The organism is [Clostridium] celerecrescens 18A (assembly GCF_002797975.1).
Lineage (GTDB): Bacteria > Bacillota > Clostridia > Lachnospirales > Lachnospiraceae > Lacrimispora > Lacrimispora celerecrescens.
In genome coordinates, this window is sequence record NZ_PGET01000001.1 from 2,076,175 (window position 1) to 2,537,547 (window position 461,373).

General features: G+C 43.8%; 399 protein-coding genes, 2 tRNA genes, 1 other RNA gene, 3 pseudogenes, 2 riboswitches and 2 other annotated features (2 of these 409 cut by a window edge). Of the genes and pseudogenes, 71 read left to right on the forward strand and 334 right to left on the reverse strand.

What is annotated here, in order from left to right:
* From H171_RS09745 to H171_RS09820, 16 genes are all read right to left on the reverse strand, one after another.
* Positions 1-140, reverse strand: the beginning of a protein-coding gene (locus tag H171_RS09745) for a MerR family transcriptional regulator (RefSeq protein ID WP_100304959.1). 685 nt of this gene lie to the left of the window's left edge; only the first 140 of its 825 coding nucleotides appear in the window; it begins with the start codon at positions 138-140; its stop codon lies beyond the left edge, outside the window.
* Between the two features lie 511 nt (positions 141-651).
* Positions 652-2,613 (reverse strand): ATP-dependent DNA helicase, encoded by a 1,962-nt coding sequence (locus H171_RS09750; protein ID WP_100304960.1) that lies wholly within the window; start codon positions 2,611-2,613, stop codon positions 652-654.
* A 126-nt stretch (positions 2,614-2,739) separates the two neighbouring features.
* On the reverse strand, positions 2,740-4,137 hold the full coding sequence (gene rlmD / locus H171_RS09755; protein ID WP_100304961.1) for a 23S rRNA (uracil(1939)-C(5))-methyltransferase RlmD: 1,398 nt from the start codon (positions 4,135-4,137) through the stop codon (positions 2,740-2,742).
* A 169-nt stretch (positions 4,138-4,306) separates the two neighbouring features.
* The gene (locus H171_RS09760; protein WP_025232686.1) at positions 4,307-4,600 is read right to left on the reverse strand and encodes a hypothetical protein; all 294 of its coding nucleotides are present in this window, start codon (positions 4,598-4,600) and stop codon (positions 4,307-4,309) included.
* Positions 4,601-4,816: 216 nt separating this feature from the next.
* Positions 4,817-7,105 (reverse strand): DNA helicase PcrA, encoded by a 2,289-nt coding sequence (gene pcrA, locus H171_RS09765; RefSeq protein WP_100304962.1) that lies wholly within the window; start codon positions 7,103-7,105, stop codon positions 4,817-4,819.
* A 202-nt stretch (positions 7,106-7,307) separates the two neighbouring features.
* The gene (locus H171_RS09770; protein ID WP_100304963.1) at positions 7,308-8,168 is read right to left on the reverse strand and encodes a patatin-like phospholipase family protein; all 861 of its coding nucleotides are present in this window, start codon (positions 8,166-8,168) and stop codon (positions 7,308-7,310) included.
* 224 nt (positions 8,169-8,392) lie between these two features.
* Positions 8,393-10,168: an ABC transporter ATP-binding protein gene (locus H171_RS09775; RefSeq protein ID WP_100304964.1), complete on the reverse strand. Its 1,776-nt coding sequence runs from the start codon at positions 10,166-10,168 to the stop codon at positions 8,393-8,395.
* Complete coding sequence (locus tag H171_RS09780; protein ID WP_100304965.1) at positions 10,144-11,886, reverse strand: ABC transporter ATP-binding protein; 1,743 nt, start codon at positions 11,884-11,886, stop codon at positions 10,144-10,146. The genes H171_RS09775 and H171_RS09780 overlap by 25 nt, the downstream gene beginning before the upstream one ends.
* Positions 11,887-12,368: 482 nt before the next feature.
* Positions 12,369-13,856, reverse strand: coding sequence for an aldehyde dehydrogenase family protein (locus tag H171_RS09785; protein WP_100304966.1), 1,488 nt, complete (start codon positions 13,854-13,856; stop codon positions 12,369-12,371).
* A gap of 360 nt (positions 13,857-14,216) precedes the next feature.
* Complete coding sequence (locus H171_RS09790) at positions 14,217-14,942, reverse strand: DinB family protein (protein ID WP_100304967.1); 726 nt, start codon at positions 14,940-14,942, stop codon at positions 14,217-14,219.
* A gap of 54 nt (positions 14,943-14,996) precedes the next feature.
* Positions 14,997-15,359: an MmcQ/YjbR family DNA-binding protein gene (locus H171_RS09795; RefSeq protein ID WP_100304968.1), complete on the reverse strand. Its 363-nt coding sequence runs from the start codon at positions 15,357-15,359 to the stop codon at positions 14,997-14,999.
* Between the two features lie 22 nt (positions 15,360-15,381).
* Positions 15,382-15,795 (reverse strand): DUF3788 domain-containing protein, encoded by a 414-nt coding sequence (locus H171_RS09800; RefSeq protein WP_100304969.1) that lies wholly within the window; start codon positions 15,793-15,795, stop codon positions 15,382-15,384.
* 198 nt (positions 15,796-15,993) lie between these two features.
* Positions 15,994-16,503: a hypothetical protein gene (locus H171_RS09805; RefSeq protein WP_100304970.1), complete on the reverse strand. Its 510-nt coding sequence runs from the start codon at positions 16,501-16,503 to the stop codon at positions 15,994-15,996.
* 10 nt (positions 16,504-16,513) lie between these two features.
* Positions 16,514-17,149 (reverse strand): hypothetical protein, encoded by a 636-nt coding sequence (locus H171_RS09810; protein ID WP_100304971.1) that lies wholly within the window; start codon positions 17,147-17,149, stop codon positions 16,514-16,516.
* A 1-nt stretch (position 17,150) separates the two neighbouring features.
* Positions 17,151-19,274: a hydantoinase/oxoprolinase family protein gene (locus H171_RS09815; protein WP_100304972.1), complete on the reverse strand. Its 2,124-nt coding sequence runs from the start codon at positions 19,272-19,274 to the stop codon at positions 17,151-17,153.
* Between the two features lie 111 nt (positions 19,275-19,385).
* Positions 19,386-20,696: a citrate transporter gene (locus tag H171_RS09820; protein ID WP_100304973.1), complete on the reverse strand. Its 1,311-nt coding sequence runs from the start codon at positions 20,694-20,696 to the stop codon at positions 19,386-19,388.
* Positions 20,697-21,091: 395 nt separating this feature from the next.
* On the opposite strand from H171_RS09820, the gene H171_RS09825 reads away from it, so the two are divergent.
* Positions 21,092-22,219, forward strand: coding sequence for a LacI family DNA-binding transcriptional regulator (locus H171_RS09825; protein WP_100304974.1), 1,128 nt, complete (start codon positions 21,092-21,094; stop codon positions 22,217-22,219).
* Positions 22,220-22,550: 331 nt separating this feature from the next.
* Here the strand turns inward: H171_RS09825 and H171_RS09830 are convergent, their stop codons facing one another.
* The 13 genes from H171_RS09830 to H171_RS09890 all read right to left on the reverse strand — a co-directional run bounded on the left by H171_RS09830 (position 22,551) and on the right by H171_RS09890 (position 41,189).
* Positions 22,551-22,910: a heavy-metal-associated domain-containing protein gene (locus H171_RS09830; RefSeq protein WP_100304975.1), complete on the reverse strand. Its 360-nt coding sequence runs from the start codon at positions 22,908-22,910 to the stop codon at positions 22,551-22,553.
* 310 nt (positions 22,911-23,220) lie between these two features.
* On the reverse strand, positions 23,221-26,244 hold the full coding sequence (locus H171_RS09835; RefSeq protein ID WP_100304976.1) for a glycoside hydrolase family 2 TIM barrel-domain containing protein: 3,024 nt from the start codon (positions 26,242-26,244) through the stop codon (positions 23,221-23,223).
* A 90-nt stretch (positions 26,245-26,334) separates the two neighbouring features.
* The gene (locus H171_RS09840) at positions 26,335-27,168 is read right to left on the reverse strand and encodes a carbohydrate ABC transporter permease (protein ID WP_100304977.1); all 834 of its coding nucleotides are present in this window, start codon (positions 27,166-27,168) and stop codon (positions 26,335-26,337) included.
* A gap of 1 nt (position 27,169) precedes the next feature.
* Positions 27,170-28,060: a carbohydrate ABC transporter permease gene (locus H171_RS09845; RefSeq protein WP_100304978.1), complete on the reverse strand. Its 891-nt coding sequence runs from the start codon at positions 28,058-28,060 to the stop codon at positions 27,170-27,172.
* A gap of 76 nt (positions 28,061-28,136) precedes the next feature.
* Positions 28,137-29,510, reverse strand: a complete 1,374-nt coding sequence (locus tag H171_RS09850) for an ABC transporter substrate-binding protein (protein WP_100304979.1) — start codon at positions 29,508-29,510, stop codon at positions 28,137-28,139.
* Positions 29,511-29,609: 99 nt separating this feature from the next.
* Positions 29,610-31,163, reverse strand: coding sequence for a response regulator transcription factor (locus H171_RS09855; RefSeq protein ID WP_100304980.1), 1,554 nt, complete (start codon positions 31,161-31,163; stop codon positions 29,610-29,612).
* Positions 31,160-32,941: a sensor histidine kinase gene (locus H171_RS09860; protein WP_100304981.1), complete on the reverse strand. Its 1,782-nt coding sequence runs from the start codon at positions 32,939-32,941 to the stop codon at positions 31,160-31,162. Before H171_RS09860 ends, H171_RS09855 begins: the two co-directional genes overlap by 4 nt.
* A 77-nt stretch (positions 32,942-33,018) precedes the next feature.
* Positions 33,019-34,719, reverse strand: a complete 1,701-nt coding sequence (locus H171_RS09865; RefSeq protein ID WP_100304982.1) for a DUF2264 domain-containing protein — start codon at positions 34,717-34,719, stop codon at positions 33,019-33,021.
* A gap of 33 nt (positions 34,720-34,752) precedes the next feature.
* Entirely contained in the window at positions 34,753-35,922 is a 1,170-nt protein-coding gene (locus H171_RS09870) for a glycoside hydrolase family 88 protein (protein ID WP_100307483.1), read from the reverse strand.
* Positions 35,906-37,735 carry a glycoside hydrolase family 2 protein gene (locus H171_RS09875; protein ID WP_100304983.1) on the reverse strand — a complete coding sequence of 610 codons (1,830 nt, stop codon included), beginning with the start codon at positions 37,733-37,735 and terminating at the stop codon, positions 35,906-35,908. Before H171_RS09875 ends, H171_RS09870 begins: the two co-directional genes overlap by 17 nt.
* A 4-nt stretch (positions 37,736-37,739) precedes the next feature.
* Complete coding sequence (locus H171_RS09880; RefSeq protein ID WP_100304984.1) at positions 37,740-38,576, reverse strand: carbohydrate ABC transporter permease; 837 nt, start codon at positions 38,574-38,576, stop codon at positions 37,740-37,742.
* A gap of 17 nt (positions 38,577-38,593) precedes the next feature.
* Entirely contained in the window at positions 38,594-39,661 is a 1,068-nt protein-coding gene (locus H171_RS09885) for a carbohydrate ABC transporter permease (protein ID WP_100304985.1), read from the reverse strand.
* Between the two features lie 184 nt (positions 39,662-39,845).
* Complete coding sequence (locus tag H171_RS09890) at positions 39,846-41,189, reverse strand: ABC transporter substrate-binding protein (RefSeq protein ID WP_100304986.1); 1,344 nt, start codon at positions 41,187-41,189, stop codon at positions 39,846-39,848.
* Positions 41,190-41,466: 277 nt separating this feature from the next.
* On the opposite strand from H171_RS09890, the gene H171_RS09895 reads away from it, so the two are divergent.
* The 8 genes from H171_RS09895 to H171_RS09930 all read left to right on the forward strand — a co-directional run bounded on the left by H171_RS09895 (position 41,467) and on the right by H171_RS09930 (position 54,724).
* Positions 41,467-43,398 (forward strand): sensor histidine kinase, encoded by a 1,932-nt coding sequence (locus tag H171_RS09895; protein WP_242976930.1) that lies wholly within the window; start codon positions 41,467-41,469, stop codon positions 43,396-43,398.
* Positions 43,399-43,403: 5 nt separating this feature from the next.
* Positions 43,404-45,020 (forward strand): helix-turn-helix domain-containing protein, encoded by a 1,617-nt coding sequence (locus H171_RS09900; protein WP_100304987.1) that lies wholly within the window; start codon positions 43,404-43,406, stop codon positions 45,018-45,020.
* Positions 45,021-45,034: 14 nt separating this feature from the next.
* Positions 45,035-46,840, forward strand: a complete 1,806-nt coding sequence (locus H171_RS09905) for a heparinase II/III domain-containing protein (protein ID WP_100304988.1) — start codon at positions 45,035-45,037, stop codon at positions 46,838-46,840.
* Between the two features lie 146 nt (positions 46,841-46,986).
* A complete protein-coding gene (locus H171_RS09910; RefSeq protein WP_038282408.1) occupies positions 46,987-47,520 on the forward strand; it encodes a DUF4489 domain-containing protein in 534 nt (177 codons plus the stop codon).
* A gap of 207 nt (positions 47,521-47,727) precedes the next feature.
* Entirely contained in the window at positions 47,728-48,258 is a 531-nt protein-coding gene (locus H171_RS09915; RefSeq protein WP_186802536.1) for a DUF4489 domain-containing protein, read from the forward strand.
* 11 nt (positions 48,259-48,269) lie between these two features.
* Positions 48,270-49,007 carry a hypothetical protein gene (locus tag H171_RS09920; RefSeq protein WP_100304989.1) on the forward strand — a complete coding sequence of 246 codons (738 nt, stop codon included), beginning with the start codon at positions 48,270-48,272 and terminating at the stop codon, positions 49,005-49,007.
* A 589-nt stretch (positions 49,008-49,596) separates the two neighbouring features.
* Positions 49,597-52,335: a collagen-like protein gene (locus H171_RS09925; protein WP_207655181.1), complete on the forward strand. Its 2,739-nt coding sequence runs from the start codon at positions 49,597-49,599 to the stop codon at positions 52,333-52,335.
* 577 nt (positions 52,336-52,912) lie between these two features.
* Positions 52,913-54,724, forward strand: coding sequence for a collagen-like domain-containing protein (locus tag H171_RS09930; RefSeq protein ID WP_100304990.1), 1,812 nt, complete (start codon positions 52,913-52,915; stop codon positions 54,722-54,724).
* A gap of 104 nt (positions 54,725-54,828) precedes the next feature.
* On the opposite strand, the gene cls is transcribed toward H171_RS09930, so the two are convergent.
* On the reverse strand, positions 54,829-56,379 hold the full coding sequence (gene cls, locus H171_RS09935) for a cardiolipin synthase (protein ID WP_100304991.1): 1,551 nt from the start codon (positions 56,377-56,379) through the stop codon (positions 54,829-54,831).
* A gap of 166 nt (positions 56,380-56,545) precedes the next feature.
* Positions 56,546-57,829, reverse strand: a complete 1,284-nt coding sequence (locus H171_RS09940; protein ID WP_100304992.1) for an O-acetylhomoserine aminocarboxypropyltransferase/cysteine synthase family protein — start codon at positions 57,827-57,829, stop codon at positions 56,546-56,548.
* A 147-nt stretch (positions 57,830-57,976) separates the two neighbouring features.
* Between H171_RS09940 and H171_RS09945 the strand changes: the two genes are divergently transcribed.
* A complete protein-coding gene (locus tag H171_RS09945) occupies positions 57,977-59,083 on the forward strand; it encodes a DUF362 domain-containing protein (RefSeq protein ID WP_100304993.1) in 1,107 nt (368 codons plus the stop codon).
* Between the two features lie 86 nt (positions 59,084-59,169).
* On the opposite strand, the gene H171_RS09950 is transcribed toward H171_RS09945, so the two are convergent.
* From H171_RS09950 to H171_RS09985, 8 genes are all read right to left on the reverse strand, one after another.
* Positions 59,170-61,098, reverse strand: coding sequence for an LTA synthase family protein (locus tag H171_RS09950; RefSeq protein ID WP_100304994.1), 1,929 nt, complete (start codon positions 61,096-61,098; stop codon positions 59,170-59,172).
* A 131-nt stretch (positions 61,099-61,229) separates the two neighbouring features.
* Complete coding sequence (locus H171_RS09955) at positions 61,230-61,718, reverse strand: zinc ribbon domain-containing protein (RefSeq protein ID WP_100304995.1); 489 nt, start codon at positions 61,716-61,718, stop codon at positions 61,230-61,232.
* Between the two features lie 72 nt (positions 61,719-61,790).
* Positions 61,791-63,968, reverse strand: coding sequence for a DUF6449 domain-containing protein (locus H171_RS09960; protein WP_100304996.1), 2,178 nt, complete (start codon positions 63,966-63,968; stop codon positions 61,791-61,793).
* Complete coding sequence (locus H171_RS09965) at positions 63,943-64,842, reverse strand: ABC transporter ATP-binding protein (RefSeq protein WP_100304997.1); 900 nt, start codon at positions 64,840-64,842, stop codon at positions 63,943-63,945. Before H171_RS09965 ends, H171_RS09960 begins: the two co-directional genes overlap by 26 nt.
* Positions 64,808-65,233 carry a GntR family transcriptional regulator gene (locus tag H171_RS09970; protein WP_100304998.1) on the reverse strand — a complete coding sequence of 142 codons (426 nt, stop codon included), beginning with the start codon at positions 65,231-65,233 and terminating at the stop codon, positions 64,808-64,810. Before H171_RS09970 ends, H171_RS09965 begins: the two co-directional genes overlap by 35 nt.
* An 89-nt stretch (positions 65,234-65,322) precedes the next feature.
* Positions 65,323-66,123, reverse strand: coding sequence for a DUF4397 domain-containing protein (locus H171_RS09975; RefSeq protein ID WP_100304999.1), 801 nt, complete (start codon positions 66,121-66,123; stop codon positions 65,323-65,325).
* A 166-nt stretch (positions 66,124-66,289) separates the two neighbouring features.
* Positions 66,290-69,829, reverse strand: coding sequence for a pyruvate:ferredoxin (flavodoxin) oxidoreductase (nifJ, locus tag H171_RS09980; protein WP_100305000.1), 3,540 nt, complete (start codon positions 69,827-69,829; stop codon positions 66,290-66,292).
* 241 nt (positions 69,830-70,070) lie between these two features.
* Positions 70,071-71,789, reverse strand: a complete 1,719-nt coding sequence (locus tag H171_RS09985; protein ID WP_100305001.1) for a VanW family protein — start codon at positions 71,787-71,789, stop codon at positions 70,071-70,073.
* 181 nt (positions 71,790-71,970) lie between these two features.
* Between H171_RS09985 and H171_RS09990 the strand changes: the two genes are divergently transcribed.
* Complete coding sequence (locus H171_RS09990) at positions 71,971-72,825, forward strand: PHP domain-containing protein (RefSeq protein WP_100305002.1); 855 nt, start codon at positions 71,971-71,973, stop codon at positions 72,823-72,825.
* Between the two features lie 22 nt (positions 72,826-72,847).
* Here H171_RS09990 and hemB read toward each other — a convergent pair whose 3' ends face one another.
* Entirely contained in the window at positions 72,848-73,831 is a 984-nt protein-coding gene (gene hemB / locus H171_RS09995) for a porphobilinogen synthase (RefSeq protein WP_100305003.1), read from the reverse strand.
* Between the two features lie 156 nt (positions 73,832-73,987).
* On the opposite strand from hemB, the gene H171_RS10000 reads away from it, so the two are divergent.
* Positions 73,988-74,242 carry a hypothetical protein gene (locus H171_RS10000; protein WP_100305004.1) on the forward strand — a complete coding sequence of 85 codons (255 nt, stop codon included), beginning with the start codon at positions 73,988-73,990 and terminating at the stop codon, positions 74,240-74,242.
* On the opposite strand, the gene H171_RS10005 is transcribed toward H171_RS10000, so the two are convergent.
* Positions 74,239-75,282 carry a P1 family peptidase gene (locus tag H171_RS10005; protein WP_100305005.1) on the reverse strand — a complete coding sequence of 348 codons (1,044 nt, stop codon included), beginning with the start codon at positions 75,280-75,282 and terminating at the stop codon, positions 74,239-74,241. The two genes, H171_RS10000 and H171_RS10005, sit on opposite strands and share 4 nt — an antisense overlap.
* Before the next feature lie 165 nt (positions 75,283-75,447).
* Between H171_RS10005 and H171_RS10010 the strand changes: the two genes are divergently transcribed.
* Positions 75,448-75,687: a hypothetical protein gene (locus H171_RS10010; RefSeq protein ID WP_025232640.1), complete on the forward strand. Its 240-nt coding sequence runs from the start codon at positions 75,448-75,450 to the stop codon at positions 75,685-75,687.
* Between the two features lie 110 nt (positions 75,688-75,797).
* On the opposite strand, the gene H171_RS10015 is transcribed toward H171_RS10010, so the two are convergent.
* The 3 genes from H171_RS10015 to H171_RS25015 form a co-directional block, all read right to left on the reverse strand.
* On the reverse strand, positions 75,798-76,934 hold the full coding sequence (locus H171_RS10015) for an AI-2E family transporter (RefSeq protein ID WP_100305006.1): 1,137 nt from the start codon (positions 76,932-76,934) through the stop codon (positions 75,798-75,800).
* A gap of 12 nt (positions 76,935-76,946) precedes the next feature.
* Positions 76,947-78,101, reverse strand: coding sequence for an alanyl-tRNA editing protein (locus tag H171_RS10020; protein WP_100305007.1), 1,155 nt, complete (start codon positions 78,099-78,101; stop codon positions 76,947-76,949).
* 134 nt (positions 78,102-78,235) lie between these two features.
* Positions 78,236-78,511 (reverse strand): hypothetical protein, encoded by a 276-nt coding sequence (locus H171_RS25015; RefSeq protein WP_157803138.1) that lies wholly within the window; start codon positions 78,509-78,511, stop codon positions 78,236-78,238.
* Between the two features lie 274 nt (positions 78,512-78,785).
* Here H171_RS25015 and H171_RS10030 point away from each other — a divergent pair, with 274 nt between their 5' ends.
* Together H171_RS10030 and H171_RS10035 are read left to right on the forward strand one after the other, a co-directional pair.
* Complete coding sequence (locus H171_RS10030) at positions 78,786-79,358, forward strand: hypothetical protein (protein WP_100305009.1); 573 nt, start codon at positions 78,786-78,788, stop codon at positions 79,356-79,358.
* A gap of 58 nt (positions 79,359-79,416) precedes the next feature.
* Complete coding sequence (locus H171_RS10035) at positions 79,417-79,704, forward strand: hypothetical protein (RefSeq protein WP_100305010.1); 288 nt, start codon at positions 79,417-79,419, stop codon at positions 79,702-79,704.
* Positions 79,705-79,764: 60 nt separating this feature from the next.
* On the opposite strand, the gene H171_RS10040 is transcribed toward H171_RS10035, so the two are convergent.
* The 13 genes from H171_RS10040 to H171_RS10095 form a co-directional block, all read right to left on the reverse strand.
* Positions 79,765-81,099, reverse strand: coding sequence for a LysM peptidoglycan-binding domain-containing protein (locus H171_RS10040; RefSeq protein WP_100305011.1), 1,335 nt, complete (start codon positions 81,097-81,099; stop codon positions 79,765-79,767).
* A 90-nt stretch (positions 81,100-81,189) separates the two neighbouring features.
* Positions 81,190-82,272, reverse strand: coding sequence for a CPBP family intramembrane glutamic endopeptidase (locus H171_RS10045; RefSeq protein ID WP_100305012.1), 1,083 nt, complete (start codon positions 82,270-82,272; stop codon positions 81,190-81,192).
* Between the two features lie 429 nt (positions 82,273-82,701).
* Positions 82,702-83,358: a hypothetical protein gene (locus H171_RS10050; RefSeq protein WP_157803139.1), complete on the reverse strand. Its 657-nt coding sequence runs from the start codon at positions 83,356-83,358 to the stop codon at positions 82,702-82,704.
* A 7-nt stretch (positions 83,359-83,365) separates the two neighbouring features.
* Positions 83,366-83,524: a hypothetical protein gene (locus H171_RS24125; RefSeq protein WP_157803140.1), complete on the reverse strand. Its 159-nt coding sequence runs from the start codon at positions 83,522-83,524 to the stop codon at positions 83,366-83,368.
* A gap of 91 nt (positions 83,525-83,615) precedes the next feature.
* Entirely contained in the window at positions 83,616-84,521 is a 906-nt protein-coding gene (locus tag H171_RS10055) for a GDSL-type esterase/lipase family protein (protein WP_100305014.1), read from the reverse strand.
* A gap of 17 nt (positions 84,522-84,538) precedes the next feature.
* On the reverse strand, positions 84,539-85,960 hold the full coding sequence (locus H171_RS10060; protein WP_100305015.1) for an MBOAT family O-acyltransferase: 1,422 nt from the start codon (positions 85,958-85,960) through the stop codon (positions 84,539-84,541).
* A gap of 424 nt (positions 85,961-86,384) precedes the next feature.
* Positions 86,385-88,799, reverse strand: coding sequence for a leucine--tRNA ligase (gene leuS, locus H171_RS10065; RefSeq protein ID WP_100305016.1), 2,415 nt, complete (start codon positions 88,797-88,799; stop codon positions 86,385-86,387).
* Positions 88,800-88,910: 111 nt separating this feature from the next.
* Positions 88,911-89,160: a binding site (T-box leader), on the reverse strand.
* 86 nt (positions 89,161-89,246) lie between these two features.
* A complete protein-coding gene (locus H171_RS10070; protein WP_242976931.1) occupies positions 89,247-90,158 on the reverse strand; it encodes a CPBP family intramembrane glutamic endopeptidase in 912 nt (303 codons plus the stop codon).
* Positions 90,159-90,240: 82 nt separating this feature from the next.
* Positions 90,241-90,987 carry a GntR family transcriptional regulator gene (locus H171_RS10075; protein WP_100305018.1) on the reverse strand — a complete coding sequence of 249 codons (747 nt, stop codon included), beginning with the start codon at positions 90,985-90,987 and terminating at the stop codon, positions 90,241-90,243.
* Between the two features lie 12 nt (positions 90,988-90,999).
* Positions 91,000-91,647, reverse strand: coding sequence for a hypothetical protein (locus H171_RS10080; RefSeq protein ID WP_100305019.1), 648 nt, complete (start codon positions 91,645-91,647; stop codon positions 91,000-91,002).
* A 16-nt stretch (positions 91,648-91,663) separates the two neighbouring features.
* A complete protein-coding gene (locus H171_RS10085; protein ID WP_100305020.1) occupies positions 91,664-93,793 on the reverse strand; it encodes a hydantoinase/oxoprolinase family protein in 2,130 nt (709 codons plus the stop codon).
* A 70-nt stretch (positions 93,794-93,863) separates the two neighbouring features.
* Entirely contained in the window at positions 93,864-95,207 is a 1,344-nt protein-coding gene (locus H171_RS10090; protein ID WP_100305021.1) for a citrate transporter, read from the reverse strand.
* A gap of 463 nt (positions 95,208-95,670) precedes the next feature.
* On the reverse strand, positions 95,671-97,773 hold the full coding sequence (locus tag H171_RS10095; protein ID WP_100305022.1) for an elongation factor G: 2,103 nt from the start codon (positions 97,771-97,773) through the stop codon (positions 95,671-95,673).
* 282 nt (positions 97,774-98,055) lie between these two features.
* Here H171_RS10095 and H171_RS25020 point away from each other — a divergent pair, with 282 nt between their 5' ends.
* Positions 98,056-98,337: a sodium/proton-translocating pyrophosphatase gene (locus tag H171_RS25020; RefSeq protein WP_408645663.1), complete on the forward strand. Its 282-nt coding sequence runs from the start codon at positions 98,056-98,058 to the stop codon at positions 98,335-98,337.
* Here the strand turns inward: H171_RS25020 and H171_RS10105 are convergent.
* From H171_RS10105 to H171_RS10145, 9 genes are all read right to left on the reverse strand, one after another.
* Positions 98,294-99,235, reverse strand: coding sequence for a BadF/BadG/BcrA/BcrD ATPase family protein (locus H171_RS10105; protein WP_100305024.1), 942 nt, complete (start codon positions 99,233-99,235; stop codon positions 98,294-98,296). The genes H171_RS25020 and H171_RS10105 overlap by 44 nt on opposite strands.
* 22 nt (positions 99,236-99,257) lie before the next feature.
* On the reverse strand, positions 99,258-100,322 hold the full coding sequence (locus H171_RS10110; protein ID WP_100305025.1) for an acyltransferase domain-containing protein: 1,065 nt from the start codon (positions 100,320-100,322) through the stop codon (positions 99,258-99,260).
* Entirely contained in the window at positions 100,300-102,738 is a 2,439-nt protein-coding gene (locus H171_RS10115) for a hypothetical protein (RefSeq protein ID WP_100305026.1), read from the reverse strand. The genes H171_RS10110 and H171_RS10115 overlap by 23 nt, the downstream gene beginning before the upstream one ends.
* 4 nt (positions 102,739-102,742) lie before the next feature.
* Positions 102,743-103,609: a carbohydrate ABC transporter permease gene (locus H171_RS10120; RefSeq protein WP_186802533.1), complete on the reverse strand. Its 867-nt coding sequence runs from the start codon at positions 103,607-103,609 to the stop codon at positions 102,743-102,745.
* A gap of 10 nt (positions 103,610-103,619) precedes the next feature.
* Positions 103,620-104,540, reverse strand: a complete 921-nt coding sequence (locus H171_RS10125; RefSeq protein WP_100305028.1) for a carbohydrate ABC transporter permease — start codon at positions 104,538-104,540, stop codon at positions 103,620-103,622.
* A 73-nt stretch (positions 104,541-104,613) separates the two neighbouring features.
* Positions 104,614-106,041, reverse strand: a complete 1,428-nt coding sequence (locus H171_RS10130; protein WP_100305029.1) for an ABC transporter substrate-binding protein — start codon at positions 106,039-106,041, stop codon at positions 104,614-104,616.
* Positions 106,042-106,242: 201 nt separating this feature from the next.
* On the reverse strand, positions 106,243-108,048 hold the full coding sequence (locus H171_RS10135) for a sensor histidine kinase (protein WP_100305030.1): 1,806 nt from the start codon (positions 108,046-108,048) through the stop codon (positions 106,243-106,245).
* 15 nt (positions 108,049-108,063) lie between these two features.
* Positions 108,064-109,653, reverse strand: a complete 1,590-nt coding sequence (locus H171_RS10140) for a response regulator (RefSeq protein WP_100305031.1) — start codon at positions 109,651-109,653, stop codon at positions 108,064-108,066.
* Positions 109,653-110,639, reverse strand: a complete 987-nt coding sequence (locus H171_RS10145) for a reverse transcriptase family protein (RefSeq protein ID WP_100305032.1) — start codon at positions 110,637-110,639, stop codon at positions 109,653-109,655. The genes H171_RS10140 and H171_RS10145 overlap by 1 nt, the downstream gene beginning before the upstream one ends.
* A gap of 430 nt (positions 110,640-111,069) precedes the next feature.
* On the opposite strand from H171_RS10145, the gene aroF reads away from it, so the two are divergent.
* The 3 genes from aroF to aroA are packed head-to-tail and all read left to right on the forward strand — an operon-like array spanning position 111,070 to position 114,472.
* Positions 111,070-112,086 (forward strand): 3-deoxy-7-phosphoheptulonate synthase, encoded by a 1,017-nt coding sequence (gene aroF, locus H171_RS10150; protein ID WP_100305033.1) that lies wholly within the window; start codon positions 111,070-111,072, stop codon positions 112,084-112,086.
* The gene (locus tag H171_RS10155; RefSeq protein WP_100305034.1) at positions 112,083-113,180 is read left to right on the forward strand and encodes a prephenate dehydrogenase; all 1,098 of its coding nucleotides are present in this window, start codon (positions 112,083-112,085) and stop codon (positions 113,178-113,180) included. Before aroF ends, H171_RS10155 begins: the two co-directional genes overlap by 4 nt.
* A 14-nt stretch (positions 113,181-113,194) precedes the next feature.
* Positions 113,195-114,472 (forward strand): 3-phosphoshikimate 1-carboxyvinyltransferase, encoded by a 1,278-nt coding sequence (aroA, locus tag H171_RS10160; RefSeq protein WP_100305035.1) that lies wholly within the window; start codon positions 113,195-113,197, stop codon positions 114,470-114,472.
* Between the two features lie 75 nt (positions 114,473-114,547).
* Here aroA and H171_RS10165 read toward each other — a convergent pair whose 3' ends face one another.
* Positions 114,548-115,060 (reverse strand): cysteine hydrolase family protein, encoded by a 513-nt coding sequence (locus H171_RS10165; RefSeq protein WP_100305036.1) that lies wholly within the window; start codon positions 115,058-115,060, stop codon positions 114,548-114,550.
* Between the two features lie 289 nt (positions 115,061-115,349).
* Between H171_RS10165 and H171_RS10170 the strand changes: the two genes are divergently transcribed.
* From H171_RS10170 to H171_RS10185, 4 genes are all read left to right on the forward strand, one after another.
* Positions 115,350-116,084: a GNAT family N-acetyltransferase gene (locus tag H171_RS10170; protein WP_330404203.1), complete on the forward strand. Its 735-nt coding sequence runs from the start codon at positions 115,350-115,352 to the stop codon at positions 116,082-116,084.
* Between the two features lie 84 nt (positions 116,085-116,168).
* Positions 116,169-116,413 (forward strand) — a binding site (T-box leader).
* 90 nt (positions 116,414-116,503) lie between these two features.
* Complete coding sequence (locus H171_RS10175) at positions 116,504-117,571, forward strand: ABC transporter substrate-binding protein (protein WP_100305038.1); 1,068 nt, start codon at positions 116,504-116,506, stop codon at positions 117,569-117,571.
* Positions 117,572-117,609: 38 nt separating this feature from the next.
* Positions 117,610-118,494 (forward strand): ABC transporter permease, encoded by an 885-nt coding sequence (locus H171_RS10180; RefSeq protein WP_100305039.1) that lies wholly within the window; start codon positions 117,610-117,612, stop codon positions 118,492-118,494.
* Positions 118,487-119,260: an ABC transporter ATP-binding protein gene (locus H171_RS10185; protein ID WP_100305040.1), complete on the forward strand. Its 774-nt coding sequence runs from the start codon at positions 118,487-118,489 to the stop codon at positions 119,258-119,260. The genes H171_RS10180 and H171_RS10185 overlap by 8 nt, the downstream gene beginning before the upstream one ends.
* Before the next feature lie 72 nt (positions 119,261-119,332).
* Here the strand turns inward: H171_RS10185 and H171_RS10190 are convergent, their stop codons facing one another.
* From H171_RS10190 to H171_RS10230, 9 genes are all read right to left on the reverse strand, one after another.
* Positions 119,333-121,276, reverse strand: a complete 1,944-nt coding sequence (locus tag H171_RS10190; protein ID WP_100305041.1) for a glycoside hydrolase family 127 protein — start codon at positions 121,274-121,276, stop codon at positions 119,333-119,335.
* A gap of 20 nt (positions 121,277-121,296) precedes the next feature.
* Entirely contained in the window at positions 121,297-122,346 is a 1,050-nt protein-coding gene (locus H171_RS10195; RefSeq protein WP_166433605.1) for a LacI family DNA-binding transcriptional regulator, read from the reverse strand.
* A 64-nt stretch (positions 122,347-122,410) separates the two neighbouring features.
* Positions 122,411-123,262, reverse strand: coding sequence for a carbohydrate ABC transporter permease (locus tag H171_RS10200; RefSeq protein ID WP_100305043.1), 852 nt, complete (start codon positions 123,260-123,262; stop codon positions 122,411-122,413).
* 12 nt (positions 123,263-123,274) lie between these two features.
* Positions 123,275-124,228, reverse strand: coding sequence for a carbohydrate ABC transporter permease (locus tag H171_RS10205; RefSeq protein WP_207655182.1), 954 nt, complete (start codon positions 124,226-124,228; stop codon positions 123,275-123,277).
* 98 nt (positions 124,229-124,326) lie between these two features.
* Positions 124,327-125,643 (reverse strand): ABC transporter substrate-binding protein, encoded by a 1,317-nt coding sequence (locus H171_RS10210; protein ID WP_100305044.1) that lies wholly within the window; start codon positions 125,641-125,643, stop codon positions 124,327-124,329.
* A gap of 366 nt (positions 125,644-126,009) precedes the next feature.
* Positions 126,010-127,035: a sugar kinase gene (locus H171_RS10215; RefSeq protein ID WP_100307486.1), complete on the reverse strand. Its 1,026-nt coding sequence runs from the start codon at positions 127,033-127,035 to the stop codon at positions 126,010-126,012.
* Between the two features lie 73 nt (positions 127,036-127,108).
* The gene (locus H171_RS10220; protein ID WP_100305045.1) at positions 127,109-128,140 is read right to left on the reverse strand and encodes a sugar kinase; all 1,032 of its coding nucleotides are present in this window, start codon (positions 128,138-128,140) and stop codon (positions 127,109-127,111) included.
* 47 nt (positions 128,141-128,187) lie between these two features.
* A complete protein-coding gene (locus H171_RS10225; protein ID WP_100305046.1) occupies positions 128,188-128,838 on the reverse strand; it encodes a bifunctional 2-keto-4-hydroxyglutarate aldolase/2-keto-3-deoxy-6-phosphogluconate aldolase in 651 nt (216 codons plus the stop codon).
* Positions 128,839-128,948: 110 nt separating this feature from the next.
* Positions 128,949-129,710, reverse strand: a complete 762-nt coding sequence (locus tag H171_RS10230) for an IclR family transcriptional regulator (RefSeq protein WP_025232601.1) — start codon at positions 129,708-129,710, stop codon at positions 128,949-128,951.
* 215 nt (positions 129,711-129,925) lie between these two features.
* Here H171_RS10230 and H171_RS10235 point away from each other — a divergent pair, with 215 nt between their 5' ends.
* Both H171_RS10235 and uxaC read left to right on the forward strand, forming a co-directional pair.
* Entirely contained in the window at positions 129,926-130,927 is a 1,002-nt protein-coding gene (locus H171_RS10235; protein ID WP_100305047.1) for a LacI family DNA-binding transcriptional regulator, read from the forward strand.
* Positions 130,928-130,956: 29 nt separating this feature from the next.
* Complete coding sequence (uxaC, locus tag H171_RS10240; RefSeq protein ID WP_100305048.1) at positions 130,957-132,360, forward strand: glucuronate isomerase; 1,404 nt, start codon at positions 130,957-130,959, stop codon at positions 132,358-132,360.
* 119 nt (positions 132,361-132,479) lie between these two features.
* Here uxaC and H171_RS10245 read toward each other — a convergent pair whose 3' ends face one another.
* From H171_RS10245 to H171_RS24585, 13 genes are all read right to left on the reverse strand, one after another.
* Positions 132,480-133,268, reverse strand: coding sequence for an RnfABCDGE type electron transport complex subunit B (locus H171_RS10245; RefSeq protein ID WP_100305049.1), 789 nt, complete (start codon positions 133,266-133,268; stop codon positions 132,480-132,482).
* A gap of 15 nt (positions 133,269-133,283) precedes the next feature.
* Positions 133,284-133,862 (reverse strand): electron transport complex subunit RsxA, encoded by a 579-nt coding sequence (gene rsxA, locus H171_RS10250; protein WP_100305050.1) that lies wholly within the window; start codon positions 133,860-133,862, stop codon positions 133,284-133,286.
* A gap of 12 nt (positions 133,863-133,874) precedes the next feature.
* Positions 133,875-134,669, reverse strand: coding sequence for an electron transport complex subunit RsxE (gene rsxE / locus H171_RS10255; protein WP_100305051.1), 795 nt, complete (start codon positions 134,667-134,669; stop codon positions 133,875-133,877).
* An 11-nt stretch (positions 134,670-134,680) separates the two neighbouring features.
* Positions 134,681-135,292 carry an RnfABCDGE type electron transport complex subunit G gene (locus H171_RS10260; protein WP_100305052.1) on the reverse strand — a complete coding sequence of 204 codons (612 nt, stop codon included), beginning with the start codon at positions 135,290-135,292 and terminating at the stop codon, positions 134,681-134,683.
* A gap of 1 nt (position 135,293) precedes the next feature.
* A complete protein-coding gene (locus tag H171_RS10265; RefSeq protein WP_100305053.1) occupies positions 135,294-136,217 on the reverse strand; it encodes an RnfABCDGE type electron transport complex subunit D in 924 nt (307 codons plus the stop codon).
* Between the two features lie 11 nt (positions 136,218-136,228).
* On the reverse strand, positions 136,229-137,551 hold the full coding sequence (gene rsxC / locus H171_RS10270; RefSeq protein ID WP_100305054.1) for an electron transport complex subunit RsxC: 1,323 nt from the start codon (positions 137,549-137,551) through the stop codon (positions 136,229-136,231).
* A 520-nt stretch (positions 137,552-138,071) separates the two neighbouring features.
* Positions 138,072-139,943 carry an ABC transporter ATP-binding protein gene (locus tag H171_RS10275; RefSeq protein ID WP_100305055.1) on the reverse strand — a complete coding sequence of 624 codons (1,872 nt, stop codon included), beginning with the start codon at positions 139,941-139,943 and terminating at the stop codon, positions 138,072-138,074.
* Positions 139,943-141,682 (reverse strand): ABC transporter ATP-binding protein, encoded by a 1,740-nt coding sequence (locus H171_RS10280; RefSeq protein ID WP_100305056.1) that lies wholly within the window; start codon positions 141,680-141,682, stop codon positions 139,943-139,945. Before H171_RS10280 ends, H171_RS10275 begins: the two co-directional genes overlap by 1 nt.
* Positions 141,683-141,686: 4 nt before the next feature.
* Entirely contained in the window at positions 141,687-142,190 is a 504-nt protein-coding gene (locus H171_RS10285) for a MarR family winged helix-turn-helix transcriptional regulator (protein WP_100305057.1), read from the reverse strand.
* 192 nt (positions 142,191-142,382) lie between these two features.
* The gene (locus H171_RS10290) at positions 142,383-143,006 is read right to left on the reverse strand and encodes a hypothetical protein (protein WP_100305058.1); all 624 of its coding nucleotides are present in this window, start codon (positions 143,004-143,006) and stop codon (positions 142,383-142,385) included.
* A gap of 131 nt (positions 143,007-143,137) precedes the next feature.
* On the reverse strand, positions 143,138-143,347 hold the full coding sequence (locus H171_RS24135; RefSeq protein ID WP_157803141.1) for a hypothetical protein: 210 nt from the start codon (positions 143,345-143,347) through the stop codon (positions 143,138-143,140).
* Between the two features lie 338 nt (positions 143,348-143,685).
* Complete coding sequence (locus H171_RS10300; protein WP_100305060.1) at positions 143,686-144,237, reverse strand: DEAD/DEAH box helicase family protein; 552 nt, start codon at positions 144,235-144,237, stop codon at positions 143,686-143,688.
* Between the two features lie 122 nt (positions 144,238-144,359).
* Entirely contained in the window at positions 144,360-144,803 is a 444-nt protein-coding gene (locus H171_RS24585; protein WP_242976932.1) for a TetR-like C-terminal domain-containing protein, read from the reverse strand.
* On the opposite strand from H171_RS24585, the gene H171_RS10310 reads away from it, so the two are divergent.
* Positions 144,693-145,592 carry an oxidoreductase gene (locus H171_RS10310; protein WP_242977085.1) on the forward strand — a complete coding sequence of 300 codons (900 nt, stop codon included), beginning with the start codon at positions 144,693-144,695 and terminating at the stop codon, positions 145,590-145,592. The two genes, H171_RS24585 and H171_RS10310, sit on opposite strands and share 111 nt — an antisense overlap.
* A gap of 409 nt (positions 145,593-146,001) precedes the next feature.
* Here the strand turns inward: H171_RS10310 and H171_RS24140 are convergent, their stop codons facing one another.
* The 17 genes from H171_RS24140 to H171_RS10390 all read right to left on the reverse strand — a co-directional run bounded on the left by H171_RS24140 (position 146,002) and on the right by H171_RS10390 (position 165,617).
* The gene (locus H171_RS24140) at positions 146,002-146,157 is read right to left on the reverse strand and encodes a hypothetical protein (protein WP_157803142.1); all 156 of its coding nucleotides are present in this window, start codon (positions 146,155-146,157) and stop codon (positions 146,002-146,004) included.
* Between the two features lie 478 nt (positions 146,158-146,635).
* Entirely contained in the window at positions 146,636-147,964 is a 1,329-nt protein-coding gene (locus H171_RS10315; RefSeq protein ID WP_100305062.1) for a sensor histidine kinase, read from the reverse strand.
* Positions 147,961-148,728, reverse strand: a complete 768-nt coding sequence (locus tag H171_RS10320) for a LytR/AlgR family response regulator transcription factor (protein ID WP_100305063.1) — start codon at positions 148,726-148,728, stop codon at positions 147,961-147,963. The genes H171_RS10315 and H171_RS10320 overlap by 4 nt, the downstream gene beginning before the upstream one ends.
* Positions 148,729-150,191: 1,463 nt before the next feature.
* Positions 150,192-150,389, reverse strand: coding sequence for a hypothetical protein (locus H171_RS10325; RefSeq protein ID WP_100305064.1), 198 nt, complete (start codon positions 150,387-150,389; stop codon positions 150,192-150,194).
* Between the two features lie 177 nt (positions 150,390-150,566).
* On the reverse strand, positions 150,567-150,707 hold the full coding sequence (locus H171_RS24145; protein ID WP_157803143.1) for a hypothetical protein: 141 nt from the start codon (positions 150,705-150,707) through the stop codon (positions 150,567-150,569).
* A 212-nt stretch (positions 150,708-150,919) separates the two neighbouring features.
* Positions 150,920-151,345 carry a hypothetical protein gene (locus H171_RS10330; RefSeq protein WP_100305065.1) on the reverse strand — a complete coding sequence of 142 codons (426 nt, stop codon included), beginning with the start codon at positions 151,343-151,345 and terminating at the stop codon, positions 150,920-150,922.
* A 788-nt stretch (positions 151,346-152,133) separates the two neighbouring features.
* Positions 152,134-152,476: a transfer-messenger RNA gene (gene ssrA, locus H171_RS10340) on the reverse strand.
* A 184-nt stretch (positions 152,477-152,660) separates the two neighbouring features.
* The gene (gene nox, locus H171_RS10345; RefSeq protein ID WP_100305067.1) at positions 152,661-153,995 is read right to left on the reverse strand and encodes a H2O-forming NADH oxidase; all 1,335 of its coding nucleotides are present in this window, start codon (positions 153,993-153,995) and stop codon (positions 152,661-152,663) included.
* A gap of 106 nt (positions 153,996-154,101) precedes the next feature.
* Entirely contained in the window at positions 154,102-155,145 is a 1,044-nt protein-coding gene (locus tag H171_RS10350; RefSeq protein WP_100307488.1) for a ribonucleotide-diphosphate reductase subunit beta, read from the reverse strand.
* Between the two features lie 49 nt (positions 155,146-155,194).
* Positions 155,195-157,453, reverse strand: coding sequence for a ribonucleoside-diphosphate reductase subunit alpha (locus H171_RS10355; protein WP_100305068.1), 2,259 nt, complete (start codon positions 157,451-157,453; stop codon positions 155,195-155,197).
* A 236-nt stretch (positions 157,454-157,689) separates the two neighbouring features.
* Entirely contained in the window at positions 157,690-158,631 is a 942-nt protein-coding gene (locus H171_RS10360) for an ABC transporter permease (protein ID WP_100305069.1), read from the reverse strand.
* Positions 158,632-159,666, reverse strand: a complete 1,035-nt coding sequence (locus tag H171_RS10365; protein WP_100305070.1) for an ABC transporter permease — start codon at positions 159,664-159,666, stop codon at positions 158,632-158,634. It lies immediately after the preceding gene.
* Positions 159,663-161,192, reverse strand: coding sequence for an ABC transporter ATP-binding protein (locus H171_RS10370; protein WP_100305071.1), 1,530 nt, complete (start codon positions 161,190-161,192; stop codon positions 159,663-159,665). Before H171_RS10370 ends, H171_RS10365 begins: the two co-directional genes overlap by 4 nt.
* Positions 161,193-161,203: 11 nt before the next feature.
* A complete protein-coding gene (locus H171_RS10375; protein WP_100305072.1) occupies positions 161,204-162,268 on the reverse strand; it encodes a BMP family protein in 1,065 nt (354 codons plus the stop codon).
* Between the two features lie 38 nt (positions 162,269-162,306).
* Complete coding sequence (locus tag H171_RS10380; RefSeq protein WP_100305073.1) at positions 162,307-163,068, reverse strand: MerR family transcriptional regulator; 762 nt, start codon at positions 163,066-163,068, stop codon at positions 162,307-162,309.
* A 33-nt stretch (positions 163,069-163,101) separates the two neighbouring features.
* A complete protein-coding gene (locus H171_RS10385; RefSeq protein ID WP_100305074.1) occupies positions 163,102-164,496 on the reverse strand; it encodes an amidohydrolase in 1,395 nt (464 codons plus the stop codon).
* Between the two features lie 158 nt (positions 164,497-164,654).
* Positions 164,655-165,617 carry a tRNA dihydrouridine synthase gene (locus H171_RS10390; protein ID WP_100305075.1) on the reverse strand — a complete coding sequence of 321 codons (963 nt, stop codon included), beginning with the start codon at positions 165,615-165,617 and terminating at the stop codon, positions 164,655-164,657.
* Between the two features lie 140 nt (positions 165,618-165,757).
* On the opposite strand from H171_RS10390, the gene H171_RS10395 reads away from it, so the two are divergent.
* Positions 165,758-166,708, forward strand: a complete 951-nt coding sequence (locus tag H171_RS10395; RefSeq protein ID WP_100305076.1) for an N-acetylmuramoyl-L-alanine amidase family protein — start codon at positions 165,758-165,760, stop codon at positions 166,706-166,708.
* A gap of 394 nt (positions 166,709-167,102) precedes the next feature.
* Complete coding sequence (locus H171_RS10400; RefSeq protein ID WP_100305077.1) at positions 167,103-169,187, forward strand: sodium-translocating pyrophosphatase; 2,085 nt, start codon at positions 167,103-167,105, stop codon at positions 169,185-169,187.
* Between the two features lie 240 nt (positions 169,188-169,427).
* Here H171_RS10400 and H171_RS25025 read toward each other — a convergent pair whose 3' ends face one another.
* The 7 genes from H171_RS25025 to H171_RS10430 are packed head-to-tail and all read right to left on the reverse strand — an operon-like array spanning position 169,428 to position 177,189.
* Positions 169,428-169,487, reverse strand: coding sequence for an NAD(P)-binding domain-containing protein (locus H171_RS25025; protein WP_207655228.1), 60 nt, complete (start codon positions 169,485-169,487; stop codon positions 169,428-169,430).
* Between the two features lie 28 nt (positions 169,488-169,515).
* Positions 169,516-170,631, reverse strand: coding sequence for an alginate lyase family protein (locus H171_RS10405; RefSeq protein ID WP_100305078.1), 1,116 nt, complete (start codon positions 170,629-170,631; stop codon positions 169,516-169,518).
* Between the two features lie 6 nt (positions 170,632-170,637).
* Positions 170,638-171,627 (reverse strand): mannonate dehydratase, encoded by a 990-nt coding sequence (locus H171_RS10410; RefSeq protein ID WP_100305079.1) that lies wholly within the window; start codon positions 171,625-171,627, stop codon positions 170,638-170,640.
* A 30-nt stretch (positions 171,628-171,657) separates the two neighbouring features.
* Positions 171,658-173,280 (reverse strand): ABC transporter substrate-binding protein, encoded by a 1,623-nt coding sequence (locus H171_RS10415; RefSeq protein ID WP_157803144.1) that lies wholly within the window; start codon positions 173,278-173,280, stop codon positions 171,658-171,660.
* A 57-nt stretch (positions 173,281-173,337) separates the two neighbouring features.
* Complete coding sequence (locus tag H171_RS25085) at positions 173,338-175,362, reverse strand: dipeptide ABC transporter ATP-binding protein (RefSeq protein WP_100305081.1); 2,025 nt, start codon at positions 175,360-175,362, stop codon at positions 173,338-173,340.
* A 15-nt stretch (positions 175,363-175,377) separates the two neighbouring features.
* Positions 175,378-176,232, reverse strand: coding sequence for an ABC transporter permease (locus H171_RS10425; RefSeq protein WP_100305082.1), 855 nt, complete (start codon positions 176,230-176,232; stop codon positions 175,378-175,380).
* 12 nt (positions 176,233-176,244) lie between these two features.
* A complete protein-coding gene (locus tag H171_RS10430; RefSeq protein WP_100305083.1) occupies positions 176,245-177,189 on the reverse strand; it encodes an ABC transporter permease in 945 nt (314 codons plus the stop codon).
* A 293-nt stretch (positions 177,190-177,482) separates the two neighbouring features.
* On the opposite strand from H171_RS10430, the gene H171_RS10435 reads away from it, so the two are divergent.
* Complete coding sequence (locus tag H171_RS10435) at positions 177,483-178,400, forward strand: LysR family transcriptional regulator (RefSeq protein ID WP_166433606.1); 918 nt, start codon at positions 177,483-177,485, stop codon at positions 178,398-178,400.
* A gap of 183 nt (positions 178,401-178,583) precedes the next feature.
* Here the strand turns inward: H171_RS10435 and rd are convergent, their stop codons facing one another.
* From rd to H171_RS10475, 8 genes are all read right to left on the reverse strand, one after another.
* Positions 178,584-178,742: a rubredoxin gene (gene rd, locus H171_RS10440; RefSeq protein ID WP_013272313.1), complete on the reverse strand. Its 159-nt coding sequence runs from the start codon at positions 178,740-178,742 to the stop codon at positions 178,584-178,586.
* A gap of 112 nt (positions 178,743-178,854) precedes the next feature.
* Positions 178,855-179,199, reverse strand: a complete 345-nt coding sequence (locus tag H171_RS10445; protein WP_100305085.1) for a cupin domain-containing protein — start codon at positions 179,197-179,199, stop codon at positions 178,855-178,857.
* Positions 179,200-179,232: 33 nt separating this feature from the next.
* On the reverse strand, positions 179,233-179,574 hold the full coding sequence (locus H171_RS10450; RefSeq protein WP_100305086.1) for an arsenate reductase family protein: 342 nt from the start codon (positions 179,572-179,574) through the stop codon (positions 179,233-179,235).
* A gap of 99 nt (positions 179,575-179,673) precedes the next feature.
* The gene (locus H171_RS10455) at positions 179,674-181,287 is read right to left on the reverse strand and encodes a mannitol dehydrogenase family protein (RefSeq protein WP_100305087.1); all 1,614 of its coding nucleotides are present in this window, start codon (positions 181,285-181,287) and stop codon (positions 179,674-179,676) included.
* 13 nt (positions 181,288-181,300) lie between these two features.
* Positions 181,301-182,383: a mannonate dehydratase gene (uxuA, locus tag H171_RS10460; protein WP_100305088.1), complete on the reverse strand. Its 1,083-nt coding sequence runs from the start codon at positions 182,381-182,383 to the stop codon at positions 181,301-181,303.
* A 266-nt stretch (positions 182,384-182,649) separates the two neighbouring features.
* Positions 182,650-183,324 (reverse strand): GntR family transcriptional regulator, encoded by a 675-nt coding sequence (locus H171_RS10465; protein WP_100305089.1) that lies wholly within the window; start codon positions 183,322-183,324, stop codon positions 182,650-182,652.
* A gap of 116 nt (positions 183,325-183,440) precedes the next feature.
* Positions 183,441-185,318 (reverse strand): DUF4914 family protein, encoded by a 1,878-nt coding sequence (locus H171_RS10470; RefSeq protein WP_100305090.1) that lies wholly within the window; start codon positions 185,316-185,318, stop codon positions 183,441-183,443.
* 346 nt (positions 185,319-185,664) lie between these two features.
* Positions 185,665-186,030 carry a DUF2294 domain-containing protein gene (locus tag H171_RS10475; RefSeq protein ID WP_100305091.1) on the reverse strand — a complete coding sequence of 122 codons (366 nt, stop codon included), beginning with the start codon at positions 186,028-186,030 and terminating at the stop codon, positions 185,665-185,667.
* A 423-nt stretch (positions 186,031-186,453) separates the two neighbouring features.
* Here H171_RS10475 and H171_RS10480 point away from each other — a divergent pair, with 423 nt between their 5' ends.
* The 4 genes from H171_RS10480 (at position 186,454) to H171_RS10495 (ending at position 190,187) form a co-directional block, all read left to right on the forward strand.
* Positions 186,454-187,758 carry an MFS transporter gene (locus tag H171_RS10480; protein WP_100305092.1) on the forward strand — a complete coding sequence of 435 codons (1,305 nt, stop codon included), beginning with the start codon at positions 186,454-186,456 and terminating at the stop codon, positions 187,756-187,758.
* 27 nt (positions 187,759-187,785) lie between these two features.
* Positions 187,786-188,193: an arsenate reductase ArsC gene (locus tag H171_RS10485; protein WP_100305093.1), complete on the forward strand. Its 408-nt coding sequence runs from the start codon at positions 187,786-187,788 to the stop codon at positions 188,191-188,193.
* Positions 188,194-188,755: 562 nt separating this feature from the next.
* On the forward strand, positions 188,756-189,208 hold the full coding sequence (locus H171_RS24155) for a pentapeptide repeat-containing protein (protein ID WP_157803145.1): 453 nt from the start codon (positions 188,756-188,758) through the stop codon (positions 189,206-189,208).
* A 109-nt stretch (positions 189,209-189,317) separates the two neighbouring features.
* Positions 189,318-190,187: a helix-turn-helix transcriptional regulator gene (locus H171_RS10495; RefSeq protein WP_100305095.1), complete on the forward strand. Its 870-nt coding sequence runs from the start codon at positions 189,318-189,320 to the stop codon at positions 190,185-190,187.
* A 118-nt stretch (positions 190,188-190,305) separates the two neighbouring features.
* On the opposite strand, the gene purD is transcribed toward H171_RS10495, so the two are convergent.
* The 17 genes and pseudogenes from purD to H171_RS10580 form a co-directional block, all read right to left on the reverse strand.
* Complete coding sequence (gene purD, locus H171_RS10500) at positions 190,306-191,580, reverse strand: phosphoribosylamine--glycine ligase (protein ID WP_100305096.1); 1,275 nt, start codon at positions 191,578-191,580, stop codon at positions 190,306-190,308.
* The gene (gene purN, locus H171_RS10505; RefSeq protein WP_100305097.1) at positions 191,577-192,179 is read right to left on the reverse strand and encodes a phosphoribosylglycinamide formyltransferase; all 603 of its coding nucleotides are present in this window, start codon (positions 192,177-192,179) and stop codon (positions 191,577-191,579) included. The genes purD and purN overlap by 4 nt, the downstream gene beginning before the upstream one ends.
* Entirely contained in the window at positions 192,173-193,198 is a 1,026-nt protein-coding gene (gene purM / locus H171_RS10510) for a phosphoribosylformylglycinamidine cyclo-ligase (RefSeq protein WP_100305098.1), read from the reverse strand. Before purM ends, purN begins: the two co-directional genes overlap by 7 nt.
* A 23-nt stretch (positions 193,199-193,221) precedes the next feature.
* On the reverse strand, positions 193,222-193,740 hold the full coding sequence (gene purE, locus H171_RS10515) for a 5-(carboxyamino)imidazole ribonucleotide mutase (RefSeq protein WP_100305099.1): 519 nt from the start codon (positions 193,738-193,740) through the stop codon (positions 193,222-193,224).
* A gap of 243 nt (positions 193,741-193,983) precedes the next feature.
* Positions 193,984-195,801, reverse strand: a complete 1,818-nt coding sequence (locus H171_RS10520) for a methyl-accepting chemotaxis protein (RefSeq protein ID WP_100305100.1) — start codon at positions 195,799-195,801, stop codon at positions 193,984-193,986.
* Between the two features lie 215 nt (positions 195,802-196,016).
* Complete coding sequence (locus H171_RS10525) at positions 196,017-198,092, reverse strand: aminopeptidase (RefSeq protein WP_207655183.1); 2,076 nt, start codon at positions 198,090-198,092, stop codon at positions 196,017-196,019.
* A 5-nt stretch (positions 198,093-198,097) separates the two neighbouring features.
* Positions 198,098-198,418, reverse strand: coding sequence for a calcium:proton exchanger (locus H171_RS10530; RefSeq protein ID WP_100305101.1), 321 nt, complete (start codon positions 198,416-198,418; stop codon positions 198,098-198,100).
* Entirely contained in the window at positions 198,387-198,884 is a 498-nt protein-coding gene (locus tag H171_RS10535; protein ID WP_100305102.1) for a VanZ family protein, read from the reverse strand. Before H171_RS10535 ends, H171_RS10530 begins: the two co-directional genes overlap by 32 nt.
* Positions 198,885-198,967: 83 nt before the next feature.
* The gene (locus H171_RS10540; RefSeq protein ID WP_100305103.1) at positions 198,968-199,264 is read right to left on the reverse strand and encodes a hypothetical protein; all 297 of its coding nucleotides are present in this window, start codon (positions 199,262-199,264) and stop codon (positions 198,968-198,970) included.
* 20 nt (positions 199,265-199,284) lie between these two features.
* Positions 199,285-199,962 (reverse strand): orotate phosphoribosyltransferase, encoded by a 678-nt coding sequence (gene pyrE, locus H171_RS10545; RefSeq protein ID WP_100305104.1) that lies wholly within the window; start codon positions 199,960-199,962, stop codon positions 199,285-199,287.
* 41 nt (positions 199,963-200,003) lie between these two features.
* On the reverse strand, positions 200,004-200,312 hold the full coding sequence (locus tag H171_RS10550) for a hypothetical protein (RefSeq protein ID WP_100305105.1): 309 nt from the start codon (positions 200,310-200,312) through the stop codon (positions 200,004-200,006).
* Between the two features lie 54 nt (positions 200,313-200,366).
* Positions 200,367-200,516 (reverse strand): annotated as a pseudogene (locus H171_RS10555) (site-specific integrase); the annotation flags it as partial.
* Positions 200,517-201,583: 1,067 nt separating this feature from the next.
* Positions 201,584-202,486: a dihydroorotate dehydrogenase gene (locus H171_RS10560; protein WP_100305106.1), complete on the reverse strand. Its 903-nt coding sequence runs from the start codon at positions 202,484-202,486 to the stop codon at positions 201,584-201,586.
* Positions 202,487-203,263, reverse strand: coding sequence for a dihydroorotate dehydrogenase electron transfer subunit (locus tag H171_RS10565; RefSeq protein WP_100305107.1), 777 nt, complete (start codon positions 203,261-203,263; stop codon positions 202,487-202,489).
* A 9-nt stretch (positions 203,264-203,272) separates the two neighbouring features.
* Positions 203,273-204,190, reverse strand: coding sequence for an orotidine-5'-phosphate decarboxylase (gene pyrF / locus H171_RS10570; protein ID WP_100305108.1), 918 nt, complete (start codon positions 204,188-204,190; stop codon positions 203,273-203,275).
* Between the two features lie 52 nt (positions 204,191-204,242).
* The gene (locus tag H171_RS10575; protein WP_100305109.1) at positions 204,243-204,899 is read right to left on the reverse strand and encodes a YkgJ family cysteine cluster protein; all 657 of its coding nucleotides are present in this window, start codon (positions 204,897-204,899) and stop codon (positions 204,243-204,245) included.
* 93 nt (positions 204,900-204,992) lie between these two features.
* Entirely contained in the window at positions 204,993-205,874 is an 882-nt protein-coding gene (locus tag H171_RS10580; protein WP_100305110.1) for a LysR family transcriptional regulator, read from the reverse strand.
* A gap of 105 nt (positions 205,875-205,979) precedes the next feature.
* On the opposite strand from H171_RS10580, the gene H171_RS10585 reads away from it, so the two are divergent.
* The 4 genes from H171_RS10585 (at position 205,980) to H171_RS10600 (ending at position 208,241) form a co-directional block, all read left to right on the forward strand.
* A complete protein-coding gene (locus H171_RS10585; RefSeq protein ID WP_100305111.1) occupies positions 205,980-206,546 on the forward strand; it encodes a chromate transporter in 567 nt (188 codons plus the stop codon).
* Positions 206,543-207,106 (forward strand): chromate transporter, encoded by a 564-nt coding sequence (locus H171_RS10590; RefSeq protein WP_100305112.1) that lies wholly within the window; start codon positions 206,543-206,545, stop codon positions 207,104-207,106. The genes H171_RS10585 and H171_RS10590 overlap by 4 nt, the downstream gene beginning before the upstream one ends.
* A gap of 2 nt (positions 207,107-207,108) precedes the next feature.
* Positions 207,109-207,600, forward strand: a complete 492-nt coding sequence (locus H171_RS10595; RefSeq protein ID WP_100305113.1) for an LURP-one-related/scramblase family protein — start codon at positions 207,109-207,111, stop codon at positions 207,598-207,600.
* 227 nt (positions 207,601-207,827) lie between these two features.
* A complete protein-coding gene (locus tag H171_RS10600; RefSeq protein WP_100305114.1) occupies positions 207,828-208,241 on the forward strand; it encodes an Hsp20/alpha crystallin family protein in 414 nt (137 codons plus the stop codon).
* A 74-nt stretch (positions 208,242-208,315) separates the two neighbouring features.
* Here the strand turns inward: H171_RS10600 and H171_RS10605 are convergent, their stop codons facing one another.
* Positions 208,316-209,089, reverse strand: a complete 774-nt coding sequence (locus H171_RS10605) for a nitroreductase family protein (protein ID WP_100305115.1) — start codon at positions 209,087-209,089, stop codon at positions 208,316-208,318.
* A 34-nt stretch (positions 209,090-209,123) separates the two neighbouring features.
* Positions 209,124-210,908, reverse strand: a complete 1,785-nt coding sequence (pepF, locus tag H171_RS10610; protein ID WP_100305116.1) for an oligoendopeptidase F — start codon at positions 210,906-210,908, stop codon at positions 209,124-209,126.
* Between the two features lie 138 nt (positions 210,909-211,046).
* Between pepF and H171_RS10615 the strand changes: the two genes are divergently transcribed.
* A complete protein-coding gene (locus H171_RS10615; protein ID WP_100305117.1) occupies positions 211,047-211,817 on the forward strand; it encodes a GNAT family N-acetyltransferase in 771 nt (256 codons plus the stop codon).
* Between the two features lie 276 nt (positions 211,818-212,093).
* Here H171_RS10615 and H171_RS10620 read toward each other — a convergent pair whose 3' ends face one another.
* The 7 genes from H171_RS10620 to H171_RS10650 form a co-directional block, all read right to left on the reverse strand.
* The gene (locus H171_RS10620; RefSeq protein WP_100305118.1) at positions 212,094-212,729 is read right to left on the reverse strand and encodes a GNAT family N-acetyltransferase; all 636 of its coding nucleotides are present in this window, start codon (positions 212,727-212,729) and stop codon (positions 212,094-212,096) included.
* A gap of 330 nt (positions 212,730-213,059) precedes the next feature.
* Positions 213,060-213,788 (reverse strand): YebC/PmpR family DNA-binding transcriptional regulator, encoded by a 729-nt coding sequence (locus H171_RS10625; RefSeq protein ID WP_100305119.1) that lies wholly within the window; start codon positions 213,786-213,788, stop codon positions 213,060-213,062.
* A 159-nt stretch (positions 213,789-213,947) separates the two neighbouring features.
* Positions 213,948-215,354, reverse strand: coding sequence for a hemolysin family protein (locus H171_RS10630; protein WP_100305120.1), 1,407 nt, complete (start codon positions 215,352-215,354; stop codon positions 213,948-213,950).
* A 95-nt stretch (positions 215,355-215,449) separates the two neighbouring features.
* Positions 215,450-215,797 carry a type II toxin-antitoxin system PemK/MazF family toxin gene (locus tag H171_RS10635; RefSeq protein WP_054740115.1) on the reverse strand — a complete coding sequence of 116 codons (348 nt, stop codon included), beginning with the start codon at positions 215,795-215,797 and terminating at the stop codon, positions 215,450-215,452.
* A gap of 206 nt (positions 215,798-216,003) precedes the next feature.
* The gene (gene alr / locus H171_RS10640; RefSeq protein ID WP_100305121.1) at positions 216,004-217,191 is read right to left on the reverse strand and encodes an alanine racemase; all 1,188 of its coding nucleotides are present in this window, start codon (positions 217,189-217,191) and stop codon (positions 216,004-216,006) included.
* Between the two features lie 39 nt (positions 217,192-217,230).
* Positions 217,231-218,739 carry an NAD(P)H-hydrate dehydratase gene (locus tag H171_RS10645; RefSeq protein WP_100305122.1) on the reverse strand — a complete coding sequence of 503 codons (1,509 nt, stop codon included), beginning with the start codon at positions 218,737-218,739 and terminating at the stop codon, positions 217,231-217,233.
* 105 nt (positions 218,740-218,844) lie between these two features.
* Complete coding sequence (locus H171_RS10650) at positions 218,845-219,516, reverse strand: redox-sensing transcriptional repressor Rex (protein WP_100305123.1); 672 nt, start codon at positions 219,514-219,516, stop codon at positions 218,845-218,847.
* A gap of 248 nt (positions 219,517-219,764) precedes the next feature.
* Here H171_RS10650 and abc-f point away from each other — a divergent pair, with 248 nt between their 5' ends.
* On the forward strand, positions 219,765-221,678 hold the full coding sequence (gene abc-f / locus H171_RS10655; RefSeq protein WP_100305124.1) for a ribosomal protection-like ABC-F family protein: 1,914 nt from the start codon (positions 219,765-219,767) through the stop codon (positions 221,676-221,678).
* Positions 221,679-222,060: 382 nt separating this feature from the next.
* Here the strand turns inward: abc-f and H171_RS10660 are convergent, their stop codons facing one another.
* The gene (locus tag H171_RS10660) at positions 222,061-223,122 is read right to left on the reverse strand and encodes an N-acetylmuramoyl-L-alanine amidase family protein (protein WP_100305125.1); all 1,062 of its coding nucleotides are present in this window, start codon (positions 223,120-223,122) and stop codon (positions 222,061-222,063) included.
* 174 nt (positions 223,123-223,296) lie between these two features.
* On the opposite strand from H171_RS10660, the gene H171_RS10665 reads away from it, so the two are divergent.
* Positions 223,297-223,530, forward strand: coding sequence for a hypothetical protein (locus H171_RS10665; RefSeq protein ID WP_100305126.1), 234 nt, complete (start codon positions 223,297-223,299; stop codon positions 223,528-223,530).
* 233 nt (positions 223,531-223,763) lie between these two features.
* Here H171_RS10665 and H171_RS10670 read toward each other — a convergent pair whose 3' ends face one another.
* From H171_RS10670 to H171_RS10730, 13 genes are all read right to left on the reverse strand, one after another.
* Positions 223,764-225,041: an adenylosuccinate synthase gene (locus H171_RS10670; protein ID WP_100305127.1), complete on the reverse strand. Its 1,278-nt coding sequence runs from the start codon at positions 225,039-225,041 to the stop codon at positions 223,764-223,766.
* Between the two features lie 101 nt (positions 225,042-225,142).
* Positions 225,143-226,036 carry a LysR family transcriptional regulator gene (locus H171_RS10675; protein ID WP_100305128.1) on the reverse strand — a complete coding sequence of 298 codons (894 nt, stop codon included), beginning with the start codon at positions 226,034-226,036 and terminating at the stop codon, positions 225,143-225,145.
* A 73-nt stretch (positions 226,037-226,109) separates the two neighbouring features.
* A complete protein-coding gene (gene purB / locus H171_RS10680; protein WP_100305129.1) occupies positions 226,110-227,540 on the reverse strand; it encodes an adenylosuccinate lyase in 1,431 nt (476 codons plus the stop codon).
* 137 nt (positions 227,541-227,677) lie between these two features.
* Complete coding sequence (purF, locus tag H171_RS10685) at positions 227,678-229,120, reverse strand: amidophosphoribosyltransferase (protein WP_100305130.1); 1,443 nt, start codon at positions 229,118-229,120, stop codon at positions 227,678-227,680.
* A 126-nt stretch (positions 229,121-229,246) separates the two neighbouring features.
* Positions 229,247-229,954, reverse strand: a complete 708-nt coding sequence (gene purC, locus H171_RS10690; protein ID WP_100305131.1) for a phosphoribosylaminoimidazolesuccinocarboxamide synthase — start codon at positions 229,952-229,954, stop codon at positions 229,247-229,249.
* A 146-nt stretch (positions 229,955-230,100) separates the two neighbouring features.
* The gene (locus H171_RS10695) at positions 230,101-230,472 is read right to left on the reverse strand and encodes a hypothetical protein (RefSeq protein ID WP_100305132.1); all 372 of its coding nucleotides are present in this window, start codon (positions 230,470-230,472) and stop codon (positions 230,101-230,103) included.
* 204 nt (positions 230,473-230,676) lie between these two features.
* Positions 230,677-230,988, reverse strand: a complete 312-nt coding sequence (locus H171_RS10700; RefSeq protein ID WP_100305133.1) for a hypothetical protein — start codon at positions 230,986-230,988, stop codon at positions 230,677-230,679.
* A gap of 76 nt (positions 230,989-231,064) precedes the next feature.
* A complete protein-coding gene (gene dapB, locus H171_RS10705) occupies positions 231,065-231,823 on the reverse strand; it encodes a 4-hydroxy-tetrahydrodipicolinate reductase (protein ID WP_100305134.1) in 759 nt (252 codons plus the stop codon).
* Positions 231,824-231,861: 38 nt separating this feature from the next.
* Positions 231,862-232,746, reverse strand: a complete 885-nt coding sequence (gene dapA, locus H171_RS10710; RefSeq protein ID WP_100305135.1) for a 4-hydroxy-tetrahydrodipicolinate synthase — start codon at positions 232,744-232,746, stop codon at positions 231,862-231,864.
* A 175-nt stretch (positions 232,747-232,921) separates the two neighbouring features.
* Positions 232,922-233,096: riboswitch (Lysine riboswitch) on the reverse strand.
* Positions 233,097-233,119: 23 nt separating this feature from the next.
* Positions 233,120-233,623, reverse strand: a complete 504-nt coding sequence (locus H171_RS10715) for a cob(I)yrinic acid a,c-diamide adenosyltransferase (RefSeq protein ID WP_100305136.1) — start codon at positions 233,621-233,623, stop codon at positions 233,120-233,122.
* A gap of 169 nt (positions 233,624-233,792) precedes the next feature.
* Positions 233,793-234,419, reverse strand: a complete 627-nt coding sequence (locus tag H171_RS10720; RefSeq protein ID WP_025232438.1) for a single-stranded DNA-binding protein — start codon at positions 234,417-234,419, stop codon at positions 233,793-233,795.
* A gap of 212 nt (positions 234,420-234,631) precedes the next feature.
* The gene (gene typA / locus H171_RS10725) at positions 234,632-236,464 is read right to left on the reverse strand and encodes a translational GTPase TypA (RefSeq protein WP_100305137.1); all 1,833 of its coding nucleotides are present in this window, start codon (positions 236,462-236,464) and stop codon (positions 234,632-234,634) included.
* Positions 236,465-236,702: 238 nt separating this feature from the next.
* Positions 236,703-237,359 (reverse strand): YigZ family protein, encoded by a 657-nt coding sequence (locus H171_RS10730; RefSeq protein WP_100305138.1) that lies wholly within the window; start codon positions 237,357-237,359, stop codon positions 236,703-236,705.
* 315 nt (positions 237,360-237,674) lie between these two features.
* On the opposite strand from H171_RS10730, the gene H171_RS10735 reads away from it, so the two are divergent.
* A complete protein-coding gene (locus tag H171_RS10735; RefSeq protein ID WP_100305139.1) occupies positions 237,675-240,326 on the forward strand; it encodes a transglycosylase domain-containing protein in 2,652 nt (883 codons plus the stop codon).
* An 83-nt stretch (positions 240,327-240,409) separates the two neighbouring features.
* On the opposite strand, the gene spoVAE is transcribed toward H171_RS10735, so the two are convergent.
* The 13 genes from spoVAE to H171_RS10795 all read right to left on the reverse strand — a co-directional run bounded on the left by spoVAE (position 240,410) and on the right by H171_RS10795 (position 249,019).
* Positions 240,410-240,766, reverse strand: a complete 357-nt coding sequence (gene spoVAE, locus H171_RS10740) for a stage V sporulation protein AE (protein WP_100305140.1) — start codon at positions 240,764-240,766, stop codon at positions 240,410-240,412.
* Positions 240,767-240,935: 169 nt separating this feature from the next.
* Positions 240,936-241,955 (reverse strand): stage V sporulation protein AD, encoded by a 1,020-nt coding sequence (gene spoVAD / locus H171_RS10745; protein WP_100305141.1) that lies wholly within the window; start codon positions 241,953-241,955, stop codon positions 240,936-240,938.
* Between the two features lie 32 nt (positions 241,956-241,987).
* On the reverse strand, positions 241,988-242,440 hold the full coding sequence (locus H171_RS10750; RefSeq protein ID WP_025232432.1) for a SpoVA/SpoVAEb family sporulation membrane protein: 453 nt from the start codon (positions 242,438-242,440) through the stop codon (positions 241,988-241,990).
* A gap of 40 nt (positions 242,441-242,480) precedes the next feature.
* Complete coding sequence (locus H171_RS10755) at positions 242,481-242,909, reverse strand: stage V sporulation protein AB (RefSeq protein ID WP_334293229.1); 429 nt, start codon at positions 242,907-242,909, stop codon at positions 242,481-242,483.
* On the reverse strand, positions 242,896-243,522 hold the full coding sequence (locus tag H171_RS10760) for a stage V sporulation protein AA (RefSeq protein ID WP_100305143.1): 627 nt from the start codon (positions 243,520-243,522) through the stop codon (positions 242,896-242,898). Before H171_RS10760 ends, H171_RS10755 begins: the two co-directional genes overlap by 14 nt.
* Positions 243,519-243,680: a hypothetical protein gene (locus H171_RS24315; protein ID WP_166433172.1), complete on the reverse strand. Its 162-nt coding sequence runs from the start codon at positions 243,678-243,680 to the stop codon at positions 243,519-243,521. Before H171_RS24315 ends, H171_RS10760 begins: the two co-directional genes overlap by 4 nt.
* Before the next feature lie 63 nt (positions 243,681-243,743).
* On the reverse strand, positions 243,744-244,457 hold the full coding sequence (gene sigF / locus H171_RS10765; RefSeq protein WP_025232429.1) for an RNA polymerase sporulation sigma factor SigF: 714 nt from the start codon (positions 244,455-244,457) through the stop codon (positions 243,744-243,746).
* Positions 244,458-244,462: 5 nt separating this feature from the next.
* A complete protein-coding gene (gene spoIIAB / locus H171_RS10770) occupies positions 244,463-244,897 on the reverse strand; it encodes an anti-sigma F factor (RefSeq protein ID WP_157803146.1) in 435 nt (144 codons plus the stop codon).
* Between the two features lie 10 nt (positions 244,898-244,907).
* The gene (locus H171_RS10775) at positions 244,908-245,249 is read right to left on the reverse strand and encodes an STAS domain-containing protein (protein WP_025232427.1); all 342 of its coding nucleotides are present in this window, start codon (positions 245,247-245,249) and stop codon (positions 244,908-244,910) included.
* A gap of 231 nt (positions 245,250-245,480) precedes the next feature.
* Positions 245,481-246,797 carry a tetratricopeptide repeat protein gene (locus tag H171_RS10780; RefSeq protein WP_100305145.1) on the reverse strand — a complete coding sequence of 439 codons (1,317 nt, stop codon included), beginning with the start codon at positions 246,795-246,797 and terminating at the stop codon, positions 245,481-245,483.
* An 11-nt stretch (positions 246,798-246,808) separates the two neighbouring features.
* A complete protein-coding gene (locus H171_RS24320) occupies positions 246,809-246,949 on the reverse strand; it encodes a hypothetical protein (protein WP_166433171.1) in 141 nt (46 codons plus the stop codon).
* Complete coding sequence (locus H171_RS10785; RefSeq protein ID WP_100305146.1) at positions 246,946-248,319, reverse strand: bifunctional folylpolyglutamate synthase/dihydrofolate synthase; 1,374 nt, start codon at positions 248,317-248,319, stop codon at positions 246,946-246,948. Before H171_RS10785 ends, H171_RS24320 begins: the two co-directional genes overlap by 4 nt.
* Before the next feature lie 316 nt (positions 248,320-248,635).
* On the reverse strand, positions 248,636-249,019 hold the full coding sequence (locus H171_RS10795; protein WP_100305148.1) for a RidA family protein: 384 nt from the start codon (positions 249,017-249,019) through the stop codon (positions 248,636-248,638).
* A gap of 262 nt (positions 249,020-249,281) precedes the next feature.
* Between H171_RS10795 and H171_RS10800 the strand changes: the two genes are divergently transcribed.
* Positions 249,282-249,902 carry a DUF1836 domain-containing protein gene (locus H171_RS10800; protein WP_100305149.1) on the forward strand — a complete coding sequence of 207 codons (621 nt, stop codon included), beginning with the start codon at positions 249,282-249,284 and terminating at the stop codon, positions 249,900-249,902.
* A gap of 49 nt (positions 249,903-249,951) precedes the next feature.
* Here H171_RS10800 and H171_RS10805 read toward each other — a convergent pair whose 3' ends face one another.
* Complete coding sequence (locus tag H171_RS10805; protein ID WP_025232421.1) at positions 249,952-250,254, reverse strand: YerC/YecD family TrpR-related protein; 303 nt, start codon at positions 250,252-250,254, stop codon at positions 249,952-249,954.
* 85 nt (positions 250,255-250,339) lie between these two features.
* Positions 250,340-251,149 (reverse strand): Cof-type HAD-IIB family hydrolase, encoded by an 810-nt coding sequence (locus H171_RS10810; RefSeq protein ID WP_100305150.1) that lies wholly within the window; start codon positions 251,147-251,149, stop codon positions 250,340-250,342.
* 155 nt (positions 251,150-251,304) lie between these two features.
* Between H171_RS10810 and H171_RS24730 the strand changes: the two genes are divergently transcribed.
* On the forward strand, positions 251,305-251,433 hold the full coding sequence (locus H171_RS24730; protein ID WP_278282120.1) for a hypothetical protein: 129 nt from the start codon (positions 251,305-251,307) through the stop codon (positions 251,431-251,433).
* 81 nt (positions 251,434-251,514) lie between these two features.
* Positions 251,515-252,522 carry an ABC transporter substrate-binding protein gene (locus H171_RS10815; protein ID WP_100305151.1) on the forward strand — a complete coding sequence of 336 codons (1,008 nt, stop codon included), beginning with the start codon at positions 251,515-251,517 and terminating at the stop codon, positions 252,520-252,522.
* A gap of 168 nt (positions 252,523-252,690) precedes the next feature.
* Here H171_RS10815 and H171_RS10820 read toward each other — a convergent pair whose 3' ends face one another.
* From H171_RS10820 to H171_RS10845, 6 genes are all read right to left on the reverse strand, one after another.
* Positions 252,691-254,562, reverse strand: coding sequence for a sialate O-acetylesterase (locus tag H171_RS10820; RefSeq protein ID WP_166433607.1), 1,872 nt, complete (start codon positions 254,560-254,562; stop codon positions 252,691-252,693).
* Positions 254,559-255,443, reverse strand: a complete 885-nt coding sequence (locus H171_RS10825; protein ID WP_100305153.1) for a carbohydrate ABC transporter permease — start codon at positions 255,441-255,443, stop codon at positions 254,559-254,561. Before H171_RS10825 ends, H171_RS10820 begins: the two co-directional genes overlap by 4 nt.
* Before the next feature lies 1 nt (position 255,444).
* On the reverse strand, positions 255,445-256,266 hold the full coding sequence (locus tag H171_RS10830; RefSeq protein ID WP_280174281.1) for a carbohydrate ABC transporter permease: 822 nt from the start codon (positions 256,264-256,266) through the stop codon (positions 255,445-255,447).
* A 231-nt stretch (positions 256,267-256,497) separates the two neighbouring features.
* Complete coding sequence (locus H171_RS10835) at positions 256,498-257,883, reverse strand: ABC transporter substrate-binding protein (protein ID WP_100305155.1); 1,386 nt, start codon at positions 257,881-257,883, stop codon at positions 256,498-256,500.
* A 97-nt stretch (positions 257,884-257,980) separates the two neighbouring features.
* Complete coding sequence (locus H171_RS10840) at positions 257,981-259,936, reverse strand: alpha-glucuronidase (protein ID WP_242976934.1); 1,956 nt, start codon at positions 259,934-259,936, stop codon at positions 257,981-257,983.
* On the reverse strand, positions 259,933-261,081 hold the full coding sequence (locus H171_RS10845; protein ID WP_100305156.1) for a Gfo/Idh/MocA family protein: 1,149 nt from the start codon (positions 261,079-261,081) through the stop codon (positions 259,933-259,935). Before H171_RS10845 ends, H171_RS10840 begins: the two co-directional genes overlap by 4 nt.
* A 258-nt stretch (positions 261,082-261,339) precedes the next feature.
* Between H171_RS10845 and H171_RS10850 the strand changes: the two genes are divergently transcribed.
* The 6 genes from H171_RS10850 (at position 261,340) to H171_RS10875 (ending at position 265,587) form a co-directional block, all read left to right on the forward strand.
* Positions 261,340-262,155 (forward strand): AraC family transcriptional regulator, encoded by an 816-nt coding sequence (locus H171_RS10850; RefSeq protein ID WP_100305157.1) that lies wholly within the window; start codon positions 261,340-261,342, stop codon positions 262,153-262,155.
* 14 nt (positions 262,156-262,169) lie between these two features.
* Positions 262,170-263,090, forward strand: a complete 921-nt coding sequence (locus tag H171_RS10855) for an NAD-dependent epimerase/dehydratase family protein (protein WP_100305158.1) — start codon at positions 262,170-262,172, stop codon at positions 263,088-263,090.
* 31 nt (positions 263,091-263,121) lie between these two features.
* Positions 263,122-264,213, forward strand: a complete 1,092-nt coding sequence (locus H171_RS10860; protein ID WP_100305159.1) for an aldo/keto reductase — start codon at positions 263,122-263,124, stop codon at positions 264,211-264,213.
* A 181-nt stretch (positions 264,214-264,394) separates the two neighbouring features.
* Positions 264,395-265,342 (forward strand): 2-hydroxyacid dehydrogenase, encoded by a 948-nt coding sequence (locus H171_RS10865; RefSeq protein ID WP_100305160.1) that lies wholly within the window; start codon positions 264,395-264,397, stop codon positions 265,340-265,342.
* A 92-nt stretch (positions 265,343-265,434) separates the two neighbouring features.
* A tRNA-Ala gene (locus H171_RS10870) sits at positions 265,435-265,507 on the forward strand.
* A gap of 6 nt (positions 265,508-265,513) precedes the next feature.
* Positions 265,514-265,587, forward strand: a tRNA-Val gene (locus tag H171_RS10875).
* Positions 265,588-265,664: 77 nt separating this feature from the next.
* Here the strand turns inward: H171_RS10875 and H171_RS10880 are convergent.
* The 5 genes and pseudogenes from H171_RS10880 to H171_RS24165 all read right to left on the reverse strand — a co-directional run bounded on the left by H171_RS10880 (position 265,665) and on the right by H171_RS24165 (position 268,489).
* Complete coding sequence (locus H171_RS10880; RefSeq protein ID WP_100305161.1) at positions 265,665-265,886, reverse strand: hypothetical protein; 222 nt, start codon at positions 265,884-265,886, stop codon at positions 265,665-265,667.
* 512 nt (positions 265,887-266,398) lie between these two features.
* Positions 266,399-266,992, reverse strand: a complete 594-nt coding sequence (locus tag H171_RS10885) for a nitroreductase family protein (RefSeq protein ID WP_100305162.1) — start codon at positions 266,990-266,992, stop codon at positions 266,399-266,401.
* 73 nt (positions 266,993-267,065) lie between these two features.
* A complete protein-coding gene (locus H171_RS10890) occupies positions 267,066-267,590 on the reverse strand; it encodes a GNAT family N-acetyltransferase (RefSeq protein WP_100305163.1) in 525 nt (174 codons plus the stop codon).
* A gap of 495 nt (positions 267,591-268,085) precedes the next feature.
* Positions 268,086-268,199, reverse strand: a pseudogene (locus H171_RS24890) (rubredoxin-like domain-containing protein); the annotation flags it as partial.
* Between the two features lie 113 nt (positions 268,200-268,312).
* Positions 268,313-268,489, reverse strand: coding sequence for a hypothetical protein (locus H171_RS24165; RefSeq protein ID WP_157803147.1), 177 nt, complete (start codon positions 268,487-268,489; stop codon positions 268,313-268,315).
* A 65-nt stretch (positions 268,490-268,554) separates the two neighbouring features.
* Between H171_RS24165 and H171_RS10900 the strand changes: the two genes are divergently transcribed.
* The 5 genes from H171_RS10900 to H171_RS10925 all read left to right on the forward strand — a co-directional run bounded on the left by H171_RS10900 (position 268,555) and on the right by H171_RS10925 (position 272,511).
* Entirely contained in the window at positions 268,555-270,228 is a 1,674-nt protein-coding gene (locus tag H171_RS10900; protein WP_186802528.1) for a S8 family peptidase, read from the forward strand.
* 782 nt (positions 270,229-271,010) lie between these two features.
* Positions 271,011-271,340 carry a winged helix-turn-helix domain-containing protein gene (locus H171_RS10910; RefSeq protein WP_100305165.1) on the forward strand — a complete coding sequence of 110 codons (330 nt, stop codon included), beginning with the start codon at positions 271,011-271,013 and terminating at the stop codon, positions 271,338-271,340.
* Positions 271,341-271,413: 73 nt separating this feature from the next.
* Positions 271,414-272,001, forward strand: a complete 588-nt coding sequence (locus H171_RS10915; protein WP_100305166.1) for a hypothetical protein — start codon at positions 271,414-271,416, stop codon at positions 271,999-272,001.
* 118 nt (positions 272,002-272,119) lie between these two features.
* Entirely contained in the window at positions 272,120-272,305 is a 186-nt protein-coding gene (locus H171_RS10920) for an alpha/beta-type small acid-soluble spore protein (RefSeq protein ID WP_100305167.1), read from the forward strand.
* 17 nt (positions 272,306-272,322) lie between these two features.
* On the forward strand, positions 272,323-272,511 hold the full coding sequence (locus H171_RS10925; RefSeq protein ID WP_100305168.1) for a hypothetical protein: 189 nt from the start codon (positions 272,323-272,325) through the stop codon (positions 272,509-272,511).
* Positions 272,512-272,631: 120 nt separating this feature from the next.
* On the opposite strand, the gene H171_RS10930 is transcribed toward H171_RS10925, so the two are convergent.
* From H171_RS10930 to H171_RS10950, 5 genes are all read right to left on the reverse strand, one after another.
* Complete coding sequence (locus tag H171_RS10930) at positions 272,632-274,431, reverse strand: glycoside hydrolase family 2 protein (protein ID WP_100307492.1); 1,800 nt, start codon at positions 274,429-274,431, stop codon at positions 272,632-272,634.
* Positions 274,432-274,463: 32 nt separating this feature from the next.
* A complete protein-coding gene (locus H171_RS10935; protein ID WP_100305169.1) occupies positions 274,464-275,294 on the reverse strand; it encodes a carbohydrate ABC transporter permease in 831 nt (276 codons plus the stop codon).
* Positions 275,284-276,183, reverse strand: a complete 900-nt coding sequence (locus tag H171_RS10940) for a carbohydrate ABC transporter permease (RefSeq protein ID WP_242976935.1) — start codon at positions 276,181-276,183, stop codon at positions 275,284-275,286. The genes H171_RS10935 and H171_RS10940 overlap by 11 nt, the downstream gene beginning before the upstream one ends.
* A gap of 77 nt (positions 276,184-276,260) precedes the next feature.
* Positions 276,261-277,673 carry an extracellular solute-binding protein gene (locus tag H171_RS10945; protein ID WP_100305171.1) on the reverse strand — a complete coding sequence of 471 codons (1,413 nt, stop codon included), beginning with the start codon at positions 277,671-277,673 and terminating at the stop codon, positions 276,261-276,263.
* Positions 277,674-278,019: 346 nt separating this feature from the next.
* On the reverse strand, positions 278,020-278,940 hold the full coding sequence (locus tag H171_RS10950; RefSeq protein ID WP_100305172.1) for an ArsR/SmtB family transcription factor: 921 nt from the start codon (positions 278,938-278,940) through the stop codon (positions 278,020-278,022).
* 343 nt (positions 278,941-279,283) lie between these two features.
* Here H171_RS10950 and H171_RS10955 point away from each other — a divergent pair, with 343 nt between their 5' ends.
* The 3 genes from H171_RS10955 to H171_RS10965 all read left to right on the forward strand — a co-directional run bounded on the left by H171_RS10955 (position 279,284) and on the right by H171_RS10965 (position 282,357).
* On the forward strand, positions 279,284-280,645 hold the full coding sequence (locus H171_RS10955; RefSeq protein ID WP_100305173.1) for an APC family permease: 1,362 nt from the start codon (positions 279,284-279,286) through the stop codon (positions 280,643-280,645).
* A 143-nt stretch (positions 280,646-280,788) separates the two neighbouring features.
* Positions 280,789-281,445: a GNAT family N-acetyltransferase gene (locus tag H171_RS10960; protein WP_100305174.1), complete on the forward strand. Its 657-nt coding sequence runs from the start codon at positions 280,789-280,791 to the stop codon at positions 281,443-281,445.
* A 30-nt stretch (positions 281,446-281,475) separates the two neighbouring features.
* Positions 281,476-282,357: an EFR1 family ferrodoxin gene (locus H171_RS10965; protein WP_100305175.1), complete on the forward strand. Its 882-nt coding sequence runs from the start codon at positions 281,476-281,478 to the stop codon at positions 282,355-282,357.
* A gap of 59 nt (positions 282,358-282,416) precedes the next feature.
* Here the strand turns inward: H171_RS10965 and H171_RS10970 are convergent, their stop codons facing one another.
* The 11 genes from H171_RS10970 to H171_RS11015 all read right to left on the reverse strand — a co-directional run bounded on the left by H171_RS10970 (position 282,417) and on the right by H171_RS11015 (position 291,209).
* The gene (locus H171_RS10970) at positions 282,417-282,635 is read right to left on the reverse strand and encodes a hypothetical protein (protein WP_100305176.1); all 219 of its coding nucleotides are present in this window, start codon (positions 282,633-282,635) and stop codon (positions 282,417-282,419) included.
* Between the two features lie 117 nt (positions 282,636-282,752).
* Positions 282,753-283,289 carry a PadR family transcriptional regulator gene (locus H171_RS10975; RefSeq protein ID WP_166433608.1) on the reverse strand — a complete coding sequence of 179 codons (537 nt, stop codon included), beginning with the start codon at positions 283,287-283,289 and terminating at the stop codon, positions 282,753-282,755.
* 2 nt (positions 283,290-283,291) lie between these two features.
* Complete coding sequence (locus H171_RS10980; RefSeq protein ID WP_100305178.1) at positions 283,292-284,482, reverse strand: macrolide family glycosyltransferase; 1,191 nt, start codon at positions 284,480-284,482, stop codon at positions 283,292-283,294.
* Positions 284,483-284,645: 163 nt separating this feature from the next.
* Positions 284,646-284,855, reverse strand: a complete 210-nt coding sequence (locus H171_RS10985) for a winged helix-turn-helix domain-containing protein (RefSeq protein WP_330404288.1) — start codon at positions 284,853-284,855, stop codon at positions 284,646-284,648.
* 3 nt (positions 284,856-284,858) lie between these two features.
* Positions 284,859-285,032, reverse strand: coding sequence for a response regulator transcription factor (locus H171_RS24805; protein ID WP_330404206.1), 174 nt, complete (start codon positions 285,030-285,032; stop codon positions 284,859-284,861).
* On the reverse strand, positions 285,025-285,555 hold the full coding sequence (locus H171_RS10990; RefSeq protein WP_100305179.1) for a nitroreductase family protein: 531 nt from the start codon (positions 285,553-285,555) through the stop codon (positions 285,025-285,027). The genes H171_RS24805 and H171_RS10990 overlap by 8 nt, the downstream gene beginning before the upstream one ends.
* A gap of 48 nt (positions 285,556-285,603) precedes the next feature.
* A complete protein-coding gene (locus H171_RS10995; protein WP_242976936.1) occupies positions 285,604-286,653 on the reverse strand; it encodes a glycoside hydrolase family protein in 1,050 nt (349 codons plus the stop codon).
* 128 nt (positions 286,654-286,781) lie between these two features.
* Entirely contained in the window at positions 286,782-287,219 is a 438-nt protein-coding gene (locus H171_RS11000) for an RbsD/FucU family protein (protein ID WP_100305180.1), read from the reverse strand.
* Positions 287,220-287,233: 14 nt separating this feature from the next.
* Positions 287,234-287,923, reverse strand: coding sequence for a class II aldolase/adducin family protein (locus tag H171_RS11005; RefSeq protein ID WP_100305181.1), 690 nt, complete (start codon positions 287,921-287,923; stop codon positions 287,234-287,236).
* A 13-nt stretch (positions 287,924-287,936) separates the two neighbouring features.
* On the reverse strand, positions 287,937-289,403 hold the full coding sequence (locus H171_RS11010; RefSeq protein ID WP_100305182.1) for a rhamnulokinase: 1,467 nt from the start codon (positions 289,401-289,403) through the stop codon (positions 287,937-287,939).
* 12 nt (positions 289,404-289,415) lie between these two features.
* The gene (locus H171_RS11015; RefSeq protein ID WP_100305183.1) at positions 289,416-291,209 is read right to left on the reverse strand and encodes an L-fucose isomerase; all 1,794 of its coding nucleotides are present in this window, start codon (positions 291,207-291,209) and stop codon (positions 289,416-289,418) included.
* A gap of 234 nt (positions 291,210-291,443) precedes the next feature.
* Here H171_RS11015 and H171_RS11020 point away from each other — a divergent pair, with 234 nt between their 5' ends.
* Positions 291,444-292,301 carry an AraC family transcriptional regulator gene (locus H171_RS11020; protein WP_100305184.1) on the forward strand — a complete coding sequence of 286 codons (858 nt, stop codon included), beginning with the start codon at positions 291,444-291,446 and terminating at the stop codon, positions 292,299-292,301.
* A 180-nt stretch (positions 292,302-292,481) separates the two neighbouring features.
* On the opposite strand, the gene H171_RS11025 is transcribed toward H171_RS11020, so the two are convergent.
* From H171_RS11025 to gcvT, 8 genes are all read right to left on the reverse strand, one after another.
* Positions 292,482-293,357, reverse strand: coding sequence for an AraC family transcriptional regulator (locus H171_RS11025; protein ID WP_100305185.1), 876 nt, complete (start codon positions 293,355-293,357; stop codon positions 292,482-292,484).
* 18 nt (positions 293,358-293,375) lie between these two features.
* Positions 293,376-294,494 (reverse strand): C45 family autoproteolytic acyltransferase/hydolase, encoded by a 1,119-nt coding sequence (locus H171_RS11030; protein ID WP_100305186.1) that lies wholly within the window; start codon positions 294,492-294,494, stop codon positions 293,376-293,378.
* A 249-nt stretch (positions 294,495-294,743) separates the two neighbouring features.
* Positions 294,744-296,156: a dihydrolipoyl dehydrogenase gene (lpdA, locus tag H171_RS11035; RefSeq protein ID WP_100305187.1), complete on the reverse strand. Its 1,413-nt coding sequence runs from the start codon at positions 296,154-296,156 to the stop codon at positions 294,744-294,746.
* A gap of 18 nt (positions 296,157-296,174) precedes the next feature.
* Positions 296,175-297,173, reverse strand: a complete 999-nt coding sequence (locus H171_RS11040) for a lipoate--protein ligase (protein ID WP_100305188.1) — start codon at positions 297,171-297,173, stop codon at positions 296,175-296,177.
* Positions 297,174-297,192: 19 nt separating this feature from the next.
* Positions 297,193-298,617 carry an aminomethyl-transferring glycine dehydrogenase subunit GcvPB gene (gcvPB, locus tag H171_RS11045; RefSeq protein WP_100305189.1) on the reverse strand — a complete coding sequence of 475 codons (1,425 nt, stop codon included), beginning with the start codon at positions 298,615-298,617 and terminating at the stop codon, positions 297,193-297,195.
* Positions 298,618-298,621: 4 nt separating this feature from the next.
* Positions 298,622-299,941: an aminomethyl-transferring glycine dehydrogenase subunit GcvPA gene (gene gcvPA / locus H171_RS11050; protein WP_100305190.1), complete on the reverse strand. Its 1,320-nt coding sequence runs from the start codon at positions 299,939-299,941 to the stop codon at positions 298,622-298,624.
* A gap of 13 nt (positions 299,942-299,954) precedes the next feature.
* The gene (gene gcvH, locus H171_RS11055) at positions 299,955-300,338 is read right to left on the reverse strand and encodes a glycine cleavage system protein GcvH (protein WP_100305191.1); all 384 of its coding nucleotides are present in this window, start codon (positions 300,336-300,338) and stop codon (positions 299,955-299,957) included.
* Positions 300,339-300,363: 25 nt separating this feature from the next.
* Entirely contained in the window at positions 300,364-301,446 is a 1,083-nt protein-coding gene (gcvT, locus tag H171_RS11060) for a glycine cleavage system aminomethyltransferase GcvT (protein ID WP_100305192.1), read from the reverse strand.
* 164 nt (positions 301,447-301,610) lie between these two features.
* A riboswitch (glycine riboswitch) is annotated at positions 301,611-301,693 on the reverse strand.
* Positions 301,694-302,051: 358 nt separating this feature from the next.
* Here gcvT and H171_RS11065 point away from each other — a divergent pair.
* Positions 302,052-303,377, forward strand: a complete 1,326-nt coding sequence (locus H171_RS11065; protein ID WP_100305193.1) for a sensor histidine kinase — start codon at positions 302,052-302,054, stop codon at positions 303,375-303,377.
* Positions 303,378-303,389: 12 nt separating this feature from the next.
* On the opposite strand, the gene H171_RS11070 is transcribed toward H171_RS11065, so the two are convergent.
* On the reverse strand, positions 303,390-305,153 hold the full coding sequence (locus H171_RS11070; RefSeq protein ID WP_166433609.1) for a diguanylate cyclase: 1,764 nt from the start codon (positions 305,151-305,153) through the stop codon (positions 303,390-303,392).
* Positions 305,154-305,668: 515 nt separating this feature from the next.
* Here H171_RS11070 and H171_RS11075 point away from each other — a divergent pair.
* Complete coding sequence (locus tag H171_RS11075; protein ID WP_100305195.1) at positions 305,669-306,559, forward strand: helix-turn-helix transcriptional regulator; 891 nt, start codon at positions 305,669-305,671, stop codon at positions 306,557-306,559.
* Between the two features lie 43 nt (positions 306,560-306,602).
* Here the strand turns inward: H171_RS11075 and H171_RS11080 are convergent, their stop codons facing one another.
* The 6 genes from H171_RS11080 to H171_RS11105 form a co-directional block, all read right to left on the reverse strand.
* Positions 306,603-308,444 (reverse strand): ABC transporter ATP-binding protein, encoded by a 1,842-nt coding sequence (locus tag H171_RS11080; protein WP_100305196.1) that lies wholly within the window; start codon positions 308,442-308,444, stop codon positions 306,603-306,605.
* Positions 308,445-308,447: 3 nt separating this feature from the next.
* Positions 308,448-310,166 carry an ABC transporter ATP-binding protein gene (locus tag H171_RS11085; protein ID WP_100305197.1) on the reverse strand — a complete coding sequence of 573 codons (1,719 nt, stop codon included), beginning with the start codon at positions 310,164-310,166 and terminating at the stop codon, positions 308,448-308,450.
* Between the two features lie 428 nt (positions 310,167-310,594).
* Complete coding sequence (locus H171_RS11090; RefSeq protein ID WP_100305198.1) at positions 310,595-311,815, reverse strand: FAD-dependent oxidoreductase; 1,221 nt, start codon at positions 311,813-311,815, stop codon at positions 310,595-310,597.
* 74 nt (positions 311,816-311,889) lie between these two features.
* Positions 311,890-312,438, reverse strand: a complete 549-nt coding sequence (locus tag H171_RS11095; protein WP_186802526.1) for a YeeE/YedE thiosulfate transporter family protein — start codon at positions 312,436-312,438, stop codon at positions 311,890-311,892.
* Positions 312,439-312,467: 29 nt separating this feature from the next.
* The gene (locus tag H171_RS11100; RefSeq protein ID WP_025232355.1) at positions 312,468-312,695 is read right to left on the reverse strand and encodes a sulfurtransferase TusA family protein; all 228 of its coding nucleotides are present in this window, start codon (positions 312,693-312,695) and stop codon (positions 312,468-312,470) included.
* A gap of 28 nt (positions 312,696-312,723) precedes the next feature.
* On the reverse strand, positions 312,724-313,410 hold the full coding sequence (locus H171_RS11105) for a YeeE/YedE thiosulfate transporter family protein (protein WP_100305199.1): 687 nt from the start codon (positions 313,408-313,410) through the stop codon (positions 312,724-312,726).
* A gap of 251 nt (positions 313,411-313,661) precedes the next feature.
* Here H171_RS11105 and H171_RS11110 point away from each other — a divergent pair, with 251 nt between their 5' ends.
* Entirely contained in the window at positions 313,662-314,561 is a 900-nt protein-coding gene (locus H171_RS11110) for a LysR family transcriptional regulator (RefSeq protein ID WP_100305200.1), read from the forward strand.
* On the opposite strand, the gene H171_RS11115 is transcribed toward H171_RS11110, so the two are convergent.
* The 27 genes from H171_RS11115 to H171_RS11250 all read right to left on the reverse strand — a co-directional run bounded on the left by H171_RS11115 (position 314,551) and on the right by H171_RS11250 (position 356,116).
* Positions 314,551-314,772, reverse strand: a complete 222-nt coding sequence (locus H171_RS11115) for a sulfurtransferase TusA family protein (RefSeq protein WP_100305201.1) — start codon at positions 314,770-314,772, stop codon at positions 314,551-314,553. The two genes, H171_RS11110 and H171_RS11115, sit on opposite strands and share 11 nt — an antisense overlap.
* A gap of 196 nt (positions 314,773-314,968) precedes the next feature.
* Complete coding sequence (locus H171_RS11120; protein WP_100305202.1) at positions 314,969-316,126, reverse strand: Sapep family Mn(2+)-dependent dipeptidase; 1,158 nt, start codon at positions 316,124-316,126, stop codon at positions 314,969-314,971.
* A 3-nt stretch (positions 316,127-316,129) separates the two neighbouring features.
* Positions 316,130-317,098, reverse strand: coding sequence for a N(4)-(beta-N-acetylglucosaminyl)-L-asparaginase (locus H171_RS11125; protein WP_100305203.1), 969 nt, complete (start codon positions 317,096-317,098; stop codon positions 316,130-316,132).
* 15 nt (positions 317,099-317,113) lie between these two features.
* Entirely contained in the window at positions 317,114-317,638 is a 525-nt protein-coding gene (locus H171_RS11130; RefSeq protein ID WP_100305204.1) for a GrdB-related putative oxidoreductase, read from the reverse strand.
* A gap of 15 nt (positions 317,639-317,653) precedes the next feature.
* Positions 317,654-318,985: a PTS cellobiose transporter subunit IIC gene (gene celB, locus H171_RS11135; RefSeq protein ID WP_100305205.1), complete on the reverse strand. Its 1,332-nt coding sequence runs from the start codon at positions 318,983-318,985 to the stop codon at positions 317,654-317,656.
* A gap of 59 nt (positions 318,986-319,044) precedes the next feature.
* The gene (locus tag H171_RS11140; RefSeq protein WP_100305206.1) at positions 319,045-319,365 is read right to left on the reverse strand and encodes a PTS sugar transporter subunit IIB; all 321 of its coding nucleotides are present in this window, start codon (positions 319,363-319,365) and stop codon (positions 319,045-319,047) included.
* 39 nt (positions 319,366-319,404) lie between these two features.
* On the reverse strand, positions 319,405-319,743 hold the full coding sequence (locus tag H171_RS11145) for a PTS lactose/cellobiose transporter subunit IIA (RefSeq protein WP_100305207.1): 339 nt from the start codon (positions 319,741-319,743) through the stop codon (positions 319,405-319,407).
* Positions 319,744-319,892: 149 nt separating this feature from the next.
* Complete coding sequence (locus H171_RS11150) at positions 319,893-321,812, reverse strand: BglG family transcription antiterminator (protein ID WP_100305208.1); 1,920 nt, start codon at positions 321,810-321,812, stop codon at positions 319,893-319,895.
* Positions 321,813-321,859: 47 nt separating this feature from the next.
* Entirely contained in the window at positions 321,860-322,951 is a 1,092-nt protein-coding gene (locus H171_RS11155) for a DUF871 domain-containing protein (protein ID WP_100307495.1), read from the reverse strand.
* A 134-nt stretch (positions 322,952-323,085) separates the two neighbouring features.
* Positions 323,086-323,343: an HPr family phosphocarrier protein gene (locus tag H171_RS11160; RefSeq protein ID WP_100305209.1), complete on the reverse strand. Its 258-nt coding sequence runs from the start codon at positions 323,341-323,343 to the stop codon at positions 323,086-323,088.
* 622 nt (positions 323,344-323,965) lie between these two features.
* Positions 323,966-328,288 (reverse strand): InlB B-repeat-containing protein, encoded by a 4,323-nt coding sequence (locus H171_RS11165; RefSeq protein ID WP_166433610.1) that lies wholly within the window; start codon positions 328,286-328,288, stop codon positions 323,966-323,968.
* Between the two features lie 198 nt (positions 328,289-328,486).
* Positions 328,487-328,954, reverse strand: a complete 468-nt coding sequence (locus H171_RS11175) for a hypothetical protein (RefSeq protein WP_100305212.1) — start codon at positions 328,952-328,954, stop codon at positions 328,487-328,489.
* Between the two features lie 16 nt (positions 328,955-328,970).
* Positions 328,971-329,870 carry a peptidylprolyl isomerase gene (locus tag H171_RS11180; RefSeq protein WP_100305213.1) on the reverse strand — a complete coding sequence of 300 codons (900 nt, stop codon included), beginning with the start codon at positions 329,868-329,870 and terminating at the stop codon, positions 328,971-328,973.
* On the reverse strand, positions 329,860-330,642 hold the full coding sequence (gene srtB, locus H171_RS11185) for a class B sortase (protein WP_100305214.1): 783 nt from the start codon (positions 330,640-330,642) through the stop codon (positions 329,860-329,862). The genes H171_RS11180 and srtB overlap by 11 nt, the downstream gene beginning before the upstream one ends.
* Positions 330,643-330,651: 9 nt before the next feature.
* On the reverse strand, positions 330,652-331,257 hold the full coding sequence (locus tag H171_RS11190; protein ID WP_100305215.1) for a hypothetical protein: 606 nt from the start codon (positions 331,255-331,257) through the stop codon (positions 330,652-330,654).
* A 26-nt stretch (positions 331,258-331,283) separates the two neighbouring features.
* Positions 331,284-343,892: a right-handed parallel beta-helix repeat-containing protein gene (locus H171_RS11195; RefSeq protein WP_100305216.1), complete on the reverse strand. Its 12,609-nt coding sequence runs from the start codon at positions 343,890-343,892 to the stop codon at positions 331,284-331,286.
* A 1-nt stretch (position 343,893) separates the two neighbouring features.
* Entirely contained in the window at positions 343,894-344,685 is a 792-nt protein-coding gene (locus H171_RS11200; protein ID WP_100305217.1) for a hypothetical protein, read from the reverse strand.
* A gap of 116 nt (positions 344,686-344,801) precedes the next feature.
* On the reverse strand, positions 344,802-345,323 hold the full coding sequence (locus H171_RS11205) for a hypothetical protein (RefSeq protein WP_157803148.1): 522 nt from the start codon (positions 345,321-345,323) through the stop codon (positions 344,802-344,804).
* A 32-nt stretch (positions 345,324-345,355) separates the two neighbouring features.
* Positions 345,356-345,901, reverse strand: coding sequence for a hypothetical protein (locus H171_RS11210; RefSeq protein WP_157803149.1), 546 nt, complete (start codon positions 345,899-345,901; stop codon positions 345,356-345,358).
* Positions 345,902-345,939: 38 nt separating this feature from the next.
* On the reverse strand, positions 345,940-346,785 hold the full coding sequence (locus H171_RS11215; RefSeq protein ID WP_157803150.1) for a hypothetical protein: 846 nt from the start codon (positions 346,783-346,785) through the stop codon (positions 345,940-345,942).
* Between the two features lie 156 nt (positions 346,786-346,941).
* The gene (locus H171_RS11220) at positions 346,942-347,769 is read right to left on the reverse strand and encodes a hypothetical protein (protein ID WP_100305221.1); all 828 of its coding nucleotides are present in this window, start codon (positions 347,767-347,769) and stop codon (positions 346,942-346,944) included.
* Between the two features lie 58 nt (positions 347,770-347,827).
* Positions 347,828-349,453, reverse strand: a complete 1,626-nt coding sequence (locus H171_RS11225; RefSeq protein WP_100305222.1) for a DUF11 domain-containing protein — start codon at positions 349,451-349,453, stop codon at positions 347,828-347,830.
* Between the two features lie 191 nt (positions 349,454-349,644).
* Positions 349,645-350,163: a hypothetical protein gene (locus H171_RS11230; protein WP_100305223.1), complete on the reverse strand. Its 519-nt coding sequence runs from the start codon at positions 350,161-350,163 to the stop codon at positions 349,645-349,647.
* A 175-nt stretch (positions 350,164-350,338) separates the two neighbouring features.
* Positions 350,339-351,067, reverse strand: coding sequence for a LytR/AlgR family response regulator transcription factor (locus tag H171_RS11235; RefSeq protein WP_100305224.1), 729 nt, complete (start codon positions 351,065-351,067; stop codon positions 350,339-350,341).
* Between the two features lie 890 nt (positions 351,068-351,957).
* Positions 351,958-353,802 (reverse strand): ABC transporter ATP-binding protein, encoded by a 1,845-nt coding sequence (locus H171_RS11240; protein WP_100305225.1) that lies wholly within the window; start codon positions 353,800-353,802, stop codon positions 351,958-351,960.
* Positions 353,799-355,559, reverse strand: coding sequence for an ABC transporter ATP-binding protein (locus H171_RS11245; protein WP_100305226.1), 1,761 nt, complete (start codon positions 355,557-355,559; stop codon positions 353,799-353,801). The genes H171_RS11240 and H171_RS11245 overlap by 4 nt, the downstream gene beginning before the upstream one ends.
* A gap of 122 nt (positions 355,560-355,681) precedes the next feature.
* Positions 355,682-356,116, reverse strand: coding sequence for a MarR family winged helix-turn-helix transcriptional regulator (locus H171_RS11250; protein ID WP_242976937.1), 435 nt, complete (start codon positions 356,114-356,116; stop codon positions 355,682-355,684).
* Between the two features lie 348 nt (positions 356,117-356,464).
* On the opposite strand from H171_RS11250, the gene H171_RS11255 reads away from it, so the two are divergent.
* Complete coding sequence (locus H171_RS11255) at positions 356,465-356,686, forward strand: hypothetical protein (RefSeq protein ID WP_100305227.1); 222 nt, start codon at positions 356,465-356,467, stop codon at positions 356,684-356,686.
* Between the two features lie 96 nt (positions 356,687-356,782).
* Here the strand turns inward: H171_RS11255 and H171_RS11260 are convergent, their stop codons facing one another.
* The 20 genes and pseudogenes from H171_RS11260 to H171_RS11345 all read right to left on the reverse strand — a co-directional run bounded on the left by H171_RS11260 (position 356,783) and on the right by H171_RS11345 (position 379,116).
* Complete coding sequence (locus H171_RS11260) at positions 356,783-358,030, reverse strand: cation:proton antiporter (protein ID WP_100305228.1); 1,248 nt, start codon at positions 358,028-358,030, stop codon at positions 356,783-356,785.
* Entirely contained in the window at positions 358,027-358,638 is a 612-nt protein-coding gene (locus tag H171_RS11265; RefSeq protein ID WP_100305229.1) for a TetR/AcrR family transcriptional regulator, read from the reverse strand. The genes H171_RS11260 and H171_RS11265 overlap by 4 nt, the downstream gene beginning before the upstream one ends.
* A 280-nt stretch (positions 358,639-358,918) precedes the next feature.
* Positions 358,919-359,815 (reverse strand): PHP domain-containing protein, encoded by an 897-nt coding sequence (locus H171_RS11270; RefSeq protein ID WP_100305230.1) that lies wholly within the window; start codon positions 359,813-359,815, stop codon positions 358,919-358,921.
* Positions 359,816-360,976, reverse strand: a complete 1,161-nt coding sequence (locus H171_RS11275; RefSeq protein ID WP_100305231.1) for an MFS transporter — start codon at positions 360,974-360,976, stop codon at positions 359,816-359,818.
* 13 nt (positions 360,977-360,989) lie between these two features.
* Positions 360,990-361,988 carry an ROK family protein gene (locus tag H171_RS11280; RefSeq protein WP_100305232.1) on the reverse strand — a complete coding sequence of 333 codons (999 nt, stop codon included), beginning with the start codon at positions 361,986-361,988 and terminating at the stop codon, positions 360,990-360,992.
* Positions 361,989-362,294: 306 nt separating this feature from the next.
* Positions 362,295-363,440, reverse strand: coding sequence for a galactonate dehydratase (gene dgoD / locus H171_RS11285; RefSeq protein ID WP_100305233.1), 1,146 nt, complete (start codon positions 363,438-363,440; stop codon positions 362,295-362,297).
* Positions 363,437-364,831, reverse strand: a complete 1,395-nt coding sequence (locus tag H171_RS11290; RefSeq protein ID WP_100305234.1) for a PTS galactitol transporter subunit IIC — start codon at positions 364,829-364,831, stop codon at positions 363,437-363,439. The genes dgoD and H171_RS11290 overlap by 4 nt, the downstream gene beginning before the upstream one ends.
* Before the next feature lie 23 nt (positions 364,832-364,854).
* Complete coding sequence (locus H171_RS11295) at positions 364,855-365,133, reverse strand: PTS sugar transporter subunit IIB (RefSeq protein WP_024295764.1); 279 nt, start codon at positions 365,131-365,133, stop codon at positions 364,855-364,857.
* Positions 365,134-365,191: 58 nt separating this feature from the next.
* Positions 365,192-365,659, reverse strand: coding sequence for a PTS sugar transporter subunit IIA (locus H171_RS11300; RefSeq protein WP_100305235.1), 468 nt, complete (start codon positions 365,657-365,659; stop codon positions 365,192-365,194).
* A gap of 12 nt (positions 365,660-365,671) precedes the next feature.
* Positions 365,672-366,289, reverse strand: coding sequence for a bifunctional 4-hydroxy-2-oxoglutarate aldolase/2-dehydro-3-deoxy-phosphogluconate aldolase (locus H171_RS11305; protein WP_100305236.1), 618 nt, complete (start codon positions 366,287-366,289; stop codon positions 365,672-365,674).
* Positions 366,290-366,344: 55 nt separating this feature from the next.
* On the reverse strand, positions 366,345-369,257 hold the full coding sequence (locus H171_RS11310; RefSeq protein ID WP_100305237.1) for a sigma 54-interacting transcriptional regulator: 2,913 nt from the start codon (positions 369,255-369,257) through the stop codon (positions 366,345-366,347).
* A gap of 342 nt (positions 369,258-369,599) precedes the next feature.
* Positions 369,600-370,490, reverse strand: a complete 891-nt coding sequence (locus H171_RS11315; protein WP_100305238.1) for a MerR family transcriptional regulator — start codon at positions 370,488-370,490, stop codon at positions 369,600-369,602.
* 147 nt (positions 370,491-370,637) lie between these two features.
* A pseudogene (locus tag H171_RS25090) lies at positions 370,638-370,718 on the reverse strand (reverse transcriptase domain-containing protein); the annotation flags it as partial.
* 40 nt (positions 370,719-370,758) lie between these two features.
* A complete protein-coding gene (locus H171_RS11320; protein ID WP_100305239.1) occupies positions 370,759-372,183 on the reverse strand; it encodes a 6-phospho-beta-glucosidase in 1,425 nt (474 codons plus the stop codon).
* Positions 372,176-373,597 (reverse strand): PTS transporter subunit EIIC, encoded by a 1,422-nt coding sequence (locus H171_RS11325; protein ID WP_100305240.1) that lies wholly within the window; start codon positions 373,595-373,597, stop codon positions 372,176-372,178. Before H171_RS11325 ends, H171_RS11320 begins: the two co-directional genes overlap by 8 nt.
* A complete protein-coding gene (locus tag H171_RS11330; protein WP_166433611.1) occupies positions 373,594-375,456 on the reverse strand; it encodes an FAD-dependent oxidoreductase in 1,863 nt (620 codons plus the stop codon). Before H171_RS11330 ends, H171_RS11325 begins: the two co-directional genes overlap by 4 nt.
* On the reverse strand, positions 375,450-376,238 hold the full coding sequence (locus H171_RS24325) for a hypothetical protein (protein ID WP_166433612.1): 789 nt from the start codon (positions 376,236-376,238) through the stop codon (positions 375,450-375,452). The genes H171_RS11330 and H171_RS24325 overlap by 7 nt, the downstream gene beginning before the upstream one ends.
* 202 nt (positions 376,239-376,440) lie before the next feature.
* Entirely contained in the window at positions 376,441-377,262 is an 822-nt protein-coding gene (locus tag H171_RS11335; RefSeq protein WP_166433613.1) for a MurR/RpiR family transcriptional regulator, read from the reverse strand.
* A gap of 20 nt (positions 377,263-377,282) precedes the next feature.
* Positions 377,283-378,428, reverse strand: coding sequence for a macrolide family glycosyltransferase (locus H171_RS11340; RefSeq protein ID WP_157803152.1), 1,146 nt, complete (start codon positions 378,426-378,428; stop codon positions 377,283-377,285).
* An 88-nt stretch (positions 378,429-378,516) separates the two neighbouring features.
* The gene (locus H171_RS11345; protein WP_100305244.1) at positions 378,517-379,116 is read right to left on the reverse strand and encodes a TetR/AcrR family transcriptional regulator; all 600 of its coding nucleotides are present in this window, start codon (positions 379,114-379,116) and stop codon (positions 378,517-378,519) included.
* A gap of 372 nt (positions 379,117-379,488) precedes the next feature.
* Between H171_RS11345 and H171_RS11350 the strand changes: the two genes are divergently transcribed.
* Complete coding sequence (locus tag H171_RS11350; protein ID WP_100305245.1) at positions 379,489-380,286, forward strand: helix-turn-helix transcriptional regulator; 798 nt, start codon at positions 379,489-379,491, stop codon at positions 380,284-380,286.
* Here the strand turns inward: H171_RS11350 and H171_RS11355 are convergent.
* The 32 genes from H171_RS11355 to H171_RS11510 form a co-directional block, all read right to left on the reverse strand.
* Positions 380,278-381,435 (reverse strand): glycoside hydrolase family 88 protein, encoded by a 1,158-nt coding sequence (locus H171_RS11355; RefSeq protein ID WP_100305246.1) that lies wholly within the window; start codon positions 381,433-381,435, stop codon positions 380,278-380,280. The genes H171_RS11350 and H171_RS11355 overlap by 9 nt on opposite strands.
* A gap of 264 nt (positions 381,436-381,699) precedes the next feature.
* Entirely contained in the window at positions 381,700-381,978 is a 279-nt protein-coding gene (locus H171_RS11360) for a hypothetical protein (RefSeq protein ID WP_100305247.1), read from the reverse strand.
* Positions 381,971-383,074, reverse strand: coding sequence for a GntR family transcriptional regulator (locus H171_RS11365; protein WP_100305248.1), 1,104 nt, complete (start codon positions 383,072-383,074; stop codon positions 381,971-381,973). The genes H171_RS11360 and H171_RS11365 overlap by 8 nt, the downstream gene beginning before the upstream one ends.
* 20 nt (positions 383,075-383,094) lie before the next feature.
* The gene (mmsB, locus tag H171_RS11370) at positions 383,095-384,261 is read right to left on the reverse strand and encodes a multiple monosaccharide ABC transporter permease (protein WP_100305249.1); all 1,167 of its coding nucleotides are present in this window, start codon (positions 384,259-384,261) and stop codon (positions 383,095-383,097) included.
* Between the two features lie 2 nt (positions 384,262-384,263).
* A complete protein-coding gene (gene mmsA / locus H171_RS11375; protein ID WP_100305250.1) occupies positions 384,264-385,811 on the reverse strand; it encodes a multiple monosaccharide ABC transporter ATP-binding protein in 1,548 nt (515 codons plus the stop codon).
* 94 nt (positions 385,812-385,905) lie between these two features.
* Positions 385,906-387,078 (reverse strand): multiple monosaccharide ABC transporter substrate-binding protein, encoded by a 1,173-nt coding sequence (gene chvE, locus H171_RS11380; RefSeq protein WP_100305251.1) that lies wholly within the window; start codon positions 387,076-387,078, stop codon positions 385,906-385,908.
* A 615-nt stretch (positions 387,079-387,693) separates the two neighbouring features.
* On the reverse strand, positions 387,694-388,146 hold the full coding sequence (locus H171_RS11385) for a metallophosphoesterase family protein (protein WP_100305252.1): 453 nt from the start codon (positions 388,144-388,146) through the stop codon (positions 387,694-387,696).
* A gap of 128 nt (positions 388,147-388,274) precedes the next feature.
* The gene (locus H171_RS11390) at positions 388,275-388,715 is read right to left on the reverse strand and encodes a hypothetical protein (RefSeq protein WP_100305253.1); all 441 of its coding nucleotides are present in this window, start codon (positions 388,713-388,715) and stop codon (positions 388,275-388,277) included.
* Positions 388,712-390,235, reverse strand: coding sequence for a Y-family DNA polymerase (locus H171_RS11395; protein ID WP_100305254.1), 1,524 nt, complete (start codon positions 390,233-390,235; stop codon positions 388,712-388,714). The genes H171_RS11390 and H171_RS11395 overlap by 4 nt, the downstream gene beginning before the upstream one ends.
* 141 nt (positions 390,236-390,376) lie before the next feature.
* Positions 390,377-391,186 (reverse strand): aminoglycoside nucleotidyltransferase ANT(9), encoded by an 810-nt coding sequence (ant(9), locus tag H171_RS11400; protein WP_100305255.1) that lies wholly within the window; start codon positions 391,184-391,186, stop codon positions 390,377-390,379.
* Positions 391,187-391,435: 249 nt separating this feature from the next.
* Complete coding sequence (locus H171_RS11405) at positions 391,436-391,855, reverse strand: MarR family winged helix-turn-helix transcriptional regulator (RefSeq protein ID WP_242976939.1); 420 nt, start codon at positions 391,853-391,855, stop codon at positions 391,436-391,438.
* Between the two features lie 317 nt (positions 391,856-392,172).
* Complete coding sequence (locus H171_RS11410; protein WP_330398683.1) at positions 392,173-392,631, reverse strand: cupin domain-containing protein; 459 nt, start codon at positions 392,629-392,631, stop codon at positions 392,173-392,175.
* Between the two features lie 44 nt (positions 392,632-392,675).
* On the reverse strand, positions 392,676-393,761 hold the full coding sequence (locus H171_RS11415) for an ethanolamine utilization protein EutH (RefSeq protein WP_100305257.1): 1,086 nt from the start codon (positions 393,759-393,761) through the stop codon (positions 392,676-392,678).
* Between the two features lie 24 nt (positions 393,762-393,785).
* Positions 393,786-394,058: a EutN/CcmL family microcompartment protein gene (locus tag H171_RS11420; protein WP_038282859.1), complete on the reverse strand. Its 273-nt coding sequence runs from the start codon at positions 394,056-394,058 to the stop codon at positions 393,786-393,788.
* Positions 394,059-394,071: 13 nt separating this feature from the next.
* A complete protein-coding gene (locus H171_RS11425; protein ID WP_100305258.1) occupies positions 394,072-394,689 on the reverse strand; it encodes a hypothetical protein in 618 nt (205 codons plus the stop codon).
* Positions 394,690-394,694: 5 nt separating this feature from the next.
* Entirely contained in the window at positions 394,695-395,330 is a 636-nt protein-coding gene (eutD, locus tag H171_RS11430) for an ethanolamine utilization phosphate acetyltransferase EutD (RefSeq protein WP_100305259.1), read from the reverse strand.
* 10 nt (positions 395,331-395,340) lie between these two features.
* Positions 395,341-396,078, reverse strand: coding sequence for a hypothetical protein (locus tag H171_RS11435; protein ID WP_100305260.1), 738 nt, complete (start codon positions 396,076-396,078; stop codon positions 395,341-395,343).
* Positions 396,079-396,170: 92 nt separating this feature from the next.
* The gene (locus tag H171_RS11440) at positions 396,171-396,470 is read right to left on the reverse strand and encodes a BMC domain-containing protein (protein ID WP_013272190.1); all 300 of its coding nucleotides are present in this window, start codon (positions 396,468-396,470) and stop codon (positions 396,171-396,173) included.
* A gap of 58 nt (positions 396,471-396,528) precedes the next feature.
* Positions 396,529-398,007, reverse strand: a complete 1,479-nt coding sequence (locus H171_RS11445) for an acetaldehyde dehydrogenase (acetylating) (protein ID WP_100305261.1) — start codon at positions 398,005-398,007, stop codon at positions 396,529-396,531.
* On the reverse strand, positions 397,994-398,551 hold the full coding sequence (locus H171_RS11450) for a BMC domain-containing protein (RefSeq protein ID WP_100305262.1): 558 nt from the start codon (positions 398,549-398,551) through the stop codon (positions 397,994-397,996). Before H171_RS11450 ends, H171_RS11445 begins: the two co-directional genes overlap by 14 nt.
* A gap of 11 nt (positions 398,552-398,562) precedes the next feature.
* Positions 398,563-399,216 carry an ethanolamine utilization microcompartment protein EutL gene (gene eutL, locus H171_RS11455; protein WP_100305263.1) on the reverse strand — a complete coding sequence of 218 codons (654 nt, stop codon included), beginning with the start codon at positions 399,214-399,216 and terminating at the stop codon, positions 398,563-398,565.
* Between the two features lie 32 nt (positions 399,217-399,248).
* Positions 399,249-400,154, reverse strand: coding sequence for an ethanolamine ammonia-lyase subunit EutC (eutC, locus tag H171_RS11460; RefSeq protein WP_100305264.1), 906 nt, complete (start codon positions 400,152-400,154; stop codon positions 399,249-399,251).
* Positions 400,154-401,533 (reverse strand): ethanolamine ammonia-lyase subunit EutB, encoded by a 1,380-nt coding sequence (locus tag H171_RS11465; RefSeq protein WP_100305265.1) that lies wholly within the window; start codon positions 401,531-401,533, stop codon positions 400,154-400,156. The genes eutC and H171_RS11465 overlap by 1 nt, the downstream gene beginning before the upstream one ends.
* A gap of 19 nt (positions 401,534-401,552) precedes the next feature.
* Positions 401,553-402,983, reverse strand: a complete 1,431-nt coding sequence (eutA, locus tag H171_RS11470; RefSeq protein ID WP_100305266.1) for an ethanolamine ammonia-lyase reactivating factor EutA — start codon at positions 402,981-402,983, stop codon at positions 401,553-401,555.
* 28 nt (positions 402,984-403,011) lie between these two features.
* Positions 403,012-403,353, reverse strand: a complete 342-nt coding sequence (locus H171_RS11475) for a BMC domain-containing protein (protein WP_038282876.1) — start codon at positions 403,351-403,353, stop codon at positions 403,012-403,014.
* A 24-nt stretch (positions 403,354-403,377) separates the two neighbouring features.
* A complete protein-coding gene (locus H171_RS11480; RefSeq protein ID WP_100305267.1) occupies positions 403,378-404,517 on the reverse strand; it encodes a 1-propanol dehydrogenase PduQ in 1,140 nt (379 codons plus the stop codon).
* A gap of 22 nt (positions 404,518-404,539) precedes the next feature.
* Complete coding sequence (locus H171_RS11485) at positions 404,540-405,118, reverse strand: cob(I)yrinic acid a,c-diamide adenosyltransferase (protein WP_100305268.1); 579 nt, start codon at positions 405,116-405,118, stop codon at positions 404,540-404,542.
* A gap of 1 nt (position 405,119) precedes the next feature.
* Positions 405,120-405,560, reverse strand: coding sequence for a EutP/PduV family microcompartment system protein (locus H171_RS11490; RefSeq protein ID WP_100305269.1), 441 nt, complete (start codon positions 405,558-405,560; stop codon positions 405,120-405,122).
* 16 nt (positions 405,561-405,576) lie between these two features.
* Positions 405,577-405,921, reverse strand: coding sequence for a BMC domain-containing protein (locus tag H171_RS11495; RefSeq protein WP_100305270.1), 345 nt, complete (start codon positions 405,919-405,921; stop codon positions 405,577-405,579).
* 216 nt (positions 405,922-406,137) lie between these two features.
* Positions 406,138-408,126 (reverse strand): FAD-dependent oxidoreductase, encoded by a 1,989-nt coding sequence (locus H171_RS11500; protein ID WP_100305271.1) that lies wholly within the window; start codon positions 408,124-408,126, stop codon positions 406,138-406,140.
* Between the two features lie 22 nt (positions 408,127-408,148).
* Positions 408,149-408,589, reverse strand: coding sequence for an aconitase X swivel domain-containing protein (locus tag H171_RS11505; protein ID WP_100305272.1), 441 nt, complete (start codon positions 408,587-408,589; stop codon positions 408,149-408,151).
* Positions 408,590-408,591: 2 nt separating this feature from the next.
* Positions 408,592-409,863 (reverse strand): aconitase X, encoded by a 1,272-nt coding sequence (locus H171_RS11510; RefSeq protein WP_100305273.1) that lies wholly within the window; start codon positions 409,861-409,863, stop codon positions 408,592-408,594.
* A 174-nt stretch (positions 409,864-410,037) separates the two neighbouring features.
* Here H171_RS11510 and H171_RS11515 point away from each other — a divergent pair, with 174 nt between their 5' ends.
* Both H171_RS11515 and H171_RS11520 read left to right on the forward strand, forming a co-directional pair.
* On the forward strand, positions 410,038-410,637 hold the full coding sequence (locus H171_RS11515) for a TetR/AcrR family transcriptional regulator (RefSeq protein ID WP_100305274.1): 600 nt from the start codon (positions 410,038-410,040) through the stop codon (positions 410,635-410,637).
* Between the two features lie 426 nt (positions 410,638-411,063).
* Positions 411,064-411,459 carry a RidA family protein gene (locus tag H171_RS11520; protein WP_100305275.1) on the forward strand — a complete coding sequence of 132 codons (396 nt, stop codon included), beginning with the start codon at positions 411,064-411,066 and terminating at the stop codon, positions 411,457-411,459.
* 61 nt (positions 411,460-411,520) lie between these two features.
* Here H171_RS11520 and H171_RS11525 read toward each other — a convergent pair whose 3' ends face one another.
* The 7 genes from H171_RS11525 to H171_RS11555 all read right to left on the reverse strand — a co-directional run bounded on the left by H171_RS11525 (position 411,521) and on the right by H171_RS11555 (position 419,953).
* Positions 411,521-412,984, reverse strand: a complete 1,464-nt coding sequence (locus H171_RS11525; protein ID WP_207655186.1) for an ABC transporter substrate-binding protein — start codon at positions 412,982-412,984, stop codon at positions 411,521-411,523.
* Positions 412,985-413,052: 68 nt separating this feature from the next.
* On the reverse strand, positions 413,053-413,946 hold the full coding sequence (locus tag H171_RS11530; RefSeq protein WP_100305277.1) for a carbohydrate ABC transporter permease: 894 nt from the start codon (positions 413,944-413,946) through the stop codon (positions 413,053-413,055).
* Positions 413,946-414,911 carry an ABC transporter permease gene (locus tag H171_RS11535; RefSeq protein WP_100305278.1) on the reverse strand — a complete coding sequence of 322 codons (966 nt, stop codon included), beginning with the start codon at positions 414,909-414,911 and terminating at the stop codon, positions 413,946-413,948. Before H171_RS11535 ends, H171_RS11530 begins: the two co-directional genes overlap by 1 nt.
* Before the next feature lie 26 nt (positions 414,912-414,937).
* Complete coding sequence (locus H171_RS11540; RefSeq protein ID WP_100305279.1) at positions 414,938-416,194, reverse strand: Gfo/Idh/MocA family protein; 1,257 nt, start codon at positions 416,192-416,194, stop codon at positions 414,938-414,940.
* Between the two features lie 40 nt (positions 416,195-416,234).
* Positions 416,235-417,317: a DUF4832 domain-containing protein gene (locus H171_RS11545; protein WP_100305280.1), complete on the reverse strand. Its 1,083-nt coding sequence runs from the start codon at positions 417,315-417,317 to the stop codon at positions 416,235-416,237.
* 13 nt (positions 417,318-417,330) lie between these two features.
* Complete coding sequence (locus tag H171_RS11550) at positions 417,331-418,620, reverse strand: acyltransferase domain-containing protein (RefSeq protein ID WP_100305281.1); 1,290 nt, start codon at positions 418,618-418,620, stop codon at positions 417,331-417,333.
* A gap of 10 nt (positions 418,621-418,630) precedes the next feature.
* The gene (locus H171_RS11555) at positions 418,631-419,953 is read right to left on the reverse strand and encodes a DUF4832 domain-containing protein (protein WP_100305282.1); all 1,323 of its coding nucleotides are present in this window, start codon (positions 419,951-419,953) and stop codon (positions 418,631-418,633) included.
* Between the two features lie 687 nt (positions 419,954-420,640).
* Here H171_RS11555 and H171_RS11565 point away from each other — a divergent pair.
* A complete protein-coding gene (locus tag H171_RS11565; RefSeq protein WP_100305284.1) occupies positions 420,641-421,663 on the forward strand; it encodes a LacI family DNA-binding transcriptional regulator in 1,023 nt (340 codons plus the stop codon).
* A gap of 214 nt (positions 421,664-421,877) precedes the next feature.
* Here H171_RS11565 and H171_RS11570 read toward each other — a convergent pair whose 3' ends face one another.
* From H171_RS11570 to H171_RS11610, 9 genes are all read right to left on the reverse strand, one after another.
* On the reverse strand, positions 421,878-422,840 hold the full coding sequence (locus H171_RS11570; protein ID WP_100305285.1) for a transketolase family protein: 963 nt from the start codon (positions 422,838-422,840) through the stop codon (positions 421,878-421,880).
* Entirely contained in the window at positions 422,828-423,667 is an 840-nt protein-coding gene (locus tag H171_RS11575) for a transketolase (protein ID WP_100305286.1), read from the reverse strand. Before H171_RS11575 ends, H171_RS11570 begins: the two co-directional genes overlap by 13 nt.
* 18 nt (positions 423,668-423,685) lie before the next feature.
* Positions 423,686-424,339: a fructose-6-phosphate aldolase gene (gene fsa / locus H171_RS11580; RefSeq protein ID WP_025232269.1), complete on the reverse strand. Its 654-nt coding sequence runs from the start codon at positions 424,337-424,339 to the stop codon at positions 423,686-423,688.
* Between the two features lie 229 nt (positions 424,340-424,568).
* Positions 424,569-425,762: an ROK family protein gene (locus H171_RS11585; protein WP_100305287.1), complete on the reverse strand. Its 1,194-nt coding sequence runs from the start codon at positions 425,760-425,762 to the stop codon at positions 424,569-424,571.
* A 181-nt stretch (positions 425,763-425,943) separates the two neighbouring features.
* The gene (locus H171_RS11590) at positions 425,944-426,684 is read right to left on the reverse strand and encodes a sugar isomerase domain-containing protein (protein WP_100305288.1); all 741 of its coding nucleotides are present in this window, start codon (positions 426,682-426,684) and stop codon (positions 425,944-425,946) included.
* A gap of 3 nt (positions 426,685-426,687) precedes the next feature.
* Positions 426,688-427,419: a creatininase family protein gene (locus H171_RS11595; protein WP_207655187.1), complete on the reverse strand. Its 732-nt coding sequence runs from the start codon at positions 427,417-427,419 to the stop codon at positions 426,688-426,690.
* An 11-nt stretch (positions 427,420-427,430) separates the two neighbouring features.
* The gene (locus H171_RS11600; RefSeq protein ID WP_100305289.1) at positions 427,431-428,420 is read right to left on the reverse strand and encodes a phosphotriesterase family protein; all 990 of its coding nucleotides are present in this window, start codon (positions 428,418-428,420) and stop codon (positions 427,431-427,433) included.
* Positions 428,421-428,515: 95 nt separating this feature from the next.
* Complete coding sequence (locus tag H171_RS11605; RefSeq protein WP_100305290.1) at positions 428,516-429,811, reverse strand: PTS ascorbate transporter subunit IIC; 1,296 nt, start codon at positions 429,809-429,811, stop codon at positions 428,516-428,518.
* Between the two features lie 23 nt (positions 429,812-429,834).
* Positions 429,835-430,107 (reverse strand): PTS sugar transporter subunit IIB, encoded by a 273-nt coding sequence (locus H171_RS11610; RefSeq protein WP_208981556.1) that lies wholly within the window; start codon positions 430,105-430,107, stop codon positions 429,835-429,837.
* Positions 430,108-430,416: 309 nt separating this feature from the next.
* On the opposite strand from H171_RS11610, the gene H171_RS11615 reads away from it, so the two are divergent.
* On the forward strand, positions 430,417-431,670 hold the full coding sequence (locus H171_RS11615; protein ID WP_100305291.1) for an IS110 family RNA-guided transposase: 1,254 nt from the start codon (positions 430,417-430,419) through the stop codon (positions 431,668-431,670).
* Positions 431,671-431,788: 118 nt separating this feature from the next.
* Here the strand turns inward: H171_RS11615 and H171_RS11620 are convergent, their stop codons facing one another.
* On the reverse strand, positions 431,789-432,223 hold the full coding sequence (locus tag H171_RS11620) for a PTS sugar transporter subunit IIA (protein ID WP_100305292.1): 435 nt from the start codon (positions 432,221-432,223) through the stop codon (positions 431,789-431,791).
* 9 nt (positions 432,224-432,232) lie between these two features.
* Entirely contained in the window at positions 432,233-434,098 is a 1,866-nt protein-coding gene (locus H171_RS11625; protein ID WP_166433614.1) for a BglG family transcription antiterminator, read from the reverse strand.
* Positions 434,099-434,616: 518 nt separating this feature from the next.
* Between H171_RS11625 and H171_RS24170 the strand changes: the two genes are divergently transcribed.
* The gene (locus tag H171_RS24170; protein WP_157803153.1) at positions 434,617-434,775 is read left to right on the forward strand and encodes a hypothetical protein; all 159 of its coding nucleotides are present in this window, start codon (positions 434,617-434,619) and stop codon (positions 434,773-434,775) included.
* Between the two features lie 125 nt (positions 434,776-434,900).
* Here the strand turns inward: H171_RS24170 and H171_RS11635 are convergent, their stop codons facing one another.
* The 13 genes from H171_RS11635 to H171_RS11700 form a co-directional block, all read right to left on the reverse strand.
* Entirely contained in the window at positions 434,901-435,515 is a 615-nt protein-coding gene (locus H171_RS11635) for a hypothetical protein (protein WP_100305295.1), read from the reverse strand.
* A gap of 199 nt (positions 435,516-435,714) precedes the next feature.
* Positions 435,715-437,034, reverse strand: a complete 1,320-nt coding sequence (locus H171_RS11640; protein WP_100305296.1) for a LysM peptidoglycan-binding domain-containing protein — start codon at positions 437,032-437,034, stop codon at positions 435,715-435,717.
* 135 nt (positions 437,035-437,169) lie between these two features.
* Positions 437,170-437,349 carry a hypothetical protein gene (locus H171_RS24440; protein WP_207655188.1) on the reverse strand — a complete coding sequence of 60 codons (180 nt, stop codon included), beginning with the start codon at positions 437,347-437,349 and terminating at the stop codon, positions 437,170-437,172.
* 532 nt (positions 437,350-437,881) lie between these two features.
* Positions 437,882-438,784 (reverse strand): glycyl-radical enzyme activating protein, encoded by a 903-nt coding sequence (locus tag H171_RS11655; RefSeq protein ID WP_100305297.1) that lies wholly within the window; start codon positions 438,782-438,784, stop codon positions 437,882-437,884.
* Complete coding sequence (locus tag H171_RS11660) at positions 438,777-441,047, reverse strand: pyruvate formate lyase family protein (protein ID WP_100305298.1); 2,271 nt, start codon at positions 441,045-441,047, stop codon at positions 438,777-438,779. The genes H171_RS11655 and H171_RS11660 overlap by 8 nt, the downstream gene beginning before the upstream one ends.
* A gap of 153 nt (positions 441,048-441,200) precedes the next feature.
* Positions 441,201-441,965, reverse strand: coding sequence for a DeoR/GlpR family DNA-binding transcription regulator (locus tag H171_RS11665; protein WP_100305299.1), 765 nt, complete (start codon positions 441,963-441,965; stop codon positions 441,201-441,203).
* A gap of 125 nt (positions 441,966-442,090) precedes the next feature.
* On the reverse strand, positions 442,091-443,995 hold the full coding sequence (locus H171_RS11670; protein ID WP_100305300.1) for a PTS fructose transporter subunit IIABC: 1,905 nt from the start codon (positions 443,993-443,995) through the stop codon (positions 442,091-442,093).
* A gap of 452 nt (positions 443,996-444,447) precedes the next feature.
* Positions 444,448-445,497: a glycoside hydrolase family 88/105 protein gene (locus tag H171_RS11675; protein ID WP_100305301.1), complete on the reverse strand. Its 1,050-nt coding sequence runs from the start codon at positions 445,495-445,497 to the stop codon at positions 444,448-444,450.
* Positions 445,498-445,537: 40 nt separating this feature from the next.
* A complete protein-coding gene (locus H171_RS11680; RefSeq protein ID WP_100305302.1) occupies positions 445,538-446,671 on the reverse strand; it encodes a glycoside hydrolase family 88 protein in 1,134 nt (377 codons plus the stop codon).
* Positions 446,655-448,388, reverse strand: coding sequence for a DUF2264 domain-containing protein (locus tag H171_RS11685; RefSeq protein ID WP_157803154.1), 1,734 nt, complete (start codon positions 448,386-448,388; stop codon positions 446,655-446,657). The genes H171_RS11680 and H171_RS11685 overlap by 17 nt, the downstream gene beginning before the upstream one ends.
* 100 nt (positions 448,389-448,488) lie before the next feature.
* Positions 448,489-449,862, reverse strand: coding sequence for an ABC transporter substrate-binding protein (locus H171_RS11690; RefSeq protein ID WP_100305304.1), 1,374 nt, complete (start codon positions 449,860-449,862; stop codon positions 448,489-448,491).
* Between the two features lie 145 nt (positions 449,863-450,007).
* On the reverse strand, positions 450,008-450,847 hold the full coding sequence (locus H171_RS11695; RefSeq protein WP_100305305.1) for a carbohydrate ABC transporter permease: 840 nt from the start codon (positions 450,845-450,847) through the stop codon (positions 450,008-450,010).
* On the reverse strand, positions 450,847-451,776 hold the full coding sequence (locus H171_RS11700) for a carbohydrate ABC transporter permease (protein WP_100305306.1): 930 nt from the start codon (positions 451,774-451,776) through the stop codon (positions 450,847-450,849). The genes H171_RS11695 and H171_RS11700 overlap by 1 nt, the downstream gene beginning before the upstream one ends.
* Positions 451,777-452,021: 245 nt before the next feature.
* Between H171_RS11700 and H171_RS11705 the strand changes: the two genes are divergently transcribed.
* Both H171_RS11705 and H171_RS11710 read left to right on the forward strand, forming a co-directional pair.
* Positions 452,022-452,756 carry a response regulator transcription factor gene (locus H171_RS11705; RefSeq protein ID WP_100305307.1) on the forward strand — a complete coding sequence of 245 codons (735 nt, stop codon included), beginning with the start codon at positions 452,022-452,024 and terminating at the stop codon, positions 452,754-452,756.
* Entirely contained in the window at positions 452,746-454,608 is a 1,863-nt protein-coding gene (locus H171_RS11710; protein ID WP_100305308.1) for a cache domain-containing sensor histidine kinase, read from the forward strand. Before H171_RS11705 ends, H171_RS11710 begins: the two co-directional genes overlap by 11 nt.
* Before the next feature lie 132 nt (positions 454,609-454,740).
* On the opposite strand, the gene H171_RS11715 is transcribed toward H171_RS11710, so the two are convergent.
* From H171_RS11715 to H171_RS11740, 6 genes are all read right to left on the reverse strand, one after another.
* Complete coding sequence (locus H171_RS11715) at positions 454,741-455,178, reverse strand: GNAT family N-acetyltransferase (RefSeq protein WP_100305309.1); 438 nt, start codon at positions 455,176-455,178, stop codon at positions 454,741-454,743.
* Between the two features lie 26 nt (positions 455,179-455,204).
* Positions 455,205-456,062: a YitT family protein gene (locus H171_RS11720; RefSeq protein WP_100305310.1), complete on the reverse strand. Its 858-nt coding sequence runs from the start codon at positions 456,060-456,062 to the stop codon at positions 455,205-455,207.
* A 191-nt stretch (positions 456,063-456,253) separates the two neighbouring features.
* Positions 456,254-456,925, reverse strand: coding sequence for a FadR/GntR family transcriptional regulator (locus H171_RS11725; RefSeq protein ID WP_166433615.1), 672 nt, complete (start codon positions 456,923-456,925; stop codon positions 456,254-456,256).
* A 123-nt stretch (positions 456,926-457,048) separates the two neighbouring features.
* Positions 457,049-459,151 (reverse strand): ADP-ribosylglycohydrolase family protein, encoded by a 2,103-nt coding sequence (locus tag H171_RS11730; RefSeq protein ID WP_100305312.1) that lies wholly within the window; start codon positions 459,149-459,151, stop codon positions 457,049-457,051.
* Between the two features lie 62 nt (positions 459,152-459,213).
* Positions 459,214-460,203, reverse strand: coding sequence for an ADP-ribosylglycohydrolase family protein (locus H171_RS11735; protein WP_242976943.1), 990 nt, complete (start codon positions 460,201-460,203; stop codon positions 459,214-459,216).
* A 20-nt stretch (positions 460,204-460,223) separates the two neighbouring features.
* Positions 460,224-461,373, reverse strand: the 3' portion of a protein-coding gene (locus tag H171_RS11740; protein WP_207655189.1) for an extracellular solute-binding protein. Its footprint extends 326 nt past the window's final position; only the last 1,150 of its 1,476 coding nucleotides appear in the window; its start codon lies off the right edge, out of view; the stop codon is at positions 460,224-460,226.

Consider the following 461,373-nt stretch of genomic DNA (forward strand, 5'->3'; position numbering starts at 1 on the left):
GGCACCTGATCCGCAGAGTACAGCCGATAGCCAGTCGCTGGGTCTATATAAGATGGTTTAAGCAGTCCTTGATTATCATAATAGCGCAGCATTCTTACAGAAACGTGCGTCAATTTTGAGAAATCACCTATTTTTAGCATTTGTTCACCCCTCTCGTTATTAGTATACGATTTGTTTTTTTATACTTCAAGTCACAAAATGTAAAATATAAGTCCTGACATTGGCTCGGTATCAGGGCTTAAAGATGAAAATAAGACAAAAGGAGAGGGTTATATGCCGCCTATACAGTTCCCATAGGATTTTTTGATAAGTATCAAAGCTTAAAGCAATGCCAAACTATGAACTCGCTGACAATGGGCAATTTGATGTCATTGAGGAACATTTAAACCCTTGGAAATTTCCATGCATTCTCTTTCGCAGACTCAACAGCCTCTTCCACAATCTCAACGCCAATGACTTTTTAGCAACTGGTACAAGTATCTGTGCAATTTACCTGTTGTGCTATATAAATCAAAGATTAGCTTATCTTTATCTCACCAAATATTCTCTGGCCATAGAATAAAGTACCTCTGCATTTCTTCTTGACTCGAAGTCACAAGATTTACTAACATTTTTAGATCTAGTACTATTAAGTTTCTCTTCAAACACATCTCATTCCAGCCCTTCTATCCCCCTAATTTCCGCTCCAAAAGGCAATGCCCCCATCACAACTTTTTCCCAAGGTGTTCCTATAACAGAATCTAAGACAACGATTGCTCCTTTATCTTCCTCTGTTCTAATTAACCGTCCACATCCTTGTTTTAATTTAAGTCCCATCTCAGGATAATCAACTGTTATGACGGGATCTAATCCTTGTTCTCTTGCCTCTTTACGTTGTACTTCAATGAGAGGATCTAGAACTGGGAAAGGCAGCTGCCAGACGATTAGCAAGGTTAATGCATCACCTGGTACATTGATTCCTTCCCAAAAATTTGCACCAATCAATACCGAGAATTCCTCCTCTTTAAACCTTCGTACAAGATGCCCTCTCTCCCCTTTATCTTCCCATAGAATATCAAATGGAAATTGATATCCTTCCAATCTCTTTCTGATTTTACGAACTTCCTCCATCGAATTGGTAAGTACGAGAGCCCGTCCCTCATTATTATTTAATAGGGATACTAACTTTTCAATGCCGTGGGTAGACTTTTCTTCTAAACTGTGTGAAGACTGTGGTAAGTAGACAACAACCTGTTTTTCTAAATCAAAAGGACTTTCCACCGTAGATTTGGAAGGTTCCTTTAATCCAAGCGTTCGTATAAAATAATCAAAATCGCCTTCATTACTTAACGTTGCTGAGGTAAATATCACTGGTAATTCCTTCTGAAATAAATGTCGGTTTAACATCTCATTTAAATTCCTAGGAACAACCCAAAAACTACCATCCCCTCTATCAATCCAAGCTATCATATCTGTACTATTATTTCTACTAAATCTGTCTAGTGCCATTATGGCTCTTTCAATTTGCCCTTCATATGCTTGTATTTGGTTTGCGGATAATGACTCTGTATATAGTTCTTGCTCAATCTGCATCTCTAGATGAAGGTGATCTAATGTCTTTCGAAATACTTTAGCCGTCTTTTGCAACGTATCATTCATCCGAATGGATATTCTTTCTGAGCTTTCTGCTATTATCACAGATCTATTTAATTTTTCAAAAAAGTCATAAGAAGCCTGTTCCATCGCAGCTGTTGCTGAAACCAATGAATCTCTTGCTCCCTGTATTTCCCCAAGGGTGAAGACAATATTGTCAATCTCCTCCTTGCTTATTTGTTGTCCTGCTTGCATGGCTGCTGGTAGCAGTATTTTATGCCCTTCATCGAGAATAACTGCAGAATAATTTGGAAGTATCGGCAATTGTCCATTCGCTAATCGTTCTTCCCTTGTCCATAAGTCATTAAAAAACGTTTCATGATCTACAATAATTAAATCTCTCGCAAGTCTATAATATTCTCTTGCCTTAACAAGTTTGCAATATCCACGGTTCATGCAAATATCACACGACATAGATTCATTCCAACCAATCCTCTTCCAAATATGATCTGGTACGGTAGATATTTCTGAACGTTCACCTAATTTTGTTTTATTTAACCACTGATTAATCTCATCCGACATCATATCAAATTCTTCCAAATTTTCATTTACTCGAACATCGCATATATACTGACGTGAGTCTTTTGCCATCCTAGCATCTATCTCTAATCCAAGTAACCTAGAAAGGGTTTTAATATCCCCCGAGTCACCAGCAAGTTGTTCTTGAAGTGCTGTACTAGCACATGCAATCACTACAGGTTTTCCACTAAACCTAGCATAGGGAATTGCTGATAATAAATAAGCGAATGTTTTGCCTGTTCCAAGTCCTGCTTCCGCTAAGTGAACTTTTTTGCTGCAAACAGCATCAGCTATCTGAAAAGCTGTAAATATTTGTTCGTCCCGAACTTCGTATCCAAGCTCAGGAAGGATATCATACAAAACGTCACCAATCCATTCAACTAATTTAACTTGAAAATCTTCTCTATTACTATAATCAAAGGGTACTTTTACCCTTGTGTTAATTGTACACAATGCACACATGTTTCTTTTTCTCCTATAAAGCTAAACTTATACCTTTTTGTATTAATACCCGCTTTAACAAACTTAATCCTCTATCCCCCCTGTTAAAAGGAGATAGAGGATTATTTATTTTAAATAAAAACACACCTACATATCCTGCCCAAAATTCCGAATCCCTTTGACTTCCTGGGCTTTCCACTCAAGCAGAACCACTGTTTCCACGTTCGCCGTCGAAGGAAACATATCCACGCAACAAACCTTCTCCACCCGATACCCTCTCTCTTGAAGAACAACCAAATCTCTCACCAAACTAGTCGGCTTACAAGAAACATAAACCATCCTGTCCACGCCAAAATCAATAATCTTCCCCAACGCCTTCGGATGAATCCCATCTCTCGGCGGATCCAAAATAATCAAATCCGGCTTATCTTTCAACTCATCAATTATCTTAAGTACATCCCCGTCAATAAATTCACAATTCTCAAGACCATTCAGTCCTGCATTCTCTCTTGCCGCTTCCACCGCCTCTTTAACAATTTCTACGCCCACAACCTTTTTGGCCACTGGAGCAATGATCTGAGCAATGGTACCCGTTCCGCTATATAAATCAAAGACAACCTTATCCTTAGTCTCCCCTACATATCCTCTGACCGTCTCATACAGTACTTCCGCCCCAAGGGAATTGGTCTGGAAGAAAGAAAACGGTGAAATTTTGAACTTCAGCCCTAAAAGCTCCTCATAAAAATAATCCTGTCCATATAAAATATCTGTCCTGTCACTCTTAACCACATCCGCCAGACTGTCGTTTAAAATATGAAGAATGCCCACAATCTTACCATTTAAAGAAAGTCCCAGCAACAGGTCCGTCAGTGGCTTCAAATCCACCTCTTCCTGCGTCGTGGTAACCAGGGCCACCAGGATCTCACCGGTCTTAACGGCCCGGCGCACCAAAAGATGACGCAGATATCCCGTATGCTGCATCTTCTTATAAAAACCGGTTCCCAATTGTTCGAAATACTCCTTAACCGCCTTCAAGATGTCACAAAAATCCGGATTGACGATCTTACATTCCGTAGTCGTCACCACGTCATAAAAACTTCCCCTTTTATGCATTCCCAAAGCCAAGGGGCCATCCTTATATTCATCCCCAAAGGAGAACTCCATTTTATTCCGGTATTCCGCTTCCACAGGACTTGGCCGAATTCCCTCAAATTCATAATCCTCACAAACTCCGTCTATAAGGTCCTTTACCTGCTGCTCTTTGATCTTAAGCTGCTCCGCATAGGGAATTGTCTGATAAACACAGCCCCCGCAGCTTCCAAAATGAGGACATGGATTCTCTGCCGATTCCAGGCTTGAATGCTCCAATACCTCAAGAATCCGCCCCTCACAGCGTCCTCCTCTTTTTTTATTTATCATAACCCGTACCTTCTGGCCGGGAAGTGCATGCTTTATTGCAATCTTCCCTTCCGGAAGTTCAATGACTCCCTTGTCAGGAAAATCAAATCTTCCAATCGTACCTTCGTATATCTCGCCCTTTTTCACTATGCGTGCTCCTCTTCTATCTTTATTTCTACAAGCTGTGAGCCTGTGCAGGAATTTTTCCATTCCCGCATCTGACAAATGCCGCAGGCTATATGATTTTTCTAATTTCAATCGAGCAAAAAAGCGTGTCTCACTATCTGAGGCACGCTCTCTCTTTATAATGCCGATCCTACTCTTCAGAACCTTCGCCCGGTTTGTCATCTTCAAAGAAATCATCGTCGAAATCATCATCAAAATCGTCTTCGAAATCTTCTAAATAGTCCGGTGTGAAGAAACGGTATACGGTATAGGCAATTCCTGCCACCGCCGCCACTGCACCTATGATAGCCAGTATCCAGAGGATACAGTTTTTCTTCTTTTCTTCCTGTTCCCTTCTATGAAGCAATTCATTTACTCTGCTTGAGTTCATAAGATCTTCCAGCTTACTCATGGCTTCTTTACTCATTGCATCAAATCTGTTCATAACTCCACGTCCTTTCTGAGAGCCTTGCTATTTTATGCCCATTTTTCAGGGCAGAACCCACCACTCTTTATTGGGTGCAAAGGGATGCCTGTAAGGCATTTCCTTTATATCTTCCGGCTAAGTTTTAGTCTCTCTGCCTGTCGCAGTTATTATACCATTATATTGATTCTTTTACTATCATTTTTGCTTTTTTTTAATAAATTATGTATTTTTAGATCAAACTCGTACAAGTTTCAGCTTTGCAAAGGAAGCAAACATTTTTTTGATGCCTGCCTGATCAAATTGGACTGTTACCTCAAAATCCCTTCCGCCGTCTTTGATTTCCAATACCTCGCCTTCCCCAAACTTTACATGGCTGACACGGTCCCCTTCTTTATAATTTAAAGAAGCTGATTTTTCTACAGTAAATGCTTTGCCAAAACCGGGGGTTGACACAGGCGTTGCGGTTTTTGATGCATAGGAGTTGTTTCCAGGTCCAAAACTGCTGACACCCGCCGTCCGGCCGGATGACTTCGCTCTTCCCCATGGGAGACCGCTGTCATCGTAATCAAGCGTACGAGAGGCAGACAGTCTTGGTTCCAGCTTATCTGAATCCAAAAGCACATCAGGAATTTCATCAATGAATCGGCTGACCTTGGAATATCTGGTTTCTCCATTTACCATACGCTGTCTCGCCGCCGTCATCATCAGAAAATTCTGAGCTCTGGTGATTCCCACATAGCAAAGACGGCGTTCTTCTTCCACATCTTCCTTATCATCTGAGGATATGGACATCATGCTTGGGAACAGCCCGTCTTCCATGCCGCTTAAATACACTCTTGGAAACTCAAGCCCTTTGGCGCTGTGAAGAGTCATAAGGGTTACTCTGTTTTCCGAATCATCCATCCGGTCCACATCAGCTACCAAGGCTACCTCTTCCAGAAACTCACTTAAATTGGGATGCTCATGCTCCCCTTCAAAGCTGACCGCCTTATTGATCAACTCTTCAATATTTTCCAGACGTGTCTGGTACTCGATTTCACCTTCTGACTCTAATTCCTTCTGATAACCGGTTTCATCAAGTACATCTTCGACCAGTTCATGGATCGAATACGTTTCTTCTTCAAGCCTTCCCCGGAAATCCTCGATCTGTTCGGTAAACTTAAGAACCTTCTCCGCCGTTTTTCCAAGTCCTGGCACAGCCTTTGCACGGCAGAATGCATCATAAATGGAAAATCCATGTTCAGAAGCAAAAGCCTGCACTTTTCCCAGACTGGTTGCTCCAATTCCCCTCTTGGGCACATTGATGATTCTTAAAGAGGCTAAATCATCCTGTGCGTTTGCAATGGTCTTTAAATAGGCCAGTACATCCTTAATCTCTTTTCTCTGATAGAAATTTACGCCTCCCACCATACGGTACGGAACATTATGTTGAAGGCATTTTTCTTCAATCAGACGGGACTGGGCATTGGTCCTGTAAAGGACAGCACAGTCCTGATAGTCAGAAGAGCTGTTTAAAATGTCCCGGACAATGGCATCTGCCTCTTCCGAGGCGTTATCAAACTGCTTAAACTGTACCAGAGGACCTTCCTCATTGGCAGTCCACAAAGTTTTATCCTTTCGTCCCCGGTTATGGCGGATCACCTCATTGGCTGCATTTAAAATGCTCTGGCTGGACCGGTAGTTCTGTTCCAGCTTAATCACCTTTGCCCCTGGATAAGCCTTTTCAAAGTTTAGGATATTTTCAATGTTAGCGCCGCGGAATTTATAGATGGACTGGTCGTCATCTCCAACAACACAGAGATTTCTGTATTTTCCTGCCAGCAGGCTTATGAGCTTAAACTGGGCCGTATTGGTATCCTGATACTCATCTACCATAATGTATTTAAAACGTTCCTGATAATAATCCAGGATTTCCGGATTGTTCTGGAACAGCTGCACGGTTTTCATGATTAAGTCATCAAAGTCCAGGGCATTGTTCTTTTTTAGCTGGCTCTGATATTCTTTATATATCTGCGCCACTTTTTTCTGCCTGAAATCACCGCCGGCATTCAGTTCAAATTCCTGGGCCGTCACAAGCTCGTTCTTTGCCGTGGAAATAAATCCAAGCATCGCCCGGTCCTTGTAGATCTTGGGATCCATATCAAGGCCTTTTAACACATGGCGCATCAGAGTTTTCTGGTCATCGGAATCATATATGGTGAAATTCGTCGTATAACCAAGGCTTTCAATATGCCGCCTGAGAATGCGCACGCAGGATGAATGAAAGGTGGATACCCAGATGCTGTCCGCACCAAAGCCCACCAGACGGTCTACACGCTCCCGCATCTCACCCGCCGCTTTATTGGTAAAAGTGATGGCCAGGATATTCCATGGATTGATGCTTTTTTCTTCTATTAAATAGGCAATGCGGTGTGTAAGAACCCTGGTTTTACCGGACCCGGCTCCTGCCAGCACAAGAAGCGGTCCGTCCGTATGGAGTACCGCTTCCTTTTGCATTGGATTCAATGTATCATAAATGCTCATAAATTATACCATACTTTCCTTTCCTCTTTTATGCCCATCTTCCTAGGGCATAAAGGTATGCCTGTAAGACTTTCCTCTTTCATACCCGTTTTTCAGGTCATAAAGGTATGCCTGTAAGAGGTATGCCTGTAAGGTGTTCCCACTTTACTGCCCTTCTTTCAAGGGCATAAAGGTATGCCTGCAAGGTGTTTCTCTTTCATTCTTACTCTTCAATCTCTAAATACTTTTTCAGCTTCCCCATATGTTCTTCCGCCAGACGCCGCCCATCTCCGTACAGGGCCTCCAGCTTTCGCTTATCTTTTTCAGTTCTTTGAACAGTAACGTGCTTATCCGGGCGGATGACATAGATTCTTCCCTCTTCTTCCAGCCGGTCAATCTCCTCCTGCATCCGGTTATACCGGTCCGGGACCTCATTTAAAACTTTCATTAGCTCAGGCAGAGGGGCAAAATAGCGTTCATACCCTTTTTTTGTCCACTTGTCAAGCTGAGGTTTCCGATATCCGTGCTCCCTGGTAAGAATTACAACGATCTTATCATATCCCAGATCAATGGCTCTCTGATATGCAACGGACATGGAGCAGCCCCCATCCAGATACTTTTTTCCATTTATCGGGATCATGCTGGATAAAATAGGAAGACTGCTGGAGGCCTTTACAGCACTGATAAAATCTTCGCAGGAACTCTTTTCAAAATATTCCGGCTTACCTGTCTTACAGCGGGTGGCAACCACCTCAAAGGTCTGTTGGGACTTTCTAAAAGTATCATAATCAAAGGGAACCAGTGTATCGCACAATTCCCCAAACAGGAAATCAAAATTAAAAATGGAGCGGTTTTTTACCATATTCCGAAAGCTTAAAAACCGTTTATCATTGACGTAATCCAAATCCACTTTAATGGTACGGCCGATCTGTTTGCTTACATAGCTCATGCCGCACATAGAACCGGCTGATACTCCGTTCACATAGGACATCTCAATTCCCTGTTCCATGAATACATCCAAAACCCCGGCCGTAAATACGCCCCTTAGGGAACCCCCTTCTAAAACCAATGCTCCTTCTGTCATCTTATATCACCTCGCCTTCTATTCTATTGCATTTCGACCGTCCGGTCAATCTTTTTTCCAAACCATGGCATTTTTGAAAGCTCATTGCATTAATCCGTACGCCCCACTTTGTGGTATATCTGCCCCCTGAATCCGTTGGCACAGTGAACTGCAACACCTTTAATTGGAACAAATCTCCCACAAAGTATGCGCACATCTTGAAATAAGCAGTTTCCAGATACGCCTTATGAAAACTGGCTCTGATAGAGTTTATAGTATGCGCCTTTCTGTTCCATCAGTTCCTCATGGCTTCCGGCCTCCATGATATTTCCCTGATCAATAACAAATATACGGTCAGCCTTGCGGATCGTAGAAAGGCGGTGGGCAATGACAAAGGAAGTCCTGCCCCGCAAAAGGGCATCGATACCCTGCTGTACCAAAAGCTCGGTATGGGTATCAATGCTGGAAGTAGCCTCATCAAGGATCAAAATCCCAGGCATTGACACCATGGTTCTTGCAAATGCCAGAAGCTGCCTCTGTCCGATGGAAAGACCTGCCCCTCTCTCGCTGATCACCGAATCATATCCGTTTTCCAGCTTCATGATAAATTCATGGGCATTGACTGCTTTGGCTGCCTCTATCACCTCGGCATCAGACGCATCCAAACGTCCGTATTTGATATTGTCCCGTATGGTTCCGGAAAACAGGAAATTATCCTGGGTCATGATTCCCATCTGACTTCTTAAGCTATTTAAGGTCACTTCTTTTATTTCGTGTCCGTCAACAAAAATTTTTCCGCCGGTTGTTTCATAAAAACGGCTGATCAGATTTACAATGGTGGTCTTTCCTGCGCCTGTTGGTCCTACTAACGCAATGGTTTCTCCAGGCTTGACGGTAAAATTAACGTCATCAAGAATCAGCCGGTCCGGCTCATCTCCATAAGCAAAGGATACATTCTCAAAAACCACCTCACCCTTAATTTCCGGTAAGACATTAGCACCCTCCTGATCTGTAATTTCCGCTTCCGTATCGATGATATCAAAAATACGTTCAGCTGCGGAAATATTGGTGGTCAGTTTATTATAAAAGTTAGCCAGATTCCGGATCGGACTCCAAAACATAGCGATATAGGTTGAAAACGCAAGAAATGTACCGATTCCTATATTTTCCACTCCAACAATCCGGATTCCTATAAAATACAGCAGGAAACCGCCCAGTCCCCAGGTCACTTCTACCAGAGGGCCGAAGCCATCCGCTACAATAACCGCATCCATGAAGGATTTATAATGCTGGTTAACCAGGTCATGAAATACCTCTTTTGTCTCCGGTTCTGCCGCAAAGCTCTGTATGATCCGGATGCCGGATAAATCTTCATGTACATAAGCATTTAAATTTGATGTTTTTTTGCGGTAGATCTGCCACCTTCTATGTACCGTGGTCTCAATCAGAAACATGCCAACAGCCAATATGGGAAGTGTCAGCAGTGCCGCCATTGCCAAGCGGTAATTCTTTATCAGCATGATGACCGCTACACAGACGACTGTAATCAGATCCGGTATCAACTGAGTCACGCTGTCTGACAACACATCCTTTAAGGCATTTACATCTCCAATAATTCTCGCAAGTATCTTACCCGTCGGCCGGCTGTCAAAAAAGCCAAAACCAAGGGTCTGAATATGCTTATAAAGTTCTTCCCTGATATTCAAAAGCACACGGTTGGATACGTCCGCCATAAGGCGCATGCGCATCTTGGTGCCCGCAAGGAATAAAAGGAAGAGCACGATTGCACCAGATCCCAGCCATATAAGGCCTGCCATATCCTTATTAGCCACACAGGAATTAATGGCATATTCCATCATAAGGGGTGCTGACATACTGATGGCTATAGTTCCTGCCATGATAAAAAGAACGATAACGATCTCCTTTTTAAAATCCAGGAGATATCGATACAGGCGAAGCAGAGTGTCCTTTTTAAAAACTTCCTTCTGATCTTCATCTATTCTGCTTGAATTGACTGCCATTTCATCTCCTCCTCTCCATACTGTACCTGATAGGTTTTATAATACTGACCACGCATTTCCATAAGCTCCTCATGGGTTCCCCGTTCCACGATCCGTCCTTCATCTAAGATCAGGATCTCATCGGCACGGCGCACTGCTGAAATACGGTGGGCGATAATGATTTTCGAACTGTCCTTTAATTCTGTAAGATGGGCCTCGATCTCTTTCTCTGTCTCCATATCAAGAGCCGAGGTGGAATCATCAAGGATTAACAGAGGCGTTTCTTTTGCAATGGCTCTGGCTATGCTGATCCTCTGCTTCTGTCCCCCGGAAAGTCCGACTCCCCGCTCCCCGATTACCGTATCATACTGCTCAGAAAGCTTCTGAATGAAGCCGTGGGCTCCCGCCGAAATGGAGGCCTGCTGCACGCTTTCCCATTCCGTTGCATCTTTATTTCCAGTCTTTATATTTTCCGTAATACTGTCTGAAAAGAGGAATACATCCTGCATTACCACCGATACCTGCCCCCTTAGAAATGATAAGGGCAGATCCTTTACATTGATCCCGTCTAAAAGGATTTCTCCCTTTGTTACGTCATAGAAACGCTCGATCAAATTGACAATGGAACTTTTTCCGGAGCCGGTGACTCCCATAATGCCAAGGGTTTTCCCCTTTGTTAAGGTAAAATCAATGTCGCTTAAAATACTCTTTCCATCCAGTTCAAAGTCCACATGCTGAAAGGCCAGTTCTCCCTGGACCGTCTCCGGCTGGACCGGGCTTTCCGGATTGCGTATGACCGGCTGCTCCTCCATGATCTTTTTGATCTTTTTGTTGGAGGCCACCGCTGCTGCAATATCATTACTAAGCCAGCCCACCATTTCCATCGGCCAGATAATGTTATTGGCATACTCGGAAAATGCCCCCAGATCTCCTATTGTCATCTTATCGTTAATGACCAGAATACCTCCTACAACAATAACTGCCATTAAAAGAACCTTGGATAAAAAGGATATGTTAGGCTGGTAACGGACGATCAGTTTGGCCTGCTTCATGTTTAAATCGTAATACCGCTTATTGTGTTTCCTGAATTTCTCGATCTCGTAACCTTCTCTTGCAAAGGCTTTAACGGTACGGACCCCGGCCAGATTCTCCTGCGCAACCGTATTTAATTCGGCGGTCTGCTCACTGATCTTATCGTAAACCTCTCCCAGACCGTTTTCCATCTTGACCGCATACCAGGCGATCAGAGGGAGAATTACCAGCGGAATCAGTGTTAGACTGGGACTTAGACGGTACATACAGACAATAACAATGACCGTGTGAATAGAACATTCTAAGACCAGCATTCCCACAAATCCGAAAGCGTTCCAGATTCGTTCTGCGTCATCCTTGATTCTGGCCATCAATTCTCCTGTATTGTGGCTGTCAAAATATCCCATGGAAAGGGTCTGGATGTGGTCAAATAAATCCTTCCTTAAACTGCATCCGATCCCGGATGCGGCATAGTCAAATATAAATTCCTTTGTGTACTGAAGTACCGCTCTTCCAAGTCCGATTCCCACAAGCCCTAAAAGCAGCCTCATGAGAATCTGCATCTCTCCCCCCACAATAACATCATCAATAATATGCTTTGTGATCTGGGGAGCCGTTGCATCCAAAAGGATGCTGACGACCATAGCCACAATCGCCAAAACATACAGTAAACTGTACTTCTTTCCATACTTCCATAGATTTTTCATACTTTTCCTCCTTTATTTACTGCAAGCATGAATGGGTATAACCCTTATATGTAAAAAAAACCGAAAAAAACTGCATAGTGCGGTCTTTTTCGGTAAATTGCAAAAAAATAGCCGCAGTCAATTCAGACTGCGGTTTAAAACTCATTGAAGCAGCTCCTGATTAGAGCCGTCACTCATCCCTTGATAACAATTATCATGAGATTCTATCTTCACTGAGGCAGACTGAATTAATATAAAATAATTTTTCTATTCTATTCATTCCAATTGCATAATAATTACGTTTCATAGTATCTGCCTCCTTTTCTTAGAATTTTTGGTATTAATTGTACAATTACTAGAATACTGCCAATTTTTTATTTTGTCAAGTAATATATCACATTTCTTTATCTATTACATTTCTTCGTTCCGGTCTATGCCTTTTCCCATGCAAAAAGCGGCTTTGGAGCTGTGTACTCCAAAACCGCTTTCTGCCTACTCTTTCTTTATTTAACCGGATAAAAACCTGAAGGAGATTCATTTAAATTAATCATGATATTCTTTGTCTGGGTGTAGTGTTCCAGAATGACCTTATGTGTCTCACGGCCGATTCCTGAGGTCTTGTATCCGCCGAAAGGGGCTCCCTCAGGAATGGAATTATAGGTATTAACCCAAATACGTCCGGTCTCCACCGCTCTGGCAACCCGAATTGCCCTATTGATGTCTCTGGTCCATACTGCTCCGCCCAGTCCGTACTGGTTGTCATTGGCCATAGCGACAACCTCATCCTCAGTCTTAAACTTAATAATACATGCCACAGGACCGAAGATCTCTTCTTGTGCCACCCTCATGTCGTTTGTCACATTGCCAAGGAGTGTTGGCCTTAAAAAAGCTCCGTTTTCCAGTCCGCCCTCCAGAATCTGCTCTCCGCCACAAAGTACAGCAGCTCCTTCCGATTTTCCTATCTCTATGTAGCTTAAAATTTCTTTCATATGCCCTTTGCTGATCTGACTTCCCATCTGGGTATTTTCATCCCACGGAAGGCCGACCTTTACCTGGTTAAACCGTCTAACCGCTTCTTCCACAAACTTGTCGTAAATACTTTCCTGCACAAAGACCCTGGAGCCCGCACAGCACACCTGGCCCTGGTTAAAGAGAATACCCAGTTGTAAACCATCCATGGCCATCTCCCAATTACAGTCCTCAAAGAAAATATTGGCTGATTTGCCGCCTAGCTCCAAAGTAGCCGGAATCAGCTTTTCCGCTGCTGCAAGGGCTACGTTCTTTCCTACTTCCGTTGAGCCGGTAAATGCCAGCTTCCGGAAACCTTCATGTTCCAAAATATACTGCCCGGACTTGGAACCTGCTCCGGTAATAACATTTAACACCCCTGCCGGGATCACATCCTGGATCAGCCCTGCCAGCTCCAGAACGCTGAGAGAAGTGGTGCTGGAGGTCTTAAAGACTGAACAGCAGCCGCTTGCCAGTACCGGTGCCAGCTTCCAGGCTGCCATCAGGAAAGGAAAATTCCAAGGAACGATTTGCCCAACTACGCCGATAGGCTCTTTGAGGATCAGGCTTCGGGTATTTTCTCCCAGCATATTAGCACTGCCCTCTTCCGCAAGAATGCAGCCTGCAAAATAGCGGAAATGCTGAGCTGCAAGAGGAATATCGACCGCCATTGTTTCCCTTATGGGTTTCCCGTTGTCCATAGTTTCCACCATGGCAAGATGTTCCCTATTTGCATCTATGATATCCGCAATCTTATTCAGAATGGCAGCTCTCTGATTTACTGGTACATGCTTCCAGGTTTCAAAAGCCTTCCATGCTTCCCGGACCGCCTCATCAACGTCTTCCTTTGTTGCTTCGGCGCACTCAGTCAGCACCCTCCCATCGGCCGGACAGATACTTGGAAATGTTTTTCCATCGGAAGCATCCTTCCACTGTCCGCCTATGAATAACTGATATTTCTTTTGAAGCTCTACGTTCTGCATAATTTTTCTCCTCTCCTTTTATTCTCTTTGGTTCCGATATTTTTATTTATGTATCCATTATACCCCCGAAGTTTAATCTGTCAATTTAAATATTTTTTTAACATTATTGATATTTAATTATCTTTATATGTCTATTTTTTAACATTATGCAATAATTTTGCTTATTAAGCAAACTTTTCAGCCCCCTATCTTTTTGTAGATTCACTTTATCTATACAGATGAATTTTTTTATCCGGATCTGATTTGATTAATTTGATAATTTGATATCTTTTTCACATTTTAGTTCCTTTTCAGCATAAGATTTTTTGGTATTTTCAGTAAATAAAAAAACCGCAGTTCATCGAGACTGCGGTCAAAAACTTATAGAAGCAGCTCCTGATTAGAGCCGTCACTCATCCCATGATACCGCTTCTTCGTCCGAATATATTCCTTCCACTTACAGCAGTCATTTAGATGAAGCATGATATGGCGGGTAGGCGGCATCAGCAAAATCCCTGCAACGTCCTTTTTACCCCAAAAATCCAGAAGCCAAACGGAATCTTCCTGTTTTGTCACTCCGCCTTCTGAAAGAATTTTATCAAGCCCTGATGACGGAACTTTCGTTCTCATATCGGCTGATGATAAATTTTTAACTATATTCCTGGTTCTGATTCCGACCTCGTTCCGGTAATGAAGCAGCTCTGTAACATTAATTTTCCGGCTTAGGTCCATGATCTCGCCGTCTGACAGGGAATTGCCGGTGTCAGTGATTGGAGAGTTCATTCTTTGTTTCCAACCGTCATCAAAGAGCTGGTTCCCGCCTCCCACCAGGATCCCCATGGTCAGATCTTCGATCCTGGCAATATGCCATAAAACCCATGCTATGGTTTCATCCTTTCCAGTTGGCATGATGGCGTATTCATCTGCTTTTAGATCTCCAAGAAGTCTGTCCACTTCATTTTCTACCCCTTCCGATACTTCTGAAAGGTGAAGTTCCCTGTGCAGGTTTAAAAAGAGAGCTTTCGCCTGCTCGATTTCATCTTCCTTACGGATTATTTTATTTAATGCCTTATGCGCATCGCTTAAACCTTCTCCAAAATATTTCATATGTGTTCCACCTGTATTCCCCACTTTGCTTACTGGTGAATCCTATAGAAATGTTCACTCTCCCAGCAATTCACTTTGTTTCTTCTTCGTCAGCCCGGCTAATACCAGACGGTATGATTTTTCCAGTAAATCCTTCAGCAAATCATCAGGAACGTTTCCATCTGCTTTTATGGAATTCCAGTGAACCTTATTCATATAATAGCCGGGGATGATATCCTCATACTGCTGCCTTAAAAACTGGCCTTCTACCGGTTCCAGCTTTAATGTGATCAAAAAGTCCCTACCCTGGTCATCTTTGCACACCGCCGCAAACATCTTATCACCAAGAAGATATCTGGTCCAATTCCATTCCTCCTTGAAATCACTGGATACACCTTTCATTGATTTCAAATATTCATCAATCCACTGATACCTCATATATTTCCTCCGAATCATTTTATTACTTTTTATTGGGCCTTCTTTTTATCTTTAACAGCTGCATCATATCATCGAATAGCGATTGATCCTTTATCATAAACATGATCCATTTTCCATCGTGGTATGTCGTTGATTCATCATACACCTTCTGGACTTCCGGGGAATAGTTCTGCCTTTCCCGATCAAAGGTTTCCCGTTCCGCTTGTCCCAGAATTACCATAAATCCAAAGCAGTCCTCTTTGGCATACAACGCGCAAAGGGTTTTCCCGCCTCTGCGGTATTTGTACTCATACTTCCACCTTTTTCCACCGCTGTTCCACTGACGCTCCATATCATACTTCTCTTCAATTCTTTCACAAAGGCTTTTCCATAGTTCGAATAAAGTCTCCCCTATCAGGGAGGTCATTTCTTCTTGCGATGGTATCTTTTCCAGCATATTATCCCCCTCTTTCAACAAGTTTTCCGTGCATAGGTTATCGGTGCATCCATTCGCTTTGCCGTTTTCTCCACAGTCATTACACTGTCCAGAACCTCTTTAAAATGCTTTTAATTTCTTGTTACTACTGTCAAAGAACATTGAAACCTCATAGTTGCTCCTTTATTAAGAAATTATACCAAGTCACTAGCTCGGCGGCTAGTCCTTTAAGCAATTTTTTTTAAGATACTTGACAGTTTCATTCATTTGCCGCCTCTCCCCACCCAGTATGATTTTAACTGAGCTGGTTTCTACGGACCACCGTTTTCCAGTCAGAGCTGTGATTTTAGTAATATCCTGATACAGGATCTGTCTCTTCCTCCCAAATATGTCAAATGCGCTGATGCCAGTTAGAGTAAGCACATAGCATTTAACTAGGGAATATAACATGAGAAATGAACCCAGCAAAAGGCTTACAAGCAGGAAAATCACTGTATTAACAACGGCATTTCTGCTGGTAAATAGCCGGCTGCCATCTGCAAAGCTCCAATAAAGCAGGACCATGGCTTCGCCCCATAGCGCAGCCCCCAATACAGCGGTAAAAAGAGTCTCACGCAAAACAAGCACGTCTTTCGTTATTTTCCTGTACCGTCTTTTTCCAACAACCACAAAGGTGGCTGATACAATTGCAAAAGCAACAAAAGCAATGAGGTATAATACAGCATTCATAATAATCTCCCTATAAAAAATTTACATTATGCAAAAGCAACAAATCCAGAATGCAGGGATGCACATTTAAAGCAAGCAGATCCCGTGCGAAAGCCATGGCAGCTATTTCAGACAGCGCAGACACTCTGACCTGAAGCTTCAACTTCCCAAAGGCTGTAATTCTTATGCGGCTTATGCCGTCTGTAAGCTTGCCTTCATAATCAAGAAAATGAAAAAACTCATGTGCCAAAATCACCTGCTCAGCCAAAGAACAGTTGTAGGAACTGGTATGAGCGTTGTCCGAAAACACCCCCAGACGTTCCTTTTCCAGTAACTGCTGTACTTTTGATACACGTTCTTCATAAACAGTAATCCGATCAGGCTCTTCAAATTCTGCAAACAGATAAGGACGAAGCTGCTTTAAGGGATCGTCCAGAACCTTTTCTATCCGACATCCAGCTGCTTCAATCAGGTTTTTAATTGAAACAGCCGAATGTCCTGAAATGATTCTTCTGGATGCGGATATCCCGATCCAAGCGGCAGCCTGTGCAGACTGTTCTCTTAATTCAGGTTCTATTCTGCGGCAAAGCCGGTCATGGCTCCATAAATATTCATGCCAGACCCGATCAGATATATCTGCAAAATAACGATCCAGATAACCCTTCATATTACATCTCGCTTCTGGCACCAATCAAAATCACGTTTTCCTCAGGAGCCAGACCGACAAATTCTGTCCCCATAATGATTTTCAATTGCTCCAGGCTTATCGTGTTGGCAAAATCCAGGACTTTGCCTTCTATGCACAGGTAGAGATCCGGCGTCCTTTCCATCTCATTTTTATAAGAAAGCATGGAATTCCACATTTTTTCCACTTCTTCTTCCCATACTTCTCCTGTAAATGTCACCGCTTTCGCATCACCTCTTTGTACCTTGATAAAACCTTTCTTATCAAGAAGGCGGAGCTGCGTCTTTTGATTTTTTACGGCGGTAAATACATAGAACAGATCATTAGATATGGGGCATTCCAAATCAGATTCCGTCAAATTCATGGAAGCCGCCGCCAGCGTTCTCGCTTCTTTTTCATCACAGGCCTTTAAAAGGTCAGTTGTTTGTACTTCTGTGGAACCTAAGGCAATGGCCGTAATCTTATTGGTCTGGGGGTCAATTTCTATCTGCACTTCTATAGAATCTGGCACGGCTCCACTCTTTATGGCAAGGGTCTTGGCTTCTTTTTTGATATCCACGATATCCGCACCGGTAGGATTGGGCACGACCCGTTCTACCACATCCCGGACCATAGCTAAGGCCACGCCTATGGATGATATGACTTCCGCATATTCGGGTATAGAATAATTAAGCTTCATCGTCTCAGCGGTAAACGGCAGTAAGGCAGACGCACCGCCGCCACAGCCAACCAAAGAGATCTGTTCTGCTTCGATTTTATATTTTTCGGCAAATCCGGTAATGACCGGAGCGACCTTTTCGCATGATTTTGCCAAAATCTGGCGTGCGCATTCTTCTATGGAGACACCTAAATAATCCGCCAAAGGCTTCATACAAATGCGTGCAGATTCTACATTTCCCTGGCTGTAATCTCCATCCTTTACATACCCTAAAATGTTAGCAGCGCAAGAATTGGTTATGGTCACCCGTTCTCCGCTCGCCAGCCTGATTCGCACATAATCCGCAGGATCTCCTGCTTTCGGTGCAAAAAACTCCAGTTCGGGTTCATCAATTTCCTCCTGCGGAGTATAAACGGCATATTTCGCACCTGCTATGTGGGCGCTTCGCGGCCCCACATCCACCAACTTCCCGTTTGCAGCTCTTACCATCGATCCCCCTGCAACTCCGAGAACCGTTACATCCAATGAATTGACATAGGTCCGGTGTCCTCCAACTACGGCATACTCCACAGCCGGACGTCCATTTTTAATAACACCTATGTTTGTAGAAGTGCCTCCTACTTCAAAGTAAATACCATTGGATGCCCTAAGATACATTAAGGCTCCGATAACGCTGGCTGCCGGACCGGAAAGCATGGTCAAGACCGGTCTCTTTTTCATTTCGCCAATATCCATGACACCTCCGTCGCCGCGCATAATCATCAGGGGGACGTTGATTCCTGAGCTATGTACGGCGCTTTCAGTGGAATTGGCTGTATTCATCATTTTGGGCAGGATGGAAGCATTGATGGCGGCGGTACGGGTTCTGCTGGTCAGGCCGTAAAGCTTTGATATATCAGAGGCGATTGATACCATCATGCCATTTTTCTCCGCATATACCCGTACTCTCTCCTCATCATCGTTAGAATCAACGCCAAACGCCTGTGATGCTACCAAAACCTGCGCCCCTCCATCCCGCAATTGTTCCACCGCACCTTCTATACCTTTATCATCGGCTTTCTTTACCGGAAGATAGGTATGGTTTATTTCTATCTTCCGCCCTGTACCCAGATCAATATCCGGCACAGCGGACTGCTTCTTTGACAAAATGCCTCCAAGGCCTCCGGGTCCCATTCCCAGTATTCCAACCTTTGCCACATCGCCCTCCAGCAGCGCATTGGTCGCCTGGGTCGTGGAATGTGCGATGAATACTACATCATCCGGCTTGATGCCATTTGCAGTCAGACAATTCTTAAAACATTCGATTACACCAGCTGCCACCCCCAGTTCATGGTCATGGCTGGTCATGACAATGCTTTGTCCAACGATCTCATGAGTGGCATTATCGATGGCAACAGCCTTCGTATGGGTGCCGCCCACATCGATACCAACTCTTATTTCTCTGCTCATATGAAACAATCCTCCAATCAATCATGAGGCAGGTATTTTCCCTTTCTCTGGTAATTTCCTGCTTTACATATGCTGTGCCTTCCACTATTGGAGGCATTTTAATTCATTCGACTACACAAACATAAAGTAAGCAACCATCTCCAAAACCAATGCTGCAACCAGTGCGTAAGGCAGGCAGGTCTTAAAATACTGTTTCAAATCTGTCTTGGTGTAGCTGATTGCCCACAGACACCAGGACTGGGTAGGACAAATAGAACCGTTAATGGTCGTGGCCGGTACCATGAACAGCGGGAACAAGATCATTGGTGTAAACACACCACCGATTGCCTGGAACATTGCAAGCGTAGCTGCTCCTGCTCCCCATACCGTCAAAGGTCCGCGGAACAGTGCCATCACAGAAAACAAGCCGAATATAACAAAAAGAATCAGAAGATTAGAAGGCAGCACAGGCTGTATAATCGGTGCCAGCAAAGGCGCACAAACTTTTGCAGAACGCAGGAACATCTGTAAAAAGAATAGGAATGCAAACACCAGTGCTACATCGGTCACACCGTCATGGAATGTTTTTTGTACCATATCCCCTATGTCTTTCATGTTCTTTAGATTGCCGGTAAAGACCAGTGCCCAAAGCACTGCGACCAATATGGCGGTAATTGGCTTAAAGTTTAAGAACACAGACAGACAAACAGGAATCACCGGAGTCAGTAGTGCCAGTGCTCCTACCTTTTTCTCACCCTGTTCGGATTTCGCTGCCCATGCGTGTTTTTGGGCGGTTCCTCTGCTGCTAACTAAGATCATCAGGACAACAGCCAGCATCTGAATACCAAAAGCAATAAACCCATAGGTTTTCCAGGTAGGAATCGTTATGTCAAATTCTGGAATCAAAGCGCCTACCTGCTTTAACCAACCATTATTTAAATACAGTCCGGCTCCCACGCTCATCAAAAAGGAGGCCGAAGCCAGATGAGTGGAGATTCCAAGAGATAGTAAAATAGGAAAAATGATTACGCCAATAGCAACCACTGAACCGGCACCATAGGCTGAAGTAAAAATTAAGCTTGTTACTATAGAAAGAAGGATACAGGTAAGAGCAGGCTTATCGCCGCCCCATTCTACTGCTGTTCGAATCAGGGTTCTGGCTATTCCCGTATCCACCAGAATTCGCCCAAACCAGGAACCAAAAATAATAATGGCAGCCGTAGATCCCCATAGTTCAGGTCCCTGCTCAAAAATACCATTATTAATATCAATCATGCCCTCCGTGGTACTGGACCAGACTGTCACTCCAGCGATGGCACCTAATCCTGCCCATAATACTGCCATCACGAAGAAACCAATCATGAGGTTTCCACCCTTTGCGGCATATATGGCAAATACCACATATGTAATCAGTAACAAAATACCTACTACCGTGTTCATCATTCTCTTTCCTCCTCAATTAGTTTAGATACCGGTTAACAAGTGCCTTATCATAATGAGCTGTTTTTCTACGCATTGGGATATTTGACTATTTTTATATTGTAAAGCCAAAAATATTTAACATTTACCACAATATCACAGAGATATTCACTCATTGCATTATTTATACTGAATATTTTTTTTAATTACAAGGAAAATTATGTAAAAATAATTATTTTGTGAAAAGAGCTTTAGAAACCGGTTTCTAAATTATGCAATTTTTACAACACATACCTATATATTTTAATAAATAATGTTTCCGAAACTTGACTTTAAAAGAAAACAAACTATAATAAAACTAAAGAAAACGGTTTCTCAAACTAATTCTATCTTATTTATTACAAAAGGAGGAGCAAGCATTGCCCGAACGATCACTGACCATTCAGGATATAGCAAACTTAGCTGGGGTATCGAAAGCAACTGTCTCACGATATTTAAACGGTAAATATGAATATATGTCCCTTCAGACAAAAGAGAGAATTGAACATATTATTGAAGCCACAGGATATCAACCGAATCATCTGGCTCGCACCTTGAAAAGCAAACGAAGCATGATGGCCGGCATCGTGGTTGCAGATATCGGCAGCCCTTTTACTTCGGCTGCCGTCAGAAGCATTGGTATTTCCTTACGTGAAAAAGGTTACGGAATCATCACTGCAAGCAGTGATAACAATTATGAACTGGAAAAAGAATATCTGCGCTCTCTTATGGCGCAGCAGGTAGACGGTCTTATTGTAAATACCACGATGCGCCATAATCCATATCTGATTAGACTGGCAAACGACGGGGTTCCCGTGGTACTGTTAGATCGCAGCATTGATAATTATATGTTTGACATGGCATATATTTCAAATCAGAATCCTTTAGTCCATGCCATCGAGCATTTAAAAGAGGAGGGATATGGGCGCATTGCTCTATTTACACAACCCTTTGATCATGTCTTCCCCCGTGCCGCAAGACAGGAGGCTTTTCTGGAAAAAATGAGAGATATGGGCGAAAACGACCCTTCTAAATCCGTATATGTATCCGATATATCAGATTTGGATTCCATTGCGAATCAGGTGTATGCATTTTATCAGGCAGGGGAACGGGATGTGACTCCTTCGGCCATCATAGCGGCCAACGGCATGATGTTAATGACATGCGCTCAGGCAATCCTTTCACTGGGAATTCCCATGCCTCATGGGATAGGTCTTATGGGCTATGACGACTGGGGAAAGCTCAGTGAGCTTGGTTGGGCATCCATGGCAGGGGGAGGACTTACAACTATGGCGCCCTCTATCAATCAATTGGGGGAAATGGCAGCAGAGTTTCTATTGGAACGCATGATGGAGGCAAATTCTTCCAAGCGTACTTATCAGGTGGAAGCTCCCTTAATCCGGCGCGGCAGCACCGCCCATGGACGCAATGACCGTGACTTAAACATCGGCTCGCCCAAGCCTCCCTATTGGGCAATCAATGACACACAGGGCAAGTGGTGGGTGTAGACGGACTGAACTTTCCTCGTTCTCATCAAGATTCTGGACCGAATATCCATTTATTCTTGTACCGTGAAGCTATGACTGCATACTCCAGCAAATGATCCTCGACAGAATCATAAAATGTTACTTTTATCATCAGATCCCCTCCTATCTGATATCAACTTATCATGTATGAAAAGGAAAAACAATCTATTTTTTATATAAATTAGGTCTATAAAAATAAAAAAGCAGCAGGTAATCATGGAATCAAAATAAAACCATCTTTGCCCGCCGCTTACTGCTATCAATTTTTTCATATATCTTATGACTTGTTTAACCTATCATAAAGTCAATGCATTTATTTGATCTTCCCGGGAGTATATCCAGCTTTTCTCACCATCTCTTTCAGCTCATCCTCCGGCATCTGCGCTTTCATATGTATGACTGCCAGTTTTTTCTTCAGATCCACGGAAGCATATAATCCTTCCCGGCTATTAAACTCATTCTCCACTCTCTTTTTGCAATTCCCGCAGGTCATTCCTTCTACTTCCAAGGTTCGGGTATAAGGATAATGGGATATATTTTTATCAACAGCTTTAATTTTCTTCACTTCGCTGCCGCCGCTTCCGCAGCAGCCATATTTCGTCCTATTTATAGTGCTTCTTAATCCAAAGTAGCAAAGTACAATTAAAATCGCACAAATAATTGCAGTAGACATATGTAACCTCCTCTGTCCTTTTTCTTCATTTTATACACGAATGCATCAATGAGATATGACTTCCTATCCGCTTGATGCCTGGTAAAGCGGAGTATGCTTCTCATGAACTCAAGATTGAAAGATTATTTCTTTCAGCAGACCATTCTGCATGAAGCTGAATTGGCAATCCAACCATTCTTATTATAATACAATATCAGAAAAAAAGGACAGGATTACCTGATTATTTTTATCAACAACTATAATTTTTCTCTAAAATAAAAGCGGCAGACCGTAAGAGTTTTCTCAACCTTCTGCCGCCTGCCGCCTTCATTTATGATCTTCTTTTAATACTAAATTCTGTTACATGCTCTTCTTCCCCGCTTATACAGTACTCCCGGTGAACCGGCGCACCCCAGCTGTCATCACCGCCGATGCCTCTCATGGCGCCTAAAATGTTCACTACCGTATATCTAGGTACCGGAAGCTCCTCTCTGTGGGTAGCCGCTTCCAGTTCTTCCGCCGTATAGGGAAGTACGGAAGCGTCAAACGCCTGACCTGCCGAGCAAAAACTAATGGAATGCCCCTCCATATCCGATACCTTAAGCCAGCGGACTCCGGTCCTGTTGCCGCACTCCTGAGGCACCAGATAACGGGAAAGGTTGTTATCTGGAGTATCTTCAAAGATTCCCAGCCTCGCTCCTTCATTCCTGTCGCAGTAGTTTTCCTCAGGACCTCTTCCATACCAGGTGAATTTCTTAGCAGCTTCCGGTGTGATGAGCCTCATTCCAAAGGCAGGAAGCTCTGGCAATCCCTTTTGCCCCCGGAATACGGCCCTTACATGAATCGCTCCACTTCCATCTATTTCGTAGGTCACCTCTGTTGATACCTTGGGAACAGTAGAAAACTCATAGGTGTAGGTCACCTTTATGCTTCCTTCCTTCTCTTCCACCGCACAATTCACATAATAAGGGAACCTGCCTGCTCCATACCACACAGAACTTGCCGCGGAAAACTTATTTCCTTTATCATTATCCGTAGTCGCCCTCCAGTACACAGGCATCATCGGTCTTCCGACCCATTCTTTTCCGTCGTAAACCAGGGAAACGATACCGCCTTCCTGCTTGGAGAACAGAATCCGGAAACCATCTCCCATAACCCCGATGTTGACGTCACCATGAATTACTTTCAAAGGTTGTCTGCAGCAGTTCTCCTGCTGCCCTTCTAAGACTGAGACCGCCTCGCCAAAGGCTGTTTCATAGCCGGAATCTGCCCATAAGGTATCATTTTTAAGGAGAGCTGAAACCTGGTAGACATATTCCCCAGGCTCTGTGAAATCCGGTACCGGGATGGTTTCATACCTTGTATCCAAAGGCTTCACCGATGCATCAAAGCTATTCTGATAAACCGGTTCCCCGTCTTTTAAAACCGAATATACAAACTCAAGATCAGAGGTATCTGTAAATAACCTTCTGTTTTCTATGGATACGCCTTTGGAGTCAGGAATCATGCGGATATCCTGATACAGGTATTTGACCTCCTGAGCCTTTGGAGAGATGGTCCTGTCTGCATAAACGATCCCGTTTCCGCAGAAGCTGTAATCCGTGGGCCTGTCGCCAAAATCCCCGCCATATGTCATATGCTCCTTGCCATAAGTGTCCTTTTTCATCAGAGACTGATCAATATAATCCCAGATAAAGCCGCCCTGATACATCTCATACCTGTCTTCCAGATCCGTGTATTTTTTCATCCCGCCAAGGGAATTGCCCATGGCGTGCATGTATTCACAAAGGATAAAAGGCTTCCCCGGATCTGCATTTAAATATTCCTCTACCTCTAATGGTTTGGCATACATCCGGCTTTCCATATCGCTGGTACGGTCAAATTCCCGGTTCCAGAACACGCCCTCATAGTGAACCAGCCTGGAAGGATCCCTCTCTTTGAAAAACTCTGACATAGCCAGTATGTCCTCTCCTGCATAGGATTCATTGCCGCAGGACCAGATCAGCACACTGGGATGGTTTTTATCCCGTTCCAGCACTGACTTTGCCCGGTCCACCACGCAGTCCTTCCATTCAGGCAGGCTTCCGGGCACATTCCAGGATGGTTCGCAGGCTCCCATCTTCTGCCAGGAACCATGGCTTTCTAAATTCGCCTCATCAATGAGGTAAATCCCATATTCATCACAAAGCTCATACCACTGGCTCTGATCCGGATAATGACAGGTCCTGACCGCATTGATGTTGTGGCGCTTCATAAACCGGATATCCCACATCATATCCTCTTTTGTAATGGAGCGGCCTTTTCTTACATTGAATTCATGGCGGTTGATTCCCCGGAACACGATTCGCTTTCCGTTTAAGCACATCAGCCGGTCTTTCATTTCAAAACGGCGGAATCCCACCTTTTGAGGAACGATCTCATTCACATTTCCCTGCTCATCGTACAAGATGATGGTGAGTTCATACCGGTATGGATCCTCGCCGCTCCATAGGTGGGCATTGGATATGCAAGCGGAGAATTCCACTTCCTTCTTTGCCGGAATGGGTTCCCAGGAGGCAACTGTTTCCCCTGCCTTGTCCTTTAATACAGCACGGATACTTCCCTTTATTTCTCCTGTAAGGGTCAGTTCTGCACGGAACAGTCCATCCCGGTAGTCATCGGATACGTCCCCATGAATGAATAAATCCTCCACATGGCATTCCGGAACCGCATATAAATACACCTCCCGGAAAATCCCGGAGAACCGGAAGAAATCCTGATCCTCGATCCAGCTGGCGCTGCTTCTTTTATAAACCTCCACAGCGAGGCGGTTGGATCCTGGCCGGACAGCATCCGTAATCTCAAACTCAGAAGGAGTAAAGGAATCTTCCGAATAGCCGATAAAGGTTCCGTTCAGCCAGACATAAAAGGCCGTTTCCACTCCCTGAAAGGACAGGAACAGTCGTTTCCCTTTTAGCGACTTCTCCAGCTCAAACTCCCTTATGTAGCTTCCTACCGGATTATTCTGCCAGTCAATATGGGGAGGCCTTATGTCAGACAGGCCATCCCAAGGGTACATGGTATTGATATACTGGCATCCTCCATATCCCTGAAGCTCCATATGTCCCGGAACCTCAATGGTGCCAAAGCTGTCCAGATTAAAATCACTTTTGTAGAAATGTTCTTTCCGCTCCGCAGGACTTTCTGCATAGGAAAATTTCCATGTTCCATTTAAGGATTGGCGTTGTCCCATAATCCCCCTTAGAGCTTCTGCTTCCGTTTTATAATAGCAGTGATCGGAATGGGCAGCCAGACGGTTTACCGCGAAAACTCGCGGATCCTCCAGCCATTCCAGTTTTGCGGTCTTCTGATCCATTGAAAGAAACCTCCTTCTATAAATATTAAGTCCATTATAATCCACCACTTTCAAAGAATCCATGGCATTTCTTACGATTTCCTATATCTTTTATTCTTTCACCGCTCCGGCAGCGATTCCTGCCAGAATGTATTTCTGGAAGAAAATATAAATAAGGATCGTCGGCAGCATGATAATGATGATACCTGCCGCCAGCTTCTGCCACGACCCCTGCTGGGCATTGGCATAATTCATCAAAAAGGTGGTTAACGTGCGAAGCTTGTTCTTTGGCATATATAAGTATGGAATATACATATCATTGATGATAGTAATTGCCTTGATGATCACCACGGTAGCTGTGGCAGGCGCCAACAGAGGAAATATGATCCTCGTAAACAGACCGAAATATGAACAGCCGTCCAGGAGCGCGCTTTCATCAAGAGACACCGGAAGGGTAGAAATGAACTGCCGGTAAATATAAAGCTGCATCAGATCCGATGCCACATAGATCACGATGGGCGCCCCAAGAGTATTGTATAGACCGATGCCGTTAATGATTTTAAATCTGGCAATTTCCGTTACAAAGCTAGGAATCAGCATGCCCAGGAAAAAAAGGCTCATAATTACTTTTTTTAGCTTAAACTCAAATCGCTCCAGAATAAACGCGGTTATGGTTCCAAACAGCACATTAAACAGAATACTGACTGCAAGTATGATGCCCGTATTCTTAAAACCAATCAGAAGATATTTATCTCCCACCACCTTTTGAAAGTTTGAGAAAGTGATCCTTTCCATGGGTGGCAAAAGCAGGGGAGAGGTATTCACCATATCCGCCTTTGTCTTGAAAGCTGCAAACAGGGTCAGAAGGATCGGCGCCAGAACGATCAGGACCATTCCCATACAAATGACCTGTTTTAAGCCCTGTTCCATTGTACGTCTTTTCATCTTATTTTCTTCCCCCCTTCAAAATACCGTGAATGATTTTGTTCTGAACCAGATAAATGACAACGATCATGACCATAATCGCCACCGCCATGGTGGAAGCAAGGCCGAAGTTGCTGTATTTAAAGGCCGTATCAATGGTATAGAGCGTAAAGGTGGAGGAGGCATATCCCGGTCCTCCGCTGGTCATGACATAGGGGATATCAAATACCTGAAGAGCACCCCGGATGTTATCGAAAAGGACAAAATCCACCATGAGCATAATAGACGGTATCTGAATGTACTTGAACATTTGCCACGCGTTTGCTCCATCCACTCTGGCTGCTTCCTGTACATCCTGTGGAAGAGACTGGAGGGCCGCCATAAAAAGGATGACATGGTACCCGGAAAATCTCCACAGGGAGACAAAGGCCAGCACGAAATTGACGATCTTAGGGTCGGACAGCCAGTTTCTTATCAGACTCTCCAGATGAAATAAGGTTAATATCTCATCAAATGCTCCATTTATAGGAGAAAAGAAATAGGAAAAGGCATAGGAAATTGCAACTCCGTTGATGATATACGGCATAAAAACCATGGTTTTATAAAATTTAGACGCCCTAAGCCTTGAGGTTAACAGCACTGCAAACATCAGTTCAATGGGAATGAATATCAGATGTCCGAAAAAATACACCCCATTGTTGCGGAGGGACAGCCATAAGTCCCTGTTCCGGAACATGGCTGTATAATTGCCAAAACCAATTTGATCATAGGTTTTGGAGTATCCATCCCAGTTTGTAAAGCTCATGCGGATTAAGTCAAAGGCGGGAAACACCACAAATCCGATAAGCAGTGCCATAGGAACGACAAGGGCGCATACAATAAACACTTTTTTCTGTTTTTCCAGAGAATTCATAGATACCTCCTGATTCAAGTCCTTGGAAGAAAATGGGGGCAGGGCTACCATCACCCTGTCCCCGTTTCCATTCTGTTTATTTTATTCCAAGCTTAGTTCTGGCTTCCGCCCATTTTGTATTGAGTCCATCCAGTTCCGCTTTTAAATCAAAGCCATTGGTAAACATCTGGGCACCCAGCTTCTTGTAATCAAATGCGATATCGTTCTGGATCGCCTGGAAATCATCTCCGCCGCCGTCATACATAACCAGTTCCTTATCCGGCTGCTGCTCATCTGCCTGGGCAAGGATCGGGTCCTTTTCCTTGGGGAAGTTTTTCATGGAAGATGCACTGGTTACATAATTGATATATCCCGGATACCATTCTTCGCTGTAGAACCATTCTACGAAAGCTTTTGCCAGTTCCGGATTCTTGCTGTGAGTGGTTACTCCCATAAAGGAGTCGCCCTGTACGATAACACGGAAGGGATCGTCTTTGGAATCTCTTACCGGAAGGTAGAAGGTGCCAAGCTCTGACGCATCATCAGTACCGCTTTGAATGTTTTGAAGGCCCCAGTCTCCAAGAGCAATGATAGCCGCCTTTTTCTGGGCAAACAGGGAGGTTACCTGATCGTTGCCCATGCCAAGAGGATCTTTGCCGAACACATTTTTGCTGAATAAGCTGTTAACCTTATTGTATGCCTTGTTAATGTCGGTTCCATCTGCAAACGGAGCATCTGTCTTTGCCATATCGTTCCAGTTCTGTCCGTTGCCGCCCTGTAGTGCAGGCATAAATTCCATGTACGGATAGTCCGGCCATTCATCCTTAGCGCCAAGGGCGATAGCCATGAAATCCGGGTCGTTCTTCCCATAATAATCCTGAAGGGTCTGAGCTGTTTTCTCAAAATCTTCCCATGTGGTGGGAACCTCCACACCGGCTTCCTTAAACATGTCCTTCCAATAATAAACGTATTCATATCCCGCTGTCATTGGAATTCCCAAAACCTTGCCATCCATTGCGTATCCGGAGGCCAGCTCGTTGTTTTTCGCTGCTTCAAGCCCTGATAAATCTACCAGATAGTCTTTGAATCTGGATAAGGTGAAGGGCTTATTAAACATAACATCCGGAAGCTGGTTTGCTGATGTTCTCATCTTCATGGCATTCCAGTATTCGGAATCATCCTTAATCTTTTCTACTTCAATATCTGCATTGGGATATTTCTCCTGGAATTTCCCAACCATATCATTTTCATCAATATAATCCATCAGGTTGTTGTCCCAGATGGCAAATACCAGACTGCCTTTTAAGTCTTCCTTTGCCTCCGGCTTTCCCGCTTCTGTCTGGGCCCCTTCCTGGCCTTTAGCCGTGGTTTCTTTTGGAGTTTCCCCGGTTCCATTTGAAGAGGAACAGCCGGTCATAGCTCCTATTGCCATTGCTGCGCAAAGCCCCAAAGCCAACACTCGTTTTCTCATTTCTGTAATACCTCCCTTGTTTTGATGATATTATCTTACCATTTCAAAACAGCCTTCTCCATGAGATATGGTTTGAAAACTTGATATATCGTCAGGTCTTTATTTCCGGTACCCGCCCGGACTTACTTTGCACAGCTTTTTAAATACTCTGGTAAAATGCTCCACACTGTTATAGCCAACGCTCTGACTGATTTCATAAATCTTCAGGTCTGTTGTCTCCATCAGCTCCCTTGCCTTTCGAATGCGGACCTCAGTCAAGTAATTGCTGAAGGTCATCCCTTCTTCTTTCGTAAATCTGGTGCTGAAATATTTTTCATTCAGACCGATGAAGCTTGCCACGCTTCCCAGTGTCAGCTCAGGATTGGCATAATTATCCATAATGAACCGTTTTGCCCGGATCATCATATCCGCCTGCTTCCGGTCCGCATGGTGGGCATTATAATCCATGATCCAGCGGAAATAATTATTCAGCCATAATTCCAGGCTCCGCATTTCATCCAAACGGCTGATTTTCTCATAATAATTGACTTCTTCCGCAAACAGGGCGCTGATATCATCGTGGTTATCTGAAAGCTGCCAGGCAATGCTGCAGATGAGATGAAGGCAGACCTCTTTGGCAGCTTTTAAATCCATTTTGTAAAGTTCGGAAAAGAAAGCTTTCTTTTCTGACCATACGGCAAGCTCATCGCCTACCATAAGGCCCTTTAAAAGCTTTTCATAATCCTGCCCGGCCTGCCGGACCTGCAGGAAGGAGACTGTATCTTTTTCCCATGGATCGCAGATCTTCCCTTTCCCCTTTAAATACTTAAGCCTTAACTGCTCTCCTGCCTCCTCAAACCGGGTTAAGAAATCCTTTGTGCCTTTTCCCGGCCTGCTGATCCCTGCGGAAACGGAGAGATTCATAAAGTGCTTCCACACATTGCATAACTGCTTACAGGCGGAAACTGCATTTTCCTTATACTGCTCCGGATCGGTGATACGGTACAGCAAACAATAACGGGAAGGCGCCACTGCTCCGAGAATGCAGCGGGATGCCACTCTGGGGATCTGTCCGGCCAGTTCCAACATGGGTTTTATCAGTGTTTCTTCAAAATCCTCTCCAAAACGGGCCGATGCCTTATGGAAGTCTTCTATTTCAAATTGCATTACCAGGTATTCCTGTTGAAAAAATATTTCATCAAGGGACCGTCTTCCCATGGCCATATCTACAAGAAGGACTGAATCCGGGACTTTTACCACTGGTTTTCTCTCTCCTCCTGTTTCACCGCCGTGATCGTGAAAGACCTCTTCATCCAAACGTTTCAGCATGGCTGCAAGGGTTTCCTCTGTTAATCCGGTCTTTAACAGGTAATCACAGGCCCCCAGACGAAAGGCATCCCGAACCAGCTTGAAATCATCGTAACCGCTTAAAACCAGTACTGCCGGCATGTTTTTCAAACGGTTTAACTCCTCCAAGAGGCCGATCCCATCCATAACCGGCATTTTCATATCGGTGATCACTAAATCCACCGGATGATCCTTAATATATTCCAATGCCTGCTGGCCATGAATGGCATCCGCGGCAATCTGATACCCCATCTCTTCCCAGTTGATCAGGGAGCGCAGGGTAATCCGTACTATGGTATCGTCATCCACGATCAGGACATTTCTCATTGGTCTTCCGGTTCCTTTCTTCTTATAGGAATGCGGATGGAGGTTCTTGTGAACCGGCCCTCTCCGCTTTCCATCTCAAATTCACAGCTTTCGCCATAATTAAGCGTAAGCCTGGTTTTTACATTGGTGATTCCGATGCTTACATGATCCTTTTTCCCTTCCTTTTCCTCTTCCCCATTCAGGATCCGGCTCATCTCTTCTTCAGACATACCCTTTCCGTTATCCCGGATCTCAAGGAACAGAAATCCATCTGCTTCGCGAGCCGTCAGCCAGATGATTCCCATCTCATCCATCAGGCCGCTAAAGCCATGGACAATGGAATTTTCGACCACAGGCTGTAGAATAAGCCGCGGGACCAGGCAGGAAAGGCAGGATTCCTCGATTTCATATTTTATATCAAACCCGTCGGAATAACGGATTTTCATCAGATAGATAAAACTGTCTAAAACCTCCAGTTCCTCTTTTAGCGGATAAAATCCCGTATTGCTGCGGAAGGAGCAGGATAATATTTTAATGAGCGCCTCTGCCATGCGGGCAATGGATTCATACTTTGACATCTGTGCGATAAACCGGATAGAATTCAAGGAATTTACCAGAAAGTGAGGATTGATCTGAGACTGCAGCGCCCTGATCTCTGCCTCATGTTTTTTCTGCTGCTGTTCCTCATTTTCCTGTATCAGCTGCTTTAGCCGTCTTGTCATACGGTTAAAGGAATGGATCATCAGTCGCAGCTCTTCCTGCCCTTTTGGTTCCACATGAACCAGAAGATTTCCCTCCTCCACCTTTTTCATGCCCTCAACCGTATGATGGATGGGGTCAATAATGCTTTTTAAGAAATAGCTGGAAAAACGGTAAAACAGAGCAAACAGGAGGAGCGTGACCGCTACAATGACGGCTGCGGTCCTGTTAAAGCTTCTTGTAAGGGCTTCATAAGACACTACGCTGATGATCTTTAAGCCGGTCACCGGTTCTTCGGTCACCACTCCCATATAACGTCTGCCATTTGCCTGATACCGGAATTTGGGCTGTTCCAGGGAAATATTCCGGGGCAAAAGAGCCATCGTTCCTTCTGCGTCAAAAATAATCTTTCCTGACTTGTCCGCAATCATAGTAGTTCCCAGCATCCGTTCCTTATTATAATCTTTTATCAGTCCTCCGGTCCTGGATGAGACAAACAATGCCGTCATCTCTATGACCCCGTCCCGGTCCACATCCATTCCCGGGGACAGGCCAGCGGCAATGGTCAGAGTATAGGCATTTTTTCTGGAATTGGTTACACTGCGGTCATAAAAACCTACCTTTACCACATTGGGTGCTGCCAAAGCCTCCTGATACCAGGAGGAGGCCCTCAGTTCCTCCCTGCTTAAGGTAATATCATCCTTCATATACGTATGGTCCCCGTCTTTCATATAAAATACGGCAGACAGGATGTCTTGCACCGGAACCATGGCATAATGAAAGGATTCGGTCAGGATCTTCGTATAAAGATATTTTTCAGCCACATCTTTTGTATTTGTTTTTGCTGCATTTTTTATGACTTCATTGTCGTTGACATATACGAAATGGGATAAACGGAGGGATACATCCTTTACTTCGCCGCCCAGAGTGGAGGCGATATTATCCTGGGCACGACGGATGTTGGAGACTGCGGAATCCACCATCATGGTACGGATAATGAGGATGGACAGTAAGATTATTAAAAGAATAGGAATCACGATGAGGGCGAAGAAGCTGTTATAATAAGAAGCCTTTAATTTCTGCTTTTTATTCATCCACATCTTCTTACGCCCTCCTCGCCGCTACCTGTTTATGACTCTATTATACAGCGGAAAAACTATAAAATCAATGCATCATTCTATTGGATTATGCTTTCCACCTTTGTTTCCAATCGGATGGTTTCCCCTTTTTTAATGCGATAGGAAACCGCCGGTATGGAAGCATTGGGATAAAGCACATTGGTATTGGGATCAGCCTCTATTACCAGGCCTGCTGCCTCCGGGCCTTCGCCGGATACCGTACAGTCCTGTTTTCCAGCGGATACAAATGCTCCCTTCCCTTCTGCCTTCTGCACATAATCTTCTGTGAACTTTTCCACAGAAAAGCCGCAGTCATAGGCAGTACAGTCGTACTGGCTCTCAATTTCATGGATTCTTAAATGGCCGTACTCTTTTGGTATAATCGTAGAAGTAACCGTAATCCCCTGGAAGGGATGCCATCTGCTGATCACCCGGTCTTTCAAAACCTCATAGGAGTCACTGTATTTCCGGACGAATACGTAATCATCTCCGTCAATGACAAAGGCCAGGGAAGAATCAGGAGCATTTTCATGAAGCACAATCTGGCTTTTTGCAACGGAAAACCCATACCGGGTGGAATAGGCAAACTTGGAGTACTTTTCCGGCACATGGCCGTGTCCGTATTTCTCGCAAACACCTGCCGGATAGGCAATCACATCCTTTCCATGTCGATGCATCACCATATCCGCCTGCTTTAACATGTTTACTGGCTCCAGCTTTGGTAAGTCCTCCGCCTTTGCAGACCAGAAGGGATGATCATCGGGAAGCCCAAGACACAAAAGGGTCTTCATTCCCCAGTAAGGAGAACCTGGCGCATTGTAGCGTTCCGCCATGATTAAGTTTGGATATCCGTACCCAATGGTCAGCACGCCGTCACGGTCAAAGATCTTCTGCTCCGTCCACCAGTTTAAATGGCGTGCCAGGATTCCCTTTACAACTCCTGCTGGTATATCGTCAAGCCCTGCAAATACATAGGCAGACCAGAAGGCCGCTTCTCCAAAACGGTAGGACAGGCTTCTTCCGTAAGGGAGAGCGGATCCGTTTTCATCAAACCAGTATATAAAATCTCTGGCAAACCGCTTTGCCCGTTCCTTAAACAGGAGACACCGTTCCGGCTCTTCCTCCTCCATTGCCACCGCATACAAAAGCCCATAATAATGAATGGCAAAGGAAATGTAATAATCCTTCTGACTGGAACCTCCATCCCGGTACCAGCCATCTTCAATATAATAGCTTTCAATTTTTTCAAGACCGGAAGCCAGCCGTTCTTTGCTGTACCGGCAGCCCAGTTTTTGCAAAGCAACATTCACCAGAATCATGAAAAACTGCCAGTTACAGTCAGGGATTATATATTCATTGATTCCGTAAAGCCATTTTGCCAGATTTTGTTTTTCTTCCTCGCTTAAAGGCTCCCATAATTTTTCCGGAGTGAAAATCAAGCCGCTGGCGATAGCCGCCATTTCCACAAACCGCTGGTCATAATCCTTAAAACCGCCCCAGTATTCCGGATGAGAAGGGTCGGTCCCGCTTGCGAGGCCTTTCTGATAAATCTCCTCAAATCCCTTTCCTCCCCCAAGCCATAAGGGAACCAGCGCCCACAAAGGCCGGGAAAATGCTTCCATCTCTATGCTCACCTTAGGATATGTGACGCCGCTGTCTCCAAGAGAAAGCCTGGCACACCCTTTGCTGTACAATGGCTTTAAAGGATTTAACACCTGGAACATCCATTGCTGGAAATCCTGTTTTGTTTCAAGTTTCATCTATATTCGCCTCTTTTCGAATTATTTCGATTATTACCAATATGGATCCCAATCCTTAGACAGCCTGGTCAAGGCCTCCATGTAAAAATAATCTCCCCAGATGTTGCACTCATCCACGCCTTCCGGTGTGCAGGTATTGTAAGGAGATTTCTTGGAATATGTGCTGTGAAGCACCAGTCCATTGGATTCCTGTAAATCCTTAACCGCATAATGTTCCACTACGGACTCCATGATCTTTTTTGCTATGGATATGTAGCGGACGGCGTCAGACTCATCCAAATACTTTGCCATTTCAAGCATTCCGCAGGCTGCAATGGAAGCAGAGGAAGAATCTCTCGGTTCCTCAGAGCCTTCGCCGAATTCCAGATCCCAGTAAGGTATCAGATCCGAAGGAAGATGATCTAAGAAATATCCGGTCACATGCTTGAAATCCTCAATGTATTCCGGCCGCTTTGTATACCGGTAGGCAAGGGCGCAGCCATAGATTCCCCAGGCCTGTCCTCTGGCCCATGCAGAGCCATCCTTATATCCCTGGCAGGTAGCCCCATGATCCGGCTCCCCTGTCTCCATGTTCATGAAAAACGTATGCCAGGTAGAATAATCATCTCTTATGACATTTGCAATGGCAGTATGGATGTGTTTTTCTGCTATCTTGCGGTATTTCTGGTCTCCGGTTTCTTCCGTGGCCCAGTATAATAAGGGAAGGTTTAAAAGGCAGTCAATGATAAAGCGGTAATTCTCCGGCTGGTTCATGGGCCCCCAGGCCTGGATAAACTCGCCCACCGGCTGAAAACGTCTGATCAGCTGGTCTGCTGCCTTGATTGCCGCTTCCTTTGCTTTTTCATCACCCACCAGCTTATAGGCGGCTACACAGGAAGGGGTATACAAAAACCCCATATCGTGATGATCCACTTCCACCTTGCGGTCGATCCGGTCTAAAAAGCTATTCGCCTGGATCTGTCCGGCCGTTTTCAGTTCATCTGCCTTGCTCCACTCATAAGCCAGCCATATCTGTCCGGTCCAGAAGCCGGTGGTCCAGTTTACATTGGGAGTTGGATGATAGAATCCATCCTCACTGTATGCTTTTTTAAAGGAATCAGTAAATTCCTTTAAATTATCCTTCACCTGCTTTATAGCGAATTCCATGGCCTCCAGGCACTTTGCCTCCGTGAGTTCCTTTTTTTCTTTAAGCAAAGTCTCCATCTGTCTGTTCACGTTTTCTTACCTCCTCGTAATATTCCTTCATGATTAAAAAGGCAGGCTTCTCCCGCATCCGGTCCGCTGTTACCAGACCCTTGATGTTGTATCCCTTTTGATACTTTCCAAGCCGTTTCGGCGTCCGGTAATCAAATAGAATCCAGGGTGCGGTACCCTGAATATAATCGATCTTTCCAAACATTTCAACCTGCTTTTTATAAATTTCCTTCTGTTCTTCCTCAGAGCCACGTACCTTGCCGCCTTCCGTACCGGAAGCCAGATAACCGTCCCCGCCGAATTCACTGACAACAACCGGTTTCTCAGGCCTGGACCCCTCTAAAATTTCAGCCAGCTTTCCATAATCAGGATCATACCAGCCATAGTATTCATTAAATCCAATGACATCTAAATGCTTTTCAAGTCTGTCGGAGATCCTTAAATTTACCGCATCCACCAGACAAGCGGCGGAAACCAGGCGGCTGGAATCGAATTCCTTTGCCGTTTCTGCCAGCTCCTTCATAAAGTGGTAGCGCTCATCCGTATCAGGATTTTCATTTCCTACGGACCAGATGATCACACTGGCCCGGTTATAATCCCGGTTCATCATCTCGGTCAGCTGGTTTTTACCCTCCTCTAAGGTCCTGGGTTTTGCAAAATCGATCCACCAGTAAACCGGAATCTCTTCCCATAGAAGAAGACCTGCCTCATCAGCAAGTTCCGAAACCCACTCCGTATGAGGATAATGGGCCAGACGTAGGAAATTGCAGTTCATCTTTTTTGCCCATTTAAATGCCTGACGAATGTCCTCCTTTGTAACCGCCTTTCCATGGTCCTCAGTCTCCTCATGAAGGCAGACACCACGAAGGAAAACCGGCGTTCCATTTAAAAGAATTTCTCTGCCTCTGGTTTCCACAGTTCGAAAGCCCACCCGGTCTTTCACCTGATCCAGTGATTTTCTGCCGGAACGAAGATGCAGGAAAACCTCATACAGCCTGGGACTTTCCGGGCTCCACAGAGAAAGTCCGCTTACTTCCAATGTCAGCTGTCCCCGTCCATCTGCCCCCAGAGGAACTGTTTCTTCCACCTGAAGCTCTGGTATGGAGAAAACTGCCTCCCCTTCCTTAAAGTCCTCGAAACCTCCAAGAGTCAAGGAAACACTGATTTCCTTTTTCTCCCGATCTGCAAGAGATACCTTCATATCCTTAATATAAGTCTGAGGCAAGCAAAGAAGAGATACGCTCCGGTAAATGCCTCCATATAAAAACCAGTCCGTATTCTCACTTGGTATCTGATCCTGACGTCTGGTGTTGTCAGCAACCACGATCAGCCTGTTATCCTCTTTTAATTCCTCCGTAACTTCAACGCTAAATGGGGTTGAACCCCCTTTATGGACACCAAGGAATTTTCCGTTTAGAAAGATCCTGGCCTCATAGGATACTGCCCCGAACCGCAGAAACACATGTCCTTTGAGAGAATTCTTAAAAGAAAACCGGCGGCTGTATACCGCCGGTCCCTCATAATAAAAATATTCCGGCTTTGCAAGGTTCCATACACCTGGTACCTGGATCTCCTCCCAGTCGTCAAAGCCATAATCCAGAGGAACCCTAAGCCCCTCTGAATTCACCTCCTGCTCCAGAAACCATTTGGCCCTTAAGCAGTTATCATACATGTCGACGGAAAAGTTCCAGGCTCCGTCCAGGGACTGCTCTGGCCTGCCTCCTGGGATCACATAGGAATTGGTCCCCAGGCAGGGGGAGGCATAGCTGTCCTTATAAGACTCGTTATGGATGTTATCTACGAAATTTTTTATTGTTTCCACTTCTTTATCCTTTCACTCCGGTAGCTGCAATGCCTTCTACGAAATACTTCTGCAGGGACAGGAACACAATGAGGACCGGGATCAGGGAAAGCACCGATGCAGCCATGATCAGGCCATATTCGGAACTATACTGGCTGATAAACATCTTAAGCCCTAACTGCAGGGTCTTTTTCGCTTCTGTTTTCAGATAGATCAGGGGCCCTAAAAAGTCGTTCCAGGTACTTACAAAGGTAAAGATGGTCAAGGTTGACAGCGCCGGCTTTGACAATGGGAGCATGATCCTTCCATAAATCTGATACTCGCTCATGCCGTCAATTCTGGCAGCCTCACACAATTCATCGGGAATCCCCTGATAGAACTGGCGCATCATGAATACGCCGAACGCAGAGAAAGCCTGAAGGAAGATGATGGCAAGATGGGAATCATTTAACCCGAATTTTCTCATCATCATGAACTGGGGAACCATGTATACCTGCCACGGAACCGCAATGGTTGCGATGTAAGCCATGAATAAGAGATTGCTGTATTTGAATTTCAGCTTTGCAAATGCATAGGCGGCAAAGCTGCTGGTCAAAAGCTGTAAAAAAGTAACAATCACTGTGATCTTCACCGTGTTTAATACAAAGGTCATAAGCGGGATCTTTGTCCAGATATCCAGATAATTCTGCCATCTTGGATTATCCGGTATCCACTGGATCGGGAAAATAAATACATCCTTATCCAGCTTTAAGGAAGCAGAGAACATCCATGCAAATGGAATCAGCATAACAGCTGTCAGTATGATCAAAACCACATAGAGGAGGCATCTGCTGATTTTATAATTTGTGCTTTTTATCTTCATTTCGTTTCCTCCTTATTCTAGTTTGCATATTTCTTCTCGCCGCGGAACTGAACCAGCGTGATGGCAAGAACCATTAAGAACAGCACCATAGCCACCGCACTTGCATAACCTAAATTCCAGTTGCGGAACGCCTCTTCGTAAATGTGGTAAACCAGAACCATTGCCTGGGAACTTACAATTCCGTTGGAACCGCCTGCCAGCATGTATACGATGTCGTAAACCTTAAAGCAGTTGATGGTCAGAATGATGGTAACAAAGAAGGTGGTAGGCTGAAGCTGGGGCCATGTGATATACCGGAACCTTTGCCAGGAATTGCAGCCATCAAGGCCTGCCGCCTCATAAAGCTCTCCATTGATTCCCTGCAGTCCGGCCAGATAGATAACCATGTAATAGCCCATATTTTTCCAGACACTGAACAGTACAATGGTGAACATCACCCAGTGAGGATCCGCGGACCACTTTGGAAGACTTTTTGCATTGACGCCCAGATGATAAAGGATCATGTTAATGGGACCGCTTTTCTGGGGGCTGAACAGCATATTCCATACGGCTGCCACCGCTACTAAAGACGCCACATAGGGGAAGAATCCTACCGTACGGAAGAAATTTCTTCCCATTACTTTCTGGTTTAAGACTACGGCCAGTCCTAAGGCACAGGCCAGAGTCAGAGGAACCGTTGCAATACAGTATACAATGGTATTGATAAAGGACGAATGGAATCTGGCGCTTCCAAGCATATCAATGAAGTTCTTAAGTCTGGCAAATTCCAATGGGCTGTTGCCATCCCATTTCATAAATGCCAGAACAAAAGCAAAAATAATGGGGCCAAGTGTAAATACTGCAAATCCGATGAAGTTAGGGGCGATGAAGGAGTATGCAACCATATCCCTCTTTTCCTGACGTGTGAACCGTTCCCCTGTCCGCACCTTTTTTATTTTCTCATCTATTGTCTCGATTTTCGCAATCAGGATATCCCGCTTACGGGTTCCTTCAGCCTCTCTCAATATAAGGCTTAAAGCATCCCGTTTCTTAATTAACTCCGCGATTTTTTCCTGTTTTTGCGCTTCTGTTATTGTCTTCGCCATATTGCTTATCCTCCTTTTCCCGTTTTTATCGTCTAAAGAATCAAACGGATATGATTTCATATCCAGTTGACGCCCGGTGAAGCGGGGCACGCTGTTATTTCAATCGTCAAATCAAATCAGAAGTTTCTTTAAATGAGGCGGGCTTTTTGCTGCCCGCCTCTGTGATATCATTTTTGTTTACCTGTTACTGAGCCAGAATTGCACTTACCTTTTCATTCATCTGGGCAATGCCTTCATCTACGGACATGCCGCCTGTCATGATGGCATCATGGGCTTCGTTTAATACAGTCTCAATTTCGGAGTTCTTTGCATTTACAGGCATCTCTAAGTATAAGTTAGAGGTGTTAAGAGCTTCTACACTGGTTCCGTCATCCTTCGGGAATCCTTCTGCACTGGATACCAGATCAGCAACTGTGTTGTTCATAACGGCCGGGATCGTACCAGTAGATGCAAGGATTTCTGCGCCTTCTTTTCCGCTTACGAAGTTTATAAATTCCCAGGCAAGATCCTTATGAGGAGCTTTGGCCGGAATTCCTAAAGAGGTTATGGTCGCAAGGGTGGAGCCTGGTTCTACTCCATCTGCGTGTGGATATTTTGCAATGCCCCAATTGGTGCAGTCTGTGTACTCGCCGGTGCGTACCTTATCCATTAAGGTAGAGATAAACCATGTACCCATGTTCATCATTGCAACATTTCCCTGGGCAAATGCGCCGGAATAATGTAAGCCGCTGGTCTTTAAAGTAGCATAGTCTTGGCATACTCCATCTTCCTGCTCTCCAAGAACCATTTCATAGTACGGTTTTAAGAATTCGTATTTTCCATCAAGAATGGTGTTCTTTCCATCCAGAACGCCGAAAAGCTGTACAGCTGATCTCCATGTATGGTAATGAGCACCATAAACCTCCTGTCCGGGAGTGTCTACGGTCAGGCTTTTTGCCAGAGCGTCATACTGTTCAAATGTCATATCATTGGTTGGATAAGCAACGCCTGCTTTGTCAAAGATATCTTTATTATAGAATATCACCCAGAAATCATTGCGGAACGGAAGCTCATATAATTTTCCGTCAACCGTAATCTGATCGGTAAGGCCTTTAAACTGTGACAGATCAACATCTGAAGACTGAATATAGCTGTCCAGGGGTTCTAATACGCCTTTGTTTACAAGCGTCATATAGCCTGGAACATCCTTTATGGTAACCACGTCAAAGTCAGAACCGCTTCCGGTAAGCTCTGTTGCCAAAACCGTCTGATAATCGGTGGAGCCTAAATCAACCATTTCTATCTTCACATCCGGATGCTCCTTTTCAAAAGCATCGATGAGAGGCTGGTAATAGGTTGTTAAGCCGATATCCCATACGGACCATTTTAATGTGGTCTGACCTCCTGCTGCCTCTGAGGCTTTCGTTGCCTCCGCTGCAGCGCCTTCTGAGGAAGCTGCCGTGGTTTCCTTGGAACCGCCGCCGCATCCGGCCAGGCTGGCTGCTGCCATAGCACATGCCAGAACAATACTCAGTGTTCTTTTTTTCATTGTAATCCCTCCTGATTTGATTGTTTTTCAGTAAACCCCGCATGATTTCCGTGATTTACCATGGTTCCTATTATAACGCTGGATTGAAGTTTTAAAAATGGAATTTATCTTTCATAATATTCACTTTTTATTCACACTTCTTTTACACTTTGTTAAAACATGCATTTTTTTATGATAAACAGTAATATTTATCTTTTGTATACAAATTAACACGTTTGTATATAAAAAGCAGCCGATTTTTCATTGACATTTTACATTAAATAGGCTACCTTTGTAGATGTTAAATCCATTATCACAAGCTATCCATGGAAAGAAGGGACTTTATTTTATCATGTGGAAAAAGCTCATCCCAAAGACCATAAGAGGAAAAATCATGGTACTCACGGCAGCCATTACGCTGCTCATCACCGTTCTGACTACAACTGTCTGTTTCTCAGTTTTCCAGTCCTTCTTAAGAAAAAACCAGATCCAGTCTGCGGAATTCAGCCTTCAGGTTGTAAGCAACAACATTAGTGCTGATATGAAGGATATTATCTATTTCAGCAAATGGTGCTGCTCCAACAGTGCCGTACTTGATTATCTGGAAGTGTTTAAAGACCAGCCAAAACTTGCCACCGCCGCCAGGGACTTTGATAATATGCGCCCTATGGCCCTTTCCTCCCACAACCGTTTAAAGGAAGAATATTACAACACCAGATCCTATGAATACATGTCCCGGGTCATCGTTTCTTCTTCCAATGAAAACAATTTCCTTCAAATAGCGGCATTGGCAAACTCCTCCTCCCCCTATGCAGCCAGGATCATTAAAGATGAACCTTTCTTTGAAACGCTTTACAGATCCGACGATTTTCTCTGGATGGGCCTGGTAAAAGATCCATTTTCCAATATAGGCACGGACCAATTTATTCCCATCGTACGTCCGGTTTCTAACGAATTTAATTCCGAAGTAATTGGCTGGACTTATGTGGAAATTTCCTCCCGGATCTTCACCGATTACCTTGCCTCCTATCCTCTTCACGGAGACAGTATTCTATTTATTACCATTGGAGATAAAATCTATGGTTTTAATTCAAACGGTTTAAAGGAAATGAAAATGCCCTACTCCAATCCGGTAAAACTGGCTGGAAACGAATCTCTCTCTAAAGGAACCAGGCTTCTTTCCGTTACCATGAACGATGGAAAAGAACGCACCCTGGTGGAACGGCCTATCGAGGGCATGGCAGGCTGGAGTTTATCCCAGGTGCTTTCTGAGCAGCAGCTTGGCCAGCAGAAAAACTTATACACCCTTTTAATCCTGGCAATCTGCCTTACCATTGTCTCTTTGGGTATACTCCTCGCCTACCTATTAAACAAGATCATCATGGACCCCATTCACAGGCTCAGCAGTAAAATTCATGATATCTCGACTGGGGATTTTTCCAGGGATTCGGCCATTGAGTGGAATCATGAGCTGGGAGAAGTGGGCAAGGGAATCAATAATATGTCAGAAAACATTAACACCCTGATGGAAAAACGTGTAACTGATGAAAAACAGAAAAAGGATTTGGAATACCAGATTCTGCAAAGCCAGATCAATCCCCATTTTCTATATAATACCTTAAATTCCATCAAGTGGATGGCAACCATTCAGAATGCAGACGGAATCGCAGATATGACTACTGCCCTGGCCAGGCTCCTTAAAAATGTTTCAAAAGGTACCACTTCCATGATCCCATTAAGGGAAGAGCTGGATCTGGTAAAGGATTATTTCCTGATCCAGAAATATCGCTACGGCGGAAGTGTCACTATCGAATATTTCATTGATACAGAGGATTTGTATAATTGTGAAATTCACCGTTTTACACTCCAGCCCATCATTGAAAATGCTCTGTTCCACGGAATAGAGCCTGCAAAAACAGCTGGTAAGATCATTGTTTCAGCCCGAAGCATCAATCTGGGGCTGAAAAAAGCTCTTAAAATAGATATAACCGATAACGGTATAGGAATGTCCAAAGATACCATTGATGAGGTTCTCCATGAGAAGACCGACAGCCAAAACAAAGCAGAATTTTTCCGGCAAGTTGGTATCAGCAACGTAAACAGGCGCATCCAATATGATTTTGGCCTGGAATATGGAATCACCATTGACAGCTGTCCTGGCAGCTACACCACCATGACCATATTAATACCTTATGCCCTTTATACAGAAAATCAAACAGCCGAAAGGTAATATATATGATAAAATTATTGATTGCAGATGATGAGCCATTGGTTCAGATCGGATTAAAATCCATGATAAACTGGACGGATTACGGCATTGAGATCTGCGGCACTGCTATGAACGGGCAGGATGCCCTTGAAATGATCGCAGAATATTCTCCGGAAATTGTCATTACCGACATCCGCATGCCAATTATGAACGGGCTTACCCTGGCAAAGACCTGCCGGGAAACCTATGGAAAGATCCCCCTGTTTATTTTTCTAACAAGCTACGAAGAATTCCAGCTCATCAAGGAGGCTATGACCTATGAGGCCGTAGATTATTTAATCAAGCTGGAATTAAATGCAAAGGCCCTGGAGGAAGCCGTAAAAAAGACTCTCTCCCGCCTTGAAACCATTCAGGTCTCCATGGGATACAAGGATTCAGGACGCCCCTTATTACAGAGCTACTATGAAAAATTTTTTATGCGGCTCCTGCATAACCTTTTTGACAATGAGGAACAATTTGAACTTCAGTCCAGAGATTTGAGGCTGGACTTTACGGAAACCTGCTATTTTACCGCCCTTTGCCAGATTCAGGAAGAAACCAGCAGGGAAATGGATTATGGAAAACTTATGAACCTTTATAACAGCGCTTTGCAAATGGCAAAAGAAATTATCGGAAGGCATCTTCCCGCCTATGTGGTAAGTCTTGATATGAAGCACTTTGCAGTGATATTTCACCTCTCCGAATCAGCAGATTATAAAATAGAAGCTGTTTTTGATGCATTTCGCAACGTCGCAGATATGATCCGGAATTATTTTAACGTTACGGTACTCACGGGAATCGGAACACCGGTCAGCCAGCCCTTAAAAATCAGCGAATCCTACCAGGAAGCCCGCCAGGCATTTGGACGGGCAAGTATCGCGCAGCCCATCGTCATGTTCACCGGTAATGATACTGCCTCGATCCGCAATGCATTTAACATCTCCGTATTTAAAAGCGAGATAACCAAAGCCTTTAATGAGTTTGATACGGATGTTTTATTCCGTACTCTGACCGAAATCATCCAGCTGTTTGAAGCTCATCCCCTTCGGTTTTCCCAGGCCGCAGACGGAGCCTGCAACATCCTTTACTTAGCGCTTTCCCTTCTTCCCGACGGAGAAGAAAATGTGTCGGAAATCTTTTCTTCCTACAGTGACGGGTACCGCTCCATATATCGCTTTACCAATGTAGAGCAGATCGCCGAGTGGATGACGATTTTCCGGGACGGCCTTTGTGAAGTGCTGAAATCCAAACGAAAGACCTACAAAGCCCATGTTATAACCAATGTACAAAAGTACATCAACAACCATGTATCAGAAAAGCTCACCTTAAACGAAGTGGCCGGAGTATTCGGCTTAAGTCCCAATTATTTAAGCATTCTGTTTAAGAAAAACTGCGGGACCGGTTTTTCAGAATACATTGCCCAGGCTAAGATCAACCGGGCCAAAGACCTCCTTATGGAACAGGATATGAAAATCTATGAGGCAGCTGATCAGCTTGGCTTTGAAAGTGCCTTTTATTTCAGCAAAGTTTTTAAAAAAGTCACCGGGCTTTCTCCCCGTGAATTTATACAGCAAAATACCGTCAACCCTGACGAAAACAAATAAGGAGTGTACTAGCCATGATTACAGAACTTGCAAATGCATTAAAGAAACCTTTGTCCCGCTTTTCTCCCTTTCCCCAGGCCTCTGACCGGGATACCTGGGGTTCTCTGCCGGAGGATCTCATAAGCCGCCTGATTAAAAACGGAGAAGCTTTTTTTAATTTTGATTATCCTTCATTAACTGCTGTGGATTACATGGAGTTTACCAGAAACGGAAACAGAAGCCGTTTTCAGGATAAGCTGTTTTTAAGAAGAACCGCTCTTGATGCCCTGGTCCTGGCTGAATGCGCAGAATATAAGGGACGATTTCTTGATGATATCATCAACGGGCTTTCTTTGATCTGCGAAGAAAACGCATGGCAGCTTCCTGCCCATAACTCCTACATCCGCGACACGCCACCCTCTATCCTTCCTGATGTTACCCGCCCTGTCATTGATCTGTTTGCAGCGGAAACCGCTTCCGTTCTGGCCGTGGCAGAGTACCTTTTAAGGCAGGAACTGGATTCCGTCACTCCCTTCCTCTCAAAGATGATCAATAAAAATCTCGAGGAGAGGATTTTCACGCCTTACCTTAATGAACACTTCTGGTGGATGGGCGACGGGGCCAGCCACATGAATAACTGGACAGTCTGGTGTACCCAGAACGTGCTTCTTTCCGCCTTTACAAGAGAGCTCCCAAAAACCCAAAAAGAGGATATATTTAAAAAGGCATGCAGAAGTATTGACTATTTTCTGGATGAATATGGGGAAGACGGCTGCTGCGATGAAGGCGCCCAATACTACCGTCACGCAGGATTATGCCTTTTTAACTGTCTTGAGGTTTTAAATGGAATATCAGACAATGCCTTTCTTCCTGCATACGAAACCGAAAAAATCAGGAACATTGCCTCCTACATACTGACCGCTCACATTCATGATGTTTATTACGTGAATTTCGCAGACTGCTCTCCCATTGCCGGACGGTGCGGAGCCAGGGAATACCTCTTTGGCAAGCGGACGAAAAATGAGGAGCTTATGTCTTTTGCCGCAGAGGATTACCAAAGCAGTGAAGATCCCTTAACTGTTGAGGAACATAACCTGTTTTACCGTTTACAGACTGTTTTCATCCATAAGGAAATGATTTCTTTTGCAAAATCTCCCATTGCCCACCGGGATTTCTGGTATGAAAGCGTTGGGCTTTTCATAGCCAGAGATGAGCATCTTTATCTGGCCGTAAAAGCCGGGGATAATGACGACAGCCATAATCACAACGATACGGGGAGCTTTACTATTTACAAAGATGGGAAACCCATGTTTATAGACGTTGGGGTAGAGACCTATACAAAAAAAACCTTTTCAAAAGACCGGTATGACATCTGGACCATGCAGTCCCGGTATCACAATCTGCCTACCTTTTTTGACGGCGGGACCCAGATCATGCAAAGAAATGGATCTGATTACCGGGCAAAAAACGTGACCCATCAATTAGGAGCCTCTGTCTGCCATATTTCCATGGATTTGGAAGCTGCCTACCCGGATGAACGGATTAAGTCCTACACCCGAAACGCTGTTCTGGAAAAGGGAAAAGAAATCACGATAACCGATCATTACGAAGGAGATCTTCCATGTCCCGTGCTGTCGCTTATGTTCTATGAGGAACCTACTGTATGTGAAAATACCGTACAAATCGGAGATTTGGGCAGCCTTCTTATCGAAGGTGCATCAAATATACAAAAAGAAGTGATCCCAATTTCTGATGAACGTTTGAAAACTTCATGGAAACATGATGTATATCGGTTACTGGTTACTATGGAACATAAGGATCTGACCCTAAGGATCCGATAATTTCAGGAAGCAGTGGCCAAATTATGACATCATAAGAGATATTGTCTATTGAGTTGTAGCATATTTTCTTCTTTATAATATAATGTAGTATACCATGATGGTATAACGAAACATTCCTAATTATTAAGCAAAATGGAGGTCACATCATGAATGATCTTGATATGAGAATATGTGAATGCGATTGTGATGAATGTGAGGACTGCAACTGCAATATCGTATGCGAACGTCCCAGAAAGCACTTAAAGCCAAACAGAACAATATTAAAATGCGGCAGCCAGGGTGGCGTAACCATACCATTGGCAACAGTTGCCGGTGCTGCCTTTACTCTGGCCACAGTAAACGTTGATACAAAAGCTTTAAAAAACCCATGCATTAAATTTGAATTTGCAAGTAATATCGTTACTACCGCTGCTGTAATTACTCTGAATTTCCAGGTATTCAAACAGTGTAAAGGCATCCTGACTCCTATTCCCGTAGGACCAATCTGGACTTTCTCACGGCTTGTAGCTATTACTGATGCTAACACCTTCACCTTCTTCGTTTGCGACTGTGATTTGTGCAACGATGACTGCTGCACTTACAGTGTAGTTGCTACGGTTGCTGGCGTTGCTACGGTTGGTGTTACTGCTATAAACAATGCAACCCTTGCTGCAATTATTGTAGATAATGACTGCTTCTAATTCCTGGTTCAAATGGTAGGTACAAGGGATGTATGTCCAATAGCTGCATAAATTAACTTTCTATCATAGATAGAGTGTTTGGCCAAACCCGGCTGAATACTCTATCTATGAGCATTCAAATAAGGAGCTGTGGCCATTATGTATAACCGCTTATTCAGTATGTCTTGCCGTCCTATTTTTCCATATCGTAATACACCCAATAGGAATATGCAGCTTCCGCAGCCAATCCAGCCCAAAATACTTAACCACAGCCAGTGTATACAAAATGTTCAGGAGTGTTCCTGTAATTCACCTCCTGCAAATCAGGCTTTAATAAAATGTTCTGCTAAGGGAGGTATCATTTTACCTGAACATTCGGAAAAAAACGCTACATATAACGTAGCTTCGCTTAATATAGATACCTTCAGCTACAGGAATTTTTCAATTCATTTTAACTTTTCCTGTAATATCCTTACCACCAGCGCCCGTATGCATCTCAGATTTCAGTTGTTTAAACAAGGAAATGATCTGATGGCTTTAACGCCTGTCAGTTCCAGCCTGGTTTACAGCAGAAATGAGGATAGCAGGGAAACAAATACCTTTTCTTTCATTGCCTATGATCAAGACTCCATGAGTTGCAGATGCTGCAATTACAGTGTATATGTGGAAATTATGGGCTTTGATACGATTGGCACCATTATGATTACAAATCCAATTCTCATTGCATCTATCATTGAAAATAATAGTGGAATTGTTTAGAGGGGAATTTCATGAAAAATCAAACTAATTTAAGATTTACAAACTCTACCATAACCATTGAAGAAAATACGATTAGATGGGAAAATCATATGATTAAAACTGAAAATATTTCTCATATATGGATGGGAAGCTGCTCAGATAAAACATTTCCTTACCATTTTGTTCTCATCCTATTACTCATAGCTTTGTCTGGTACCAGCCCTGCAAGCATCATTGGGATACTTCTGGCTCTGATCCTATATCCCATCACCTGGTTTTACTGGCATCGGAAACAGGAAAGTTCCATAGGGATCAATTTTGAAATCAGCTCCGGTAAAATTTACTCATTTATTTGTAATAATGAGGAATTTACCCACCAGGCCTATGACCTGATCAGCAATCTTATTTCAAAAAGGAATATGGCTTCAAGACTTGAAATTAGCTTTCTCGGGGATGGAAAGATTATTGATAACTCCGAAACAGATAAGGAGTCTTCTTCCAGCGCACAAATGGTGAATGTCATGGCAAGCGGAATAAATGAACCAATTATCAGGGAACTTCAAAAGTTAACTTTGCACTATACAAAAAATAGTGAAATTAATAATGAAATTTTGAGTTTGATCGAAAAAACGACCCAATCAATAAATATGAATGATAAAGTTGAGGCAAAGAAGTTCTACAGCAGTTTTGTCACTATGGGACTTATTAACGATTGCAATGAATTAGGGCTGAATGCTCTGATTAATGAAATTAAAGCTAATATCTATTGACCGGTATCTATTATGAAAGTTCTTTTGATTCTATACCATCAGAATAAAACGGTGTACCCGCTTATTATAGACGCTCCTTTTTGATAAGTTTTTTATTTTTAAAATTCTTATTAAAAAGGAGTATTTTATTTTGCCCCGGTCCTTACTGTTCGTTGGAATGGCCATTGCTCAGCCTGCAGCAGACCTTTTAAAATTCATGGCATATTAAATACCGGTACACTATCTATGACCCCTTTCAAACAATTTACAATTATATAGAAACAGGCTCTCTTATCAGCAAAAATACATAACTCCACGCTCTATCAGTTCTTAGATTCCCAACTCTAAGGGGCAAGCTTTGACTTTGCAGACAATCTTAGTCATCTTTAAATTCTAATTTTCCTAGAATTATCCCAGAATATTTACTTCCAATTCGCAGTGATTTTTGCGTCATTATTAAGTTCAGCTAATTTCTAACAAACTTGTCATTCAATACATATCATAAGGTATAAAGGAGTACGAAGTTCCTTTATATTCTGATTTTTAATCTTGCATCAAACGCTTATAAGCAAAAAATCAAAATATCATACCTTAACAGGAGGGAATTATAATGAATAATTGTAGAAATTGGGACGATGATCGCTGCTTTGATAGATGCGGTTGTTGCCCTGGACCGCAAGGCCCCAGAGGCTGCCCTGGACCAACCGGACCTAGAGGGCCACAGGGACCAACCGGACCTAGAGGGCCACAGGGACCAACCGGACCTAGAGGGCCACAGGGACCGACTGGGCCTAGAGGCTTCCAGGGACCGACTGGACCGACTGGACCGACTGGACCTAGAGGCTTCCAGGGGCCAACTGGACCGACTGGACCTATTGGACCGCAAGGACCTCAAGGGCCTCAAGGACCTGCCGGACCTCAGGGACCAGTAGGACCTCAAGGGCCTCAAGGAATACAAGGACCAACTGGACCGACCGGACCAACTGGTGCTACCGGTGCTCAGGGACCAACTGGGCCAACCGGTGCCACTGGCGCGACTGGTGCTCAGGGACCAACCGGGCCAACCGGACCAACCGGTGCCACTGGCGCGACTGGTGCTCAGGGACCAACCGGGCCAACCGGACCAACCGGTGCCACTGGCGCGACTGGTGCTCAGGGACCAACCGGGCCAACCGGACCAACCGGTGCCACTGGCGCGACTGGTGCTCAGGGACCAACTGGGCCGACTGGACCAACAGGTGCCACTGGCGCGACTGGTGCTCAGGGACCAACTGGGCCGACTGGACCAACTGGACCAACCGGCGCGACTGGCGCTCAGGGACCAACTGGGCCAACCGGCGCGACTGGCGCTCAAGGACCAACTGGACCTACTGGCGCGACTGGCGCTCAAGGACCGACTGGACCTACTGGCGCGACTGGCGCTCAAGGACCGACTGGACCTACTGGCGCTACTGGCGCTCAAGGACCGACTGGACCAACCGGCGCGACTGGCGCTCAAGGACCGACTGGACCAACCGGCGCTACTGGCGCTCAAGGACCAACTGGACCAACCGGCGCTACTGGCGCTCAAGGACCAACTGGACCAACCGGTGCTACTGGCGCTCAAGGACCAACTGGACCAACCGGTGCTACTGGCGCGACTGGTGCCCAGGGGCCGACTGGACCGACTGGTGCTCAGGGACCAACTGGACCAACCGGTGCTACTGGCGCGACTGGTGCCCAGGGGCCGACTGGACCGACTGGACCGACCGGTGCTACCGGCGCTCAGGGACCAACTGGACCAACCGGTGCTACTGGCGCGACTGGCGCCCAGGGGCCGACTGGACCGACTGGACCGACCGGCGCGACCGGCGCTCAGGGACCAACTGGACCAACCGGTGCTACTGGCGCGACTGGCGCCCAGGGGCCGACTGGACCGACTGGACCAACCGGCGCGACCGGCGCTCAGGGACCAACTGGACCAACCGGTGCTACCGGCGCGACTGGCGCCCAGGGGCCGACTGGACCGACTGGGCCACAGGGACCGACAGGTGCTACCGGTGCTCAGGGACCGACTGGACCAACCGGCGCTACTGGCGCGACTGGCACCCAGGGGCCGACTGGACCGACTGGACCTCAGGGACCGACTGGACCGACTGGGCCAACAGGTGCTACTGGCGCTCAGGGACCAACCGGACCAACCGGTGCTACTGGCGCGACTGGCGCCCAGGGGCCGACTGGACCGACTGGGCCTACTGGCTCTACTGGTGCCCAAGGACCGACTGGACCGACTGGACCGACCGGGCTAACTGGCGCGACTGGACCGACTGGTTCTACCGGTGCTGCTGGACCGACTGGACCGACTGGTCCGACTGGGCTAACTGGCGCTACCGGACCAACTGGGCCAACTGGCGCGACTGGTGCTCAAGGACCTATTGGACCGACTGGGCCTCAGGGACCTGAAGGACCTCAGGGACCACAAGGAATTGAAGGATCTGTTGGACCTACTGGCGCCACAGGTGCCACTGGACCGACTGGACCGACTGGGCCTACTGGCTCTACTGGTGCCCAGGGACCGACTGGACCAACCGGACCTCAGGGACCTCTGGGACCACAAGGAATTGAAGGGCCTGTTGGACCGACCGGACCGACTGGAGCTCAAGGAGCTGCTGGACCTACTGGGCCTACTGGTGCTACCGGCGCTCAAGGGTCTGTTGGACCGACTGGACCTCAGGGATCAGAAGGGCCTCAAGGACCTCAAGGAATCGAAGGATCTGTTGGACCGACTGGACCGACTGGACCTCAAGGAATACAAGGACCGACTGGACCGACCGGACCAGCTGGAATTTCTTCAGGATTTATTATTCCTTTTGCCACAGGTTATATAAACGCAACTCCTGCCACTAACTCTACCGGAGCATCATCCGCTATCTCGTTAACCGGCTATGGAGAAAGTGCAACAACGTTGACTCTGACATCCGAGACCACGTTTTCAATCAATACAGCGGATGGATGGTATACCTTTACAATGCCAACCGATGGAACCCTTCAGTCGATTTATGCAAATTTTGCTACGGTTGCAGCATTTACACCTACTACCAATATAACGCTATATGTGGCTATTGCAACCGCGCCTTCCAATAGCGCTAATTATACCATTATTACTAGTTCCATTACCCCTGCAACCCAGGTTTATGCACAGGGAACTGCTTATCCTGCTTATACGACCCGAGCAGGCTTCTCCACTGGATTAAACATCCCCCTTACAGCAGGAACTCAGGTTGCAATCGTACTGGGATTTACTACCAGCGGCGGTACTCAGGCACAAAGCTTGCCTTTCTTCTATTCAGGAGGCTTGTATTTACAGTAACAAAAAGAAAACAAAAGGAAAATACCCTTATTTATTTCCAATAGTGATAGTCTCTCCTCCCGAAAATGGTTGTCAGACGAACGGTAATAAGCTTTTATTGCCAGGCCAGCATCTTAAGGTGCTGGCCTTCACTTTGTTCAAACCACTATGCTTTTAATGCAATTAAGCTGATATTCAAATACGGATATTTTTTAAGTTTGTCATTTTTTCTGTAGTTCGAATACCAATTAACTAATAACATATGATGAATTTCACTAAACTTAAGTTCTTTTAAATTTCTTTTAATCATTCAAAATCTAAATTCCTTGGTAAAATTTCTTCTTTCGACTGCATACCAATGACATTCAATCTTATGCTCTGCTTTATGCCTGTTTGTTTGCTATGCCCCGGATTAATATTACAGGAATCAATTAATGATTAACTATACGTTGCCGTTGATTTGTTTTCTAACAAACCTGTCATTCAATACATATGATAAGTTATAAAGAGTTGGAAAACCCTTTATAGATTTTAGCCATATACAAAAGATTTATAATTATAACATCGCAATATCGCACCTTAACAGGAGGGAATTATAATGAATAATTGTAGAAATTGGGATGAAAAACGCTGCTTTGACGAGGGCTGTTGCTGTGGCTCCGAGGTTAGATGCTGCGTTGGACCGACTGGGCCGCAAGGGCCTAGAGGCTGCCCAGGACCTAGAGGGCCTCAGGGACCGACTGGACCGACTGGGCCACAAGGACCACGGGGGCCTCAGGGACCGACTGGACCGACTGGGCCACAAGGACCACGGGGACTACAAGGGCCTAGAGGTTTACAGGGGCCGACTGGACCGACTGGGCCACAAGGGCCTAGAGGTTTACAGGGACCGACTGGACCGACTGGACCACAGGGACCACAGGGACCGCAAGGACCTCAGGGTCCAGCTGGACCTCAGGGTCCTGTAGGACCACAAGGACCTCAGGGAATACAAGGACCGACTGGACCGACTGGTGCTACCGGTGCGACTGGTGCCCAAGGACCAACTGGACCTACTGGTGCGACTGGTGCGACTGGTGCCCAAGGACCAACTGGACCTACTGGTGCGACTGGTGCGACTGGTGCCCAAGGACCAACTGGACCTACTGGTGCGACTGGTGCGACTGGTGCCCAAGGACCAACTGGACCTACTGGTGCGACCGGCGCGACTGGCGCTCAAGGACCTATTGGACCTACTGGACCTACTGGTGCTACCGGCGCGACTGGTGCTCAAGGGCCACAGGGACCAACTGGACCGACCGGCGCGACTGGCGCGACTGGTGCTCAAGGACCTATTGGACCGACTGGACCAACCGGACCTACTGGTGCGACTGGCGCGACTGGTGCCCAAGGGCCAACTGGACCAACTGGGCCGACCGGCGCGACTGGCGCGACTGGCGCTCAAGGACCTATTGGACCGACTGGGCCGACCGGTGCTACCGGCGCTACCGGCGCGACTGGCGCTCAAGGACCTATTGGACCAACTGGACCTACCGGTGCTACCGGCGCAACTGGCGCGACTGGCGCTCAGGGACCTATTGGGCCAACCGGACCGACCGGTGCGACTGGCGCGACTGGTGCTCAAGGACCTATTGGACCGACTGGACCGACTGGACCGACTGGACCGACTGGTGCAACTGGCGCAACTGGCGCAACTGGTGCAACTGGCGCAACTGGCGCACAAGGACCTATAGGGCCGACTGGACCGACTGGTGCAACTGGTGCTACCGGCGCGGCTGGCGCCCAAGGACCTATCGGACCGACTGGACCGACTGGACCGACTGGACCGACTGGTGCTACCGGCGCTACCGGTGCGACTGGGGCTACCGGCGCGACTGGCGCCCAAGGACCTATCGGACCAACTGGACCAACTGGACCGACTGGACCTGCCGGTACCACAGGCGCTACCGGTGCGACTGGTGCTCAAGGACCTACCGGACCTATTGGCCCTCCAGGACCATTTACGCAGTTACGGGGATTTGACCTGCAGCTTACTGGAGGTACCTCAGTAGCAAATGGAAGCCCCGTTATATTCAATACCATATTAAATAACCAGAGTATTAATATCTCTTATAACACATCAACAGGCATTGTTACACTTAATGCAGAGCAAAATTATTATATATCCTGGTGGGTATCTACAGATGGCGCAGGCCCATCCACTTATGTGGAATTTACTTTACAGATCAATGGAAGCAGTGGTGTATCATCAAGCTCACCAATTGTAACAGGACAGTTAAGCGGAATGGCCCTGATTACTGTTGGTGCAATTCCATCTACCATTGCACTTGTTAACACAACCGGCCAGACCGTTTCATACGGTGCAACCCCGGTTATGGCACACATGGTTATTTTTGAAGTTTCCCAATAATCGCTGACATAAAGCTATTTTTATGATCTGTGATTTATAAAAATGCGTCGGAAGTATATACTTCCGACGCATTTTTACATAAACAGCAGAATTTAATTAATGATCTACATAAGCGGAGCAATCAACCTCAACGCCCGCCCTGCCAAAACTTCATACCAGGGATAATTCCTGCAATCTTCCATGGTGATTCTGCGGCATTGGGCCAGAGTGTCATGGAAATCTCTCTGTATATCCCGAATAACTTCATTCCGATACAGGTAGACTGCACATTCAAAATGAAGGTAAAGGCTTCTGAAATCCATATTAATAGTTCCGACTACTGCCTTGATGTCATCGCTTGCGTATACCTTTGCATGGACAAAGCCTGGCATATACTCGTAAATCTGGACCCCGGCCCTTATCAGTTCTTTATAGTGAGACCTTGCAAGCAGGAACGCGTATCTCTTATCCGGTATCCCCGGCATAACGACAACGACCTCCACGCCCCGTTTGGCGGCAAACGTAAGAGCCTGGATTATTTCATAATCCAGAATCAGATACGGTGTCATAATGTGAACATAATGTCTGGCAGAGTTTATGATATCCAGATAAACTTGTTCCCCAACCGATTCCTGATCCAAAGGGCTGTCCCCGTAAGGAATTACAAATCCATCCATGCTAAGCTCCAGGGGATAAAAATAATCCGGATCTCTTAAATATTTCCCATAGTCCTCAGGCCCTTTTTCAGAAATGTTCCACATCTGCAGAAACATCATGGTAAAGCTGGTAACGGCATCCCCCTTCAGCATGATTCCTGTATCCTTCCAATGGCCAAAACGCACACGCCGGTTAATATATTCATCTGCCAGGTTTACTCCTCCGGTAAAAGCTGTAATACCGTCCACAACCAGGATTTTTCTATGGTCCCGGTTGTTTTGGTAGGTGGTAAACGCAGGCTTAATAGGAGAAAACATCTTTGCATTTATTCCCCTTGCCTGTAATTCCTTTGGATAGCTAAAGGGAAGAAGGGTCAGGGAACACATGCCATCATACATGAACCGGATCTCCACCCCCTCTTTTGCCTTTCTCTCCAGAATATCCAATATAGCTTCCCACATTTCCCCGCGTTCTACAATAAAGAATTCCATAAAAATAAACCGCTTTGCACCCTCCAGCTCCTTCTTCATCTCTTCGAACATGGTTTCGCCCAGCGGAAAATACTGTACATTCGTATTTTTATATGCCGGGTAATGGCCAGAATGTTTGATATAATAAGCCAGATTGGCATTTCGCCTGCTGATTCTGGATAAATCCTCCATAACCCTTGGGCTCTGGGTCAGATAGGTTTCCGTATTTTCCATGTTGACCCGCAGCCGTTTATTTGCCAGTTTTCCCACAATCTGCAGCTCCACAAACAGATAAAAAAACGTTCCAAACACAGGAACAGCTGCGATTGGGATCATCCAGGCCAGCTTAAAGCTCGGATTTTCCTCTTTGTTCAGAATATAAATGATAACAAATGCACCGAGCAGAGCAGAACCACCATAGAAGTAGGCGAGGTAACGGCTTAAAAAGCGGTATGCCGCAAAAAGAATAGCCACTTGTATGATAAGAGAAACGACCGCAAACGTAGTCCGGCCAAAAATAATCCTCAGCATTCTCCTGATCAGTTTCATCTTGTGCACCTCCTATGCTGCCAATTCAATGAATCATATCTTTCTAATTATACAGCCTGCCGCTTTATCTTGCAACATCCGACAGACTCTGTATCCTTTTCAAAGATGCCAAAAACAACGGGAAAACCGCTGATACCGCAGTCTTCCCGCTCCTCATACTTTTCTTTTACTGTTCCAGTGCCTGTCTGATATCTTCCATAATATCCTCTGAATTTTCGATACCAACGCTCAACCGGATCATGGACGGATCAACTCCTGCTTCAACAAGCTGTTCATCCGTCAGCTGTCTGTGGGTATGACTTGCCGGATGCAAAACAGATGTACGCGCATCTGCCACATGAGTCACAATAGCCGCCAGTTTCAGTCCATCCATAAACTTAACCGCAGCTTCCCTTCCCCCCTTTAAGCCAAAGGAGATTACGCCGCAAGTGCCGTCAGGCATATATTTTTTTGCCAGTTCATGATATTCGTCCCCCTCCAGCCCCGGATATTTGATCCAGGCCACATCTTCCCTGGAGCTTAAATACTGTGCCACCTTTAATGCATTTTCGCAATGACGGGGAACCCGAAGATGCAGGGTTTCCAGACCAAGGTTTAAAAGGAAGGAATTCATTGGGGAGGGAATCGCCCCCAGATCTCTCATCAGCTGAGTGGTCGCTTTCGTTATATACGCCTTTTTCCCAAACTTCTGGGTATATACAATGCCATGGTAGGATTCATCAGGTGTGGTAAGCCCAGGATACCGCTCTGCATGAGCTTCCCAGTCAAAGTTTCCGCTGTCAACGATACAACCGCCTACGCTGGTGGCATGTCCATCCATGTATTTTGTTGTAGAATGTGTTACGATATCTGCGCCCCATTCAAAAGGGCGGCAGTTGATGGGAGTTGCAAACGTATTATCCACAATCAGAGGAACACCGTGCTTATGTGCAAGCCCAGCAAACTTCTCTATATCAAGAACTACAAGAGACGGATTGCCGATGGTTTCACCAAATACTGCCTTTGTATTTGGTTTAAATGCCTTTAAAAGCTCTTCTTCTGAAAGTCCCGGATCCACCAGAGTGGATTCAATCCCCATCTTTTTTAAGGTTACGGTAAACAGGTTGGTGGAGCCTCCGTAAATCGTAGCAGAGCTGATTACATGGTCTCCCTCCTTGCAGATATTTAGCAGCGCATAAAAATTGGCGGCCTGTCCGGAAGATGTTAGCATAGCAGCCTCTCCGCCTTCCAGCTCGCAGATCTTAGAGGCCACCGCATCATTGGTAGGATTTGCCAGCCTGGTATAAAAATACCCCTCATCCTCCAAATCAAACAGCCTTCCCATCTTATCGCTGTCATCATACTTAAATGTTGTGCTTTGAAAAATCGGAAGCACTCTGGCATCGCCGCTTTTTGGCTGCCAGCCGCCCTGTATGCAAACCGTCTCTCTGGAACGCATGTTCTGACTCATCTTATATCCTCCTGTGAACCGTAGTCATTTGCTTCTCCTAGTTTAGCATAAATAGTTCTGGAAATAAAGTGCAAATTGCCTTCTTGAATTCCCTGATTATTTACAGTATAATAAGCGTTATCATATCACGGATTAAAGGAGACCAAAATGGAAAAATCAAAGGTTTTTTATACGAGCTTTCATGCCACCTTTCAGGAAAACCTTCCTCAGAAATTAAAGAGACTTATAAAAACTGCCGGAATGCTGGAGCAGATTGACTTTCAAAATAAATATACAGCCATAAAGATTCACTTTGGCGAGCTTGGAAACCTGTCATTTCTTCGCCCCAATTATGCAAAAGCTGTGGTAGACCTTGTAAAATCCCAGGGCGGAAAACCATTTTTAACGGATTGCAACACGTTGTATGTGGGAAGCCGGAAGAATGCTCTGGACCATTTGGATACCGCTTATGAAAATGGCTTTTCCCCCTTTTCAACCGGATGCCATGTTTTAATTGCCGACGGCTTAAAAGGAACTGACGAAAGCCTGGTTCCCATTAACGGGGAATACATAAAGGAAGCAAAAATCGGACGGGCTGTTATGGATGCCGATATCTTTATTTCTCTTACCCATTTTAAGGGCCATGAAAGCACGGGCTTTGGCGGAGCTTTGAAAAACATTGGAATGGGCTGCGGCTCACGGGCCGGAAAGATGGAGATGCATAACTCCGGAAAGCCTCATGTAAGTGAAGAAACATGCATCGGCTGTCACGCCTGTGAAAAGAACTGCGCCCACAGCGCTATCTCTTTCCAGGATAAAAAGGCTTTCATTGACCATAACAGGTGCGTAGGCTGCGGCCGCTGCATAGGAGTCTGTCCTGTGGATGCCGTTGAGACAGACTACGATGAGTCCAATGACATCCTGAACTACAAAATTGCAGAATACACCCAGGCAGTTCTAGAAGACCGGCCGAATTTCCACATCAGCCTGGTTATGGATGTATCTCCTTACTGCGACTGCCATTCAGAAAACGATATCCCCATTATACCTAATGTAGGTATGTTTGCTTCCTTTGACCCGGTAGCTCTTGATATGGCCTGCGCAGATGCCGTAAACCGCCAGCCTGTTATGGCAGGAAGCATACTGGAAAAACACGGCAGCCATCACCATGACCATTTTAAAGACACACATCCCAACACAAACTGGAAATCCTCCATTGAACATGCGGTGAAAATCGGTCTGGGCAGCGCGGAATACGAATTAATCACGCTGTAATTCAGCACTGTTTAAGAAATACGCCTTATGTAAGCCATAAAGAGGAGAGGGTGCAAAAGTATTGCGCCCTCTCCTCTTTTTTCTGCTCAATTCAATTCTCTGATCCTATTCGTCCAGTGATGGATTTTGCTCTCTCCCAGGGGAACCTTGTCCCTTCCGATCTGCCAAACGGAAAGCGCTGAATCCTTCATCTTCTTTTCAGGAACACCTTTTGCAATAATAAGCTCAGGCCATACAAACGTGGTTTCCACAGCCTTTCCGTCAAAGCAGATCCTGGAATAAGGTGTGAAATTTTCCCCGTAGACCAGAACATTGGAATCATTGTATACCACATGGTCAATAACGATATCATCAATTCCCATTTTAAGGTCTGTGGACTGGTAAGGACTTTCTCCGCCGTACACTTCACGGCCTCCATAAAGAATATCGTACTCCAGAGTTTTCATATCCCTTAAATAACTTTCTTCTTCCGTTTCAGGGTTACTGAAATATTTCTGATGGAACCTCATCATAGTCCCCTCGTGAATATTAAGCATATCCAATACATGAGCCGCAAGCTGATAAGCCTCCACATTCTTTTTCTCCACAGGAAGATTCATGTTGTTCCAAATCACATATTCAGTTTGAAACAGGGAACGGTTCTTCATCTCTTCCTCTGACCACTCAAATCCAGGTAAATGATCCCCGTACATGACCAAAACAATAGGTTCCTTCCTGGTCCTCAGGGTGTTGACAAGGGAACGGATAAACTGATCCATCTCTCCGATCTGCTGGCAGTAATACTCAAAGTTTGGATATTTCCCATGCCCCTGAACGGAAATGGTATAGATAAAATCAGGGCCTGCCGTAGAATCCAGTGTCCTGATGATCTCACCAGTGAGGATTTTGTCCTTGCACCAGCCTGTTGGATTTCTTTCTACGTTATTCATATATTCAATGGGGGTAAAGGTATCAAAACCTAGCTGGGAAAACACCCGGTTCCTGTCATAAAAAGTGGCCTCATTGTTATGGATCGCATGGGCACTGTAACCTAAGTTTTTAAGATCAAAGGCTACGCTTTCGCAGGAGGTTTTCTTTAACACGGTTTTATATGGATACTCACCAGGGCCGAAGAAATCCAGATTCATGCCAGTAATCGATTCAAACTCCGTATTTGCGGTACCTGCACCCACAGAGGGTACACTTAAATAGCCTCCCGGATAGCTTTGTTGAAGGTGGTGGAAAAACGGGATGGGATCGTAATTTACCGGATTGTTTTTCCATAAGGAAGGATCAAAAAAGGATTCCAGCTGAATCATGATCACATTCGGTTTTGTATCCTCAGACAGCTCATACGTATTCTCCGGAACCAGCTCCTCATCACGGATCTCTTCCATTGTCTCGGTCCCATAGCCCTCCGGCTTGGAAATTCCGGTGTTAAACAGGGAATTGGAAAAGCAGTATGGAAAACCATAGCTTTTAAATGCCTCTCCGATATTGCCGAAATGAACTGCCACCAATCCCGTATTCATAGCGGCGCTTGTGAGTCCCAGCACAACCACCCCACTTATGGCTATAAGCCCTACTCCAAAGCCGTACCGGACCTTTTCCTTAGAAACAGGCGCTTTGCGCCAAACTGCGGCTATAAATATAACTGCTGACGCAATGCCAGCCGCAATAAAAAAAATCTGCATCCAGGTGAAATAAACCGTGGCCAGGCTGACCGCATATTTTATCAGACGAAAATCTGCTGCGGTAAAGGGAGTTGTCCGGAAGATAAGCAGTATGCCGTTAACCACTCCCATAAAACACCATATCAACGATATGGTAATGCAGGCAAATGCCTTCCGCTTCGTTACAAATACAACTGTAAAGGGAAGGGCGATGATCAGAGTGTTCAATAGTAAAACCGGAAAGCTTCTCCATATATAAAGGCCAAGGCTTGGCAGAGATTTTCTGCTGACCAGTTCAATAAAGACATTTATAATGGCAGCAAGTGCAAAAAGCTTTCCAAACCATTTGACATATAGTTTCATGATATACCTCGTTGCAGCTTATTTCTTTTCAGAGTCGGATTTAGTCTACCACATTTTACGGAAAATTTACATACTTTTTAATCGGAAATAATAAAATAAAGGCCAGCTTTTTAAGCCGGCCTTTTAAGTAACTATTCCTGTTCTTCTGTAGGTTCAAATGCGTCTTCACTAACCGTATTAATTCCGGCTGTCGGATTTACTTCCTCTGCAGGCGCTTCTGGTTCCACTTCCTCCACAATCTCTTCTTCTGTATCAGTCTTCTGGGCAGCTTCCTTTACAGGAGCTCCACACTTTCCACAGTAATAGGAACTTTTTGGAACTTTGGCTCCACACTCCGCACAGATACGGGTTCCCTCGCTTTGGCTCAGTTCGATCTCCAGAGCGGCAATTCTTTCCCGGCTGGCCCTAACAGCTTCATAAGCCTTTGCATAAGCTTCATCCGGCTCTTTGTTCGCTTCGTAAAATTGTTTACCGATGACCGCATAAGCTTCTTCCAGCTTTGTTTTCTCTACACTGATCTGCGTCTTTAGCTGTATCGTCTCAGTCAGCGCTTTTGCCTTGGTTGCAACCTCTTTGCCGGTATCACTAAGTGTCTTTCCCAGCTCTTCAAAAAATGCCATCCGTGATTCCTCCTTTGACTTATGCTCCTACCATTTTAACTTCATTGGAAGAAAAAGTCAATGAAAGACTGCTCACACGTCTTTTTTTATCTTACTGATTTCATTTTTAACGGATTCGGGTAACTGATTTAATGGAATGGTACAGGAAGTTTCACTTCTTCTTCCCCCTGTTTCCGTTACAGCTGAGAAGCTGATCCGCTCCTCTCCCCTGCCGCCAAAAGGATTCATGTTGGAATACCCATCGATTGCCGCAAAGCTCATGATCTGACCAATCTGTTCCTCATCGGTGATTGTTAAATATTGAGAGCTTTTATCTTCATATGTGGAACGATAATCATTGAACTGATAGGTATCGATATTGATCTCTTTGACATTTTCCAGGCTATTCCAGCTCTCTACGTCAACCTCACACTCCTTTAATAGTTCCAGAGTGTTTTTGAAGGAAGGATAAACCGGATAATACCCTCTTGAGGTAACATCGCTGTACTTCCAGGAGCTCTGGGTTTCTTCCCGCTTTGTTTCGGCATTTGCCTGCATCTTTGTTAAAAACTGGATGGTGGCCACTGGATATTCCTTTTCCATGGTTTCCACCTTTAAGTTTTTTAGATCCTCCTGATAGGCAAGGAGTAATTTATCTGTCATGGCTTTCTCTGTACCGTTTCGGTCTCGACTGACAACATTGGTCTGCTCTCCCCTGCTTACCCTGACCCAGGCAGTATCTTCCGTGGTCTGGAGAAGAACGGGATAAACCGCTTTTGCAAACTCCTGGTTCTCAAAGATCTGTGCGATCTCCGGCCGGACTTCATCTCCGGATAAATGGTAGGTGCGGTAAATATTCTTGCCGTTTTTAAGCGTATATTTTATGGAAAAATTATAGCTTATGCTTCCATTGTCCCACGTATCAGAATAATCATCTCCATGATGCAGCTTCTGGTTTCTATCCACTGCATCACGTACCAGGGCCAGGACCGGCGCTGTATCCTTAAGCTTCATATGGTTGAATATATATTCATCAGAATCCTGATACTCCCAGTAATATTCTCCCAGGGAATTCTGCTGTGCGCTTCCATAAGAAACCCAGAAGTTCACATCCGACATGGAAACCGCAACGGATTCGATGGTGGCTTCAGACGGTATATAACCGTCATACCCAAACAAATCATAACGGAAGCCGCAGAATATCACTGCCGATAATAAGGCACAGGCTCCCATCTGTTTCCAATGGCAAAACAGTTTTCTAAATTCAAAATGATAAATGATCTCAATGACGCAGTGGGATAAGAGCATTCCGCAGATCAATCCGAATATTCCCCAGCCTACGCTGGAATGCATGGACCAGAAAAAAATGCTTCCGCCAAGAGAAGATAAAACCACAATCGGAATTCTGATTACCGGCATGCTGATCTTAAATGCCATGGCTCTTCCTGCTGCTTCTGATCCTCTCTTTTTATACAGCCAGAAAGAAAGGAGGGTCAAAACTACTGTTACGGCAAGAACCGCTAAAATCCTGACAGCCTGAGTTCCCGCCGGGCTCCCCGGATTAAGGCGCTCCAAGTTTACCATGAACAGGGCAAATGCCGAGGATTTATCCACGAAACGGTTAAATACATTCCCGCCTCCCCGGTAGCTGGTATAGAAAAAATTGCTGTAGCAGAATTCCAGAATTCCGATCACACATACAAAATAAAACTGCAACACCAGATTTCCAAGAATTCCGACCAGAACATTTCCTGTAAGAATCATGGAAATCACTGTTACGGAATACATCATGCAGTAGTGGATCATAAACAGCAGGTATCCAGAAAGGGCTGTTTTCCATACCTCCACAGGAGAAATGCCGTTCACTGCAATCACTCCCATGGCAATGATTAGATTCACCCCATATACGGCTGCCGGAATAAAAATTCCATTAAAATAATTCACCCAGAACAAATGCTTCCTGTTTACTGGAATACCGTGATAAAAATCCACCTTCTGCCTGGAATGAAGATAAGAGAAGCTGGTCACTCCCATAATAAGGGACAGGAGTATAATCACTGCCGCAACCCAGCCGTTCTGAAAGCCCAGCCAGGATTTCAGAGTGGATATAATATACGTAAGATCAATTTCTCCCCTCATTCGTTCACTCAAAGAAAGTGCGATTCCCACCGGAAAGGTAAAGAAAAACACTAAAAATGACAGTGCCATGGACCAAAGGCGTCTTTTGCCATCTTCTTTTAACAGATTATAAAATAAGCTTTTTGATGTCATATCCTGCCACCTCCGTCTCGCTAATGAATATTTCTTCCAGAGATAAAGGGATAATCTCATAAAAAACCGGTTGGTACGATTCCATCAGCCCTTCCACTTCTTCTCTGGTTCCCCTAACCGTAATGGTATAGAGTTTTCCTCTTGCTTCTGTCTTAATGCGCTGCAGGGCCGTTAAGTCTTCGGCAGTCATCCCATCTTTTAAAACACACTGCAGCTTATGGATGTTGAGTTTCATATCATCTAAATCTCTGGAAAGCAGTATCCCTCCCCTGTGAAGAAGACCCACATGATCGCAGATATCCTCTAACTCTCTTAAGTTATGGGAAGCAATGATAGGAGTTAAATTTCTCTCAGACATATCATTTGCAAATATGCTCTTTACCGCCTGGCGCATCACCGGATCAAGCCCGTCAAAGGTTTCATCACAGAAAAGGTAATCCGTATTGGCACATATCCCGCAAATGACGGAAAGCTGTTTTTTCATACCCTTAGAAAAAGTGTGGACCTTTCTCCGGGCTTCCAGTCCGAAACTTCCTAAAAGATTGTGAAAGCGTTCCTTGTTAAACTGGGGGTAGATCCTGCTGTAAAACTCCATCATATCAAGGGGCGAAGCGTTATTAAAATAGTATTGGTCGTCGGAAATGTAAAAAAACCGGCTTTTCACCTTTTCATTTTCAAAGATCTGTTCTCCATCGATGGTAACGCTTCCTTGATCAGGCTTTAAGATACCGCTCAGCATCCTTAAAAATGTACTTTTTCCAGCTCCATTGGTTCCAATCAGGCCAAATACATTTCCATCCCGTATCTGTGCGCTCACATGGTCCACTGCTACTATATCGTCAAATTTTTTTGTCAGATTCTCTGCTTTTATCATCCTCTCTCTCCTCCCCGGTCAGATATTCCTGTCTCACCCATTCCTCTGCAACCCATGTATGGGCTTTATCCTCTGTCAGACCTGCCCGTTTCGCTTCCTGGATCCAGTTAAGAAGCTCCTTTTTCAGTTCACTGTTCTTAAGCGCACGAATGGAACTTGAATCCGCCACAAAGCTGCCTCTTCCTTTCACGGAATAGATGAATCCTCTTCGTTCCAGCTCCGCATAAGCTCTCTGAATTGTATTGGGATTAATGGATAAGTCTGTTGCCAAAGCGCGGACAGACGGTAGCTGGGCATCCTGTTCCAGCACGCCGCAAATCATAAGATCCTTTAGCTTTTCTACAACCTGCTCGTATATTGGTCTACGATCTTTGTAATCAAGCAGTATCATATTCCACCTCCTAATCTGTATTAATACTCCTAATACACTTAGTATAGCAAAAAACCTCTGATCTGTCAATCAGAGGTTTCCATTTTTTTCTAAGGCCTACGGTCTTCAACAATCAGGATACGAATGGCATCCTCTACATTACTCCAGTTAAATACGTACAAGGTGTAGGAGGCATTGCCCCGTATATAGATATCAGAGGTCAAAAGGAGGTTTCCGTTTTGAGTGGTGCTGTTAGATACAGAGACCATATAAAAGCCTGTTGAGACATACTGGAAGCTAGTCACTTGCATATAATCTACATTAAAAAACGTTACGTTATCTCCATTTAAGATCACATGAACCCCTGGGTTTGTTATGGATAAGTTGCATACACGGAAACAGCCTGTGTTAATTCCGGCATTGCAATACATATCCAAGATTACCATCAAATCCATTCCGTGATCCGTATTAATGATTGCGACAGTAATTGCACGGTCAACTGGAACCGTTATCTGCTTTTCAAGGAATACATACCCATCCTGCCCTCCTACGGTTATCGTCTGCTCTCCTGCAGAAACCCGGCCATGCTGGCTCATTTCTCCGTTACCCAATCCGTTCACAGCAAGCTGATTGTTTATATAAATAAGAAATGGATTATAGCCGGCTACCGCATTTAAAAACCGGACAAGACCGTTTTGATCCGTCTCGCAGAAGTAACACGGAATGATTGGTTTGGGGAATACCGTAATAATAGAGGTCCCGGTGCCTTCAGGTTCCGCTCCCGGTTCCCCTGCTGTTTCATCTGCATTGTTCTCGTTTCCTACACCAGCTGGTAACTCGTCTTCTTTCGGAGCCGGCGGCATATTCGGCTCCATATCCGTATCATTCTGCATATAAAATAAACTTTCCATAGAAGCCCTCATTTTTATCATTATATAGTAAGTTTATTCTCTCATAAAAGCCCAGTGCCTGTCTTTTTTTAAATACCCCCGCCTTTTTTGTAAAATCTTAGTATCCATCTATAAAAACAGGCCCGGATGGTTTCATCCGGGCCTGTAACTTATTACATTAGATCAATTAATCATTGCCGTATAAAGTAACCAGCTTCTGCAGGTATTCATACCGCTCTTTCGCATCTGCCTCATTCTTTGCAAATAATTCAGCTGCTCTCTCAGGATTCTTCATAGCCAGGGACGCATAACGAACCTCTCCCTTTAAGAATTCCTGATATCCCTCTAATGCAGGAGCTTTGCTGTCTAAGGTAAACTTCTTCTCAGCAGCTGGATTGTAGCGGAAATTGTTCCAATAACCGCACTCAACAGCCAGCTTCTCTTCTGTCTGAGCCTTGGACATGCCCTTCTTGATACCATGGCTGATACATGGAGCATAAGCGATGATCAGAGATGGTCCTGGATATGCCTCTGCCTCAGCGATTGCCTTAACAGTCTGTGCATAATCAGCGCCCATGGCGATCTGTGCAACGTATACATAACCATAGCTCATAGCGATGCTTGCAAGATCTTTCTTTCTTGTTTCCTTACCGCCTGCTGCGAACTGTGCAACAGCACCTGTCTTGGTAGCCTTAGAGGACTGTCCGCCGGTATTGGAATAGATCTCTGTATCGAATACCATAACGTTAATATCCCTGCCGCTTGCAAGTACGTGGTCAACACCGCCAAAGCCGATATCGTATGCCCAGCCGTCGCCGCCGAATACCCACTGAGATTTCTTAGCAAGGAAATCCTTATCCTTAACGATAGCCTTGCAGGTATCACACTCAATGCCATCTAATGCTGCAACTAACTTATCGGTTGCGGAACCATTGGTTGCACCTGTCTCAAAGGTATCCAGATATTCCTTACAAGCTGCCTTCACTTCATCGGAAGCCTTCTCGGAATTCATGATCTCTTCAACTTTGGTCTTTAAGCCGCCTCTGATGGCGCTCTGAGCCAGCATCATACCATAACCGAACTCTGCATTATCTTCGAATAAGGAGTTTGCCCATGCAGGACCCTGTCCCTTTGCATTTACGGTATAAGGTGTGGATGGGGAGGAGTTGCCCCAGATGGAAGTACATCCGGTTGCGTTTGCAATATACATTCTGTCACCGAATAACTGGGTAATCAGTTTTGCATAAGGTGTCTCGCCACAGCCTGCACATGCTCCTGAGAACTCAAGAAGAGGTTTCTTGAACTGGCTGCCCTTAACGGTATTCTCTTTAAATTTGTCGATAACTTCCTGCTTGATCGGAAGTGTCTGTCCAAAATCATATACTTTCTGCTTCTCTTCACAGTTTTCTTCCATGTTGACCATAACAAGAGCCTTCTCGCCCTTCTTTCCAGGACATACATTTGCACAGGAACCGCAGCCTGTACAGTCAAATGCGGATACAGTTACAGCGAACTGGTATCCTGGCATGCCTGTCATCGGAAGGGTCTTCATCTCCTCTGGCTTTCTTGCTGCTTCTTCCTCAGTCAGAGCAACGGAACGGATAACAGCGTGAGGACATACATAGGAACAGAAGTTACACTGGATACAGTTTTCCGGAACCCAGCCAGGAATAGTAACAGCAATACCGCGCTTCTCGTATGCGGAAGAGCCAGATGGTGTGGAACCATTGACATAATCGCTGAATGCGGATACAGGCAGGGAATTTCCTTCCTGTGCATTTACCTTGGACTGAATGTTATTAACGAAATCAACGGCATCCTTTCTGCCTTCCGTAATAAACTTATAATCAAGGCCTTCATCTTCGCAGTTTTTCCAGCTTTCAGGAACGTCTACCTTAACAACGCCCTTTGCACCTGCATCGATGGCTGCCCAGTTCTTCATAACGATTTCTTCACCCTTACGTCCGTAGGTTGCCTTTGCAGCAGCCTTCATCAGTTCGTTTGCTTTCTCGGAAGGAATGATTCCGGTCAGCTCGAAGAATGCGGACTGAAGGATGGTGTTGATACGTGTCTGGCCCATACCGGTCTCAATACCGATCTTCACACCGTCGATGGTGTAGAATCTGATATTGTGGTCAGCAATGAACTTCTTCACCTGTCCTGGCAGATGCTTCTCAAGACCAGCTGCATCCCATGGACAGTTTAATAAGAAGATTCCGCCGTCAACCAGTTCCTGAACCATGTTGTACTTACGGATATAAGCAGGATTGTGACATGCCACAAAGTTAGCCTGACGGATCAGGTAAGTGGATTTGATCGGCTTGTGTCCAAAACGTAAGTGAGACATGGTAACGCCGCCGGACTTCTTGGAGTCATAATCAAAGTAAGCCTGAGCATACATATCTGTATTATCACCGATGATCTTGATGGAGTTTTTGTTGGCACCTACAGTACCATCTGCTCCAAGACCCCAGAACTTACAGTTTGAAGTTCCCTCTGGAGTTGTAACGATTGGCGTACCTGTCTCAAGAGAGAGATGGGTCACGTCATCAATAATACCGATCGTAAACGGACTCTTTTCCTTGTTATCATAAACAGCAACGATCTGAGTTGGTGTGGTATCCTTGGAACCTAAACCATAACGGCCGGTTAAGATCTTCACCTGATCAAACTTAGTTCCCTTAAGAGCTGCAACAACATCAAGGTATAACGGCTCGCCTAAGGAACCTGGCTCTTTTGTTCTGTCTAATACAGAAATGGTCTTAACGGTATCCGGGATAGCTTCAATGAAAGCCTGAGCAGAGAAAGGACGGTATAAGCGAACCTTAATTACGCCTACCTTGTTTCCTGAAGCCAGAAGATAGTCAAGAGTTTCCTCAATGGTATCGTTTACAGAACCCATGGAAATGATTACATGCTCCGCATCCGGTGCTCCGTAATAGTTGAATAATTTATAATCAGTTCCGATCTTTGCGTTAACCTTGTCCATATATTTCTGAACAATTGCAGGCAGAGCATCATAATAAGGGTTGCAGGCTTCTCTAGCCTGGAAGAAGATATCAGGGTTCTGAGCGGAACCTCTTAATTCCGGATGGTTTGGATTTAATGCACGGCGACGGAATTCGTCAATCGCATCCATACTTACCATCTCTTTTAAGTCCTCATAATCCCAGGTTTCGATCTTCTGAATCTCGTGAGATGTGCGGAAACCGTCGAAGAAGTTGATAAATGGTACTTTTCCCTCGAGTGCTGCCATATGAGCAACCGGAGTTAAGTCCATAACTTCCTGTACGCTGGATTCGCATAACATAGCACAGCCTGTCTGACGGCAAGCATATACGTCGGAGTGGTCACCAAAGATAGATAAAGCATGGCTTGCAACTGCACGTGCGGATACGTTGATTACACCTGGTAACTGCTCGCCTGCGATTTTATAAAGGTTCGGGATCATAAGTAAAAGACCCTGAGAAGCTGTATAGGTGGTGGTCAGCGCACCTGCTGCTAAGGAACCGTGTACTGCACCTGCTGCACCTGCCTCAGACTGCATCTCTGTAATCTGTACTTTCTGACCGAAGATATTGGTTCTTCCGTCTGTCGCCCATTCATCTGTTGCTTCAGCCATAGGTGAAGATGGGGTAATCGGATAGATAGCCGCTACATCAGTAAATGCGTATGACGCATGAGCTGCTGCATGGTTACCATCCATGGTTTTCATTTTTCTTGCCATTCTTGATTTCCTCCTGCAAATGTGAATAATGTATAAATTGGTTCCCGTATAGGGAAAGTGACCTGACATTATTATAACAATTATTCAACAAAAAGCAAATATTAAAACAGGAAAATTAAGTATTATTTTCAAAACAATCCGATAAAAAGGGACTGGAACGAGTATTCTGTCCAGTCCTGTCTTTTTTTGTTTTGTTTTTATTTTGTTTTTATTTTATTTTTATCGTGTTTTTATTTTGTTTTTAGTTAAAAGGGTTGGGAGGAATGACATTCTGGCCTCCGTTATCGCCTGCCGCTTCTGTGGTAGAAGACGGTCCCTGGGGCTGGGTAGGCTGGGTTTCTGTGGTACCGGGGCCCTGAGTGACTCCGGAATTTCCAGTAGTCTCATTATCGTGAGGTGCAGTGGTCTCTCCCGGTCCCTGGGGACTTACTCCAGTGGTTTCAGGGGCAGAAGTCGCCGGATCAGTGGCCGGAATGACAACTCCGGATTTATTCCGCTTGATGGTAGCCGACTTTCCGCGGTACGTACTGTTATGGAAAAACTCATCGCTTACCACAACGCCATTCTTTTTGGTCACCAGATTGGTCACCCAGCGGCTTCCCTTGGTCTCAGCCTTAACGATCTTTTCCTCCGTAGGCTGAAGTGTCTGGTCTTCCTCGTAAACCGGCGCCGGAGCATCTAATTCTGCTGTTTTCTTCGATGTCATGGATAATGTGACACCCTCCTCCAGAATCGGAATTCCCACAATAGAGATCTTAAGCTTCCGGTCGGCAAAACTGGTTCTGATGGCTATTGCAGTAGTGGAATTATTGACAAATTTCATATCAGGTCCGCCGTAGCTGACCATGGCATCCTCACCTGGCGTTACATAGGAAGGTTCGTAGCTGTGGGCGTGGCGCTCAGTAGTTGAAAGCCCCGAAAAAACTACCGCATTATATAAGGTAGAGGACACCTGGCATACGCCTCCTCCTGGTTCCTCAACTAATTCTCCGTTCAAATAAGCGCCTGCCGGACGGTATCCCTTTGCAGTGGAACGCTCCCCTGTGGCTTTATTAAAGGAGAACTCTTCTCCCGGCTGCAGAATGATGCCGTTCAAGGCATCAGAAGCCAGTTCGATATTCTTATTCCTTGCACTGTTAGCCGTAGTCGTTGTAGTATAAGTACCTATGACCTTATACATTTCCTTTGCCTGGGCTTCTGTTATCTTAGGGGCAACTTCCTTGCCTTCCGCCGCGATAACCGCCTGGAAATTCTTATCCTTGAGCTGGGTCAAAATATCCGATGCCAGCTTATCCTGATTAATCACAACTCCGTTTTTCTCTCCGGAATAGACAAATTTCCCGGTACTTTTATCAAATCCTGAAATAGAACCGTTCTTGGCGGCTACATCCCATTTTCCTGCGATGGCTTTTACCTCAGCCTGAACGTCCTCATCCAGTCCGTCAAATTCAAGGGTATAACTTTCCTTTGGTTCACCTGAATATATCTCTTCAAGCAGGGAGTCCAGCTTTTTGTCCAGCAGATTCTCAAGTTCGTACTGATCGTCTTGATAGGTGACCTTCATTCCCCACTGATATTTATTTTCAATGGCATCCCGGGCCTCTTCCCTGGACATGCCGGCGATGGAGATACCATCGACTTTAACTTCTTTCCGTAATTCCGGCTCTGAAACGGTTGGGGTATTGACCTCCGTCTCTTTTGCCTTACGGCCTCCAATAAGCTTAACAGCCGCCATAACGCAGATAAAAGCAGCAACAGCCAGAATGATCGCCAGAAGTATCTTTGTGATGTTATACTGAGGGCCTCTTTTTCTTTTCTTTCCCCGCTTTGACTGATAGGAGCTGCCCGTTCTGTAAGTCTGTCCTGTCCTGCGGCCTGTTTCCGATGCATTTTTACTGCTTCCATTCCGGGAAGAATTGGTTCTTCCCCCACCTCTTTGTCTGTTATCTATTTGATTCATTAACTTCACCTTTTTACATGATTTTGTAGCTTTACATTGAGTAGTATACCATACTTTGTGGGAAATGCTATTACGATTTTATGAATTTTCTTAATTATTTTTCGTCTTTTTTCTACATTTTACAGAATGAAAAAAACATGTTACTATAGTGTTACCAAACTATTTCATTTTGGAGGTTTTTATGAAATTTGTCGATTTGCATGTTCATTCCAATGCTTCGGATGGCACATTCACTCCCTCCGAAGTGGTGGCCCTTGCCGTAGAAAAAGGCCTGGCAGCCATTGCACTGACCGATCATGACACCATTGACGGTCTTTCAGAAGCCCAGGCTGCTGCTTCCGGGCTTCCAATTGAAATCATCCCCGGAATTGAACTCTCCTGTGTGTACCAGGGAGAAGAAATTCACATCCTGGGGATTTATGTCGATCCCGCGGACCGTGAATTTATTTCTGAAACGGATGCTCTTAAAGAAATTCGAAAAAAAAGGAATGAGGAAATGATATGCCGTTTCCAAAATGCCGGCATTTCCATCACATTAGATGAAGTAATGGCAGGAAATCCTGACACGGTCATAACCCGTGCCCATTTTGCCCGTGTTCTTCTTGAAAAAGGCTATGTAAAGAATATGGACCAGGCATTCAAAAAATATCTGGATTATAGCGGCCCCTACTGCCCCCGTAAAGATAAGATCACTCCAGAGCACGCCATGAAAATCCTTACCGATTGTAAGGCTTCCCCTGTTTTGGCCCATCCATACCAATATCACCTGGGAGATAAAAAAACGGAGGAACTGGTCTGCTATTTAAAGGATCTGGGGCTTCAAGGTCTGGAGGTCTACCACTCTTCCAACAATCAGTATGAAAGCGGCAAATTAAGAAAACTGACCCGAAAATATGACCTTTTTCCCACTGGAGGCTCTGATTTTCATGGAAGCAACAAGCCTGATATCAGTTTAGGTGCCGGACGGGGAGGCCTGCGGGTTACTGCGCTTCTTTTGGACGATATTAAAAGGATACGGAGGGAGAAGGGCCTTTGACCCCCTCCCCCGCCATCTTTCATCAGCCGATTTTTCCTTCGTCCATAAAACGTGCAAGTTCTATCGCGTAATATGTAATAAGGATATCCGCTCCTGCGCGGTATATACTCACCGCTGACTCGCAAACAATCTTTTCTTCCTCAATAAAACCGGCTTTTGAAGCCGCTTTTATCATAGCATATTCACCGCTTACACTATATGCCGCCACAGGAAGGTCGTGACGGTCCGCCACTTCTCTTATGATATCCAGATAAGAAAGTGCAGGCTTTACCATCACGATATCGGCGCCTTCCGCCACATCTAACTCCACTTCCTTTAACGCTTCTTTCCTGTTATGATAATCCATCTGATAGCTCTTCCGGTCACCAAAAGCCGGCGCAGAACCGGCAGCCTCCCGAAATGGCCCGTAAAATGCAGAGGAATATTTAGCAGAATAAGCCATGATCGGCACATTCACAAATCCAGCCTCATCAAGGGCCTGTCTCATGGAACCGATCCTGCCATCCATCATGTCGGAAGGGGCCACCATATGAGCTCCTGCTTTTACATGGGATAGGGCTATCATGTTCAAATATTCCAAAGTCTTGTCATTATCAACAGATTCTCCCTCAAGGATACCGCAATGTCCGTGGGATGTATATTCACACATGCACACATCCGTAACAATGTATACCATAGGATAATGCTCTCTGATAAAACGGATAGCCCGTTGTACGACGCCCTCCTCATCGTAGGCCTGGCTGCCGCAAGGGTCTTTATGAGCCGGAATCCCAAACAACAGAACTTTTTCCACACCGGCATTTACGAGCCGGTCCATAATCTGGGGAAGCCGGTCCACGCTGTAGCGGTATTGGCCTTCCATGGAAGGGATTTCTTCCAAAATTTCTTTTCCATCTACCACAAACAGCGGATAAATAAGGGATTCCTTTGAAACTCTGGTTTCCCGTACCATTTTTCTTAAGGTATCTGATGTTCTTAATCTTCTAGGTCTGTATAATAAATCCATATTCAATCCCTCCATTTTATTTCTGCATGCAATGAGTCATTTGACCCTGTCCTATTATACACCCTCTCAAATAAGATTCAAGTAATTCTTGCAGCAATGGAAAAGATTGCTTATAATAGTATCCATATAAATGAATCAGAAACGAGGTACTGCTTTATGGAAGAATACTATCAGGCAATTGAAGAAGCCATCCGCATGACAGGTTATAAAGGCCCGGTGGACGGGGAAGAAATCTATGACGAGATCTGCGATGAAATTGAGGATAAGGAACCGGGGGCCTATGTATTCATGTCAAAGAAAACGGATGATACTTTTTTTGAATATAAAATCCAGATCTTCGAAGACCAGTTTAATTTAAGCTCCATTGACATCCACTCACCGGATCAGGTTTATCACGCAGATTTTGATTAAGACAGTTCTTTGGATAGCCACAGGTCTGTAAGGGAATGAACCACATTTCCCTTGCTGCCTGTGGTTGTTTTAGCCATGGAAAGAGAATTTAGGACCGCTTCCTCCGTCGCTTCTGCTGCGGCCGTAAAGGCCGTCTCCAGGGCACTTTCTTTTAGTATGCGGATAGAAAGCAGCTCTTTTTCCGCCTGTTCCGGTATCCGGTTTGCCGTGGTAAATCCAATCATAATATCTCCACTTCCGTGTCCCATATAGGAACCTGTTCTGGAAAGTCCTACCCCAGCCCGCTTTATAATTCTCTTTAACTGACGGTCGGAGACTGGGAGATCAGTAGCAATGACTGTCATTATGGAGCCTCTGTCCAGGATCTGTGGCTCTGTCATCCGGGCAATTTCCTCTCCAACAGTCCGTCCGCCTATCATCAGGTTCTCGGTGCTTCCAAAATTCGACTGCACCAATACTCCCAGGGTATAGGTCTCTCCTCCGATTTTAAACCTTCTGGAGGCGGACCCGATTCCTCCCTTTAAGCCATAGCATACCGTGCCTCTGCCGGCTCCTACTGCCCCTTCTTCAAAATCCGGCATAGCATTTTCCATTGCCGCCCTCATCTCTTTAAGTCCCACGACCCTTTCGCTGATGTTATTCAAGACCGAATCATTGCACTCTCCCACCACAGGATTTACAGAAGCAAGTTCTGCCCCCTCCTGCCTGCATTTCTCAAGCATCAAATCCACCAGAGCATCGTGAACCTTCCCTACATTTAACGTATTGGTAAGGGCGATGGGCGTTTCCAGAGTTCCCAGCTCCTCCACCTGGATCAGTCCCTGGCTTTTGCCAAAACCATTATGAATATAAGCTGCTGCCACCAGCTTCCTCCGGAAGGGATTGTCCTTGCAGGGAATAATGACTGTGACTCCTGTTTTGTGATCCATGGTATCGATTGTGGCATGTCCCACCAGAACTCCTTCCACATCTGAGATTTTATTTAGGGGTCCCGGAGCCAGTCTTCCCGTGATGATGCCATATTCCCGTATCCTTTTCATGATCCTATCCTCCCTTTTCACATTTATGTTCTTATTATACATAATAAACAGTGCTTTGACTTCTTTTTCTTGTTTTTTCCATATTGTACCAGAGGACGAACACTGCTATAATAAGGACATAGGAAATGATAATCATTTCACGGACATTCCAGAGGAGGGATACACATGAAAATTCAAAATATCACAGATGTAGAAAAATTTTTCAAAGTAATCGAGCAGTGCAAAGGAACCGTTGAACTGGTTTCCAAGGAAGGGGACCGGATCAATTTAAAGTCCAAATTAAGCCAATACCTTTCTATGGCCACCATTTTTTCCAACGGCAGTATCATCAATGAGTTAGAGTTAGTTGCCCATGACCCGGAAGATGTGGAAAGACTCATTAAATACATGTATCAGGGAGAATAACAAAAAGAAGGATTTCGTTTCTGATAAAAGCAGGATCTTTGTGCCCTATTACTAATATAAAAAATAAGAAAGCTGCCTTGCCGGTTCATTCGGCCAGCAAGGCAGCTTTCTTATTTTTTGTTTTTAGGCTTCTTCTGCTTATCCAGCCTTTCGTTCACGATTTCCCGAAGAATGGCGTACACCACGGAACATAGCGGAATAAAAATCAGCATTCCAACAATTCCCATGGCGCTGCCACCGATGGTGACTGCAACCAGGACCCAGATGGAAGGAAGTCCTACGGAGTTTCCCACTACATGAGGGTAGATAAAGTTTCCTTCCACCTGCTGTAGCACAAAGAATATGATCAAAAAAATGAATGCATCCAAAGGCCTCACCATCAGCATTAAAAATGCACCGATGGCACAGCCGATAAATGCCCCGAACATCGGGATCAGGGCTGTAAATGCAATTAAAACGCCGATAAGTATCCCATAGGGAAGGCCAAAGGCCGTCAGGGTCAAAAAGAACATACTCCCAAGAATGACCGCTTCCATGCACTGTCCCGTAAGGAAATGGGAAAAGGTATCAGAAACCAGCGTTAAAATCTCAAGCGTCCGCAGGGTCACTTCTTCCGGTAGAAATGCCTTCATCAGCTTTTGTATCTGCCGTGAAAGAGCCTCCTTCTGAAGAAGAATATAAATGGCAAAGACAAGAGCAATTAAAAAGGCAGTCATCCCACTGATAATGGAAAGGGCAGCCGACACGGTGGAAGAAAGTACCGAACCTGCTCCGGCAGATAAAAATCCAACTATCTTTTCCAAAAAGGATTTCCAGTCAATCTCGATGCTGTTGATATAATCTGTAATCTCAGGGTTCTGGGCAAACAGTCTCTCCGCTTCCTCCTTAATACCTGCAAGAAACGCTGGAATACTGTTTTGCAGGCTTATAACGGTTTCAAGAAGCTGAGGCAACACAACAAAAATAACAAGCAGCAGGAGCCCGATTACAAACACCAGGGTAAGGCAAAGGCTTAATGGCCTGCGGATTTTGTTATCTTTCTTTACGGGCAGCAATTGTTCGATTCTGCGCATGGGGACATTGAGGATAAAAGCCATAACGCCTCCCAAAAGAAAGGGAGAGATAAATCCCACCAGCTTCATCGCCAGGGCAAACAGGCTGCGATAATTCCAGCCTGCGACCACCACGATTACGGCAAATACGATCAGGCCCCTTATTTTTTTTATTGTACTGTCATTGATTTCCATCATAATCTCCTTTTATGACTCCTCTTCAAAAGCTTTTCTGATATCTTCCTGTAAAGCCTGAAAGGTGCCCTGGGCCATCAGGGAGCTTCCTCCCCCCCGGCCGTTTAATCTTCCATTTAATGCTTTGCTCAATGCCCTCATGTCCACCTGCCCGCTTCCAAGGGCATACTGAAAGACACCCTCATCTCCTGAACATGCCAAAACAACGCTACCCTTCTTTCCTTCATACAGCATCGTGCAAAACTGTCTCAGCTGTACCGGAGATAAGTCACTTTCAAAAACCAGAAGAGGTGTATCCAGTTCCGGATAATCTCCGGCCTTTCTTTCTAAAAGCTCTTTGGAAAGCCGGCCGATTTTTCCATCCTTTTTCTGCCCTTCTTCTTTCAATCTGTCAACTGCCTCCAGGAGATGATCCGGTTTTGCCGACAGCAGGACGGAAATTCCGGACACTGCCTTCTGTTTTTTACGGTAATCTTCCAGAGCCATCCTTCCGCACAGCATGGTCACCCTGACACCGCCCTTATAATGAATCATCCCCGTCACTTTCAAAAAACCGATTTCTCCCGCCGTAATCACATGGGTTCCGCAGCAGGCACACACATCGCCTCCCGGAAACTCGATCAACCGGACTTGCCCGGTCAATTCCTTTTTACTCCGGTAATCGATACAGGAAAGCTCTTCCTTTGACGGATAAGACTCCAGAACCGGGATATCCTGCCAGATAAGTTCATTCACTTCCGTTTCTACAGCCTCTATCTGTTCCATGGTCAGGATTCCGTTAAAGTCAACGGTCACCTCATCCTTTCCCATGTGAAATCCTACGTTATCGAGGCCATAATGCTTATGTACGATTCCCGACAATAAATGTTCTCCGGAATGATTCTGCATATGGCAGAATCTCCTCTCCCAGTCTATGATTCCATTCACCCTGCTGCCAGCCTTTAAGGGCTTATCCGTTATATGAACAATGCCTTCCGGCTTTTCCCTGACATCAAGGACCGCCGCTTCCCCCAGACTACCAGTATCAGCCGGCTGTCCGCCGCCCTCCGGATAAAAAGCCGTCCGATCAAGAAACACCTCAAAAAAGCAGTCCTTCCCCGGCCTGCAATCTATCACTACCGCTTCAAATGTTTTTACATAAGGTCTGTCATAATATAATTTTTCCATCTTTTGCTCCTTATTTCTCTGTTGTACTAATTATACACAACAATTGGATAAGTTCAATCATAACAATTCTAAAATTTTAAGAAAAATTGGAAACAGTGGCAAGCTGACATTCATACACTTACATTGTAAACAAATTATTTGGAGGAACCAATATGAGTGATCTGGCAGCAACTAACTGTGGATGCGGATGTGATGGAGGATGTGGTAATAATGGCGGCTTCAATATTATCTGGCTGATCATTATCCTGTGCTTCTGTGGCGGTGGCGGCGGCTTCGGTTTCGGTGGCGGTTGCAACAACAGTTGTGGTGGCGGATGCGGCGGCGGTAATGATTGCAGTTGTATTCTGATCATCATTCTTCTGCTCTGCTGCTGTGGCGGCGGAAATAACTTCTTCTGCTAAGCAAAACATAAAACAAGGCCCGATCTTTTACAGATCGGGCCTTGTTTTTTATTTTATCAGCGGCTCTGACCGTTGGTTTTTCCAGGTCGTTGAAAAGAGTTCTGGCTGCTTACTCCTTTTAGGGGGCTCTTGTTCTGTTTTCTCTTCATGCAATCTTCATCAATTTCATATACTGAATTTCCATCTATGATTAATCGGCTTTTCATATCTAAATCACTCTCCTGTAATACTAATATATGCAGACGCATATATTGTCAACAAGAAAAGTAAGGAATCTTATGCCATGAACAACGAGCAAAATATTCGCGCAAATGATCTGGACTCCCTTATCGGTGATAATCATCTTCAGATGATGAAGGCTGCCCTGCCTTATATGAGTGTTTCCCAGCAGCGTTTAATGTCCTACTTCGTTAAAATAAACGAGCTGCGCCGCACCATTAATCTTTTTGAAGAAGGAGAGGTAGCTGCCATGGGACTCAACTCCTCAAGGGAAAGAGAGCGGAATAATAACCCCATTGACATGCTGAACACCATAAAGTCCTTCGCGAATCCGGCGGAACAGGATCTCATTGACCTTATTATCAACTTCTCCCAGGGCCTTAGGCTGGCCAACTCTTACCCGGAGCCAAGCCCGGTACCAAGTTCCACCATACCGGTCCAGGCCCAATCCCAATCCCAGTTCCAATCTCAATCCCAGCCGGAAGGATCCGGAAGGCCTGCTGGCAACCACCGGCAGAATAATAACCCCCTTGGACGGATGCCACTGGATCAGCTCAAAAATTTCATGCCGCCGGAACAACAGGCCCGGTTTGAAACCATGCAGCTTATGATGTCTGCCATGCAGCAGATGAATTAATCCATGTTCCTACCCAGGCTCCCTTACCATATCCCATAGAAAGGAAGAATGACAACCTATGAATATTAACTGGAAACAAGACCCCAGACTTAGAAATATGAATCCGCAAAAACTCTCCATGCTGACTGAATTTGCAAAGCGGGTAGAATCCACTCCAAAAGACCAGCTTGTTCCAACGCTTTTAAACTTAAATGCGGAAGCAAGCCGAAAAGGCATTCAGTTCAGTAATGAAGAGACTGACCTTCTCATTACCATTATGAGCGCCAACATGACTCCAAACGAGCGGAAACGAATGGATACCTTACGGATGCTTTCCCAAAATTTAATGAGGCGCAATACAAAATAGGAACAAGGACATTATGGGCGGTCCCAATAGGGATCCGCTATAATGTCCTTGTTTTATCACTCAGCACTTTGGCCTGGCCACTGGCCGGCATCCCTGCTTCATCACGCTCTCCATAAGCTTCTCTATGTAATATTGAGTATTAATAATAAACAACATTTGAACATCGAATCTCATAATCGTCCAAATAGATAAACCCTGTAGGTTATATTCTTCTGCCAGCCCTGCTCTTGCATTAAAGCTTATTGCATCTTTAAACCATATTACATGCATGCTCCCATCACGATCTTTATAGTAGAAGTAAGGCGACTGCGCTGCATCATTAAATTGTATTGGCAGATCGTTTTCCGCTGCAATTTGTACCGCTTTATTATTAGACATTACACTGGCGGCCGTAGCACCTGGAACATAGGGAAGTGTCCAATCATAACCTTGAGTGGTAATTCCTAATATGATTTTTTCCTTAGGAATAATACTAGCTACGTAATCTAATAATTCTCTTAGAACATTAACGGGGAAAACTGAATTCGGGTAGTTGTAAATCCTTGCCCAATCATAGGAAGCAAATATGATTCCATCTACATAATCAGATAATTTGGCATAGTCAAATTTTCCAAAGCTGACATAAGGGGTATCATAATCCGTGATAGGTGTTACGGTAATCACGATCCTGAAGCCTTCTGCATGAAAAATCGCTGAGGCTTTCTTCAAATAATCCGCAACGCGATTGATGTTGTCAAAGGTGATGTCTTCGACATATATGTTAATCCCGTAATAACCTTTCCTTTTTAGTGTTTGAAGAGCATGATCAATAAGACGATCCTGTAAAGAAGGATTATTTAAAATTTCATAGTTCACTTCATGGCTCGCTATTCCTTCTTCTGTGATAGTGGAAACAAATAACATGGGCGCAACTCCATATGTTTTAGCTAACTGGATAAGTTCAGTGTCGTCAGCCCTGGCAATAATTTCCCCCTCAATTGAAGCCCTATAATTGAAAATTGTTAAATAAGTTAAAAAAGGCAGTGTTTTTATTAAAACAGATTTATCGATATATGGAAAGGCATAGCCACCAGTGTTAATAGTACTTGTTCTATTCGTTTGATAATTTATAACAATCGTTTCACCGGTGTACAAAAATTTTCTATCTGAGAGATAGGGATTATTTCTCAGTAATTCCATAGGTGATACGTTATGCTGCTTTGCAATACTATTTAAAGTATCGCCGGGCCGGACGGTATAGAGTATTTCCGGTTGAACAATTATAATGGTTTGGCCTATTGCTAAATTGACAGGGTTAGTTATTCCGTTTTCTAATATTAATCTGTCAACAGGAATTTTGTAATACTCTGATATTGAATGGATGGTTTCGCCGGGTTGGACAACATGTATGATCATGGCTTTCCTCAAATGAACTTATTAATTCAATTATATGCTAATCCTATCTGTTCATACGATTAAAATTTCGCTAACAGATGGCTGCACCTATCATTCTATCGTATCCTGCCATTGTGCCAGCTCTTCCAATTTCTTCATCAGCCGATCCACTCGTTCGTCCATTGTTGGAAGCCTCCGGCTATCATTTTTATAATAACTTGTAAAAATAACACCTGCAAACAACAGTGTATTGACCACCAGTAATACAATCACACCATTCCATGTTACGTCCTGATTTTGTAAAACATCCTCCGTATAATTACCGGTAATAATCGGAACCAGATTATTGTTAATAAAATGCAAAATAACTACCGTCCATATATTATCGGTTTTTAAATAAGCCCAGCCATAGAATATTCCCAATGAAACACATGTAATTAATTGTCCTGTCAGGCTGATAAGCCCAACAGATGGAGAGGAATAATAAAAGAAATTAATGGGCAAATGCCACACGCCCCAGGCAATTCCAAGAATTAACACACCGCGGACCATTCCAAACTTTTTTTGCAGTATAGGCTGAAGAAAGTACCTCCAACCGTACTCCTCTCCCAAAAATGCGGTAAATATTAAAAAATAGTTTATGGGCAGCGTGATTAACATCAGCCAGGTAACAGGCTTTTGTATTAATTCAAACATGGTTTGCATTTGACCGCTTAAGATATACATGATAACGGTTCTGCCAAAGTAAAGAATTAAATATAGCATAATAATAAGAGCAGCTTTTTTCCAACGCCCTCCTTTCAAGCCATAGGCAATACGTTTATCTTTCTTCTCAGTAAGCAGTAAAATCCAAGCTATAACAGAACCAAGTATCATTAGGTATTGAGAAATAACGTTCCAGCTCATTCCAGGCAAAATCATGCTTGCCACGGTACAAACCAATAACAGAAAGCTAAGAATTATAAAACCAATAAAAAATCTCTTAGGGATCAGAGAATCTTCTTTGTGTGTAATGAATGCGGCCAGTATCGCCCCCGAAGCAGGGTAAAACATCTGGGCCGAAGGGAAAACCGATACATCAAGCCCCTTATTATAGCCAAATCCCATTAAAATCCCCAGGATATAAGGTAATGCAAAGGCCACACCCAGAAAAATAAGCAACTGGGTTTTCTCATAATTTTTTTGACGTTCCATTTTGTTCTCCTTTTTTTAACTTTTATTTATTTAATTGTCTAATCAATTTATCTCTCCATAGTGCTGCCAGTATCGCATATCGTCTCGTACCTTATTATTATTATTACCGTGTCATATGGAACCACGAATTATCATGAATAATATCACCTCATCAAATATATGTCCCACACAAAGCATTTCATGATTATACATCCATTTTATCACATTACTTATCGTATATAAAACATTTTTATCTGCAATTACAGATTGAGTATTTTCTATGCCACTTTATCTTTATACTTAAATTTTATTTTATTAGCACTATAAAAGGCATCGGATGATTCTCTCCAATGCCTTGTTCCCTTTTATTGACTCCATATTCTGTCTTGAGATTCTATCATTGTCTTCCTTAACGTTCCGCAGTATGACCTTAACCGTAATAGAAATGCTCTAAAAATCTTCGCTCAAGAGATAAACGGCAAAGGTGACTCCGGTCTGTGTATCATAAATAACGGATAAATAACCATCTTTATATTTAAAATGCATGTCGCCATTTTGATCACTAATTGGCTCCCCAAAGGCATTCTGAAAGCTTTCTGCTTTATCACCTATTTTAGCACCTTTGAAGTCCAAATCTTCCCGCTGGGTAAATACCTGGTTGACCGTACCAGTATCCGTATTAAACCAAACTCGAATTCCGGTCTCTTTATATTCCAAACCGCCTTCGTCAACTGATTCCGGCTTCTCGCTTATATTATTGATCAGATCCTGTTTACTCGAACCCAATAAATCAAAATATGCTTCAAAAGAATTGACTTCGTTATCAGAGGAGGACACTTGGTCATGTGTAACTGACTCCTCTTCGGAAACAGCAGTAGGGGGAGTCTGTGTGGCAGTATTCTCACCGGCTTTTGAACTACTTTCCGTTCCTGCGGTATCTTGCGGATTCGTCCCCGGGGAAGAACTGGACGTACTTGAGCATCCATTTAATAAAATAAGGCACAGCATCATTATTACAGTCCATTTAATGGTTGTTTTTTTGTATTGTGAAATCATGATAATTCTCCTTTTCTTTTGATCTGCCGCAATTCCTACATTAAAAGTCAATGAACTATTATAAAACCCCTTCATTCTTTAAAATTGACTTAACCGACTTTTTCTCCAAACAATATATTCCAGCAACCTTTCTGATGTCTCCACATTTTATATATTCATCAATAATATCCTGTTCAGTAAACTCATAATTAATTGGTTCATTCATGTATTCAGTCATAAAACAACTCTCTTTCCAGTATTTTTTATTATTATACTATTTCATTAATATAAAAGCCACCAGATTTTCATAATCCAATGTCTATCCGCCGTTAAACCTTTTCTTCCTTCAGCCATTTTACCCACTCGGCATAATATTTTCCCAATACATGGGAACCGTCTGTCGAGTATGCCTGGTTCAGGCTGCCCCCTTTATCGTCAAATATTTCATTAACATCTATATAATAGCAGCTATTTTCCTCTGCTATCTTCTGTATTTCCTGATTCAGCCGATTAATTTTACTGTTACTGTAAACAGGACTTTTTTCTGATTTTTCACTGGTAATGTGGAGATTTGCTTCTAAGACCATGACTGCTTCTGGCTGCATTTCCTTGATTTTGTCCAAAACCTCTTTATATTGTTTTATGGTCTGGGACATATCATAACCCAGTTCGTTGATACCCAGCATAAGGTAAATCATCTGGTAATGTTCGCTTGAAAGAACCTCATCCAGAGTTAATTTCTCACCTCCTGATGAGACGCGGGCAGTAAATACATTGAAAACGCTCATGCCGGAGTTGGCAAATACTGAGGCATTCCCCAAATCTCCATACTCGGAAAGTCCCATGGTTCTTGAATCTCCAACAAAAAGTACGCCTCGGAAATTCTCCGGCGGCTCCGGCCTTTGTCCTGACTGCAGCAACATGGCAGATGGCGTAAATTCTGCATTCCTATCATTTGACCCGCTCGTACTGTCCGTTACATCTGCATCATTTGCTTCACTTGCACCATCTATTGACCGCTCATCAGCAGTTTCGTCTGAACGTTCAGTTACATCTAAATTGTCAGATTCGTCTGCACGATCAGTTGTTTTTATGCTGTTTCCATGCGTCCATTTGCTTCCTGCCAGATTCAGCCTCAGGGATGTTAACTGATCCATGCTTCCTGCTGATGCATGCAGAACGGCAATCAGTACCAGACTGACGGCTAAAAGAAGGGTAAACCAGTATTTTCTCATTGCTTATTCCTCACAATCTAAAAATTGAAATACATGAACGGATCATTTGCACCCATTTTCATACAATAGACACACAACCAGAATATGATCAAAAGGGCGATTGCTGTACATAGGCTTTCCCGTTTTCTGTCATACAGTCTTCGCGGAAGACCAGTCATGAAAATGAGGCCAGCGCATAAAGATAATCCGTAGATCCTTCCATATTTCAGGAAATCTCGGGTAAAATATGTATATTTCCCGACAGGCGCCAGAAAGGGGAATAGCCGCTGAATATATATTCCTAACTGTGAAAAGTCCGTTATTGCAAATAACATCCATGTAAGAGGAATTGCAAACAGCATATACACATGTCCCAAAACTCTCCAGCGTTCCAGCAGTTTTCCCAGTCCCAGCTTCTCCAATGAAATAAGTGCAAACAGCACAAATCCCCATAAGAGAAAGTTTGGGCTTGTTCCGTGCCACAGACCGGTCAGGAGCCATACGACAACCATGTTACGATAGGTTTTTAAGAATCCCTCACGGTTTCCGCCCAGCGGAATATATACGTAATTCCGAAACCAGCCGCCCAGAGTCATATGCCATCTGCGCCAAAAATCAGTCATGGTCAGAGCCATATAGGGATGGTTGAAGTTATCAGGAAGAGGAAATCCCAACATCATTCCCAGTCCCCTGGCCATCAGGGAATAGCCATAGAAATCAAAATACAACCGCAGGCTGAAAGCTGCCAGTCCCATCCACGCAAGTGGCGTTGAAATACTCTCATATCCTACTGCTCCAATCTGGTTCCACAGTCCGCCTATCTGGTTTGAAAGTAGAACCTTCAACCCCAGTCCGATTGTAAATTCCCGAAGTCCTGTTTCCACTTGTTCCATAGTATGGACCCGCTTTTTAATTAACTCCCTTAAAGAAGTATAAGTTACAATCGGTCCGGAAATGAGCTGAGGAAACATGGTCATATACAGGGAAAAGTCCAGAAATGATTTTTCTGGTGCCGCATCCCTCCGATACACATCGACCAGATAAGAAATGGCCTGGAAGGTATAAAAGCTGATTCCCAACGGAAGAGCCGGATGAAGGATAGGAACGGCCGCTTTCTCCAGCCCTCCAATTTGAAATAATAAGCTGATCTGTTCAAGCAAAAAGCCTGAATATTTAAACAGAATCAGCCAAAACAGGTTATAGGCGATTCCTAAGCGAAGCCATTTCCTGCGTCTTAAGCGAGATTTGTATCGTTTCATCTTCCTGCCAACGCAGTAATTGGCACAGACAGACAACAGCAAAAGCACCATATAGGCCGGATGCTCCGCAACTCCATAAAAATAAAAAAACAGGCTTCCTGCAAGTAGACAGAAATTTTTTGCTCTGTCCGGGCACACATAATAAAGAAGCAGAAACATCGGCAGAAATTGAAATATAAACTCCAAGCTACTAAAAATCATAAAATTTATTCCTAACATATGTATTTATTTTATTAGACGAAATAAGAGACCGGAAAGTTGCAGAATCCTGTAAAATTTTGTACTTTTTAGTAATTAAGCTACGATTTAAAGCATCAGTTCCACTCAGAGTCTCTTTGAATTGCTTTAGTCTTAAATGAAATTGCCTTCTTAATGACATGGGCAGAGATTTTTACATACATTATTTCAACACTAAATAAGGACATTATAAGCCATGTTTCAACAGCCTATAATATCCTTATTTTAAAGCATAAATTGTTTAACTTATTTACTGGATTTTAACCGAATACTTTAATACACTAATTCTACAGCAAATCAGTAATAAAGTTTAACAAGTTAAAACCGTTTGAATCCTTATAGAATCAAGTTTTTCCGTCTATTTAAAGTTTTTACCATAAAGACGGTTTTATTTGCACACGATATTTACAATTCTTCCAGGAACATAGATTTCCTTAACAATAGTTCCTGTTATCTTATCCGTGATCAAAGCCTTGCCTGCTTCAATGGCATCTTCCTTTGCTACGTCTGCAGGAAGCTTTACCACTGCACGGGTTTTACCGTTCACCTGAACTGCAACTTCGATCTCGTCATCTTTCATAGCCTCTTCATCACATTCCGGCCACTGAGCATGGAATACGGAAGTCTCGCCGCCAAGCTGCTGCCACAGCTCCTCACCGATATGTGGAGCAAAAGGAGCAACTAAAACCACAAAGGCTTTCAAGGTTTCTTTGTCAATGCCACCGGTCTTCTTGGCCAGGTCGATCAATTTATTGTTGTATTCCATAAATCCGGAAATTACTGTATTTAAGTTAAACTGATTGAAACGCTGTTCAATATCAAAGATCAGCTTGTTGCGCAGACGAAGCATATCTCTGGTGGCTTCTACATCCTTATTGCTGCTATCCGCTACCAGATTCCAGAAGCGGTGCAAGAAACGGCTGACACCTTCGATTCCCCTGTCATCCCACTCTGCATCTAATTCCGGCGGCCCTACGAAGAGCTCATACATACGAAGGGCATCACAGCCATAGTCACGCACCAAATCATCAGGAGATACCACATTTCCCTTTGACTTACTCATCTTAATTCCATTCTTTCCGTTGATCATACCCTGATTAAACAGCTTGGTAAAGGGCTCATCAAAATCCACAACACCGATGTCGTTTAAAAACTTGGTATAAAAACGGGAATACAGAAGGTGAAGTACTGCATGCTCCACGCCGCCGATATACATGTCAACCGGAAGATACTTTTTCGCTTTCTCCTTGGATACCAGTTCATTATCGTTATGACTGTCTACATAGCGAAGGAAATACCAGGAAGAACCGGCCCATTGAGGCATGGTGTTAGTCTCTCTCTTAGCAGGAGCACCGCATACCGGACAGGTGGTATTCACCCATTCATCAATATCTGCCAGCGGAGATTCTCCCGTACCGGTAGGCTGGTAGCTTTCTACCTCCGGAAGGGTGAGAGGAAGCTGGTCTTCCGGAACCGGAACATTACCGCAGTGCGGACAATGAATGATAGGAATGGGTTCTCCCCAGTAACGCTGTCTTGAGAATACCCAGTCACGCAGCTTAAAGTTTTCGGTTTTCTTTCCAAGGCCCCGTTTCTCGATCATTGCCGGAGCTTCTTTTTTAAGGAAAGAAGACTCCATTCCGTTCCACTCACCGGAATTGATCATCGTTCCGCTGGCATCGGTATAGGCTTCGGACATATTTTCAATTTCCTCGCCGTCCTTTGAGATAACCTGGACAATGGGGATGTTGAACTTTTTAGCAAACTCAAAATCCCTGTCATCATGGGCAGGTACGCACATGATGGCACCGGTACCGTAGTCGGCAAGCACATAATCGGATAGCCAGATGGGTACCTTGGCACCGCTTAAGGGATTTACTGCATAGCTGCCGGTAAATACACCGGTCTTTTCTTTATCCTGAAGACGGTCCACGTTTGACTTCATGGATGCATCGTAGATATACTTCTCAACTGCTTCTTTATTTTCCGGAGAAGCAAGGCCTGCGGCAAGGGCGTGTTCCGGTGCAAGCACCATAAAGGTGGCTCCGTATAAGGTATCAGGTCTGGTAGTATAAACTGTGATGTTCTCCTCTTTTCCGTCTACCTTAAAATCAACCTCAGCACCATAGGATTTTCCGATCCATTCAGACTGCATCTTCTTGACTTTTTCCGGCCAGTCGAGCTTATCCAGATCATTTAACAAACGATCTGCGTAAGCGGTGATTTTTAACATCCACTGTCTTAAGTTCTTCTTTGTAACTCCAGTTCCGCAGCGCTCACAGCACCCGTTTACAACTTCTTCGTTTGCAAGCCCTGTCTTACAGGATGGGCACCAGTTGATAGGGAATTCCTTCTCATAGGCCAGGCCCTTTTTAAACATCTGAACAAAAATCCACTGGGTCCATTTATAGAAGCCGGGATCCGTGGTGTTGACCTCCATATCCCAGTCATAAACAGCCGCGATCTCATTGATCTGACGCTTGATGCCCGCTACGTTTTCCGCTGTGGATTTTGCCGGATGAACTCCCATCTTGATGGCGTAATTCTCCGCCGGCAGGCCGAACGCATCCCAGCCCATGGGGTGAATCACATAATGCCCCTTTAAAATCTGATACCGGCTCCAAACATCAGAAATTACATAGCCTCTCCAATGTCCTACATGAAGACCGCTTCCTGATGGATACGGAAACATATCCAGACAGTAATATTTCTGCTTCTTTCCATCATCAACATTGATGGGGCTCTTTGCCCAGTTTTCCCGCCATTTTTTCTCAATGGCGCTGTGGTTGTATGACGCTGCCATAACAAAATTTCCTCCTTTTACAACAGGGTTTTTCCCTGTATCAAATGTCTGCAGATAAAATAATATCCGTATGAACGTATAAAAAAATGCGCCTCAGACCGTTCATACGGCCATAGAGACGCAGGATCTACCGCGTGGTACCACTCTATTTCATACAAGTTTTGTATGCTCTCACTGGATATCAAAGAACATATCCGCCCGCTTTAACGGTCAGGACACCGGCAATGCCTACACAGAAAGCAGAGCTTCCTTCAGCACGCTACTCAAAGGCCAGTTCGGCTGTCATTCCCAACCGGCTTCCACCACCCGCCGGCTCTCTGTATGTTTCAGACAGCTTACTACTCCTAATCACAGTATTTTTGCTAACTACAAATGTAACATAATTGACGAATTGTGTCAACCGTATTTTAAGAAACCCAGAATTTCTATGGACTGTCTTTCTTTTTATTAACTGGACGAAATGATAAAGGTCACAGTCGAAACAAGAAAAAACAAGATCATTCCAAGATTTAAGAACAGTACTTTAAATGCCCCTTTTCCCCATGTCTCCATAAGTCCGGGGTGAAACACTAATTTTTTTTGATTGATAAAAAACAAAATGGTTCCGGCAATAACCGCTCCCAGCATAAAAATGGAATAGGCTACGGTAAGCTGCAGATTATCTCCTATATGAAGAGCCACAACAGAACCAAGGAAATTAATGATCATATGAAAAATGATGGTATAGCGAAGCTTCCCCGTCTGAATATAAATATAGGCTAACACCAGACCGATTCCAAAGGCATAAAAGAACTGGTAAAAGTTTCCGTGGCTTAAGCCAAAAACAACGCTGGATACTAAAATCGCAGCCTTATCTCCATAGAGCCGGATCCGGTCAATTAAGACCTTACGAAAGAGGATTTCCTCACAAATTGGGGCCATGACCACCATGGTGACAAAAATTGACCAGGTGCTTAAGCCCTTCATCACTTCCTCTACCGGGTTTACCATAGGCTTTCCCAATAAGGCGCAGACGATACTCATAAGGCTCTGGCCCATTAGATTTCCAAAAAACAGGGCACTCATACAGACCAGGAATCCGGAAACCAGCATTCCTGCCCCGGCCTTTCTTGCCTCGGGTCTGTATAAGACCGGCATATCCTTTATAATCAGGCAGGCAACGACTCCGCCCATAAGGTAATTCGACAGGGAAACAAATACCATATACCAATTTCCAAAGGTTATATTCATTCCAAACCGGGACAGTAAAAGAGCAACGACTCCTACCTCAAGCTGTATTACAATCGTTACAAGAAGGAATGCTCCATATCCGATCCCCACTCTTGAAAACGCCTTCCATGCATTTCTTCTGTCTTCCACTATTCTCATACCTCCTGCCAGTTGGTATCAGTTTATCACAGATCAGAAAAAAGCGCAATTATTCAAAGCCCCCTCTTACTGGCTATGCATGATATTTCAGTTTTGTGTCCACCAGAAAGTCAATGCCCAGCTCATCCGGTTCTCTTCTTATTTCTTTATTTTCACGGTCAAACAAGTCCGGATATTTGGATACCAAAGGCCGTTCCTTGCTGATCAGACGGTTCAGATGATGGTTTAAAACTCCATGAAGCTGTTCAGAATCCTTTGCAAGGATGGCATCCATCAATTCTCTGTGCTGCTTTACAACCCCTGGTTCAATTCCGGAGTCTGCCATAGCCAGCATCTGGATTCTTCTGTAATGGCCGGAGTTTGCAGCCAAAATATTATTGCAGTATCCCTTGTTGGCTCCTTCGTAAAAGATGGAATGAAAATACATATCCTCTCCCCGAAATGCCCGGATATCTTTTGTTTTTTCAAGCTGTTCCTGTCTGTCCAAAGACATCTCCAATGCGGTGATTGCCTTTAAATTGCATACCGCCATAAATTCCAGCATCACATTTTCTTCCACGCAAATCCTCAGAAACCGCTCATTACGGACCTTATCATAATCAATCTTAGATATCATGGTTCCACGCTGGGGAAGAAATGTAATGAGTCCCTCCTTGGAAAGGCTGATTAATGCATCCCTGACCGGAGTTCTTCCAACCTCATAGGATTCGCTGATGTCCTTGATGCTGAATATCATTCCAGGGCGCAGCTTCAAATCCAGTATATCGGATCTCAATACATCATATATGGTATCTTCCTGGTTGTTTTCTATGACGCCCATGAATGCCTCCTGTTAATAACTTAATACTTCCCTGTACATCTTCAGGGCTTCTTTTGAATTATAATTATAATACAAAAGAATATCAAGAGCAAATGGTGAATAAAGAAATCCATTAATTTTCTTTGAAAAATACATGCCGGCAATCTCAGATAACGCCCTTACGGTTGATTTACTCTTGTAGCCGAACAGTTTCCACAAAATCACTTTTTCCCTTCTGGTATAGATTCCCTCTTCCTCTTCCTCTAGGAAGTGAAAAATCTCATGCCCCAGGATCAGCCTTTCAATCTGTTCCATCGGAAACAGACTTTCAAACAGGCCATTTTTCGCCGCCAGCTCTATGGGTTCCTTCATGATCTGTATCTGGTCAGGAGGGGTAAAAAGAGCAAATAACACCCTGTCTGCTATCTGCCCACTGTCCGCATACTCTACGTTTAGTTTTAATTTTTCTGCCAGCTCCCAGGGATCCCAGGTACCCAGACTGCTCATAACCTTATCTGCCATTTCATATCCGCAGCAGATCGCCTGTTTAATCATCCTCTTTTTTTCCGATTCGCTGACTTTGTCGCGCAGGATGTCCCTGGAGAACGCATACATTCCCCAGGACAGATCATCCACCTGCGCAAGTCTTTCTGCCATTTCCCGCAATATCATCTCCGACATAACCGTCTCCATATATTTAATTCTGTTTTACGTTGGCTCCAACAATCATAATTTCTTCATCTGGCTCCAAAGATGATACCTCCAGATCGATTAAAAGTTCCAGCTGTTCAAAATCCTGGGCAGCAAAATCCGTAACTCTGGCACCCATGCAAATGTAATAATCAGGCCTTATAATCAGGTCCGTCTGGTAAACAGCCATATCATCCCAAAGCCGTTTTAACACTTCCAGATAATCTGCCGCTTTGACCTTCCGGCACATGCCTCTTCCTCTCTGCACCTTAATAAAGCCCTTTTTATCAACGATACGTATGGCACCGGGAGAGTCATCCTCCACCTTTTCCCCATAGATATAGAAGTAATCTGAACTTGCCAGAAGCTTTGTTTCCTTATCTCTAATCCGCATATCCTGGGCAGCCAGATGCCTGGCTTCCGTTTCATCACATTCCTTTAATAGATCCGCTGTTTTAACCTCTGTGGATCCGGTTGCAATCGCCGTTACTTTAGAGGTCTGAGGATCAATCTCAATATGAATTTCTACTGATTCTGCGGTTGCTCCGGACTCAATGGCCTTGTTTAAGGCCTCATTCTTAATGGCACGGATATCTTCCTTAGATGGAGTGGGCATAATACGCTCTACCACATCCCGTACCATGGAAAGAGCAACACCAATGGAAGAAATGACCTCTGCATTTTCCGGTATGGAATATTTAACACCCATCTTTTCACTAAAATAGATAATCAGAGATGCTGCTCCCCCGCCTACGCCAACCAGGGATATCTGATCCCTTTCCAGCTTATATTTTTCCGCCAGTTCCAGTATAACCGGTTCAATCTTTGCATAGGCCTTTTCCATGATCTGCTTCGCAATATCTTCCACCGTGGTGCCGCAGTAATCAGCTAAAGCCGCCATGGCCATTCTGGCAGATTCCACCTTTCCGAAAGAAAAATGCTCCGGCCTTACCAGCCCCAGCACATTGGCCGCGCAGGAATTTGTAAGCGTAACCGCAGAACCGTCCTCCAACCGTATCCGGACATAATCGGTAGGATCACCGGGTTTTGGGGAAAAGAACTCCACCTTTGGCCTTTTGATCTTAGCTGGGTCTGTATACACGGAATAATCCAGTCCTGCAATATGAGCAGAACGGGGACCTACATCCAAAACACCCTGCTTGTTTGCCCGGACCATGGACCCTCCGGCCACGCCCAGAACCCGTACATCAAGAGAAGAGATATAGGTAGGATGGCCGCCTACAATGGAATAATCAATGGCTGGGCGTCCATTTTTAATGACGCCGATGTTGGTGGTAGTTCCTCCCACCTCAAAATAAACGCCGTTGGAGGCACGAAGATACATAAGTGAACCCATCACGGATGCTGCAGGCCCTGACAGCATGGTCAGAACCGGGCGCTTCTTCATTTCTGAAATCTCCATTACCCCGCCGTCGCCTCTCATAATCATCAGCGGCACATACACCCCGGCCTCTCTTACGGAGTCTTCTGTCGAATTGGCAGTATCCAGCATCTTTGGAAGGATGGAGGCATTGATGGCAGCGGTTCTTGTCCGCCTGGTAAGTCCGTAAAGCTTGGTAATATCAGAAGCCATGGTAGTGGGAATGCCTCTTTCGCTGGCCGCCTCGTAGACCTCCTGCTCCGGCCCGCCGTTGTCTACACCAAAGGCCATGGAAGAAACAAATACCTCTGCGCCTGCTTTCTGCATCTCGCCAATGGTTTTTTCCACTACAGACTTATCCATTTTTTTAATATTCAGAAAATCATTGATAATTTTGATTTTCTTATGATTCCCAAGATCAATATCCGCCAGTCTGGCCTGCTTTTTTGCAAGGATTCCTTCCAGACCGCCCTTTGCCATGCCGATAACGCCCACTGCAGCCACATCCCCTTCGATCAGCGCATTGGTAGCCTGTGTAGTAGAGTGGGCGACGAATACTACATCTTCCGGGCTGATTTGATTTTCGCACAGACAATTTTGGAAGGACTTAACCACTCCTGCCGCAACGCCTCTGGGATCGTCATGGGTTGTCTTCACTGAGGACTTTCCAATAATTTCATGGGTGGCATTATCAATGGCAACCGCCTTTGTATGAGTGCCTCCCACATCGATGCCCATTCTTACTGATCTTCCCATTATGACCATTCCTTTCTAAAGAGGGAACTGGCAGTATTCCCTGCCAGTTCCGTATTTATTTCATATAATATTACATTAAACCACCGTAAAGGACAAAGGCAAGAATACAGCAGATAAAGCCGACGATCCATCCTGTGGGTATAGACATCTTCATATAATCTTTTGTCGAAACCTTTGTATAGCCAAAGCCCCAGGCTACCCAGGACTGTGTGATATCCAGATGCTGCGGTGCAATGGTTGTGATAGCAAACAGAGGATATAAGAATGCAACAGGTGCGTCCGGAAGTGCGGCAATAACTACCGCCAGGATTGCAGTTCCGCATCCAACAAGGTTCAAAGGACCTCTAAAGAAGCCCAGAGGAGTCAGGATTGCAAAAATAAGAGCAAGGACAAGAGCGCTCCTCGGTACAAAGCCTCCCAGAATCGCAGTGAAATACGGTGCGGCATATGCAGCTGCGTTGTTAAACATGGACAATGTAAGCAAAAAGCCGATCATCGGAGCAACATCAATGGAACCATCGGTAAACAGCTTGGCAAAAAGCCGGCAGATATCGGAATAAGTTCCTTTCAGCTTTCCAGTGGTTATCAGTGCATAAATACCGGCAAGGCAGAATCCAAGGATAATCGGGATCTGAAAGATTACAACACCCAGAACCGGAAGGATTACGGAAATCCAGGAAATGGCCGGAGCATTTTCGCTTACGGTAAAAGATTTTGCTGCCCAGGCATGAGCCGCCTTTTTGCTCATGAAAATGTTAGCTACGATCAGAACCACCACCAGCGCGACTACCATACAGATGACGCCCATCTGGAAATAATCATTGTAAGTATAGTTTTCTGCAGCAGGATTAAAGCCTGCATAAATCGTCTGATACTGTTTGAAGTTTACAATATTGCCAAAGATACCGGCCATAATGGAACCCATAAAGCTGAACATGGCAACAGGTGCCGGCACGCCCAGTGACAGCATGATCGGAAGCACGATAACCGCAATTGAGATTACAGGACCAATTCCTGTCATGGACATAAAGATAATTGCCGTAACAATACATAACAAACCCATGGTGATCCTTGGTTTATCACCGCCCAGTTCAACAACCTTACGGATAAGTGTTGATGCAATTCCCGTTTCTACCAGAACTCTGCCAAAAAATGCTCCGAAGAATACGTTGACCAGGATAGACTTTGCATATCCGGCCGGACCATCCGCATAAACGTAGGTCAGTACATCAATAAACGACTTGCCTTCCATAGCGGAATTGGGTGAAATGGAATTTCCCACCAACGCAAGCGCTGTCCAGAAAGTTGCCATGACTGCAAATCCCACCATGAGGTTTAGCCCTTTTACACAATACCATACCATGCCCAGGAAAGACAGAATCATGATAATGCCGATGATAACATTGACGTTCATATGAACCCTCCTTTAAAAAATAAAGTTTATAGAAACCTGCAGAAAGCCATGTAAGCTTTCCGCCACCCCTTAAGCGGCAGTAAACCGCCGTTTATACTAATATATTAGTACTAAAATATTAGATTGTATACGGGGATATTCCCAGTTTTTATGTCATTTTTTTAGTTATTATTTACAAAATGTTGTAATTTAATCCTGATTTATTTTGCATTTTAGCTATGTCAAAAACGCAATAATAATGTCGAACTTCATACTAATATATCAGTTTTTCTTTATCGCAAACTTTATTCTTCTTATATGCCTAACCTTTCATCAGATGACATTCAGCCCCCACAAAAGGAGATCATTGAGCAGATTAAGTCCAAAAACTTTATCAGACAATAAAAAAACCAATTGCAGCACCTTATAAGCAGGTGTTGCAATTGGTTTTTGTCACTTTTCAATGATTTAAGCTGCGGCTTATTTAAACTTCTATCCTGTCAATCTTGGATGCTCTCTCTTCCACTTCTCTCTTCTGCACATCTCCCGGAGCCAGTTCATAGCGGCTGAATTCATATTCATAGGTTCCGATGCCTCCGGTCATGGAGCGCAGATCCGTATTATAGCCAAACAGTTCAGACATCGGCACATCCGCTTCAATGACCTGCTTTCCGCTATGGTTGGAATTCATTCCCAGAACCCGTCCTCTCCTTCGGTTTAAATCTCCCATAACATCTCCGGTAAATTTATCCGGAACCGTAACCTTAAGGAATGCGATCGGTTCAAGCAGAACCGGATTTGCCTCCATAAAGCCCTTTTTAAAGGCCATGGTTGCAGCCATCTTAAAGGCCAGCTCAGATGAGTCAACCGGATGGTAAGAGCCGTCGGTCAGCGTAGCCTTTAATCCCACTACCGGATAAGCAGCAAGCGGTCCTTTTAAGACGCACTCTGCGATTCCCTTTTCAACTGCCGGGAAATAGTTTCTCGGCACTGCCCCGCCAAATACGCTTTCAGCAAATACATAAGGAGTTTCTAAATCCCCGGAAGGTTCAAAGGACATCTTTACGTCACCGTACTGTCCGTGTCCGCCGGACTGTTTCTTATACTTGCCCTGGACTTCCACTTTCTTACGAAGGGTTTCCCGGAAAGCAAATTTCGGTTTACTTAGTTCAATGTCAACCTTATAGCGGTTTAATAGCTTGCTTACAACCACCTCCAGCTGCTGGTCTCCGATGGCATAAAGGAGAGACTGGCGGTTTTCCGTATCATTTACTGCCTTTAAGGTCCAATCCTCTTCCGTCAGTTTTGCCAGGGCACTCGAAACCTTATCTTCATCGCCCTTTGTCTTGGTCTTATAACGCATATACGTATATGGAGTGGATATCTCCGGTTTATGATAGACGATTGGTGCAGAGCGGAGAGCTATGGTATCACCGGTCTGCGTCACATTAAGCTTTGACACTGCTCCGATGTCTCCTGCTTTTAATTCCGTAACTTCAATGGCCTCCTTACCTCTTAACACATAAAGCTTTCCGACCTTTTCCTCTGTATCCTTATTCACGTTATAAATGGCGGAATCAGGCTTTAAGGTGCCGGTACAAATCTTTAACAGGGAATACTTTCCGATAAACGGATCCACTATCGTCTTAAACACACGGGCTGACAGGGACACATGATCGTTATATTTCGCTGTAAAACGTTCACCCGTAGAAATATCCACGCCGATACACTCAAAATAGTCGGGGGATGGAAAATACTTATCTATAGCCTGAAGCACCATCTTGGCGCCCTGGGCGTTAATTCCGGAACCAAGCATGACCGGAACGATATTTCCTTTTATCACATGTTCCCGAAGGGCTGAAGAAATCTCATCAAGGGTAAACTCATCACCGGAGAAATAGCGTTCCATATATTCCTCGCTGGTTTCTGCTACGGCCTCCATAAGAGCTTCACGGGCAATTCCCAGATTCTTCTGGCTATATTCAGGAATCTCACATTCTTCATAATCACTGTTTACGGTAAAACGCCGGCCTGCCATTTTTACAATATTTACAAAACCTACGAACTTTTCGTTTTCACGAATCGGGAGGTGGAACGGTGCAATCTTTCTTCCGAACTCTTTATCAAGCTTTAATAACAATTCACGGAAACTTGCATGGTCGTCATCCATATTTGTAACAAAGAAAAGTCTGGGAAGCTTGTACTTTTCGCAGAGTTCCCACGCCTTTAATGTTCCAACTTCAATACCTGCCTTACAATTCACAACTATTACTGCTGCATCCGCAACGCTGATGGCCTCTTCAACTTCGCCAACAAAATCAAAATATCCGGGAGTATCAAGCAGGTTGATCTTGATGGGGCCATCCTCTCCTTTATACTCCAAAGGAATCAGGGTAGTAGAGATGGAGAACTGTCTCTTAATCTCTTCTTTGTCATAATCGCTGATGGTATTGCCATCGGTAACTTTTCCCATTCTGCTGATGGCTCCGGTAATCAACGCCATAGCCTCTGCCAGGGTGGTTTTACCGGCGCCCCCGTGCCCAAGTAAGGCGACGTTACGGATCTGTTTGGTTCCATACACGTTCATAAACATTCCTCCTGTTCGGTATTTAAGTCTATAACGATATTTTACTAAAAATGTCTTATAATTGCAAGCAAAAGGTGCAATTTGCACAAATATTTTTTATACATATCCCAATTCAATAAAAGAAGCGGTTACTGTTATGAAAGACGACAAAATATTTATACAATCTTAACAACGACCGAGTTGAAATATACAAAAATCGCGATAAAATACACAATGAAATAATAGCAAAGAGTCAGGACCTGCATTCACCATTCTTTCCGGTAAGTACTTACCGTATTCGATATTATCAATCCCACAGTATTTTTCGGAATGCTGGTGGGAGCCTCCGTTCCCGCTATTTTCTCTGCTATGCTGATGCTTGGGGTAGACCGCAATGCACAGAGAATGGTATCATTGATGGCGGCAGGACTTAATAAGATCGTGGCAGGCTGCCGCACACAGGCTATAAAAAAACGGTGCCAGGACTTGTGTCCTGACACCGTTTTTCTAGATTCAGTTAATCCGTCTCTTTCTATCCGATTTATAAAGTTCTTCTTTCAGTTTCCTGTGTTCTGGCGGCTTTAAGTGCCGTATCCAACGCACTCATCTCCGGTATTCCGATCTCAGTGCCGGGCATTCCTACCAGGACCTTTTCTTCCACCATACTCCGGATTATATCATTTTTAACCAGAACACTGCCCCAGAGCCAGAGGTTTAGCTTGTCCGCAGGACTATCTTCAGCCATCTTGGATTTCGTATCCCGAATAAGCCCCCACAAGGCATCCCCGCATTCCCGGTGAATTCGGACGGCTTCATGATCACCAAGGACCGCCGCCTGATATGCATACAAGGATAATCTGGCGATCTCAGACTTTTCCATAAGATAGGCATTGATAAAGTCATCTATTTTTTCCAGTGTATCAAGCCCTGTCTCCTTAATAATAAGAGGTGTTAGAACGGGACATTTGATTCGTCCGGACAGATCATCTCCCACTGCTTTTAAGGTTTTCAGCCCCATGTCAAACCCGCTTCCCTCGTCGCTAATGATGTGATTCCAGCCGCCTGTTCGATAGATACTTCCTTTTTTATCTCTCCCAAAGCATATCGAACCGGTCCCTGATATGACCACCAAAGCAGGATCCTCTGTCATATGAAGAAAAACCTCGCAGTCGTTTAACACCAGCAGCCTTTCATGAGGAAATCCCATCTCCTCAAAGCTGGACCTGCAATTATGCTCATCCGATGGAGAATCGATCCCGCTGGCTGCAACACAGATACCCAGACAGCAGCCCGGATCCAGATTTAGTTCTTTAAGAGCCGGCAGTACCAGATCCCGGTACCGAAGCCGGCTTTTCTCCGCTCCATCCGTATTTAGGCTGCAGCCCGGCGCCGTAAATTCTCCAAGTACCTCCCCAGCCGAACCGCAGATTTTAAGCCTTCCATTGGTACCGCCAATATCCAATCCTGCATAATATCCTTTCATGATGCCCTCCTCCATTTAGGTTTCATTTCCACGGCATAAAGCCTGCTGTGGTAAACATCTCCTTCCCTCCAAGAAGATATTTTTTTAACGAGATTTGCAGCGAGGTGCTGCATGGGTAATTCTCCAGTTTTTCCATAGAACAATCAAACCCCATGACCCGTTCCAGAATTTGGGGTTGTTCCGCCTTTAATGGCATTTTGTAAAAACGCTCCATAAAGCTTATGATCCTGCTTTTCTCCGGAAGTATAACCTTAAGATGAGGATCCAGCAGCCAGCTGTCACAGACCAGAAGGCTTCCTGTATAATATTCTTTTGCCGTTTCCAAAGCAGAATCAATTTTATCAGGAGACAGGTCTGCCCCTTCCGGAATGTGAACTGCCACCGCCTTTTCTCCCGGAGCCAGTTTAAGCTCCCAGTCAGACAAATTAAGCGTTACTGCTTTCTCCATCTTAAGCACTCCCTGCTTAAGATCCGGCGAAAAACCAGTCACCGTTTCTTTCAGAACGCTTATATAAGTTTCGGACTCCCTGTTAAAATTTCTGCCATTGGTCCCCGAAAAATAACCATCCTGATCTACTTTATGGCCAGTACATGCCAAAGCCCTGTATTCTCCAGTCAGCCTGTTTTTAAAAATCAGGAAGGGAAATTCATAAGTCAACTCCTCAAACTGCAGGCTGCCAAACCGCTTCACCCTTCCGGAAAGGGATCGAAACACCCACTCAATCTGATCAAGGCCCACCTTATCCCCATGGTATCTCCGGTAAACCCTGATCCAGATTTCAATATCCTTCATGGACTCCAGAAGAACCCATTCCGGGATCCCCTGATTTTTAAGTTCTACAAAAACCTCCGGCAGCATCCAGTCTATATAAACGACCGGAAGCAAATAAGCATCCAGATTCAGCATCTTAGCATGCCGGATCCCCAGTTCTACCGCCTCTGCGGCGTGTTCCGGGTCCTTCCTTTTCAGCAGAAGCTCCCTGCACCATATGTAATTACTCATAAAGAAGGGATAACTGCGGAAAACGGCGGATGCAGAAGCAACCGCCTTTTGAGTATCTTCACTAAATATATTGTGTCTTATCATGATTTTCCATAAACCTCACTAGCAACCCGCCTGCTGTCAGTACACGGTCCTTTTCATTAAATTCCGGCTGTAAGCTTTCCGCATAAACCGCAAACTCATCCAGGGATTTAAAATCATGGCTGCTGCCGCATACGCAAAAGTATGCCATATCATCTCCATAGGTCCTGTATTCACAATCAAAAAGCTGGTCATCAACAGGTTCCATCACACCGCTGCACCAAAGAGCGGCAAATCCATTCTTCTTCCTGCCCAAAAGCCAATGATCCTGAATTCTGGTTTCCTGGAATTTGGGAGCCGGGAAATAGGCGTGGGTAAAATGTATTGGATGATCCTTAGGTATGTGATAAACCGCGCCCAGAAGATTCCCTTTCTGAGCCAGAGCCGGCATCACTCCGTTTCCATACCAAAAGCCCGGTCTCATGGAACTGGAGTCACAAGTTCCTCCCGGATGGTTGGTGAACAGATCCGTCTCCTTATCCAGCGCAGCATACCACATATGCTGCTGGTAACCGTATACTCCCGGTTCAAAGCAGGTGGTTCCGTGGAATCTTTCATTGAGAGACTTGGTGTATTCACAGGTTGAAGGATCTGCATCCGGATCCAGAGTTAAATTCCTCCAGCGCTCAAAGCCCGGATCCATTCTAGGGGATTGAACTGAGGTCATACAGTATTCCGGGGTCTTTTTCAGACAGATCAGTGCATTTCCCGTAGAATAGCTCTCATCTGCCGGTGCTTCCATAAGCTGTGTCAAACCGGCCGGCAGCCGGTATCTGCTGCTGGCATAAAAGCCCAACCAGCCCTCTCCAAAGGAAAAAGGAACTTTTGAATTGATCAGATTCATCAGTGCCTGAGCTCCCTGTTCAAAGGGATGGACCACTTCCCGGTACACACGTCCCATGGGAGCGATAATAACCCCATCGTAGGTGTGACGGCAGAGCATTTCCAAAAGACGGTCCGTAACTTTTGCAGCGCGTGCAGAAATCTCCGGCTCTGAATAATCAATGACATTTAACAGAGCTGCAAAGGTGACGCACATATAAACGGTGCTTAAGAATTCTTCAAAGCCATGTTCTTCCACATCCTCCAGCCAGAGTTCCACCTTGGCCCTGCCTGCTTTAGAAAGCTCCCTTCCGGTCATATCCGCGCGGGGGAAGTAATCATCCGGATACATTTCCCCTGCATTCATGGCACAGGTATAGAACATCAGGGAATGATTCTCGCTCCAGAAGCACATGGCATCGGAGCCTTTCTGGTCCATCCAGTACCTCCAGTTAAGAAGTACCTCCTTTACCCGTTTTGCCATGTTTTCATCCACCTGATAATTCTTTAAATACCGGATCAGGCCGCACACCAGGAAATCCGAGCAGTCATAACGGCTTTCGATCTGGTCAAGGGTCTCATAAAGCAGGTCAATATCCCTTCCATCTTCCATGCCAAAAGATTTCCTTGCAAGGATGTTTGAAATGGAAAAGCCAAACTTGTCTCCTCTGGATAAGCTTTCCGCATCCCCGATCCTTCGGAAAATGGCATCCCTGTTTTCCTCAAAGCTCTTTCCATCTGAATACACCGGCTTCTGGGCCAGAATGTTCTCCACCTTTCTGGTGAGAACAGCATGCTCCTTCCTGACACTTACTAAAATCACTCCAGGCTTTTCTTCGTCTAAGACCACTTTATCCCTGCCGCTGATCTCCTGCCACTCCTTCCGGCTCTTAACCTGAGCAAAATCAGGACTCTGGCTGTCGTAAGCCAGCCAGGTACCTTGGGGAGCATTTCCTTCATAGGACATAATAGAATCCCGTATGCAGAGGGAACCAAGCCAGTTCTCCGTACGGACAAGATCATCGGTCTTTTCCCCATCCGGAAGAACAACGGTAATATCAGCTGTATGATTAAGGATCTGGATTCCGAATAAGGTTCTGGTATCCCGGACGCCAAGAGTCTGAAGACTGACGTAGATCTGGTTGATGCCTTTCTTCAACCGAAACTCCATGGTCTCTTTCCGAATAGGCTTGTATACCGGCGGGTCCATGTGGCACATAAGCTCCCCGTTGCACCAGACATCCACTGCGGCATAAGACCATACAGCGGCATTTACCGTCAAATCCCTCTCAACCAGGATTCCGGTAACTGCATCTAGCTCCACCTTCTGAAGGGTAGAATAAAAGGTGCTTTCATCTACAAACCAATTTCCATAGTGGTAATAGTATCTCCATGGCATACCAAGACGGCTGGCTTCTCCTAAAGCCACAGGCCCTTCCGGAAGGGCCATGCTTTTGTCTGCCACCAATGATCTTAAGTGTTTCTCATAGCGCAGCTGGTTGTCATCGGTCTCATGATTGATAAAATCTGTCTCTCTTGGGCCGGATACCAGGTAATTGGTAAGAAAGCCCGATCTGTTTAAATGTAATTTTTCCATCTTTTTATCCCTTTACCGCGCCAGCAGTCAACCCGCTCATGAAGTAGCGGCTGGTGCACATATAAATGACTATGATTGGTATGATTGAAATTGTAGAGCCTGCAAACATCAGGTTCCATGCAGCCGTTCCGTCTCCGCTGTTTTTTAACATGACAACGCCAACAGTCAGAGGGCGGAGCTTGTCATTGGACATGGTGAACACCAGCGGCATGATGTATTCATTCCAGCCGGTACGGAACGAAAGAAGCCCGATGGTCGCAATGACCGGTTTTAAAAGTGGTAATATTATTTTATAATAAATCTGGAAAAAAGTACAGCCATCTAATTTGGCCGCCTCATCAAGTTCCTTGGAAATGGTATTCATAAATCCACGTACCAGGAAAATGTAGGTTGCCTGACCCATACCAGTGGAAATCAGGATTATGCTTAGAAGGGAGGTATTCATTTTCACCTTCACAGCGAGTTCAAACAGGGGCCTTAAGCTTACACTTCCCACGTTGACAAACATAAAGGCTACAAAAATGCTGTACAATAACTCTTTTCCTTTGAATTTTTTTCTTGCGAACACGTATCCGGCCATGGTCGTTGTCAGGATGGACAATACCATGACACCAAGGCTTATCATAAGGCTGTTCACAGTATAGACCGCGAAATTGGCCTTTTCCCAGGCCTGCTTGTAGTTGTCAAAGATAAATGTTTTAGGCAGAATGTCGGTGCCTCCTAAAAGCAGTTCATTATTCGCCTTAAAAGATCCCAGTATAATGTAGATGACCGGGTAAAGGGTGATCAGCGAAATAACCAGGAGAAGCATGAACAGAAGGCTTCGCATTACTTTTGTCTTTTTTGAATATACGGTATGTGTCTTTTCCATATCTGCCTCCTTAAACCACATCATCCAGTTTTCTTGCAAGGTACATGTAAACGGCTGTAATCACGCCGATAATAAGAGCAGCCATAATGCTGAGTACGGTTGCATAACCGATCTGGGGCGTTGTCTGTGAACCGAATATCAGCTTATAAATATAGGTGAACATTACCTCAGATCTGCTGTTAGGCCCTCCATTGGTAAGTACAAGAATCGATTCATAATCCTTCAGCGCTGTAGTGATGGCCAGCATTAAGATAACCTTTAGCACAGGGCTCAGCATGGGAAGGGTGATATAAAAGAATGACTGTACCCCATTGGCTCCGTCCATCTTGCAGCTTTCGTATATTTCTTCCGAAATGCTGGAAAGACCTGACATAAACAGAATCATATAGTTTCCGAATCCGCCCCATACCGCCACGATGATAATGGAAATCATAACGATGGAGGCGCTTCCCAGCCAGTCAATGGGGGAATGGATCATTCCAAGCTTCTGCAGATAAGCATTCAATACGCCGTTGTATACGGCAAAGATAAAGCCGAATATAAGGCTGTAAACGGCAGAGCTTATGACCGTAGGCATAAAATAAATCCCCCGGAAGATTCCGCTTCCCTTGATCTTCTGGTTCAGCAAAACAGCAAGAAGCAGGGATAAGGGTATGATGATGATTAACTTCATCACAGCATATTCAAAGGTATGAAGGACGCTGCGCCAGAAAACGGCATCCTGAAACATTCTGGTAAAGTTTTTAAATCCTATATAGTAAGCTGTAAATCCGTTGTAATCATAGAAAATATATCGGAAAAGCCAGCAGAAAGGATAGATGGATATTACCACCAGCAAGAACACTGCCGGAAGCAGCATGAAAAAAGAAGCAAAATCCCCCCTGCTGCCTGCCCGTTTCATTCGCTCCGCAAAGCTTAATTTTTCTTTCATGAGTCGTTTCACCTTTCTTTAAAACAGGGGCTGCTTTTAGTTTGTCTAAAAACAGCCCCTCTGCTCTCTGCACTTATTTGTCTAAGTACTCAATAGTTCCTGCATTTGGATGCATCGGGTCAAAGTCCTTGATGATAAGTCTCTTAATCTTGCCCATGCTTACATCATTGTCAAGCGCATCGTTGTATCTCTTGTTTAAATCTTTGATCGCATCGTCAGCACTGACATTGCCTAAGATCGCATTCCAAAGAGTTGCTATATAATCATCACCCTGGATAGCGACTGCCGGTACTGCCGGATATACGCTTTCGTAATCCTGTAATTTGAAATCCGCCAGTCTGCCGGTCTTAGAAGCATCGATCGCACTGCTCATATATCCGGAGATCGGAAGGCAATAGCCGCCCTCTAAGTAGCCCTTTAAGAAATCTTCACTGGAAAAGAACTTAATGACTTCCCATGCAGCATCTTTATTCTTGGAAGAAGAAAGCATCATGTACCCCTTCTGAGGCTGAATGGTTAAAGCGCCCTTTATTTCTCCGTCAAGAGTCGGAACGGTGGATACTCCCCAATCAAATTTAGTAACCGGGAACTGGTCGGTAAACACACCTGCTTCCTGAGATGCATTGCCCCAGAGAGCAAATGCACCCTCTGCAAACTGTGCTCTCATGGCGTCTACACCCTGGGATACGGATCCCGGAAGAACGCTGTTATCCTTAAAGAACTGGTTGCTCTTTTCGATCACCGGTTTATAACCGTCAAAATTGAACTCACCATTCTTATAATCATAACGGTAGATACCGCTTGTCTCACAGGTACCTTCAATCCATCTGATGAAGGGGACGCTTGAGGTAAAGGCAACACCGAAGTTTTTCCCACCGCCGTTTTCCGTTACCTTCTTAGCCAGATCAATGACACCATCTAAGGTATCCGGGAATTCGGTAACACCTGCTGCTTCCACCAGAGCTTTGTTGTATTCCATTCTTACACCGCTTCTCATGCCTGTGGGAATCCAGTATACATTGCCGTCGATCATGTCGATTCCTTCATACTGAAGCTTGCTGGCCTCGGTCACCTTCTCATAATCAGCATCTGTAATTCTATCATTTAATGGCTCCAGGATTTTTGCATCTGCAAAGGTCTTTAAATCAAAGCCGCTCTGGCCTGCACTGATCCCTGCAATATCAGGTGCCGTGCCGGAGGAATATGCCATGGAAAGCATATTTGCGTAATCGTCTGTTACCACAGTCATTTCGATCTTGATGCCCTTGTCATTGGTCTCATTGAATTCGCTGATTTTCTGATCCACGTACTCGGAGTCATGACGGTCATTGGTCCAGACCTTTATCACTGTTTCCCCTGCTGAAGCGGCTTTTGTGCCCTCCCCTTCTGCCTGATTCTGCTCTGCAGTTGTGCCGGCCGTACCTCCTCCGCCAGAACAGCCCGTAAGTGCAGCAGCAGCCAGGACTCCTGCCATCATAAAACTCAAAGCTCTTTTTTTCATAACTTTCTCCTTTCCAAACTTATCATAACGTATTTGCCTTGATGCTACTATTTTAACCATTTTAGTTTTATTATGACATGGCATTTTCCATGATTCATGTAACACTTTTAAACATTGTACCGCAGCAGACAGCCAAATGATAATAAAAGAAGGCATCCCGCAGGCCATTAACCGGCATTTGGGATACCTCACTTATGCTTCTTATTTTCCGGGAATGCGGATCACCACACTATTCCTGTAATATGGAATGGTCTGAAAATCCATCTCCGCTTCTCCGTAATATATTTTTAATCTTGTATAAACATTATGAAGCCCGATATGATGGCCCCCTGCCGGTTCATTCCGGTAAATGGTGTCGTGGGCTTTCTCTATATCAATGCCGCAGCCATTATCAGTGACTTCAATGTAAATCCAGTCCTCTTTCCGGTAAAAACGAACATCAATGGAAGGAATGCACACCGCCTCCCCCCACTTCTCATCCCGAAAGCCGTGCTTGATGGAGTTTTCCACCAGGGGCTGTAAAATCAATTTGAGAATCCGATACTCATTAAGCTCCTCCTCTACATAGGACTGGAAGGAAATAGACTTATTGGTCCTGTGGTTCATGATATTGATGTAAGCTTCCACATGGGCGATTTCATTCCTGACCATGATAAGCTCATCCCCATAGTTCAAACCAATCCGCATAAAGGTCCCAAGATTATTGATCATGGATGATGCCACTAAAGTGTGGTTGTTCAGCACTTCAAGGTTGATGCCTTCCAGCGTATTATAGAGCAGATGAGGATTAATCTGTTCTGCCAGAAGTTGTATCTCCAGCTGGTATTTTTCATGCTCATCTTTCTTGATCTGGCTGATTTGAGACTGAATGGTACAGTGCATGGAATTGACCGCTGCATTCAGTTGTCCGATTTCATCATCGTATTTTGTTTCATATGGCTCGTCATATTGATTCTCCTTGATCTGCCGGATGCTCTCCATAAGCCGTTCCAGAGGCGAAGTGATAAACTTAGACAAAAGAGCGGAAAATACAACAGAAAATATCAGACCGGCACCGCCCATTAAGACGATGAATTGATTCATGGCAGCGATCTTCCTGTTTAAAGATTCTTTCGAGAGAACGCTGATCAGCTGAAGGTCCGAAAACGGAAGCATCTGGGAATAAACTACATTGTCCGTCAAATCCGCTATCTGGCGGATCTGGGTGTCCTTATTATTTTCCTTTACTCCCCGGATAAAATCCTGGCTTTCTAACACCATTCTCATGGACTGGGGATTTTTAAGGCTGATGTTATTTCCCTTGGAATCCACCACAAAATAAGAGCGTTCAAAATAATTGGCATTGGATAAGGACAGCCTGCTTTGAAATTTCTGCAGATTTAACAGGACCACCAGTCTGGTAGCAACTTCTTCTCCCTTCGTGGTTATCACCACATTATCGCCGGGAGTCAGCGTTGATAATGGAATCACAATGGGAATTACGTCTTGCTGCTGCAAAAAAGGGCTCTGACAGTTAGGGAGCCAGGTGATTTCACCAATGGCTCCATAATCAGCCAGGAAATCGGATAAGTTTTTCTCCGGTCTCACCCCATAAGCATATACCGTATTGCAGGTCCCATCCTTATTGACCATAAACACCGACTCAATCATACTGTTGCTGCTTATTAGGTTGATGAGCTGGACCTGAACCCCTTCCTGGTTTAAATAGTTGTTCTGATCCCGGCCGCTTACGACCACCCTTTGTATGGCAGGGGTGGAAGCAAAGCTGATTACATTCGTAAGCAAGGTATCATACATGTTATTTAAGGATTCCGAAATCACATTCATGGTATCCTGCATCTGCATTTCCACTTCTTCATAATAGAGCTTGTTAAAATATCCTCTCGCAAAAATGCAAATAAAAATAGTAAGCATGATGTCAATGCTGAACATGCAAATCCGGATTTTGGAAGCGATCTTCCTGTCTCCAATGAATTTAAAAACCGTTTCTTTTAACCGTTTTATCATATCTGCCTTTCCAAATTACAGTGTTTTTCCGCTGTTTCTGTTGTAATCCGAGGGGGAGACACCTGTGTTCTGTTTGAAAACCCGGTAGAAGGAACGGTAATCGTCGTAGCCGGTTGCAGCGGCCACTTCCGCCACCGGCATATCCGGCATCCGCTCCATCAGCCCCTTAGCATGATCCATTTTGATCCGGATCACATAATCCCTGAAATTGATTCCCGTCTTTAATTTAAAATAACTGGTAAAATAAACATCACTGAGATTAACGTGTCTTGCCACGTCCTTGGCCAGAATTTTTTCTCCCATATGGGACTTGATATAATACTCCGCCGCCTGAATGATCTGGTTCTTCGGCCCGCTCTCTCCGGATCCCTGCTTTCCGGCACACGCTTCCAGAAAATCCTCCATATAGGCCTTCAGTTCTTCAAAGGTACGTATGGTATTAATGGGGAGGATGACTTCCGCCTGGGAAAACTCTTTTCCGCTTCCCAGTTCCTTCTGAATATCCGTAATCAGATAAATACACATCCCACGGATATAATTGGGTGGGGGCATCGGCACATAAAGAAGTTTGGAAAAATATTCCCGGCAAAACTCCCGTATTTGCTCCGTCCGGTTCATGGCAATCGAATACATCAGATTATTATAATCCATCTGATTCGCTGCTGCAGGCGGCGGCGCAGTGCACAGAATGCTCTCATCAAAGATCTTATGATCCGTCTCATAAAAGCTGTAGGACAGGCACATAAGGGCTGTTTTATAGGAATTGGAGCAGTCCGTAAGCGAAGCTCCTTCCTTACCGATTCCGACCGTTAAATCCATAGTCGAATCCCGGTTCACCCGTTTTAGGCACCGGACCGCAAGATAACGGTAATTCACAGGCAGATCTCCCGGCTGCATGGTATGGATGATCGTCAAAAGCTCGCTGGAGCTTGAGATAAGAAATTCATATCTGGTTTCCTGAAGTTCTTCACTCACAATATCCATCAGATAATTGATCTGCTGGAACTCATCCTCTTGTTCCCCGTCCTCTTTCCCCTGAATGGAAAAAACCATGACCCGGAAAGGACTGTCATTTAACTTAAGTTCCAGCCGCCCGATTTCATCCTTTATCTCATCATAGGAATAAAATTCGTTCTTTAAAAGTCTCTTTAAGAATTTTTCTTTTGGCTCTGACTTAACATTTAAATAGGCGGAATAGGAATGGATATGGTTGGACTGGAGGATCTCCTCTTTCTGCTGTCTGATCTCCGTCACCAGTTCATCAATCTTAATTGGCTTTAGAAAATAATTCTTAGCTCCCAGCTGAATTGCCTTCTGCGCATATTTAAAATCTCCATATCCGCTTAAAATAATAAAGTTGGTCTGCAGCTTTTCATTTTTTACCTGTTCCATCAGCTGCAGCCCATCCATGCCCGGCATACGGATATCGGTAATGACAATGTCTGGATTGCAGGACTTAATAATCTCATAAGCCTCCCTGCCATCCTCTGCAGTGCCCACGATGGTAATACCAAACTGCTCCCAGGGCACAACCGTAGACAGCCCATTGCGGATCGCCGCTTCATCGTCCGCTATCAATAGGGTTATATTTTTATTTGCATCCATTATTCTGATTTCCTCCCAAGTACAGCCAAAAGCTTCTGCTCCGCCTCCTGAAACCACTGATCTTCAGGATTTACCAAAAGGATATACTGTATTCTTCCCAAAAGAGAAAGAAGATACTGATTCTCCGGAATTCCCGCAGCATTTCCGATCCTTTTCAGATGGGAATTTACCCCGTATTTCTGACAGTAAAAAATCTCCTGCCGCAGTTTCCTTCTGTAATCCAGGGAAACCTGCAGTTTTTCATTGACCACAATTCCCGTTACCGCCTGTCTGCCATTGCGGTATAGAATCCTGGTCTTTGTTTCATTCAGTTCAAACCCCATGGAATTTAAAAAGCCGGAGACCTTCCGAATGACCAGGCCCGGGTTAAAATCACCGGAAAACGTCATATCATCACAGTACCTGGTATAGGAAATTCCTTTATTTTCGCACCATTTATTTATGGATTCATCAAAATGCTTCATAACCAGATTGGAAACTGCAGGGGAAGTGGGAGCCCCCTGAGGCAGAAAATCGTTGCAGCAGCATAAGGCAGTCAGCATGGTTCCTACTGCAGGATGAAAATACCGGACGGGAAAAACGCTCTTTAAAATCATTGGAAATGAAATGCTGCCAAAGAAATCTTTGATATCCAGCTTCACCACCACATGTTTTCCTGTATGAACCCTGGCATTGGACACCACTCCTGCACCTTTGTGGTAGGCGGTGGCGCTGCTTGAGACCGCATACCCATCCAGGATATGATGCAGGATATTCCTCTGTATTCTCATCAGCATATAATCCGGTACCATGAGGCTCCGCTGCCTTCCGTCTCTCTTTGGAATACGGACGGTGCGGTAATGGCGTTCTGTATGGTTGCTGAACGCATAAAGACATGCCATTACCTTCTGGTCCGGCCAGCTGGTATTCCCCAAAAGCCGGAAAGATAATAGCATGTCCCTGCAATACTCCTTCGTGCAGTATTTCCATAAATCTGTATGATACATCGGCTCCTCCATCGTAGTTATATTCTTAAATTCCTTCTTATTCCTCAAAAAACAACAGAAGCAATACAAACATGATGCCGTAAGATGCGAAGATGTACAAGCCGCAGGCGCAGGCACATGCAATGTGCGGTAGTACCTCGCAGCAGATTATGGCCTTTGCCTAAACCATGAAATTCCCGGCAGCGACTCGCTGCCCGGCCGCAGGATCATTACATGCGGAAATACTATTGCTTCTGCTGTTATGGTAATTATTCTATCACAATGATTTTAAATATTCCACTCTGTTTTTCTTTGCTGGATATGCCTGAAACCTTTTCTTATATAATAATTTACGTTAAAGCGTCGAAGTTTAACGTGTAAAAGCGTTGACAACTTTCCTGCAATGGATTACAATGGGGGATATATTTGCAAAAGAGAGGACATAAAAAACATGATCATTATTATGAAGCCTAACGCTTCCGAGGAAGCTGTTGGTAAAATAAAAGACTTAATCGAATCAAACGGACTTCAGGCTCATTTATCAAAAGGGACGGAAGTAACAATCGTAGGCGTTGTAGGCGATAAGACGAAACTCCAGGGCGCAAACATCGAGATGTTGGAAGGTGTTGACAAGATCGTTGCTGTGACCGAAACCTACAAGCTGGTGAATAAAAAATTTCATCCGGAAGATTCCGTTATAACCATTGGAAACGCAAAAATCGGACCAGGCCATCTCACCATAATGGCAGGTCCATGCGCCATAGAAAATCACGATATGGTACTTGAAACTGCTTTTGCAGTAAAAAAAGCAGGCGCACAGTTCCTGCGCGGCGGTGCCTATAAGCCCAGAACCTCTCCATACGCATTTCAGGGTCTTGAGGAGGAAGGGCTGAAATACATGAAGGAGGCCAGGGAAGCCACCGGGCTTAACATAGTCTGTGAAGTCACAAGCCTGCGGGCTCTTGAAACATCCGTAAAATATGTGGACATGATCCAGATCGGTGCACGGAATATGCAGAATTTTGAGCTTTTAAAAGAAGCAGGAAAGACCGGCATCCCGGTTCTGCTTAAGAGAGGCCTGTCCGCTACCATTGATGAATGGCTGAATGCCGCAGAATACATTGCTTCTGAAGGAAATACAAATATCGTGCTTTGTGAACGGGGAATCCGTACCTTCGAGACTGCTACCAGAAACACCCTGGATATCAGTGCCGTACCGGTTATCCGCGCTAAGAGCCACCTACCAATCATCATTGACCCAAGCCACGCAACAGGAGTACGGGCTTATATTGAGCCGATCTCCAAGGCTGCCATAGCAGTAGGTGCTGACGGGATCATCGTGGAAGTTCATCCATGCCCAGCCTGCGCCCTGTCAGACGGCCCCCAGTCCCTGACCTTTGAACAGTTTGATAATTTGATCGATGAATTAAAACCTTACGCCAGGCTTGCGGGGAGGACATGTGAATGAGCGATGCCACCATTGCCTTTATCGGGCTTGGTCTCATCGGCGGTTCTATCGCCAGAGGGATCAAGCGTGAAGAACCAAATACAAAAATCATGGCCTACATGCGCACCCGTTCCAGGCTTTTGCAGGCAAAAGAAGACGGGATCGTTGATGTCATCTTAGACGGAATCGGAGAAGAACTCCGGGAATGCGATCTTATCTTCCTCTGTACTCCTGTGGAATACAATGCAAAGTATTTGTCAGAAATCCAGCCTTTCTTAAAGCCTGGAGCCATCATTACCGACGTAGGAAGCACCAAGACAGATATTCATGAGGAAGTAAGCCGTCTTGGCATGGAAAATAGGTTTGTGGGAGGCCACCCTATGGCCGGTTCGGAAAAGACCGGATATGAGAGCTCCACCGATCATTTGCTTGAGAATGCTTATTATATCATTACTCCTACCCAGTCTTCTACCGAGGAACAGGTAAGCCGCCTGGTGCGGATCGCAAACATGATCGGCTCCATTCCCCTCGTCCTCAATTATCGCGAACATGACTTTATTACCGCAGCAATCAGTCATCTGCCCCATATCGTAGCCTCCAGTCTGGTGAACCTTGTGAAGGCTTCCGATAATGAAGAAGGGCTTATGAAACGGCTTGCTGCCGGAGGCTTTAAGGACATTACAAGAATCGCTTCTTCCTCTCCGGAAATGTGGGAACAGATCTGTATGACAAACAACCAGAATCTTTCTGTGATTCTGGAACGCTATATTGCCTCTTTAAGTCAAGTCCTGGGTGAGCTTAAGGCAAATGACAAACAATCGATTTACCAGCTGTTTGAAACCTCCAGGGATTACCGCAACTCCTTTTCAGAAAAGGTACCGGGCCTCATTGCACCGGATTATTCCTTCACGGTGGATATGGCTGACGAAGTAGGTGCTATTTCCACCTTATCCGTCATCCTGGCCGCTAAGGGCATCAGCATTAAGAACATCGGCATCAACCACAACAGGGAGCACGGAGAGGGAACTTTAAGGATTGCGTTTTATGACAAAGAAACCATGGACAACGCATGGAAACAGCTGGAACGGTACCACTACGATTTAATTTCAAATTAAAAGAGAGGATTCCTATGAAATTCACAAAAGCCTCCCCTTTAAAGGGCGAAATAACCATACCAGGTGACAAGTCCATCTCTCACCGCAGCGTGATGTTTGGTTCTATTGCAAAAGGAACCACGGAAATCAGCCACTTTCTCCAGGGGGCCGACTGCCTTTCCACCATCTCCTGCTTTAAGAAAATGGGAATTCAGATTGAAAACAACCAGGACACTGTCATTGTCCATGGCAATGGACTCCGGGGCTTAAAAAAACCGGAAACAATCTTAGACTGCGGAAACAGCGGAACCACCACACGCCTGATCTCCGGTCTTCTGGCTGCTCAGGATTTTGATATAACCTTAACCGGTGACGAATCCATTCAAAAACGACCTATGAAGCGCATTATGGACCCGTTATCCTTAATGGGGGCTGATATAAAGAGCGTAAAGGAAAATGGCTGTGCTCCTCTTTCCATAGGAGGTAAAAAGCTTCACGGCATCCATTATACAAGCCCGGTAGCTTCCGCCCAGATAAAATCCTGCATCCTATTAGCCGGACTGTATGCAGAGGGCGAAACAAAGGTGACGGAACCTTATGTATCCAGAAACCATTCGGAAATCATGCTGAAATATTTTGGGGCCAATGTTAAGACAGAAGGAACCACCGCCTGCATCGCTCCCGCTGAAGAACTCTACGGGAATAAGATCGTTGTTTCGGGGGATATCTCTTCTGCTGCTTACTTTATTGCGGCAGGCCTGATGATTCCGGGATCAGAAATACTAATTAAGCATGTCGGAATTAACCCTACCCGGGATGGGATCATTCACGTTTGCCGGGATATGGGTGCTGATATCACTCTGTTGAAGGTGAATACGGATTCCGGGGAACCTACTGCGGATATTCTGGTAAAATCCGGCTCTCTGCAAGGTATTACTATCGGCGGTGCTATTATCCCTACCCTCATCGATGAGCTTCCCATGATCGCTGCCATGGCCTGCTTCGCAGAGGGCGAAACCATTATAAAGGATGCAGCGGAATTAAAAGTAAAGGAATCCAACCGCATTGAGGTTATGGTGAGGAATTTATCTGCCATGGGAGCCGATGTAGAGGAAACAGAGGATGGCATGATCATCAGAGGCGGAAAGCCTCTTCACGGTGCTGTCATAGACAGCAAGCTGGATCACCGGATCGCCATGACCTTTGCAGTTGCAGGGCTTTGTGCAGAAGGAGAAACAGAAATCTTAGGCGCAGAATGCGTGAATATCTCTTATCCTGGCTTTTATCAGGATCTGGAGAGATTGATGAAATAAAATAGATCAGTACATTTATGTCTGATTACAAAAATGCCGGGAGAACTTAAGTTCAACCCGGTATTTTTATTGATTCTATAAAACTTCGATTTGGCACATCTTCATAGCCTCTAACGAATTTTCATGGCTTTTTACAGTCACACCCGCACAGCAGGAGGAGTCCACCAGCACCGGAGTCTCAGGAAGAAAAGCTTTGACCAACAGGGCATTGGAAATCACACAGATGTCCGTACATAAACCCACCAGTTCAATGGATTCATATTCTCTTTCTGTCACATATTCTCCAATCACTGAGCTTCCAAACGTGTTTTTTTCAAAACGTATCCCCTGAAATTCCTTTAAGGAATTATCAAGCTCCCATCCGGCTGTTCCCCTGACACAGTGAACGACCGGTAGTTTTTTCCCCTCCTGAGAATTAAGATAATTCTCCTCATGGGTATCCAGGGTGAAGATCACTTCATCTCCTGCTGCCTGATATTCCTCTATTTTTCTTTTTACCTTAGGAACGATAGACACCGCCTCGGGCGTTCCCAGGGAGCCGTCGATAAAATCCTTTTGCATATCTACTACGATTAACAACTTTTTCATGGACAAACCTCCGATAATAAATAGTGTTTATAGTTTAACACATTTGCACTCATAAGCATATTTTTTTCTTCACATTTTTGCTGGAATTATTTTTACTTTAATGCCATGTTCATTTTCTTGTTATAATATTACGTTCTCTCCGATCGCACTTACGAAAAGTAGAATTTCCGCAGTAATCAAAAAAATAAATGGATGGATAGCAATTAATATAGTATAATTTTCCGATAACAATGAAAGGTGATATAAAGGTAATTTATATTAGCTTTCATCAGAAAGTAAGGTGATGAATATGCACAGCAAGGTTGAAGCCATGTTTAATGATTGGGATGAAGCTCTAATATGGTCATGTTTGCAAGGTCATATGGGAAACATTGTCTTAGATAATGAAAAAAATCCCGCGTCTGCAATGATTGAAATCGGTGACTTCTGCTTTTTCGCAGGCCAGTCAAATACCGCCCTTTTTCATGATTTAGAAGGAGAAAAGCTGCTCATACCGAAAGATAACGCTTGGGAAGCACTGATCGAGAATTTTTTTGATGGTCGTGTAAGTAAAATATTTCGCTATGCAATTAAAAAGGAACCAGATGTTTTTGATAAAGCAAGACTGGCTTCTTTCATTAATGGTCTCGATGACTGTTATGAGCTTCGGATGATAGACAAAGAAGTATATGAATTAGCTGGACAGGAAGCATGGTCCGTGGATTTATGTTCTCAGTTTAAAGATTATGCTGACTATCAGCGCCGGGCATTCGGGGTATCAATATTACACAATGGTAAATTGGTGGCAGGTGCTTCCCCTTATGCTGTTTATAATAATGGTATTGAAATTGAGATAGATACAAAACCCGATTATAGAGGCAAGGGACTAGCGACAGTATGCGGAGCAAAATTGATCCTTGAAAGCCTGGAACGAAATGTTTATCCAAGTTGGGATGCTCATGACTTACGTTCTGTAGCTTTAGCAGAAAAACTCGGTTATCACCTTTCCCATCCATATGTGACATATGAACTGATAGGCAGGTAGGCAGACAGGCAATTTCTGACTTTTTCTAATTAACAGTTGACAAATCCATACAGACGTATTAATATACTGTTTAAATGAAATAAAAATAAACCGTTGAAAAAGAAGAGTAAGCTTTCCAGGCAATATTTCAGAGAGCCGCCGTTGGTGCGAGTGCGGTATAAAGCTGATAGCTGAATGGACTTTTGAGGGCGGCCCCGAACCATTGTTCCAGTAGGGGCTGACGGAGACCACAACCGTTATTTCCCGTGGCATATATGTTAGTATATGAAAAGTGGACTTTTTTAAAGTCAATTTGAGTGGCACCGCGGATTGTATGATTCGTCTCAAGTACGTTTTTTTGCGTACTTGGGACTTTTTTTATTTTCAGGATATCCGTTCCCTCTTCTTTTCAACGGAAACCATCTTAAGGAGGAAATATTATGAAAAAATCGATCAAACCCCTGTTACTTGCTGCTATGGCAGCTGCCGCACTCTCCGGCTGTTCTTCCAAGTCAGCTCCGGAAGAACCTGCTGATAATAATTCTACAACCCAGGCATCTTCTGGTACTGAGGCTGGAAATGCTGCAGACGGCACATCCTATACCATTGGTGTCGGACAGTTTGCAGAGCACGGTTCCCTTGATAACTGCCGGGAAGGCTTTTTACAGGGCCTTGCAGAAGAAGGGATCGAGGAAGGGAAAAACTTAACCGTCATGTATGAAAATGCACAGGCAGACGGAGGAACCGCAAGCCAGATCGTTAATAACTTCCTTTCAAAAAAAGTGGATTTGATCTGCGGCATCGCTACCCCAATGGCTCAGGCTGCCTATAGCGGAGCAAAAAAGGCCAGCGTTCCCGTCATTTTCACGGCAGTTACAGATCCGGTTGCCGCGGCTCTGGCTAATGAGGATGGAACTCCGGTTGGGGAAATCACCGGAACCAGTGATAAGCTTCCCGTGGAAAAACAGCTGGAAATGATCCGCAAGATTCTTCCCGATGCTAAGACCATCGGCATCCTTTACAGCACCAGTGAGGTGAACTCAGAAACAGCAATCAAGGAATATAAAGCCGCAGCCGCTTCCTATGGCTTTGAAATCGTAGAAGGCCCGGTATCCGCAACTGCTGATATCCCCCTGGCAACTGACAGCATTCTGGAAAAGGTTGACTGCTTAAACAACTTAACGGATAACACCGTAGTAAGCTCTCTTCCTCTGATCCTGGATAAGGCCGGAAAGAAGAACATACCCGTATTCGGCAGTGAAGTAGAACAGGTAAAAATCGGCTGTCTGGCTTCCATTGGTCTTGATTATGTGGACTTAGGCAAGCAGACCGGTATAATGGCCGCAAAGGTATTAAAGGGCGAAGCAAAAGCAAGCGAAATAAATTTTGAAGTGATCAAGGAAGCCGCATTCTACGGAAATTCAAAGGTTGCCGAAAACCTGGGGATTACCCTTCCGTCAGAGCTCACCGGTTCTGCTGCTGAAATTTTTACAGAAATTGCCCACTAGTGCTAAATACAAGGAATATAATTGGAGGAAGTTAAACCATGTCAATCATACTTGGCGTTTTGGAAGAAGGCCTGGTCTATGCCATTATGGCACTGGGCGTTTACATCACTTATAAGATTCTGGATTTTCCCGATCTTTCTGTCGATGGAACCTTCCCTTTGGGAGGCGCAATTACCGTTACCATGATCCTGGCCGGAATAAATCCGGCGGCAACGCTATTGATTGCCTTTGCCGTCGGTGCCCTGGCCGGATGCATCACCGGCTTCATCCATGTTAAATTAAAGGTACGGGATCTTCTGTCAGGTATCATTGTCATGACTGCCCTCTATTCTGTGAACCTAAGGGTAGCCGGAAAGTCCAATGTCCCATTTTTTAATAATGATTCCATCTTTGAAAACAGTTTTGTAAACCGCCTGTTTCCCGGGAAGCTTGCAGATATCAGCGTTGTGATTATATTAGTAGTCATCGTGGTGATCGTTAAGCTTTTGCTTGACCAATATCTGAAGACCCGCTCCGGCTATTTGCTAAGAGCTGTGGGTGACAATGAAACTCTTGTTACCTCTCTTGCCAAGGACAAAGGCATGGTTAAGATCATCGGTCTTGCCATCGCAAACGGCCTGGCTGCTCTGGCCGGTTCCGTATACTGCCAGCAAAAAGGGTTTTTTGAAATCAGTATGGGAACAGGTACCATTGTAATTGGTCTTGCCAATGTAATCATTGGAACAAAGCTGTTTAAACGGGTTGGGTTTGTGAAATCCACCACCGCGGTCATTATCGGCTCTATCATTTACAAAGCCTGCGTGTCTTTTGCTATTTATCTTGGAATGGAAGCATCGGATTTAAAACTGATCACATCAGTGTTGTTCCTGGCTATTCTGGTACTCAGCAACGGCAGGGAAAAGAAGGTGAAACATCATGCTTGAACTTCAAAACATCAATAAATATTACAACCAGGGAACGGTCAATGAGATATGCCTGTTCCAGAACTTTAATCTTACCATCAAAGACCAGCAGTTCGTATCTGTGGTAGGAAGCAACGGCTCCGGCAAGACTTCCCTGTTAAACATCATCTGCGGAAGCATTCCTTTGGACAGCGGTTCCATCCTGGTAGGCGGCGCCGACATCACAAACATGCCGGAATTTAAGCGCCAGCGTCGAATCGGAAGAGTTTACCAGAATCCGGCTATGGGCACATGTCCCAATATGACCATCCTGGAAAATATGGCTCTGGCTGATACTAAGGGAAAGCCCTTTAATCTTCTTCCCGGCACCAACAAGCAGCGGATATCCTATTACAGGGAACAGCTACGTTTCCTGGGCCTCGGCTTAGAGGATAAGCTGCATGTAAAGGTGGGCGTACTTTCCGGCGGTCAGAGGCAGGCTATGGCTCTTCTCATGTCCACCATGACTCCCATTGAATTCCTGATCTTAGATGAGCACACCGCTGCCCTGGATCCAAAAACTGCCGAGAACATCATGGAGCTGACAGATCGGATTGTGAAGGAAAAGCATTTGACCACCATTATGGTCACTCATAACCTTCGGTATGCCGTAGAATACGGTAACCGCCTGCTGATGATGCATCAGGGAAATGCCATCGTTGATAAAGAGGGGAACGAAAAGTCCAATATGGATGTGGAACACATTTTAGAGAAATTCAATGAGATCAGCATTGAATGCGGAAATTAGATCATTATTATTATTCAATAAAAGAAGATCCGGCAAGTTACCTTGCCGGATCTTCTTTTATATTGCCCTTTTTTACTTTTCGCGCAACCATACAATCATTTCACCCTTGCCCCGGTTATTCCAGCAGCAATAAGGAATCGCCTTAAACGTATCATTTATATAAGAAGGTTTTTCTTCTTCATAGAGGGAATCACCCACCCTGGAATAATCTATGCGCATACCTTCCAGTCCGGCACACAAGGTTCCGCCAAGCAATGATTCGTCAAACTCTTCCTTAGGCGGCACCGAACTGTCTATGATGTCTGATGCCAGATACTTGCCGTTATCCGTTTCCTCCAGGCAATACACCATAGGCCCTTTCATCAGGCAGACCTTCCCGATGTTGTCACGTACCCTGGGATTGCATCTTACAAAACGGAAAGATACATCAAAAACCAATGTGACCTTATCTCCTGCCTTCCAGTTACGGGTCAGGTATAAGTATCCTTTTTCCAGGCAAACGGCTTCCTTAACACCATTGACACTTAGTTCCGCCTTGCCGGAATAGGACGGTTTCCGGATCCCTACGGTAAACTCCTGTCCGTCTGTTTCCGGAGTGATTTCCAGTGTTACATCACCTTTTACCGGATAATCAGAACTGAGCAGAAGCTCCACATGGCCGGAGCAAAGGCCGGTTTCAATCCTGCTGCTTATAAATAAGTTCACGTATATCGTATTCTGCTCTGAAGCATACATATAATTGCCCAGGGATGCAAGGGTCCTTGCAATATTAGGCGGACAGCAGGATACGCCAAACCAAAGCTGCCTTGTGGTCTTCACATGGCGGTAAGTCGGATTCTTCTCAGCAATCTCCGGAACCACCTCTAAAGGATTGACATAAAAGAAATGCTTCCCATCAAGGGCGATTCCCGCCAAAAGGGTGTTGTATAATGCCTTTTCTACTATGTCCATATATCTTCCATCCTTTGTGATCCGAAACAGCCGGTTGGAAAACATGGCAAGCCCCACAGTGGCGCAGGATTCCGAATAGTTTGAATTGTTCGGCAGATCATAATCCGTGGTAAATCTCTCCCCATAGGATGCAGAACCAATGCTTCCGGTGATGTACATCCGTTTTTCCACAATGTTGTTCCACAGGGTTTCGCACTGTTTCAACAGTTCTTTATCCTGATATTCATAAGCCAAGTCAGCCATGGCGCTGTATAAATAAACTGCCCGCACCGCATGCCCTTCCGCTGTTTCCTGTTCTTTCAATGGCATGTGGGACTGGTTATAATCCAGGTCAAAATCCTTAAATTCCGGAAAGATGAAATTCTGATTCTTGATACAGTCTTCGTTTAAAAAATAACAAGGTCTTTCCCCTCTGGTCCGTACAAAAAAATCAGCCAGTTCCAGATATTTTGTCATTTTTGTTACCCGGTAAAGCTTTACCAGTGCCAGCTCCACTTCCGGGTGCCCCGGATAGCCATGGATTTTCTCCTCTTCCCTGCCAAACACCTTACACATGTAATCGGCAAACTTACATACTACATGAAGAAATTTCTTCTTGCCCGTTGCTTCATAATATGCCACAGCCGCTTCGATCATATGTCCTGCAGTGTAAAGCTCATGACCTTCAAACAGGTCAGACCACCGTCTTTTGCCTGTGATTGTATAATACGTATTCAAATAGCCATCATCACACTGTGCTCTGGCAATTAAATCGATGGCGCTGTCAGCGGCGGCTTCCAGTTCGGGATTCTTCTTTTTAGCGAGGGAATAGGCGGCGGCTTCCAGCCATTTGGCAACATCCGTATCCTGAAATACCACGCCCTTGTGTTCTCCCTTTTCATCGCCGCAGGCAATCCGGAAATTTCTGATACAATAGCTTTTTTCGGCCCCTTCTACCCGATCATTGATCAGCTCCCATTGAAAGGGTAATATAACATGATCCACCAGATCAATATATCTGTTCCAGAATGGATCATCAATTATAATGCTTTTTAATTCCATTGTTGTCAACTTACCAGCTTCCATATCTTTTCCTCACTTAGTTTTTATTCATAAACCGCAGATTCGTTCCGATTCTTTACCGACTCTCCTTCTATCAGGGCGCAGGGCAGGGTGATGTTTACATCTCCCACACTGGTTCCATGAATACTTTCCAGCAAAAGCTCCATGGAACGGTATCCCATTTCCTGAAGAGGTCTTTCCACTGTGGTGATTCTTGGGGTCACATACTGGACAATATCTCCATTATCAAAACCCGTTACTGAAATATCGTCTGGAATTTTAAGTCCGAGTTCTCTCGCAGCATCATAAACACCTACTGCCATATCGTCGTTCATCGCTACGATCGCAGTTGGAAAGTTCTTTTTATTAAGAAGCTTTCCGGCTGCCTCCTTTCCTTCCCGGTACTTCCAGTTTCCGCATACAATGTTCTCAGGCTTTAATTCTATCCCTGCCTCGTCCAAGGCTCTCTGAAAGCCCTTAAACCGAAGGGCAGCAGGCTCTGATCCCTTTAGCCCGTTGATCACGCCAAACTCCTTGTGTCCATTACTTATTAACATCTGGGTCATCTGGTAAACCGTTTTTTCGTTGCTATAGCGGACCGAGGATCCTTCCCCATCCGTATAACAGTAACAATAAACCACCGGTTTTTTTATATCATGAAGCACATGGCTTATTTTGCGGTCATGCATCCCCACATAAATAATGCCATCCACCTGCATTCCAATCAGAACATCAACCGCCTTGTCGATGTCCTTCTGAAAATTTGAAATATGTTCAAACTGAGATTCTATTTTGCTAAGAAGCCTTAAATTGTTTAAGATGGTATTATATCCTCTTGCTTCTGCAATTTCATTGATCCCGTCAATGATATGGGCCGTATGCCAGACAGTAATGTCTTCAACAATCACTCCAATCAGGAACGATTCATTTGTCCGAAGACTTTTCGCCAGGATATTGGACCGGTATCCTGTTTCTTTTATGATCTTTTCTACCCTTTTTCTTGTCTCTTCACTTACCTGAGCCGTATTATTGAGCACATATGATACCGTTGCTACGGATACACCGGCCATTGAAGCAATTTCTTTTAATGTCATGGTAATACTCCCTCTTTCCTCTTTTTCCGTTCCTTTATCCATCACTTCATGGCAGCCCATTCCCCTATCCTTTTAAACCGGAAGTTTTGATCCCTTCAACCAGGAATCTGGAACCAAACAGGTAAAGAAGCATTGGGGGCAGAATCATAAGAGATGATGCTGCCATAATTGACGGCCAGTTAATAACAAATGCATTACCAGAAGTATACATAAATGTAGTCATTAATGCAATGGTCAGCGTTCTCCACTTGTCGCTGTTAATATAGAACACCGGCTGGGTCAGCTCATTCCACCAGAATACACTGGAAAGCACACCGATTGTGGTAAAGGTGGATTTTGACAGAGGCACCAGCACTTTAAAAAACACACCCAGCTTGCTGCATCCGTCTATGGTTGCTGCTTCATCCAGTTCCTTTGGGATAGACCGGAAAAACTGCCGGAAAAGAAATACATTATAGGGATAAGCAAAAAATGACGGTACGATCATGGGGAGAAGGGAATCAAGCCAGCCGATCTTCCCAAACATAATGTACTGGGGAATAATCAGGGCAATCCCCGGAATCATCATCGTTCCCACAATCAATGAAAATATTAAGTTCTTCCCAGGAAACTCCATTCTTGCAAGAGGATAGGCTACAAAGGAAGAGGATATTAATGTCCCTAACGTTGTTCCTGCCATTAATAGAACGGTATTTCTTACATATAAATAATAGTTGGAATGAAAGAAGATATAGTTAAAGTTCTCCAGGGTCACATTCTTAGGGATGATATCAGAAGAGGTGGTGAACTCTGTTAAATTTTTAAATCCTCCCGAAAACACCCATATGATCGGAGAGAACATGATAACAGCAACAAGAATCTTAAGAATAAAAATCAGAATCCTGCCTGCCTTTTTCTTTGCCTTTACTGAATTCATGGCCTCTCCTCCTTAATTTTCGTAATAGACAAGTTTTTTTGATACTGCAAATATGCCGATCCCAAAACCGCAGGCGATCAGAAAAAGAACCACCGACAGCGCACAGGCATATCCGACTTTCATATTGCTGAAAGCTTCCTTATAAATCAAAAGGCTTAAAACCTGGGTCATCCCGTCAGGATCCCCGCTTTCCCCTGTCAATGGATACAGCAGTGCAAAGGAACCGTTAAGCGCGCTGATGCAGCCCATAACCGCATTAAACAGCACAATGGGGGATATCATGGGAAGCGTTACGCCGAAAAACTTCCGGAACGGGCTTGCACCGTCAATGTCACACGCTTCATAAAGTTCTCCGGGAACATCATTTAAGCCTGAGCGGAAGATCAGCATCATCTGTCCGGTGTTGTATGTAAACAGGGTAATAAAAAATACAGCAAGATATATGGTGTGTTTGTCATACAGCCAGTTCACCATGACATTTTTTGCAGTCATCTGTGAAATTAAGGCATTTAAAAGACCTGCCTCTTTTCCGAAAATCGTGCGGAATGTATACGCCAGTGCAACCGTCGGTATAACGGACGGAAGAAAATAACAGAACTGGAATATGCCGTTTAATTTCTGTTTATAATTCAACAGCATAGCAAGAATCACTGCCCAGATCGTAGTAACCACCATCATAACAACCGTAAAAAACAAGGTTACTTTTATGGAGTTCCAAAAGGTAGGGCTTTGAACCATATTCACGTAATTTGCCAATCCTACAAAATTTGAAATGCCGTTTAATTTCCGGTTTGTCAAACTCACTGCAAACATAAAAACAATGGGAAATAAGGTAAAACATATAAATCCTATAAACCATGGGGCACAAAAAGCATATGCAGTCAGATGATTCATAAGCTTCTTTTTATTTATCGGCTTCCTTTTCTCATTTTTCATAGCATTCACGATCCTTTCGCTTAAAGGCACAAATGACCTCTCCTTGCGGCCGCTTTTCTTCCGTTTTCCGTCTGTTCTGCGGCCGCTCCTGTACCTGGCTCAATTATTTCATCTGGCCTTATGAAAGCTTAATAGCCAATCGTCTCCTTTGCATAGTTGGAAGCATTCTTAACCGCATCTTCCGGAGTTTTCTGTCCTAATACCGCTGAGTTAAATTCACTGACCGCATTGTTGGTTACACCGGAGGGTAAGCATGTATATCCAAATACGCCGGCCTTTAAGGAGTCTGTTATGGCATCCCAGTTTTCTATTGTAGTTACGCTTTCCACCTTCCAGGCTCCTTTTTCTGCTATGGATTTGATTGCAGAAGGATTGCCGCTTGCCTTAGAGTTAATGGCCTGCCCTTCCTCGCCCATCAGGTATTCAATTACCTTAAACGCAGATTCCTGATTCTTACTCTTTGCATTAATGCTGTAAAAACCGGTATGTAACGTGTTATATTTCAGTTTGTCGGTAGGAATTGAGGCTATATCCCAGTTAAAGGCAAGCCCACCGCCATAAGTTCCTATATTCCAGCTTCCCTGCCAGCTCATAGCCGCTTTTCCAGCCGCAAAAAGATCTGCAGTATCGGAAGAAGGTTCCGGCATGGTACCGTTTTTGACCATTTGTGCCACATCAGAGACAAAAGAAACCGCACCGTCGCCGATCACCATCTGACCCTTGGCCGGGTCAAAGACCTGATCACCTGCACCGCCGATCCCTGCCCACCAGGTCTGGGTGTTGGGAAGTGCGCTTCCATATACCTCAGTCGTACCGTCGGCTGCCTTTTGGGTAAGTTTCTCTGCCGCTGCCTTATAGTCTGCATAAGACCAGTCATTCGTCGGGTAGACAATACCTGCTGCATCAAACATATCCTGGTTGTAATACAGAATTTCCGTAGCCGCACACCACGGCAAACCATAGGTACCGCCCAGGCCCTCAGACAGCTTTGCTACCGCATCAATAAAATCATCTGTTTTAATTGTTGATTTGGCCAGATAATCATCAAGCGGAATAATTCCTCCTACCTGGGCAAAGTTAGCGATGTCATTTTCCCAGATCACATAGATGTCAACGGAATCATTCCCGGTTGAAACCATCTGGTTCAATTTAGAGGAATAATCGCTTTCCGGGATCACTGTCACTTCCACTTCAATACCTGTTGCCTTTTCAGCCTGTAAATACATATTAAGAGCTTCGTCCTTACTCGGCTCATTCCAGACCGCAATGGTTACTTTCTTTCCTGCTTCGGCTGAATCTGTCTTACTGCTTTCCCCTGCCTTGGACTCAGTACTTCCGGCCACAGTCCCTTCCGGCTTTTCTGTTCCGCTGGCGCCGCAGCCGGCTAGTGAACCACATACAACAGCTGTTGACAGAAGCAATGCCAGTAATTTCTTTCTTCCCATAATAAACCCTCCAATAAATTATTTTATTTATTTAAACGATTAAATAACTTTTTTAAATTTTGGCCGATTGATATTGATATCCATCAGCCATATACGATCTATTTAATCGTTTAAATTAAATTCGCAAAAAAATATACATCATATTGTATAGTTTTAATATATAACCTTTTTATTTATTTGTCAATATTTTAATTTACTTTTATATATTTCCTCTTATATTAGTAATTTTATATATTTAAAGGTTTAAATAAACAAGTCGGATTTATGCCCTGCCGCTTTCATTTGTCGAACGCTGGATTGAATATGAGAATGAGGCAGGATTCCTGGAAATCCTGCCTCATTTGCCGGTATTATATTTACTTTATTTTATCTGCTCATCTCGCTCTGAGGTCCCTTGTCGTTATGGTCTTTTATAACGGTATTTACCTCACTCAAATCTGAAGTTGGAAGATCACCTGGTATGGTATTCTTTAAAGCTGCAGTTGCATTGCCGTACTGGACTGCCTTCATGCAGTCCCCTCCGCTGCTTAAAAGACCATATAGAGCACCTGCAATATAAGCATCTCCGCTTCCGATCCGGTCAACAACATCAATGTTGTGGTATGGTTCTTCCTCGTAATATTCTTTTCTGGAAGCATCGTAAATCACAGAGCCAAAGGTATGGCTCTTGGGGCTGTGCACGATCCTTTGGGTGGAAGCCACTACGGAAATGGGATATTCCTCTGTAAAGCTCTTCATCATTTCCTTAACGGTCCCTTCCTTCTTAAAGGTCAGTCTGGCCGTCTCTTCTGAGCAGAAGAAAATATCCACATAGGGAAGAATCTCTTCAATGCATGCTCTGGCTTCCTCACCGGTCCAGAGATTTCCACGGAAATTCACATCAAAAGAAATGATGGTTCCTGTCTGCTTGAACTTTTTAATCATATCAATGGCTGTCTTCCTGGTATTCTCACACAAAGCCAGGGTGATTCCTGTAGTGTGGAAACAGGTAGTTGCCGTATACATCTCCTCAGGAAACGAAGAGGTGCTGATCTGGACAAAAGAACTGTTCTTTCTGTCGTAAATGACCTTAGGTTTCCTTGGATATGCTCCGTATTCATAATAATATAGCCCAAGCCTAGCGTTCGAGCTGTTATCGTAAACAAAATAGTCATCGCTGATTCCATAGGAACGGACTTTGCTCTTTACAAAATTTCCTATATCATTAAACGGAAGCTGGGTAACCACGCCGGTATGAAGCCCTAAAAGAGCCGCTCCTACGGCAACATTAAGTTCTGCCCCGCCCACCTGCTTTTGAAAGGAATCTCCCCGGACAAGCCGTTCCACACCTTCCGGAGACAAGCGTAACAACAATTCTCCAAGGCTCAGTAAATCAAAAGGTCTGTCACTCATCTTGAACTTTCCTCCATAGTTTTTTAAAAGGGGAGTCATTGCCCAATGACTCCCCTTCTCTATTTCTTATCAATTATCTCTGAACACGTCCTGAACCGTCGCCGCCAGCCAGAGTATCTACGTCTTCTCTGGTCACCAGGTTGAAGTCTCCAGGAATGGTGTGCTTTAATGCAGAAGCCGCAACACCAAACTCCAGAGCACCCTTAAAGTCCTTGCCGTCAGCCAGGCCGCAGATTACACCAGCTGCGAAGGAATCACCGCCGCCTACACGGTCAACGATAGGGGTAACGCGGTATTTTTTAGAGTGGTAGAACTCACGGGTTGCACCATCCATGATACATGCAGACCAGCCGTTGTCAGAAGCTGAGTAGCTTTCACGCAGGGAGCTGATCACATACTTGAAGTTAAACTTATCGACCATCTGATTGAAGATGTCAACATAACCCTGTAATTCCAGTTCGCCGGAAGTTACATCGGTGTTGCCTGGCTTAAAGCCAAGAACCTTTTCTGCATCCTCTTCGTTACCGATGCATACATCAACGTACTGCATCAGGTTTGTCATAACCTTCTGAGCCTTCTCAGAAGACCATAATTTCTTACGGAAGTTTAAGTCTACGGAAACGGTTACACCATGAGCCTTAGCTGCCTTTAAAGCTGTCTCAGTCAGTTCTGCTGCTTCATCACTTACTGCCGGTGTGATTCCTGTGAAATGGAACCAATCTGCATCTTTAAAAATCTCATCAAAGTTAAAATTTGCTGCAGTTGCTGTAGCGATGGAGGAATGTGCTCTGTCATATACGACAGCAGATGCTCTCATGGCTGAACCTGTCTCTAAAAAGTAGATACCAAGTCTTTCACCGCATTTTGCAATGTGCTTTGTTCCCACGTTGTATTTTCTTAAAGCAGCTACCGCACACTCACCGATGGGGTTCTTAGGAACTGCTGTAACAAACTCAACGTCATGTCCATAGTTTGCTAAGGAAACAGCTACGTTAGCTTCTCCGCCTCCGTAGTTTACATCAAACTCATCTGCCTGAATAAATTTCTCATTATTGGGGGTAGATAATCTTAACATGATCTCGCCCATGGTTACAAGTTTTGCCATTTTGTATTCTCTCCTAAAATTCTATTATTAATTTTTATAATTAGTTTTTATTTGCGGGCTGCCGCTACTGCCTCAACAAATTCTTTTGCCTTCGCTGTTACTGCTGCAAAATCTCCAGTCTTAGCACCCTTTGTCAAGCTGCTGCCGGTACCAACGGCATAGGCTCCTGCCTTGATCCACTTATCAACGTTGTCAACGTCAACACCGCCGGATGGCATGAAGTCACCCTGAGGAAGCGGGCCTTTAAAGGAGCTGATCGCATCTGGTCCCATGATGTTGCCTGGGAAGATCTTGATGACGTCACAGCCGCACTCCAATGCGGTAATAGCCTCGGTAGGTGTCATAACGCCTGGAAGCATAGGAACTCTGTAACGGTTGCAAAGCTTGATTGTCTCAACATTTAAGCCGGGGCTTACAACATAGTTAGCACCTGCAAGGATTGCTGCTCTCGCTGTTTCCGGGTCAAGTACAGTACCTGCTCCGATAACAACCTCTTCATTTTTGCTATATTTTTCAGACATTTTTGCTATGAATTCAATTGGATTTCCTTCATCCATGGTCATTGTGATTTCAATAAAATTGATGCCGCCTGCAATGATGGCGTCGACTACCTTCTCGCCCTGCTCAAAGTCTTTTGCACGAACAACAGCTACCAGACAGTCTTTTTTCATCTTTGATAAAACCTGTTCTTTTTTCATCGTCCTTTTACTCTCCTTCTTTAATTTCGTATATACGAATTGATTTCATATTTACGATTCCTATACTTGAAATATTAATCGTTTCCATCCATTTTGTCAACAGGTATTCCTTATATTTTTCCAAGAAAGCCTAACAAACGGGAAACCTCCATGCTCTTTTCGGAAACCAGCTTTCCCAAAGCCTCATAATCATTGGAAGGCTTATAAAGACTGGATACGCTGATGGCTCCCAGCACATTGCCATCCCGGTCAAATACCGGGGCTCCCACACACTGCATATGTTCCTCCATCTCCCTGGCATCAAATGCATAGCCTCTTTCCCGTACCTGTTTCAGTTCTTCCAGCAGCTGCCCTTTGTTTCTGATGGTTCTCTCGGTGTACTGGGTGAATTTCAGCCGGTTGATCATCTGCTCTCTGGCCTCCTCATCGCTGTAGGCGAGAATCACCTTTCCCAGGGAGGTACAGTACATGGGATTTTTAGAACCTACAGTTGCTGTAGTGATAATAGGATTTTCCGGTTCGAACTTACATATGTATACCACATGATGATCCGACGGAATACCAAAAAAGACCGTCTTTCCCACTTCCTTGGAAAATGCCTTGAGCACCGGCTCAATGATTCCGATAAAATCCAGATTATTGGTATAATTAATTCCGATGCGGTAAGCCATTAAGCCTATGGTATAATTCTGCTTTTGACCCCTTGCTACATTGACCATGCCCATCTCGGCAAGGGTTGTCACAATATCGTAAGCGCTGGTCTTGGGAAGATCCAGCTTTTCACATAGATCGTCCAGAGTCGCTCCCTCCGGTGTTCTGGAGATCAGCTTTAAGATCTCGACGGTTCTTTGCGTCGTTCTGTTTAGTTTCATGGTTTGGCCTCCATTTCTATGTCCTAGTATACTCCGGAAAACCGGAAAAAAGCAAGATGATTTTCGCATATACGAAACATTTGTAAGTATTTACAAAATGATAGGGATTTTATTGGTTTATTTGCGAAAACAATAAATCAGGGATTGTAATATTTATCATAATTATGTATAATAATCTGGGTATGTAAATACTTACAATTACGGAGGTGATGTTTTTGAATATCTATGATGTTTCCGAACATGCTCACGTATCGATTGCCACCGTTTCCCGCGTCATCAACGGAAATCCCAATGTCAGCGAGAAAACCAGGAAGCGGGTTCTCGCCGTCATGGAAGAGCTGGGTTACACCCCAAATGTATTCGCCAGAAGCCTGGGGCTAAATACGATGAAGACCATTGGAATCATGTGCGCCGATTCTTCCGACCCATGGCTGGCGGAAGCCATCTATTATCTGGAAAAGGAATTACGAGGCAACGGATATGATTCCATTCTCTGCTGCACCGGCTATCTTCCTGAAACCAAGAAGAAGTATCTGGAGCTTTTGCGGTCCAAACGGGTGGATGCCATCATCCTGACCGGTTCCCATTATATAGAAGCAAAGGCAAAGGACAATGCCTATCTTCTGGAGGCAGCAAAGGATCTCCCCATTATGCTGGTCAACGGACAGCTGGAAGGGGAGCAGATCTACTGCACGGTCTGTGACGACCACGCCGCAGTTTACGATGCTGCTTTACGGCTTTACCGCTCCGGCCGTTCTTCAGTGCTCTATCTCTATTCCGGAAATTCCTTCAGCAATTTACACAAGCTTTCCGGCTACCGGGATGCGGTAAGAGATGCCGGTTTTATGATCCGGGATGAGCTTATGGTACTTTGCAGCAAGGACTTAGATGTGGCCATGGAACGCCTGGACATGCTTTCCCGTTCCGGGGTTTATTTCGACGCAGTACTGGCTTCCGAGGATATTCTGGCTGTTGGAGCCGTAAAATATGCAGACAAGGCAGGACTTACGATCCCTAAGGATTTAAGCATCATCGGATACAACAATTCCATTCTTTCCAGATGCACAACTCCGGAAATAACTTCCGTGGATAATAAGGTGGAAGCCATTTGCACCACCACGGTGAACACTTTAATGAAGGTTCTGGAAGAGGGAAACGTACCGGGAAAAACTACCATCACCCCGGAGCTGATAAAACGAGGTACTACTAATTTTTAATTTCACATATTGAAGGAGGACTCTCTATCATGAAACAGTTTATGGACAAGGACTTTTTACTGTCAACCGATTCAGCAAAAACGCTTTATCACACATATGCAGAAAACATGCCTATCGTAGACTATCACTGCCATATCAATCCCCAGGAAATCTATGAAGACCGCAAGTTTGACACTATTACCCAGGTATGGTTAGGCGGCGATCATTATAAATGGCGTCAGATGCGTTCCTGCGGTGTGGATGAAAAATATATTACAGGAGATGCTTCCGACCGTGAGAAATTCCAGAAGTGGGCAGAGATCCTTCCGAGGCTGATCGGCAATCCACTCTACCACTGGAGCCACTTAGAGCTTCAGAGATATTTCGGCTATACCGGCCATTTAAACGGCAATACAGCAGAAGAGGTATGGAATCTGTGCAATAAAAAGCTTCAGGAGGATTCCATGAGCGTCCGCAACTTGATCAGACAGTCAAATGTCAAGCTGATCTGCACCACAGACGATCCTGCCGATACTCTGGAATGGCATCAGAAAATTGCCGATGATAAAGCCTTTGAAGTAAAGGTGCTTCCTGCCTGGAGACCTGACAAGGCCATGAACATCGAAAAACCGGATTTTGCAGCTTATATGGCAAAATTGTCCTCTGTCAGCGGAGTGGAAATCAAGGATTTCGCTTCCTTAAAGACTGCTTTAAGGAACCGTATGGAGTATTTCACCAGCCAGGGCTGCGGCGTATCCGACCATGCCCTTGAATATGTTATGTATGCTCCTGCCGATGAGGCAGAGCTTGATGCGATCTTTGCAAATGGACTTTCCGGCAAAGCCATAACAAAGGACGATGAATTAAAATACAAGACCGCCTTCATGTTGTTCGCAGCAAAGGAATACAACCGCATGGGCTGGGTGATGCAGCTTCATTACGGCTGTAAGCGTGACAACAATGCCATGACATTTGAAAATCTGGGACCAGACACCGGTTTCGACTGTATCAACAATTATGCTCCTTCCGCACAGATGGCTGATTTCTTAAATGCATTAAGTGCAACCGATGAGATCCCAAAAACCATTATCTACTCCTTAAATCCGAATGATAATGCCTCCATAGGCACAATCCTTGGCTGCTTCCAGAGCAAATTCCCCGGAAAGATCCAGCAGGGTTCTGCATGGTGGTTCAACGATCACAAGACCGGCATGACTGAGCAGATGATCTCCCTGGCAAACTTAGGCTGCCTTGGAAATTTCATCGGAATGCTTACCGATTCCAGAAGCTTCTTATCTTATACCAGACACGAATACTTCCGCAGAATCCTCTGTGAGCTGGTCGGCGGCTGGGTAGACAACGGAGAGTATCCGGATGATCAGGATTCTCTGAAAGAAATCATTGAGGGAATTTCCTTTAATAATGCAATTAAGTATTTTAATTTTAAAATTTAATCCCAGGGACTGGTTCCGCAGGAAGCTACGATGAATATTTTTACAGGGAACCTGTCTGAGGAGTAAAAAAAGCAAAAGGAGTTCGATCCTTCCAAATAGACCGAACTCCTTTTTTTATATTACTGAATCACCTTCACAGGACATTTTGCAGCACATTTACCGCAATTGGTGCATTTCTCATAATCGATGATTGCAACATTGTTATCCATGTGAATGGCATCAAATTCACACTGCTTTGTACATATCATACAACCAATACAGCCAACTTCACATTTAGCCTTTACATCTTTACCTCTGTCATGGGAATTGCACTGAACCAGATGCTTTGACTTGTATGGAACCAGGTCAATCAGATTGTTAGGACAGGCAGAAACACATTTACCGCAGGCAACGCACTTCTCCTTATCCACTACTGCGATTCCGTCAACCACATGGATGGCATCAAATTCACATGCCTTTACGCAAGAGCCGTATCCCATACACCCATAGACGCAAGCCTTGTCACCTGAGCCAGGAACCACCGATGCCATCCGGCAGTCGTCAATTCCGTAATAATTGTACTGAACCTTTGTCTTATCGCAGGTTCCTTTACATTTTACAAATGCAACCTTCTTATCCGTAGAACCGGCCGTAACTCCCATGATTTCGCCGATCTTTTCGGCTACTGCCGCACCGCCTACCGGACAGGCAGAAACATCTGCCTGGCCTAGTACAATGGCCTTAGCCAGAGCATCACAGCCTGCATATCCGCAGCCGCCGCAGTTGTTACCCGGAAGCTCGTTTCGGACAAGAATCTCTTTTTCATCAACCTCTACTTTAAACTTTTCGCTGGCAATTCCCAGGAACACACCGATCAAAATTCCGATGATGCCCACAACGGCTGCCGCAAATATAATACCTGTTACCATTCTTTCGTCTCCTCCTTATTTTATTAATCCGGAAAATCCGAAAAATGCGATTGCCATCAGGCCGGAGGTAATCAGGACAATAGGAGAACCCTTAAAGGAATAGGGAACATCATTGTTTTCGATTCTCTCGCGGACACCTGCCAGCATAACAATGGCAATGGTAAAGCCTACGGAAATACCGACACCGTTGATAACACTTTCCAGAATGTTATATCCCTTCTGCACGTTGGTCAGGGCTACACCCAGAACCGCACAGTTGGTTGTGATCAAAGGAAGATACACACCCAGCGCCTCATAAAGAGCGGGCATGGATTTCTTCAAAAACATTTCTACAAACTGCACCAGAGCTGCTATAACCAGGATAAACACAATGGTCTGCAAGAATTCCAGATGAAGCCCAACTAATATCCCCTTATAAATGACACTGGTTGCAAATGCTGCAATGGAAATTACGAAAATAACGGCTGCGCCCATACCGGCAGAGGTCTTCACATTTTTGGAAACACCAAGGAATGGACATAGGCCAAGGAACTGGCTGAGCACTACGTTGTTGACCAATGCGGAGCCAATGGCAATCAATAATAATTCTTTCATCTATCCATCCTCCTATTCATCTTTTCTGGAAGCTGCGTTTTTGGCTTCCGCTTCTTTTTTGGCTGCCTGTTCTTTCTTTGCCGCAAGTACCTCCTCTTCCATCTTCTTCTTTTTAGCCTGAAGGGCTTCATGATTAGACAGGCAAGAGGAGCCGCTACAGGAAGCGCAGTTACCGCCGCAAGCTAACTTAGAAGGGGGAACAGAACCGTTGGTTGCGGAAGGTGCTTTAAACTTATTCTGAAGGGCCGTTAAAATAGACAGTACAAAGAACGCACCCGGAGCGAGGACGAAAATGGAAATATGAAAATCCTCAGGAATAAAGGTATATCCAAATATAGCTCCGGAACCTAACAGCTCACGGACAAGTCCGATGCAGGTAAGAGCGATGGTAAAACCAAGTCCCATACCGATTCCATCAAAGGTAGATTCCATGACACCATTCTTGGAAGCATAGGATTCTGCACGGCCTAAAATAATACAGTTTACAACGATAAGAGGAATGTAAATTCCAAGCGCAGAATAAAGGCTTGGTACATAGGCCTGTAAAAGAAGCTGCACAATCGTAACCAGAGTCGCAACGACAACGATATAGGCCGGAATTCTCACCCGGTCCGGAATGATATTACGAAGGGCAGAAATAAGCATATTGGAAAATAGCAGTACCACGGTCGTGGAAAGCCCCATGCCCACACCGTTCACTGCTGACGTGGTAACAGCCAGAGTCGGGCACATGCCAAGCATCAGGATGAAGGTTGGGTTCTCTTTTACAATACCGTTAAATAAACGTTCCATACATTTCTTGTTCATCTTCCCACCTCCTAACGGTCAATATTGTGCACGTAATACAATGCGGCATTGACTGCATTGGTTACTGCGCTTGATGTAATAGTAGCTCCGCTGATGGCATTGATCTCTCCATCACCGGCATTGCCGGATTTAGTAACGGTAAGGGATTCCTGGTTTTTTCCTGCATACTGACCCTTAAATACCGGCTCCTTTGCCTTTAAGCCAAGGCCCGGGGTATCACTGATCGCCAGAAATTCAATGCCGTTAATGGATCCATCTTCTTTGAGACCAACGGAAATCTGAACAACTCCGCTATAGCTGTCATCGGAATGAGAGGTAATCACATAACCCTGGACACTCCCGCTTCCATCTACTGCTTTAAAAGCATTGTCCACGCCGACTTTTCCAAAATTTTGGGAAAGCAGTTCTGTGTTGCAGGTTTCTATAGCCGCTTCCATCTTTTCATCCGTTATAAAATCAGCCGCTTCCGGAAATACCTTCTTATATGCCGCCAGATTGGCCGCCTCAGTTGCCTTCTCAATGGGATCCTTTGTAATCTGATAAGCACCGCCCAGCAAAAAGCCGGAAATCAGAGTGATCACAAATAAAATCAGTGCGTCCTTCATGTATCCACCGTTTTTCATCTTACTTTCCCTCCTTTCCAAATGCTACCGGAATAGAGATCTTCTCAATCAGAGGCACCAGGATGTTGCCGATGATGATGGCATAGGAAACGCCTTCCGCAGAACCGCCGAAAAGACGGAATAATCCGGTCAGCACGCCTAAAAGAACGCCGAAAAGGATCTGTCCCTTTGGAGTGATGGGGCTTGTCACATAATCGGTAGCCATGAAGAATGCACCGAAGATAAGACCGCCGCCGCATAAATGAGTCAGCACGAACATGAGATCATGCTGGCCGAAAATAAATACAAATGCTGCAAAAGTGATCAGATACGCTGCCGGTATCTTTATGGAAATCACTTTTCTGAACAAAAGGTAAGCTGCGCCAAGGAGCAGTGCAATCACAGATACCTCACCAATGGTTCCTGAAATTTTCCCGATAAACATGGAGGTTATATCAACTGCTTCTCCCGCCTTTAATGCAGCAAGGGGAGTAGCCCCTGAAACTGCGTCACGATATGTAAAGTCAGTCATCTTGCCTGCAAAAGAAATAAGCAGGAAACATCTTGCCGCCAGGGCCGGATTCATAAAGTTTTGGCCCAGGCCGCCGTAGAGCTGCTTTACCACGATAATGGCAAATACACCGCCCAGAAACGGAATCCATAAAGGAATGGCCGGAGGCATATTAAGGCCCAGGATCATTCCGGTCACCAGAGCACTTCCATCGCTCACGGTAATGGGTTTTCCCATAAGGGATTCAAATACATATTCACTAAGAACACAGGACAATACACTGATCAGTAAAATCAGCGCTGCTTTCACCCCGAACTGATATACACCATACGCAGACGCAGGAATCATGGCAATGGCAACATCCAGCATAATATTCTGTGTTGTAACCTGATCCCTGACATGAGGTGATGATGATACGTTTAACAATTTACTCATGCTTCCTCCTCCTACGCTTTCTTTCTGCTTGCCGCAACTTCTTTGCGCATTTCTTTAAATGCCTGGGTAAGAGGTCTTCTGGCCGGGCAAATATATGCACAGCAGCCGCATTCGCAGCATTCCATGCCGTTTAATTTTACAAACCGTTCCAGGTCAGACCGTTCCGCCGCATCCATGATCATCTGCGGAACAATATTGCCCGGACATACCTTAACGCATCTTCCGCATCGGATGCAGGCACTAGGTGCATTAACTGCCACCTCGTCTTTTGTCAGACAGGTAAGGGCAGAGGAAGTCTTTGTGACAGGAATATTAAAATTAAACAAAGCCTGCCCCATCATAGGACCTCCGGAAATCACCTTTTCCGGTTCCGTCTTAAAGCCGCCGGAAGCTTCTATCAGCTCGGTGTAGCTGGTTCCGGTCCGGACATTATAGTTCTGTGGATTTGCTATGGCATCACCGGTCACCGTAATGATACGGCGGATCAAAGGAATGCCCTTTGCAACCGCATTATAAATTGAAATCACCGTATCCACATTATCTACCATACAGCCTGCATCTGCCGGAAGCATGGTGGAATTAATCTTTCTTCCTGTTACGGCATAGATCAAAGTACGCTCGCCGCCCTGGGGATATTTAGTCTGTAAAGGACAGACAGTGATTCTCGGTTCATCCTTTACAAGCTCTGTCATGAGCTTGATCGCTTCCGGTTTGTTGCTCTCAATGCCGATCACGCCCTTTGCATTGTCAAACAGCTGAAGGATTATGTTTAGCCCTTTTATGATGCTCTCCGGCTCTTCCAACATCATCCGGTAATCAGAAGTTAAGTACGGCTCGCATTCCGCACCGTTGACAATGATTGTATCGATCTTTGATTCATCCTTTGGCGTCAGCTTCACATGAGTTGGAAATCCGGCGCCGCCAAGACCTACAACTCCTGCTTCTTTTACAAGATTCCTGATCTCTTCCTTTGATAAGGTCTTTGGATCACGCTCTTTGCCATATCCTTCCACCGTCTGATACTTTCCGTCGTTTTCAATGATAACGGACGGAACCATAGAGCCGTTTGCAACCATTCTTGGTTCAATGGTTTTTACCGTTCCTGAAACAGAGCTGATCACGCATGCAGAAATAAAGCCACCCGGCTCCCCGATTTTCTGTCCAACCAGCACCTGATCACCAGCCGCTACCAAAGGTTTCGCCGGCGCACCGATATGCTGGGATAAGGGGAACACCATCTCGCCTTTTGGCTGCAGCACTTGTACAGGTTTATTTTCCGACAATTCTTTTCCTTCATAAGGATGAATGCCGCCTTTAAATGTAGCCAGACCCATTTAACTAACCCTCTTTCTCTACAATTCTTTATCTCTCCTAGCAAAATTTCAGCATTTTGCCACCTGAAACAGTATAACATAATTTAGTAACCGAAACAATGCATAAATACATATTGTATACTGTGTTTTATATACAATTCTCCTTACTTATCACGAATGAAACAGGGTCTCAGACCCCATTTTTATGTTAAATAAATAACAATTTTAACAGAAAAATTTCTGGTATGTTTTCATAAAAATACATTTATTTCGACTATCTTTTTGTAATTCCTGATAAACAGCCTTTTTTTGACAGTGTTTTCAATTTTATACACGATAGTTCGTTAAAATTTTGCTAAATATTTATAATATGGATAGGCTCTTCTACTTTTTCTATGAAGTATTATTATGGTTCTCTCGCCTTATTTATTAGAAATTTTAATAAATAAAGAGGAGCATTGTGATAACGAAATCACGAATGTCTCCGTGACTGCCGTTTCTTCCAATGCTCCCCTTAGGATATGCAGTCCGGGGGCTTTGTCTAATCCAGTTCCACTGCCCCGGTATAAAGCTGATAATATCTGCCTTTTTGTTTCAGTAAATCCTCGTGATCTCCTCGCTCAATGATCTCACCGTTTTCCAAGACCATAATGGCATTGGCATTGCGTACCGTAGAAAGGCGGTGGGCAATCACAAACGTAGTCCGGTTCGCCATGAGACGGTCCATCCCCCGTTCAATATGCTTTTCCGTTCTGGTATCCACGGAGCTGGTCGCTTCATCAAGAATCAGAACCGGTGCCTTTGAAATCGCAGCCCTTGCAATGTTTAAAAGCTGTCTCTGCCCCTGGCTTAAGTTGGCCCCATCACCTTCTAAAAGCGTATCAAAGCCAGCAGGCAGTCTCATGATAAAGGAATAAGCGGAGGCCGTCTTTGCCGCCTGGATCACCTCTTCATCCGTTGCCTCAAGCCTTCCGTAACGGATGTTTTCCATAACGGTTCCTGTAAACAAATGGGTATCCTGAAGGACCATAGCAATATTATGGCGCAGGTTTTCCCGTTTGATGTGACGGATATCCACTCCGTCGATGGTAATTTCACCGCTCTGAATATCGTAGAAACGGTTCAGAAGATTTGTGATCGTGGTTTTTCCTGCTCCGGTAGAACCCACAAAGGCGATCTTCTGCCCGGGTTTTGCATAAAGGCTTAAATCCTTTAAAATCACTTTGCCTGGGTCATAGCCAAAGGTCACATGGTTTAATTCCACATATCCGTTCATCGGATCAAGCTCAGCCGCATCTTCGTCATCTGCAGGCTCCGGCTCCTCATCCATAACGGCAAATACTCGTTCTGCTCCTGCAAGAGCGGAGAATACATTGGTTACCTGCATGGACATCTCATTGATCGGACGGCCGAACTGCCTGGAAAAGCTTAAGAATACGGTCAGACCGCCCACATCAAAGCCTCGGAGCACACAGAGAAGTCCTCCGATGCATGCAGTCAGAATATAGTTCAACTGGCTTAAATTTCCCATGACCGGCATCATCACGCTGCCATAAAACTGTGCGTGGATCATGTTGTTCCTTAGATCATCATTGAGGATTTCGAATTCTTCTTCTGCAACGTCTTCATGACAGAACACCTTTACTACCTTCTGGCCGCTGATAATTTCTTCAATATATCCATTTACAGCACCAAGAGAGCTTTGCTGAGCGGAAAAAAACTTCTGGCTTCTTGACGCCACAAAGCCGCCCACCCTCATCATAACAGGAATCATGATTATGGTCACCAGAGTCAACCAGATATTTGTATATATCATAAGCACCAGGGTACCTATAATGCTTAAGACTCCGGTAAAAAGCTGGACCAGGGTGCTGCTTAGCATCTGACCGATGGTATCCACATCATTGCTGAACCGGCTCATCAGATCACCGGTGTTATTGGTGTCATAAAACCGTACCGGCAGGGTCTGAATTTTGCTGAATAAATCATCCCTGATCTTTTGGAGGGCATTTTGCGCAACCGTCAGCATAATTCTGGATTGAGCATAGTTAGCAATAACACCGATGAGAAAAACGGCAGCCATAGCCGCAAGACCTTTTGCAAGGCCTGACACACTTCCCAGCCCGCCTCCGGGAGGTGCGATATATTGATTTATAATGGGTCTTAGCATATAAGAACCGGCTAACGTCGCAAGCGTACCAATAATGACGCAGACAAACGCCGCTCCCATGTAAAACTTATATTCATTTAAATAAGACATAAGGCGCCGGATGGTTTCTTTGGCGTTTTTCGGGAGGCGGCCCTTGATCTGCCGGCCGCCTCCATTCCCACCCATGGGTCCATGACTTTTGACTGGCTGGGAAGACCGGCTATAACGCCTTTTTAAGCTGTTTATTTTCTTTTGCTCATCCATTATGCACCTTCCTCCTTATCCAAATCTCTCTGGGAATAGTAAATTTCCTGATAAGCCTCGCAGGACTTTAGCAGCTGTTCATGGGATCCCATACCTACGATCTGTCCGTCATCAAGCACGATGATCTTATCCGAGCTTTCCACGGATCCGATCCGCTGGGCAATGATGAATTTGGTAGTGTCTTTCAGGGTCGTCTGGAAGCACTGGCGGATACGGGCTTCGGTTGCTGTGTCCACAGCAGAGGTGCTGTCATCCAGAATCAGTATTTTCGGCTTCTTTAAAAGAGCCCTGGCAATGCAAAGTCTTTGTTTCTGGCCTCCAGATACATTGGAACCTCCCTGGCCCAGATCCGTGCTATATCCATCCTTAAAATTAGTAACAAAGCCATCAGCCTGAGCACTTTCCGCCATTAGGATGATTTCTTCCATGGAGGCATTCTCATCACCCCAGCGGAGATTTTCTTCAATGGTTCCTGAAAAAAGGACATTTTTCTGTAAAACCATTCCGACACCTTCCCGAAGGTTCCTGATGGAATAATCCCTTACATCAATGCCATCCACCAGAACTTGTCCTTCATCCGCATCGTAAAGGCGGGGGATCATCTGTACGAGTGATGTCTTTCCGCTTCCTGTAGAGCCAATGATTCCAATGGTTTCTCCAGGCTCTGCAGTAAAATTAATGTGTTTTAAAACCATTTCATCCATTCCCTTTACATACTGGAAGGAAACATCACGAAATTCCACCTTACCGCTTGTAACCTGGGCTGATAGTTCAGAAGCATGTTCATCTGTCAAATCGATCTCTGTATCCAGAACCTCTCTGACACGCCTTAAGGAAGCCATGGCCCTGGAAGCCTGCAAAAACACCATGGATAACAGCATCAGGGACATGAGGATCTGTACGATGTAGGTGGTAAACGCCGTTAAATCACCTACGGGCATCTTACCTGCTATAATGAGATTGCCCCCATACCAGACCACAGCAAGGGTCGTGACGTTCATGGCAAGCATCATCACCGGCATACTGGTTATAACAATCTTCATGGCATCAAGGCTGCCTTCCTTTAAATCCCGGTTAGTGGCCTGAAATTTCTTTTCCTCAAAATCTTCCCTGACAAAGGACTTAATGACACGCACATTGGTCAAGGCTTCCTGCACACCGGAGTTTAAGCGGTCGATCTTCTTTTGCATTACCTCAAAGCGCGGAAATGCCGCCTTTAAAATCAAAAAGATACCAAAGACCAGCAAAGGAATCACCACCAGAAGTATTACCATCAGCTGGCGGTTCATGAGATAGGCCATAATAAGGCCGCCGATCAGCAGGCCCGGGGCCCTAAAAAGCAGACGCAGGCTCATCATGACCACATTTTGAATCTGCTGGATATCATTGGTCAACCTGGTAACCAATGACCCTGTGCTGAAATCATCAATATTCTTAAAGGAAAACTGCTGGACTTTATGAAACACATCCTTTCTCAGGTCTGTGCTGAAGCAAATAGATGCTTTGGAGGAAAAATAGGATGCTCCGATACCTCCCGCCGCCATGACAACGGCGATGGCAACCATTCTGCCTCCCATTTTTAAAATGTATTCTACATCTCTTTCGGCAATTCCGTTGTTAATGATCAGGGACGTCAGCCTGGGAAGCATGATCTCACCAAACACTTCCGTTAACATTAAGAGGGGCGCCAGTATAAAAGCTCCCAGATAAGGCCTGATATATTTCCAATATCGTTTCAAGTTATTAATCCTCTCTTTCTGTCGTATCCTTTTCTAAAGGGAGATGAGATAAATTATTATATACACGATCCAGGTATTGCCCTATAGCAGCCATTTCATCCGCTGAAAAATCACGAAACATCCGTTCTTCTACATTATGAAAAAATTCCCGGCTATGCTTTACCGTGTGTTTTCCCTTCTCCGTCAGACAAAGCTTATTCATCCGGTTATCCTCCTGATCCACCACCCTGGTGATGTACCCACCTTTTTCCAGCTTCTTTACCGATACCGCTATGGTGGCAGTGGATACATAAAGGCGTTCTGCAATCTCCTTCTGGGATACATTGGAATGGTCAGCCAGCATCATAAGAATCTGATGCTGGCTGCGGTATACCCCTGTCTCCTTCAGGCGTTCATCCAGAATATACCGGTGCAGCTTCATAATCCTCATATATCTTACCATCACGCCGTGGGCCGGTGAAAAATCTCCCTTAAGTCCCTTATCCCGGAATGGGCACATTGGTTTCATTTGCAAATATTCCCCTTTCTGTTAGCTTCCTAATAATTAGCTAATTAACTATGTAGTAGTATATCACCATTTTTTCCGGTTTGCAACCCGGAAAATTTTGAAAATTTTATGAATTTTCTTAATAGCATAACCTATTATTAAACTTCCATTCCATGTCCAAAAAACTTTTATATCCACTCTGCCTGTAAGATTTTACACCCGTTCTATTCCCCTGGGTATCTCCATGGCATTGGACAGCTGAATCATCTGATCCCTCAGCTCTAAGTACTCCTTGCTGCTCATGTCCTTGATCGGCCTTTGCCTTTCGTATAATTTATGCATTTCCCCATTTTTTATAGAAAAGCTTTCCGGTGTATGATACTGTATTTCAAAAATCTGGCCATTAGGCGAATATAAGGTGGTGTTGATCCCCTTATAAGGACTCTGCCTGTCAAGCCAGTAATTTTTAATTTCAACCGTATGAAAGCCAGCTTCCCAATAAAGCTCCATGGCTATTAAAACCTTCTCCGCAAGCTCTTCTGCAGGAGCTGTATAGGTATATCTCAATATGTCCTTAACCTCGTATCTCTGGCAGCCAGGGTCGTATTTCCTTTGAAGCTTTTCCAAATAAGAATCCCTGGATTTTATGCGGTTTTCTACACCTGCCATATCCATTCCAGTCCGCCCTGCCATTGCTCTGACCTGTCTTGTAATTTTAGGTTCACACACCGCAGCCCTGATGTAACAGGACATTCCTTTTATCTGAGGTCTGATAACCCCATGATCATACTGCTTTTCAACGGCCAGTCGGTTCCGCCACATTTTCTCCCCACGCATTGTACCAAATTTCCTTTGACATTTTTATCATATCTTTCAGTATATGCACCATTCCCGGAAATTGTGTCTGTAACATTACCTGACCGATGAAGATAATCCTGCAGGCGGATATTTATGTAAAAGCGGAGGCCTCAATTTATAAGCAGGCCCCCGCTTCTATTATCTCTATTCGAAAAAATCTTCTTGAAAATCACGGCCAAAATTGCGGTCACGATCACAGTCACGATCGCGGTCACGATCACGGTCACGATCACGCCGGCAGCAGTGGCACCGTGGATCATTACAGCCTGCTCTGAAACCAGCACAGAATGCTCTTCTTCTTTCTTCTTCACATTCGTCACGCTCGCGTTCATCTTCACAATCGCGATCGCGGAAATTACGACATCTGCAGCATCTGCAGCATCCACAGCCGAATCTGCAGTTATTTCTGCATCCTCCGAAAAAGCAGCACATATATAACACCTCTCTTTTTTTAATTGTACTATATTATATGGGACACATAGACAAGGTGTGAAATCTGCCGTTTTCAAGGTATTCTGGACCAAAAAACACTGACTTAACTCTTTTCCCGCGCATTGTAAATATTACGGAAGATAGAACATTACCCACAACAGGGGTAATTCCCAAACATTCAGCCTCCTTTACCGCTTCTGTCAAAATTCAGCTTTGAAGCTTCGGACTACAATTGAAAGAGGGTTTTTATTTTCTGAGCAACAATGTCAGGTGAAATATGTGTATTATCAATCTTAATATAATTATCAAATGGTATTTCCCCGTCATTACTTACTAAACGGTATTTTCCATCAGCATCTATCAATCTTTGATTAGAAATACCAATATCCCGTTTCGATGCCTTGTTGTGCAATCTGTTTTCGGTCGTATTTCTTTCCAAACGTACTTCTCTTGAAGCGACTAGTTCAACATAGTAAAATTCAGTTTTGAATGGCCTGAATATATCCTTGACATGTTCAATATAATCCCAATCGGACTTCTGGTCAAACGTCCACATATAAGTAAAAATAAGTCCATAATTATTAGATGCTGCAAATTCTTCAAAAACCACATCTCTTAAACGAGAAGTTATTCTTCCATTGTAAGAACCAAAAATCTCAATTACAGGCTCAATTGTCATATGATTATGGAACAAACGTAAGTCTGAGATTTTCATCAATTCCTGTCCAACTGTCATTTTTCCAACAGATGCATTTCCAATAATAAATACAACTTTCATAAGATCACTACCCCCATAATATAAGCAACTTTATAAATAGAATACCATCCTGTTTACCAACTATCAATCCACCAAATTAGCGCTTTGGGGTTAACAAGTGCCAAATGCCGACAGTGAAGCTATTATACCTTGATGCCTTCAAGGATACAAACAACTACATTTTTAATAAAATCAGAGTCTATTTCATCACCCGTTACCAGCATTCGGTAAAATAGCGGGGTGAAAATAAAATCAATGCTCAGTTCTATATCCATCTCTTTTTTTAGTTCTCCTCTGTCCAGTCCACGCTGTAAAATTTCCCGTGCAGCCAGACGACGCGGCGCGAAATACCGTGTCCGATAGGCATTGGCCACATCTTGATCAAATTGTCCCTGTGCAATGAGTTCAGTGATTACACGCCCCTCTGTTTCCAAAAAATCGCTTAAATTGCCAAGCTGGGCGGAGCAGGCCTTATTATTCAGGAAGGTACCTGCGTTGAACGGACCGGCCGGCTTACAGACTCCCAGCTTGGAATTTGGGAAGATGGACACATTGAGGGGCTTAAAAGAATTACCGATGCGGTTCATCAGTATCACACTCCTATTTTTGTACAGCTCCATCACGCGGGGGTCTTTGGTTTCATGGAGGATACTGTTTGTCCAAGCGATATCACCTGTACCGTCAAGGGTAAGGAAAAACAGGCCCGTGCGTTGACCATTGAAGAATTGCACCATATTCAGCACTCTTTTGTTTCTGCGGCAGAGCGTGCAGTAAAGGCCAGATACGACGGGGTGGAAATTCATGCTTGTCATAACTACTTAATTTCTCAGTTTTATAATACTCTCGTCAACAGGCGAACCGATGTCTACGGCAAACAACCCTCCCTGTTTGCACTTGAGGTCATTCGCGAAATTCGTCGTCGGGTACCGGAATCATTTGTGATCGGGGTACGTCTTGGGGCATTTGAGCCTACACTTGCAGACAGCATTGCTCAAGCAGTAGAACTCGAAGAAAACGGTGTTGATTTTCTGGATATTTCCTATGGGTTTGAGCAGAGATCCTATCCTGAAAAGCCTGAAAATTATCCCTTTAGTGACCGCATTTACGCAGCACAGGAAATCAGAAAAAGAGTTTCCATTCCTGTTTTCGCCGTCGGAGGAATCGCATCCGGGGAACAGGCTGAGGAAATTCTGCAAAAAACCGGTGTAGATATGGTCGATATCGGGAGAGGAACTCTGGTAAATCCGAACTGGGCCAACGATGCTAAGTCAGGGCGGGATGTAGGTACCTGCTTATACTGCAAAACCTGTATGTGGCGGGTTCATGCCGATAAATGCCCCGGAAGAAAACTCTTTTTGCATAAAACAACATACTGATAAAATTGCTGTAGTTTTTATCATTTTCCCAAATGTAGGTTGACTTTAAGAACTCTGCTGTTGTTTCTCCAGGTCCATAAATAGGTGCCTGTATGGACGAATTGCAATGATCTTATAATCCGGATCCGATTCTCCGGGAACATCAAGGCAGATGCCGACCCTCTTTTCAAGTCATTTTATATACTCAGTATCCATTGTTCATATCTCCTTATTAATACTAATTTTCCGAATATTCCTAATATTTATGGGAATTATAATTGTGACCCATCTCGTGTATAAGCCTGAGTAACCTGCCTTTTCGTTACTTGGGCTTTTCTCCCCACAAGTTTAATCTCCTATGTAGATCTGCCGAATTTGATAAGTTATCAATCAGATCCGGCGGATTACTTGGAATACTAAAACTTCACCTTTATAACCAATCATCGTTACCGCATACATCACTTTTAGAGTCAAATACTGGCCTCGATATGGTAAATCCTAGTGTCATGAATACTGCCATAGCAACAACATACAGTACAGAAACTTTAACCAATGTTGTTGCTGTTTTTATAATTTTTATAACCATCCTATCTTCCTTTCTTAAGCTACTGAATATCCTCTATTAATATTTACACTTAGCATACCCAGCGAAAGTAAATGTAATCCATTTGTACAGCAGTTATCTTGGTTCTCACTGTCAGGCCGGAAGGTTATATAAAGCTTGTTCACACTTTTTATGTAAAATACATATATTAATACTGAACAGATTATCAAACGTAGGGAAAACTTTTTAGCACTCCAATAAAGGAAAGAACACCTCATTTTTACTTCTTCTCCCTAATTCCTGATATGAAGTTCTGTAGTACTTATCCATCATGATTGTATTGTGTACTCCAGGGGTGAAGATCATAGGTTTTCGCCCCTATTTTTCTGTATATCTTCTGATTCCATTTTGCAGACCTCTTTTACATTTTTTAGCGGCAGTTGACCTGCTGTGTTCCGTTATTTATCTGCTTTCCGTCATAGGTGTAGATGTTGTCTATATTTACACCGTCGACAGAGACCTAAGAGGGCCTAATGAATAAACGAGGAATATGGACACGAGTCAAAAAAGTTTTGGTTTCGGTATTTGCATCATAAATCACAAATCCGCCCATATTTTCGGCAATCTCCCGCACGATATCCAGTCCAAATCCATGGCTATATTTGTCTGATTTAGTTGTTATAAACTTTCCGTTTTGTACAATAGTCTGGCCATCATATGAATTGATTACTTCCAGAGTAACCCATTGCTGCTCGCTCACACTGTCAATTTCAATGAAACGTTCCGGCACGGGGAGCTTTTCGCAAGCTTCCACAGCATTGTTTGCGATATTGGAAAAAATGCGAATCGCATCTAAGAGAGTCAGCCCTGTATTCCTTGGAACAAAAACATGAAAGGAGAAGCGAATTTCTTTTTCCTCACATATATTGGCCAAGTCATGGAGTATCGCATCTAGAGTAACGTTATCAGAATACTTTTTATGAATCTTAACCTTCTTTTGCATATCATCGTAGATCTCGTTAAGAAGCTGAAGGGCTTTCTCGTTGTCATATGCCCGAATCAATGATTCAAGCGAGCTCATCATGAATTTATAGTCGTGCCTGAACGCCCGGAAACTTTGCGTATATTTCTGATATGATTTATAATGCTGCAGTTGCCGGTCGTATTGATCCTCCAGTTCTTTTGCTCTCCACTGATATTCCAAAAGCTCGGTACTCCGTATGGATTGATGGATTGCGTAGATAAGCATAAAAAGAGTCAATGTACAGGCTCCCAATGCGATTCCCATGTACCAGTCGACGTTCGGGGATAAATAACGCCCCGCATTAATAACAACTAAATTGATTACAGCCGCCAGCTCATACACAATAATCAGCTTAAGCTGACTGTCGTTATTCAGAAATTGCTTAAGCTTGTCATCTGGTAGGATCGCTCTGCGAAGTACACCGAGGAACAGAAGTGAAGCAGGAAGCGCAAAAAGAGTAACGATATAATAAGCATTGGCATTGTATAAAAAATCACACCCTCTGTAGAAGAATGCGCTGATTACAGCAAAGATTCCACGAAAGCAATATGCTGTTATAGTACAGGTGCAGCCACCATAAACTGCCTGTCTCCATTTCATTCCGACTGAAAAACGAAGTCCTACAATCATGATTGCCATGACCGCAGGGAAATTGAGAAAAAGCAGATCCAAGGTATTTAAACACACATAGGATGCAACTACAAGAATCAATGTCAACAAAATTTGTGGGATCCTAAGTCCCTTTACAGGAAAAAGAGATTGGTAGTAAATGATAAACACCAAATAATACAGCAAAACCATTGCCATGGCAAAAAAATAAATCATTTTTCTCCCTCCTTCTCTTTAACATTTCGTGAACCATAAATATGAAAGCGCGCAATATAATCCGAAAAAGTCCTTTTAAAGTTTTGCATATAAGTCACGCCCACCGGGACATCCTCACCGGTTCTTAAAAGTAGGCTCTGATGCCGAAACATGGCGATATAGGGTAAGTGAACAAGGAAAGACCGGTGTGACCGCACAAAGTCTTTTCTACGAAGCCTTTCTTCCAATTGCTCCATCGAGCCATAGAATTTTGCTGTTTTTCCATCACAGTAATGCACAGTAACAAGTCTTTGCCAAATTTCAAAATAAGATATTTGACGTATCGGAATCACGCCGGTCTCGCCATCAAATTCAAAAGTAAACAGTTCTTCCTCCCTCATAGAAGCTAATTTTACAGCTTTAAGAAAAACAAGTTCAAATTTGTCAATATTGGTATCATCTTTAATGAGATACTGCACTGCATTTACATCAAATGCATCATAAACATAATCTTCGCTGCTGGTTAAAAATACGATCTGGGCTTCACAACCTCTGTCCCGAAGCTTGAGAGCTGTTTCCATTCCATCTGTTTTGTCCATCAGAATATCCATGTAGATAATATCGATCTGTTCAGGTGTATCGGCATAGCGAAATAGCAAAGACTCTCCACTGTCAAAACAGGAAATCACAATCTCAATTTTATTTTTTTTAGCAATCTGAGAAATAAACTCCGCATATTTCTTATTGGAATGCGGATTATCGTCACACAGCGCAATCTTTAGCATATGTTTACCAACGCCTCCTTCTATGACATAATTTCTTACCAAAAAAAGGAGTTCTGGATAAATAAGTGATTACACTTAAATATGCCAAAACCCACTCGTACCTATATTCAACCCGGCTTCCAATTATCAATATCAAAAAATGAATAGTATATTTCATGATATAATGGGAACCAGTATTTGTCCTTTATAATGTACGCAATTGACACTTTTATGTACCGAATTAAAATATCGCCTCTATAGTATTTATTATTAGGCTCAATTGCAATCCGAGCATCCCGTTTTGTAATTGATAATGTCAAAAAATATGAAAGGGGTGTTACATAACTGTTAAAATTTCATTCATTCTTCAAACTATGATTGATACATCGAAATTGAAGAGTGAACAATTACCTAAATTAATTGCTCAGGTAAAGGAACACTATAAATTAAAACTCGGTGTAGATGTAGATGATAAAACCGCGACTAAATACGCAGTAAATGCCACTAAAAACCATTCTGATAAAACTAATGATTATTCTTCCTGCCTGCCCTTGAATTATACGGTAAAGAATAGCCGAAAATTTATCAATAGTTGAAGTATCTTCGAAATAATACATAGACAACGTTTTCATTGAATGATAAAATAATGACAAATTAACGTATTTTGCGAGTTACATACAGCAGCACAAAAAAAGTGAAATTTTAGGAAATAGGAGAGATATCTTATATTTGAGCCAGTTTATTTACTACAATGATATTGATCAATACTTGAAACAATATTAACTGAAAATATTAAACGTACGTTTTAGATATTTCTCTGACATTTTTAAGTTCTTTTACAAATTATCATCCGATCCGGCACATCCCATGGATAAAATGTTAAAAAATAGGGTTGTTACCAAGCTAACGCAAGTTAGTTAGTAACATGCCCTTTGAATCTACTTCTTAATACTTCCATGGCCGACTGGACACACTTTTTAAAGTTCAAATAAGTGTTAATCAAAATAGGTGAAGGTGCTTTATGAATATTATTACAACAAATTCCTATTTAAACGTACTAAAAAACTAATTATTTTAAGTAATGGCGGGCCCGGAATGCCGGATACCCGCAGCAATTTGTTATTGAAAGTATCCTGTACTTGTAATATTTTAACAGTATGTATAATATAATAAAAAAAGGCAATCGCCACAGGGTGGTTGGCTATTTAGAAAAGCAAAACCTTCCCAACCGGCCAAAGTACAGGGAAGGTTTTTGTATTTAGCGACACATCTTTAAGACGAATGTCAGCAGTGCCAGAAAGAACGTGCCAAAAGACATTAAGTCTCTAAAGTCAAAATACTTCATGAGCAACACCTCCATTCTATGTAGAATCGAGGCCTACCATCCTATATGCGATTGCCAGCAGTTTGTACCTGCCAGTATAATTATATGTTCCAACATAAGCATATACTATTAATAATATCTTAAAAATTCCTTTGGTACCCTATTCTACCAATCCTGGCCACTGCAGCACCCCGTCCTGATCCGGCGTAAGCGTCACCGGCTCCACAATCATTTTGCTCTCGCTATCCAGGCAGTAAACCTTTCCGGATTCAGCGATCAAAGTGCCTTTGTGCATAACACCATCTGTATTGAGGTAATACCAGCCACCCTTATACTGATACCACTTATCTGTGATCATGATTCCTGCACCATTAAACCAGTACTACAAATTCTTTTCTATATCATGGTACCAATTATTCCGGATACATTCTCCGGTATCTCCCAATCCAGCCTATATTGACCGCGTTTGCCAGAAGGCCGGTTGTCAGCTTTCCTTTTCCACCATCGTATAACCAAAACAACATTTTAAACATGCTTATACTTCCTCTAAATTGCTCAGAAGCAATGTACCCAAGCTTTCTTTCATGGCTGCATTATCTATCTTAATCTCTGCGTTCTCCACCTCCAGGGCGGCTACTCTCTCTGTTAAATCAGGAGTGCGGAATGCTGCGTTCATTACATCTGCTTTAATGGCTGTTATTCCGTTCTCTGCCGTGCCGATTACTTAATCTGATTGTTTTGTAAGCCGCTCAGCATAAACCAGATCTGACCGCTTCCAGTCAGCTTCTACGGATAACCCGATCTGTGTAATACTCAAATTGGCTTGTGCTTTCTCAATGATATATAGATATTAAAAAGAGACGGATTGGCCGCCTCTGAAATCATATATTAATTATAATCTTTTCTAATAAACACCTCAACTCTGCTAGCGTTAATAACTTCATCAGATAGTCTCGACCGTCTTAAACAACCATAAAATTCATCTCTTCCTTTTGTATTAGCTAAAAACATTGAATTATTAATGGCATTTATACACGATTGATTCATTACGTTGCATGAAGTGATTGCTGAATTTATAATTCCGCTTACAGCATAAATTGTATCATCGACACACCGCCTAAAAATAGCCATATCATTTTCAGCTACATCAGGATAACTAAAACCAATGACTATACTATATTCTACATACCTGGTACTAATACAGGGATACTCAAATTCTACACATTCCTCAAAATAACAGGATTTTCTTTTGCATTTAGTTATATACGTCTCTACGGTTTCATATACATGTATCTTTGTTTCAAAGTATGCCATGTTACTCCCTTTATACAACCTTTTAATATAACATATACAAATACATAGGAAACGTGAGTTTTTTCGAGGAAAACACACCCATCACAGCATAACCATGACAGGTGTTTCAAAAAAAGGAGGCTCTGTATGAACAATTAACTTTGAATAAATATGTCGTAAGTGTATACCATCATACCAATATGATATAAAGCATCGACCTGTCCCGTGATAATCTTTGATATTTTTTTATTAAATGATTAAGTATCCTAAAGCATATGCAGGACGCTCATTGTTAAAATACTGAACATATTTGTCTAAAAATACAGGAAAATTTACTTTGTCTGCTTTGGTATAATCGCAGCGTATTTCAGCTTTTATCCAGCCATTTATTGATTCATGGATTATCTGTTGGAGTTCCCACTTGCGACATTGATAATAAGGAGTTTTATCCCCTTCACGTGTTGAGAAATGATGTGAAATAATTTTATTACTGTATGTATCCAATATATAAGTCCATTCATATAAGATATTATTCTGCCTTATCCTGGTCATATATGATGCAACTAATTCTAAAGGTTTCCCTGCATTCCAATCCCCAGCTACAACATTTGTGAAAATGGTATTTTCCTTACCTTTATTCCCTTTTTTATAATGTTTAGATTTTATTTCACTTAGCAGGTGGTTTTTTTGTTCCCCAAAGTACCGTTTTTCGGATCACGAAAAATTCCACAATGGAAAACAGGCCCTTGGCCTAACAATAAAAAAGCCGTAAACCCTTTATTTAAAGGCGTTTAACGGCTTTTTACATTGAGTGGAGCAGACGGGAGTTGAACCCGTGTCCAAAAACCAATTCCCTGTTCTTCTACTATCATAGTTAGTTTATTGACATTCCCTCCACCGCCCGGGAACTAACACCCTGACAGCTTCAGTAGCTTCATAATACGACCGCATGCTCAAAGCTTTGCATACGTCGTTTCTCACATAGTCGATGCCGGGATCTTAAAGTGTGAGTGCCTTAAGGCCGACAAGCTGCATTAAGCAGCTAATGCTAATTCGTTATTGTTAGCGTTTATATTTAGGTTTGCCATTTAACGCATCGCATGCGGATAGCTTCACCAGCTGCATAGCCCCTGTCGAAACCAGTACTGCCCCTGACTGGTACTCTTCTGGAGAGCATTCTCATACTAACATGAAAAAAAACAATTGTCAAGACCTGTGCAATTCCTGCTGCTATTACCTTGTGGCAACACTGCCTGAAGATTCACCTTATTCCATTTTTTGGTTTTAGAATAAAAATCTGGTTTAACCAGCAGGAAAAGCACATGCCTGCTGCAGCCTATTTCGCCTGCAAAGCAGCCATTGTAAAGTAATTATACGGCTGATTAAAATGAGGCAGGAAGAAAATGTCCGTCAGCTTTAACCGGTCAATCGTTACCTGCTCCTGGATCGCAAGAGAGAACATGTGTATTGCCATGGAAATATCATATTCCGAACATAATTGTGCCCCCAGAACGATGCGGGTCTTCTTATCGTATACGATCCTGATTTTCACCTTGTAATTGTCATGTTCAATAAAGGCCGGTTTTTGAGTATCCTCATAATCCACTGCCTCCGCGTCATACCCCAGCTTTTTGGCTTTTGCATAGGTGATTCCTGTAGAAACCATCTTCAGATTCCAGATGCAGATTCCATTGGATCCCTGAACGCCAATGGATTCCAGGGGTGTTCCGCAGACATTATGAGCTGCCACGATTCCGGAACGCACAGCATTGGTTGCCAGAGCGATGTAGTTTGTCTTTTGGATGGAGTTATCAAAAACAGTGGCGCAGTCGCCGATGGCATATACATCCGGCCGGCTGGTCTGCTGCCGTTTGTCAACCAGAAATGCCCCGTTGCAGAACAGTTCAAGATTCTCCTTGCCTAACTGGTTGTTAGGTTTGAAGCCGATTCCTAGTACTACCATATCGGCATGGTATTCATTTTTGTCAGTGACCACCTTTTCCACTTTGCCGTTACCTTCAAGCTTAGTCACGATTTCGTTATAAACCAGCTGAATGCCATGGCTTGATAAGTTTTCGGACATGATATCTGAAAATTCCTGATCGTAATAACTTGACAGACAGGTGTGCATATTGTCAATCAGGGTAACATTCTTTCCGACACGGCGGAATGCTTCCGCCAGCTCAACGCCGATATATCCGGCCCCTACAACCACAATATCCTTCAAGGAATTGTTATGCAGCTTGTCAATGACATCCTGTGCATTCTGGAATAACTTTACAAATTGAACGTTGTCCAGCTCTTTTCCCTCAATATCAGGTGAAATAGGAAGAGAACCGGTTGCAAGAATCAGTTTATCATATTCCTGCTGGTATCTCTGGCCATACTTTCCTTCAGCGAAAACAACCTTTTTATCATAATCAATGCGTTCCACTTTGGTTTCCATGTAGACCTTTGCACCCTTTTTCTCGAAGATATCTTTGCTGCAATAAAACAGGCCTTCAGAGGAATGAATCTGGTCCCCGATCCAAAGAGCCATACCACAGCCCAGAAAACTGATGTTATCATTGGAATCAAATATAATAACTTTACTGTCTTTATAATTATCTAAGATTGTATTGATTGCAGCCGTCCCTGCATGGTTTGCTCCAATAACTACAATACGTTCCATAAATAGCCTCCTTAAGAATTGTTTTTCTTCATTATAACACATCGTTAAAATAAAAACAATTATTATTATTGAAATCATGAACTTTTTTTAAGCGGCCGTTCATTTACTACAGATCATCCACCAAAGCGCTGCTCTTTGCATATGCCGTACTTTTCGCTTCAAAAAAATCCGTTTTGATCAGATTGGCATTGCTGTACTGGTTGACCCACAGCATGCTTTCCGGCTCCCTGTCATGGCCCTCATAAATCCGCTCCCAGCCAAGGCTTGCACAGCGTAAATTTCCCAGATACATAATATAGTCAGTAATCATTTCTTTTGTAAGTCCGGGAACTTCATCTCCAATGGCATAGCATCCCCAGGCGATCTCCTGCTCACAGCCTTCCCTGATCATGCTCCGGTAAACTTCTATCCGTTCCCTGGTAAACAGCTCCGGCTCTTCCTTCTCCAGTTCCAGAATGATATTGCGGAACAGCCATAAATGAGTGTTCTCATCTCTGTTGATGTAACGGATCTCCTGGGAAGAGCCGGTCATTTTATGATTCCGCCCAAGATTATAGAAAAACATGAATCCGCTGTAAAAATACACCCCTTCCAGAATAAAATTAGCCACAACCGCCTTCATAAAGGCAAATGCGCTCTTATCCTTTTGGAATTCATTATACAGGTCCCCGATAAAGGTATTGCGCGCAAGAAGATGAGGGTCACTCTTCCACTGATAGAGCACCTCATTCCGGGTCTGAGGCTCGCAGATGGTATCCAGCATATAGCTGTAACTCTGACTGTGCACCGCCTCCTGAAAGGTTTGAATGGAAAGACAAAGATTGATCTCATTGGCAGTCACATATTCTCCAAGGGCTGGCAGATTAGCGGTCTGGATGCTGTCCAAAAACACCAGGAAGGATAATATCTTATCATAAGCTCTCCGTTCCTGTGGACTTAATAAGGGATAATCCTTCCTGTCTCTGCTTAGATTAATTTCTTCAGGAATCCAGAAATTATTCATGGCCTGCCGGTACCAGTCGCTTACCCAGGTATATTTCATATTGTTAAAATCATTGAGGTTTGTGGTGTTACCGTTGATCATCCGCCGTTTTCTTACCTCAATTTCCCCATCCGGATGAAAAAGGGGTCTTTTTTTTAATTGGTCCATATCGTTTTCTCCGCACTCTCTTGTTTTATTATTATTTCCAACCGTTTTGTCAGCTGGAGCAGGCCTCGCATTCATCCACTTCCAGGCTTTTGGAACGGACGTAATAAATGGTTTTCACACCCTTTTCCCATGCCAGGATATATAGCTCCAATACCTGACGAAGGGTATGATCATTCGTTATATATAGGTTCATACTCTGTGCCTGGTCCACATGACGCTGGCGGACTCCCGCCGCCCTAATGGACCACCTCTGATCAATGTAATGGGCATTTTTATACTTCCAAAATGTTTCCGGCGTTAAGTCCGGGGCTACCCGGGGAACCAAACCGTTCTTTTTTTCTTCCAGATAATACCGGTTCATCACAGGGTCAAGTCCAGCCGTGGTACCGGCGATCATGCTGGTGCTGCTGGTAGGCGCTATGGCGATGAGCCAGCCATTCCTCATGCCGCGGGCCGCCACCTTTTCCCGAAGGCACTTCCACTTTTCAGAACAATATCCCCGTTTGTCAAAATATACACCTGTCTGCCATTCACTTCCTTCATACAGGCTATATCTTCCCTTTTCCCCAGCGAAATCACAGCTTGCTTCAATTGCCGCATAATTGATTGCCTCAAACACCTTGTCCGCAAATTCAAGATGCTCCTCTGACTCCCAGGAAATTCCGTTCTTTGCCAGCATGTGATGATATCCGCTTACTCCAAGTCCCACCGGACGGTAACGGAGGTTGGTTACTTTTGCATAGGGCACGGGGAAAAAATTCAAATCAATGACATTGTCCAAAGCACGGACTGCATTTCTTGTAAGCTCCGTCAGCTCTTTGGTATCCTTAAGATCAATATTCCCAAGGGAAAGGCTGGCCAGGTTGCACACAACAAAGTCTCCCGGCTTCGTTACAGTTACCACCACAGTCTCTCCGTCCACTGTCTGTATCTGCTGGTCCACCTGTTCCACCCCGCTCATATTCTGAGCTATCTCCGTACACAGATTGCTGCAGTAAATGATGCCGCTGTGGCTGTTTGGATTGGCTTCATTGACAATATCCCGGTTAAAGGTAAAGGGCGTTCCTGTTTCCACAGCGCTTTTTAAAACAAGACGGATGATATCTTTAATGGGAATGATCCGCTTGTGGATACGGCTGTCATTCACACAGTCCAGATATCGTTCCTCCCACTGGGCTCCATAGGAATCTTCCAATGCCCAGCCCTTTATCGTCAGAATCTCATGGGGGCACATCAGGTACCAGTCCCCATCTATGTTCTCCTTTGCCTGCTTCCAGAACAGGTTAGGATAGCAGACGGCCGGAAAAACATCATGAGCCTTCATACGGTCGTCACCGTTATTGGTCCTGAGAGTAAGGAACTCCGGAAGATCCTTGTGCCAGACATCTAAATAAACCGCCACAGCTCCCTGCCGTACCCCAAGCTGGTCCACCGCCACAGCCGTATCATTGGCCAGCTTGATCCACCGGATCACGCCTCCTGCCGCTCCCTTAAAGCCGCGGATCGCACTCCCTGCGGCGCGGACCTTTCCGAAATAAAGGCCCATGCCGCCTCCGAACTTACTGACCTTTGCAAAGCTGTCTATGCTTCGGTAAATGCCATCCAGACTGTCCGGTACGGTATCGATAAAGCAGGAGGATAGCTGATGGTAAGGCTTTCTGGCATTTGAAAGGGTGGGCGTCGCCATGGTGACCTTCAAAGTACTGAGCATATCATAAAACCGTTTTACCCAAGTATCCCGGTCATCCTTTTCCAGCATGGCAAGATGCATAGCAATCCCAAGAAACATTTCCTGGGGCGACTCTAAAGGCGCATTCTGCCGGCTGCGGATCACGTACCGGTTAAGCAGCAATTCCAGCCCGGAATAATTAAACAGATGATTTCTGCTCTGAACCATATAGCTTTCATACCGGTCAATTTCTTCCTTCTTGTAATTCTCCAGAATGTAATTCCCATAAAGCCCATCCTCTGTCAGAAAACATATTTTATCATAAAAGCTTTCAAGCTTTCTGCGTTCCAGCTCTTCCTTTAACCTGGTTTCATAACGCAGCATGGAGAGCCTGGCCCCTATATACTCCCAGTTCGGCGCCTCCTGGGTTGTCAGCTCCACAGCTGCCTGGATGAGCGCCTCAAACCGTTCTCCCAGGCTCATATTTTTCTTACAGAACCCTGTAAATTTTACTGAGAGGTGTTCCAAATCATATGGTGCAAAACCCCAATCCTTCTGGATTCCCTTTAAAACGCCTTCCAGCTCCGGCACCTCTTTAAAATATTCCAGAATTACCTTTTTTCCATCTGTCTTGTCCATTCATAATTCCTGCCATTCCATGTTTTATATTAGTATCAATAACTGTTATTGGATCTCATATGTAAAAATATACCACAACATATAGTTAATTTCAACTACCGATACACAAAATATTCGTTTTCTAATGACTTTCTTCTTTTATTATTTCCAAACAATTGCAGGAAAATTAATGATTAAAAAAACGCTTAATGTCTTACAAAGTAAGATTTCAAGCGTTTTCATTAAGAGGAAAATCTTTATCTTGAACCGCGCACATAAGGCTTCCCAAGGCTTTCCGGCCCTTGATTTTTGTGGGCGGAGCCCAGCAGGGCCGCTAATGTGATCAGGTAAGGAAGCATGGACAATGCCTGGGAAGGAAGGGGAACTCCCACCGCCTGAAGACGGATCTGCAGCGCATTGGCAGCACCGAACAAAAAGGCTGCACCCAACATTCCAAAGGGAAGATAACGCCCCAGGATGACAGCCGCCAGAGCGATATATCCTCGTCCGGAGGTCATATTTTCCGAAAAATTCCCCACCTGTACCAGGACCAGATAAGCGCCCCCAATGCCGCCCAGAATTCCGTTTAACACTAAGGAGATGTACTGGTACCGGTAAACCGGTATCCCGGCAGAATCCGCTGCGCGGGGACTTTCACCGATGGCGGCAAAGGAAAGTCCTGTGTTTGTCTTCTTATAAAAAAATGATACTCCCATGACCAGAAAATATATCAAATAGGTTAGAATATCCTGATTAAAAAGAGCATTGCCAATGAGCGGAATATCGGCAAGCACCGGGATCCGCACTTTTAACAAAGGCTCAATCTGCTGGTAGGACTGTCCGCCGGACATCAGTTTATACAGGAAGCTGGTAACACCCAGTATAAATATATTAATGGCGATCCCGCTGACCGACTGGTCCTTGGAGAGCCTGATAGACAGAATTCCATGAAGCATGCTGACAGCCGCTCCTCCCGCCATACCGCAAAGAAGCCCTGCAAGAATGCTTCCTGAGTAAAATGTGCCTGCAAAGGAGAAAAAAGCACCGGAAAGCATGACGCCTTCCATTCCGATGTTCAGTATTCCGCATTTTTCCGATATCGTCTCCCCAAGCCCCGCATAGGCAAGAGGCACAGCCATTCGCACGGCTGCCGATAAAAAGGCAGTCAGAAAGCTGGCGGTTAAGATTTGATGCATCATCTATTTCTCCTCCTTTGCTCTCATCTTTTCAGTCAGAAGTTCCCTGCCCAGTATAAGCAGAACGATAAATCCAATCAGAAAATCTACGATCGCAGAGGGAACTCCCATCTGCCTCTGCATGGAGTTTGCCCCGACTTCCAAGGCCGCAAATAAGACAGAAACCAAAAGTACTCCGCCCGGATGGTTAAAGGCCAAAAGAGTTATTAGAATTGCCGTATAGCCGCAGCCTCCTGATATTCCTTCAAGCAGCTTTTTCTGGACTCCCAATACCTCCACAGCTCCCGCAATTCCTGCAAGACCTCCGCTTAACACCGCTGACAGGATAATGTTCTTCACTACTGAAATGCCGCTGCATGCTGCTGCCCGTTTATTAAAGCCCACCGCTTTGAATTCATAGCCTAAGGTTGTCTTTTCCATGAGAAACCATACAAACAACACGGCTCCAAGGGCTATAAAGATGCCCGTATGAACTCTGGTCGGCTTTAAGAAACGTAAAAGTGTGACCGATGCTTCTATCTTTTCAGATTGAGGAATGCTTCCCGCCGGATCCATGAGAAAGGTGCGGACCGCGATGCCCAAAAGATTCATGGAAATATAGTTAAGCATAATGGTGCATATGATTTCTGATATTCCAAGCTTTGCCTTTAATATGGCCGCTATCAGAGCCCATAGACCGCCAAAGAGAAAGCCGCAGCCAATGGCAAGGATAATCCGGAAACCCCCGGTCACACCGGTGGCATTTAAAGCCACCCAGGCAGACGCAAGAGCTCCTATGTAAAATTGTCCTTCAGCACCGATATTAAAAAAGCCGGTCCGAAAGGCCACCGAACAGCCAAGTCCGGTGAGAATCAAAGGAGTCGCTTTTACAAACACTTCCCCGAAGCCGCTCACATTGCCGAAGATTCCGTTGAAAAACATCCGTCCTGCCGTAAGAGGATCGGCCCCTGATAAAATGATAAGGATGGCCGCCATTGCAATGGAAAGGAACGCGATCTCCGTTACTTCCACTGCCTTCCATTTTTTCATGTGATTCATGGCCTTCCTCCTATTTCCGTCACTCCGCCCATATAAAGTCCGATTTTAAATACATCCGCTTCTTCCCTGTTAAGGATTCCCATAATACGTCCTTCGAACATCACTGCAATCCGGTCGCTTAAGGAAAGGATCTCATCTAAATCGGCTGATATGAGCAAAACGCTTTTTCCCTGGTTCTTCTGCCTGATCAAAGTCTGATGTACAAATTCTGTTGCTCCGATGTCCAATCCTCTGGTAGGCTGGCTGGCTACAATCAGCCTGGCCTCTTTCGATATTTCACGTGACAGGATCACCTTCTGCTGATTTCCGCCGCTCATAAGCTTGACCGGCGTCCTGGCTCCACTTTTTCCTGATGTCCGGATTCCATACTCTTCAATGGCTTCTAATGCCCGGTTTTCCGCCTTTTTATGATCAAGAATCCATTTTTTTGAAAACGGCAGACGGTTGTACATGCGCAGGATCATATTTTCTGTTACCGTCATGTCTACAACCAGACTGTCCATGTGACGGTCATCGGATATATAGGAGATGCCATTATGAAAACGTTCTCTTACAGATCGGCTGTCAATGACTTTCCCTTCAAATGAGATGGTTCCCTCCGTATGCTTACGGATTCCTGTGATAGCCTCGGCAAGCTCCTTTTGTCCGTTTCCTTCCACTCCGGCAATTCCAAGGATCTCCCCTTTATAAACCGTAAGGCAGATATGATCTAACGCTTTTTTGCCGGCCCGCTTTTTTAATAAAGAAACGCCTTCAAGGCTCAATGCCGCTTCCTTTGATGTCTTTTTCCTGTCTTCCGTTTTAGGGGAAAGGGGCCTGCCTATCATAAAGGCAGATAATTCCTCCGGCGTGGTCTCTGATGTGACCAGATCCTTAACCGCCTTTCCATCCCTTAATATGGTAACTCTGTCGCTGATTGCCATGATCTCACTCAGGCGATGGGTAATGATGATAATACCATGGCCCTCATCCTTTAACCGTCTTAACACATGAAAGAAATTTTCTGCTTCCTGAGGGGTCAAAACTCCTGTGGGTTCATCTAAAATGAGCAGGTCCGCCTTTCGGTATAGGGCTTTTAGAATCTCCACCCTCTGCTGTTCTCCTACGGACAGACTATAAACCGGTTCATCAGGCTTTACAAAAAGGCCGTATTTTTCCGCCAGCATGCAGACCTCTTCTGAGGCCTGTTTTCTGTTAAGAACCTCTTTCCTGCTGTCAGATCCCAGAATGATATTGTCAAGCACTGTCATCCGGTTTACAAGAGAAAAGTGCTGATGGACCATGCCGATTCCATGGCTTATGGCATCGGCGGGAGACTTAAACCGGACCGCTTCTCCTTTGTAGAAGATTTCCCCGCCATCAGACTGGTAAATGCCAAATAATATGTTCATCAGCGTAGTCTTTCCGGCTCCGTTCTCCCCAAGCAGGGCATGAATCTCCCCTTTTTCCACGGAAAGGTTGATATCCTCATTGGCATACACACCGGAAAATGCCTTTGTAATATGTTTCATTTCCAATAATGGCATATGAATACTCCCTATCTGATCTTTGTATCACATGTTACCGTAAATTCTCCGGCTGCAATGGCTAATACCTTTTTCTCAATCTCCGCCTTTACCTCATCCGGGACCTTGTCCTCCAGTTCATGGTATGATGCGATGCTCACCGCGCCTTCCTTCATGCCCAGATTATAGATTCCTCCCGCAAAGCTTCCGTCTGCCACCGACTGAAAGGCTATTTCAATCACATGGGGGATGTGGTATATGGAAGAAGAAAGAACAGTTTCCGGAGCCAGTCCATTTTGGTCATAGGAATCTCCGGTTGCATAAACCTTTGCCTCCTTTGCCGCATTGATGGCTCCTGTACCGGATTCGTTGGCACAATGGCCGATGACATCGGCTCCATTGTCGATCATAGCCTGTGCAGCTTCTTTTCCCAGAGCTGTATCCGTAAATGAACCGGTCCATGCAGTCTGGACTTCAATGTCAGGTTTTACGGACTTTGCACCATCCTCAAAGCCATTCATGATTTTAACAAGGGAGGCGCCCTGAATGGGTCCTACAAAACCAATTTTATTACTTTTTGACATTCCTGCTGCAAGCATTCCCATGATATAACCTCCTTCTTCGCATTTGGTAACATAGGATGCCACATTGTCAGCGGAAACCTCTCCCTCTGTCACAATAAATTTAGTATCCGGATACTGTTCTGCCACTTCTACGGCAGAGTCACCGAACTCGTAGCCGTGGCCGATCACCACGTCAAAGCCATTGGCGGCATAATCAGCAAACGCGGCTTCAATGTCATCAGGAGTCAGATTTTCCGTATAGGCGGTCTCACAGCCATAATCGGATTCCAGAAGTTTTAATCCTTCATAAGCGGATTGGCACCAGCCCATGTCATTTGCCGCACCGGAAAGGCAAAGGGCTACCTTGAACGTTTTAGAAGTTTCGGATGTATTAGAAGTTTCAGATGTCTCAGATGATACAGATGTATTAGGGGTCTCTGTTTTTGTCTCTGTCTTTTTACTACAGCCTGCTAAGGATGCAGCCGCCATGGAAGCAGCAAGAAACAGGGCTGCCAGTTTTTTTAAGTTTTTCATAATGATTCTCCTCTCTTGTTGTCAATTCCTTCGTTGTGCTAAGTTTTCATTATCCGGATCTGCGTATGGGTGATGTAATTGGAGCTTTGGTTTTCCACAAACTGATCCAGAATATTAAAATTAATGGTTAGATCTTCAAATTCCAGATCCGGTCTTGCATTTCGGATCCGCTCAATGGTAGCTGGTACCGTTTCATAAGAGCCCAGGTGATAGCCGCATAGAAAATCGCCTGCAGGAATTTTACGGATCTGATCCTTTCTGATCGCCTCCGGCAACGGTTCGCTGGATGGATATAAATAAGCACCGAAATATTTTCCTTCTCCCTGATAAAAGGCGATGGTAGGATAAAAATAGAAGGAATTCTGCCGATAGATCATCTCTTCTTCTCCAATGGCAAGAAAGGCCCTGTCTTCAAAATGGCGGATGGTGATCTCATCCGTATGGATATTTTCCATCTCTTCTTCAATAAAACGAAGCTTTCTCTGAATGGCCTCATCAATGGAAATCAGCTCCATCCACTGCCTGTGAAGCTCCTCTGAACGCTGCTTTAAGGAATCCAGAGCGGAACCGGCATGCTGTGTGCTCCGCTGCTTTGTGATTTCCTCCAGGGAGTATCCAAGCTTTCGCATATAGCATATGGTTGCCAGCTCATAAATCTGGTCAAACTCATATTTTCTCCTGCCGTTTTTCATATCCCGCATTCTTGGTTTAAATATGTCTATGCTGTCATAATAATACAGGGTCTGTATATTCAGCCCGAAAAGAGATCCCATCTCTCCAATGGATAAAAATTCCTTCAAACCGTTTTCCTCAACTTTCTATGATCAGGCGGCTTATAAAAACGGACGGAATGCCTCACTTGGCTTACGTATCACTCTGGTGCAGACCGCCTCTCCTTCAGAAGCCAGCCGTTTCTCGTCCACTCCGGTGATCACGCCATCCTTATAAACCACTTTTCCATTAATCATAGTGAGCCATACGTTTCCTGTCAAGCCAACCCTTGCAAGGAAATTCTTGGGATCATGGATTGCTCCTGCAAGCTCCAGGACTTCTGCATCTATCATAAATAAATCGGCTGCCTTTTCCGGTTCCAGAGAGCCCAGATCCGGTCTTCCCAGAGTCTTTGCTCCATTGATGGTTGCGATTTTTAACATATCATAGGCAGACGCACAGCCGCCTCTTTCCTTTGTATAATAAGTCTGCATCATATAAGCAGAGCGAAGGGCATCAAGAAGATTGGAGCTGTCATTGGTTGAGGATCCGTCACAGCCAAGGCTTATAAGAACTCCTGCCTCCTGCATGGCCTTAATATCAAGAATTGGGAAGCCTCCCAGCACAGCCGGAGCAGGGCAATGGGAAATCCCGGTTCCGGTTTCAGCAAGCAGCTTGTATTCTTCGGGAAGCACTTCCCAGTTATGGGCATACCAGACGTCTTCTCCTATAAAGCCGATATCCCTGCACCATTCCAGAGTGCGTTTTCCATAGCGGGCCTTGATCCCTTCCGTCTCCCCTTCCCCTAAATGGGTATGCATCCGCACGCCCATGCCTCTGGCTGCGGCAACGGTTTCAATAAATGTTTCCGGCCTGCAATTAATCGGCTGGCAGGGCGCCATGACGATCTGCTGCATGGAATAAGGACCTGGATCATGATAGAGACGGATAAGCCTTTCGCAATCTTTTAAGAATTCATCCGTAGTCTCCAGCATATTGTCTGGAATCGAGCTTCCCTCGCTCCTTGAAAGCGTGTTGCTGCCCCTCCCTGCATGATAACGGATTCCCATAAGATTTGCTGCTTCCATCTGCCGGTCCACCGGATCCTTGCCGGTTTTCTTCGTATAACAGTACTGGTGGTCAAAGGCGCAGGTGCAGCCGTGTTTGATTAAATCGGCAAAAGCCGTAAGAGTGGAATAATAAATGACATCATTGTCAACGATCTGAAAAATCCGGTAGATCTTATCGATCCAGTCCATGACCGTCAGATTCGGATAATCAATGGTGATCAGATTCCTTACAAAGGTTTGAAAGAAGTGATGATGGGTGTTGATTAGTCCCGGGTATACAAATTTTCCTGATCCGTCAATGACCTGTGCGCCTTCTTCCTTTATCCCAGGGCCTATTGACACAATCTTAGGCCCTTCAATCAGGATATCGGTGTCTTTGTACACATGGTCATTTTCATCACAGGTTATAATTGCCTTGGCATTCTTTATCAATAATTTTAAAGCCATGTTATCCCTCCATTTTCAGTACGGCACCATGCCGTCATTTAAAATCGAGGTCATTATATATCCTATAGCAACTATAGGTTCAAGCTTGAAGCATCAATTCATTAATTAAAAAAATTTATAATCATTTTGCAATTTTCTTATAAGCGTATATTCCATTCTTATACGCCGCCAAAAGTCCCGACCGGTTCTTTTAAATCCAGTTCTCCAAACAGGCTGTCAACCACTGCCCTGTAATCTGCAAGATACTGGGACTTTCTGATCTTTTTCCCATGTTTTTCACTGCCGTCAAACATCTGGATCATATATGCCCACAGCTCCTTCATCTTAAACAGGACATTGCGGTCTCCGGATATGATCTCTTCATATCCTGTTAGGATCTCGTCATGAAAAGCTTTTAGCTGCCCCTTTTCCATTTTCTCCCCGTTTTTCATTTCCCCTGCAAGACCGGGATTTGCCACCAGACCCCTTCCAAGCATGATACTGTCTATGGTTGGAAAGACTGTAGTAAATTCCTTATAATCTTCCGCGGAAAACAAATTTCCATTGTAGCACAGGGGGTTTTTGCTTAAAGAGACTGCCTCCTTCATCACCTTCCAATTAGGTTCATTCTTATAGAGGTCCTTCTGGACTCTGGGATGGATGATCAGCTCTTCTATCGGATATTTGTTATAAATTTCCATGAGCCTTCCAAATTCCTCCGGGCTGTCCTTGCCGATCCTGGTCTTTACGGAAATTTTTAAATCCAAGGCGGAAAAAATCTGATCAAAAAAGATTTGAAGCAGCTCCGGTGCTCCTAGAAAGCCGGACCCCCGGCCCTTAGTAACCACTGTAGGAGAAGGGCATCCCAGATTTAAATTCACCTCTTCATATCCGAATTGTTTCAGTTCTTTGGCCGCCCATATAAAATCTTCCCCCTTATTGGTGAGAATCTGAGGAATCACATGCAATCCCACGTTATGCTCCGGAAGAAAGTCGTTTTTTTCCCTGGAGGTAAATTTCCGGTTCTGAGTGGGCACAATAAAAGGAGTAACATATATATCTACCTGATTAAAAAACTTATGGTGAGCGTTCCGGTAAACGTAGCCGGTGATCCCCTCCATGGGGGCAAAATAATACTTCATGCTTCAGTCTCCATTTTCTGTTATTTCTATATCGGTACATTTTACCACAATAAGTGACAAATTCATAGAAGGCCATTTACAGAATCTGCCAAAGAGTGTTATAATGTAAGGCAAAACGCCATTATTCTGGAGGATCGATCATGACAAAATTAAAGAACTTACTGCCTGCAGCCGCCAAGGCCCTTTTACTTGCCGTTCTTATTACTACCACCTCCTCTTCCGTCTCATGGGCAGAAGAAGAAACCGGGCCGGCCTTTGCACCTCCGGTAACCAAGACAATTACGCCTGAAATAGGACCAGGCATACGAAGCAACAACTCCAACTTTATCGTGGTTCTGGATCCGGGTCACGGTAAGACAGGCGGGCATTATTCCGGCTGTAACTTTGTATATAATGGAGTCACCTATTATGAAGATGAGATCACCATGAAGATCGCTTCCTATACAAAGCAGTATCTGGAACAGTTTTCCAACTATACGGTTTATTTAACAAAGGACAGCGCAGAAGTCACCGTCCCTCTGGATCAGCGGGCCGCCTTTGCTGCCTCCGTGCATGCAGATCTATTCGTAAGCCAGCATGTAGACTCGGCTTTGGGAAACGGTACAGTGAAAAATGCTTATGGAGTAAGCTCCATGGCCCCCAGAACCGGCCGCTATAACAACGACCTGGCTCTCCAGTCCCAGGAAGCTGCAAGTACTATCCTAAAGCAGTTAAATAATCTGGGACTTAACAACCGGGGATTAATTCTCCGGGATTCGGAAAACGGAACCTTATTTCCCGACGGAAGCCAGGCCGATTATTATGCGATTCCCCGTTATTCCCAGATGTATGGAATCAGAGGCTTTATCATTGAGCACGGCTTTTTAAACCATACCAGCGACTTAACCCTGTTTCTTTCAACAGAGGAACAGTATAAGGCATTGGGGGAAGCGGATGCAAAAGGAATTATGGAATATCTGCAAAAAGCAGGTAAATCTATATTTGTCCAGACAACTCAGACCACTCAGACAGCCCATAATACCAACAGCCAGAATGAAGGGACTGTTGCTCCTCCCTCTGTCTCTGAAAGCAAGGGGCCTGGTGCAAGCTAAGCACTTATAGTCAATAACCTGCAAATGAAAAACATGCCAATGGCAGCAAGAACTTCCTGCCCTCACTCATGAGGGCAGGGGGTTCTTTTTGGTTAGAAAATCTTTTCCTGCAAAAATATCAAGTCCAAAAGAAAAAAAATTATAATATTACCGATAATAATCCAGCAGAAATCGAATATCATCATTATTAGAGATCCACTGAAACCGAATAATCACAGACATAAGTAGCAGTGTTAAGAAAGTGTTAAAAAATAACAGTAAAATCCAGAACTCTTCATAATTATTGTCAAAATGTTATCCTTTTTTAGTAAATTCATTCATTTATTTGTTGAAAATATATATTACTTGGTACTATAATGAAATCATCAAAATATAAAACTGGAGGTATGAAGTAATGGATGCAATTTATTTTGTATCAATGGGGTCATTGTTGGGGATTATCTTTGCCTGGGTCATGTTCCTTCGTGTAAAAAAACAACCAGAGGGCACCTCAGAAATGGCCCGGATCTCTGAAGCTGTAAGAAAAGGGGCAAATGCCTACTTGAGACGTCAGTATTCAGGGGTTGCCATATTTTTCATTGCTGTTTTTTGTATTTTACTTATTATGGCATTTAACGGTTTCCTAAGCTTTTTTACCCCGTTTGCATTTTTAACGGGTGGCTTTTTCTCAGGTCTTTCCGGCTTCATAGGCATGCGCACTGCAACTATGGCTAACTGCAGAACTGCAGAAGGAGCTTCAAAAAGCTTGAATAAAGGACTCCAGGTGGCATTCTCAGCCGGTTCGGTTATGGGCTTTACGGTAGTCGGGCTTGGTCTTCTGGATCTTTCTATTTGGTATTTTATTTTAAATGTAGCTTTTCAACATCTTCCGGTTGAACAGCGCATTACGGAAATTACAGCGAATATGCTGACCTTTGGAATGGGCGCTTCCAGTATGGCCCTCTTTGCCAGGGTTGGCGGCGGTATCTTTACCAAGGCAGCAGATGTGGGGGCTGATCTTGTCGGTAAGGTAGAAGCCGGTATTCCAGAAGATGATCCGCGTAATCCGGCTGTTATAGCCGATAATGTAGGTGATAATGTAGGTGATGTAGCCGGAATGGGCGCTGATCTTTATGAATCCTATGTCGGTTCTATTGTATCAACAGCAGCTCTTGCTGTTGCTGCAGGATACGGAATTAAGGGCGTGTCCATACCGATGCTGCTGGCAGCGCTGGGTGTAATCGCTTCCGTCATTGGTACCTTTTTTGTCAAAACAGAGGAAGGTGCCTCTCAGAAGAACCTTCTTAAAGCACTTAGAACCGGTACCTATATTAGTGCGGCAATCATTGTTGTTGCAGCATTTTTTATAATAAAGCTGATGCTTCCCGGTCATATGGGACTTTATGCCGCCGTACTTTCAGGACTAATTGCAGGTGTATTAATCGGAGCTATCACAGAATATTACACATCAGATACCTATAGCCCAACAAAAAAATTAGCAGAATCCAGTGAAACCGGAGCCGCAACCGTTATCATCAGTGGATTATCCCTTGGCATGCTTTCTACTGTCGCACCGGTCATAATCGTAAGCATTTCTGTCCTTGTAAGCTACTATTGCTCCGGAGGTGCCGGTGATTTTAATCTCGGACTTTATGGCATCGGTTTATCTGCTGTCGGTATGTTATCCACTTTAGGTATTACACTGGCCACGGATGCTTACGGACCAATCGCGGATAATGCCGGCGGCATCGCTGAGATGACACATATGGATGCTTCCGTTAGACAGAGAACAGATGCACTGGACTCTCTTGGCAATACCACTGCTGCAACAGGAAAAGGATTTGCTATCGGTTCTGCTGCCCTGACCGCTCTTGCCCTGATTGCTTCTTATGTTGATAAAGTACATCAGATCCAACCTGATCTAAACCTGGATTTAACCATAACCAATCCAAAAGTACTTGTAGGGTTGTTTATCGGCGGTGTATTACCGTTCTTATTTGCAGCTCTCACCATGGAGGCCGTAGGCAAAGCCGCACAATCCATCGTATTGGAGGTCCGCCGTCAATTTAAGACCATAGCCGGAATTATGGAAGGAAAAGCGGAACCGGATTATGCTTCCTGTGTTGATATGTGCACAAAATCGGCGCAAAAACTGATGATTGCACCAGCTATGATAGCCGTTGTTATTCCGATTGTCATTGGCTTATTATTAGGGCCGGAAGGCGTATGTGCTCTTCTCGCTGGAAATACCGTTACAGGGTTTGTTCTTGCCGTCATGATGGCTAACTCCGGTGGCGCATGGGATAACGCAAAGAAGTATATTGAACAGGGCGCACATGGCGGAAAGGGTAGCGACCAGCATAAAGCTGCAGTCGTAGGCGATACGGTAGGTGATCCGTTCAAGGATACTTCCGGACCATCGATCAACATTCTCATAAAGCTTACTTCCATGGTTTCCATTGTATTTGCATCACTTATTCTGACCTTCCATTTGTTATAAAGAAGACTCATACTCACCTGTAATATATCGTGCTCATTCCTGACTGCAGCAGCCAAAAGGTACGCAAGGCCGCGTTCCGGTACAGCTACACAGACCGCTCCATGGCTTCCTCCACAGGTATTTTCATGATTACTACTCTCTCCGCTTAAAATAAAGAACAGGCTGGCAGCCTATCAACAGCTGCCAGCTTGTCATATTTATGTACCGTGAAAACAAAAACTACCAATTTATGACCTGGTTTTACCGGTTTTTTGCCATAGGTCTTCCCATGATTCCTAATCCGATAAAACCAACTTTCATTTGCCTTTTCTCTCTTCTTTAAGTTAAGCTACATCCACAGCAGTGGCTGGCGTGCCGCAATATTACGCCTGGCTTCTTCATCTGTCGATTCCTCCGGAAGCCGGTAATATAGTTCTAAGAGTTCCTTTCGCCCCAGAGAACACCCTGCCAGAAGCATGAAACCGCTGCGGGCTGGAAAGGCATCAAAGTGCATGACATCCGGCGGATAAGGCCAGCAATCCTTATCCAGTATATAAGGCGTAATAAATTCCAGTGCTTTTTTAATGCTTCTCCCATCCTCCGATACATATTCCCACAAATCATCGTCCGGCTTAGACAGCAGATGGCATAAGGACACCATATTATCCACAACAAATATGGAGTAATTATAGGGCTTTGTACGCCCCAGCTCTCTCGGAAAAGAACCATCCTCCGCCTCCTGCCTTAAAAGCTGCTTTTTATAGTAATCCCTGCAAAAATCTGCTATCCTCTCATTTTCGGTGAATAAAGCAAATGCCGCCGCCTGAACAAAGAAGCAGACACCATGGTTATTATCCTTGTTCATTTCCTGGATCCCGTTGCTGTCGGTAAGCATCCACCCCAGATATTTAGCAAACCAGTTCTTTAAACCAATGTATATCTCAGCCTTCATGGATCGGGACACTTTTAATTTCTCCACCGCAAATACCACATCCACCAGATGAAGGGTATCAATGATTCCGATCCCCCTTCCGGAACAGATGCCAAGGATCGCCTGGGCATAAGACAAATGGGGTGCCATATATGTTTCTTCATCAAGGAAAAATTCCTTTAAGTGCTGCACCGCCTTTTCTGCATATGCCTCTTTTCCCGTAAGGCAGTAAGCCGAGGCAAGGAACACCACATTGGTCCTCATCTGACGCATGATGATCCTGTGGCTGTTAAAATTACCGGGATTTGTCTGCCCATCTTTCTGAATATAAGGCAGCCCGTCCGGGGAACCGGGATCCGGCCACCAGTAATCCCCATTGGAATAGTAGTCATGAGGACCCCCTTCGCTCCTTGGGCTCTGCACGTCAGTGATATGGAGCGCAGGGGCCTTCATGGCCGCCTGCGCTTTTTCCATTAACCATTCCTTATTGGACCAGTCAGGAATAATCTTGTATTTCTTCTCATATTGTATCATTTATATTTACCTGCACGATTTATTTAATTCTGCCGACGCACACTTTAAAAGGGCTTTCATATATCCGGTGCTGTAGGCCCAGGAAGAGTTTTCTCCGCCGACGCCCTCTCCCCATACCGGCACATGGTCCACGTGTATGGAGCCGTCATAATCATAACGGACCAACTGCTTCATTACTTCATACATATCCATATATCCGTCTTCCAGAAGGGTCTCCTCAAAATAAGGCATGGTAGCACTGACATTTCTAAAGTGTACCAGCAGCACCTTTTGATTTTCTACAAAATATTTAATGTCCTCCATGACATTTCCAAAGGCTTCCCCGCCTTCCAGCCAGCATCCCAGACACATCTTCATGCCCAGGTACGGACTGTTTCCTGCCAGTTCAAAAGCGTGTTTGTAATCTTCGGCAGAAGTGATCAGGTTGGAGATTCCAAGGAGGCAATCTACCGGAGGATCATTTGGATGAAGAGCAATCTTTATATTGGCTTCCTCACATACCGGCAGGACCCGGTCGAGGAAATATTTAAAATTCCCCCACATTTCTTCTTTAGAATAAAGTCTGCCATGGGAATAAGGCCGGGCCTTCAATTCCTCAAGATCCACGATACGGCCGATGCTTCCTCTTGTATGCTCGCCTACCCCAAACCTGGTAGTCAATACCTGGTTCGGTTCCCACGTCATGTATCCCACCGGAATCCCTGCTTTTCCTAAAATACGGTTGAAATCATTATACGCCTTTATGGCCTCATCCCGTCCCGGCAATCCCAGATGGATGGCATCGCTCTTATACAAATGCACATTTCCAGCATCCGTTGCCGTTAAGCCGAATTTGTGAAGCCGTTCCATAAATGACATGACCGAATCATAATTGGTATGTTCATCTGTAAAAATAACGTATACATAGTTTATGCCCATCTGTTTAATGAATTGCAATTGTTCATCCGTATAATCCGATACAACCTTGGACTGCACCTTTATCTTATCTCCCAGCATGTTGGGTCCTCCTTAAAGTCAAATAATCAGCTATTTGGTCCAGTGAACGGCTTCTGGTGTCCACTGTTCCAGACTTACTTCATAAATCCCACTGTCTTTCAGCCCTGGAACGGCAAATGATTCATAATATATAACCGCCATTGGAGTAATCATCACATAATCCGCTACGAGCGCTTTGGCCGCCTTCTGAAGATTTTCTTTCTTTTCTTCAATCGTTACCGCTGCCCGTGCTGCAAACAGAGGCTCTTCAAATTCTGCAGGACGAAGCATAATTCCATGATTCTTAATACCCTCTGAGGAATACAGACGGATATAGTTGTTGGTGTAATCCATCTTGCTGGCTCCGCGGTTTGCAATAAATCCATCGATGTCATCTTCCTTCTGGATCGCTGCCAGAGCAGAGCTGTCCAGCGTTTCTATTACTGCCTTGATTCCGATCTGAGCCAATATAGCTTGGAATGCAGTCGCCGTATCATTATCCTGGGACTTGGTATAAATGGTTGTCTCAAATCCGTTTGGATATCCTGCTTCTGAAAGCATCTGCTTTGCCAAATCAAGATTATACTCATAAAAATCCACCGGCGAATAAGCCCAGGAATCAGAGGTACAAAATAGAGGTGTGGCCTCTCCCAGACCGCCGGATAAGGCTTTGGCCACCTGCTCCCATTCAATGGCATGCATAATCGCCTGCCGGACCTTTAAATCTCCCATTGGATGCTTGTCGCTTTTGCTGTTCCAGATAATGTGCTTGATATCGGCACAGTTTGCATTTTTCCTTCCAATGCTCTCAAATCCGGCCTGTTTCACGGCATTGATAATTGCATCATTTTCAAACTTCATCGCCACGCTGACTTCTTTATTCAGAAGAGCCGACATTAAAGTATTGGTATCCATAACCATATCAATTTCCAGCTCATCGATATGGGGGAGCCCTGCAATTCTGTAGTTATCGTTTTTGGTGTATGTAATCTTATTGTCAACAATAAAAGACTCCAGGATAAACGGCCCCGTTCCAACCGCATGGGTCTTGCACCACTCTTCTCCATTCTTCTCATACGCCTCTTTTGAGATAATAAAGACATCTCCTATGACACTGTCCCAGTCATTTGCCCATTTCTCATACTGAATTTCAATATGCCTGTCATCAACTACCGTGATTTCTTTTGGGGATCCCAATTCACTGGCCTTGCCATTATCAATATACTGCTGAAGGTTCCAGGCCACCGCTTCCGCATCGCAATCCGATCCGTCGTGGAACTTCACACCTTCCCTCAGCTTAATGCTGAATGTCAGATTATCAGGATCTGCATAAAACTCTTCTGCCAGCCATGGGTAATAATTGCCTTCTTCATCAGCCCTCCCCAGTGATTCAATGACAGGCTGTGCGCCGAAACGGTCACTTGTGGTTGTTGACTGGGGCATAAAGAACGTATTATGGACCTGGGGAATGGCGACCACCAGCTTTCCTCCTTCCTCAATATCCGCAGGAGCAGATGCTTCGCTTTCTTTGGATTCTGCAGCCGTGGTCTCACCGCTCTGGGTGGTTGTTTCAGCGGAAACTTCGGTTTTCCTGCTTCCTCCGCATCCGGCGGTCATGCCTGCCGTAATAACCACTGCCAGTGTCAGCGACACAATCCTCTTTGTCAATTTCATAATGTAATCCTCCTTTAAATAAGTCATCAGCTTATGTTTAAATGAATCTTATAGCTTTTAATCATATAAGAAACATGCTACCTCATGATGGTCTCCAACATCACGAAGTGCCGGAATTTCCTTGCGGCACCGCTCCCGTGCATGATCACATCTGTCATGAAACGGACAGCCCGAAGGCCTGTTCGTAAGGCTTGGCACCTCACCTCTGATGGGTACCCGTTCTCTGGATTCCTCAACAGAAGGATCCGCCACCGGAACAGCGCTTAACAGTGTTTTTGTGTAAGGATGGAGCGTATTGCCATATAGCTCTTCACAATCCGCGATCTCCACCACTCTTCCCAGATACATGACCAGAATCCGATTGCTGATATGTTTCACAACCGCCAGGTCATGAGCAATGAATAAATAGGTGAGCCCCAGCTTGGACTGCAGCTCCTCCAGCAGGTTAATGATCTGTGCCTGAATGGAAACATCCAGTGCTGAGATAGGCTCATCGCACAGGATCAGATCCGGTTCGGAAGAAAGGGCTCTTGCAATTCCGATCCTCTGCCTCTGCCCACCGGAAAACTCATGGGGTACCCGGTACTTTAACGCAGGATCCAGTCCTACGATCCGGAACAGTTCATCCACCCTTGCATTGTATTCTTCCTTGTTTTTTACCAGCTTATGAAGAAGGAGGGATTCTCCCACAATGGACTCGGCCGTCTGCCTTGGATCCAGAGACGAGAACGGATCCTGAAAGATCATGGATATCTTTCTTCTGAACGGATACATCTTTTTATCGTTAAACCCCGCAATATCCGTACCATTAAAAATGATCTGCCCCTCTTCGGGTTTGTACACCCTCATAATGCATCTGGCCAGAGTTGTTTTGCCGCAGCCTGATTCCCCTACGATGCCAAGAGTTTCTCCCTTTCTGACCGAAAATTCAATTTCCTCTATGGCTTTTACATCTCCCACCTTCTTCCGGATCATGCCTTTGTAGATGGGGAAATACTTCCGGACGTTTTTGACTTCCAGGCAGATATCCTCTCCGATTTCTATTCTTGGTGCCTTTTTTATTTCCTTAGCAGCAATTTCCTCCGCTTTTACCAACTTCTCTACTACCGACAAATGACATGCGGCAAAATGCCCCTTCCCGATTTCCTTGAGTTCAGGTTTTGGACTTTCCCTGCACTTATCCATACGGTATTCACAGCGCTCATAAAAGGGACAGAATTCCGGTCTGGAGGCAGGATTGGGCGGAAGTCCGTCAATGGGGATCAGGATACGGTCTTTGGGATCATCAAGCCTTGGGATCGCTCTGAGCAGTGCCCTGGTATATGGATGTTCCGGATCCGCAAACAGCCGTTTCGCATCTGTCATTTCCACAACACTGCCTGAATACATGACATAAATGCGCTCTGCAAACCTGGCCACGATCCCCAGATTATGTGTAACAATAATGACTGCAGTATTTGTTTTCTTGGCAATATCCCTGATCATTTCCAACAGCTGGGCCTGAGTCGTCACATCCAGAGCAGTAGTCGCTTCATCGGCCACAAGTATCGTGGGTTCCGATGACATGGCCATGGCTATCATAATACGCTGGCGCATACCGCCTGAAAACTGCTGAGGATAATAGCTGAAACGTTCTTCCGCATCCGGTATATTAACCAGCTTCAGCATCTCAATGGTGCGTTTTCTTGCCTCTTCCTTATTCAGCTTAAGATGCTCCATAATGTTTTCCTGGATCTGATAGCCTATGGTCAAAACAGGATTTAATGAGGTCATGGGCTCCTGGAAGATCATACTCACTTTTCCGCCCCGCATTTGACGCATTTCCTCGCTGTTTTGACCATACTCCAGCATATTTCGTTGATCTCCCCGGATGTAGACCTCTCCCCCGGTGACTTTTCCGGGAGAACTGATCAGCTGCAGCATGCTCATCATGGTCACTGATTTCCCGCTTCCGGATTCGCCTACAATGCCAATGATTTCTCCCGGATTCAAATACATGGATACTTCATCCACAGCCTTCACGAGCTGGCCATCCGTTTTGAAACAGGTTTCAATATTTTTTATTTCCAACAAGTGTTCCATTTTTGTCTCCTCCTATCAAACCTCGCCCCTGAGTCTTGGATCCAAGGCATCCCGTACGCCATCGCCGAACATATTAAGGCAGATAACCAGCACCGCCACACAGACGCCCGGAGTAAGTGCAAACACAGGGTTTTGGAGAAGAAACAGCCGGCCGTCACTGACCATACCGCCCCAGGAAGCAGTGGGCGCACTGATTCCAAGCCCGAGAAAACTAAGTCCAGCTTCTGCCAGAATGGTCTGTCCTACCTGCTGGGTCATCATGACAATAATAGGTGAGATGCTGTTGGGCAGAATGTGTTTCAGCATCAGCCTGAAATTTTTGTTGCCCTGCAGCTTTCCTGCCATGATATAATCCGCCTGTTTGATTGTAAGAACCTGTCCTCTCATCATTCGGACGTAACCTGCCATGGAGGATATTCCCAGAATGATCGCTAAGTTGCGGATTCCGCTTCCAAATACGGCTGTCAGGGCCATTGCCAGGATGATCTGAGGGATGGCACGGATAGCTTCCATGATTCTTGTAATTACATCATCCACAATCCCACCGAAATACCCTGCGACCATTCCGAAAAAAGTACCTGCAATGCAGGCAATCATCACTGCAAACACACCGATGATCAGGCTGACCCTGGTTCCATATATGATCCTGCTCAGCACGTCCCGCCCGTAATTATCTGTCCCCAGAATATGATCTTTGCCCGGTCCCTGTAAAAAGGAGGCAAAATCCGCATAATTCGGATCATAAGGTGCGATCAAAGGTGCAAATACGGCCATGAGAACAAAGACCGCAACTATAATGGCGCTGAAAGCGGCAACCTTTCTCGCAAACAATGTCCTAACTGTTTTTTTCCATCTTCCGTTATTTTTCATGATTCTGTCTCCTTATTCATAGCGGACTCTTGGGTCAACCACTGCATATAAAATATCCGTCATAAGGTTGATGATACAGGATACAAGAGCCGTGACCAGAACACATGCCTGAACAACCGGAATATCCCTTGACTGAATGGCCTTTACAAATAATGAGCCCATTCCGGGAATGTTAAAAACGGATTCTACAAACATGGATCCTGCCAGCATGGAACCGAGGCGCATCCCCAGGATGGTAATAACAGGAATTAGGGCATTTTTAAGCGCATGGAGATAAATGACCCTTCGCTGTGAAATTCCCTTGCTTCTGGCTGTCCTGACATAATCCTGGCGGATAACCTCCAGCATACTGGAACGTGTCTGTCTGGTTACCGTAGCAATTCCTCCTAGCGCAAGACAGAACAGAGGCATAATGGTCTGTCTTACGCCCGTCACCAGATCCACGTGAAACCATGTAAACCCATAAGATGGAAGCCAGCCAAGCTTCATGGCAAATACATACATGACTAGCAGGGCAATCCAGAACTGAGGCAGACAGGCCGTTATATTGGCGATCAGGGTTACCGCCGTATCCGCCGGCCTGCCCCTGTATACTGCGCTTATAACCCCAAAAAGTATTCCAAGAGGAATGCTTATTATGAATGCACTGATTGAAAAAAACAATGTAATCGGTATTCGTTCATTAATGATTTCCAACGTACTTTTATGAAACTGTGTAGATTGTCCCCAGTCACCCTGGAGCGCTCCTCCCAGCCAGCTGAAGTACCTGTGAAGGACAGGCTGATCCAATTTTAATTCATGATATACCCTGTCGTATTCTTCCTGCGATACTTCTGATCCCAGCATGGCATAAACCGGGTCTCCGGGAATCAGGGATACCAGCATGAATGTAAAAATGGATATGAGAAAAATGATCAATATCATCTGTCCCGTGCGTTTTGCTATGTATGCCTTCATTTCATCTTTATAGCAGGAGCTTATATCCTGCCATATTCCTCCCTCCCTGTATAACTCCTTTTTTTATTTCCACTGTTTTTGCTATTTTCATTATTGTTTTTCTCTGATATAATAACAAAATAGCTGATTTTTAATTGATAATGCTTCATCTCCTTTTTTTTATATAATTTTTTACTACTTTCAAGTTATAATTATATCTTTAATTATGCAACTTTTCCAATAACCCTTTCCTATTTTTATTATAGCCTTTGCTTATAATAAAAATGATACATTTTAAGAAAGCAGGAACTTCCATGGACATCAGATATCTGGAATACATACTTGCCCTGGCTGAGACCGGAAATATGACCAGGGCTGCCAAAAAGCTTTACGTATCGCAGCCCACCCTCAGTCAATTTCTTACCAAGCAGGAAACAGAACTGGGGACTCCCCTGTTTCAAAGATCCAGCGGTACCTATACACTTACACCGGTAGGCAGCCTCTATGCGGAATATGCCAGAAAGGTAATCTCCTTAACGGACTCCCTGGAAAAAGACATCAAACGTGTTTCCAACACCAGCCGTATCCGCATAGGTACATCCGCTTCCAGTGCCCTGCAGATGCTGTCCAGCATCCTGGCTGATTTCCGCAAGTATTACCCCAAGGTAGAACTGGTTTTATCAGACGATAATCTTCGTTCCACCAGCAACCTCATCTTCAGGGGCGAACTGGATCTTGCCTTTGTAACGGCCAATTCCCTGGAACAATACAAGGGACAGAGTATTGAATTGAAAAAGGAAGAAGTTGTATTTGCAGCGCCCAGCATCCATCCCTATTGCCAGAAGCTAAGCGGAAGCCGTAACCGGACCTTAAACAGCCAGCAGCTTTTGGAGCACTTTGATAAATATCCGTTTATTTTACAGCATAAAGGTTCCTGTATCAGATATCTGGTCGAAGATTTTTTTGACAAACAGGATTTTAACCCGACCATAGCCTGCAGCACTTCCCATGCCCAATCCATTTGTGATATGGTATCAAGCAATATTGGAGTAGGCTTTATCCCGGCAGGGAATGAAGTTTCCACGAAACAAATTACCTTTTTTTCGCTGGAACCGAGAATATACCGGATTCACTCCATCCTTTACCGGAAAGATTTGATCATGAATCCTCCCCATAAATATTTGATTGAGCTGGCTCAGGCATATGTAAATACCAGTTGGAACCAATCTTAACTAATCATTACAGAAAGGCAAAAAGGAAATCCCTGATACTTGCAAAAGTATCTGGAATTCCCTTTTTTCATTTTACTATGTTTGAGCCAGGATCTGCTGCCTATTGCATAAAAAAACCTTCAAGCCCGGCAGATTACCTGCCGACAGCTTAAAGGTTTTATTTGCGTCCAAATGGCCACAATCTTACTCTTCAACAAACATGTCCTTACCAACGCCGCAAACTGGGCATACCCAATCTTCGGGTAAATCTTCAAATGCAGTACCTGGCTCGATACCAGAGTCTGGATCACCGATTTCAGGATCGTACACATATCCGCATGGCTCACAAACATACTTTCCCATCCCTATCACCTCCTTTAACTTCACTGTGCTTTCTTTATAGCATATTATACCATTTTTATCAATAGATTTATTTCACATGTCCTATTATTTATTTCTCCGAAGACCCTGTTATTTATAAAAAATCTTCTCTCATAGGTGTAAAAATATCTACCAATATCCCCTTTTCAAGGCAAACGCATCCATGGACGATGCCATCCTGCTTTAAAAGAGTATCTCCTGCCTCTACGATCTTCTTTTCATCACCAATGGTGAACTCAAACTTACCGCTGGCAACATAGGTGATCTGGGTATGGGGGTGGCTGTGGAGGCTTCCTATAGCCCCCTTTTCAAACTGGTTTTCCACACACATCATTCCATCACAGTATGCCAGAACCTTTCTGACAACGCCATCTGAAGCCTGAACTCCTTCTATATCCTTATTAAATACCCACATCTGATCTTTCTCCGGCTTTTTCATCTTGTCTTCTCCTTGCTCCTTCCTTTTATAAGCCTAACTCCAATTTTTCCACACCTCCGGCCGGTATCCAATCGTAGCCAGCCTTCCGTTTCTTACAATCGGAGTTTTCAGTACCTTCTGGTTCTCTAAGACCTTTTCATCTTTATCCTCACCGGCAATGTATCTGATAAGCGTCAGGGCTTCCTGATCCTTGCATTTTTCATCAAGCATAGCATCCAATCCTCCTACTGCCAGTTTGACTCCATTATACTCGCCTTTGCTCAGCCCCTTTTCTTTCATATCAATAAACTGGTATTTGATTCCGCGTTCCTTAAAATAGCGTTCTGCCTTCTTGGTCTCAAAACATTTTCCGGTTCCAAAAATTTGTATATTCACGGGCCTTGTCCACCTTTCTGGTACGTTCTTCCTGACAGGCCCATTATAACACAGGGAACCCTTGGTTTCAATAACCAGGGGTTCTCCATTTTCATCGTCTTATTTTACATACCGCTGCAGTGTCTTTCTCACTGCTCCAGGGCCCTCTAACATTTCATAAAGCATAGCTTCAATTTTTCCGGAAAGGCCGGCTTTAACCAAATCAGTTCCAAAAAGAACAGGATTGGACAAGATCTCTTCAAGTCCCTCTTTTCCTTCAGGCTTTTCTCCCAGCCTGATTCCCTTTAACTGTTCTTTTAATTCTGAAAGCATTGGATCACTGCTGATCTCCATGGCATTTCCCTCATCATCCACACCCAGGAGATAACGGAGCCAGCCGGCAATTGCCAGAGGAATAGCGGTCAGAGTCTGCACATCCAGATTATCATCTGCCAGATAAGCCTTTATGGTCTCTCCAAAACGGATGGGGATCTTCTGGCTGGTATCGGTTGCGATTCTCTGTGGAGCATCCGGAATAAATGGATTTGGCAGTCGGTATTCAATAACCTCCCTGATAAAATCCTCAGGGCTTAAGATTCCCGGATCTGTAACCACCGGAAGGCCCTCTTTGTAGCCGATCTGCTCTACAAGGGCCGTTAAGTCCTCATCTCTCATCTCTGCTGCAATGCTGTTATATCCTAACAGACAGCCGTACACTGCCAGTGCCGTGTGCAGAGGATTTAAGCAGGTGGTAACCTTCATACGCTCTGTCTTATTTACCGTATCCCGGTCCGTCATGTATACCCCTGCCTTATGAAGTGCCGGACGTCCGTTTGGAAAGCGGTCTTCTACCACTAAATACTGAGGAATCTCTGCATTGACAAATGGGGCAATGTATGTGTTTTTGCTGGTGATGATGGGCGCCATATCGTCGATTCCATCCTCCTCCAGTAATTTTTGTACCACTTCAGCAGGCCGCGGAGTGATCTTATCGATCATGGACCAGGGGAAGGAAACCTTGTTTTCATCCTGAACCCAGGAAAGGAAACTCTCGGAAGCATAACCTTTTTTTGTCCATGCTTCAGCGATGGATACGATACTGTCCCTTAATTTTTCTCCGTTATGGCTGCAATTGTCCATGCTGACCAGTGCCAAAGGAGAACCTCCTGCAAGATACCGTTTAAGAAGAAGGGCTGTCACCACGCTCATGGCATGGCTGGCTTTTTCCGGGCCCTCTTCCATATCCTTTTCCACAACAGGAAAAAGCTCTCCACGGAAATTGGCAAGTGCATATCCTTTTTCAGTGATGGTAAAGCTCACCATCTGAAGAGAAGGGTTCTCAAACGTCTGCACCAGATATCCAAAATCCGTTTCATTGCTCACATCAGCCTTTACGCCCCTTGCAACGCTTGCCACGACCTCCCGGTCCATAGTTCCATCCGGTTTTAGGCTGACCATCATGGTCATATTATCAAAGGGGGTATATATTTTATCAATAATATCATAATCAAAGGTATCTGTCGCGATGATGCCGCTATCCTCAAGTCCTTCGTTCAGCAGGCGCTGCTGCAGAACTGCGATGAATCCCCGGAAAATATTCCCTGCTCCAAAATGGATCCATTTCGGCGACTTATCCGTGTTTGACCTCATTTTTTCCCAGTCAAATTCCGGCATCTTTACGGAAGCCTTTTCCCAGGCTTCCAGGTTTGTTAAACAGGACCGATTCAGTTTCATAAATCCATGCCTCCTATTTTCTATTTTTATGGGTCTTATCAATGGCTTCCCAAAGACCTAACAGATAATTTGCTCCAATGGCCCGGTCATACAGACCATATCCAGGACGAGCCTGCTCTCCCCAGATCATGCGGCCGTGATCCGGACGGATATATCCTTCAAAGCCAGATTCATACAAAGCCTCTACAATGGCAAACATATTTAAATCCCCGCAGGAAGAAAGATGAGCCGCTTCATCAAAATCCTTTTCCGAAATATGGTGCACATTCCTGATGTGGGCAAAATGAATCCGCTTCCTGTTTCCAAACTCCCGCATCATGGCCGGAATGTCATTGCTTAAATCGCTTCCCAGACTGCCGGTGCATAAGGTCAGTCCATTATAGGGATTGCTGTTTAAATCAAGAAATGTCCGGATATTTTCCGCATTGGTAATGACCTTTGGAAGTCCATAAAGAGGCCATGGCGGATCATCTGGATGAATTGCCATCTTAATGTCATACTTCTCCGCATAAGGAACTACTGCATCCAGAAAATATTTCATATTGTTCCAATATTGCTCCCGTGTCATGGACTGATAAAACTCAATGTCCTGAGCCATGGCATAAAGCCGCTCCGGTTCCCAGCCCGGAAGGGAGTATCCTCTTGCTTTTCCCTCCATGGCCTTTGCCATCTTTTCCGGATTCATCTGAAGAACCTCATCATGACGGTAAGCCATAACATAACTTCCATCTTCCGTCTGATAAGCAAGATCACTTCGTGCCCAGTCCATTACAGGCATAAAATTATAGCAGAGACATTTGACCCCAACAAGGCTTAAATGCTCCAGGGTCTTTATATAAGCATCAATATACTCATCCCTGGTGGAAAGGCCTTTCTTTATGTCTTCATGAATATTGACGCTTTCGATAACCTCCATCTCAAGACCGGCTTCATTGATCTCCTTTTTCAAGGCTTTTAAGGTCTCCAGGGGCCAGACTTGTCCCACGGGTACCTTGGGCAGGCAGGTAGCCACACCGGAAACCCCCGGTGTCTGGCGGATCTGGTCAAGGGTCACGCTGTCATCCCCAAAGGGAAACCAACGCATAATCATTTTCATGTTTGAATACCTCCGTTTCCTTACTCCTTATTCTTTTCTAAATACAATTGTTTGTGACTATTAAGTCCTGACTTAAGTATATATCTAGTATACTAGTAGTTCAATCAGCATATTTCATAAATATCTTATTTTTTTTTGTATATTTTGTATAATGTCAATCGTACTCAATGGTTTGAAATCAAATCACAAAAAAGCGGCAATAAGAGACTGAAGCTTTCCTTCTCTTATTACCGCTTCTATTATTTTTTAAATCATAAAAGCCAACATCACAGAAAATACTCTGAATATTGCTTTCGCAAGGCTTCTTCATCGATTTTATATCTGGATAAATGCTTTTCCATCAATCCTTTTGCTTTGCTTCCGTCCTTAGCAGCAATGGCTTCCACAATAGCCTGATGGTCGGAAATTGTCTTCAAATCCTTTACTGCAATCAAAGACATGCTGCGTATTCTGTCAAAATGTATGGTAATGCTGTCCATGAGCTGATAAACCTGATCCTTACCTGTTATGTGAAACAGCAGCCGGTGAAATTCATCATCCAGCTTAAGAAGCCGCTCCGGAGAACGATTTTCCAAATAAAACTCCTGAAGCTTCACATTCTCTTTCAGCTCCATGACCGCTTCTTCCCCGGCCGTCTTACAGGCCAGTTCCACAACTGCGCATTCCAGTACATTGCGCATAAAAATCGCTTCTTCCACCAGCTTATAATCGATCAAAGCCACTGCGCTTCCCTTTTGAGGATAAATTTCCACGATTTTCACCTTTGACAGCTCAATCAGGGCTTCTCTCACCGGAGTCCGGGATAAATTCATTTCTGAGGACAATTCATTTTCGCTCAGCATACTCCCGGGAACCAGATCAAGATGTATGATATTATCCTTTAACATCCGGAGTGCATATTCCCTTCCTGTTTCTTTGGAATACCGTTCTGTCAGCCGCATACCATGACCTCTTTTCTCAAATTCTGTTCATTCTAAGAATAAGCGAAATCAATCTCATTGTCAAGCACTAGTATACAAGTACGCGGTTTCCAGAAACCTCCGGCCTCCGGACAATCTTAATATCTCATTGGAATGATTTCCAGATAATCCTTAACAGTGGCACCTGCCAGGAACATATCTATGATCTGCTTTCCTAATGGATTTAAATCATCGGTATAATAATTCATCAGCTCCTGCTTAAAGAAGTCTGTCAGGATTTTCGCTCCGTCGTCGTATCCCTGAATGCCTACCTCCTGCTGGGTTTCCGGCCTTAAAAAAGCTCTTCTGATGTACTGTCCGTCTATTTTTAAGGAATCAAGGCCAAAGCCAAGAAGCGGACAGCGGGCTTCCACAAGATGCTCCGGTTTAAATTTGGCGCTTCCTCGGCGGGCAATGTACTCTCTGGCAACCCACTGGGGCATAAAGCTCACCTCATATGCACCGATATGCTGGTTGGGAATCAGGACATACCGGGTATTGGTTGAACTTAAAATCTGGTCAAGCAAAAGGTTTGCCTGGGTCACCTTTTTACCGGTTGCAAAAGGCCAGTAAGATCCGACCCCTTCACTGGTCATTTCCAGGGAATCGATAATACTTGGATTATTGAATCCTCTTGGGGCCACAAGACGCCATAACCAGGCCAGTGCCGGAGGCAGTATGTGTAGAATACCAAGAATACCGTATGTCGGATTTTCTTTCGTACATGCCGGAGTCCGCACGCCAAAGCTTCTCACGTCTACTTCCACAGGTGTATCTATAGCTTTGGGAACCAGTCTTCTTGGTAAAACAACACGGGGGTTGGGGCAGGGCTTTCCGTTCTGATCCAGGGTATGTTCCCAAACCAGACAGGTGGCACCAGGTACTGCCTGCATGTTTAAGAAGATTAGGGGTTCTTCCGGCTGAATCAGTATTTTCTCATATTGGGGAGAGGAACCATAACACTTGATGTTATCAAGGCGTAAGAACCAAGCGGATTCCGCATCCTTGACCACCAGCTTTTTGCTGTCATTCTGCATCTTGGGGTGGCATAATGCCATGTCATCTGTCACCGGTATCAGATCACAGGTTTCATTTAATACCAGGTAGTTCTTTTCACCTGTAACAGTATTTCTTCCTAATATAGCCCTGCCATCCATTTCCTTGTGAATATCTTCGATCATTTCACTTTTACCGCCGCCGGAAGCACCTTCGTGCATGATGACGATCTCATTGTCATAAGGAGTGATTACTTTTACCGTTGATGCATGTGCCGTTACCCAGCCTTCTTCTTCTCCAATATTAAGAAGAACTCCGTAGATACCCTTTTTGGCACTTGGACCGGGATATAAATTATAGGAATATACTTCATGAATTTTATCCAGACGGTTATGAACCACGATCTGCTTACCGTCAAAATGGGTATGCCGAAACGGAGGAGCCAGAAATACAACCGCTCTTGGATTAAAGTCAGAAGAAATCTCGTCAATATTTAAAAATCCCTGCAGATCTGCAAGTCCGGCTGCGAAAAATCCAGCGTTTAAGGGGGCGATCAGGATTGAATCATATCCATACTCAAGTCCGCCTGACTTAAATGGGAAAAAAATCAGCTCCTGCTTTTTCAGCCAGTCAAAGGTTTCCGTTCTCAGAGTTTCAAAATCAGACTGATAAACCTCCTCGTATCTGGGTTTATCCGTTGGTTTATTATCTGCAATTAACAGACAGTCAGGATCACGTCTTCTCATGTAATCGTCAGTATAATTGACTACGACTCCGTTTTTACACTTAGTAGCAGTAGCTTCCAAAACCTTGCCTTTTCCTTCTACTTCATATTCAATGTAAAACTCGGTATTTTCAGAATTCCCCATTGCCAGCGTCAGCAAATCTTTCCTGGTCTTTGGAATAACGACACCTTTTGACTCAGCCAATATATCTGTTACATACTCGGGTAAATTCATATCACGTAAACATTCCAGCATATTTTCCTCCGTTCCTGCGCAAGCCCTTATGCACATCTGAAGTTTGCGCCAATCATCGGGCAGGCGCAAACCATGTAGTTAAAATGATCTTCTTCAACCTTTGTTTCCCAATTTTATTAAGTATTACATAGTTTCTATTTTAATATTCCAGGCATGTGATTGTTCTGCTGTTTTTCCAGATGCCTTTTATAAAATCATGCCGAATACCTTCTTATCTGGTTGTTAAAGTATTCTACTATTCATTCATCGCCTCCCTCCTTCGATATATATAAAGCCGATATCCAATTCATGGATATCGGCTTACTTACAACTTAGAATTAATTCTACTTTGTGACGTCTTCCGGTGTTATTTAGATGTATATAGCTCTTCCAAATTCCTATCAACAGTAATGACAATAATCTTTTCACCTGTTTTCGTGCTGATATCCGAGTGAGTGCTGATTATAGACACATCAATAACATCGGTTAATATTTTCTCCAGATATTCCCTTCCGCCCTCGAACAGGGAAGTCCGGACTTTCTTAAGCAGCTCAATACCCTGGGCGCTTTCCGTCAGTTTCTTCTCGGAAGGGCTTAAGAATCCAATTAACCTGACTATGATCATATCATTTAACACATAGGTACGGATCGTCTTAGGACCCCTTCCCATATATTCAACTTCAAATTTACTGACAACTTCACTGATTTTAGCTTCCAGCTGACCTTTTGTCATATTACATCACCTGTCAGATACAATATCATGAAAACCTGGGCCTGTCAATGATTTTTTAACCTCATCAAGTAAGCCCACCGTTTCATTGCCGGAAATACATAAGTGGTGTGAGAAGACTTACTTGTATCAGAATGTGTAAGCCCTTTCCGACAAGCTGCGGCGGCAACTATGCCTGGGATCATTTTTATTATGGATTTTTGATATTATTTATGATAGAATATAAAAAATCACTTCTCGGTAATTCTGATTCTAAACATAAACCGGGATATAAAGGAGAATAAAAATGCTACTCTGTATTGGCACTGCTCCGTGCAAAGTCTGAAACGGACGAAACTGCACGGAGTAGATCGAATTCGTCCGTTGGGCTTTGCACTTTTAATAAATCATAAATATAAAGATTTTATTTAAAAAAGGAGCAAAGTCATGTTAAAAAATTTAATAACAAACGTCAGGGAACTTCGTGATTTTCTGATTTTATGGATTACACAGTCATTTTCAGCCCTGGGCAGTGCAATGACCAACTTCGCACTGGTGATCTGGTCTTATCAACAGCAGGGGTCGGCTCTCACCACCTCGTTATTGGCCATCTGTTCTTATGCACCCTATGTTCTTTTGAGCATTTTTGCAGGCGCACTGAGTGACCGTTGGAACAAAAAGGCTACCATGCTGCTCAGTGACAGCTTTGCTGCGTTATGTACTGTTTCCGTGCTTATTCTGATGACAACTGGTAAACTCCAGATTTGGCATCTGTATTTGATCAATACCCTGAATGGATTAATGAACACGGTACAGCAGCCGGCGTCTGATGTGTCCATCAGCCTGTTGGCCCCGCAAAAGCATTACCAGAAGGTCAGCGGGATGCGTTCCTTATCCAATTCGTTGGTTACCGTACTGACACCTATGCTGGCGACCGCCCTGCTTTCTTTTGGAAGCATCCGTCTTGTCATCCTGTTCGATTTAATTACTTTTTCCATAGCGTTCCTATCACTGTTATGCTTTGTCAAAATCCCGCAGGTCACAGAGGGTCACGGCTTGGAGAGAGAAACGGTATTACAGTCTGCCAAAAGCGGCTTGCGGTATCTTAAAGATAACCGGGGAATTCTCGATCTGATTCTATTTTTGGCTGTTATCAATTTTACTGCTTCTATTTTCAATGCTGCCCTGCCTGCTATGGTACTATCACGTGCCGGCGGCGGAGAACTGGCCCTTGGCATGATCAACACTGTTACGGGAATTGCAACAATGGTCGGAAGCATTTTGGTTTCTATCCTGCCACCGCCCAAAAGCCGGGTCCGGGTGATTTGTAATTGCCTGCTTTTTTCCATGAGTACCGAGAACTTTATCCTTGCTTTTGGCAGGAGTACTCCCGTATGGTGTTTTGGCGCAATTCTTGGCTGGATATTTATTCCTGTTATGAATGCCAATATGGATGTTCTTTTCCGTACAAAAATCCCCATTGAAATGCAGGGCCGCGTCTATTCAGCAAGGAATACCTTGCAGTTTTTTACCATTCCCCTGGGATATTTATGCGGCGGTATTTTGGTAGACCGGGTGTTTGAACCGTATATGGCAGGGCAGACGGCGGGCAGTCTGTGGACCGCACTGTTTGGGACAGGAAAAGGCTCCGGCGCAGCGATGTTATTTTTTGTGATCGGATTTTGGGGTGCCTTATCATGCCTGCCCTTTCGGGCAGACAGAAATATATGGAAACTGGAGGAATCGTTTTAATAAATAAAACCAGGGGGTAGTTTATATATGAATAAACCAAAAGTAGCGTTTGTATGCGTCCATAATTCCTGCCGAAGCCAGATAGCAGAAGCTCTTGGCAAGCACCTTGCCTCAGATGCCTTTGAAAGCTATTCTGCCGGGACAGAGACTAAACCGCAAATCAACCAGGACGCAGTGCGGCTTATGAATCGACTTTATGGTATAGATATGGAGCAGACCCAGCATAGCAAGCTCCTATCTGATATTCCTCCGGCAGATATTGTTGTTACAATGGGCTGTAATGTAAAGTGCCCGCTCCTGCCCTGTAAATACCGGGAAGATTGGGGACTTAACGATCCCAGCGGCATGGATGATACCGTATTTTTAGAAACCATAACCCTTATCCGGGATAAAATTTTAAACCTTAGAGACCGTATCCAAAACGGAACTATATAAAATAGGCTGGCAGGTGCTTTGGCATTTGCCGGCTATTTTATTGCATTTGGTAATCATACAGTCCTTACCTGTGAAAGCTGGTTAAATTTTTCATTAATATATGGTAAGATATCTATAAGAAAAAATTGTTTACTCATTATGAAAACAGAAATTTAATCAATAATTCTAAGGCGGTGATCTTGTGACGAAAGATATAGAAGATAGTAAATATGACGATTTGATAAGAAAGCTGAAAATTGATTGTAAAAAATGCAGCGGCTTATGCTGTGTTGCTTTGTACTGCACAAAAACGGATGGTTTTCCTGCCAATAAGGATGCAGGTATACCATGCAAATATCTGGATTCAGATTTTTGCTGCAAAATCCACTCCAGACTAGCTGACAAAAATTACAAAGGTTGTTTGGCCTATGACTGTTTCGGAGCGGGACAAAGAACGACGCAACGATATTTATCAGATGGAACATGGAACGCAGATTCAGAACAGAAAGATAAACTTTTTCAGATATTTATGATCGTATACCAGTTACACCAGATGCTATGGTACCTGGTCGAGGCATATACTTTGACATCAGATGAACTTCTAAAATCAACGATTGATTTGCTTATCTCCGAAAATGAACAAATGCTACAGCAGCCCATGGATCATATTGCAATGCTGGATCTCTCAGAATACAGATTAAACGTGAACAAGGTATTGAAACAGATAAGCTCCGATATTTCAGCAAATGATACATCAAGTCAATTTCACGGTTTAATCTATTTGGGAAAAAATTTTAAGAAAGCAAATCTTGACAGAAAGAATTTCAGTATGTCATTAATGATCGCTGCAAACTTATCCGGATGCAGCTTATGGAATACGAACTTTTTAGGCGCTGACCTCCGGGACGCAAACATAAAAAATGCAGATTTGAGTAAAAGCATCTTTTTAACACAAATGCAGATTAATTCCGCACTCGGAAATTCAAATACAAAAATCCCCATAAATTTAACACGTCCGGCAACGTGGGAAAAATGAGCCGGTTATTCCGGCATGGTTATGCGGTAAACTTATATCAGATAGCAAAAATAGTCGAGAAGTTTCTCTCTCAGTCAATGTAAGATAAGGAGCATAAGGTGGTGAAAAGATGGAAGAAAAAATCGAGGCTGTCCAGCGGATGCAGGATTATATTGCGGAGCATCTGTCAGAAAGTATCACACTGACTGCTTTATCAAGCGTTTCCTATTATTCGCCGTGGTATTCCTATCGACTGTTCTTGCAGCATACCAGCATGACGCCAGCCGATTATATCCGGCGCCTGCGGCTCTCAAAGTCAGCAATCAAGCTTCGGGATGAATCCTGTAAAATTATAGATACTGCTTTGGAACTTGGATTTGGCAGCGTGGACGGCTATCAGCGGGCGTTCTTCCGTGAGTTTGGGTGCAATCCAAGGGAGTATGCGAGAAGCCCTATTCCGCTCTATCTTTTCACGCCTTATGGAGTCAAATATCGAACACTCAGAAAGGAGAAACAGATGGAAACTGTAAAAAGTGTATTTGTGCAGGTTATCGAAAAACCGGAACGTAAGGTGCTTATCAAAAGAGGTTTGAAGGCTGCCGACTATTTTGCTTATTGTGAGGAGGTTGGCTGTGATGTGTGGGGGCTTTTGCAAAGTATCAAATCCATGAGCGGTGAACCGGTTTGTATGTGGCTGCCCGCAAAATTAATTGCTCCCGGTACCTCGGAGTATGTGCAGGGAGTCGAAATGCCTGTGAATTATAATGGAGTTGTTCCTGATGGATTTGATGTTATTGCGCTTCCTGCCGCAAAATATCTGATGTTTAAAGGAGAGCCCTTTGCTGAGGAGGATTACTGTAAGGCCATTGAAGATGTGCAGACAGCAATCAGTAAATACGATCCAGCTGTCATTGACGCACAGTGGGATTCATCAAACCCTCGCATCCAGCTTGAGCCTATCGGCACAAGAGGTTACATTGAACTTCTGCCAATTAAATGACAAAGAAGCACAAGATGGCTTAAATAAGCCGTCTTGTGCTTTTTGTCATAAGCTGAGAATCGTTCAGTTATATAGCGGCAGTGTTCCCGCCCAGATACTCTTAACTTTCCGCCTCTTTTTAAGCCTGATCAATTCCTTTACCAATATCCCGCCTCATATACTTATTTTCAAAAGATACCCATTCCGCCGCCTGATAGGCATTTTCTCTGGCTTCCCTTAAATCCGCTCCGATTGCTGTCACTCCCAGCACTCTTCCGCCATTGGTCACCACTGTTCCTCTGCCGTCAAACTTGCTTCCTGCATGAAAGGCAAAATATTTCTCCTGTCCCTTAAATGCTTCCAGTCCGGCAATGGGATACCCCTTTTCATACTTCTCCGGATACCCATCTGACGCCAATACCACGCAGACCGCCGCATTATCTTCAAACTGCAGATCTATCTGATCCAGAGTTCCTTCAATGCAGGCCTCAAAAATCTCTACAATGTCATTCTTCATCCGCGGAAGCACCACCTGTGTCTCCGGGTCACCAAACCTGGCATTGTATTCCAATACTCTGGGGCCTTTTTCCGTCAGCATCAGTCCGAAGAATATAATTCCCTTAAATTCCCGGTCTTCTGCCTTCATGGCATCCACAGTCGCCTGATATATATACCGCCTGCAAAACTGATCCACTTCTTCCGTATAAAACGGACTTGGAGAAAAAGTTCCCATTCCCCCTGTATTAAGACCCTGGTCTCCGTCTTTTGCCCGCTTATGGTCCTGGGCGGAAGTCATGATTTTAACAGTCTTTCCATCTACAAAGGAAAGCACCGACACTTCCCGGCCCGTCATAAACTCTTCCACCACGATCCGGTCTCCTGCTGAGCCAAACCGCTTATCAAGCATTAAATCCTCTACCCCGTGTTCCGCCTCTTCTCTTGTGCCGCAGATCAGGACTCCCTTTCCCAAAGCCAGACCGTCAGCCTTTAACACAATAGGCATTGGGGCTGTTTTCACATAGCTTAATGCCTCTTCCGGAGAATCAAAGACTTCATATGCCGCTGTGGGAATTCCATACTTTTTCATTAAATCCTTGGAAAATGACTTTGACCCTTCCAGCAAAGCTGCACGTTTTTGCGGGCCGAACACCCTTAGGCTTGCTGCCTCAAATGCGTCCACTGCTCCTGCAACCAGAGGATCATCCGGTCCTATGACGGTCAGATCGATTCCCTTTTCCCTGGCAAATGCAACCTGCTTGTCAAAATCCATGACTCCTATATCCACGCATTCTGCAATCTCTGCAATTCCTGCGTTTCCAGGGGCGCAATATATTTTATCAACCTTAGGGCTTTTGGATATTTTCCATGCAATGGAATGCTCACGCCCGCCTCCGCCTATGATCAAAACCTTCATTCCGATTCCTCCTGTCCGTTTGCAATCATCTGTATGGCCTGGGGAAGGATCAGCCACTCTGCCTCTTCCATGACACGCCGCTGCAAAGTCTCCGGCGTATCTCCTTCCCGGACCTCAACTGCCTTCTGCAAAAGAATCGGTCCAGTATCCATCCCCTCATCTACATAGTGGACCGTTGCTCCCGTAACCTTCACCCCCCGGGCCAGAGCAGCTTCATGAACCTTAAGCCCATAATATCCTTTTCCGCAGAAAGACGGGATAAGGGACGGATGAACGTTGATAATCCGGTTCCTGTACTTTTGTATCATGGATACCGGAATCGCAACCAGATATCCGGCTAGAACGATCAGATCAAGGCAGTACCGGTCAATCTTTGAAAGAAGCGCTTCATAAAAACCATCCCTATCCTGAAAATCCACAGGAGATATGCAAAAAGCCTCAATTCCATGATTTCTGGCCCGTTCCAGGGCATATGCGTTCTGGTTATTGCTGATGACCACCGTTACCTCTGCATTGGTGATCCTTCCACAATCTATTGCATCTAAGACTGCCTGAAGGTTGGTTCCCCCGCCGGAAACCAATATACCGATTTTCAGCATAAGGTCACGCCCTTCTCTCCTTTTTCCGTATGGCCGATCACGTAGGGAACCTCACCAGCTCCTCGGATTGCTTCCAAGGCAGTATCAACATCCGCCGGGTCCACTGCGAGAATCATTCCAATTCCCATATTATAGGTATTGTACATGATCTCTTCCTCTATACCGCCTTTATCCGCCAGCAGGCCAAAAATGGCAGGTACCTGATAGCTGCTCTTTTCAACCACTGCCCGAATGCCCTCAGGTAGCATACGGGGAATGTTTTCATAAAAACCGCCTCCGGTGATATGGCTGCAGGCTTTGATCACTGCCCCGCTGTCTTTTACGCTTTTTAATGTATTAACATAAATTTTGGTTGGAGTGATCAGCGCTTCGCCAAGAGTTTTTCCCAGTTCTTCATAATAAGTATCCAGGCTTTCTTTTGTCATGTCAAACACCTTGCGTACCAGAGAAAAGCCATTGCTGTGAATGCCGGAAGAGGCTATTCCAATGAGCACATCCCCCTCTTTTACATCAGCCCCGGTAATAAGATCCTTCTCATCCACCACACCTACGGCAAAACCGGCCAGATCGTATTCTTCCTCAGGATAGAACCCCGGCATCTCCGCGGTCTCACCGCCGATCAAAGCAGCATTGGCCTGTTTACATCCGTTTGCAACTCCGCTGACGATCTCTGCTATTTTTTCCGGGTAATTCCTGCCGCATGCAATATAATCAAGGAAGAACAAAGGCTCTCCGCCTGCACAGGCAATATCATTGACACACATGGCCACACAGTCGATTCCAACGGTATCGTGCCTGTCCATTAAAAATGCAAGCTTCAGCTTTGTGCCTACCCCGTCGGTTCCTGATACCAGGGTCGGCTTCTCCATGTTTTTAAAGGCTGACATGGAAAATGCCCCGGAAAATCCCCCGAGTCCTCCAAGAACCTCAGGTCTCATGGTTTCCTGCACATGCTTTTTCATTAATTCAACCGATTTATATCCGGCTTCAATGTCCACTCCTGCATTCTTATAATCCATTTTTCTCCTCGCCTCCGATTTTCTTACTTCTTCATCTGGGATAAATATTCCTGATAACCGATCTGATCTAATTTCTCGGCTTTTTCTGCCACCTCGTTTTTTAAGTTTTCCGAGTACTCTTTAAGCTTTCCTAAAAGCTCCTCATCACTGACCGCTAAAACCTTGGCAGCAAGGATTCCAGCGTTGGTTCCTCCGCCAATTGCAACGGTGGCAACCGGAACTCCGGAAGGCATCTGGACGATGGAATAAAGAGAATCCACTCCGCCAAGGTCCGAAGTCTTCATGGGAATGCCGATCACCGGCATTGGGAACAGGGCCGCACACATTCCCGGGAGATGAGCCGCCTTGCCTGCGCCGGCGATTATTACCTTTACGCCTCTTGCTTCTGCCGTTTTCGCATATTCGAAAAATATATCCGGTTCCCTGTGGGCGGAGATCACCGTCATCTCGAACTCCACTCCCAATTTTTTCAAAACATCTGCAGCCTGAGCCATAACAGGCATATCAGAATCACTTCCCATAACAATCGATACTTTTGCCATAGTAAATTCTCCTTTTATTTTGTTTGATGTAAGTATTCATTATTAACAGTAATACAGCTTATTAGATAAATTAATAATTAAAGCTTATTATTTTATCTTTACTTATTAATTATAATACAAGTTTTTTTCTGCTTCGTCAATGGTTTTCTAAAAATTTTGCCATCGCTCACGGGGTGTACAAGAATGGCGGGAGAACCGGAAAGATATCTTACTCTCTCCGGCCTCCCGCCTGACTATGTATGGTTAATACTTTCCGCCTCCAAATGAGGGTTCTTCAAAATAAACCGGATCAATATTAAGAACCGGGTCCTCATGAGCTTCCCCATAAACCGGCTTTTCTGGCCGGGAATCTCTGGACTTTGAGGATTTCACTGTTTCCTCCTCGCCCTCATAAAGGTCAAAGCCCTCAACAAGTCCCTTCATAATCTGGGCCTGGCCTGACAGTTCTTCACTTGCTGCAGCACTTTGCTCCGCTGTGGCGGAGTTCGTCTGAACTACGCAGGAAATCTGGTCAATTCCCTGTGCCACCTGATCAACTGCCACCGCCTGCTTGTCAGAGGCCAATGCAATCTCTCCAATAATTGCGTTAATGCGCCTGCTTCCTTCCACGACTGCCTGCATTGCCTTCGCTGTCTCTGCAGTAATCTTGGTTCCGTTTTCCACGGCCTGCATGCTTTCTCCAATGAGAAGCGTGGTGTTCTTTGCTGCTTCTCCAGATTTGCTTGCCAGGTTACGTACTTCATCCGCCACAACTGCAAAGCCTTTTCCGGCTTCGCCGGCACGTGCGGCTTCAACGGCCGCATTCAATGCCAGGATGTTGGTCTGGAATGCGATATCCTCAATGGTCTTTATAATCTTTCCGATTTCATTGGACTTATCACTGATCTTCATCATTGCCTGGTTCATTTCTGACATTTTCTCACTGCTCTTTTCCACATTCCTGGTTGATTCCTCTGATGTAGAACGGGCGTCTTTTGCATTTTGGGCATTGACATTTATCTGATTTGATATATCGCTTATAGCAGCCGCAAGCTCCTGAATGGAAGAAGCCTGTTCCGTTGATCCCTGGGACAATGCCTGGGCACCGGAGGATACCTGCTCCGAACCATTGGCTACCAGATCAGCCGATTGGTTAATGCGGAAAAGGGCTTCGCTCAAATTATTCCTGATTCCGTGCATGGCCATAAGAATAGGCTCATAATCCTGGACATATTGTTCCTGGTGCTTGGAGCTGACCCGGAAATCACCGATTGCCAATGATGTGAGCAAGCTGCTGATATCGTCAATCATGTTTCCAATATTGGAAATGGTGGCCCGCATGCTGTCGGCCAGAACGCCCAGTTCATCCTTTGACTTGTAATTCAACTGAATATGAAGGCTTCCCTTTGACATTTCCGATGCCGCCTTCTCGATCTCTTTGACCGGCGATACAATGCTTCTAGTTGTAAAAATCGAAAAGCCCAAAGTAACTAATACAGCAATGAACTGTAAAGCGACCACTACAAGCTGAGTGATTCCCGCCATTTGCTGGGCGGTATTATAATTGCCATCGGCGTTCTCCTCGGTAACATCACTGATCTTTACCAGATCCTCCTGAACCTTTATGAAATAAGGGTTTAACGATTCAAAGAATATATCCGCTGCCTGTCTGGTTTTATTTTCCCTTGCAAGACCAAATACCTGATCCTTGAAAGGCTGAGCCTCATTTAAGGTATTTTCGATGCCGTCCACCAGGGACTGATCCCCCTGATAATTTTCCCTCAAAAATTGAATCTTGTCACGGAACGTTTCCAGATCCGCCTCCGCAGCATCAATATATTCCCCTGTAGTCTTTAAATCAAGGCTCATGGTTGCATATCCTACATTTTTAGCCGCGGACTGAATATCACCTCTCATCTCAAGTGTCTGCACATCGATCTGGTGTCCGTTTTTAAAAAAATCTACAAACTTACCGTTATTTTGCCTTAAGCCTATCACGGAGATTGTGGAAACTAATAAGAACAGCACGAGGATAGCTCCAAAAGCAAGTCCAATTCTTTTACCAATCTTTAAATTCTTCACCTTTGTCCTCCATTCACTTTATCTATCCTATTTTTGTATACGAATGAATCAAGGCGATAAGATTTCATATTCCGCCGATTCATAAACTCAAGGTTGAAAGAAGTTTTTCTTTCAACCTTAAACCTTTGTATATCTTATCGGCATGTTCTTTTATTTTATAAGCTTTTTAAATAAAATTTGTTAAATATTTCAATATTTTTAGTTATTTTAAACAATTAGAGACCTGCCAATGGAATATTTAATTCCTCGGTGCCCTTTAATACGAATCTGCCGTCATCAATAATTATAATCCTTTTTCCGGAAGCCGTGACAGCCTCGATCCTATCCAGTTCCGCATAAGGTATGGTAATATCCGTATGGCAGCTGAAATAGGCCTTTGATACATCTTCTTTCCTGAGAATGGAAATCTCATTATCTCTGGCGATGATCTCCTTCCCATTAGGATTGTAAACAGGACTGTCCTCCGCCCAGCTGTAACAGGTGTCACCAACTGCAAAGTGGGGGCCCATCTTTTCCACAATGAGGATGGGCAGTTTATCGAGAATTCCAAACTTACGGGCCATGGCATAAGCCGTGGTATTGGTTCCTATTGCAAATTCTCCCATGGGAAGGGTATCGTGGTTCTTTAAGATTACCTGCTTTACAAGTGCTTTTCCTTCCTCCTGATCCTCAAAATTGCTGCAGGAATAGTCCTTTATCATACCATTTTCAAAGGTCATGACTAGGTCTTTAAACTGGAAATCCGTAATATATACCGTACTGACTGCCAAAGTTCCTTCCGTTCCTGTTAGTCTTGGGGACGTAAACACCTCTCCAAGGGGAATGTTCACATCAGCCACACAATTTTCAAATTTTGTTTCCTTATCCCTGTCTTTTAACGGGCGAAGGGCTACTTTCAGGTGGGTCTTGTTGTTACCTTTTCCCGTAACCTCCACATATTCAGCCTCATCAAGAACATCGATAACCGCCTGCTGGATTGCCTTATATTTTTCGTAATCAAGGGTGTTGATGGTAATGGTCTCTTCAAAGATCTTCTCAAAGTCTTCTCCGATTTCCGGTACCGGGAAAGCGATAATCGTAAAGCTTGTCTCATCTCCTGGTACGTATTGGTTGAGAATTCTTGAGGTTTCATTAGACATTTCCGCTGAAAGCTTTTCCTGTCTGGAATCCAGGTGGTTGGCTTCCGGCTTATTTACCGGTTCAAAGCCTTCCTTTCCAAAGGTTTCCATTACCGCTGGACCGGCAAAGGCTGCTGCCTGTTCTTTGTAGGTTTCATAAGCCACCTTCAAAACAGCCGCTTTCCGGTCTTTAAACGCTTTATTCAGAAATAGGGCATCGTCGTACCGATGATCGTAAACATACTGCCTGTTGGGAGATGTGCTGTAGTAACCGTTCTTCCGGCCGGCATTAGTATTGACTGTCCAGACAGCCGCACGGCAAAGGATCACTTGAAGTCCAAGTTTTTCAAAATTCTCCATGGCATACTTCACCATACGTTCAAAGCCAAGCTCATAGCGAATCTGGACCGCTCCCTTTTTCTTTAAATCCCTACCCATAACCTCAAAGCCTTTGCGGTACCCTTCTGTGTAGGTATCCGCCATAAGGCGTACCGTTTCCTCTGGCAGGGAATTTAAGAACTCTGCGGTTTTTAATTCTGAATCGGAAATATACTCACCAAAGTAATACAAATACCGAAGATCATTTAAGTCATTATCCCGGATGATATCCGTTGCAAAGGAAAGCGTCGGGTCAAGTCCTTCTCTGACCCGGAACGTAACCGTATGATCCGTATAATCGCTGACAAACCAGTAGATCACTTCCTTTATTCGGGAAACCTCAGGGATTTCCTCCTCAAATATATTGTAAATTTCAATAAGCGTTTCATTTAATATGGTTAGATCCGTAAGCCTCCACTCGTGAACAAAGACAATGTCTCCACGGATCTCTTTATACAGATATGAAAGAAGCTGGCCATAGCCCTCTCCCAGCTTTGATACTGCATATGCCGGGTCTGCATAGCTCACCTCATAATGGCCGGGTAAAATATCCTGGTAAAGCTTCTGGTTCCATTCTCCTAAAACTTCCACCGGAGCTGCTTTCTGGTCTCCAGACTCAATGAACCGGAGATACTCCCCCATCATGGTGATAAAGGCTGCTGTCCTGGCAAAATAATCACGATACGGTTCCGGCACGGTTTGTTCCGATACCATCTGACTGATCCGCTCCATAGACAGTTCAAAGCGCTCTTTAATATTCTCATTTTCCTGCTGAAACATCATTTGATAATCCATAATCCTTACCCCTTTATTCCTATAATGATAAGAACTGCCCAAAGAATGATAAGGCTCAGACTGATCCCCATTCCTACTTTAGACAGTATGTATTTTTTTTCCCTTTCAAAGAAAGAAAAAACACCATAACCAATTGAAAAAAATGAAATCAACAGACTGCAGAAGCAAACAGCCGCTACATTAAGCTGCGCCTGGCCTTCCGCCATTACAGAGCTGATGATTCCAATAATTCCAAGTACAAGTGCCCCAACCGCAAGTCCCAGGCATAGAAAGCTTCTCTTTGCAAAGGATTTCCTAATGTAGGACACTTTTTTCTGCTTTTGCACGCTTTTTCCTCCTTATTCTTACTCTTGTATACTGTACGATTTTATAAAGGATGTATCCCAGGATACCTCCCAGCGTATTCAGTATCATGTCATCTACATCAAAGCAGCCCACCTTGAAAACAAGCTGGATGGTCTCAATGCATAAGCTGAACAGAAAGCTTAACAACGTCGCATTAAACCAGCAGCGACTTCTGCGGCTGATGATCGGAAGAAAGAAACCACAGGGCATAAAGCCCACAATGTTTCCCACAATGTTAAGCAGAAAGGACCTCATTCCGACCACATGGCGGTAAATAATAAAACGCCGTATTTCCTTAAACGGGGTTAAGTTGTATGCATATTCCTGCTGAGCATGGCTCCCCCTGCCGAAATAATCGGAAAAAAATAAAAAGTATGCCAAAAAGATCAGGTAAAATATAAAAATTACCCAACCCATCTTCTGCCGTTTTGTCGCATTTCTAATCATAACAGCTCCATCTATATGCGGAAAAAAGAGAGAGGCTGCTTAAAGCCACACCTTTCCACCAGCATCCTCTCCTATAATAACAGTTAAAATGTAATTTCAGATTTTCTCTTTAACAAGAACGCTCCGTTTATAATTGATATGGTCCCGGCGGCAATTCCGATAACTGTCACTACAATTCCAACACCAATACTTAAAGCTCCAATATTTCTCATCGTTTTATAAACTCTTTCCATATCAAGTCTCCTTTCCTCTCTCCTGCCCATGTTCTCTGGGCATAAAGGTATACCCGCAGGGTGTTTCTTCTCTCCTGCCCATGTTCTCTGGGCATAAAGGTATACCCGCAGGGTGTTTCCTCTCTCCTGCCCATGTTCTCTGGGCATAAAGTTATCCCTGAAGGGGATTATTTTATGCCATAGACTTCATAATAAGCGTCAATGGCCTCTTTTATACCATCATCAATAATAACTTTTCCATTATACTCCCTGTTATGCAGATATTCAATGACTTCTGCCATGGAAACGATGGCGGCGGCCTTAAATCCATACTTTTCATGGATCTCATCCAATGCTCCCTTGTCCCCTTTTCCCTTTTCCATGCGGTTTAAGGAAACCATAAGTCCTAAAATCTCTACATTTCCCTGAGCCTTTATGATAGGGAAGGTCTCCTCAATGGATTTTCCGGAAGTAGTTACATCCTCAATGATTACCACCCGGTCTCCATCCTTTATGGGGCTTCCGAGGAGGATCCCTGCATCACCGCCGTGGTCCTTTTCCTCTTTTCTGTTTGAGCAATACTTAATTTCCTTACCATACAACTCGTGAAAAGCGATGGCAGTGGTAACACTTAAGGGGATTCCCTTATAAGCCGGCCCAAACAGAACATCAAAATCATCCCCAAAATTATCGTGGATGGCCTTTGCATAGTATTCACCCAGTTTTTTAAGCTGTGCTCCTGTCACATAAGAACCTGCATTCATAAAAAACGGGGATTTTCTACCGCTTTTCAATGTAAAATCGCCAAATTTAAGGACATTGCTGTCTACCATGAATTCAATAAATTCCTGCTTATACTGTTCCATATTGTCATTTTCTCCTTATTTTATGTACTTATCAATCTCTTCTATATGTATTGAACTTGCTTTACAACCCAAATATTTTTAATAATTACACCTATACATTCTTTGACAAGAAACAATTGTGTAGGCTGATTGTTATTCGTAACAAAGATAAGATTTTCATAACCATCTAGCGTTTTTTCCATCAAAAAATATCCTGCTTCTGCGCTTTCTGCCTCTTTAACGCCATGACAACATCTGAGAAATGATACTCCATTATTTGTCTTGGTATCGCGCGTCTCAAATAAGTATTCCCCATCTTTACAAAAATAACATAGTGTGTGCTGTACATTAACAGCCTTGTTTTTTATCAACGTCTACCATTCCTTATTGAGGGCATTGACTTATAATTCGTCTTCATACTGCTATGAACGTAGTTTTTGGAATATTTCAGTGTATGTTTTACCATAAATTGTTTGCTTTTTGCCAAATCTATTAACAAACCTGGCCTGATAAAGTACATCCTTCCTTTGAGATATACCTTTTCCAAGCCCTTTCCCTTTAAGTGATTTACCCAATAGTCCTCCTTCCTGTGTAAATTCGGGGAAAGAATTACGGCTAGAACATTCGTCCCTAATTTTACCATACTCAATACGTATTTTCAATTAACAATCATTATAATTTAGTAACCATTTACCCAACATGCCCTTATGGGTCATTCAACAGCTCCTTTACTTCTATTAATTTTATAGATAAATTCTCGCTGTTATCAAAGTTATATGTTTAATGGTAAAAATAGACAAATAATTTATTTAGACATATTTCTGATCATCATTTATATACTAATAAATTATACGTTTCTAATTATTGTTATCATCGTTATAGTAAAAATTTATATTAGAAGTTTTAAAAAGTAATGTTATATAATTATCAATACGATTTAAAACGTCCGATTTATTTATTCGTTAAATGACCTCGACGTTTTAGCTAGGTTATGTATCTACATAGAAAAATTTTGAAATGAGGACAGTACCGATACTCAACGCAAAACAAAAAAGAATGCAGACCCTTAATAGTTCAATGATCTTTACACTCTTTCATGATATACGACTATTTATGCAATTACATTAAAATCCAGATGACCTTCAGCAATTAACGCAATATTACGATTTGTTTCTAACCATAGTGTAAAGTCTATTCAATTATCACGGAGAATAGCGAGTACGTCCGTTCATTATGGAAACAGACGGCCTTTCAGATATGAAAACATATAGATTTTTCAACAAAGGTGGACGGTCTATACTGTATTGTAACAATGGCAGCAGTTATTATTGGGAAAGGTAAAGCATTATAATGGTAAAAATAGGCCAGGAGCACTTAAACTCCTGGCATTTTATTATGGTATTTCACTTGCAATTTAAAGCGTTTTGCAGCCCATTTACGGCTCAAAAGCAGTAAGTTGAAGAAGTTATGGCATGACGTTTCAAGCAGTAAATGAGTCTGTTTTAATACAATTTCTAAATATGAGAACGTCCGGATAATCCACGCATTATTTGTCCTTCCACCACCTGGATCTATACCGTCTTTATTAAACAATATACTACATATAAAATAACTTGTAGCAGCTTTATTTAAAATGATTCTGTTAACGTACAGCTCCTATCAGATCCCTGATATCCTCTACGTCATATTTCTTCATATAATCCTCTATGCCCCTGGCTACTTCTTCCGCTGCATAAGGATTCCGGAAATTGGCCGTTCCAACGGAAACAGCCGTAGCTCCTGCAAGAATGAATTCTATGGCATCCTCGGCATTCATGATCCCACCCATACCGATAATGGGGAGCTTCACTGCATTGGCCACCTGATATACCATGCGTACCGCAATGGGCTTTATTGCCGGACCAGATAAGCCTCCTGTTTTATTGGCGACTGCAAAGGTACGGCGGTTAATATCAATTTTCATACCGGTTAAGGTGTTAATAAGGGACAGCACATCTGCTCCTCCGGCCTCTGCTGCCCTTGCCATTACTCCTATGTCCGTTACATTGGGGCTCAGCTTCATGATAACGGGCTGCTTTGCATATTTTTTAACTTCCCTTGTTATGGCCTCTACCGCTTTGGGATCCTGGCCAAAAGCGATTCCTCCCTCTTTCACATTCGGGCAGGAGATGTTGATTTCCAGCATATCCACCGGCTCATCCGCCAACCGCTCCACAACTTCGATATAATCCTCTGTTGTCTTTCCGCATACATTGACAATGATTTTCGTATCATACTTCTTTAAAAACGGAATATCTCTCTTTATAAAAACTTCCATTCCCGGATTCTGAAGGCCGATGGCATTGATCATGCCTCCGTAGGTTTCCGCGATTCTAGGTGTGGGATTACCTGGCCAGGGCACATTGGCCACGCCTTTTGTAACCACAGCCCCCAAATGATTTAAATCGATCATCTCGCTGTATTCCTCACCGGAACCAAAGGTACCGGAAGCAGTCATAACCGGATTCTTGAGCTCCACTCCGGCCAGATTCACTTTCGTATTCATCTAAAATTCTACCTCCTCAGCCTTAAATACCGGACCATCCTTGCAGATACGCTTATTGTGAACCATGGAATGCTCGTCCACTGACTTGCTTTTGCATACGCAGGCAAGACATGCCCCAATTCCGCAGGCCATCTTTTCCTCCAGGGAAAGATAACATTCTATTTCATTATCTAGAGCATAAGCCTTAAGAGCCTTCAGCATGGGGGTGGGACCGCAGGCAAAGATCACATCGCCTTTTAAGCCCAGTTCCCGGATTGCATCTAAAACATTGCCTTTCGTTCCGGCGCTTCCGTCCTCTGTTGCAATATAAGTGTCCCCATATGGGCAAAATTCTTCATTTAAAAACAGGTCATCCCGGTATCCAAGTACCACCTGTTTCTCACAAGGCAAATGTTTTGCCAGTTCAAGCATAGGTGGAATTCCGATGCCGCCGCCGATTAAAAATGCCTTTTTTCCTTTTGCGCCGGCATCCAGGGGAAATCCATTGCCCAAAGGTCCCAGGACCTCAATGGAATCTCCTTCCTTGTAATGGGAGAACTCTTCCGTTCCTCCCCCCACTACCCGGTACACCAGCCTTAAAAGACCCTTGTCCTTATCTGTCTCGCAAATGCTGATGGGGCGGGGCAAAAGCTTTGCTCCATCCTTTGTATATAGGTCAACAAATTGTCCCGGCTCTGCCTGGGCAGTGATATCCTTTGTCTTAATCCACATGCTGTATACATCGTCTCCCAACCGTGTCTGGCTGGCAACCACTGCGATTTCTTTTACCTTTGCCATGCGATCCCCCTATAATACCCTGTTGATATCGGTGACCATGTCAATAACTGCCTGTCTGGAGGCTTCACCGAAATGCTCTTCGCCAAACCGGGCGTAGCTTTCAGATTTATAGGCTGCAATAATTCCTCTGGAGGAGTTTACAATAGCTCCCAGGCCGTCCTCGTTAAAGCATGGCTTTAAATCCTCTGCCGTTCCTCCCTGAGCGCCGTATCCCGGAACCAGGAAATAGGTGTTTGGCATCAGTTTACGGAGAATCCTGCTCATCTCCGGATAGGTGGCCCCAACAACAGCTCCCACATTGCTGTAAGCGCCATCCATACAGTCTGCTCCCCATTCCACAACCTTTTCTGCAACCAGCTCATACAGCGGCCTTCCATCAATCAGCTGATCCTGGAATTCCCCGCTGGAAGGGTTAGAGGTTTTCACCAGAACAAAAAGGCCTTTGTCTTCTTCCTTGCACACATCCACAAAGGGCTTAACGCCATCGGTCCCCAAATATGGATTGACCGTAAGGAAATCTGTACCGAAAGCAGAAAAGCTTTTGTTTCCAACCTTCACCTGACCGATATGTGCTGTAGCATAAGCGGCTGATGTGGAACCAATATCTCCTCTCTTAGCATCTCCAATGACGAAAAGCCCCTTTTCCTGGCAATAGTTAACAGTCTTTGTATACGCTTTCAAGCCTTCGATGCCAAACTGCTCGTACATGGCAATCTGTGGCTTAACGGATGGGATCAGATCATAAACATGATCAACAATTTCTTTATTGAACTGCCAAATAGCTTCCGCAGCGCCTTCTAAGGTTTCACCGAATTCTTCAAATGCCTTTTTTATAACATGCTCTGGTATATAGTTTAACATGGGGTCCAAACCTACGCAGATTGGGGCTTTTGTTTTCTGAATTTTGTCTATTAACTGCCTGATCATAGCTTCCTCCTTGGATCTCTTTTCCCTGATTTTTTTATTCTTACCAATTCTATCATAAGAAAGAACTGGCTTCAAGCCTTTTGCCAAACTGATCGAAAAAATCCTGGTCCCGGTCATAAGGCATCAGATAAAACTGCTTTAATACATACATGCTGATTTTATTTGCCAAGGTCTGATCCCCATCTTCTTCCAGCTTTCTTTCCAGCCGCTTTAAAAAGAAATGCCAGTCAGATACAAACTTTTCATACCGTTTTACATCCGGGGTATCAATCCATTTGCGCACCTTGACCTTTGCCCTGTTTTCTTTCCTGCACTCATGTACCTGGAGAAAATACTGAAATCCCTGCTCATCATAGATCCGCCCTAAGGGGAACAGGCGGCAGATCCCCGGCCGGTAGCTATGAATCCCGCATCGCCCTTCCTGGTTTAAAAAGCCGCACCTTTCCTCGTTTCCGCTCATTCTTAAGTTTGGAAGCACGATTCCATCCACCACGTGAAGCTCCAGCTTCTCTGCCAGCAGTTCCTCCAGAGTACAATTAAGATTTTCCGTCAGCCGGAAACAGTCAAGGGGATCCAGGGTAACCGACTGCCCCATCCCCTGGCAGCATGCCGAGCAGCCTTTGCAGTCTCCGCAATCCGCCTTTACCATATCGTTTAAGCTATATAATTTTCCATCTGAGATTTCTTTCCAATCAATTTCCCGTTTCATGAATAGTTTTCCTCAACTTTCTTTTTAGCAAACATGGTTATTCTATCATCTCCTGCCCGTACATTCAATGGGGGATTCATATGGCAGCGAAAATTAAGCTTCCCTGCCATGCGTTTTACAGAGATCCATGAAAACGTTCATCGTTGAAGTCAGATATTTACTGCGATGATAAATAATATTAAAGTTTCTTTTTAAGCGTGGATTTATTGGTACCTGTTTAATAATGCCTTCGGCTATGTCTTTTGCTACGAGAAGATATGGCAGGACGGCAACTCCAATGCCTGAAGAAACTCCCTTTACAATGGCCTGTGTGCTGGTGCTTTCCCACAGTGGATGTACTGATAATTGTTCCATGGAAAAGTAGCCCTCTAATATCTCGCGGCCTGCACTTCCTTTTTCCCTCATCAGCAAATCATAATCCGCAATTTCAGTAAGCGTAATGTGGTCTCTTTTGCTCAAAGGGTGGGAAGGAGATACAATCGCACACAAAAAATCTTCCATGAATGGATCATAAACCATATTCTCCTGCTCTGGAACTGTTTCTATCAAGCCGATATCCACACCATTATCAAGAATATGCTGCTCAATGGCAGTCGAGTTCTTGATAACTGCTTCGATTGTAAGATCTGGAAATATCAGCTGCATTTCCTTTATGATACCGGGTAAAACATGCGTGCCAATGGTTATGCTTGCCCCAATCCTTAAAGTGCCGAGAGTTTCCCAATTACGGATTTTCTTTTCCATTTCATCAAATTGTGAAACGATATGAATCGCATAACTGTAAAATTCGCTTCCGCATTCTGTCGGCAGGATACGTCTTCCGATCCGTTCAAATAAGCGGATGCCATAGTATTCTTCAATTTCCTTGATTGCAAGGCTTACGGATGGCTGCGCCAGATGCAATGCAGCCGATGCTTTTGTAATGCCTCCGTTTTGATATACAGAGACAAAAATTTGAATGTGCCGGAGGGTCATGATCTTATCCTTTCAATTCATAATGAAATTATTATATATTTAATAGAATAATACTATTTTACTTAACAATCAATGGTGAATATACTAAATGTAAGGAGGCGAAACATGAAAACAAAAAAAAATATTTTATTACAACTATTTAAATCCACCTTGTACTTAAGTGCCTTTACTTTTGGCGGCGGGTACGTGATCGTCACTTTGATGAAGAAAAAGTTTGTGGATGAATACCATTGGATCGAAAATGATGAAATGCTGGACTTAATTGCAATTGCCCAGTCAGCCCCAGGTGCCATTGCTGTAAACGGTGCTGTTGTGATCGGTTATAAGCTGGCTGGAACCGCGGGCACCATAACGGCAATCATTGCTACCATTATTCCGCCATTTGTTGCCATTTCGGCTATTTCTGCTTTTTACACAGCATTTAGAGACAATGCAGTGATCAGCCTGATGCTTGAAGGAATGCAGGCTGGAGTCGGGGCCGTGATTGCCTCTGTGGTCTATGAAATGGCGCGGGGTATTGTACAGGGACATAGTAAAAGTTCAAATTTGATTATGATCGGAGCATTTATAGCTACTTTCCTTTTAAATGTGAACGTAGTCTATGTGGTGCTTGTGTGCATCTTAATAGGAATTCTCCGGACGTGGTTTGAAATGGAGGGAAGGAAAAAATGATTTACTTACAGCTTTTTTTGAGTTTTCTCCAAATAGGAGCATTTAGTTTTGGAGGCGGTTATGCTGCCATGCCGTTGATTCAAAGTCAGATCGTAGCACATCATAAATGGTTAAGCATGACTGAATTTACGGATTTGATTACCATATCCCAAATGACGCCAGGTCCCATAGCCGTGAACTCGGCAACCTTTGTGGGAATTAAAATAGCGGGGATTCCCGGGGCAATGGCTGCGACTGCAGGTTGTATTCTTCCTTCCTGCATTATGATTACGCTAATTGCAAAATACTATTTAAAATACAGAGAAATGACTGTACTTCAGAGAGTTTTAAATTCCTTGCGTCCCGCTGTTGTGGCTATGGTAGCGGCTGCCGGGATATCAATCTTGCAATCTGCTTTCTGGGGCAGCAATTTATCTGTAAATTTTTCAAGTACCCGGTGGAGTTTAATTGTTATATTTGGTTTATGCATAATCTTACTGCAGAAATTTAAAATGAACCCGATCTGGGTCATGATACTGGCTGGTGTCATGAAGGTTACTGCTTCTTTGATAGGAGGATGAATATGAAGCTGATTGTCAGAAGGAAACTTGGAAACTATATTGTTTACGATGAGAACAACAGTATCATTGGAGAATGGAGACAAAGCTATTTTAAAGGTGCAAAAATGGAATTTCTTGATACAGGCGGAAAGGTTTTATATACTGTAAAAAAATGCGGGAAAAGAATTGAGATCAAGGGGAAAGACGGCTTCCAATCTGAATGCCGGTTCCTATATGCTCAGGTTGAGTATGGAAATACCGCACAGAAGGGTCTGTTCAGGCCGCCCATGGCAGAAAAATCAGTGTTGGGCACCGGTGATATTGTTATAGTACAGAATGAACAGAGAGATTTCACTATATTCCTAAATGGTATTGAAGCAGGAAAGATGACCCACATGTTGTCTTTGCGGAAACAGCTTATAACTGATTCCTATCATATATCAACGGAGCTATGTTGTGTTGTTTTTATATTGGGAATTTATATGCTTCATGATGATGACATAGAGATTGTATAAATGCTTATAAGCGCGGAAATATGAATGTTGTTCTTCATATCATTTGGGTTAACGATCAAAGTGTTATATTTATGAAACCGTAAATACATCGGTTCACAAATTTTTCACAATTGTATTAGCACTCACCTGTTGACAGTGCTGACAATGTGTGTTATATTACATGTATAACAAATAGCAATGCATCGGAAAACCGGTGACATATAAATTTTCAAAAGGAGGAACCTTTTATGTTATTAACAAGAAGAAACAGCTTATTTGATGAATTTTTCAATGATCCGTTTTTTACGGATGCATATCACAACAGACAGTCCCTGATGAAAACCGACATTGAGGACAACGGAAACGATTATGTCATTGATATCGAGCTTCCAGGCTATAAAAAAGAGGATGTGCGGGCCGAATTAAAAGAAGGATATCTGACCATATGCGCTGACACAGTTTCCGAAACCGAGGAGAAGGACCAGAAAAACTATATCCGCAGGGAACGTTACAACGGCTCTGTGAAGAGAAGCTTTTATGTAGGCTCCGGCCTGAAACAAGATGATATTAAGGCATCTTTTGAAAACGGCATCTTGAAGCTTGTCGTTCCGAAAGAAGCTCCAAAACAGATCGAAGAAAACCACTATATCACCATTGAGTAAACTAATATAGATAAAAAGGGAAGGCCCCATATGGAGGACCTTCCCTTACTTTCTGTACCAGTCGAACGATTTTATCAGCATTTATACTCTTTCAAAAATGCCGTAGTTACATATGCCCCGCTTTTATAAGACTTTTTCTCCATGGCTTCCTCTGCTTCCAGTTTCACATTTATCCACATCTCTTCCGCAGCAATGGTTAAATGAGAAAGCATAATCCCGGTGCTGATCTCCCGCATGGATACAAGAGAAGATGAAGGCAGGAATTCCCTGCAGGAAAATACATAGATTTTGTCATGATAAACGATAAAGCGCCAGGGCTGGGTATTCATGGCCGACGGAGCGAGGCGGACAGCCTTTAAAATATTTTTCATGGATTCTCCGGCTTCTTCCTTAAACACGCATAACTCCTTTAAAGGTAGCCGTTTTGCCGTTGCAGGGTCCCGGTAAAGCAGGGTTTTCGGATAGCCAAATGCAACTACGATCACCTGCTTCTTTCCTGCCGGCCCTGGCTCCGGAATCTTGGTACTCCCAAGATAACAGGTGCCTAATCCTTTTCCGGTCATATATAACAGAATATGCTCCAGCACATATCCTGCATTTGCCAGGTACCCTTCCTTCTCCTCAGAGTATAATACCAGATAATAAGGTGCCTCTACCTTCCACAATCCCTTAACAGGCAGATGCTCTTCCATATTTTCACTTATTTCCAGCTTAATCTGAATATCCCCGTGCAGCCTTGGTATATTATCCCCAAAATAAAGGATGTCCTTGAGCAGCTGCTCCGGGACTTGTTCCTTCTTAAACTTCCTGATCGATCTTCTTTTAAATATCATCTGATACAGATTCATACCTGCTCCCCTCTCCTCTATCCAACAACCAGACTTAAATAAGCCGGCTCATTTCCTCCAAAAGCCCGGCAAACACCTGTAGTGCATCCTTTACCGGTTCTGCTGTCCCCATGTCAACGCCGCAGAGCTTCAACAAGTCTATAGGAGTCATAGAATTTCCGCCGCTTAGAAATTCATAATATCCCTTGACCGTCTTCTCATCTCCCTTAAGAATCCTGCTGCTGATGGCAATGGCAGCCGAAAACCCTGTGGCATACTGGTATACGTAAAATGGTGTGTAAAAATGCGGAATCCTGGACCATTCATAATCGATTTCCTGGTCAACCACCATGTCCGGGCCAAAATACTCCTCATTAAGCCGATGGTATATTCTGCAAAGAACCTCAGCAGTAAGCACCTCTCCTTCCCCTGCACGGCGATGGGTCTCTGCTTCAAACTCTGCAAACATGGCCTGCCGGTAAAGAGTCCCCCGGAAACTGTCCATAAAATGGTTCACAAGGTAAGCCCGTTCCTTTTTATCTGACGTGGTTTCCAATAAATGCCGGATGAGCAACGCTTCGTTACAGGTAGATGCCACCTCCGCGACAAAGATCTTGTATCCCGCATCTATATAAGACTGGTTCTTATCGGAAAACCAGCTGTGGAGGGCATGCCCCATCTCATGAGCCAGAGTAAAGACACTGTCAAGCGTTCCGTTAAAGTTTAACAATACATAGGGATGAATCCCGTAAACCCCCCAGGAATAAGCGCCGCTCCGCTTTCCTTCATTCTCATATACATCGATCCACCGGTTATTAAAGCCTTCTTTTAAAAGAGACAAATACTCTTCCCCCAGTGGCTTAAGGCCTTCTAACACCATAGCCTTGGCTTCCTCAAAAGTATATTTACGTTCTTCCCTTGATACCATGGGCACATATAGATCATACATATGCAGCTCATCCACTCCAAGGGCCTTCTTTCTTACGGATACATATCCATGGAGACAGGACAGGCCCTCATGAACCGCATTTAAGAGATTGTCATACACTTCCTCCGGAATTTCATTCTCCCCAAGGGAATGTGCTCTGGCAGATGGATAATTTCTTGCCTTAGCGTAAAAAGCGGCCTGCTTCACATTGGAAGAAAAAGTAGCAGCCAGAGTGTTACCAAACTGTCCATAGACGCTATACAGGGCCTCAAACGCAGATTTTCTTACCCTTCTGTCCTGCTTTTCCATAAGGGCAACATAATTTCCATGGGTGATTCTGACTGGCTGATTCTTTTCATCCATAATTTCAGGAAACTTCACGTCCGCATTATTAAACATATTAAAGATTTCCGAAGGGGCGGAGGTGGCTTCCATGGACTTTGCCAGTAAGGCTTCCATAGGAGCTGACAACGTATGGGCTTTCTTCTTTAAAATAATTTCCAGAGTTCTGTCATAGCGAGAAAGCTCGGTCGTATTCTTCCGGTAATGATCTAGGGTTTCCTCCGTCATTTCCAGGATTTCCGGTATCAAAAATGATGACAGTCCTGCTGCCTCATAAGAAAGAGACCTGGCCTTTGAGGAAAATTCCTGATATCTGGCATTGCCTGTATCCTCATCTGATTTCTGCTTTCCGTATACAAATAATGTTTCAATCTTTAGGGATATCTCCTCATCAAACTTCAGACAGGAAAAAAGCATCTCGCCTGAATCTGCCAGATGTCCTTCATATCTTTTATAACCCGAAAGCGAGCGTTCTGTTTCACGGAACAGATCCTCCCATGCACTCTCAGAAGGCAGAATATCCGCCAGGTTCCAGGTATCGCAAACCGGTATTTCTTCTCTCTTTTTCAATTAAATCCCTCCACTCCTTCATTTGTGTTTATTCTATCACCCATATTTCAAAGAAACAATCAGCAATATGGAAAATATTTGATTGAATTTATACATTTTATTGTATTATACTATACGAAAACGAACCAGGAGTCCCAAATGAATATTATACGAACGAAAACCCCCAGCCAAACGCAAATCAATGAATTGCTCCGCCTGCAGGAAACCTGCAGAAAGCATGACCATATTTCTCTTACATTTCCCATGGAAGAAGAATGTATTTTTTTCTTATTATACGAAGAAGACAGCCTCTTATCCGCTCTTTGTACATTTTTTAATGAAAGCGGGGACTATGAATGCTTCGCTTATACCCTTCCGCCAAACAGGCAGTCCGGATATTTCATGATGCTTCTGGAAGAGCTGTTGAAGGAGACTGGAGACAATGATCTTATTTTTCCTGCAGAGGAAACCTGTGAAGAAACCGTTCTGACCCTTAACGCCATAGGAGCCGATCTTTGGTATCAGGAACATATAATGGAGCTTTCTTCTTCTGATTTTTTGAAATCCGGGCTGGCAAAGCACAGTCGTTTTTCTGAGTCTCTTACACTCTCCATGACCCGCGGTAATGAAGAGGAACCTTCCCTTTGTACCTTTCTGATAAAGGACAGCCCTGTGGGCTTCTGTTATCTGGATTTAAGGGGACAGTCCGCAGCCTATTTTTACGGGTTTGAAATTACTGAAAATTTACGGAACCTGGGGCTTGGCAGCTCCTGTCTTTCTCTGCTTTTGGAAACCTGCTTTTTAAAGCCCGGATCTGAAAAACTTAAAAAGATTTCTCTTCAGGTGTCCGGCCAAAACGGTCCAGCCATGGCTTTATATAAAAAGGCAGGCTTCCAAATTACAGAAAGCCTGTCCTATTATATTTACTAAACATTATTATATATACGAAACGCTATTTAATATACGATACTACTTTATATACAATACAACCTTTGTATCGATACAACCTCTATATACGATACAACCATTATATACGATACAACCTTTATATACGATACAACCTTTATATGCGATACAACCTTTATAACGATACAACCTTTATATACGATACAACCTTTATATACGAACCACCACTTTAAATACGAACCACCACTTAATAAACGAACCATTATTATATATACAATACACTATTATAAATGCGAAGAATTATTTTATATCCCGGACCATGCAGTACTGTTTTAAACGAAATCGCTTTTCCACAATACAGAAAACCTTAAAATCGAAATGTTCATAAAATTTTACATTGCTCACATTATGTGTTTCCAGGGAAATCATGAGCTTATTTTTATCCGCGTAGTCAATGGCTTCCCTTAACAATAGAGAGGAAATCCCATGATGCTGCATGGCAGGCCTTACAGCCAGATAAATGAGGTGAAGCCGTTTCTCCTGGTTAAGACGGTCCGTCCAGCTGGAATTCAAATACTCCCTGCCCTGGAAAAAATTCCAGAATGTTTTTAAAGAAGGGTCCTCCTTGATCAGATAGCCGTCCGTTTTTAAAAGGGCGGCTGCTTCTGCCAGATAGTAATGAAAGGCATTATAAGGCTGGGATTCATCATCCACCACAAGGATCCCGTTAATATCCGGACTGTCGGCATATATTTCGCAAGTCTCTAAAAATTCCTCCATATCACATTCAAATAATTCCGGGAGCAGACGGCTCCTGGTCTTCCCGTCAGGGATCAACCTGCAGTAAAGCGGATCTCCGGCAAAGCATTCAGTCAGCAGTTCCTTTAATTTCTCAACATCATCTTTTTTTACCCGGTACAATCGGTCGCTATCCATAATCTTAAACCTCTTCCATTTGCTTTAAACTCCGTACCATTTTTCACGGTGTGCTTTTATTGTTCTTCTTCTTTTGCTCGTTTCATTGTTTGTAATTCTCCCCTCAATATTATATAATATAATACGTAAAAGTTGTACAGTACTTTACTACAGAAAGAGCAGCAAAAAAAGTATGATCGACATAAAAAAACACCGGAGCTATACAGAAGATCCTAGAACTTGTCGGAGAAATCGAAAAATCCGTTAAGAATTTAACGGAAATCGACGAAGATAAAAAAAGTGAGGAAGCCTGCTGCAGGGCTTTTCCTCACTTTTTCTTTTTGTATCCTGTTATTCACTCCAGTTATGGTAAGTGGCCTGTACGTCATCTTCCACATCAAGAAGATCCATAATCCGGTTCATCTTCTTAATGGAATCTTCATCTGTCAGTTCCACCCATGTCTGAGGAATCATGGTAACATCTGCTTCCACCATGGGGATGCCTGCGGCCTCTAATGCCTCACGCACTGCGCTGAATTCCTCAGGTGCGGTAATTATTTCAAAGCTGTCCTCTTCTTCCGAAAAATCTTCGGCTCCTGCATCCAGGGAAACCATCATCAGTTCATCCGGATCCATCTCACATTCTTCCTTATCAATGATGATCTGGCCCTTTTTATCAAACATAAATGACACGCAGCCAGGAGTTCCCACATTGCCGCCGCCTTTTGTAAATGCGTTTCTTACATTTGCTGCTGTCCGGTTCTTGTTGTCTGTCAGCGTATCTACGATGATCGCAACCCCGTTAGGGCCGTATCCTTCGTATGTAATGGTCTCATAAATAACGGAGCCTGCATCGCCGGCTGCTTTTTTAATGCCGCGGTCAATGGTATCATTGGGCATATTATTGGCTTTTGCCTTTGCGATAATATCACGGAGTTTACTATTGTTTGCAGGGTCTGGTCCGCCTTCTTTCACCGCTACCGCCAATTCTCTTCCGAGGATAGTAAAAATCTTGCCTTTAGCCGCATCGTTTTTCTCTTTTTTGTGTTTAATATTCGCGAACTTTGAATGTCCTGACATTGTTCCAACACTCCTTTTCTTTCTCTACTTCGTCCTTATAATCTCTAATGAGTCAACATCTTTTCCATTTTAGCACTATTTTTTTCATCTTGCAAGAAAAATAATGCACAGCCGCCGATTCCCTCTTTTTCCTGAGAACAAATGACAGCTGTGCCGGTATTACATTTTTATGTCCGAGAAATCCTCACGAGCCTCAATTTTTCTAAGCTCCTGTCCTTCCTCACGCTCCTCTTCCGGCTGCTCTTTCCGAACCCGGATGGTATGAATGATCTTATTTTCCACACGAAGGATTTTAAAACAATATCCAAGAATAGACACCTCTGTCTCTTCCCCTTCCTGGGGAATCCGGTCCAGCCTGGAAATCAGCAGGCCGTTGATGGTATCATAGGAGTCGTAATCCTCCTCATCAAATTCAATATTCAAGGCCCTTTCCACTTCTTCCAAAGGAGTCATGCCATTGATTACATAGGAACCGTCGTCTGAGGGGACGATGTATTCTTCATCCACATCATATTCATCCATGATATTGCCCACAATCTCTTCCAGAATATCTTCCATTGTCACAATACCCGCTGTCTGCCCGTATTCATCCACTACAATCACCATATGGATCTTTCTGGACTGCATTTCCTTAAACAGAGTATCAATATTTCTGGTTTCCGGAATGAAATGAGCTTCTCTGAGAAGCCCTTCGATCTCCCACAGCTGGCGGGATGCATTCCTTTTATTTTCCACGGCAATAAGAGCATCCTTCATATGAAGGATCCCGATAATGTCATCCACGTCCTTTTTGTAAATCGGATAACGGGAATTAAATCCCTCTTTCAGTATGAAATTTACTGCCTCCCGAAGAGTAATCTCGCCGTCCAAAGCGACCAGATTCTTTCGGTGGGTCATAATATCCCCGGCTTCCTTATCATTCAGTTCGAAGATGTTTGTAATCATCTCCGCTTCTCTGGCCTCTAAAACGCCCTGTTCATGGCCCTCGTTCACCATGGACATGATGTCCTCTTCCGTAACGTTCTCATTATCTGATGCCATATCGATTCCCAACAGCTTTAGGACAAAGTAAGCCACCACATTTGCCAGCCAGGTAAAGGGGATAAGGGGTATCATGATGAGGGATACTACAGGCAGCATACGATAGCCCCATTTTTCAGGGTTCTCTGCCGCACAGCGTTTAGGAATAATGATACCAAAGCTGATCAAAAGCACGATCAGTAAAACGGAAACAAACAGCAGGCTTAAAAGGGATATCCATTGGCTTGGATAAGCCCCGTCTCTTGTTAAGACGGTCCCAAGCCTTGCTCCCAGCTGCTCTAAAACAAAAGCCCCGGTTACCATACCGATTAAATTTGTGGTGATTTGTATCGTATTTACAAATCTGGTCGGTCTGTTAACAATATGTAACAGCTGACCGGCCTTTTTACTTCCTTCCTCCATCTGATGCTCCAGTTCGCTTGTATTTACGTTTTGGATTGCTGATCCAAACCCATAAAAAATAGCGTCCAATACGATAAAAGCAATAAAAATAATCACGCGTATAAGCGGATTGCCATCGTCCATTCTAAAAATCTACTCCTTTTGTTATTTATCATTCGTATTTTTTCTCATAACTATTTAGAAATATACCATTTTATCAGCATTCCGTCAATGGTGAACTATGTATCCAGTTCCAGGCTCACCCTTAATGCACAGTCCACTTCCTGCTGAAGTTCCTCGTCTATATGACAAATCTTTTCTTTCAGCCTCTGCTTATCAATGGTGCGAAGCTGCTCTAAAAGAATCACCGAATCTTTTATCATATCGCATTTTTTTGTATCCAGCTCCACATGGGTTGGAAGCTTTGCCTTATTCATTCTTGATGTAATTGCCGCACAGATCACGGTAGGGCTATGTTTATTGCCTATGTCGTTCTGTATAATAAGAACCGGACGGATCCCGCCCTGCTCAGAGCCTACCACCGGCCTTAAATCTGCATAATAAATGTCTCCACGTCTGATAATCACACTCTCACACTCCGTCAATTATTTAGGAAGTCCGATTCGCCTAAAAGCTCATCGAACGGCTAATTTGCCAAATCCAGGCTGTCTATAGCCTTTGCCTTCATTTACAAATTATGCCTAAGTCTAGTATTGACCTTCTTTGACTCGAGTATTCACTTAAGTTTTTCCGCCGCATACCTTATCATATGTTTTGGACATAGAGTTTGTTATCAGCCCTTGCAAAACCCTTCATAACAATCATTGAAATAATCTTTCGTACCTATGACCCGGCCGTTTTCAAGATACACCCGGGGTACCCGTTTGCCTATGTCGCAGACGATTTCATAATGGAAGCCGCCTCCGGCCGCAGCCAGCTCTTCAACTGTAATCTCTTCGTTTCCCTGCCTGCCAATCAAAACTACCTCATCCTCTTCCTCCGCGTCCTTTATTCCGGTCACATCTACCATGAACTGGTCCATGCAAACGCGTCCTAATATCCTGGCACGCTGCCCCCTAATAAGCACTTCCCCCTTGCCGGAAAGATTTCTTGAATACCCGTCGCCATATCCTACGGGAATCGTCGCGACCGTCATCTCCCTGTCAGCGGTAAAGGTTCCTCCATAGCTTACAGAAGTTCCCGGCTCTAATTTTTTTATGTAAGAAATAAAGCTTTTTAATTCCATCGCAGGCTGAAGCCTGACCGTTTCCCTGTCAACCTCTCCTGACGGATAAATGCCGTAGATGGATATTCCGGCCCGTACTGCATGAAAGTTGGCTCTTTTAAGGTCCAGGATTCCGGCGCTGTTGGAGCAGTGAAGAATAGGAATAGTGATCCGCTTGTCAGAAAGCATGGTTACGAACGCCTGGTACTTTTCTATCTGTTTATCTGTGGCGGACTTATCCTTTTCATCCGCCTTTGCAAAATGAGTGAACAACCCTTCCACTTCAATTCCCGGAAGGCCACAGATTTTCACCGCCTCCTCTGCAGCCTCCTCTGTGACCGGATATCCGATCCGGCTCATGCCTGTATCCACCACCATATGTATCACTGCCTTTTTCCCCGCCTTTTCCGCCAGAGAGGACAGACGTTCCGCCCGTTTAAGCTGAAATATGGATGAACTGATCCCATATTCTACCAAAAGGCTGTATCCTTCATAAGGTACAACGCCAAGGACTAAAATAGGCTTTTTGATTCCGTGTTTTCTTAAAATTACGCCTTCTTCCACGGTGGCCACCGCATATCCCCATACATAAGAATCCATGGCCCAGGCTACCGGAACCGCTCCATGGCCGTATCCGTCTGATTTTACAACGCCGATTATCCTGGTCCCTTCCTTTAGATTTGCCTTCATAGCCTCCATGTTGTGGCGGATGGCATCTAAATCTACTGTTTCATAAACCCTGCTGTATAATTTCATCACTTTATCACCTCGTTCATTTCTACAGGCATTTGCTCCCTAACGTACTAAATGTATCTCTTCCGCCAGTTCCCTGGCAAGAAGGCTGTGATCTCCCTGTTTCTCTTTTACCATGTCTCCGGCACGTCCATGAAGCCATACGCCGTAAGCCGCAGCATCAGACTCTTCCAGACCCAGAGCCAGAAGCCCGGCTATGATCCCGGTCAGAACATCTCCCGACCCGGCTTTTGCCATAGCACTGTTGCCGCTTCCATTGACATAGGTTCTCTGATCCTTTAAGGCCCCAATCGTCACCGCGTCCTTTAACACGCAGGTAATACCGAACCGGTCCGCATATTCTCTGGCAGAGGTGATCAGCTGTTTCTGTATGGTTTCCACAGCGCTTCCCGTGAGCCTCGCCATTTCTCCCAAATGAGGAGTCACAATGATGTTTTCCGTGAAATAGCTGGTCAGCTCCGGGTTTGAAGCAATGGTGCCAAGCCCATCTGCATCCAAAACAATGGGGACGTAGGCATTCGCAAGGACCTCTTCCACCAGATTCCTTACATAGGCCTCCTGCCCCAGTCCCGGTCCCAGAACAATGGCGGTAGCCCACTCGCACTGCTTTACCAATAGCTTTTTAAATCCTTCCGTCCCTGCTTCTGCATCCTCAGCTTCATATGTGGTAATGATGGCTTCCGGAAGTCCGGTTTGAAGGATGGTCCGATTTTCTTCCACTGTGAAAATTTTCACCAGGCCTGCTCCTGTCCGGTAAGCGGCAAGGGCGCTTAAATAGGCAGCCCCGCTCATATTTTTAGATCCTGCCACCACAAGGACCTTTCCGAAGCTCCCTTTATTGGAATAGGCCGAACGCTTAGGAAGCTGCTTCTCATCCTCCGGATCCAGGGTAAAATATTCTGTCTTAAGGCGCTCTAAGCCCTCCCCCGGAAAACCAATGTCAGCTACAAGCACCTTTCCGCTGTATTCCTTACCGGGATAAAGCATGGTTCCCAGCTTTTCATAGCCGAACGTGACGGTTATGTCTGCCTTTAAGGCAATCCCCATGATCTGACCCGTATCCGAATGAATGCCCGAAGGGATATCCACGGCCACCGTAAATTTCGGTCGGCAGCGGAGGATTGTCTCCAGGATCTCCCGGTATCTGCCTAGAATCTCCCGGTCCAGCCCCACGCCAAAAAGTGCATCAACGAGAATATCACAGGTACCGGGAATGAGATCAGAAAATCCTGCCAGATTGACGCCCGTACGTTCCGCTATGGAAACCTGAGTCAGATATTCACTGCTTCCCTTGTCTCTTCCGGCAGCCAGTAAGGCAAAAACCTGATATCCTTTCAAATGCAGCATTCTGGCAGACGCGACCCCATCCGCTCCATTATTGCCGTTTCCACATAAAATCCATATCCGGTCCGTTTTCTGCCCCTGCTTCATCACTTCTTCTGTAACCGCCAGGGCGGCTCGTTCCATAAGCACCAGAGAGGGAATCCCTATATTCTCTATGGTGTAGCGGTCCACCTGCTTCATCTGTCCTCCTGTAACCAGATATCTCATATATCTCCCACCTTTCCGCATTCCTGCCCTCGCTTTTGGGGCATAAAGGTCTATAGAAAAACTACCGGCAGCGAAGAGACTTCCCTTCACCTGCCGGCAGGCATGTTACTCCATTATTTCAGATTGTCTGTTTCTTTCTTCCTCGTTGTCCTGTATGCTGCAGACCCGGTAAGATAACCGCATCAGGCTTTCTGATAGATGGACATTCTCCACAACCACATCATCCGGCACGCTTAAATCCGTATGGGCAAAATTCCAGATCGCCTTGATTCCTGCCTTCACAAGGCGGTCTGCAATCTCCGGCGCCTTTGTCTTTGGAATGGTCAGAGCCGCAATCTGGACATCATTATCTTTTACGAACTGTTCCAGATCATCTACGCTGCGGATCTCTATCCCGCGGACCACAAGGCCGATCAGACGCGGATTGATATCAAACATTCCTTTAATGAGGAAGCCCCGCTTTTCAAAGTTTGCATAATTGGCAATTGCCTGTCCTAAATTTCCAGCGCCTATGATAATGATATTATGCTGCCTGTCTATTCCCAATATCTTCCCGATCTCTGCATATAAATACTTTACATTATAACCATAGCCCTGCTGGCCGAATCCGCCGAAATTATTCAAATCCTGGCGGATCTGAGAAGCGGTCACTTTCATTCGTACACTTAAATCATTGGAGGAAATTCGTTCTACTCCATCTTCCATTAATTCTCCCAGATACCGGTAATATCTCGGAAGCCTGGTAATCACTGCTTTGGAAATTTCTTTCTCTGACACTTCTTCACCTTCTTTAACTTAATCTAACTAACATTATTATAACTGCGTGACAAAATAATGTCAAACGGGTTTTATCATTGTATCCTTGAAAAAAGGAAGGACCTATATTATACTATTTCTATTGCCTTACATTTATACAGGAAGAAAACACCCTTCGGATATACTTATATGCCAAAAACAGGAGAAAGAGGAAATACCTCAGGGCATACCTTTATGCCATAAAACGGGCAGGAAAGAGGAAATGAAACATGATTTTGTCATGCAATAATATAAGCAAAGCATTTGGAAGCAATCAAGTGATCAAACAAGCTTCCTTCCATATAGAGGACCATGAAAAAGCCGCTATTGTAGGAATTAACGGCGCAGGAAAATCCACACTGTTAAAAATCATCATTGGAGAGCTTCTTGCCGATGAAGGAGATGTGGTTGTTTCGAAAGGAAAATCCATCGGTTATCTGTCGCAGCATCAGGATTTGTCCGGAGAGCGGACCGTTTATGAAGAAGTCCTGGAAACCAAGCGGCCGGTCATGGAAATGGAAGCAAAGATCCGCCGGCTGGAAGTGGATATGAAGCACGCTGCGGGCGATGAGCTGGAAGCCATGCTTACTACCTACAGCAGGCTTAACCACGAATTTGAGCTGATAAACGGATATGCCTATCAAAGCGAAGTAACAGGAGTATTAAAAGGACTTGGCTTTACGGAAGAAGAATTTCATAAACCTGTCATGTCATTATCCGGCGGTCAGAAGACCCGGGTATCCTTAGGACGGCTCCTTCTCACCAAGCCAGACATCATCCTGCTTGACGAGCCTACCAACCACTTGGATATGGAATCCATTGCATGGCTGGAAGGATATTTAATCAATTATGACGGCAGCGTAATCATCGTTGCCCATGACCGCTATTTCCTTGACCGGGTAGTCACGAAAATTATGGAACTGGATAACGGCCTTATGACCGTATATCAGGGAAACTACACCGATTACAGCGGAAAGCGGGCCATGATCCGGGAAGCCCAGATGAAAGCATATTTAAACCAGCAGCAGGAAATCAAGCATCAGGAAGAGGTCATTGCCAAATTAAAGTCTTTTAACCGGGAAAAATCCATCAAGCGGGCGGAAAGCCGGGAAAAGATGCTGGAAAAAATCGACGTTCTGGAAAAACCAATGGAAATAAATGATGAGATGCGTATCCGTCTGGAACCAAATATCATCAGCGGAAACGATGTCCTCACAGTCCGCAGGCTGGGAAAGGCCTTCCATCAGAACCGGCTCTTTGAAAACGTTAATTTTGAAATCAAACGAGGAGAACGGGTGGCGATCATCGGCGGCAACGGAACCGGTAAAACTACCATTCTTAAAATGTTAAACGGTATTTTAGAACCGGATGAAGGAGAAATCTCCTTAGGCTCCAAGGTACATATCGGTTATTATGACCAGGAGCATCAGGTTCTGAATATGGAGAAGAACCTTTTTGATGAACTGCAGGATACTTATCCTTCCATGAACAATACCCAGATCCGGAACATCCTGGCTGCTTTTTTATTTACAGGAGACGATGTATTCAAGCGGGTAAAAGACTTAAGCGGCGGCGAACGGGGCCGGGTATCCCTGGCAAAGCTGATGCTTTCCGAAGCCAACTTCCTCATACTGGATGAGCCTACCAACCACTTGGATATTACCTCCAAGGAAATCCTTGAGGATGCCCTGGTCAATTATACGGGAACCATTCTGTACGTATCCCATGACCGTTATTTCATTAACAAAACTGCAACCAGAATCCTGGATTTAACCAATCAGACTCTGATCAATTACATCGGCAATTATGATTACTATCTGGAAAAGAAAGAGATCATGACCAGCTTGTACACTGCTCCTGTTTCAGCAAAGGCTGCTACCTCAGAGGAAATCTCCGAGACCAAGCTGGACTGGAAGGCGCAAAAAGAAGAGCAGGCCCGTCTTCGCAAACGCCAGAATGAATTAAAGAAAACAGAGGATGAGATCCACAAATTAGAAACCAGAGACGGAGAAATTGACGGTTTGCTTGGTAAGGAAGAGATTTTTACCGATGTCTCAAAGTTAGTGGAGCTTAATAACGAAAAGGAAACCATCCGTAAGAGGCTGGAAGAGTTGTATGAGCTGTGGGAAGATCTGGCAGAATAAAGAATCAGAAAAGGCTGGCCTTTGTAAAGAGGGCGGCCTTTTCTGATTCTTCTGTCAGCCATAATGCATGTTTACATCGAACATATTGATGTACCTGATCCATCGGATACCCACAGATTATGGATACCATTTGTATACTAAACATCCATCACATATGATACAATCGCCAATACGAAAAGAATCACAATAAACGGGTTTACAAAAGCCCGTCGAAGCCGAAACCTATATTTTTCTTGCATTTTGCCACTGCTGCTATTCGGGTACTGCCTCTTAAGATCATAAGAGGCTTCATTTAGAATTAAAAAAGCCGTAAGACTTAAATCCTACGGCAAAACTTAAAAGCAAAAATTATCCTTATGAGAAAATCCTTTTCGGCTGTTCATTATGTATACAATATCCTTTTTAATATTTCCGTCACCCGGGGTGCTTCTTCTTCCATCTCTCCCCTTGTATAGGGACTCCCTACATATGCTGCAACCAGCTTTCCAAAATAAAACCTCATATCATCGGAAAAATAATCTGGGATGTACACAAAATCCTCCACCGAATCCCTGCTCATAAGCAGATCCGTAGCATCTTGGCTGGTGCTGCCGTAACAGCCGGAGGCATATCCGATGTACTCCCCAAAAGCTGCCGTCAACTCTTCCGCCTGGCATATTTTGATTTTTTTATAATTTGTATCCAGTTTATAGCATACGTAATAAATACCGTTTTCCGTCATTGGCGCAGAAAAATACTTTTTTCCGGGATAGTAGATGATCTCCCAGCCCTGATTCTTGAACTTCCTGATCCAATCTCTGGGAATATTCTTTGCTGCCTCTGTAAAAGCATCTTTCACCTCAGTGGACACGGAGGCGGAAGTTTTCTTCCCGTCAATACTAATATCGAACTCCCTGTTTCTCTGACCGTTTTCATCCATATAGAAAAGGCCTACAAACTGATTTGCAGCCATCTGTCCATTATCAAAGAAATAATATCGTTTTCCCGCTACGTTTTTATAGCCGGAAGACGCCATCTCCCCCTTTGTGGAAAACCAGTACCAGCTTCCGTCTTTCTCCTGATACCAGCCTTTCTGGGCAGTGCCGTCTTCGTTATAATAATGCCACTTCTCTTCATCATCGTTGTAGCACCAGCCAAGCTGCAGCTCCCCTGTCTCAGAAAAGCAGTAGTTCATTCCGCCGACCCTTGTCCAATCAGAAACCATATACCCTTCATTGTCAAAGTAATACCAATATCCATTAATCTCTTCCCAGCGGTTCTTCCTGAATTCTCCCGCGGCATTGACATATTTCCAGCCGCCTGAGTCTTCCTGCCACTGCCAGTCCGATACTGACGCCTGCTGGGTTTCGCCCTCTTCCTGTATCTTCTCTTCCGCTGCCATGGAAGTCATCATGCTTCCCATGATGAGAATGATACTTGCTGCCGCTATCCATCGTTTCCTCAAGAGTTTTGCACTCCTTCCAGGCCTTCCATTATTTATAATAAAATATTACTATATTTCCGCAGAAAAGTACAGGTTTCAAATTTAAAGTTTTTATTAACAAAGAGAAGCTTCCTTTCTATTTTACCTTTTATAGGTTATAATTATAAAAAATGTTTAAAAAGGGAGGTAATACTTTTGAAATGGAAACGTGTTCTGGCTATGACCGGAGTAGTGCTAATTCTCTCCATGTACGTAATTGCCATTATATCCGCCTTTTCCCATAATCCGGAAGCAAAAAACTGGCTGACGGCCGCTATTTTTTCTTCTGTCTTCGTACCCGTCATTCTTTATGCCGCCCAGCTTGTCGCCCGGGTGATCAGGCAGAATAAAGATGAACCGGATATCGCCGACAAAAAGTATAATAAATAGGGATTATCGTTGATAAACTCCTTGTAATAACATGATTATTCCTTATGGTTAACTCATCTATTGAGTTGTCCACACCATACAAAGCCGATATGAGGGAGGTATTTGCCTGAGTAAAGGAAAGATGAAGGAGGGCAGTAGGAAAATTAATCCTGCTGCCCTCTTTAAAGTAGTTCTTTATTTAGCTCGTTTTTAGATGGATAAATGGTGTAAAACCAGCGGGAGGGCTACAATAATCATTTGCGAAAGATAATTTCATCTCTTCCCGGACCATTGGAAACCATGGTTATGGGCGTTTCGATTTCTTTCTCTATGAATTCAATATAATTCCTGCAGTTCTCCGGAAGATCCTCGTAATTTTTAATTCCTCTGATCTCACACTTCCAGCCTTGAAGGCTTTTATATACCGGTTTTGCTTTGTTAAGTTCTACGGTTGTGGGGAAATCTCTGGTAACCTTTCCGTCAATCTCATAGCCTACGCATATCTGAAGCTCGTCAAGATATCCCAACACATCAAGAACGGTGAGGGCAACCTCTGTAGACCCCTGAATCCGGCATCCGTACCTGGATGCAACTGCGTCAAACCAACCCATACGTCTTGGCCTTCCGGTAGTTGCCCCATATTCGCCGCCGTCTCCTCCGCGCCGTCTCAGTTCATCTGCTTCATCTCCGAATAGTTCGCTGACAAACGCGCCTGCCCCTACTGCACTGGAATAAGCTTTTACCACAGTGGTAATGTTCTTAATCTCATAGGGTGGAATGCCGGCGCCAATTGCGCCGTAGGCAGCTAGTGTTGAGGATGATGTAACCATAGGATATATTCCATGGTCAGGATCCTTTAAAGATCCCAGCTGGCCTTCCAAAAGGATATTCTTGCCCGCCTTGATTGCCTCATGAAGGAATTTGGACACATCACACACATAGGGCTTCACCATCTCACGGTATTCCAGAAGAGTCTTAAACAGTTCCTGCGGATCCAAGGCCGGTTTGTGATAGAGATGCTCCATTAAAACATTCTTTGTTTCACAAACCCGGTCAACCTTTTCCTTTAAAGATTCTTCGTCAAAAAGCTCGCTGACCTGAAATCCGATCTTTGCATATTTATCTGAATAAAATGGAGCAATCCCTGATTTTGTGGAACCAAAAGACTTTTTGCCAAGGCGTTCCTCTTCATACTGGTCAAACAGAATGTGATATGGCATCAGGATCTGGGCACGGTCTGAAACCAGAATATCAGGCTTTGGAACACCCTTGCTTACCAGTTCCTCAATTTCCTTTACCAGGAATGGGATATTTAATGCCACACCATTGCCGATGACGCTGGTAGTATGATTATAGAAAACGCCTGATGGCAGAAGGTGAAGGGCGAATTTTCCATAGTTGTTGATGATCGTGTGTCCGGCATTGCTGCCTCCCTGATAGCGGATAATGATATCCGATTCCTTTGCCAGCATATCCGTGATCTTACCTTTTCCTTCGTCGCCCCAGTTGGCGCCTACAATTGCTCTTACCATATGATTGCTCCTCCTTCGAGTGAAAAAATGCCTGTTACTTACCTATGATAACGCATGAATACGCATAAGTAAAATTAATATTATTTATATTTGACATAAGTTTATATTATGTCATCTGTCATCAGTTGTAAGAGGCGCTTTCCTGCTGGAGAAACAGGCGTTTTGATATCAGTGACTATGGTAAAATGGCGTTTCGGCATTTCATCCCGGAACTTAAGCTCTACAAGACTCTCCTTTTCCAACTCCATCTGTGCAAACCCTGACATCACACAGCCGATTCCAAGATTTCTCATGGCAAACTGAACGATCATGTCACTGGTGGAAAGCTCAAACTCCGGCTCTACCACGATCCCATGGCCTGCCAGATATTCATCCATAAATGTTCTAGTGCTGGTATTCTTTTCAAGGAATATGCAAGGAAGTTCCTTTAAAATATCATAATCCAGCTCCTGATCCTTTAAATAACGGAACTTATCCCCAGCAACAAATACGTTTCTGATTTCCTTTACATCGGTCCTCATGACCTCGCTTTTTGCCTCAAAGGGTGTACTGACCACTCCGAAGTCAATCTTGCCGTCATATAAATACCGGAGCGTTTCAGGCGTAGGCCCATTGGAAACACTTACCTTGATGTTAGGATACAGCTCATGGAACTTCTCCAGATAGGGCAGTAAATAAAATTGAAGCGTCATGTCACTGGCTCCGATCCGCACCTCGCCCGTATCCAGATCTTTTAGCCTGTTTAACATACTTTCTCCATGCCAGATGTTTTCTAAACCTGTTTTTACATATCCATAAAAAAATTCTCCCTCCCGGGTCAGACGAACCCCTTTGGAGGTCCGCAGAAACAGCTGGCTGTCCAGAGCTTTTTCCAGCTGCCTTACAGCCTGACTCACGGCAGGCTGGGATATACACAGCTTCTCCGCCGCCAAAGTGATGCTTTCAAGCTGGGCCACATAATAAAACACCTTGTAATACTCTAAATTGCTGCTCATGACTTCCTCCTGATATAAAATCAAAAAAACAAAGGCAGACCTCTCATAATCTCTGACGTCTGCCTGCAAGCCTTTATACGTGAATCTCTGCTTTCATCCCCAGAAGTTCCCTATTATCTTCAAGAAGAGGCTTAACCACTTCTTCCAGATAAGCAGTTACCTGGGCCGGAGCGCAGCCCACATATCTTCTGGGATCCATGCTTTTCTTTAAATCCTCTAAAGTAAGGTTGAAGGAGGGATCTGCTGCAATCAGCTCCAGCAAATTGTTGTCAAGGCCATTGACCTTTACATTCCGGCCCGCTTCCATAGACAATTCCCTGATCCGTTCGTGAAGCTCCTGCCTGTCTCCGCCGGCCTTTACCGCATCCATCATGATATTTTCCGTAGCCATGAAGGGAAGCTCTGCCATCATGTGCTTCTCAATTACCTTGGGATATACCACAAGCCCATCCACAACATTCAGATAAAGATCCAGAATTCCATCAACTGCCAAAAATCCTTCCGGAATGCTTAATCTTTTATTGGCGGAGTCATCAAGAGTTCTCTCAAACCACTGGGTAGAAGAAACCAGCATAGGGTTCATCACATCTGCCATTACATAATTGGACAGGGAAGCCATCCGCTCGCTTCTCATAGGATTGCGCTTGTAAGCCATGGCGGAAGAACCGATCTGACTCTTTTCAAATGGCTCTTCTACTTCCTTTAGATGCTGCAGAAGGCGGATATCATTGGAAAATTTATGAGCACTCTGGGCAATGCCTGCTAAAACATTGACTACCCGGCTGTCCACCTTTCTGGAATAGGTCTGGCCGGAAACCGGATAGCAGCCGTCAAAACCCAGCTTCTCAGCAATCATGGAATCCGCTCTTCTCACCTTGTCCATATCGCCGTCAAACAGCTCCAGAAAGCTGGCCTGTGTTCCTGTGGTGCCTTTAGAGCCAAGAAGGCGAATGGATCCGAGAATATAGTCCAGATCTTCTAAGTCCATGGTCAGATCGTGAAGCCACAGCGTCGCTCTTTTGCCTACGGTTGTGGGCTGAGCCGGCTGGAAATGGGTAAAAGCCAGGGTCGGTAAGTCTTTATAGGAATCGGCAAACCGGGACAGTTCTTCAATCACATTGATAAGTTTTCTGCGGACCAGCTTTAATGCCTCTGTCATGACGATTAAATCGGTATTGTCCCCCACATAACAGGAGGTGGCCCCCAGATGGATAATTCCTTTTGCCTTAGGGCACTGGACGCCATATGCATATACATGAGACATGACATCATGACGGACCTCTTTTTCCCTCTGTATTGCCACATCGTAATTAATATCTTCCTGATGGGCTTTTAATTCCTCTATCTGCTCTTCTGTTATGGGAAGTCCCAGTTCCTTTTCAACCTCCGCCAGGGCAACCCACAGCTTTCTCCATGTCTTAAATTTCCTGTCCGGTGAAAAGATATACTGCATCTCCTTACTTGCATAGCGCTCAGACAGTGGGCTTTGGTATCTATCTGTCATGGTTCTTATATTCCTCCTTGGACTTCATTTACATTCATAATAACATATTTTTTATTTGATGGGAAGAGAAACCGGGGACCCTCCGGCTGGATAAACCCAGTCATCACGGCGGCCCCCGTTTCTATTAGTATCCATTTTTACTCCGTGTATTCTCCCCGGATGTCCTCCTTAGGCGGCTCAATGGGATAATCTCCGCTAAAGCATGCGGTACAGATCGGAAGTCCTTCTGCCATTTCATTCAACCGCTCAATATTTAAGTAAGACAGAGAATCCGCTCCCAGAAGATCCCGGATTTCTTCAATGGTTCTGTTATGTGCCATCAGCTGATCCTCATTAGGTATATCGGTTCCGAAATAACAGGGGTGAAGAAATGGCGGGGAACTGATCCGGATATGAACCTCCTTTGCCCCTGACTCCCGAAGCATGCCTACAATAAGGGCGCTGGTCGTTCCGCGGACTATGGAATCGTCGATCATAATAACCCGCTTCCCCATTACCGCTTCCTTTAACACATTAAGCTTGATTCTGACCGCAGATTCCCGGTTGCTCTGCTTTGGCTTTATAAATGTCCTGCCAACATAAGAATTCTTTACAAAAGCGGTCCCATAAGGGATCCCGGACTGAAGGGAGTATCCGAGCGCAGCGGCGTTGCCTGATTCCGGTACACCGACCACAAGGTCCGCCTCCACCGGAGAATCCATGGCCAATGCACGGCCGGCGCACATCCTGGAATGATATACGCTGACACCGTCAAACACGCTGTCTGGCCTGGCAAAATAAATATATTCAAAAATACATCTGGCTTCCTTTGACTTATCCGCAAGGCAAAGACTTGTATCGGAAACGATGCCCTCCTTTGTAATGGTCACGACTTCTCCTGGGCGAACGTCCCGGACAAACTCTGCGCCAAGAGTATCAAGGGCGCAGCTTTCCGATACCAGAATATAGGCGTTATCTCGTTTTCCAATACACAAAGGCTTAAATCCATAGGGATCCCTGGCTCCGATTATCTTACGGGGACTCATTATGACAAGGGAATAAGCTCCTCTAAGCTTTTTCATGGCATTTACTACAGCAGCCTCAACGGTTGCAGCTTTCACTCTCTCCCTTGCAATATGGTAAGCGATCACCTCTGAATCAATCGTCGTCTGAAAAATGGCTCCGTTATACTCAAGCTCACGTCTTAACTCCGGCGCATTAACCAGATTGCCGTTATGAGCCATGGCCAATGTTCCTTTCAGATAATTAAGTACAAGCGGTTGGGCATTCTCCCGTGTGCTGCTGCCTGCAGTAGAATAACGAACATGACCCACGCCGATGTCGCCGCGGAGGCCTTCTAAAATTTCCGGTGTAAAGACCTCATTACATAACCCCATCCCCTTATGGGCGCTTACCTTTGCCTTAGAACTGCCGGTATCGCTGACCGCGATTCCGCAGCTCTCCTGGCCTCTGTGCTGTAATGCAAGCAATCCATAATAAATAGTGGAAGCAACGTCGCCGCCGTCAAAATCGTACATTCCGAATACGCCGCATTCCTCATGCAGCTCATCCTCAAAATTGAAATTCAATTCGTTATTCATTTGATGTCTTTTCCTCTTTTCTGCCCATGCCCTCTGGGCATACAGGTAATACCCGTAAGGTGATCCTCTTTCCTGCCCGTTTTATTGGGCATGAAGGTAACCCGCAGGTATTTCTCTCTATGCTGTTTACCGGATGCCAAGACGGCGGAACACTTCCTCGTATGCGTCCTCCACGCCTCCTAAATCCCTGCGGAAACGGTCCTTATCCAGCTTTTCATGGGTATCCTTATCCCATAGTCTGCATGTGTCAGGAGAAATCTCATCAGCCAGTATGACCTGTCCATGATAACGGCCGAACTCAATCTTAAAGTCAATCAAATCAATGTTTAAACCGTCAAAATATTCTATCAGAACTTCATTTACTTTAAAGGCATATTCTGTAATTTTGTCGATCTCTTCCTGAGTGGACAGATTTAGAGCCAATGCGTAGTAGTCGTTGATGAACGGGTCGCCCAGATCATCATTTTTATAACTGAATTCAAGTGTCGGACAAGCGAATTTCACACCTTCTTCCATTCCCATCTTCTTGGCGAAGCTTCCTGCGGAATAGTTTCTGATGATCACCTCAAGGGGGATGATTTCTACTTTTTTCACTGCAGTCTCCCGGTCGTTCAACTCTTCCACCAGATGAGTGGGGACGCCTTTGGCTTCCAGCTTTTTGAAAATAAAGTTGGTCATCCGGTTGTTGACCGCTCCTTTTCCTACAATGGTGCCTTTTTTTAGACCATTAAATGCTGTGGCATCGTCTTTGTATGAAACAACCAATACATCCGGATTCTCCGTTGTATAAACCTTTTTCGCTTTTCCCTCATACAGCAATTCTCTTTTTTCCACGGTATCCACCTGTCCTTTACTGAATTAATTTATAAGTTTTTCAAATAAAACTATGGTGTTTCAGTAGAAATTATAATACAGTAAAAATAGGATTGCAACTGGTTTTATTATTATAAATACTTATGACCCATCTATGATTTTGTTTCTCAATCAGGTCCTTGGAGGATCACACGTTCTATTTTTTGCCAAAACGTAACCCTGCCTTCCTTCCAGTCTACAGAAAGTCCCTGTTCTTTTGTCTCCCCGGTTTTCCGGCCCCAAAAGGCTTCAATAAACGATTCCTTATTAACTTCTTCCTCTCTGTAAACGGGAAGAAATTCATGAGGATTACTAGCAAATATTTCTTCATACGGCAGGATAAATACTGCCGCCTCCATAAGGATCATAAGCAGCAAACCTTTTCTCAGACGGATATTGAGGCCCTTCTTATGAGGAATCGCTTGTTTAAGACTTCTCCACGGCTTCTTCCTTTTATTATTATACCGCTGATATTTAAAATAATCAAATTTCCTTTTCATGGACGTTTTGCCTCTCTGCCGGGAAGGCTTGTTATTATGGCATAGTCATTGAATATTTGGCCAGAATATGGTCTTTCTGATATATAAAATAGAATGCTGATTAAATACTGCAAGATATGTCTCAATCATATTATATCTTATAATAAAAAAAGCTTCAAGCATAGATTCCTTGCCTGAAGCTTTTTTATTGAAAATCTCGTTCTATTATGGTGCTTTTGTGGCTCCTGAAGTAGGCTGGCCATTGCTTTCCCCTGTAATTTTGTCAACCCCTTTTTCTACATCATTAACAACACCGTTAATCACACCAGTGCTCTCATTTGCTCCTGTGCCTGTTGTTTCAGTCATAGTAGTAGTTTCAGTAGTAGATTTGGTTGTTGCTGCTGCAGTTGTCTGGGTTGTTGCACCAGTGGTGCCTGCTGAGGTTCCATTGTTTCCTTTTGTGGTTCCGCAGGCAGTCAGACACATTACTGTCATAATGACAATAAGGGTAATTGCATAAGGTTTTATCCTTTTCATAATACATTCTCCTTTCATTTTCTACGATTAGTATGTGTAAAGGAAGAACGAATTATGGTGGAAGATATTGGAAAATTTATGATTTTATAACATCTTTCATGGTATATAGTCCCGGAGCTTTTCCTGCCAGGAATTTTGCCGCAGAAACAGCACCTTTTGCAAAAATAGCCTTGGAGTATGCAGTGTGATGGAAGGTAATGATCTCATCTGTTCCGGCAAAAATTACATCATGTTCCCCGACAATCGTTCCTCCACGGACAGACTGGATCCCGATCTCCTTTTTATCTCTGGCCTTTCTGACCTGGCTTCTGTCATATACATAATGATATTCTTGATCCATGGCCTCATTAATGGAATCCGCCAGGGCAAGAGCCGTTCCGCTTGGGGAATCAAGCTTTTTATTGTGGTGCTTTTCCAGTATTTCAATATCGAATCCTGAGGCCGCAAGGACCTGGGCTGCCTCTTTTACCAGCTTCATAAGCAGGTTGACGCCAAGAGACATATTGGCGGACCTAAGGACCGCAACATGACCGGAAGCCTCCTCAAGCTTTTTTATCTGTTCGTCCGAAAGTCCGGTAGTACATACTACCACAGGTATTTTTTTCTTGACGCTGTAATCAAGAAGACTGTCCACTGCTTTAGAGGAGGTAAAATCCACGATCACATCTGCCTCTTCCCCGCAGGCTTCCAGTGACGGAAATACCGGATACTGGTTCTGCCTGGTATCATGGGGATCGATACCCGCAACAATGGTTAAATTCGTTTCCTCTGCCGCAATCTGGGATACCACCTGACCCATGGCCCCGTTACAGCCGTGCATTATCATCCTAATCATGCTATCCTCTTTTCTTCTATAGGTATATCGTTTACCGATTATAAAATTCCATACTCTGTCAAGGCTTCTCTTAATCGTTCCTGATTCTTAGGTTCCATCTCAGTAAGAGGCAGACGCATAGGACCTGCAGCCTTTCCCATAAGATTTAGGGCCGCTTTAACCGGAATAGGATTAACCTCGCAGAATAAGGCATTGATCAGAGGAATAGCAGCAAGCTGAAGAGCAGCGCTACGTTTTACATCTCCCTTAAAATAGCACTCACAGATTTCATGGGTCTGGGAAGGCGCAATGTTGGAAAGAACGGATATAACACCTTTTCCTCCCAAGGAAAGCATGGGGACGATCTGATCGTCATTGCCGGAATATAAATCCACACGGCCGTCCGTAAGGTTCATGATATCCGCTATGGCTGAAAAATTTCCGCTGGCTTCCTTTACCCCAACAATGTTAGGGACATGTAAGCATAAATCCGCTATGGTCTCAGCCGCTATGGTTACCCCGGTTCTTGCAGGGATGTTATAAAGAAGAATGGGGATCTTCACCATATCAGCAACTGCTTTAAAGTGAGCCTTCAGTCCATTCTGAGTTGCCTTATTGTAGTAAGGAGACACGAGAAGAAGCCCGTCAGCACCTTGTTTTTCTGCCTCTTCAGACAGGTAAACAGCCGTCTCCGTGCAATTAGAACCGGTTCCTGCAATGACTGGAATCCGCTTTTTCGTTACCTGGCATACGAATTTGATCACGTCCAGATGTTCCTCATGAGTCATGGTGGACGCCTCGCCTGTTGTACCGCATGCAATGATAGCGTCCGTTCCCAGAGCAATCTGTTCTTCTACCAGTTCCTCCAGCTTCTCATAGTTTACATCTCTGTTTTCCTTAAATGGTGTGACAAGAGCTACACCTGCGCCTTCAAAAATTGCCATGATATCTTCCTCCTGATTCTTTTTCATCATACTCAGTAAACTATCATCCGGCCCATACGGGTCGTACGCATCCGTAGCGGAGCGTTTTTTTCACCGGATTTAAACTCCTATGAATTAAAAATAGAGCTGACAACAGGGTCAGCTCTTAAAGTTTAGAATCTGGTAATCTCATCCTTCTTTAAGTAGCTCCCCATCCAAAAGGATGACAGTCATATGGCTCTTAACCATATGCCCAGAACAAGCATGCTCAGGCCATACCGTTCTTCGGCGTTTCTTCCTTCCCCCTGCCCTCATCTGTACCTGATACATCGGACAGGGTACTTATAAGCAACGCAACCTCTACTCTTATATGTATGTTACCATACTATCATTATTATATTGTGTTGTCAACTTTAACATGGTTGATTTCCAGAATACTGTCTACATACGGTTCCATTTCCTTTTGAAAAACCTTACCGGTTAATATGACTTCCATCTCATCAACTTTGGACTGAAGCAGCTTTGTAAGCTCCTCTGCCTCTATGATTTTCTGGTCCAGAAGTCCGAGGATTTCATCCAGGATCAGCATATCGCATTCTCCTGTTGATACGACCTTTCTGGCGAAATTCAGACCGTTGCGGATATTCATCCGCTCCTCTTCCTGCTGTTCTTTAGAAAGGCTTTCAAAAAAGCAATCAGACTTTTCAAACCGGAATATTTTCATCTCGGGTTCCAGGCGTTTCATAATATCAAAAGAATCCCGTCCGGGACAGCCCTTTAAAAACTGTATCATGATCACAGTTTTGTTTTTTGTCAGAGCTCCGATTCCCATACCCATAGCGGCTGCAGTCTTTCCTTTACCTTCCCCGCATATAACCTGTATCGCACCTTTATTCATCCTTAAGCACCTCATAACAGCTAAAAAGCAATTATTTACATATTATGTTAGAACCTGCTTATAGTATCATAATTTTAATACTTTTGCAAGTTTTCTTACCGTTTCCTTAATATTTCCCAGCGAAAGGGCATGCCTGTAAGGCGTTCCACATATTTATAAATAACAGCGTTTACTCCGCACATTCCAGTTTGCTGACTGATACTTCATAAGCCACTCTTTTTTCACACTCTGTTTCAGTTAATTTTTTGGTGTATTCCCTGCTCTGGACTCTTCCCCATACTTTTACTCTTGTTCCAACTGTGAATCCGGAAGCATATCTGGCATTTCTTCCCCATGCGATGCAGGGTATGTAATCTGATTTTCCATATGGGCGGTTAACTGCGAGGAGCAGGTCCGCAATTTCCCTTCCCAAAGGTGTTTTTCTGTAAATGGGGGCTTTGCATATGTATCCATCCAGAAAAATTTGATTGGTCTTTGTATAATCCGTAAACTCTTCTATAAAATGAACTTCTCTCACAAAAACAGAAAGCACCAGCCGGTTTTTTGTTCCTTCATGACGATTATAGGAACGGAACTGACCAATGGCTTCCACCGTTAAGCCTGAGTAATCTCCTTCCACGTCAATAAGACGTTCTGAAATCATGAGCGGTATGATATCTGCCTGTTCACTAAGACGATTTACCGCAACATCCACCATATAGAATCCTTCTCCAAATACTTCATGGCTGAAGGTGAAGCCGGAGACGATCTCTCCGATGACGCTCACTTTGTTGTTTTCAATCATTTTTTCTGACATTGTATTTCCCCTCTTCTTTCACTTATTTGCTAATATGCTTCACAGCTAATATTAAATTTATGTGAGAGAATGCTCTAAAATGATAGAAAACAATCCAAAAATATCGACATATCAGGGCAGAATGCGCCGGAAAATAAAAGAAGATACTGCTTCTTTGCCGAATTTTCGGCTAATGAAAGCAGTATCTTCCTTTAAATTACAATTTACGTCAATTACTTTTTATTAATAGATGACCTTTTTCTCAAGGTAGGATCTAAAATTTTCTTTCTGATCCGAAGGTTTGAGGGGGTGATTTCTAAAAGTTCATCGGTATCAATAAAGTCAAGACACTGTTCCAGGCTCATATCTCTTGGAGGTGTCAGTTTAAGAGATTCATCTGCACTGGAAGAACGGGTGTTGGTCAGTTTTTTCGTCTTACAAACATTGATTTCGATGTCTTCCGCCTTTGGATTCTGTCCGATAACCATTCCGGAATAAACCTTTACTCCAGGCCCGATAAACAGATTACCTCTTTCCTGGGCGCCGAACAAGCCGTAGGTAATGGATTCTCCTGACTCATAAGCGATCAGGGATCCTGTCTTACGGTAGGATAACTCTCCCTTAAAGGTTGCATAGCCGTCAAATGACGTATTCATGATTCCGTTTCCTTTTGTATCCGTCATGAACTCTCCCCGGTAGCCGATCAGACCTCTGGAAGGAATTGCAAATTCCAGTCTTGTGTAGCCTCCATTGGCAGGACTCATGCCCTGAAGCTCTCCCTTGCGGCTTGTAAGCTTCTGAATGACTGCACCGGTAAATTCCTCAGGCACATCAACATAGGCGATTTCCATGGGCTCTAACTTGTGGTTTCTCTCATCATAATGGTACAAAACCTCAGCCTTGCTGACAGCGAATTCAAAGCCTTCTCTTCTCATGTTCTCGATCAAAACAGACAGATGAAGCTCCCCGCGGCCGGAAACCTTAAAGCAGTCCGGAGAATCGGTCTCTTCCACCCGAAGGCTGACATCAGTATTCAATTCCCTGAATAAGCGCTCTCTGATATGGCGGGAGGTAATGTATTTTCCTTCTTGTCCGGCAAGAGGGCTGTCATTTACCATGAAATTCATGGCGATCGTAGGCTCTGAGATCTTCTGGAACGGAATCGCCTCCGGTTTTTCCGGAGAGCAAAGGGTATCACCGATGTGGATATCCGCTATTCCGGAAATGGCAACAATGGCACCGATGGTAGCTTCCTGAACCTCTACCTTATTAAGGCCTTCGTATTCATACAGCTTTCCAACCTTAACCTTACGGAATTTATCCGGATCATGGTGGTTTACGATCACGCACTCCTGGTTCACTCTGATCCTGCCGTTATCCACCTTGCCCACGCCGATACGTCCAACGTATTCATTGTAGTCAATGGTGCTGATTAGCAGCTGGGTATTTGCATCCGGATCACCTTCCGGAGCCGGTATCTGATCAATGATAGTCATAAACAAGGGAGCCATGTCGGTTTCCTCATCATCAAGATCTTTTTTAGCAAATCCGGCCTTTGCGGAAGCATAGACAAACGGACAGTCCAGCTGTTCTTCGCTGGCATCAAGGTCCATGAGAAGCTCTAATACTTCTTCCTCTACCTCCATGGGCCTAGCCTCCGGACGGTCAATCTTATTGATACAGGTTACTACAGACAGTCCTAGTTCCAATGCCTTCCGAAGCACAAATTTCGTCTGAGGCATAACTCCTTCATAAGCATCTACAACCAGGATTACGCCGTCTACCATCTTTAAAACACGCTCCACTTCGCCGCCGAAATCCGCATGGCCAGGGGTATCAATGATGTTGATCTTGGTTCCGTTGTAATGAACAGCCGTATTTTTGGATAAAATGGTGATTCCCCGCTCTCTCTCGATATCATTGGAATCCATGACTCGTTCCACGACTTCCTGATTCTCGCGGAAAATGCCGCTTTGCTTAAGCAGGGCGTCTACCAGTGTTGTTTTACCATGATCGACGTGGGCAATAATCGCCACATTTCTTACGTCTTCTCTTTTCATCTTCATAAATGTACTCTTCTTTCTCTTCTTTAAACAAAGAATGTACCCCGGCCTCCCTGAGGATATACCGGCCAAAGTACATTTTTATAATACAGGCAATCCTGTTCCCATATCATAAAAAACTAAGGACCAACTCTGCCCTTAGTTTCATTTACATTATCACGATTATCCAGTATATCATCCTATATTTCATATTGCAAGATTTTTTCTTCTTTTTTCGACAGTTTCTTAAAGCTTCCCTTCTTTATCCCGGAAACAGAACTACCTCTTTATTAAAAATAACGTAATAGACCTCTCCTGACTGAAGGAGTCCCGCTTTCCCGCCTGTCACCTCTGTAATATCGGCCCGAAGCTTATCTAAGGCCTCATCAGGAACCAGGGCAGTAAGCTCTACCCGGTCAGTGTATTCAGATCCAAGAGTCGTGATTTCCCGCTGCCCCAGAAGATACTGAATCTTTCCAATTCCGTTATAATCCGTAGTAATAGAAAGCTTTACCGCCGGTTTTGCGGTTAAAGCCGTACAGGTCTTTAACCCTTCCTGCACTGCTTTTGAATAAGCTCTTACCAGGCCTCCTGTTCCAAGTAGAGTTCCTCCAAAGTACCGGGTCACCACTGCACAGAGGTTTACAAGCTTTTCGCCTTCCAGAACATCCATCATGGGTTTTCCCGCAGTCTGGCTAGGCTCCCCATCATCACTCATGCGCTTTTCCTCCCCACCCCTCCCGATAATCCAGGCGTAGCAGTTATGTCTCGCATCCCAATATCTTTTTCTTGTTTCCTCTATAAATGCCTGTGCTTCTTCCTCTGATTCCACAGGTTTTAAATTAGCAATGAACCGGGATTTTTTCTCTGTAATTTCTCCAGTGCCGCCCTGATACAAAATCCTGTAAGACTTTCTCATAAACATCCTCATTTCTTCTTTTTAACCAACCACCCCCATTATACCCAAAAGTATAAGCCCAGGCAAGCTTCCATGTATATTTTGCCGCATTATCTCCAAAAATGGTAGGTGTTGAATTGTACGACAATTTTTGGTATAATAAATCGGTAATGCCTTGCAGGCATACCTTTATGCCCAAAAAACGCGGGCAGTAAAGTGGAAACACCCTGCGGGTATACCTTTATGCCCAAAAACGCGGGCAGTAAAGTGGAAACACCCTGCGGGTATACCTTTATGCCCAAAAACGCGGGCAGTAAAGTGGAAAGGAGATTTCCTATGAATTATGGCAAACAATCAACAGAAAAAAAGATCCGATCTGCCAATTCAAAAGCAAGGAAATATACCACTAAGGTCTTTCTTGCCTTTTTAAAGAGTCTATTTGTGCTATGCTTATTCGGCAGCATTGTTGTTGCCAGCATCTGTTTCGGCATGGTAAAAGGAATCATAGACAATGCTCCTGAGGTAGATATCGCAACCATTGTTCCAAATGAATATGCAACAACCGTCTATGACAGCGCCGGCAACGTCACTGAAACCTTGGTAACTGCAGGTTCCAACCGGGAGGAAGCCAGTTATGAGGAACTTCCGAAGAATCTCGTCAATGCTTTTGTTTCCTATGAAGATGCCCGGTTTTGGGAGCACAATGGAATCGACTTGCGTTCCATTCTCCGCGCCGTCAGGGGTGTACTGACAGGGGATTCCACCGCAGGCGGGGGAAGCACCATTACCCAGCAGTTAATTAAAAACAGCGTATTTGGAGGCGGAATGGAAAAAAGCTTCGGAGAACGGCTGGAGCGAAAGCTGCAGGAATGGTTCTTAGCCGTTAAGCTGGATGAGGCCATGTCAAAGGAGCAGATCATAACCAACTATATGAATACCATTAACCTGGGCAACAATTCCCTGGGGGTTAAGGTGGCTGCCAGAAGATACTTCAATAAGAACATATCGGACTTAACCTTATCAGAATGCGCAGTCCTTGCAGGGATCACCCAGAACCCTTCAAAATTTAACCCGATTACAGGGCAAAAAGCCAATTCGGACAAGCAAAAGGTTATTCTACAGTATATGCATGACCAGGGATATATCACAAAACAGGAAGAAGACGAAGCCCTGTCCGATGATGTTTATTCCAGGATCCAGAACGTAGATACCGCCACCAAGGAAACCTCTACCCCATACAGCTATTTTACAGATGAACTGGTGGAGCAGGTCAAAAAGGCCATGAAGGACCAGTTAGGTTATACGGACACCCAGGCCCACAACATGCTTTACAGCGGCGGCCTATCGATTTATACCACTCAGGATCCTGCGATTCAGGCCATTGTAGACGAAGAAATCAACAATCCTGAAAACTACTCTGCCGCCAGATATTCCGTTGAATACAGGCTGTCTGTTACCCATAAGGATGGAACGACCACACATTACTCCGAAGAGAATATAAAACGTTATCACAAGGATAACGGGGATACAGGATTTGACGGTTTATATAATTCCGAAGAGGCGGTCCAGGCCGATATAGACGGGTATAAGGCTTTTCTTTTAAAAGACGGGGATACCATTATAGGGGAAAGTCTTCACAAGACATTGCAGCCTCAGGCTTCCTTTGTTCTCATGGATCAGAAAAGCGGAGAGGTAAAAGCCATAAGCGGCGGACGGGGACAAAAAACAGCCAGCTTAACTTTAAACCGGGCCAGCGGCACATACCGTCAGCCAGGTTCAACCTTTAAAATACTGACAGCCTTTGCACCTGCCATTGACACCTGCGGAGCCACCCTGGGGTCTGTTTATTATGATTCCATCTATACGGTGGGCAATAAGACCTTCTCCAACTGGTACAGCTCCGGTTATCAAGGTTACTCCAGCATACGTGATGGAATTATCTACTCCATGAACATCGTGGCAGTCCGCTGCCTGATGGAAACCGTAACGCCTCAGCTTGGTGTGGAATATGCCAAGAATTTCGGAATCAGCTCCTTAACCGATACCGATTATAACCCGGCACTGGCCCTTGGAGGAATCACCACCGGCGTTTCCAACTTGGAACTGACCGGCTCCTTTGCTACCATCGCCAACGGCGGTGTTTACAAAAAGCCCATATTTTTTACCAGAATACTGGATCATGACGGAAAGGTGTTAATTGACAATACGCCGGAAACCCACCGGGTACTAAAGGATTCCACCGCATTCCTTTTAACTGATGCCATGGCAGGTTCCATGGAAAGCAGCAGAAAGTTCTCAAGCTCGGGACCAAGTTCCACCAGCGCCTCCGCTCGCATTCCCGGCATGTCAGGAGCAGGAAAAAGCGGTACCACCTCCGCAAACAATGATATCTGGTTTGTAGGCTACACCCCTTATTATACCGCCGGTATCTGGGCCGGCTGCGACGACAACCAGAAATTGACGAAGCAAAACGGAGGCACCTCCTTCCACAAAGCCATATGGCGGAAGATCATGACCAGGGTCCATGAAGGAATGTCCGATCCTGGCTTTCCGGTGCCTGACAGCATAGAAACCGCTCAGATCTGCCGTAAATCCGGTAAACTTGCAGTCTCAGGCGTCTGTAACAACGATCCCAGAGGCAATGCGGTATACACCGAATATTTTGCTAAAGGAACGGTTCCCACCGACGTATGCAACAATCATGTACGTGCAACGGTCTGCTCCGTATCCCATCGTCTGCCAACTCCTTACTGTCCGGAACGGACCACCGCCATATTCATGGCAATTCCTGCAGGAGAAGAAGGGGCAACGGATGACTCTAAATTTGCAATGCCAGGCTATTGCACCATCCATTCTGCTAACTCCATTATCCTTCCTCCAGGAGATAATCTGGATTCACCAGGCGGACTTCCGCAGCAGTATGGACCCGGACATACACCCCAGAATCCTGGCGGCACAACGCAGATACCTCCCTGGGGAGGCTATTAAGAAAAGTATAAGGGTGCCTTAAAAACCAAATTGGTTTTTAAGGCACCCTTTTTGTAACGGAACTATGTTACTACCTGATCGTATCAACTCTTCATTTTAGGCTTAAATAAAATGGATCCCAGGTAACCGAAAATCAGAGCTCCGGAGATTCCTACAGCGCTAGCAGTAAATCCCCCTTTAAAGATTCCTAAGAATCCATCCTCTCCCATACTCTTTGAAACACCTTTCCATAAGGTGTTTCCAAAGCCAAGTAAAGGAACCGTTGCCCCGGCTCCGGCCCAGTCAGCAAAGGGCTGGTAGATACCAATCGCGCCAAGGATGCTTCCGGTCACTACCAGAAGTACCATGATTCTTCCTGGCATCAGTTTTGTATTATCCATTAATATCTGCACCAGAGCACAGATCACTCCTCCGACTAAAAATGCTTTCACGTATTCCATGGATATCTCCTTTCTTTCAACTGTTAAAGTGTTTGACCATGCCATTCATAATTTGGCGAAAAAGCATCGCCAAATTATGAATGCGGGCTGCGCCCTATAGGAATATTTGCACGGTTTGTGCTTAGTGAGCAAGCTCCCACGCACAAACCGCACAAATATTTCTGCATGGCTATAGGTTTCCCATATTTTCGATCACAACTGCATGAGCGATCCCTGGGATCGTCTCGCCTTCGTTAAAGCTCACTGTAGAAAGGAGGGCACCGGTGGGCACGAACAGGACTCGTTTCCACGTACCGTCTTGAACTTTAGGAAGGATATAGGAGCAAAGGGTGGAAGCCGCGCATCCACAGCCGCTTCCTCCTGCATGAGTATCCTGGTCATTGCTGTTAAATATCTCGATTCCGCAATCCGTATGAATCTTTTCTAAGTCATGTCCTTTATTCTTCATAAAATCAAGCAGGATCGTCCTGCCGATCTGACCTAAATCTCCTGTAATGATTTTATCATAATAGGATTCATCCACCTGAAAATCATCAAAATTCTGCTGAATGGTATGGAAGGCGGCAGGAGCCATGGCTGCACCCATATTCATGGAGTCTTTAATGCCCATATCCACCATACGCCCGGTAGTGATTCCGGTGATGGCTGCGATTCCTTCTTTTCTGTGCTTGGTGAGTACAACCGCACCGCAGCCGGTGACGGTCCACGAGGCGGAAAACGGCCTCTGGTTTCCATATCCCAGCGGGAAACGGAATTGCTTTTCAGCCGTTGCAAAATGGCTGGAAGCCATAGCCATAACTTTATCCGCGTAGCCCCCTGCCACGGTCATAGCCCCCAGATTGAGAGCTTCTCCCATGGTGGAACAGGCTCCAAATAAACCGAATAAGGGAATTTCCAAATCTACCGTTCCAAAGGAAGTGGCGATCAGCTGGCCCAGTAAGTCTCCTGCAAACAAATATCGGATGTCCTTTTTCCGGATATCTCCCTTTTCTATGGCCAGATCAGCCGTCTGCTTCTGAAGGGCACTTTCTGCCTTTTCCCAGTTGTCTGACCCAAACATATCATCCTGCTCTACCACATCGAACAAACTTCCCAAGGGACCCTGACCTTCTTTTTTACCAACTATGGAAGCCATGCTTTCAATAATTGGAGGTTCTTCAAATCTAATACTTGCTTTTCCTATCTGCATTTTCTCTCTCCATTTCTCTGACCGGTTCATTCCTACAGCATTTGAAAGGCCTTTAATACATAGGCGATGATTCCAAGGATCCAGGAGCTTAAAATCCCGTATAATATGACAGGACCGGCAATGGTAAAGATTTTACAACCGATACCGAATACCTGGCCCTCCGCCTTAAATTCCACAGCCGGAGCCACAACGGAATTGGCAAACCCCGTGATCGGCACCAGTGCTCCTGCTCCGCCAAACTTTGTAATCTTGGGGTAAATATTAAGTCCGGTCAGGATGACAGTGGCTGCAATCAGAACCAGAGTGGTCCAGGCAGAGGCCGCTTCCTTTTCCAGACCTGTATTCATGAATAAGGTTGTAATATACTGGCCAAGGGCACATATGATTCCCCCCACCAGAAAAGCCTTTATAATCCCCGGCCATTTTTTGTGAACCGGAGTCACCTGTTTTACATAAGCCTCATAAGCTTTTTTGTTTATTTCCATTATTTTCCTCCTTCTCGTCCATGCAATCCCGTTCCTAATGTTACTGTCCAAAATTCGCTGTAAAATAGATCAGAGAACCGATCAATTTGCCAAGCCCCAGGGAAAGGATCAAATATTGCAGACCAACAGCAAGATGAATTCTACGGCTGAATATAGGCAGGGCTTTCAAGGTCTCCGCAAGGGACATGACAAGGATGCCCACAAAGATTCCCACGGAAAGTCCATATGTTCCAAGAGCCAGATTTCCGCCAAACCCTATGGGAATTTCATAAATATCCCATAAATTTCCAAGTACACCGCCAAGAATGATGACCGACTCAAAGAGTAAAATATGCTTCTTCGTATGAGTCATTCCGATCAATCTTGGAAATACACCAATAATTACCAAAAAAGCAAAAACGCCGGCTGCTATAATGCCGCCAGCGCTGAGCCCAATAAAAACAAGAAATACTTCTCTAAGAAACATCAATATCCGACTCCTTTCTTCCATCGTTCTGGATCAGGGTCTTACTGATATTGTCTTCGTAAAGCCGCATTTCCACCTCCAGCGGAGTTGGATCGGTATTGATCTTGTATTTTGCGAAATGATTGAAGAATCCCACAATTCCAAGAGCCAGTCCAACAGAATAACTGACCTCCAAAATCGTGAATCCGCTTGACTCCTGCTTCATGATGATCCGGTAAATTTCCTTAAAAACGTCCGTAACACTGGCATCATTATTAAAGGTCATAATGGCAAAGGATGCACCGCAGAAACAAACGATACAGACAAATATGGTTTTGATCCACTGCCAGACCCACATGGGTGATTTTGGCTTATGGTAGTCTATGATAAAGTCTACCTCTCCCACATTATTGATCTGAAGAGTCGAATCCATTTCCATCAGTTTCTGGATTACATCCAGTGTTTTTTCTATATACCGCTTGTTGCGGTCCAAATGGATGGTCTTGATCCGAAGGGCTTTACACTTGTTCATGATGGCCGTATCGTCGCAATAAACATCTGCCACATCCTTTAACTGGATTTCCTTGTGCCGCACCTCTGTAATCTGGCTGATATTTAAATAAACGGTCTTGCTCATGAAACCATCATCTCCCATCCCGGAATGGCTTCTACAAGCGTCCCTTCTTTTTCTGTTCCATCCGGCATAACTGCAATCATATACCAGATAGCAGCGGCTACTGCAATCAGGCATAATACAAGAAGCGCCATGACAAGCTTATGTTTTATGGATTCCATACGTGCTCACATCCTTTTCTCTGGTTTTCAAAGCTAGTATGAGCCGTATAAAATTATTTTATTCTACAATTTTTCCCGCATCTGTTTTAAAATCTTTTTTTCCAGTCTGGAAACCTGAACCTGAGATATTCCAAGCTTTGCGGCAATTTGACTTTGAGTCTCATTATAATAATAACGCCTGATAATAATTTCTCTGTCCTTATCGGAAAGCGCCGTTAAAAGCTCCCGAAGCACCATGCGGTTTAAAAGTTCTTCCTGGGCGGAACTTTCTTCTTCAATTTTATCAATGAGTAAAATGCTGTTTTCGTCATTTTTGTTAACAGACCGGTATAAGGATTCCACTTCCGCGCCCGCCTCAATGGATGCTGCAACTTCTTCTTTACTGGCCCCTATTTCTCCTGCAATTTCTTCCAACGTAGGTTCTCTTCCAAAACGATACACTAACTCTTCCCTGACGTTTTTCACTTTAAGCCCCATTTCCTTTATGGATCGGCTGACCTTGATCATTCCGTCGTCTCTTAAAAAACGTTTGATCTCTCCTGTTATCATGGGCACCGCATAAGTGGAAAATTTCACCTCATAGGATAAGTCAAATTTATCGATGGCTTTCATTAAGCCAATGCTGCCGATTTGAAACAAATCCTCAGGTTCATAACCACGCCCTGTAAATCTGCGTACAATGCTCCAAACCAGCCCGAAATTGTCGGTCACAAGCTGATCTCTTGCCGCTTTATCTCCTTCGTGAGCCATTTCTATCAATCTCATGGTCTCATCCATAAGGTTCACCCGTTAATCTTCTTTGTCATGGTTACGGCAGTACCCTCTCCAGGAGCCGACTTTACTTCCACCTGATCCATAAACGCTTCCATAAAGGAAAATCCCATGCCTGACCGTTCTCCATCCGGATCTGTGGTGTACATAGGCTCCATGGCCAGCTTGATATCGGGGATACCGATACCCGTATCTTTGACGGTTACGGCAATTTCCTGGCCATCAATCTCCACTTCCAGGTAAATGATTCCTCCGTTGCCCTGATATCCATGGATGACTGCATTTGTGACTGCCTCCGACACGGCTGTTTTTACATCATCCACCTCTTCCAGGGTGGGGTTCAACCTTGCCATAAAAACTGCCACTGCCACTCTGGCAAATTCCTCGTTTTTTGACAGGGCTTCCAATTCCATTTTCAGAATTTCTGGTTTATTCTGTTCTGACATACGTTCCTCCTCAACCTGTGACTGCTGCTTCCTTAGAGTCATATAATTTCATTAATTTTAATATCCCCCCTATTTTAAGAATGCGGAGAGCCTGGGGGCCTGCACCGTAGATGGCTATGGTCCCCCCGCTTAAAGCCATCTGCTTATACCTGTTCAGCAAAATACCAATTCCCGAAGAATCCATGAATCTGGTCCTTGAAAAATCAAAAACAATGCGCCTGATATAGTTCTCGGAAAGGATTAAATCGGTTTCGTATTTAAGCCCTGAACAGTTATGATGATCCAACTCCTCCGGCAGATGGACGATCAGTGTCTGCCCCTCTGCTTCATATGTAAAGTATGGTTGATTCATATGCAATACTCCTCCATTCCTTATTGTCTGTCCGTAATACCAAAAAGAGCACCCCCCGGCCGCCGGAAACGAACCGGGAAAATGAAAAAAAGACACCACAAAAAAAATTGCTCTTCTGTAGTGTCTTTCATTTGCTAAAAAACAAAGGAAGTTCGATTCATTTTCGTTCATCGAACGACTAATTTACTAAGCTCAGGCTGCACTTTGCCTGCCTTCACTAAGTAAATCATGTCAAAAACCTCGCTCTGATTTTGCCTTAGCAGATAGTTCTTCATCTTTGCTGTTATTTATAATATCGGAGAACAGCCCGTTGGCCTGCTCCTTCTGGTCCATTCCCTTGTAGATGACCGCCGTCTTGAATTTAGCCTGCCAGCTGGCTGGTTTTAATTCAAGACATTTTAAGTAATATACAAGTGCTGTCTGGGCATCGCCTGTCTCCATCGCCTTGTCCCCAAAGCCTTCTAAAATCGGACAGCCATTTTCCGCCATATCCTTTCTTATCTCACCTACGATTGTCTGGACATCTGCGGAAGCGATGAGATCCGGGTTAAGCCCGGCATAAATCCGCACCGCAGCAGGAAAATCATCCTTCTTATAAGCCTGAAGGATCCCGATCACGGCCTGATACTGGGCAAGAACACTGTCTGAATCACTGGTGAGTGAAGCCAAAGAAGCCTCTGCAGTCTTTTTTTCTGCTTCTATGGATTCCAGCTGTGCCGTAAGACCGTCTGCCTTTTGGTTGGCCTGGCTTAACTGCTCGCTGTATTTTAGCATCTCTTGATTATGGAGCTCATTTATGGATTTTGTATTCGCCGGCATTACCAGAAAAAAGACCACTGCAGCCCCAAGCAAAAGCCCTGCAAGAATATTCCAAACCGCCTGATCCTTGGTATTCTCCCGATAGCTTGGTGGAATGATCACATCGTCATCTTCCATCTGCCTGTGGGAAAGCACATTTTTCAGCTTTCTTTTTTCCGGCTCCCGCTCACTTTTTCCACTTCCGGCCGTATCCTTGACCAAGGACTTGTAGTAAAGTGCCTTTGGATGATTGCGGTCGATCTGTAATACCTTGTAAACGGCTTTACCGGCCTTCTGATAATCCTCTCTGGCTATGCAAAGGAGTGCCAGCAAAAGTTGGGCCTTTACATAGTTAGGCTTGCTTTCCACAACCTTATTGAGCTGAAGAATCGCCAGATCCTCACTGCCGCTTTGGGCATAAATCAGGGCCTGGTTAAATCTTCTCACTGCACGACGCTCCGTCTCCATGATACCTGATTTTCTCTGTATCTCACCGAGGTAGTTATCCGCCTGGTTACCTTCTGGCTGGAAGTTCATGCTGATTACCCATTGAACAAGAGCTTCGCCCACTTCTCCGACCTCATAATAGATCAGGCCCAAAAGGTTCCTTGCATCTGTCATATACTTGTTAAAATGGAGGCTTTTTTTCAGACATTCGGAAGCTCCTGATAAGTCCCTAAGCTTTGCCCGTTCCAGCCCCATGTTGTAATAGCTGTTTGCGATTACCCGGGTTTTTCTTTCATAATCCATATTTTAACCGCCTATTCCTTGTTGATTTCTTTTATAAGATCCATCATCAGGTCATTCATATCCGTCAAATCACTTCTTACAATGGCATCTTCAATGGCATCAACCTCCAGGCTTGGCCTGTAACTGTTAATCTCAGCTTCAAAATCAATCATATGCTTTCCTCTTTCCCGCCCATCTTTTCAGGGCATCCAGGTATCCATGGAATGGAGTTCCTCCTTAAAACCGCTTTTATCTCCCCCATCAGGTAAAGTGAACCTACACAAAACAGCAGATGTCCTTCATCCCTTTTATGAAGCATGTATAAAACTGCCTCTTCCACTGTCTGAAATCCTTCCACACCGCAGCCGCAGGCACTTTGAAACTCTTTTAGCAGGACCTCAGTTTCCAGTCCTCTTTCTGAATGAATATGAGTCACCGCCACTTGATCAAGGGGCAGCGTACCTGCAATCTCCTTTATCATTTTATCATGATCCTTATCGGATACTGACGAAAACAATAGATCAGCCCGTTTCTTTCTTGCCTCACAAAGGCCGGCTGCAGCATTTAAAAAGGCCTTAATGCCACCCGGATTATGGGCTCCGTCCAGATATACCCCCGGCAGAACTTCTTCCATTCTTCCCGGCCAGTACATGTGAGCGATTCCTTCCTTCATCTGTGACGGGGTGATCTCTAAGTCCATGACCTCCTTAAGCCCTGCCGCCTCAAGAGCCTTAAACGCAAGGAAGGCATTCATCACCTGATATTCAGCTACGGTTGGAACAGTGACTTCTATTAAATCGCCTTCTGTTTTATAAAATCTGGCCTTGCAGCCCTGATCTTCATATCCGGTTATCTCATATCCCTGCCTGTCCACTTCACAGTAAGGAGATCCAACCTCCTCTGCCCTGCTTCGGATGACCTGGGAAGCCTGTCCATCGGTTCCATCAAAGATGACTGTCACACCTTTTTTAATTATTCCAGCCTTTTCCCATGCAATTTTTTCAATCGTATCTCCCAGATATTCTGTATGATCCAGGCTGATGGAGGTAATCACCGATACCAGGGGAGACTTAATAACATTGGTCGTGTCCAGCCTTCCTCCAAGGCCGGTTTCTAAAATTACTATATCCACTTCTGTCTTATGGAACATGTCCATTGCCATATAAAACAGAAACTCAAAATAAGACGGATGGCAATATCCTTTCTCCATCATATTCTCAGATAGCATTCGGACGGTCTCATAGCTTTCTTCAAAAACCTTTTCCGATACCATCTCTCCGTTTATGCAGAAACGTTCCCTGGTTTCAATCAGATGAGGGGAGGTAAAGGTCCCCACCCTGCAGCCAGCTTTCCTTAAAATAGACTGTAAAAATGCACATACCGACCCTTTTCCATTGGTACCTGCCACATGAAAAATTTTCATCCCTTCATCCGGTTCGCCCATCTCACAGAGGTACTTCCGGATATTTTCCAGAGAATTTTTCTTTCTGGTCCACATAGGAATCCGGCCCAGATATTCTTCTGCCGTTTCGTCAATCTTCATCGTTAGAGTACCAGCTTCCAAATGAATTTCAGACCTGATTTTCATGATGAACGCAAGCCTTAGAGGGCTTGAATTCAGAAAACCGGCAGCCCGATCGCCATAAAACAAATCGGACTTTCTAATTTATTATAATATATGTCCGTCAATATGCAACCCATTTCTTTCGCAAAAAGCCCTTTATTTCTACAACTGCCCTTTTCATATGCCTTAAGTATACAGAAATACAAAAAGAGAGCAAAGCCCTCTGAAACACTTTTAAGCATCTCAAAGGATCCTGCTCCCTGCATTCATTTCTTTCAATCAATTCCTGGAAAGACTATTTACCGCAATATGCGATGGCCTCGATTTCAACCAGAGCGTTCTTAGGAAGGGCTGCCACTTCATATGCGGCTCTTGCCGGGCATTCTCCTTCAAAGAAGGAAGCATAAACTTCGTTCATTGCTCCAAACTCACTGATATTCTTTAATAAAACGGTTGTCTTAACCACGTTAGCCATGGATAAGCCTTCGCTTTCCAGAATGGACTTGATGTTTGTCAATGACTGCTTTGTCTGGGATACGATATCCTCACCTGCAAATTCGCCGGTAGCAGGGTCAATGGGAAGCTGTCCTGATATAAATACGTAATCGCCCCCGCGTACGCCCTGAGAATATGGGCCGATTGCTGCCGGCGCTTTTTCTGTTGCTAATACTTTTTTCATAATGATATGTCTCCTTTCGTTCATTTCTCTGATAATTCTAGATTAGCACACATTCCACAAAAGTCAAGAAACTTTTTCAGGTATTCTTAAAAAAATTTAGTCCTTTAAATCCTTTTCCCCCTTGTCATCTGGTATTGAATACTATATAATATGATATGATAAAGGGGATCATCCCTCATGTGCGGCAGCAGGCGTACAGAAGGTCGGCGCCCTGTGAGTATGCCTTTATGCCAAAAGTCATGGGCAGGAAAGAGGAAAACATATGAAGACCAACGACGAAAGAATGCAGGACATCCTGAAGCATCTGGAATCCTTAGACCATATAAGGCCGGAAACCATTCCCAATATTGATCTGTACATGGATCAGGTCACCACCTTCATGGATGAGCATTTAAAAGATACCAAACGCTATCCGGAGGACAAAGTCCTGACCAAAACCATGATCAATAATTATGCCAAGAACAATCTTCTTCCGGCTCCTAATAAAAAGAAATATTCCAGAGAACACATTCTGCTGCTTATATTTATATATTACTTTAAAAATCTGCTCTCTTTTCATGACATCGAGCAGCTCTTTAAGCCTATTACGGAAAAGCACTTTAATTCTTCGGAAGGGATTCCTTTAGAGGATATCTACCGGGAAATTTTCTCCCAGGTAGAAGGCGGTATTGACCGTATCAAGGAGGATATCCTTCAAAAATACGAGCACGCCGGTAAAACCTTTGAAGACAAAGGGCTCCAGAAAGATGATCTGGAATATCTCCGCCTCTTTTCCTGGATTTGTGAGCTTTCCTTTGATGTGTACTTAAAGAAGCAGATCATCGAGCAGATCATTGATGATTTAAGAGAAACCGAGCCCATAAACATAAAAAAGAAAAAATGACAGATGAAAACAGGGGCAAGTATTGGTACCCGGCTTGTCCCTGTTTTTATCAATCTTCTCTCTTTTCTTCTTCCAAACGTTTAAACACCATATCATATCCATCGTTCCCATAATTTAAGGAGCGGTTCACACGACTGATGGTCGCAGTGGACGCCCCCGTCTTTTCCGCGATCTCCAGATAAGTTCGGCCCTCTCTTAACATCTTTGCTACCTCATATCTTTGGGATAAGCTTAACAGTTCATTGACTGTGCATACATCCTCAAAAAAAGTATAGCATTCCTCTGACGATTTCAAGGTTAGAATAGCTTCAAACAGATGGTCTACCGCATCTGTCTTAATCTTTTTATTCATAATATCGTTCAATCCCCTTTTTCTTGTTTTTGCCCTTAGTAGCATTTTAACATACTAAAGTTGTAAAGTCCACCCTTCGCGGACATCATGAAAGCATAAATTTTTCTATAACATGAGCCACTCCGTCATCATTATTGGAAAGGGTCATATAATCAGCTGCTTTCTTCACCGGGAGAACTGCATTCTCCATCGCAACGCCAAGGCCTGCATACTGGATCATGGACAAATCATTGTAACCGTCTCCGCAGGCAATCATCTCATCCTTGCTTATGCCAAGCTTTGAAAGCAGACGTTCCAGACTTGCCGCCTTGTCCACTCCTTTCGGGAGTATCTCCAAAAAATAGGGTTCTGAACGGTAAACGCTGTAATCCCGCCCTAAGGCCGCCTTTACCTTTGGCTCTACCATTGCAAGATAGTCGCCTTCATCAAGCATCATGAATTTAACAACCGGAAACTGTACATAAGCCTCCATATCCTGAATTTCTTTTACTTCCAGTTTATTGATGGTTGCTTCCTTTTCAACATATTCATCCCTGGCATTGGGAGTGACGATCAAATCATCCTCATAGGTAAGGATGTTCACTCCATGGTCTTCTGCCATGCGGATTATCCTGGAATTTGAGGACACCGGCAATTCTCTTGCAAAAACCGTTTCTCCGGTTCTGCAGTCAATGATGCGCCCTCCGTTAAAGGACAGGATGTATCCTCCTGACTTATGAAGCTCCAATTCCTTGGCAAGGGGCATCACCCCGTAGGTGGGCCGTCCGGAAGCCAGTACAATAATTCCGCCCTGTTGTTTTAATTCAAAAAGCGCCTCTTTGGTCCTGGGTGTGATCTCCTTATTCCGATTGGTCAGCGTCCCATCCAAATCCAGCACAATCATCCGATAGTCCATTGAATTTCTCCTGTTTTGTAAATTTTACTATAGCAGTATAACACAGTTTCTCTTCTTATTCCATCCTAAAATACAGAAATATATAAATGGACGGAACCGCAGCCTGGCCCCCATCATACAATGCCAATAGGAGATACTAAGAAAGGGAGAATGATATGAAAAAGGCAATCGTTTTACTCCTGGTTGCATTCATGCTGGCTGCCTCCCTGACAAGCTGCAGAACCTCGGCCAGAAAGCATATAAGGCCGCTCTTTTATCAGGTATCCGGCTCGGTTAAGGTATAATAAAAATTTTTCATAAGACAAAGTACCTTCCCATATTCTCATAATAAAATGTAGTATTAAGATTTCCATAAGGAGGATTTTATGAGAAAAGCCTATCACTTTTTTCTGGCGGCCATACTCACCGGAGCATCTATACTTAGCCTGACTGCCTGCGGCCCAAAAGCAAAGGCATCCGAATTAACTCCGGTCACACTAAATGAAGTTGCCCATTCTATCTTCTACGCTCCCCAGTATTCAGCCATTGAACTGGGATATTTTGAAGATGAAGGCATTAACTTAACCTTAGTCAACGGCGCCGGCGCCGACAAGGTTATGACTGCTCTGATATCAGGCGATGCCGATATCGGATTTATGGGTTCTGAAGCCAGTATCTATACTTACGCGAACGGTTCGAAAGACTATGCTGTCAACTTCGCCCAACTGACCCAGAGAGCCGGAAACTTTCTTGTAGGAAGAGACAATCAGCCTAACTTTAAATGGACGGATCTTAAAGGCAAAAAGGTACTGGGAGGAAGAGCCGGAGGAATGCCGGAAATGGTATTTGAGTATATCCTGAAAAAAAATGGCATTGACCCTGTTACGGACTTATCCATTGACCAGAGCATTAACTTTGGCTTGACTGCCGCGGCATTTACCAGCAATGATGCAGACTATACCGTGGAATTTGAACCATTTGCCACAGGACTTGAAAAAGAAGGCAGCGGACACGTTGTCGCTTCACTTGGCGTTGATTCCGGTTATATTCCTTACACTGCTTACAGCGCAAAGAAAAGCTATCTGGAAAAGAATCCGGAAACCATCCAGAAATTCACCAATGCTATCCAAAGAGGACTGGAGTATGTAAATTCCCATTCATCGGAAGAAATTGCAAAGGTGATCCAGCCCCAGTTCAAAGAAACCGACGTGGCAACGATTGCAACCATTATTGAACGGTATAAAGCACAGGATACCTGGAAAAAGGATACGATTTTTGCAAAAGACAGCTTCGAGCTTCTGGAAAACATCCTGGAAGAATCCGGCCAATTAAAGGACCGGGTTCCTTATGAGGAACTTGTAACGACCATTTATTCAGAAAAAGCAGCAAAATAAATCCCACCCTTTCTAAACGTATCTGGTGATATAATAAAATATACAGGGCCGCATCCACTGCGGTCCTGTATATTTTATACCATAAGCATACGATGCTCAAAGCGCAATATTGGAGCAGGTTTCAAAAGAATCCCACTCCAGCGATTGATTAGCTTTCCTGACGTCCATTCAGACGATCGTTGCCTCAAACGGCGATACCGGCAGTCCAGGAACTGCATACAGATCCGCATTTTCCGGATTGTTTGACCATGCATACCGAACTCCGGTGACTGTCTTTCCTTTCTGGACATTCAAAATAACCGTCCCCCCCTGGGTCCTGATATCTATACAATCTGAGATCCATTCTCCTGATATGCAGACTTCAAACCCGCCCGTTTTACCTTCTGATACTGCGTATCCCCTCTCCCCATGATCAAAGTGAAGTATGATCTCCTCACCCTTCCTTTCAGCATGGGAGAATACAGGGGACAGCCACTCTCCCGGCTCATGATATGCAATCTCATACGCCGCCATGGCCATTCTCTCTCCTACTGTTTTTTTATCTGTTGGATGCAGGTCATTGTATTCGCCGCAATCGATGGTAACCACCATAGCGCTGTTTGGAAGCTTTGCAAGGCTCTGCTGCATATCTCGAAAACGTACCCAGTTCCCTGCATCTTCAAGGTCATAATTCGGTAACTGCACGTAAATAACAGGAAACTTTCCCATATGCCACTTTCGTCTGTAATCCTCAATCATACGACCAAAATACTGAGGATAGGAACGATCGTCGTCTGCATTGCTCTCTCCCTGATACCAGCACATACCGCAGATAGGAAAATCATGAAGAGGCGCTATCATAGCCTGGTACATGCCCATGGGTTTTCTTTCAAAAAAGGTCGGTGGAATAAGAGCTTTCGCATATGCGCCTCTCTTATACTTCCAGCCTTCAGAAATTGACAACGTTTCTCCTGTTTCAAAAATTATCTGATGAGACTTCCCTTTGGTAAACTCCATCCGCCCGGACACTGCGATCACACGTATGGTAATCTCATGTTCCCCTTCGGCAAGTCCCTTTAAGTGATATTCCCTGGGCGGATACCGATATGTGGTATTTCCGATGCACTGCCCGTCAACGTAAGTGTAGTCCGCATCTTTGATGGTTCCAAGGGAGAGGCGACACGGCTTGCATGAATGTTCAGGCGGGATCGTCACAGTCTTTTTAAACCAGACAGAGCCTGGTTTTTCAAAATCTTCATTTGCATAGAAATCGTCGGAAAGGCAGACCGATTTCCAGGTATCCCGGAAACCGGCATTCAGCCAGTCTTCTGAAATCCCCGCATCCGCCTCATCTATTTTCTTATACCATGAGGAAGCCCTCTCTTCATCTTCTTTTTGTATATTTCTGACATATTCATCTGATTTGCACTCTTCAGCTGCTTTTGCTTTACCGGAAAAAACCGCAAGCGCTTTTCTGCTCATCCATGCCTCTATAGGCGTACCGCCCACTGCAGTAAGTATAAGACCTATTGGTACGGGGTATCTTTCCCGCAATTTTGCCCCAAAAAAGTATCCTGCGGCCGAAAAATAAGAGGCACACTCCAAAGAATAACTTTCCCATTTTCCTCCCGACAGTTCGCCTGCAGGAGCTTTGAACCCCCACTTGATCGGGACAGTGAACTGCCGGATAAGAGGATCTCCGTCTTCATGATACTCCGTTGGGAATCGATACCTTACCCTATGCATAGGCAGCTGCATATTCGACTGACCGGACATAAGCCAGACATCTCCTATATAAATATCAGAAAATTCTTTTCTCTCACCTGCACATGTAACGGAAACAGAATAGGGCCCCCCTGCCTGCATAGGCATCAACAAAAGCCTCCAGTTTCCGTCTTCATCTGTCAAGGTCTCTTCTATAAATTCAGTACCCCCATCTTCCTTTGAGAATATTGCCTCTACCCGCGCTCCCGCATCTGCTGTACCTCTTACGGGTATAAACTCATTTCTCTGCAGAACCGCATGATCTGAAATGTATGGGGTGACACGAAAGCCGCTCATCCTTTCACTCCAGAACTTGTCACTCCCTCTACAAAATATTTCTGACAGCAGAAGAACAGGATCAGTGCAGGTAGCAGAGCCAGGAACGACATCGCCAGGATCTGGTTCCATTCCACAATACCGCTGCTTTGATCGATTGACATCTTAAGAGCCAGTGACACAGGATATTTCGCAAGGCTCGTCACATAGATCAGGGGGCCTAAGAAATCATTGAAACTCCATACAAACTGAAAGATCGTGCAGCTTATCAGTGCCGGTTTCAATGCAGGGAGCAGAATCATCGTTAAAATTCCAAAAGAGTTGCAGCCATCAATCGTCGCCGCCTCATCCAAATACGTCGGTATGGAACGCATAAACTGGATCAGCATAAATACGAAGAACGGTTCGTTGGCAAATACGGTCGGTGCTACCAACGGTACATATGTATTTAAAAGTCCAAGGTTTTTCCATAAAATATACAGCGGTATCCTGGTTACGACTGAGGGTAAAAACATAGTCGCCATAAGTATGGAGAAACATATCTTTTTTAAAGGAAAATTAAATCTGGCAAATCCATACGCCACCAGTGTACTCGATATCAGGCAAAACAGTATCTTAGGTATCACAAAACTGAATGTGTTTAAGAAAAACGTGGTAAACGTAAATTTCGTTCTTGTTTTCCAGCCATTGATATAAGGGGTAAAGTCTATTTTGCTCGGTATAAAATTTATTGACGTAAATATCTCATTGTTCGTCTTAAATGTAGCTCCCACAAGCCAGATGATGGGATAAATCATAACGAGGGCCACTGCCGTAAGTAAGGTATATCTGAAAGCAGCATTAATTATGTACTTTCTTCTTCTGCGTCTTTCGACTTCACTGATCAAAATTGTCCGTGCCATGTTATTCCCCCTTATCCGAATAAAATACCCAGCGATCCTGGGTAGCAAATAACACTACCGTAACAGATACGATGATGAGAAACAGTACCCAGCTGGCAGCGCTTGCATAACCCATGTTGAAAAGCTGGAAAGCATTGTCATATATAAACATAGAGGTAAGGTAAGTGGAATTTAAAGGGCCTTTCTTCGTGATAAGGTAAGGTCCGTTGAATTCCTGGAAAGCATTGACCAGCTGCATGACCAAATTGAAGAAAATCGTAGGTGTGATCAATGGAATCGTGATCTTGAAAAACGAATATGACTTCGTAGCTCCGTCCACACTTGCGGCCTCGTAGAGATCTTGGGGTACATCTTTAAGAGCCGCCAGGAATATCAGCATAGCTGATCCGAACTGCCAGACTTTTAAAAGAACAATAACAGCCATAGCTCCGGCTGCAGAAGACAACCATTTTACAGGACTCACACCGAATATACCAAGAAAATGATTAACAAATCCATCTTGCTGGAATAAAAAACGCCATAATACGGCAACTGCAACGTTTCCGCCCAAAAGGGAAGGAACATAATATGCCGTCCGGTAGAAATTAATAGCCTTTAATTTAAAATTCAGGATAAATGCAATAAAAAGTGCAAATGCAAGCTGCAGAGGTACTGTAATTACTGTATATTTCAGAGTCTGCCTCAGCGTGCCTAAAAAGTCTTTATCTTTAAATAGCTTTGCATAGTTGGCAAATCCTATGAAATTGGGTTCTCTTACAAGATTGTAATCCGTAAAGCTGATAAAAAGTGCATTAATAAACGGATACAACGTAAGAAAAACCATTCCAATTATCCAGGGGAGAATATACAAAAGCCCGATCTTGCTGTTTTTCAAAAAAATTCCTCCTAGCTAATGATGATATAGCCACTAAGAGCTATATAGTTAATAAGTTCCTATATCAGATTTGACGTTTTACGGCCGCCGAAGGCGGTGATAGGATCCAGCTTATAAATTGAATCCTTCACCTGCTTTCTGGCAGACTGACACTGAGGAATGTGGCAGCTTCTTTTCTATTTATTTCCCATATTCTGCTTTCAGCTTTGCAACCTGAGCGGATGCTTCATCATAGAATGCCTGAGCCGCTTCATCTACGGTACTTGCGCCCAATTCATATTTCTCATAATTGCTTTCATAGGAACTTGTAAATACGGCATCTTCAAAGATAGGAGAGTTATTGATCACTTCTGCTTCATCTGTAAAGTCATAAGCCTGCTTTACGGCTCCCGTGATCTGACCGTCAGCTTCAAGTGTGGCTTTTGCAGACTTAGATGCCACCATACCTCTCTTTGACCCCATAAGCTTGGTGCCTTCCGGATCATTTAAGATATACTGCAGGAATTCTGCCGCTTCTTTTGGGTGCTTGGAGTTCTTTGAGATTGCAAATGTCAGTGACGGTTTTGCCATGGTTCCTTTAAATACCGCCCCGTCAATCGTTGGAAGGGGTGCTACGATAAGTTCGTCACCTTTATCTGCAAGTGTCTGTGCATTGGAAGCAATTCCGCCTGTCCACTCAAGCACTCCCAAATATCCGCCGTCAATAAATTTTGCATTCTGAGCAATGGATACAGGGTCATTACCTACATTTTCAAGGTAATCCTGTCTGGAACAGAATACATGAAGATCTGCCAGTTCCTTATACCAGGTCATGGCTTCCTTGTAGTCCTCTACCGTGTAGTTCATATTTAGATTTTCATCGAATTCACCTTTACCGGTCTTTTGCTGCAGATAATAAACGGCTGCAAAACGGAATGTCGGGCTTACGATCAGATAAGCGTTTGGATTCTGTGCCGTAATGGCTTTTGCCGCTTCTTTGTACGCTTCGAAAGTAGACGGAATTTCATTAATACCAGCTCTCTCAAATGCGGATTTGTTCAAATAGACGCCCAGAGTATTCTGTCCGTAAGGAATGGCCTGCATCACACCGCCGGTCTTTCCTGTTTCTAAAAATCCTGCATCATACTGTGTAAAGTCAATGATATCCGCAACCTTGTCTAAATCATAGAAACCAGTGCCGTCAGGACTATATTTGATCAGCCACGGATAATTGACAGTCATGATATCGGCTTCCGTACCGCCCGCATAGCGGGTAGCAAACGTTTCTTCCAGATTACCGAAGCCGGAAGGCTCACCTGTCACTTCAATCGCGCCTGCATGAGCCGCGTTGAATGCATCAATTGCTTCCTGAGTCGCCTGATGACGGTCATCATTGCCCCACCAGGAAAAGCTTAACTTGGCCAGTTCACCAGCCGGAGCTGCATCTGAATTTGCCTCTCCGCCGTTGCCTGATGCTGCCGTAGTAGCCGGTGCAGAGTTCCCTCCGTTGCTTCCGCATCCGGTGAAGCTGACTGTTGCCGTTAAAACTGCTGCAAGTACGGCTGAACTTTTCTTCCATTTTTTCATAATACTAATTCCTTCCTTTTCTTTTTTATTTGCAGGGTCTGCAAAACCCTATACCGCCAATTTTTACGGTGCCTAATACCTTATACAGTTGTTATTTCTAATCAAAAATCTTTCTGCCATGGGCATCAGGAATTCCTGATTTACGATAAAAATAGGTATTGATCTGATCCCGCCAATTGATCGCATTTTCTTTTTGTTTCTTAAGACGGTCTCTCACATTCCTATAGCATTCTTCATCTAAGAACTGTTCCAGACTCTCCCAAACTCTCTCGTACTGCTCTACTTTCTCCACACCCGCAAAATGTGTGTCATATATATGCTGTATCACAGTTTTTCCAGAGCGGAGGACATGGCTATACGGCACATGATGGAAAAACAGCAAAAGCTCATCCGGACAGGCAGATAAATCTTCATATTCTCGGAATCTGCCATCGGAATACTGCCTTGTATATCCGGTACCGCTTGCGACCGAACGTTCTCTTCCTACGCCGTTACGGTCCGCATAATGATAGGTCCCCCATCTGTCATATTCGTATCCGTCTATATCCACGCCGTAGTGAACAGTAGGTTTGCACATAAATCCAACTGAAAGAGGACATGTATAGTCTTCATAAACACCTCTGGAAGTGGTAAGAATCTCCATGATCTTTTTAGCTTCGTCCTGCGGAAGACCAAAGGTTAGATTAACCCATTCTTCTGCTATAGCCTCAGAACTGAGTGAGTTGTCCCATACAAGCCTGCCGTATCCATAGAGATTTGCCTGAGCAAGCTTGTTGCCTGTCCAGTTTGTGTCCATACCTACACTTCCGACCGCCGCTATTCCTGACCGATTGGGATCAGGGGAGTTCTTTTTGATCTCATTCCTGATATAAGCATCTTTCCCATAGCGGGTATCAAAATCCAAAGTTTCCTTCCACATGGGGATCAGGTAGCAAATATCAATCTGATGCCCTGTGTACTCCTGGGTGATCTGGAATTCCAGTATTTGATTTGTCTTTTTAAGTGCCCCAAATAATGGGGAATTAGGCTCTCTGATCTGAAAATCAATGGGACCATTTTTTATCTGAAGGATAACATTTTCCTCGAACTTGCCGTCGTGTTCCATAAATATATCATAAGCAGCCATGGCACGGTCAAGATTTCTGTCTCTCCAGTCCTGCCCACAGTTGTATACAAAACACCTCCAGATAATGATGCCTCCTAAGGGTTTTATCGCCCGTGCCAGCATATTCGCACCATCTTCGTGAGTCCTGTTATAGGTAAATGGACCCGGCTCCCCCTCAGAGTCCGCTTTCACGATGAAACCGCCAAACTGGGGAATCTCTTTGTATATGTCAGCTGCCACATTCTCCCACCATACGGCCACTTCCGGCACAAGGGGATCCGCTGTATCAAGCCCGCCTACCACTATGGGAGCTGCGAAGTTGATGGCTAGAAAGGTACTGATTCCGTATTCGCTAAACACATCAGCTATCTTTCTGATTTCTTTCAGATTCTCACCTTTTATGAAGAAGGTTTCTTTTTTATGTACATTTACATTGTTGATTGATATGGCATTGATCCCTGTACTTGCAAGCAGTCTTGCATAAGAACGGACGATCTCCATATCTCCTCTAAAATTATTATTATCAAAATAAATTGACGCTCCCGCATAACCTCGCTCAATGGAACCGTCGAAATTGTCCCAGTGGTTTATCATGCGAATGCTCTGATCCGGTCTGCTCTTATAGGGAAACGTACCTTTTGTGATCAGAATGCGGTGCAGGCTGAATACTCCATATAGAAGACCTGTCTCCGTAGAAGCTGTTATTTCGTAGCCTGTCTCTGTCTTTCCTATCTCATATCCATCACTGCCGTCATCACCTGCCAGTGATAACACCAAAGAAGATCCCGGTTCATCCGATGGTTCTGCACCTTCAAACAGCAGGGGCAGCTCTCTCTCTATTGTTTTCATTACAATGCTGTCTTTTTTATCTTTGATATGATAACCGGATATATCCGGCTGATGTAATTTCTTGTTCAGCCAGCACAGATCCCTTGTTTTAGTCGTCACTTAAGTTCCTCCTGATTTCCGCTGCCAGCGTTCTGATTCGCTGCGAAGAAATTCTTTCCGTTTTCGATTATTCCGTTTTTATCATACAATAGACTGTCCTTGTCCAAAGGCAAACGGACCGTCGATCTCGTAAATCCGGATTGATAGATTGCCGTAATAACTTCAAGAGCCAAGCGGCCATCTGCACTGTCTTCCTGATGTATATCACCATTTTCTATAAAGCGGATCGCCCTCTCTATCTGTGCCTCATGCATTGTCCTCCCTGACTGTGGAATTGATTCCCGCATTTTCTCAAGCTCTGCTGCGGTATCCGGGTCGTCTTCGGGAAATCCTGTGTCATTAGAACGGCTGCTCGTAACCTGATAGGGGGATGAAATACCCGCTTTTTCACACTGGAATGCAAGTCTTTGATACTGGCCATGTGTCACCAGGTTTACTGCAAAGGTTATTACTGCTCCGCTTTTATAGGTAAGTATTGCAGCCGAGAGATCTTCTGTCTCAGCATTATTATGTGCAACATTTGTCAGAACAGCCGTCACCGTCTCAGGAGGGCCCATGATCCAGTTAAGTAAGTCTATCTGGTGTACGCCATGATTCATGGTACAGCCCCCACCTTCCTTCTCCCAGGTGCCTCTCCACCAAAGATCATAATAACTGTGACCGCGGTACCAGAATGACTCCACCTGGCCAAAGAGAACTCTGCCTGCAATTTTACTCTCTATCAGTGTCTTTAGTATCTGATTATCTTTCGTGAAACGGTTCTGGCATACGACTCCCAGATAAGTGTTAGTCTCCTTTTGGACCGCTATCATTTCATCGCATTCCGACAGGGACAAGGCCATGGGCTTTTCCAACAGTACATGCTTCCCTGCCCGCATACATGCTATAGAAACAGGCAAATGGGTGAACGGCGGGGTGCATACACTTACAAGATCGATATCCGGTCTTTTAAGCATTTCGTTATAATCCCCATAGACCTCCGCAGCATCCAGACCATACTTCTCCTTCAGACTTTGCGCTTTCCCGGGAAAGATATCACAAAGTGCAGCCACCTGACATCGGTCCGAAAGTGCAAGGTATGCCTTAAGATGAGTTTCTGCAATAACGCCCGTTCCGATGATACCTACCATAATATTTCCTTTCATAAATCAGTTTCATTGGGTCTGTCAGCATTTTGATTAAATAAACGTTTATTATGCTTTACATTTTAGCCATATCCTCCAATTATGTGAATGTATTATTAAAATACCATTTGTAATTTTTAAATATATTTTTTACTTTGTATTCTCTATTGCACATTTTTACCGGGCAAGATATACTAAATATACTAAAAAAATCCTGCATCAGTAACAGCCACTGTATTTTTTCTAAAAAGTCACAAAAAAAGATGGGAGGCGCAGCTTATGGAAGTGAATTTTGATAACATGATTCCCGATCTGCACTACTACATTCACAGAAAATGTACTGCGAGTTGGAAGATCGATCCGGATTACATATCTTTCATCGACATCACATATGTCATAGCGGGAAAAGCCAGATATTTCATAGACGGAACAGAATATATCGTCCGGAAAGGTGATCTGATCTGCATTCCCAAGGGCACCCACAGGGCGGCGGTCAGCGTTCCGGAGGATCTGATGGAATGTTACTCCACAAACCTCTTCCTCACAGATCAAAAAGGCAATGATATCTCCCTGCCCATTAACCTCATCAGCCATATAGGCAATGTCCCCCAGCTCATATCATGCTTTCATGAAATCCACGAAGAATGGCTGAAGCGTGAATTCGGTTACAAATTAAAGGTGCGGGCCAGCATGTGTCTGATTCTATACCATATAATGGATCTCCTTTTCAATGAAAACCGGATCAGCAGTAAAGACATCCGCATCATCAACAGCATCCGCTATATGAGCACTCATTTTGCAGAAGACGTAAGCATCGAAACCATGGCCAGTCTGTTCCATATCCATCCGGTGTACTACGGAAATCTGTTTAAAAAAGCGCTGGGTATGACATTTAAACAGTATTTGATATCGCTGCGGTTAAACCATGCGGAAAACATATTGAGGAGCGGTGAGGCAAACGTAGGCGATGCAGCCCTGCAAAGCGGATTTTCCGATATTTATTATTTCTCAAAACTATTTAAAGAAAAAAAGGGAATCCCGCCTTCAAAGCTGCTCCCGCCTGAGAGGAAGAGACATATAGAGTTATTCAAATAAGAAGGAGATTCCGTATGAAGAAGAAAGCACTGATTATCGGAGGAAGCGGAGGCTTAAGCGGCCGTCTGGCTGCACTTGCCAAAGATGAATATGAGGTTTGGGCGGTTACCAGAGGACAGCGGACCTTAGGTGACTGGATCCATCTTTTAAAAGCCGACCGAAACGATACTGAAAATTTCCGGAAAACGATTTTAGAAGCGGATACGAACTGGGACATCGTCTTTGACTGCATTTGCATGAATGAAAGACACGCCTTGCAGGATTTAGATGTATTTCCCGGGATAACGAAGCGCCTGGTAGTGATTTCCACGGATTCCGTGTATGATCCCTTAAGAAAAGACACACCGCAGAACGAAGACGGATATTTCGTCGAGGAAGAAGGAGAACCCGAAGAACTCACGTATGCAGGCAACAAACGCCGCATGGAACATGTCTTTATCAACAACTTTAACACCTCCTTAGCGGTTACACTATTCCGCCCCGGGCATATTTACGGACCTGGTTTTCTCATAGGGTGTTACCCGGAGCACAGCAGGCAGAAGGATTTGCCACAGCTCATCCTGGACAGGGAGCCAATATCTCTTGTTGGCGGCGGAATCTATCTCACGCAGCCCATTTTTGTGGACGATCTGGCAAACTCCATGCTAGACTGCGCAGACAGGCAAGGTGCTTTTAACCGTATTTTCTGTATCGGGGGACCAAAAGCAGTGGAAAACCGCAGATATTACGAGATCATTGGGCAGCTGCTTGACAGGGACTTGATCATAAAGGAGATCCCGCTGACCGGATACCTTGAAGAGCACCCGGAATACAGCGGTCATCTGTGCCATCGAATCTATGACCTGTCTGCCCTGCGTAAGGCCGGAGTACGACTGCCTGACACACCCCTGGAGACGGGATTAAACCTACACTTAAAATCACTCGGTTATCTTTAAACTCATTCTGAACGAAACCTGGAGGTATTATATGTATTACAAACAGTATGGAAACACCGATATGAAGGTCTCCGCCATCGGCATGGGATGTATGCGGTATGACTCAGATGATGTCAAATCAGGTAATCTTGAAAAATGCGCGGAAGTTGCACTGTATGCCCATGAAAAAGGCATCAACTACTTTGATACTGCTCCTTTTTACTGTGACGATAAAAGCGAGATCATCACAGGCATCGCCCTGTCACAGCTGCCCAGAGACAGCTACTATATTTCTTCAAAGACAAATCTGGGTACCGTAGGCGGCAGCTACACAGAATCAGATTTTCGAAGGAGACTGGAAACCACACTAAGCCGGTTAAAGGTGGACTATCTTGATTTTTATCATCTGTGGTGCGTATTGAATCTGGATTCTTTTTCCAATCAGGTGGAAATCCTTTATTCTTTCTTTGAGAAAGCCAAATCAGAAGGGCTGATCCGCAATATCGTGTTTTCATCCCATATGCAGGGAAATGAACTAGAAGCTGCCGTAGCTTCCAATCTTTTTAAGGGAATGCTCATTGGATATAATGCACTCAACTATCGTTTCCGCCAGACCGGCATTAAAGCCGCCTATGACAATGGTATGGGTGTCGTAGTCATGAATCCCCTGGGAGGCGGTCTTATTCCGGGAAATCCAGATACATTCCGCTATCTGACAGATGGAACAGACCTTACCGTGGCACAGGCAGCCTTAAACTTTGTGGCATCCCACAAAGAGATTACAATCACTCTCGCAGGCTGCACCACAAAAGAACATGTCGATGATGCCGTGAAAGCCGTGGAAAACTTAGCCGAGCGCCCCGCTGCTGGAATCTATGAAGAATATGAAAATAAGGGCATGATAAGCAATGACCTCTGCACCGGCTGCGCTTACTGCAAGCATTGTCCAAAAGATATCGATATCCCTAAATTCATGGATGCCTACAACATGAAGCTGTTGGGAAATGATATGTTCGAACGCCTGAAAGGCCACTGGCAGATATCAAAAGACTCTGCCGGAGACTGTATCAAATGCGGCAAATGCGAGAAGCTGTGCACACAGCATCTGCCCATAATAAATAGACTTGCTGAGATAGCAGGTTAAAATAACGGCAGTCTGCCATGCAGGCTGCCGGTTCGTTTACCAGTCCACTGGTTTTCCACATGGAGCGGTAAGCAGCAAAATAAATCCCATCTTTTTTAATCCTTCAATCAGTGCTATAATAGGAAATGCAGGATACGCTTGCTGCGGCCTGTAATTTTATGCAATGATTGGAGTGATACCTATGAATATCGTATTATTAGAATCCCTGGGCATTCCGGACAGCCTTTTGAATGAATACGCAAAACCGCTGACGGAAGCCGGCCACTGTTTCACCTCATATCCAAAGGATACAGACCCTGAAGTCCAGATCCAACGGGCCAAACAGGCAGATGTCATCATGATTGCCAATATGCCTCTGTCCGAGCAGGTAATATCCGCCTGTGAGCATTTAAAGTTCATAGATGTTGCATTTACAGGGGTTGATCACGTAGACCTGGAAGCAGCAAAAAAGAAAGGGATCAAAGTCAGCAATGCAGCCGGATACTCTACCGAGGCCGTGGCAGAGCTTACGATCTGCCTCATGCTCTCCCTTCTTCGCAACGTTCCCCAGGTGGAAGCCCGGTGCAGAGAGGGGAAAACCAAGGATGGCCTGGTAGGCTGCGAAATTATGGGTAAAACCGTAGGAATCATAGGTGCAGGAGCTATCGGTACAAGGGCTGCTGAACTCTGTTCCGCCTTTGGCTGTAAGGTTCTGGGATACAAACGGCATCTGACTGGGGACGAGCATTCATTTATTGAATTCGTATCCCTTGACGAGTTATTATCCCGTTCTGACATTGTAAGCCTCCATTGTCCTTTAAACGATGAATCCCGCCATTTAATAAACCGGGACACAATTGCAAAAATGAAACAGGGCGCATACTTAATCAATGCCGCCAGAGGGCCTGTGGTTGATTCTGATGCCTTGGCTGAAGCATTAAATAACGGTTACCTTTCCGGTGCCGGAATCGATGTTTTCGAAACAGAACCTCCCCTTAATCCGGATCATCCACTTCTTAAAAGCAAGAATACCATCGTTACCCCACACGTGGCTTTTGCCTCAGTACAATCCATGGATGCCCGGGCAAAAATCGTCTTTGACAACATCAAAAACTGGCTGGAAGGCTGCCAGTCTAATATCATTATTTAAAAATTGAAGCCGAGTAAAAAATATGGGAATTTTTGTCTCATTTGTATAAAAAATACTTGTAATTCAGAATCTTCGTGCTATAATTTAGACATGGGGATATAGCTCAGCTGGGAGAGCGATGCGTTCGCAACGCATAGGTCACGAGTTCGAGTCTCGCTATCTCCATGTGATGGAAGTATAGCTCAGCTGGGATGAGCGTTCGCCTCACACGCGAAAGGCCATGGGTTCGAGCCCCATTACTTCCACTATCTTAAAACCCTAGTAAATGCAAGAATCCCTTGCAAATACTAGGGTTTTTGATTCGACCTTTGCAATTGTCTTTCTAGTATAACGATATACTATCACATCCTTTGTTTTTCACATTTGCTCCTCCGTAAAACCTTTTAAGTCCAAAAATCGGAACCATTCTTACTTCAAAACAATCTAGAATACCACTTTCATCACGTTTTCCACTTACTTGGTAAATTGTATTCACTGGTAACCCTTTCATACTTGAATTAAAGTTATCCTTTTTTATATTTTTCTTTAGCTGCCTCTTATTCACCCTAGTCTCCTCGCTGTTCTTTGTTCGCCAAGTCCCTCAATCAGTTAATTATTATCAATAAAATCTCCAAAATCTCCTAATATTTATATTAATATTACAATTATATATCACCAATATTGACTTTGCAAGAATACGCTTATGACGGAATTTAAATTTATTTGCTTTTGAAACCTTCATTATTGCAACTTAAATAATACGAGGCTATCCGTTTTTTGTATAATAATGTCCGAAACCCTGTAATAACTTGCAGTATTGTGTCGTATTTTCAGACATTAACAGTTAATCCACAATTATTTCCACAACATTGTGGATAAGTGTCATTTTGTATATAATAAGTCAATCAAGAAAACGCCTATCGTACAAATTCTGACAGGCGTTTTCAAAAAGGAGGCACAGTATGAACAAATCACTATGGATTATTATGTCGTAGTCATTTAAACCTTTACACCATTAAGATATAAATTTTCGGCATGTCCTGTGACTATCTTTGATATCTTTTAATAAAATTATTTCTACATTCTCCACTCGACGATATCTTCCATGCTTTTACGCGGCCGCGGCCTGGGACATTCATCTGGATGTCCAAATGACATAGCTGCGACCAGAGTGCCTTCTGTGCTTAACCATCTGCTCAGTTCTTCATAGGCAAAGTAAATATCGCAGATCCATAAACTTCCCAAGCCTAATTCTGTAGCTGTAAGTGTCATGTTTTCCATGGCAGCACCTATGGATTGGGCATTGCAAATTTCATAAATCCTATCTTCCTGATTAAGGCGATCCGATAATTCAATACCCAAAGGATTTGTTACAAATACTGTTATCGGAGCTTGTTTCATAATTTCCAGAGTATATTCAGCCGCCGCCAAATGTTGCTTGCTGTTAGGAAGCAGGGATAAGCCTCCTCTCTCTCGTAAAAGCCCCTGCTCCATTGACAAAAGCATTTCATTTTTTGACTGACCGCTCACAACAGTAAATTTCCAGGGTTGTCTATTCTTTGACGATGGTGCAAGTCTTCCAGCATTTAAGATCTCTTCAACCATTTCTTTCGGTATCGATGTAGCTTTAAACTTTCGAATGCTGCGCCTGTTTGATATCGATTTTAACATTTAGTTCTCCTAACTCAACTGAGAAATCCGCTTTACAGTGTATCATAATCCTTATTAACTATTAAATTTCACTTTATCTTAACTTTTTGCTGAAATATAGATTTAAGTCATCATCGTTGCAATAAGTTCCATTCGGTTCTGCTATTTTATCTTTATACCATACACCTTTGCCATCGGGTATGTAACCACGTTTATGATACATTCTTTGAGCGCTGCCATATCCGCTGTGTAAACCTACACCAAGATAGACGGTATCCGAATATTCTGAAGCAACTTTTTCAGCAGCATCCATAAGTTTAGAACCGATTCCACAGCAACGGTATTTTACTAATACACCAAAATCAACAATTTCACAATACCCCATATTTGCAAAAGAGCCCCAAGAAGCATTGATATACACATTGATATATCCAGCCACGTTACCTTTGTATTCCGCAACAAGTGCAATGGATTTACCAGCAGTGTTATCCGCTAACCTCTTTAAATACTTTTCTTCATTTGCCTGCCATCCCTGTGCTATTTCTTCCTTACAAATATCTTTAGGGTCTGTTTCAGTCATTGTTCTTATTAGAACCTCTTCATCGTAGTAATAAACCATACCTGCGCCTCCCATTATAGAAATAATAAGTAATTCAAACTCTTGCTCCAGTATGATTTTATCTAAAAAAAAAAGAACTATCAATATATAGTTTTAAATATTGATAATAATAAACCAAGACTGCACAAATATTACGTCAGACAACGACAAAGTCTCATTACTATCCGTATCCCATAAAAAGCAAAAAACACCGGATTTCTTGTAAATGCAAGAACTCCCGGTGTTTTTGTTCTTCATAAACATTAATTGATTCTTGCCGAGGCACTTTTATCGCAATTAGTATTTACCCAATTTCATATGTCCTGCAAGTTCTGTTTTAGATCTTTGTTTAATTACCCATGCTTCATCCTTTGCCTGAGTGAAAGCGGATACACATTTAGGATCTAAATTATCCTCAATTCCTTCCTTGCTTAATGCGATGATTTTTTCTGCTAACGTGATGATTTCCATGTGAATGGCATTGGTACGGTCAGAACGATATATTTTCTCCGCATCTTCTTCATTAAGCTCTTCAAATTTCTCAGCACCCATTTTACACTTTGGACATTTTTCAGGTGCAGTCTCCCCTTCATAAACATAGCCGCATACCGTACATCTAAATAACTTCATCATAATATGCCTCCTTAGTTGAAAAATAATTTAATACCTAATGAATATTATATTACCTGCTTTGCTATATTTGTCAATCTATTATAGAAATTTTATCATTTTACTTTATAACTTCAGTAAATTCCTCTGTCCAACCGGTCCCCTTTTTCAGCCTCCTCCTTTATATCTGCAAGGGTTCTGCATTTATGGAATACCGGGATAATCCTGCCGCCGGCAATCGGCAGGATAGACAACCATTTTATCAAAATCTTTAACAGATCCAGGATAAAACAAACCTCTATGCTGCTCATAATAGCACTCCTGCTGCATAATATAAAACAAATGCTCCTTTTGAATCAGACCTGGAGGCTGAAATTTGGAAAAAATTCTGGACAATGACTTCTATGACCTTATTATTTACAATGTTTCAATCCCCATGTATGCTTCCGGGGATAACATTACTACGCTGAATTTCAGGCACTCTTTAGCTCATATTCCTAAGACTAGCTCAGATCCCTGCAACCTGGGCTTGTATCCTTATCACAGCTTTCCAACTCTCTATGTGCCGACTTCCACCATCAGCATTGAAAAATCAGGAATCGGCACGGTTCAGAGAAATCCTTTTTTAGGCCTGTTTGGGCAAGGAATCATCGTTGGAGTCATAGATACCGGAATTGATTACCAGCACCAGGCCTTTCTTTATAATGATGGCACCACCAGAATCCTTTCCATCTGGGACCAATCCATACAGAACGGTCCTATTCCTGAGGGTTTTACATTTGGTACTGAATATAGAAAGGAAATTATCAATCTGGCCCTGAAATCAGATAATCCATTATCCGTTGTACCTTCCGTCGACACCAACGGCCATGGCACGTCCATTGCCAGCGTAATCGCCGGCAAGCCAAATGCCGAAGGTACCTTTTCCGGCATTGTTCCGGAATCCGAACTGGTGATTGTAAAGCTGAAAGACGCAAAGCAAAATCTGAAGGAAATCTTTTTTGTACCGGAAGACACCCTGTGCTTTCAGGAATCCGATATTATACTTGGAATACGCTACTTAAATTCCTTTGCGCAAAGTGTAAGCCGTCCTGTGGTCATATGCATCGCCCTTGGCAGCAGCGGCGGCGGGCATGACGGCAGCGGCGCACTCAGTAATTACCTGAACTACCTGGGAAGACTTCCCGGTATCGGTCTTTCTGTTTCAGCAGGGAATGAAGGAAACGACCGCAGGCATTACTTTAACAACACAACAGAGCCGCCCTTTTACAATGACTTTGAATTAAGAGTTGGAGAAAATGATAAAATGTTTTCCATGGAAATATGGCCTTACGCTCTTGGACGGTTCGCTGTTGATATTTCCACGCCAAACCGGGAATCCACTCAGCTAATTTATCCAACCATTGGATCCTGCAGAATGTTTAACTTCATTTTTACCCCAAGTGAGCTCTGGGTGAATAATTTTATATTTGAGGAGGAAACCGGTGACCAGCTGATATTGCTGCGTTTTAGGAATGCGCTTCCCGGGGTTTGGAGCATCCGGATTCAAAGCATTGATAATGAGCCCATATCCTTTCACTCCTGGCTGCCTTCCGGAGATCTTCTTTCAAATGAGACCTTTTTTCTTAACCCGAATCCGGATACAACAATAACGTCTCCCGGCAATGGTCTCCATCAGCTGACGGTTACTGCCTATAACCAGTTTAATGACAGCATACTCATAGAATCTAGCAGAGGCTATACAAGAAGCGGGCTGGTCAAACCGGATATCGCCGCCCCTGGCTACGAACTTCCCTGTGCCATCCCCAGGAATCAGTATGGATCCATTACCGGAACAGGGGCTGCTGCTGCCCATACGGCCGGCGCCATTGCCATGATCCTGGAATGGGGCATTTCCAGAGGAAATTATACTTCCATGACCGGATACGATGTCAACCGCCTGATTATAAGAGGGGCCCGGCGGGAAGGGGCTAATGTTTTTCCAAACAACGTATGGGGATATGGCCAGTTGGATGTAAACAATTTGTTTCGCAGGCTTACCAATGTATAAGCTGTCTTCTATGACCGGCATATGCCTCTGGATTCCGGATCATGAAATGAGCCATCGGGCAGGATCCGGCAGTTTGATACGCATAAGGGTGCCCCTTCCTATGAAAACCATAGTTCAGGGACACCCTTTAAGATTTGGATTTAATGCGCCGCTCAGTCCATTAAGGATATGTGATATTTAAACTTCCTGTAGAATTTCCATATGATAACAGCAGGCATACTAAAAAACAGATATAGAGTGGACAACCCACCTATAATTGCATAAACAATAATTAATAAAACAATAACGGCATTCATATATCACCCCTCCTATTCTGTCTCTATTTTAGTGAAAATTACCAATAAAAGGAATAGAGAAACGATAATTTTAACATCATCTTAACAACACGCCATCAAAACGAATCCTATAATAAAGTCAAGCAAAGAACACTCTCATTTCATTGCAGCAAAGCCTGACGGAAGCAGAAGCATCTATTGCACGAATTGTTATATAGACGGAAAATTGAGCCTGATCTAACAATAAAAGAAATGACTGAGATAATGGTTCCTGTCTTAGGGAGATCCATAGGCGAGCAAGAAGCAAGAAAAGAATAACAGCTGTGCTGCCAACTACGTTGGAAGCAATCATAAGCAGACAAGGAAACTGATCCCTGTTGGTTATCATTATCCTAATTAGGCTGAGCATCAAAAAAACTAAATAATCCAACCTATATCTTTCTTTCATTCATAATTCACTTGCCACAAATCCAAAATCTCTGTATAGTAAATCTGAGGTGATAAATCATGCGTGTAGTTACAAGAATAAGAATCGGTAAAGATAAAATTTTTATTGGCAAAGGCGTAAAAGAAATGTTAGATGCCATTGAACTGTGTAAATCTATAAAAAAAGCAACGGAACAAACAGGAATTTCCTATCCGAAAGCCATTCGAATGATACGGACTCTGGAAGAAGAACTGGGATTTCCTGTTGTTATTTCTGAAAAGGGCGGGAATGAACGGGGAGGAACACGTTTAACTGAAAAAGGCAAAGAAGTTCTTGAGACATATCGGAGAATTGAGAAATCCGTGGAAGAATACGCAGAAAAGCTGGTTGAACAGGAATTTCGTTTTTAAAAGACAGGGCTTAATATTTCCAAAACGTATAATTTTTCAGCCGCTGCGCATACTCAACTCGTGAGGTGATCATATGAAACTTTTGAGTCTCTGCGAGATTATTTTTCGGTGCGCTTTATTTGCGTTGGCAGTTTATCACATTTTCAAACGGGAATTTAAGTTCATGAAATCCGCAATCTTAGTATTGGCATTGTCCTTCTTACCGGAACTTCTAAATGCCGTTTTTAAAATAAGAATTGACAGCTTCAGCATCCTCGTATATTTTACCATCATATTCATGGCATTATACCTGGGCAGCTCGTACCGTTTTTATGATAAATATAAATGGTGGGACCGGGCGATCCATTTCCTGTCCGGCATCGGGTTTGCTGGCTTTGGGATTGCATTTGCCGGAACAGGCTCCGGCTTTATTAAATTGGTGATCCTGTTGTTTGGTTTTACTTTTTCCGTAACACTTCATGTGATTTGGGAAGTGCTTGAATATATAAGCGACTGTATCACTCATGGGAATGCGCAGCGCTGGCAAAAGGTCCATACTTCGAATAACCATGTATCTGAAAAAGCACTTCAGCCTGCCGGTCTTGTGGATACGATGAATGATGCGATCTGCTGCATAACAGGTGCTGGTCTTTCCATTCTTGTCTGGTGGTTTTTTATTTAATTTTTTCTTTACCTCCCTTTCAGGCAGTGTCTGCCAGGAAGGGAGGTTATCTTATGCTTCTGAATATTTTTTTTAAAAAACCTCATAATACTTATAAAACGAATTGAGGTGATTCTATATGCCAAACAGAAATGTAATTCCGGAAGCAAGGGAGGCTCTTGACCGGTTTAAGTATGAAATCGCCGAAGAAACCGGCTTCCCTTTAAAAAGCAATGATTATAGCAAAATGACATCTTATCAATATGGTTATATGGTTAAAAAGATGATTGAAGAGCAGGAAAAACAGATAATGAAAAGATCTTAATACAAAGAGGTTTAAAGATGGGAAATTATACAAGCGGTGCGGAGTTGCCGGTAGGTCTTGGTTTGGCCCTTGAAGAATACAAAGCAATGGATTATTTTTTCTCCTTACCCACCCAGGCGCAGCAGCAAATTATCGATCATACGCAAACGGTACAGTCCAGAGAAGAAATGCTTTCGTATGTGCAGTCTATCGTGGCAGCAAAATAAAAGAAACAAATCTCCAATAAAAAAGCAGTCACTCTTGTAAAAGGGCAAACACCCTTACAGGAGTAACTGTTTTTTTATAATTAGTAATAATAAATAATAAACTCCGGCAAGGGGCGTCTGCTACCGGAGTTCATCCCTCCAAAATGCCACTTTCTTCTCATTAATTTCCTTTATCTTCTCAGGCTCCATTTTAAAGTTTCTCCTGATATCCATTAATCCATTGACTTCCTGCTGCACATCCGTAACCTGAGTGTAACAATAGCCGCATACATAGGGGATCTCCTTAATGGCAGTCGTAATACTCTCAAACCTATTTAAAAACTCCTCTTTAGTATTGACCTTGTTCCCATACCCCCAGCCCTCTTTGTCACTGTCAAACGCGATGCCGCCAAACTCACTGATCATTACCGGCTGGCCCTTGTAAGAAAAACCGTTGGCAAAAGCTGATTTAGAGGTGGAATGGTAAACCTCTGCCGCCAAAATTTCATCCTTGTATTCAGTATAACGCTTCTTAAGCACCTCCCCCTTCTCTTCATAGTCATGCAGGGTGATGATATCGGAAACCGTATGCTCCCAGCCATCATTAACAATTACCGGACGGTATTTGTCAATGCTTTTCGTCAGGTGATAAATACCCTCGGTAAAATGCTGCTCACTCCTGTTCGTCTCGACCCGGGGTATCCCCCAGGATTCATTTAACGGTGTCCACGTGATAATGGAAGGATGATTATAATTCTGCTTAACTATATCAAGCCATTCCCTTGTAAACAGTTCCACTGCGCGGTCGGAATAAACATAAGCGGCAGGTGCCTCACTCCAGACCAGCATCCCCTTAACGTCACACCAGTAAAGAAACCTCTCATCTTCTATCTTCTGATGCTTCCTCAAGCCGTTGTACCCCAGGGCATGTATTTTATCAATATCTTCAATCAGCGCTTCCTCATCCGGCGGCGTCAAATGGGTTTCTTCCCAATACCCCTGATCAAGGATCAGTCTCTGATATAATGGTGCCCCGTTTAAAAGAATGTTTGGACCATCGATCCGGATCTCACGCATTCCAAAATAGGACCCAACTTCATCATACACTTCTCCATTATAAAGGGTACGGAAGCAGATATCATAAAGCCGGGGTTCCGCCGGGGTCCATGTACATATCCCCCACGGGCTATCTGCCTCGGCTGCATCCAGATCAATGAAAGTCTTTGTGGGATTTTTCCCTATGCCGGTCAGTGTCTTTATTACAAATCTGCCACCAAAGCTGACAGCTGCCTCTACCTCCAGCCTTCTCCCGTCAAGGGGGAATGGACAGTCCACGTTATATTCCAGTTCAAGCCCTCCCGACTGTAAATTGGGGGTCATTTTCACCGAGCTTAAGCTGATGTCCGGTACATACTCCATCCATACGGTCTTCCAGATTCCCGTCGTCTGCACATACCAGCAGCCAAAATTTTCAGAAACCCACCGCTGCTTTCCCCTTGGCTGCTGAGGATCCATATGATCCTCAGCTTTTACGACTACAAGGTTTTCCCCTTCCTTTACAAGGTTTGTGATATCAAAGGAAAAACGGGAATATCCACCTTCATGCATACCGGCAAATTGCCCATTGATCCAAACCTTTGTCAGGAAGTCGCTCCCCTCAAAATGAAGAAACAGCTTATTTCCTGATAATTTTTCTTTTACCGCCTGGAATCTGCGGCCATACCACACATAGTGGTGTACCCCTTCGTCATGGATATTACTTTTCTTTGTTTCATAAGTAAAGGGTACGCATATCTCTTTATCCGTATGGAAGCCTTTATACCAGCTTTTTACTTCTCCTTTATTGTCATCATCAAAATCGAAGTCCCAAATACCGTTTAAATTGATCCAGTCCCTACGGACAAACTGTGGTCTTGGATAATCCTTTTGATAGCATAGCATGTAATAATTCTCCTTTCCTCTTTCCAGCCTGCTCATCCCTTAACGCCGGACATCGTGATTCCCTGCACGATCTGTTTTTCAAATATAAGATAAATAATGATGGCAGGGATGGATGCGATCATATTAGCCGTCATCGGTTTCACATAATCCACGGTATAGGTTCCGGCAAAAATTGGAATACCCACAGGCAATGTAAATTTACTGCTGTCCATGGCGCAGAGCAGAGGCCACAGATAATTATTCCAGCTTCCGATAAATGCGAAAATGCTGATGGTAGAAATCACTGCCTTTGATAAGGGCATGATGATCCGGGCAAAAATCATAATCTCTCCGGCTCCATCGATCCTTGCGGCTTCTATGAGGGAATCCGGAAGGCCCTTAAAAAAGGTCACCATAATAATCAGATTCATGGATACTGCCACGGACGGAAAAAGCAATCCTGCGTATGTATCAATCAGCTTTAATCCATTGGCAGTAATAAACAGCGGCACAATGGTCGCTTCCCCCGGTACCATGAGTCCTAACAAAAAGTAAATATACAGTTTATTTCTCCCCATAAATTTAATTTTTGCCAGAGCATAGGCTGCCATGGCGGAAAACAGGACTGTTAAAACAGTAACAAGCACTGCAACGATTACGGAATTCATCAGCCACTTGGCAACATCGGAACCGATGATCAGATCCAGATAATTCCGAAATGTATAGGGAGGCGTAAACCAGCTGCCCACGCTTTTGATCTGCTTTCCCTCATATTGAAGGGATACGAAAAAGGCCCAGATCACAGGTGCCAGAAAAATGACGGCCAGCCCTGCGGACAAAAGGGTCAAAGCCACGCTCCCTGCTTTTACTTTCTTACGCTTCATCTTCCCTTTCCCCCTTCCTCTGAACCGCCTTCTGGATAAGCGTACATATGACCAGAATGGCAAACAGCACATAGGACATGGCCGCAGCATAGCCCATATTGTTCTTCGTAAATCCCGTCTCATAAATATATTGAATTAAAGGCTTTGTACTTCCTGCCGGCCCTCCTGCCGTGATTAACTGGATCTGGCCGAATACCTTAAAACTAGCGATAATCTGCAGCATGACGATCAAGTAGGTGGTTGGCTTTAATAAAGGCAGAACAATGGAAAACAGCTGCTGCCACTTCGCCGCTCCGTCGATTTCCGCTGCTTCGTAAATCTCCGGTGAAATATCCTGCAGAGCCGATAAATATAATAGCATGGAAAATCCCACGGTCCACCATACGGTCATCATGGTTACTACCGCCCATGCATGATTTGTGTCAATCAACCACTGGATTTCCGATCCCGGACCTAAAATCCCGGTCAGATGCAGAACTCCATTTACAAACCCCATATAGGGTGCAAACATGTATTTTGCTATAAAGGACGCAACAGAAACGGATATAATACTGGGAAGATAATATGCGACCCTTAACCCACGCCTGATTTTCACCGGCCTGTTGGCAAACAGCGCCAGTATCAAAGCCATGATCACCAGAAAAGGTACGGAAAGGATGACAAAGATGATCGTATGTTCCAGTGCGTCAACAAACTTCTGATCCGATAAAAATTTAGTATAATTATCCAGTCCTACAAATTTCACCTTACCCATTAAGGACCATTTATGCAGGCTCACATACAGCCCCTGAATCACCGGCCATATGGTAAAAACCGTATATAAGGCCAAAAAAGGAAGGCACAATCCCAGGCCTGTAGCCATATCTCTTAATTTTCTGCTTCTGCTCAAATTACTGTCCTCCCTAACCATGCAATCCTTTTCTACAAAGAGGGGAGAACGATCCCCCCCTCTGTTTCATTAAAAGTTTACGGAAGGTTTGACTCAAGCTCATCATACAGGGCATCTATTCCGGAAGCAGCATCTCCCTTTCCTGTCCAGATGGTGTCCAGGCTGTCGATCATCCCTTTCTTCATTCCGTTAAAGGTAGCTACCTTTGCCGGAAGGACTGCTTTCTCCACCTCAGACATGTAGCTGCTTCTGTATGGAAGTGCCTTATAAGCGTCACTTGCAAGAACCTCCTTGCATGCCGGGATCTGGCCGGAGCCTGCCCAGGTCACGCCGCCTTTCATAGATGCTGCTACCATGAATTCTACCGCTGCTTTGCTGTCGGCTTCATTCCTGGAATTCTTTGTAGGAAGAATGAAGGTATGGGAATCAGCCCAGCAGTTATCGGTATCAAAAAGCTTGGGGAATGCCATGGGTATAAAGCTTAAGTTATCTGTCTGCTCAAAAGCACCTACCGCCCAGGTTCCGCCGATGCAGATTCCCGCTTTTCCGGTCTGGAAGAATTTCTGGTGGTCGTCAATGCCTTCTGCAACATAACCCTTGTCATAAAGTCCCTTTACAAACTCCGCCGCTTTTACTGCCTTTTCCTTGTCAAGGGTAACCTTCTTGCCGTCATCGCTGACGATAGGGGTTCCTCCCATCTGGAAATAGGTTGCCCACCACAAACGGTATGGATCGTCTCCATTATTGGTAATAGCAATGGTGGTGCCATCTTCCGGGATCACGGCCTTGATCTTATCACAGACAGCATAAAAGTCATCCGCGCTCTTAATATCAACGCCTCCTGCCGCATTCAAGGTCACGCCGGCCTTTTCCAATATCTCTTTGTTGAAATACATGATCTCTGCATGAGTGTCCAAAGGAACCGCATAGACTTCCCCGTCAAAAGTCACGGCATCAATGGAGGCCTGTGAATAATTCTGGCTTAAATCAATCCCCAGCTCGTCAAGATAAGAAGTGATCGGCTGTACCACACCGTCTTCCACCAGCTGAGGAAGAGAGGAGGCATGAGAAATGCCGATATCCGGCCCTTTTCCGGCAGCAACGGCTGTCTGGAGCTTTGTATAATAATCCGCCCATACCAGCATAATGGACTGTACCTGTTTCGTCGGGTTCGTGCCGTTGTACTCCTCAATCATTTTGGTCATGAAACCGCCGTCGCCGCCGCTGAATAGAGACCACATGACAAGCTTGTTGGCATCCACTGCCACCTGCTCCGGATTGTTGACCGTTCCGTCATCATTAACATTCTTTGTTTCTTCCGCTGCTGCTGACGTTTCTCCACCGGAAGTTTCCTTGCTCTCCTGGGTCCCCTGTACCGCCTGGGTACCCGCAGTTGTCTGCGTTGATGCGCTGCTTCCGCATCCTGACATTGCCGCCATAACCAGTGCCGCTGCACCTAATGCAGCCATCCATTTTTTGCCCTTTCTCATAATTACCTCCTTGTCTTGTATTGTTACCTCGCAAACCATAAAACAGCCTGTCGTTTTTTGTCCAATAAAAGCTCGGCTAACAACAGTAATACTGTTTTAATAAATCAACAATACACCTTTTTGTTGTGTTAGTCAATATATTATTCTCTATTTTATTTAATATTTTGTATATTTTATCTATTTACAACAGAATTACTGTTTTATCTTTAATTTCTATCATTTAGAAAAATAGAATTCCTGTTATAATCTATCGTTTTCTTCTCCCATGCGCAAGGCAACGAAAAAACAACCGCCCGGAAAATATGCATATTTTCCAAGCAGTTGTTTTATATATCCCCATATATCATCAATATTCGATTTCCATAATAATATCCTGGGCATAATCGCCGAAGGTCTTACCAAAAAGGTTAAAGCCGCCCTCAAATTTTGCATCCTTACGATTCCCGATGGTCATGCTGATAAAGGCGTTCTCCGAAAGCCCGATGTCATTGATTCTGACTTTGGAGGCCCGCTCTCCATTGATATAGCTTCCGTCTCCCTTGATCTCCCATTTTACCAAAAGACCGTATTGGGTAGAACCATTAGGCCATAGGGAGGGGATAAATCTCCCCCTTCTGGACCCGAAGTCTCCCGGACAGCACCAGGTGGCGCATTCCACACCGTTTACCCACATGGTAATGTCGGACTTCCAGTCCTCCGCATAACCAGGAGCTTCCGAGCATATCTCCATGGAAAAGGACAGCCGTACGGGCCGTTTCCCTGAAGGGAGCTGATTGGGGAACCGGTATTCCACATGGCCTTTGGAGGTCCACAAAAGACCGGCTTCTATCCGTTCCGGCAGATAAAAGCTGTATACCTTATCCTCCATTCCCACCACTCCAGAGGGAGTATATAAGCCGCAGGTAGGAAAAATACTGCAGTCCACAAATGCGCCTACCGGCATTTCGACGCTTAATACCTCATTGATCTGGCTGCTTCTGGGCAGGAAGCAGAGATTGGCATAATCCTGTTTCCGGCTGCATACCTTCATGGTCCCATGGCTCCCCGGCTGTTCTTCCATACGGATCAAATCCGCCGCCTCAAGAAGCTTCAAATGGAAAGCAGCGCTTGACTGGGGAAGATCAAGAGCTTCCGCGATCTGGCTGATTGAATAATTGTCCTGGTATAACAGCTTTATGATCTCCAGCCGGACAGGTGACGAGATCGCCTTACCAAACTCACAGATCTCTTTGATATTTTCCAGAGTATACTCCTTTATTTTTGCCATGACCCTCTCTCCTTTTACTCTTTTTTTACGCCTCAGGCGCTCAAAGACTCCCCCATAGATGATATTTATCATACATTATTTCCGGTTACGCTGTCAATCCTGGTCATTCTTTTGTGCTTATATTTTCCATTATTGGAAAATTATTATCTTAACGAAAAATAAACTTTAAACGGAAAAAATATTACTGTTTTATATCGAATTTTATGATAAAATAAAAAAAGTTTCCTCATTAATAAATTTGCCCATAATATTATCAAATTTGGTTGTTTGGCATTTGTTTTCTTTGATGATGAAAGAATAAATTAAAAAAGGAATCCTATGGAATGATAGGACTGGTTAAACTATGGAACCGAAATTAGAAAAGAAGTATGGCCTTTTTACAGCTATTGCAATGGTTGTAGGCATCGTCATCGGAAGCGGAGTGTTCTTTAAGGCAGAAAAGATCCTTACGGCGACCGGCGGTAATTTAAAGGAAGGCATCCTGGCGTGGGTGATCGGTGGTATCATAATGATCTCCTGCGCTTACACGTTTTCTGTAATGGCTACTAAATATCAGTTTATCAATGGTGTGGTAGATTACGCAGAAGCAACAATGGGAAAAAAATATGCCTTTTATGTCGGCTGGTTTATGGCAGCAATTTATTATCCCACAATTACCTCGGTGCTTGCATGGGTCTCCGCCCGGTATACCTGCGTTATCTTTGGCTTTTCCATTACAGGCGGAGAATGTATGACCATAGCCTGCCTTTATCTGGTTTCAAGCTTTACAATGAATGCTTTATCTCCTGTTTTGGCAGGAAAATTCCAGGTAAGCACTACGGTTATCAAACTGGTCCCCCTTTTCCTAATGGCAGTTGTCGGAACATTTGCAGGAATCCGAAGCGGTATGACCATGTATAATTTCACCCACTACGTGTCCCAAAGCACTACTAACGGGTTGTTTACGGCTGTTGTCGCAGCAAGTTTTGCCTACGAAGGCTGGATCATTGCAACCTGCATTAATGCAGAATTAAAAAATGCAAAGAAAAATCTTCCTTTGGCTTTGATTGCAGGTACTTTTATTACTATGTCTGTTTACATCCTTTATTATATCGGTTTAGCCGGAACGATTAAAAATGAGGTGATGATGGCTGGCGGTGAAACCGGTGCTAAGCTGGCATTCCAAACAGTTTTCACCTCGGCAGGCGGTTCCCTTTTATTTGTTTTTGTCATCATTTCATGTCTGGGAACCTTAAACGGGCTGATGCTTGGCTGTACACGGGGAATTTATTCTATCGCTGCAAGGGGTCTTGGACCTAAGCCCAGAGTTTTCAGCCAGGTAGATCCAGCGACTAATATGCCAGTTAATTCCGCAATTATGGGATTGTTTCTTTGCAGCCTCTGGTTATTTTATTTTTATGGGGCAAACTTAACCGACAACTGGTTTGGGTTCTTCAGCTTTGATTCTTCTGAATTACCCATTATTACAATTTATGCCCTGTACATCCCTATTTTTATTATGTTTATGAAAAAAGGGAAAGAGCTTAACTTTTTCAACCGGATCCTTATGCCCTGCATATCCCTTGCAGGCTGTATATTTATGATTGCTGCCGCCTGGTTTGCCCACGGAGTTGCTGCAATCGCTTATCTGATCGTGTTTTTTGTTATCATGGCATTGGGCGCTGTGCTTTTGCATAGGACAAAACGGCCAGTGAACGAGATTTAACAGAAACAGAAAATTTATAAAGATATCCTGATGGCCGCTTTTTGTAACGAAAAGCGGCTTGCTGTTTACAATATGCCTTTACAAATTTAATTTACAGATATACAATGGATCGAAATATGATATAAATGTCTGGAGGGAAAATCATGCAAAGGGAGAATATTCGGTTACGCCAGGAAAGAGCATCCGATTACCGGATCGTTGAAGAATTGACAAGGGAAGCATTCTGGAATCATTATGTACCCGGCTGTAATGAGCACTATTTGGTGCACATGATGCGGGAGTCAGAGTCATTTATAAAAGAACTGGACATCGTCGCCACGGAAAATGAAACCCTTGTCGGAAACATCATGTATACAAAAGCCATTATAAGGTGTGATAATGGGGAGATATATCCGGTTATCAGCTTTGGCCCAATTTCAGTTTTGCCTGAGCTACAAGGGCAGGGAATCGGAACCTTACTCATCGAACACACCAAAAAGCTTGCAAAGGATTTGGGCTGCAAGGCAATTTTAATTTATGGCGACCCCTCCTATTACAGCAGATTTGGTTTTGTACCGGCTGAAACATACAAAATTGGTACACCTGACAATATGTATGCCGCTCCATTACTGGCTTTCGAGCTGATTGAGGGGGCATTGTCCGATTGCCCCGGACGTTTCTTTGTAGACCCGATATTTGATATTGACGAAGCAAAAGCAAAAGAATTTGACAAACGTTTTCCAAATAAAGAACTGCAAGATTCTTCCCCATCTCAGGAACGGTTTCTTCAACTGGTTAACATGCGGACACCAAGAATATGAGCACATGATTTCATATCAAAGGAGATTTTTATGAATGATAGAACGCTTGCCGTTAAGACTGTTACATTAGCTTATTTCTCTGGAACAGGAGGCACAAAAGCCATTGTATCCTGCTTTAAAACCCAGTTTTTTAAATCAGGAATACATGCAAATGTAATCGATATATCTTGTTGCAATACATATCATGAAGAAAAAGCACCGGAACTTCTGATCATTTTCTCTCCTGTATACGCCTTCAGGCTGGCCTCTATCGTGGAACAATGGATAAAGAATCTGCCCCAAGCACAGAATATACCTGCCGCAGTTATCTCAGTTTCCGGAGGAGGAGAAACTTCACCCAATACTGCCTGCCGCGTTCCCTGTAAGCGTTTGCTGGTAAAAAAAGGATATCATGTGATCTATGAGAAAATGTTTGTTATGCCGTCAAATTATGCCTCTCAGGCGGAATACCAAATAAATCTCCAATTGCTTAATGTCATTCCGCTAAAAGTTACCCAGGCCATCACAGAGATCTTATCAGGTAAGATATCCCTTACAAAGCCCCGGGCTCTTGATCGTTTTTTTGCATTTATAGGCAAAGCAGAGCACTTTGGTGCAAAAATCTTCGGCTTAACTATCCATGCTTCAAAAGAATGTACCCAATGTGGTCTATGTGCAAGAAAATGTCCGGCTAATAACATTAGGATCCAAAACGGACTTCCAAAATTCGGATCTAATTGTATGTGGTGTTTGAAATGCATCTATGATTGTCCGCATCGGGCCCTTTCTCCGGGGGTTTTTAAGTTTTCCGTTTTAAAAGACGGCTATAACTTAACAGAGATGAGCGTGCAGGCGAAAACCCAGTGCGATGCAGAATATAAACCCTCTGGAGGTTTGCTCTGGCAGGGAGTTATCGATTATTTAAAAGAATAGCCTTCTGTAAACGAGATGCCGCTTCATAGCTGATTCACAGCTGCGAAGCGGCAACCTCTTTATGAAACATCGTCATGCTTATTTCCCGTTTTGTAATCGTCTCTAGCCCAGTTTGGAGCATTGATCGGACCGGCCTTGTCATTTCCATTTTTCGCAGCACCCTGGATTTCCGGCACATGGGCCTGCTCATTTTTTGGTCGATGCATTTTCTCATGATTCTCCGTTCCATGATTGTTTGAATCATAAGGACTCGGCCTTCTCATACCTGCTTTTGCCATAATGATACCTCCTATCTGTCGATAGTTTTTGTATTTCCCCGGAAACTATGCAGATAAAATCATGAAATGACCGGTAATTACTTTTTTAACGTTTTACTTGCTTTTTGTCCTGTATCATCAGATATCTTTTATTGTTTCTTCACACCAAAGAATCGTACCCTCGCAGGATATGATTCCTTTTCTAAGAACCGCTTTGATAAATCGTGACCGTTCCTTCGTTATCTCCCTGATTCCCTTCTCTAAATCCCTTTGCATATGAAGATATTGTTCCAGCTTTTTTTCATGTATTTCTTTATAATCATTCAGCATCCGGATTACGCTTTCCTTGGGCCGGCTGCTTGAGAATAATAATTTAAGCATAAACTCAGAGCGCACCGGTTGGAGCAAGGTCTCTTCTAAAAGCCATGCATCAAACTCCTGCTTTCCTTTTTCAGTGATTCGATACTCCACTTTCCTGGCATTCTTTTCCACAGATACAATATCGATCAATCCATCCTCCAATAATTTTTTCAGCGTTGGATAGATATGCCCAAAATTTTCATTCCAAAATCCCGCAAGCACCGTATCGCAGTACTTCTTGATATCATAACCAGTGCCTGGTGATAAACTTAAAATCCCTAATATTGCATACATGGATTTATTTTTCAAAGCCATGGCTAACCCCTCTCCTTCCATGTCATCCCAAATCGTTCCACTTCCTTTACGACCCGTTCCAGATCCCCTGCTTCCCTCATCTTTTGAGAGACTTGGATACAGTTTTCTTTTATTTGCCTGTTCAAAAGAAGGGCTTCTGTTTTAGATTTAAGTATTTCTGATGATAGTTCTTTCATGCTTTCTGCCATGCCCAGATGCATGGAAACAAGCCGTTTTGCCACCATATGCTGGTCATTTACCTGCGGTAATGCAAGCATCGGCACTCCAAAATACAAAGCTTCGTTCACACTATTAAAACCTGCATGGGTTATAAATACATCCGCCCGTTTTAATACCTCCAGCTGCGGGAAATAACTCTTTACCATAAAATTTGATGGCATTTCAATCAACTCAGAAACATCACACTTATTTCCAGTGGACATACATACAAAATAGCCAGTGTCACAAAATGCAGAAATACACAAATTATAAAAGTCAATATTATCTGTATTAAGGCTCCCAAGAGAAATATAAATTAACGTTCTGTCCCCTATCTCCCTAAAATCAATATCCGATGCTTCCTGATGCCTGTCAATGGAAGGGCCAGCAAATAAATATTCCGGTTCCTTCATACTGTTATCTCCGTTAAATTCTCTGGTAGTGTATATGATATTCATATCTCCTTTGCTGGTAAAAACCTGATCCAGCCCTGGCTTCTCAATACTGTATTTTTCACAGAGTCTTTCTAGAATCTGATAGCAATGATCCAATTGTGAGTGATATCCTTTTACAAGCATCTCCTCAGGAACCGGAGCCTTACTCATGGCAAAGGAAGAGTGGGAACACAATACCGGTATCTTGAGAATCTGTTTTAAAAAACAGGCTCCTCCAAAGATGGAATCGCAAATAATTACGTCATACTGGTTTTCAGCCACATTTTCCAGTATTTCCGGAAGCATCACTTCATCATATTGTAACATATATTCCATAAGCATAAAAAACGGATGCCTGTCCGTTGGCCGGTAATCCTTTAAAAACAGATCCAAGTGACTGCTGTAGCCAATCCAGCCCGCTCCGGCCTGTATGACACTATCCGAAAACTTGGCGGAGCAAAAATAGTTGACTTCGTTTCCTCTACCAGTCAACCTCTTTACCAGTCCAAGTGTTGGGTTTATGTGACCGTATAAATTTGCATTTACAAACAAGACGTTCATTTTTCAGCCTCCTTATATCACTCTGATATAGTTATATTATATCAGAGTGATATATATGTCAAGCATGAATTAAGTAAACTTCCTCATTTAACTCTAATTTAAAAAACAGAGAAATCAGGTTTTTCAAACCAAACGTCTCTGTTCTTTTACAAATCCCTTTCGACTATCCTATATCTTCTAACAATCTGTATCCCACTCCCATTTCTGTTATGATGTATTGAGGATTTGCCGTATCTTTTTCAATTTTCCTTCTCAGGTTTGCAACATTTACCCGGAGGGCTTTGCTTTTGTTCACATAAGGTCCCCAAAGTTCACGGCATAGAAATTCATGTGTCAATACAGTGCCTGGATTCAGAGAGAGAAGGACGATAATCCGTTATTCAATGGGAGTTAAATGGACCGTCTCTCCTGCTACCGTAACGATTCTCTTATCATAATCAATATATAAATCCGCCGATTGAAATGGCTGATTCAATATGCTGTTCTTTATTTTCGATATATGTCCTCTCCGCAGAGCTGTTCCGATTCTTGCCACTAGATGTTTAAACAAAACGGACAATTTCTTCCAGTGGCTTGCGGGATTTTTTCCGTACGGTCTGATCAACGGGATACCCAGCTGCAATTAACCCGCAGATATGCTTTTCCAACGGAATATCCAGCAGCTTAGCAACCTTTTCTCTATCAAACATTCCCAATATACAAGTTCCGATTCCCTGTGATTCGGCTTCCAGGCAAAGGTAAGCCATTGCCGCTCCAATATCGCCGGGAGCAAAATACTGGCTGTCCACAAGGCTTTTTACGTGAGGCATTAAATTTGCATGTTCTTCAACCACAACAAAAAACGCCCGTGCTTTAGAAGCAAATCCATTCCCCATCTGCTGAGCCGTTTCCGCTACCTTTTCCATAAGCTCCGGATTTTCGACTACCACGAAACTCCAGGGCTGACCATTACAGCCGGAAGGTGCCAGGTGAGCTGCCTCAACACATTTCACCAGCTTTTCATGTTCTATTGACTGATCTTTAAAATTTCTGCAGCTTTGCCTGCGAAGGCATAAATCCATAAAATCTTCCATTTTAATACTCCTTTCTATGAAAGCCTTTTATAAGGCAGAATAAATATTTTAATCTTGTTTTAAAGGGATCACCATATTCCAGGTGTTTTCCGCATCAAAAAAGCTTTCTGTCCCGTCGCTTGTTGCAAAGAACATATGGGTCGCCGTACCGTTTTCGAATAAGATAAAGGGCCGATCTAAATTACCCATCTGACGTACTTTTCCATCATCCCATAATACCTGACGGGAATAAACCCGTTCTCCCAGGTTAAGAGTCCAATCAAGTCCGTTCTTAGAATAACCGTGGACGCCTCCATATTTTTCTCCGCAAATGTTTCCATGCATGTCTTTTGCAATCATCTGATAGTAAGGTCCTTCTTTCCAGATAAACGGGTCCTCAATCTCTATGGATTCATCTACAAATAACGGTTTTTCCCGCATCACTTGATATGGTCCAGAAACATTCTCAGCCATTGCAGTCCCGATTGTCATCTGTCCATACGTATCTCCTGTATATGGCATCGGTTTATATGACCTCGCTTTAAAGAGAAGAACGACGGAACCATCTTCTTTTATGTACGGTGCCGGATTCGAAGTCAGATAATTGTCGAAATGTCCTGGCCTGGTTGGAAGTATCGGACTGTCATAACGTGTCCATGGTCCAAAAATACTTTTTGCGGTTGCCATTCCGACTCTTTTGTTCCCACGGGCTACAATCGAACGATAGTCGTTGTGGACCAGTCGTTCTCCCTCCTGTAAATCCGGAAATGGATGGGTAGAACCTGTATAATACAATACGTATGTATCTCCCCATTTTGTAATTTGAGGATTATGTGTCATCCTCCCATCCCAATATTCAGCTCCTCTGGCTGGGAGAATCACCTCTTCAAACTGATATGGTCCCTCCGGCGTATCGGAACTGGCGCGTACAATTTCTGACAGGGAAAGCCAGCCTGGATGCATCGGCTGTGATTTCGGCCAGCGTGATGCAAACATATGATACCGGTTATCTTCCCCTTTGATCACAGACCCACACCATACCCAGTATCCTTCCATCCGAAAGCCTCCGCCAACTGGAGCCGGAAGCATTCTTTTCTTTAAATCAATTGGATTTCCCATCTGCATTTTCCTCTACTAATAATCAACGTTAGACAAAAACTGTACCATAAGACAATCAGTACAGTTTTTACCAGTTGCTTCTATTTTATTATATCATCCCATACTGCATTTATTAAGTAAAATTTCTATTATTTTACAACTCCTTTTTGCAGCATGATATTGGCATACAATGCCTTTTCTCCTGTAGCGATTAAAGCATAGGCTTTCTTCGCCTCCCGATAAAAATCAAAACGCTCCAGATACCCTGTTGCTTCCTCACCAAGCTCCTCTTTTTGCATTATAATCCTTTTATAATCTTCCCAGATCGGAACTTCCGTCTGATCGCCTTCCACAACTTTCATTAAATGCACTGGTTGTTCTACATAACGGTCAAGAGGAAATACTGACAGAACGGCTTCCAGAATATCTGGGACGGAATGCCCATCCATACGAATCACATTCCAGTCTTTTCCAACTGATTCAGCCGGAAAATTACCGTCAGCAATCACCAGCACGTCTCCATGCCCCATCTCACACAATACTTTAAGAAGATCCGGCGACAAAACCGGAGGAATTCCTTTCAGCATACCTGCCTCCCCATTTATTTATTATATTTTTTGTATCCCGGATGTCTTCCTGTCACACCATAGCTTTCTCTCATGGAAATCAGCCGGCCGATATTCTCCTCGGTGATTTCCTTTGCCCCGCCTAACAAATGGGCATTCAGACTGATTTTTGCAAACAGTTCCAGGGTTTCCATCCGGTAATATGCAGTGAGTAAGTCAGCTCCTACCACCAGGGCACCGTGATTTTCCAACAATACGGCATCGTGATTTTCCAGATACGGTGCAATCGCATCCGGCACCTCATATGTAGATGGAGTCCCATAAGGGGTGACCGGTACAGAGCCCAATGCAATTACGGTCTCAATCATGGAGTATTCGTCAAGGGCCTTGCCAGCCACTGCATATCCTGTTGCAACTGGTGGGTGGGCATGTAAAACGGCCCCTACATCCTCTCTCTCTTTATAACAGCGCAGATGCATTTTAATTTCAGAAGACGGGCGGAATCCATCAAGTCCTTCTAAAATATTTCCATTCTCATCAATGCGGAGCAGCCTTTCCGGCGTAATGAAGCTTTTGCTGATACCGGTAGGCGTCACTAAGTAGCTCCCATCATCCAGTTTAACTGACACATTTCCATCATTGGCTGCCACCCAGCCTAACTGCCACATCTTGTGGCAGATATCACAAATTTGTTCTTTTAATTCTTTATATTGACTATCTATCATCGTTCTTCCTTTCTTAGAAATTCCCCCGGTACCACTGATATGCCTCTTCCCACTGATCGGCTTGCTTTGGTTCATATAGAACCGGCTCCACAGATTCCGCCAGTACCTCTCTTGCTTGCTGCAAATCCGAAAACTCATGATCCGCTATATACTGGACCATCACATTACCAAATGCAGTTGCTTCTATCGGACCGGCAACCACCGTGCAGTTACAGGCGTCAGCAGTCATCTGACAAAGCAGCCTGCTCTGAGCACCTCCTCCCACAAGATAAATCGTGGAATATGTTTTTCCCGTACACTCTGCAATTTCTTCCAGAGCATTCCGGTAAGCCATAGCCAGACTTTGGTTTATGCAGCAAATGATTTCCCCTTCTGTCTCCGGTACCGGCTGACCAGTTCTTCTGCAAAAGCTGCGGATCCGTTCTGGTACATCACCTGGCGGAAGAAATTCCAGAGCATCCGGCGTAATAAAGCTTTTTAATATCTCAGCCTTAGTAGCCATCTCCTCCAGCCCGGCAAAATCATAGTTCTTTCCTTCACGGAGCCACTGTCTCCGGCTTTCCTGCACCAGCCATAGACCAATGATATTCTTAAGGAACGAATACTTTCCCTCCACCCCAAGCTCATTTGTTATGTTATATTTCAGCGACTTTTCACTGATCACCGGTGAATCCAGTTCTGTTCCCAGAATGGACCAGGTTCCGCAGCTTAGGAAGATATAATCTTTCTCCTGTGTCGGAATTGCTGCCATAGCGCTCTGTGTATCATGGCCGGCGACTGCAATGACATTCGCCGGCAGTATTCCAAGCTCTTCGCAGATCGAACGGCTTACTTTTCCGGTTACGGTTCCCCAAGGTACCAGAGGTGTGAACAATCTTTCCGGCAGATCAAGCCGCTTTATCACTTCCCATGACCATTGTTTTTCTCTCATATCAAAAAGCTGAGTTGTTGATGCGATGGAGCATTCACTTTTTTTCTCTCCCGAAAGAAAATAGCAGAATAAATCCGGCATAAGCAAAAGGGACTCCGCCTGCTTAAGGAGTCCTGGCGAATCCGCACGGAAAGCCAGAAGCTGAAACGCCGTGTTGATTTCCATGAACTGATTACCCGTGATTTCATAAAACCTTTTTTTATCGATCATCTGCTCACTTTTTTTAAGATAACCTTCCGTACGGTTATCCCGGTAATGCACCGGATTGCCAAGCAGCCTTCCCTTAGAATCAAGCAGGCCATAATCCACACCCCATGTATCAATTCCGATACTGCCAAATCCGCCATAGTTTTTGGCCTTTAAAAGTCCATGCTTTATCTCATAAAACAGCCGGGGAAAATCCCAGTACATCGTATCTCCCATAGTGACAGGATCATTTGAGAAACGATGGATCGTTTCTAATGTGATTCGTCTGCCATCATAACTCCCCGCCATGATCCGCCCGCTGGATGCGCCAAGGTCCGCAGCTAATACTTGTTTTTGAGTCATAATTTCCCCCACTTATTTATAAAGAGGACCGTATGTCTGGCATGCCCGGTAATCCTGCCCCTCTTTATCCATACCAAAAGCATTCCATGCGGCCGGCCTGAAGATCTTTTCTTCCGGAACATTGTGCAGGCTGACAGGGATTCTTAGTATGGAACACAAGGTAATCAGGTCAGCTCCCACATGTCCATAACTGATTGCCCCATGATTTGCGCCCCAGTTATTCATCAGGTCATAAGCACTTTTGAATGCACCCTGTCCTGTGATAATCGGGGTAAACCAGGTACAAGGCCATGTATAATCAGTTCTTTTCCAAAGGACATCCGACACTTCCTCCGGCAGATGAACCGTATACCCCTCTGCAATCTGCAGAGATGGCCCAAGGCCTTTGACTAGGTTTAAACGGATCATGGTCACTGGCATCTCACAGTCAGTAAGAAAACGGGAAGAAAATCCGCCGCCTCTAAAATATCCGAAATCAGCCTGATTCCACGTGGTCGCTTCCAATATTTCTTTCTGGTCTTCTTCCGTTACCTCAAACCAGGGCTTTATCATGCGGTTTCCGCTTTTATCCACAGCCTTTCCGCTGGCATCCAAACAAGCGGCACCGGAATTTATTAAGTGCAGGAACCCGCCGGCTTCTTTTGACCGTCCCTCCAGGTTATAGTCTGTGACACGTTTTACGGCGGCCTCACTCCAGTAGGTACGAACATCTGCAAATATCTGTGCCCGATTGGTAAGAAGTTTTAAGAATAACATACCAATCCCATTTAAAACATCATTTTCCGTAGCCAATATGTATGGTTCCCTGGCGCCATTCCAATCAAAGGAACTATTAAGCATGGCCTCGGCAAAGTCGCCATTGGGATAGAAATCTGTCCACTGGCGCTGCCCCTGAAAGCCTGCAGCAATTGCATTGTGCCCTAATGATTCTTCTTCGAAGCCTTTTTCCAGATTCGGATTGCCATTCATCAGATCCTTGATAATACACATCATCTTTACTACAAATTCCCAGTCTTTCTCTGTTTCTTCCTGACTCTTTTGTACCGCTTCCGGGTTTTTGTCAAAGCCTATCACACAATTTTTCTTTGTCCATGCCAGCGCCCTGTCAAATTCTTCTTTATCGTAAATGCCTTCTGTCATCCTCCGGATGATTTCCACTTCATCCACAGATTCAACTCTCATGTCTAAGTATTCTTCTATGAAAGACGGATCAATGATGGATCCGCCGATTCCCATACAGATAGAACCAATCTGGAGATAGGATTTTCCTCTCATGGTAGCCACGGCCACGGCTGCTCGACCGAAACGGAGCAATTTTTCTTTCACATCCTCAGGTATCCCTGTTTCATCAGCGTCCTGCACATCCTGACCATAAATCCCAAAAGCAGGAAGGCCTTTCTGAGCATGGGTCGCCAGCACCGAAGCCAGATATACAGCGCCCGGACGTTCTGTTCCATTAAGTCCCCATACCCCTTTGATGGTTTTCGTGTCCATATCCATTGTCTCTGCCCCATAACACCAGCATGGGGTCACCGTCAAGGTAATATCCACACCTGCCCTGCGGAATTTATCCGCGCAAGCGGCTGCTTCGCCCACACCCCCAATGGTGGTATCTGCTATTACCACGTTCACAGGCTCCCCGTTGGAATAACAAATGTTACTTTGGAACAACTCTGCCGCTGCCTTAGCCATATTCATGGTCTGGTCTTCTAACGATTCCCTTACTTTTAAGTATCCCCTTCTTCCGTCAATCACCGGCCGGATACCTATCACCGGGTAACTTCCAATTAATCTGCTCACTGCCATATTCCTTCCTCCTTCTATTTGTGTTAGAAACCGATTATTTCTAACTGTAGTGTATCATATCGGATCCGATGATTCTTGGCTGATATTTGCAAAAAGTATGATAATATTCATATGTTTACTTAAAATATCGTTGATTTTTAAATTCTGTTGGTATTATAATATCTAAAGATAAGACTGTTTACCAATTATAACTATTGACCTTCACTCAACATCAGATCAAAAGAGGTGAAAGCCATGCAATATATTAAATATAAAGAAAACAAGAGTCACGGCACATCTGAATTTCCTGTTGGCTATTACTATGTGAATCATCTGCATCCGCAATATACAATGCCCTATCACTGGCATGAAGAGCTGGAATTTATTCATATTATTGAAGGGGAGTTCGAGGTGACAATTGATGAGAATAGCTGGCGCGCCCTGCCTGGAGATATCCTCATCGTCAACAGCGGCTGCCTGCACGGAGGCATACCCCATGACTGCACTTACCAGTGCATCGTTTTCCCCTGCAGCCTTCTGTTGGGCAAATCCTTTGCATCTCCCTTTTTGGACAAATTAAATAGATTTGAACTGAGATTAGATGAGTACTATCCATATGATCCAAAGAATAAAATCTATTCCCTGATGGAAGATTTCTTTCAGATTATGGGGTGCATAACGACCAGGCAGGAGTTAATTGCCGTTGGGTTATTAAATCAGATCATTGGGCATATCTATTCTGAAAACCGCTATGTCATCCCTGACCAGGCAGAACGTTCCAAGCACAAGAATATTTACCTATTAAAAAATGTACTGGATTATATTGATCGCAATTACTCCTATAAAATAGAACTGAATGATTTGGCAAAAATTGCAGGAATGTCTCCTAAATATTTCTGCCGTTTCTTTTTCGAAATGACTTCCCGGACGCCTATTGATTATGTAAATTATTATCGCATTGAACGGGCCTGCTATCAACTGATAACCACCAATGATTCCATAACAGAAATCTCCCTTTCCTGCGGATTCAATGATATCAGTTATTTCATTAAGACTTTCAAAAAATACAAAGGAAAATCGCCCAGACAATATTTTAAAGAACTTCTGCCATAACTGCAAAACCCTGCGAACTGAATCTAAAAACGGTCATTATGCACAGGATTCATACCATGCATAATGACCGTCAAACTCAAAAGTCAACTTGCTGCCACCCCAGCGGGGCAGCCTCCTGTTAAGCTAGCCTACACGAACAGGAGGCACATTGTTGATGGAATAGCCGCTGAACGCAGCTGTCTATCTTACTGGAATATACAAATCCACTTCAGAGTCCGGATGATCATAGCCAAGGAAGCGTTCATCATAAAGCTCGAAGTCCTCCCGCCAGTCTAATTCTTCTTTTGTGGTGAGAAACCATGTGCCCCAGATGTAGTCAAAGGTCTGAGGCAGCATCCGAAGAGTACCTCGGTGAGTAAAAACCGCATATCGTCCCCCGGGGATTACCTTCTGCACAAAGGGTTCGGTTAATCCCTCAAAAGATGATACTTCCGTTCCCGCTACTTCAGTGAAAAGGATATCCTCATTCATGGTGTACAGCGTGTTTTCTGCACATGCCTCGCAGATACCGAAGAATCTCCCGCCCGGGATACGGTTGGGAATTTGTCTATATAGAGAATTCGTCCTATCCCACAGTTCTCGTAGACGGTTGTCTCGCAAGGTGGTTTCTCCCCGGATCCCCGCAACCCTGATCTCCAACAGTTCAACGATACGAGGATGGACCGTCACATTACGGGCCAGATGATCCAATAATCCTGTATCCAAACGTTCCTTACCACCAATGAAGATGTCCAGACGGTTTTGACGATAGCTCTGAGGACTGACCTTATAGATTGCTTTAAATGCACGGCTAAAAGCTTCCGGAGAATCAAAGCCGTATTCAATCGCTATATCTATAATTTTAAGGTCTGTATAGAGAAGCTTCTTGGATGCATCAGCCAAACGGCGCTTCTTGATGTAGCTGCCTATACTTTCACCCAGGATCGCTGTGAATTGTCGATTTAGATGATAATAAGAATATCCGGCAGCCTTAGCCACATCCTCGACCTTCATATTGTATCCCAGATGGTTTTCAATATATATAACCGCCTGCTCCAATGATTTTCGATAGTTCACAGCAATCCTCCTTCCGTTTTAAATCATCGGCTGCCAATCGTAAGTGCCGGGTGCCGCTTTCTCCAAATTGATCTCCACCGCTTGCATACCATCTTCTAATGGTTTGGTAATATCATAGGTATGCCAGCCATTTTCGGATCGGCCACCCCAGCAAAGGTCAATGATGCCATCTGATGGCGAAATCACCATGCTCTTTGTGGTTCCGAAATACTCCTCAAAGTAATGACAGCATAGGCCTTCCGGATACTTAGCCAACAGCATTTCCTTGAGCTGTGCTTGCGTTACTTCGCTTTGATGTGCAATCTGTTTTTCGATATATTCATATCGTCTTGCTGAATGCTCCATCACCTGGGGTTCCATTGACTGAAGTTCTGGGAAAAGCGCATGGTTCGTAGCATACAACATCTGATCTTGGGAATCTGGGCCAATCTGCTTGACAACGGTACGGCCATCCAGCGTTTCTACCAGAGCGGCATTGCCTGCCTTATCTAGCAGAAGCATGTTGAGGTTGTAGGCGATGGGCATCCCTTCCAGATATTTGAGCGATTCCCTTACGTCCTTGCAATTTTCCAGCAGAGCGCGGGTAACCGCCCAAAACTGGAGACCTTTGAACTTCGGTGATCGCATATATGGAAGAGCCCCTACCGGAAAGCCACAGGAGCTCATCGTGACGGCGAGACCGTGTTCGTTAAAGCCATCATCCCGTCCGAAGTGGAGTACGCTGGTACCCATATGTGAGTATTTTCCTGTCACGCTGGTTTTAATAAGACAGAAATCCTCCGCTTCGTGACTGAACTCATAGTTGCGGGCGAGCAGGGGTTTCCTCTCGGCAGTACAGCTAGGCAGCAGTGCAATATGACTGCACCTGGGAAGCAGAAAGGTCATTCCGTAAAAAAACACCTGCTCAGGTTTTACCTTCAGCGCATCAGCAAAACCGCAAAGCTCTTCTGTAAGACCAGGACACCAGCGGTCAAAAAGTTTTGCCGCTTCCTCAGCCTGCTTTAGACCAAAGCCTCCTATTCCGGCAGTATGTGTTGCTTGCAGCTGCGGGATTGCAGCAGTCAATTTTCCAAACTGATATCCAATTTCATAGCTTGTACCGGCAAGTTCTGCGGTATAGGTTTGTATTTTTAGCATAGTATTGATTCCTCCTTGTATTCGTTTGCTTTAGTTTACCGTAACAATGGAGGGGCTGCATGATATTTTCTGCTGTTTTGCAATGTATTTTGTGATAAACCATTATACCATAGTGGAGTTAGAAAACAAAGCAATATACTAACGGCATTAATAAAGGGTACATCTTCTTAACAGAACATGTACCCTCATTATTGATCCCTGATTTTTACCAGGTGACCTTCCCATTTAATAAATATAGCTTAAAACGAATCACCTGCGGGGCAGTGCATGAATCGCTCCGCCAATACAATCCTCAAGCGCTTCTCCTACCGATTCATTATAGGTAGGATGAGCCCGCATGGCCTTTAAAAGCTGCTCTGCAGTAAGTTTATTGGTAATGGCAGTACCTATCTCTCCGATCATATCCGTAGCTCTGGCACACATCATCTGTGCACCCAGCAATGCACCCGTTTCTTTATCTGTTACAACTTTAACAAAGCCTCTCTCTTCCTTTGTTATAAATGATTTACAGTTGGCGTAGGTTAAGGTTTTCCCGATAACGGTTTCAATCCCTTTTCCTTTTGCTTCCTCTTCCGTTATTCCGATACATGCTATTTCAGGATCCGTATAAACACATGATGGAATTACCGACAGATCGATGGACGGCTCTTTCCCGTTCATAAGTTCCACGGCACAGATGCCCTGGGAGCTTGCAGCGTGGGCCAGCTGGATGCCTCCGATCACATCTCCTATGGCAAATACACCAGGCATACTTGTTTCAAAGTTTTTCTTCACCACAATCCTGCCCCGGTTCATTTCAAGCAAAGTCCCTTCCTCCAGCAGTCCGTCCGTATTGGGAATACGTCCGGTGGCAGTAAGCAGGTATGGCGTCTTTATGACCTCAATCTTTTCTTTATCTTTTGCCATCTCCCCATAGGTACAGATAAAATCCCTGCCTTCTTTTTCAATTTTCCGGACAAATGCCCTGGTATGAATGTCTACGCTTCTCTTTTTCAAAATCAGCTTTAAATTCTGTGAGATTTCTTTATCCAGACCGGGCAGAAGTCTTTCTTCAGCCTCCAATAAGGTGACCTTGGATCCAAAGGAAGCGAATACGGTGGCAAACTCCACACCTATGACTCCTCCGCCTATAATAATCAGGCTTTCCGGTATATGATCAAGCTGAAACAGCTCATCGCTGGTCATGACTCCGGGAAGACGGATTCCTTCTATGGGCAAAATGGCTGGCTTTGATCCTGTTGCCAGCAGGATATGTTTTGCCTGAAGGAGTTCTTCCCCTTCCTCTGTCTTGACCCTGACCTTTCCCTCCTTGGTCAACGTCCCGGTTCCGTGTATCCGATCAATTTTATTTCCCTTAAGAAGCTGTTCCACACCCAGTCGGAGACTTTCGGAAGTTTCATTTTTATAGGACATCACTTTCCCATAATCACAGCTCACCTCTTTTGAGATGATTCCGAATCTCTCTCCTGTCAGGACCTCCTGATATAATTTGGCAGCGTGCAGCATGGCCTTTGCAGGAACGCAGCCGCGGTTTAAGCAGGTACCTCCCACTTCCTGGTTTTCGATCACAGCCGTCTTCATTCCCAGCTTTGCAGCCTTAATCGCCGCTACATATCCTCCGGGGCCTGCACCAATAACAAGCAGATCATATCGTTCTTCCATCCTATCCCTCCCTGGTCTCTATAATTCTGCAGCAGCAAAATACTCTTTTAAGTCTTTTATCATGGTTGACTGGGCCTGGGTTTCTGCAGGCACCTGATCCAGCTTATTGCAGATATCTGCATTCTCATATCTGCATCCCGTAATATACCCGGGGATCCGGTCCATAAGATCTGGTTCCATGGAATCGGAGAACAATTGCAGATCCTGTATGATCCCACTGTTTACCTGAAACTGCCAGATCACATTTCCCCAAACAAAGCGTTTTGACAGTTCGTATTGAAAATCCATATTGCGTCCGTACAGCCAATCCCAGGAAGAAAACTTCTTTCTTCCCTCTGACAATGCATCCTGGTCTAAATCCTCCTGCCTGCAGGAAACCGCCTTACACCCATAAGTTTCCTCAAATGCCTTCAGAAGCTTTTCCTTTAGCATATCAATGGTTAAGTCAGCCCGGTATTCAGAAAGATTGGTTACCCTGGATTTAACGGAGTCCACTCCTTTTAATGCCAGCTTATCCTTTGAAACCTGTAAGTATTTGGAAAGCTTCTCCATATCCGCATGAACCAGCAGGGTTCCATGATGATAGCACTTTTCCCCTCTGGTATAAAAGGCATTGCCGGAAAATTTCCTGTCTGATACGGTAATATCATTTCGTCCTGATTTTTCTGCATGGATTCCCAGTTTTTTGACTCCGCTCAGAATAACCTCAAGCTGTTTATCCAGATCATAATGATTCTTGTTAACAAGAAACGTAAAGTTCAGGTTCCCAAGATCATGGAATACGGCGCCGCCTCCGGATAGCCTTCTCACCAGATGTCCGCCATCCTGCTCCAATTCCCGGATCCTGCATTCCTTCCACGGATTCTGGTTTTTACCGATTACAACAGTATTTTCATTCTGCCAGAGGTATAGGATACAGGTATCCCGACCAGCAGTTTCTAATAAATACTCCTCGATAGCAAGATTCAGATATGGATCATAACTGCTTCCGTCTATATATTTAATTTCCTGTATCATCTTTTATCCGTTTCCTTATCTAAAATTCGTGCTTTAACTTAGGATTTCTGGCTGCCCTAACTTCATCAAGTCTGGTGACTGGTGTGTGGATGGGGGCCTGATGAAGAGCTTCCGGATTAGTCATTGCTGTTTCATGAAGACTGCGTAATACAGCAATCACTTGATCCAATGTTTCTTTTGATTCCGTTTCCGTAGGCTCCGCCATTAACGCTTCTGGCACGATCAGTGGAAAATACATGGTCGGCGGATGGATTCCATAGTCCAAAAGTCCTTTTGCAATGTCCATGGCTGATACACCGGTTTCTTTTTTAAGTCTTGCCAGGCTCATGACAAATTCATGCATGCAAGGTCCCTGGTAAGCCATATCATATACATCCTTTAATTGCGCCATCATATAATTGGCGTTTAATACGGCATGCTTTGAGGCTTCCGGAACTCCTTCTTTTCCAAGCATAAATAAATACGTCATAGCTCTGACCACAATTAAAAAGTTACCGTAAAAGCTTTTCACCTGTCCGATGGTATGTGCCGGATATTTAAATACGTATCCTTCCTCTTCCTCTACCATGGTGCCGGGTAAAAATTCAGCCAGGAGATCCTTGCAGCCAACTGGTCCGCTGCCCGGGCCACCGCCTCCGTGAGGAGTAGAAAACGTCTTATGAAGATTTAAATGGACCACATCAAATCCCATGTCACCCGGTCTGATCATGCCCATAACGGCGTTTAAATTTGCTCCGTCATAGTAATTCAGTCCTCCGGCATCATGAACGATTTTTGTAATCTCCAATATGTTTCTATCAAAAAGGCCTAATGTATTGGGATTGGTTAACATCAGTCCGGCGGTATCTTCCCCAACTGCTTTTTTTAATTCCTCCAAATCCACTCCGCCATCTTCCGCAGACGGGATACTGATTACCGAATAGCCCACCATTGTCGCACTGGCAGGATTGGTTCCATGGGCGGAATCTGGTACGATGATCTTTGTTCTTTTATTGTCACCGCGGCTTTCGTGATATGCTTTTATCAGCAAAAGTCCGGTAAATTCACCGTGGGCTCCTGCTGCCGGCTGGAAAGTCATACGGTTCATTCCAGTGATCTCACAAAGGTACTGCTCTGCTGTTTTTAATACTTCCATACAACCCTGCACCGTATGCTCCGGCTGCAGCGGATGAATCTGTTTAAAGCCAGGAAGAGCTGCTATGTCTTCATTGATCTTGGGATTGTATTTCATGGTACAAGAGCCCAAAGGATAAAAGCCGTCATTGACACCATATGCCTTTTTCGCTATTTCTGTATAATGCCTGCTTATATCATTTTCAGACACTTGGGGAAGGTGCATGCTTTTTTTTCTCAAGCTGCCTTCTTCCGGCAGGCTTACCGGCACATCACATTCCGGCAGAATGGTCATCGTTCTTCCTTCCTGTCCCTTTTCAAATATCAGCATAACCTTACACCTCCTTCAGAATGCCAATGACACGGTCAATGTCATCCTTAGCATTCATTTCCGTGCAGCACCATAAGATCTGTCCGGCTCTTTCTCCGGTTAAGGGGTAGCCGCCAAGAATTCCATGTTCTTCCAGTTCCCCCATCACCTGTTCAGCCGGGATTTTTGAAGTGGTCACAAATTCGTGGAAGAATTCCCCTTGGTTTACAACCGAATATCCAATTGCTTCCAATTGCTCCGCCATGTAATGAGCTTTTGACATACATTGAATGGCTGTCTGCTTCAGTCCTTCTGCCCCCATCGCGGATAAATAAACGGACACTGCCAATGCACAAAGCGCCTGGTTTGAGCAGACGTTACTTAATGCTTTTTCTCTTCGGATATGCTGTTCCCTTGCCTGAAGGGTTAAGACGTAGCCTGTCTTTCCGTTGGAATCAACGGTTTCACCAACGATCCTTCCCGGAAGTTTTCTGATCAATTCTTTCGTACATGCCATAAAGCCGATATATGGTCCGCCGAATGATAATGGCAATCCAAGGGGCTGCCCCTCTCCCACTGAAATATCAGCACCGTATTCTATCGGCGTCTTAATGATTCCCAAAGAAATAGGATTCACGCCCATGATATAGCGGGCATTGGCTTCCTTTGCTATGCTACCGATCTCTTCTGCCGGTTCCAGACTGCCGTAATAATTTGGATTCTGAATGTAAACACATGCGGCCTGGCTATCCAAATGTTCTTTCAGAAAATCCAGATCTGTTATACCGTCTTTTTCTGGAATAACCGTCAGCTCCATCCCGTTTCCAAAACAATAAGTCTTTATGGTTTCTATTACCTGAGGATGAGCCGCTGCGGAAACAAATGCCCTGTTTTTCTTTCTGTCCCTGCACATAGCTACTGCTTCAGCCGCCGCAGACGCACCGTCATATACGGAGGCATTGGCCACATCCATTCCTGTAATCTCACAGATCATTGTCTGGTATTCATATATGGATTGTAAGATTCCCTGGCTCATTTCCGCCTGATACGGGGTATAGGCAGTGTACAGGGTTTCTTTGGATATCACGCTTTTTACAATGGAAGGAATGTAATGCTTGTAAGCACCTGCTCCTCTGAAAATAACTGGAAACACCGTATTTTTTGCTGCAATGCCTTCCATCTTTTTATTTACTTCCATTTCAGACATTCCGTTAGGAAGATTCAATCCATCCTTTAATAAAACTTCCTGAGGAAGCTGCCCAAAAAGGTCTTCTATGCTCTCAATTCCGATCGCTGACAGCATTTCTTTTCTATCATGGTCGGTTGCCGGTACAAATGAACCCATATGCAGATCTCCTTTATTCCATTTCTTTTTTAACAAGTTCTTCGTATTCCTCAGGACTTAAGAATTCTTCTTTATCCGTAATATCGGTGATCTTCACAAACCAGGCTTCATAAGGAGCCTCATTGATCTTTTCCGGTGAGTCTAAAAGTTCTTCATTGATTTCCGATACAACTCCGGTTACCGGACAATATACATCGGAAACAGCCTTAACAGATTCCACATCAGCAAATACTTCACCGGCTGTCGTATCGTCGCCTTCTTCCGGAAGATTGACGAAAACAAGCTCTCCCAATGATTGCTGGGCATGATCCGTAAGCCCGACCAAAGCTGTTGTTTCATCTTCAAACTTTACCCATTCATGTGTCTTGGTGTAAACCAGATCCCCTAATACTTTCATAATTAATTCTCCTTTTCCTTGTGGATTATTTTGATTTTTTATAAAATGGAAGGGTAACCACTTCCGCTTCTACTTCTCTTCCCCGGACGATTACCGTTACCTTCGTACCTGCTTTAGTATATTCTTTATCCAGGATAGCCATGGCTGCCGGATAGCCCAGATATGGGCAATGGGTTCCCGATGTTGTAAAGCCTGCCTTCTTCCCGTCTGCAAGAACCTCTTCCTGTTCCCGGATGATTCCCCGTCCGGTTACCTTTAGGCCCACTCGTTTTCTTGTGAGAGAATCTTTGTTCGGCAAATGGCTTTTTCCAATAAAGTCTTCCTTCTGCATCTTCACTGCAAACCCAAGGCCGATTTCCACCGGATTAATATCATCATTCATTTCATGTCCGTATAACGGCATGCCGGCCTCCAGCCTCAGAGTGTCTCTGGCCCCCAGCCCGCAGGGGATCAGTTCATATTCCCTGCCTGCTTCCATGAGCGTTTCCCACATTGTCTCAGCATATGCATTGTCTAAATAAAGCTCAAAACCATCCTCCCCTGTATAACCGGTTCTGGATACCATACATGTGATCCCGGCCACTTTACCATCAAAAACTGCATGGTAGTATTTATCAGGTATATCTGTGGTCAGTTTCATAAGTATTTCCTGTGATCTGGGACCCTGCAGGGCGATTTGTGTGATTTTATCAGAAATGTCTTCAAACACCACTTCTCCTAATTTATGTTCCAGCATCCACTGATAATCCTTTTCTTTATTGGACGCATTCACAACGATAAAGTACTCCTCTTCTTTTTTCTTATAAACAATCAGATCATCCACCGTTCCCCCGTGCTCATTGCACATGGGACTGTATCTTGCCTGTCCGATCTCCATATCGGTAAAATCATTGGTCAGCAGCTGATTAAGATTTTCAAGTGCATCTTTCCCCTTACAAATGATCTCTCCCATGTGAGAGACATCAAATAGCCCTGCCCTTGTTCTTACTGCCATATGCTCCTTTATGATCCCCTCTTCATACTGGATGGGAAGAAGATACCCGGCAAAAGGGACCATCTTGCCGTGATACTTAAGATGCATTTCATAAAGCGGTGTTTTAAGTTCCATGTTTTAATCCTCCTTAAATAATTTATATGATAATATAGGAACATCATCCGTTTATATGCACAAAAAAAGGCAGAAAGAAATATTCCTATAGGATATTCCTGTCTGCCTCTGTCCTTTTACCTGAAAGATTAACTTCGTCGGTACATAAATGTTCTCCAGAGTTACGTCCGAATCCGATCCTTTTGCCTGAGAGTTTCTGCCTTCCCCTTCGGCGGCACAGGTTTGTGCTCTCTCTCTGATTCATCATCCGTTATTTATTATTGATATTATCAGAGTATTTTAGCACTGTCAATCATTTTTTACATGACCTTTTAGAATGATTCTGACAACTATGATGCTGTCTTTCATGGCACCCCCAAACAATCTCTGAAATCATCCTTTTTGTTAAAATCATAACAAGGAAAATGGTGCGCTCGATGTTATTGCAGCACAAGAAATGATCATAGATGGAATGTAAATTAAAGGTATCATGTGTTATACTACTAATGTCTATTTGTAGGAAACGTGTAGTATAATCTGTTCCCATCTAAAGTCTATGGACTTTGGAGAACCTATCGATTACCATTGGATTAAAATGAAAACCCCTTAAAGGAGGAAAAATAGGCATGCAGCTGCTTGAACTCGTTTTAATGCTTATTATTTATGATATTTATTTTTTTAGCTATTTCAAAAATATGTTTCCGGTCAAAAGAAACCATTTGCTTTTTTATGCGGCTGCAGTTTTCATCAATATCAGCATTACTTTACCGGCCTATCTGTTTCTGGATCATCGGGTCGCTGTCTTTTTTATAATGGGTTCGATTATGCTAGACATTATTCTGCTGTTTCGTGTAAACCGGGTACAGATTATTTTTGCCGGCAGCGTCTACATGTATTCTATCTATAGCAGCAGAGGAATTATCTGTTCGATCTATTCGATGGTTCTGCATACCAGCATCCAGGATGTCCTGCAGAATGATAAATATTATAATGCGGTAACAGCATTATCCGTATTACTATCTATACTGAGCATCACGTTTGTCCGTAAGAAAATCGTTCCGGATAACAAGGCAAGGTATGCGTTTACTAACAATGAGCAGCTTGGTTTTACCGTCGTCTGCCTGATCAGCCAATTGTTTTTTCTTATGTTTATTAACGATGGGCGCTTTTATAATGAAATCAAATCTACCTGGTATTCTGCTTTATATTTTGGAGCCAGCATTATAAGTAAACTATGTATGCAATTTGTTTTTCACCATACTGCCAAGGTGGTAGAATTACTTGAATACGAGCTGCATACACGCAAGCTGCAGGAGCAGCTGTCCAGTCAAGTGCGGCATTATCAATCGTACCGCAAGTTTACGGAAAGCTACCGCAAATTCCGCCATGATTATAAGAACATGATGACTTCCGTTAAAGTCTTAATGAACAACAATGAATATGAGAAAGCGGCACGTATGCTGGATGATATCCATGACACGATGCAAAGGGAGGTACTTATTCATAAAACTTATTCTGATAATATTCTGTTGGATGCTATCCTGCAGGACGCTGCCAATGCCTGCGGAGAAAAGAGCATCCGTTTTTCAGCACACGCACTTCTTCCTAAAGATGTACGGATGTCGGAGCTGGACATTGTCCGTATTTTTTCAAACACAATCGATAATGCCATAGAAGCCTGCAGTAAAATATCAGATGAAGAACGCTTTATTGAAATTGCAGGCGCCGGAACTCGGGAGTGGGCAACAATTGAGATAGCTAATTCTTTTAACGGCGAATTGTCCCTATCAGGAGGCCATCTGACAACTACAAAAGTAGATAAGGAGATTCACGGATTTGGACTGCATATCATAAAGGAAGCGGTTGAAGGCCTTGGAGGTCTGGTAATAATAGATCCGGATCAGGAAAAAAGAATATTTAAAATCAGGATCTGTATCCCCAGAAGCTCATAATTGGGGATTTGCTTATCGGCCGTCTCTAATCCGCGAATATTTGGAGTTTTTATTATTGTACATAGAACTGTCAGCGGCGGCGACTGCAGCCTCCACACTATCAAACATGGTAAAATCGACGATTCCATAACTAAAGGATAATGAGTGGCCGGTATCGTTCCCGGACTTTGCTTTTAAGTCTTCCTGTATCTCACGAATTACTGCATCAGCATTCATAACATCGCATGCAAGCAGAACAAGAAATTCATCCCCACCCCACCGGCAAACCATATCCTCTTTGCGGATGCGCCTGGAAATGGCACGGGCAACCGTGTTAATTGCCTCATCACCCACAGCATGCCCGTAAATGTCATTTATAGGCTTTAAACCATCCATATCAATAAAGCATAAAGACGCAGCAGGTTTCGTCAACTGAATCGCACCGTGCGTCTTATGCAGCATCTTGACACCCCATTCTCGGTTAGATACGCCGGTCAGAACATCCGTCGAAGCAAAATAGTGCAATTGCTCCTCATACTTTTTCCTCAGGGTAATATCGATCGCTACTTCAAAATGAGCCAAAGTACCGTCTACCCAGCGGATGACAGAATCTTTGACCCAGTACCAGTTGCCGGTGATTGTATTCTGATGCTCATATTCTTTCACTCCCTTATCAGGAGCACAGCCGTTGTATTGAAGCTTAGGAATCGGACAAAAAGGGCAAGGACCATTCATACCCTTTTGCAGCACCTCCCAGCATTTTCTGCCCAACAGTCCTTCCGATTTAACACCCAGTTGTTCGGAAAGGGTCCTGTTGACAAATTTAAGTTCAAAGGTTTCCATATCATTTACATAGATGATAGAGTCAATATTGTCGCTGATCGTCTGCAGTACCTCATAGCTGCGGATAATCTCAGTTTCCTCGTTGCGCCTGATAATTAATGAGGATATGACACTGCCTACCCCTTTTAAAAACATCAGCTCTTTGTAGCTCCATAGCCGTGTTTTAACGCAGTCGTCATAGCCGATAAATCCTATCGACATATCCTGTTGGAATAACGGCAGTATAGCAAGCGCTTTGATTCCCTGCGGCTCCAGTATGGCCCTGTCCTTTTCAGTAAGCGTACTTACATCATCGGAAACATACAGGCCAGAGGGGTCTACTATGATATCATAGCTATAGTCATCTTTGCATAGGTTTTGTAAATCCTGTATCGCAGGTTCTACGCCCGGTGCGCACCACTCATAGGTATTGCGTGTGTAATTATTAAAAAGATCCTCAAAAATATACACACGGCTGACACCAATATATTCACCCACTCGGGATAGAATCATCTGCACAGCCTGATTTATATCCGTGGAGTGGTAAGATGTATTCAAAACATAGGCTAAAATATCATTATATTCATTCGACAAATCACAGTCTGATTCGTCATAATATATGTATATTATGATATATTTCGACTCTTCAAGGTTTGCAATGTTTGCGGCAATTTTTACGGGAATAACTCCCGCTTCAGGTGACATCAGTTTTAATGAGTACTGGCTAAGAGAGCTGGCATGTTCGAGCGTCTGCCGGATATTATCCTGATCCCCTTCATTCTGAAAACGCATTAATTGGCGGAGAGGAATATGTAAGGAGGAATCTGCGTCAGGTTTATCCAAAATGATTGACGGGTTAAGAAGCAGATATGCTTCCCGGTTGGCAAAGGATACCATCATATCATCTCCGTCCTCACATACAATGACAGGGATATTTATATCTTTATAAATATTTTCAAAAATAAACTTGTTCAACTTTAACTCCATTCCGCCGCTGCGCATGCGGCACCATAAATCTGGAATAAGCCTTTATAGCATATCTTATATTGTTAATTTAGCTTTAACCTTGATACACAATAAATACATTTTATTATCAGTATATAACAACGAAAGCCAGCTTTGTCTTTTCATGTACTTAATTTGTTTTTTTATGTTCTGAATTTATATTTTGCCACCCTGAAAAGTTTTCGTAATAAAAAGGCGCTCAAACAGAACCAGTATCCGTTCAAGCACCCTAATATTTTGTTGAATAGTGTTTTACTTCTTTGCAGCTTCCTTCTGCAAGCCGCCGTTACCATATCTCTGTACCTTATTCATAGTCTTCCGCTCTGGCATTAGGTAAGATTATTAATGTATCGAATCCCTATTCTTTTTTTGTTACAATAACTTAAATTCTGAAAGGAGAAAAACTATGTATTGTAACAATTGCAATTTTATATTACAATTTAAATAGTACACTGTACAATTTTAAAAATCAGGGAGGCATAGCCATGGATTCACCGATCAACCGGTATGATAAATATATCTATTCAAAAGACCGTATCGTACTAACGCAGCAGGAACTGAACCTGCCGGGTATACGACTGTTTGCCATGCACAATATCCACAATACGATCTTTCCTCTTATCCCCCATTATCATGAGAATGCATTTGAATTTACCTTTATATCCAAGGGAAGCATTTCCTTTCATATGCAGGAATCTGAATGTGAAGTATCCGGTGGAAATATCTTTATTTCTTTTCCTGGTGAAGTCCACGGCACAAGAGAAATTCCCATTTCCCTGAATGAGCAGTACCGGCTCCAGGTCGATATCAGCGATCCGAAGAACCTGTTATTTTTAAATGAGGAAACTGCAAAACAACTGATCCAAGATTTAAAAAGTATAAAGAGACATATCATATCCACGGATATCAAGGAAACCCGTCCCCTGCTTGATAAAGCCTTTGAGCTGGCCCTGTCCGAAGGAAGCCACTTACTGATTGCCGGATATCTGATTATATTCTTCCAGTTAATGATCGCGGCCTCCAAAGAGGACAGATATTATCTGACTCATGATATCGAAGCAGCAGTCCGGTTTGTGGATGATCACGTCACGGAAGAATTATCATTGCATACCCTGGCTGGAATCTGTAATCTGTCCGTTTCACAGTTTAAACAGAAATTCAAGCGGATCGTAGGCATCTCTCCGCGGAATTATATCAATAAGAAAAAAATTAACTTTTCAAAAATGCTGCTTCTCAAGGATATCCCTGTAACAGAGGTGGCTATGCAGTTGAATTTTAATACCAGCAGCTATTTCTCTACTGTTTTTAAAAAATATACAACAATGACTCCCAGCGAATACATACAAGCAGAACTTGGTGATAAGGAAACTGAATAGCGTATTGAGAAGATACTGTTATTTCCTTATTGGAATGTCAGTCTTATAGTGTCTTCCCCATCTGACTCATAACCATTTCATAATACCGGCCTTGCTCGTTCATCAGGCTTTGGTGATTTCCATTTTCCAGGATCTGCCCGTCCCCAATTACCATGATGTGGTCCGCATCGCGGATTGTTGAAAGACGATGGGCTATCAAAAAGCTGGTCCGGTTCTGCATGAGACTGACCAAAGCCTTTTGTATCTCTTTCTCTGTCTTGGTATCAACACTGCTTGTTGCTTCATCAAGGATCAAAATAGGGCTGTCACAAAGAACTGCTCTTGCAATGGATATCAGCTGTCTCTGTCCCTGGCTTAAATTATCGGTAGCTGCAGAGACTTTCGTCGCATAACCTTTTGGAAGTTTATCAATAAAATCGTGGGCATGGGCGATTTTCGCCGCTTGGATCACTTCTTCCTCCGTGGCATCATTCTTAGAGTAACGGATATTGTCCATGATCGTTCCACTGAAGAGACTGGTATCCTGAAGCACAACGGAAAAGCATCTTCTTAAACTGTTCCGCTTGATATGGGTGACCGGTACCTTGTCAATCATGATTTCACCGCTGTCCGCATCATAAAATCTTGTTAACAGATTTACAATCGTCGTTTTACCAGCACCGGTTTCTCCGACTAATGCAATGACCTTCCCTGGATATACGTGAAAACTTACGTTTTTTAGAATCGGCTTTGTTTTATCATAAGAAAAGCACACATTATGAAAGGAAACTTCTCCGGCTGGATGTTGGATCTCTACCGCATCCATATGATCTTCGGTTTCCTCCTCATAATCCAATATTTCGAAAACCCGCTCGGCTCCGGCCAGTGCTGATTGTATTGTATTAAACATTCCTGCCACCGAATTCAGAGGGTGTGCAAACTGCTTTGAATAACTTAAAAAGCTCACTACCGTACCTACTTTCAGGCCATAGCTAACTGATAAGATACCACCTAAGATCGCAACAACAGCAAATACAAAATTATTGATGACATTCATTAACGGCATCATATAACCTGACCAGACCTGGGCTTTACTGCTGCTTTCACATAATCGCTCATTGATCTCTTTAAACTGCTGAATGGCATCTTCCTGTCTGTCAAAGGCTTTCACCATTTTTAAACCAAGAATATTCTCTTCGATGACACCGTTTAGTGCTCCAAGACTTCTCTGCTGTGTTAAAAAGTAATCACGGCTTTTGGTGGCAATCGTTTTTGTTAATAAAGAAACCAGCGGCACGCACAGCAAAACCATAAAGGTAAGCGGCAGGTTCAAATGGATCATGACAGCCAGAGAACCCACTAGGGTTAAGATGCTGGAGATCAGCTGTGTCGTTGTCTGTGCTATGGTAGAACTGATATTATCCACATCATTTGTAATTCTGCTCATGGTATCCCCATGAGACCGAGTATCATAAAATTCAAGGGGAAGCTTCTGCATTTTCCCAAAAAATTCAGTACGAAGCGTAAAAACCAGCTTCTGGGAGATCCGCAGCATCATGATTCCATTAATTAAATTAAGCAGCCAGTTGATCAGATAGAAACTTAATATGAGGATAAGCAGCGAAACCAGCTTGGCGGTGTCCACACTCCTATTCGTAATATCAAAGGTATTGAAGGTCTTACCCACACAATATGGAATCGCTACTGATATCAAGGAAGAGAGGATGGTCAGCAGGATTGCCGCAAATATGGTCTTCCCCCACCGCATATAGATTTTAACAATCCGAAGCAGAGTTCCTTTTGCATTCTTGGGTTTTGCAGTCGGGGCAAAACGATTTCTTCCGCCTCCCGGACGCTGACTCATCGTCGGTATTTTGGGCTGTTGCTGACTGTATTTTTCTGCCATACGTTATGCCTCCCTACCGCTTTCAATCTGTGTGTGATAGATATCCTGGTAGATTTCACAGGACTCCATTAATTCTTCATGGGCACCAAATCCCACCTTCCGTCCATTCTCCATAACCAGAATTTTATCTGCGGACATGGCAGTTCCGCAGCGCTGTGTAATCATAATCACAGTCTGTTTAAACTCTTTATCTTTAAGACCTTCCCGTACCTTTGCCTCGGTAACGGCATCAAGCGCACTGGTCGCGTCATCTAAAATCAGTATAGAAGCTTTTTTCAGGATCCCCCTGGCAATGGAAAGACGCTGTTTCTGCCCCCCAGATAAATTAACTCCGCCGCTTCCTAGAATACTGTCATAGCCATCAGGCATCTGCATGATAAAGTCAGCCTGTGCTTTATCAGCTGCCTGCCGTAACTCATCAGTGGCGGCGTGTTTATCCCCCCATCTGAGATTATCCGCTACTGATCCCGAAAACAGCATTGGTTTCTGCGGAACCACCGCTACATTACTCCGGACTTCATCAGCACCCAGCATTTTAATCTCGTAATCATCCAGAATTATTTTTCCGCTGTCCGCATCATAAAAACGAAGCAGAAGCCAGGTAATTGTTGATTTTCCGCTCCCGGTGGAGCCGATAATCGCAAGGCTTTCCCCGCTGTTTACGGAGAAGGAAAGATCTTTGATTGCCGGAACCCCGCTGCCGTTTGGATAGGCAAAGGTAACATTTTCAAAGGTGATCTTCCCACTCAGCTTTCTATTTTCATAACTCCTGAAACAATCTTCTTCACAGTCAAATACTTCACCGATCCGGGCTGTAGAAGCTTTGGTACGGACGAACATGGTAAATACATTCGTTATCATAATCAGAGAGGAAAGTATCTGTGCCATATAGATTGTAAAAGCCGTAATATCTCCTGTATTAGCAAGGTCCATTGTAAATAGTCTGCTGCCGATATAAATCACAACAGACGTTCCGATTCCCACAGCCAATGTTAAAAGAGGTGAGATAACTGTAATGACCATTTGAGAGGAGATACCCTTCTGCATCAAATTCCGGTTGGCCTCTTCAAATTTATCTTTTTCCTTTCCAAAAGTACCAAACGCTTTGACGAGCCGCACACCGATCAAATATTCCTGTACCTTAGAATTAATCTGATCCATAGCCTTTTGCAGCTGGTAGAATCTTGGATAGCTGAGTTTCATGCTAAAATAAATTAATATGGTAACGACAGCTACAACCCCATATATGATGAGACTGAGCCGGATATTGAGCAGGCTTGCCAGCACCATGCTGCCGATACAGACAACAGGTGCCTTAAGGAAGATACGCATCATTCCATTTACAAATTGTATGATTTGAGAAGTATCATTCGTCATCCTGGTTATGAGCGAACCGCTTTCAACCTTATCCGCACTTACTTCGGAAAAAGACATGATTTTCTCAAATAAGTCTTCCCGTAAATCCGCTCCCATTCTTTGAGAAACGTGGCTCGCCAAAATATTTCGCGCAACGGCAAAGCATGCGCCTATCAAAGTTACAATGAGCATCAGCATGCCCCAGTAATAAACCTTTTTCAGAGAGCCTTTTTCAATTCCGCTGTTTACGATATGTGACATCAGCGTAGGTCCAAGCAAATCACAGACCGCTTCCAGTGTCACGCACAAAACGGCTATGAAAAACGGCTTTTTATATCTTCTGAAATATTTGCTATAAAGTTTCATTACTCTCCTCTGCTTCCAATATGATCTTATTCCTGAAATCTCTGCCAAATGTGTTAAAATACAGTATATCACTCAAGATGCAGAAAGTTAATATTTTCTGAGGATTCTTTTGTAGTCAATCGGATATTTGTCTGCTTTTTTAATTTACTAAATATTTCCATCATATTTTTTTTAATTATGCTCATAATAACATTGTGTTCAAAAACACATCATTATAGACGGAGGTGTCAAGCTATGGATGGCAATGCGGAAATAACAGTTTAGCTGTTAGCGAAGTGTTGTTAACAGCTTAACCCTATGTACGAAAAATGCCCCAAAATTTTATTTTGGGGCATTTTTCATGTTATTATTCTGCAGATAGAAAAATACGCCCTGGGCCAAACTGGCCTCAGGACGTTTCAATAAGAACTTAATCTATTGTATTCCTCTTATTTACAAATGCTGCTAATACGCTCCGGAGTTATTTCACCGTAATACTTTTCCATAATCTGACCATCTTTGATCCAGACAAAACAGGGAGTACTCTCAACATCAAGCCGTTTTGCAATGCCATCTGATTTATAAACGTCGATGCAGGATACCCGGATGTCGCTATGATCCTGTTCAAACTCTTTGAAAACCGGCAGCAGTTCTCTTGCATGGGGATCGATTGCATTATAAATGAATGCCAGAGAAGATTTTCCTTCATTCATAATCTGCTTTTCAAATATCTCACTTTCTGAAACATACTTTTCTGCACCGTATCCGGCAACGGCACCGTCTCCCACCGCTGTTGCAACCTGCTTTAAGTATTTGTCACGTACATCTCCCACTGCAAATACTCCGGGGATGTTTGTTTCCATCCGTTCATTTGTTATCAGATATCCGCCTCGGTTCATGTCCAGAATGTCACGGAATATTTCTGTATTTGGCAGATAGCCGATAAACAGAAAACAGCTGTCCACATGTACAGGAACCCTTTCCTCTGTTTTTACATTTTTTAATACAACTGTGTTCAGCCTTTCGTCTCCTTCAAAACTGTCCACAACCGTATTCCAGATAAATTCCATTTTCGGATTTGCAAGAGCCTGAGCCTTTGCAATCTCGTTGCAGTCCATTTTGCCATTCTCATGCATGACTGATACCATAACTTTATCTGCAAACTTAGTCAAAAATATCCCTTCTTCAATGGCTGCGTCACCGCTTCCGATGACCATAACGGTCTTTCCGGTGTTTGCCGCTGCGTCACAGGTGGCACAGAAAGAGATTCCTTTGTCATAAAGATATAAATCCTCATTTTTGGCACCGGTCAAACGTGGCTTGCCGCCGCTTCCGACAATTACAACCTTTGCCTGGTAAATGGTACGAAATGTCTCTACCTGCTTGATATCTCCTTCCAGAGATACGGATTTTACATCAGTTAATTTAAACTCCACACCGAACTTTTTGGCCTGTTTATGAAATAATTCCATCAGTCCAAGGCCTGTCGCCCCATCCGGAAAACCGGGATAGTTCTCTATTTCATTGGTATATGTAGCAAGCCCGCCTACCAGAGTTTTTTCTATGATCAATGTTTTCAGCTTGGCTCTGCCGCAATATATTCCTGCAGTTAAGCCGGCTGCTCCGCCCCCTATAATTACAACGTCATATGATTCTGTTTTTTTAGTCATTGCAACCTGTTCCTCTCTGAATATTCTTATATTTTTATAGGGGCAATCAAATATGATCGCCCCATGATTACAAGTTACATAAAGTATTTGGCTAATAATTTGCTTCCCAGAAAAGCTCCTACCAACAGAAATGCACCGAATACCCATCCGGATAAGGAAAAGGATGCAATTGCGGTAAATAACGCTCCTATATTACAACCATTTGCAAGTCTTGCTCCATAGCCCATTAACAAACCACCAAGAATTGCAGCAATTACCTGCCGTAAAGACTTGATCTTCTTGATCTTAAACTGAGATGCAAACAGCGTTGCAGCAAATGCACCCAGTACAATGCCCAGATTGCGGATGGAAGCACCGTCTGCCAGAAAGCTGGTATTTAGTTCCTTCTGCATTTTTTCTGATGCATAATATACCCAGCCGCTTGCGTCACCGCCAAGAGCCTTGTAAATCCAGGTGCCCCAGTTAGCAAATGCGCTTGTTACACCCCAGCCGCTGCCAAAAGCTGCAAAATGGGCAATTTGAAATACTGCAAGCAATACAGCACCGGCCACGTATGTTAAGGGTTCTTTTAACAGCTTTTTGTAAATGGGATGATCGCCAAGCTTAATAAAAAATTGTTTCAAATTTATTCACCTGCTTTCACAGAAGTTATCTACTTCGTCTTCTCGATGACAATTTCCCATTCTCCATCATCTACTTCTTCGATTTCTACGTTATGTCCCTGTTTTCTAGCCCACTCAGGAATATTCTTCATTGCACAGCTATGATCGATGGATACAGCCAGAACGTCACCAACGGATAACTCATTGATTTTCTTCTCAGTTTTCATAAGCGGGACTGGACAAGCCTCTCCCAGACAATCTAATGTAAATTCAGCCATTTTATATCTCCTTTAATTTTCAATTATTTTATTCTGCACTACCCATTTTCTTTTCCTGCCATTTGACAGCTGCTATGTATAACAGCACAATGATTAGTCCCTGTACAACGATTGCACCAAACCAGCCAAACACGTCCGGTAAAAAGATCTTCGGTGCATTTGCATTGAATTTGCTCCAGAAATTCATATCATGTGCACCCCAGAAAGAGCCTGCTATGAAAAATACCAAAGACAGCATTTGCATGGTGAAACCCTCTCCAACGCGCATCAAGGTTCCGGATGCACAGCCGCCGGCAATAACCATTCCGATGCCAAACAGTACTGCACCGACAGCTAAGGGCAAACCGATGGGCGCTACGCCAACCATGTTGAGATTGGAATCCGCATTTGCCAATATACCGGCATACTTGATTGCCCAGAAACCAACGCTGGCAACTGCAACTGCAACCAGTACGGCTCTTGTTACAGATGTGCTTCCTGTTATACATGGATCACGGAATGCTGCCGTAAAGCAGAAACGTGAACGCTGCAGGATATACCCGAACGCAATACCGAATCCCCAATAAACAGGCAGCTTATTGCTCCCTCCTGCCAAATAAGATCCAAAAGCAATAATCAGGATTGTAACCAGAATTGCGTATGGGATCTGGCTTTTTTTCGGTTTTCTTGGCTTACGCACTCTTTCCCCACCAACTTTTGTGTTAACCTCTGACACGTAAATCCCCCTTTCTTAAAAATAGTATTTGTTAATATTATAACAAAATCACAATTCAAATTATACCACACTTATCAGAATCCGGTTAATCAAGAATCTGATATGTCATAAGATTTACTTATAACCCATTATTTTATCACTCTAGCCACACCGAATTATATTTGCTATAATAAAAGAACAAAAAAAGAACTGTTAAGTTTTTAACAGCTCAAATGACTGATTCATAGTTAAATTCAGAAAGGCGGGGTAATATGAACATTCATAACCTGAAAATGTTTATAAAAATAGTGGAATCCGGCAGCATCTCAAAAACTGCCGAACAGATGAATATCAGCCAGTCCGCATTAAGCCAGCAGCTGCGAGTCATGGAACAGGAATTCAGTGCACGGCTTTTTGAACGGAACTATCAAGGTGTGATTCCGACTAACATCGGTATGATTGTTTATAACCGCGCTCTTGAGATTTTATCGTCCTATGACAGAATGCTGGTTGATATCACCAATGCACAGAATCAAAATAAAACCGTACATATTCTCGCTTCTCCCTGTGTATATTCCTATGCCCTGCCATGCACGTTTTACCATGTAAAAAACAAGTATCCGGAATATAGCCTTAATATGGAGATGATGTCCAGCAGAATCATAGAGGAAAAAATATCAAAAGGCGTTGCCGATATGGGAATCATCATAGGCAAGCCCAAGGATAAGAATCTATCTGCTAAAAAGGTATTTACCGACCGCGTTTTTCTGGTTGCCGGAGAAAAAATGAAGGTTCCTGCCCAGTTAGAGTGCCAGGATCTTTATCATTATCCACTGCTGATGCTGGTAAAAGCCCAAAAAACAAGACAGGTACTGGATAAAATGCTGAACAAAAACGGAATCCGCATCAATCAGCTGCATATCCCTTATGCCCTTGAATCCACGGAATCCATTAAACTGTCCGCAATTAATGGTTTTGGGCTCGCTTTTCTACCCTACATGGCAATCAAGAAGGAATTATACAACAAACAACTCCGCATAGTTGAATGTCCATGCCTGGAGTTTGACAACGAATATTATTCCATAAAAAATGCTGGCAGTGTTCCTCTCAATTATGAATCGTCTAAACTCATTAAGTATATGGAAGCAATATTAAAAGAGACTATTTGTTAGCAGATATAGTTACTTCCCAAACACCGTTTATGACTTCTTCCGCATCATATTGCAAATTATTTGCATTACAAAACGATTTGATATTAGAAATTGTACAGCTATGATCCGTAACCAACATACATTCCTCACCGTTTTTTATGGAATCAATAACATTTTTTAGTCTCAAGACAGGTACCGGACACATATCACCAAGGCAGTCAATTTTTACCATAAGCGCTCCTTCTGCACATTCTTATACCTTCACAGGCTGCTGTGCTTAAGATCTAACAAAAAACAGGGTACTGATTCATTTTATCTAAAAGATTGCTGACTATCAATAGGGAACTTTCAATATATCTTGCAATAATGAAGCAGCCGCAAAGCCGCAGGGGACCTCGTTAACCACGGCAGTACAGCTCCTCCATAAGCTATAATTGTCCCAGTCGGTAAAGAGCCAGTGCATAAATCTTTGCATTGGTCATTAAATCTTCCACGCTCATCCACTCATTGGGATTGTGGCTGATTCCTTTCTGACCAGGGAAGCTTGGGCCAAAGGGGACAATGCCAGGCATGGCCTTTGCATAAGTGCCGCCTGTGGTGGTCACAGGAGTACCATCCTGCCCTGTGACCAGTTCATAGCTCTCCTGCATGGCCTTAACCATAGGCGTGTCCTTTGGGAATACCACCGGGTCATAATTCTGTATGAGTTCGGCCTTAAGCCCCTCTGCCCCGGCCTTACCGCAGATGCGCCTCATGATTTCCTTTATGGCAACGCCTCCCGGATAGCTTAATGTCACATCAAAGGCCGCCTGTCTCCCACTGCAGAGGCTGTCTGGAGCCATGCTCAGCTTATATCCCCGCATCTCCATCATGCCATATTCCTCGTGGCTAAAGTCAATCCCCAACCGGTCGCCTGTATTCTTGGCTCCGATAAAATATTTGTTCACAAAATCGAAGAATGTTTCCAAATGCTCCATACTGCCAATGATCCGCACCACGGCTCTGCCCCTCTCACTGTACACCACCGGATACTTGCAGTCCGGTGTGAATCCATAAAGAGGCGGCCTCTCCTTTGAGAGATAATACTTCAGATCCTCAAATCCGGATTCTTCGTCGCAGCCGAAGATGATGCGCACTGGATTTTTAAGAACAAGTCCGGCCTCCTTAATGGCGGCCAGGCCATAGAGGCATGCCATGATTGGTCCTTTATTGTCCAGCACTCCCCTGCTGTAGATCATTCCGTTTTCCAGATAACCGCTGAAGGGCGGCTGTTTCCAGCCTTCTCCCACCGGGACCACATCCACATGACCGATGGCGCAGACATAGTCTTCTCCCATGCCATACTGAGCGTATCCCATATAATGATCCAGGTTCACGGTGTAAAATCCCAACTGCGCGCTGATATCCAGGGCGCAATTTAGTGCGCGCTTCACACCGGTGCCAAAGGGAGCCCCGTCACAGGCCTCCCTTTCCACACTGTCAATACGTACCAGCTCCTGGACACTGCTGATGAACCGGTCCTTTAACCGGTCCACGAAGTCCAGGATCTTCTTATCTGATTCATTTTCAATCGTTCCATATCCCATATCTTATTCCTCTATGGGCGCCATGCGCGTCTTCATATAATTTTCCATCCACTCATCGGAAACCTTCATATAAGTGCAGCGGCCGCTCTCCCCACGGGTTACCAGGTAAACCGTGGGTTCCAGTTCCTCAGTGACCACCGCGAAAGAAAATCCCTCGATATTTGTGGCGACCCCCCACTCACCCTTAGGATTCATGGCAATGAGGGATATATCACCAGCTTCGCCCCGACGTTCCCGAAGTTCTCCATCCAGCCGGTTCACCGCTGTCTCGCAGGCTTCCTGAGGATGCATTCCCTCTCCCATAAGCCGGACGATTTCATAAGAAATGCAGCCTTTCATCAGATCCTCACCCAGACCGGTAGCGCTGGCGGCTCCTTTCTTACTGTCGGCATAGAAGCCGGAACCAGATATAGGAGAATCGCCTACCCGGCCCTTTTTCTTCATGAACAGACCGCTGGTTGAAGTGGCTGCCGTCATCTTGCCATTCCCATCCAGGCAGGCCATACCCACGGTATCATGGCCGGAATAAGGTTTAAGCTCCTTAGCTGCTGCCTTAGCCGCCATCTCCTTTACCCGCTTCCTGTAATGTGCCCTGGCTCTGTCTGTCAACATATTCTTGCGCTCAAAGCCTTCCTTGTGGGCGAATTTCTCGGCCCCCTCGGCCACCAGCATGCTATTGACTTTCTCACGGCTTAAGCGTCTGGCAATAGACACTGGATTGGCAAAGTCCCTGATGGCAGCCACAGCTCCTATATCCAGTGTATTGCCATCCATATAGGCGGCATCCATTTCCACTTCCATTTCCTCATTAGGCAGTCCGCCGTAGCCAACGGATTTATAATAAGGGAAGTCCTCCACCTGACGGATGGCCAACTCGATGGCATCCCCTGCGTCGCCGCATTCCTTTAGCATCTCAGCTCCCTTTGTAATCCCTTCTACGGCCATACGCCAGGTTGCTATCATACCCCACATAGCAAAGGCCTCCTTTTATTTAAAACAGAATTCATGAATCAGCGCTGAAGTGTCCGCACTGTCGGCCAGAGCCCTGGCCAGAGTACACATATTTCTTAAGGCATCATTAAGGCCCAGACCGCCCTTTTTCGGCGTTTCAACAATCGATACCTTATCTTTATAAGCTGCAATGGTATCTGCATTCTCCGCAGACATGGCTGCAAACGCCTTTGCCTTGGTGGTGGTGTTGATATCGCAGGCCACTTTGGCACACATCTGCGCGTAGTCCGCATAGTTAAAGGCTGGCCCGCACATTACCACATCCGGCTGCAGCTTGTTCACCATGGCACAAAGCTTGCGGCTGACCTCCTCCGGATCGGCAAGGTAAGTGCCATTGCCGCAGCACAGACAGGCCATGATGTGTCCGTCCACCTGTTTTAAGAAAGGTTCCATCATAATTGCTGGTCCGATGGGCTCTTTTTTCCCTGTAAGGGGAACCATAGTGTCGTCCTTGGTTCCAAGTCCTGACTGAATCTGGTCATATATCATAATAAGCTTCATACCGTACACCTCATTTTATAGATCATCAAAAGAAAGATCGTTAAGATCAATATCATCGTCGTCAGTTTTCTCAGTTTTCCTGGTCTCGTCTTCCATGTACTGTTTATCCATCATCTTAATAAATGGCATATAGATGAATACGCCCAGAACAAGAAGAATCAGCTGAAGCAAAGCGCCCTGCCAGCCGGTTGCCAGGAACCCGGAGAGGATAACAGGCATGGTCCACGGGATTGCTACACCAGAGCACAGAGGAACCAGGCCGATGCTCATGCAGAAGTAGGAAATCACAATGTTGATGGTGGGCACCAGCATGAAAGGAATGAGAATCATTGGGTTCAGTAAGATGGGAAGGCCGAACACAATGGGTTCATTGATTCCGAAGAGGCCAGGGATAAATGCCAGTTTCCCTAACTCCTTGATACGCTTGGAGCGGCAGAAAAACAGCATTGCAATCAGCAGCGACAAAGTGGAGCCGCAGCCGCCAAACGTGGCAAACAGATCCTGGAACTGCTGGGATATTATATTGGGCAGCGGCTGGCCTGCCTGGAATGCAGCCAGGTTCTCCGCGGACAAGGTCTGAAGGATGGGATTGAATACCGCACCTACTACGGAACCGCCGTTTACTCCGAAGAACCAGAAGAGATGGAGGAAGATATAAGCGATTACCATAGCCGGAAGGGTGTTGCCCAGCTTAAGGAGAGGAGTCTGCAGGATGGTGAACACAAAGTTGAATGCGTTATCATATGGGGTCATGGCAAATATAATGTTTATGATGAAAAACACCAGCACGGAAATTCCGGCAGGAATCAGGGCAGAGAAAGACTTTGCCACTGTAGGAGGAACACCGTCAGGCATCTTGATGATCCACCCTTTTTTATTGACCCACGCATAGATGTGTACCGATAAGAACGCTACAATAATTCCTACGAAGATTCCCTTGGACCCCACCCAGCCCAGGGGGATGCCTGACACAGCAGTATCATTTACCATGATCTTATAAGGCATGATTAAGAACCAGCATACCAGTGATACGGCACCGCCGAACAGCTTATCTACCTTCATCTGCTCGGAAAAGGAATAGCCGATTCCAACGACTGCAAGCATTGCCATAATTGAGAACGTGGCATCGGTTGGCTTGGCAAAGTAGGCATCCCAGTTCTCCCCAAAGAACCTTGCCCAGAAATTAGTCCACCCGGGAATCGGGAAATTGGCAATCAGCAGGAAAAAGGAACCCACGATTAACAGCGGCATGGACAGCAGGAAGCCGTCACGGATTGCAATAAGATACTTGTTCTTTCCGATTCGCTCTGCCAAAGGCATGAGTATTGACTCTAATTTACTTAACATATTGTTATTCCCCCGTTTTTATTTGTTTTTGCGATTATGGAAGTTCTGCCTTTAAAGCCTTATTTGGAAGCTTTTAAAAGTTTTATTGCTGATTTTAAGACCTTCTCACCATTCATCATGCCGTAATCGGCCTGGTCAATGACCTGTATCGGGATCCCTTTGCTTCCATACTTTTCCACAATCTCACCGTAACGGTATTTGACCTGAGGTCCCAAAAGGATTACATCCGGATGCTTTTCATCGATGATCTGTCCGATCTTTCCATCCGGGTAAGCTTCCACTTCAATGGGAAGGTTATGCTCGTTGGCTACGCTCTGCATCTTGCTAGCCAGCATGCTGGTTGACATTCCTGCACTGCAGAATAAATACACTCGTTTCATTGTAAAATCCTCCTTGCTATTTGCATTTTTTTATTTCCATTATTTACTCCCCGCCATCTCCTCCAGCTCTATGATCCTTCTGTAGCTGGCAATCATCTCTTCTGCGATGATTTTGAATCCTTCCGCGCTCATAAGCTGGTCTTCCGCATGGATCAGAATCAGGGATCCGCCCACCGGCTCCCCCTGGGCCTCTTTCTGGATCAGTTCAAAGTGGGCCTCATGTCCTGCCAGAAACATTTCCTGACCGGCTTTCATACATTCCCCGGCACCGGCGAAATCCCCATGCTTTGCCTTCTGGATCGCCTCAATATAGCTGGACCTTGCTCCGCCTACATTGGATATGATTTTAAAGCAAATGGTCTCTAATCCCTCTAACATATTGCTGCCTCCTGAATGTGTTGATGAATGCAAAATGCAGCAAAACCGTTTTGTTTGCTGCATCTTAACTTAAGCTGCCTTAATTAATTATAATTATAAGGCTCTTATTCACTTTTTTCCTTAAAGGCATTTCCTAGCTCTTAGGAAATTCACTCCATGATCCGGTCGATAAATTCCTCATATCCGCAGGGAGCCGCCAATTTTGCCAGCTCCTCTGGCTGATTCACGATGTTGGATATCCAGTCAAAGAAGATTTTAATCATCCTTGCATCCCCTATATTGATGGCAAACAGCATAACCAGCCGCACCTCAAAGACACCCCATTTCACAGGATTCTTAAGCTGGGCCACCGCAATGGTTGAATTCCCGGCAAAGGCTCCGAACGCATGAGGAATTGCAAATATATTCACAAAAGAGGTTGGGTTCATCTGCTCCCTCTTTAATACCACATCTGTAAACTCCGGATCCACAACCCCCTCCTGTACCAGACCGGAGCACAGCATGCGGATAATTTCCTCCGGATTTGTACAGTTCACCTCTGTGTGGTAGTGTTCCCTGCGGATTAAGCTTCCGATGTGGGAGGAGAATTCCAGCCGGAATCCTTTCTTATCCAGCCGGTTGATGGCCTGGAGAATCCTGGATTCTGTCTCGGAATCCACGAATAGGTTAATGGAGACGGTCTCCACGTTCAACCCATGTTCCAGGGGAAATGTACTGAGCAGAAGATCTGGATCCAGAGAAGACACTACCTCCTCTTCAAAATAACCAAAGACCTTCACCACTTCCATCCTCTCACGAAACATATCGGAAATTTTCTTCACGCACATATCAGAAAAAGACTGGTTATGAGGCAGGATCATTACAGCATGATATTTCCTTTCTGTTTTCATACGCTCACTGGCAGCTCCCAGATGAAGGGCGATATAGCAGCTCTCTGCATCGGATATGGGAGTCTTAAGCCTGTCTTCCAGAAATTCCACCACGTAGATTCCCATCTCGAAGACCAGAGGGTATTTGCGTTTGATTTCTTCCACAAACACATCCTCCATCCGGACCTGATTCCTGACACGCTCTACCAGGCCGTGGATGTGCATCTTAAGACCGGCAATAAGATCCCCATCCTGCCGGAAATCCAGCCCGAACAGAGTGTATATCTGCTCCAGAGCCTCGCCAACCATTTTCCTGGTACTCAGCCACCTGCCGCAGAAATTCACGTAATCGTCGGTATAATTGGAGGCTTTTCTGCCCATGACGACCAGGGCGAACATCCCCACTTCTCCCTCATGGATCTTTATATGCAGGCGTTTGGAAATGCGGTCAAAGAAGTCCTTGGAAATCTGGTACTCGATGGTATCCTCCAACCCCTGCATCTCCTCTTCCATACTGATATAGTTGGCGCAGTTCATTCTCTCAATGCTGGTGCCGGCGTGCAGGATCAGCATGGGAAACATGGATTCATGAATGGAATAATCGTATTCCTTCAGCACATCCACGAATATGTCCTTTACCTCAATTAAGTTAAAGCTTTTATATAGATTTGCCAGCATATTTAAGTTCAGGAAGTTCTCCTGTACCTCGGCCATCAGTAAATCCCTGTAAAACCGCCGTTTTCCGGCTTCATCCCCCTTTAAGGATATGCATTCCTTATTGCGGACCAGCCTTAAACCAGGATAGGGTTCCAGCATCTTGCGTATACGCTTTAAGTCATTGTCAATAGAGGCTCCGCTGACATAGATCTGGCTCTGGAGAAGAGTTAGGTTCAGTTCCTTCACCTCGAATAACAGCTTCTGAATCATGTAAGCGCAGCGGGCACCTGGAGTCTGGGGAATATCCATCCCCCTGGATTCTTTTGGCGGCAAAGGCGATAGACTGGCATTTTCACAGATGCGGTAACCCCGCCGCACATTAGACTCTATGGGAGGCGGGGTCATGTGTCTGTTGATGGATTCTACATCGGAGCGTATGGTACGGTCCGACACCTGCAGAAGAACAGCCAGGCGTCGGCTGGTTATCCAGTCTCCCAGCTCTGATAAAATGGCAAGCAGCTGCTCCTGTCTTTGATTCTGCATGTCTAAATACTCCTTTACTTGCTGTATTCTTCCGTAAAATCCCTTGTTTAGAGGATATAGAATGCAAATACCGTCCATGGTTTTGCATAATCCAGCAGAACATGTTCATACTCAGGAAGATGACCGATCACGTTCTTGCGGCCGTCATTTGGCATGTCTTTGGTGACGATTTGCAGTTCCCCCTTATATTTGGGATAGCCATCATTTAATATAACCACATCGCCCGGTTTTAAGTCTCTGGTATTGGCGGCAGGAATAGACCGTTCTGCAAAAGTGACTCTGGGGCCGGAGGAACGGATCATATAGTCGTTCAAATCACCTCTTACCACATGACGGAGTTCATAATTCAGGATCTGGCGCTCGGTCTGAGTCAGTTCTTTCTCCAGTTGGATACCAAAGGTCAGGATGCTGGTATTTAAGTCAGCGCAAGCCTTGAGTTCCTCATCAGTAGCATATGCATTTGCGATAAGCACATCATCTATCATACCGGTGGCAAGCAGATGGCGTACCTGAAAATCAATCGGAAGACCACGGTGCATCTCCAGAGTGCACAAACCTTCGTTAACGGGCCAAGGACCGTATGCTCCTGGCGCATTGCTGGATACAAAGGCTGCTACCTTAAGCCCAAGTGATTTCATCTTATCATTACAGGTATTAAACTGTTTAAGGCTTAATCCAGTATACTTCTGGGGATAAAAATTGTGGCAGGTAATCAGCTTTTCACGATCCGGATGGTGGTCTATGACATTCTCTACGTAGGCCAGCTTGGTGCTGGCATTGAGCTCTATCTTAAGCCCCTGGGGATTGTAAGTCATAAGACTTTCCTTCATGCCGTCAAAGCCTTCATCCAGACGGATGCCATCCACATGCATTTCCTGAAATACGGATAAGTTCTCGTAGGAGATTCCCATCCGGGAGAATACGGCAGGACTCACATCCGGTATGATCTCCATACCGCAGGCGTGAGCTTCATCCGCCAGTCTCTGAAAACGGCCGATCACTTCTTCCCTGCTCTCCTCCACACTTAAGAGGCAGGTAAAGATTCTCTTATACCCCAATTTCCCTGTTTTTCTGATATAATCCAAGTCCTTTTCTTCGGTAGAATGTTCCGGATAAACGGAAATACCCAATTTTGCCATAAGTTTAACCCCTCTCTTATATTTAACCATCCGGTACATTCGTACCGGATGGCTCTTTGATATTAACTATAGTCCTTCAAGAAAGAGTCTGGAGGTAAATCTATTTCCTAATTGCTAGGAAATAACTTGTTTCTTTATAAATTGGTCTTAAGAAACTCCTTAAGAAAATCCATTGCCTTGTTTTCATCCTGTCCCTCTGCAATAAACTCCAGGCATTCTCCATGACGTGCTCCCAGACTTATGAGCGAGAGTACATTCTTACAGTCCGCTGTGCCTTTCCTGCTTTTAAGGGTTATACGGCACTCGTATTCCGATGCCACCTTGCTCAGCCTCAAAGCATTGATGGCATGAAGCCCCTGCTTGTCCGATACAATGTATTCATAACTAATCATCTCATCATCACCCTTTACGATTCATGCGAAAACGATAAGCCAATGTCAGAACGGCATGACACTGGCGGTTGCAGTAGGTTGACTCCAGCTATTTACAGCAGGAGATAAATCCTCTCCATATTTTAACATACAATCCATAATTATCCACAGTGAAATTATACAGATTTTATTGCCATAACCTAATTACAGTGAGTAATTGGGGAATCGCATAATAATCATATGTCATCTGTGCGCAGCCCCCTTTTCATACATATTTTCCGGATCCGTTTTAGAGTAACTGTTTTGAGTTCGACAGTTCCTAATTCCGAACCCGGAAATAAGTCTTGTATAAATCTGAAATATCCATCTCCTCTACGAATCGACTTATTAGACACACGTAATCATTATCTGGAATTATGCATTCGATATTTAGTTGCAATTTCAGTTGATAAAAGCACTTTTTTCGAAGTCTGGCAATTTCTTTTTTCATAATAATGGAGCTGCGCACTAATTACTCAGTGCGGCAGCCCCATGCTTTTAGTTATATTAATTTTACATGTGCATTTATGCGATGGGCATATCTCGTGGTCGCAATCATACCACATAATTTGAAATATACCATCAGTCAGAATACCCAATAATCTTACTCATCTTTCTGCCTTCCAGACTTCTTTCTTTCAGCTCGCCCTGAAAAACACACTCCGCAAAAGCTTATACATGAGAAAAGTAGCAATATCCAAGCTTCTGAACGGTTATCTCCTGTCTTGGGCAATCCTGCCGGTAGTATGTATTCATCCGGAATCCACGTAGAATTATCATCACTCATTCGCCAGGTACCAATTGGGATTCCATTTTCATCAATTTCAACATATTCCCGTTCATTTCTAGGTACTATGCTGTGGCCTGGTGGTACGGTTGGAGGGGCTATTATCGGTGCCTCTGTCTCTGCCGGAATCTCCGGATCTGTTGGCGCAGGAGTGGTGGGGATTGCCGGAATGTTCGGCGTACCTCCGCCGGATGATCCACCGGATGAGTTGTTTTTCCACTTGGCATAAAGCGTAATATTTTCAGTCACGATATCGCTGCCAAAGTTCCAGGCTTTCAGGAAGGTTTCGTTATCTTTATACCAACCACCGAAGGTATAGCTTGTTCTTGTCGGGTTGATCGGAGCAGTAACAGTTTCACCGTAATTCACAGTCCGGCTGTCAACGAAACTTCCGCCATTGCTGTCATAAGTTACTGTGTATGTGATAGGGATAATGGTCACAGTAAAGAATTTTCCAACTGCACGATTTCCGCTTCCGTCCACGGCACCCAAATCAACCCGGTAGGTACCCGGCACCAGTTGATGAATCAGCTCCAGCGATCCGTTGGCGAAAACCGTGTCCAAAGTAATGCCGTCACGACTATAATAATTGTCGGTTACGCTTACTCCGGCCATTTGTAACAGCGAAGCAACGTCAGTGTGAATCGCATTCCGGTCTATTGTAAAAGAGGGAATAGCCACATCAATAACAGGGCTGACTGCATCATAAACATAAACTTTTACGGTACCTGTACAAGTTTTGGTCTGCCCATCGGTACTGTCCACCCATACAGCGGTCAAATGAACAAGATATTCCGCACCACGATGGGTGATCTCGTTATAATCCACCTGACTGTAGTCACTACTGGTAATCACAAAACTTTCCGGAATTGGAATATCGGTGGAGACATTTTTAACCGCGGCTTGCAACATAGTTTCAAAGTTGCTCCAACTTACACTGCGATCCACAAAAGGATTCTTATCGCTTACCGCGAATTCCAGATATTGTACGTTTTCCAACGCAAATACAGACTGATTGGACCAAACTGCATACACGTCGATATCACCTGTAATCCTGGTCAGTTCATTAAACACGGTTCCGTCGGGAAGGATCCACCCACCGAAGTATTGGCCTGCGTGTATCGGGATGGACGGCATATTGTTTTGCAGCGTGGTATTGTACGCTGCTGTTTTAATGTCATACAGGACACCGGACTGCATGGTATCATCCAGATAAAAGCGCACAGTGTGATCCATGGCCTTCCATTTGGCGTGCAGAACCGTATCTCTCTTGATCTGGGTAGAAAAGTTCCATGAGTTGTCGGTTTCATCTAGCCAACCATCGAAGGTGTAGCCGGTTTTCACAGGAATTCCAGGGTTGGATGAGTAGTTATCATACAACACAATCTGAGTATTATATACGCTGTTGATATCACCCTTCTCTTTCAAGAAAAGAACTGTATAAGGGTTAGGTGCCCATACCGCATACAGATTCATGTCCTGGGTAACCTTGGTGGAAAAGAACCACCGTTTGCCGTTTTCATCCGCCCAGTAGTTGAAAGTGTGACCTTCTTTCGAAACATTTACCGTTGTCGGCGAAACCGTGTTGCCCGTCGCAACTGTTTGAGTATCTATTACCACACCGTCGCTAATAAAGCTTACAAGGCATCTATCCCATCTGGCATACAGCGTCATGTCACTACGTACAGGTGCGCCGAGATTGGAAGCGGTTTTAAAGGTCCACAATTCACCTGTGGCGTTTTCCCATCCTGCGAAGGTATAACCAGTTTTCGAAGGCGTTTCTGCGGGCGCCTCAATACCATCGTTATAGACGACCCCCGTGATATCGGTGGGAGTTGGACTGCCTCCTCGGGAATCAAATTTAACGGTGAGGGCCATAGCCTCCATATCGGTGTCGGAATACTGAATATCAAAATTGTTGTAGGCCCAGTCTTTCCCCCAACTATAGACTTTGTAGCTGGGATCGGAGCCGTTGTTGATCCGCTGTGCATGCAAGTCTATATAGGTTTGATTGGTCATCTTGTAGAACACCGAAGCAATATTGCCATTCATCACCGTATTGGTGACAGCCAGGCTGTTCAGAAGATTACTCATATTATTACCGCCAATACCGCCGCCATGTTTTGGACTTTGGTTGTTGATAATTTCAGAATCTGCAATGGTCAGCGTACCATTTTCAAAATAGATTCCACCGCCATTTCCATTTGCAGAGCGGTAACCGGTATTGTGGGGCGCTCCACCTGCGACGTTGCCGTCGATCACAGTATCACGGATCGTTACATCGTTGGTGTTTACCTCAATTGCAATCGCCCCACCGGTAGAATTGCACACATTGCCGGAGAAGATGCAGTTTTCCATCTCGACCGTATTCGCGGCAGCAGAGCCGTCGATATCAATCGCCCCGCCAAAATTGTTTGCCTTATTATTATAGAATTCCGCATATTGGATTGTAACGCTATTTCCCTCAATGATACAGATAGCACCTCCGCAACTATTGGCGAAGCCGTCGCGAAATACGACGGGGTTACCATCTGTACCTTCAATGTTCATGCCGGTACGTCGAGCATAGACGCCCGCGCCGCTGAGCGCCCCCGTGGTGTTGCCCAAAAACGCCGTGCCGCCCCCGATATTCAAAGTGCCATAATACTGGTAAATACCACCGCCTCCATTCCCCCAGGAGGCTTTGTTTCCGGTGAAGGTCACCAGGCTGCCATTGCCGATAGTGGTAGTGCAATCATAGGCATATAGGCCGCCGCCGTTCCCATCAGCGGTATTACTTGTAAACCCAACGCTGTCACCGATATTAACCTCACTCCGGACAGCATAGATACCGCCGCCATCGCCGCTTACAGTAGAAGATCTGTAAGCGCGGTTAGACATGAACATAGTATCTTCGCTTACATTGATGGTACTATCCTCCAGGTAAACGCCGCCGCCCCCACCAAAATATGCGTAATTATAGCGAATAATAGAACCTCCTAAAATATTGACTTTACTATTACCGCTGGCATGGATGCCACCTCCGTTTGAAGGGTTTCCACTGGTCATACATCTTTGAATTGCGGAGTCTTTCACATTAAGCTCCGCGCCGTTCTTCACCACAATACCGCCATACCAATTGTTACTGGGATTGCGTCCTTCCACTATCACATTTTCTAAGGACAGCACTGCACCTGAGCCGTCTACGATGAAATGGCGGTTATCGGCTGTTATGCGCATCATATAGGTGGAAGCGGCACTCAGATCACTCTTAATCGTCAGGTTTCTTGTCAGTGTATGGGATTCGTTGCCGAAGTCAATGTCCGCCGTCAGGACAATAACACTTATTTCCGGATTGTCGAAAGCCGCCTTAAATTCCGTATAGTTTCCCACTGCTGCCTCAGCCGACATTGCAGCTGGAGCCAGGAAGAAACTCCAGTAGGTCACGCCGTAGGTTTCGTCCTCAAGATAATCACAGCGCCAGCCGGAAGCCATGAGACTGCTGTCCACTTCATACTGCCAGCGCGGCTTTTGCACCTCAAGTGCAGATAGAAAGCCACCCTCGTCCATAGCCGTCTGGTACTCAGTTTCGTAGTCGTCCAACATGGCCTGCACCTCCGCAAGCGTGGCGGGCTGCGGATCAAACGCAAATACAGTAACATTCCTGGTCTCCGTAACGGACTCTGCCTCGTATTCGACCGTATATATACCTTCGGTATTAATATCAAAGCCGCCGTCGTCTCGGACTTTTACCGGAATCGAATCACCGTCTTCAGCTTCATCCCTGGCAATCACGCCATCCAGCAGGTCGAAGCCGCTGGATCCCAGTGAGACAACAACGTCCGCCGCCGTGATCTTGACCGTTTCTTTCTCAATTCCAGATTCAGAGGGACTTGCAATAGAAGGTGTTGCTTCGGGATTTTCTCGCAAATAAGAATTCTCTGACAGTCGGTTCTGCCGGTCTGGAGTCACATCATCAGACGACATCACAGGGTCTGGTTTGTCTGCGTCAGATGGTGTCTGCACCTGAACACCGCTGGCAAATACCTGGGCTGATGTCACCCAGGTATTTGCCAGATAACCTGACTCCATATTACCGAGAAGTATCATAATCAACAAGAGTTTTGCCAGAAAATGTCTTATGTTTCGTCTTTTTAGCATTAAATTACCTCCGTTTTTCTTGTATAAGTCGGCGGCCATTCCGTTTAGCTTCCATTTGGGCCATCTCAGTCAGTAAAAAGTGATAGACTTCCTTATCCTCCGGATCCTTCTCGTTGTTTTCATGATTAATCAACTTCTCTCTGAGAAGAATCCAGAGCTTACGATGTCTCTTACTCACCCTTTTCCACCTATCACTCATTATTCTACGGTCAATAAAACCCCCGCATCAATTTCAGTCATCTGCTCCATACTATCCGGATCATATACCATGAAAACAGCAGTTGCGTTATGCTCCCCCGCTTCTGGTACCCGTTCCAGTTCTACATAAGCATTTCGCTCTCCCGGCTTCAGTATTTCTGAACAAAACAATTTTTCCCCCGTGTCATCCAGAATTAATTTCACCTTTACATACTGCTCATTCTCTGCCGGATTTCCAATCATCAGATTGCAGCGTTTACCGCCTCTTGATACCGTGGGGCCGACATTCACCTGGATCACAAAATAAGAGGGCTCCTTCTGGTCTTCACTTTGGCCCGGGACATGGGTTGGGAGTACATATTCTCCATCCTTTGCATCCTCTGCGAACTGATAAGTGCTCTCCTTGCTGCCACGTTGTAAGCAGTAGGCGGTGAGCATGGAAGCAAGGGTAATTATCAGCCCAGCCATTATAGCCATCCTATTTTTACTCAATGATTTTATCAACAATTTCAACGCTCTCAATCACCACATCTTTCTTTGGCTTTCGTTCTTCGGCTGATACCTTAACCTGGGTAATTGCTTCTGCTACATTCAGCCCTTTTAAAATCTGACCAAATACCGTATGACCATAATCCAGTCCCCAGGCACCTCCTACCTGACGGTACTGCGCTGCGACTGGTGCATACTTTGCCTCATATTCACTTGGTATGCCTTCGGATGCAATGGCCTGAATTTCTTTATTTAAATCGTCCTCAAATGTTTGAATTTCCTCTTTACTCAGTTCTTTTTCCTTGCTAAGCTCTTCTAATTCTTTCAGACGCAGATTCATCAGATCATTCATATAGCAGTTAGCTGGAATGATCCGGTCATCTTCTGGGATTTCCTCTCTTACAAGCAGATAAAACTGGCTCAAATTACTGTTACGGGTATTGCCTCCGTCTCCGGCCATTGCAATTGCACCTTTAAAATGATACAGCCCATTGTCAACCTCATCTTCAAACGGTTCCCCCCACAGACTTCTCTCCTCTGCTTCCGGATCTCCCGGTTTTCCACCTTGGGTCAGCTCCCCACGCTTTGCATAATAAAACAGACTGCCGTTGTAATATCCTTCTTTTGCTAAACCGATAAAATTCTCTACTGCCTTGGGGGCCTGTTCCGGATACAGCAAAATGGTAACATCTCCAGCTGTAGTATGGAGAATTGCGTAAGGTCCATCGGATTCTACTAACTGCGGATTTTCTGCCGGTTCTGCCTGAATGGGAAAACTGTCTGCAATATCAGGAGATACTTCTGCATAGCTCTGTTTCTTTATGCATCCGGTGACCAGCACAGCAGTCAGGCCCGCCAAACATACCAGTGGAATTATCTTACACTTATTTCTCATTCTGTTCTTCCTCCATATCACTTAAAACTCCATATACTACATATCTGGCATTGTTATATTCATAGGAGCATGTACAAAGTGCCAATATTCGATCATTTTCTTCTACTGCAACCGGACTTTTAAATGTCGAAGAAACCAAAAGCTTTTTCAGCCATCTCTCCCGCGCATCTGCACGTTCAAATATGATTGGAAATGTTCCATTCTGGCCATCCAGTATCTCTCCGGCAAATAAATCTACCCGGTAATCCTGATCCGGAGTATACAAATACAGTACCGGATGCTCCTCATAATAGCTTTGTGTCTTATAACCAGAAAGAGAGGAGAACATCCGCCCTCCTCTGATGTGATGACCATACAGAATGGTCACATCATCCTGAAACTCTTTCTGGTTCTGGCTATCCATAAAGATGGAGCCTATGATACTACTTACACCATCAGCAGTATGATTCAGATAATAATCATTATCTGCCCCTTGAACAACCGGATAATCAATATCTGATTCCGGTGACCAGATCCATCCAGCAATATCTGAATTCCATTGCAGCAATGTCTCAAAATCCGGCCTTTTCCTTGTATGTGTACCCACAGCTGCAAGATCCTCATCACCATTCATCACAACATCTGATTCACGGAATGCCATTTCTCTTATCTGGTCATATGCCTGCTCTGCCTGAACCCTGGGTTTCATCTCCTGATAAAAATTCCAGCCGCAAAAAACAGCCCCTGCAAAACATAAGAACAGTCCCAAAAATAATAATCGTTTATTCTTCATCCTAATATCCTAATTTAGTACATTCACCTGAATTTTTACCTGAACCTGCCCGATATCATCCAAAGACTCCGGATCGGTCGCAATAACCTGAGCCGTGCAATCATAGTTTCCAGCCGGAAGGTTTTTCTTTAACTTTATCTTATCAATATACTGTCCCGGTTTTAAACCCTGACTCTCATACAGAACTTCATTTGTATCGTCTCTGCGAATCACGACTCGGCAGTAATAACGGTTTTCCGGTATATTCTCCAGGCCAATAGAACCTTCACTTTTTCCATCATTAAAAATAGCTTTGGCATTAATTGATACGTTAAACATGCCTTCTTCCACAACAGAGTTAAGAATCCCCTGAACTTCTGTAGGTGTTTTCCCCTGCAAAGAACCATCCTGAGCCAGCTTGTCAAACCAGTATTTGGTTGTCGCATCCATTACCTGATTCTGTGTATACCACCAATATCCACCAGCTGCGCCAGCAACAATAAGAAATAACAGGATCAGAAGAAGGGCTTTTTTCTTGCCCTTCTCCCCTCCTTTTTTATTGTTTACAACGCCAGATGCCGGGTCTTTTTCCGAGACTTTCTCTTGAGTAATTTGTGTGTCATTCATTTCTTCCAACGTTTAAACCCTCTCTTTCGACTGTGTTAAGGAGACCTTCTGGGCGGAACAATCTCTACCTTATATTTTAACAGATATTTTGCTCTGGCATTAATTACACCGGAGTTAGAAGTTCCGTCCATATATTCTTGTACTTCAGCCTTGGTAGATCCTTCAATTGGGAAGGAGGCATCCATATACTTATCCACAAACCCATTACCTACGGCTCCAATAAAGGTAAAGTTACCGGAGGTCTGAGTTTTCAAAGTTCCGAGCACAATCGGTGCTGCAGTAACCATTGATTCTGCGTAAGGCTGTAACGAGGTCTCTGCGATATTAAATCCCGTTCCGCCGATGGCATCATCCAGGCCTTTTACGGCCAGGTATAAATCATTCTCAGCTGTTGTTACCGCCGCACTGGCGGTCAGATTCATCAAATAAGCCGGGTCAGTTGTAATATCTGCCTCCAACGTCTTATTCTCAAATTCGCTAATCGATACTTTCGCATCATAGATACCCTTGTTTTTAATCGTATATTCCGGTGCAGTAAATAGATCCATACCTGCTGAAGAATCATTAACACTCATTAATTTGTTCGTACTATCATAAGATCCTCTCCGACGCACGACTAAGTAAATATCTGCCGGCACTTCAACTTTTAAGATTTCCCAATCCTGTAATTCTAGAACATAAGGGTTGGCTTCAGCTTCTACCAGGAATAAGTTCTCCGGTACCGTACTTCCCAAACGGAAATGCTCATGCTCCGCATCTGCATTCGGATTATAGGCCGAACCGCTTGTAAACTGTACCACATCTCTGCCTTTTACCGCATGATCCATATCGATCTCAAAGATCTGATTCTCCGGTATTTCCACCGCCGTCTGAATCACATGATCAGTTCCCCAGACCGGATTTTCTGCCGTTCCGGTATTCACAGTGGTTAAGTAGAATGTATTCTGATGACCAGCCAGTTTATCCGGAGCACTAACAATCGTAAAGGTTCCGTCCTGATATGCCACAGACCCTTTTGCGGCCTTGTTATTCTCAAACAGAGTACCGTCAACCGTTGTCGTGCCCCTGTTTGAGATGGCACCGCCATTCTGGCCATTAAGATCATTTTCCTGATCATATGTATTGTTATTATTATAAAGGGTCACATTCGACAGAAGACTCAAAGCTCCGCCTTTTTCAACGGTTATTAAAGGTGCCTTTGCTTCACCGTTCCGGCTTACCACCGCACCGATCGGAAGATCAACACTGGTTTTCGGTTCACTGTGTCCGTCAAAGTATACATTCGCACTGAACTGGGCGGTTGCACCATCCCTGACATTCAGCAATACACCGGTATAGTCCTCCACATCATATTCCGCCGCTGCTCCGGCCACCGGATCCTGAACTGCAAAATCCGGCTGTACATATCGGACAATGTTAATTTTATTGGTACTTCCAAGCATAACGGCTCCGCCTGTGCCAATATAAGACTGTCCCGTCATCTGGATATCACTGTTTACCTGAATGGTACCGACGACATAAATCGTATTTCCACCCCGGGTCTTTAATAACTCAAAAGCTCTTGCCAACGTTTTTACAGGAAACTTCGGAGTCGAACCGGCAAACCGGTCCCCCTGGTCATCGATACCGTTTGTACCGTCAATATAGACGGCCACCGGCACCTGCAGCTCCAGGATATGCGGATACCCGCTGCGGTTTGACAGACAGAAGAAGTCTTTTACCCGCTCTTCCAGCAGGAAATAACCGGCATCATTGGCTGTTGCGTTGATTCCAACCTGATAATGAACCATATCTCTGCCCATATACGAATCTCTCACCATAACATGGAAATTATTTTGTATTGGAGTACCATATACATCTACGGTCAGATAACGGCTGGTATCATGGTTAGCCTCTTTGGTTCCGAATCCTTCCAGGAATACACTTCCGCCAAAGTTCGTATAACGGCTGAAATGCAGGTATCCATTGCTGTATACATCCGAACCTCCTGAAATCACTTGATCGCCTAATGCGAGATTGGAAAATTCCGTATACTCAAGAATACAGGTTCCTCCATCAAGCAGCTCAATACCAGCGCTGCTGCCTTCCATAATATCAGAATCATTCAGGTGGCCGACGATGTATTCCGGTCCATTCTTATTTTTTTCATTGAAATTATTAATAAATAGCGTTGCGGTAGGAACACCATTGCTCACACCCTCCGCACGGTAACATTGCAGCACACCGCTTCCTTTTACGGTAATCAGCGGGGACTGAGCCACTACGGCCGGCGCAACTAAGGTTGGATTAATGCTGTCACTGCTGATAGAATGGCCATCCAGATAAATACCGCTTAAAGTCAGTTTACCGCCATTGCCGATATAGAACAGACTGTCAAGCAATGTTTCATTGCTGTATCCATCATAAACGGGATCATCAGCATCATACCCTTTTGGCTGGGAATACCGTTTGAAATATACCTGCCCACGGATATTAACAGTGTCATCCGAATCCTTATAGTATCCTTCATAGTGGGAGGTTCCGTCATTATTGTAAACCTTAATATTCATCAGCTGAATATCGGATGGTTCACTGGTACCGCCAGTAATATCCAAAGTATCTACAATATAAATCAGAACACCATTGGTTCCTGCCTGATTTCCAATCTCCTCAAAGGTACGCTTTAAAGTCTTAAACGCCTTATCCGGAGTTGTTCCATCATGACCTAGGTCATCTGACCCATTCTGCCCATCCAGATAAATTACCCTTCTCAGGCTCAATTCCAGAATGGAAGCATTGGAACTGTTGTTCACAATATCATACAATGCCTTGATCGCATCATCAAATGAATAATATTTCAGTTCTGTCTCACCTGGCACGGTACCATCCTTATATCTGATCAATGGACGGCCATTGTAATCATTGCTGACAGAGACTTGTAATGCTGATGAAGGAACATAGGCAGCATCCGGCTGTATATACGCCGAAGTAGCATTGGCTGTACCATTTAAATATACTTTACCGGATATAACCGGCGAACCAGTCAGATGCAACTGCCCGAAGGATGATGGGTTACTTTCACTTGCATTGAGATAAATCGCACTTCCATACGTTGCATTGTTGCCTTTTATCTCGCCACCATCGATTGTAAGGATCCCTCGTTCGGCTACCTGGAAAGCACCGCCTTTTGAACTTAAGTTATCCACGAACCCATCTTCGGCAATATAATTGCCGCTGTTGTTGTTATTCAAAAAGACTGCGCCGCTTTCTACTGTTACACTGATCCCGGTAAGAATATTCACCAGACTGTCACCATTGCTTACCGTACTGTCTGTACTTCTGCGTCCCTGAATCGGGATATCTTTAAATGTCAGGTTATAATCCGGCTGAATCAAATAACCGTAATATGCCCGCTCAAGCTCCGGTGTCTCAGTGCCATCGCTTTCATAAACCGGGAATCCGGTATAACGGCACATATAGGCTGTTTCCGGTAATGTCCAGACACTTTCACTGCTTGTATTAGTCGCCTTGCCGCATACGTAAATCACATAATGTTCCGTAGTTCCGTGAGTCGTTAATACCCCCACGCTCTTGGCTTTGGTAAAGCTTTTTACGGCCTGACTCGGCTTTAATCCGGTGTTCGTATCTTTCCCGTTTACCGAATCAAGATAAACTGCCTTCATCAGAATTAAGCATTGTTCTTCTTTTACCCCGCTCACATTTCCAGCAAGGTTACTGGTTCTTCCCCGATCCAGTACATACGGATTCGACCGTACATCAAAATATGGGAGATAGGAACCAACATTTGTTACCTTATTGCCATCCGGCTCTACGACCACACTGCCTTTTCTAAAGTAGCTGGTTCCCTGATTTAAGTAAACACGGTAGGAACGTCCGGTCTGGTAAATATGGTCGCTGACTTTAATGGCACTTAAGGTTTGATATAAGTAAATACTGTCACTGATATCCGCTCCGCCTCCGCACAGTTCAAAGCCCTTCTGCATAACAAAAATCGGCGAGTATTTATTGATGGACTGCTGCCCGGTTGCATTTGTCGTATTACTGCTGATCTGACCGCCGGAGAAAATCAGTTGGGAAGTACTGTTAATGCCCTGATGGAAAATCGCACTGCCGCATCCACCTTCATTTCCACGGATAATTCCGCCGCTGATCGTCACAGCACCGTCATAATTTACAATCGCACCTGCTGCTCCCGGATTTGTATCTCTTGAAACAACCTTGTTATTCTCGATCAGACCGCCCCTCATCTCCATACCACTGGGAGCGGAAGTAGTGCTGTGTATATAAATCGTTCCGATACGGGCACTGGTACCTTGTGCATTTGGAGCATTTAGTTCATTATTTATGATCTGCCCCGATTTCATAATCAAATTACCCGGATAAGCAGTACTGACCCCCTGAACCATTGCCGCAGAGGCAAACCAGTAATTACTGAAAGTACCGCTTGTTTGTCTTACTATATTCCGAATGGTTCCGCCGTTCATTTCAAGAGTACCGCCATAAACTTTCACACCCAATGCTGAGTAATCGCTATAGGTGGTCGTTACTGCCTTGTTGTTCTGGAATACTGCGCCTTCTCCAAGGACAGCAGTCCTTCCTCTGCCAATCATCAGCAGCTGATCATTCAGGGCTGTTGTCAATACAATACCATTGGCTGAGCCGCCGTCTATTGTGATATCTTTAAACGTAACGGTAGAGGCGTAAACCGTACTGGTACTATCGTACAGCGTAATAAGGATACCGCCATACCCTTCATAACGGGTAACCAGCGGCTGCCATCTATTCCCACTTAAAGAATTCGTTACGAATCCGCCGGGATCAAATGACCAGTCATCATCTTCTGCCAGTACATTAACGGTTGAAGTACAGATAATGATATTCGCTCCGGTCGTATAATAACCGCCTCCCCGCAGCAGTTCTCTGGCACGTTTAAAGGTTTTGACCGCTGTAGATGGAGTGTTGCCAGAGTTGGCATCATTCCCGCTGCCTGACAGATATACATTATTTTCTCCCAGGAGCACAAGGTTTGGTGACAACTCGACGATCGGCCGCATGGCTGCCATTCCGTCAGCACTGGTCTTATGGAAATATGCCAGCTGGCTTCCCGCACCCGTAAGATCCGTAATACCAACCATATCAGGCTGAACCACTGTCTTACCGGCAAAGCCTTCAACCAGATGCAAATTATACTTTGGCGCCTGGCCGGTCGCAGCATGGGTCATGGTAATCGGTTTTATACTGTTGTTCATATAAATCAGACCCTCAACCGTACTTCTTCCATCCAGCTCAATGTATCCGTAATTATCAATTGCCCGGGCCACATAAGAGCTTGATGCATAAGGACTGTCACTGATCTTCACCAGTGCTTCCCCCTTAAGCCGCAAGATTGCGTCGGCCCCTAGATAGACTGCATCTGTATTTCCCTGAATAGACGGTGTAGAAAAGCTTCCATCATCTTTCATTCCATTTAATTCAATGATGACTTCATTGTGATAGCTTGTAGTGGAGTCGCCGATCGTTGCTGCATAAACACCGCCGCCTTTGTTATCACAGATAGAAGCCAAATCATTTAAGGTAATTCTTGCTGTTCCGGCCCGGTGATAGGAGGCAGTTGTTGAACGTGTTAAGTAAATTCCTGAACTTGCTGTGCTTCCATTATTAACAGTGGTGCCATTTCCGGATATTTTTGCAGTTCCGTTCATTGTCACCTGAACCGGACCGTTTGCATATATTCCGGCTCCCTGATTTCCGGAAGCAGCATCTGTGCTGCTGTAATAATTACTGCCGCCGATCATTGCATTGTCATTTAACGTGATCTTTTGGTACCCGGTGCTTTCTGACCAGTTGCTCTGAGTATGGACCAATTGAATTCCTGAACTGGAGTTACCGGATATTCTGGAGTCACCAAACATTTCTACATTCACCTGTGATGCCCCGTAGGAAGTACTTCCGGTCACTGTCGCTTCGGCGATCCCCATATTATTCTGTTCGATCGCTGCATGGTTTTCCATCCGAATATTAATTGGACTGCTGTTAACCTGATAAAAGTAAATACCATAGGTAGTTTTGTATATCCTGCTGTAATCTTTCATCAGAATATTAGCTGTTGATGTAGCGCTGCTGCGTCCCGTCAAATAGATTCCGTCTGTCCCGCCAGTAATCAGAGCTTTCTTTCCCATTGAAACAGTGCTGTTTTCTGCAGCCCCCAGATAAATGCCATGGCTCATATCCGTAATCGAGGCGGATTCTTCTTCGGATCCGTCAGCTTCCATATTCAGCAAAATCCTTACATCTTTTGCACTAGAACTGTTTGTAATAATCCCACAAGTAAGACTTATAATATTCGGATTACCAGTAATTCTTGAATTATTTAACAATTCAATCTTCGGCGATATTCCGTTGTTTACTAAGATTCCATAAAACCAATAGGATGTACCTGTGGCCGTACCATCAAGTATAATTGCCGCATGATCCTGCATCTTTACCGATGCCGTTGTCGTACTTGTGGGGGACAGATAAACACCATAGGTAGTGGTGCTGCGATACCCTCCATAGGTAATGTTGGCCCGGTCTGACATCGTAAGGGAAAAATTGGCACATCCGTAAATGCCATATTGCCAATTCGCACCCCCCATCGTTGCAATGCTGGCATCTTCTGTCATATCAACCGATGAATCACTGCCGGAAAAATAGATAACGCCGCTCACGGCATTGCCGACTTCTAACCTTGCATTCCCCTTCATCTGTACGGAGGTATTAGCATAAGTGGAATAAATAAGATAGCTATTCAGCAGCGTGGACCCTGGTCCCTGCATAATAGCACTGTTTCCTTCCATAGATACGGAGACATTCGCTCCCCCCATCCATATCGCATAGCCGGAAAAGCTGGTAACCTTTTCAACCGTATTATCTGTGATAATCTTTGCCTCTCCCAGCATCGACATTTTGGCTGAACCATACAACCGGACCGTATACTGTGACTGGTTATTATACAGCTGCTTGTTCACTTCACCATTTTCACCGCTGAGTGTTACTTCACCATAAATGTCCAGTGCGCTGTAGTAATTATTCCTGATCATCGAATCTCCGGTCAGGGTCACTAAAGTACCTGCAGAACCATAGATCACCGGGCTGTAGGAACTCTGATCAGCAAGAACGACGGTATCCGCCATACCATCAATTATCAGCCTTCCGGTTGTAAATGACACTGCATTGCTGCCATTACCTACTTTAATCATTGGCTGCCGCACAAAGGAGGCAAACCGTCGTACCTGCGGCTCATATACCTGGGTCCCGTTACGTACTTCCGCTATCGCATAATATTCATTTACATCCGTATACAGCGGATCCTCATAATTAAGCTCCCAGGATTCATTGGCATTAATATCCACCTGACCGCAAATGTATATAAATGGTGCAAAGCCTTCCCTTTCTTCCTCCGGAAGGGTACTTTCATGTAGAGCAGTCTCGTTAATCCTTTTTTGTAAAACTTCTTTTGCTTTATCAAACGTTGCAACCGCATCAGCCGGCGAAGTACCCCCATTGCTGTCATTTCCTCCGGTTCCATCACTTTTAAATCCGGCTAAATACACGCCCTGGCCAACAATAATGACATTCGTTCTGGTGGGGTAAACTGCATCTCGAAAACCTCCCAGTACGCTTCTTCTTGGCAGCTCACCACCACGAAAATGATCTAAATTGCCCATTGCACTCAACAATGCGGGATATGGCCGGTTTACCTGAACCGACCCGGATAGATCAGCATTAGGTTCCATCATTGCCCGGGTAACAGCATTTCCTAATGGTTTCAGTACTACACTGCCGGACTGAAACACTTCTTTGTTTAAATCAATTGGAAAGGCACCATAAGCCGCATTATCATCTGACGGCGCTGCAAGTTCTGTCAGGAAAGAGCTTCCTGAATTTAAAAAGATAACATCGGGATCGGCCCCTTCTTTCTTATCAGCGGTCACCTTACTGAAATCAAAATTCTTACTGTAGGTACTGGTTGATGTATCGTCAATATAGATATTGTATACGCCCTCCACCTGTTTTGATGGAACCGGCTGCTTAAAATGTCCTTTGAAAATATCAATGTATGCATAACCGCTCAAATAGAAGTTGCTTCCCTGTACAGCCGCACTGTTCTGGATCGGGCCGGAAATATCCATCATAAATGAGTAACCAGTTGTAATAGCAATCCCGCCTCCATAGTCCGCATAGTTATCCTTTATTTCAAATTTTCCGTCTTCCGATTCTGACAGATACACATAAGCACTGGTACTTGACGTGTAAATACCACCGCCCCTATTGGTTGCAGTATTGTCTGTAATGGAAGAATCCTTCATATAATAACGTCCGCTGTTAATTGCAAGTGCAGCGCCATCCCCCGCCCGATTGTCAGAGATCATCATGTTCCTGAAATAAGAGTAAGAGGTTGAGCTGGAAGAATAGATACCTCCGCCCTGTGTAACCGCCTCATTGTTGCTGATCCATACATTCTCAGCATGCCAGCTGCCGCCGCTATGAGTGATCCCGCCGCCATAAGTACCGTAGCTTCCTGTATTGGTAATTTTATTTCCGCTGATTTCAATTGCTCCCGGAGTGGTCGCCATCATATAAGTATGGGCAGACGTAACAGAAGCACCACCTATGTAAAGTCCGCCGGTACTCACTGTTGCAGAGTTATTAACAATCTTAGTTCCATCTTCCAGAGTAAGAGTCCCATATCCATAGAAGTAAATACCTCCGGTATCTCCATAGCTGCTGGCACGAGATGATCTCGCTTCATTTTCCTCTATAATGGATTCTTTTAAGGTTAAAGCAATATCCTTTCCGGAGCTTCCGTATGCATAGATTCCTCCGCCGCGTCCGGCTCTGTTATTTGAAACCGTTGTATCTGTTATCGTAAGGGTATTGCCGCCGGCAAGATATATACCGCCGCCCTGGTTATAATTGTACACATCAGAGTCAGTAAAGTATTCATATCCCGTTTGATTCGCAGTTATTGAACTTCCGGTGATTGTATGACTGTTTGTACCAGCGTCAATATAGATACCTACACCTTTTACGTAACCATAGGTCGTAAATGCACCATGGTTCCCATTCACTAACCCGGAATTCATCGCAAGCTTACCATCAGCCCCCACATAAATTCCGACTCCTAAATTAACATTCGTATAACTTTTGTATACTCCGCCGGCTTCATTATCAGATATGGCCGCATGATCAATATTCAGGCTTCCATTCGTATAAATACCGGTACCATAAGCAAAATATGATTTATTGTTACTGATTACCGTATCTTCCTGTTCCCCGTCCCCATCACCGATGTTTACGATTGTACCGGTATCCGCAAATATACCGACCCCTTTTGAAAACAGAACGGTGCTGTTTGTGCCTGAAATTTGATAAGTCAGTATGCTGTTACCTGTGATCTTTCCCTTATTCATAATAAAGGAGGTCCCTGCATCCACAAGATAAACACCGGCGCCATATTGATAAGTCTGGTTTCCAGTAATGGTACCGCCATTCATGGTAAACCGGGCGCCGTCACTTAAAACCACACCGCCTCCGGCCTTATGAGTGGTGATTCCGGCAGTATAATAATCCGCACGGTAAGAGTTGTTCTTCTGAATAAAGCCATTGTTCATCTCAACTGTGGTACTGCTTCCGGCAGCCACCACCCCCTGCTCCCGGTTCTCAATCGAACCAGTCCAGTCCGGTTCCATTACAAAGCGGCTGCCTCCGGTAACCGTTATGTGGTTACCCAGGGTGAGATCCTTCTGATCAAAACCGGTACTCTTCAGCCGTGTTCCGTTCAGGGTAGTCTCCCCCCTTAAATTCAGAGTTCCCCCCGCCTCTACCTTAATCGTCACACTGTCAGTATCATCCACCATATTACGGATAAATACGTTACGTATGCTTAAAACACCGCTTCCTGTTATTTTGATTAAGTTCTTTGGAACTTCATGACGCGGTACAGTGTTTCCCTCTCCCTGACTTGCTATTTTATCAATATGAGATACGACTTCTGTCTTGACATCAGTACCTTTCGCATAGTCATAACGGGTTTCCAGCTCCCATTCCGGTTCACTGGCAGTGTCAACGGTCACAGTATTACAGATATAAATTACTTCCGGCATCGGATAGTCAGCCTCTATTTTATCTAATGCCATACCAGATGCATCTTGTCTGGCCTGCAGACTCTTGGCCATTTCATCCTGCCAGATCGCTCTTGCTCTGGCCCAGGTTTTCACCGGATAATCGCAGGATGCACCGTAATTTCTGTCATCGCCATCGACACCGTCAATATAAATACCATCGAAGTAATAAACTGCATAAAGTTCAATATTCTGAGCATTTACAATACTGTCATCCTCAACCGTATCCTGCCGCAGTGACCAGTCAATACTTGAAAGACCGCCATTTGCCACAGACCGGTTGGTACTGTGCAGCTTCATCCGGCCAAGCAGCGCCTGGCCCACGGAATCTGCTTTTGCAATCGGATCTGCATCATCGGTGATTGATGATTTCAGATCTCCGCCAGGTATCACTACGTCTACATACCGGTAAGCTACGTTCTTATTAATACCGCCAAAGAAAATTCTTAAATCACCATCATGGATGGAATCTACACTGCATACCTGTACCGGATGATTCGCTAAATCAAGAAAAGCATTTATCTGAATGTATCCCTTTTCTTCTGTCCTTACATTCTTTTCGATAATAAGATCTCCCTCATTTACCAGGATCGTCTGAGCCTCGGTCTCATTACCGCTATTATCATACATTCCGCCAAGGTAAAGATTTTCTACTATCAAAGCCTTGTTTTCCGGTACGATGATAGCCGGCTGTGCGGTAGAATTCCATGTGCCAAGAGGAGTTATCAGGGACGCTTCGGCTGAAGCCAGGTAAAACTCTCCGCCCGGAAGCTGCTCCAGATATTGACCGGCGTTTTCATCCCCCAAATTCAGGGATCGCATGGCTACAACAATACCATTGGACTTCTTAGCTTCCTCGGCAGCAGCTCTCCAGGTTTTAAGCGGAGCACGCGGGTTTGATCCATCATACAATACATCATCGCCTGCCGGATAACTCTCCCCATCGATGGTCATAGCAGCACCCGGATTCCAGTAAATAACTTTTGCTTCACCTAAAGAACGGCTTGCAATCAGAATCTTACTGGTCAAAGTATCTTCTTCAAAGGGAAAGGACCGGGACATGATGTTATTTTCTGAACCAGTATCTCTTAACTGAGCTGCTGCCGTAGTCTCTACCTGCAGGTTCCAGTTATCAGATCCTGCCAACGTAAAATAGCCTAAAAACTCATCCTCAGTTGCATCATCCGCATAAAGAGTTGTCACCAGTTCCTGTGATTCTGCCTTGCCATCATCTTTTACTTCCAGAAGATATTCGCCGCCGCCACCGTCAAATCCTTCCATCAACTCTATCATTGGATCTCTCCAGGTACTGACGGACATCTTATCTACCATCAGTTCAACATTCTCTTCATCGGTATCTAAACTATAATCATCAATATGAAAGGATGTTTTTCCTGTCTCTTTTGCTTGACTGACGGTTGAAGCCAGCGGTTGCAGCGGAAGTGTTTTCTCAATTCGTTCATTTTCTACTGCTGCCGTATGATCCGTATCTACAGCATTGGAAGGAGATGCAGTATCTTCTTTCCACTCTATATCTTCCAGCTCACTGCGGTAATCCATTACAACACAGCCATTAATATTGACATTCTGTCCCATTTGAAGGACACCGCCCCGAACATAAACCAGCTCTGTCTCATCAGGTTCATAAGCCGGATCTTCTGCTTCAAGCAAAGCATTCATCAATGTTAATTGTCCGCCATTTACATAAAACAACGCATCACTTTCATAAGGACGTTCCGGCCAGGAAGCTATGCGGATATTTCCTGCATTCAGCACATACAGTTCCCCGTCTGCTACCTCCATCGGATTCATTGCATAAATCGTAATATCCGAAGAATCCAGTCCTTCTTTCTCCATCAGCTCCTTTGTACGCTCAATTGCCTTTGCAAGAGTTTTTACAGGCTTTGCAGGACTCAGCCCATTGGCAGTATCTTTCCCCATTTTTGCCCTGGATGGAGTTGCATTGGACGCGGTTGCTGTGGCATTCGAAGCGGTTGCCAGTTCTGCAGGCAGCTGACCACCCGGATTCCAATAAATTGCATATCCATCATCATCCAAAGGTTCTAACGGCAGAGTTTCCTTAATGCGGCCTCCTCCACCCTCAATAGGTTCTAATGGCAATGTTTCTTCAATACGGTCTGTTCCATCTTCAACTGGTTCTAATGGCAGAGTTTCCTCAATACGGTCTGTTCCATCTTCCATTGGTTCTAATGGCAGAGTTTCCTCAATGCGGTCTGTTCCATCTTCCATTGGTCCTGACGGCAGAGTTTCCTCTACGCGGTCTGTTTCATCTTCAACCGGTTCTGGCGCCTGAGTCTCCTCCATGGGGTCTGCTCCATCTTCAGTTATATCTGAAGATGGCATTTCCTCTATCCGTTCATATTCCATTGATGTGGTTTCTGCCAGAATCATAAGTTCCTGAGTGGGAAAGATCATAAGGAAGCACAAAAGGAACGCTGCAAATCTTTTGAATTGTGTCATTCTAATCTCTCCTTTTCGTTTCTTTGCTCTCATTATCCAACTTTGACAATTTCCAGATTGCTCCTCCTGCAAGCAGAAAGAATATTAAGCCATATGCCCAATAAATAAGAGCTCCTTCCACTCCGGTCTTAGGAATTCCTCCGGCACCTCCCCCCTGGCCCAATGGAGGCGGAATATCTGATGGGAGCTCATCTAAAGGCGGGCCTTCGGGAAAGCTTCCCCCCGGAACCGTTTTGTCATGTACGGTTACGTTATCATCGCCATCTTCGCCATTCTTCTTCTGATACAATGTTATGGTAATCGTCTCCGGTACCTTATCCCCCTTTAATATATAGCTTCCGTTGCGGGGGTAAGGAAGCCATCCGGCTTTATAAACCCGGTACTGAATATTATTATCGTTTAGATACACTAACGTACCATGAAACGTATAGTTCTCATCGTTCTTAATGAACTGGTCACTGTCCGGTACAGAAGAGACCATGTTATATGCCACATCCAACTCATAAATACCGTCACTATCCGTTAAACCAAACAAAACATAACGGTTCAGACTCGGGATGAAAATTTCCACTGACACACCTGCAATTGGATTATTACTGTCTCTGTCTAAGACCTGAAAACGTAATTTTCCCATATAATCAACAACCACACCTGCCACAATATCGGTCCGCCCATTTCTTTTTGGCACTGTTCCTTTTCCCAGACTATTTTCATCCGCCCAGGCAGGAAAACAGACAAACAGAAACAACAGGTTACATATCAGCCATGATAAAAAGAATCTCTTTTTTCCCATAATATCCACCTCCATTCTACTACCATGTATTTATGGGTAGGGTTCACGGCAGCCAGCCGTATCCATTGCAGCCGTTCGATTTATGCAGGCTGTACTGCTGTATATTCATGCAGATCTTATCCGTTTTCTTTTGACGTTTTATCCTCAGATTTAATAATTACGACTACTTTCCATGCTGTCTCGCCTGCATATTCTTCCCCTTGTGTATAAAAGCTCCAGACTGCAGTACAAGGATAAAACCCTTGTTTAAGACCGCCGGTTAAGTGAATTTCATCTATGTAATATCCAGGCTCAATCAAACCGGATTCATAAACTACTTCTCCGGTTGCATCCCTTACAATTTTTAATGTACAGCCAAAATTATTCTTACTGTCATTTGCAATCCTGGCATCTCCGGGGGCATCAGATTGATCAAAATAAATCTGACGTTCCAAAGAAACATATTTCATATTTTTGACCAGTTCCTGATTTCTCAAATCTCTTACAATTGCATCATCTTCACCTTCAGCAAGCTCCTGCTTCCATTCAAGTTCTGATTTGGCATATTCTTTACGGGTCTGCTGATTACTGAACATTTTCTGTAAGCCCATGCCCACAAGAAATGAACCGGCCAGTAAACAGATAACTGCCAAGAACATAAAGCAACTGCGAATTAGGTTTTTATTTAACTTCATTGATAAAAAATACCATCCATGACATGAAGTACAATTTTTACATTTGCTTCAGAGATCTTATCCTCAGTCTCATCCAGTGAGTATGTGGTAAAGTGTGCTGTCGCCTGATAATCTCCGGCCTGAAGCGTTTTATTTAATTCGATATATTCAATATAAAATCCTGGGTCTATCAGTCCCGACCGATAAATGATATCTCCAGTGTCATCAAGCCTGATATCTACCTGGAAAGAATAATGGTTTGCCGCAATATTTTCGATTGCAATCCGCCCTTTCTTTCCTCCATTTTCAAATACCGGACCGGCCGCGATTCCGATATCCACCATACCTTCTGCTACCTTGGTACTTAAAATATCCACGATTTCCTGGTCTGTCTTACCCGGAAGCATACCACCCAAAGCCAGCGCATCTCTTGTTAAACGGTTTAAATTATTGTCTCTGGTCATCTGGTAATAGATGCCTGATCCAATTCCAATCAGAAGCAACAGGAGAATAATAATGATCCATAACAACTTACTCTTTTTCTTTTCTTTTTGCACTGTCATCTTTCCAGTCCTTTACTTTCTTTCTATTTTCAAATAACTTACGGCGTTACTTCCGAAAGTTCTCCCGGTATCACCTGCCAAAAAATTGCTCCGACTTTTAACGACTCTTCTGTCTGCTTATACTCACTTTGCATTCCCCCTACTTTGACGCCTACATTGACATATGTTTCTGAAGGTACATTTGCCGTTCCCGCCGCAGTATATCCATTTGTCAGTACATCTTCCGGCGCGTTCAAAGCTATTTTATCTGCATACCAAAATACGTTCTTAAGCTCCGTACTGCTATCTTGATAACTTATTGTCACCTGGCCGGGATCAGAAAATGCAACATGATCAATCAACATCTGATACTCTTTAAAATTAGTCTGTGACGATGCTCCATCCCATGTCGGATCATATCCTACCGCCTTCCAGTAATGCGTCTTCCCTTCATCACTGTCATAGCCGGCAATAAAAGGCTTTAGCTCAACCGGCAATCCCTCTCTTGGTGGATTTTCTTCTTCCAGATGCTCTTCTCTTACATCTGTTGAGTAATTCAGGATTGGGATTGTATGTTCCGAAAACGTCTGCAACTCATACTCTGCGATTGTTCCTGCCCCGGGATCAGAAGGTACACTGACATGTACCTTTACATTCGGCACAAATAAGTTTCCATTCTCGACGGACACCGGATATGTATCATTGCTGTCAACACTTCCACGTACTACAAATCCATACGCCAAAGGTACGGTTACCGATATCCTTGCTTCTGATGGTATCTGAGTTACACTCAACCACACATTGGACGTCGGGCCTTCACTCGCTAACGCAGAAAAGCGCAGGCAGGCCGTACATACAAATCCAACTGCGGTAAGTCTAACTTTATATTTTTTCCATCGTTTCATAGGATTCATTTATTTTCCTCTTTTCCATTCTGGCTGCTTCCGGAAATCTCTTGTAAGTAAACTGCCCTTCCCCTGCGGTTTATTTGCAACAAATCTCCGGAGAATCTCCGGAAGGAGATTCTCCTGGGATTTCAACTAATCATCTGGCTAATTTAATTAAGGCTGAAGGTAATCCTCGTTAGGTGCGGTGTCAACATCATTCTGCATCTCTACACTGATCGTCCATACGATGTTACCAATTTTTGCAGACTCTTCTACCTGCTTATACTCGCCCTTTTTTCCACCTACAAGTACGTCAAACTTTGCATGGTGAGTCTCTCCTACAATTGCATAATCATCACTATCTACGTTCGTGTAGCTTGAATCACCCAATGGGTCTGTATTAGGTGCTGCCAGACTAATACCGGTACCGGCCATCTGGAGTCCGCCGTTTGCCACTGTATCAAACTTGTTATCATCAATGCTTATATTGTACTTCTTAAAATCATCCAATCCGGTGTTGCTGCTGGTTGTATGCGTCCAGTATTTTCTGGATGCATCATCCCCTTCATTCTTGATGTTTCCATTAACCTTAACAGCCAGACCTTCTCTTGCTCCTGAAGCATTCTTGAAGGTAGAATAGTTTGTAAATGGCAGTTTTCCTTCGACGGTGAGATTTCCTTCTGTCTGCAGGTTATAAACTGCACCTTGCCCGCCCGTTGACGGAGTGGTTACGTCTACCTTTACATTTGGAAGATAAATGTCACCGTTTGCACTGGTCACTGGATTGCTATCACTTACTGTAGTCGTACCTTTTACTACGAATGCAAACAGTGTGGGAACTTCCACTTTTACCTTTGCATCCATATCTTCGATAATTACACCTGCCCATACATCAGTGCCGGTTGATGCAGGAACAGCTCCTCCTGGATCAGCCATTGCCGGTATCACCATGCTTGTAGCCATTACGCCTGCTAATAATGTTGTTATGAGTCTCTTCTTCATCTTTCATTCTCTCCTTTTTGATAATTAAAGTTATATGATAAAAAGAACAATAACCTTTCTATCCAATAGTGACTATGGGAAAGTCCACCTGATTCTCAGGCCTTTCCTGATTGTTTACGGATCTGCTGTCATCCGCCTGCCAATAAACCTGATTCCTGACCGGAAAATCCGGCGGTGTACAAAGAAACACCTTAACCTGAAAGGTTAATTCCTTTTCTTCACCCGGAAGGATACTCTCCAGCATCCAGGTTATATACTGCTGTCCATCGACAACTCCATAAATCCCATCGTCTTCCACCGAAACAAAACTGGTATGCTCCGGAAGATAATCTCGGATACGCACCTCCTTAATCTCCTCCTCACTGTCATTGCAAAGCACAATTCTGTATGTAAGTATCTCATTGGGAAGTACCCTGGACTGCATTCCATGGCTGGCAGCAACTTCTGTACCAAAGGATATGTTGATATCCAATACCTCATCGGATCCCCCTGCATATCCAGACGATTGCGCATCTTGTGGATCCTGTTCCTGGTCTTGAGATTCTTCTGGCTGCTGATCTGTTGCTGTCTCAATCTCTGTTGAACTTTCCGGAATTGTTTCCGGATTTGTAGTTGTTTCTATTGCTAAAGTAGCTTTTTCTCTATCTGAACCAGAATTCCCTCCTGAGCCATAATCTTTACTCGGATTATGTGTCTCAGGCGTTGTTTCCTCCACAGTTGTCTCTTCCTCTGTTGTCTCCTGCGGACTGCTTTCCTCCGCTGTTGTTTCTTCCTCTGTTGTCTCCTGCGGACTGCTTTCCTCCGCGGTTGTTTCTTCCTCGGTTGACTCCTGCGGACTGCTTTCCTCCGCTGTTGTTTCTTCCCCGGTTGTCTCCTGCGGACTGCTTTCCTCCGCTGTTGTTTCTTCCCCGGTTGTCTCCTGCGGACTGCTTTCCTCCGCAGTCGTTTCGTTCTCAGGTACAAGCACCGCTGGAATCGGTTCTTCATATCCTGGTAAATCAAATATAATGCTGGTCGGTTCGTTTACCGGAACAAAACCGCTATCATACCAATATGTAATCGTAATACTATAATACATGTTTACTTCTTCTTTAAACTCGGTATAGAGAATGACATTGCCGTCCTCAGTGTAACAAAGCATTACATCTCCTACATGGACTCCGCCGGAAAGAACTAACTCTTCCCAGAATTCATTATCCAGGGAAAGTCCTTCAATCCGTCCAAGATTCCAAGTTACACTGTCTCCTGCGCCCAATCCATAAGCTTGTGGATATATCGTCACTTTTAATTGGTGTTTAACAGCAGTATTTGGTTTGATTTTCTGATTTTTCTTTAAGGTAATATTCCAATTATCACTGTCAACAATAGCAACTCCATTCAACGAAACCTGAAACCATGTAGGAATAATCGCATTCTCATTGTCTGCTTCCTGTTCCAGTAGTTCCTGTAAACTCGGCTGGCCAAAAAGCCCTGCAGATAACGGCACCGCCAATGCTCTCGATGCTCTTGAAGGCGTTGCCAGTGTACTGCCTCTTACTCCCTTTGCTTTTACACCAAATACATTTTCAATGCGTCTCGTACTTGCGAATGAGGCAGACGAAACAACAGCGATCAAGGCTACTATCAAACCCGCACCTGCATAAAACTTGGCAAGCCATTCAATTCTCTTCCGGTTTTTAACCATATCTTCACCTCTGTTTTACACGATCAACAATGTGCTACTACTACACCTTCACTGCCTTCTTCTTTCACAACATCGCCTAAACCGTCCAGATCTTTGACCTTTCGGTCACTGCCTATCATGATGTAGAGAGCAACCGGAATGCTGCAAACTAAAATAATCAGTTCAATAATATTACTTCCTGTTATAAGCCATCACCTCCTATTAAGTGCTTTAGAACTTTCTCTTTTGTACCAGTTTAAAACTAAACTATTGTACCAAAGAACTGCTATCGTACACCCCCAGACTCCTCCAATCGATGCGGATAATAATAAATCCATCCGATTGATACCAGACTCACCCTCCTGAGCAGGATCAGAATCAGGAGACGGCAACTCAATTCTGACTGTCCGTACCTCACCCCGATGGCATCCCTGACACTCTCTGCGCTCGATCCTTATCCCTGATTCCGGTCTTTCTTCCACCACTCTCCAGTCTCCAAAATGATGACCGGTCGCCGGCAGATATTCTATATAAGTATAGCCGCACAAGGTACACACATTTTCAACTTGACCTTCTGACTCTTCTGAGTTCAATTTTAATATATGGCTTTCAAATTCATGCTGCTGACCGCCGGTGCAGGCAGGATGCGTATCAGCATACCCGACTCCACAACATAGGATAGTTAAAAACAGCGTACATAGCAACATAAGAAGCTTTACTCTTACTTGCAATTACCTGCCCCCCCATCCTATCTTTTTAATAACCAGATAATTGTAAATATTTCATCCACATATGTATTTTGGTTATTTCCTTTATCTTGATTAACAATTCCGTTCAACATTACATTACCCTATCTTTCCCAACTTGTGTTGATTCGTGGATAAACAGCAGTCTATTTGCTCCAAACTACACCACTTCTTTCGTGTCAGCGTATGCTTCCATTTCCCGTTTCAATTCTGAGTAATAGTATCTCCCTACCGGCAACCTCTCTCCCGTATCTAATACTATTTCTTTAAAAGAAATCGTTCCGATATGACATTTTGCTACCACGTAAGACTTATGGACTCTGACAAAACCATAATCCTTTAACCTTAATTCAATTTTTCCAATGGTCGAATAGAAGCTAAACTGGTCACTGCCGTAATAAACGGTCACGATCCGTTTTGTGACTTCAAAGTAATGAATTTTTTTAATCTCAATCTTTCGGAATTCACCTGCCCCTGTACACATAATGTATTCCGTTTGCTTTTCTTGTACTGATTTAACCGCTCGCATAAAAATATCTTCAAATTTTTCTACCGTTGTTTCTCCTTTTACAACATAGTGCAATGCTCTAACATCAAATGCCGTGGTGTAATATTCTTTAGAAACTGTAAAAAACACAATTTCACTGATACACCCCTGACTTCTCAGCTTTCTGGCAACCTCATCCCCCTGCATCCCGTTCATTCTCATGTCCAGATAAATAATGTCTGGATAACTTTTGTGATCCCCTTGTAGACGGAACAGCAATTCTTCACCTTTGTGATATAAAGAAAACTCCACATCAACTTGATGAATTGACGCTAACAGTTCCAACTGCTTTTTACATTGTTCCAGTTCTTGTTCATTATCATCACAAATTGCGATAATCACGATTTATCCTCCTCTTTAAGTCAAGCACCAAAGAATTAGCACTTGCATTTAATTTTTCTGCAATCTTATGTTCTAAAAATGCCTATATTCGTTTATATCCGCACTTATATAGGCAACAGTTATTCTATAATATGGGCAGTGACTAGACTCCATTGGATAACAGGAACATATGACCGCTTTTAAGATGATCCGAATAGCACAATCCGTTGTAACCGATAAGTTTACCAATTTGCAGTATCAAACTTATCCATTTAAGCATATAAAAAACTCAGTTAACCTGGAAGTACATGTATTTAATTAGAGTTCTCATGTATTGAATCAGTTTCAAGGAGCAATAAATCATAATCAATTGCATGAAAAAGTTGGATAAGGTTTTTTTACCTTATCCTCTACTTTGGGTCACTATGCCGTTATGAATCTTTTACTTATGCTTGTTTTTTATAACCACTTGATGGTCTCTGCCAGTATTTAAAATTGTAAGAATCAGCAGAAATTCCAATATCACCAAATCTTTTTATTCAGCATTAATTTACTTCTTTTTTTTAAAATTGTAATAAATAATGGATAAACAGCAGTCTTTTTGTTCCATACTACACCACTGTTCCCGCTTCCACGTATGTGCATGAGTCAGACATAGAAGATTATGCCGTGGCAAAAAAAGAGAACGGTTACTAAGCCGTTCTCCATTTTCACATTATCAGATGATAAAGTAAGATATGCATACTATATAAAATTATAAATCAATGACTATTAGGTGCTGTCAAGGCTGGGATCATTGTGTAAGCAGCTGCGCCTGAAATGAGGGACTTCTATGTTAAAAAGTAATCTGTATATCTCTCGCTGATCTTGCCCGGAAGTATTAATTGGCAAATCAACGGATCAGAACGGATCTATGCAGCAGGTTCAAACTGGCTGCTGTAAAGTTCCGCATAGAAGCCTCCCTTTTCTAACAGTTCCTTATGATTGCCACTTTCGATAATGTCTCCATCTTTCATGACCAGAATCAGATCGGCATTTTTTATGGTAGACAGACGGTGTGCGATGACAAAGGATGTACGACCTACTGTCAGCTTATCCATAGCTTCCTGAATCAAGATTTCGGTGCGTGTGTCAACAGAACTTGTTGCTTCGTCCAAAATCAGCATGGGAGCGTTTTGGATCATCGCTCTGGCAATCGTAACGAGCTGTTTCTGCCCTTGTGAAAGACTTGCCCTGTCATTTAACAATGTTTCATACCCTTGCGGCAAAGTTCTAATAAAATGATGAAGCCCTACTGCCTTACATGCAGCAATCACCTGTTCATCTGTCACCCCCGGCTTGCTATAGATAATATTTTCCTTGATGGTACCTTCAAAAAGCCATGTATCCTGTAATACCATACAAAATTGCTCATGGACATTCTCTCTTGGCACCTGGCTGATTGGAATACCATCTAACAATATTTCTCCACCGTCCAGTTCATAAAAGCGCATCAGCAGATTGACCATTGTTGTTTTTCCTGCACCGGTAGGTCCTACAATGGCAATTTTCTGTCCAGCTTTAATTTGAGCTGAAAAGTCATTGATAATCGTTTTTTCCGGGGTATATCCAAACTTCACATGACGGAATTCCACATCACCTTTCACATTAGTGAGCCTCATTGCTTTTTGGCTCTCGTCAGGCAGTTCTTCCTCATCAAAGAACTCAAACACGCGCTCACTGGCGGCAGCAGTTCTTTGCAGGTTCTGGAATGCCTGGGCAATTTGTGAAAGTGGTTGGGTAAACAAACGGATATACAACATAAAGGCTACGATCACGCCGAAGCTGATGGTCCCGTTCATAGCCAGCGCCGCACCTACCACACAGACTGCCACATATCCGAAGTTACCGATAAATGTCATAAGCGGCATCATCAATCCGGACATAAACTGGCTCTTCCAGCCGCTGTTATACAGGCTCTCGTTCACATTTTCAAAAAAACATCTGGCCTCTTTTCCACCGTTATAAGCCTTCACCACATGATGGCCGGAATAAACTTCTTCAATATGACCATTAGCGACACCCAGATCTTCTTGCTGCTGGACGAAATATTTCTGCGATTTTGACATGATAACACCCATGATAACAAACCCAAAAACGCTCGATCCTACGGCAGTTAACGCCATAATCCAGTTATTGTAGAACATCATAATTGCTGTACCCACAAACATGGTGATGGAGGTAACCAGATTTCCGATGCTTTGATTCATGGTCTGGCCGATGGTATCCACGTCATTGGTCACCCTGCTGAGAATATCGCCATAGCTTACCCGGTCAAAATATTTCAATGGAAGTTTATTGATTTTTTGTGATATGCCGGTACGCATATTTTTGCTGATTCTTTGTGTTACAGTTGCCATCATAAAACTTTGAATAAAGTAGAGAAGCGCTGAACCTGCGTAAAATGCCACCAACAGTATTGCGATTCTTTTTACTGCGCCAAAATCAATTGCACCGGCAACCGGAACACCATTGATCAGCGAAGGTAATCCTTTCATGATCTCGTTGGTCATATCTTTCAGTTTATCCGGACCGATGATTTGCAGCACCGTTCCGATTGCTGCCATAACAAGAGCGGCAATCACTGCAGGCATATAATTTTTACAATAGGCAATCAGTTTTCCCCATGTCCTTTTAAAATCTTTTGGCTTTTCGACAGCCCCCTGTCCCATAGGACCTCCGGCCATCGGCTTTCTGTTCGTTCTTTGTTCATTCATGATACAAGCTCCTCCTCACTTAATTGACTCATGGCAATTTGCCTGTATACCTCACAGTTCTGCAGCAAATCCTTGTGTTTTCCTTTGCCCACAACTCTGCCTTCGTCCAGTACGATAATCTGATCCGCATCCATAATCGTTCCGATACGCTGTGCTACAATCATACTGGTTACACCTGCGGTTTCTTTTTTCAGTACATTACGCAAAATCCGATCCGTCTTATAATCCAATGCTGAAAATGAATCATCAAATATATAGATTTCCGGCTTTCGACAGACCGCGCGGGCAATGGCAAGCCGCTGTTTCTGCCCGCCGGACACATTGGTACCGCCCTGGGCAATGTCTGCTTCATAGCCACCCTCCATGCGTTCAACAAAATCCGTTCCCTGTGCAATTGCAACAGCTTTTTTAATTTCGTGCTCAGAAAATCCATTGCCACCATTATCTCCGTATGCCACATTGGACGAAACCGAACCTTTGAATAAAACTGCTTTCTGCGGCACGTAACCAATTTTATTGTGGAGTGCCTCCTGTGTATATTCCTTAATATTCACACCGTCAATCAGGATTTCTCCTTCTGTCGCATCAAAAAAGCGCGGCACAAGGTTTATCAGTGTTGATTTGCCACTTCCTGTGGAGCCGATAAATGCAATCGTTTCCCCCTGCTTTACCGTAAAGTTCACATCCTCCAGCACATAATCCGCCGCATCCGGATATTTGAAGCCCACATGTTGAAACGTAACCTCACCTTTCAAACCAGGGACTCCATTTGTATGGCTGCCATCAAGGATTGTAGGCTCGGTGTCCAGCACTTCATTGATTCGCTTGGCGGAAACGCTGGCACGGGGAAGCATGATGAAAATCATGACCAGCATCAAAAATGACATAACAACCTGCATCGCATAGCTGGAGAAGACCACCATGTTAGAAAACAGCGTCAGTTTATCCGTCATCAGTGCCGCATTAATTAAGTAGGCACCAATCCAATAGATGGAAAGGGACAGTCCACTCATAATCATATTCATGACCGGCATCATAATTGCTGTAGCACGGCTTGTATACAACTGGGTACCGGTTAATTCCTCATTCGCTTCTTCAAACTTCTTTTCTTGATAATCCTCGGCATTATAAGCTCTTACAACACGAAGTCCTGTCAGATTTTCACGGGTAACCCGGTTCATGTTATCTGTTAAAGTTTGCATTTTCTTAAATTTCGGTATCACAAAAATCATGATAATACCAATCATAACAACCAAAAGTGCAACCGCCGCGCCTGTGACGAGTGACCATTCAAACCCCTTTCCAGCGATTTTGGTAATTGCCCATACAACCATAATCGGAGCTTTTATAATCAGCATTAATCCCATCGTAATCAAAGTCTGAATCTGTGTAATATCGTTTGTTGAACGGGTGATCAAGCTGTCCGTGGAAAAGCGGTTGATTTCCTCCATGGAAAAGGATTCCACTTTATTAAAAAGCAGACTGCGCAGACGTTTAGAAAACGCGGCAGCAATCCGTGCCGCAAAATAACCAACAATAACAGCACTTGCCAAACTGCCCAGTGTGCAGAGAAGCATTTTACCCCCGGCAAGCCAAATATCGCTCATCGCGCTACCGGGCGTTTGCACCAACATGGTTATTTCTGACATGTAATCCGGCGATTTTAAATCCAGCCATACCTGGACTATTACAAATATCAAGCTAAATAAAGCCATCAGCCATTCTTTGGGCTTGAGATATTTAAATATTCTAATCATAGAAAAATCCTCCTTGTTATTAGTGTTCATATTGAACGCTGTTAGTTATATGGTCCTAAAATGCAGACCTCGTTTGGTCTGCATCTTTATCCCACTATCTTTATTCCCCGGTTTCGATTATTCTATTCAAAAGGATCTGGCACCGTACGCTGAGCAATCTCAAAAAACCGCGTGGAGAGACGTACAAATTCACTTGCGTCTTTTTCACCCATCACAGTTAATACCTGAATCAAATGATTTTGCATTCGCTGCATGTTTGCCCGAATCCGTTCACGACCTTCTTCCGTAATCGTAACCAATATAAAGCGCCTGTTCGTAGTGTCTATTTCACGGTGAATCTGCCCTTTCTTTTCGAGGGTACGGAGTGCCGCAGAGATTCTGGCCGTACTGCTGTTCAGCGCCTCACTCAATTCAGATGGCGATGCTGGTGATTCTTTCGTATAAAGATATCTTAAAATGAAAATTTCGCCTTTTCCAGAACGATTAAATTCATCCATGACTTTTCCACGGGACATCAGCTTACCCAATGAATCGACCAGTTCTTCTATACTACTCAATCTAATCACCTCCACCTTTCAAACAGGTATTAGTATTCACAACTAACACTGTTAATAGTGTATACTATTTCACGAGCACTGTCAAGAGAATTTTTCACATATAAAATTCCCACTAGAAAAGCCACTGGAATTGTATCTAATGGCTTCAGACTATGATTTTATTTTCAAAACAGAATAATCAAAGCTATCTTTTTGTGCTTCCCTTATTTCATATTGCGCATTAACCTTTTTTCCCAACTTCTAATTTTTTTACAGAATTATGATAAATCTCCTAATGGATTACGCCTCTATCCTGTTATTCTTAACATAAAGCCCGATAACAAAAAAGTCTACAGGAGGATATATATTATGACTTTCGGCAATGTCTTTTTTTTAATCACCATATTGGTTGGTACCGTTCTGTTGAACCAATTTATCCAGCACCGAAAGGGCGCCCGCAGAGAAGCCGCACTACAGCGCACCAGAGAAATCGAAAGAGCACATTGGCGGCATGTACTTCGGAATTATAATTTTGTTTTTGCTGATGACATGGAAGAAAACACAAGTGAAAACTGTAAAGCTGTGTCTTAAAATCAACGGTCAAGATGAACATGGTTCAAGTCCTAATGCTTTAATATGCAATGAGCAGATATTACCGACCCTTTCATTATTTATCCTTACTTCTTATCAAGTATTCCGTCCCTGTATTTTAGATTGAAAGCCATGAAATTCACCTGCCCATTCAAAGCCCTTCTTTGCTGCAATGACAGCGATAACCTCATTGATTACCGCTGCTGCCGCAATCGTACCTTGAATGATTTTTGCGCACTCCGGCACAGGAGCCGCTAAAACGGAAACAGCGATTCCTGTAAATACCAGTGAAACGCCGGAATGAGGTAAAAGCGTAAAACCAAGATATTTCTGCACGGTATCAGGAAGTCCGGTTGCTTTTGCACCAAGCCGTGCCCCGTAATACTTACCAAGTGCACGGGAGACAATATAGAGAAACGTAAACAGTCCTGCGCCGAGAATCGCATGATAATCCAGCGGCGCTCCGAGATTCAAAATCACAATAACCATGGAACCACTGAGAAACGGATTGAAATCACGGACAATCTGCTCCAGACGTTCTTCGGTTACCAGGTTGGAAAAGGCTGCCGAAAATGCCATCCCCATCAGCATAAAATTGAGCAGCGGTGACCTCATCAGATAGGTATTGCAGACAAAGCCAATGAATGCAGTCGCCAGGATCAGACCAATGAGGATAAAGAGAGTCAGTGGTTTGGAGCGTTCCTTCTTTAACAGCAAACCTGCGGGCAGACCGGTGACAGTGCCAATCAGCAGCGGCAGGAAAATCATTACCGGAATCATGTAAATCGGCATACTGCCTCCAGAAATTTTTCTTGCAACAATGGCGATCGTGGTAAAAAACACCATCACCCCCACCATGTCGTCCAGTGCTGCCATGGGAATCAGCGTTTTAGTGACAGGGCCATCGGTCTGAAATTCCCGCACGATGGAGAGAGCTGGTGCAGGTGCCGTGGCAAGCGCGATGCCGCCAAAAATAAATGCCAGATAAATCGGAATGCCGCTGACGGCAAAGATGATTGTGAAAACGGCAGACACCAAGAGGAACGTGCCGAGGGACTGGGTCAGCGTGGTAATGATCAAGGCTCTCCCGTATTCTTTCATACGGCTCCAGACAAGTTCTGTGCCAATCATCAGGCCGACGGCGCACTCCAACACATGAACGATTGCCTGATACTTTACGCCGTCCATGAGTGCTTGCGGTATCAGCTTCAGTGCATGGGGACCTAAAATCATTCCGGCGATAAGCCAGCCGAGAATAGAGGGGAGCTTTAATTTGGAAACCAGTTTGCCCATAAAAAAGGCAAGAACAATGGCGGCAATCCACCGGAGTAATAGCAGTATCATTTTTCATTTCCTCTTTCTACAATGCCATACAGCATAAAATCAAGCAGTTTGGTAAGATTGGTTTCATGTGCGGTCATGCGGTCCGAAAAAGACATATTACGGCAGGCAGGGCTGCTGAAATAACCGTTAAACATATTTTGCATGATGGCAAAATAAGACATAGCTTCCTCACTGGTAACTCCCTGCCGCAACTTAAGAGAAGCCAAAATTTTTTGATACAATTCAGCATTTAGTTGGTCAAATTCCTGCCGCAAATCCGTAATCTGATCGGATAATGCCTCCGGCGGCTGAAAAATCGTTTCAAAAAACAGACGAGTTTCCTGTTCATGTTCTTGAAAGAACCTCAGGCGGGCGTCCATATACTTTTGCAAGTCACTTCCGATGCCGGCAGTTTTCAGATATTCCGTTAAAGTGGAAAAACACTGCCCAACGCAGGCAAGATAGATGGCATCTTTATTCTTAAAATTATGATAAAGCAAACCTTTGGGAATCCCCGCGCTGCAAATATTGTTCAGCGATGCTCCTGCATAACCGTTCGCACCGAATTCTTCCATCGCCGCAGCTAATATTTTTTGCCTCGTTCGTTCGGTTTTCTCTTCTTTTTTCATTTTAACCTCCTGAAAACATTATTGACCGCATGGTCTATTATACACAAAATAGACTGTGCAGTCAATCATATAGTATTAAAACGACACAACCATTAATTAATGAACCAAAGAAGTTTTATTCCCAGAAGGTAATCCCACAGACTCAGAAGCCGCAGTATAAATACCTGTTAATCATACATAAGTATAGTGATTAAAATCTGAAAATCGTATATAAAAAGCAAAAGGACTAAACCGCGATGGTTCAAGTCCTTTTACTTTATTATTCGATGAGCAGATATTTTTATAACGCCGCCTCATGAAGTCTTTTCTTGAATTGTTGATAGATATCTATTTCTTCATGGCAGCTCATACACCCCAGTTTGATTGCCGGCTTTGTTTTCCCATGAAAATCGCTGCCCATTGTTTTCAGTAAATGAAATTTTTCTGCCTGGTTATTGTAAAAAGCAACCATGTTTTCATCATGATAACTACTGTATACTTCCAGCCCATCAATACCACAAGTAACAATGCTTTCCAGAATCTTCTGATCCTGCCCGATATTAATCCTGGGGTGCGCAAGAACAGCTATGCCTCTTGCTTTTCTAATCAATTGTATGGCTTCGTTCAGCCCAAGAAACTGAATAGGTACATAAGCCGGCTTCCCTTGGGAGCAAAAATCCCAATAAAAATTTACATAAGGATTATCACTACGCTTCCCGTTCTTTCGATATGGTTCCAGAAAAGGATTGTTCCGATTTCTTTTATCCTCCAGAGCAACTTCAGCAATCATTTCACCTGTCACTACACCTTCTATGGCAAGATCCAGAACTTCTTCTATTTCAAGATGAATCCCTAACTCTTGCACTAGATGTATTAGTTTTGAAGAAGCATTTTGTTCTTTCTTTAAGATATCCATTTCATTCTTTTCAAATTCAGATACTGTTGGATCAATCCCATATCCTAAAAGATGCAGATTAACTCCTTCAAATTGACAGTCAAGCTCAATAGCACGAATCAATTCGATACCTGATTCATTTGCTGATTTCTCAGCATCTCCTATCCCTCGTACGGAATTATGGTCAGCTAAAGCAACCGTCTTTAAACCATGTTGTTTACACAGCTGTATGAGTTGTGATGGCGTGTATTCCCCATCGTTGCTGATATTGGAATGCATATGTAAATCTAACTGATTAACCATTTAAGCCCTCCTTGCCACGATTTTATTAATTTTCTCACTGCTGACAAACATCGTTATGAGTAACACCATAATAAATATGGGATAGAACTGTATCCCCACAACACTTGATAATACCCCGATTGCTGGTGGTACCAGCATCGTTCCAATGTAAGCAAATGCCATCTGCACACCCATCAGTTTGCTTGAATTGTTTTTGCCGAAACGGGCTGGTGTTTCATGCAACATAGAAGGATAAATAGGTGCACATCCCATTCCAATCAAAATAAGGCCCAGCAAGTTGACATAGGTTTGATTAGAAATCAGTAATAAGACAGCCCCAATACCAATGATAAATTGACCACATCGAATCAATGCAGGATTACTCCACTTGGCAGTGATAAACCCATTGACCAACCTGCCTATGGTGATGCCAAGGTAATATACGGATATCCAACCCGCGGCAACATCAGCAGAAACACCTTTTGTCTGCACCAGATAACTGGCGCCCCATAAACCGGTGGTAGCCTCTAATGCGCAATAACAAAAGAAACCAAGAAGTGCTGAGCGTATTCCCGGCAATTGAAAGACATACTGGCTTTGATTTTCTGCAATTATGCTTTCTTCCCGACCTTCGCCAAACAATCTCCAAAGCGGTAATGAAACCAGCAAAATAATCACTAAAAAAATCTGAATAATTGCAACAGATAAATAACCCTTCTGCCACGACCCGTTATGAGAAATGGCAACTGACATAATAGCGGGGCCCGCAGTTGCACCAAATCCCCAGAAACAATGAAGCCAACTCATATGTCTGGCTGAAAAATGCAAAGCCACAAAATTATTTAAAGCAGCATCTACGGCCCCTGCTCCTAGTCCTAATGGAATTGCCATCAGGCATAACCATACATAGCTTAGGCTAAAGGAATAACCCAGCAAAGCCATGGCTGTAATAAATACACTGATTGATGTGAGTTTACCAGTACCAAGTTTTTGAATCAGTTTGCCACTCAGAATACTTGAGATTATGGTTCCGCAGGATATAATCATGGAGATTAATCCTGCCCCTGCCATTGGCAGGGATAAATCAGCCCGGACCGTTGGCCATGCAGCGCCAAGCATAGAATCAGGAAGCCCCAAACTGATAAATGCAATATAGATAATGATCAATAATAATGTCGTCATGGAATCTCCTATCTTATTGTTGCCATTTTGGTTCCAATGGTTTTAATGAGATTTTTTTAATACCCTCTGCAAAATCTTTGCCAAAGTCACTTGATACAATAATGTCAGGCATTACTTCTGACTTGATTGTTTTTTTACAGTCCTCAATAATGAGTTCAATCGCCACTTCGGCAAGATTTTCTCTGTAAATGACGAGGATATCTGGATTTAAAAGGCAGGTGAATGTAATAATTAATTTCTTAAGTGCCACTGAAATATTTTCTGAAACATATGCTGGATTCTTCCAATCAAATCCATCCGGAAGAAATTTAGCTTCACCAGCAAAGCCATCTTTTCCTTTATACATATCACCGTTGATAAAAACACCTGCACCTAAAGGATATTTCTCTGGAATATAAATGCCAACCACGTTTTTATCGTCACATTGATTAGAAGTACAATATCCTAGTACAGCCGCGTTAACATCATTTTCAAAGACTACAGGTATTTGAAATTGGTTTCTCAAATGTTCCACAAGGGATTTCCCTTCAAGAGATATATAATCACTGACCTCCATCTTCCCTCTGATTTCCTGCCCTGGCATACCAATGCCAATCAATTTAATGTTAGGATATTTATTCAGCATTTTCTCGATGATCAAATCAAAACTACCTTCAGATATTTCATCTAAGACAATCTCGTTGCCTTCAATCACTTCCCCATATAGATTGACAACGGCAACATGGGTCAGATCCTTCATTTCATACTCATTTGTATAAATGACTAATGCCGTACTGTATTCCTCATTAAAGGAATAGATTACTGCTGGTCTGCCACCACTGGATACTTCCAGCTCATCAAGCAGTATCTCTCCATCTCTCAAAAGCACTTCAACAAGTGAATTAATTGTTACCACGCTTAATCCTGTCAATTTTGCCAACTGAGGCTTTGTTGCTTTTTTATTTTCTTTTATCACCCGCCTAACCGTATCTAAATTGATTTGTTTCATTAAATTTGCATTCCCTACAGCCATATTGCCCCCTTATTAAAGATGCTTTATAAAGTATCTTTACTTTATCAGAAATGCAGCTAGTAGTCAAGGTGATTCTATAGAAATTCTGTTCCTGCAAGGGCTGCCTTTGCCTTAGAAAGGGTCTGTCCTCAAAATAGGAAAAAGACAAACTATCCGCTTTATGCCAATAGTCTGTCTTTTGCTGCCACATATCGTTGCCACTGCTCAATCTAAATGTTCCTTGATATGTTCTTATCGGGCGCCTGAATGTGCGCTCCCTTTTCTTTTATATGATTTAATACTCCCCTTATGTCATCTATCACAGTACTACCACTCAGCTTTTGTTCCATCATAATGCTTCCAGTTCGGATTCGACCAGCTGAGTCCTTCCATAGATACTTCTTTCACCTTTTCCTCGTCGATGATAAGACCCAATCCTGGTTTATCCGGTAAGCCGATAAAACCGTCCTGATATTGGAATATCTCTTTATTTTCTACAAAATCCAGGAGATCAAAACCTTTGTTATAATGAATTCCAAGTGATTGCTCCTGAATAAAGACATTGGGGCTGCAAGAATCAATTTGCAAAGTGGCTGCCAGTGCAATAGGACCATATGGGGCATGGGGAGCAGCTGCGATATCATAGGCTTCTGCCATAGCGATAATCTTCCTGGTTTCCATGATCCCACCAGCTAAAGCTACATCCGGCTGAATGATATCGATATATCCGCTTTTCAAAATATCTTTAAATCCCCAACGTGTATAAAGCCGTTCACCAGTTGCCAGCGGCGTCACCACATGCTCTGCCACTTCCTTAAACGCCTCCTGATTTTCACAAAGCACAACCTCCTCCAAAAACATTGGCCGGTATGGCTCCAACTCTTTTGCCAGAACTTTTGCCATCGGCTTATGCACACGTCCGTGAAAATCAACGCCAATATTCAAATCGTTACCAAAAGCCTCACGCAGAGCGGCAACCCGTGCCACCACTTCATCAATTTTTTTAAAATTATCAATATAATGAAGTTCCTCTGTCGCATTCATTTTTACCGAATCAAAGCCTCTTTCCACCCGGTCTTTTGCATCCTTTACCACATCGCCGGGACGGTCGCCGCCAATCCAGGAATAAACTTTAATCCGTTCTCTGGCGGCCCCTCCCATTAAATCGTAGATCGGTGCTTGATAGTATTTCCCTTTAATATCCCAAAGTGCAATCTCAAGCCCGGAAATAACTGTCATATTAATCGGACCGCCGCGGAAAAATACGCGGTACAATTCCTGCCAGAGTGTTTCAATCTCCAATGGATTTCTGCCAATCAATCGTTTAGCCATTTCTTTTGCACCGGCTACTACGGTCTCGGTCTTCGTTCCGGAAACCATCTCTCCCCAGCCCTCGATGCCCTCGTCAGTGACTATTTTTACAAAAATCCACCGGGGTCTTACTGTATAAACGATTACGTCTGTTATTTTCATATTTCAGCTCCTAAACCTGCAGCTTCCTTCTGCTTTTTCTCTTCTAATATTCTGGCTCTCTTCTTGTTCAAATTACTCATAAATACCCATGTACCGGCGATTACGGCAATCAACAACGGAATGCTGATAACCAGATTACCGATAAATGCTTTGTAAACTAAAAAACTCACAGTCAGGCTGGTTGCCGCAAATGAGGTTATGTAACTCCCATCTGCTGCCAGATTCAGGCCAACACTGGTTGCTAACTCGGTAAGAACCGGTGCTGTAGCAGTACCGGCAAGCAAAATAACACCAGTACAAACAAGTCCCATGATAATATTCTTAAATAAATTGCCCCTTGTAATAGCCACGACCAAAGCAACACGGAAGGTTACTACTGCCAGATCAGCAAACGGAAGGACACGGTTTCCGGGCAGAACAGCTGCCATTAAAATCGTTAACGGTATAACAATCAGCGATGTTGTAATAACATCCGGATTACCAACTACCACTGCAGCATCCAGTCCAATAAGAAATTTCCTGCCTTTGAATTTGCTCTGAGTAAACTTTTTTGCCGCCTCAGAAATTGGCATTAAGCCTTCCATAAATAAAGAAGTCATCTTAGGAATCAAGACCATAACTGCAGCCATATTCACACCCAATGCCAGGATTCCTGATACCGGATATTTTGCAAGAGCACCAATGATACAACCTAATATTAATCCCATCATGGTTGGTTCACCGAAAAAGCCTAAATATTTCTTAGCGTTTTTCACATCAAAATTTAGTTTGTTAATTCCTGGAATCCGATCAAGCAGCCAGTTAAGAGGTGCCGCAATGATCACAGAAGACAATGCAGACATTGTGGGCAGGGAAACACCGGGAATCCCAAAATAATCCTCTACCAGCGGCGCCGTCCAGTCAGAGAGTTTAAAGGTAATGACCGCCATTACCACGGTTGCCGCGATTCCCAACGGGATACTTTTCGTGACATAATAAACCATAATACCGACAATTGCCATGTGATGATAGTTCCAGATATCAACATCAAGCGTATCCGTAGCCTTAAGCACAAGCATAATAATATTCGTTGCCAGTATACAGAAAATCAAAATAGCTATAATTGGTGACGACCAGGTTACCGCTGCGATTGCTCCCCAGCCTACATCAAGAATATCAAGTTTAATTCCAAAGTTTTCTACCATTGCCTGGGCAGCCGGTCCCAGGTTTGATTTCATCATATTGATAACCAGATTAATACCTGCAAAACCGATTCCAATTGTCAGTCCTGAACGAAAAGCTTTTGCTAATTTCACGCGAAAAATCAAACCGATGATCGTAATAATAATCGGAAGCATCACAACCGCTCCGGCAGCTAAAATCGTATTAAATATAGAATATATAATCTGCATGATCACTTCTCCTTAGTTTTTATTTACTTTAACATTGCAATAATCTCATCCAACGTCGCTTCTTCTCCGATTCCGGTCAAAAGGGAAATTGCACCAATCACCGGGATCCCCACATCCCCACCGGTGAATTTTCCTGTCGTAACCAGCAGATCAAAGTTTTCCGCTTTGGATTCCACCTCAAGAAGCTTACACTGTGTAACTGTAACGTCAATACCGCTGTCTTCACATTTCTCTTTTATTTTTGTACCTACCACTGTTGATGTTGCAATTCCATTTCCACAAGCTACTAATATTCTTTTCATGTCCTTCTCCAATCTGGTCCCGTAATTTTTAAGTCCTGTTTTCTATTAAATTTCTTATTTACTGCTGTAATAGATGGCTGGATATAATATCGTAAACAGGTTTTGTATCGCTGGCTGTTACAATTTTTTTTAAGTTGTCCTGATCTTTAATTAACTCCACTACCTTTTGAAGCATCTCCAAATGACCATGTGCCTCTTTTAATGCCAGGACGATGATGATATTCACATCAATTTGATGGTCCGGTTCATCCATCGCACTGAATTTTACCGGTTTTTTTAGAATTCCCACACAGATTGCTGCCTGATTGACATATCTTGTATCCGCATGGGGAATTGCTATATTGATTTCACCTGTTGACAGACCTGTTGGGAACATAGCCTCACGCTCCAGAATAGCCTCTTTATACCCCTTTTTCACATAGCCTTTATCCAGCAAATAGTCCGTTAGCTGCGTCAGTGCTTCGGTATTTTCCTCTATTCCTTCCAGTTCCAGTATCAATGATTCATCAAAAACTATTTCACTCATTCATATTCTCCTCTATATCAGCTGTTCTCTCAGCTTCTGTACAGATGCTTTTAGCCCGGACAGATTTTCACTGATTATATCCTCTTTTTTAAACAATCCGGAACCTATTCCCGCGTAAGCAGCCCCGGCATCAAAAAACTCCTTGACATTACTGCTGTTTATACCGCCTACCACCATCAGCGGAAGCTTACCAAGAGGTGCCTGAATATCCTTTAAATAAGCGGTTCCCATAATTCCAGCCGGAAACAGTTTGATAATATCTGCTCCATCCCTTATGCCCTGCATTATTTCTGACGGAGTCAGAGCCGCAGGGACAGAAATAACCCCCTGTTCTTTGCATAACTCAATAATTTCCTTACTGAATGTAATGGGAGATAATAAGAATCTGGCACCGGCAGCAATTGCTGCACCTGCCTCCTCATAGGTGGTTACCGTCCCGGCACCGACCAGTATATCATTACCGAATTCCTTACTGATGTTTTTGATAATCTCAATCGCATCCGGAGTATTCATCGTAATTTCAACTGATTTTATTGCGGTGCCGAGAAGACTTTTCACCACGGTTCTGATTTGAGAATGGGTATACCCTCTCAAAATGACTGTAATCTTTGGAAAATCTTCCTTTTTCATCTTTCCACTCCTTTCTTGCCTCTACGCTATTATATAGAGCAAGAACCGTGCCAACTTAATTGACCGGTTTTGTGTCCAGACGAAGATTTTCTCTGATTTCATTGATAGAATTGCTGTTTCTTATTAAACTTACCAGGTTTTCGCTGCTTAACATTTGATAAAGCTGTTCAAAATATTTTTTCGAATTTTCATCTAATGCCAGTACAAAGATCAGATCGACCGTATTTGTACCATCCCACATCACTGGTTTGTCCAGTTTTGTAATCGATATGACCGGTTTTGTAACGCTAGCCGGATCACCGTGGGGAATGGCAATACCTCCTTTTAAATAAGTGGTCATCATTCCTTCCCGTTTATAAACACTTAGTAAAAACCGCTCGTCCACATACCCCTCGCTTGTCATCGTCTCGATCGTCTGATCTAAAAGCTGTTCCTTTAACCGATATGGCGGATTCACAAAGATTAATTCCGGTGTAATGACTTCACCAAGTATTACATGATCCAACAATAGACTGTTTTTAATGATCTTCCGCAGTTTTGAGATACCGGAAGACTGATAGATATCATCCAGGGAAAGAAATGGAATATCTTTTACATCCGGATTAATTGTCCCAACGATTGCAAGAATTTCATATTGAGCCGCTTCCTGTAGGATAATTTGTTCTACATCTTCATTTTCTATATAGCCTCTGTTTATGATGACAATATTGTCCAATACTGATTTTAACCGCTCTGAGATAAAATCCCGCAGCAGCTTTGCTGCTCCCTGTCCGGTGATACACAGACAAAGAACCGCTCTTTTATGTTTAATTTTATTATATTTGGTTGTTTTAGGCTGCAATACTTTTTTACTGCCAAGTTCATCTACAATTGTTTCTATTGACTCTTCTGTCCAAAGCACTTTATGAAGGCATTCGATCACCATTAAGGTGTCCACCCTCCCGCAGACGGCAACCGGAATTTTTGTTTCCTGCCTGATCTTCTCTGCGAAAGTCAGGAGTGATCCCATATCTGCAAGCAGGATGCAGCCTCGTCCCTGGTTTCTTTCGATTACCAGTTGTTTTGTTTTCTCATAGGCAGCCGCCGGATCCTCACTAAGTGCCATCTCCAACGCTGCGGCGTGGTTAACTCCCAGAATTTTATTGGCGACCTCTGCCATTCCCCCTGCTACTCTGCCATGGGACAGCACGACCACTGCGGTTTTCCCCTCTGTATCAACCTGCCCTCCCTGAAATTTACTGAGATACATTGCCAAAAAGACTGCCTCGTCGGCAGGAAGCATCACATAGAATTTATCATTGACCTTATCAACAATATAAGCTGCAACTTTATATTCCTTTGCATGCCGCTTTTTAATATCTTCAAAGCTGCTTCCAAGCGCTACTTTTCTCTCTTTGGTCATATCCAGTGACGCACGGATATGTATGGCCATCGGAAAAATAAACGTATCCTTAAGTCCCGGTAATTCTTTCCGCGCTTCTTGATATATATATTCCGTAATCTCCAGAACGTCTTCTCCTACAATTGCAGATAGCTCATGAAGGCTGAATTTGGACTCTTCCATTTTGCGAATCTGCTGAACCAGCGTTGTCTCAACCTCATCTTGTAAGATCCGGCTGATTTCTTCTGCTGCTACCCCATTTTTCAAAAGCTTCGTATATCTTTCTTCCAGCTGCTCGTAAATACCAGTACCGCTCATCTTGTGTATGCGTCCTGAAAACTGCTGGTATCCCGCCACCGAAAAAAGGACATCCCCGCTGATTAAATGCCGTATATCGCCGGGAACCGATTGATTGATGCCGCTCTTTAAGTGCTCCGGAAGATTATCCGCAACTACCTCAATCGCCGTTTTATTATGTAGCTTTGCCTCTAAAAATGCCTTCGCACAGCAAACCTGGATATCTGATTTCAGCTGACCGATATTACCGGGAAACTCCGCCAAAAGCAGACAGTTTAAAACTGACTGGTTTACACGGATATCACGGCCAAGCCGCTCCCGTTCCATCGTAAGATAAAACTCGATAAACTGCCATTTTTCCTCCAGCGGCCGTTCCGTTAATGCCGGAATTTCAATGCTCATTGGAATCCGCCGGCGAAATGTTAAAAGCAGCGAGCTTTCCGGATCCTCCGTCGTTGCCGCTATAATTAAGGGATGGCTTTCACGGCTGGTATCTGCTTCTCCCAAACGGCGGAATTTGCCTTTATCCATTAAGTAAAACAAGATCTCCTGTCCTTCTGCAGGGAGTCTGTGTACTTCATCCAGAAACAAAATACCCCCATCACATAACTCAACTATTCCTTTTTTATGGTCTGTCGCTCCGGTAAATGCTCCCTTCGTATATCCGAATAGCTGAGCTAAAAGCAGCTGTGGATTATCGGCATAATCAGCGCAGTTAAATTCAAAATAAGGAGCCTCTTTTTGAAAATTATCCGTTTTGACCGCAAAATCATGCATCAGCTCTGCCAGGAAACTTTTACCAACACCGGAAGGACCATATAAAAGCGTATGCAGTCCTTTTGGTGGATACATGACTGCCGCCTTGGCCTTACTGATTTGATTTTTAAGACTACCGTCCGATCCGATAATCTTATCGAAAATGTCATCCTGAAACTCCTGCTTATTATCGATATCCAATGTTTCATCCTGAGAAGATTTAATCGCCGGTTCCCATATTTCAGGGTAAGATTTATGCAGCTGTCCGACTGTAAACTTTCCGATCTTAAACCCTCGCAGCTTTAGTAATTCTGCCAATTTGCGATCTGATACCAATCCCATTTCATAAAATAAACCTTGGATCTCCTGAAGTAATCGTTCTTTTCTCCGTTCCGATGAAGCAGGGATTCCAGTTTCTATCCGGACTTTTGTTATATTTTCGCGCAGTGTTCCCAATTCATTGGCGATGGCTTCATCTGTAAGAGGATTCCGCTTATCCTCCTGCCCGATTATTAACTTTATTTTATCCCTCATAACTCTCCCTCCCTCACTAGTAGATAATCTTTATGTTATTAAAAAGATTCTATCACCATGTTATAATATCCGCAACTCTGCGCACTAAGAAAGTCTGCGGCAGATGAATCCATGGACCGGCGGATGATACACTAAATAATTTTCTCCTATCTGTAAAATTAAAAAATGGAGAATGGAAGTGCATCTCTGCGCTCCGATTCCCCGGCTAATAGGTCACGACCCTTATGATTTTATTTACATTATCATCTTCCTATTTTCTTTTGCTAAAGAAAATTCTTGATCAGGTAATTTCTGATCATTTCAACAGGAGTTTTATTACGGCTATGGCAGACTCCTTTCATTTTATTCATACATATCTTTTGCTTTCGGAAACTTTTTCAGCATAATTTCATTAGCAGCCTCAACTTTTTTCAGATACTCAGCATAAGAGGGGCTTAGTATTTTCATGTTGGCAATTAAAACTTCCTGATAGCCACTTTCCTTCTGAAAATCCAGCATAAATCTTTGAATTTTAGCAGCCTCGGAGTTCTTATACTCTTCAGAATTCTTATAATTAATATATTGTTCTATTTGCTCATGATTGCGCTCTAAGTATCCCTCTGTATCAGTCAGCATATCGAGCATCCTGTCATTTGTTTCTTCTTCAACTTTTACTGCATCGCTTTTTGTACTTACAGTGAAAAAGGCTTCCAGAAATTCAGAAAGTTCTGAAGGCAGATATAGACCTACATGATCTAGGTATTGCACGATTGCATCATAGGCTTTTCGTTGATCCTCGGTTTCTATTGTCCCGTTCAGGAATCTGCCAAAATGCATGGATATATAAAGGCCATAGTTTCCGGGGAAAGCAAAAACTAATTTCTCTTTTATGGTATATAAATCTTCATCATGTGTCTGCAGGTAGTCAAATTCCCGATTTACATCGTAATCTGCGATCAGGCTGTCGATACACTTTTGTATATTATTCAGACGCTGTCTCCGTAATTCTGTAATATATTTGCACTTGGCTAGAGCTGCCGGTTTATTTAAGCTGTTCCTTATTTCTGCAATATCCGCAATGCTGATACCGCATTTTCTAAGAACCGAAATTTCCTTAAGTACCGATATATCGGCATCGGTATAATCCCTATATCCATTTTCAAGAATATTTGGATGTATTAGGTTTTTAGATTCATAATATTCTATCGCCTTTTTTGTCAGCTTGCATTTCTCACAAACTACTTTTATCAGCATAACTTTCCCTCCCAAAAAATTTTAATGTTCTATAAATGATCTTAAACCAGCCCCCAAGGGTGTAGTCAAGGATTTTTTGGTATTTATTTTTTAGTTTATCTAAAAACAGGATTCAGAAGTCTGTCATTCAGCCAATTACGCTCCATCGATGGGTTCAAGGACCTGCGGGATACATTGCTGTATCAACCTGACCATAATAGCCGGAATGCCAAGCGGTCTTGACTTTCCGGCTATCATGGAATATTTAAATGCATTGCATCTGAGGCGTTTACTGCTGCACGCTTAAACCATTGGATGCAATTACTTCTTTGTACCAATAAAAGCTGTCTTTTTTCATTCGTCTCAGTGTACCGCAGCCAAAATCATCCCGGTCTACGTATATGTAACCATAGCGCTTGCTCATTTCTCCGGTAGTTGCGCTGACCAGGTCAATGGGGCCCCAGGTAATATAACCAAATAGATTTACCCCATCTAAATCAACTGCGTCTATTGCCGCTTTGATATGCGCTTTCAGATAATCGATGCGGTACTGGTCGTGGATCTTCCCATCCGGCGATATCTCATCTTTAGCACCAAAGCCGTTCTCAACAATCAGCAGCGGCTTTTGGTACCGGTCATACAGTTCATTAAGTGTAATTCTTAAACCGATGGGATCAATGCCCCACCCCCACTGACTGCATTCCAGATAAGGATTTTTGACATCACCATCCACATTGCTCAAGGTCTTTAAATCTGGCATATCCGCTTTGGCACAATGGCTCTGATAATAAGAGAAGGAGACAAAATCCACAGGATTCTCACGCAGGATCACCACATCCTCAGGATCCATTTGTAACTTTACACCTTCGCGCTCCAGGCGTTTTATGGAATATTCCGGATAATAACCTCTGGCCTGTACGTCCGTAAAGAAGTAAGCCTCCTGCGACCTCTGCTGGGCGCAAAGTACGTCTTCGGGACGGCAGCTGTAAGGGTACACGCTGCCGGAGGCCAGCATACAGCCGATTTTCATATCGAGGTCTATTTCATGTGCGATTTTGGTGACCAGGGCGCTTGCCACCAATTCGTGGTGTGCGGCCTGATACTTTACCTGTGTTTCCAGATCCCCTTCCTGGAAAACCAGTCCGGCACCTAAAAACGGAAGGTGAAGAATCATGTTGATCTCATTGAAGGTGAGCCAGTACTTGACCATTCCATGAAACCGCTGAAACAGACACTTGGCATATCGGGTAAACAAGGGAATCATTTGGCGGCTGCGCCAGCCGCCGTACTTACGGATGAGGGGGATCGGGCAATCGAAATGGTTAATGGTGACCACAGGCTCCATTCCATATTTCTTACATTCAAGAAATACGTTTTCGTAGTAACGCAGCCCTGCTTCGTTTGGCGTATCCTCTTCACCAGTGGGGAAAATGCGGCTCCAGGCAATGCTGATGCGGAGGCATTTTAAGCCCATTTCGGATAGAAGCTTTATATCCTCGGGATAGCTGTGATAGAAGTCGATTGCCTGATGCGTTGGATAAAAATGCTGCGCATCAGGGCAAAGCATTTTCATCTTACCGGAAGCTACTGCGTATCGATCTTCGCCATAAGGAAGTACATCTACATTGGCCAGGCCTCTTCCGTCTGCTTCATAAGCGCCTTCACACTGGTTGGCTGCAATTGCACCACCCCATAAAAAATCCTTTTTAAACATTGCTAATCTCCGTTTCATCCTCTAAGAACACGGCCATGTTTTCATTCTTTACGCCAAGCAGGCAGGTAAAGAATGCAGCGCCGATTACCGCAGCAGCATATCCAAGCAAATAGGCCAGAGGCTTGGTGTTAACCAGTGCGCCCATAAGTCCGGACACCATCATTGTTTCTGCGCCTTGTGTCTTAAACAGGCCTAATACAAAGCCGCCGCAGGCACCGCCTAAGTTGGCGGCCAGGAACGGTTTCCACAGAGGCAGAGAAATACCATAAATCATAGGTTCTGAGATGCCGAGCAGCTGGGTCAGAATGTTGCCGAAAACGGCGGAACGCAGCTTACCATACTTTTTCTTGTCCCGGTAACGGATCAGCAGGCCAACCGCAACACCTGCCAGACCTGCACCTGCCAAGGAGGTAAAGCCCTGAAGGCACGTATATCCAACTTCTTGTAGCAGTAACGTATTGATGGGCGTAACAATGTGGTGAATCCCCATGGCAACCAGGAAAAGGAAGGTACCGGAAATAATAGCGCCTCCAAGTGCACCGGCATTATAGACAAGCCACAGGATAGCAGAGCTAAGGGTGTCACTTACAATACCACAAATAGGCTGGATAATAAACAGCAATGCCAATCCGGTGATCACAACCGAAAATAAAGCAGGAAAATGGATCTGAAGCGAATTCGGAAGTTTCTTTCTTGCGCTTTTTTCAATTTTAGCAGCCAGCATACCGCCAAGCAGTGCGGCAAAGGTTCCGCCCAGGCCGCTTTTGAATTGCAGATTCATGATACCCATGGCAACGCCGTTTAAGGCACCAACATTCGTAACGATTGCGCCGACAGCAAGACCTACAAATAAGTTGCCGCCGCGAACCTTGGCGGCCTGCCCTGCAACCGCGATGTTCATAATGGAGAAGAAAGAACCTGCAATCACACTGAGCGCCGCCATAAAAACAGAACCTCCATCTGCAATTCCGGCAGGATTGAACAGCTGGACACCAAAATAGATGTAAATATACTGTAACAGCTTCATAATGCCGTACAAAAGGCCCGTACCAGCAAAAGCAGGAATCAGTGGAGTAAAGATCTGAGAAATGATTGTGAAGATCTCGTTTCTGCCCTTTTTCTTTTGATTAAATTCCTCTACATGATCTATGGACGCATGTGATTCGCCCCCCTGTATTTTACGGATTTCCTGGCAGGCCGCATCCGCTTTACCAGGACCCAGGATTACCTGGGGATTGCTTTCATCTCCGGCCAGTCCCATGACCCCCTGGATCGCCTGCAGCTTCTTTCTGTCTACCAGTGCCGCATCACGAACGGTCAACCGCAGACGTGTCATACAGTTCCCCACTTTCGCAATATTATCAATGCCGCCCAGACCTTCGATAATTGCCGTAATGTTGATCGTATTGCTCATAATTTTTTCTCTCCTTTATTTTTTCTCCACTGAATGTAGTTTCGTAAGCTTCCTGTCATATCATGTAAGCAGTCAGGATTGCTTTTCAGTGTACAAGATACTGTAAATTGGGGAGCCAAAACGATTTCGTCTATCCCTTGATAAATGTTCTGGTGCAAGTCTGGATGGTAATCGGCAATTGTAAGCAGGGCACGAATCAGATGACTCACATATTGGAATCGGTAATCCTGCATATGGCCGATAAATTTATCAAATGATACACCGTCGTTTATAAAGGTTTCGTTTTGCTGCAGCATATGCAGCAGTGGTTCACTTGCCTTGGCAATATGAAGCCTTCCCAATGCGTAAACGGCGCTGATTCCTCTTAAGGAATTGTACGATTTACTGGTTTGCGGCAGATAGCAGTCTCTACGCTGTGCCGTTTCTATCAAAACCGAAAAGCCTGAATCATCCTCACACAAGGCCAATACCAAGGCGCTGTTTACCTGTAAGTTGATATTGTCTTCAGCCAGCCAGCTTTTTAAAGCATCTGTGATCCGCTGCTTCCATGCAGCCAGCATCGCAAAGCCTGGACTATCGGATAACAGGCCCTTGCGGATCTGTTCCTTAGTTGAATCAAAATGGGCGATCCGTTCGCGTTCAGGCGGAGGATTGTCTTTTAATACATAATGATTATCCAAAGAAAGGCAGCCCGTCCTAGTAAGCCTCTCCTTTAAGGCCTGGTACGGAACCTCCTGCAGCGGAAGTCCAAGACAAAGAGCCTCTTCTACAACGGCGGCTGCCGCTTCGCCTGACTTTTGACAGTCGCGCATCATTCGCGTATGGGAAGCCATGTCGTGATCCAGCGATAAGATACGCCCAGCTGCGATCACATTGTCCAGTGCTTTTGGAATCATCACTTCCTTATCGATAGGTACCGAAACCAGGGTGGACCACATACTTAGCCCAACGACCCAATCGCACAAAGTCTGGCTTTCAAAGGCCATATCCTTCACATGGTTATCAATGTTTGCACTGGAAAAAAATAATGGTTCTGCAGTTTCCTGGTCTTGTATCACCTGATCCATGCGAAGCTGCCGGATCCCATCTATGGCAAATCCTTCTCGTACCCCAAGCAGAGGGGACATACCCATGGTGATTTGACCTTTCTGGCAGGTGCTGTAAACGGGATTGTTCAGGGAAGCGATGATGTGGCTGGCATATTCTTCTGCCAGCTCCTGGCGGACATAACCCGCATCTATGTTATCAAAATTTATGCGGCAAGTATCCTTTTCGAAAAACTGACGTACATTGGAAAATGGCTGTGACAGGCCATCAAATTCTCTGCTGCTCTTTTTGGCGGATCCTGCCATTCGGCACAGGACCGCTTCGGCTGAGGCATCAATAAAGTAATCAGCGGAAACTTCCTTCAGGCCGGAAGGGGAAAGATACTGTATGCCTGCGATTGTTCTTCCATCCGTATATACGCCGGTCAAAGCGGAATCAAAGCTGATCTGACAGTTTGTATCCTCCAATTCCTGTTCGTACACGCACATACGTATCAGCGGATGAGACCCAAACACATCAGGAAGACGATACTGCTTTTTTTGCTGCTCGATCTGTGCGTCGTATGCTTCATAGATCCCACCGGGAGATCCCTGATAGTAATGGAACATGGCCCCGCTGTGTATACCGCCCAGAAAATTCTGTTTTTCTACGATCAGGACATGACGTCCTTTTTTAGCAAGGTAGATTGCTGCAATGCTTCCTGCGGTACCTCCCCCGATAATGACCGCGTCATAATGATTAGAAAAAGAGACATTATCTCGTTGTTCCTTTGTTATTTCTCCATGTTCGAGAATCTGTTGAAACATCAGCATAAGTAATTCCTCCAAAATTGTTCCCCACGTTCCATCGCATGCAGCAGATCTTCCGATAAGCAGGAACACAAAATGAAACCATTTGAAACAGAAAGAACAGATGACTGTTCCCCTCTGACGCATATCCGATCCGCTGTCTTCAGTAAAAGATCGCTGCTGTCAGTCCGCGTGCAAGGAAAAAGCCCAAGGGCTTGTTTGCGCAACTGCGGATATGACATTTTGGCGTCTGATGGCATTTCAAGAATATAATATCCGCCAGTTGGAAAATCATGGATCGCGGCATTGGGGCAGATTACTGGGTTCTGGCCTGCTTTCCGGATCAGAAGGTTCAAGCTTTCGGTTACCATTCCATCAGCGGCCTGCTTTGCAAATGAATCGGTAGTGTCTACATAATATTCTGCCTGTATGTGATGGATTTCATCCCGGCAGATGCCTGTAAGTATGAAATGATTCGTATTTTGCTGACGGGATAAGATCGAAAAATCAAATAAAATTTGTATTTTCTGGCTTTCCACGTATCTGCCCAAGGCGGGCATCCCTTCAGTAATAGCCAGCTGCCCATCCTGAACAATCGATGGATACTGTTTCATGTCGGCCCCAAATTTGCGGGCGGCCTCTCCCTGTGTCACTCTTTCCGGCATGTGGTCAGTCCGCATACTGGCATAAAAATCACTTGCCAACTGGTTTCCCCGATCCACAATCAGTGTTCCTTCTGGATCACATGAAGCAATTGCCATCCCGGCCATGGTCGCACCATTCACAATGGTCTTATATTGTTTCAAAATTTAGGATCTCCTCTCTATATTTTTGTGTTTCTGTTAACAATATTATATAATTTTCACCAGTGCGCTGCAACGCTTTGGGGCCAGCTTGTTCCTTATCTCAAAAGTTGGACTTTATACCTTTATCCGTGATTTATCACACAAAAAAAGCATCTCCCGAAGGATCTGCTTTATGAATCGATATCGTTCCAAACGGCAATTACTAATCCGACTTGGGATCGCTGGTAGATTCCGTTATGGCTTTTTCTTGTTCTGTTCTCATACTGGCTTTATACTGCTGATACTGTAAAAACAATGTTTCAATGGCAATAAAGTATCCAACGGCAGACTCGGTCCGATAGCCATGATATTCTGAATAAAATTGAAAATCCATCGTGTGTACATAGATGTTTTCATCGCAGATCGAGGACAGTAAATTGTCCTTTAGGCGGGTGATCGATATCACAGGAACATTTCTTGCACAAAGGTTCCGTGCAAAATCTAATGCGACCGGTGTTTCGCCGCTGAAAGAGATGATAAAAACCAGGTCCTGAGGGGTAACATTCTTCAGCAGGTACGACAATTCGCTCCCACCCTGTATGCTGATAATATAATCACCGCTGCACTGGAACAACCGCCGCATTTCTCCAAGAACGTTGTTTTGCATGTTGCCCGTACCATAGGCAAAAATGTGCTTAGCACCGTAAATCATCTGGTTGATCCTGGTAAAGTCTTTGTTTTGCATCTCGGCAACGATCTGGTGATAAAGCGAAATCAAATCTTTCGGATCGTTGATGTAAATCGTAGATTTCTGCTTATAATCCAGCTTCAATAAGGTCTTCAGTTCTGCGTAGCCGCTTAATGATATCTTTTGCGCAAAGCGCAGTACCGTTGTGCGTGACACATTACAGGCGTCAGCCAATTCATAGATGGTGTAATCGCAGCAAGCTTTCCGATGAGTTGAAATGTATTTCCAGATGATAAGGTCAGTTTCTTTCAGTTTATGATAATACTTATTGACAAGCTCATCTATTTCGATAACCATAATTGCATTCCTCCTTTGGATCAGACGGGCCATTTACCCATCGCGTCTTTTGCAGCATAATTGATGATTAAATCAGCGCCATACTTATTGCCACCGGCTGTGCGCATTTTTTTCTGCATATCTAAAATATTTTGACGAATTTTATCATCATGCAGTACAGATATTGTTGTGCCATTTAATAAGGCAACTGTTATATGCTTACGATTTAATCGTTTTCCTAAATTCAGCTCTACAATGCGTGAAGCGTTTACAGGCTGGTCTGTGATCGCAGGTATTACTACCATGGGCACCCCAAAATACAAGGCTTCGCTTATACTATTGAAACCTCCGTGTGTAATGAATACATCCGCTTTTTTTAATACATCAAGTTGCGGTACAAAGGGGTAAACAAGAAAATTATCTGGTATGTCTCCTAAATTATCTAAATCTACTTTATTTCCAACAGACATAACAACCGATACGTTCTCATTCTTAAAAGCGGAGAAACACTTTTTATAGAATTTTTCTGATATATTTAAAACAGTACCTAAAGATATATAAATCAAAGGCTTTTTGATATTTTCAATAGATATCACAGGCTCTTGATTCCGTTGATAAATAGAAGGGCCTAAAAATTTATAGTGCTCATCCGGAAATTCATTGGCGTATGGCTGATATTCCTTAATTGTGTAAACCAGGTTTAATTCAGGCGGATTATGCGTGATCTCTTTCAGCCAGGAATCCGTTTTTAGCGGAATTCCATTAGCAACCTTTCTTGTCCATTTCCTGCAAATAAAATCCGAACGAAAAATACGAAACATACCTCCTGCATTTAGATACATATCCATCAACTTGTCATTAGCGGCTAATGGGGTAAATATTCTGACTACTGGTTTATTGCATTTTTCAGCAAGATGTTTTCCAAGGAAGAAGTATTGCTCATAAATAATCAAATCAAACTGATCGGCAATTTTAAGCGCAGCGTCGTAAGCATTTCGCATTTGAACAGAGAGCTTTTTATGGTTTTCATAGCTGCTGAATTCAGCGCCAGCCGCTCTTACTCTCTCTTCCCATTCAAGTGTTATCAAATACGTAACTTCTACATTTCGTTTCGTGAGCTCTTTTACTAAACCAAGGGTAGGGAATATATGACCAGAGAATGGCAAGTTTACAAATAATAGTTTCATTTTTAACCTCATCAATTATAATAAATAGTTTCGGCTGCTGCAAAAACGAGCCGTACCGTCGAAATTATTAGTAGCATTATTTTCATTTCTACCCTGCGCTGTTCTGCAAAGGAATTCCGAATATACTGGATACCAATCTATTGATCGTTCGCTCTTTTTGTTTAAGTTCAATGTCACTCATTATTGATAATGGCTTATCATGCAAAATACCCGAAATACCAAAGAGAAGAAAAACAGTCAATTCGTATTCATTATCAAATAGGGGAACTGTTATTATTCCTGCCTCTTTTGCCTTGTGTATAATCCCTTCGATTATCGGAACCAGTCTTCTTAATGTAGATTGATGTAACGCAATATCCATGCTCCAATGGAATTTTTCCGGTTTTATTTGTGAATACTCATATAAAGATATGTGTAATTGTTTTATTAAATCCATAATGACGTCCATGATAGGTTTCGAAGTATCAGCAATCTTTTCAATTTTTTTTACATAATTATCAAGAAATAAATTAATAGCACAATCAAATATTTCTTCTTTTGACTTAAAATAGTGATAAAACATACCGACCTCGCCACCCGCAATTTTGAGAATAGAACGGATCGTTGTTTGTTCATAACCATTTGCCAAAAATTGATCTAATGCGATTTCTACTAATTCTTGTTTTCTTATTTCCGATTGCTTACGCATGAAATACCCTCCTATTACAGAATTATGTTCTGTAGTTAATTATGCCATACAGAATATCGTTCTGTAAAGTATCAATTTGTAGAAATATTTTAATGACCTTATGAGGAAAGGCGACGCCGGCATCGCGGCAGTGAGTTTGCATTCACTGTACGCCTCACCTTCCTATGCTTTGGGTACGGCGGGACAATTAATGACCCTGTTTGACCAGCTTGACTTATGCTTGCGAATCGCATCGCATAAAAAATCGGGAAAGCCTTTTTAGGACTTTCCCCAATCGCAATCCGCTTTGTTATTTGATTTAACTTAGTTCCGGCTTCCCACGTAAGTAAAAAAGCGATATAATAAGGCTATCTCATAAAAAGGAGCCAGCAGATGATTTCTATTTTGAAATGCGGTTATGAATCCAGACATCAAAAACCATTTCATATGCTTCGCCCGGAAGGTTCTTCTGACTACACCCTTCTTGTGGTAAAATCCGAAGCCTTTTTTGAATACGACCACACTTACAGGAATCTCCCTGCCAATACGGTGATTCTTTATGACAAATATGCTTATGTTCATTACGGCTGCCACACACCGGATTATAACGATGACTGGATCCACTTTGATCTGGATGAAAAAGATCTACCTTTTCTTATGGGTTTAAAAATCCCCTTCCAGACCCCGGTAAGCTTATCTGATGCAGGGCAGCTTTCCGAATTCAGCAGGCTGATCGTAATGGAAAAACATTCCTCTCACCCTTACCGGGTGCAGATTCTGGATTCCCTTATGAGGACTCTCCTTTATACCCTCGCTTCCCAGATCCATGAAAAACCGGATAAAGCGTCTTCTCATAAATACTATGGGATCATGAACAGCCTTCGGGTATCAATTTTAAATGCCCCTCACAGAAAATGGACCATAGATACCATGTCCCAGTCGGTCCACATGAGCCCCTCTTACTTTCAGCATCTATATAAGGATCTTTTCGGAACCTCCTGCATGCAGGATGTGATATCCGCCCGGTTGAAAAATGCCTGTTTCTATCTGAGAACCACGGAAATGTCCATCCAGTCCCTTGCAGGCTTTTGCGGATACGAAAGTGAATTTCACTTTATGCGGCAGTTTAAGAAATATAAAAACATGACGCCCAGCCAGTACCGCTCCCATTACAGGAATGTATCACCATAGGAAAAAATCCTGGCCTTTCAACTTAAACAAAGCCTCCATAAAGAAATAGTCTCCGTAAATAATAGGAAATTCATGTTCCAGGCTATGATAGGAACCGGTTCCCTTTTGGAGAATGGAATCATTTTCTTCCGTGAAATCACAGTGATGCTCATACAAAGCCTTTAACAGCTTTTCTGCTGCCTTGCAATACATATCCTGCTCCAGCTCTCCTGCCCGTCTGCCTATTTCGATCAACCCGCAGGCTGCAATGGCCGCCGCCGTATCATCACACCATGCAGGCTCCTTTGGCTGGCGAAAGTCCACCGGTATGATGCCGTCTTCCGGAATTGCTGCTATAAAATAATGGGCGATCTTTTTTGCAGTATCAAGGTATTCCTGTTTCCCGGTATGATAAAAGCTCATAAGAAATCCATATAGTCCCCATGCCTGGCCTCTAGTCCAGGAAGATCCTGTCTCATAGCCCTGTCCTCCGTAATCCCTTACCCGTTCTCCTGTAAAAGGATCAAACTCCACAATATGGCGTACCGAGCCATCCCCTCTTACAAAATGATCCATCACCGTGTCCGCATGGAGCATGGCAATCTGTTTGAACCTGGGGTCTTTTGTTTCCTCACTAGCCCAGTAAAGCAGAGGAATATTAAAGAGACAGTCAATGATCGCCCAGCCTCTTGTATCATCACTGCATCCCGTTTTATCGTTCCAGGCCCGTATAAAACGGCCAATGGGATTAAACCTCCCTGCTAGAAGATTTGCGGCGTGAAGCCCTCTTTTTCTGGATTCCGGATTCCCGGTGAGACGATAATCCGCCACAGCCGTAGGAAGGTACATAAAACCAACATCGTGATGAAGACCGTAATAATCCTCAAAACACTGATCCAGCTTTTCCTCTGAAATCCGGGCGATCTCCATATAACGTTCCTTACCTGTCTTATGATACATCTGCCACATCATGCCGCCCCAGAAACCGTTGCACCACCAGTTGATCCCATTATCTCCTGCTAATTCACTGCCTTTGCTCCGATCGTCATGAATGCCATTTACTGTGGTATAGGGAATTTTGTTTTTTGACTTTTCACTGACCCACTCCATTTTTTCCATGACCTTTAAAACCGCCTGGTCGATCCATGAACTTTCCTGTTCTTTACACATACGCTTTCCTTTCCTTTTCAGAATATGTTATTTTTTGTGTCTATATAGTGTAATCTGTTATCTTTATACCCTAAAGTAACACAGCTTTACAATGTACGTTTCAGTTTAACACTGACTTATCCTGCTTTTTTATACATCTTTATTTCAAACCCAATCAATTGCCGTCAAATCCTTAATAAAAAAGCAGTCACCCATACCCAACAGGCCAGTGCCCATAAAAAAGGAGCCGTCCACATGACAACTCCTTCTCTCTTAAAAACAAAATCAATTTTCTTTATTGTCTTCTTCTATCCCGTCCGCTTCTTTCTCCCCCGGGCGCTCAAATTCTTTCCTCAGCAGCTTTTTCAGAGACCACCCCACAAGCAATACCCCCACCACAAGGAATATGACCAGCGCTGTCATTTGAACCAGATTTCGGATCCCGAAAGACATCGAAAGCTCCGGTATCATCTGGAATCCAAGATAAACCAGATAGCCTCCGCCCACAAGCCGCAGGACCAGGGTGCTCTGAGGAGGATTGGAGGAACCTTTTTTCTCACTCATTCGTATTCTCCTTTGATATAAATTTCACAGATTCCCTTTCAACAGCCTCCGAATCAAAGAGGTAATTCCCATCAAAGCATGGATTCTCTATGAGCTTTATCATATGTTCCGCTGCCTTTCTTCCCAGGGCTTCCATGGGATGGGGAAAGGAGGTGATGGGAACCTCTCCCAAAGTCGCCAGATCAGAATTATCAATGCTGACAAGGGATAAGTCCTCCGGTATGCGGATTCCTCTTTTAAAGCAGATTCCGGACAGCAGGTTTGCCACCTCATCATTATAGCAGACCACCCCTGTGCAGTCCTCCAGCCGCTGGAACAGATAATCCGCCCATAACTCCATATCTTTCAGGCTCTCGGAATCGATCCACAGAATCCTCTTTCCATCCAGCTTTAAGCCAGCCTTCTCCATGCTCTTTGCGAAACCAGAATATCTTAAATGACCCTGGCCGTCATCAGATTTAAAAATTCCACCAATCTCTTTGTGACCCGCCCGAATCAGGTATTCTGCCGCTTTCTCTCCTACCAGCGCGTCATTAAGTGATACGCAGGGAAGATTTAACTCCGGATAACTGCTGTTAAAAAACAAAACCGGAACCTGCTGCCCCATCAGCTTCTTATAATAATGCAGATTCGGATTAGGCAATGCGCTTTTTGCAGGTTCCACAATCAAACCATCAATCAGTCCTTTTTCCAGAATCTTATCCAGCGCCTCTCGTTCCCGTTCCGTCCGGTTTCCGGTAAATGCCACCTGCATGGTATAACCAGACTTGGAAAGCACCCGCTCAATCCCCTTAAGCACAGCCGGAAATATATAGCTGTCCACATAGGTGCTGATGACAGCTATATTAAAATATTTTTCCTGACTTCCTCCCCGGGCACAGCCGCCTGCATAAGTTCCGCTTCCTTGTATACGCGTTACCAGCTTCCGCTGTTCCAGCACGTCGATCGCATGGCGTATCGTCTGTCTGCTTAAATGAAACTGAAGGCTCATCTCGTTTTCAGAGGGAAGCTTATCGCCCATCCCGATGCTGCCGTTTTCAATCTGTTCCTGTACCCATTGGACAACCATCATATATTTTGCTTCCCGTGCCTGCATATTCCATCCCTATCTTTCAGCTATTTTTTTCTCTTTGATAATAAGTCTATCGTAACTGCCCCCAAAAGTACAGCACCTTTTACGATTTTCTGAATATCGGTGGACCAGCCGTAAAGGGACATTCCATTGTTCAAAATACCCATGATAAATGCGCCGACAACGGCTCCGATAATCGTGCCAACACCACCGGTGGTCGCGGCTCCTCCGATATAGCAGGAAGCGATGGCATCCATCTCAAACTGATCTCCCGCTTTTGGAGTTGCGGAAGCGTTTCTGGCGGAGAGAACGATTCCGGCAATGGCGCACAGGATGCCCATATTGGTATATACCCAGAAAAAGACTTTTCCCGTATTGATGCCAGAAAGCTTCGCCGCTTTCGCATTGCCTCCCAAAGCATAAATCTGCCGCCCAGCTACAGTTCTGCTTGTAATGAAATGATAGAGGACAACCAACACGCCCATGATAACCAGTACGAACGGAATGCCATTGTAACGGGACAGCTTGTAGAAGAAAAACCAGACAATCACCAAAATTACGCCCACCTTTAAAACGGACTGCCACAGGGGATTGACCGGAAAACCATATTTCTTCTTTGTCCGTATGCTCTTTATTTCGGAAAAAATAATGAGGGCAAAGGCGGCAAGGGCAACCCCAATGGATATCATATCCAAAGTCCCCGTGCCAAACGGTATTTTAACGGTAGGCAGAAAGCCTGCGCCAATGTATGTATAGTTTGTGGGAAGCGGCCCCTTTGTCTGTGCCTTTAAAAGTGTATAGGTAAGTCCCCGTCCCATTAACATGGTTGCCAGCGTCACAATAAAGGGAGGAATGGAAAGCTTTGACACAAAAAACCCTACAAACATACCGGATAATGTACCGATTGACAGGGCTGCAAGAATCGCTACCCACATGCTGGCCTTATAGTCCACGATCATAATACCCACAGCCGCACCGCAGACCGCAACGATAGAACCTACGCCTAAGTCAATATTTCCAGTCAATACACACAGCAGCATGCCCACCGCAAGGATGACGATATAGCTGTTTTGCATAATCAGGTTATTAATGTTTGCCGGGGACATGTTTTTTCCGCCTGTCATTACCGCAAAAATAAGAAATACCGCAATGAGGGCCAGTACCATGCCGTATTCTTTCATATTAATATTAACCGTCTTTTTCTTGTCCATCTCTATTCATCCTTTCCGTTATCTGCCATAATACATTTCATAATCTTTTCCTGGGAAACTTCGTCACGGGATAATTCACCGGTTATGTGTCCCTCATTAATAACGTAAATGCGGTCACAAATGCCAATGATTTCCTGAAGCTCCGAGGAGATCACAATAATTGCCTTACCCGCCTTTGCCAGATCGTTGATAACGCAGTATATCTCGTACTTTGCCCCGATGTCGATGCCCCGGGTCGGTTCATCAAGAATCAGCACGTCCGGCTGGGTCATCATCCATTTAGCCAGCACCACCTTCTGCTGGTTTCCACCGGAAAGGGAACTGACCGTCTGGTTAATGGAATTGGCTTTTACGTTGATTTTCTTTCTATACTCCTCCGATGAAAGGTTTTCGGCATTGCCGTTTACAATGCCTCTTTTGGAAAAGAAGTTGCGTAGCGCTGCCAGGGTCATATTTCCGCGAACACTGTCAATTAAGATAAGCCCATAATTCTTCCGGTCCTCGGAAACGTAGGCCAGTTTATTATTAATGGCATCCCTTACATTCCGTAGGAGAACCTGCTTTCCGTTTATCTTAATGGCTCCGGTAATTTTCTGCCCGTAGGATCGTCCGAAAAGGCTCATGGCCAGCTCTGTTCTTCCCGCTCCCATCAGTCCCGCAAAGCCGACCACCTCTCCTGATTTCACATGAAAGGATATATCTCTTATCATCTTCCTGTCCGGATCATCGGGATGATAGACATTCCAGTTTTCAACCTCAAAAATATTATCTCCGATATCACAGTCTCTTTCCGGAAAACGGTTCGTCAGCTCCCGCCCCACCATACCCTTAATGATACGGTCCTCACTGATCTCATCCTTACCCTTTTCTAAGGTTTCTATGGTCTTTCCATCCCGGATTACGGTAATGGAATCCGCTACATAGCTGATTTCATTGAGCTTATGGGAAATTATGATGCAGGTGATGCCGTGTTTCTTCAAATCCAGCATGATGTCCAGAAGCCGCCTGCTCTCCTCGTCATTGAGGGCCGCGGTGGGCTCATCCAAAATTAAAAGTTCTACCTGCTTTGCCATAGCACGGGCAATTTCAATGAGCTGCTGCTTGCCTACCCCCAGGCTGCTGACGGGCACATTTAAATTTTCGTTTTCAAGTCCTACTTTCTCTAGCATTTCCTGAGCCCGTTTATTCGTTTTTGTCCAGTCCACCACCCCTTTAACAGTCGTCTGTTCATTTCCCAGAAATACGTTTTCCGCCACGGACAAATAGGGGCTTAAGGCCAGCTCCTGGTGGATGATTACGATTCCCTTTGCCTCGCTTTGCTTAATGCTGTGAAACTGATTTACATTTCCATTGTATACAATGTCGCCGCTGTAGGTCCCATAGGGATAAACGCCGGATAGCACATTCATCAAAGTGGACTTCCCCGCTCCGTTCTCTCCGCAGAGTGCATGTATCTCGCCCCGCTTCACCTTGATATTTACGTCATCCAAAGCTTTCACACCGTAGAACTCTTTGGTGATATGGTTCATCTCCAAGATATGTTCAGACATCTCATCAACTCCTTTACGTTCTTATGTTACATGAAAGCAGGCGGCGGCTTTTCCGCCGCCGCCTGTCAATATTCCCATTCCGTTATTCCTACTGTTACTGTGCCAGCTGTGCTTCCGTGTAATAACCGCCGTCAACAATGACTTTCTTGTAATTGTCCTTATCAACCGCAACCGGAGTGCATAAATAGGACGGAACTACGATCTTGCCGTTGTTGTACTGAGTGGTATCGTTGATTTCCGGCTCTGCTCCCTGGAGAACAGCCTGAACCATGGTCACGCACTTTTCAGCCAGAAGACGGGTGTCCTTGTATATGGACATGGTCTGGAAGCCTGAGATAATATTTTTCGTTGCCATCAGCTCCGCATCCTGTCCTGTTATCAGCGGCCAGTCCTCACCTACTTTATAGCCTGCACCTTCAAGAGCCGCTTTGCAGCCATAGGCAAAGCCGTCAAAAGCGGAAGCACAGATATCCAGCTTCTTGTCTGCGTAAAAGCCGGTCAGATAGTTCTCACAGTTCTGCTGTGCCGTTTCCTGAGACCATCTTAAAATACACGTATCCTCAAATGAAGTACGGCCCGACTCACATACCAGGGTCCCATCATCCAGATAAGGCTTTAATACTTCCATCAGTCCGTTGTATAAGAACAATGCATTGTTATCATCCGGAGAGCCCATGAAAAATTCAATGGTGTAGGTTTTTCCTTCTGCCTTTGCCTTATCCAGTTCCTTTTTGTCTTTTATGTACTGCCCGATCGCCGTGCCTACTCCTTTATTATCAAAGGTCGCATAATAGGAAACAGCGTCCGTATCCATTAACAGGCGGTCATAGGCAATGATGGGAATGCCTGCGTTCTTGGCCTGCACTTCCACATTTACCAAAGCGGAGGAATCAATGGAAGCAATAACCAGACAGTTAACGCCGGAAGCAATCATGTTTTCAATCTGGGAAACCTGCATCTGTACGTCGTCCTCAGCGTATTGGAGGTCTACTTCGTAGCCCAGGGCTTCCAGCTGTTTCTTCATGTTGGCTCCGTCGTTGATCCAACGCTCCGAGGACTGGGTGGGCATTGCTACGCCGACCTTTCCACCGCTTCCTGTGGTTTTCGATGCCTGGGTAGCCGCCTCCTGGGCTGCAGTGGTGGCATCTGCTTTGGTTTCAGCCGCCGGTGCGGCCGTGGTTGCCGAGGTCTGGGAACCACCGCAGCCTGCCAGCATGGCAGCGGAAAGGGCCGTTCCGAGAATGAGGCTTAGGATTCTTCGTTTCATAATTTTACCCTCCTGTGGTATTATTTTGTATATACAACTTGCGTCTTTCGCAAATTTGCATTTTTATTCACTTTTGCGTGTTTTGTTATATTTCAAATTATTTTTCATGTTATTTTGCTCAATTTATCTATATATTACATTGTAATTTATAGTAATATTTAATAACCATAAAATAACTATATATTTTTGTTCCTATTTTGTCAATACATATTTTACCTTTTTTTCCATTTTCTTCAAAAGTTGTATGTACATGTCACTCCAAATCCATCAAGACAAGTTACTTGAATGAATTATCGAAGACCGGTGCATTGCCAACCAACCTTTGTCAGATTGCTTAATTCTTCCAGGGCTTGCTTAACTGAACTACTTATTACTTTTGTTTATACTTATACTTCTGTCTGCCCCTCCCCCTCCATGCGCACGATCTCACTATAGCGCATAAGGCTATCATGACCCGAAATCACACAATGACTTGTCCGAAAGACAAGCAAAAAGACACCGGTTCGAGAAAAACCCCGAACGGTGTCATATGAAAGAAAGGCGCAGTAGTCACCCGCATTAGTTTACTACTTAACATAATTTGGATTTTTAAGATACAGCACTTCAAATTCCAACTTATAAGGGAATCATCACTTTCTCGTACTGATAGTGTCCAGCTTCCACAATCATACGGCACATTGTGATTTCCAAATCAAAACGCCGTTTGCCGCAGCTACCGGGATTGAGAAACAGTACTCCCTCAATAATTTCTGCTGAATATTTGTGCGAATGACCATAGACCACCACGTCAATATTTGTCAGGTATCTGGGGACATCTTTCTTGTTATGAATGATGAAGAATCTCACTCCTTCAATTGTGACGGTAATGCTTTCAGGCAGGGCTTCCGCCCATTCTTTATCGTTGTTACCACGCACCACATAGGTCTCTCCGAGCTGTCGCATGGACTCGACAATGTATGGTGTGTTGATATCACCAGCATGAATGAAGCAATCAGCTTTAGCAAGTTCAGCTATAACAGGCTCCCGCAGCAGACCATGAGTATCGGATAAGATTGCAATCAGTTTCATGAAATTCACTTTCTAAATTGTAATGTTGTTAATAATCTCAGTGCTTATAAACAATGATACTCTCAGACAGGTTTTTATAATTAACCCTTGGTTCAAAACGGCTCAATAAAGTCCTATTTATTCGTTATTCATTCATCAGACGAATGGAACACTATATTTTCGAATATCTGCCCATCTATGCTAATTATTTCATCAATGGGAATCACTATGCCATCAGACATAACGACAACCCGTTCATATTTGTCTATCTTTTTAGCCGTACTGACAGCAGTAACATAGGCGCCGCCATTCTTCTTCCCATCCGGCTGAAAGTAAGTGATGGCAATCTCGGGTTGCTCTTTCAGCCGGTCTGCTATGATTTGCAGCTTATTGCTCAAAGTGTCCTTCATGGATTCGTCCAATTCTACTCGCACATCAGTCAGCCTTGCAGTTTCTTTCATAGCGGCATCATAGCCGGTCAGTGCAGCGAAAGGGGAAAACTGAGCTGCCCGGTCAATGACTGCCATATGAGGGTGTGTCGCAGAGACATGGCGGGGTAGATGGATGATATCGTCATATGCCTTCGTCATGCCTTGTGTCCTCCTATCTGCCTGTTACGGTCTAATGTGGTAGCGCCTTCCTCCAGATTCATACCCTTTAAGATGGCGTTTTTTCCATATTTCTTTTTTATCTCCAGCATTGCTTTCTGTATACTTTTCTCACGTGCAAGCTCGGCTTCTTCCTCTTCTTTTTTTGCCTGGACAGCACCATAATCCGTAAAGAGATCAAGCTGTTCAAAGTTATCTGACTTTTGAACAGTTTCCTCATCCACAACATGATTTGCTGTGATGTTGACTCTCCTGACAAGGAGGTTTTTGTCAACAATGCGCTCAAACAATTCCGCGGCAGCATCCATGATCAATTTTGTAGAGGAGGTCTGTCTGCCAAGGTTTGCCGTGCCATGTGCAGATTTCGGAACGGCACGTCCGTAGTGGTCGATGGTGACCGCCCCATGGTATGAGTTTTTAATCATCGGGTTTGTCAGATTTTCAATATCGTATCCAACCGTTAAAACAAGCTGGTCGGTCACAAGCTTTTTATCTACCAAATCAAGTACCAGCAGATCGGTCATTTCCCACACAATCAGCTTTGCTTTATCAAAAGTATAGGCGCTTTGTAATACCTGTCCCGATCCAATACTGTTTGTGCTCGGTTTATACGCTTTAATATCGGCAATCGTGCATGGCTCCCACCCCCATGCATGGTCTATCAACAACTCCGCATTGACTCCAAACAATTTGTACAATAAATCTTCTTTATAGTATTCGTTAGACTTACCTATCGAGCATCTTGCAATATCTCCCATAGTGAAGAGGCCTTGTTCCTCCAGCTTCTTAGAATATCCTCTGCCAACACGCCAAAAGTCGGTTAAAGGCCGATGTGACCACAGCAGACGTCGGTAGCTTATTTCGTCCAATTCTGCTATCTGCACTCCGTTTTGATCCACCGGAATACGCTTTGCCTGAATATCCATAGCGATTTTGCAAAGGTACAAGTTTGTTCCAATTCCTGCTGATGCTGTAATACCAGTCGTTTTAAGAACATCTAATATCATTTTTGTGACAAGCTCACGGGCTGAAAGATTGTAGGTGTTCAGATAATCGGTGGCATCGATGAATACCTCATCGATGGAGTAGACATGAATATCTTCGGGCGCGATATACTTTAAGTAGATATTGTAAATCCGCGTGCTGTATTCGATATAATGCGCCATTCTCGGTGGAGCAGTAATATAGTCTAACGAGATACCCGGTGCCTCTTTCAACTCCGTATCGTTGAAAGAGGCACCGGAAAAGGCTCGTTCCGGTATTTCGCGCAGCCGTGCCGCATTTACTTCCCTGACCTTCTGCACGACCTCAAACAGCCTCGCCCTACCGGGAATCCCATATGCTTTAAGGGAGGGAGATACGGCAAGACAAATGGTTTTTTCGGTGCGGCTTGCATCAGCGACAACGAGATTCGTGGTCAGCGGATCAAGCCCTCGTTCCATACACTCGACCGAAGCGTAGAAGGATTTTAAATCGATTGCGAAATAGGTTCTGTTCTTCATGTCTATTCTCCGGCCGCCTCCTCAATAATTTACCAATTTAATTTATGTCTCCATTACACATCTATCATAGTATGTACAACAGCAGCTTCAAAAGCACCATATCAGTATGCCCTTTCCGTCTTATATGCCTAATTAAAAAGTTTAATTGGTCAAAAGGGAATTATCTATGTTATCAAACAAATTTTCAATGGAGCTGCTCATAAAGGCAATAAGAGAAGTTATCTCAGCTTCTAAATCGCTCCAGCAATCTTCACATTCGCCCAAATAGGCTTTTCGAGCCATCTCGAGTAGCACAGCAAGATTTTGGGGAAGTCTGGGAATTACCCATTCTGCTGCCATATCTTTTGAACAAAGTTCGCCGGTGACTACTGTAAACCACATTCTGGCTAATGTTAAAAGGACATTGCGTTCATCGCCCTTTACACCAGCAATCAAATTCGGCAAAGAACATCTGATTGATTTTTGGATGTCATTCATTGATATGGGCTCTATTACTTTAATAGCTTCCGGTCCTTTCAAAGATAAACTATAGCTTCTTGCCTGCCACAAGAGTATTGCCACGTCAGTGTCATAACATGCTTGAGGAATATCCCCTGCCTCCATTTGCTCCCTTAGCCATTCTCCGTACATGAATTCACATTTAGGTGGAAACTGCCAGGGAACAATATCATTTTGATTGATTATAGTAACTTCAAGTGGCTTTAACTTTTCACATCCAATTTTGCCGGATATAAGCATTAAGTGTTTAGTTAATTCGTTTCTTGTTGCTTCTGTCAAATCTTGATTAACAATCACTAAAATGTCAACATCACTGTTAATGTGCAGGCCTCCAAGTATCGCTGATCCATACAGATATATTCCTATTAATTGATTTTCAAATAGATCTTCGATTACTTCCACTACCTTAAGGGCTTGATTTGGAACACATTTAAGGTTTATACTATTTGCCATGTAAATTTCCTCCTTCATTCCCTAAATTGCCTGTATGGCATAATGCCAATCTCTTTTACAAGTCATTTGCAGTTCTCAGATATGCCTTAAGTTTTTTACCAAGACCGATTCCACATCCCGTCGTAAAGCTTTGGCTTGCTCAAAAAGATTGTTTCAGTAGTCCAATCCCACCAGCGGAGTATTGCTGCGGCAACGCCACCGGAATGATACCCACAATATATTCGTCAATTCGATATAATCTTGTAAGTGTTATTCTTCAATTCCATTTATATAATCTGCCATAAAATTTAGTACTTCCGTGAAAACAGCTATTTTACCCTCGGAAAATACCTTTTCAACTGCATTCAGTACAGAGTCCGTTTTCATACTTTGGCTGCTCTTCTTTACTCTATCGGATAATGAGATGTAAAAGAACCGCTTATCTTGTGTAGACTGGACTTTTTGAATTAGCCCCAACTCTTCTAGCTCATTTACCTTTTGAGTCACGGCAGGACGGGAAAGTCCTAATTTTTCTGCCAGTTCGCTGACCGTCGTTCTTTCTCTGTGTCCAATGATAAACAAATGCAGAATATTGATATAACTGGTTTCTTTGCCCCAATCGCTATTTTTCATTTCATTATATTGATCCATGTCGATAGCTCGCATGAATCGCTCAAAAGCTTCTCTCAAGAATACCTCCAGATATAATAGTTTCAAATACAAAACTATTATATCATCCATAAAGAAAATCATCAAGTAGTTTCGTTTTTGAAACTACCATTCTAAGATCTTAACAAATATAATTCAAACAACCAGCAAAACACCCAAAGTGATCCAGGTGATTTGGCGGTTACCTGCTTCGCCACACTTAAGCTATGTAAATAAAAAGAGTGTGCGAATAGCCCCTACTCTTTTCATAAAAAGATTGGGCAGTATTCCAATAGAAAGCTTCTGTTTTGCTTATAGATACTGCCTCGTAATTTTCATCTATTTCCACTATTTGCTTTTTATTTATTTTGCCAATCAGCCGGATAAGTCACATAGATAAATCTTGCCTTTCCTTCAACGGAAAACTGGATCCTTGATCCTCTTGGAATCAAAATCAATTCTCCTGCACCTGCTGTGATACGACGGCCATCTATGATAATAGTTAAAGTTCCTTCAATAATATAATCAATTTCATCATACCCTAACGTCCAATCGAAGGTAGTATCTTCCATTACCATTAGCCCGCAACCTAACCTGGGACTTTCAGTAAGCGATACTAAATCCTTTGTATACACTTTATGATTAGGATTACCTGTGTCCAATCGGTCTTCTTCACTTACAGAAAACAATGGAAGCGAAATGGACATTACACCACTGGAATCAACATGCCTCTTTGTAGAATCATTTAACTTATTGCTGTATTCTTCCATTATAATACTACGAACTAACTTTTCAATTTCTGATCTGTCTATATTCAAGATCTTACCCCTCCATCCGTACTTAAATCTCTATCGTATTCGCATTATTCAATCCTAAATACACGTTTCGATAAAAATATGGCAACAAAAATGGCAGAAATACCACCGACCAGTTTGCCAATAATCATTGGAGTAATCAACGCTGGGGCAACACCAGCCGTAAATCCTAAATGATCACCAAATGTAAACGATGCTGAAACTGCAAAAGCGATATTAATTACCTTTCCACGTTTATCCATATCTTTTACGGTTTGAAACATGGCAATATTGTTTGCAAGAGAAGCAATAAGACCTGCTGCTGCAATATCATTCATTCCTAACAAATGGCCTAGTTTCATCAATGGTTTCTTGAATATCTTTGTAATCAGGAACACCAATCCATAAGCACCAGCTAAAGTGATGGCAATACCACCAACTGTTTGGAATCCAACTTCAAGTGTATCTTGATTTCCAAATACTTTGATACCTAATAGTAAGTCTAACCCTCCGATTGCCAACCCAATGGCTCCAACAGCCACTATGATTTTCCCAAATACATTGAACCCTTTAATCATTCCTTCAGGAATTTTAAATAGTCCAATTGAAATTAAAACCGCTACAACTATGATAGGTATTAAATTCATAAAAACTTTAATGATTGGCATACCCATCATGATTCCTGAAACTAATGCTCCAATTGGAATTGTCACGATCCCACATAATACTCCTTGTGCCAGATACTTTGTATCTTCATTATTTATAATCCCCAATCCAACTGGGATTGTAAATACAAGTGTTGCTCCCATCATGGCACCTAAAATACCACCTGAGAAAAGTACAATTGATGGGTCAGAAGTCATTTGCTGTGCTAAGAAAAAACCACCCATATCATTTGCTAACAGTGTTCCTGCAAACATTGCCGGATCTGCTCCTAACAATTTGTATACAGGAACAATGATAGGACTCAGCCAATCTGATAACTTCGGTGCTAAAACAATGATACCAGCCATAGATAGTGCTAAGGATCCCATTGCCAGGATACCTTCTTCAAATTGTTTACCTAAACCAGTTTTATTACCCAGTGAACGGTCGATTGCACCAATGACCATTATTATTACCATAAGCCAAATTATGATTTCATTTATACTCATTCATTTCACTCCATTCAGTTTTTATCATTCCTTTGGATAGTCCACCGTGTCGATAATACCGACAATAACCATATCAACAGGAATACTTTTACCTTCAAAAGACAGACGACCAGAGCTGCCAGTCGTAATCAGTACAGATTCTCCAATCCCCGCACCTACATGGTCAACAGCAACAACCAGAGCAGGATCAGCCTCATGTTCGTTTCGTTGTTTTTCAATAAGCAGGAACTTTAAACCATTTAACTTTTCATCCTTGCGAGTAGCCCATAAGCTGCCTACAACTTTTCCAATGAACATAGCATGCTCCTTTCTATACGATCTCAACACCTAAATCACGCAAATAATCCCTGGCCAATGCTGTAACAATGATGTTCTTATCTGTTTCAAAGATGTCTCCTGCATGTAAGTTCAGTTTTCGTACTTTTGCTACGGTAAGAAGCTCTTTCCTATCACTTTTATTAGCTTTATCGTTTACTTCCTGATTGATCGCGCCATTAATCTTTTCAAAATGCTTTAACGGAAGTATAGAAGCACCATATCTTACCAATTGGTTTTTATAATTCTCAAGGACCTGCAGCAATGCCCGCGGAGCCACATGCTGACTTGCATGAAGTTCCATTCCTTCTTCTAAGAAAAAAACTTTCTTCCCATTTAAAAAATGTTGAAAAATCATTACTTCATCTTCTGTTTGAGGAAGTCCAAGTGCAATGCGATTCATATTTAAAATAGTTAGTTCAGTAACGATTATGATATCCGTATCAGATTTATCTTTTAATGACGCTATTTTATAGTTTCTTTTTTCATAGTAAGTCCGAATACTTGAATATTCTTTTCCTATAAATACAACGGTCTTTCTATGCTCTTCCTTCTGCAGACGTTGTATGATAATATCAGTGATTTTCTGCACTACTATTTCAATATTGTCCATCCATATCACCTCTTAACAATACACCCACGTACACCTTTGCTATGACCGCAAGCATTTGCTTCATCGTAATCAATGTGCATATAAGTCTCAAACTTGGGACTTATTCTCACCATAACGTCCTCAAATATAAGTGGTCTTTTACTAAACACTTGAACAGATACTCTCTCTTGATCTTTAACACCTAACTTTTCAGCATCTGTATCTTTTACATGAATATGGCGTTTTGCAACTATCACACCTCTATCTAAAACAATAGACTTAGAGCCATTCCTCACAATAATCCCTGGAGTGTTTTCAATATTTCCGCTTAATTGAACCGGCGCTTTTACACCCAGTGAACGTGCATCTGTTAATGAAACCTCCACCTGACAGTTTTTTCGCTCTGGTCCAAGAATGATAACATCGTGAATCGTACCTTTCGGTCCTTCAATACTTACTCGTTCTTCTGATGCAAATTCGCCTGGCTGTGATAAATACTTTGTTGGGTGCAATTGATACCCCTCACCAAAGAGAGTATCGATTGCCTCCCGATTCAGATGGATATGGCGTCCACTTGCTTCAATTTCAAAAGATTGAACCATTACTTCTTGTATACGAGAGACAACTGTATCTACAATTGTGTCAATACTATAATCAGTCATATTCTCACCCCTATTCTACAGAATATTCTTTCATCTGCACCATCAAAACCCAACAATAATCCTTCAAAGTAGTTGCTATGGAAATGCATTTTATATAATCCTCAAATTTCAGGCCTTCCTTCATTTCTTTTGCAATAAAGTGTTCTAATTCCTGTAAATATGCATGTAACTCAAATAAAGCTATGACACATTCTTCATCTTTATAGGTTGGAATAAAGGAACCTTCCGGATATATACTGTCAACGTATGGCTTTTTATCTTCCAACATCTTTTCAATTTCCTGTACCAGATCTAACCTGTATGAAGCTAAAGTCTCCATTGTTATTGTCTTGACTACCATAAGGATAGTATTTAAAGCCTCTACCAGCTCCGTATTTCCTATACTATAACTTTTCTTTTGTAAAGTCACTATATGGCTTATTGTAATATTAATTTTAATTCCAAATTGATAAGTTAAGTGACTTTTCCACATAACTTGTCCATTTCTATTTTTAACTATTAAAACATCTTGGATATTTTTTGCATTTTGGGGTTCATTAACGTTCAACTGGGTCATTGGGAAGGTTGCTTCTTGTGTCTTAGCTTCAGATGCTTCTGGTATTTTCATATATTCAATTGTAATATCCTTTAAATATTCTTTTGCAGAAGGTGTAATCACAGTCCCAGGCTCTAAAACTAAGAATTTTGTTTCTTTTAAGTTCGTCGTACGTAGCAGTCTTTTTATTTTACTTTCCGTTAAAATGGCCATTAGTACTCACTTCCCCTCGCTAAAGAAAAGGCTGGGCATACGCTTTTATTATGCCTCAGCCTCACTTTAAATCTTGCAACTTTAAGCGTTCATCATGAGTTCGAAGCCTGTGAATCGTATTTTGGCAGGATTACATCTACTTCCATATGCGGACGTGGAATTACATGAACAGATATTAATTCACCAACTGCTTCTGCTGCTGCGGCTCCAGCATCTGTTGCAGCTTTAACAGCTCCTACATCCCCACGAACCATAACTGTTACCAGTCCGCCACCTACTTGTTCTTTTCCAATTAACGTCACATTTGCTGCTTTAACCATTGCATCTGCTGCCTCTACTGCAGCTACCAATCCTTTTGTTTCAATCATTCCCAATGCGTTTGTATTAGCCATTGTATCTTCCTCCTAGATTATATTTTTAATTAGTTATCAATGATTGTTTTGCTCTTGCTTATTTTAGCTTTTGCAGAACACGTTCAACGAGTAAATCGATTAATTGATCCTTATTCAGTCCCAAGTCTTCAACAGCTTTCCCACTAGAATCTTCAAATCTATCTTCTCCACGTATTTCATCTAATGTCCTAACGCCATAAACGACCCGGCGAAGATTAAATAAATTCTGTGGGCCAACATTGTCAGAAGTAGAACTTCCTCCTATAGCTCCACAACCTAGGGTCAATGCAGGTCTAAGGTTAGTCGTTGCTCCGATTCCGCCTAATGTAGCCGAACAGTTTATAAGTAATCGCGAAACCGGTACTTTTAAGGCAAAATCTTCTATAATTTTATTGTTAGCTGTGTGAATAACCATCGTGTGTCCTGCACCTTCAAAGTTTAAAATCTTGATGCTTAAATCGCGGGCTTCATCCCAAGTATTTACCGTATAGAAGGCTAATATTGGTGTTAATTTTTCCCTTGAAAAAGGTGCAAGATCACCAACACGTGTTTCTTCGGCAATAAGAACTTTTGCATCTTCTGGTACAGAAATACCAGCTAATTCAGCAATAACCTGTGCCGTCCTTCCAACGATCTTAGGATTCATTGTACCGTTTGGCCGTAGAATATACTTTTCAAGCTTTAGTGCATCATTTTTTGATAGGAAATAACCACCTTGTCTCTTGAATTCCGAAATCACTTTTTCCCTACTGATTTCTTCAACAATAATAGACTGTTCCGATGCACAAATAGTGCCATTATCAAATGTCTTAGATTCAAGAATAAACGCAACTGCTTTCGGGATATCTGCACTGCGTTCTATAAATGCAGGTCCATTCCCAGGCCCTACCCCAATTGCCGGTGTTCCGGAGGAATATGCCGCACGAACCATTGCAGAACCACCAGTAGCAAGAATTAAATTTGTATTTTCATTTTTCATTAATTCATTTGTTGCCTGTGTTGTTACTGTTGTAATTACACTAATAGCGCCCTCCGGTAAGCCAACGCTTTTTCCTGCTTCATTTATGATGCGGACTGTTTCCTTGATACAATTTAATGCACTTGGATGAGGTGAAAATACAATCGCATTTCCTGCCTTAATGCTTATTAGTGCCTTGTAGATAACTGTTGACGTCGGATTTGTTGAAGGAATAAGACCTGCCACGACTCCAACAGGAACCGCTACTTCCATATATTTTGCTTCTATATTGTTTGTGATTATGCCTACTGTCTTCATATCTTTTATCGAGTTTAATAAATCTCTTGATGCAAAGGCATTTTTAAGGACCTTGTCCTGCCATTTTCCAAACCCGGTTTCTTCTTGTGCCATTTTAGCCAGCTTCAAACGATTGTCAAAAGCTGCTTTTGCCATAGCCTTACAAATGGTGTCGATTTCTTCTTGAGATAACTTGGCTATTTCTATCTGCGCTTCTTTTGCTTTTTTCAGTAAATCCCTGGTTTCTTGAACTGAAACAAGATCTTTATCAATCAATCCCATTATGCTTAACTCCTTTATCCAGCAATGTTTCAATAAGCACTGCTTTGTTAGCAGATTTAATTTCTGACTTCTTTATGGTAGAAAGATTTGATTTATATGCAAGTGAACGTAAATCGGTCACTCTCATATTTTCCAGCTGTTTTTTGTCAAAGGATGAATCAACATCTTTCTCTGTTTCTTCTACAATCGGTTGATTTGATTCATTTGATTCATTTGATTCATTTGATTCATTAAATTCATTTGATTCCGAAGGATTACCTTTCTTTTTACCAAATGATTTCATCAACATCTGCTCAACTTGGTCATCCAAGCGTGGGATAACATGACTGCTGATTAGACAATTCTTATTTGCCACAGCAACTTCACCTGCCTTAATCGCTGCTTTTACAGCCGCTATATCTCCAATAATATGAATTGTTGTCAATCCTCCACGGATCGTTTCACTTCCAAGCAGAATAACATTTGCCTCCTTTACAGCTGCATCTGCTGCCAGGATTGCTCCTAATTTACCACGTACTTCAATTAAACCTAAAGCTTTAGCCATAATAACGCCGCCTAATAACTAGTTGGGTTGTCAGCAACGGCTTCAACAGCTTTAGCAAATGATTCACATGCTGATCTGCAAGCAGATTGGGACCCTGTCAGTAATGCTCCAGCAAAGTTTGTTTCAGATGGCGGTCCATAAAATACACTCATTTTTACATCAGCAGCTTTTAAAGCCGAATCGATAGCTACCATTGCTTCAAGCGGTGGTGCTATTAAATAAGCAATGGCCTCTCCTTCTTTCACATTTGCTCCTTTGGAAAGATAAGAACCAGTTCTCGATACACAATGGGCAAAATAGATGATTGAGTTATCCTCATTTGCACTATAGAAGCTGGCTTCATTATTTATTACCTCAATCGCACGATCCAGGCCGCTTCGTACCTCTGCCGGGCTTGGACCGGCTAAAATTCCGATAACTTCTCCTGCTAATTTTGTAGAAGCATTCGCAGCTCCTGCATACATACTTCTTGCATATACAACTGCTACATCGGATGCCTTCGTTGCTTCATCTAATGCCACATAGGTTACATCATCAGAATCAGAAGTAATAATTCCTAGACTTTTTTGATTTGATGCTAATTTTAATTCTTTTGCCAATCCATCATCAACATTTGGAATGATTTTTACACTTAGAACATTTGCACCTAATCGTTCGTTTTTCATTAGGAAACCTCCTTTTTAAATCAAACGGTTTATTATTTTTCTTTCAAATCTAACCCAGACACTTTTTTATCTAACATTCTCTTGATAATTTCAGCAATATATGCTCCTGCTTCTACTGCCGGGGTTCCTTGTCTGTGAATATTGGAAACTACTGTTCTTCTAGCTTCCGGCATACCAATGGTTGGTTTATAAGCGATATATGCACTCATAGATTCTGCTGTAACAAGGCCTGGTCTTTCTCCGATAAAAAGACAGACGACTTCAGCTCCTGTTGCTTCACCAATTGGATCCATAGCCGGGACGCGGCAATGTTTTATAAAAACAACCTGTCCAAAGTCAAGTCCAAACATCTTTAATCCTTGTTGTAAAGAAGGTAAGACATCTTTAATATTTGCCTCGATTGCTGCGGAACTTAAACCATCACCAACAATAACCTGAACTTTCTGATTTGGTTTCACAGCATTTTTTATTGTATTTATTGCTTCATTTGAAAACTTACGGCCTAAGTCCGGACGTGTAACATATTCGTCTTTATCCTTGCATTCTGTAGCAACCTCTACAAATCCCATCTCTTTAATTAAATCTTCTTTCACATAGGAGAATACAGCATCCTGGGCAGCCGCATGGTCAGCACGGAATCGAAGGCTAGGCTCCGTCAAATATCTTGTACCTGTCCTCCACAATCCCAAGCGAGCTGGTGTATAGGACTTCATTTTTAAATAGCCTTCTTTATCTGCTGCATTTGGAACTAAAAATTGCTTGCGGATATCTACTTCTGTAATATCTGGTATAAATCCTTCTTCCACTACACAGGACTTAGCAGGTTGCTTGGTGTTAACAGTTGCTTCTTTTGATGGACCATTTGTAACTGGCGGTACTTCATTTACCATTTCATTTAATATCGATTTAATCATTTCTTTTAAGTTTAATTCGTCCATTAGTTACCCCTCCTCTGCTTCAAAAATACAGATGCATCGCCAGCTTTGGAAGTTAAATGTCCATTTTCGCTGAACCCCATTTTTTCTAACCATTGGTCAAATTCTTTTATTGTTCGTTTGTTTAATAATTCTCTAATGGAAGCACCTTCTTGGTACCCTGTGGTTTGATAATTCAACATAATATCATCACCATTTGGAATAGACATAATAAAGTTTACACCAGCTGTTGCAAGTAAAACTGTTAAGTTCTCAGCATCATTTTGATCTGCCTTCATATGATTCGTGTAACAAACATCGCAACCCATAGAAATACCAGTTAATTTCCCCATAAAATGATCCTCCAGACCTGCACGGATCACCTGCTTGGAGTCATACAAATATTCTGGTCCAATAAATCCAACAACTGTATTAACAATGAATGGATCAAAATATTTTGCAAATCCATAACATCTGGCTTCCATCGTCAGCTGATCCACACCATTATGAGCATCGGAAGAAAGCTCAGAACCTTGTCCCGTCTCAAAGTACATAACATTTGGACCAACTGCCGTACCTAGCTTCAAAGCCATGTCCTTTGCTTCTGAAAGCATCTTAGCCGTAATTCCAAAAGCTGTATTTCCTTTTTCAGATCCTGCAATTGATTGGAATACCAATCCTGTTGGTGCTCCTTGTTCCATTGCTTCCATCTGAGTGGCTACGTGAGCTAAAACAACATGTTGTGTTGGTATTTCCCACTCATTAATAAAATCATTGAATTTATGAAGAATACGCTTTACACTTTCTGTTGTGTCGTCTACTGGGTTCAGACCTATAACTGCATCACCAGATCCCATAGATAGACCTTCCATAACGGAAGCCATGATACCGTCCACATTGTCAGTCGTATGATTTGGCTGCAGACGAGTTGAAAAAGTTCCCGGGATACCAATTGTCGTATTCGCAGTCTTTGTTACTATGATCTTCTGAGCACCTACTATTAAATCCAGGTTGGACATAATCTTAGCAACTGCTGCAACCATTTCAGAAGTTAAACCATTTGATATTCGATGAATGTCATAGTTTGTCGTATTGCAGTCTAAAATCCATTCTCTTAATTCAGCCACTGTCCAATTTTTGATCTTTTCATAAGTTCTGAGATTCACATGATCAATAATAATGCGTGTAACCTCATCCTTTTCATATGGCACAGCAGGATTGTTAAATAAATCTGAAAGCGTTAAGTGTGATAGGACAACTTTAGCTGCAACTCTTTCTTCCGCGCTGCCTGCTGCAACTCCAGCTAATTTATCCCCCGATTTTTCTTCATTTGCCTTCCCCATAACTTCCATTACAGACGAAAATTGATAGGTCTTGCCAAAAAGTTTTGTTTTTAAAATCATTGTGCAACTCCTTTTATCATTAATTAAATACTAATGTCTTTACGATTACTGGTAAAACAGAGCCTTCTGCTATCGGCATTCCGATATCGATATAATCTCCATTTCGTACATGAACACTATCAATACATACAAAAGGATAATCTTTAGGCAGATGTGCATAAAGACTTTGTCCTAATGCTTTTGCCATATCTTCTTTTACTATAATAACAAGTGGCAATTTCTCCTTAATCAACAAATCCAAACCTTTTATCATTTCTTTTGCCAGTCCCTGAATAAACTGGAAGGAAGGGCTATGCGCACCTTCTATCCCTAATCCAATTGTTTGTACTTCTCCATCTACCATAAACCATTTTACTTTTTCTTCAATAATGCTCCCTAAATTCCCACTATTATTGGCACTTTCATCATCTTTCGATAACTGTAGTATGGGGATATTCTTAAGCGGAAGTATATCCTCTTTATAGGTGATTGTACTCCCGGAAACATCAGTAGTGTGTGATCCTGCTCCTACTACTGTTGCACGAATCGTTTCTGCTGTTGGAATCAGCTTAAGGGCAGTCATAAGAAGGGAACCACTTATTTTCTTACCTAACAAAAGTCCAATATCACCATACTCAAACGGATTTTGTAAATTTTCTTTTGTAATACCATCTGCAACTCCACCTGAAAATGATATACATTTAATTTGAAGCTTTGTGTTCAATGGTTTGTTGGTTATCAGCAAGTCAAAATAAGGACTCTTATTACCTAATCCAATGCTATTTTCCAGTACTTGTACAAATATATCTAAGAGTTTATCTAATTCCTTAAGATTTATCTTTTCATCTAGGTGAATATCTAAAGCTTCTCTTTTAATAATTTCATTTACTTTGGGTGAAATATAACGAATGATTTCATTTATATCCACCTTTATCAAGCGGCCTCCAATATCAAAGCAAGCCGTATCCTCAACATCTCCATCGTTAAATACTGCTAGATTTGTTGTCCCCCCTCCTATATCAAAGTTTACCGCCGTTGTGTATTGACTTTCAGAATATGAGAAAGTCCCTGCTCCTTTACCAGCGATAATACTTTCTAAATCAGGTCCAGCCGTTGCCACAACAAAATCTCCAGCAAAACCACTTAAAGCTTTAGCAACTGCCTGGGCATTCTCCTTTCGAACTGTTTCCCCAGTTATAATGACAGCCCCGGTCTGAATATCTGATTTTGTAATACCTGCTTTTTTATATTGCTGCTCTACAAATGCTTTTATACCATCTGAATCAATTAGATTGTTTTCTAATATAGGAGTAAAGATAATATCACTCTTAAATATCACCTTTTTATCCTTAATGGAAACCCTTGGAATTGTAAAAACTGATGCTATATTTTCAATTGAAAGCTCTGATAAAATTAATTGTGTTGTTGATGTTCCAATATCGATACCAACGCTTAATAACGTTTCAGTCATCTTATCTACTCCCTTTGAATATGTTTCATTAAGTGCTAGATAAAGGTACAACTGTAAAATCTAAAAGACTTTCCATCGTTTTTAAAATGTTTTCTAAAGCAATCTTAACCGAGGAAACATCCCCAATGATAACCACTGCACCTGAAAATCTGTCAACAAAACCAATTTCAACTTCAGCGGCTTTTGTTGCTATATCGACTACGATAATCGCTGCTTCACTTGGTGTTATCGTTAAAATACCGACTGCTTCATTTTCAGATTGTATCCCAATTTTTTGATATAATTCTGCATCAGGTTTTGCAATAACATGTGCAACGGTGATTTGTTTACCAGGAACATATTCCTGTATAATTCTCTCATTTACCTCCAAGTAATCACCTCATTTAATCATAATTTATATAAATGATTTCCCTAGAACGCTAATTATATCCTCTTTCGTTGGAACGATAGGGTTTGTTGCTGTACAACGATCTGCAAGAGCAGCTTCTGCTATTACATTTTTATCTAATTCAAATTGATCCTTGTTCACCCCCCATTCAGAAAGACTCTTTGGAATGGAAAGTGCCTTCTCAAGCGAAAGGATTGCGTTAACTAAACTTCGTACACCCATTTGTGGATTTCCAGCATTTAATCCTAAGAATTTAGATATTTTAGAATAACGACTTGCAGCAGGGGTAGTATTCTTGCTGTAGTTTCCTTCAATAATTCCTGCATTATAACGAATAATATTGGGTAACAAGATACCATTGATTCTTCCATGCGGAATATGCCAGCGTGCTCCTGCAGCATGTGCTATCCCATGGTTTAACCCTAGTGAGGCTAAATTAAAGGCCATTCCAGCCATTGTTGATGCTATATGCATTTTTTCACGCGCAACTTTATCATTTCCATCTTTATAAGCTCTCTCTAAATAAGTGAATACATAGCATATGGCTTTTTCACTTAAAGCATCAGAGATATCATTGGCTTTCGTGGAAACATAAGCTTCTATTGCGTGGGTAAGAACATCAATACCCGTATCAGCAGTTTGCTTCGGTGGTAAACCTACAACAAGACCAGAATCTAAAATAGCCTCATCTGGCAATATTTGATCCGTAACCATAGGATATTTTGTTCCCTTTTCAGCATCAGTAATAATCGAAAAATTCGTAACCTCTGAACCCGTTCCACTTGTTGTAGGAATCGTAACAAATCGTATCCCACGAAACCGATCAGTCAATTTGCCAAAATAGAGCATAGCTTTTGCTGCATCGATCGCAGAGCCACCACCTATTGCTAATAAAATTGTGGCTGGAAAACCTTTGCTGGATTCTAACCCAGCAACAATGTTATCAATTGGGGGATCTGGAATAACTTCAGAAAACTCCATTGTTTCAGTGCTGCTATCAATATAACTTTTAATATGTGAAAGTAACTCTGATGAAGCAATAAAAGAATCTGTTACTATCAAAATCTTTTCATTCTTGAAATCTGATAATCGTTTCAGGCTATCTTCACCAACGTACAAGGTTGTTCCGAATTTTATTTCTTGCATAGCAAACTCCTCCTTTCTAAATTTATAAATCTTCTTTTTTTAAATCTATATGGAATACCTTTCCACTTCTTTCATAAAGCACATCTTTTATGCCTTCGTTTACATTCGCAACACGTGCTACGGAGAAAAAGTAATCTGATAGGCGATTAACAAATATCAAAACTTCTTCATTCATATCATTCGTCCATTGGAACGTTACTATTTCTCTTTCCGCTCTCCTGGCAATTGTTCTGCAAATATGCAAAATACTTGCTGCTTGAGAGCCACCTGGCAAAATAAAAGACTCAACTTCTGGAGGAATATCTACATGTGCATCAATACATTTTTCAATCCACTCTGTTAAAGCAGATGTAACTCGGTAGGTTCCTTTTCCATTCGGCGTTGCTAAATCATTGCCACAATCAAACAAACACTGCTGGATCTGCGTTAATTCCTTTTTCAAAGAATCATTGTTTTTTATAAGTGTAATAGCATAGCCTACAAAACTATTTAATTCGTCAATCGTTCCATATGCTTTAATACGTTCACTATCTTTTGCTAATTTCATGCCACCGATTATCCTAGTGTATCCTTTATCACCTGTCCTAGTATAAATTTGCAATTTATGATTCCTCCTTAGAAAGATAGGCTATCAACTCTGCTACTCCTTTATCTTCAACAGCAGAGAGACGAAAAATTTTCTCAACACCTGCTAACTCTAATCTTTTCTCAGCGTTTATAATAGCCTCTTCGTTTGATGCCAGATCGATCTTTGTAATAATTCCTATACATGGTTTTGTAAAGTTTTGTGCAAAATAGGGCGAAAATGTCTGGCTTTGCTCTGTCACGCTACATATGAATCCAATGATATCTGAACTTGCAGCCATCATTTGTAACGCGCTATAGAATCTTCTATGCAATACAAACTCACCCGGTGTGTCTATCATCTGAGAATAGAATTCAACTGCTTGAGTCTTTTTATATTTAATCATCTCTCCTTGAATCCTTTGGCAAAGGGTGGTTTTCCCACTCCCAACTGATCCAATTAACATAATTTTCTTCACTTTCTATACCTACCTATTATGTTCTCGTTACTTTGGGGACAGAAAACTGCATAAATTCGCTTAAATAAATAACAACCTGTTCTATAGCAGATTGTACAGCTGCCACATCCCCCAGGATAATTACAGACCCACTGAACCTGTCAACGAATCCTATTTTAACAGGTGCAGTCTTTTTAGCTATATCTACAGCGATGATTGCAACCTCTGGTGGGGTTATGGTTAAAATACCAATTGCTTGATACTTTTCTTCATTCAAACCTAATTTCTCAAAGATTCGATCATCGGGACTTGCTATAATATGTGCTAATGTCACTTGTTTACCTGGTACCGATTCAAATATTTTTCTTTCTAATACATTCATATAGCCCCTCATTTCATAGTGAAAGCATAACACACATTATATTCTTTGCTTTTATTGCCATATTATGTACTTTATTAACAAATTCTAGTCTCTTAGAATTTTTTTATTTTTATTTCACTATGGTCAACTTAAAATGCAGAAAAAAGCGCCTTCTGATTTCCTATGAAATCAGAAGGCGCTGTATAAAATTTATTCTATTTACGAACTATTAACGAGTTACAGTTCTCTGGCAAGCTCGTATGAATTCCAGATGGAATACATAATATTATGTACCTTCTGGGAATCTCCAATATTGTGGACAGGTATATCCAAATCCTTCAGTTCATCATACAATGCATGATTCTCGCGGTAGCCGATGGCCGAAATAACCGTATCCGCCAGGAATGAACGTTCTCCTTCCGGGGTTTCCGCAGTCACCTTACCCCCCTCTATACTCTTCACAGTACTGCTTGTATAGATATCCACCTCATGGAATGCCAGCAGATCCACTAGCATATCATGATTCATATGCGGAAGCGCACCGTGTCCTCCCAGAATGTCTTTCAGCATTTCGATGACTGTAACCTTGGTACCGTTCTGTGCAAGCCATAGAGCAGTTTCACATCCAACCAATCCACCGCCGATTACAACGACATTTATTCCCGCCTCTGCTTTTCCAAGAAGGATATCATCTGCGGTAGTCACAAAAGCCTCCGATCCAAACTTGCTCTGGATCGGCTTCGAACCGGTTGCCGTAATGATTTCATCCGACTTGAATCTGGATATATTTTCTGCAGTAATCTCACAGTTCATCTTGACTTCCACATTCAGAAGCTCAAGCTGTCTCTGATACCACTTGACCAGGGCTCTGTCATAGCGTTTGAAATGAGGAACACTTCCCGGAATTAAATTTCCTCCAAGGCTGCCGCTCTTTTCACACAGAGTAACGCGGTGTCCCCTTTCAGCCAGCACTCTTGCCGCTTCCATTCCTGCTATGCCGCCTCCAATAACAAGTACATGCTTCTTCTTATTGGCCGGTACGAGTCCGTAAATTTTTTCTCTTCCGCAGGCCGGATTCACAGCACAGCTCACAGGAGCGTTTGAAATTCTACCCAGGCAGCCTTCATGGCAGCCGAGGCACGGCCTGATTTCATCAAGCCTTCCAGTTCTCACCTTTTCCGGATAATACGGATCGGTTAAAAGCTGTCTTCCAAGTCCGATGATGTCGCAGGAATCGCCGAGGGCTTCTATTGCAATCTCCGGATTTTCCATTCTTCCGGCCAGAATAACAGGAACATCTACGTTCTGCTTTACAAGTCTGCCAAATTCACGGTACATACCATCTTCAAAATACATCGGCGGATGATTCCAATACCAGGAATCGTAGGTTCCCGCATCCACATTCAATGCGTCATAGCCTGCTGCCACCAGAATTTTAGCAGCTTCGATCCCTTCTTCGATATCCTTTCCAGCTTCTTCATAGTCTTCGCCCGGCAGTCCGCCGCGACGGATTCCCTTCATGCAGCTTTTCAGGCTGTAGCGAAGGCTGACAGGGAAGTCAGGTCCACAGGCCGCTTTGATCCCTTTCACAATGTCCGTTGCAACCCTCAGCCGGTTTTCCAACGAGCCGCCGTATTCGTCCGTTCTTCGGTTGAAAAGGGCGATGGCAAACTGGTCCAGGAGATATCCTTCATGAACCGCATGGATCTCTACGCCGTCAAATCCAGCTTTTTTCGCAACCACTGCAGACATGACAAATTTCTGAATCATGTTCTTGATTTCTTCAATCGTCATTTCCCGGTGCTTGATTCGGGGATCAAATCTGTTTTCATTCTCCGACGGAGCGATAAACTTGGTAGCAAATCCGGGCAATGCACTTCTCCCAAGACCTCCGGTGAGCTGAAGAAAAATCTTTGTGCCGTATGTATGGATTCTTTCATTCATCTGATACGCTTCATGAATAAAAGCCAGAGGATTCTGAGTCGGACATGGGAGGCCCGGTCTGACCATACCTTCAATATCCAGGTCCACACTACAGATTCCAGTAATAATCAATCCGATTCCACCCTTAGCCCGTTCCACATAATACTCCTGCAGCCTTTGGTTCATAGCTCCCAGTGCATCGGCATATCCGACAGGCCCCATTGGTGCCATGGACAATTTGTTTTTTATTTGTACTTTCCCGATATATGCAGGCTCAAAAAGCTCTTTGTAATTTGTACTCATGCCTTTCCTCCATTTCTCTCCATTAAAATAATGTTACAGCGCCATCTTCCGCGACTTCAACCGTCTGCCCCTCCTGAACCGACTCCAGGAAGCGATCACCCAGCCCATCAACCGTAACGATCTTTGTGTTTTCCCAAATATCCGCCAGCAGAACACCCGAGATCGCCAGGGACTCGGCTGTTGCTGAAAATAGCATTGCTTTCGGTTGAATCCCCATAGCTGCGACGGTCTGAATCAGCATACCCGCCGTAGTGGAACCGATCACCTGAGGAATGCACAGGATGGCTCCGGAAAGATCCTTCTGAAACAGGTCCGGATTGTTCTGGTCAGTACACAGTGTCTGTTTCCCGTTTGATACCAGCGCCCCCATATAGGATGAAAGCACATTGAATCCCTTTTTGGACACCATAGCGTTTCCTCTGACCTGTCCCGGTATGACTGCTCTACCCTGAAATTTATCCATTGCTAAAAACCTCCCTTTACTACAAGATTTACAAGCTCCTGGTCGTCTACGTACCGTGCGGAGGAATAAGTTCTCAGTTTATTTGAATTTGTAATAATCGGTTTTTTTGCACAAAGCGGATTTGACATGTACATCAAAGGACAGATGTGAGACACCTTCACTCCTGTTTTCAGAAGCCGGTCATAATACTCTGTCCCTCTGAATCTTGCGATGACATCCGGTGCACTGGTTATGATGGTATCTACCACGATTTTGTCCTGTCCGCTCTTCTTAAGAGCCTGTTCAAAGATTTCGGTCCATTCTGTCAGCTGGTTAAAGGATGCATGGGGACATCCGATAAATGCCCTGTCAGGTTTCGCGTTTAAATCTGCCCAAAGGACCGGATAGGAGCTTACCACTCTCTCCAGCTCCGCATCATCGATGACATAAACGGACGCATTCTCTCTGATCAGTTCTTCTCCGTATTTCTTCGCCTCCGGTGTTAAGTTTTCCGCATGGTAAAGCGCTACCGCACCGTTCGATGCAGTTGCGGCTCCCATATCCTTTAAGTAGTCCTTTACCGCCGGAGTCATTTCAGTTCCCAGAAACTGATCCAAACCTTTTATGTATGGTACCTTTTCCACTACCTTCATTCCGATGGCGCTTCCCAGAATCTGTGGACGAGGAATTTTGGTTGTTTTAAGTTCTATGATCCAGTCAGCATTTCTTCCTTCGTCGGTCATGAATCCGAATTTCGGCGTCTTTCCGATAATCCCGCTGAAGAATTCCATTACGCCAGAGGTCCTGTTTGTCCGGGCTCCCAATACAGAGTTGGCATAAACCACCGCCGAGGATTCCGCCCAGGCCAGATTGTCTCCGAAATTTGGAGTGTTGCCCACCTCATCAAAATAACAGGCGCAGGTATAGGCATTTTCATCCTTCATTCCCAGCTTTACCAGCATGCTCTCGTATTCCTTCTGGGTGCCATATAACAGTTGATACATCTCCTTCTCCTGCTGGTTAGCAGGTACATTCTCGTAATCAAGAGGCTGCGGATCCGCCGTGAAAGGCAGCATGGTCCTGATTCCGGCATCAATCATCTCTTTCATAATTCTTGACAGAGGCTTTAAGGCCGGCATTCCAAAGGAACACACAAGATGCACAGGTCCATCCAAAGGTACAAGGCACTCTGCGTCATACATTTCTCCGTACCTTACAAGTGTTTCCATTGTTTTTTGCAGAATATCTCCGTGCTTGCCATTGAGTATATCCTGCTCTTCGTTTGTTAATCTCATAAACTTCTCCTTTCATTTATTTTGTTTCCAACAAGCATTTTAACCGAACGCTGTTATGTTAATATTAACACCTTGTTATTCTTTTGTCAATTAGGTCCAATGAGTAAACCTTGCATTTTTTTTGAAAAACGTTTATGATTAGATAAACAGTACTTAATTGGAGCAAAATCATTTATGGCAAGAAAGAAAAGAGACGAGCAGGCCGCCCAGACAAAAAATAACATCATACGGGTCGCCTTGAATTTAATTCAAAAAAAAGGGTATCACAACATGAGCATCCGGCAGCTATGCCAGGAAGCCGGTATCTCTACCGGAGCTTTTTATCATCATTTTAGTTCCAAGGAAGAGATGATCAACAAGGGCTTCGCCCTGTACGACGATGCTTTGGATCTTCTGCTGCAGAACTATGAATTCCACAATCCCGTAGAAGACATAAAATTCATATTGCTGCACCAGACAAAATTTGTTATGGAAGAGTCAGCCAACCTGACAAAAGAGCTGTATATCGCTCAGTTGTCAACGGATGTGAAATATTCCGTAAAGCCAGTAAGAAAATACTATCAGACAGTAGAAGAACTGGCAGGAAAAGCGCTAGAAAAAGGTATGATTCATACCGATATGACGGTACATGAGCTCACTTCCTTTCTGATTCGAATCAACCGGGGCGTGATTATTGACTGGTGTCTTAACGATTATTCCTACGATCTGATGAAACAGGCAGAAAAGGATCTGATATTCGTTCTGGACAAGCTGACGGCTCCTTTATCCGTCTAACACGATCATCAAAGAACTATCCTTATCAGAACAAAATATAATTTAAAAGTGAGCCAGAAACTGACAGGGAGTTAGTTTCCGGCTCTTTTACCTTCCAGTCTAATGCTTCAAGGGTTGATCATCATTAAATAAAATGTTTTTCCTTCAATGCAACAGGATATAGTTATAATGATGATAAACAAATCCTAAACGAACCAAACGCAATCATCTGTGTATGTTTTATTGACAAATTCCATTTTAATACCTATAATTGTGTCACAGGAGGTGTAGGAATGGAAAAACTTATATATGCCAGCTGCATTGAAAACAATAGATATTCCATCTCTGTATTTGTTAAATAAATTTCTATCAATGGATAACTTTATATTATAAAAATATATAGTGGTAGAAATTATTTTATCCCAATACAGAAAGGTCTATAATAAAATGAATAATAATGTAGTTAGTAGATTAAATTCGTCAAGAGTAAGTAAAGCAGTAGGTAATTATACTCACATAACAAAAATAGAGCCTAATGCAGCATTTTACACATTTTCTGGTCAAGTTGGAGCCGATTTGGAAGGTAATTTTCCTGAAGAATTCAATCAACAAGTAGACAATACATTTTTAAATATATCAAATCTATTAAAGAGTATCGATTTAACACCTGATAATGTTATTAAGGTCAATATATGGTCAACGGAACAAATTGACTGGGATTACTTTGATAAAGTATATGATGATTTTTTTGGTAAGCCTTACCCTTCAATGACTGTTGCCTATGTAAATGCCTTAGGGTTAGAAGAGATAAAATTAGAAATTGAAATATGGGCAGCAAAGTAATTTAGTCCTGGATATACATAAGCCTTGTTCCATTCCATATTGAACAAGGCTTATGTATTTTTTATTTATTCTTTGAAGCCTGGAACTCATCCATCTGCTTTTGCACCTCTGCCACATATTCATCAATACCTGCTTTTTTCAGTGCTTCCAAAGCCTTGGGATATTCTGTGTCAAAATCTACGAATCCGTAAAGAATCGGTGCCATCTGCTTTCCTGCCACCTCTTTGATTGCTGTCTCAATTACCTTTACCTTCTCGTTATTGAAGCGGAAGCCAAGCATATTGGAGGTGACTGCCTTATCGTCCCAGCTTTCATAGGTATCAATGTAACTCTGCTCGATATCGGGTGAAAATAACTGATAATTCTTGTTACGGAACATCCATTCATAGAAGAATTCATCATTCACCAGCTTTTTAATTCTTCCGTCAACAATATCATAATCTTTCCCCTTCACGCCGTATAGAGCCATCAGGTAATTATCCTGAGAAGAGTAGAGCCAGTCAATGAATTTCATTGCTCCTTCCGGATTGGGTGCCGTCTGTGGTATGCAAAGGACTTCACCGCCGGTGGCTATGATATAGCGAGGTTCCTCCGGTTTCAGGATATAGTTCTTTAATCTGGCATCTGGAGCATTTGCTTTCACACTGCTGATAATCTCATTTTCTTTGCCAAGTGAGCCCTCTACCCATAAGTATAAGCCGGTCTGCATACGGGAATCCCTCTCATTGTATTTGGTCGTCAGATCATCAGAATATAAGCCTTCATGATACATCTGGCGGTTATACTGGGCAACCTTCTTGAAAGCATCGGTTTCATAGTAATCATACACCTTATTTGTGGTATCACCATATACAACGGTATCTTCATTGGCGCACCAGGTTAGCTGTTCATCGGCAAAATATCTGGTCAGAGGTTTAAAGATGGGGTCTGCAGGCCCTTTCATTTCCGGATACAATTTCTTTGCCTTTTCTGCAAATAATTTTAAATCCTCTGTTGTTTTAATCTCCGTCATACCACAAGATTCCAGAATATCCTGGCGGACACATACCATCTGAAACATTCCGGAGGAAGGTGCATAAGCGGAAGGTATGCCATAAACCTCTCCGTTAATGGTAGCCCCTTTTAACTGCTCTTCGGGAAGCACCTTTAACAAATTCTGGCCATATTTGTCAATTAAGTCATTCAGAACAGAAGCCTGTTTCTTATTAACAATGGTGGCAAGATCAGGAAGTCCGTCCCAATACAGGTCGATGGGCTCCTGGGCGGCCAGCATGATATCTTTTTGTTCCCAATACTGGTCCCATGGAGTATAAACCATTTCCACCTTAATACCTAAATCCTCTTTCATTTTCTCAGCAAACTCATTACTCATAAATTCTGACATTCTATCACTTTCATCACCGGGATAAAGAATCGTCACGGTTTCGGTATTAGTGCCTTCTTTCGATTCATCCTTACTGCTGCATCCCCCAAGTAAACCGATTGCCATTATCACGGCAGCTGTCATTATAAATAGTCTTTTCATTGCAATACCCTCCTTTTGATTTATGTTAAGCCTTACTCCTGACCTACCAATGAATTTTACTACAGGGCTTATTCCTTGACTGCACCTGTCATAATACCCTGTACAAAATATTTTTGTACAAAGGGATATAAGAAGATAATCGGGCCTATGGTTATTACCGTAACTGCCATTTTCATCGTTTCAGAGGGCAGTGTGATTCCTGCGGCAGCGCCGGAAGGAATACGCCCAGAGCTAATGGCATTTACATTTGAAAGAATTGTATAGAGGTAATACTGGAGAGGAAAAAGATCCTTGTCATTAATAAAAATCAGGGCATTCCACCAGTCATTCCAATATTGCAGGGCATACATAAGGCCTACGGTTAGCACTGCCGTTTTACTGAGGGGAAGAGCAATCCGCCAATAAATCAGCATATAACTTGCCCCGTCAATTTTAGCCGCTTCGTATAAGGAAGGCGAAATGCTTGAAAAATAGGTCCTCATAAGGAACATGTTCCAGACACTGAAAATAGAAGGAAGAATCAGTGCCAGAATGTTATTCTTTAATCCGTAGTAATTCACACAAACCACATACCAGGGAATGAGGCCCGCGGAAAATACAATGGTGAAGTTACATAAAAAGGCAATGACATTACGGTACTTTAAACTCTTAATCGATATCGCAAAGGCAATCATACTGGTAATGATCATAGCTCCAACGGTTCCGGCTATCGTAACAAAAATGGTGACTCCGTAAGACTTTAAAATCCTCATGCCACTGTTTGCAAAAATATAAATGTATGTATTAAGGGTAAATTTCTGCGGAATAGCTGAATAACCATGCATGACGATTTCACGTTCCGAAGAGAGGGACACACCTAAGGTAAGAACAAGGGGATACAGACATAGCAGCCCGAACAGGCCAATAAACAAATAAGCAAGGATAGTAACCAGGTGATCGCCGAACGATTTGCTTTTTCTCATTAAAATAATCCCTCCCCGTCATTATATTTTTTTGCCAACCGGTTAGCAGCGGATACCAGAATTAGTCCCATCACCGACTGGAACAGCCCAATTGCGGTAGCATAGGAAAAGCCCAGGGTTCTCATACTCTGATATACATAAGTATCAATAACGGTTACCGCATCAATCAATACCGGGTTGTTGCCAACAATACCGTAGATCATGCCGAAATCACCGTAGAAAATACGTCCAATACTCATAAGGGTCAGTACAACGGCCGTCGGTTTCAGCATCGGAATGGTGAGATACAAAATTCTCTGGAACTTGTTTGCACCGTCCACTTTTGCAGCCTCGTACAAGGAACCATCGAACGTTGCCATGGCTGCCATGTAAATGATGGAGCTGTATCCGCTCCACTTCCACATACTGGCGGTGATTATGATGCCCTTCCAGTACTTGGGTTCCGCATACCACTTCACCGGTTCCATTCCCAATGATCGCAGTATATTGTTGATAACGCCCACGTCGGTGGAAAAAAAACCGTAGATAATCGTACCTACTACGACCCAGGAAAGGAAATACGGAAAAAACATAAAGCTTTGTGTCAGTTTTTTAAAGACATTGCTCCTGATTTCATTGAAAAATATGGAAATACTGATTGGAACAATCAGTCCCAGTATAATTCCAAAGAAATTGATAAACAGTGTGTTATAAGTTACCCGCCATCCCATGCTGCTCTCGGAAAAAAAATATTTGAAGTTATTAAGGCCTACAAACTGACTTCCAAAGATCCCATCCATAACATTAAAGTCGGTAAATGCCATCCAGGTTCCCGCAAAAGGAATATAGCAAAACATAACCAGTACAATCAGAGCAGGCATACACATAAGATACAGGCCCTTGTTTCTTTTTATTTCACGCAGGAATTCTTTTTTCCGGTCTTCTTTAGGACCCGGTGCTTTCTTTTGAATTCTTTTTGTTTTCATAACTCTTCACCACTCTTTTCCGTTTTTTAAGAGTTTCGCAGCCGGCTTTTTAATGCATCAACATCAATTATTTCGCCGGTAATTCTGGATTGCTCTGCCGCATAAGCCATCACATGGCTTTCCACTGACTGGGTTATGGAGGATCTGCTGGTGTCACTATGTGCTTCCATCTGACTGATAAAATCATCCATCAGGGCAACATCTCCTCCCCCATGGCCTCCCTGGGGCTGACCGGTATGAATGATTCTCTGTTCAAAACCATCAATTGCATTGGAGGCAAACTTTGTTACCTCAATCTGGTTCAGACTGTCATCCCCTCGGATTTCCCCATTTTCGCACATAACCTTGATTGTCCGGCTGATTTTGTTGGTAAAACCGCTTAAATTAAAGCTGACTGTTACATCATTCTTAAATTCGATTAATACCACCTGATTGTCACACACGTCGTTGTCACAACGGTATACACAACGTCCATAGGGGCCTTCTGCCAAAGCTTTGTTTATCCCTTCTTCCGTCTGGTCCTGGGTAAGTACCGTAGCAGGCCAGCTTCCCACGATCGGCAAGTAGGCTTTACGGGCATCAAAGCGGCAGTCTCCGGCGGCTTTACAGGTCAGGCAGCGTTCTGAGCTGTCCTTTGGAGCACTCTCCTCTTTAAAATATTTTAAACTGCCAAAGGAAACTATTTTTTTCGTCTCACTGCCCACCAGCCAGGCTAGGATATCCATGTCATGGCAGGATTTTTGCATCACCAGGGGACTGGACAAATCACTTCTTCTCCAATTTCCTCTGACAAAGGAATGGGCAATGTGATAATTCCCAACATTTTCATTATGCTGGATGGTAATTACCTTCCCCAGCTCTCCGCTGTCGATAATTTCCTTAATTGCCGCAAAAAAATTCGTATATCTGAGCACATGGCACACAATAACCTTACAGCCCTTCTGATTTGCCTTATCCTGAATCATAAGACATTCCTTTGGATCGGGAGATATTGGTTTTTCCAGAAGAATATCATACCCAAGTTCCAGAGCATCCAAGACCTGTTGGCAATGGTCCTGGTCCATGGATGCAATGATGACGGCATCGGCAATCCTGCCCTTCTGGTAAAAATCCTCTACTCTTTTAAACTGCATCTCAGACGGAATACTGAAATTATCCGCTGCAGCTGATCTTTTTTCATCTTCCGGCTCCACCACCGCAACAATATCTGCCTTTTTTGTTTCATAGGCGTGCTTGGAATAAATCATTCCCCGCTGTCCTGCACCAACTAATGCAATTTTCAATTTTCTTTCCTCCTGCTTTTATTTTCTGTCGTCCATTGAATCAATCAGGAAGCTGCGGGTCCTCCAGCGGATAATAGCCATCGGGATAGAAATCATCCCAGGCATGTGCCAAATCCACTGCAGTATCTTTACATACCTCCACAGTTCCCATCCTGTAATAACCATCCTTCTCCTCCAACCGGATATCCAGCTCCATGGGTCTGTCATCAGCAAAGAAAATCCCAACTGACAAGCAGTATTCACCAAGTGGCAGAATCGGCAAGGAAATAATCTCATTGTGGGTAATATCTCCAACGTTCCAGGCATCTTTGTCAATGTGCAAGACAAATTCCTGCTGCGCTCCTTCCATTTCCAGACGAACCCTCAGGCTATAATCCAGATAACAGGGCGCACTGCCCCTGTTTACAAACCAAAACCGGAGGGGGAGAGCTCCCTTTGATGCAATCTTCTTTGGATAGATCAGTCTTCTTATGGTAAAGTCATAACCCATATCCACAAGACGGCTGGAAAGACCGGCATGCCAGCGCAAGCTTTCCCGGCGGATATTCTCTCCAGGGCACTCCTCTTTTATTTTAAGCAGTACCGGCATCCTCTGCCAGGTATTCTGAAGCCGGTATTCGGCAAATTTTTCACAGCAGCTGATCCAGTTATCTTCGCTGCAATTTACAATAAGGCCAAAAGGGTATTCCTGTTCCTTTAGATACCCCAGCAAGACCTCCTGCTCAAGGCTAACCAATAATGGGATGCCCTCAAAGGCTTCCAGATAAGCATTCCAGATTCCCTGGCTGCAATCTTCCAGGGAAACGGCAACACCAATCAGCTTTTTATTATTCAGGGCGCTTGCAACTCTCCGGATTACGTGTATAAAACCTTCCTCTGAGTCCTTCTTTAACCAGGCAGGAAGTACCTGTTTAATAGTTAGAACCGGATTATGTACCTCTGCAAGTGCTTCTTTTAAACGGTTTAGATCATATTTGCCCCGATGAGGTTCCAGCTCCTCCCAGGTGAGTTCTACTATCTGGTACTGCCCTCTGCCAGGATTAACTGTTATCCTAGAAAGGGGCATCGGCCGTATTTTATAAGTCTCATAGGGACTGTAATGTTCCAGTGCATATTTACCCATGGGCAGCTCCTCCTTATTTTAAATGGCTGTCAGCAATCTGTCTGAAGCGTGCAATGTCTTCCTGTGTGATATAAGGCATTTGATCCGTTTGATCCGCTTCTTCCTTTAGAACCACCATACTCAGGTTATTAAAACGCGCTCCTGTTGCCATATAAGCAGCCGCCGCTTTTTGCAGGGAGGTCTTAAGCTCCACCTTTGTTTCGTCGGCTTTCCAGTCACCAAATACCTCATACCGAAGCATGGCATCTCCCTCTTTAATCGGATATAGATAAAATTGACGCTGGACCTTTATGATATTGCTGGTATCATGATCAAGCACCAGCGACAGTCTTGAATCATACAGCCAGCTTTCACTCCAAAAGCCTTTGACCGGCAATTCCGGAAAATAAGTCTTGTAAAACTCCAGCGCCAGCACCATGGAATTCTTTAATCTCTCAGGGTTATATCCCGGTCCGGAAGGCACATGGAGCGCCAGTAGCATATCCCCCTGGTTTAAGGCCTCCGCCCATTCCCTCTTTAACAGCGTTACAGGGTCCCTCTCCACAAAACCCATGGGATTGATGGGATTTGCGGTAATCTCCTCCTCCGCCTCCTGCCAGAGGGAAGTAAAGGCTCCTGCCTTATCATAAACTCCGTTTATACCATTTAACTGCCCGTCTCTGCGGTATTCCTCTCCGCCATGCTTTAGGGCCGTTACCTTCCCGGAAACCTTATTCCGGTACATGGTAAATGTATCGCCAAAGCGGCAAGGAATAAACAGGAACCGGTCCATAAGAAAGATGGAGCAGGTATAAAAGTTCATATCCCAGGGAAAATCACTTACGCTTACATCATCCCGAACCAGTTTCTCTAATTGGGATTTTATTGGCTGGAAAGGGATATCCCGATAATAATGCTCCGGAACGCCCCGTTCCTTTAAAAGCTTTATGGAAGGAACCACACAGGCCAGCAGAAGAAGGAAAGGATAAAGCTCTCCATACTCTTCCATGCACACAGGAGTCATATTTTTATAGTTATCCACATCACAGCGGTTTCTGGCAGAACACATATCCCATACCAGGAATTTGGAGAAATGAAACAGTTTCGGGTCCCCTTCCACTGCTTCTGCCGCTTTTATCAACAGCCGCTGCTTCTTCTCCGGAAGGTTGAATTTCTCAAACACTTCCTTTAAAAATCCCCTTTCTATAAAATGGATATTCTCTTCCCCGGGATAGCCGGCATAGAATTGCTCCAATCCCTCGGGCAGATTGTCAAAGCCGCAATAATCCACACATTCTTTGAATCCATACGATAAATGTCCCATACTCTTCCCTCTATTCTACGATTATTTTTCCAAAACAATAGTAACCGTCTTTTAAGCCCTCAATTGCCAGCTTTATATTTCCAAGCTCGGGGATCCCGGTTTCAATTCCTATTTCCAGAGAATACTCACCGGCCTTTCCTTCCAGGTCGAACTCTTCTTCCCAAAGGATATCCATGTCCGGCAGCCAGCTTCTTATATCCGTTCTGCTGGTAAAGCTGATGACTTCCTTCCCATTTTTCAGGCGGACTACCAGGGGATACCTGTGATAAATAGGAGCAACACCAGTATTGGCCCACAATCCTCTGATTCGGAAGACATCCCCTTTTTTTACCATCGGATTATACGTGAGCTTTCTTAGTTCAAAACGGTATCCCATTTTATTGAGCCACCTTTTAACACTTTCCTTCCATGCCTCAGGGACGATAGTGCCCTTGCTGTTAAAGGAAGAGATATGCCACTTTAAGGATTCCTCTACAATATAATCGATATCCCAGCCCTGGAGGTACCAGTCATTCATGTGCCAGCAGGCTTCAAACACCACCGGTGCCTTTTTCCATGCAGCCTCCATTTCAAAGTTGCAGATATTTTCCGGATAAAAATCCAGCATATGGGACCATTCTTCCTGATGGAAACCGCCCATATCTCCCAGGCAATCCACCCGAAAGCCTATATTTTCCTTTCTCTCCCGAATTATCTTTACCGACTTTGGATCATGCAGAAGAGCCTGCAGCGGAGTTATTTTAAAATTGTCGATATAAGCACCTACCATCCGCCTGATGCTCTCCTCTTCCAGAAACTCGGTACCTCCGCCTTCCCCCCATGCTCCTACCAGTGCCATATCCACCGAGCTTATTACCGGATGTCCGTCAAAATGTTCTGCAAATTCCGCAATAAATTCAGACCAGTATGTAACATAGGGAGAATGCAGCGGATCAACTCTCCAAAAGGGAAATTCCGGTTCCTCCCGGCATTCCCTTCGAAACCAATCCGGGATATCGTCCTCTTCTGCCAATGCATAAGGAGAACAGCGTACAATAGCCGTACAGCCTGATGCTTTTGCCTCCTCAAGTTTTTTCTCAAGGATATCCCACCGGTAACTGCTCTTTTCAACCTCCAGATCTCTCCACCGGACTCCGCAGTAAGTAATCCTGCTGTCGGGATGATTAAAAGTTCTGCTGCTATGGGTAAATTTGTATTTTTCCACCGGATTGCCCCGGTTATCATGTATTGCCCCTGCCGGTTCCATCAAACCCGGAGCTGCAATAAAGCCAATCCCCGGATTTTCAAGGAGTTCGTCAATTATTTTAGGATATATTACATAGGTATCACTCATAGGCTTATCTCCTTAGGCTGTATAATTTGTTTGAAATAAGAAGCAGCCGCTGCTTTTATACTGTTCTGCCAACTCCTGCAGTCTGACAGTATCACAGCAGAGGTACTCCGATAAACATTGATAGCAGTGTAACGTTCCGATATGCTTTCCTAACAGCTTAAGGTTAAGAGCAATCTCGCTATTGCTTAATTTCTTTGCACACTTATGGCAATGGACATTTTTCACCCCAACACTCCCTTTCCGTCTTTCAGCTCTGCATAGAAATTTCTGTTAAAACTAGTCAGGTTCTTTATATTACTGCATACTTTTTTGTTACTTTTTGTTACGTTTGTTTACTAAACCTTGTAGCTGGATTATAACATTTGCCCTGCGCTGTGTAAATACCATTTTCAAAATTATTATAAAAATTATTGTAAAAAGCTTTACAAATAACTTTACTTATCTTTAAAAGGCTTATCTTTTTATACCATTGTTTTCACACGTTTTTATAGAAATAATCCGTTAAACTATATCAAAAATCCTCTAATTGGTATGATTTTTCCATAAATTCCAATCAGCGGCAGGAAAATTGAGTATTGACAAAATCAGTAACATATTATTATAATTTAACTGTATGCAACACGCGTTCTTTACGTAAACATACTAAACAGAAAAATCCACAAGCTGTGATTAAGGGGGCAAACTAATTTGAGCACAATCAGAGACGTAGCCAATCTGGCAAAGGTGTCAATAGCTACTGTATCACGGGTATTAAATAACGATACCCAATACAAAATGACCGACGAAACCCGGGCCCGGGTATGGAAGGCTGTTACAGATTTGAACTATACCGTAAAATCCCCCGCAAACCCTTCCTCTGGTGAGAATAAAGCCCATCCTGGCAATGCGCTTATTAAAATAGGCTGTGTCCTAAGCGTAACTAAAAACAAATATAACGACCCTTATTTTATGTCCATCCTGTCCGGCGTAGAAGAACAGCTTCAAAACAACGGATATGAACTTACCTTTATTAAGACCGGTGCCGAGCTGGAGGATAAAAAGGCCTTATACAGTGCCTTTGGCAATCCAGTCTCTGGTCTGATTCTGATGGAATCACTCAACAGTGAAATCTACCAGTTCATACGGAATCAGGTTCCAAACATTGTCGGAATCGATACCTGGTGGGAGGATATAGACAATGTAGGTTATGACCATTACAGGGTAGCCAGTGTGGCAGTGCAGCACTTAATTGACAAGGGGCATAAAAAGATAGGTTTTATCGGGGGCAGCGGCATGAGCGGCAATATAAAATCCAGCCAGAGGTACAGGGGCTATTATGCCTCCCTGCATGCTGCCGGCCTGCCGGTTAATTCTGACTGGGTTATTGATTGTGCCTGGGACGAGAATCTTTGTATGGAGAAGGTCAACCAACTCTATCAGAAAGAAGATGCTCCCACCGCTTTCTTTGTAGCCAGTGATTTAATGGCCATGGCCGCCTTAAGCAGCCTGTATAAAATGGGAATAGCCGTACCGGACAAAGTAGCGGTTATTGGGTTGTCCAATATCGAAATATCCAAATATTCCAATCCTCCTCTGACCACAATTGAAATTCCTACAAGGGAAATCGGCATGGTTGCCGTCGATCTGCTCCTTGCAAGGATTAACGGGTATCAGCTTCTCCCCAGGAAAGTAATTCTTCCTACCAGCCTGATTCTCCGCAACTCTACCTGAACATCCTATGGGATCACTGTATTATCATGGGATTCTGCCTATTAAAAAGCCATAGGAAGATAATTTCTATCTTCCTATGGCTTTGGATTATTTTACCAGACCCCAGGCACACAGACATTGATGATATCTCTCTATGAGTCGCATCTTAATAACGCGAACAATTGACTGGAAAAAGCGGAAGAAAACCCATCCGGCTTCTCTTCCGCTTATATTTTTAAACTTTTCTGATAAACTCCAGCACCTGCCGGTATATTCCCATCTCATCCAGCTGATATTTCTGCAATAATTCTTTTGCTGGTCCAGACTCACCGAACACATCCTGGATTCCTATTTTCTTCACCGGTACCGGGTACTCTTTGCATAAAGCATCACAGACAGCACTTCCCAGTCCGCCAACAACTGAATGCTCTTCAATCGTAACAATCTTCCCGGTCTCCTTAGCTGCCCTGCAGACAAGCTCCTCATCTAACGGCTTGATGGTATGGATATTGATGACTCTCGCAGAAATCCCATCGGATTCCAGCCTTTTTGCTGCGGCAAGGGTTTCCGACACTTCAAGCCCGGTGGCAATCAAGGTCACATCCGTTCCCTCACGCAACACGATGCCCTTTCCCAGTTCAAATTTATAATCCGGAGTATCGTTGATTACAGGAACTGCCAGACGTCCAAACCGCATATAAACCGGCCCATCATGCTCCACCGCTGCCCTTACAGCCGCTTTTGCCTCTATGTCATCCGCAGGGCAGAGCACAACCATCCCAGGAATCGTCCTCATCAAGGCAATGTCCTCGTTGCACTGATGAGTTGCCCCATCCTCGCCAACAGAGATACCAGCATGGGTAGCACCAATTTTTACATTCAGGTGCGGATAACCGATGGAATTCCTGACCTGTTCAAACGCCCTGCCTGCGGCAAACATGGCAAAGGTACTTGCAAACGGTATCTTGCCGGCGGCAGCAAGACCGGCGGCAATACCCATCATATTGCATTCCGCAATCCCGCAGTCCACATGGCGCTCCGGAAATGCCTTTTTAAAAACTCCGGTTTTTGTAGCCGCCGCCAGATCTGCATCTAACACGATGATTTTGTCATTTATTTGTCCAAGTTCCACCAGAGCGCTGCCATAGCTTTCCCTGGTAGCAATCTTCTTTGCAGTCATTTCCTTTATCTCCGGCATAGCGCTTCACCTGCTTTCTCCAAATCTGCCATCGCAATTTCATACTGAGCATCATCGGGCGCCGTCCCATGCCATGCCACAGAGCCCTCCATAAAAGAAACACCCTTGCCTTTTGTGGTTTTTGCAACAATGGCTGTCGGCATCCCTTTTGTCTGCCTTGCTTCCTCAAACGCGCGTTCTATTTGTGAAAAATCATGTCCGTCTATATTGATAACATGGAAATTAAACGCCTCAAACTTTTTGTCGATCGGATAGGGAGAGCATACATCATCAATGGGACCATCAATCTGAAGCCCATTATTATCAATAATAACCACCAGATTATCCAGCTTTCTATGACCTGCAAACATTGCAGCTTCCCAGACCTGGCCCTCTTCTATTTCCCCATCGCCAAGGAGTGTATACACGCGGAATGGTTCTTTACTGAGCTTTGCAGAAAGCGCCATCCCCACTGCTGCTGAAATCCCCTGTCCCAAAGAGCCGCTGGACATATCCACACCCGGTATATGCTTTCTGTCCGGATGCCCCTGCAGATAGGAGCCGGTATGGCGCAGGGTCTTTAAATCCTCTACCGGAAAAAATCCCCGGTTCGCCAAGGTTGAATAATATCCCGGCGCCACATGGCCTTTGGACAGCACAAACCGGTCCCGGTCTTCTTTTGCCGGATGTTCCGGATCAATATTCATCTCCCTGAAATAGAGCCAGGTGAATAGATCTGCTGCTGACAGCGAGCCGCCGGGATGACCGGATTTTGCGCTATGTACTGCTGTCACAATCCCTTTGCGGATTTCATTTGCCGTTTTTTCTAATTCCAGATAATTCCCCATCTTCTCTCTCCTCCCAGCTTACTCTCCAAAGACAGCACGATAATCCGCCTGGAATTTTTCAATTCCCTGATCAGTCAGCGGATGTTTTGTCATCTGCTCCAATACACCGTATGGAACCGTGGCGATATCCGCCCCTGCAAGTGCACAGTCAATCACATGAATCGGATTTCTCACGCTGGCAGCAATGATCTCTGTTTCAATCCCTGAGATACGGAATATATCAGCAATCATCCTGATTAAGTCCATTCCTGGCTGAGAGATATCATCGAGACGTCCCAGAAATGGTGATACATAAGTAGCGCCGGCGCGTGCTGCTAAAAGCGCCTGGTTGGCACTGAAAATCAGAGTCACATTGGTTTTAATTCCCTCTGCAGTCAAGACCTTCACCGCTTTTAAGCCTTCGACAGTCATTGGAATCTTAACAACCATGTTCGGATGTATTGCTGCAATTTCACGCCCCTCTTCGATCATTCCTTTAGCATCTGTCGTCGTAGCTTTCACTTCTCCGCTGATTGGTCCGTCTACAATCGAAGTGATCTCCCGGATCACTTCCACAAAATCTCTGCCTTCTTTTGCAATCAATGACGGGTTCGTCGTTACCCCGCAGATAATCCCCATATCATTTGCCTTTTTGATATCCTCTACCTTCGCTGTGTCAACAAAAAATTTCATTTTCTTTCCCCTTTCATTGGTCTTAATATTATTTTCGTTTTATTTATTAATTCGTTTAATCAATATATCCTATTAAACAATATCATTTTTTGCAAAAATGTCAATAGGTTATTTGCTTTTTTATCTCTTATCTTTCTGAATCTGCAAACAAAAAACAGCATCAAAGTCATCTTTCGTGTAAACGTTTCATGACCTCAATGCTGTTTCAGCATAATTTCAATATTCAGTTCTATATAAACTGTCCCGGGCTGTCAAAGACCCTGTCAATCGCTACGATCGCCGCACCGGTCAGAATGGGGTCTCCCTGGTACGCACTGATGGAAAGCGTAAGCTCGTCCCAGACATCAGGCAAAATTCCCTTTTGCACTGTCTCCCGCACAGTCTGCTCCATTAATTCCGGATTAGGGCGTGCCATATCATCACCGATAATAATCCGGTCCGGGTTAATCACATTGATAATGTTTATGATTCCGACGCCAAGGCTCTCGCAGGCCCTGCGGTAATGCTCTGTATCGGTTGTATCCCCGTTTCTGATTCGCTGCTCCAAATCCTCAAAATTACAGCCTTCCATGCCGGCACGCTCCCCATACACTGATTTTACAAGTTCCAGGGAGGATGCGTAGCGTTCCAGACAGCCTCTGTTTCCGCAGGCACATGGTTTCCCGTTTCTGTCTATCGTCATATGCCCAATCTCACCTGCCGTCCCAAGCGCCCCTTCATAGATTCTGCCATTCATCACAATTCCTGCGCCAATTCCCTGACCGGCGGCAATGTAAACCAGAATGTCATCATGATAGGCCTCCTTCAAATCCCACATATGGGCATAGGCTCCGGCATTGGCGTTATGTTCCAGGAACACTGGGATGTCCATCTCCCTGTCAAAAAACGCCTTCAACTCAATATCTTTCCATATATCCGCACCCGTTATTAACGCAATACGGCTTTTTTTCGCAATAAATGGTCCTGGCACTGCAAGCCCCGCAGCCAGCACAGAGTCCTTTCCATACTGCTGAATCAACAGGCGCATCCGCCCCACAATCTGATTTAAGATTTCTTCCGCACCGGGCTGCTTTTCCGGCTCAAAATCCACGCGTTCTTTTACAATCTGCTTACCGGTCAAATCAAATAGTCCCACGCTGTAATGCTTTCTTGCAAGACGCACGCCGATGACACGGTAGCCGTCAGGATTGATGGAGACTCCAATCGACCGTCGTCCTTTGCTGCCATTTAAGAAACCAACCTCCTTTACGATTCCCCAGTTTAAGAAATCTTTCATGATGTTGGTCACAGTCGCCTGTTTAAGCCCCGTAAGTGCTGCAAGATGTGCTCTGGAGCATACGCCTTCTCTTCTTAAACTTTTCAAAAGGAGAGATCGATTCATCTCCTGTGTCACGTCCTGGTTAATTCCCCGGTTCTGATTCATTCCGTCTTCCTCGCCGCTCTATAATATGCATCAGATATAGTTTCTGTCAGCTTTTCCTATTATATCATGTTTTTTTAATAAACGTCAAATAATCGTTTCTCTTTCTATTTCCCCAACAAAAAACTGCTGCAGGCATAAACAAATCAACCCGCAGCAGTTCACTCTATCTTAATTACTCCCGTTATAAATAGTGAATACAGTCTTTGTATTCTTCAAAAATCTTCTTGTTGATCTCATCTCCTCCATCCGCATTTGCACTGTGAAGGACAGGCGGCTTAATTCCCCTTTCAGCCAGAATTTCAGCAGCCCTGACGGAAATACCATTGACAATGGAGGCTCCGATCACCGTGGATGTGGCTCCTGCCTTTTCGTGGATTCCTTTGATCTTAACACAGCCGTCTCCAAACTCTCCCCCATTGTCTATGCAGATGTCACACAGCTCAAAAAGTCTTTTTCCGCTGCTGTGGCGGGAGGTGTTTTTCTCAGAATATGCCAGATTCGTAATTCCGATAACAGTCATATTCATGGCTTTGGCTTCCAGAGCCATTTCCACAATTCCCGCATTCCTTCCGGAAACAGAATGAATGAGAATCACATCCCTATCTTTTGCACTGGACTCTTCAAGAAGAGCCTTTGACTGGCCTTCCAGCCTTTCAAATCTGCTTGTCAGAGTAACGGGGCGGACATTGAGCATAAGAGAGGGATTAAACAGAGGATTGATGACTGCCAGGCCGCCGGCACGGTAAAACATTTCCTCTGATAAAATAGCTCCATGGGAACAGCCGAAGACATAGATGGAACGCTTTTGCCCGATAGCATCTGCTAGGCACTTTGCAGCAGCTTCCATAGCCTCTCCCTGGCTTTCCTGTACGGAATCCAGAATCCGTTCAATATTTTTAAAATAAGTCTTAATACCATTCATGAATCACCTCTCCTTTGCTTTTTCAATAAAAGAAACCATTCGGTCCAATACATATTCGATGACTTTACGGCCTTTCTCCTCTGTTGCATCTTTTGCATTCCCCATAACCGCGGTCTGAGTAAATTCACTCCACCGGATGGGCGTTACGTCTATAAGCTCAGGTACCAGCGGGGCTTCATTGACAGCTTTTGACATGTCCACATGTTCCTTGCACAAATACAGCATATAGGAAGTTTCAATTTCGTCCGCATGGAAAAATCCACCGTGAAAATTGCCTGCTCCCATTACTTCCCCCAGAATTTCTCCTGCACCGGGATAGGTAAAATACAGGATCTTAAAGTCTGGTCTTTCTTTCAGAGCCTTCCTGGCTGCCTCTTTTATGGCACCGTTATTCCCCAGATGGGTATTGATCATAACAGCCATATGGAATCCATTTCGCTCTGTTTCCAACAGGATTTCAAAGAGCAGTTGTGTTAAAAGCTCATTGCTGATACCGATTGATCCTTTCATTTCTCCCAGACTCCAAACCTGGGTGTAATGAATCGTGGGAAGAATCAGGGAAGGAACCCTCTCAGAAAGCTTATCACACAGGTTTTCAGCGAGAAAGGAATCTGTTCCTATGGGCAGATGGGGGCCATGGACTTCCACAGCGCCTATGGGAAGCAGCGCGATATTATGGGTTGGAATTAAGTCTCTGATAGATATTCCATCCAGTTCATTCATTTTACTGCTCATTCTCTCTCCTCCTATCGAAAGGAAAAGCATCGTTTGGGGTTGTCTATTAAGAATTTATCTGCCAGAATCCTTCCGTCTAAGCCTGCTGCATCTGCTTCTTCCATGAATCTGGGAATCCACTTGTCTAATATAAATTTTAAACCGATTCCGTAGCTGTAATTCCTGTAATAGGATTTTCTGGCAAGATCATGGCTGATCAAAAGTTGATCTTCATATCCCCTTTTACACAGCTCCAAAATCACATGAATCCTTGCAGACTCCGGTGCATATTTTATTTTCCCAAGTCCGTCAAAGCTTAAAAATCCTCCGTGGGACAAAATTTTCTCATAATAATATAAATCCAGGTTTCGGTCCATATGACCAAAGGAAACGCGGCTGATGTCCACCTTTTCCCTCTCTAGAATCTCAATCTGCTCCAGCGCCATGGTTCCTGCCTCTGTATGAAGATGGACAGGGGCCTTTGTCTCATGATGGGCTGCCGCGATCGCAACAATGGTCTTGACCTCTAAGGGATTAATGCTGTTATAGCCTGTACCGGTTTTTACCTGCCCTGCTTTGTAAGAGGTCCCTTCCAGCCCTACTTCGACTTCACGGATCACGTGATCCGTCAGCTGATCAACGGTTGCCTGTTCCATCCACTCCTGATAAGTATGATAATTTCCTACAATAGGAATTAAATGCTCCGGCAGCTTTGCATCCCATAAAAAGGACTTGTTAAACCCTGCTGTTGCAATGATTTGAATATCCAGCTCTCTCGCCAGTTCTGCAACTCCGGAAACATTTCTTCCATAATCAATGGCAGTGGCATCCACAATGGTACGGCCGCCTAAATGCTTAAAATCCTGCATATCTCCTTTTGTTTTTTCAGAATCATCAAGAAGCAGGTCATCTGCATTTCTTTCCTTCCAATAAGGCGGTACACACAACAAATGTTCATGGGAATAAGTTATTCCCATTTCCTCCGGTGAAATATCACCGAAAATCGTTCTCACAAAACTCATGATAATTCCTCCTTTCTGTCCGTAAATGCTACGGGAAAGCATAGCCGTAAGTTTTATTGAAAAACTCCGGCTATGCAGGTAAAAATCATATTTTTTTAGAATAAGAAGCCGGCAATCAACCGGATAATCGGCCCAATGATAAACATATCGGAATCAGCAGCCCACATAACTACATCAGGAACAGTCGATGGAGCCAGGAATGTTACCATGACATACTGGCCGATTGCAATGACAGTTGCCGTAATCACACCTGCAAACAGCGCCCCTCTGATTCCGCCTGTTTTATTGCCAAAAACTCCTGCTGTTCCAGCATGGAAGAAAATAGCGATCATAGTGGGAACAAACACATAGCCTACGGTATTTCCTAAAACTACAAGCCAGATTAAGCTTGCCACAAATGCTCCCAGGAATCCGATAATAACCGCATTGGGCGCATAAGGATAAACAATAGGTGCATCAAGGGCAGGTACTGCACCTGGAACGATTTTTGTAGCGATACCCTTAAAGGCAGGTACCATTTCACCGATAAACATGCGGACTCCGAAAAGTACCACCGCAATACCGCCTGCAAATTGTAAACTGGTTAATATGGAGTATATGATGAAGCTTGTATCTCCTGAGGACGCAAGAATTTCTCTGGCACCCTCTGTATTTTTAATCATAAGAAGGATGGTACCAATGATGAACAAAACTGCCATCGTAATTCCGGTAACAATATTGGAATCCCTTAAAAATCCCCATTTATCAGAGATAACCAGGTCTTCTGTGCTCTTTTCCTTATTCCCTACATACTTTCCTGCCACTGCACCTAAAAATGCAACAGATGCTGACGTATGTCCCAGTGCCACACTGTCATTTCCCGTGATTTTTCTTAAGAAAGGCTGTGTCAAAGCAGGCTGTAATGTCCAGTAAACGCCCAATACAACTGATAAAAATGCAGTTACTGCAAATGTATTTGCATTGATATTCTGATCAAAAATGATTCCTGAGAAAATAAGAGAAGTCCAGAACATCATATGACCGGTTAAATAGATATACTTAAATTTTGTAACCCGTGCCAGAAGCACATTGATCAGAAATCCAAATGTCATAGAAAGGGTAACAACGGTGCCGAATCTTTGAACAAAGTCATTCTGTCCCATATATTTGCCAAGACTCTGTGCTTCCAGTCCAAACACCTCAGCCCACATGGGCTGGAAAACGTTCAAAGAGGAAACCACAATTCCTGAACCAATTCCGATAATCTGGAAACCGATAATCGCTTTAATCGTTCCCTGAACCGTCTGGCTGAATGACTTCTTTTGGAGAATTAACCCCAACATAACGATAATTCCTAATAAAAAGCCGGCATTCCCAAAAATATTAGTTGCAATCCAATTCACTACTGCCATACCTAAACCTCCTCCGTTTGTAATTAGAAAACATGGTTTTCCTTTAAAACTCTTTTAATTTCATCTTTGTCAATAAAATTATCAAGAATAATTACTTTTCCCCTCGGGTTTTGAAGGGACTGTGCAATTTCTTTTGTTGTAACAATGAAATCGCACGCTTCACCGCTTGCTGCAGAAGCATCGCTGTGCTCCACCTCCGCTTTCACTCCCTCTGCCTGAAACACATCCTCAATATTCATCCGAAGGATGAGGGATGATCCCATACCCAATCCACAAACTGCTAATACTTTCATCATTATAAATCCGCCTTTCTGCGAAAGGCACCAATGGGGTTATGAAACAGTTTTGCCCCTTAGTACTCTCGCTTGTTGTTTTTGTGTTATACTCCTTTTGCAGGCCGCTGGCATACTACAGAACCCGGGGAGGTGAGTGGCGGGGCTCTATAGCGGCAACCCCGTATCGTTATATGGTGTCGGCCGTCCGTTAAGGCATCAATGAATGGCGCTAACAAACAGCCCGTAAACTTATCTCTTCCGAAGTTGACTCGATTTCGCCGGACGGCCAGTCCCTGCCAGCACTGCTAATATTTTTGCAGGAGGTATTCTATGTTCAAAATCTTTCGTAAAATCTGTTGTGGTCTTGATGTCCACAAAACCTGGATTTATGCCTGTATCGGTATCACTGATACAAACGGACGGACCGATTATAAGCAAGCCCGCTTCTCTTCCTTTTCTAAAGGTCTTAGAGACTTAGCTGACTGGCTTGCTAAATATAACTGTTCTGAAGTCTGTATGGAATCTTCCGGTAAGTTTTGGATCCCGGTCTTTAACATCCTTGAAAAAACCTGTTTTGTTACACTTGCCCATCCCAAATACACCAAACCTCAGAAAGGCAATAAGACCGACCGAAAAGATGCCAAATGGATTTGTGACCTTTTCATGTGTGACATGATCAAACCCAGTTTTATTCCTTCCCCTGAAATCCGTCAGCTTCGTGACCTGATACGCTATCGCTTCAAGCTTACCAACATGCTGACCGGTGAAAAAAACCGGGCTCAGAACTGTCTTACTGTTTCCAACTTAAAACTTGATGATGTTTTCAGCGATGTTTTTGGTAAATCTTCCCGTTCCATTACCAATTACATGCTCGACCATCCGGGCAAAACGTTTGATGTTGCTCCCTTTGTCGATAGACGATGCAAGACCCCTGTTGAAGAAATACAGGCTGCCGTTGACGGTGCCATTTCCCCTGAGCAGGCTGTCAAGCTTCGTCAATGTCTCGCACACATCGATGAGCTTGAAGCCCACAAAAAGGAAATCGAGCAGGAAATACTTCTGCTTGTGGATCCCTTTTCTGCTGTTCTGGATTTGCTTTACACCATTCCCGGATTCGATAAAAATCCGATGACCGCTATTGCCATTCTCTCTGAGATTGGTCCCGACATGTCGGTGTTTGAGTCATCTAAGAATCTCGTCTCATGGGCTGGTTGCTGTCCACGCAATGACCAGAGTGCAGGAAAAGTGAAATCCACACGTATTTCCCGCGCCGGCTGTTATTTGAAACCTCTTCTTGTTCAGATTGCCAATGCACTTCTCAAATCCAAAAAGCATCCTGAATTCAAAGAAAGGTATCACAGAATCAAAACCCGCAGGGGACACAAAAAGGCTGTCATTGCTGTCTGCAAGATGCTCCTGACCGCTATCTGGAACATCTTAAGCAAGCTGGAGCCATATACCTCTGAAGGTTTTTTAGAGCATCGCCCTGTCAATGAATCCAAGATTCTGACAAGGTCACAGGCTCTGGAACTGTTCAGGAAAAGAGGTTACACAATCATTGATGATCCTGCTGTAACTGTTTAATCCTGATTCTATAATAGTAACTATTTTTTCATCCACTAATCGTGAATGGCTTGTTTGCTATACGCCATTTTATTGACTACCCACTACTTTTTAGTTTCAAACTTTTCGTCTCCTTTGCTTAATCATTGTTTATAATTGACATGGCCTCATCAGCTGTCATGCACTGATACAACCTTTCTATCACTTGTTCCTTTCCTAAAATTCCGGCAATTTTCGTCATAAATTCAAGATGTTCATTATCGCTGCTGGTTGCAAGTGCCATAATCAGCTTCACCGGATCATTGCTGCTTCCAAAAGGAACCGGGGTTTTAAGGGTAATTAAGGATATTCCTGATTGAATGACCCCATCCTCCGGCCTTGCATGAGGCATTGCAAAACCGGGTGCTATGGCAAAATAGGGACCGTTCTTTTCGAAGTTTTTCAGCATTGCATCAATATACTCCTGCCTGATATACCCCTCCTGAAGAAGCACCTGTCCGGCTTTTACAATTCCCTCCTGTGCGTCAGAGGCATCAAGCCTTAATGCTATACATTTTTCATTGATAATACTCATTTCATTCACCTACTTTAATTTTTTTATATAATCCAATAGCTGGCTTGGTGTTTCCACCTTTTTTTTATAGTTCAGAAAGGACTGGTTCTCACTTAATTCCATGAGAGCCGTCAGTGCTGTTGCATAATCATTGCCTGCAACATTACAGAAACTGATAACCGTATCAATCTCTTTCCCATTCTCAAATACTACCGGCTTTTTTAATGTAATCAGGCTGAATGCGGTCTTTTTCACATTATTTTTATTTCTGGCGTGAGGCAGGGCAATTCCATTGCCAATGGTGATATAAGAGCCGAACTCTTTGATATTATTGATCATATCTTCCACATAGGACTGCAGGACACAATCTGTCTCTACCAGAAGAGCGCCTGCCGCATCAATGGCTTCCTGCCAGTTTTTATAAGTTTGATTGACAAGGATCCTGCATTCCGGAAGATACTTTAATAAAATATCATATTTAGAATGTTTCAGATCTCTGATTCCATTTAATTCCTTTAGTTCTTTTTCTAAACGGGGGCGATTGGTTATCACTGCATTCTGCTCTATTAACTGCATCAAGGTGGATAAATCATTGCCCCCGCGGATCATTCCTGCTTTTATCAAAGCTTCTGCATCCTGCTCTGTAAGCAGCGGATTCACCTCCACCACGTTGCTGACTGTATTTATTTTTACAGGGACTGTTGATACGAATAAATCGATATTCTTATTATCCGCATACGTATCCAGCTTATAATAAGGAATCACATCTTCGATCACCACATCAAACTTCTGCATGATTTTATTTTTCACCATTTGAGCGGTTCCAAAGCCCAAACCACAGATAAGAACAATTCTGCGGACCCGTTTCTTCTGTTTGTGGACCTGGGAAATGATATTTTCAATCAGCAACGTGAAATATCCGATATCATCTTGTGAAAATTTCTTTTCCAGATAATTTTCAAGCCCTGCTAAACTTCTCTCAACATCATGAAATGCCTCCCCGTATTCTTCTTTTATGTCCTGAAGTATTGGATTCTGAATATAAATGTTTCTCCTTACCCTCTCCACAGCTGCATAGAAATGGTTGTATAACATGTCCAGTGCCTCGTTTAGGCTGTATTCATTTGCTATTGATTGAAAGGACTGGTTGGTGTATTTTTGCAGTAAATCAGAAACAAGTCGATGGATCCAGATCATACTTCCAATCAAGACATACTGGTCTTTTTCATTGCTTTCTATGGAATAACCTTTATTTAAAACAATGACAAATTTAAAAAATTCTTCACAGGGCAGTTTGATCTTCAGATGTTTCTCACAGGAAATACTGATAGCTTCTGCCAGCTTTCTCCCTTCCACTCCGACGTATTCTTTTGCATCTGCCAAAATGCAATGCCCGCTTCCTGTTCTGTAAAATACCAGAATCAGATTCAGCATAGCCAGTATATAGATTTCATCATTTTGAATCACCGGCATATATTCCCATATGGAGGAAAATAAAGCCTCTGCTTTCTGTTCTGATTGAAACTGGTTAAAAACCTCTCCGATCCATTCTCTTAAATAAGGATTGCAATTACGAAGAGAAAGCTTCTTATGTTTACTGTCCTGGCTGGAAAGACCGCAGTATTTATAAAGCACATCTATAAGTGCGGAACGGATTACTGTTTCACTTCCATTTAACTCAATCCCCATTCTCTTATGGTTTACTAATTCCAGTCCGTATTCCCCGCACTTTTCCTTAACAACTGCAAGGGATTTCTTAACTGTAGATTTACTCACATCCAGATAATCTGTAATTTCATCAATTGTATAGTGTAAATCAGCCAGATACCGAAAAATAATGGTCTCACAGCGGTCTTCCTTCGAAAGGTAATACAGTTCTTTTGTGATATGATCCATCGTAAACTTCATGGATAGAGGGGCATTTTTTAGATAGCATCTTTTGTTGTCTAGTACGAAACAGGCCTGTTGGGAGTTTTCGTTCAGAAAACTATTGATTAAGTCGACAGCATATTTAAAAGAACGTTCCGTATATCCAAATCTCTCTATTAACTCTCTGTAATTAAACCCATCTTTCGACGAATTTACCAAATAAAGAAGTTCGATTTCGCGCTTTCCGATTTGAAACATAGCTTAGCTCCATTCTTTTAATAACCACTAGTTAATTTTATAATATAGGATCGTAATTTTAAAGTAAAGGTCATCCTTGTGCCGTGTTTTTTACAACAAATACCCCAAATAAAATATCGTATCCCTCATTTTTTTAGTAATTCTATCCTGGACTTTTAAACAACTTTCCTCCTGTATATATTCTTTTCCCATGGATCATAAATATACATGTTCCACGCTTCGGTGCAATAATTTAAAAGTTTAATCTCTTCTCTCACAAAACTGCCGCCCGGTCAGTCCGCAGGCACTTGCCAGTAAAAGTACCAGCCAATGGGAAAAGGGAGAATCATATTAAAAATTCTAAGGGGAAGGTAATCACAGAACTGATTGCAGAGGTGCAATCGGATGAGAATGTGGGGAAAGAATACCGTAACCGTCATGTCAATCCCCGCCGGGTGGCTGGTTAAAACATCCGCGCCACATAAGATGACAGGCTTCGTGAAAGAGCAGGTGAATGAAATACCCCAGGACACAAATGTGGCGCCAGCGGTGCCAGGTACCATTATACGAATAAAACAAAAGCAATGAATGATTACTTATTTTTCAGATATTCACAAATGTCATCTATGTTTATATCTTTCTCATCCATATTTTCGGTTAAGTCCTCTATTAAATCCTTTGCCAGATGAAATTCCTTTTTATCCGCCAGAAAAATTCTGGCTCTGGGGCGAGGAACCATACCTTGAGGGCCGGCACCTGTAATGTAGTTAATAATGACGATTATATCTTTTAAATTGTCATTATTAACATCACGAAATCCTACAGACTCTACACTGTCAAAAAGACCTGCATAAGTATCAGTTTTGTTATTTTCACAATAGTAAGGGAATGAATAAATAACCTTGCTGTCTTTCATCAGATAGAATGAAACATCTTCAAAATCATCACCAGCTTCAGGACCATATGAAATAAACTTAACATCACCCCAGTCAAACAATTCAACATCAAAAGATTGATCTGGTATGATTCGTTTTTCGTCCAGAGATAATTCTGATTGAGAAACTCCGCTTGGAGATTCAGCTTTTATCTGACCACCTTCAGAAGTTACAATAACCGGATTCAGCTGGTCAGCCTTTGATTTCTGGCAGCCTGCCAGTAAACAGCCACACAGCAATGCCGCTGCAAATAACATCATCTTTTTTTTCATCTGCAACCCCCTTATAACTTTTTGATATTTGTATTCAGTCCGCATTAATATACTAACACCAGATGTCTAAAATAGCATTATGATTTTATATATAACATTAAAATACCGATTAAAGTATTTCATTTGACGCTCACGAAAGAGACGATAGAGTATAATTCTATCGTCTTATCTTAACAGTATTGATTTGGGGTATCGAATATTACCAAGCATAAATACTCGCTTGACAGTTAATCTCCGTAAGCCTCTCTATGTAATATTGAGTATTAATAATAAACCACAATTGGGTACTGAATCTCATAATCGTCCAAATGGATAAACCTTTAAGATCATACTCTTCTACCAATCCGGCTCTAGAGTCAAAACTTCTGGCATCTTTAAACCATACTAAATGCAGAGACCCATTGCTATCCGAATGGAAGAAGTATGGTGACTGTGCTTCTTCATTAAATTGAATTGTTATACCATTATCCGCTGCAATTTCTACCGCACGGTCAGAACTTATAGCAGCGGCTTCTGTGACGCCGGGAACATAAGGAAGTTCCCAATCATAACCTAGAGTGGTGATTCCAAATAAAATTTTTTCAGGGGGAATGATACTAACTGCATAACCTAACAATTCTCTTAAAATGTTAACCGGAAAAATTGAGTTTGGATAACTATATGACAATGCCCAATCATAAGATGAAAATATAATTCCATCTACAGATTCAGTAAATTTTCCATAATCTATTTTTTCAAAACTGACATTTGGGGCTTCAATATTCGCAATAGGCGTAATAGTAATAAGTATCTTGTAACCCTCTGAATGAAATATCGCAGAGACTCTTTTCAAATATTCTGCAAAGCTATTTATGTTCTCATAAGTGATGTTTTCAACATATATATTAATACCACAAAAACCTTTCGCTTTCATTATCTTAAGAGCGTTATCAATTACACGATCCTGCACAGAAGGATTATTTAAAATATTATAGGTCACTTCCGGGTTGATTAATCCATCTTCCGACAAAGTGGAAACAAACATCATGGGTGCGACACCATAAGTTTTAGCCAGATCGACGAGTTCGGTATCATCGGCTCTGAAGATAATTTCTCCTTCATTTGTAGCCCTATAATTGAATATAGACAGATACGTTAAAAAAGGAAGCGTTTTTATTAAAATAGGGGTATCTATATAAGAAAAGGCATAACCTATGGTTGTAATTGTTCTTGTTTTATTCGTTTGATACCTTATAACTATCGTTTCACCTACGTACAGAAATTCTCTGTCGGAAAGATATGGATTATTTCTTAGTAGCTCCATTGTCGTAGTACCATGCTGCTCCGCAATACTCTCCAAAGTATCACCGGCCTTGACGGTATAAAGTGTTTCAGGCTGAACAATCACAATCGTTTGGCCTATTGCCAAGTTACCAGGATTTGTCAATCCGTTTTCCAATATTAATCTATCAACAGGGATGTTATAATACTCTGATATTGAATAGATGGTATCGCCGGGTTGTACAGCATGTATGATCATGGCTTACCTCCGCTGATCTTATTAATTCTATTATATGCTGCCCTTACGTGTTCATAACATTATGTCATAAATAACCATATGTATCTCATCGTATGACTTTATATAGCATTGTTCAGCTTTGGATGCATGTAATAATTAATATTGCAAATCAAAGCCTTCTGCCAACCGGACTGCATAAGTTTCTCCGGCATTCTCTAATGCCGGAAGCATATAGCATTCGTTATAGCGAATTACCGGAAGCCTGTCATAAGCCCTCATGCTCATATGCTTCAAAGTTTCCTCCATATAGTGAAGGCATTCTACTGCTCGCTTCATATCCTGCGTTTAGAATTCCTTTGATTACCCTGTCTTTTGCAGCTGCTGTAAGTCCATTTCTATTCGGGGATGACCATACTACTATAATTGCATAATCACATACCTCCTTATAATCCACGTCCAAGTTCATATGCCTGGTTCGGATAATCCGTATTCTCAATATCAGACCGGCAACGACAAGCGTAAGCCAGAATCTTACCGCAGTCCTGCCAGCCAAGGTTCGCCTTTTTTCCCTTCCCTCGAATCAGGTTATTAATACCATGATAACGGTCTATAAATTCTCTGCCATTAATGCCGATGTACCGTCCTTATGAGGACTACCGGTTAAAACAACTATTTTCATACCTTTTAACCTCCATTGACTTTTTATACTCATTTTATCATTTACATGATACATCAACAAGTACGCACCTTTAGAACATATACTCTACTTAAGTATAGTATAAGGAGGTGCTGGACCAATGCAGCTATACCCAAGCATGCCAAAAAACAGGAAGGAACTCCTATCTCGTTCCTTCCTGTTTTTTTGCCTCTATCCCCCGATTCTGGATTCCAACCCAATCTTCAACGCATATTGGTGATATTCCTCTAAATCTTCTTCATGAAGCATTTTATCAGTCATCTGGTAAGCTCTTCCCAATTTCTCGTATTTTGCTTTTCCAAGTGTATGATAAGGAAGAAGGTTTACGTTTTTAACTCCCAGCTGCTGTAGGTATCCCAAAGTTTCTTTTATTAATGCAGAATCAAAGTTGAATCCTGGAATAATCGGCATGCGCACAGTTAACTTATCCGGACACATCTCTACCAGATATAGCAGGTTTTCTTTAATCTGTCTCCCATTTCCTCCTGTAACCCTTTTAAGTACTTCGTCATCCAGATGTTTAAAATCGTAGAGAAAATGGTCGATATAGGGTTCAGCAGCCTGCAGGGCTTTTAAAGAATAATTCCCCGTAGTTTCTACCGCCGTATTTAGGCCCCTTTCCTTACTTGCTCTGAGGATGGCAATCAGCCCCTCCAGCTGTACAAAGGGCTCCCCTCCGCTGACTGTGATTCCCCCTCCGTCGGAATTATCATAGTAATCCTTATCCTTCATCACTTCTTCCATGATGAAATCCAATTCCATATCTTTTCCATGAAATTCAAGTGCATCCTGCATACAGTTTTTCTCACAAGCCAGACAATCGGTACATAGGGTGCTGTTATAATTGAATTTCCCGTTGTCATCAAAGGTAATAGCCTTAGTCTGGCATCCCTTTTCGCATGAACGGCATCCGATACACTTCGACTCGTTGTATAAGAGTTCCGGATAAGATGTCTGTGTCTCTGGATTGGCGCACCATGGACAGTACATGGAGCATCCTTTTAAGAAAACGGTGGTGCGGATCCCAGGTCCGTCATGGGTCGCAAACCGTTCCATATTGGTTACTCTAATCATACAATGCCCTGCTCAGCAATTCTTCCTGGATATCCTTTGTCAGATTCACAAAGACCGCACTGTAACCGGCCACTCGGACAATTAAATCCGGGTAATTCTCCGGATTCTTTTGGGCAGCCTCAAGAACGCCATAATCCACAACCGTTACCATGAGCTGGCAGCCTCCTTTTTTAAAATATGTATCAAATAACATTTTGACTTTTTTTCGGTCTTTATTGAACATACGGGGCGTAAATTTGATATTCTGCACGCTTCCCCCATGATATTTTGCCTGGAATTTAACCAGGGAATTCAAGCAGGCGGTAGGTCCGTTTTTTGCCGCTCCGCCCTGGGGATTATTAGCTGGATTTAAGTAAATACCTGTTTTTCTCCCGTCCAGGCTGGCAAATGTATCATGACCCCAATCTGTATTTGTCTGGTTATTTGAAATTACAATCAGAAAATATCCCATGCCATAATCAATCCCCTTCTGACGGATCCCTTTTGCTACAAATTCAAATAAATCATTTGCGAGATTATCGCATTCCGTTTTGTCATTGCCGTATTTATCCTGATCCAATAAATCTTTTCGAATCCTCTCATATCCTTCAAAATTGGCAAGCTGTGCCTGGTGCAATTCACAGAGACTATATTTTTTATCAATATATACCAGCTTTTTAATCGCCCAGAGCGAATCGCTGGAATTGATGTTTCCGTATGTTTCATTGGTTCCGCCAAGGATTTCCACTCCTCCGTCCAGCACTGCCTTCCCTCGATTGATACAATCATCCATCAAAACAGAAGTAAACAGAAAGGAGACTTTTTCATTCATGATCTCATAAGAACGGTATTGAGCCTGTATGCTTAAATCAAAGTAATAATTTAACAACTCCTTATATTTATCAAACAGTTCGTCAAAGGTTTTGAAGTGGGAACATTCCGGAATCTCTAAGGGTCCGCTTTTTCGTTTCCCATCCATAGGGTCTGTTCCGCCGTTTAAGGTGATATTTAAGATTTTTAATAAGTTTAATAAAATATTCGGTGTTCCAACGCTCTTACCCTGAATGACAAATTCTCCGCATCCAAATGGTACGTACTGTTCTGCTATTTCCCGTTTCACACGCATGGAATACATAACTGCGGGGACATTCACATCATCATTGTATAAAGTAGGGTAGGTAGCGCCGCTTCCGATACAATCATAGGCCATATCCATAAGGGATTCTGGGGTGTCTTTGCTAAAGCGCAGGGTAAACTGGGGCTCCACATAACGTGTGTCCTTGCACACCCTCATACAGATATGGGCAAATGTATCTGCTTCTTTCGGATGTTCCCGTCCTACACCGCCTACAATAATACGTCCGTTAACCGTGGTACGCCTGTTCTCAATCATCTTCCACAGGGATTTTAAATACCGGTAGGACTCTTCTTCGTCTATAATGCCATGATCCAGATCATGCTGTAAAAATGGTCCTAACACGTCATCCAGCCGCCCATAGTTAATTACTCCTGCACAAAGGGCGTAAATCCAAAACAGCTGCAAAGCCTGGTGGAACGTGTGTGGTTTATTCTTCTTAATATACCGCAAGTCATTTTCCATTAGTTCCAAATCCTTCAAACGGGACCGGTCCGCACCGTTTCTTGCTTCTCTCACCAGTTCCGTCTGACGTTCCATTACCTCCTGCAAAAGACAAAGGCTTTCATAACTGCATTCCAGAAATTCATTCTGTTCTTTTGAACTGATCAGTTCTTTTAGGCCTTCCACTCCATATTCCATCAGCTTTTTATAATTCAACATCATTCCCGACAACCTGGCTGTTGCCATCAAAGGAAAGGAGCAATCAATAAACCTTCCGACTGTGTCCTCTGTCAATACCTCCTGACAGTAAATTGCCTTCGTATCATGATCCTGCCAATAATCGTAAAGCGTATCAACTCTTGCTTTTTCCTCGCCGTACAACAGCGTTTCTTTAAATGCCCTCAGCTTATGAAATACGCAGTAATGGCCTACGCCACCAATACTAGTCACACTGCCAAAGCCAATGGGTAAAAAATCAAGTCTGCCTGCCAGCAGATCATCATATTCAATCGAACGGAACAGCACCGGATATATTGTTTTCAGGCAATTAATCTCTCTTCTCGCCTTATCCAGACCCTCACTGTTTCTATGCGCCTCTGTATAGGCTTCCATAATAGCCAACTGCTCCCGTGGTGTTTTTTCACATGGGATTGGGATTGACACCTCTACGTTCTGAGCGCCGTCAATGTTAATTTTCTTTTTCACTTACGAGTCTCCTCCTCTATCTGATATTACCTGATAAATCACTTATGTTCCTTAGCTTTTCTCTTACTGCCCCATTCTGCATTCCTGCTCCGGTCCTGCACTTTTAGTGAAAAAAAGAGGGCGCTTAACTGCGTCCCCTCTTCTTAATGTATTCTAACTGAGACAAACGGTAAAATTATCCGGTGCCTCACCTGTGTCAGGGAGACGATTGACATACACGTTTGTAAAATCTTCCAGACTTGCCCACGAGAACATGGCCTTAATATGATACTTGGAGTCATCGATCAGGAGATGGTTGTTCTGGCTCTTCTTCATGATCTCCTTTTTCATCGTCCCGATCTCCATATCGAAAATGTAAACTTCACCGCTTTCCATATTAACCCCATTGGTACTGAAAAAAGCATGGTCAAAATTAAAATTCCGAATCATATCCACTGCCATGGATCCTGAACTCAAATCATAATCTGGTGAAAAACGACCACCCAGCAGATAGATATCTCCCTTGTACGTAATGGGAATCTTCTTAATCAGATAAATGCTTGGGGTTACAATCTTTACATGGTGCGCCAGCAGCTGCGGCAGCAGGTACACAGGGGTAGTGCCGGAGTCCACATAAACGCAGTCCCCGTCCTTTACATTCGTGACAGCCCGCTGGCAGACAATCTCCTTTGCCTCCGCACACAGGCTCTCCTTGTTCACGGTAGGAACTTCGTTGAATACCGTCAGTGTTGAAGATACCTCTCTGCACATAGCTCCTCCCCGTTCCCTGCTGACCAGCCCCTGTTCCTCCAGTTCAATCAAATCCCTCGTTACCGTGGATTTTGATACATTTAACTGTTCCATCAGTTCCTTTATGGTTACAAAAGACTGTTCTTTTACGATACTCATGATATGATAAAGCCTTTGCTGTGATAGCATAACGTCACCTCCTTCGCCATTATCATATCAGAGGAGGAAATCATATGTCAATCTATCATTCTTTCGATCGATCTTAACCGATGTAATGACTCCATTCCGGGTTATCCTTGCCGCAGTTGATACATTTAGTTTCGTTTTAATTTAAGACGCTTTAAAGTTATACAGACAATTGCAGTCACCACAGTTCCCGCAGCCATACAGATCAGTCCCATAAACGGCTTGTTCACTGCACCCAGTATCAGCACAATGGGACCGCCATGAGCAACAGAATCTGTAATGCCGAATAAGAATCCCATCGTACATGCCACTACAGATCCAATCATATTGGCCGGAATGACGGCCAGCGGATCACCCGCTGCAAACGGGATAGCTCCCTCGGAAATCCCCACCAGGCCCATGGCCAGAGCCGCCTTGCCGTTGGCAGTCTCCTCAGGAAGAAACAGCTGGTGCTTACGGTCTAAGAATGTAGCCAGTGCCATGCCCAACGGTGCAACCGGAATCGCCATAGCCTGTGCTCCCATGAACTGAGGCTGTCCTTCGGCAATTAAACCAACCGAGAACATGAATGCTACCTTGCCAAAGGGACCGCCCATGTCAAAGCCCTGCATCAGACCGATTGTGATGCCAAGCAAAATCATACTTCCGGCAGACATGCTTTCCAGCATGGCGTAAAGAGCGGTCATCAGGGATGAAATGGGTGCTCCGATAATAAATATAAATACAAATGCAATAAACAAAGATCCAATAATAGGAATAATCATGATCGGAACCAATGGCCTGATCATCTCCGGCCAACGAAGCTTCTTCATCCACTTTACAAAGTATCCGGTCAGAAATCCAGCCACAATGGCTCCGATAAAGCCGGTTCCGGCTGACGCTCCGTAGAAAGAACCGTTGTTGGCAATCCAGCCGCCAATCATACCAGGAGCCAGAGCCGCTCTGTCACCAATAGCATATGCTATGTAGCCGGCGAGAATCGGGATCATCAAAGTAAATCCGGCGCTTCCCACTGCAGAAATCTGATTCCAGAAGCTGCCTTCGGGGATCACAAGACCCTGGGGTGTGGGCTTTCCTCCCACTGCAAGTGCGACCGCAATCAGCAGACCACCGATTACCACAAACGGGATCATAAAGGAGACGCCGTTCATCAACGCCTTATAGAACATCTTTCCACTAAGCGCACCCACTGGCTCTTCTGCCTTCCTGCTAACTGACGGAACACGCTCTGTGGAGTTCCCGGCAAAAAGCGGGGCTTTTCCATCCAGAACCCTTCGGATCAGTTCTTTCGGATGGTCGATTCCTTCCTTCACAGTGGCGGTAACTACCTGTTTTCCACGGAAACGTTCCATGTCCGTCTCCTTGTCGCTGGCAATGATAATTCCCTCAGCTCTTTCAATCTCTTCCCTGGTGGGAACATTTTCCGTGCCGATGGAGCCGTTTGTTTCCACTTTTATGGATACTCCCATCTCCTCAGCAGCTTTCGCCAACGCTTTCGCTGCCAGATACGTATGAGCGACTCCAACCGTACAGCCGGTCACCCCGATTAAAAACCGTTCTGACCCTTTGTTCTCTGTCCGTGTCTCCTCTGTGCTAAGTACTGCAAGAATATCTTCCGGCCGTTTTGCCTCCTTTAGATAATCCAGGCAATCGCAATCCAGCAAACGGGAAGTAATACCGCTTAACAGTGTAATATGCGTGTCGTCCGCATTGTTTGGCATCGCGATAAGAAAAATGATATGGCTTGGCGAGCTCCCCTCTTCAAACCTGATTCCCCGTTTGGATATTCCGATTGCCACCGCCGGTCTCAGTACTGCATCCGATTTTCCGTGAGGCAATGCCACTCCGTTCTCCAGATTAGTGGGTACCTGTGCCTCTCGTTCCAATACATTCTGAATATAGTTGGCTTTGTCCTTCAGTACATGTTCCTTATAGAGAAGTTCCGCCAACTCCTCTATCGCCGCATTTTTATCCTCTGCCTGCATGTTAACCTTGATCAGCTTAGGCGAGAGAAACTTTGTTATATCCCCCATTTTGATTCCTCCTGATTATAATAATTTTCTGCGGTTTCGTATCTTTCTATGTATCATGTTCCGGCTCCACCCATTCAATACTGCTGTTCGTACCTCCTTTGCTCGAATTCAGGTGCCACTTCCCCGCCGTATTCAATAAATCAACTATAACACTGTTTTGATTTATTGTCAATCATTTTGATTCATATTGATTCATTTTAGTTCTTTGCGATTCACGGCGTAAAGATTCTCTTTTTTTATGCAAAATAAAAGAGAACGGTCACCACGCCGTTCTCTATTTTAATCTTTTAAGACATAAACAGTCCGATCACTAATTCCCCTGCCTCTGACATACATATCCGTAAAGCGGCGGATTTGCTGCGCATGACACAAGACTCAGTGTATGCGGTACTGTTAAAAAAATTAGAATCCACTGACCCCTGCCATGCTTTTGCACCTTATATAATGCTATATTATAGGGCCCCATCTCCCGAAATGCTGTCATACTTTAAGACTGCGGCTAAAAATACCAACGCCAGGCCCTGCCCCCAGCCCTGAATCCATTTTTTCGAAACATTCCGGTACCCATCCCGGTCCTTCATAACTGCAGTCCCGCCAGAAACACCGGTCACACTTCCGTCAGGGGCCACATGTGATAACACTCCGTCAATGGACTTTTCGATATATTTAATATAAAGAGGATTTTTCTTTAAGACCATGGCCGCTGCGATTCCGGCAGATGCGGATACCTCCTCATAGGATTCCTCATCGTCTAAAATAGTCCTCCACAGACCATGATCTGTCTGCAAAAATTTAATAGCTGAGAGCTGTTCATTTAAGCTTCCAACGATTTCCAAGTATTGGGGATAAAGGTAGCATTCCGGTAAAATGAGTCCTGCCATGCTCATAGTATAAGCCGCCCAGCAATTAGCCCTTCCCCAGTAAAAGCCTGACATATGGTCTTTTGTTATATGATTATAGCCGTGATACCACAATCCTGTGTCCTCATCCTGAAGATATTGAATATGCCAGTAGTACTGATTCAGCGCATCTTCTATTAGAGCCGCCTCCTTTGTCATAACGCCTACCCTTAAGAGGAAAAACGCAGCCATGAATAAGGTGTCAGCCCAACATTGCTCCGGAAAATCATTGATTGCTGAAACCGTATGCTGCAACACATAGTCTCCAAAGCGGAGAGCATCCTTCCTTAAATACTCCGCCTTGGACTTTATAATATCCATATATTTTTCTTCCCCTGTAGCCTCATACAAAGTAATCAGGCAATGTCCCATGGCGCAGGTGTTTACCGTCCACCTTGGGAGTCCCAGCTCGATCAGCTCATCCACCCTTTCTTTAAGGAATCTCAGATAGTCTTCTTTTTTCGTTACCTCATAGGCCTCGGAAAGGCCATAGTATGCTACACCGCAGGGCCAGTCCCATGACATATCCATACGTTTGGTTCGCTCCAGAATGCGGTCCATTGCCTCCCCGATCCTCGTCCTGTCATAATGAATCTTACCCATATCTTAATCCTCCATCTTTATCAAACACCGGCCAGCCGGATCACCATATCAGAAAATCCCGGTCTAACAGACGCAGGATTCCTTCCGTCAAAAAGTAATCGCCATATATAATTGGCACCTGGCGGTCCGATTCCCGGTCATAGCGGGCAGAACCGCAGGATACAACAGAGTCTATGTCCGGATTCCATTGGCAGAATCGGTCCGTGACCGCTTTTAAACAACGGACGGCTGACTTTACGTAGAGATCCTTTTCCAGATACCGTACATGCTCAGAAAGCTCCAGGAGGCCGCATGCTGCACAAACTCCCGCCGTCGTGTCATAATAGACAGGCTGTGCCGGTGCCCGGAAATCAATGAGCGGGATATCATCATGAATTGCCAGATTTGCACAAACATAGTGGGCCACACGCTTTGCAGCATCCAGATAAACCTCATTTCCCGTGTAACGGTATGCCAGGGACATTCCATAAATCGCCCAGGCCTGCCCGCGGCTCCAGGAAGAACCACTTTCATAGCCCTGCCCGCCGGGATTATCCAGATACTCCCCTGTGGCCGGATCAAATTCTACCATATGATTGCAGGAACCATCCGGTCTGAGAATATAATTCAGAACCGTGTCCGTATGATTGACGGCAATCTGCCGATAAGCGCTGTCATGCTGTTCCTCAGCCGCCCAGTACAGAAGGGGCAGATTCATCAGACAGTCTACGATGGCAACCCCTGCCCGTTCTCCATTCCACGCCTTAATATACCTGCCCTTGGGATTATAACGCCCCGCCAGTATTCCTGCCGCATGAAGTCCCCTGGCACGGGAACCCTTGCTGCCCGTAAGGCGATAATCAGCTACCGCCGTATGCAGCCAGAGAAACCCCACATCGTGGTCCAGTTTTGTAAATGACGTCAGTGCCTCATCCAACCGTTCTTCAATTCCGGTTGCAGCATCTTTATAGCACCCTTTTCCGGTTGCATGATACATCTGCCATAGCATCCCGCTGTAAAAACCGTTGGTCCATGCGGCCAGCTCCCGCTTTCCCATATCTTCATACCTTCCATCGACCGGAACATATGGCATTATGGACCCAAGACGTCTGCATTCTGCTTCAAGTTTTATCTCCAGCTTTTCCCAAACGGATTCCGCCCAGTTAAGCGTTTCTTTCTCAATCCCGTAACGCATAGCAGTTTCCTCCTCCAATCACAATCTCCTTATCTGTAAATTCTGTTTCTACCAGTGTTTCGATTTCTGTCACTCCCTGTTTAACCGCAAATTCGATCGCCGGAATACAGACATTGGGAAACACAAGATTCATATTGGGGAGCGCTGTAATGACGGTACCTTTTCCATGGTTCGCCCGAATCTGGCCCCTTCCATTTTCATCGAAAACAGCCGCAAAACCATTTCCTTCCTCTTTTCCAGTCTCCTCCATACAGTCAGGATAAGAAAAGCCGCAGTCATATGCCATACAGTTTAAATTACTGGTAATTCTGTGCCTGCGCTTATGACCGTTTTGGACCGGTACAGTCCATGTCTCTACATTAATACCTTCCACAGGGCTCCATCTTGCATAAACCTCATCGCCTGTAACATGATACTCCTGGCATGTCCTCCGCACATAATACATGCCTTGAACGTAAAATGCCAGCATGCTGTCAGTTCCTGCCTGTTCCAGCTGATGGTAAGATCGGGGAACGCAAAAGCCAAAAACAGAAGAATAAGCAAACTTAGCATACTTCTCTGCTGCATGGGGATGCTCCATCACCGGATACTGGCCTGCTGTCAGGGCCACCACCTCATGCCTCCTATGACAGAGCAGCATGTCACATTCCTTTACCGCATATGTTTCCTTCAGCTCTGGCAGCGCTTCGCATCCGGCCTGCCAAAACGGATGATCATCCGGCAATGCAAGGAATACAAAGGTTTTCAATGCCCAGTATGAGGAACCCGGGGCATTATAGGCCTCGGACATCAGCAGATTCGGATAAGTATATCCAACCGTAAGCACGCCTGCATTGTCAAAGATCGGCTGATGCAGCCAATATTCCATATGCCTTTGGATAATACCTTTCATGATTCCTAAGGAAAAGCATTCCACTCCTGCCAGGGCACAGGCGCTGAAAAAGGCGGCCTGCGCAAAGCGATAGGTCAGGGAACGGCCAAAGGGAAGCGCCTTGCCTTCGTCATCAAACCAGTAAATAAACGTTTTTGCAAATTCTGCAGCCCGCTGTTTAAAACGCTCTGCAGTCTCCGGGTCTTCCTTTTCCATAAATTTCGCATATAAAAGACAGTAGAAATGAATGCCAAAAGACGTGTAATAATCCTTCTGCGGCCGTTTTCCGTCAGAGTACCAGCCATTGCCCAGATAAAAGGATTCATATCGGTCCATGGCATCCGTAACCTGATCCCGGTTCCATTTCATTCCCACGCTTTTTAAGGCCAGGTTTGCGATGACCTTAAAGTACTGCCAGTTGTTGTCTGCCTGGGTATAAAGGTTGATTTGGTACAGCCAATCTGCTAGACACTGCTTTTCCGCAGCCCCCATAGGATCCCACAGCTTTTCCGGAATCATAAGTATTCCGTAACTGATCGCCGCCATCTCAACCATCCTCTGGTCTTTATTATGCAGGTCTCCCCAATATCCTTCAGATGCAGGGTTGGTTCCTTTGCATAATCCCTTTTGGTAAACCGGCAGGAGGCTTTCATCTTTTCCTCCGCCAGCCCAGTAGGATACCATGCCCCATAAAACACGGGAAAACCCTTCCATTCCGGCAATCCGGCTGCCGTAGCCTGCTGCAAACGCCCCTAGCTGCAAGCTGGCACAGTCTTTGCTGTAATGTTTTTTCAACGGCTCCACCAGATGCAGCAGCATTTCCTGATAGTAGGTTTTATCTTTCATATATTCCTCCATCTCACTCTTTCTGCAAGGTTAAAACAGAGGATGCTGCAAAATCAATTTTACAACACCCTCCGGGGTATGACTTGCTATTTGTTTTTTATCACTTATTAGCTTTCAGTTCATCCAGAATTGTCTGATACTGTTCTGTCAATTCCTTCGCTGCTTCCTCCGGAGTAATATCTCCGTAAACAACCTCCTGGATCAAGTCTTTCCGGGTTACTTCAAGCTCGGTATTTCCACTGATCATATTATTGGTATAAGAATTTGGTTCGGAAATTTCAACACCTTTTTTCTGGATTTCACTTACAACTCCTGCTGCGATCAAAATGTCATCAGACTGCTTGGTGGGGCAGTATCCAACATCAGTTTTACAGATTGAAATGGATTCCGGATCATTCATCAGAAAATCCAGGAATTTCGCAGCGTCTTCCTTATGCTCAGAATTATCATTAACTGCAAAGCCTCTGTCTCCGCTGTATGCAACCCCGCTGCACTTTGCGTCACTGGTGACGGGCATGGAAATGACATCTAATGGGCTGTCAATGGAAGCAATATATTTAGGAGCGCTTCCTGTATAGTCCACAATCATGCCTATCTTTCCGTTGATCCACTTGTTGTTCTGGTCCGCCTGTCCGGCAAAGGTTGCTGCTTCTCCAAATGGTTCCAGAGTATTAGTCTCATACAGATCCACAATATTCCGGAATGCTTCTGCCGCATCTTCTTCCGAAAAATTCATGGCATAGGTTTCTTCATCTATCAGAGGCTTTCCCGTCTTTTGTGCCAGGTAAGGCTGTACAAATAACCGGTTCAGCATATCCGCATCTGCCGTCATCAAATATGCATCGCTATCCTGCTCGTGAATGGATTTCCCAAGCTCCTTAATCTCGTCCCAGGTATAGGACTTGCTCAAATCAATTCCATACTGCTTAGCAAAATCAGTATTAACATAGATTACAGAGCCTCCGACGGTACAGGGGAACACATTCGGCTCACCGTTATAAGTACCTGCAATCTCCAGCAGGCGGTCTTTTAAGGTGCTTAAATCCACCGGCAATGTGGATAAGTCTGCCAGATAATGCTTGGCTCCCTGAATATCCGGAAGCCATTCCTTGCTCAGCTGGATAATATCCGGCGCCGTGTTGCTGGAAAGAGTTGTCATGATCTTCTCGTAGTAACCGTCATACCCCTGGTACTCTGCCTCGATCTTTACGTTGGGATTCTTTTTCTCATAAGCTTCAATTACAGCCAGCAGAGCTTTATGCCTGCTGTCGCTTCCCCACCAGGAAAAACGCAGCGTTACAGGTTCCCCTCCGGTTGCCGGCTTGCCAGCCGACCTATCCTCTGCCCCTGCGCTGCTCTGGGCAGCCGCACTGGTATCTGCATTTTTGGCACTTGAATTGCAGCCCATCAGGGATACTGCCGCCATGGAAGCAGCCATAAACAAAGCAGCGCTTTTCTTGAAATGCTTTTTCATAAAATCGTTCCTCCTTCTCCTTTATCAGGTTTACCCTTACGTTTGGTAATTCCATTTTACCATAAATCCAATGTTTCAAACCCCTGTTCATATTACAGGTACATATCTTTAAAATCTATCTTCATATTGTTCATCTATCATTTTTTTATCCTTTTATACCTCCGGCCGTAATCCCTTCCACAAAGTACTTTTGTGCAAAGAAGTACAGTAAAATCGGCGGAATCAAGGATACTAAGGACATGGCCAGTACTTGATTCCAGGGTGTGGAAGCTCCCTGGCTGTCTATGGACATTTTTAAAGCCAGGGACAGTGTATAATTTTTAACGCTGCTTATGTATACCAGGTTATTGAAATAATCATTCCACCTCCAAAGAGTCTGAAAGATCACAACAGAAAAAACAGAGGGCTTTAAAAGCGGAGCCAGTACCTTTACATACACCATAAATGGATTGCAGCCATCCATATAGGCCGATTCGTCCAGTTCTCTGGGGATTCCTCTTAAGAACTGAATCTGCATAAAAATCAGGAAAGGATAGCAGGCCAGGATTGCCGGAACCCAGAAAGGCAGGTAGGTATCAACCCAGCCGAATTTGTTAAATGCAACATATCTTGGAATCATAATAACTGCATCCGGCAGCATCAAAGTGGAAATCATCAGCATAAACAGTATTTTCTTAAACGGAAAGCTGAATCTGGCAAATCCGTATGCAACGATTCCTGTGGAAAGGGCGGTAAATGCCACGGTCGGGATGACCAGCTTAAAGGTATTTAAGTAAAATGTCAGGTAGGTAAACTGACCGCTGCCTTTCCACCCTTCTCTGAAAGCTTCAAAGGAAAATTGTTCCGGAAGCAGACTCATCGTTCCAAACAGCTCCTTGTTGTCCTTGAATGTAGCAAAGAACAGCCAGAACAAAGGGTAAATCATAACGGTTCCTACGGCAATTAAAATAAAATACGCAATAAGGTTGTTCTTTTTAATTCTCATTAATCCAGTCCTCCATCATTATAGAATACCCATGCACTTGATGAGCGGAATACAAGAAGCGTGATTAGAAGAATGGCTACAAACATCACCCATGAGGATGCTGATGCATATCCCATTTTCAAATTTTTAAACGCGTCTTCATAAATCTTAACCCCTATTAAATAGGTTCCGTGATTGGGTCCGCCATTGGTGATAATAAATGCAGAGGTGAACTCCTGCAATGCATGAATGATCTGCATGATCAGGTTAAAGAAAACGACCGGTGTCAGCATGGGAAAAGTAATATGCCAGAACTGGATCCACTTTGTTGCCCCGTCAACATCTGCCGCCTCATATAGCTCCGTCGGCACATTTTTAAGACCTGCCAGAAACAGAACCATAGAGGAGCCAAACTGCCAGATGACAAGAAGACTAATGGTTACCAGAGCAATATCCGGATCTCCCAGCCAGTTCACTGCCGGAATATGTAAAACACCTAAAAACTTGTTCAGCATTCCTTCTTTCATGAACATGAATCTCCATAGGATAGAGATGGCAACGCTGCCTCCCATAATGGATGGCAGATAGTACACCGTACGGAACAGGTTGATTCCCTTTAAACGCATATTCAGGATCATTGCTACAATCAAAGCCATAATCAGCTTCATGGGCACTGCCATCAGAGCATACTTAAAGGTCAGCAGGAAAGACTTTACAAAATACTTATCCCTTGTAAACAGCTTGATATAATTATCCGCACCAATCCATTTGCCTTCCGACAGAATAGAAAAATCCGTAAAAGAGTAGTACAGCGACATTACCAGCGGATAAGCCTGAAGAATACAAAATCCAAGCAGCCATGGCAGAATGAAGAGCAATCCCCATCTCCAGTTTTTCGGATATTTTCTCACAGCCGGCATCCTTGCAGCATTTGATTTTAACGGTGGCATAGATAATTCCTCCTTCAGTCATTTGCGGTCCCATTGGAACACAATTCATTAACCGTATTTTATCATGATGCCGCTGCCGTGCGCCCTTGTATTCATTATAACCACCTATCATTTCGATGTATCTTTATTTTACCAGGCTATCATAATTTTAGAATATTCGGCTCTGTCCGCTATCCCCTTTGACTCTAAAACTTCCTCATGCTATAATTTTTATATCAATATGGTACAGTGGTGGAGGAAATGAAATGTATGAACTTCTGATTGTAGATGATGAAGCGAATTCCCGCAATATACTTGCGTCCTGTTTTCCATGGAATGAACAAGGATTTCATGTGTGTGCCCAAAAAGACAGCGGACGGGAAGCTCTTGAATATTTAAAAGAACACACGGTGCATGTAATCCTGACCGATATCAGTATGCCCGATATGGACGGGATCCAGCTGGCAAAGGCAGTTTCAGAGCTGACTGGCTCCAGGCCCATCGTTGTTTTCCTCAGCGCTCATGATAACTTCAAATATGCGCAGAACGCGATACGGTACGGGGTTCGATATTATGTATTAAAGCCTACCAGCTTTTCAGAGCTGAAGGAAATTTTTGTAACAATCAAAATGGAACTGGACTTAAAATACAACGTCAGCCCTGATACCGATCACAGTCATTCTTCTGATGAGATTATAAAAAAGGTTCTGTCCTACTGCATCGAAAATTACAGGGAAGGCTCCCTGTCCTCCCTGGCAGAATCCCTGTTCCTGAATTCTTCCTACCTCAGTCAGATGATTAAGCTGAAAACCTCCAAGACCTTTTCAGACCTGCTAAACGAGGCCCGGATGAAGCAGGCGGCACTGCTGCTTAAGGACCCGGATACCAAAATATATAACATCAGCAATATGATCGGATATGTAAATCCAAATAACTTCGCAAGAGCCTTTAAGGCATATTGGGGCATCACACCCACAGAATATAGAAATCATGAAAAATAATTCATTTTTTGATAACCTGAATAAAAAGCATCATTCCACTACTGTCCGTTTTTTCATCCGCAGCCTGCTGGTCAACAGCCTGCTAATTTTGATACCGCTTCTTCTCATCGGCTTATACAGTATTTTCCGAACAGCAAAAGAGAGTACTCTTGAAGCTGAAAAAAGGGCTTCCCGTATTTTAAATCAAGCAGATGATATTCTGGAGACATTTTATACCCATGTTGACAACGCATATCTTTTTTTTGCCTCCAATCCCAGGGTGAACTTACAGCTTAAGAATGCGTTTACAGAAAAGTCACTCTCCCTAAATTCCATCAAATCCGTTGAAAATATTTCGCTGAATTTTCAGAATCTGATTTACACGGACGACTATCTCCAGAATATTTATGTTTACTACAAAAATGATTACAGCCGGATTTTTATTCCCTTAAGTGCAAAACTGATTTCCTTCCCCCCGGATAAGGAAGCTGAAATTCTGGCTTCCTACCATCATGCCGGAACAGAAGACGTATGGATGGAGTTCTCCGACGACCCGCTGCTGTATACCGAATATCCCACTCCCAGCATGACCATTTACAGAAAGCTGTACCACAGGACCACGGATGTACAGAATGGCCTGATCATTTTCAGTTTCAATGCGGACCGGTTAAAAAGTAAGCTGCAGCGGCTGATGGAATACGAAAATCAGCAAGTTTTCTTAATTGACTCTGGCAACCGGCTTGTCTGGCCTTCCACCAGTAAACTTACAGCAGAAGCGCTCCTGTCCCTTTCAGAGCAAATGGCATCCGAATACAAACAGAGCAATGTTACGGTCGTAAGCCAGGATTATGCCTCTTATACCGCAACCTATCTGCATTCCCCCCGTTCCTATGGATTCTCCTATTTAATGCTGACTCCTAAGGATAAAATCTACGAAACTACCATAAGTCTGACCAGCATGTATATTTTCATCACAATGGCAGCCATTGGGGTAGCCTGTATTTTTGCATTCTTTAAAACCCAGCATGATTACAAGTACTTAAGTAAAATTATCAGCACTTTCAGCATGCCGAAGACGGCTCTAAAAAGAATACAGCCGCCTTCAAAAAGGATCTCCAATCCCTTTGAATACATTTTGCTGAATGTAATCCACCTCTTCATCGAGCAGGATTATTTAAAGGTGCAGGATTCAGAAAAAACTGCCAAGCTTCAGTTATCCAAAATGCAGGCACTGCAACACCAGATCAATCCCCACTTTCTTCATAATACGTTAAACAGCATTTACTGGGAGTCGGTGAAGCTGACCGGCTCAGAAAACCGGTGCAGTCAGATGATATCCTATCTCTCTGCAATTATGCGTTATTCGCTCAGCGATCCTCAGGAGAATGTAAAAGTTCAGAATGAAATCGACTATCTCAAAAAGTATCTTGAAATTATGAAGCTTCGCTATGTGAATAAATTTGATGCCAGATTCCATATTGCCCCGGAATGCTCCATCTACCCCGTCAAGAAGATGCTGCTGCAGCCTCTTGTTGAAAATGCAATATATCATGGTATTAAAGAGAAGAAAGAAAAAGGGATCATTTGTATCTCTGTACACAGGAAAAAGGATCGAATCTATTTCAATATCTATGATACAGGAAATGGAATTCCCGGCCAAAAGCTTGACGCCATCAGACGTGATCTGGAACAGATGAAACGGGCTTCCAACCAGAACATCGGGTTGGTGAACACAAATTCCAGATTGGTTTTATCCTACGGGCCAGACTCTGGTCTGCATATTAAAAGTCGAAGCAAAGACTTTACTGTAATCTGGTTTTCTATTCCTGTTCCAAAAGAAACTGCGGATCAGTTCCCTACGGACTCCATATAGCTGTTTCATATACGGAATGCATTGGCAATAATAGCCTATTATAAAAAGCAGCGTTTCTCTTTCCACGAATGGATAAGGAACCGCTGCTTTTGACATATAACCACTATATCCGTGCGTGGTCTTTTGTAACATTTATATTTTTTTATTCATAAACACAAGATTTGAATCCGTTTCATATCCATTTTTATTGTAAAATCCTTCAGTCCTCGGAGCTTTCAAAGTGACTAAGTTAATATTTACTATCCCTCTTCTTTTCACATCCTGTTGAACCAAAGACAGCATTTTGGTTCCCAGGCCCATTCTACTAAAATCTACAGAAATCACAAAATCCTGTATATGAAATTCTTTAACCCCTAAATAGGAGGTTATGTATCCCATTAAAAAACCAACTATATTTCCATCTTGATGAGCTTCATATCCCAGAGCCATCGGATTCTGTAGATAATCATTTATCCTCATACCAGCCATATCCGGCGTCCACGTTTCATTCCAGGGTTTCAAACGAAAAGACTTTACATATAGATCTAAGATTTCTTCTGAAACATTTCCTTGAATAATTTTTAATTCCATAATAAACCTCCCCTCATTGTAAAATATTATAAATATCTTTTTCCTATACTAAATCCTCTGCCTCTTACCTCATTAACATGGCTAATAATAACAAATGCCTCGCCGTCTATTTCATGAATCAGCTTTTCAAATTTAGATAAATCATTATTAGAAATAACAGTTAGTAAAATATCCATCTCTCTTTCCAGATATCCTGATTTACTATGCAAAAGTGTAACTCCTCTATCAAATTTCGAAATTATTGCATCTTTTATCTCCGGAGATTTGCCGCTTATTACTTTTATCTGTATTTTATTCGTACCTAGTATAAGAAGTTTATCTAAAACGATGGAATAAATCATAACTAAAATAATACCATAAAGAATTTTATTTTTATCACTAAAAGCTACCTGCAGAGCAAGTATGATGCAGTCGCCTACGTATAAACTGACAGATACAGGAATATGCATATATTTGTTCAATATCAATGGTGGTATACTCATACCTCCGGTACTCGCCCCGACTCTGATAACAAGTGCAATCGCACTTCCTATACAAACACCACCAAAAATTGTACATAAAAATATATCATCTGTAATTGCAAAATTTACGGACAATTTTTGCAATACTTCCAAAGATAATGGAAAGAATAATGTACTAATCAGTGTAGTTAATGCGAATTTTTTTCCCAATACGAACAAACCGATCATAAACATAATTACATTAAAAGCTAATACAATACTTGATATAGGTATCTTTGTATAATGATTAACGGCAATAGCAATGCCTGTGGTTCCTCCGGTAATCAAACCGGAAGGCATAATAAAAAATACAATTCCTACTGCATAAATAAAATTTCCTAACATGATCGTCAAAATTTCCAGTGCTATTCTTCCTTTTTTCATCCTATCCTCCAAAAAAAAACACGTTTGCTAAGATTTTCCCTAGCAAACGTGGATCAAGGCCTATGCCTAATATCTAAAAATTTATTTTTTATTATAATATCATAAGCACTTTAAAAACTCAACAACAATCTAATACTTTTTTCAATAAGATCATTTATTATGAATGGATACCCGATGAACTCATATTACACTCAATCGTTTTTAATATTTTGTAATACATTTTCAAGATGGCTTACCACTGCTGCTTTTGCCTTTTCTTTGTCTCTTTCCTTAAGAGCTTGAATTATTTCACAATGTTCCTTATATATTTCCTGTCTGCGGTTTGTATTCTTAGTTGTATGGGTAACAACCTCATCAATGATATCATAATAGGAATCAATAAAATTCATAAATATTGCATTATGGGAAAGCTCTGCAAGACGATAGTGAAAATAGTGATCGATGGAACGCGCTCCTTTTTTCTTGTCTGTTTCTGAAATCAAATCATATAATTCCTCAATCTCTTCATCCGATGCAGTTTCAATGATTTTCTCCACGGTCCTTTGTTCCAGGCAAACACGCATTTCAATTAAATCGCTATAAGTACCTTCTTTTAGTGTAATTCCCGCAGAAACATTCATAACTTCTGAAATATTCGGATTAACAAATGTACCCTCTTTCGGCTTTCTACAGATATAATTTCTTGCTTGTAATATCGTCAGGGCTTCCCTTAGAATTCCTCTGCTTACGCAGAATTCATCAGCCAAATCGAGTTCATTTGGTAATTTATCTCCAGGTTTTAAAGTACCGTCTTTTATCTGTTCCATTATAACCCGTACAACTTTATCTGATAGTCTTTCATTCTCAATTGGAGCAAAACCCATATTGATACCTCGCTTCATCTCTAACTTAACATTTTAAAGGTCTAACACATTAATTATACCTGAATTAATAGATAAGTCAACGAATTGCATCGACCCCATTCTTTTCCGGTGTGGAACTGGCCACTAAATCTCCATAATTTCAAAATCACCGAATAATGTTCTCCCCATACCAATGGAACCACAGCCAAACATACCATACCGGAAGCTGCCATCTTTCATCTCTAATATTTTTTCACCATCTACGGACAGGGTAATCCAATCACCAACTGCTTCCAGAGTAAGCTTATAAGTAGTACCATGTTTCCAGGCAAAATCAGTTTCTATCATTTTTGTATAACCAAAATCATTTTTATATACTGCTGCTTTCCCCTCTTCTGAAAATCCGGCAATATATCCACGCATTGCACCTTGGGCACGGATCTGTAACAGGTGGCTTTCCCCATGGATCGGAGTAACCGGCACTGTCACCCTTACATCTTTTGAAAAGTAATTACCGGCATAGGCAAAGGCTGGCTCGCACCTCATCAGAGACAGGGCATTTCCGTCCTTCCCCCAGGCTCCATGATCAACAGAAAATGGGGTGATTGTACCAAATTCCTTTCGCTGCTTAGCGATTTTAACAGTATACTTGCTTTTACCTGTAATAGAAAATTCATCTAAGTATAGGAAACCCAGGGTTTTGGCCTTTGCAATGGAATAACCTTCAATTACGATACCAACTTCATCAATTAAATCCCCGTCTACCTCCGGTATCGTAAAGGTCACGCCGATCCATTCCCCCTGCACTAGTTTCACATATCCCTGTAAATGTTCTTTCTTATCACTCACAGAACGAACATAAGGCGCTATCCCAAGTGTTTCCCATCCGTTCCATTGATCCAGATAAAGCTTCATAGATACTGTCTGTCCTGGATATGCCGTAGGTGTAAACACTGGCATATAACGCTCATCAGAAAATTCATCCCGGCGGTAAAAAGGTTTATAGTACAGCTTACACTGATTTCCCCGAGTCATCCGATCGACTAATATCTTTAGGGAACCGTTTCCTTTATATGCTACATCGGTGGAATGGTTTGCAGTACAAAAAAATGAATCTGATAACCGCATATTATGGGTAGATCCCGGAAGTTCAAAATCAAAATGAATTTCTCCTTCTTTTATACTATCAAGAAGCGGGGCCGGGGCTTCTTCCTCAGCCAGTCTGTAACCCAGCAAAGCAACCTCTTTCGCGTAAGTAGGTACATCCAGATTATTCAAAGAACCGGAAATTCCAGATAGGATTATGCCATCATTTATTGGCTTGCGATACTTATCCGGCAGTCCATCGATCCCACACATAACACCCAGCACGGTTCCTACGTTGCCTGCATTACAGTCTGTATCCCAGCCGCACATGGTGGCAATTTCTACTGTCCTTGCAAAATCTCCATTCCCGTATACCATGGATAATGCACATACACCTGCGTTAGGTATCATATGGCAGACACCGCCGTATTTATCATACCCCCAATCACGTACCAGCATGTTATAACAATCCCGCCAATGATCATTTCCCCTGTGAAAATCAAGTACTGCATTTACAACCTTTGCATATAAGCTATGGTCAGGGATTTGTGATAGCCCTACTTGAATAATTTCATGGATATCCTGGCATTGGAAGGCATGGGCAATGCATGCACAGAAAAAACGGGCACCATAAATTCCTTCTCCGTCATGGGATACACTGGCGGCACTCTGCCCGAATTCCGCTGCTTTGTCCGGCCGGCATGGATTCACCAGTCCCCAGGTATCAATAAATATCTGGCCTCCGATCTGTTCTGCAAGCAATTGACCATTCTGATTCACAGATCCGGACTGGGGTGCAGGAATGCCATGCATTAAGTTTAAGTAAGCCGTATGCTCCGTACTGATGCCATAGCCGCCCCACCAGAACATGCCAACACCCTCACGGGAATAATTCAGCCATGCCCTGGCAACATCCTGGGGTTTTAAATTACCGTCTTTTGCATCATCATATAAAGCCCGAAGAAAATACACCGGCCCATTCACATCATCATCTGCAGCAAAATTTTTGAAGTCCTTTACATAATCCGTAATTTCACCGTATGTATTTAGAATACGTTCATAAGTCCATATGGTGGGCTCCACGGGAGCCCCTAAACGAATACCAATATTCATCCCCAAAAATCCGGAATATACCTTTTCCAAATATTTATCAGGTATCATATTCTCATTCTCCTTTGATAACCATGACCTGTCTGTCAATCTGACAGACAGGTCATATGATATTATTTAATTAAGGCTGCTAATTTGGCTGCTCGGTCAAAGATATCAATACCTTTTGTAAAGCCTAAACAGGTTCCGGATGGATATCTGGTTTTTTGCAGCCACTTCTCCGGTATGCCTTTTGCACCGTATTTTGCTCCGAGAACAGCTCCTGCTACAGCTCCAATGGTATCTGCATCCCGTCCAAAATTACCGGCGAGAATTAATCCTGACTTAAAACTGCTATGCTCTAATTTCAAGCATCCAAATACTTCCGGCAATGCCTCCGCCACCGTAGAACGGTGCGTGGAAAATAATTCATAATGCAGTGGCATCCAGGCATCTGCAATATCACCTTTTGCATCATCTACAATTTGAAAGGCACGTAATAATGTTTCCCTGAACCAGGATCCTTTTGGTGCTGTTTTTAAAACAGCGTCTAATATTTCGTCCATGGAAGCATCAACCATTGCCAGGGATACTGCAACGGCAACAGCCTGTGCTCCCCAGACACCATCCATATGATGGCTTACGCTGGCATCAATTTCCGCCAGTCTGGCTGCTCTTTCCGGATCACCTGCACATAAGATACCAATCGGACCGCTTCTCATAGCAGCTCCATCGCTTAAATAGTAAGCATTGAATCTTCCTGATTCCGGCGGACGCATGCCTCTCCGCAGATTATTGCATGCTTCCACTTCGCTGACACCGCCACGTTTCAGCTCATCTTCTGTTGCCACATGTCTTAACCACATAGTTACTACATCTTCCGAAGTAAAATCACCACCGGCTTTAATCATAGTTTCAGCCGTCAAAAGGGCAAATTCCGTATCATCCGTACTCCAGGAAGAACCTTTATTAAAATCCGTAGTTATTCCATAATCTCTTTGGTTTTCTGGGCTTCTTGCTGCATCACCGAAGGAGTCACCGATCGCTAAACCACCGAGTGAACCGATTGCTTTATCCAGTGCAACTTCTTTATTTTGAATCAGATATTCTCTTGTTAACATCATACATTCCTTTCTTCCCTTGATTATTTCAGTATCGTGTTCGCGTATTCAGTAATTTCTGCTCCGCCCAATGCATTCCAATCTGCAACAAATTGATCGAATTCATCTATGGAACGGTTACCGCTTATTACATCCGCTGCAAATTCTATGTAAAGTGCCTGGCTTGCATCCCAGTTTGTTGCATATTCATCCGGTATAACAAATGCATTGTCAAAAGAAGAGTAGGTATTGACCATGTCTAAAGATTTAAGGGCTGCTTCGCTGAAATACGGGGTCTTACTTGATATAGGCGCATCAAAATTTGCAATTGATTCGTGGAAGCGAGGCCACCACTCCGATATTTTATCGGTTAATACAATTTCATTATTCTCTATATTGTATTCTTCACCTTCGTAACCCAATTTATCAAGAAGCTGACCTTCCTTACCGGCCATATACTCTAAAACTGCAAAAGCAACATCCTTATGATCCGAATATTTGCTGATTGCCCAGCCCCGGGATTCTTTACTGACATCACCCGGAGTATATCCTTGTGCTGCACCTTTTGCCGGCGGAAGAATAACTAGCTTTGCATTTTCACCATTTTGTGTGACCATCTTATTATTGTAAACGTTAACGACACTGCCCTGGGTTCCGCTTACAACTCCAACTTCGCCATTATAAAAGGCACTTTCTTTTGTGTCCCATTTTTTTGTAAGCCACTCATTATCCAATAATCCCTCTTTATAAAGCTCTGCATAAAATGCCAATTTTTCTTTTTCTGCATTTGTAACTTTACTGTAAACATATTTATCACCTTCTTTTATCCAGGTTGCCTTAACCCCAAAGGCCAGATTAAATACAGTATCCAGTTCGGCAATATCTCCGGGTACGGTATATGCGGCTTTAAGATTGTTGTTCTCTTTTAACTCCTGAAAGAATGCTTTATAATTGTCAGTAGTAGGATTATCCAAAAGTGTTTTACTTGATTTTGCTGCATCAAACCAGTCTTGTCTCACAACCGGAACCTTTATTCTATCCGGTGACAACCACAAGAGATATGGATAGTTCTCTAATCTTTCCTTGTTATATGGCTGCATTAATGCTTTAATATTCGTCGAATTATTCACATATTGGGTCAGGTCTTCCAGGATCCCCTGGGTAATGGCAAATTGATAATCGCCGCCCTGGAAA

Excerpts from the sequence above, each read along its gene's own strand:
- H171_RS11495 (WP_100305270.1), bottom strand. The coding sequence starts at position 405,921 with ATGAATGTATTAGAAAGAAAAATATTTGAATCGGTACCAGGTAAACAA.
- rsxC (WP_100305054.1), bottom strand. The coding sequence starts at position 137,551 with ATGGGTCTGGCTACATTTAAAGGCGGCATTCATCCTTATGAAGGAAAA.
- H171_RS10410 (WP_100305079.1), bottom strand. The coding sequence starts at position 171,627 with ATGCTGGGAGATAAGATAAAGGTGCAGTCCAAGGTTGTATCGGATTAT.
- H171_RS11570 (WP_100305285.1), bottom strand. The coding sequence starts at position 422,840 with ATGCCGGAGATAAAGGAAATGACTGCAAAGAAGATTGCTACCAGGGAA.
- H171_RS11515 (WP_100305274.1), top strand. The coding sequence starts at position 410,038 with ATGGCAAGAAAGAAAAGAGACGAGCAGGCCGCCCAGACAAAAAATAAC.
- H171_RS11245 (WP_100305226.1), bottom strand. The coding sequence starts at position 355,559 with ATGATTAGAATATTTAAATATCTCAAGCCCAAAGAATGGCTGATGGCT.
- H171_RS10885 (WP_100305162.1), bottom strand. The coding sequence starts at position 266,992 with ATGTTAAAATCGATATCAAACAGGCGCAGCATTCGAAAGTTTAAAGCT.
- H171_RS09990 (WP_100305002.1), top strand. The coding sequence starts at position 71,971 with ATGAAATTTGTCGATTTGCATGTTCATTCCAATGCTTCGGATGGCACA.
- rsxE (WP_100305051.1), bottom strand. The coding sequence starts at position 134,669 with ATGAACAAGAAATGTATGGAACGTTTATTTAACGGTATTGTAAAAGAG.
- H171_RS11525 (WP_207655186.1), bottom strand. The coding sequence starts at position 412,984 with ATGAAAAGACTATTTATAATGACAGCTGCCGTGATAATGGCAATCGGT.
- H171_RS11670 (WP_100305300.1), bottom strand. The coding sequence starts at position 443,995 with ATGGGGGATATAACAAAGTTTCTCTCGCCTAAGCTGATCAAGGTTAAC.
- spoIIAB (WP_157803146.1), bottom strand. The coding sequence starts at position 244,897 with ATGTCAGAACAGAATAAACCAGAAATTCTGAAAATGGAATTGGAAGCC.
- H171_RS11015 (WP_100305183.1), bottom strand. The coding sequence starts at position 291,209 with ATGGCAGTGAGCAGATTAATTGGAAGTTACCCGGTGATAGGTATCCGG.
- H171_RS11505 (WP_100305272.1), bottom strand. The coding sequence starts at position 408,589 with ATGGATAAATTTCAGGGTAGAGCAGTCATACCGGGACAGGTCAGAGGA.
- fsa (WP_025232269.1), bottom strand. The coding sequence starts at position 424,339 with ATGAAATTTTTTGTTGACACAGCGAAGGTAGAGGATATCAAAAAGGCA.
- hemB (WP_100305003.1), bottom strand. The coding sequence starts at position 73,831 with ATGGATTTATTATACAGACCTAGAAGATTAAGAACATCAGATACCTTA.
- H171_RS10760 (WP_100305143.1), bottom strand. The coding sequence starts at position 243,522 with ATGAGCAAGACCGTTTATTTAAATATCAGCCAGATTACAGAGGTGCGG.
- H171_RS10010 (WP_025232640.1), top strand. The coding sequence starts at position 75,448 with ATGAAAATTCAAAATATCACAGATGTAGAAAAATTTTTCAAAGTAATC.
- H171_RS10820 (WP_166433607.1), bottom strand. The coding sequence starts at position 254,562 with ATGAGCGGCTTTCGTGTCACCCCATACATTTCAGATCATGCGGTTCTG.
- H171_RS09775 (WP_100304964.1), bottom strand. The coding sequence starts at position 10,168 with ATGGCAGTCAATTCAAGCAGAATAGATGAAGATCAGAAGGAAGTTTTT.
- sigF (WP_025232429.1), bottom strand. The coding sequence starts at position 244,457 with ATGGATGAGACCATGAGATTGATAGAAATGGCTCACGAAGGAGATAAA.
- H171_RS10810 (WP_100305150.1), bottom strand. The coding sequence starts at position 251,149 with ATGGACTATCGGATGATTGTGCTGGATTTGGATGGGACGCTGACCAAT.
- H171_RS10485 (WP_100305093.1), top strand. The coding sequence starts at position 187,786 with ATGAATAAACCAAAAGTAGCGTTTGTATGCGTCCATAATTCCTGCCGA.
- H171_RS11260 (WP_100305228.1), bottom strand. The coding sequence starts at position 358,030 with ATGATACTGCTATTACTCCGGTGGATTGCCGCCATTGTTCTTGCCTTT.
- H171_RS10775 (WP_025232427.1), bottom strand. The coding sequence starts at position 245,249 with ATGAATCAACCATACTTTACATATGAAGCAGAGGGGCAGACACTGATC.
- H171_RS10830 (WP_280174281.1), bottom strand. The coding sequence starts at position 256,266 with ATGGTTTTTCTTACGTTGTATCCGTTTATTAATGCACTTTTTATCAGC.
- H171_RS10095 (WP_100305022.1), bottom strand. The coding sequence starts at position 97,773 with ATGAACGTGTATGGAACCAAACAGATCCGTAACGTCGCCTTACTTGGG.
- uxuA (WP_100305088.1), bottom strand. The coding sequence starts at position 182,383 with ATGAAAATGATTATGCGTTGGTTTCCCTTTGGGGATGACAGCGTGACC.
- dapB (WP_100305134.1), bottom strand. The coding sequence starts at position 231,823 with ATGATTAGGATGATAATGCACGGCTGTAACGGGGCCATGGGTCAGGTG.
- H171_RS11160 (WP_100305209.1), bottom strand. The coding sequence starts at position 323,343 with ATGATTAGTTATGAATACATTGTATCGGACAAGCAGGGGCTTCATGCC.
- rd (WP_013272313.1), bottom strand. The coding sequence starts at position 178,742 with ATGGGAAAGTATGTTTGTGAGCCATGCGGATATGTGTACGATCCTGAA.
- H171_RS10825 (WP_100305153.1), bottom strand. The coding sequence starts at position 255,443 with ATGGCACGGACAATTTTGATCAGTGAAGTCGAAAGACGCAGAAGAAGA.
- H171_RS10815 (WP_100305151.1), top strand. The coding sequence starts at position 251,515 with ATGAGAAAAGCCTATCACTTTTTTCTGGCGGCCATACTCACCGGAGCA.
- H171_RS11265 (WP_100305229.1), bottom strand. The coding sequence starts at position 358,638 with ATGAAAAAAGAAGAGAAAACCGAACGAACGAGGCAAAAAATATTAGCT.
- H171_RS10170 (WP_330404203.1), top strand. The coding sequence starts at position 115,350 with ATGCACAGCAAGGTTGAAGCCATGTTTAATGATTGGGATGAAGCTCTA.
- pyrF (WP_100305108.1), bottom strand. The coding sequence starts at position 204,190 with ATGATCAGGCAGTTAATAGACAAAATTCAGAAAACAAAAGCCCCAATC.
- H171_RS10020 (WP_100305007.1), bottom strand. The coding sequence starts at position 78,101 with ATGGAAAAATTATATTATGACAGACCTTATGTAAAAACATTTGAAGCG.
- H171_RS10670 (WP_100305127.1), bottom strand. The coding sequence starts at position 225,041 with ATGGTAAGAGCAATTGTAGGCGCCAACTGGGGCGACGAAGGAAAAGGT.
- uxaC (WP_100305048.1), top strand. The coding sequence starts at position 130,957 with ATGAAACAGTTTATGGACAAGGACTTTTTACTGTCAACCGATTCAGCA.
- H171_RS09750 (WP_100304960.1), bottom strand. The coding sequence starts at position 2,613 with ATGTGTGCATTGTGTACAATTAACACAAGGGTAAAAGTACCCTTTGAT.
- H171_RS11350 (WP_100305245.1), top strand. The coding sequence starts at position 379,489 with ATGATTTCTATTTTGAAATGCGGTTATGAATCCAGACATCAAAAACCA.
- H171_RS09945 (WP_100304993.1), top strand. The coding sequence starts at position 57,977 with ATGGAAAAATCAAAGGTTTTTTATACGAGCTTTCATGCCACCTTTCAG.
- H171_RS10585 (WP_100305111.1), top strand. The coding sequence starts at position 205,980 with ATGAAAACAAAAAAAAATATTTTATTACAACTATTTAAATCCACCTTG.
- H171_RS10860 (WP_100305159.1), top strand. The coding sequence starts at position 263,122 with ATGTATTACAAACAGTATGGAAACACCGATATGAAGGTCTCCGCCATC.
- H171_RS11175 (WP_100305212.1), bottom strand. The coding sequence starts at position 328,954 with ATGGCTGGGCTGATAATTACCCTTGCTTCCATGCTCACCGCCTACTGC.
- H171_RS10735 (WP_100305139.1), top strand. The coding sequence starts at position 237,675 with ATGAATTATGGCAAACAATCAACAGAAAAAAAGATCCGATCTGCCAAT.
- nifJ (WP_100305000.1), bottom strand. The coding sequence starts at position 69,829 with ATGGCAAGAAAAATGAAAACCATGGATGGTAACCATGCAGCAGCTCAT.
- H171_RS10805 (WP_025232421.1), bottom strand. The coding sequence starts at position 250,254 with ATGAATAAAAAGATTAAGACAGATGCGGTAGACCATCTGTTTGAAGCT.
- H171_RS11500 (WP_100305271.1), bottom strand. The coding sequence starts at position 408,126 with ATGAGTACAAATTACAAAGAGCTTTTTGAGCCTGCATATATCGGGAAA.
- H171_RS11085 (WP_100305197.1), bottom strand. The coding sequence starts at position 310,166 with ATGAAACTTTATAGCAAATATTTCAGAAGATATAAAAAGCCGTTTTTC.
- leuS (WP_100305016.1), bottom strand. The coding sequence starts at position 88,799 with ATGGCAGCGTCATACAACCACAGCGCCATTGAGAAAAAATGGCGGGAA.
- H171_RS10115 (WP_100305026.1), bottom strand. The coding sequence starts at position 102,738 with ATGGAAAAATTACATTTAAACAGATCGGGCTTTCTTACCAATTACCTG.
- H171_RS11270 (WP_100305230.1), bottom strand. The coding sequence starts at position 359,815 with ATGGTTAATCAGTTAGATTTACATATGCATTCCAATATCAGCAACGAT.
- H171_RS11725 (WP_166433615.1), bottom strand. The coding sequence starts at position 456,925 with ATGGGTTTTGCTCCAATTGAGAATGAAAGACTATCAGATAAAGTTGTA.
- H171_RS11080 (WP_100305196.1), bottom strand. The coding sequence starts at position 308,444 with ATGGCAGAAAAATACAGTCAGCAACAGCCCAAAATACCGACGATGAGT.
- H171_RS10990 (WP_100305179.1), bottom strand. The coding sequence starts at position 285,555 with ATGGAAGATTTTATGGATTTATGCCTTCGCAGGCAAAGCTGCAGAAAT.
- mmsB (WP_100305249.1), bottom strand. The coding sequence starts at position 384,261 with ATGGACAAGAAAAAGACGGTTAATATTAATATGAAAGAATACGGCATG.
- H171_RS11140 (WP_100305206.1), bottom strand. The coding sequence starts at position 319,365 with ATGAAACGAGTGTATTTATTCTGCAGTGCAGGAATGTCAACCAGCATG.
- H171_RS11040 (WP_100305188.1), bottom strand. The coding sequence starts at position 297,173 with ATGATACAGGAAATTAAATATATAGACGGAAGCAGTTATGATCCATAT.
- H171_RS11585 (WP_100305287.1), bottom strand. The coding sequence starts at position 425,762 with ATGAATCAGAACCGGGGAATTAACCAGGACGTGACACAGGAGATGAAT.
- H171_RS10200 (WP_100305043.1), bottom strand. The coding sequence starts at position 123,262 with ATGAATTCAGTAAAGGCAAAGAAAAAGGCAGGCAGGATTCTGATTTTT.
- H171_RS10795 (WP_100305148.1), bottom strand. The coding sequence starts at position 249,019 with ATGAAAAAAGTATTAGCAACAGAAAAAGCGCCGGCAGCAATCGGCCCA.
- H171_RS10540 (WP_100305103.1), bottom strand. The coding sequence starts at position 199,264 with ATGCCCAGAGAACATGGGCAGGAGAGAGGAAACACCCTGCGGGTATAC.
- H171_RS11390 (WP_100305253.1), bottom strand. The coding sequence starts at position 388,715 with ATGACGAAGGCATATGACGATATCATCCATCTACCCCGCCATGTCTCT.
- H171_RS10930 (WP_100307492.1), bottom strand. The coding sequence starts at position 274,431 with ATGCTATGCTATCAAAAGGATTATCCAAGACCACAGTTTGTCCGTAGG.
- H171_RS10965 (WP_100305175.1), top strand. The coding sequence starts at position 281,476 with ATGAATGATAGAACGCTTGCCGTTAAGACTGTTACATTAGCTTATTTC.
- H171_RS24140 (WP_157803142.1), bottom strand. The coding sequence starts at position 146,157 with ATGGTTATAAAAATTATAAAAACAGCAACAACATTGGTTAAAGTTTCT.
- H171_RS11195 (WP_100305216.1), bottom strand. The coding sequence starts at position 343,892 with ATGACACAATTCAAAAGATTTGCAGCGTTCCTTTTGTGCTTCCTTATG.
- purN (WP_100305097.1), bottom strand. The coding sequence starts at position 192,179 with ATGCTGAAAATCGGTATATTGGTTTCCGGCGGGGGAACCAACCTTCAG.
- H171_RS10290 (WP_100305058.1), bottom strand. The coding sequence starts at position 143,006 with ATGCGTGGGGAGAAAATGTGGCGGAACCGACTGGCCGTTGAAAAGCAG.
- H171_RS10955 (WP_100305173.1), top strand. The coding sequence starts at position 279,284 with ATGGAACCGAAATTAGAAAAGAAGTATGGCCTTTTTACAGCTATTGCA.
- H171_RS09870 (WP_100307483.1), bottom strand. The coding sequence starts at position 35,922 with ATGGAGACTTTGCTTAAAGAAAAAAAGGAACTCACGGAGGCAAAGTGC.
- H171_RS11445 (WP_100305261.1), bottom strand. The coding sequence starts at position 398,007 with ATGGGATTGATTGATAAAGATCTTGTTTCAGTTCAAGAAACCAGGGAT.
- H171_RS11020 (WP_100305184.1), top strand. The coding sequence starts at position 291,444 with ATGCAATATATTAAATATAAAGAAAACAAGAGTCACGGCACATCTGAA.
- H171_RS11030 (WP_100305186.1), bottom strand. The coding sequence starts at position 294,494 with ATGCTAAAAATACAAACCTATACCGCAGAACTTGCCGGTACAAGCTAT.
- H171_RS09985 (WP_100305001.1), bottom strand. The coding sequence starts at position 71,789 with ATGAATCAAATAGATAACAGACAAAGAGGTGGGGGAAGAACCAATTCT.
- H171_RS10055 (WP_100305014.1), bottom strand. The coding sequence starts at position 84,521 with ATGAGAAAATACTGGTTTACCCTTCTTTTAGCCGTCAGTCTGGTACTG.
- H171_RS11300 (WP_100305235.1), bottom strand. The coding sequence starts at position 365,659 with ATGAGTGAAATAGTTTTTGATGAATCATTGATACTGGAACTGGAAGGA.
- H171_RS10370 (WP_100305071.1), bottom strand. The coding sequence starts at position 161,192 with ATGCCATTATTGGAAATGAAACATATTACAAAGGCATTTTCCGGTGTG.
- H171_RS10575 (WP_100305109.1), bottom strand. The coding sequence starts at position 204,899 with ATGAAACGGGAAATTGATTGGAAAGAAATCTCAGATGGAAAATTATAT.
- H171_RS10040 (WP_100305011.1), bottom strand. The coding sequence starts at position 81,099 with ATGATCATACATGTTGTCCAACCCGGCGAAACCATCCATTCAATATCA.
- H171_RS09760 (WP_025232686.1), bottom strand. The coding sequence starts at position 4,600 with ATGAACAGATTTGATGCAATGAGTAAAGAAGCCATGAGTAAGCTGGAA.
- H171_RS10605 (WP_100305115.1), bottom strand. The coding sequence starts at position 209,089 with ATGAATCTGTATCAGATGATATTTAAAAGAAGATCGATCAGGAAGTTT.
- gcvPA (WP_100305190.1), bottom strand. The coding sequence starts at position 299,941 with ATGGGTTCATTTGTACCGGCAACCGACCATGATAGAAAAGAAATGCTG.
- H171_RS10165 (WP_100305036.1), bottom strand. The coding sequence starts at position 115,060 with ATGAAAAAGTTGTTAATCGTAGTAGATATGCAAAAGGATTTTATCGAC.
- H171_RS10915 (WP_100305166.1), top strand. The coding sequence starts at position 271,414 with ATGAAACTTTTGAGTCTCTGCGAGATTATTTTTCGGTGCGCTTTATTT.
- H171_RS11005 (WP_100305181.1), bottom strand. The coding sequence starts at position 287,923 with ATGATAGATAGTCAATATAAAGAATTAAAAGAACAAATTTGTGATATC.
- H171_RS10350 (WP_100307488.1), bottom strand. The coding sequence starts at position 155,145 with ATGGACCAATTAAAAAAAAGACCCCTTTTTCATCCGGATGGGGAAATT.
- purF (WP_100305130.1), bottom strand. The coding sequence starts at position 229,120 with ATGAATAACGAATTGAATTTCAATTTTGAGGATGAGCTGCATGAGGAA.
- srtB (WP_100305214.1), bottom strand. The coding sequence starts at position 330,642 with ATGAAGAATAAACGATTATTATTTTTGGGACTGTTCTTATGTTTTGCA.
- H171_RS11700 (WP_100305306.1), bottom strand. The coding sequence starts at position 451,776 with ATGCCACCGTTAAAATCAAATGCTGCAAGGATGCCGGCTGTGAGAAAA.
- H171_RS10130 (WP_100305029.1), bottom strand. The coding sequence starts at position 106,041 with ATGAAAAAAAGAGCTTTGAGTTTTATGATGGCAGGAGTCCTGGCTGCT.
- H171_RS11520 (WP_100305275.1), top strand. The coding sequence starts at position 411,064 with ATGAATAATAATGTAGTTAGTAGATTAAATTCGTCAAGAGTAAGTAAA.
- H171_RS24125 (WP_157803140.1), bottom strand. The coding sequence starts at position 83,524 with ATGACTGAATACATGAATGAACCAATTAATTATGAGTTTACTGAACAG.
- H171_RS10120 (WP_186802533.1), bottom strand. The coding sequence starts at position 103,609 with ATGGAAAAGACACATACCGTATATTCAAAAAAGACAAAAGTAATGCGA.
- H171_RS10300 (WP_100305060.1), bottom strand. The coding sequence starts at position 144,237 with ATGAAAGTTGTATTTATTATTGGAAATGCATCTGTTGGAAAAATGACA.
- H171_RS10495 (WP_100305095.1), top strand. The coding sequence starts at position 189,318 with ATGGAAGAAAAAATCGAGGCTGTCCAGCGGATGCAGGATTATATTGCG.
- H171_RS10220 (WP_100305045.1), bottom strand. The coding sequence starts at position 128,140 with ATGGCAAAACTTGTAACCATGGGCGAGATCATGTTAAGATTATCTACC.
- dapA (WP_100305135.1), bottom strand. The coding sequence starts at position 232,746 with ATGGCAATTTTTGAAGGCGCAGGTGTAGCTCTTGTCACACCATTTAAG.
- H171_RS11685 (WP_157803154.1), bottom strand. The coding sequence starts at position 448,388 with ATGAAAGATAAAACCTACTATCAGGAAATGCTGCTGCATCTGGTGGAG.
- H171_RS11465 (WP_100305265.1), bottom strand. The coding sequence starts at position 401,533 with ATGATTTTAAAAACAAAACTTTTTGGCAAGACCTATCAATTTTCGTCT.
- H171_RS11010 (WP_100305182.1), bottom strand. The coding sequence starts at position 289,403 with ATGACTCAAAAACAAGTATTAGCTGCGGACCTTGGCGCATCCAGCGGG.
- H171_RS11290 (WP_100305234.1), bottom strand. The coding sequence starts at position 364,831 with ATGCAGATTATATATTCTATATTTAATACGATTTTAGCTGCCGGAGCG.
- H171_RS24315 (WP_166433172.1), bottom strand. The coding sequence starts at position 243,680 with ATGGAATCCATAAAACATAAGCTTGTCATGGCGCTTCTTGTATTATGC.
- H171_RS10935 (WP_100305169.1), bottom strand. The coding sequence starts at position 275,294 with ATGAAGCGTAAGAAAGTAAAAGCAGGGAGCGTGGCTTTGACCCTTTTG.
- H171_RS11225 (WP_100305222.1), bottom strand. The coding sequence starts at position 349,453 with ATGGTTAAAAACCGGAAGAGAATTGAATGGCTTGCCAAGTTTTATGCA.
- H171_RS10695 (WP_100305132.1), bottom strand. The coding sequence starts at position 230,472 with ATGAAAAGGAAATTTGATTATTTTAAATATCAGCGGTATAATAATAAA.
- H171_RS11680 (WP_100305302.1), bottom strand. The coding sequence starts at position 446,671 with ATGCGTTACGGGATTGAGAAAGAAACGCTTAACTGGGCGGAATCCGTT.
- H171_RS11635 (WP_100305295.1), bottom strand. The coding sequence starts at position 435,515 with ATGAAAAAAAAGATGATGTTATTTGCAGCGGCATTGCTGTGTGGCTGT.
- H171_RS11420 (WP_038282859.1), bottom strand. The coding sequence starts at position 394,058 with ATGTTCATTGGAAAAGTTGTAGGCAGCTTATGGGCTACTCGCAAGGAT.
- H171_RS11365 (WP_100305248.1), bottom strand. The coding sequence starts at position 383,074 with ATGCAGGCACGGGAAGCAAAATATATGATGGTTGTCCAATGGGTACAG.
- H171_RS10030 (WP_100305009.1), top strand. The coding sequence starts at position 78,786 with ATGAACAACGAGCAAAATATTCGCGCAAATGATCTGGACTCCCTTATC.
- eutA (WP_100305266.1), bottom strand. The coding sequence starts at position 402,983 with ATGACTGAAACGTTATTAAGCGTTGGTATCGATATTGGAACATCAACA.
- H171_RS11440 (WP_013272190.1), bottom strand. The coding sequence starts at position 396,470 with ATGGCTAATACAAACGCATTGGGAATGATTGAAACAAAAGGATTGGTA.
- H171_RS10850 (WP_100305157.1), top strand. The coding sequence starts at position 261,340 with ATGGAAGTGAATTTTGATAACATGATTCCCGATCTGCACTACTACATT.
- aroF (WP_100305033.1), top strand. The coding sequence starts at position 111,070 with ATGATCATTATTATGAAGCCTAACGCTTCCGAGGAAGCTGTTGGTAAA.
- H171_RS09960 (WP_100304996.1), bottom strand. The coding sequence starts at position 63,968 with ATGACATCAAAAAGCTTATTTTATAATCTGTTAAAAGAAGATGGCAAA.
- H171_RS11720 (WP_100305310.1), bottom strand. The coding sequence starts at position 456,062 with ATGAAAAAAGGAAGAATAGCACTGGAAATTTTGACGATCATGTTAGGA.
- H171_RS11575 (WP_100305286.1), bottom strand. The coding sequence starts at position 423,667 with ATGGGGAATTATCTGGAATTAGAAAAAACGGCAAATGAAATCCGCAAA.
- chvE (WP_100305251.1), bottom strand. The coding sequence starts at position 387,078 with ATGAAACGAAGAATCCTAAGCCTCATTCTCGGAACGGCCCTTTCCGCT.
- H171_RS11000 (WP_100305180.1), bottom strand. The coding sequence starts at position 287,219 with ATGCTGAAAGGAATTCCTCCGGTTTTGTCGCCGGATCTTCTTAAAGTA.
- H171_RS10075 (WP_100305018.1), bottom strand. The coding sequence starts at position 90,987 with ATGGGCGTCATAGAAAACAACCAGGAAGATACCATATATGATGTATTG.
- H171_RS09970 (WP_100304998.1), bottom strand. The coding sequence starts at position 65,233 with ATGATACTGCTTGATTACAAAGATCGTAGACCAATATACGAGCAGGTT.
- H171_RS09950 (WP_100304994.1), bottom strand. The coding sequence starts at position 61,098 with ATGAAACTATATGTCAAATGGTTTGGAAAGCTTTTTGCACTTGCTGCC.
- H171_RS10970 (WP_100305176.1), bottom strand. The coding sequence starts at position 282,635 with ATGGCAAAAGCAGGTATGAGAAGGCCGAGTCCTTATGATTCAAACAAT.
- H171_RS11330 (WP_166433611.1), bottom strand. The coding sequence starts at position 375,456 with ATGCTGATGTTTCAACAGATTCTCGAACATGGAGAAATAACAAAGGAA.
- H171_RS09915 (WP_186802536.1), top strand. The coding sequence starts at position 47,728 with ATGCAGCTTCCGCAGCCAATCCAGCCCAAAATACTTAACCACAGCCAG.
- H171_RS11480 (WP_100305267.1), bottom strand. The coding sequence starts at position 404,517 with ATGCAAGAAATAAAATTCGGAACAACCTTGTACGTTGGTGAAGATAGC.
- H171_RS09890 (WP_100304986.1), bottom strand. The coding sequence starts at position 41,189 with ATGAAAAAAAGAACACTGAGTATTGTTCTGGCATGTGCTATGGCAGCA.
- H171_RS11600 (WP_100305289.1), bottom strand. The coding sequence starts at position 428,420 with ATGAGTTTTGTGAGAACGATTTTCGGTGATATTTCACCGGAGGAAATG.
- H171_RS09830 (WP_100304975.1), bottom strand. The coding sequence starts at position 22,910 with ATGTCTACTGCAATTATTTGTGCGATTTTAATTGTACTTTGCTACTTT.
- H171_RS11210 (WP_157803149.1), bottom strand. The coding sequence starts at position 345,901 with ATGACAGTGCAAAAAGAAAAGAAAAAGAGTAAGTTGTTATGGATCATT.
- H171_RS09930 (WP_100304990.1), top strand. The coding sequence starts at position 52,913 with ATGAATAATTGTAGAAATTGGGATGAAAAACGCTGCTTTGACGAGGGC.
- H171_RS11255 (WP_100305227.1), top strand. The coding sequence starts at position 356,465 with ATGACTTTCGGCAATGTCTTTTTTTTAATCACCATATTGGTTGGTACC.
- H171_RS11090 (WP_100305198.1), bottom strand. The coding sequence starts at position 311,815 with ATGACTAAAAAAACAGAATCATATGACGTTGTAATTATAGGGGGCGGA.
- H171_RS24320 (WP_166433171.1), bottom strand. The coding sequence starts at position 246,949 with ATGATTGATTTTGAAGCTGAGATTAACAGTTACAGGCCAAGCCTGGAG.
- H171_RS09845 (WP_100304978.1), bottom strand. The coding sequence starts at position 28,060 with ATGAATTCTCTGGAAAAACAGAAAAAAGTGTTTATTGTATGCGCCCTT.
- H171_RS10275 (WP_100305055.1), bottom strand. The coding sequence starts at position 139,943 with ATGGATGAGCAAAAGAAAATAAACAGCTTAAAAAGGCGTTATAGCCGG.
- cls (WP_100304991.1), bottom strand. The coding sequence starts at position 56,379 with ATGAAACTGATCAGGAGAATGCTGAGGATTATTTTTGGCCGGACTACG.
- H171_RS10785 (WP_100305146.1), bottom strand. The coding sequence starts at position 248,319 with ATGAAGATTGACGAAACGGCAGAAGAATATCTGGGCCGGATTCCTATG.
- H171_RS11675 (WP_100305301.1), bottom strand. The coding sequence starts at position 445,497 with ATGGGTAAGATTCATTATGACAGGACGAGGATCGGGGAGGCAATGGAC.
- purE (WP_100305099.1), bottom strand. The coding sequence starts at position 193,740 with ATGGCAAAAGTATCGATTGTTATGGGAAGTGATTCTGATATGCCTGTT.
- H171_RS10435 (WP_166433606.1), top strand. The coding sequence starts at position 177,483 with ATGGACATCAGATATCTGGAATACATACTTGCCCTGGCTGAGACCGGA.
- H171_RS09865 (WP_100304982.1), bottom strand. The coding sequence starts at position 34,719 with ATGAAACTTGAAACAAAACAGGATTTCCAGCAATGGATGTTCCAGGTG.
- H171_RS10855 (WP_100305158.1), top strand. The coding sequence starts at position 262,170 with ATGAAGAAGAAAGCACTGATTATCGGAGGAAGCGGAGGCTTAAGCGGC.
- H171_RS10465 (WP_100305089.1), bottom strand. The coding sequence starts at position 183,324 with ATGCGGCTGACAGAACGGTATTCCAAAGAAACAGGAAGGGAATATGCA.
- H171_RS11425 (WP_100305258.1), bottom strand. The coding sequence starts at position 394,689 with ATGGACAATATTGAAATAGTAGTGCAGAAAATCACTGATATTATCATA.
- lpdA (WP_100305187.1), bottom strand. The coding sequence starts at position 296,156 with ATGGAAGAACGATATGATCTGCTTGTTATTGGTGCAGGCCCCGGAGGA.
- H171_RS10590 (WP_100305112.1), top strand. The coding sequence starts at position 206,543 with ATGATTTACTTACAGCTTTTTTTGAGTTTTCTCCAAATAGGAGCATTT.
- pyrE (WP_100305104.1), bottom strand. The coding sequence starts at position 199,962 with ATGGAACAGTATAAGCAGGAATTTATTGAATTCATGGTAGACAGCAAT.
- H171_RS10535 (WP_100305102.1), bottom strand. The coding sequence starts at position 198,884 with ATGATTAGAAATGCGACAAAACGGCAGAAGATGGGTTGGGTAATTTTT.
- H171_RS10155 (WP_100305034.1), top strand. The coding sequence starts at position 112,083 with ATGAGCGATGCCACCATTGCCTTTATCGGGCTTGGTCTCATCGGCGGT.
- H171_RS10355 (WP_100305068.1), bottom strand. The coding sequence starts at position 157,453 with ATGGACAAGACAGATGGAAAAAAGGTAATTCTGGAATATTTTAAAGAG.
- H171_RS11145 (WP_100305207.1), bottom strand. The coding sequence starts at position 319,743 with ATGTTAGAGGGATTAGAGACCATTTGCTTTAAAATCATATCCAATGTA.
- H171_RS10525 (WP_207655183.1), bottom strand. The coding sequence starts at position 198,092 with ATGGATTATCAAATGATGTTTCAGCAGGAAAATGAGAATATTAAAGAG.
- H171_RS10910 (WP_100305165.1), top strand. The coding sequence starts at position 271,011 with ATGCGTGTAGTTACAAGAATAAGAATCGGTAAAGATAAAATTTTTATT.
- H171_RS11130 (WP_100305204.1), bottom strand. The coding sequence starts at position 317,638 with ATGAAGCTTATTATGATATATGACCAGATTCAGTCAGGACTTGGAACC.
- H171_RS09920 (WP_100304989.1), top strand. The coding sequence starts at position 48,270 with ATGAAAAATCAAACTAATTTAAGATTTACAAACTCTACCATAACCATT.
- H171_RS10920 (WP_100305167.1), top strand. The coding sequence starts at position 272,120 with ATGCCAAACAGAAATGTAATTCCGGAAGCAAGGGAGGCTCTTGACCGG.
- H171_RS10175 (WP_100305038.1), top strand. The coding sequence starts at position 116,504 with ATGAAAAAATCGATCAAACCCCTGTTACTTGCTGCTATGGCAGCTGCC.
- typA (WP_100305137.1), bottom strand. The coding sequence starts at position 236,464 with ATGAAGATGAAAAGAGAAGACGTAAGAAATGTGGCGATTATTGCCCAC.
- H171_RS09770 (WP_100304963.1), bottom strand. The coding sequence starts at position 8,168 with ATGACAGAAGGAGCATTGGTTTTAGAAGGGGGTTCCCTAAGGGGCGTA.
- gcvPB (WP_100305189.1), bottom strand. The coding sequence starts at position 298,617 with ATGCTGATATTTGAAAAGGGACAGGAAGGAAGAACGATGACCATTCTG.
- H171_RS10845 (WP_100305156.1), bottom strand. The coding sequence starts at position 261,081 with ATGAAAGGAAATATTATGGTAGGTATCATCGGAACGGGCGTTATTGCA.
- H171_RS10210 (WP_100305044.1), bottom strand. The coding sequence starts at position 125,643 with ATGGGAAGAAAGAAATTACTGGCATTGCTTCTGTCAACAGCTGTTGTA.
- H171_RS10425 (WP_100305082.1), bottom strand. The coding sequence starts at position 176,232 with ATGAAAAATAACGGAAGATGGAAAAAAACAGTTAGGACATTGTTTGCG.
- H171_RS24440 (WP_207655188.1), bottom strand. The coding sequence starts at position 437,349 with ATGAAGCGAGCAGTAGAATGCCTTCACTATATGGAGGAAACTTTGAAG.
- H171_RS10260 (WP_100305052.1), bottom strand. The coding sequence starts at position 135,292 with ATGAAAAACGGTGGATACATGAAGGACGCACTGATTTTATTTGTGATC.
- H171_RS11450 (WP_100305262.1), bottom strand. The coding sequence starts at position 398,551 with ATGGCTAAAGCTTTAGGTTTAATTGAAGTACGTGGTAAATTAGGAGCA.
- H171_RS10645 (WP_100305122.1), bottom strand. The coding sequence starts at position 218,739 with ATGAGATATCTGGTTACAGGAGGACAGATGAAGCAGGTGGACCGCTAC.
- H171_RS09790 (WP_100304967.1), bottom strand. The coding sequence starts at position 14,942 with ATGAAATATTTTGGAGAAGGTTTAAGCGATGCGCATAAGGCATTAAAT.
- H171_RS11715 (WP_100305309.1), bottom strand. The coding sequence starts at position 455,178 with ATGGAATTAAAAATTATTCAAGGAAATGTTTCAGAAGAAATCTTAGAT.
- H171_RS11315 (WP_100305238.1), bottom strand. The coding sequence starts at position 370,490 with ATGCTGATAAAAGTAGTTTGTGAGAAATGCAAGCTGACAAAAAAGGCG.
- H171_RS10480 (WP_100305092.1), top strand. The coding sequence starts at position 186,454 with ATGTTAAAAAATTTAATAACAAACGTCAGGGAACTTCGTGATTTTCTG.
- H171_RS11605 (WP_100305290.1), bottom strand. The coding sequence starts at position 429,811 with ATGGCAGTAGTGAATTGGATTGCAACTAATATTTTTGGGAATGCCGGC.
- H171_RS11340 (WP_157803152.1), bottom strand. The coding sequence starts at position 378,428 with ATGAAACTATTATTTGTAAACTTGCCATTCTCTGGTCATATATTCCCT.
- H171_RS09820 (WP_100304973.1), bottom strand. The coding sequence starts at position 20,696 with ATGATGAACACGGTAGTAGGTATTTTGTTACTGATTACATATGTGGTA.
- eutL (WP_100305263.1), bottom strand. The coding sequence starts at position 399,216 with ATGAAAAACGAACGATTAGGTGCAAATGTTCTAAGTGTAAAAATCATT.
- eutC (WP_100305264.1), bottom strand. The coding sequence starts at position 400,154 with ATGGACGAATTAAACTTAAAAGAAATGATTAAATCGATATTAAATGAA.
- H171_RS10110 (WP_100305025.1), bottom strand. The coding sequence starts at position 100,322 with ATGATAAGACACAATATATTTAGTGAAGATACTCAAAAGGCGGTTGCT.
- H171_RS10190 (WP_100305041.1), bottom strand. The coding sequence starts at position 121,276 with ATGGAAGCTGGTAAGTTGACAACAATGGAATTAAAAAGCATTATAATT.
- H171_RS10080 (WP_100305019.1), bottom strand. The coding sequence starts at position 91,647 with ATGTCGGAGATGATATTGCGGGAAATGGCAGAAAGACTTGCGCAGGTG.
- H171_RS10835 (WP_100305155.1), bottom strand. The coding sequence starts at position 257,883 with ATGAAAAAATGGAAGAAAAGTTCAGCCGTACTTGCAGCAGTTTTAACG.
- H171_RS10615 (WP_100305117.1), top strand. The coding sequence starts at position 211,047 with ATGAATATTATACGAACGAAAACCCCCAGCCAAACGCAAATCAATGAA.
- H171_RS11345 (WP_100305244.1), bottom strand. The coding sequence starts at position 379,116 with ATGCGTAAGCAATCGGAAATAAGAAAACAAGAATTAGTAGAAATCGCA.
- H171_RS11280 (WP_100305232.1), bottom strand. The coding sequence starts at position 361,988 with ATGGCTGTAGGGAATGCAAATTTAATGAAACAAATCAATTTAGATACG.
- H171_RS25015 (WP_157803138.1), bottom strand. The coding sequence starts at position 78,511 with ATGTTTTGCTTAGCAGAAGAAGTTATTTCCGCCGCCACAGCAGCAGAG.
- H171_RS10365 (WP_100305070.1), bottom strand. The coding sequence starts at position 159,666 with ATGAATCACATGAAAAAATGGAAGGCAGTGGAAGTAACGGAGATCGCG.
- H171_RS10015 (WP_100305006.1), bottom strand. The coding sequence starts at position 76,934 with ATGGAAATCAATGACAGTACAATAAAAAAAATAAGGGGCCTGATCGTA.
- H171_RS10580 (WP_100305110.1), bottom strand. The coding sequence starts at position 205,874 with ATGACCCTCCGGCACATTCAAATTTTTGTCTCTGTATATCAAAACGGA.
- spoVAE (WP_100305140.1), bottom strand. The coding sequence starts at position 240,766 with ATGGAATACGTGAAAGCATTTTTAGTCGGAGGAGTGATCTGTGCTCTG.
- H171_RS09795 (WP_100304968.1), bottom strand. The coding sequence starts at position 15,359 with ATGAGGTATCAGTGGATTGATGAATATTTGAAATCAATGAAAGGTGTA.
- H171_RS10105 (WP_100305024.1), bottom strand. The coding sequence starts at position 99,235 with ATGAAAGGATATTATGCAGGATTGGATATTGGCGGTACCAATGGAAGG.
- H171_RS11640 (WP_100305296.1), bottom strand. The coding sequence starts at position 437,034 with ATGATCATACATGCTGTACAACCCGGCGATACCATCTATTCAATATCA.
- nox (WP_100305067.1), bottom strand. The coding sequence starts at position 153,995 with ATGGAACGTATTGTAGTTATTGGAGCAAACCATGCAGGGACGGCTGCA.
- H171_RS11155 (WP_100307495.1), bottom strand. The coding sequence starts at position 322,951 with ATGGCAAAATTGGGTATTTCCGTTTATCCGGAACATTCTACCGAAGAA.
- H171_RS10890 (WP_100305163.1), bottom strand. The coding sequence starts at position 267,590 with ATGGTTTATTACTACGATGAAGAGGTTCTAATAAGAACAATGACTGAA.
- H171_RS10375 (WP_100305072.1), bottom strand. The coding sequence starts at position 162,268 with ATGAAAAACTTAAAAAAACTGGCAGCCCTGTTTCTTGCTGCTTCCATG.
- purD (WP_100305096.1), bottom strand. The coding sequence starts at position 191,580 with ATGAAGGTTTTGATCATAGGCGGAGGCGGGCGTGAGCATTCCATTGCA.
- H171_RS09905 (WP_100304988.1), top strand. The coding sequence starts at position 45,035 with ATGATTACAGAACTTGCAAATGCATTAAAGAAACCTTTGTCCCGCTTT.
- H171_RS11625 (WP_166433614.1), bottom strand. The coding sequence starts at position 434,098 with ATGGATCATATCACAAAAGAACTGTATTACCTTTCGAAGGAAGACCGC.
- H171_RS11510 (WP_100305273.1), bottom strand. The coding sequence starts at position 409,863 with ATGAGATTAACAAACGAAGAGCAGGATATACTCAATGGCAAGCACGGA.
- H171_RS11335 (WP_166433613.1), bottom strand. The coding sequence starts at position 377,262 with ATGGTTATCGAAATAGATGAGCTTGTCAATAAGTATTATCATAAACTG.
- H171_RS09910 (WP_038282408.1), top strand. The coding sequence starts at position 46,987 with ATGAATGATCTTGATATGAGAATATGTGAATGCGATTGTGATGAATGT.
- H171_RS10385 (WP_100305074.1), bottom strand. The coding sequence starts at position 164,496 with ATGGCTTTAAAATTATTGATAAAGAATGCCAAGGCAATTATAACCTGT.
- H171_RS11065 (WP_100305193.1), top strand. The coding sequence starts at position 302,052 with ATGCAGCTGCTTGAACTCGTTTTAATGCTTATTATTTATGATATTTAT.
- H171_RS09975 (WP_100304999.1), bottom strand. The coding sequence starts at position 66,123 with ATGGAAAGTTTATTTTATATGCAGAATGATACGGATATGGAGCCGAAT.
- H171_RS11695 (WP_100305305.1), bottom strand. The coding sequence starts at position 450,847 with ATGAGAATTAAAAAGAACAACCTTATTGCGTATTTTATTTTAATTGCC.
- H171_RS10125 (WP_100305028.1), bottom strand. The coding sequence starts at position 104,540 with ATGAAAGAAAAATTAAGCTTTGCGGAGCGAATGAAACGGGCAGGCAGC.
- H171_RS10225 (WP_100305046.1), bottom strand. The coding sequence starts at position 128,838 with ATGAAAAAAGAACAGGTTTTATCAAAGATGAAAAAAGACTGTCTGGTA.
- H171_RS10455 (WP_100305087.1), bottom strand. The coding sequence starts at position 181,287 with ATGAAACTGAATCGGTCCTGTTTAACAAACCTGGAAGCCTGGGAAAAG.
- H171_RS09955 (WP_100304995.1), bottom strand. The coding sequence starts at position 61,718 with ATGGCATTTTTTGAAGAGCTGGGAAAGACACTTAGTGATACCGGCAAA.
- H171_RS11730 (WP_100305312.1), bottom strand. The coding sequence starts at position 459,151 with ATGATACCTGATAAATATTTGGAAAAGGTATATTCCGGATTTTTGGGG.
- H171_RS10390 (WP_100305075.1), bottom strand. The coding sequence starts at position 165,617 with ATGAAGTATTATTTTGCCCCCATGGAGGGGATCACCGGCTACGTTTAC.
- H171_RS10185 (WP_100305040.1), top strand. The coding sequence starts at position 118,487 with ATGCTTGAACTTCAAAACATCAATAAATATTACAACCAGGGAACGGTC.
- H171_RS10320 (WP_100305063.1), bottom strand. The coding sequence starts at position 148,728 with ATGCTAAAGATTGCGCTGTGTGACGATAATCCGCATTCCAATAAGAAA.
- H171_RS24145 (WP_157803143.1), bottom strand. The coding sequence starts at position 150,707 with ATGAACGCAGCATTCCGCACTCCTGATTTAACAGAGAGAGTAGCCGCC.
- H171_RS11205 (WP_157803148.1), bottom strand. The coding sequence starts at position 345,323 with ATGTTCTTGGCAGTTATCTGTTTACTGGCCGGTTCATTTCTTGTGGGC.
- H171_RS09785 (WP_100304966.1), bottom strand. The coding sequence starts at position 13,856 with ATGCAGAACGTAGAGCTTCAAAAGAAATATCAGTTATTCATAGGCGGA.
- purB (WP_100305129.1), bottom strand. The coding sequence starts at position 227,540 with ATGACAGATAGATACCAAAGCCCACTGTCTGAGCGCTATGCAAGTAAG.
- H171_RS10995 (WP_242976936.1), bottom strand. The coding sequence starts at position 286,653 with ATGGGAAATCCAATTGATTTAAAGAAAAGAATGCTTCCGGCTCCAGTT.
- H171_RS11200 (WP_100305217.1), bottom strand. The coding sequence starts at position 344,685 with ATGGGAAAAAAGAGATTCTTTTTATCATGGCTGATATGTAACCTGTTG.
- H171_RS11620 (WP_100305292.1), bottom strand. The coding sequence starts at position 432,223 with ATGAGTATTATCAATGAAAAATGTATAGCATTAAGGCTTGATGCCTCT.
- H171_RS10800 (WP_100305149.1), top strand. The coding sequence starts at position 249,282 with ATGAAGACCAACGACGAAAGAATGCAGGACATCCTGAAGCATCTGGAA.
- H171_RS09885 (WP_100304985.1), bottom strand. The coding sequence starts at position 39,661 with ATGGCGAAGACAATAACAGAAGCGCAAAAACAGGAAAAAATCGCGGAG.
- H171_RS11295 (WP_024295764.1), bottom strand. The coding sequence starts at position 365,133 with ATGAAAAGAATATTAGTAGCTTGTGGAAATGGAATTGCAACATCAACA.
- H171_RS10925 (WP_100305168.1), top strand. The coding sequence starts at position 272,323 with ATGGGAAATTATACAAGCGGTGCGGAGTTGCCGGTAGGTCTTGGTTTG.
- H171_RS10035 (WP_100305010.1), top strand. The coding sequence starts at position 79,417 with ATGAATATTAACTGGAAACAAGACCCCAGACTTAGAAATATGAATCCG.
- H171_RS10630 (WP_100305120.1), bottom strand. The coding sequence starts at position 215,354 with ATGGACGATGGCAATCCGCTTATACGCGTGATTATTTTTATTGCTTTT.
- H171_RS11165 (WP_166433610.1), bottom strand. The coding sequence starts at position 328,288 with ATGCTAAAAAGACGAAACATAAGACATTTTCTGGCAAAACTCTTGTTG.
- H171_RS09965 (WP_100304997.1), bottom strand. The coding sequence starts at position 64,842 with ATGATAAAAGCAGAGAATCTGACAAAAAAATTTGACGATATAGTAGCA.
- H171_RS10720 (WP_025232438.1), bottom strand. The coding sequence starts at position 234,419 with ATGTCAGAAAAAATGATTGAAAACAACAAAGTGAGCGTCATCGGAGAG.
- H171_RS11655 (WP_100305297.1), bottom strand. The coding sequence starts at position 438,784 with ATGATTAGAGTAACCAATATGGAACGGTTTGCGACCCATGACGGACCT.
- H171_RS11395 (WP_100305254.1), bottom strand. The coding sequence starts at position 390,235 with ATGAAGAACAGAACCTATTTCGCAATCGATTTAAAATCCTTCTACGCT.
- H171_RS11110 (WP_100305200.1), top strand. The coding sequence starts at position 313,662 with ATGAACATTCATAACCTGAAAATGTTTATAAAAATAGTGGAATCCGGC.
- H171_RS10475 (WP_100305091.1), bottom strand. The coding sequence starts at position 186,030 with ATGACAAAAGGTCAGCTGGAAGCTAAAATCAGTGAAGTTGTCAGTAAA.
- H171_RS11555 (WP_100305282.1), bottom strand. The coding sequence starts at position 419,953 with ATGAGTGATACCTATGTAATATATCCTAAAATAATTGACGAACTCCTT.
- H171_RS10400 (WP_100305077.1), top strand. The coding sequence starts at position 167,103 with ATGGATGCAATTTATTTTGTATCAATGGGGTCATTGTTGGGGATTATC.
- H171_RS10865 (WP_100305160.1), top strand. The coding sequence starts at position 264,395 with ATGAATATCGTATTATTAGAATCCCTGGGCATTCCGGACAGCCTTTTG.
- H171_RS10330 (WP_100305065.1), bottom strand. The coding sequence starts at position 151,345 with ATGGCATACTTTGAAACAAAGATACATGTATATGAAACCGTAGAGACG.
- spoVAD (WP_100305141.1), bottom strand. The coding sequence starts at position 241,955 with ATGCAGATAGGAAAAGCAAGTATTAGATTTGAAGAACCTCCAATTATT.
- H171_RS10180 (WP_100305039.1), top strand. The coding sequence starts at position 117,610 with ATGTCAATCATACTTGGCGTTTTGGAAGAAGGCCTGGTCTATGCCATT.
- H171_RS11100 (WP_025232355.1), bottom strand. The coding sequence starts at position 312,695 with ATGGCTGAATTTACATTAGATTGTCTGGGAGAGGCTTGTCCAGTCCCG.
- H171_RS10245 (WP_100305049.1), bottom strand. The coding sequence starts at position 133,268 with ATGGTAACAGGTATTATATTTGCGGCAGCCGTTGTGGGCATCATCGGA.
- H171_RS10945 (WP_100305171.1), bottom strand. The coding sequence starts at position 277,673 with ATGAGAAAGGGCAAAAAATGGATGGCTGCATTAGGTGCAGCGGCACTG.
- H171_RS09850 (WP_100304979.1), bottom strand. The coding sequence starts at position 29,510 with ATGAGAAAACGAGTGTTGGCTTTGGGGCTTTGCGCAGCAATGGCAATA.
- H171_RS11115 (WP_100305201.1), bottom strand. The coding sequence starts at position 314,772 with ATGGTAAAAATTGACTGCCTTGGTGATATGTGTCCGGTACCTGTCTTG.
- H171_RS10600 (WP_100305114.1), top strand. The coding sequence starts at position 207,828 with ATGTTATTAACAAGAAGAAACAGCTTATTTGATGAATTTTTCAATGAT.
- H171_RS09815 (WP_100304972.1), bottom strand. The coding sequence starts at position 19,274 with ATGAGCAGAGAAATAAGAGTTGGTATCGATGTGGGCGGCACCCATACG.
- H171_RS10625 (WP_100305119.1), bottom strand. The coding sequence starts at position 213,788 with ATGTCAGGACATTCAAAGTTCGCGAATATTAAACACAAAAAAGAGAAA.
- H171_RS09900 (WP_100304987.1), top strand. The coding sequence starts at position 43,404 with ATGATAAAATTATTGATTGCAGATGATGAGCCATTGGTTCAGATCGGA.
- H171_RS10430 (WP_100305083.1), bottom strand. The coding sequence starts at position 177,189 with ATGAAGGCATACATAGCAAAACGCACGGGACAGATGATATTGATCATT.
- H171_RS11530 (WP_100305277.1), bottom strand. The coding sequence starts at position 413,946 with ATGAGAAAAAGCAAATCGTTCGGCGATCACCTGGTTACTATCCTTGCT.
- H171_RS11075 (WP_100305195.1), top strand. The coding sequence starts at position 305,669 with ATGGATTCACCGATCAACCGGTATGATAAATATATCTATTCAAAAGAC.
- H171_RS09855 (WP_100304980.1), bottom strand. The coding sequence starts at position 31,163 with ATGAGAAATGTCCTGATCGTGGATGACGATACCATAGTACGGATTACC.
- H171_RS11615 (WP_100305291.1), top strand. The coding sequence starts at position 430,417 with ATGTTCAAAATCTTTCGTAAAATCTGTTGTGGTCTTGATGTCCACAAA.
- H171_RS10315 (WP_100305062.1), bottom strand. The coding sequence starts at position 147,964 with ATGATTTATTTTTTTGCCATGGCAATGGTTTTGCTGTATTATTTGGTG.
- H171_RS10325 (WP_100305064.1), bottom strand. The coding sequence starts at position 150,389 with ATGATCACAGATAAGTGGTATCAGTATAAGGGTGGCTGGTATTACCTC.
- mmsA (WP_100305250.1), bottom strand. The coding sequence starts at position 385,811 with ATGTCTGAACATATCTTGGAGATGAACCATATCACCAAAGAGTTCTAC.
- H171_RS10950 (WP_100305172.1), bottom strand. The coding sequence starts at position 278,940 with ATGGCAAAAATAAAGGAGTATACTCTGGAAAATATCAAAGAGATCTGT.
- H171_RS11385 (WP_100305252.1), bottom strand. The coding sequence starts at position 388,146 with ATGAAACTGATTGCAATCTTATCCGATACTCATGGTCTGCTGCGGGAG.
- eutD (WP_100305259.1), bottom strand. The coding sequence starts at position 395,330 with ATGACTGATTATAGTATTGACACAATTGTAGATACAGTTGTCTCTCGT.
- H171_RS09810 (WP_100304971.1), bottom strand. The coding sequence starts at position 17,149 with ATGAAGGGTTATCTGGATCGTTATTTTGCAGATATATCTGATCGGGTC.
- H171_RS09800 (WP_100304969.1), bottom strand. The coding sequence starts at position 15,795 with ATGCTGGAAAAGATACCATCGCAAGAAGAAATGACCTCCCTGATAGGG.
- H171_RS09860 (WP_100304981.1), bottom strand. The coding sequence starts at position 32,941 with ATGTGGATGAATAAAAAGCAGAAATTAAAGGCTTCTTATTATAACAGC.
- H171_RS10560 (WP_100305106.1), bottom strand. The coding sequence starts at position 202,486 with ATGAATACGAAAGTGAATCTGGCCGGAGTGGAGCTCAAGAATCCGGTT.
- H171_RS11215 (WP_157803150.1), bottom strand. The coding sequence starts at position 346,785 with ATGAAACGATGGAAAAAATATAAAGTTAGACTTACCGCAGTTGGATTT.
- abc-f (WP_100305124.1), top strand. The coding sequence starts at position 219,765 with ATGATTTTGTCATGCAATAATATAAGCAAAGCATTTGGAAGCAATCAA.
- H171_RS09835 (WP_100304976.1), bottom strand. The coding sequence starts at position 26,244 with ATGGATCAGAAGACCGCAAAACTGGAATGGCTGGAGGATCCGCGAGTT.
- H171_RS10750 (WP_025232432.1), bottom strand. The coding sequence starts at position 242,440 with ATGGAAATAAACAAAAAAGCTTATGAGGCTTATGTAAAACAGGTGACT.
- H171_RS11320 (WP_100305239.1), bottom strand. The coding sequence starts at position 372,183 with ATGTTTAAAAAGGATTTTTTATGGGGTGGTGCAATTGCAGCCAACCAG.
- H171_RS24730 (WP_278282120.1), top strand. The coding sequence starts at position 251,305 with ATGAAAAAGGCAATCGTTTTACTCCTGGTTGCATTCATGCTGGCTGCC.
- H171_RS11355 (WP_100305246.1), bottom strand. The coding sequence starts at position 381,435 with ATGTGTAAAGAACAGGAAAGTTCATGGATCGACCAGGCGGTTTTAAAG.
- H171_RS24585 (WP_242976932.1), bottom strand. The coding sequence starts at position 144,803 with ATGAACCGCATCGGTAATTCTTTTAAGCCCCTCAATGTGTCCATCTTC.
- H171_RS10085 (WP_100305020.1), bottom strand. The coding sequence starts at position 93,793 with ATGGGAAGATCAGTAAGAATGGGCATCGATGTGGGAGGCACTCATACA.
- H171_RS11550 (WP_100305281.1), bottom strand. The coding sequence starts at position 418,620 with ATGGGACATTTATCGTATGGATTCAAAGAATGTGTGGATTATTGCGGC.
- purM (WP_100305098.1), bottom strand. The coding sequence starts at position 193,198 with ATGGATTATAAGAATGCAGGAGTGGACATTGAAGCCGGATATAAATCG.
- H171_RS10700 (WP_100305133.1), bottom strand. The coding sequence starts at position 230,988 with ATGAAAAGGATAAAACCTTATGCAATTACCCTTATTGTCATTATGACA.
- H171_RS09925 (WP_207655181.1), top strand. The coding sequence starts at position 49,597 with ATGAATAATTGTAGAAATTGGGACGATGATCGCTGCTTTGATAGATGC.
- H171_RS10595 (WP_100305113.1), top strand. The coding sequence starts at position 207,109 with ATGAAGCTGATTGTCAGAAGGAAACTTGGAAACTATATTGTTTACGAT.
- H171_RS11240 (WP_100305225.1), bottom strand. The coding sequence starts at position 353,802 with ATGAATGAACAAAGAACGAACAGAAAGCCGATGGCCGGAGGTCCTATG.
- H171_RS10445 (WP_100305085.1), bottom strand. The coding sequence starts at position 179,199 with ATGAAAAAGCCGGAGAAAGATCAGATGTGGGTATTTAATAAGGATATA.
- H171_RS11125 (WP_100305203.1), bottom strand. The coding sequence starts at position 317,098 with ATGTGGGGTATGATAGCAACCTGGCGTATGGCCGTAGAAGGGATTACA.
- H171_RS10620 (WP_100305118.1), bottom strand. The coding sequence starts at position 212,729 with ATGGATAGCGACCGATTGTACCGGGTAAAAAAAGATGATGTTGAGAAA.
- H171_RS10285 (WP_100305057.1), bottom strand. The coding sequence starts at position 142,190 with ATGAAACCAATGTGCCCATTCCGGGATAAGGGACTTAAGGGAGATTTT.
- H171_RS09880 (WP_100304984.1), bottom strand. The coding sequence starts at position 38,576 with ATGAAGATAAAAAGCACAAATTATAAAATCAGCAGATGCCTCCTCTAT.
- H171_RS10980 (WP_100305178.1), bottom strand. The coding sequence starts at position 284,482 with ATGAACGTCTTGTTTGTAAATGCAAATTTATACGGTCACATAAACCCA.
- H171_RS10975 (WP_166433608.1), bottom strand. The coding sequence starts at position 283,289 with ATGGCTTTGAAAAATAAATCCATGTATGCAATATTAGGGATTTTAAGT.
- H171_RS10360 (WP_100305069.1), bottom strand. The coding sequence starts at position 158,631 with ATGATGCATCAAATCTTAACCGCCAGCTTTCTGACTGCCTTTTTATCG.
- gcvT (WP_100305192.1), bottom strand. The coding sequence starts at position 301,446 with ATGGAACTTAAAACACCGCTTTATGAAATGCATCTTAAGTATCACGGC.
- H171_RS10715 (WP_100305136.1), bottom strand. The coding sequence starts at position 233,623 with ATGAATAAAGGTGCGATACAGGTTATATGCGGGGAAGGTAAAGGAAAG.
- H171_RS09805 (WP_100304970.1), bottom strand. The coding sequence starts at position 16,503 with ATGAATGCTGTATTATACCTCATTGCTTTTGTTGCTTTTGCAATTGTA.
- H171_RS10395 (WP_100305076.1), top strand. The coding sequence starts at position 165,758 with ATGACAAAATTAAAGAACTTACTGCCTGCAGCCGCCAAGGCCCTTTTA.
- H171_RS11305 (WP_100305236.1), bottom strand. The coding sequence starts at position 366,289 with ATGAAAAAGGAAGATTTTCCAAAGATTACAGTCATTTTGAGAGGGTAT.
- H171_RS11325 (WP_100305240.1), bottom strand. The coding sequence starts at position 373,597 with ATGAGCAATACGATCAACATTACGGCAATTATCGAAGGTCTGGGCGGC.
- H171_RS11150 (WP_100305208.1), bottom strand. The coding sequence starts at position 321,812 with ATGCAGAATCAAAGACAGGAGCAGCTGCTTGCCATTTTATCAGAGCTG.
- H171_RS10145 (WP_100305032.1), bottom strand. The coding sequence starts at position 110,639 with ATGTATCATACAGATTTATGGAAATACTGCACGAAGGAGTATTGCAGG.
- dgoD (WP_100305233.1), bottom strand. The coding sequence starts at position 363,440 with ATGAAAATAACAGACGTAATCGTTTATACAGTAAGACCCCGGTGGATT.
- H171_RS24165 (WP_157803147.1), bottom strand. The coding sequence starts at position 268,489 with ATGAGCAGCATAGAGGTTTGTTTTATCCTGGATCTGTTAAAGATTTTG.
- H171_RS11690 (WP_100305304.1), bottom strand. The coding sequence starts at position 449,862 with ATGAAAAAGCATTTCAAGAAAAGCGCTGCTTTGTTTATGGCTGCTTCC.
- H171_RS11275 (WP_100305231.1), bottom strand. The coding sequence starts at position 360,976 with ATGACGACATTATTATTGATCATTATCTATATTGCATTTATCAGTTTG.
- H171_RS10140 (WP_100305031.1), bottom strand. The coding sequence starts at position 109,653 with ATGGATGCAAATAAAAATATAACCCTATTGATAGCGGACGATGAAGCG.
- H171_RS11535 (WP_100305278.1), bottom strand. The coding sequence starts at position 414,911 with ATGAAAACAAAAAGAATTCAAAAGAAAGCACCGGGTCCTAAAGAAGAC.
- H171_RS09840 (WP_100304977.1), bottom strand. The coding sequence starts at position 27,168 with ATGAAAAGACGTACAATGGAACAGGGCTTAAAACAGGTCATTTGTATG.
- H171_RS11595 (WP_207655187.1), bottom strand. The coding sequence starts at position 427,419 with ATGAGCAGTAAAATGAATGAACTGGATGGAATATCTATCAGAGACTTA.
- H171_RS10215 (WP_100307486.1), bottom strand. The coding sequence starts at position 127,035 with ATGAGTGACAGACCTTTTGATTTACTGAGCCTTGGAGAATTGTTGTTA.
- H171_RS11545 (WP_100305280.1), bottom strand. The coding sequence starts at position 417,317 with ATGGGTAAATATGCACTGGAACATTACAGTCCCTATGAGACTTATAAA.
- H171_RS11610 (WP_208981556.1), bottom strand. The coding sequence starts at position 430,107 with ATGATGAAAGTATTAGCAGTTTGTGGATTGGGTATGGGATCATCCCTC.
- H171_RS11435 (WP_100305260.1), bottom strand. The coding sequence starts at position 396,078 with ATGGCCATTTTAACGGAAAGTAAAATAAAAAGACTGCTACGTACGACG.
- H171_RS10405 (WP_100305078.1), bottom strand. The coding sequence starts at position 170,631 with ATGATACAATATGAGAAGAAATACAAGATTATTCCTGACTGGTCCAAT.
- H171_RS10470 (WP_100305090.1), bottom strand. The coding sequence starts at position 185,318 with ATGCTGGAATGTTTACGTGATATGAATTTACCCGAGTATGTAACAGAT.
- H171_RS09940 (WP_100304992.1), bottom strand. The coding sequence starts at position 57,829 with ATGAGTCAGAACATGCGTTCCAGAGAGACGGTTTGCATACAGGGCGGC.
- rsxA (WP_100305050.1), bottom strand. The coding sequence starts at position 133,862 with ATGAAAGAATTATTATTGATTGCCATTGGCTCCGCATTGGTCAACAAC.
- pcrA (WP_100304962.1), bottom strand. The coding sequence starts at position 7,105 with ATGAGCATTTATGATACATTGAATCCAATGCAAAAGGAAGCGGTACTC.
- H171_RS11590 (WP_100305288.1), bottom strand. The coding sequence starts at position 426,684 with ATGAATGGTATTAAGACTTATTTTAAAAATATTGAACGGATTCTGGAT.
- H171_RS11415 (WP_100305257.1), bottom strand. The coding sequence starts at position 393,761 with ATGAGTATAAATGAAATCATAATTTGGCTTATGGTAATAATAATGGTC.
- H171_RS10060 (WP_100305015.1), bottom strand. The coding sequence starts at position 85,960 with ATGATTTTTAGTAGCTTGGAGTTTATATTTCAATTTCTGCCGATGTTT.
- H171_RS11180 (WP_100305213.1), bottom strand. The coding sequence starts at position 329,870 with ATGAGAAATAAGTGTAAGATAATTCCACTGGTATGTTTGGCGGGCCTG.
- H171_RS10090 (WP_100305021.1), bottom strand. The coding sequence starts at position 95,207 with ATGAACGTCAATGTTATCATCGGCATTATCATGATTCTGTCTTTCCTG.
- alr (WP_100305121.1), bottom strand. The coding sequence starts at position 217,191 with ATGAAATTATACAGCAGGGTTTATGAAACAGTAGATTTAGATGCCATC.
- H171_RS10000 (WP_100305004.1), top strand. The coding sequence starts at position 73,988 with ATGGAAGAATACTATCAGGCAATTGAAGAAGCCATCCGCATGACAGGT.
- H171_RS10265 (WP_100305053.1), bottom strand. The coding sequence starts at position 136,217 with ATGAGTAAATTGTTAAACGTATCATCATCACCTCATGTCAGGGATCAG.
- H171_RS11705 (WP_100305307.1), top strand. The coding sequence starts at position 452,022 with ATGTATGAACTTCTGATTGTAGATGATGAAGCGAATTCCCGCAATATA.
- H171_RS10045 (WP_100305012.1), bottom strand. The coding sequence starts at position 82,272 with ATGGAACGTCAAAAAAATTATGAGAAAACCCAGTTGCTTATTTTTCTG.
- H171_RS11665 (WP_100305299.1), bottom strand. The coding sequence starts at position 441,965 with ATGCTATCACAGCAAAGGCTTTATCATATCATGAGTATCGTAAAAGAA.
- H171_RS10960 (WP_100305174.1), top strand. The coding sequence starts at position 280,789 with ATGCAAAGGGAGAATATTCGGTTACGCCAGGAAAGAGCATCCGATTAC.
- gcvH (WP_100305191.1), bottom strand. The coding sequence starts at position 300,338 with ATGAAAGTATTAGGGGATCTGGTTTACACCAAGACACATGAATGGGTA.
- H171_RS11310 (WP_100305237.1), bottom strand. The coding sequence starts at position 369,257 with ATGAGGGATAAAATAAAGTTAATAATCGGGCAGGAGGATAAGCGGAAT.
- H171_RS10135 (WP_100305030.1), bottom strand. The coding sequence starts at position 108,048 with ATGATAAAACGGTTAAAAGAAACGGTTTTTAAATTCATTGGAGACAGG.
- aroA (WP_100305035.1), top strand. The coding sequence starts at position 113,195 with ATGAAATTCACAAAAGCCTCCCCTTTAAAGGGCGAAATAACCATACCA.
- H171_RS10415 (WP_157803144.1), bottom strand. The coding sequence starts at position 173,280 with ATGAAATTGACAAAGAGGATTGTGTCGCTGACACTGGCAGTGGTTATT.
- H171_RS10780 (WP_100305145.1), bottom strand. The coding sequence starts at position 246,797 with ATGGATTATGAAAGAAAAACCCGGGTAATCGCAAACAGCTATTACAAC.
- H171_RS10730 (WP_100305138.1), bottom strand. The coding sequence starts at position 237,359 with ATGAGAAAGTCTTACAGGATTTTGTATCAGGGCGGCACTGGAGAAATT.
- H171_RS10005 (WP_100305005.1), bottom strand. The coding sequence starts at position 75,282 with ATGAAAAGGATACGGGAATATGGCATCATCACGGGAAGACTGGCTCCG.
- celB (WP_100305205.1), bottom strand. The coding sequence starts at position 318,985 with ATGTTAAGTAAATTAGAGTCAATACTCATGCCTTTGGCAGAGCGAATC.
- H171_RS25085 (WP_100305081.1), bottom strand. The coding sequence starts at position 175,362 with ATGGAACACTTGTTGGAAATAAAAAATATTGAAACCTGTTTCAAAACG.
- H171_RS11735 (WP_242976943.1), bottom strand. The coding sequence starts at position 460,203 with ATGATGTTAACAAGAGAATATCTGATTCAAAATAAAGAAGTTGCACTG.
- H171_RS11360 (WP_100305247.1), bottom strand. The coding sequence starts at position 381,978 with ATGAGTGAGAAAAAAGGTTCCTCCAATCCTCCTCAGAGCACCCTGGTC.
- H171_RS11220 (WP_100305221.1), bottom strand. The coding sequence starts at position 347,769 with ATGAAGAAGAGACTCATAACAACATTATTAGCAGGCGTAATGGCTACA.
- H171_RS09895 (WP_242976930.1), top strand. The coding sequence starts at position 41,467 with ATGTTAAATCCATTATCACAAGCTATCCATGGAAAGAAGGGACTTTAT.
- H171_RS10675 (WP_100305128.1), bottom strand. The coding sequence starts at position 226,036 with ATGAGCAGCAATTTAGAGTATTACAAGGTGTTTTATTATGTGGCCCAG.
- H171_RS11710 (WP_100305308.1), top strand. The coding sequence starts at position 452,746 with ATGAAAAATAATTCATTTTTTGATAACCTGAATAAAAAGCATCATTCC.
- H171_RS09780 (WP_100304965.1), bottom strand. The coding sequence starts at position 11,886 with ATGAAAAATCTATGGAAGTATGGAAAGAAGTACAGTTTACTGTATGTT.
- H171_RS10195 (WP_166433605.1), bottom strand. The coding sequence starts at position 122,346 with ATGACATTAAAAGAAATTGCTTCAATGGCCGGTGTATCCGTAGCAACG.
- H171_RS10565 (WP_100305107.1), bottom strand. The coding sequence starts at position 203,263 with ATGGCAAAGGTAAAAGAAATCGCAGTGGTTGCCAGCCAGACACGGTTG.
- H171_RS10230 (WP_025232601.1), bottom strand. The coding sequence starts at position 129,710 with ATGAAACTAAACAGAACGACGCAAAGAACCGTCGAGATCTTAAAGCTG.
- H171_RS11120 (WP_100305202.1), bottom strand. The coding sequence starts at position 316,126 with ATGGGATATGGAACGATTGAAAATGAATCAGATAAGAAGATCCTGGAC.